Consider the following 461,373-nt stretch of genomic DNA (forward strand, 5'->3'; position numbering starts at 1 on the left):
GCACAGGACGAGCGCGGTATTATTATTGTGTTTACCGGGAATGGTAAGGGCAAAACCACGGCGGCATTCGGTACCGCGGCCCGCGCTGTAGGACACGGTAAAAACGTGGGCGTGGTGCAATTTATTAAGGGTACCTGGCCCAACGGCGAGCGTAATCTGCTGGAACCGCACGGCGTCGAATTTCAGGTAATGGCAACAGGCTTTACCTGGGAGACGCAAAATCGCGAGGCAGACACCGCAGCATGTATGGCCGTTTGGCAGCATGGGAAACGGATGCTGGCCGATCCGCAACGTGATATGGTCATTCTGGATGAACTAACCTATATGGTGGCGTATGACTATTTGCCACTGGCAGAGGTCATGAACGCACTAAACGCGCGCCCTTCTCACCAGACAGTCATTATTACGGGTCGCGGCTGTCACCGGGATATTCTTGAACTCGCGGATACCGTCAGCGAACTGCGTCCGGTTAAACACGCTTTCGACGCTGGCGTGAAGGCCCAGATAGGGATTGATTATTAACTGTAGGCCTGATAAGGCGTTTGTGCTGAATAGCGACACAAACGCCAATGCCTGATGGCGTGCCTGAAAAGAATTAACCGTTGTTATTACGCCCACTGGCGCGGCGTCCGCCAGCCATCTGGCTGTGACGTTTTACCGCCCGACGAATCTGGTTCGCTTTCATGCGACGCCGGTCTTTTTCGACGGCAACCTTTGACGACGTTTCCGGTGGCAACGCCACCAGATCACGCAGATAATTGGTCTGTGCGAGATCGAGTTCTGTCCAGCCGCCGCGCGGTAGCCCTTTAGGCAACGGGATATCGCCGTAGCGCACGCGGATCAGGCGGCTGACCTGAACGCCTACCGCTTCCCACAGTCGACGAACTTCGCGATTGCGCCCTTCCGTCAGCGTAACGTTATACCACTGGTTAATGCCTTCGCCGCCGCTGAATTTGATGGTCTTAAATGCCGCCGGACCATCTTCCAGTTGTACGCCACGGCTTAAATCACGCAGTTTCGCGTCATCCACCTGACCGAACACTCGGACAGCATATTCACGCTCAACTTCACTGCCAGGATGCATCAGGCGATTCGCCAGTTCACCGTCGGTGGTAAACAGTAATAGCCCGCAGGTGTTAACATCCAGACGACCTACCGCAATCCACCGCGCGCCACGCAGTTTCGGTAAGCGGTCAAACACGGTTGGGCGTCCTTCCGGATCATTACGGGTACACAGTTCACCTTCCGGTTTGTAATAGGCCAGAACGCGGCAAATTTGTTCCGCCGACTCTTTCACCGAGATCAGATGACCATCAATACGGATTTTCAAGCCGGGAGTGACTTCAACGCGATCGCCCAACGTGGCGATTTTACCGTCAACGCTGACACGTCCCGCCTCGATAATAGATTCGATTTCACGGCGAGAGCCGTGGCCGGCGCGCGCCAGCACTTTTTGTAACTTTTCGCTCATAGAGCTTCCTTCAGGTGTCGCCTTCACAGGCGTCGAACAGGAGAATGAACGGCGCGTTGCCGCGCCATTTTAAGGCCGCGTAGTATACCGACTTACGCTCTTACAGGAAAGGTGTAACATCGCCGACGCCTTCACGCAACACGACCGGAGCATCATCGGTTAAATCAATCACCGTTGTAGGCTGCTGGCCAAGGTATCCGCCATGGATAATCAGATCTACCTGTTTCTCCAGCCGATCTTTAATCTCCTCCGGATCCGACTCGGTAAAATCGCTGCCGGGCAACATCAATGACGTAGAGAGCATCGGTTCGCCCAGCGTATCCAGCAGCGCCAATGCAATGGCGTTTGACGGCACACGCAGACCGATGGTTTTACGTTTTTCCTGCAACAGACGGCGCGGCACTTCTTTCGTTCCCTTCAGAATAAAAGTGTAGTTACCCGGCGTATTGTTCTTAATCAGGCGAAACGCCACATTATCCACGAATGAATAGGTCGACAGTTCAGACAGATCGCGACACATCAACGTAAAATTGTGTCCGTCAGGCAACTGGCGAATACGGCAAATGCGCTCCATTGCGCCTTTATCTTCAATTTTACACCCAAGGGCATAGCCGGAATCGGTTGGATAGACAATAACCCCGCCTTTACGCACAATTTCGACGGCCTGATTAATCAGCCGTTGCTGTGGGTTGTCAGGATGGATATAAAAAAACTGGCTCATACTTCCCTCACTGTGATATTTGCGGCTGTTCCCATGTCTGCCATACGCCCTCAACACCTGCGGGCAGCCAGAGCTTACGTCCCAGTTCAATCCACGGACAGGGCTGATGAAAATCAGATCCAAGCGATGCCCATAAATGATGCTGGCGCGCAAGTGTCGCCAGTTGGGTACGTTCATTGGGCGATTGCTGGCACTGCGCCACTTCCATCGCGTCGCCGTGATGGTTGGCAAAATGCGCAACTAATCTTTTCAGCCACTTAGCGCTAAGATCGTAACGCCCCGGATGGGCTAATACGGCCTTACCGCCAGAATGATGAATGACATCAATAGCTTGTTCTATTGTACACCACTGCGGCGGAACGTAACCGGTTTTCCCACGTGCGAGATACTTTTTAAATACCTCCGCCATCGTCGCCGCTTTGCCACACTCCACCAGAAAACGGGCAAAATGACCGCGCGTCACCGCGCCGCCATTCGCCATCTTCAATGCCCCTTCCCAGGCGCCAGGAATATGGGCTTTTTCCAGACGTTCGGCAATGAGCCGCCCGCGTGTCTGACGCCGTTGTGTCTGCTGCGCCAGAAAATCGCACATCGCCGGATGCGCAGTATCAATATTCAGACCCACAATGTGGATCTCATGATTTTCCCAGACCGTTGAAATCTCCACACCGGGAACAAGATTCAGAGCCAGTCCGGCGCGTGAAATTTCTTCTCTTGCCGCAGGAATCGCGGCAGTGGTGTCATGATCGGTAATCGCCAGCGTGCCGACTCGCATCTCTACCGCACGGTGTACTAATGTTTCTGGCGTCAACAGTCCATCGGACGCCGTGGTATGACTGTGCAGATCGTAAATCACTGCGTAATTCGTGTCGCTCAAGGCGGCTCCCATAGAGATAAAGGTATGTCGTATACATCATAACGGTTCCGGCAAATATACTGAAATAGGTATTGACATTACCCCACCGAACCAGTTAACTAGTACGAAAGTTCACTTGCAAAGGGTATCTAAAATGACAACAACATTTGTACTGCACGGCTGGTGGCGCACTTCCTGATGTCGGGCGGTGTATAACAGCTGTAATAAGCCAAAAAGATACCCGGCCCGCCTGTCAAGCGGGCTTTTTTTTGAACAAAATTAATGAGAACAACAATGCAAACATCAAAACCAACGCTTGAACTATTAACCTGCGACGCCGTTTACCGGGAAAATCCGACGGCGCTTTTTCACCAGGTTTGCGGCGATCGCCCGGCCACGCTGCTGCTGGAATCCGCGGATATCGATAGTAAAGACGATTTGAAAAGCCTGTTGCTGGTAGATAGCGCGCTGCGCATCACCGCCTTAGGCGACACGGTCACTATTCAGGCCTTGTCTGATAATGGCGCTGCTTTATTGCCATTACTGGATGCCGTCCTGCCGGCTGGGGTAGAAAATGAATCGCTGCCTGCCGGACGTCTCCTGCGCTTTCCGCCCGTCAGCCCTTTATTAGATGAAGATGCCCGCTTATGTTCCCTGTCGGTATTTGATGCATTCCGTCTGTTGCAGAGCCTGGTAAACGTACCGGCACAAGAGCGGGAAGCCATGTTCTTTGGGGGGCTGTTTGCCTATGACCTGGTAGCCGGCTTTGAAGCCCTTCCCCTACTTGAGGCGGGCAATAACTGCCCGGACTACTGCTTCTATCTGGCAGAAACGTTAATGGTGATAGATCACCAGAAAAAAAGTACCCGTATTCAGGCCAGTTTGTTTACCGCGAATGACGGAGAAAAACAACGCCTGAACGCCCGTCTGACGCATCTTAGTCAACAATTAACGCAGCCCGCGCCGCCGTTGCCGGTAACGCCAGTGCCGGACATGCGCTGCGAATGCAATCAGAGCGATGACGCGTTCGGTGTGGTGGTACGCCAGTTGCAAAAAGCGATTCGCGCAGGCGAAATCTTTCAGGTAGTACCGTCGCGCCGCTTTTCAATGCCCTGCCCGTCACCGCTGGCCGCTTATTATGTGCTGAAAAAGAGCAATCCAAGCCCGTATATGTTCTTTATGCAGGATGAGAGTTTCACCCTCTTCGGCGCATCGCCGGAAAGCTCGCTGAAATATGACGCCACCAGCCGCCAGATTGAGATTTACCCCATTGCGGGTACCCGACCACGTGGTCGCCGCGCTGATGGTTCGCTGGACAAAGACCTTGATAGCCGCATAGAACTCGATATGCGGACCGACCATAAAGAGCTTTCCGAGCATCTGATGCTGGTTGATCTGGCGCGCAACGATCTGGCGCGCATCTGTACGCCGGGCAGTCGCTACGTTGCCGATCTGACAAAAGTTGACCGCTATTCGTACGTGATGCATCTGGTTTCTCGGGTCGTGGGCGAACTGCGTCACGATCTTGATGCGCTGCACGCGTACCGCGCCTGCATGAACATGGGGACCCTGAGCGGTGCACCGAAAGTACGCGCCATGCAGCTGATTGCCGAGGCGGAAGGACAGCGGCGCGGCAGTTATGGTGGCGCGGTGGGTTATTTTACTGCCCACGGCGATCTGGATACCTGCATTGTTATCCGTTCCGCGCTGGTGGAAAACGGAATTGCTACTGTACAGGCTGGCGCCGGAATTGTGCTGGATTCCGTTGCGCAATCTGAAGCCGATGAGACCCGCAATAAAGCACGCGCTGTACTGCGTGCTATCGCCACCGCGCATCATGCACAGGAGACCTTCTGATGGCTGATATTCTGCTGCTCGATAACATCGACTCGTTTACCTGGAACCTGGCAGATCAGCTACGGGCCAACGGCCACAACGTGGTGATTTATCGTAATCATATCCCGGCGCAAACGCTTATCGATCGCCTGACGACGATGAAAAACCCGGTGCTAATGCTTTCTCCCGGCCCAGGCGCTCCCAGCGAGGCGGGCTGTATGCCGGAGTTGCTTACCCGACTGCGCGGCAAGTTACCGATCATTGGCATTTGTCTGGGGCATCAGGCCATTGTCGAAGCTTATGGCGGTTATGTCGGCCAGGCGGGAGAAATCCTCCATGGCAAAGCATCCAGTATTGAACATGACGGTCAGGCGATGTTCGCCGGGCTGGCGAATCCATTGCCAGTCGCACGTTATCATTCACTGGTCGGCAGTAATATTCCCGCCGGGCTGACCATTAACGCCCATTTCAACGGCATGGTGATGGCGGTACGTCACGATGTGGATCGCGTCTGCGGGTTTCAGTTCCATCCGGAATCTATCCTGACAACACAGGGCGCGCGTCTACTGGAGCAAACATTAGCCTGGGCGCAGCAAAAGCTGGAACCGACAAATACTCTACAACCGGTCCTGGAAAAACTCTATCAGGCGCAAACCCTGACCCAGCAGGAGAGCCATCAACTGTTTTCAGCGGTCGTCCGCGGCGAACTTAAACCAGAACAATTGGCCGCCGCGCTGGTGAGTATGAAGATTCGCGGCGAACACCCTCATGAAATTGCCGGCGCCGCTACCGCGCTGCTGGAAAATGCCGCCCCATTCCCACGCCCGGACTATCTGTTTGCGGATATCGTCGGTACCGGGGGCGACGGCAGCAACAGTATCAATATTTCCACCGCCAGCGCCTTTGTTGCGGCGGCCTGCGGACTAAAAGTGGCGAAACACGGTAACCGCAGCGTGTCCAGCAAATCGGGATCATCCGACCTGTTGGCAGCATTCGGCATTAATCTGGATATGAATGCCGATAAATCTCGCCAGGCCTTAGATGAGCTGGGCGTATGTTTTCTGTTCGCACCGAAATACCACACTGGATTCCGTCACGCGATGCCGGTTCGCCAGCAGTTAAAAACCCGGACGTTGTTCAACGTACTCGGCCCTCTGATCAACCCGGCGCATCCGCCGCTGGCGTTAATTGGCGTTTACAGCCCTGAGCTGGTGCTGCCCATTGCGGAAACCTTACGAGTGTTGGGCTATCAGCGTGCGGCGGTGGTACATAGCGGCGGCATGGATGAAGTATCGCTCCATGCGCCGACAATTGTCGCAGAACTGCATAACAACGAAATTAAAAGCTATCAACTTACCGCGGAGGATTTTGGCCTGACGCCTTACCATCAGGAACAATTGGCCGGCGGTACGCCGGAAGAAAACCGTGACATTCTGACGCGGTTATTACAAGGTAAAGGCGATGCCGCGCATGAGGCCGCTGTTGCCGCTAACGTGGCGATGTTAATGCGGTTGCATGGTCAGGAAGATCTCAAAAACAACGCGCAAACCGTACTCGATGTTCTGCGCAATGGCATCGCTTATGACAAAGTCACCGCACTGGCGGCAAGAGGGTAAATAATGCAAACCGTTTTAGCGAAAATCGTCGCTGATAAGGCGATTTGGGTAGAAGCCCGTAAGCAGCAACAGCCGCTGGCCAGTTTTCAAAATGAGATCCAGCCAAGTACGCGCCATTTTTATGCTGCATTACAGGGCGCGCGTACCGCCTTCATCCTGGAATGTAAGAAAGCCTCGCCATCAAAAGGCGTGATACGCGATGATTTCGATCCCGCGCGTATTGCAGGTATTTATAAACATTACGCCTCGGCGATTTCCGTTCTCACCGACGAAAAATATTTCCAGGGAAGTTTTGATTTTCTGTCGATCGTCAGCCAAAACGCGCCACAGCCGATTCTGTGTAAAGATTTTATTATCGACCCTTACCAGATTTACCTTGCTCGTTACTATCAGGCTGATGCGTGCTTACTGATGCTGTCAGTATTGGATGATGAGCAATACCGTCAACTCGCCGCTGTCGCACACAGCCTGAAAATGGGCGTGCTCACAGAGGTCAGTAATGACGAAGAACGCGAGCGTGCGATGGCGTTAGGCGCGAAAGTAGTAGGCATCAACAATCGCGATCTGCGTGATTTGTCGATTGATTTGAATCGCACTCGCCAGTTGGCGCCAGGACTTGGCCACGGCGTGACTGTTATCAGCGAGTCCGGAATTAACACTTACAGGCAGGTGCGCGAATTGAGCCACTTCGCCAATGGTTTTTTAATTGGCTCGGCATTAATGGCGCATAACGATCTTAACGCCGCCGTTCGACGTGTGCTGCTTGGTGAGAATAAAGTCTGTGGCTTGACCCGCGCCCAGGACGCCAAGGCCGCCTACGCATCGGGGGCCGTTTATGGTGGACTGATTTTCGCTCCCGCCTCGCCTCGCGTAGTGAATATCGACCAGGCGCGGGAGGTGATTGCCGCTGCGCCGCTGCAGTACGTCGGCGTTTTTCAGAACGCGGATATCGCCGACGTTTGCCATAAAGCCTCGACCCTGTCGCTTTCTGCTGTACAACTACACGGTAGCGAAGACCAGGCGTATATCACCGCGCTGCGCGCTGCATTGCCGCAAAATGTGCAAATCTGGAAAGCACTGAGCGTTAGCGACACGCTTCCCGCACGCGATTATCACCATGTCGATAAATACATTTTCGACAATGGCCAGGGCGGCAGCGGGCAACGGTTCGACTGGTCGCTGCTACAGGGACAATCGCTGGATAATGTGCTGCTGGCTGGCGGGCTGGCAGCAGATAACTGTGTACAGGCGGCGCAAGCCGGTTGTACTGGTCTCGATTTTAATTCTGGCGTCGAGTCACAGCCGGGCATCAAAGATGCTCGTCTTCTGGCCTCGGTTTTCCAGACACTGCGCGCATACTAAGGAAAAAACATGACAACACTTCTCAATCCCTATTTTGGTGAATTCGGCGGCATGTACGTGCCGCAGATCCTGATGCCCGCGCTACGCCAGCTTGAAGAGGCCTTCGTCAGCGCGCAAAAAGATCCTGAGTTTCAGGCGCAATTCGCCGATCTACTGAAAAACTATGCGGGACGCCCTACCGCTCTGACCAAATGCCAGAACATCACCGCCGGTACGCGTACCACGTTATATCTGAAACGCGAAGATTTACTGCACGGCGGCGCGCATAAAACTAACCAGGTTCTGGGTCAGGCACTGTTGGCTAAGCGAATGGGTAAAACCGAAATTATTGCGGAAACTGGCGCTGGCCAGCACGGCGTAGCCTCCGCGCTCGCCAGCGCGCTGCTGGGGCTGAAATGCCGTATCTATATGGGCGCCAAAGACGTTGAGCGCCAGTCGCCAAACGTCTTCCGTATGCGTCTGATGGGTGCAGATGTGATCCCCGTTCATAGCGGTTCATCCACACTCAAAGACGCCTGTAACGAGGCGCTACGCGACTGGTCCGGCAGCTATGAAACCGCGCACTATATGCTCGGTACGGCAGCAGGCCCGCATCCCTATCCGACTATTGTTCGCGAGTTTCAGCGCATGATCGGCGAAGAGACGAAAGCGCAAATTCTCGACAAAGAGGGGCGTCTGCCTGATGCCGTTATCGCCTGCGTCGGCGGTGGGTCAAACGCTATCGGGATGTTTGCCGATTTTATTAATGACGCCAGCGTCGGGCTTATTGGTGTTGAACCTGGCGGTCACGGTATTGAAACAGGAGAGCATGGCGCCCCGCTTAAACATGGTCGTACCGGGATCTATTTCGGCATGAAAGCGCCAATGATGCAAACGGCTGACGGACAAATTGAAGAATCTTATTCTATTTCCGCCGGGCTGGATTTTCCGTCCGTTGGGCCGCAACATGCGCACCTGAACAGCATTGGACGCGCGGATTACGTCTCCATTACTGATGACGAAGCGCTGGAAGCCTTCAAGACACTGTGCCGCAAGGAAGGGATTATCCCGGCGCTGGAATCCTCCCACGCTCTGGCGCACGCGTTGAAAATGATGCGCGAACACCCGGAAAAAGAGCAACTGCTGGTGGTCAATCTCTCTGGCCGCGGCGATAAAGACATCTTTACCGTACATGATATTTTGAAAGCGCGAGGGGAAATCTGATGGGACGTTATGAAAATTTATTTGCGCAGCTCAACGAACGCCGGGAAGGCGCCTTTGTCCCCTTCGTCACCCTGGGCGACCCGGGCATAGAACAATCGCTGCACATTATTGATACGTTGATTGAAGCCGGCGCCGATGCTCTGGAGTTAGGCGTTCCCTTCTCCGATCCGCTTGCTGACGGCCCTACCATCCAGAATGCGAACTTACGCGCCTTCGCCGCTGGGATCACGCCTGCCCAGTGTTTCGAAATGCTGGCGCTGATCCGTGAAAAATACCCGTCTATTCCGATTGGCCTGCTGATGTATGCCAACCTGGTATTTAATGACGGCATTGATGAATTCTATGCCCGTTGTAAAAAAGTCGGCGTGGATTCCGTGCTGGTCGCGGATGTCCCGGTTGAAGAGTCTGCCCCCTTCCGTCAGGCGGCGCTACGACATAATATCGCGCCGATTTTCATCTGCCCGCCAAATGCGGATGACGATCTTCTGCGCCAGGTCGCTTCTTATGGCCGTGGCTATACTTACCTGCTTTCCCGGGCGGGCGTTACCGGTGCGGAAAATCGTGGCGGATTGCCACTACACCATCTGGTCAGGAAACTTAAAGAATATAATGCCGCGCCTGCTTTGCAGGGGTTTGGTATCTCCTCGCCGGAACAAGTGACCGCTGCCGTTCATGCTGGTGCGGCTGGCGCGATCTCCGGTTCGGCGATTGTCAACATTATTGAGAAAAACCACTGTCATCCAGACCAGATGCTGGCGGAACTCAGGGCTTTTGTCTGTGCGATGAAAGCCGCCAGCCGCGCATAATTTGATAAAGCCGTCGGCATGATGCTGACGGCCCCTCTCATTCCTGTAACGCTTTGAACATAAACCATCAATGTTTCTGATGATATCCCCACCCTGTTTTCAGGAATACTGAAAGACAACACTTGCTAAGAAAACTCCTAATCACGCGGGTGAAATTATCGTTTTCACGTCAATTTTTCCTTTATTTATGTAAAGAAACGTCAATAAACGATACGTTAATGTTTTTGCAACCTTACATTGTTACTTAGGTTATTAATAGCAATGTTTGGTATTTTTATTTAAGTCTCTTATTCTGAAAGGAAATATAGAATATATTATCCCAAACCGATTTTTCTGGCGTTATTTGCTCTGTCAGCGACAATTAATTCCTTCGATTTGACTAATCGGCTTAACCAACTAATTTTAATAGGGTGTCGACACGGTTAAAAACCGAATTTTTCAGTAATCAACGAGACAGGAGAAATAATATGGCCGAACATCGTGGTGGTTCAGGAAATTTCGCCGAGAATCGTGAAAAAGCATCTGAAGCAGGCCGCAAAGGTGGTCAACATAGCGGTGGGAATTTCAAAAACGATCCGCAACGAGCTTCTGAAGCCGGTAAGAAAGGTGGCCAGAATAGTCACGGCGGACGTAAATCCGATAATTCCTGATTTACTGTAACATAAATATATCACGTGATTTTATGAAGCAATCTGCGAGTCTAGCGGCTCGCAGTATTTTGCCCAGGAGAAAAATATTTATGAATATTAAAACCGTTGAAGACCTTTTTATCCATCTACTTTCAGATACCTATAGTGCAGAAAAACAATTAACTAAGGCGCTCTCTAAACTTGCCAGATCTGCCTCCAATGAAAAATTAAGCCAGGCCTTTCAATCTCACCTTGAAGAAACTCAGGGTCAGATTGAACGTATTGATCAGATCGTGGAATCTGATGCTGGCATAAAACTGAAAAGAATGAAATGTGTTGCGATGGAAGGGCTGATTGAAGAGGCCAATGAAGTTATCGAAAGTACTGAGAAAAACGAAGTACGCGATGCAGCACTTATCGCCGCGGCGCAAAAAGTCGAGCACTATGAAATCGCCAGTTACGGCACGCTAGCTACGCTGGCCGAGCAACTTGGCTATACTAAGGCATTAAAATTGCTCAAAGAAACCCTCGACGAGGAAAAACAAACCGATTTAAAACTTACCGATTTAGCGGTCAGCAATGTTAATAAAGGTGCTGAGCGTAAATCTAAATAACATTATTGATTATCAGCTTGCATGATCCCGATTAAATTATCGGACCGGATTATCTCGCATTGAGGAATTTAAAATGAATTATACCGAACATTATCATGACTGGCTTCGCGATGCTCACGCCATGGAAAAACAGGCAGAATCGATGCTTGAATCTATGGCCAGCCGTATCGAAAACTATCCTGACGTTAAAGCCAGAATTGAACAGCATATTAGCGAAACCAAGCACCAAATTACAATGCTGGAAGAAGTGCTTGACCGTAATGGCATTTCCCGCTCCGTTCTGAAAGACTCTATGAGTAAAATGGCGGCCATGGGACAATCTATCGGTGGAATGTTCCCTTCAGATGAAATTGTCAAAGGCTCAATTAGTGGCTACGTTTTCGAACAATTCGAAATTGCGTGTTATACCTCCCTGCTGGCAGCGGCAAAAAAAGCTGGCGATACGGCCTCAATCCCAACGATTGAAGCCATTCTGAAAGAAGAAATGCAAATGGCTGACTGGCTTATTAAACATATTCCGCAAACTACGGAACAGTTTTTACTGCGATCTGAAGCAGATGGCGTTGAAGCCAAAAAATAAATAATAAGCGGGAGGCAATATGTTTAGACACGTAAAACAACTTCAATATACAGTGCGGGTGAGCGAGCCTAACCCTGGATTAGCGAACCTGTTGCTGGAACAGTTTGGCGGACCACAGGGCGAACTGGCGGCGGCATGTCGCTACTTTACCCAAGGTTTAGGCGATGATGACGCGGGCCGCAGAGAGATGTTAATGGACATCGCGACCGAAGAACTAAGCCATCTGGAAATTATCGGTTCGCTGGTAGGGATGCTTAATAAAGGCGCTAAGGGAGCGTTGGCGGAAGGAACCGAAAGTGAAGCGGAATTATATCGTTCGCTGACGCAGAATGGTAACGATAGTCATGTCACCTCGCTGCTGTACGGTGGTGGTCCTGCTCTCACAAACTCCGGCGGCGTGCCATGGACCGCTGCTTATATAGACACTATCGGTGAAGTAACAGCCGATCTACGCTCAAACATCGCCGCTGAAGCGCGAGCGAAGATTATTTACGAACGCCTGATTAACCTGACAGACGATCCTGGCGTAAAAGATACGCTGAGTTTCCTGATGACTCGTGAAGTCGCGCACCAACTTTCATTTGAAAAGGCGCTGTACTCAATTCGTAACAATTTCCCGCCGGGTAAATTGCCACCGGTAGAACAGTATACCGACGTGTACTACAACATGTCGCAGGGCGACGATCCGCGAGGCAGCTGGAATAGCGATGAGAATTTCAATTACGTGGCCGAGCCAATGCCCGCCGTTGATGGTGGCGATGGTCTGGCGACCGTGAAGCTACCGCGTGAACAACTCGCGTTACTCAAGGCAATGGCTGAAAGAACAAAATCCGACCCCACAGTGGATCCTCTCACTGGCGCAGAACTGGGTTGTGGCGAGCCTAAAGAAGATAAGTGAGTACCGACAAGTAAAATCCGTGTGTCATGTCCTTTTTGACCCCGCCTGGCGGGGTCTTTTTTCGTCACCGTGACATGATTATCAAAAACGGTAACCTGCCGAGAACATAAAGACCCATGGGTCAAGACGCACGCTGTCGTGCTGCTGAACGCCACCCATTTTATAGTTCGCGGTAGTATCAATATCCATATACCAGACAGAGGCACCAATTAACCAGTCGCGATTAATCAGGTAATCCACCCCAACTTGTCCTGCTGCGCCCCATGAGTCTTTAAAGCTCAGATCCGACAGTCCGGTCTTCTTACCATTATCGTTAAAATCGTTGTCGAAGAAGGTCGTATAGTTAACCCCTACACCAACATAAGGTCGCACTTTGCTGCTGGCATCGCCGAAATACCACTGCGCCATTAAGGTTGGCGGTAGCAAATGAACCGTGGCGATATCGCCCGTCGCGCCCGTACCCACCTTATGACGGAACGGCGTCGCCGCCAGCAATTCAACCCCGATATTGTCCGTCGCCATGTAAGTGAATGTCAGGCCAAGTTGCGTATTATTACTGACATCAAAGCCGTTTAAATGGCCCAGCGTTCCCCCAGCCCCTTCTGTAGGCCTGACGGTTGCCGGACCTGCACGCATAAAGAATTCTCCGGCTTCATGCGCATATGCGCCGCCTGAGAGAAGAGTTGTTAATGCCAGCGCCGCCACTGTGAATTTTTTCATACTCGCTCCATCGTTATGGTTATAAAAGCGTGATGAATATACCCACAATGAAGTAATAAGTGATCTAACACAGATCACATTTGTTCTTATAATTTAACATTTATTGATCCAGATTAATTTAGAACTTGCATTGAAAATCCTGGTTATAGTAATTCAGATCAATTTTGACATATTCACACTACGCAAATATTTGCCTGCTCCTCTTGCCCAGGCGAAAAAGGCTAGCTAAGGTAGAGAATGTCCCGCAATGCCGCGTGGCGTTGAGATTCACAAGCACTGCGGAACACGTTAATTTTTGTAGTTTGTATTGATACGTTAGTCTGTTGCAGGTGAATCATGAGCGCTCCTAACCCATGCATGACATGCGGTGCCTGTTGTGCCTATTTTCGTGTCTCTTTTTATTGGGCTGAAGGCGATGACGCCGATGGTCGTGTCCCGGCGTCATTAACCGAACCCGTTACCCCCTTCCTGCGTTGTATGGCCGGCACCAATCAGAAGCAGCCGCACTGTAAAGCACTTCTTGGCACGCCGGGCGAAAGCGTCAGTTGCGCCATTTATGAAAATCGCCCTTCTACCTGCCGCGAATTTTCAATGTCAGGCGAAGGTGGCGAAGTGAATGAGGCCTGTAATCGCGCGCGCGCGATACGGATTACCACCGCTTTACAAAGATATGCTTTTCCATACATCCGCTGATGCTGCCACTGCCGAGTTATCCAGGGTACAATTGCCCGCAAATTAACACCTGCAAAACTCAAGGAGAGTGCATGTCTATCACGGCGAAGTCCGTTTACCGTGACGCCGGAAATTTTTTCCGAAATCAATTTATTACTATCTTGCTGGTTTCGTTGTTATGTGCATTCATCACGGTGATCCTGGGTCATGCCTTTTCGCCCAGCGATGCACAAATCGCACAACTCAGTGAAGGAGAGCATTTGGCAGGTAGCGCGGGTCTGTTTGAGCTGGTGCAAAACATGACGCCGGAGCAGCAGCAGATTCTGTTGCGGGCATCCGCCGCCTCAACGTTTTCCGGGCTTATCGGTAACGCTATCCTGGCTGGCGGCATTATCCTGATGATTCAGTTGGTTTCTGCGGGGCATCGGGTGAGCGCACTACGCGCTATTGGTGCCAGCGCGCCTGTCTTGCCTAAACTGTTTATTCTCATTTTTCTGACAACTCTGTTAGTGCAAATCGGTATAATGCTCATTGTCGTACCGGGGATTATCATGGCCATTGTGCTGGCGCTTGCACCAGTGATGTTGGTTGAAGAGAAAATGGGCGTATTTACCGCCATGCGCAACAGTATGCGTCTGGCCTGGGCTAACATGAGACTGGTAGCGCCTGCGGTGATAGGCTGGTTACTGGCAAAGACATTGTTGTTGCTGTTCGCGCCCAGCTTTGCTGTACTGACCCCAAATGTAGGCGCTGTACTGGCGAATACGTTAAGCAATCTGATTTCCGCAGTATTGCTTATCTATTTATTCCGCCTGTATATGTTGATTCGCCAATAATCCGCAATGCGCCGTTTAACGGCGCATTCGACGCTCGTTGATGATGGAATCGAAGAATGAAGCAGTTTCTGGATTTTTTACCGCTGGTTGTCTTTTTTGCGTTTTATAAACTCTATGATATCTATGCGGCGACCTCCGCGCTGATTGTCGCGACGGCAATCGTGCTCATTTATAGCTGGGTGCGCTATCGAAAAATAGAGAAGATGGCGCTGATTACGTTTGTTCTGGTTGCCGTCTTTGGCGGGTTGACTCTCTTCTTCCATAACGATGAGTTTATTAAATGGAAGGTGACGGTTATTTATGCGCTCTTTGCCGGCGCGTTGCTCATCAGCCAGTGGGTGATGAAAAAGCCGTTAATCCAGCGTATGTTGGGTAAAGAGCTGGCGTTGCCGCAGCCAGTCTGGTCAAAGCTCAACCTGGCATGGGCGCTGTTTTTTATCGTATGCGGCCTGGCCAACATTTATATCGCCTTCTGGTTGCCGCAAAATATCTGGGTTAACTTTAAGGTCTTCGGCCTCACGGCGTTGACACTTATTTTTACCCTGCTGAGCGGCGTCTATATCTACCGACATCTGCCACAGGAAGATAAATCGTAATCCTCCCGCGACCTATCGCCAGATCGCGAACGTCTGGCGATATTTTCTTTGCCTTTATACCCTGCGCTCCCCCTTCTCTACGTTTATTGCCACTATTCTCCACACAAAATTCATAGTAGCATCGCGGCTGTAATTTTTTTGATAGTCGGTTTTACAATGACAATTATGGATAGTACCCCTCAGGGTGAGCTGGTTTTACGTACACTGGCCATGCCAGCCGATACTAATGCTAACGGTGATATTTTTGGCGGCTGGTTGATGTCGCAAATGGATATTGGCGGCGCAATACTGGCTAAAGAGATCGCGCACGGTCGCGTTGTAACCGTACGCGTGGAAGGAATGACGTTTCTGCGTCCCGTTGCAGTCGGCGATGTCGTATGCTGCTATGCGCGCTGCGTTAAACGCGGCACGACGTCTATTAGCATCAATATTGAAGTCTGGGTGAAAAAGGTCGCATCTGAACCCATTGGACAGCGCTATAAAGCCACCGAGGCGCTGTTTATTTATGTGGCTGTTGATCCGGCTGGCAAACCTCGTCCGCTCCCGGTTCAGGAATAAGCGCGCGGCTCCCAAAGCGCTTGTGCCGCCAGCAGGTGATGACTACCCCCGCTGGCGGTGCCAGAATTACTCAATCTGCGCTGTACCGTTCAGGCGGAAAATAATATTTACCACCAGCCCGGAGCCCGGTTTACCTGCCTCGTAGCGCCATCTGCGCATCGCGTTTTTAACTTCACGTTCAAACATATTGGCGGGCTGCGCAGACAGGATCTGTACATTATCCACTCGCCCCTCAGGCGTCACATCAAACTTCACCTTTACGCGGCCTTCAATACGTAACGCCTGTGCTCGCGCCGGATACTGAGGCTGGTTACGGCTCAGAGCGCGAGGTCCAGTGGGCACGCTCACTGCAGGCTTGCTGGTCGCCGACGCTGTGTTGCTTGTTGGCCGCGCCGGGGCGCTATTTTCAAACGGTGAGGCAGGACGCGGCGGCGTCGGTTTAATTTCACGTTTCGGCTGCTCTTCAACCTTTTTTACCGGTTCTGGCTTCGGTTTCGGTCTGGGTTTTGGCTTAGGTTTGGGTTTCTCAATCACCACGGGCGCTTCTTTAGGTGGTTCCGGAACAGGCTCTGGCTCAGGAACCGGTTCTACCACTGGCACCGGTGGTGGCTGAACCGCCTGAGGCGGCTCCAGATCGGCGGGCGAAACCATTGTTACCGTGATCGGCTGCGCTGGCGCAGGCAATTCAATAACCTGATGTACCGAGGTATAAAGCAATCCTGCCACTATAGCACCGTGAATGCCTACAGAAAGTAACGTCGGCCAGGGAAAGCGACGAGGTAAATCAAGGGTCATTGAAGTCATAATCGTTTCAGTTGAAAAACCAGAACTGAATTTTAAATGCAAATAGCAATCATATTCAATAAGGCATTGCCGATTGCGGTATCTAAAAGATGATATAGCACAACAACACCATACAAAATGTGCCTGTTTAACAAAGTCGCTATCTTTACATTGCAGTCAAATGTCCTTTCCAATAACGTAATCAGCGACTTTTACCGATTAAGGAGCTCCACCCGTGCTGTATGTCATTTACGCTCAGGATAATGCCAACTCGCTTGAAAAACGTCTTTCGGTACGGCCTGCACATTTGGCGCGCCTGCAACTTCTCCATGATGAAGGACGATTATTAACTGCCGGGCCGATGCCCGCGGTGGATAGCAACGATCCCGGAGTAGCAGGATTTACCGGGTCAACGGTCATCGCTGAGTTTGAATCTTTAGAAGCGGCGCAATCCTGGGCTGACGCGGATCCGTACGTTGCTGCGGGCGTCTATGCGCAGGTATCGGTTAAACCGTATAAGAAGATCTTTTAAAAAGGATAGGCTGTTGGGCACCGCATACGGTGCCCTTACAGGCTTACACACCGTGAATCGCAAAGAGTAATGAATTACGCTGACGATTAAAAATGCACTTCCTGATGGTATGGATACGCATATTACGGCGTGATTGCCCTTCAAGCCAACGCGCTTTACGGCGGCCAGCCTGACGTAGCATCCGCCAACGCCCCACTTCCGTTCTACTACGCTTCATGTTTACGACTCTTACAGTAACAGAAGCGCCATTATACCCCCCTGGAGGATGCAGACCAGCGCTTTTCCCGTGTTTTTATTTGCCATGTGAATCCTGACGCGTAAACTCTTAACAACACGCTTTCTAAAGGATTTTTAAAGTTATGACAACCTTCTACACTGTGGTGAGTTGGCTGGTCATTTTGGGATACTGGGTTCTCATTGCCGGCGTCACATTACGTATTCTAATGAAACGGCGCGCAGTTCCCTCCGCAATGGCCTGGTTGTTAATCATCTATATACTTCCGCTGGTCGGGATCATCGCCTATTTATCCGTCGGCGAATTGCATTTAGGCAAACGCCGCGCCGAGCGTGCCCGCGCCATGTGGCCATCGACCGCCAAATGGTTGAACGATCTCAAGGCCTGCAAGCATATTTTTGCGGAAGAAAACAGTAGCGTCGCATCGTCATTATTTAAGCTATGCGAACGACGTCAGGGCATTGCAGGTGTAAAAGGCAACCAGCTGCAATTGCTGACCGACTCTGATGATGTCATGCAGGCGCTTATCCGTGATATTCAACTGGCGCGGCATAATATTGAGATGGTGTTTTACATCTGGCAGCCTGGCGGCATGGCGGATCAGGTCGCAGAATCGTTAATGGCCGCCGCCCGCCGCGGCATTCACTGCCGGCTCATGCTGGACTCTGCAGGTAGCGTCGCCTTTTTCCGTAGCCCCTGGGCAGCCATGATGCGTAACGCGGGAATTGAAGTCGTAGAAGCGCTGAAGGTGAATCTGATGCGTGTCTTTTTACGCCGTATGGACCTTCGCCAGCACCGTAAAATGGTGATGATTGACAATTACATCGCTTATACCGGCAGTATGAATATGGTAGACCCACGTTTTTTCAAACAAGATGCTGGCGTCGGGCAATGGGTCGATTTAATGGCGCGTATGGAGGGGCCGGTGGCGACCGCTATGGGCATTGTCTACTCCTGTGACTGGGAGATCGAGACGGGTAAACGTATTTTGCCTCCGCCGCCGGACGTGAATATTATGCCGTTTGAGCAGGCCAGCGGCCATACCATTCATACGATTGCTTCCGGCCCTGGCTTTCCGGAAGACCTTATTCACCAGGCGTTACTCACCGCCACTTATGCTGCGCGTGAATATTTAATTATGACCACGCCCTACTTCGTGCCCAGCGACGATCTCCTGCATGCTATTTGTACCGCCGCACAACGTGGCGTGGACGTGAGCATTATTCTGCCCCGTAAAAATGACTCACTGCTCGTCGGCTGGGCCAGCCGGGCCTTTTTCAGCGAGTTACTGGCGGCGGGCGTGAAAATTTACCAGTTCGAAGGCGGACTATTGCATACCAAAAGCGTTCTGGTCGATGGCGAACTAAGTCTGGTGGGTACTGTTAATCTCGACATGCGAAGTCTGTGGCTTAATTTTGAGATTACGTTGGTTATTGATGATTCGGGTTTCGGCGCCGATCTGGCTGCGGTACAGGACGATTATATTTCGCGCTCCCGTCTTTTAGATGCGCGTTTATGGGTAAAACGTCCGTTATGGCAGCGAATCACCGAGCGATTGTTTTACTTCTTTAGTCCATTGCTGTAAAACGTGGCCAACATACGTAAACAGGTAGTCACTATGGAAATGGATCTGAACAATCGCCTGACTGAAGACGAAACGCTTGAGCAGGCTTACGATATTTTTCTTGAGCTGGCGGCGGACAATCTCGATCCGGCCGATATTATTCTGTTCAATTTGCAGTTCGAAGAGCGCGGCGGCGCAGAGTTATTTGATCCTTCAGAAGACTGGCAAGAGCACGTTGATTTTGACCTCAATCCAGACTTTTTTGCCGAGGTCGTCATTGGTCTGGCGGATAGCGAAGATGGCGAAATTAACGATATTTTCGCCCGCGTTCTGCTATGCCGGGAAAAAAGTCACAAGCTATGCCATATTCTCTGGCGCGAATAAGCGCTTGCAGGCCGGATGGCGTTGGACAATGCCCTCCGGCAAATGTGATTAATCCGGTAACTTACTACCGCATCGATTGCAATATTGCGCGCTGTGTTCATGTTGACTTTGCTGGCACTGCGGACATTTTCGCTGCCAGTGGCGTTTCTGAAACGCGCTGCTCATGTGGGTGGTAATGAGCCCAGTTGGAATCGCAATGACCGAATAGCCAATCAAAATCAGCACCGATGCGACAATACGTCCCAACGGCGTATGCGGCGTAATATCGCCATACCCCACAGTCGTAACCGTGACTATTGCCCAGTATACCGAGGCATTAAGCGTCGTGAAGCCATACTTAGGTCCTTCAATAAGATACATCAGAGCACCAAAAATAATCATGACGATCGCGATAAAGGAATAGAACAAAATAAGCTGATGACGCGCGCTAATAATAGCGCTCCAGAATATCCGCAGGGATGGCATAAAGCGTAGTAGTTTAAGAATGCGCATTACGCGAACCGCCCGCATAGCACGCCAGGCAAACATATAGTTCAGGCTGATTTCCGGCCACAACCACATGACGTACAGCGGCAGAATCGTCACCAAATCAATAAAACCCCAGAAACTAAAAACGTATTTTGCCGGCTCAGGCCAGCTAAACAGCCTTAGCAAGTATTCACCGGTAAATATTAACGTGATAGCCAGCTCCAGCCAGACAAAAATATGCCATTCATCAAAGGTCAGGTGATATTCTGTTCCTACGCCTGATTCAACAAAGATAACCAGCACACTAAGCAGCGCAAACAGCGCGCATAGTCCTTCAAAGCGGCGACCTGAGCGCGTTGTCAGATCAAACAGATTATGATAAAGACGGCGGCGAACCGACGACAAAGAAAGTGACACGGTAACCTCACCTAAAAGAAGGGCTGACGAATTGTCAGCCCTTGCGATTATAACGGGTCTACTTTAAGGCAGGAAACGGCATGGCGAAAACTCCCTTCCAGGACCGGTCTCGTTTGCGCGCATTCCGGCCCGGCAATAGGACAGCGCGTACGGAACACGCAGCCAGAAGGAGGATTAATAGGCGAAGGCAGCTCGCCTTCCAGTAACTGGATGGTTTTATTCCGCTCCAGATCGGGATCGGGAATGGGTACCGCCGACATCAACGCTTTGGTATAAGGATGCAGCGGATTGTGATACACCTCATCATAAGTGCCCAACTCTACCGCGTGGCCGAGATACATCACCAGGACACGATCGGATATATGCTTTACAACCGCCAGATCATGCGCAATAAAAATCAACGACAGCCCCATCTCGCGCTGTAATTGCTGGAGCAAATTCACCACTTGCGCCTGGATAGAAACGTCCAGCGCCGACACCGGCTCATCGCAAATAATGAGTTTCGGCTCAAGGATCAAGGCCCGGGCGATACCGATGCGCTGGCACTGCCCGCCGGAAAATTCATGCGGATAACGGTTGATCAAATTCGGCAGCAGCCCTACTTTTAACATCATTGTTTTTACGCGGTCGCGCACTTCCTGTCGCGGCAGCTCAGGATGGTAAGTACGCAAAGGTTCGGCAATGATATCGCCAATTGTCATGCGCGGGTTGAGTGACGCCAACGGGTCCTGGAAAATCATCTGGATATCACTGCGTACCTCGCGCCACTCATCCGGTTTCATGCCCAGCAGATCTTTTCCTAACCAGGCAACCTTACCGTCTGTCGCTTTTACCAGACCAATAATCGCACGTGCAAACGTCGACTTACCACAGCCGGATTCGCCAACGACACCCAGAGTTTCGCCTTCGTACAGGCGCAACGTAACGCCATCTACTGCTTTCAGGGTTTTCGCCGGCTGCCAGAACCACTGCTTCCCTTCTTTGATATCGAAATGAACTTTAAGATCGGCAATTTCAAGGAGGACTTTACGTTGTTCCATCATGGCATTCATAACAGTTCCTCTACCGGTTTAAAACAGGCGCGCAGGCGGCCAGGACTAAACGCGTCAAGTGGCGGCGCATTATTGCAAATTTCCATCGCATAAGGACAACGCGGCTGGAAAGGACAGCCTTTAGGCAAACGCAATAAGTTGGGAGGATTACCCGGAATCGTCAACATTTCCTCCCCCTCGCTATCCAGACGCGGCACCGCATTAAGCAGGCCTATCGAATACGGATGAACGGGCTGATAAAAGACATCGCGCGCCCTCCCGTATTCCATCGTTCGCCCCGCATACATCACCAGGACTTTATCGCAAATACCCGCTACCACACCCAGATCATGAGTGATCATAATGATGGCGGTATTAAATTCGCGCTTCAGTTCATTAAGCAACGTCATGATCTGCGCTTGCACAGTAACATCAAGCGCGGTGGTAGGCTCATCGGCAATAAGCAATTTCGGTCTGCACAACAACGCCATCGCAATCATCACACGTTGGCGCATTCCGCCGGAAAATTCATGCGGGTACATTTTCATACGTTTGCGCGCTTCCGGCATTTTTACTGCATCCAGCATTCTGACAGACTCTTCAAAGGCTTCCGCTTTACTCATACCTTTATGCAGCATCAGGACTTCCATTAGCTGCTCCCCAACGCGCATATAGGGATTTAGCGAAGTCATCGGGTCCTGGAAAATCATTGAAATCTGCTCCGCGCGCAGCGTATTTAGTTCGCGCTCCGGCAGATTAAGAATTTCGCGTCCGTTGAAGGTCGCAGAACCGTCGATTCGGCCATTCGTCGCCAACAATCCCATTAATGCGAACGCGGTTTGCGACTTTCCCGATCCAGACTCGCCAACAATACCTAACGTTTCTCCAGCGTGAAGCGTAAAGTTCAGATCATTGACTGCCGTTACATCGCCATCAGGCGTGGTGAACGTAACGCGAAGATCGTTTACCTCCAACAGGACTTTCGCCTGTTGCGTCACTTGGGTGACATTTGCGATTTCTGATAAGCTCATGGCCGTACTCCTTAACGATCTTTCGGGTCGAGGGCATCACGCAGGCCATCGCCAATAAAGTTAAAACAGAATAACGTCACCACAAGAAAGCCAGCCGGAAACAGCAGCAGCCACGGTGAGACTTCCATTGAGTTTGCGCCATCACTTAACAACGCTCCCCAACTGCTTAACGGTTCTTGTGTCCCTAGTCCCAGGAAACTGAGGAAAGACTCAAACAGAATCATGCTGGGCACCAGTAACGAGGCATACACCACCACCACACCCAGGACATTAGGCACTATATGGCGAATCACGATGCTGGCGGTCGATACTCCGCCAACCTGCGCGGCTTCAATGAACTCTTTACGCTTGAGACTTAAGGTTTGCCCACGCACGATACGTGCCATATCAAGCCAGGAGACCATGCCGATGGCAACGAAAATCAACAGAATGTTCTGTCCAAAGAACGTCACCAGCAAAATCACAAAGAACATAAATGGGAAAGAGTTGAGGATCTCCAGCAGACGCATCATCACGGAATCAATTTTGCCGCCCAGATACCCGGATAACGAGCCATACAGCGTTCCGACAATGACCGCCACCAGCGCGGCGGCGATACCAACCATTAGCGAGATACGCCCACCGATAGCGACACGCACCAACAGATCGCGCCCGGAAGAGTCTGTGCCGAAATAGTGACCGGAAGCCATATCCGGCGCGCTGGACATCATGCCCCAGTCCGTATCGAAATAGGTGAATTGCGACAGCATAGGTGCCACCGTCACGAATAAGGCAATCAGGATCAGGACAATGAGACTGGTTACCGCCGCACCGTTATGCATAAAGCGTCGACGGGCATCCTGCCAAAGGCTACGGCCCTCAACTTCCAGCTTTTCACTGAAATTTTCCAGCGTCTCGCTGTTTTTCTTACTTAACATCATCGCGAGCTCCAGTATCAGTAACGAATTTTCGGATCGATAACGGCATAAAGCACATCGACAATGGCGTTAAACAAAATGGTCAGCGCCCCCACTAAAATGGTCAGACTTAACACCAGCGAATAATCGCGGTTTAGCGCGCCGTTGACGAAAAGTTGCCCAATACCCGGCAAACCATAAATAGTTTCAATCACCATTGAGCCAGTAATGATGCCGACAAACGCGGGTCCCATATACGATAAAACCGGCAGCAACGCAGGTTTTAACGCATGGCGGAAGATGATTCTACGCATCGGCAATCCTTTCGCCCGTGCGGTACGAATAAAATTCGAATGCAGAACTTCAATCATTGAGCCGCGCGTAATACGAGCGATGCTGGCGATATAAGCCAGCGAAAGCGCGACCATCGGTAGGATCATAAATTTCAGCGCTCCGCCATTCCAGCCACCACCGGGCAACCAGTGCAGCGTTATCGCAAATATCATTACCAGTAATGGTGCCACCACAAAGCTGGGGATAACGACGCCTGTCATGGCAAACCCCATGACCGTGTAATCCCAGCGGGTATTTTGTTTCAACGCGGCAATCACTCCAGCGCTTACGCCAAGAATGACCGCCAGTAAAAAGGCGGCCGCGCCAAGTTTCGCCGAAACCGGGAAGCTGGCAGCAACCAGATCGTTAACCGTGTAATCTTTGTATTTAAACGATGGCCCAAAATCACCATGTGCCAGCTGCTTCAGATAGCTGAAGTACTGTGTCATGATGGGATCATTCAGATGATATTTTGCTTCAATATTGGCCAGCACTTCCGGCGGCAAAGCGCGTTCACCGGTAAAAGGGCTGCCCGGCGCAAGGCGCATCATAAAAAAGGAAATAGTAATAAGAATAAATAACGTCGGAATCGCTTCCAGACAGCGGCGTAAAATAAATTTCAACATTGCCCGTACCTTCTGGCGTGTGCCTTTACTTTTCTGCGTGACAAACTTAGCCCGGCAGGAAAAGTTATAGTGCGATGAGAAAAGACACGATGGGGCAACCACCGTTGCCCCATGCCCTGCCATTAATGTTTGATAATATACAAGTTTTTCACATAGATATTATCCAGAGGGTCTTTACCGGTATAACCACCTACCCAGGGTTTTACCAGGCGCGCGTTAACGTAGTAATACACCGGCACAATGGCAGAATCTTTATCTAACTGCTGCTCCGCTTTAGCATACAGTTCGCTGCGCTGTGCGTCGTCTGTCACCTTCAGCGTGTCGGCAATCAGCTTATCAAAAGCCGGACTCTTATAATGCGCGGTATTGTTTGAACTGTCGGACAACATGGTATTGAGGAACGAAGTGGGTTCGTTATAGTCTGCGCACCACCCAGCTCTCGCGACATCGAAGGTACCCTGATGACGAGTATCCAGGAAGGTTTTCCACTCCTGATTTTCCAGCTTCACATTGGCGCCCAAATTTTTCTTCCAGATAGACGCCACGGCAATTGCCAGTTTTTTGTGCAAATCGGAGGTATTATACAAGAGGTCAAATGTTAAGGGCTTGTCCGCCGTAAAACCAGCTTCAGCCAATAATTTCTTCGCTTCTTCATTACGTTTCTCCTGTGACCACTTGAACCACTCTGGCTCTACCAGTTTTGCACCATCAGTATACGGCGGCGTGTAGCTGTAAGCGGGCAAATCGCCCTGATTCTTAACTTTATTAACAATAATGTCGCGGTCTAACGCCAGTTTCAGCGCCGTACGTACGCGAACATCATTAAACGGCGCTTTTTGATTGTTAATTTCGTAATAATAGGTACACAAATAGGGGTCCACGCGTACTTCATTCGGGATCTCTTTTTTCAGTTTCTGGAATAATTCGATCGGCATGTTGTTGTAAGTCATATCGATCTCGCCGCTACGGTAGCGGTTCACATCCGTCACTTCTGAAGAGATAGGCAGGTAAGTCACCTGATTGATAACGGTTTTGTCGTTATCCCAGTATTGCGGGTTGCGCTCCAGCACAATACGCTCGTTCACTACCCAGCTTTTTAATTTATAGGCGCCATTAGTAATAATATTGGCCGGTTGGGTCCATTTATCGCCAAATTTTTCGACTGCTGATTTCGGCACGGGAGAAACGGAAGGGTGAACCAACAATTTGTAAAAATAAGGGACTGGCTCACTCAACGTCACCTGGAAAGTGTGATCGTCAAGGGCTTTTACCCCCAGATCGGTTGCTGGTTTTTTACCAGCGATAATGTCATCGATATTAGCGATATGTCCGTATTGCAGATAGCTGGCGTATGGCGATGCCGTATTAGGATCAGCCAACCGCTGCCAGCTGTAAACGAAATCATTGGCGGTGACGGGCGTACCATCCGACCATTTCGCGTTTTTGCGCAGGTGGAACGTCCAGACTTTAAAGTCTTTATTTTCCCATTTTTCCGCGACGCCCGGCGAAGGATGCCCTTCCACATCGCTAATTAATAAGCCTTCGAAGAGGTCGCGGTTAACGTTCGATTCAGGCACACCTTCAATTTTATGCGGATCGAGAGATTGTACTTCTGAACCATTATTACGTACCAGCGTTTGCTTGTCGGCTAACTGTACCCCTGCCGGCACGTCTGCCGCATTCGCGGCGCTGGAGGCTACGAGGGCAGTGAGTATTCCCGCTGCAATCAACTTTTTTTTCGTGATGTTGGACATTGTGTTTGTACTCCATTCATTATAATTACTGGTTTTTACCAGCCTGTTTAATCCCGTCAGGGTTCCTGTACGGCACCGGAGGCTGTGCTGCCAGGTCTGTCACTGCTTTTGCTATCACCGACTTTATTTATTTTGACGATTCATTCGATCGCCTTTCGTCGATTCGGTATGCAACGTACCTGTCCACGTCGCACGCTATCTCTGTCAAACTGCCAGATGAAAATAGTTCTCAATCATGCACAATCTTCTGCAAAAAGGTTTGGCTGGAAAGTATCAAATGCGTTTCTGAACCGCCAATTGATTTTACAAATTTGTTAAGCAATTCTCTTTTAATAAAAATTCCGCCCCCTAAAAAAGGGCATCACCATGCTAATTTTTTTATTATTTTTGTTATAAATCAATCGGATATTCAAAAACCCTGGTTTTAGTATGCCAGAGTCCCGGCTTACACCTACAAACACACACAAATTTAACAATTGAACATTATTTAGCACATTCATCTAAGAGCATGCTGAAATAACTAATAACATTTCAATAATCCTTCATCAAGCCCCAGAGAATGATGTGACAAAAATAACAGATACACCGTTTTTTACTGACGGCGCATTAATGCTAACGCGTTGATAAAGAAAAGATAAATAAAGAAATGTTATAGTAGCATTCTTTGTTATTTAGACACTGAATACTTATCAACGTAAGAAAGGTGACGTAAGATGACACAAGGCGGCCCCTTACGGGGCCGCCTGTAAAACAATGAACATAAGATTAGCTAAGCAAGCCGGGGAAAATACCTTTTATTCCTGTCACAATAAATTCAATGCCAAGCGCCATTAACAATAGCCCCATGATTCGGGTAATCACGTTAATACCGGTTTGCCCTAATACGCGCACCAACCACGGAGCCATACGGAACAATCCCCAGCAGCTTAACGCGAACAACGCAATGGCGATAAAGAAACCTAAAAGGTACATCACGCTGTGGTAGCGCGTCCCCCAAACGATCGTCGAACTAATTGCTCCAGGCCCAGCCATCAACGGTAATGCCAACGGCACCACACCAACGTTTTCACGAATCGCCGTCTCTGATTTTTCTTGCTTGTTTTGTTTATCTTCACCCAGTTTCCCGCTAATCATCGACATTGCGATAGTTACCACCAGGATCCCGCCGGCGATTCTGAACGAATCAATGGAAATGCCGAAAAGTTGCAAAATGCCATCACCGAGAAACAAAGAGATCCACAATATGATGGCAACCGACAGATTGGCGGTTAAGTTGGTTTTGTTTCGCGCCACTGCCGTCTGGTAACTGGTCATACTAATGAAAACAGGAAGAATTCCCACCGGGTTGACCAATGCAAAGAGTCCGATAAAAAACTTAAAGTAAACAGGGAAATCAAAAAACGTTTGAATCACGATTAGCTCCGAAACGTTAGCCGGATGAAGTCAATATTCATTAATGATAAAAACGCGCTGAAGATACGCCTTTTAGCCGCATAGTTCACCTCTTATCTGCGCCTAATTTCATCCATTCAGCGATGTTATTAATATGTACTAATTATGCTAATGCGCTCATTATTCATGACAAAGATTTTTTAACACTCCCCCTTAAACGTTCGAATGGCCTGCTGAAAGGTGTCAGCTTTGCGTAAACTTGATTTAGATCACACAATCGCTACTCAGAAGTGAGTAATCTTGCTTACGCCACCTGGACGTAACGCGTTAGAGTTAAATGAAGCTGACGCAGAAGCTCTTTTAGTAAATCAGAGCGAAACGGACGTTAAGTAACCACCTGAAATTCAGGCATTTATACAAAGTATCGTCGATCTGTCTATACTCACGTATCGCGCAGATGATTTACTAAAAAAGTTTAACATTATCAGGAGAGCATTATGGCTGTTACTAATGTCGCTGAACTTAACGCACTCGTAGAGCGTGTAAAAAAAGCCCAGCGTGAATATGCCAGTTTCACTCAAGAACAAGTCGACAAAATCTTCCGCGCTGCCGCTCTGGCCGCTGCTGATGCCCGAATTCCGCTGGCTAAAATGGCCGTTGCTGAATCCGGTATGGGTATCGTTGAAGATAAAGTGATTAAAAACCACTTCGCTTCCGAATATATCTACAACGCCTATAAAGATGAAAAAACCTGCGGCGTGCTGTCTGAAGATGACACCTTCGGGACTATCACTATTGCAGAACCTATCGGCATTATTTGCGGTATCGTGCCAACTACTAACCCGACGTCTACTGCTATCTTCAAATCTCTGATTAGCCTGAAGACCCGTAACGCCATCATCTTCTCCCCACATCCGCGCGCTAAAGAAGCAACCAACAAAGCCGCAGATATCGTTCTGCAGGCGGCTATCGCCGCAGGCGCGCCGAAAGATCTCATCGGCTGGATCGATCAACCTTCCGTCGAGCTGTCTAACGCTCTGATGCACCACCCGGATATCAACCTGATTCTGGCAACAGGTGGCCCTGGCATGGTTAAAGCAGCGTACAGTTCCGGTAAACCAGCTATCGGCGTGGGCGCGGGCAACACCCCCGTTGTCATTGATGAAACCGCTGATATCAAACGTGCTGTCGCGTCTGTTTTGATGTCCAAAACCTTCGATAACGGCGTTATCTGTGCTTCTGAACAGTCTGTTGTTGTTGTTGATTCCGTTTATGATGCCGTTCGCGAACGTTTCGCCAGCCACGGCGGCTACATGCTGCAAGGGCAGGAGCTGAAAGCGGTTCAGGACGTCATTCTGAAAAATGGCGCGCTGAACGCCGCTATTGTTGGTCAGCCAGCATACAAAATCGCTGAACTGGCAGGTTTCTCCGTACCAGAGACCACCAAGATCCTGATTGGTGAAGTCACGATTGTTGATGAAAGCGAGCCGTTTGCCCACGAAAAACTGTCTCCGACACTGGCGATGTATCGCGCGAAAGATTTCGAAGAAGCGGTTGAGAAAGCAGAAAAACTGGTGGCGATGGGCGGTATTGGGCACACCTCTTGCCTGTACACTGACCAGGACAACCAGCAGGATCGCGTGAACTACTTCGGCCAGAAGATGAAAACCGCGCGTATCCTGATTAACACCCCGGCGTCTCAGGGTGGTATCGGTGACCTGTACAACTTCAAACTCGCACCTTCCCTGACTCTGGGTTGTGGTTCCTGGGGTGGTAACTCCATCTCCGAAAACGTTGGTCCGAAACATCTGATCAACAAGAAAACCGTTGCTAAGCGAGCTGAAAACATGTTGTGGCATAAACTTCCGAAATCTATCTACTTCCGCCGTGGATCTCTGCCTATCGCGCTGGATGAAGTGATTACCGATGGACACAAACGTGCGCTCATCGTCACTGACCGTTTCCTGTTTAACAATGGTTATGCCGATCAGATCACCTCTGTACTGAAAGCGGCTGGCGTTGAAACTGAAGTCTTCTTTGAAGTTGAAGCTGACCCAACCCTGTCTGTTGTTCGCAAAGGCGCTGAACTGGCGAATTCCTTTAAACCAGACGTGATTATTGCGCTGGGCGGCGGTTCCCCGATGGATGCTGCAAAAATCATGTGGGTAATGTACGAACATCCGGAAACCCACTTCGAAGAACTGGCGCTGCGCTTTATGGATATCCGTAAACGTATCTACAAGTTCCCGAAAATGGGCGTGAAAGCGAAAATGATCGCCGTCACCACCACTTCCGGTACTGGTTCTGAAGTAACGCCATTCGCGGTTGTGACGGATGATGCTACTGGCCAGAAATATCCGCTGGCAGACTATGCGCTGACCCCAGATATGGCGATTGTCGACGCCAACCTGGTAATGGATATGCCGAAGTCTCTGTGCGCATTCGGTGGTCTTGATGCGGTCACTCACGCGCTGGAAGCTTATGTTTCTGTACTGGCTTCAGAATTCTCTGACGGTCAGGCGCTGCAGGCACTGAAACTGCTGAAAGAAAATCTGCCGGCATCTTATCACGAAGGGTCTAAAAACCCGGTAGCCCGTGAGCGTGTTCACAGTGCAGCGACTATCGCCGGTATCGCGTTTGCTAACGCCTTCCTCGGCGTATGTCACTCTATGGCGCACAAACTGGGTTCTCAGTTCCATATTCCGCATGGCCTGGCGAATGCCCTGCTGATTTGCAACGTTATCCGCTATAACGCGAATGACAACCCAACCAAGCAAACCGCCTTCAGCCAGTACGACCGTCCGCAGGCACGCCGTCGTTATGCGGAAGTTGCTGACCATCTGGGTCTGAGCCAACCGGGCGACCGCACCGCGGCGAAAATCGAAAGGCTGCTGGGCTGGCTGGAAAGCCTGAAAGCGGAACTGGGTATTCCGAAATCTATCCGCGAAGCCGGCGTTCAGGAAGCTGACTTCCTGGCGAATGTCGACAAACTGTCTGAAGATGCTTTCGATGACCAGTGTACCGGCGCGAACCCGCGTTACCCGCTGATCTCCGAACTGAAACAGATTCTACTGGATACTTACTACGGTCGTGATTTCACCGAAGGTGAAACTGCAGCGAAGAAAGTTATCGTTGCCGCCCCGAAAGCAGAGAAAAAAGCGAAAAAATCCGCTTAATTCGTTATCCGCTTTACCCTAATAATAACGGCCTCCATGGAGGCCGTTTTTTTTGTTTACCTGTTGTCAGACGTTTGAGACGTTGTGCTTATCCAATCTACAATGCCCACGCCGCTACCCAGCAATCACCATCTGAAGAGTGAATATAAAGCGCTACAGAACGTTTTATTAGCCGATGGCTATCCTCATATCAAATATGACGGTGACGCTCCTGAATCGCCGTCAGCGAGCCCTCTTCCAGAGCTTCCTTATAATGCTTACGGCAAACCGAAACGTAACGCTCATTCCCGCCAATAACCACCTGCTCGCCTTCATTATATGGCCTTCCATCCTGGTCAAGGCGCAGAACCATACTGGCTTTACGACCGCAAAAGCAGATGGTTTTTAATTCCACCAGCTTATCTGACCACGACAGTAAGTATTGACTACCGACAAACAGCTCACCACGAAAGTCTGTTCGTAGCCCGTAGCAAAGCACCGGAATATCTAACCTGTCAACAACCTCGGATAATTGATAAACCTGTTGGCGCGTCAAAAACTGGCTTTCATCGACTAACACGCAATGTATTGCCTGCTGTGCGTTCTCGGCACAAATCTCTTCAAACAGGGATGTATTTTGGTTAAACAATTTTGCCGGCGACGACAAACCAATACGAGAGCTTACTTTACCGGCACCGAAACGATCGTCGATTTCCGCCGTATATACGACAGTACGCATCCCGCGCTCCTGATAATTGTATGAAGATTGCAGCAATGCAGTCGACTTACCCGCATTCATTGCCGAATAGTAGAAATATAGCTGTGCCATTGGCCGCAGGACCTCACCTGAGTGAAATAAAGATTGGCGGGATTGTACCATAATTTACTGGCGCGACGGCGCGACTCGCGCGCCGTCGCGTATTAAGAATTGCGCAAACATCGCTCACTATACACATTCCTACACAAATTATGCCGTTAAAATTCATCAACAATGCTTATCATCACCCACCAATATGAAAACCTTGTACTTATTGTTGCCGTTACTCATATCTGGCGCAAAGTAATAGGTGTTTCGTGTAAGGCACGCTAATACAAGAGATTGATATCCCTACAATGAGATCGTATTTCATCATGATAAAATGTGACCTGAATCCTAAATTTTTAGCGTTGAGCGATGAGTATCCCCCCTGCCAATAAGCTCTTTTTTGTGCGTCGTCTCAAGGAAAATTTAAGTTGAGATAATTAAGACGTGTACTTAATAAAGCGTAATTTTGAATTCCTTACATTCCTGGCTATTGCACAACTGAATTTATCGCTCTATTATTAGCTCAACAAACCACCCCAATATAAGTTTGAGATTACTACAATGAGCGAAGCACTTAAAATTCTGAACAACATCCGTACTCTTCGTGCGCAGGCAAGAGAATGCACTCTGGAAACGCTTGAAGAAATGCTGGAAAAATTAGAAGTTGTCGTTAACGAGCGTCGTGAAGAAGAAAGCGCTGCTGCTGCTGAAGTGGAAGAGCGTACTCGTAAACTGCAACAGTACCGTGAAATGTTAATTGCCGATGGCATTGACCCGAATGAACTGCTGAATAGCATGGCTGCCGCTAAATCCGGTACTAAAGCTAAACGCGCAGCCCGTCCAGCTAAATATAGCTATGTTGACGAAAACGGTGAAACTAAAACCTGGACTGGCCAGGGTCGTACACCGGCTGTAATCAAAAAAGCAATGGAAGAACAAGGCAAGCAGCTGGAAGACTTCCTGATCAAGGAATAATGTTTTTCCCGGTTGCTTAAAATCCCGCCGCTGGCGGGATTTTTTTTGCCAATGTTCTCCCCTGATGCGAACACGCATAAAAAAAGCGCTGGCTTACCAACGCTTCTGTTAAAAAATTATAACGTCTCGTTACTTCTTAATACCCATCTCTTCTTCAAGCCAGGCTTTAAATTCAGCCCCCAGCGAATTATGGCGGATGCCATATTCAACAAATGCCTGCATATATCCCAGCTTATTACCACAGTCATGGCTTTTGCCCTTCATATGGTAGGCTTCAACCGTTTCTTTTTCGATCAGCATATCGATAGCGTCGGTCAACTGAATTTCATCTCCGGCCCCTGGAGGTGTTTTCGCTAATAATGCCCAGATATCCGCGCTCAGCACATAACGCCCAACAATCGCAAGGTTAGACGGCGCCACATCCGCTTTTGGTTTTTCAACCACACCAACCATGGGCACGCTCTCACCTGGCGCCAGATCAACGCCTTTACAATCTACCACGCCGTATGCAGTAACATCTGCTACCGGTTCAACCATAATTTGGCTGTTTCCGGTTTCGTCGAAGCGGCGAATCATTTCAGCCAGATTGTCCTGCGACAGATCGGACTCATATTCGTCAAGAATAACGTCTGGCAGAATAACGGCGACAGGCTCGTTCCCAACAACCGGATGCGCGCACAATACGGCATGACCCAGACCTTTTGCCAGCCCCTGGCGCACCTGCATTATCGTGACATGCGGTGGGCAAATAGACTGAACTTCTTCCAGAAGCTGACGCTTAACACGTTTTTCCAGCATCGCTTCCAGTTCAAAACTGGTATCAAAGTGGTTTTCAATGGAATTTTTAGATGAGTGCGTAACAAGCACAATTTCAGTAATGCCTGCAGCGATACATTCGTTCACGACGTACTGAATTAATGGCTTATCGACCAGCGGCAGCATCTCTTTCGGGATTGCTTTAGTTGCTGGCAGCATCCTGGTTCCCAATCCCGCGACCGGGATAACGGCTTTTTTGACTTTCGAATTAAGGGCAGCCATTTAAAATTCTCCTGGACTGTTCATGTATTGAACGTGTTCATTAATCTGTATCGTGTTCCAGTATATCAGTACCGGAACAAGCCTCAGGTCCAAAAAGGACTTATATTGGTATAATTAAGACAAATACTTATAAATCTGCCACTGATAGTAACATTCGTCGGGAAAGGCCGGTAAAGCAATTTTCTTCCATTCTTTCGTTTGGTCATTCCGCAGCCAACATCAACCGCAGACGCCCTCCTGCTCCCCATATTTGACATTGCCATGAGTCGCAACGCTGACTTAATTGGTTAAGATATGCGTTACCCAACGTTCCTAAAGGTACGCCGTTGCTGATTTGAACCTGGTGAGCGCCAGTATTTAAGGTTGCGTTCAATCCGGCGGAAACGAGTATCAAATTTTTGAGGCCACTGTGATAGTAACCAACAAATAGCGGGAATTGACCGGGTAAATTCGCTTGCCTGAGCAGGTGATTGACCTGTTTTAATAGAGTACCCAATTCCGGTAAACGGTGTTTTTGTTGACCAAGCTGCTCCTGCAGCAAGCCATTAAATAGCGCCCGCAGCAACAACGCGGCTAAAACGCCATTATCACCTGCCCGGGTTACATCCAGACAATAAAATGCCAGTTCGTTATCGGAGAGCGGCGCAATATCCAGCACCAGCCCTGGCTGATCGGCAGAAACAAGCTGCCGGTAATTAATGCGGCAATGGGAAATTACCTGCTGTACCGGGGGCTGTAACTCCTGCAACAGTTGTGCGGCGGCGACCGGATTACTCACCATCGCATCCCAGTCCCGAAACAGACGCTCTTCCTCTTCAACCCGTGAGTTAAACATATTGGGGTATAAGCAGGCGAACACCGTTTCCCGTAATCGGTTGAGGTCTTTTACCGGCTTCAGTAACACATCCTCAACCCCAAGGCGTAGCGCTTTAGCGATATCCGCCATATTTTCGGTTGCGGAAATAACCAAAACAGGTGTCTGGTTTCCGCGATTGCGTAAGTTTTCTACCAGTTTGAGACCGTTCATTCTCGGCATGGCGATATCACAGATCATAAGATCGGGCGTAAAATGCCCTATCAACTCCAGGGCATCTACCCCGTCGCCTGCCAATGCCGTTGTCGCTCCCAAAGAGGAAAACCACGAATCCAGAAGCGAGCGAAATACAGGCTCGTCTTCAACAATAAGAATCTGTTTTCCGACCAATGGCTGCGTCATGTTCTCTCCCCTGACTGGCTTTGATCAATAGTGGCATGGTATTGCCGCTTGCGCCTGTCAGAATTTGCTTAAGTGATCGTAAAAGGTACATTAAACGTCGGTACGCACCAAGGGTATAAGTTCGTCCATTTTTTTCTCTACGGCTAACTGACCTGCCGCAATAGCAGCATGGGCGCGGTGAAAATCCAGCGTAGAGATTTGCGGACAGAATGGTTGAATGAGAATATCAGGCGGATCGCCAGCCATACGGTTACGTTTAAGGCGATTCTCTAAAACCTGAATGGACGTTGTCATGATTTCCATTGCGCCTGGCGTACTCACGCCACGGCGTGAAGTCAGACTACTGAAGCGTTCTCTTAAACGTTTATGCCAGGGCAATGCATCATCGCCCTCTTCATTTATATTCGCCACATTTACAGAGAGCAAATCTTGCTGCATGAGGTGAGCATCATGTTGCAGGTCTACTGCAATGACAATATCCGCGCCCATCGCCCGGGTTAACGAGACAGGAACAGGATTAACCACTGCGCCATCTACCAGCCAGTAACCGTTATGTGCAACCGGGGCCATCAGTCCTGGCATACTGCACGATGCGCGCACAGCAAGATGTAAATCGCCCTCAGTAAACCATAGCTCCCGCCCGGTGCTAAGATTCGTCGCAACTGCGCCAAAGCGGCGTGTGCAGTGGTCAATATCCGTGACGGGCATAATGTCCCGATAGTGATTAAATACGCGTTCGCCGCGAAGCAACCCTCCTCTGCGCCATGATACATCCATGAGGCGTAAAACATCCCAATAGCGGAATGAACATACCCATTGTTCAAGCGCCGACAATTTATTACAGGCATACGCGGCGCCGACCAGTGAACCTATTGAGCATCCTGCAACAATATCAATATCAATGCCTGTTTGCTTGAGGGCTTTGATGACCCCAATGTGGGACCATCCTCTCGCCGCGCCAGATCCCAGCGCCAGCCCTATTTTCATTTTTCTCATCGTACTTAACGACTTCCCCTGGCTTCAAGACGTAGCAACATCGCCACTGCTCAGTTAACATAACGCCACCCTGGCGTTCAACGCCTTTTTATATTCAGGGAGATTATTGTGTCTCAGCTTTGTCCCTGTGGTAGCGCTGACGAGTATAGCCTATGTTGTGGTCGTATTGTGTCCGGAGAACGAGTAGCACCCGATCCGTCACATCTCATGCGCTCTCGTTACTGCGCTTTTGTGATGAAAGACGCAGATTACCTAATTAAGACCTGGCATCCAACCTGCAATTCGGCCGCCTTTCGCGATGATATCATCGCCGGATTTGCCCATACCCGGTGGCTCGGACTGACTATTTTTGAACATACCTGGTCAGAAGCAGAAAATACAGGTTATGTTAGTTTTATCGCGCGTTTTTCCGAACAAGGGAGAACAGGAGCGATTATCGAGCGTTCCCGTTTTATCAAAGAAAACGGTCAGTGGTACTATATTGATGGCACCCGCCCGCAGTTTGGTCGAAACGATCCCTGCCCGTGCGGTTCAGGCAAAAAATTTAAAAAGTGCTGCGGCCAGTGACGCCTGCCAGTATCGATACAACAAACATTCTCAACAGGATTTTTCCGGCAATGCAATCACTACAACGTAAAGTTCTGCGTACTATTTGTCCCGATCAAAAAGGCCTTATCGCGCGGATTACCAATATTTGTTATAAGCATGAACTTAATATTGTGCAAAACAATGAATTTGTTGACCACCGTACTGGACGCTTTTTTATGCGTACTGAGTTGGAAGGCATCTTCAATGACGCTACTCTACTGGCCGATCTGGATAGCGCTTTACCGGAAGGCTCTGTTCGCGAGTTAAACCCCGCCGGACGCCGTCGCGTGGTGATTCTGGTCACCAAAGAAGCGCATTGTCTGGGTGACCTGCTAATGAAAGCCAATTATGGTGGACTGGATGTTGAAATTGCCGCGGTAATTGGCAACCATGAAACGCTGCGTTCCCTGGTTGAACGTTTTGAGATCCCTTTCGAGCTGGTTAGCCACGAGGGATTAACGCGTGAAGAGCATGACAGCAAGATGGCGGATGCTATTGATGCTCATCAACCAGACTATGTGGTGCTGGCCAAATACATGCGCGTTTTAACCCCGGAGTTTGTGGCGCGTTTCCCAAACAAAATTATTAATATCCACCACTCCTTCCTGCCAGCCTTTATCGGCGCACGTCCATATCATCAGGCCTATGAGCGCGGCGTGAAAATCATCGGCGCTACGGCGCACTATGTAAATGATAATCTGGATGAAGGCCCGATCATTATGCAAGACGTCATTCATGTGGATCACACCTATACCGCAGAAGACATGATGCGTGCCGGGCGTGACGTTGAGAAAAATGTGTTAAGCCGTGCGTTGTACCAGGTTCTGGCACAGCGCGTGTTTGTTTATGGCAACCGGACGATTATTCTTTAATCGTCAGGAAAATGAATTGATTAGCTTTAATCCGTTACGGATGAAAAGTACGCAAACAGTTCATTTCAGGCAAAGGAATGCTTTACAGCGGCGCGTCATTTGATATGATGCGCCCCGCTTCCCAAAAGGAAGCAGGCCAGTATTAGCATTACCCCGTGGTGGGGTTCCCGAGCGGCCAAAGGGAGCAGACTGTAAATCTGCCGTCATCGACTTCGAAGGTTCGAATCCTTCCCCCACCACCATTATTCACTACAGCGATGTAGTTAACTCGATGAGCAATGCAGAAGTTTGCACTTGTCGGGGAAGGGTGAGAACCTTCGATTAAGGTTCGACTCGAGCGAAAGCGAGAGAACGTTGCCAACGGCAACGGCCCGTAGGGTGAGGAGCGAAGCGACGAATAATCCTTCCCCCACCACCATCTTTATGCCAGACCTCAAAAGTTGAATTACCCCTGGTGGGGTTCCCGAGCGGCCAAAGGGAGCAGACTGTAAATCTGCCGTCACAGACTTCGAAGGTTCGAATCCTTCCCCCACCACCATCAATTTCGTTGCGTATATTTCCCTTTTTAAGCACATTGTCTTATATTTCTCCGGACGGGGAAAGGTGAGAAGCTTCGCCTCAGGTTCAATTCAGGCGTAGCGAGAAAGCGTTGCCGCAAGCAACGACCCAAAGGGCGAGTCGCCGCGCGACGCGTCATCCTTCCCCCACACGCTCTTGCATACTTCACTGCACCTATCCTGCTTCGAATTATATTGCCTGTACCCATTGCCCGGCGGCGCTCACGCTTACCAGGCCTCCCCCCCGCTCTCACGTAGGCTGGATAAGGCGCAGTTCACAACCGCATCCGGTAAACACCACAGGAATGCCAGATGACCATGAAAACGAATCCGCGAATCATTCTCACCGGTGGTCCTTGCGCCGGAAAAAGCACTTTATTGCACGCCCTTAAAAAACAAGGATTTTGCTGTCAGGAAGAGTCCGGACGCGCGATCATTCAGGATCAAAAACGCATTGGCGGTCCAGGCTTACCCTCGGTATCACCATTATTGTTTGCCGAACTGATGCTGACGCTGGATATACGTGGCTGGCATCAGGCACAGAACAGCCCGACAATGGTGTTCTATGATCGTGGAATACCGGATATTGCAGGCTATCTGACGCTTGTGGGCGAAACCGTCCCGGACCATCTCATCAATGCGATTCACCATTTCCGTTACGCCTCAACGGTCATTTTACTTCCTCCCTGGAGAGCTATTTACCACCAGGATAACGAGCGTAAACAGTCATGGGATGAGGCGGTCAGAACCTACGAGGCGATGGTTAGGACATATCAGCACTACGGTTACCAACTGTATACACTCCCTTTCGCTTCGGTGAACGCACGAATGGAGCAACTCATCGATAAGATCAGGTCGATTAAGACGACGGAGGGATAATGCCATCTGGCAAGCAGTCGTAAAAAACCCTGCCGAAGCAGGGTTAAAACGTTTTAATAATGACTATCAGTGACGCGCGCGGACAATCTGATATTTACGAGTCAGATATTCAACCGGCACGCTCCAGATATGCACCAGACGCGAGAACGGGAACAGCAGGAATAGCGTCATCCCCAGTACCAGATGCAGACGGTAAATAAACGCCACGCCGTCCAGATGAGCAGAGGCACCACCGTGGAACGTCACGATAGACTGCGCCCAGCCGACCAGCTTCATCATTTCGCTCCCGTCCATATGCTGGGCAGAGAACGGAATAGTCAGCAGCCCCAGCGCACACTGGATCACCAGCAGCGTCAGAATCAGAATATCCGCACCGGTCGTCGTCGCCCGCACGCGCGGACTGAACAGACGACGCTTGAGCAGCAGCACGCCGCCAATAAGGCACATAACGCCAGCCGCCCCGCCGCCGATCATTGCCATCTTCTGTTTCACCGCAATCGGCAACCATGCTTCGTACATCCAGTGCGGCGTCAGCATTCCCAGGAAATGACCGGCAAAAATGCCCAGAATGCCAATGTGGAACAGGTTTGACGCCAGGTTCATACCTTTACGATCCAGCATCTGGCTTGACGCGGCACGCCAGCTATATTGCCCGTAATCATAACGTAACCAGCTACCAACGAGGAAAACGGCGCCCGCAATGTACGGATAGATGTCAAAGAAGAACATATTCAGGAAGTGCATTAGTGCTGTCCTCCGGTGGTGATATTCAAATATTGCGGTGCCACTGCTCCGGCAAAACGACGCTGGTGAGCAGCGATTTCAGATTCGCCACAGCCCTGATCGGCAAAGAATTTCACCTGCTCTTCTTCCCAGACAGCATCCAGCGCCTGCGGGGTATCATCGCGAACTTCATCAGCGATTTTCTCAGCCACTTTTTCACTGTCGATCGTTGTATTTGCCAGTTTCAGCAGCAGATCAAACAGCACGGCATAGCGGCTTTCACGCTGGTGCAGACGCGCGCTCAGCAACGCCAGGATCGGCGCGATGTCTTGTAATCCTCCCAGCGCTTCGCTTTTTGGCAGATGCGCCAGATATTCCAGATACAGCGGCAGATGATCCGGCAGCTCACGGCTATCAAGTTGTAAACCGTGCTGTTCATACTGCGCCATCAGGTCAACCATTGCCTGGCCCCGGTCGCGGGACTCTCCATGAACGTGTTCAAATAGCAGCAGCGATGTGGCGCGCCCACGATCGAACAGTTCGCTGTAGCCTGACTGGGCATCCAGCATATCCTGCGCCGTCAAATCACGCAGGAAGAGGCTAAGCGTGTGGGCATCTTCCTGGCCCAAATTTTCAGATGACGCGAGTGCATCAAAGAGTTCCTGCTGATGCTGCCATAAGGCAGCATCCGGGTACTCGAGCAGACGCGAAACAATGACGAGTTCAATCATTGGTGCGACTCCGTTTTGCTGGTCACATCAACCGCATCAATTCGACGGCTGTTGAACAGGTTAAATTTGGTATCCGAGCCGTGGCAACCGTCACCGAAGGTAAAGCCGCAACCGCTTTTCTCCGGGAACGCATCACGCGCCAGCTCACGATGGCTACTCGGTACCACAAAGCGATCTTCGTAGTTGGCAATCGCCAGATAGCGATACATTTCCTGCGCCTGCGCTTCAGTTAACCCCACCTCTTCCAGCGCACGAGTATCCACTTTGCCATCGACGGTTTCAGCACGTTTGTAGTGACGCATCGCCAGCATGCGTTTCAGCGCCAGCAGTACCGGCTGGGTATCACCCGCAGTGAGCAGGTTAGCCAGGTACTGAACCGGGATACGCAGGCTGTCCACATCCGGCAGAATACCGTTACTGCCCAGTTCGCCCGCGTCGGCCGCAGACTGGATTGGGGACAGCGGCGGCACGTACCATACCATTGGTAGCGTGCGGTATTCCGGATGCAGCGGTAGCGCCAGCTTCCAGTCCATCGCCATTTTATAAACCGGCGACTGTTGCGCGGCATCGATCACGCTCAGCGGAATACCGTCCTTCAGCGCTTGTTCAATCACCGCCGGATCGTTCGGATCGAGGAATACATCGAGCTGGCGTTGATACAGATCTTTTTCATTCTCGGTGCTGGCTGCGCTTTCAATTGCATCGGCATCGTACAGCAACACGCCAAGATAACGGATACGCCCTACGCAGGTTTCAGAACAGACGGTCGGCTGACCCGCTTCAATGCGCGGATAACAGAAGATGCACTTCTCAGATTTACCGCTCTTCCAGTTGAAGTAGATCTTTTTGTATGGGCAGCCGGTGATGCACATCCGCCAGCCGCGGCACTTGTCCTGGTCGATCAGGACAATACCGTCTTCTTCACGCTTGTAGATGGCGCCGCTCGGGCAGGTCGCCACACATGCCGGGTTCAGGCAATGCTCACACAGACGCGGTAGATACATCATGAAGGTGTTTTCGAACTGGCCGTACATTGCCTTCTGCATGTTCTCGAAGTTCTGGTCTTTCGACAGCTTTTCGAACTCACCGCCCAGGTCGTCTTCCCAGTTCGGACCTTTGGTGATTTTGTCCATCCGCTGGCCGGTAATCAGCGAGCGCGGACGGGCAATCGGCTGCGCTTTGCTACCTTCCGGCGCGGTGTGCAGATTCTGATAGTCGAAATCAAACGGTTCATAGTAATCATCCATGCCCGGCAGATGCGGGTTAGCGAAGATTTTGCCCAGCAACATCGCGCGGTTACCCATGCGCGGCTGTAGTTTACCGTTAATTTTACGGATCCAGCCGCCCTTCCACTTCTCCTGGTTTTCCCAGTCGTTCGGGAAACCCACGCCCGGTTTACTTTCGACGTTGTTGAACCAGGCGTATTCCATGCCTTCCCGGCTGGTCCAGACGTTTTTACAGGTGACCGAGCAGGTGTGGCAACCGATGCACTTATCGAGATTCAGCACCATGCCGACTTGTGAACGAATTTTCATTTTACGCTCTCCTGTACCTGGTCATTGCCTTCGCCATCCAACCAGTTAATGTTCTTCATCTTACGTACCACTACAAATTCATCACGGTTAGAGCCGACGGTACCGTAGTAGTTAAAGCCATAGGCCAGCTGAGCATAGCCGCCGATCATATGGGTCGGTTTTGGCGTGATACGGGTCACCGAGTTGTGGATACCGCCGCGCTGCTGGGTGATTTCTGAACCCGGCAGATTAACGATACGTTCCTGCGCGTGGTACATCATGGTCATCCCGGCGGGGACACGCTGGCTGACCACTGCACGGGCAGTTAATGCGCCGTTACTGTTAAAGACTTCAATCCAGTCGTTATCTTCGATGCCCAGATCTTTCGCATCGGCTTCACTCATCCACACAATCGGGCCGCCACGGGATAACGTCAGCATCAGCAGGTTGTCGCTATAGGTAGAGTGGATACCCCACTTCTGGTGCGGTGTCAGGAAGTTAAGCGCTTTTTCCGGATTACCGTTCGATTTCTCGCCCATCACCTCTTTCACTGAGCGGGTATCGATAGGCGGACGGTAAACCAACAGGCTTTCACCAAAATCACGCATCCACTGGTGGTCCTGATACAGCTGCTGGCGACCAGACAACGTACGCCATGGAATTAGCTCATGGACGTTGGTGTAACCGGCATTGTAAGAAACATGTTCATCTTCCAGACCAGACCAGGTCGGGCTGGAGATAATCTTACGCGGCTGCGCCTGAATATCGCGGAAGCGGATTTTCTCGTCTTCTTTATTCAGTGCCAGATGCGTGTGGTCTCGACCGGTAAATTCACTGAGTGCCGCCCAGGCTTTTACCGCCACCTGACCATTAGTTTCCGGTGCCAGCGTCAGGATCATTTCTGCCGCATCAATCGCCGTGTTGAGCATTGGCTGGCCTTTCGCCGGGCCTTCCGCCTTGGTGTAGTTAAGCTTACGCAGCAGATCCATTTCGCTCTGGGTATTCCACGCAATACCTTTCCCACCGTTGCCGATTTTCTCCATCAGCGGGCCGATAGAGGTGAAACGCTCGTATGTCGCCGGATAATCGCGCTCAACGGTCAGAATGTGCGGAGCGGTGACACCCGGAATCAGGTCGCATTCACCTTTCTTCCAGTCTTTGACATCCAGCGGCTGCGCCAGCTCGGCGGCAGAGTCATGCTGGATAGGTAGCGTCACTACATCCGTTTCTTTACCAAGATGCCCTACGCAAACTTCGGAGAATTTCTTCGCAATCGCTTTGTAGATTTCCCAGTCGCTCCTCGATTCCCAGGCAGGGTCAACGGCTGCCGACAAAGGATGAATAAACGGATGCATATCCGAAGTATTCATATCGTCTTTTTCATACCATGTAGCGGTTGGCAGTACGATGTCGGAATACAGACAGGTGCTCGACAGACGGAAGTCCAGCGTCACCACCAGATCCAGCTTGCCGTCGAGGCCATTGTCCTGCCATTCCACTTCTTCTGGTTTAACGCCGCCTTGTTGACCCAGGTCTTTACCCTGAATACCGTGCTCGGTACCCAGCAGGTATTTCAGCATGTATTCATGGCCTTTCCCGGAGGAACCGAGCAGGTTAGAACGCCAGATAAACAAGTTACGCGGATGGTTTTTACCGTTTTCCGGTTGTTCCGCTGCAAAGCGAATCGAGCCTTCCTTCAACGATTTGACCGTGTAATCTACCGGCGTCATACCGGCTTTTTCCGCTTCACGCGCGATATACAGTGGGTTGGTGCCTAACTGCGGCGCAGACGGCAACCAGCCCATCCTTTCCGCACGGACGTTAAAGTCGATCAGATGGCCGCTGTAACGTGATTTATCCGCCATCGGCGACAGCAGTTCCTGCGCGGTAACCGTCTCGTAGCGCCACTGACTGGAGTGGTTATAAAAGTAAGAGGTACTGTTCATGTGACGTGCCGGACGCTGCCAGTCAAGCGCGAACGCCAGTGGCTGCCAGCCGGTCTGCGGACGCAGTTTTTCCTGGCCGACATAGTGCGCCCAGCCGCCGCCGCTCTGGCCGATACAGCCACAAAACACCAGCATATTGATCAAACCACGGTAGTTCATATCGAGATGGTACCAGTGGTTCAGACCCGCCCCCACAATGATCATTGAACGACCGTGTGTTTTATCGGCGTTATCGGCAAATTCACGGGCAATACGCACGATCTGCGCGGCCGGAACACCGGTAATTTTCTCAGCCCACGCTGGGGTATATGCTTTGATTTCGTCGTAGCTGGTCGCACAGTTTTCGTCGTTCAGACCACGTTCCAGACCGTAGTTCGCCATGGTCAGATCGTAAACGGTGGTAACCAGCGCGGTAGAACCATCAGCCAGTTGCAGACGTTTAACTGGTAGCTTGTGCAGCAGCACGTTTTCCAGTTCAACGTTATTGAAATGCTCACTACCTTCGCCGCCAAAATAGGGGAAGCCGACCTCAGCAATGTCGTCCTGGCTACCCAGAATACTGAGCTGAAGTTCAGTTTTTTCACCGGTGGCGCCGTCACGCTGCTCAAGGTTCCATTTGCCTTTTTCCCCCCAGCGGAAGCCGATGGAGCCGTTCGGTGCCACCATTTCGCCATTACTGTTAATGGCAACGGTTTTCCATTCCGGATTATTTTCCTGACCCAGCGCATCGACCAGGTCTGCGGCGCGTAACATACGGCCTGCAGCATAGTAGCCATCACGCGCTTCCAGCATCACCAGCATCGGCATGTCGGTATAGCGACGGACGTAATCGGTAAAATACTGACTCGGGTTATCGAGGTGGAACTCGCGTAGCATGACGTGTCCCATCGCCATCGCCATCGCCGCATCGGTCCCCTGCTTCGGCGCCAGCCACAAATCGCACAGCTTGGCGATTTCAGCATAGTCTGGCGTCACTGCAACAGTTTTTGTCCCTTTGTAACGGACTTCGGTGAAGAAGTGTGCGTCCGGGGTACGGGTCTGCGGCACGTTAGAACCCCAGGCAATGATATAGCTGGAGTTGTACCAGTCGGCAGATTCCGGTACGTCGGTTTGTTCGCCCCAGGTCTGCGGAGAGGCTGGTGGTAAATCACAGTACCAGTCATAGAAACTCAGGCAGGTACCGCCAATTAGCGACAAATAACGCGCGCCGGAAGCATAAGAAACCATCGACATTGCCGGGATCGGTGAGAATCCCGCAACGCGGTCAGGACCATAGGTTTTCACGGTGTAAACGTTTGAGGCGGCAATCAGCTCGTTAACTTCCTGCCAGGAGGAACGTACAAAACCACCGCGTCCACGCGCTTGTTTGAAGCTTTTCGCTTTATCAGTGTCTTCAATAATAGATGCCCACGCCTCTACCGGATCGCGGTGCAATTTTTTCGCTTCACGCCACATCTTCATCAGACGTTTGCGCATTAACGGATATTTCAGACGGTTAGCACTGTAGAGATACCAGGAGTAACTGGCGCCGCGTGGGCAGCCGCGAGGTTCATGGTTTGGCATATCAGGACGGGTGCGCGGATAGTCGGTCTGCTGGGTCTCCCAGGTGACCAGACCGTTTTTCACATAAATTTTCCAGCTACACGAACCGGTGCAGTTCACCCCATGGGTTGAGCGCACAATTTTGTCATGCTGCCAACGTTGGCGGTATCCGTCCTCCCAGTCCCGGTTTGTTTCGAGAAGCTGGCCGTGCCCATCGGCAAAGGTTTCGCCCTTCTGCTTGAAGTAGCGAAACCGGTCCAGGAATTTACTCATCGGGTTTCTCCTGTGTGGAGCCTCACGGCTCTCTGATAAATCGACATTGCTTAACTAACGGCGAAGGTAACGCGCTGAATGGACGTGGGAATTGACAACGATCAAGGCGAACAGGGATGTAAACGCCAGCGCCTTCGTCTGTATACCCCTTTTGGAGGAGGCTTTTATTTTAATTATTTGTTTGATTTAACTAGAAAAAAATAAATGCAGGCCTTTCCTGAATGTTAAATTTTCAACAAGTGGGTATTAAGGGGTATCTTCCTGAATGACAGGTGCAGTTCCCCGCAGCCAGACAGATGATGAATTCCTGTTGTCATTAAGTATGTTGTAACTAAATAGAAATAAAAAAAAGCGCGGTCTAACGCCGCGCAAAGGATAATCAAATATTACTTGTTATTTTTAGAATGACGGCCATATACCGCCCAGGTAATCACGACGCAGGCGATATAAAAAACAAGAAAGATCTTCATCGCACCGACCGGCGAGCCAGTTAATGCCAAAGACGAACCAAACGCTTTCGGAATAAAAAAGCCGCCAATCGCGCCAATCGCGGAAATAAAGCCCAGCGCTGCCGCCGTATCAGTCGCGGCTTCACGCATGGCTCTTTCTTCCGTTCCACCTTCCGCTTTTACCCTGTCCATCGTCAGCTTACGAAAGATAACGGAGATCATCTGGAAGGTAGAACCACTCCCCAGCCCTGCCGTCAGGAACAGCGCCAGGAAAACCACGTAGAATGCAATAAAGCTACCGCCAATACCGCCGGTAGGTAATGTTAAGAACAGCAGTCCGCTGAAGATCGCCATCAAAACAAAGTTGATAAGCGTGACGCGAGTTCCGCCCAGACGGTCAGAAATTGCGCCGCCTGCCGAACGTGCCAGCGCGCCGATAAACGGACCGAAGAATGCGTAATGCAGGATCTGTACATCCGGGAATTGGGTTTTAGAAAGCATAGCGAAACCCGCGGAAAAACCGATAAATGATCCGAAAGTCGCCAGATACAGCAGGCTCATGATCCACAGATGACCACGCTTAAGCACGGGCAATTGCTCTCTTAACGAAGCCTTAGACGTTGCCAGTTCGTTCATACCGAACCAGGCCGCAAGCGTAAAAATGGCCAGGAAAGGAACCCAAATCCAGGCAGCATTGGCCAGATAAAGCTGCGAACCGTCCGGCTGTTCTACACCGTGACTACCGAAAGCGGCAAAAATAGAGAGCGAAACCACCAGCGGCGCAACCAACTGCATCACGCTCACGCCCATATTCCCCAAACCACCATTCAGTCCCAGCGCACCACCCTGCTTTTGCTTAGGAAAGAAAAAGCTGATATTTGCCATACTGGAGGCAAAATTTGCCCCCGCAAAACCGCATAGCAGGGAAATAATAATAAAAGTACTAAATGGCGTACTGGTATCCTGAACAGCAAAGCCTAACCATACGCAAGGCACAATGAGGATGCCGGTACTGAACGCTGTCCAGCGACGTCCGCCGAACAGCGGAACCATAAAAGAATAAGGCACACGCAGCAACGCACCGGAAACGGATGGTAACGCAGTAAGCATAAAGAGCTGATCGGTCGTAAAATTAAATCCCACTTTTGGCAAATTCACCGCTACTGCACTAAATAGCATCCAGACACAAAATGCCAGCAGTAAACAGGGAACGGAAATCCATAAATTGCGGCTGGCAACACGATGGCCGCGCTGTTGCCAGAATGCCGGATCTTCCGGACGCCATTCTGTAATAACAGCGCCAGTTGCCCTTTCCGGGACGGATGAGTGACTCATAGACACCTCTGATTCTTGATTCGATGTCTGCCACATTAGGGTTTACAGCCGAAGGTAAGTTGATATAAATCAAAGGAAAAGTCGTCATCACGGACGGCTAAAAAACGTTATCACCCTTTATGAGTAGGTTTTTACGCGAAAAAAGATGTGGTTTTTCACCAGGCTGGGGCGTTCTACTCCTTCCCGTTGCAAAAGCCTCTCCGCTACGACAATTAAGGAGTAACTCGTTATAGGTATGGGTATACTCCGGTGTATCGTTGAGAATAACGTCACCGCCGACTAACATCCCCCTTGTTTGCTACGGTTTCTCGGCGCCAATACCCCGAAGAAAGAAGGTAACATGTTTAAACGTTGTTTCTCTCCTCTTACGCTGGTTAACCAACTGGCGCTTATTGTTATGCTTTCTACCGCTATCGGCGTGGCAGGTATGGCCATTTCCGGCTGGCTGGTTCAGGGCGTGCAGGGTAGCGCTCATGCCATTAACAAAGCAGGCTCCTTACGCATGCAAAGTTATCGGCTGCTGGCCGCTGTCCCACTGGATGCCAGCGATCAAAAACTGTTGGATGAAATGGAACAGACGGCATTTAGCCCGGAGCTGGCCCGTGCCGCCGAGCGGGATGGACAGCAAAAGCAGTTAAAAGCCTTGCAGGATTACTGGCATAACGAACTCTCACCAGGACTGCAGCACGCGCAAAACGCACATGCCGTCGCGGAAGATGTCACTCGCTTTGTGGCAGGTCTGGATCGGCTGGTTACCTCCTTTGATCATACCACTGAATTACGCATCGAACGCGTGGTATTAGTTCACCGGGTTATGGCGATTTTTATGGCGCTATTGCTCATCTTTACCATTATCTGGCTACGCGTTCGCCTTTTGCAGCCATGGAAACAACTGTTATTGATGGCGCGCGCCGTCAGCCAGCGCGATTTTACCCAACGGGCCAGTATCAGTGGACGTAATGAAATGGCCGCGTTGGGGTCGGCGCTTAATAATATGTCTGAAGAATTGGCCGAAAGTTATGCGGTGCTGGAACAGCGGGTGCAGGAAAAAACGGCCGGGCTGGAGCATAAAAACCAGATCCTCTCATTTTTGTGGCAAGCCAACCGCCGTCTGCATTCGCAGGCTCCGCTCTGTGAGCGTCTCTCTCCGGTACTGAACGGCCTGCAAAATTTAACGCAATTACATGATATTGAACTGCGGGTCTATGACCTGGAAGATGAAGATAATCATCAGGAATTTACCTGCCAGTCAGACATCAGTTGCGATGATAAAGGCTGCCATCTTTGCCCGCGTAATGCCCTGCCGATGATTAATGGCGGTACAACCCTAAAATGGCGGCTCACCGATGCTCACACACAATACGGTATTTTGCTGGCGACACTGCCCTATGGCCGCCATCTTAGCCACGATCAGCAACAACTGGTGGACACTCTGGTGGAACAACTTACCGCCACTCTGGCGCTCGACAGGCACCAGGAACGCCAGCAACAGTTGATTGTCATGGAAGAGCGTGCCACCATTGCCCGCGAATTGCATGATTCTATTGCTCAGTCGCTCTCTTGTATGAAAATGCAGGTGAGCTGCCTGCAAATGCAGGGCGACGCGTTACCGCAAAATAGCCGTGAGTTACTCAGCCAAATTCGCCATGAGCTCAACAGCTCCTGGGCGCAACTGCGCGAACTGTTAACCACTTTCCGGTTACAACTGACGGAACCCGGCCTGCGTCCGGCGCTGGAAGCAAGCTGCCAGGAGTTCAGCGCCCGGTTCGGTTTTACGGTAAAACTGGATTATCAGCTTCCCCCCCGTCTGGTGCCTTCACACCAGGCGATACATCTGCTGCAAATTGCCAGGGAAGCGCTTAGTAACGCCCTTAAACACTCCCGCGCCGACGACGTGGTGGTGTCAGTAACGCAGAATGGCAAACAGGTCAAACTGAAAGTACAGGATAACGGCTGCGGTGTTCCGGAAAACGCCGAACGCAATAATCATTACGGCATGATCATCATGCGTGATCGGGCGCAAAGTTTGCGCGGCGATTGCCAGGTACGCCGACGTGAGACTGGCGGAACAGAGGTCACTGTTACTTTTATTCCAGAAACAAACTTCACAGAAACCCAGGGAGATCCCCATGAATAATCAGGAACCGGCAACTATCCTGTTAATCGACGACCATCCGATGCTACGGACCGGTGTAAAGCAGCTTGTGAGTATGGCCCCCGATATCAGCGTAATCGGAGAAGCCAGCAACGGTGAACAGGGTATTGAACTGGCAGAGTCGCTCGATCCCGATCTCATCCTGCTTGATCTGAATATGCCTGGAATGAACGGCCTCGAAACGTTGGATAAATTACGCGAAAAAGCACTATCAGGGCGTATTGTAGTGTTCAGCGTGTCCAATCATGAAGAAGATGTCGTTACGGCGCTAAAACGCGGCGCAGATGGCTATCTGTTGAAAGACATGGAACCGGAAGACTTACTCAAAGCATTACAACAGGCCGCCGCCGGGGAAATGGTATTAAGCGAAGCGTTAACCCCAGTACTGGCGGCAAGTCTGCGGGCGAACCGTGCTACCTCCGATCGCGATGTGACCCAACTAACCCCGCGCGAACGCGATATTCTGAAGCTTATCGCGCAGGGCTTGCCAAACAAGATGATTGCCCGCCGTCTGGACATTACCGAAAGTACAGTCAAAGTGCATGTGAAACATATGCTCAAGAAAATGAAGCTGAAGTCGCGCGTGGAAGCCGCTGTCTGGGTTCATCAGGAACGTATCTTTTAATTATTGTTCCTGAAACTGTTGCCACTGTGGATTATCGTCCGGTATCGTGACAAATGGTTCAGTCAGCGCGAGCGTGATCTCATTGGAAGAGACACGCTGACCTTTTTCGTCTTCGACAACCACCGATAAACGCCAGCGATTTGTCGCGCCTTCGCGGTTATCCCAGGCCGGCATAATGATTGTCCAACCCTCGGTACTGCTGGTATTCGTTCCTGCCGTCAGGCTTAATGCCTGCGTATCGCCCTGCCAGCTCAGATGACGAATACTGTGTACGCTGCGCACCTGCAGTTTTAATGCCACCGTCTCGCCAGGCGTAAGATCCCATGGCGGCGTCGCCAGAAAAACCGTTAATGTTTTACGCTGCCGGTACTCCATTGTTGGCAGAGCGTTACGCTGTGGCATATCATAGCGACTACCGCGTAATGACTGGCTTTGCGCTACTTCGCTGGCGGCAAGCTGTTTTTTTAGCGGCACGCCGAAACGGTAGTTAAGTTTAAGGCCAAGGTTATTCTGACTGACGCCACTCTCCCCCTGTTTGTGTTGGGCGGTCACAGTCAGCAGCGGCACAGGCGTATAGTTGAGACCCAGTTTTAGCGCAACGGGATTATGATATCCTGTCCCGGAGTCAAACAGATCCACGCTGTCGCCAAAATACTGCTCCAGGCTAACGCTGGTATTGATATACTGGTAAAACGGCAACCGCATTTGTGCATTGATATCATACCCGCGTGCCATTCGCTGTTCCAGGGTCGCCGTATGCGTCTGCCAGTCTGCAAGAGGCTGATAATAGTTGGCAGATAAACGCAAATATTCTCCCCATGCCTCTGCGCCAACCCCGGCGCGCTGCACGTTTTCGTCCAACAGATTATCATAAAAAGTGTTATAACCCAGAAGCCAGCCATCTTGCGCCCAACGCTGGCCCACACCAATGTTACTTACCAGGCCTTCTGCCTGTTGCGTCAGTCCCAGCTGACTCCAGGTCAGATAGCGTTGTTTATCCTGTAAAGGAATAAACCAACTTCCGCGGCTACCGTTAAAATGACCTTCGTTATCGATTTTCACATCAACGCTGGCGCTCCCCCAGGCCGACAACCAGCTTTCAAGTTGCTGATTCACCTGCCCGCTAACCACATCGCGCATTTGTCCGAAAGCAAATTGCCGGGCCTGTTCACCTGTATCCAGGGCGTTATTCTTCATGCTGGCTTCGCCAAATGCTTTGACCATCTCGGCAAACTGTTTCTCCTCTTCGTGGGATTCCGGCGTCACCCCTAAATCCGGCAGACGGTTTTGATCGAAGGGGTCTTTTGCCTGTGGTGCGGGCACGGTCTGGGCGCGGGTCGCACCACTGGCAATCAGCAGAAGAAGAGAGAGTGAAAATAAACGAAAAACAGTACGGCTCAACGTGTCGGCAACTTCTTACAGCAAAAGATTAAAAGAATGGCATGAAGGTAAACCATAACGTGTCCAGACAAGTTTTGCAGCATTTTCTCTCGCTTCCAGGAATATCCTTATTTTTCCCCGGGAATATAACGCGCCGTCCCGCCATTTCCCCCGCTTATTTGGCGGCATTCGGTTCCCGAGGTAACATAGTCTTATTGTCGACAACATATCTCCAGGAGGAGTGTGACCTATGCAAAATATCGTGATTATCGCTAACGGTGCCGCCTACGGCAGCGAATCGTTATTTAATAGTCTGCGTCTGGCCATTGCGCTGCGTGAACAGGAAAGCTCTCTCGATTTGCGCCTGTTTTTGATGTCAGATGCCGTAACGGCGGGATTACGCGGCCAAAAACCAGCTGAGGGCTACAATATTCAGCAAATGCTGGAGATTCTGACCGCGCAAAACGTGCCAGTAAAATTATGCAAAACCTGTACGGACGGACGTGGTATTACCACTCTGCCGCTCATTGACGGCGTGGAAGTCGGAACGCTGGTCGAGCTGGCGCAATGGACACTGTCAGCAGACAAAGTGCTGACGTTTTGAATCTGCGCGCGGGAAACCTCCCGCGTCAGAACACATTCACTATCCCCTGCTCTTCCTGCGCACCAAGCAACGCTTTCACCTTCGCGACCAATTCATCCAGGCAGGCGTCGCGCATTCCCAGCTTACGTAGTTCCTGATCCAGTGAAAAAAGATACTGTGCATTGGTACCAAGAGGCCCGCTGGCGGCAGCAATGAGCGGAGCGATAGTCCGGGTGCGCGTATCCGACTCATACAGCGGATGTCGCGGGTCCATAATAAACACCAGAGCATTCACCGTACGTCCGTCATCAAGGGTTAACGAACACCATGTGGGTAAATAACAGCCGGTGATCATCTCCCGTTTCCATAACAGCGTTAATTCTTCTTCAAGCGTACTGTCTGGCAAACGGTACGCCACGCCCGTAGTGCGACCGCCCTCTTTGAGCGCCAGCATTCGTCCCGGCTGACATGCTGTACCACGTCCGGCCGTAAGCCGCAAACAAAAGGCCCTATGCCAGCCCTCTAACGTGCCGGTACAGGACTCTTCAAACGTTAAGGCTGGATTCCACATCAGAGAACCGTAACCGAAAATCCAGACGGCGCTGTCGTTTGGCCGACATGCCAGCGTTGCCGCCAGTGAAACCGCTCGTTGCTCCACCGACCAGAACAACGATTCTTCAATCGCGCCGAATGCCGTTTTACAATCGGCATTCAATAAAAAATCACGCGTTAACACCCTATACCTCCACCACTGCCCGTTTTCTTGCGCGGCTTTTTCTGACGCTTTCCGGGTCATTTTTGCTGCTTATTTGGAAACCACCTGCTGGACAATAGGCAATTCATCGTCAGGTTGCAAGCCATTGGGTGTTAAACGGCGTACCGCTGGCGATATTCCGGCATAAAAATCAGACTAACGCGTTATCAATACAGCAGTTATTTTTTCTTATGCCATTTATCATCCTCGCCTTTTTCATAATCGTTTTTGACCGCCGCCCAGGCGACTTTATGTGCCGTTTCTTCGCGGCTGGCCTCATCGCGGCGATCGGCTTTATCTTTATACTGCTCCCAGGCGCTATTAAACGCCTCTTTATAAATTTCCTGGGCATGGGCGGGCAATACGTTTTGCACATTATCAGGTAAATCACTTTTGGCTTTATACGGCATCGCAGCCTCCTTTTTCATGGAAAACATTAAGTGTGGTAAACAATGCGTTATCACGCCAGTCGAGGAGGATTTTTGCTTTTTATGGAAATTAACTTTTTGTTATTTAAATACTGTTAAAACAAGATGCTTGTTTTACTGACCTTGAAAGAAAAAAATCGACTACGCCGTAAAACTACGTAAAAAACCACTAAAAAAATACAAATTTCTGCTATTTTTACCTTCTTTACTCTTTCCAAAATATTATCACCTGTACAAGGGAGACCTTAATGACACATGCCTGTGAGGCGGTGAAAACCCGCCATAAGGAGACCACGCTTATTTTCCCGGTTCTGGCGCTGGTGGTGCTGTTCCTTTGGGGAAGCAGCCAGTCACTACCAGTGGTTATTGGCACCAATATCCTTGCACTTATTGGTATTTTAAGCAGCGCATTTAGCGTTGTCCGCCATGCGGATGTATTAGCTCACCGACTCGGCGAACCCTACGGCTCGCTCATTTTAAGCTTATCCGTCGTTATTCTTGAGGTAAGTTTAATTTCCGCGCTGATGGCGACCGGTGATGCCGCTCCGACACTTATGCGTGATACGCTCTATTCCATCATTATGATTGTTACCGGGGGACTGGTCGGTTTCTCGTTGTTGTTGGGCGGACGTAAATTCGCGACCCAATATATGAATTTATTTGGGATTAAGCAGTACCTTATTGCGCTGTTTCCGCTGGCGATTATTGTACTGGTTTTTCCTGTCGCATTACCGCAGGCAAATTTCTCTACCGGACAGGCGTTATTGGTGGCGTTAATATCCGCCGCGATGTACGGCGTTTTTTTGTTGATTCAAACTAAAACCCACCAGAGCTTATTTATTTATGAGCATGAAGATGAAGGCGATGATGGCAATCCGCACCACGGAAAACCCTCAGCGCACAGCAGCATCTGGCATGCTGTCTGGCTGCTCATTCATTTAGTTGCTGTCATCGCCGTGACAAAAATGAACGCCAGCCCGCTGGAAGCGCTGCTGACCAGCATGAACGCCCCGGTCGCTTTTACCGGTTTCCTGGTGGCGCTGTTAATCCTCTCGCCGGAAGGGCTGGGGGCGCTGAAGGCTGTGTTAAATAATCAGGTCCAACGGGCAATGAATCTCTTCTTCGGCTCGGTGCTGGCGACGATTTCATTAACCGTGCCGGTAGTCACGCTTATTGCATGGGCGACCGGCAATGATCTGATATTTGCCTTAGGCGCGCCGGAAATGGTGGTGATGGTGGCCTCATTAGTACTGTGCCATATTTCGTTCTCTACCGGACGCACGAATGTGCTGAACGGCGCGGCGCATCTGGCGCTGTTTGCCGCCTATCTGATGACCATATTTGCCTGAAAAAAAGCCGGATAGCGCTTATCCGGCCTATACCAGCAAAAAACAGCAATTAGTTCTCGGTATCCAGCTCGTCGAAGCTTTTCACCAAATCATCAATCGCTTTCATCTGCGTCAGGAACTGTTCCAGCTTAGCCAGCGGCAGCGCAGAGGGACCGTCACACTTCGCATTAGCCGGATCCGGATGTGATTCCAGGAATAGTCCCGCCAGACCGACGGCCATACCAGCACGCGCCAGCTCGGTCACCTGACCGCGGCGTCCGCCAGAGGCGGCGCCAAACGGGTCGCGACATTGCAGCGCGTGAGTAACGTCGAAAATTACCGGACAGTTACCGGACACTTTCTTCATCACGCCAAAGCCCAGCATATCCACAACCAGATTGTCATAGCCAAAGTTCGCGCCGCGATCGCACAGAATTACCTTATCGTTGCCGCCTTCATGGAATTTATCCACGATATTACCCATCTGACCCGGGCTAACGAATTGCGGTTTTTTCACGTTAATCACCGCGCCAGTTTTCGCCATCGCTTCTACCAGATCGGTCTGGCGCGCCAGAAATGCCGGGAGCTGAATCACGTCTACCACATCAGCAACAGGCTGCGCCTGGCTGGCTTCGTGAACGTCGGTGATCACTTTTACGCCAAATGTCTGTTTAAGCTCCTGGAAAATCTTCATCCCCTCTTCCAGGCCCGGTCCACGGTAAGAGTGAATAGAGGAACGGTTAGCTTTATCAAAAGAGGCTTTGAACACGTAGGGAATACCCAGCTTCTGGGTAACGGTCACATAGTGCTCACAAATGCGCATTGCCAGATCGCGTGACTCCAGTACGTTCATACCGCCAAACAGCACAAACGGCAGGTCATTTGCCACCTTAATGTCGCCAATGTTAACCACTTTTTGTTTCATAGGATCGCCTTACACTTATAGGTAAAATGTCGGTTAATTAATGCAGAACAATTTGCTTGTGCGCAATGGTATTGATCTGCGCACGAATCATTTCGCTGATCGGATCTTCCGGGCATTGCTCAACGAAATAGCTTAAATCGGTCAGCGCAACGTGCTCACACTCAAGTTGCGCGTAGATCAATCCGCGGTCACGGATCTCGTAAGGATCTTCTGGATTAAATTGCAACAATGCTTCGCTAACGCGTAGCGCCAGCTCCATTTGCCTCTCCTCCATCAAGGAAGATTTCAGCGTGTCCAGTAGCTTACGGATCACTTCAGCATTATCGGCCTCGTCCAAATCTTCGTTAAACAGTTCGGCGACCGGACTAATATTGCCTTTTAACCAGACTTCCAGCGTATGTTCATCCAGTGTCTCACCGTTAAACGGGTTAATCAGCCACATTTCTCCTTCCAGCGATTCAATGCGCAAAATCAGCTGTGTCGGGAAGATAACAGGCACCAGCGGCAGATCGAGACGGTTTGCTATCCATAATAAGATAGCGCCCAGCGATACCGCACTCCCCTGGCGGTTCTGCAGAACTTTATCGAGCCATAAGGCATCAGAAAGACGGTAGACGCCGCGGGAGTCCGTAAACCCCCACTCGCCGTAAAAAAGCGCCAGCAATTTTTCCAGTTGCTCATCCTGAGACAGGAGCTGGCTAATTTCTTCGTGCGCCAGACTGACCAGACGTTCCAGTTCGTCGTAGACAAACTGCGTGGGAAAATCCGGGCGAATCATCTCAGATGCCAGGATCATACCTTCACACAGCGGCGCATTATTAAATTCGAAATCAGCTAACGACCTCATGACTTACCCCAGTAACGGTATTTTTGTGGTGGCGAGTTTAATGATGATGTACAGCACCACCAACGCCAGCGGGAAAGCGATGAAACGCGCCTGCTGACTACGCGCCTGACGGTAATCAAGCGCAATAAAACCCAAAACGATGTAGATGATAACGCCAAACAGTTTTTCAGTCAGCCACGACCCCGACTCTGTGAATGGCAGGATGTGCGTTTTAACGATTAACCCTATGCCACTAAGCAGTAACAGGGTATCGATAACAGGAGGCGCGATTCGCGTCCAGCGCGCAGCGGCCAACGCATGGCCGCAATAGCGCCACCAGTAACGGGCAACAAACAAGCCGACGGAAAGGACAATGCAAACAAGGTGTAACGTGAGCAGCATCGCAGTCGTCATGGCGTAGAACGTCCGCAGGTGACGCGTTCATTACCACCATAATCACGACACGTTTCTACGTCTGAGTATCCGGCCTGTTGGAACGCCGCTCTTACCGCGTCGCCCTGTTGCCAACCATGCTCTAACAGCAGGTAGCCACCCGGTGTTAATACCTGACGGGCATGGTCAATAATATGGATAATATCCGCCATGCCGTTTGCGTCCGCCACCAGTGCAGAGAGTGGTTCAAAGCGTACGTCGCCCTCGGCAAGATGCGGGTCCTGCGCGTCAATATAGGGCGGATTACTGACAATCATGTCAAATCGCTGTCCCGGTAACGCGCTAAACCAATAACTTTGCAGTATACGCACATTCCGGATAGCCAGATGTTCAGCATTGCGTCTCGCCAGCGCGACCGCATCAGGCATACGATCGACCGCAGTCACATCGCAATCCGGTCGCTCGCTGGCCAGCGCCAGCGCAATCGCGCCAGTTCCGGTGCCTAAATCCAGAATATGGCATTTTTTCGCAGGCAACCGCGCCAGCGCCTGTTCAACCAGACATTCGGTATCCGGGCGAGGGATAAGCGTAGCGGGAGAAACAAACAGCGGCAACGACCAGAATTCACGAACCCCCGTCAGATGCGCAACCGGCTCTCCCTGTTTACGCCGCTGTAACAGCGCCTCCAGCTGTTGTTGCTGGGCGTCGGTAAGCGGCGTTTCACCAAAGGCCATAATATACGTCCGTCCCTTGCCCGTAACGTACTCAAGCAGGATCTCCGCGTCGCGCCGGGGACTGTCGCTATCTCTGAGTTGGTTTACCGCCTCACGCAGCCAGTGCTGAAAATCCATCATTCCTGCTCAGACAACGCGGCTAACAGGTCTGCCTGGTGTTCCTGCACAATCGGTTCGATGAGCATATCCAGCTTACCTTCCATCGTTTCATCAAGGCGATATAACGTCAGGTTAATGCGATGATCGGTCACGCGTCCCTGCGGGAAGTTGTAGGTGCGGTTACGATCGCTGCGATCGCCGCTACCCAGCAGATTGCGGCGCGTTGACGCTTCGGCCTGCTGGCGTTTTGCCGTTTCAGCGGCGTGAATGCGCGCCCCAAGCACCGAGAGCGCTTTCGCTTTGTTTTTATGCTGCGAACGCTCATCCTGGCATTCCACGACAATCCCGGTCGGCAAGTGGGTAATACGGATAGCGGAGTCGGTGGTGTTAACGTGCTGACCGCCCGCGCCGGAAGAACGAAACGTATCAATGCGCAGATCCGCCGGGTTAATATCCGGCAGCTCGGCTTCCGGTAGCTCCGGCATCACAGCGACGGTACAGGCGGAGGTATGGATACGCCCCTGCGACTCGGTCGCCGGTACACGCTGTACGCGGTGTCCGCCGGACTCGAATTTCAGTCGGCCATACACGCCGTCGCCACTGATTTTGGCGATAATTTCTTTATAACCGCCATGCTCGCCTTCGCTCATGCTCATGATCTCCACCCGCCAGCGACGCGCTTCGGCATAGCGGCTGTACATGCGGAACAGATCGCCGGCAAACAGTGCGGCTTCGTCGCCGCCGGTACCGGCGCGAACTTCAAGGAACGCGTTTCGCTCATCGTCCGGATCTTTCGGCAGTAACAGTACCTGCAACTGTTGCTCCAGTTGTTCGCTTTTCTCTTTCGCTTCGCGCAGTTCTTCCTGCGCCATTTCTCGCATTTCAGGATCGTCGAGCATTTGCTGTGCCGTCTCGATATCATCCTGAACCTGTTGCCAGTCCGTAAAACAGCGAGAAACATCGCTTAATTGTGCATATTCGCGCGACAATGCACGAAAGCGGTCCTGATCGGCGATAATTCCCGCATCGCCCAGCAATGCCTGTACTTCCTCATGGCGTTCGTGCAGGGCTTCCAGTTTGGCAACGATAGAAGGCTTCATAGGCGTAAATTCACCCTGTAAAAAAGTGGTAGTGTGTGCTGCTACTCCAGCCCGAGGCTGTCGCGCAGAATATTCAGGCGTTCGTCATCCCCGTCACGGGCAGCCTGTTGAAGTGATTTCGTTGGCGCATGAATCAGGCGATTGGTCAGTTTCCATGCCAGATCCTGCAAGATGGCTTGCGCATCGCCGCCCTGTTGAAGGGCCGACAGCGCTTTGGCAGTCAGTTCGTCGCGAATCTGCTCCGAATGACTACGGTATTCCCGAATGGTTTCGCTGGCCCCCTGGGCACGCAGCCAGGCCATAAATTCGCTGGCTTCCTGCTCAACAATGGTTTCCGCTTCTACCGCCGCAGCCTGGCGCTGCGCCAGGTTATGCGAAATGATGCTCTGTAAATCGTCGACACTATAAAGATAAGCGTTCGCCAGTTTGCCGACTTCCGGCTCAACATCGCGCGGTACGGCGATATCCACCAGCAACATGGGCTGGTTACGACGGCTTTTTAATGCGCGCTCTACCATGCCTTTACCGATAATCGGCAGCGGGCTGGCGGTCGAACTGATAATAATATCCGCATCCTGCAAACGTGCGTCGATATCGCTTAACGAGATAACCTCAGCGCCCACTTCATCTGCCAGTACCTGCGCGCGCTCGCGGGTTCGGTTGGCGATAATCATCTTTTGTACTTTATGCTCGCGCAGGTGACGCGCCACCAGTTCAATCGTTTCGCCCGCGCCAACTAACAGTACAGTGACCGTCGAGAGCGATTCAAAGATCTGGCGGGCGAGCGTACAGGCGGCAAATGCGACAGAAACGGCGCTGGCGCCGATATCGGTTTCAGTTCGTACGCGTTTGGCGACGGAAAAAGACTTCTGAAACATGCGTTCCAGCGCGCTGGCATTAAGGTGGCCCTTTTGCGAATCCGCAAACGCTTTTTTCACTTGCCCGAGGATTTGCGGTTCGCCCAGCACCAGCGAATCCAGACCGCTGGCGACGCGCATCAGGTGGCTGACGGCGTCGTTATCCTGATGCCAGTACAGGCTGTTACGCAGATCGTCTTCGTTCAGATTATGGTAATCGCACAACCAGCGGATCAGAGCTTCTTGCAGATTATCCTGCTCTTCCACGCTGAGATACAGCTCTGTACGATTACAGGTTGACAGCACTACCCCACCCTGCACCATTGGCTGCGCGAGCAGGCTGTCCAGCGCCTGATCGAGGGTATCCGGCGAAAACGTTACGCGTTCTCGCAGCGATACAGGTGCCGTTTTATGGTTAATACCGAGCGCTAAAAGGGTCATGTCTGCGGGAGTAGTACCAGCGTTGATATGGTTAGTCTGCTTGCATCATACAGGATGCGCGTGGTCAATAAAAGAGAGGGCCCCCTTTTGGAGTAATTGGCGGCGCTCGCTAATTTGATGATTTAAGACAACTTGAAAGTAGACGATGTTACCAGGCGGCGCTAGCATTAAGGGTTATAACTGCAACCGATAGCAAAATTTTGCCGCATTGCGGCGCAAGCGTTTTTGCGGACTGGAGGTTCAGTTTTCAGGTCTGATAAGCGTAACGCCATCAGGCAATTATTGCACCGTATCACAAGGATTCGTCATTATTATGACCCTGCCCGATTTTCGCCTGATTCGCCTGCTGCCGCTGGCAAGCCTGGTTCTCACTGCCTGTACGCTCCCTGTGCATAAAGGCCCAGGTAAAAGCCCGGATTCGCCTCAGTGGCGTCAGCATCAGCAAGAGGTGCGTCATCTGAATCAATACCAGACGCGCGGCGCCTTTGCTTACCTCTCTGATGATCAGAAAGTCTATGCGCGCTTCTTCTGGCAACAGACCGGACAGGATCGCTATCGTCTGCTGCTCACCAACCCACTGGGCAGCACCGAACTGGAGCTTAACGCCCAGCCGGGTAACGTCCAGTTGGTGGATAACAAGGGTCAGCGTTATACCGCCGATGACGCCGAAGAGATGATCGGCAAGCTCACCGGGATGCCGATTCCGTTAAACAGCCTGCGCCAGTGGATCCTCGGCCTGCCAGGCGATGCCACTGACTACAAACTGGACGACCAGTACCGCCTGAGCGAAGTGAACTACCGCCAGGATGGTAAAAACTGGAAAGTGGTTTACGGTGGCTATGACAGCAAAACGCAGCCTGCCATGCCAGCCAATATGGAGCTTTCAGACGGCAGTCAGCGCATTAAGCTGAAAATGGATAACTGGATTGTGAAATGAAGACCCACTGGCCCTCCCCGGCAAAACTCAATCTGTTTTTATATATCACCGGGCAGCGTGCGGACGGCTACCACACGCTGCAAACGTTGTTTCAGTTCCTTGATTACGGCGACACTCTCCATATCGAACCGCGTCGCGACGGGGAAATCCATTTATTAACCCCGGTAAATGGTGTTGAAAATGAAGACAACCTGATCATCCGCGCCGCGCGGCTATTGGTGAAAACCGCCTCGGAAAGTGGACGTCTTTCCGCCGGAAGCGGCGCGGATATCAGCATTGAGAAGCGTTTGCCGATGGGCGGCGGTCTGGGCGGCGGTTCGTCTAACGCCGCGACCGTTCTGGTGGCGCTCAATCACCTTTGGCAATGCGGGCTTTCCATTGATGAACTGGCAACACTTGGTCTGACGCTCGGCGCAGATGTCCCGGTCTTTATTCGTGGTCACGCCGCTTTTGCTGAAGGCGTGGGCGAAATATTAACGCCCGTGAGCCCGCCGGAAAAATGGTATCTGGTGGCACATCCAGGCGTCAGTATTCCGACGCCGGTTATCTTTAAAGATCCTCAATTGCCGCGCAATACGCCAAAAAGGTCAATAGACACGTTACTAAAATGTGAATTCAGCAATGATTGCGAGGTTATCGCAAGAAAACGTTTTCGCGAGGTTGATGCGGCGCTTTCCTGGCTGTTAGAATACGCGCCGTCGCGCCTGACTGGGACAGGGGCCTGTGTCTTTGCTGAATTTGATACAGAGTCTCATGCTCGCCAGGTGCTTGAGCAAGCCCCGGAATGGCTCAATGGCTTTGTGGCGAAAGGCGTCAACCTTTCCCCCTTGTACAAAGAGTTACTCTAACTCATTCGGGTTTCAGAGAGATGGCGAAATGACGAATCGCCAGGAGCATACCAACGTATGTTACTGGGTGAACGTAATCGAGGCCAGCGCACATGAAACGTGAATGAGGACGAGTAAGCCGGGCAAGCTGAGCTTCGGTGACAACGTCACCTTGTTCCAGACGTTGCATCGCGCTCTTTAATACACCGCCTGGAGAGGATTTTGCCTGGCCCGCACAGTTTTCGGCAGATCTTCTCCACCAATGGACGCATGCCTGAGGTTCTTCTCGTGCCTGATATGAAGCTTTTTGCTGGTAACGCCACCCCGGAACTAGCACAACGTATTGCCAACCGCCTGTACACTTCTCTCGGCGACGCCGCCGTAGGTCGCTTTAGCGACGGCGAAGTCAGCGTACAAATCAACGAAAATGTACGCGGTGGTGATATTTTCATCATCCAGTCCACTTGTGCCCCAACCAACGACAACCTGATGGAATTGGTCGTTATGGTTGATGCCCTGCGTCGTGCTTCCGCAGGTCGTATCACCGCCGTTATCCCCTACTTTGGCTATGCACGCCAGGATCGTCGCGTACGTTCCGCCCGTGTGCCGATTACCGCAAAAGTTGTCGCTGACTTTCTGTCCAGCGTCGGCGTTGACCGCGTTCTGACCGTAGACCTGCATGCTGAACAGATCCAGGGCTTCTTTGACGTTCCGGTTGACAATGTGTTCGGTAGCCCAATCCTGCTCGAAGATATGCTGCAACTGAATCTGGACAACCCGATCGTGGTTTCCCCGGATATCGGCGGCGTGGTTCGCGCACGCGCTATCGCGAAACTGCTCAACGATACCGATATGGCTATTATCGATAAACGTCGCCCGCGTGCGAATGTTTCTCAGGTGATGCACATCATCGGCGACGTCGCAGGCCGTGACTGCGTCCTGGTTGACGATATGATCGATACCGGCGGTACGCTGTGCAAAGCAGCCGAAGCATTGAAAGAACGTGGCGCTAAACGCGTGTTTGCTTACGCGACACACCCGATTTTCTCAGGCAATGCGGCAAACAACCTGCGCAACTCCGTTATTGATGAAGTCGTTGTCTGCGACACCATTCCGCTGACCGACGAAATCAAAGCGCTGCCGAACGTGCGCACTCTGACTCTGTCAGGGATGCTGGCCGAGGCGATTCGTCGTATCAGCAACGAAGAATCCATCTCTGCCATGTTCGAGCATTGATCGAACCCGGATCTGAAACCCGCTGCGGCGGGTTTTTTTGTCTGTAATTCTCATTTGTATTATTAATGCCTCCTTCACCTGCCATTTAGTTGACAGATGATGCGCTCACGGATGAAACATTGTTGTGAACAAATTATTTTCCTCACATGTGATGCCTTTCCGCGCCCTCATCGACGCTTGCTGGAAAGAAAAATATACCGCCTCTCGCTTCACCCGCGATGTGATAGCCGGGATCACCGTCGGGATTATTGCTATTCCGCTGGCAATGGCGCTGGCAATTGGCAGTGGCGTTGCGCCGCAGTATGGCCTCTACACCTCGGCGGTCGCGGGAATTGTTATCGCTTTAACCGGCGGTTCGCGCTTTAGCGTCTCCGGCCCGACTGCCGCGTTTGTCGTCATTCTCTATCCGGTATCGCAACAATTTGGTCTGGCGGGTCTACTGGTCGCTACGTTGATGTCGGGATTCTTCCTGATTCTTTTCGGCATGGCACGCTTAGGCCGGTTGATTGAATATATCCCGGTATCGGTCACGTTGGGGTTTACCTCAGGGATTGGTATCACCATCGGCACCATGCAGATTAAAGATTTTCTGGGGTTGCAGATGGCTCATGTACCGGAGCACTATTTGCAGAAAGTCGGCGCGCTGTTTATGGCGCTGCCTACCATCAATATTGGCGATGCCGCCATTGGCGTGGTGACACTGGGAACATTGATTTTCTGGCCGCGCCTCGGGATTCGTCTGCCGGGACACCTTCCTGCACTGCTGGCGGGTTGCGCCGTGATGGGAATCGTTAATCTGCTGGGCGGCAACGTCGCAACTATCGGCTCACAGTTCCACTACATTCTGGCGGACGGTACTCAGGGCAACGGCATCCCGCAACTCTTGCCACAACTGATGTTGCCGTGGAATCTTCCGGGATCTGATTTTACACTAAGCTGGGATTCGCTACGCGCGCTCCTGCCAGCGGCGTTTTCAATGGCGATGCTCGGCGCAATTGAATCATTGCTCTGCGCCGTCGTGCTGGACGGCATGACCGGCACCAAACATAAAGCCAATAGCGAACTTATCGGCCAGGGGCTGGGGAATATGGTCGCACCGTTCTTTGGCGGCATCACCGCCACCGCCGCGATTGCCCGCTCTGCCGCCAACGTCCGCGCAGGCGCGACCTCTCCTGTCTCGGCGGTCATTCACGCTATTCTGGTTATTCTGGCGCTGCTGGTATTAGCGCCACTGCTCTCCTGGCTGCCGCTTTCGGCGATGGCGGCATTGCTGCTGATGGTGGCCTGGAATATGAGCGAAGCCCACAAAGTTGTGGATCTACTACGTCATGCACCGAAAGACGACATTATTGTAATGCTGCTGTGCATGTCATTAACAGTACTGTTTGATATGGTCATCGCCATCAGCGTGGGGATTGTCCTTGCTTCCCTGCTGTTTATGCGCCGTATTGCGCGTATGACTCGCCTTGCACCGGTCAATGTCGACGTTCCGGATGATGTGCTGGTACTGCGCGTTATTGGCCCGCTCTTTTTCGCGGCGGCAGAAGGACTGTTTACTGAACTGGAGTCACGACTCAATGGCAAACGTATCGTGGTTCTGAAATGGGATGCGGTGCCAGTACTGGATGCCGGTGGACTGGATGCCTTCCAACGTTTTGTGAAGCGTCTGCCGGAGGGTTGCGAGCTGCGCGTCAGTAATGTGGAGTTTCAACCGTTGCGCACAATGGCGCGCGCAGGTATTAAGCCTATTCCGGGCCGTCTGACTTTCTTCCCGAACAGGGCGGCGGCACTGGCAGATTTAAAGTAAATGAGCGAGCAATGCCCGGTAACGATAGCGCTTACCGGGCCTGAATCTGTTAGCTGTGGCGACGATTGTCGCTACGGCGACAACGCTTATCATAGTGGCGTACCCACCAGTATCTGTCACTCACCTGCTCATGCCCTCCGACGCGAGCGCCTGCCAGCCAGAGAATAGCGCCTACAAAGATGCTGAGTACCGCGCCATGTGCAAAAAATTGCGGTAAATTAAATTGCGGTAACTGGTTTAAAATAGAGTAGCCAACACCGACGACCATCACGACCAGCCCCAACCCCATCAATACGTTACCGAATAACGAAGCGTTTTTGCGTTTCATATGTCACCTCCGGAACTTTTGGGTTGCTCTAAGGAAATCCCCCTAAACTTTATGTGTAAAGTATAGACAACACTTTCGTTTGTAAGTGCGGGTGCGATCACAAATGTAAAGTTTCATTTAACAAAACTTTACAAATAACGCCCTGAACAATTTGCTTTTTTAATAATCCATGCTGGAAATTATTTTCTTTACTGCAGAATGTCGCTGCATTTTGTCAAGCACGCTGACAGACAGTAAACTACGCCCCAGATATGGATCTACTCAGGATAAAAAACGTGGCGATTAAATTGATTGTTGGTCTGGCAAACCCCGGCGCGGAATACGCTGCTACGCGGCACAATGCAGGCGCATGGTTCGTCGATTTACTGGCACAGCGGCTACGTGCGCCACTGCGTGAAGACCCCAAATTCTTCGGCTATACCTCGCGGATTACGCTGGAAGGTGAAGATGTTCGCTTGCTGGTCCCCACTACGTTCATGAACCTCAGCGGTAAAGCCGTGGGCGCAATGGCGAGTTTTTACCGTTTTAGTCCGGATGAAATTCTGGTCGCTCACGATGAGCTGGATCTTCCGCCGGGCGTCGCGAAATTTAAGCTCGGTGGCGGTCACGGCGGTCATAATGGCCTTAAAGATATCATCAGTAAGTTGGGTAATAATCCCAACTTTTATCGGTTACGTATCGGAATTGGTCATCCCGGGGATAAAAATAAAGTTGTAGGTTTTGTGCTGGGTAAACCGCCTGTTGCTGAACAGAAATTAATTGACGATGCTGTTGACGAAGCGGCCCGTTGTACAGAAATGTGGTTTAAAGACGGTCTGGCCAAGGCAACCAGCCGACTCCACGCCTTTAAAGCACAATAGGTGGTGATATGCGGCATTTTTGCCGCGTGCCGTGTATAATAGGCGAAGTTGTTTACTTTTCTACAATCTGTTTTCTATAACAGGTTGATTATCAAGACATTAAGGTGAGTTACATCATGGGATTCAAATGCGGTATCGTTGGTTTGCCCAACGTCGGGAAATCCACCCTGTTCAACGCGCTGACAAAAGCCGGTATTGAAGCGGCAAACTTTCCGTTCTGCACCATTGAACCGAATACCGGTGTCGTACCGATGCCCGATCCGCGTCTGGAACAGTTGGCTGAGATTGTAAAACCGCAGCGCATCCTGCCAACCACGATGGAGTTCGTGGATATCGCCGGGCTGGTAAAAGGCGCATCCAAAGGCGAAGGTCTGGGTAACCAGTTTCTGACCAACATCCGTGAAACCGAAGCTATTGGGCACGTTGTCCGCTGCTTTGAGAATGACAATATTATTCACGTTGCGGGTAAAGTAAACCCGGCAGAAGATATTGATGTTATCAATACCGAACTGGCACTGGCCGACCTTGATACCTGCGAACGTGCTATCCATCGCGTGCAGAAGAAGGCAAAAGGCGGCGATAAAGACGCAAAAGCGGAACTGGCGGCGCTGGAAAAATGTCTGCCGCACCTGGCCGAAGCGGGAATGCTGCGCTCACTGGATCTGACAGATGAAGATAAAGCGGCTATCCGCTATTTGAGCTTCCTGACCCTGAAACCAACCATGTATATCGCCAACGTCAATGAAGACGGTTTCGAAAACAACCCGTACCTGGACCAGGTTCGCGAAATCGCTGCGAAAGAGGGATCGGTCGTCGTTCCGGTTTGTGCCGCCGTCGAAGCTGATATCGCTGAACTGGATGATGACGAGCGTGACGAGTTTATGGCTGAACTGGGCCTGGAAGAACCGGGGCTAAACCGTGTTATTCGTGCAGGTTACCGTCTGCTGAACCTCCAGACCTATTTTACTGCCGGCGTGAAAGAAGTCCGCGCATGGACTATTCCGGTTGGCGCAACTGCGCCTCAGGCGGCCGGTAAAATTCATACCGACTTCGAAAAAGGCTTTATCCGTGCTCAAACTATCGCCTTTGAAGACTTCATCACTTACAAAGGTGAACAAGGCGCGAAAGAAGCCGGTAAGATGCGCGCAGAAGGTAAAGATTACATCGTTAAAGATGGCGATGTGATGAACTTCCTGTTCAACGTCTAAATATCCATAGCCTCATACCTGGCAAGAGTGGCAAATGCTAAAAATCCACGCGATTGCGTGGATTTTTTATTTTATCGGTTCTCAGAGGATGTGGTAATCGCACAGCCTGAATTGAGCATATCTGTGGATACAACAAAGTCCCATCTTCGCGCATGGTGAGTCCAGTTTACTCAAATTAGACATTGCTCCATAATCTTACGAGCAGTTAATCGTCTGATGTCAGCATGATATTAACAAGACAGCGCATTTTCTTAGTTACCAGTCGACATTAATGGTACGATTATAAAAAGGATGCGTTTTTTCTATAGGCGTTTCATAACTTGGGATAGCATCATAATCATTTTTTCCCAAAACTGAATATCTTCCTGCTTCGATACCAAAACGATGCCTGAGCCATCCAGCCACATGACTCGCGAAAGCTTCTTTCTTTCTTAATGGCCAATCAACAGAAGCTAAATTAAGATCTAGTAAGTACCTTCCTTCTTTATTAACCTTGACCATTCCAGCCTGCAGCAACGCCCGTACTACCTGACATTGGTTATCATGAATCCAAACCCAGGCATTGCCGAATTCCCTCGAATAACAATCATTTAAAAAGTCATCTTTAGAATATAACTCCTTGACATAACTCACAATAGAATCAGCATAGGATGCTACACAGCATCGAGATAAATTAAAAAACGCATCAAACTCGAAGGTGTTATCATTAATACAAGAAAGCAGTGCCTGCGGTTCTGAGATCTGAGTCCATGATTGTAACTTCTCAATCGCTATAATAAATTTAAAAGTGTTTCTCCCAATCACACCACGATCAATTAAAGTTAAAACATCATGAGCGATGGTAACAATATCCTTTGCAAAGGGGACTATGATTCCAGCACCCTTTATTTCATTAGATTTAAAATCAAATCCTGGTGTACTTTCAATATCTTCCGGGAGACCATATTCTTTGACATGCTCAAGGAAACTTTTAATATCTCCACGATACGGCCATCGCCATTCGCGTTCATGTGTCCAGTCAATTTTACCTGGAACATAGGTAACATATCTATATTGCTCGACGAAAGGAAGAACCGTTTCATCAAGGAGACGTTCTCCATGACAGCCCGATGCGTATCGCACATCATTATCCTGATCCAATCCATATATTGCTGGTCTTGCGCCATAATTAAACATCTGTTCTTTAGGCAAAACGATTGCATATAAACCGATTTTTTCATGTCTTTCCAGGCGACTCAATCCCGTTTCTAAATAGGCTGCAATCGGCATATCTGTAAAACATACTGCCGGGGAATTACCATATATTGTTCGGTGACCATTTCGGTATGACCAGGATGAGAAGATTTTATGACTACGTAAAGATAATCTAAGTAAATATTTAGCATCGATGAGATGTGAATGGTGCTGATTATTAAAACCACAGTGTTCAGGCAGATGAATATGGCTCCCCGTTTCTAAATCAACGTCACGAAAAAAATGAATCAAATAATCGGATAAATCAAATCTGATGTTGTTTTTCATACCATTCCCTTTTTCAACTGCTACAGCCTGTTATAGTACTTAAAAATCTTATTTTATATAAAAACCGTTACGCAGTGTGCATCTTTTAACTATTTATTTTAATGATGTCACATACTATCTTATTACACCAGTTTCTTCCCTCAGAAAAGAGTGGACGATTATCGTGCGGAATATCATGCAGAACACCTTAATTTTTATCTGTTCAGCATCCTGAATGAAGTACGGCAAACCTTACAGGTGGAGGCCCCGACTTATAACGATTAGCGGCCACCGGATCGCTGAACAGAAAACATTCTGCCCCCTCTTCTCTCCCGCTTTCAAAAAGTGGATGGAACGAAAAAGGCGCTTTTTATACCTCATCCCTGTGCTCGCCGAAAAACCGATAATGGGCATAAATATGCCGCAATAAGCTATACCCACACAGTTCACATTGTTTCTTATCGCCAATCAGATACGCTTTTTTCACATTATTTCTGGCGACGTGCGCCAGTGCAGAGTGAATAGGGATCGTTTTCGCGCTCACGCGTAATGCGATGACTTACCTTGCCGGGAGAACGTCGCCATTCCCGCAAAAGCGCCTTATGCCCCTGGCGGAGCGTGGTGCAAAAAGGAGAAAAAAGACGCGTTATGAATAACGAGGAGACCTTTTATCAAGCCATGCGCCGTAAAGGAGTGACCCGGCGCAGCTTTCTCAAATTCTGTAGCCTTGCCGCGACGTCGCTGGGACTGGGTGCCGGCATGACGCCCAAAATTGCCTGGGCGTTGGAGAATAAGCCCCGAATTCCGGTTGTCTGGATCCATGGGCTGGAATGTACCTGCTGTACCGAATCCTTTATCCGCTCTTCGCACCCGCTAGCCAAAGATGTGATCCTCTCGCTTATCTCCCTCGACTATGACGACACCCTGATGGCGGCCGCCGGAACACAGGCTGAAGAAGTCTTCGACGATATCACTACTCGCTACGCCGGGAAGTACATTCTGGCGGTGGAAGGCAATCCGCCGCTGGGAGAGCAAGGGATGTTCTGTATTAGCGGTGGTCGCCCGTTTATTGAAAAACTGAAAAAAGCCGCCGCGGGGGCCAGCGCTATTATTGCCTGGGGAAACTGTGCCTCCTGGGGTTGCGTCCAGGCCGCCCGCCCCAATCCAACCCGGGCAACGCCTATCGACAAAGTGATCACCGACAAGCCAATCGTAAAAGTTCCCGGCTGCCCGCCGATCCCGGACGTCATGAGCGCCATTATTACCTATATGGTGACGTTTGACCGTCTACCAGAACTCGATCGCATGGGCCGTCCACTGATGTTTTACGGCCAGCGTATCCACGATAAATGCTACCGCCGCGCCCATTTTGACGCCGGTGAGTTTGTCGAGAGCTGGGATGATGACGCCGCCCGCAAGGGATACTGTTTGTACAAGATGGGCTGTAAAGGCCCAACCACTTATAACGCCTGTTCCTCTACCCGCTGGAATGACGGCGTCTCTTTCCCTATCCAGTCCGGCCACGGCTGTCTGGGATGCTCAGAAAATGGTTTCTGGGATCGCGGCTCGTTTTATAGCCGCGTGGTGGACATCCCGCAGATGGGTACGCACTCAACCGCCGATACGGTGGGTCTGACCGCGCTTGGCGTGGTCGCTGCGGGCGTTGGCGGACATGCTGTCGCCAGCGCTATCAACCAACGCAAACGCCATCAACAGCAATTAACGCAAGCAGAACAACAGTCGGACAACGAGGATAAGCAGGCATGAGTAACCAGTATCAAACCCAGGGCTACACCATCAACAATGCCGGTCGCCGTCTGGTCGTGGACCCTATTACCCGCATCGAAGGGCATATGCGCTGCGAAGTCAATATCGACGAGCAGAACATGATTACCAATGCGGTTTCCTGCGGCACGATGTTTCGCGGGCTGGAGATCATTCTGCAAGGCCGTGATCCGCGTGATGCCTGGGCGTTTGTTGAACGTATTTGTGGTGTCTGTACCGGCGTACATGCTCTGGCGTCGGTGTACGCTATCGAAGATGCAATTGGTATCCAGGTGCCGGACAACGCCAATATTATACGTAACATCATGCTGGCTACATTGTGGTGCCATGATCATCTGGTCCATTTTTATCAGTTGGCCGGGATGGACTGGATTGATGTCCTGAATGCGTTGAAAGCCGATCCACGCGCCACTTCACAGTTGGCGCAAAGCCTTTCCGCCTGGCCGATGTCATCGCCGGGCTACTTCTTTGACGTACAAAATCGTTTAAAGAAATTTGTCGACGGCGGCCAGCTTGGGATCTTCCGCAACGGTTACTGGGGACACCCACAGTATAAGTTGTCGCCAGAAGCCAACCTGATGGGCTTTGCCCACTATCTGGAAGCCCTCGACTTCCAGCGCGAAATAATCAAAATCCATACGGTGTTCGGCGGTAAAAACCCCCATCCTAACTGGATCGTCGGCGGTATGCCGTGTGCTATCAATCTTGATCAACGCGGCGCGGTCGGTGCTATCAATATGGAGCGCCTCAACCTGGTACAGTCGATCATTACCCGCACCGCCGACTTCATTAACAACGTGATGGTTCCGGACGCTCTGGCCATCGGTCAGTTCAATAAAGCATGGAGTCAAATTGGTACCGGTCTTTCGGATAAATGTGTTCTGAGCTATGGCGCATTTCCGGACATCGCCAATGATTTCAGCCAGCAAAGTCTGCTCATGCCGGGCGGCGCGGTGATCAATGGTGATTTTAAAAATGTCATGCCAGTCGATTTGGCCGATCCTCAGCAGATACAGGAGTTCGTGGATCATGCCTGGTACCGCTATCCTGACGATCAACTGGGTCGCCATCCTTTTGATGGGATTACCGAGCCCTGGTATAACCCAGGCGATGTCAAAGGCAGCGATACGCATATCCAGCAACTCAACGAGCAGGAACGCTACTCCTGGATCAAAGCGCCGCGCTGGCGCGGTCATGCCATGGAAGTCGGCCCGCTCGCCCGGACGCTTATTGCCTACCACAAAGGCGATGCCGCCACCATAGAGTCGGTAGATAGCATGATGTCCGCCCTTAAACTGCCGCTCTCCGGTATCCAGTCGACGCTTGGCCGTATTTTATGCCGCGCGCACGAAGCGCAATGGGCCGTCAATAAGCTACAGTATTTTTTCGACAGGCTTATGACCAACCTGAAAAACGGCGACCTGGCCACCGCCAATACCGAGAAATGGGAACCGGCCAGTTGGCCGCAGCACTGCCGCGGTATCGGTTTTACCGAAGCGCCTCGCGGAGCGTTGGGACACTGGGCGTCAATACGCGATCAAAAAATCGATCTCTATCAGTGTGTAGTACCCACCACCTGGAACGCCAGCCCGCGCGATCCTAAAAAACAGATCGGCGCTTATGAAGCGGCATTGATGGGAACGCAAATGGCGATTCCCGACCAACCGTTAGAAATCCTGAGAACGCTGCACAGCTTCGACCCCTGCCTGGCCTGTTCAACTCATGTCCTCGGAGACGACGGCAGCGAACTCATTTCCGTTCAGGTACGTTAAGCGTTAAGGAAAAGAACGATGACTGGAAAGCTATCTGCACGCGTCGGGGAGGCGCGTGATACTGCCGTCAGCCACTATGTGTTTGAGGCGCCGGTGCGCCTGTGGCACTGGCTAACGGTGGCCTGCATGTTGGTACTAATGGTGACAGGCTACTTCATTGGCCGACCGCTACCGTCGGTGAGTGGCGAGGCAACCTACCTGTTTTACATGGGCTATATCCGTCTACTCCATTTTACCGCCGCGATGATTTTCACCGTGCTGCTGCTGGGGCGAATTTACTGGGCCTGTGTCGGCAACCGTTACTCGCGAGAGCTGTTTATCGTCCCGGTCTGGCGCCGCAGTTGGTGGCAGGGCGCTTTCTCTGTGGTTCGCTGGTACCTGTTTCTGGAAAAAAAACCGCGGAGCGACATCGGACATAATCCTGTCGCGCAGGCTGCAATGTTCGGCTATTTCCTGCTGTCAGTATTTATGATCCTGACCGGTTTCGCTCTGTTTGCCGAACATAGCCAGTACGCCATTTTTGCGCCGTTCCGTTACGTAGTTGAATTTTTCTACTGGACGGGGGGGAACTCCATTGATATTCACAGTTGGCACCGGCTGGGCATGTGGCTGATTGCTGCCTTCATCGTTGGACACGTTTACCTCGCTATCCGGGAAGACATTATGTCCGACGATACGGTGATCTCCACCATGATCAATGGCTATCGCAGCCATAAATTCCCCAAACCGCACGACAAGGAGGTTTCATGAATGCGCAACGCGTAGTGGTGATGGGATTAGGGAACCTGTTATGGGCCGATGAAGGGTTCGGTATTCGGGTCGCAGAACGGCTGTATGCCCATTATTACTGGCCTGAAGAGGTAGAAATTGTTGACGGCGGTACGCAAGGACTCAACCTGTTGGGTTACGTTGAGCAAGCCAGCCATCTCCTGCTTCTTGACGCGATCGACTACGGTCTTGCGCCAGGCAGCCTGCGAACCTATGCCGGTGAGAAAGTCCCGGCATATCTCAGCGCCAAAAAAATGAGCCTGCATCAAAACAGTTTTTCTGAAGTCCTGGCGCTGGCAGACATCCGCGGCCATCTACCCTCTCACATTGCGCTTGTCGGCCTGCAACCGGCGCTACTGGACGAATACGGCGGTAGTCTGACCGGGATAGCTCGCGCCCAACTTCCGGCGGCGGAACAAGCCGCTCTGACGCAACTGGCCGCCTGGGGGATCGTCCCGCAGGTCAACGAGGCCGCCCGCTGCCTGAACTATGAGTGCCTGTCGATGGAAAACTATGAAGGGGTACGTATACGTCAGTACCAGACACGTCTGGAGGGTAAAAGAAGTGGCGAATGACACCCCATTTTCTGCGCTATGGCAACGCTTGTTAACCCGGGGATGGCAACCGGTAGAGGTTTCCACGGTTGATGACTGGATAAGCCAGGTCCGGGATGGCGTTATCCTGCTGAGTAGCGATCCACGACGTACGCCGGAAGTCAGCGATAATCCTGTAATGATCGCCGAGGTGCTGCGCGAGTTTCCACAGTTTGACTGGCAGGTAGCCGTAGCCGATCTCGAACAAAGTGAGGCTATTGGCGATCGCTTTAATATACGCCGGTTTCCGGCGACGCTGGTCTTTACCAACGGTGAACTACGCGGCACGCTTATCGGCATTCACCCCTGGGCCGAGCTGTTCGCGATGATGCGTTCAATCGTTGACACTCCCGCGCCGCAGGAGGCGGAACAATGAGTAACACCTTTTTCCATCTGCTCGGGCCGGGTACACAGCCAGACGACGCCGATTTTTCAATGAATCCCTTGCCGCTCACCTGTCAGGTCAATGGCGACCCAAGTATGGCGGCGCTGGAGCGATGCCCCCACAGCGCGACGGTGATGACGCTGTTAGCCGATCTGCGGCACCAGCTTGCCCGGCGCATCCCGGAAGTCGGCGACGTGCTGGGATGGGAGTTATCTTCCCTGAATGCCGATGATCTCTCATTCCTTAATACGTTATTGGGCGAAGGCGAAGTCTCGGTACGTATTCAACATCCGGACGGAAGTGAAAGCGAGATTCAGGAGACCATCTTCTGCGGCCTGTGGCGGGTACGCCATCTGCATAACCGACGCCTGCTGACGGATCGTCTGGAAGCGGGTAGCGCGCCTCTGATTTTGTGGCAAGTGGCTACTGCCGATACGCTGCCTGACGACTCCCTGCTGCCTCCGCCTGTCGCTGGTCTGATGAATGGACTGCCGTTGGCTTATGAATTATTGGCGCACGTGCGCGATCCGGCGATGCAACCTCACAGCATTAATTTGACCCAACTCCCGCTCAGCGAGGCCGATCGTCTTTTTCTGGCGCGCTTATGCGGCCACGGGAATATCCAGATCCGCATCTCGGGCTATGGCGAAAGTCAAATCAACGCCACGGCATTACGCCATCTTTGGCATGTACGTTGCCTGGACGCGCTGAAAGGACCGTTGTTCGACAGCTATGAGATTTGTCCTCTGCCTGAACTGGTGCTGGCGGCGCCGGAAGATCTGGCCGACTCGCGCCAGCGCCTGGATGAAGTCTGCCGATGGCTGGAGGCACGCTAATCCTTTCCAACAGGAATGTCACCTGTACCCGGTAGTGATTAGACCCGCTATTCATCGGCTTTTTTACCCTCTTTCCGCCTACAGGAGTTAGCATGTGGGATGTCATTGACTTATCGCGCTGGCAGTTTGCGCTGACCGCGTTGTATCATTTTTTATTCGTTCCTCTTACGCTTGGACTGATTTTTTTGCTGGCCGTCATGGAGACTATCTATGTGGTGACGGGGAAGACCGTCTACCGCGATATGACGCGTTTCTGGGGCAAGCTCTTCGGGATCAATTTTGCTCTCGGTGTGGCTACCGGCCTGACCATGGAGTTTCAATTCGGGACTAACTGGTCGCTCTATTCCAACTATGTAGGGGATATTTTCGGTGCGCCGCTGGCGATGGAAGCACTACTGGCCTTCTTTCTCGAATCCACTTTCGTCGGCCTGTTCTTTTTCGGCTGGCAGCGGCTGAATAAATACCAGCATTTGCTGGTCACCTGGCTGGTGGCCTTTGGTTCTAATATTTCAGCGCTCTGGATCCTGAACGCCAATGGCTGGATGCAATATCCTACCGGCGCCCATTTCAATATTGATACCCTGCGTATGGAAATGAGCAGCTTTAGTGATCTGGTTTTTAACCCTGTCAGTCAGGTGAAATTTGTCCATACCGTCATGTCCGGTTATGTCACTGGCGCCATGTTTATTATGTCCATCAGCGCCTGGTATCTGTTGCGTGGCCGCGAGCGCGAAGTCGCGTTGCGCTCGTTTGCTATTGGATCAGTATTCGGTACTCTCGCCATTCTGGGTACCCTGCAACTGGGGGACAGTTCGGCCTATGAAGTCGCCCGGATTCAGCCGGTGAAACTGGCGGCGATGGAGGGAGAATGGCAAACCGAACCCGCACCCGCGCCGTTTCATTTGGTCGCCTGGCCGCAACAGGAACAAGAACGTAATGCCTTTGCCGTGAAGATCCCCGCTCTGCTGGGTATTTTGGCCACCCACTCTTTAGATACGCCGGTTCCGGGGTTAAAAAACCTGATGGATGACGCTCTGCCGCGTCTGAAGCGTGGCCGCGAGGCCTGGCTACTGATGCAGGAGATTGCGCAGGGCAATCGCTCACCGCAGGTATTGAATGCGTTTCACGCTGTTGAAGGTGATCTGGGTTACGGCATCCTGCTGGCGAAATATGCCCCGGATATGAACCATGTGACGCCGGAGCAGTATCGTGCGGCCCAGCGTGGCGCAATTCCCCAGGTGGCGCCGGTGTTCTGGAGTTTTCGCGTTATGGTTGGCTGCGGCTCGCTGCTGTTAGTGGTGATGTTGATTGCGTTGATACAGACGCTGCGAATGCGTATCGACCAGCATCGCTGGGTCTTGCGTATGGCGCTCTGGAGCCTGCCGTTACCGTGGATTGCCATTGAAGCCGGTTGGTTTATGACGGAGTTTGGCCGTCAACCCTGGGCGATTCAGGACATTCTGCCGACCTGGTACGCTCACTCCGCGCTGACGCCTGGCCAGTTGGCCTTCTCAATGGGGCTTATCCTCGGACTTTACACCCTGTTTTTAATCGCGGAAGTCTATCTGATGCAGAAGTACGCGCGTCTTGGGCCGAGCGCCATGCAACATCAACAACAAGCGCAACAACAGGGATAAAGGAGACAATCATGTTGGATTATGAAACGTTGCGGTTCATTTGGTGGCTGCTGATCGGCGTCATCCTGGTGGCATTTATGGTAACTGACGGGTTTGATATGGGTGTCGGTTGTCTGCTGCCGCTGATAGCGCGCAACGATGACGAACGCCGGGTGCTGATCAATAGCGTCGGTGCCCACTGGGAAGGAAATCAGGTATGGCTGATCCTCGCGGGCGGTGCGTTATTCGCTGCCTGGCCACGGGTCTATGCCGCCGCGTTTTCCGGTTTTTATGTGGCAATGATTCTGGTGTTATGCGCGCTCTTCTTTCGTCCGCTGGCCTTTGATTATCGCGGTAAGATTGCCAGTCCCCGTTGGCGAGCGCTATGGGATACGGGTCTGGTTATCGGGAGTCTGGTTCCTCCGGTGGTATTCGGCATCGCGTTCGGCAATCTGTTTTTAGGGGTCCCCTTTGCCTTCACACCGCAGCTTCATGTTGCGTATTTTGGCACCTTCTGGCAATTACTCTCGCCGTTTGCCTTACTGTGTGGGTTATTGAGCCTGTCGTTGGTGATTATGCAAGGAGGCGTCTGGTTGCAGTTGAAAACCGATGGCGTTATTCGCCAACGCGCGCTGTCAGCCACTCGTAACAGCGCGCTACTGGTGGTGCTCTGTTTCCTGCTGACCGGATACTGGCTGTGGGCTGGCATTGATGGTTTTGTCTTACTCGCACAGGATGCCAATGGTCCTTCAAACCCGCTATTAAAAGGCGTGGCAATACTGCCGGGTGCCTGGATGAATCACTTTATACGCACGCCTCTACTGCTCATCATCCCATTGCTCGGTATGGTATTGCCGATCCTGACACTCTATGTCTGCCTCCGCGGTCGGGCTATTTGCGGATTCCTGTTCGCGTCATTGACCCAGGCCTGCATCATCTTTACTGGTGGGATAACGCTGTTTCCTTTTGTGATGCCGTCGAGCGTGAGCCCGCTTTCCAGCCTGACGGTATGGGACAGCACCTCCAGCCAGATGACGCTCGGGATCATGCTGGTGATTGTGCTGATTTTTCTGCCGATTGTTCTGCTCTACACGCTGTGGAGCTATTACAAAATGTTGGGGCGCATCAACCTGGAAACCCTCCGCCGCAACGATCATGAACTTTATTAGGGAGCTGGAGCGATGTGGTATTTACTGTGGTTTGTCGGCATTCTGCTGATGTGCTCACTGTCGACGCTGACTCTGGTATGGCTTGAATCGCGTCAAAAATAACGTTGTAAACCGGAGCCAGCCCTGACTGGCTCCGGGGATGTTTATCTTTTTACACACTTTGCGAAGACGTAGCCCTTCCTGCAACGCAACATAAATTTATGTACATGTTGTTATCATTTCATTTACTTTTAGAGGTGCGTCATAATTATGACAAATAACCGTTTTACCCATCTCATGCATATTTAGGCTATTAATCGCATAAATAGCAACATACCAGCGATTTTCACGGATAATTAACCATCTTCTGGCAAAAGTTGCCGCTAAAAACCCGCCGCCTCTCAGTTTTGATCTGAGTCAATTATTTAAAAAAGTGTTAAATTATCCACTGCATGGTGTGATCTACTATGTACCACGGTCAATTAAAGAACATATTACTTTTATCACTAAGGTTTATCATGGATAAGTTATCTTACGCTTCAGATAGCAGCACATCTGCCTGGAATACCTACCTACAACAAATCGAGCGTGTAGCCCCTTACCTGGGCGAACTGACCCCCTGGGTGGATACTCTGCGTCACCCGAAGCGCGCTCTGATCGTCGATATTCCGGTGCAAATGGATGACGGTACAATCCGCCATTTCGAAGGATATCGTGTTCAACACAACCTCTCCCGGGGGCCGGGTAAAGGTGGTGTTCGCTACCATCCGGACGTTGATCTTAATGAAGTGATGGCCCTGTCAGCCTGGATGACCATCAAATGTGCGGCGCTGAACCTGCCGTATGGCGGCGCCAAAGGCGGCATCCGCGTCGATCCGTTCTCGCTGTCAGAAGGTGAACTGGAGCGTTTAACCCGCCGCTATACCAGCGAAATCGGCATTATCATCGGCCCGCAAAAAGATATTCCTGCACCGGATGTCGGCACCAACGGTAAAGTGATGGCCTGGATGATGGATACGTATTCCATGAATCACGGCACCACGGTCACAGGCGTCGTGACCGGAAAACCTATTCATCTCGGCGGTTCTCTGGGCCGTGAAAAAGCGACAGGGCGTGGCGTTTTCGTGAGTGGCCTGGAAGTTGCGCGCCGGGCGAATATCGCCGTTGAAGGTGCCCGCGTTGCGGTTCAGGGTTTTGGTAACGTCGGCAGCGAAGCCGCGCGTCTGTTTGCCAGCGCTGGCGCCCGTGTCGTGGCGATACAGGATCATACCGCAACCCTGTTTAACGCCACCGGTATTGATATGAAGGCGCTCACGGCATGGCAGGCAGAGCACAAACAGATTGCCGGTTTCCCGGGCGCGGACACTATCGCCAGTGATGCGTTCTGGAGCCTGGAGATGGACATTCTGATCCCGGCGGCGCTTGAAGGCCAGATTACCCGTCAACGCGCGGAAGTCCTGACTTGTAAGCTGGTGCTGGAAGGGGCGAACGGCCCGACCTATCCCGATGCCGATGATGTTCTGGCCAGCCGGGGCATCATCGTGGTGCCTGACGTGGTTTGTAACGCTGGCGGCGTGACCGTCAGTTATTTCGAATGGGTACAGGATATGGCCAGCTTCTTCTGGAGCGAAGAAGAGATCAATGCCCGTATGGACAAAATCATGACTGATGCGATCGTACATGTCTGGCAAAAAGCAGCTGAGAAATCCTGCTCTCTGCGAACCGCGGCTTATATTGTCGCCTGTGAACGCATTCTGTTGGCCCGTAAAGATCGCGGTATCTATCCGGGTTAAGGTTAAGTCTCGTTGTACAAAAATCCACGCCACGGCGTGGATTTTTGTTTGTCTATGCTGAATTTTCCACGCATATACCGACAGATTCTATCTGACGAAAATGTCTGTTCGTTCGCAAAATAACGGTTCAATCACGCGTATCTGGTCATCGTAGGCTAAGGTTTTGTCATAAGTAAATGCCGTTGACTTTGGCTCACCGCTAAGGAGATAACTTGATTATACCCGCCGAGATTCGCCGTTCTGTTCTGCTGGCAAAAGCAATAAAACTGGCACTGGCTGGAGCGCTACTGACCTTTGCGTCACTTCCGGCGAACGCCACAGAAGTCTCAGCTGATACCCCGCCGCCGCCGGATATTCTGCTGGGTCCGCTCTTTAATGATGTTCAGAATGCAAAACTCTTCCCCGATCAAAAAACGTTTGCTGACGCGATACCCAATAGCGATCCGCTAATGATTCTTGCGGATTACCGTATGCAGCGAAATCAGTCCGGCTTCGATTTACGCCATTTTGTGGAGGTTAACTTCACTCTGCCGAAAGCAGGAGAAAAATATGTTCCGCCTGCAGGGCAGTCATTACGTGAACATATTGATGGCCTGTGGCCGGTACTAACCCGTTCAACTAAAAACGTCGAAAAATGGGACTCGCTCTTGCCGTTGCCTGAATCCTATGTCGTACCGGGTGGGCGATTCCGGGAAATTTACTACTGGGACAGTTACTTTACGATGCTGGGGCTGGCGGAAAGCGGGCACTGGGATAAGGTTGCGGATATGGTGGCAAACTTTGGTTACGAAATTGACGCCTGGGGGCATATTCCTAACGGCAACCGTACCTACTACCTGAGTCGTTCGCAGCCGCCTTTCTTTGCGTTTATGGTTGAGTTACTGGCGCAACATGAAGGTGACAATGCGCTGAAAGAATACCTGCCGCAGTTGCAAAAAGAGTACGCCTACTGGATGGAAGGCGTTGACACGTTACAACCTGGCCAACAAAACCAGCGCGTCGTCAAACTGGAAGACGGCAGTGTTCTCAACCGCTACTGGGACGATCGGGATACGCCCCGCCCTGAATCCTGGGTTGAAGATATCGCCACCGCGAAAAGCAACCCGAACCGCCCGGCAACGGAAATCTATCGGGACCTCCGCTCTGCCGCGGCCTCTGGATGGGATTTCAGTTCCCGCTGGATGGATAATCCGAAGCAACTCAGCACCATCCGTACCACCACGATTGTCCCTGTCGATCTTAACGCTCTGTTGTATAAACTGGAGAAAACCCTCGCCCGCGCCAGTGCTGCGGCAGGCGATCAGGCCAAAGCCTCGCACTATGACGCGCTGGCCAATACGCGCCAGAAAGCCATTGAAAGGCATCTGTGGAATAACAAAGAAGGCTGGTATGCCGACTATGACCTGAAGAGCAATAGAATCCGTACCCAACTCACCGCTGCCGCGCTGTTCCCACTCTATGTGAACGCCGCGGCGCAAGATCGCGCCGCAAAAGTTGCGGCGGCAGCCCAGACACATCTGTTACAGCCTGGCGGGCTGGCTACCACCTCGGTTAAAAGCGGACAGCAGTGGGATGCGCCAAACGGCTGGGCGCCGTTACAATGGGTCGCCACCGAGGGGTTGCAAAATTATGGGCAGGATAAGGTGGCAATGGAAGTGACCTGGCGCTTTTTAACTAACGTGCAGCACACCTACGATCGCGAGAAAAAACTGGTCGAAAAATATGATGTCAGCAGTACCGGAACCGGCGGAGGCGGCGGCGAATATCCTCTTCAGGACGGCTTTGGCTGGACCAACGGCGTGACGTTGAAAATGCTCGACCTGATTTGCCCTCAGGAAAAACCGTGTGATAGCGTACCGTCTACCCGTCCGACATCGTTAAGCGCAGCGCCGATCAAAATGCCGTCAGCAGCAACCCCCTGATCGGTGTTTATAGTATGCAGACCCGGTGTATTACCGGGTCTGCACATACTCCCTCCTGAAGCGGTTAGCCACGCCGCAGAAGGCGGAAAATCACCAGCACCACAATCGCGCCTACCACGGCCACCAGGAAACTGTGCAAATTAAATCCGCTGATACTGCCGCCAATACCGAACATGGTCGCCAGCCATCCGCCAACAACCGCCCCCACGATCCCGAGAATACAGGTCAGGATAAATCCCCCGCCATCGCGTCCCGGCATAAGTAATTTGGCGATAACGCCGGCGATCAAACCAAAAACAATCCAGGCGATAATTCCCATTTGCAGACCCTCTTTCCAGTAAATACGTTTTAAGTATAGGCAAGGTCGGACACCATATTTCTGATCCAATCATTTATCTGCCTGGCGAAAAATGTATTTATCGCTATTAAGTTTTTTCTATCGATGCCGATAATCCAACGATAGTCTGTCAGGCATCAGGGGTTATTTCGTGTGAGTCACTACAATGAGCAGTTCCTGAAAAAAACTCCATTAGCGGTATTAGGCGTGCTACGGGATTTAAATAAAAACCAGGTTCCACTGCGTATTTCCTGGGTGAATGGTCAATTCATCAGTAAAATTTTGGCGGTAGACCCAGAAAAACTCATCGTGGATTACGGCAGCCAGGAATATGAAAATATCGCTGTATTACGCGCCGGGCAGGTCACGATTACCGCAGAAACACAAGGGGCAAAAGTTGAGTTCATATTGCCGCAGCTCGCCACGGGTCACTATCAGCAGTTGCCAGCCTTTATCACCCCCCTGCCATCCTCACTGTGGTTTGTTCAGCGCCGGGAATATTTTCGCATTGGCGCACCGCTATATCCGCCTTACTATGGCCATGCCACACTACCAGATAACAGTACGTTACGTTTTCGTCTGTTTGATCTCTCTCTTGGCGGAATGGGCGCGTTACTGGAATCAGCCATACCTGAAGGTGTAACGGAAGGCGTGCGCTTTTCACAGGTTGAACTTAATATGGGACAATGGGGTATTTTCCACGTTGACGTCCAGCTTATCGCCATTAGCGAACGTACGATCATTGATGGAAAAAATGAAACAATCACCACTCCCCGCCTGAGCTTTCGTTTTCTTAACGTCAGCCCGGCGGTGGAACGGGAATTACAACGGATTATTTTCTCTCTTGAGCGCGATGCCAGAGAAAGGGCGAATAAAGTGCGAGAGTCATCTTCACGATAAACTACATAGCATCCAGCGCCTGCTGAAGCTTCCAGATATAGCGCGGAGCCTGCGGCGCAGGATGGTTATCAACGACATGCTCAAAAAATTCGTCCGCATCCAAATCGTTAATTTTTTCTATCGCCTTCTTCCTGTCGGATGAAAAGGTTCGCAATAGCGCGCCGGCACCGTTAGCGTAAGAGACGACCAGCGCATATTGCATCACCTGCGGATCTTTGATGCCAGCCAGCGGCCCATTTTCCAGGATACTCAGATACGCCGCACCCATAGAGATGTTACGCTCAGGGTTTTTCAGCTCGCTGGTGGTCGGCTCGCCGCGCCACCCCATACGACGATAGACGTCGCGCCCGGAGGTCGAGGCCTTGAGCTGCATCAGACCAATCGCATTGGATTTACTGACCGCGTTAGGATTGCCGCCTGATTCAATGGCGATAATCGCGGTGATTAAATGCGGATCGACACCCCATGCCGCCCCGGCTTTTTCACTGATAGGCATCCACTGCATTGCACGCTTTACAGGCACTTCAGCATTCCATGGCGGATTCCTGTAATCCTGTTTGGCGCTACAACCAGCGAGTATTATCACCAAAAAAACAAACCATCTTAATTTCACGTCATCTATCCTTATAACCGGAACTTGTCGCTGAGGTGCAATCCCCGCTGACCGCCACCCCGAAACGCAGGTCTGGCGCGCCGATGAACCTCCTGTCGGCCGGAAGCGTAATGCCACCCCGACCAGGCACTCAGGCTGCCCCCGTCATTGTGTCATTCGAAAACACGGCGCAATGGGGGACACCGCCTGATATATGCGGCATGATATACATTTGCATTCTATTGTCAGCAAGGAATTGCCATGTCCCTGTTTCATTTAATCGCCCCCTCGGGCTACTGTATTAACCAACAGGCCGCGTTACGCGGCGTTCAGCGCCTGCTCAACGCGGGCCATCGGGTAGAGAATGACGAAGTGATCCGTCGCCGTCATCAGCGTTTTGCCGGTACGGACGCGGAACGCCTGGCCGATGTTAATTCGCTGGCCTCGCTGACCACGCCGGATACGATTGTCATGCCGGTTCGTGGCGGCTATGGCGCCAGTCGCTTGTTGAATCACATTGACTGGCAGGCGATCGCCTCCCGGCAACAGAGCTCCCCCTTACTCATTTGCGGTCACAGTGATTTTACAGCAATTCAGGCCGGATTATTGGCACAGGCCAATATCATCACTTTCAGCGGCCCTATGCTGGCGGCAAACTTCGGCGCCGAAACTCTGAATACGTTTACCGAGCAGCACTTCTGGCTGGCGTTGCGCAATGCGCGGTACACCGTGAAATGGCAAGGGGACGGCCCGCAGTGCGAAGCGAAAGGTACCTTATGGGGGGGGAATCTGGCGATGTTGATCTCACTTATCGGTACGCCCTGGATGCCGGATATCGACAAGGGTATTTTGGTACTGGAAGATATTAATGAACATCCTTTTCGGGTTGAGCGAATGCTTCTACAACTGGCGTATGCCGGGATTTTAGACCGCCAGAGCGCCATTATTCTCGGCAGCTTCAGCGGCGCAACGCCCAATGAGTATGATGCTGACTATGCTTTGGAAGCCGTCTACGCGCTTTTACGTTCCCGTCTGTCCGTCCCGCTTATTACCGGCCTCGACTTCGGGCATGAAGCGCGCACGGTGACGCTCCCCATTGGCGCAAACGCCACGCTAAAACATACAGCTCAGGGTAGCGAACTCACCTTATCAGGTCATCCTACGCTTTTATGATAAAAAAAACCGACGACAGGCTAAGTAAAACGCTGTCCGGGTCGTTATTATGTTAATGTTAAATAATACGAAGTCACGTAAATCAGGAGATAAAAAACGTTGGATGCTGCAACAATTATTAGTCTATTTATTTTGGGTTCCATCCTTGTAACCAGCAGTATCCTGTTAAGTTCATTCTCATCGCGGCTTGGTATCCCGATTCTGGTTATCTTCCTCGCCATTGGGATGTTAGCGGGTGTGGATGGCATCGGCGGCATTCCTTTCGACAATTATCCTTTCGCCTATATGGTCAGTAACCTGGCTCTGGCAATTATCTTACTGGATGGCGGCATGCGCACCCAGGCCAGCTCTTTTCGGGTAGCACTGGGGCCTGCGCTGTCGCTGGCAACGCTCGGCGTGCTGATTACCTCAGGGTTGACTGGCATGATGGCGGCCTGGCTGTTTCATCTGGATCTTATTGAAGGTTTGCTCATCGGCGCAATTGTTGGTTCGACTGACGCAGCAGCGGTCTTTTCGCTTCTGGGCGGCAAAGGGTTAAACGAACGTGTCGGCTCCACGCTGGAGATCGAATCGGGAAGTAACGATCCAATGGCCGTTTTTCTGACTATCACGTTAATTGAGATGATTCAGAAACATGAGACTGGTCTGGACTGGATGTTTGCCGTTCATATTGTTCAGCAGTTCGGTCTTGGCATTGTCTTTGGCCTGGGCGGAGGCTATCTGCTACAGCAGATGATTAATCGCATTTCCCTGCCCAGTGGTCTGTATCCGATGCTGGCGCTCAGCGGCGGTATTCTGATTTTTGCCCTGACAACCGCGCTGGGAGGTAGTGGTATTCTCGCGGTCTACCTGTGTGGATTCCTGTTAGGAAATCGCCCTATTCGTAACCGTTACGGTATCCTGCAAAACTTTGACGGGCTGGCCTGGCTGGCGCAGATTGCGATGTTCCTGGTATTGGGATTACTGGTAACACCTTCCGATCTGTGGCCGATTGCCGTCCCTGCGCTCATTCTTTCTATCTGGATGATTTTTTTCGCCCGCCCACTGTCGGTTTTCACCGGTCTGCTACCCTTTCGCGGTTTCAATCTCCGGGAACGCATTTTCATCAGTTGGGTCGGCTTGCGCGGCGCGGTGCCAATTATTCTCGCCGTATTCCCTATGATGGCCGGGCTTGAAAACGCGCGTCTGTTCTTTAATGTCGCATTCTTTGTGGTATTGGTGTCACTGCTTTTACAAGGGACATCGCTGTCATGGGCTGCGAAAAAAGCCAAAGTGGTGGTGCCTCCAGTCGGCTGGCCAGTCTCACGCGTGGGGCTTGACATCCATCCTGACAATCCGTGGGAACAATTCATTTATCAATTGAGCGCGGATAAATGGTGCGTCGGCGCGGCATTGCGCGATCTGCACATGCCAAACGAAACCCGTATTGCTGCGCTGTTTCGCGATAATGAACTTTTTCATCCCACAGGAAGCACTCGCCTGCGTGAAGGCGACGTACTGTGCGTGATTGGCCGGGAGCGCGATCTGCCAGCGCTGGGCAAACTGTTTAGCCAGTCACCGCCAGTTTCGTTAGATCAGCGTTTCTTTGGCGATTTTATCCTTGAAGCGAATGCAAAATTTGCTGATGTAGCGCTTATCTACGGACTGGAAGAAGGAATGGAGTACCGGGATAAACAGCAAACTCTGGGCGAAATTATACAGCAACTGCTGGGTGCCGCGCCGGTTGTTGGCGATCAGGTTGAATTTGCCGGAATGATTTGGACCGTGGCGGAAAAAGAAGATAACGTGGTACGCAAGATAGGGGTACGCGTCGCTGAAGACGAAACGGAATAAACTCGCTTTCCTGAAAGCGTGTCGACCGGCCATCTGATGCGCCGGTCGACACGCCATGACTACGCCAGTGTTACGTTGTCACAAATGGCACGCGCGGTGCGACGGCGCACAGTAATTCATAGCCTAACGTGCCTGCCGCGGAAGCGACGTCATCCACCTTAATGTCTTTGCCCCATAATTCGACCGGCGTGCCGATTCCCGCCTGCGGACACGGCGTCAAATCCACCGCCAACATATCCATTGAAACGGTGCCTATTGTTCCCGTACGGATACCGTCCACCAGGACCGGCGTTCCTGTCGGCGCATGGCGCGGATAGCCATCAGCATAACCGGCCGCTACGATACCAATGCGCTGCTCCTGACCCGCAGTATAACACCCGCCATAACCGACCTTTTCACCCGCTTTCAGTGTCTGCACGCCAATAATTTCGCTACTCAGCGTCATAACGGGTTTTAGTCCGGTATTGGCAATATCCCGCCACAGTCCTGACGGCGACGCACCGTACAGAATAATGCCAGGCCTGACCCAATCGTAATGCGCCTCGGGATGCCACAGTGTCGCCGCCGAGTTTGATAACGAATACGGGCACTCAAGCCCCTCCGTTGCCAGCGCAATACGGGCCATCGCTTCTCCGATGCCTTCCGGATGATCTGCCTGGGCAAAATGTGACATCAGTGTCATTGTGCCGACATTGCGTATCGCCCGTAACTGCTGCCACACAGTCTGGGCCCGTTCTGGCTGAAAGCCCAGTCGATTCATGCCACTGTTGACTTTGACATAGATATCCAGCGGCGCGTTAAGCCGCGCGTTTTGCAGCGCTTTTAACTGCCAGTTACTGTGGATGCAGGTAGTTAGCCGATAGGTGTCGTATTGCTCCAGCTCCTGGGCATGAAAAAAACCTTCCAGCATTAATATCGGGCCTTTCCACCCTCGCTCACGCAGCGTAATCGCCTCTTCAAGGTTGAGCATGGCGAAGCCGTCAGTAGCCCCCAGCGCACCCCAGACGCGCTCAATACCGTGGCCGTAAGCATTGGCTTTCACTACCGACCAGACGCGCGCCTCAGGGGCCGCCCGGCGCACAATAGCCAAATTTTGTTTCATTGCCTGTAAATCAAGACTGGCTTGTATAGGGCGGGTCATTTCACTTCCTTATTCAGTTATGTGCGCTATGCAAACGCTGCGGACGGGAAGGCATAAAATCAGCGCCGTACCGCGCCACGCTCAGATCATCGTAAGGTATCGCAGGTGTACGGTCTGATAAGATATCGCTTAATAATTGACCTGAACCGCAGGCCATGGTCCAGCCTAATGTGCCATGCCCGGTATTGAGCCACAGATTTTTAAAACGGGTGCGTCCAACGACTGGCGTGCCGTCTGGCGTCATGGGCCGCAAACCGGTCCAGAAAGTAGCCTGCTCGATATGACCGCCACGCGGAAAAAGATCCCGCACGACCATCTCCAGCGTCTCGCGACGCGGTTGTAACAATTCGGTATTAAAGCCCACGATTTCCGCCATCCCCCCCACGCGAATACGCTTATCGAAACGTGTAATGGCGATTTTGTAGGTTTCATCCAGAATAGTCGACACGGGCGCGCCATCTGACTGGGCTATGGGAATAGTTAATGAATAACCTTTCAGCGGATAAACCGGAATATCGACAATGCCTTTAAGCATCGCCGTCGAATACGATCCGAACGCCATGACATACGCATCCGCTTTAATGATTTCACCGCCGCATTTCACGCCGTAAATCTGTTCATTTTCATACAGCAGTTTTTCTACAGGGGTATTAAAGCGAAAGGTTACCCCCGCCTGCTCCGCCATGTGCGCCAGACGCTGAGTAAAGAGTTGGCAATCTCCGGTTTCATCATTTGGTAAACGCAGTCCGCCGGTCAATTTATGTGCGACCTCCGCCAGAGCGGGCTCGACTTCCGCCAGTCGGCTGGACTCCAGCAACTGATATGGCACACCAGCGTCCTCGAGCACTGCGATATCGCGGGTGGCATTCTCATACTGTTGCGCGGTACGAAAAAGCTGTAGCGTTCCCCCCTGGCGGCCTTCATATTCAATACCGGTTGAAGCGCGTAACGTTTTCAGACAGTCACGGCTATATTCCGCCAGACGCACCATACGGCCTTTGTTTTCCATGTAATGCCGGGTATCGCAGTTACGCAGCATTTGCCACATCCACTTCAATTGAAACGGGGTACCGTCCAGACGCACCGCCAACGGTGCGTGGCGCTGAAACATCCATTTTATCGCTTTCAGCGGCACGCCTGGGGCTGCCCACGGCGCTGCGTATCCCGGTGAAATTTGCCCGGCATTCGCCGCACTGGTCTCTTGCGCCGGGCCGGATTCGCGATCAATGACGGTGACCTCATGTCCCGCCTGACTCAGATACCAGGCGCTGGTCACACCGACCACGCCACTCCCCAGGATGACAACTCGCATAACCGCTCCGTTATTAGTAATAAGAATAATCTTCTGATTACATCTTGATAACTCAGATGAAAATATTATTCAACATACGACTTTTTTATGGTGACATGCTTCACATATACCCTAATGGTAAGCCATCTCACTGGTGTGAGATCTCCTGCTGCGCACCATTTTTACGCAGCATAAAATCGTGCGTCGACCCGGTTTTTCACCGTACAGATCGGAGAAAATCGCAAAGAAAAATTTTCACTCTCAATTCGTTTTTTAACAGGCTGTTCTATGCTTTAAATGAGGCACTCCACACAGAGAGCGCCGCCAACAATGAGGGTGCGCGAATGGCTACGATTGACTCCATGAATAAGGACACCACACGCTTGAGCGATGGGCCCGACTGGACCTTTGATCTGCTGGATACTTATCTGGCAGAGATAGACCGGGTGGCGAAACGCTATAAGCTGGATACTTACCCTCACCAAATTGAGGTCATCACCTCCGAACAGATGATGGACGCCTACTCCAGCGTTGGGATGCCCATCAACTATCCACACTGGTCATTTGGCAAAAAGTTCATTGAAACTGAACGTCTGTATAAGCATGGCCAGCAGGGACTGGCTTATGAAATTGTGATCAACTCCAATCCCTGTATCGCCTATTTGATGGAGGAAAATACCATCACCATGCAGGCGCTGGTGATGGCGCACGCCTGTTACGGACATAACTCGTTTTTTAAGAATAATTATCTGTTTCGAAGCTGGACGGATGCCAGTTCTATCGTTGATTACCTAATTTTCGCCCGTAATTACATTACCCGTTGTGAAGAACGCTACGGGGTAGACGAGGTAGAAAAGCTGCTCGATTCCTGTCACGCGCTGATGAATTACGGCGTTGATCGCTATAAGCGCCCGCAAAAAATCTCATTGCAGGAGGAAAAAGCGCGACAAAAAAGCCGGGAAGAGTATCTGCAAAGCCAGGTCAATATGCTGTGGCGCACGTTGCCGAAACGCGAAGAAGAGAAAACCGTTGCCGAAGCGCGACGTTTTCCTTCCGAACCGCAGGAAAATCTGCTCTATTTTATGGAAAAAAATGCCCCACTGCTGGAGCCGTGGCAACGTGAAATTCTGCGCATCGTGCGTAAAGTTAGCCAGTATTTTTATCCGCAGAAACAGACGCAGGTCATGAACGAAGGCTGGGCGACCTTCTGGCATTACACCATCCTTAATCATCTCTATGACGAAGGCAAAGTCACAGAGCGCTTTATGCTGGAGTTTTTACACAGCCACACCAATGTGGTGTTCCAGCCGCCCTATAACAGCCCCTGGTATAGCGGAATAAATCCTTATGCGCTTGGCTTTGCCATGTTCCAGGATATTAAACGTATTTGCCAGTCGCCGACTGATGAAGATAAATACTGGTTCCCGGATATTGCTGGTTCCGACTGGCTGGAAACGCTGCACTTCGCTATGCGTGACTTTAAAGATGAGAGTTTTATCAGCCAGTTCCTGTCGCCTAAAGTGATGCGCGATTTTCGTTTCTTCACGGTACTTGATGATGACAGACATAATTATCTGGAAATCTCCGCTATTCATAATGAGGACGGGTATCGGGAGATTCGTGCAAAACTGTCGTCACAGTATAATCTGAGTAATCTGGAACCGAATATTCAGGTCTGGAATGTGGATTTACGCGGTGACAGGTCACTGACGTTGCGTTATATCCCCCATAACCGCGCGCCGCTGGATAAGGGGCGCAAAGAGGTGCTGAAACATGTACACCGCTTATGGGGATTTGATGTCATGCTGGAACAGCAGAATGAAGACGGCAGCGTAGAATTGCTGGAACGTTGCCCGCCGCGCATGAACAATCTGTAATGGTAGTACTGCCCGGTAGCCGTGGCGCTTACCGGGCCCTCCTGGGTTATCGCCCCTGAATGGCTAAATCACCGGGCAGATTTTTTTGCATACGGTGCCAAATTTCGCCGCTGTCATGCCCGTAACGACGCACCGTTTCATACACCTGATCGTGCGCACCCTGCTCACATAACGACGATAATTTATGATAGAAGCCCAACGCCAGGCTGCGCGCTTCCGGATTGGCGAAATAGTGGCGGCCAATGCGGGTATATAATCCTTTCATGCCGTTCAGGATCAAGCCATATATAGGGTTGCCGGAGGCGAATGCCAGGCCGCGAAAGATGTTATAATCCAGCTCGGCGAAGGCATCGGCATGATCGGCCACTTCGTGAGCGGTAGCCAGCACTTCCTGCGCTTTATCAGGATGTTGACGCAACGCCGTACGAATAAAAATAGTAGAAATATTGGTACGCACCGACAGCAGATTATCGATAAGCTGCGGAACGCTTTCATGGTCAAGGCGAGCCAGCGTTTCCAGAATATTCAACCCTGACGTTTCCCAAAAGTTATTGACCTTTGTCGGTTTACCATGCTGAATGGTCAGCCAGCCGTCTCGCGCCAGCCGTTGTAGTACTTCGCGTAATGTAGTGCGCGTCACACCGATCAGCTCGGAGAGTTCTCGTTCTGCCGGTAATATCGTTCCCGGAGGGAAGCGGTTATTCCAGATACTTTCAATAATATACTCTTCCGCGAAACCCGCCGGGCTCTGCGCCTTAATGACCATAGTGAGATTTCCATTACACAGCAAAACATAGTTACACTCATCATACCAGACGGGCGTAACGCCTGATAGCGGACACGATGAAGAAAAAGGGGATCAATACACCATTTCTGATATCGTCTGCGAATATCGTTAAGCACTTGCTTGCATTCGCCGCGCTCGCTACTCTCTGCGTTTAAACATAAAAACGCTATTTCATTTTCACAGGTAAGGGAAAATTTCATGGAGATCTCCTGGGGTCGCGCCATGTGGCGCAACTTTTTAGGCCAGTCGCCTGACTGGTATAAACTGGCACTACTTATCTTTTTGATCATTAACCCATTAATCTTTTTCGCTAATTCTTTTGTTGCCGGCTGGCTATTGGTGGCGGAGTTTATCTTCACTCTGGCGATGGCGTTGAAGTGTTATCCACTTCTGCCCGGCGGGTTGCTGGCCATTGAAGCGGTTGTCATTGGTATGACCAGCGCTACCCATGTACGTGAAGAGGTTGCCGCCAACCTGGAAGTATTGCTGCTGCTGATGTTTATGGTGGCGGGCATCTACTTTATGAAACAGTTGCTACTGTTTATTTTTACCCGTCTGTTACTCAGTATTCGCTCGAAGATGGTTCTGTCGCTGGCCTTTTGCGTCGCCGCTGCCTTCCTGTCGGCTTTCCTTGATGCCCTCACCGTGGTAGCTGTAGTGATCAGCGTCGCGGTCGGTTTTTACGGAATTTACCATCGCGTTGCCTCATCACGCGGTGAAGAAAACGATATACTGGATGACAGCCATATCGACCAGCATTACAAAACGGTGCTGGAGCAATTTCGCGGATTCTTGCGCAGCCTGATGATGCATGCAGGCGTGGGTACGGCGCTGGGCGGGGTAATGACGATGGTCGGGGAGCCGCAAAACCTGATCATTGCTAAAGCGGCTGGCTGGCATTTCGGCGACTTCTTTTTGCGTATGTCGCCGGTCACCATCCCGGTACTGGTATGTGGGCTGTTAACCTGTATATTGCTCGAGAAGATGCGCTGGTTTGGCTATGGCGAAACACTGCCGGAAAAAGTCCGCGACGTCTTACAGCAGTTCGATGACCAAAGCCGTAAGCAGCGCACCCGCCAGGATAAAATTAAGCTGATAGTTCAGGCGATTATCGGCATCTGGCTGGTTACCGCCCTCGCCCTTCATCTTGCAGAGGTGGGGCTGATTGGCCTGTCGGTGATTATTCTGGCCACCGCGTTAACGGGCGTTACCGATGAGCACGCCATCGGCAAAGCCTTTACCGAATCGCTGCCATTCACTGCACTTTTGACCGTTTTCTTCTCTATTGTGGCAGTGATTATCGATCAACATCTTTTCGCGCCAATTATTCAGTTCGTTTTACAAGCCTCCGAACATGCGCAGCTAACGTTGTTCTATCTCTTTAACGGCCTGTTATCTTCTATTTCAGATAACGTCTTTGTTGGCACTATTTATATCAACGAAGCGAAAGCGGCAATGGAAAGCGGCGCGATTAGCTTAAAGCAATTTGAGCTGTTAGCCGTGGCAATCAATACCGGTACGAACCTGCCATCGGTAGCGACGCCAAACGGTCAGGCGGCATTTTTGTTCCTGCTAACCTCCGCACTGGCACCATTAATCCGTCTCTCCTATGGTCGCATGGTCTGGATGGCGTTGCCGTACACGATTGTTCTGACGTTGGTAGGGTTACTGTGCGTCGAATTCACTCTTGCACCAGTCACCGAATGGATGACCCAGATGGGCTGGTTAGCAACACTTTTATAACGTTTAGCCGGGCGATTTATTGCCCGGCTTCGCTTTTTGTCTGATAATTATCCAATTACACATTATTTCATTTCCCGCTAGTGGCGCACGAATTGAATTGGTTTACACTGCGGTCTCTACGCATGTTGCAGGGAAATGATTATGTTGCGATTTTTAAACCAGTGCTCACGGGGTCGGGGCGCATGGTTACTGATGGCGTTAACCGCCTTTGCGTTGGAAATGGTAGCACTGTGGTTCCAGCATGTAATGTTGCTTAAGCCTTGCGTGCTGTGTATTTACGAGCGCTGCGCCCTGTTTGGCGTAATGGGCGCGGGTCTGGTTGGTGCCATAGCGCCGAAAACGCCGCTGCGGTACGTGGCGATGGTTATCTGGATTTATAGCGCCTGGCGGGGCCTGCAGCTGGCTTATGAACATACGATGATTCAGTTGCACCCTTCGCCGTTCATGACCTGTGACTTTATAGCTCGCTTTCCAGACTGGTTACCGCTGGGTAAATGGCTGCCGCAAGTATTTGTAGCATCCGGCGATTGCGCAGATCGTCAGTGGTCGTTTTTAACGCTGGAAATGCCGCAATGGCTGCTGGGGATCTTTACCGCCTATCTTGTGGTTGCGATAGCCGTCGTCATAGCCCAGGCGTATAGACCCAGAAAACGCGACTTATTTAGCCGCTAATACATACGCTCCTTCGGGAGCGTTTTTTATTGCAAATGTTTGGCTGTCAGCCTTTAAAGGTGTATATTAAATACATCTTTAAAGGCTGTACAAAGGAGATGTTCTATGTCCCATTTACGCATCCCGGCAAACTGGAAAGTTAAACGCTCCACGCCCTTTTTCACTAAAGATAACGTTCCGGCAGCGTTACTTTCCCACCACAACACGGCAGCAGGCGTTTTCGGTCAACTTTGCGTGATGGAAGGCACTGTGACGTATTACGGCTTTGCAAATGAAGCTGCGACAGAGCCCGAAGTGACAGTAGTGATTAATGCCGGACAATTCGCCACCAGCCCGCCACAATACTGGCATCGGGTGGAACTTAGCGATGATGCGCGCTTCAATATCCATTTCTGGGTGGAGGAAGACCATCAGGGCGACCAGATGTATCAGCAGAAAAAAGCCTGACGTTCTTTATCGCTCGCCTCTGGGCGGGGCCCCGCCCAGTAGTCTCATTACCATGGCGTGCGGTTTACACGTTAGAGTAGTTTAATGGTAACGTCGTATCCCTCAAGCCCTTTCATGGTTTCACGCGGCGCAAACTCTATTTCAGAAACTTCCTGGCCAGTTTTTTTCCGCAGTTCGGCCACCTTTTTGGTAATTAGCGCCGTAATTTCCTCTTCTGCTTTACGTGTCAACTCTTCGCTGTTCATTGATTTCCTCCTTTGAACCCGTAAACGGCTAAGCGCAAATAAGATCGTGTCGTCATGGACGCGCTACTATTTTAACGTACAAAAAATTATAGGCTATCTTTCCGGGAGTTACGGGATGATTCACGTCGCGCGGGCGCAAAAAAACCGCCTGGCATAGTCTGCCAACAAAAATCGGGCAGCTGCATCAGGCGGTTGGTTAATAGCACAGGACGCTATCTACGAGGATCTTCAACTTCATTCTGGGTATCCGGGTCGAGAGGATCGTCTCCCTCGGGCGTCTCCGGAATGTTCTCGCCAGGAAGCGGTTCATCCTCTGGTAATGGATCGACTAAATCAGGACGTTCAGACATAAAGCCTCCAACGAACCATAGTTATTAAAGATACCCTACATTACTACTTTTGGTTTTTCTTTGGATTTTTTCCTTCGTCTTCGGGTGTCTTATCAGGCTTCCTGGGCTGATCCTTTGAAACGCGCAACGGTTGGTTATTCATGGGTAACTCCTCAGGATAGGCAGCGATATACTGCTTTGAAAGTATAGAGTCGCCGCCATACACACGCGAGCGTAACGGCAAGGAGCATCAGAGACGATGAGGCGGTAGTCATAACGCCAGGTCACGGAATTTGCACAAAATTACTGGTTTCAGCAGGTTCCGGACATAGATTAAAGAACTGTAAATAGAGCTGATGATATCGTGTAGCGTCTGATAGCGCTGCGTTTATCAGCCCTACACCACTCATATCACCCGTTGAAAAAGCACAAAGTATTCAGGGCGAACACTCGCTTATTCCGCCCACGACGGTTTGTTTAAAATATGCTCCTGCCAGTCCCGCACCTCAGATTCTTTTACCGCGATATGACGGACAGAAATTCGTTCGCCATGCATAGCGGCTTTTGATCCAGTGAGCAGCGGATGCCATGCCGGCAGGGTTTGGCCTTCCGCTAACAATCGGTAGGCGCAGGTCATCGGCAGCCATTCAAAGTCAGGCAGGTTGTCGCGAGTGAGCTTGATACAATCAGGCTCAAATTCAAAACGGCGTTCATAATGACGGCACTGGCACGTTTTGATATTTAATTGTCTGCACGCCACGTTGGTAAAGTAGATTTCATCCGTATCTTCATCCATCAGCTTGTGCAGGCAGCACTGACCGCAACCATCGCACAGCGACTCCCACTCGGCATCAGTCATTTCATCCAGGGTTTTACGTTGCCAGAAAGGTATATCGCTCATTAATGTATCCGCCATTGCTTTAAAGCTGCACCTTATAACCAGTCTGACCTGCAGATGCAAGTTTTACTGTCCCTGAAGGCGGCAAGCAGATTTTACAAAACGCGGGTAGACAACGATTCGCCATTAAAACGAATCTCCAGTTCATCACCGCTCTGCAGCGGCCCCACGCCTTCCGGCGTACCGGTTAGCACCACATCTCCCGCTTTCAGCGTAAAATAGCGGCTCATATAGGCGATAAGGGGTACAATGGGATGAATCATATCAGCGGTCGACCCTTGCTGGCGAACCTCGCCATTAACGTTAAGCCCCAGAACCGTATTTTGCGGATCGCCGCTAAAGGCCGATACAGGAATAAAGCCTGAAATGGGACACGCATTATCAAAGCCCTTGGCTTTTTCCCAGGGTTGCCCGGCCTTTTTCATATTTCGTTGAATATCACGCAGGGTTAAGTCAAGCGCAACCCCATAACCTGCTATCGCTTTACGTACATGATCTTCGGTCGCCTGACGAAGTGTTGCGCCAATCAGCACAGCCAGTTCAACTTCATGATGAACGGCGCCCATGTCTGCCGGAATCGCCAGCGGCTGGCGGATATCACACAATGCAGTCTCTGGTTTGATAAAAAGAACGGGCTCCTCCGGCGTCGCGCTCCCCATCTCTTTGATGTGTTTTGCGTAATTACTGCCCACACAAACCACTTTACTTACCGGGTAATCAAGCAGGGCACCTTGCCAGTTGCGATGTTGATACATTATGTTCCCCTAAGATCATTATGGAATTCAGGCGAGGCGTCGCGTCAACGCGACGCCGAATACCCTTTAACGGTCAGCGCGCGGCGTATTTATCCCCACCGTAGAAAGGTGCTGTTTTAGCAAATCTTCCGGCGGCGGCGGCAATTGTAAATAATAGCCCTGCTCGCTTAACGCCTGTTTTACTTTTTCGAGCTCGGCATTGACTAATTTTTTACGCCCATCAAGCGGCAAAATCATTGCTAACTGCGGCTGACCAAATCCCTTCATCAACGCGTCGGGCACCCGCGAGAAATCGTCTTTTTTTTCGACATACAAATAAGTTTGATCGCGCTTGCTACTTCGATAGATCACACAAAACATACTTTTACTCTGAATTAACGGGATGGTGACTTGCCTCAATATAATACTGACTATAACATGCCTTCTGGACTTCGGAATATCACTCCGTCCCGGAGATGATAAACAGCAAATTGAGTAAGGCCAGGATGTCAAACACGCCAATCGAGCTTAAAGGCAGTAGTTTCACCTTATCAGTGGTTCATTTGCATGAAGCGGAACCAGAGGTTATTCGTCAGGCGTTAGAAGACAAAATTGCGCAGGCTCCTGCATTTTTAAAACACGCCCCTGTCGTCATTAACGTTAGCGGTCTTGAAAGCCCGGTAAGCTGGCCGGAATTGCACAAGATTGTTACCTCAACCGGCTTACGCATTATCGGCGTTAGCGGCTGTAAAGACGCCAGCCTGAAAGCAGAAATCGATCGGATGGGCCTTCCTTTACTGACTGAAGGTAAAGAAAAAGTGGTACGACCTGCGCCCGTTGAGCCTGCAACGCCCAGCGAGCCGCCACAAAACGCTAATCCCATCACAAAAACGCGATTAATTGATGTTCCGGTTCGTTCCGGTCAGCGTATTTATGCTCCACAATGTGATCTGATTGTTACAAGCCACGTCAGCGCTGGCGCAGAGCTTATCGCTGATGGCAATATCCATGTCTATGGCATGATGAGAGGTCGCGCGCTGGCAGGGGCGAGCGGCGATCGGGAAGCGCAAATTTTTTGTACCCATCTGGCGGCAGAACTGGTGTCTATCGCAGGGGTGTACTGGCTGAGTGATAATATCCCGGCAGAATTTTATGACAAAGCGGCTCGCCTGCGTTTAGCAGACAACGCTTTGACAGTTCAACCGTTGAATTGATCCCTTTTTAACAAGGAATTTTTATGGCACGCATTATTGTTGTTACTTCGGGTAAAGGGGGCGTTGGCAAGACCACCTCCAGCGCGGCCATCGCTACAGGTTTGGCCCAGAAGGGAAAGAAAACTGTCGTTATTGATTTTGACATCGGACTGCGTAACCTCGATTTGATTATGGGGTGCGAACGTCGTGTCGTTTACGATTTTGTAAACGTCATTCAGGGCGATGCGACACTGAATCAGGCGCTGATCAAAGATAAGCGTACTGAAAATCTCTTCATTCTTCCGGCGTCTCAGACCCGGGATAAAGATGCCCTGACGCGCGAAGGCGTCGCAAAGGTGCTTGACGATCTCAAAGCCATGGATTTTGATTTCATCGTTTGCGATTCGCCGGCGGGTATCGAAACCGGGGCGCTGATGGCGCTCTATTTTGCCGATGAGGCGATCATTACGACTAACCCGGAAGTCTCTTCTGTCCGCGACTCGGACCGTATTCTGGGCATTCTGGCGTCGAAATCCCGCCGCGCGGAAAATGGTGAAGAACCCATTAAAGAACATCTCCTGTTGACACGCTACAATCCTGGTCGCGTAAATAAAGGCGACATGCTCAGCATGGAGGATGTACTGGAAATTCTGCGTATTAAACTCGTTGGGGTGATTCCGGAAGATCAATCCGTACTGCGGGCATCCAACCAGGGCGAGCCGGTAATTCTTGACGCCACGGCTGATGCGGGTAAAGCCTATGCAGATACCGTAGATCGTCTGTTGGGAGAAGAACGTCCTTTCCGCTTCATTGAAGAAGAGAAGAAAGGTTTCCTCAAACGCCTGTTCGGAGGATAAATTATGGCATTACTGGATTTTTTTCTCTCGCGGAAAAAGAGTACCGCTAATATTGCAAAAGAGCGGTTGCAAATCATTGTCGCGGAACGTCGCCGTAGCGATGCCGAACCACATTATTTACCACAGTTACGCAAAGATATTCTTGAGGTCATTTGTAAATACGTACAAATTGATCCGGAAATGGTCACCGTTCAGCTTGAGCAAAAAGACGGCGACATTTCGATCCTTGAACTTAACGTAACGCTGCCGGAAGCCGAAGAGTCAAAATAAGCTCTTTTATGGGAAAATTCCTGGATTAAAAAAGGCAGAAAATCTGCCTTTTTATTTTCCTGCGTCTGCTCCGCGGGTAAGACTATTTATTTACCCCGCTATTTTCCCGCTACTGGCCCGCGTTAACGCGGATACTCCAGTAACAGACTCGTTAGCTTTTCCACCATCAGGTTGGCCCGCCAGCCGGAGACCAATTCCGGCAGTCCGTTTTGCGGCTTTAATTTCCAGTGCCAGTTAAGTAACTGGTTAATCTGCCGACGTGATGCCAGTAGCTCGCCACTCACATGATGCGCCGCACTGACGTCGGCCACCAGCGCTTTGATGGCCTTAAACGCTTTGCGATAGCCCGGCATGTCCATCAGATTCAACAGTGGTTCCGGCAACGCCTCTTCCGGCAGCGCCTGCGCTTTCGCCACCAGCGATATTAGCGTCTTACCATGAAAACGAATTTCGCTGCCGGAAAGCCCCAGGCTATCCAGTTCGCCGAGACTCCCTGGCATATAACGCGCGACCGCCCACAGATTTTCTTCACGCACAACAAAGTTTACCGCCATATCGCGTTCGCGCGCCTTACGCAGCCGCCAGTCAGTTAAAAGTTGCAGGCAGGCCAACTGGCGAGTACGCAGTTGCCAGGCATTGGTGATATCCCGCCATGCCTCCTCCGGCGCCTGGATCTCCTGACGGCGCTGCTGCATCAACCGACATTCATCAAGCGCAGCAGGCAGCCATCCTGCAGCTTCAGTTTCAATCATCAATTTTTTGGCAATCGGTAACAGATACCAGACATCCGCCGCCGCATATTCGCACTGGCGTTCGCTTAAAGGCCGGGCCAGCCAGTCGGTACGGGACTCGCTTTTATCCAACGCCACGCCCGTGTACTCTTCCACCATTGATGCAAAGCCCCACGATAATGGACGGCCGCAAAATGCCGCCAGAATTTGCGTATCAATCAATGGTTCCGGCAGTTCGCCAAACGCCTTCAGAAACACTTCCAGATCTTCGCTGCCCGCATGAAGAAATTTGGTGATTCCAGCATCTCGTAGCACCGCTTTTAACGGCGACCAGTCGGTGATGCCGATCGGATCGATCAGAGCGACATGCGCGCCATCAAATAACTGGATCAATCCTAACTGCGGATAATAGGTACGGGTACGGACAAATTCAGTATCTAAAGCAATAGCCGGACATGCGCGGACAGCTGCACACAGGCTCGCCAGCGCGTCGTCCGTTTCAATCATTTGGTAATTCAAATCGTGTTCTCTATGGTTCGCGCCAAAAAAAACGCCGGTTAAACCGGCGTCTTCCGTTAGCTGACTTAACGCTCAGGCGTTATTGTCTACTTTGCTGCGGGCTTCGTCACGTAGTTCTCGTCGTAAAATTTTCCCAACGTTGGATTTTGGTAATTCCTCACGAAACTCCACCAGCTTAGGGACCTTATATCCGGTCAGATGACGGCGACAGAAAGTGATTAGTGCCTCGTCAGTCAACGCGGAGTCTTTCTTTACCACGAAAATCTTCACCGCTTCGCCACTGCTACCGGAAGGCACTCCCACCGCCGCCACCTCCTGCACACCTGAATGCTGCATCACCACATCTTCAATTTCATTTGGATAAACGTTGAAGCCAGAAACCAGAATCATATCTTTCTTACGATCGACAATCCGCAGAAAGCCTTCTTCATCCATCACGGCAATATCGCCCGTATGCAGCCAGCCATCTTTAATGATTTCATCCGTCGCGTCAGGCCGCTGCCAGTAACCCAGCATCACCTGTGGGCCTTTCACGCAGAGTTCACCTGCCTCGCCAGGCGCGACCTCGTTATCCTCGTCATCCACCAGCCTGGCTTCTGTTGACGGTACCGGCAGGCCGATACTGCCGCTGTGATAGTCGATGTCATGAGGGTTTACGCTTACCAACGGGGCGCACTCAGTCAACCCGTAGCCTTCCAGCAAGTACTGCCCGGTCAGCTTAACCCAGCGCTCCGCAACGGCATTTTGCACTGGCATCCCTCCACCGGCAGACAAATGAAGCGAGGAAAAATCCAGTTGCTGAAACTCTTTATTATTGAGTAAGGCGTTGAACAGCGTGTTAACGCCGGTCATCGCCGTAAACGGATATTTTGCCAGCTCCTTGACCAGACCGGGGATATCGCGCGGATTGGTGATAAGCAGGTTCTGCCCGCCCAGCTCAATAAAAAGCAGGCAGTTCATGGTTAAGGCAAAAATGTGATACAGCGGCAGTGCGGTCACCACCAGCTCTTTCCCCGGGTGAAGCAACGGCCCGTAAGTCGCCTTCACCTGTTCCAGATTCGCCAGCATATTGCGGTGAGTCAGCATTGCCCCTTTCGCCACGCCCGTCGTACCGCCGGTGTACTGGAGAAAAGCCAGATCTTCGGCGATGACCTCCGGTTTTACGTACTGCATACGGTAGCCATGCTGTAGCGCGCTACGAAATGAGATCGCGTCTGGCAAATGGTACTTCGGCACCAGCCGCTTGATGTATTTCACGACAAAGTTAACAACCGTCCCTTTGGCGGTCGAAAGCTGATCGCCCATACGCGTCAGAATCACGTGCTGTACCGACGTTTTCTCAACCACTTTTTCCAGCGTATGGGCAAAGTTCGACACAATGACGATTGCCGCCGCGCCGCTATCGTTAAGCTGATGCTCAAGTTCGCGCGGCGTGTAAAGCGGATTAACGTTCACTACAATCATTCCGGCGCGTAAAATACCAAATAGCGCGACGGGATACTGCAACAGGTTTGGCATCATCAGCGCGACACGATCGCCTTTTTTTAGCCCCAGCCCTTGTTGTAAATAAGCTGCAAATGCCCGACTCCGTTCTTCTAATTTACGGAAGGTCATCACCTCCCCCATATTGATGAACGCAGGCTGATCGGCATAGCGCGCTACCGCATGTTCAAACAGTTCAACCAGGGATTGATAACGGTCAGGGTTGATCTCCGCCGGAACATCAGCGGGATAACGGTTAAGCCAAACCTTTTTCAATGCATCACCTCTAAAATGAGTGTTCGTCGTCATCACAACCCCAGTTAATAAACAAGTCATTAACATTATATTAACTCAGCGTACCAGTTTATTAATTACACAGCTACAAGGTTGCGAAGCGCGTCACTATTTATTTTTATTATATTTCTATGAATGCAGAAACAGCGGACCAGCCGCTGTTTCTTTTATTGATAAAACAAAGAATTACTCTGTTACTATCGTCTGAACCTCTGCGGGTCCAGGGTTATACCATCCCCAGCCGCCATAGCCATAAGGCCAGACACGCCCGCCATAAAACCATGGATCAATCGGCTGTGGAGGCATGACAACCTGCTGAACAAGATGCCACCGCTTGTAACCAGTCGCCTGCATCAGCATAAATTTATACGGCGTATTGCCGATTTTACCGTCAACCGTTCCGGTTATCGGGCCGACTACGGTCACTAACTGACCACGGAAATCCACCGGGTCCAGAAAACCGTTCACATCCGCAAAAATTCTGCCGCGTGAGGCCTCGCCCAGAACCGGGCGCGCGCCGCTGTCGAGCGGGACAGTAGCAATTTCAAGCCGGGTTTTTCCCTGCTGATTTTGCACCGCGACAACTTTACCGCCGAAACGCGCCTCTTGCCCGATATAGAGCTGCGGCGCATTCATGACCCGTACCAAATCCTGCTGCGGTGTCGGACTCGACCCTTTAATGGCATCCGGGATAGTCCCGCAACCGCTCAGCATAAGCGCAAAAGCGCACGCCAGCGCCCCTTTTATTAACCGCTTTTGAACCGCCATGATGCGACTCCTTTTTTCTACACCTATTCCACCCTACTCCATAAAACCGAGGGTAATAGTAGTGAGAGTCATTCTTTGCCGGGAAGTTTCTTCCACGCCACCTCGTTACGTAAATAAACCGGCTCAGCATGTTCTACAGCAACCGTCTCTCCTGCCGCCAGCTTTTGACTGGCGATGGACAGCATATCTTCAGCGACCGGGAGCAATATCTCCCCATCATAAAGCGACAATCCGCAGCCCTGTGCCAGATCGGGCCAGGCAGACCAGCCCGTGCCCACCGTCGCCCACCTGCCAGAGAGCTGTTGCAGCCGCTCGCCGACCTGCGCCGGCTTCAGCACCGCTTCTGTCGTCTCCCCCTGCCAGATACCCTGCTCATCGCGCTGGTATTCCGCCCAGTACACTTCGCCCATTCTTGCATCAATGGCGGCAAGCACGCGTGTTGCACCGGTTTTACGCCACGCCCCCTGGGCCATTGTGGCAAGCGTCGAAATACCAATCATCGGCAGATTTGCCCCCAACGCCAGCCCTTGCGCAATACCGATGCCAATACGCACGCCGGTAAAGCTGCCCGGGCCGCGTCCAAAGGCTAGCGCATCTATCTCATTGAGCGAGGCACCGCTGGCGGCCAGAATCTCCTGCACCATTGGCAGGATACGTTGAGTGTGTTCTCGTGGACAAAGCTCAAAATGAGCATTGATAGTACCGTTATTCCACAGGGCGACAGAACAAGCCTCTGTAGCGGTATCGATAGCCAGAATTCGCATGGGGTTTCGTGCTTAGATCAATAAAATAGCGCGTATCTTACCATACTTAGTAACAAATTACTCGGCAGATGGCATCGCAAGAAAGCGAACGACACGGGCGATATCACGCGTGCGCGGCGCAGGTGGCAAGCTGGCGAGAAATGTGGCGCCATAGGGCCGCATCACCAACCGGTTATCACAAATTACTAACACCCCGCGATCGTCCGCATCGCGAATCAGCCGCCCCACGCCCTGCTTCAACGTAATCACCGCATCGGGCAACTGAACATCGTCAAACGGATCGCCGCCGCGTAGACGACAGTCTTCCATTCGCGCTTTTAACAGCGGGTCGTCCGGGGAGGTAAACGGCAATTTGTCGATAATCACCAAAGATAACGTATCGCCGCGCACGTCCACCCCTTCCCAGAAGCTGCTGGTGGCGACAAGTAGCGCGTTGCCCGCGCTCACAAATTGCTGTAACAGCTGCCCTTTGCTGGTTTCCCCCTGTAACAACACCGGGAGCGCCATGGTAGCGCGAAACTGCTCCGCCAGCTCACGCATCATCGCGTGCGACGTGCACAGCATAAAACAACGTCCGTTATTGGCTTCGATAATCGGTCTTAACATTGCCGCCAACTGCCGCGCCGCGCCGGGCTGATTGGTTTGCGGCAAATTACGCGGCACGCAGAGTAACGCCTGACGCGTATAGTCAAAGGGGCTGGGCAACAGCATGGATTCCGCCTGCTCAATCCCCAGACGGGCAGTAAAGTGGTGGAGATCATCATTTACCGACAGCGTGGCTGAGGTAAAAATCCAGCTGCCCGGCTTTTGTTCCATCACCTCTTTAAATTTGTCCGCCACGGTGAGGGGCGTCAATGCCAGAGTGAAATGGCGCGAGGTACATTCATACCAGTAGCTGTATCCCGGCTGATTGATCTCTTTTAAGCGTTTAAGCCGCGCACGATATAGCGTGGCGCGCTCAAAGGCCGCATCCAGCAGCGCCGACCGACCCAGCGACAACTTCGCCACGTCGTAACAAAGCTCCAGCGTATCATCCAGCAGTAAAAATGCCCGCTGGATACGTGGGTCGGCCAGCAGTTCACGCAAATTGCCCCGATAGCCAGGCTCCCCCAGTTGCAGACGAAAATCCTGCGCACTTTGGGCGAGACGGTCGGCGCATTTCTGCAACTGTTGAGTGTCTTTCAGTTCCGTCCGGTAGGCAATGGTGATGTCTTTTGCTAAATCCAGCAACTGACGGCTGGAGAGCGATTGTCCGAAATACTGGCTGGCGATGTCAGGCAGTTGGTGGGCTTCATCGAAGATCATTACTTCAGCCTGAGGGATAAGTTCGCCAAACCCGCTCTCTTTTACCACCATATCCGCAAGAAAAAGATGATGGTTCACCACCACCACATCTGCGTCCATCGCTTTTTTACGCGCTTTCACCACAAAGCACTCTTTGTAAAGCGGACAATCGCTACCAAGACAGTTATCGTTGGTGCTGGTGACCAGCGGCCAGGCCTGGGAATCCTCCGCCACGCTAACACAGGTACTGATATCACCATCCAGCGTCTGGTTAGACCAGGAGCGAAGCAATATCACGTCGCTTAATGTTTGTACTGGCAAATCACCGCCGGCCAGCGCCTGTTGTTCCAGCCGCTCCAGACAAAGGTAATTTGACCGTCCTTTCAACAGTGCCGTTTTACCGGTAAACGCCAGCGCTTTTGCTACCGTGGGCAGATCGCGACTGTAGAGTTGATCCTGTAGCGCTTTTGATCCGGTCGAAATAATGACTTTTTTCCCGGCGCGCAATGCCGGAGCAAGATAAGCGTAGGTTTTCCCGGTCCCGGTACCGGCTTCAACGACCAGAGGCTGCGCCTTTTCAATCGCCTCTGTTACCGCAACCGCCATTTGTCGCTGTGGTTCGCGCGGTTTAAAACCAGTTATCGCTTTAGCCAGTTGGCCATCTGCTGCAAAATCGTCCGTCACACTGCCCCCTGTTAATTTGCACAGGGATTATGTCAGGGTGAAGAGGCTTACGCCAGTTGCAGAGGTGACGGCGACGCGACATTATGGCAGTCTTGCGCCATCCAAATGAAAAGTAAATGAGGAATAAATAATGACTATCGTGCGTATTGATGCCGAAGATCGTTGGTCAGACGTGGTGATCCACAATAATACGTTGTGGTACACCGGCGTACCGGAAAACCTGGACGCCGATGCTTTTGAACAAACGGTGAATACGCTGGCACAAATTGATGCAGTACTGGAAAAACAGGGCTCCAGTAAATCCCGTATTCTGGACGCCACGATTTTCCTGAGTGATAAAGCGGATTTTGCCGCCATGAATAAAGCATGGGATGCATGGGTTGTCGCAGGTCATGCGCCGGTACGCTGTACTGTCCAGGCCGGTCTGATGAACCCGAAATATAAAGTTGAGATTAAGATTGTCGCAGCGGTATAAATCCGTTATTCATCTTCATCCTCAAACCGCGCCACTATCCGTTCGCCGGTATGGCTGGCGCGAAGTTCATCCGCCACTTGCGCGATAGCCTGCCCGCTACTCATGCCTTGCGACATCAATTCCTGGATACGTTCTACCGCTTTTTGCTGTTGTTCATGGCTGAGTGAAGGTAAACCTGCAAACATGATTAACTCCTGTTAAATTGTCAGTGCTAATTATTTCACGCTACCCGGCGGTAAGCCAGTAGTGTCGTAACGAGTCAGGAATGATGAAGACGTTATCTCCCACTGTTATCACCTTACCCTGGCGTCAGGACGCCGCTGAACACTATTTTGCGCCCATAAGCCAGTTGCCCTGGGCGATGTTGCTGCATTCCGGTAATGCCCTTCATCCGTATAATCGCTTTGATATTCTGGTTGCCGATCCCATCACCACCCTGATCACGCGGGCAAAAGACACCACGGTACGCACAGCTCACAGCACCACCGTCAGCCTCAACGATCCGTTACAGATTTTACAGTCACAGCTGGAGGCGCTGTCTTTTCATCCTCTGCCTGATCCTGACCTACCGTTCCAGGGCGGCGCGCTGGGTCTGTTTGGTTACGATCTGGGCCGACATTTCGAAGATCTGCCCGCTCTCGCCGCGCAGGACATCGCTTTACCCGATATGGCGATCGGCATTTACGACTGGGCGCTCATTGTCGATCACCAAAAACAGGCCGTGTCACTGATAAGCTATCACGATGCAGACGCCCGTTATCGCTGGCTCATTAGCCAGCGTGCGCCGACCCGGGCGCCCTTTACGCTGACCTCGGCCTGGCAATCCAATATGACGCGCCGCGAGTATGGTGAAAAGTTTCGCCAGGTGCAGGCCTGGCTGCACAGCGGCGACTGTTACCAGGTCAATCTTGCCCAGCGTTTTCAGGCAAGTTATGAGGGTGATGAGTGGCAAGCTTTCGAACGCCTTAACCGCGCAAATCGCGCGCCGTTTAGCGCCTTTCTTCGTCTCCGTGACGGCGCCATATTAAGCCTTTCTCCTGAGCGTTTTATCCAGTTGGAGAACGGTCACATCCAGACACGTCCAATTAAAGGTACGCTTCCACGGCGCCATGAGCTGCAGGCGGATCGCCTGCAAGCACAAAAATTGGCAAACTCGCCGAAAGATCGCGCCGAAAATCTGATGATCGTCGATCTGATGCGTAACGACATTGGTCGGGTCGCCGTTCCGGGGTCGGTGAGAGTCCCGGAGCTGTTTGTCGTCGAACCGTTTCCCGCCGTTCACCATCTGGTCAGCACCATTACCGCTCGCTTACCGGACTCGCTTCATGCTACAGACCTGCTGCGTGCCGCCTTTCCCGGCGGTTCCATCACTGGCGCGCCTAAAGTGCGAGCGATGGAAATTATCGATGAACTGGAGCCGCAGCGACGCAACGCCTGGTGCGGCAGCATTGGCTATCTGAGTTTCTGCGGCAACATGGATACCAGTATTACCATTCGAACACTCACCGCGACACAGGGCCAACTCTATTGCTCTGCCGGCGGCGGTATCGTGGCGGATAGCACGGAAGAAGCGGAATATCAGGAAACCTTTGATAAAGTTAATCGTATCCTGCATCAACTGGAGAATTAATACGTGGATACCAGCCGTCTGACGCTCGATCATTTCTTATCACGTTTTCAGCTTCTGCGTCCGCAGATGCCCCATGAAACGTTAAATCAACGCCAGGCCGCCGTACTGATCCCCGTGGTACGCCGTCCCCAACCAGGCCTCCTGTTGACCCAGCGAGCGATTCATCTGCGCAAACACGCCGGGCAGGTCGCTTTTCCCGGCGGTGCCGTAGACAGTACCGACGCTTCACTTATCGCCGCGGCGCTTCGTGAAGCACAGGAGGAGGTCGCTATCCCGCCGCAAGCCGTAGAGGTGATTGGCGTCTTACCACCGGTAGACAGCGTGACGGGTTTTCAGGTCACGCCAGTGGTCGGGATTATTCCGCCAAACTTGCCCTGGCGCGCCAGCGAAGACGAAGTATCTGCGGTTTTTGAAATGCCGCTGGCGCAAGCGTTGCAACTGGGGCGATATCACCCGCTTGATGTCTACCGCCGCGGCAATTCGCACCGCGTATGGCTCTCCTGGTATGAGCATTATTTCGTCTGGGGCATGACTGCGAGTATTATTCGTGAACTGGCGCTGCAAATTGGCATGAAGCCCTGACTGTACACAACGACATTCACATTGATTGCCTCAAGGCGGTAACAATCGCATCCCCCAGAGAGGCAGCCTGAAGGATAACGTGTATATACTTAACTTTACGCGCGCAAGACACGACTTGAGATTACTGTCGCAATATTAGTAAAAACGCGGTTACCCATTAGTTTAATTCATGTGAATAGTTAAGCCGATGGCGGCGTTCCCTCTTACACTATGCGCAGTTATAACATCGTAACCGGAAGCTCCGGTTGCCCTGTCAGGAGTATTATCGTGATTAGTCTATTCGACATGTTTAAGGTAGGGATTGGTCCCTCCTCTTCCCATACTGTTGGCCCGATGAAGGCCGGTAAACAATTCGTCGATGACCTGGTCGAAAAAGGATTACTGGATAACGTTACCCGCGTCGCTGTCGATGTCTACGGCTCGCTGTCGCTGACGGGGAAAGGTCACCATACCGATATCGCCATTATTATGGGACTGGCGGGAAATGAACCCGCTACCGTGGATATTGATAGCATCCCCGGTTTTATTCGCGACGTTGAAACGCGCGAGCGTCTGCTACTGGCTCAGGGCCGTCAGGAAGTCGATTTTCCAAAAGATGACGGAATGCGTTTTCATAATGGCAATTTGCCGCTTCATGAAAATGGAATGCAAATCCATGCCTGGCAGGGTGACACGGTCATTTATAGCAAAACATACTACTCCATCGGCGGGGGCTTTATCGTTGATGAAGCGCATTTCGGTCAGGAAGCGACGAATGAGGTGACGGTCCCTTATCCGTTTAAGTCGGCGAAAGAAATGCTGGAATATTGCAGCAGTACAGGCCTTTCGCTCTCCGGCATGGTGATGCAAAACGAACTGGCGCTGCACAGCAAAAAAGAGATTGAAGACTACTTCGGTCATGTCTGGCAAACCATGCAAGCCTGTATCGATCGCGGTATGAATACCGAAGGCGTACTGCCAGGACCGCTGCGTGTACCGCGCCGCGCTTCTGCACTGCGTCGTATGCTGGTTGCCAGCGATAAGCTTTCCAGCGATCCAATGAATGTCATTGACTGGGTGAACATGTTTGCCCTGGCGGTGAACGAAGAAAACGCGGCGGGTGGGCGTGTTGTAACGGCGCCAACCAATGGCGCGTGCGGCATCGTTCCTGCGGTACTGGCTTATTACGACCATTTTATTGAGTCTGTCAGCCCGGATATTTACACCCGCTACTTCCTGGCGGCTGGCGCTATTGGCGCGCTATATAAGATGAATGCGTCCATTTCCGGCGCGGAAGTCGGCTGTCAGGGCGAGGTAGGCGTCGCCTGTTCGATGGCGGCGGCAGGCCTTGCTGAACTGCTGGGCGCCAGCCCGGAACAAGTTTGCGTCGCGGCTGAAATCGGCATGGAGCATAACCTGGGACTGACCTGCGACCCGGTCGCCGGCCAGGTGCAGGTACCGTGTATTGAGCGTAACGCCATCGCCTCGGTTAAAGCGATCAACGCCGCGCGTATGGCGATGCGTCGAACCAGCGCGCCGCGCGTCTCGCTGGATAAAGTCATCGAAACGATGTACGAAACCGGAAAAGATATGAACGCGAAATACCGCGAGACCTCGCGCGGCGGGCTGGCCATTAAGGTCCAGTGTGATTAAACGCCGCATCGGCTGTTAACGCTCTCCTTTCGCCCATCTGCTACAGATGGGCAAAATTTTTGTCTCTTGCTCGTCGACTCCCTGTTTCCCCACTACACTTGCTGTGTCGCGGTTGGCTTTTGTTGCCAACGGCTTATTGGGCGGCCCGCATGCAAACAGCACAACGGATCATCAATAACTATCGCCGTAATCGTTTCATTGTTTGCACGATTTGTGCAGTGGTCACGCTCATTTTTACGCTGAGCATCCGATTTATTTCGGAGCGGAACTTAAATCACCATCGTACAGTCGCGTTTGCAAATCATGCCGTTGACGCGCTGGATAATGTGCTACATCCTCTACAGGCTGGCCGCAACGTGCTGCTTCCCTTGCTTGAATTGCCATGCGCCAGCGCGCATCTGCCGCTGCGTAAGCAAGCTGCCCGCCTCCAGACCATTCGTTCTATCGGACTGGTGAAAAACGGAATTCTCTACTGCTCAAGTATTTTTGGCGCCCGCCATGTTCCTGTGCGCCAGCTCCAGCCCGATCTTCCCGCCGCCGCCGATCTGCTGCTGCTTTCGACGGATCAATCCTTACTCAAGGGAAGCCCTATTCTCATCCAGTGGTATCCTGCTTCCCCGGATGGCCTGAATGGCGTGATGGAAATCGTCAATATTGACTTGCTGACGACCATGCTACTTGAGCCACAGCAACCGCAGATTACCAACGCCAGTCTGACGGTCGGCAAACGGCACCTGTTATATGGCCTGGGTGTGGTCGAGGAGCTTCCGCCATTAAAAGATGAAGAGCGCTACTCGCTCTCATCGCAGCACTTCCCTTTTACTATCAGCGTCACCGGACCATCGGCGGGCGAACTGGCGTTCAAACATCTGCCGACGCAGCTCCCCCTGGCCGTCTTGCTTAGTCTGTTGATCGGGTATATCGCATGGCTGGCGACAGCCAGCAGAATGAGCTTTTCCTGGGAGATTAATCTGGCCCTGGCCGAACGGGAGTTTGAGCTATTTTGCCAACCGCTGCTTAATGCGCGGACACAGCACTGTACCGGCGTTGAGATCCTGTTACGCTGGAACAATCCGCGCCAGGGCTGGATCTCGCCGGATGTTTTTATCCCCATTGCTGAAGAGCATAACCTGATAGCGCCGCTCACCCGCTATGTTATTGCGGAAACCATTCGGCAGCGGCACTACTTCCCTGTGAGTCACCAGTTTCATATCGGCATTAACGTTGCGGCGAGCCATTTTCGACACGGTGTGCTTCTCCGGGATCTTAATCAGTACTGGTTTAGTGCGGAACCTGTTCAGCAACTGGTGCTGGAGCTCACAGAGCGCGACGCGCTGCTTGACGTTGATTATCGACTGAGGCGCGAACTACATTGCAAGGGTGTGAAGTTAGCGATCGATGATTTTGGCACAGGAAACAGCTCACTCTCCTGGCTGGAGAAGCTACGTCCGGATATTTTGAAAATTGATAAATCCTTTACCGCCGCCATCGGCACCGATGCGGTAAATTCAACCGTGACCGATATTATTATCGCACTGGGGCAAAAACTGAATATTGAACTGGTTGCGGAAGGCGTCGAAAGCCAGGAACAGGCACAACATCTGCGCCAGCATGGCGTTCAGACGTTGCAGGGTTATCTCTATGCGAAACCGATGCCCATTAGCGAATTTCCGCAATGGCTGGCGGGCAGAACGCCGCCGCCCGCCCGGCATAACGGACATATTATGTCCGCTATGCCGCACTTATAGCCTGGCGACGTTATTCCTCTTCGTCGTGAGCAGGCTGTTCTTTAACAATACGAACCAGATCCACGCGATAATCGTTGGCCTCGACAATCGTTATCCGCAGCGGCGGAACGTCAATGACATCCCCTATGCGAGGAATATGTCCATTCGCGGCAATCACTAATCCCGCGACTGTCGCAATATCGCCCTCTTCATTTACCAGATTATCCATCTCCAGCGCCTGCTGTAACGCATGGAGATCGGTGCCGCCCTTCACTATCCAGCCATCGGCATCGGCCACAATTTCCGGCGTTTCATCGGCATCCGGAAACTCGCCGGCAATCGCTTCCAGCACATCCAGCGGCGTAACCAGTCCCTGCACCACGCCAAACTCGTTAGTGACGATAACGAAACTGCCGCGTGCCCGGCGCAGAACACCTAACAAATTGATAGGGTCAAGTGTTTCCGGCACCACGATCGCCGGGGAAGATGCGGCAACAGCAGCAACATCCGCGCCCTCTTCCAGCGCCACCAACAACTCTTTCGCCCGCACGATACCGATAATTTCATCCAGCTCGCCCCGGCATACCGGGAACAAACTATGCGGAGAGGAGAGCAATTGCTGACGAATTTCAGCTACGCTAAGATTCGCATCCACCCAGCTGATTTCGCCTCGCGGCGTCATAATGCCGCGCAGGGAGCGCGATGCCAGAGTCAGGACGCCGTTAATCATGTAGCGTTCTTCTTCGGCGAAGGCACCTTCCGGTGTCGATATCGCAGCCGGGCTATCCGTCTCATGCTGCGTATTCGCCTGGCGTTTTCCCCCCATCAGTCGCAGGATAGCGTCCGCAGTACGCGCGCGCAGTGGCAACGTGGACTGGTGGCGAATAAAGTTGCGGCGCGCAATCTGGTTAAATACCTCAATAATGATTGAGAAACCAATTGCCGCGTACAGGTAGCCTTTCGGAATATGAAAGCCAAACCCTTCCGCCACCAGACTCAAGCCAATCATCAGCAGGAAGCTCAAGCAAAGCACCACAACCGTCGGATGTTGGTTGACAAAACGGGTCAGCGGTTTTGACGCCAGTAGCATCACCGCCATCGCAATCACCACCGCCGCCATCATGACCGGCAGATGGTTCACCATACCTACCGCCGTAATAACAGCGTCGAGCGAGAAAACCGCATCCAGGATGACAATCTGCGTCACCACGACCCAGAAACTCGCATAACCTTTACCGTGGCCGGTGTCATGTTCACGGTTTTCCAGGCGTTCATGCAGCTCAGTGGTCGCTTTAAACAGCAGGAATATCCCGCCCAATAACATAATTAAATCACGGCCGGAGAAGGTAAAATCCCAGACGGTAAAAATCGGCTTTGTTAAGGTCACCATCCACGAGATCACGGACAGTAGCGCCAGACGCATAATCAGCGCCAGCGACAGACCAATCAGGCGCGCTTTGTCACGCTGCTTCGGCGGCAGTTTATCAGCCAGGATAGCGATAAAGACCAGGTTATCAATACCCAGTACGATTTCAAGAACGACAAGCGTGAGTAATCCCGCCCAAATTGAGGGATCCATTAATAATTCCATGACAAGCTCCTGCTTAAGGAATGACTAAACGGCGCCCACAACATCTCAAAGGATGCAGGCGGTAACGCGATAAACAAAGTAAGGTTATGGCAAGACATGCCAGATTGACAGGCGCAAAACGGCCAAAAAGTGAAATGACGTCGGTGACGATCCATACAACGGGCTGCTGCCCTATACTCCATTCTAATTAAACGGAAGCTAAACATAACAGAGACAACTGGTTTTTGGCAAAGATTTACCTTCCTTTGCAAAGAGATGTAACCGGGATATTTTACACTTCGAAATTTCTCATTATCGAAAACAAAATTACGGATCTCCATCACACAAAATATTTTTTTCGATATCTAAAATAATTCACGAAAATCATGCGTTTTTCGTTGTAACCCTTATCTGAATCGATTCGATTGCGGACGGCGATTCAAAAATACATCTGTCACGTTGATGTGTTGACAATAATAAAGGAGGTAGCAAGTGACCATTGCTATTGTTATAGGCACACATGGTTGGGCTGCAGAGCAGTTACTTAAAACAGCCGAAATGCTGTTAGGCGAGCAGGAAAACGTCGGCTGGATCGATTTCGTTCCAGGCGAAAACGCTGAAACGCTGATCGAAAAGTACAACGCTCAGTTGGCAAAACTCGATACCAGTAAAGGCGTGCTATTTCTCGTTGATACATGGGGAGGTAGTCCGTTTAACGCTGCCAGCCGCATTGTCGTCGATAAAGAGCATTATGAGGTAGTTGCCGGCGTCAATATCCCGATGCTGGTCGAAACGTTTATGGCCCGCGATGACGATCCGAGTTTTGACGAACTGGTGGCGCTGGCGGTGGAAACCGGTAGCGAAGGCGTAAAAGCGCTGAAAGCGAAACCGGTAGAGAAAGCTGCGCCGGCCCCCGTCGCTGCGGCTACGCCAAAAGCTGCCACCCCGGCAAAACCCATGGGGCCGAATGATTATATGGTCATCGGACTTGCCCGTATTGATGACCGACTCATTCATGGCCAGGTCGCCACCCGCTGGACCAAAGAAACCAATGTCAGCCGTATTATTGTCGTGAGTGATGAGGTTGCGGCGGATACCGTACGTAAAACGCTGCTGACGCAGGTTGCGCCTCCGGGCGTCACCGCGCACGTGGTTGACGTTGCGAAGATGATTCGCGTTTACAACAATCCGAAATACGCCGGCGAACGCGTGATGCTTCTGTTTACCAATCCTACCGACGTCGAGCGCATCGTTGAAGGCGGGGTCAAAGTTACCTCTGTGAACATTGGCGGTATGGCTTATCGCCAGGGCAAAACCCAGGTGAACAACGCTGTTTCCGTCGACGAAAAGGATATCGAAGCCTTTAAAAAGCTCAACGAGCGCGGCATCGAGCTTGAGGTGCGTAAAGTTTCCACCGATCCAAAACTGAAAATGATGGATTTAATTGCCAAAGTGGCGAAATAACCGCCGGCATTTAATTAGCTTTCACACTTAAGATAGCAATAGGAGAAGTACAATGGAGATTACCACTCTTCAGATTGTGCTGGTGTTCATCGTCGCATGTATCGCAGGTATGGAGTCGGTACTTGATGAATTTCAGTTCCATCGCCCGCTGATCGCCTGTACCTTAATCGGCGCCGTTCTGGGGGACATGAAAACCGGTATTATCATCGGCGGTACTCTGGAAATGATCGCGTTGGGCTGGATGAACATCGGTGCTGCCGTTGCGCCTGATGCCGCACTGGCGTCCATCATCTCTACCGTTCTGGTCATCGCCGGGCATCAAAGCATTGGCGCCGGTATCGCGCTGGCGATTCCGCTGGCGGCGGCAGGCCAGGTACTGACCATTATCGTACGTACCATTACCGTGGCATTCCAGCACGCGGCGGACAAGGCGGCTGAAAATGGCAACCTGACGGCGCTCTCCTGGCTGCACGTCTCTTCCCTGTTCCTGCAAGCAATGCGTATCGCTATCCCGGCGGTTATCGTTGCCATCTCCGTAGGCACCAGCGAAGTACAGGGGATGCTGAATGCAATTCCTGAAGTCGTCACAGGCGGCCTGAACATCGCCGGCGGCATGATCGTCGTGGTTGGTTATGCGATGGTCATTAATATGATGCGCGCAGGTTACCTGATGCCGTTCTTCTATCTCGGTTTCGTCACCGCGGCATTCACAAACTTCAACCTGGTCGCACTGGGTGTTATCGGCGCAGTGATGGCTATTCTTTACATCCAGCTGAGCCCGAAATACAACCGTGTCGCGGGCGCGCCTGCGCAGGCTGCTGGCAATAACGATCTCGATAATGAACTGGACTAACAGGTGAGCGAAATGGTTGATATGACTAAAACTACCACCGAGAAAAAACTCACTCCGAGCGACATTCGCGGCGTATTCCTTCGTTCTAACCTGTTCCAGGGATCATGGAACTTCGAACGTATGCAGGCGCTCGGCTTCTGCTTCTCTATGGTGCCGGCGATTCGTCGCCTGTATCCGGAGAATAATGACGCGCGTAAACAGGCCATTAAACGTCATCTGGAGTTCTTTAACACCCATCCTTACGTTGCGGCGCCAGTACTGGGCGTAACGCTGGCAATGGAAGAAAAGCGTGCGAACGGCGCGGAGATTGATGATGGTGCCATCAACGGTATCAAAGTCGGTCTGATGGGGCCTCTGGCAGGCGTCGGCGACCCTATCTTCTGGGGTACCGTTCGTCCGGTATTCGCCGCGCTGGGTGCTGGTATTGCAATGAGCGGCAGCCTGCTCGGTCCGCTGCTGTTCTTCATTCTGTTTAACCTGGTGCGCCTGGCGACCCGTTATTACGGCGTGGCTTATGGCTATCGCAAAGGCGTCGATATCGTTAAAGATATGGGCGGCGGCTTCCTGCAAAAACTGACTGAGGGGGCGTCAATCCTCGGCCTCTTTGTTATGGGGGCACTGGTTAACAAGTGGACGCATGTGAATATCCCGCTGGTGGTCTCCACCATTACGGGTCAGGATGGTCAGACCCGCGTTACCACCGTGCAAACCATTCTCGACCAGTTGATGCCGGGTCTGGTTCCGCTCCTGTTGACCTTTGCCTGTATGTGGCTGCTGCGTAAGAAAGTTAACCCGCTGTGGATTATTGTGGGCTTCTTTGTCATCGGCATCGCCGGTTACGCTGTCGGTCTGCTGGGCCAGTAAGACTGCTGTATACTACCGGGGCCAAACGGCCCCGTTTTTATTTCTCTGGAGGATAAAGGATAGATGTCGATCACGGACCTGGTGTTGGTTTTCTTTATTGTCGCATTACTGGTATATGCCATTTACGATCAGTTCATCATGCCCCACCGCAAAAGCCCGACTCAGTTGGCTATCCCGTTGCTACGCCGTGGACGCGTCGATAGTGTTATATTCGTCGGTCTGATGGTAATTCTTATCTATAACAATATTACCAGCCACGGCGCGCCAGTCACGACATGGCTATTATGCGTTACAGCGTTGATGGGCTTTTACCTGTTCTGGATCCGCACCCCAAAAATCATCTTTAAACAAGGCGGCTTTTTCTTCGCCAATGTCTGGATAGAATATGAGCGCATTAAAGAGATGAATTTATCGGAGGATGGCGTACTAGTAATGCAATTAGAACACCGACGCCTGCTTATCCGTGTACGAAATATCGACGATCTGGAGAAAATATATAAACTTCTTATTTCATCTCAATAAGTTAAGTTATAGCCTCAACTATGTTTTTCGAATTTTATGACAAAACATAATATAGCCATGGCTATATTTCTCATTGATTAATTGTTATTAAATTTAACGTTTTATTGATAAGCAGCTATGAATGAAAATCGTTTTCAATTGCAAAACAAATAATATTTTATCGCTGTTGTTTTATATTCTAAAAATATGTTAATGTTGCGCCGTCAATTGGGGAGTAGCCGATTTCCAGACTCCGGAAATGTACGTGTCAACATACTCGTTGTAAAACGTGGCGCGTACGGACCAGCAACCGTTGGTCAGGCGAGACCATAGGCGCATCAACTGCTATGTATCTTGTCACAGAATGGCGACATACATGTTTGCTGGGGGCAGTGGTGTGTTTAATGGATACCCCGGTCAGGACGCTGTCATGCACTTTACTGCTACTATTCTTCTCGCTTTCGGCATGTCGATGGACGCTTTTGCGGCGTCAATTGGCAAAGGTGCCACCCTCCATAAACCCAAGTTTTCAGAAGCGCTACGTACTGGCCTTATTTTTGGCGCGGTTGAAACACTGACCCCGCTGATCGGCTGGGGTCTGGGAATGCTGGCGAGTAAATTCGTTCTGGAATGGAACCACTGGATCGCCTTTATTCTGCTGATCTTTTTAGGCGGGCGCATGATCATCGAAGGTATTCGTGGCGGTGATGATGAAGACGAAACACCGTTACGCCGCCACAGTTTTTGGCTCTTAGTCACAACGGCGATCGCGACCAGCCTTGATGCGATGGCCGTTGGTGTCGGCCTGGCGTTTTTACACGTTAATATCATCGCTACCGCACTGGCTATTGGTTGCGCCACGCTTATCATGTCCACGCTGGGAATGATGATCGGTCGCTTTATTGGCCCAATGTTGGGCAAGCGCGCTGAAATTCTCGGCGGGATCGTACTGATAGGGATTGGCGCCCAAATCCTGTGGGCGCATTCTCACGGTTAACCCTCACGCTGCCAGATATGCAGATTAAAATCCGTCTGGCAGCTAAACCCGGCGCTTTCAGCCAGTTGCTCCCACACTTCCGGCCTGGCGCGCCAGGCGAATGGCGTCATTTGCAACAACGCCACGGCCTCCCCAGCGTTAAGCTGCATGGGATATGCAAGGCTGGTGCTCTGCTGCAACGTAAATCCATCGAGCTGCCCGGCATGTGACGCATGCAGACGCACCTCATCGTAAATGAGCCCTTTTAGCTCCATCAAATGACGCGGTCCCGGCGTGACGGTAACGACCCAGCCGCCAGGATTCACCACGCGAGCCAGTTCCTGTGCCTTACACGGGGCATAGATCCTGATCACCGCGTCCATTGACTTATCAGCAAATGGCAGCCGATGACTTGACGCCACGCAAAACCTGACCTGCGGGTAACGCTTCGCCGCTGCTTTGATCGCCACTTTCGCAACGTCCAGTCCAAATGTGGTTATCTCCGGCAATGCATTGGCAAAAGCATGGGTGTAATAACCCTCACCGCAGCCGATATCCAGAATCGCCGTGGCCGATTTGTCCAGCCGTTCACGCAACACGTTTATTACCATCTCACGCAGCGGCTGGTAATGGCCTGCATCAAGAAATGCTCTCCTTGCCTGCATCATTTCTATGTTGTCCCCCGGATCGCGCGAACGTTTATGCTGAACGGGCAACAAATTGATATATCCCTCTTTAGCCATATCAAACTGATGCCGCTGCGGACACATAAAACTATTCTTAATTTGCGTAAGCGGCTGGTGGCAAAGCGGACAGGTAAACGACATGACTACTCCGGACTGAGGGCGCTAAAGGGCGCAAGTGTAACGCGAATTGCGCCCCGGGAAAATCTTTTACCGGCCCGGAACCGAGACGTGACTATCGTGCATTACCAGAAGATGATCCGAATCGGCTGGCATACCATCTGGCTCAATATTTTCCAGACGCAACACATCGCCCATGATCTGGCTGAACACGGGCGCCGATACCGCGCCGCCATAGTACGCTCCATTCTGTGGATTGTTAATCACCACCACCAGCGCAAACCGGGGATTGCTTGCCGGCGCCACACCTGCGGTATATGCCACATACTTGTCAACATATTTACCGTCATCGCCAATTTTTTTCGCCGTCCCGGTTTTGACCGCAATCCGATAATCCCGTACAGCGGCTTTTGTTCCGCCACCGCCCGGCAGCGCCACACTTTCCATCATATGTTCCACCTCGTGTACCAGTTCTTCTGACATGACTCGCGTACCGATCACGGGCGGATCAACTTTGGTGATCGATAATGGACGATAAATGCCAAAGCTGCCAATCGTGGCATAAACATGCGCCAGTTGAAGCGGCGTCACCATCAGGCCGTACCCAAAAGCAAAGGTGGCGCGGTCCAAATCACTCCAGTAGCGGCGTTTCGGCAACAGGCCACTGCTTTCGCCAGTCAGGCCAAGCCCGGTAGGCACGCCGAAGCCAAAGCTCTTGTAAGTATCCATCAATTTCTGAACCGGCATCGCCAGAGAAAGATGGGATACGCCGGTATCGCTGGATTTTTGCAAAATACCGGTTAATGTCAGTTCCGGATAGTAACCGACATCGCGAATACGGTGTCCATCGAGAATAAAGGGATGGGTATCAATCACGCTATCCGGTTGTACGATGCCTTGCTGTAAGGCGGTCATAATAACCAACGGCTTAACGGTAGAACCGGGTTCGAAGGTGTCGCTGATGGCGCGGTTACGAAAATCGTCCAACTGCGCGCCTTCACGATTATTCGGGTTAAAATCCGGGTAACTCGCCATAGAGAGAATTTCACCCGTTGGGATGTTAATCAATACGGCGGCGCCGGAGTCCGCTTTATTCCAGGTGACGGCGTTATCCAGCGCATCTTCCGTCACCGTTTGCAGACGTTCATCAATACTCAGCTGCAACTCATGAGCAGGAACCGGATTAACCTCCGTAATGTTCTCAATAACATGGCCAAATTTGTCTTTACGTACCAGCCGGGAACCCGGTTTTCCCGTCAGTTGCGCATTGAAGCTTTTTTCAATACCTTCTATCCCCTGCCCGTCGATATTGGTGAAGCCGATCAAATTGGCCGCTACATGTCCGGCTGGATAAAAACGGCGTGATTCTTCCCGCAGATTAATGCCCGGCAGATTCAGCTTATCAATCCATTCGGCTTGCTGAGGTGAAACCTGGCGCGCCAGGTAGATAAAGCGGCCTGCCGGGTTGCTGTTTACCCGTTCAGCAAGCGTACTGAGCGACAGATGTAGCGCGCTGGCCAGGGCTTGCCAGCGCTGATTGTAGCCAACGCCGCCCTTGCTGATGATGGTCCTGGGATCGGCCCAGACCGCATTAACCGGAACGCTCACCGCCAAGGGGCGTCCTTCTCTGTCCGTAATCATGCCGCGGGGAGAGGCCGTTGTCACTTCACGAAGCGAGCGCATATCTTCTTGTTTCACCAGTTTCGACGGCGTAACAATTTGCAGCCATGCCACCCGCCCCAGCAGTAATGCCATACTAAGCAAAATGGCAATACAAAGTAGCGCAAAACGTATGGGCGTAAAATTACGGGTATCGCCGTCGCTTTTCTTTTTCACCTGGTCTCCAGCGGAATCATTTTTCAGGTGATTGATTTAACGGGAAACGGCAGAAAAAACCAGAAAAAACAATGCTAATAATATCGCGCCTTTGCAACAAATCGCTAACGAGAGCGTGTTCAGACACATTTTGAAGGATATTGAATTAAAAAGCCCCGCTATTAGCGAGGCTTTATATCTGAGGCTGACGCGACGAAACGCATCAAATCAGTGGTGTCGATCAGATAGCTGTTACGTTAACAGCGGCCGGACCTTTCTGGCCGTCCTGAATTTCGAACTCAACGTTCTGGCCTTCAGCCAGAGTTTTGAAGCCATTGCCCTGGATAGCGGAGAAGTGTACGAACACATCTTTGCTGCCATCAGCCGGAGTAATGAAGCCAAAACCTTTGGACTCGTTGAACCACTTAACTTGACCTTTAATCTTTGCCATTTGCAAAATTCCTTAGAGTGTTTTCTTTGCCCGCAGGCATAACATAGATAAAACTGAGACATTACTGCTTGAGGCACTAATATAAGGTTCGGCAGAGAAGCGGTATTCAACGTCAACGTGTTTACTCAGGACTTCTTTACTGAAAATGCCACACATAAACAGAACTGTACCTCGTTTAACCCAAAGCCTGTTATCACATACAACGTTAATTATGGCAAGCCATTTTTAAACGTGTCTCGATCCGTCGCACAAATTACGAGAACCTTCACATAGAAGCAGCACGTTTATGCAACAAAACTGCTGAAGATATATCTTCATGTGCTGGCAGACACGCTGATAACGCTACTGCTGAACAGCCACTTTTTTACCATAGCTCAATAACTTCGCATCTTCCAGTACATCAAATCACATTTAAAAGCTGCATTTTTCATATCACTTTTTATGCTGAGTAATGCATAAATTATCATCATGCTAAAAAACACCTTTTAATCAAAAGAATAGAAAAGAAAAGAGGTTTACGGTATCGCTATCCGTAACCTGTCTGACCTTTACAGGGTGCCTTAAAATAATGAACAAACAATGACAATTCATAAAACGGGAGAGAAACGTTTCGCTTTTAATAAAAACGATCGTTATCACATAATTGACATAGACGCATTTGTTATAAATATAAAACTGTGTTTCATATCAACTCTTATTAGACAGGATGTTGATACCGCCTTATCGATGGTAAACAGCCATACCGACAAAAACAGAAAGGCAGGACGGGGACGTACGGCATCTGACGCCGCCTGCGTCCCCCGGCAAAGGACTTATCGTTCAGCAACCAGGCGAATGATATCCTCCTCCTCTTTCGGTTCGCTTACCGCAGTTGCGGAGTCAGTGTCTTTTTCAGGTTCATTGGCTGCACAAAGTCGGCGCAACAAGGCGTTTTGCCGCTTTTGCTGATCCAATAACGCTTCGAGCAGTTCTACCTGTTCGTTAACCCGGGAACTTGCCCGGTTAACGAAAAACCAGAGCACCAGACCAACCACCAGAACCATCACTGATACAACTAAAGATGCAAGGGAAAACGCACCAGAGTTTAAAACATCGTTCATTTCACCACCTCAATGTAGAGACGTCATTCTACCACTGCTACACGGGAAGGAAATCTCTGGTACAAAACGTTTACCAGGGAATAAATTTATTGATGGCGCAAATACCGCTGAAAAATTGTACATCCTGATCGCACATGATATTAAACACCTGCGCCCACAGCAGCAGACATACCACCACTACGATGCCGAGGACGACCCATCGAAATTTTTTCACTCCACTCTCCGATCTTACATCTTATACCGCTAAATTATCATGCGTTACTTAAACCAGGAGTAACTGTAGCGGCATTATATGTTTTTAGGAATGATTCACTTGTTTCAATCAATGTACACGCTACTCTTATTCTAACGAAAAAACAAAAGAGGTTGTAATGCGTTTGATCATTCGCGCAATAATATTGTTTTCCCTGGTATGGATAGGCTTACTGCTGAGCGGCTATGGCGTACTGGTAGGAAGTAACGTGAACGCGGCGGGACTAGGCCTGCAGTGCCATTACCTGACCGCACGCGGCACCAGCACAGCGCAATATGTCCATACGAATAGCGGTATCATCGGCTTTTCTGACTGCCCTATTTTCAGAAAAAGCGCCACTGTCGTGGATAATGGCTAAGCGCTAATAAATAATTTCATGCTGAAACTATCCTGGAAATTTTTCCTATATTGACTATTGGTTATAAGCGCCGTTAAATATTATTTTAATAACCGTTAAATAAGCAGATTACCATTATCATTTTTATCATTCCCACTCATTAAATGTTATAAAAAAAACAGCCACATTTTTCGTGGCTGTTTTTTAGCGTCATAGCAATAATATTGCTCAGAAGGGATAATTGTTGTAACCCATTTGCTCAGAAATTTTACGTGCAGCGGTGTGCAACATAGCAACATATTCCTGTAAACGCTCTTCGGAAAAGCGTAGCGTTGGGAAAGAAATGCTTAACCCTGCAATCACTACGCCAAAACGATCGAATACCGGTACGCCGATGCAACGTAAACCTTCTTCCTGCTCTTCGTTATCTTCACCATAACCTTGCTCGCGCACTTTATCCAACAGAGGCAATAAGGCTTCTGTGCTGGTAATGGTTCGCCCGGTGCTTTGTTTATACTCTACGCCATCCAGAATCTGCTTAACCTCATCGCGATCGCGCCAGGCCAGAAGCACTTTGCCAATAGCGGTACTGTACAGGGGATTACGGCGGCCAATGCGTGAGTACATCCGAAGATTGTACATAGAGTCTATTTTGTGGATATAGACAATGCTGTCTTCATCCAGAGCACCAAGATGGATAGTTTCTTTCGTCAGACGAGAAAGCTCGCGCATCTGGATGTCCGCGCTGCGGATCAAATCAACATTTTGCAAAGCTCGCGCGCCCAGTTCAAACAGCTTTAGCGTCAGCGAGTATTTTTCCGACTCCCCTTCCTGCGCCACGTAGCCCAGCGTTTTCATGGTCTGTAAAAAGCGATAAACGGTGCTTTTCGACATCATGACGCGCTGCGACAGTTCGGTAATCCCTATTTCACGCTCTTCACCCAGCGCCTGCAGAATGCCGAAAACCTTCAGCACAGAAGATACAGAATCAGGCTGTTTATCCAGATCTGCGTTTGCCATTTATCACCTCATTACGAGCGTTTTATAAAATTCAGAACAAGTTTTTATTATAATTTCACGCCAGGTCGCCCGCAATCCATCTTTGCTTACTTCGTTACAAATCTGCGACATAACGCCGCGATAGTAATGCTAAAATTATTATTCAGATCATAATTGCTCTTATTACAAAATACTTATGGAAAAAAAACGGGCTGACGGCCTACCCCTCCCGCAGCGATATGGCGCAATCCTGACAATTGTCATCGGTATTTCGATGGCGGTTCTGGATGGTGCCATCGCTAATGTCGCGCTGCCAACCATCGCCGCAGATTTACACGCCTCCCCTGCCAGTTCCATCTGGATTGTCAATGCGTACCAAATCGCGATTGTTGTCTCACTGCTTTCCCTCTCTTTTTTGGGCGACATGTTTGGTTATCGCCGGATCTATAAATGTGGACTGGTTATATTTTTGCTTTCATCATTATTTTGCGCGCTTTCAGACTCGCTGCAAATGCTCACGCTGGCGCGTATCGCTCAGGGGTTTGGCGGCGCAGCGCTCATGAGTGTCAATACGGCACTCATTCGTCTTATCTACCCCCAACGCCATCTGGGACGCGGGATGGGGATTAACTCTTTTATCGTTGCCGTCTCTTCGGCTGCAGGCCCAACTATCGCCGCGGCAATCCTGTCCATCTCATCATGGAAATGGCTGTTCCTGATTAATGTTCCGTTAGGCGTCATCGCCTTAATACTGGCCATCCGCTTTTTACCGGCAAATAGCTCTCATGGTACTAAACCTCGTTTTGACTTACCCAGCGCGGTAATGAATGCGCTCACATTCGGCCTGCTGATTACCGCACTGGGCGGTTTTGCCCAGGGGCAATCGCTCACGCTGATTGGCGCCGAGTTGCTTATCCTGGTCGTGGTCGGTTTTTTCTTCGTCCGCCGCCAGCTGGCTTTACCTGTTCCCTTGCTTCCCATTGACCTGCTGCGCATCCCGCTCTTTTCGCTCTCCATCGGCACTTCGATTTGCTCGTTCTGCGCACAAATGTTAGCTATGGTCTCACTGCCTTTTTACCTGCAAACCGTACTGGGCCGTAGCGAAGTAGAAACCGGCCTGTTGTTGACTCCCTGGCCGCTGGCAACCATGGTAATGGCGCCGCTGGCCGGTTATCTGATTGAACGTCTTCATGCCGGTTTGTTGGGCGCGCTGGGAATGGTGGTAATGGCTACCGGGCTGTTTGCGCTGGTGATACTGCCCGTCTCCCCCTCTGATCTGAATATTATCTGGCCGATGATGCTTTGCGGCGCGGGCTTTGGTCTGTTCCAGTCACCAAATAATCACACCATTATTACTTCCGCGCCACGTGAACGTAGCGGTGGTGCCAGTGGGATGCTGGGCACAGCACGGCTGCTAGGTCAAAGTATCGGCGCCGCGCTGGTGGCGCTCATGTTGAACCAGTTTGGCGATAGCGGTACGCACTTGTCCCTGCTCGTAGCAGGCATTCTGGCCATCCTCGCGGCGGTGGTGAGCGGTTTACGTATTACGCAGCCGCGCGTTCAGGCGTAAAAAAAGCGCGTCGGAAGACGCGCTTTTTCCTGTTACCACGAGCGTATTATTTAAGGTATTCACCACTACGCAGCGCTTCAATACGTTTATCCAGCGGTGGATGCGTCATAAACAACTCACTCAGCGATTTAGACTTACCGTTGATGCAAAACGCCATCATGCTGGTCGCTTCTTGCGGCTCATAGCTGGTTTTCAGGCGCTGCAATGCGGCAATCATTTTTTCACGGCCAACCAGCTTCGCCGAGCCCGCATCGGCATGGAACTCACGGTAACGAGAGAACCACATCGTGATAATGCTCGCCAGAATACCGAAGACCAGTTCCAGCACCGTGGCGACGGCAAAATAGATGAGCGGATTGCCATTACTCCCTTCCCCCTCATCACGGTTGCCGCCCAAAAATCCGGCAGCAATCTGGGCGATGATGCGCGAAATAAAGATAACGAAGGTGTTTACCACCCCCTGGATCAACGTCATTGTCACCATATCACCGTTGGCAATGTGGCTGATTTCATGCGCGATGACGGCTTCTGCTTCATCAGGACTCATGTTTTGCAACAGCCCGGTGCTCACGGCGACCAGCGAGGCGTCACGGCGTGCGCCCGTCGCAAACGCGTTAATATCCGGCGCATGGTAGATAGCCACCTGTGGCATGGCGATACCGGCCTGTCGCGCTTGCGTTGCTACCGTATTCATTAGCCAGCGTTCTCTTTCATTGCGAGGTTGCTCAATAACTTCCCCTCCCACGGATTTTAACGCCATCCATTTGGACATCAGCAATGAAATAAAAGAACCGCCAAAACCAAACAGCAACGCCATAATCAGCAAGCCTTGTACGCTGCTTGACTGTATCCCTGTCAGGCTCAGAACCAGACCGAAAACTACCATCACGGCCAGGTTCGTCAGCAGGAAGAGCGCGATTCGCATCATAATTTTCTTTTAACCTCAATTTAACAAAACGCACTATGCGATTACCCACATCGTATGGGTCTTATGGCTATTTTCAAGCATCACCAGGCGGTAAGTCACGAGAAAAACACAACTTTACATTTTGTAGTATTATACTGACGACTTGCTGAGCTTGTTAAAAATAAATATCCTCCGGCATAGCCGGAGGTTTTTCTGATGCGCCTGTAAGGCTCTCTTACCAGCCGCGCCCTAACAGGCGCATACGATCTGACATTTGCATCAAACTTCGTTACTTACGGCCCGTAAACGGGCTACCCGGATAAGGGATCGATAACTGCTCTCCCATTTTATCCTCTTCAAGCTGGTGCTTTATGTATTCCTGTATCTTCGCTGTGTTCTTACCCACCGTATCAACGTAGTATCCGCGGCACCAGAACTCCCTGTTCCTGTATTTGAATTTCAAATCCCCAAACTGCTCATACAGCATCAGGCTGCTTTTACCCTTCAGATAGCCCATGAAGCCCGACACACTCATCTTCGGCGGGATCTCCAGAAGCATGTGGATATGATCTGCGCAACATTCTGCTTCCAGAATTCGTACGTTTTTCCATTCACACAATTTTCTTAATATGCTGCCTACTGCCCTACGCTTCTCTCCATAGAACGCTTGTCTTCGGTATTTGGGCGCGAAAACTATGTGATATTTACAGTTCCATCGGGTGTGCGCTAAGCTCTTTTCGTCCCCCATTGGGACCCCCTTTTGATTTCTTGTTGAACTTTTGCAGTTGCCAGGCCGCAAGATGTTTTAACAAATCAAAAGGGGTTTTAATAACTGGCTTAAAGCTGAAAGCTTTCCGGAACCCCCAGCCTAGCTGGGGGTTTTCCATAGACAAAAAACAGGCACAATTTCTTGTGCCTGTGAGTGTTACTTAGCGGCGACTGCCTGCTCCGTTGGCTTTTCTTTTTCAAGATGCGCCAGATCAAGAGCAATCTTCACCGTTTCATCAAGGTACGGGTCCGGCTCCTGGTAATCTTTTGGCAGATCGTCCAGTTTTTTCAGCAGCGGTTTACCCTCGCGTTTAAACCGGTCGTTAATACGCGCCAGACGCATGGCATCCTCTTCATTGTTCTCTTTCTCACGTTGCGCATAGTTAAGAGAGACAATGTTTCGCTTATCCTTCTGGGCATTGAAACGAGCAATATCCTTCATGATGTACTGGAACTCAGGATCTTTGGCGATACGCGCGTTATGTTCTTTCAATAACTCCGGACCAAACTGACTTAAATCATCCGATTTCACGTACTTAGCCGCATCGATGCTATCCCACGGCAAGGCGTTATCTTCAAATTTTTCTCCCGTTTCCGTCTCTTCATTCCCTGTCGGCATGATGATATCCGGCGTAACCCCTTTGCGCTGCGTACTGCCACCGTTAACACGGTAAAACTTCTGGATGGTGTACTGCACCGACCCCAACGCAGGCCATTCCGGACGAAGCATCTGATCGTAAATTCGATTTAACGAACGATATTGCTGCACCGTCCCTTTACCGAAAGTCGGCTCGCCGACAATTAACGCACGACCGTAATCCTGCATCGCGGCGGCGAATATTTCCGATGCCGAGGCGCTGAAGCGATCGACCAACACCACCAGTGGGCCTTTATAGTAGACAACGCCGTCGGTATCGCTATCCTCGCGCACCTTTCCGTTATTGTCGCGTACCTGAACTATCGGACCGGAAGGAATAAACAGACCGGAAAGCGAAACCGCTTCCGTCAGCGCCCCGCCACCGTTGGAACGCAGATCGATAACAATGCTGCTAACGTTCTGTTTTTCCAGCTTCTGCAGCTGAACTTTGACATCATCAGTCAACCCGACATAGAAGCCAGGAATATCCAGTACGCCGACTTTTTCTTTGTCGACCGTTTTCACCGACATTTTTACTGCGCGATCTTCAAGACGGATACGTTCGCGCGTCAAAGTGACGATGCGGGTTTTCGTTCCTTTACCGGCAGGCAGAATCTCCAGACGGACCTTACTGCCTTTTGGCCCTTTAATCAGCGCCACCACATCATCAAGACGCCAACCAATGACGTCGACCATGGGTTTGCCAGTCTGTCCTACGCCGACGATGCGGTCACCAACGCTAATCGACTTGCTCTTCGCCGCCGGACCGCCAGCAACCAACGAGTTAATAACTGTGTAATCATCATCCATTTGCAGTACCGCGCCGATACCTTCCAGAGACAGACTCATTTCGGTATTAAACTGCTCGGTATTGCGAGGAGAAAGGTAATTTGTGTGCGGGTCGATTTCACGCGCAAAAGCGGTCATCGCCAGTGAAAACACATCTTCACTGTTGGTCTGCGCCAGACGGCGAATGGCAAATTTATAGCGACGCGTCAGCGTTTCACGAATTTCTTTGTCACTCTTGCCTGTGAGTTTCAGACTAAGCTCGTCGAATTTCACTTTGCTATCCCACAGCGCATTCAGCTCAGCCTCATCTTTCGGCCAGGGCGCTTTACTGCGGTCCAGGTTAAACGTATCGTTTCCGGTAAAATCCATCGGGCGTTCCAGCACTTTTAGCGCGTACTGGTATCGTTCAAACCGGCGCTTTTGCGCCAGGTTGTAAAGATCGTAAAAAACATCCAGTTTACCCGTACGCAGCTCATCGCCTAACACGGTTTTCTTTTTCGCAAACTGTTCGACATCGCTCGCCAACAACACGTTATGGCTGTAGTCAAGGAGATTCAGATAACGATCAAAGATCTTTGCCGAAAATGCCTGATCCAGATCGAACTGGCGATAATGGGAGCGGGTAAAACGCGACGTCACGCGCTCGCTCACTGTCGCATGTTGCGTCTCTTCCTTCAGTACGGGAATTTGATCAGCGCGCGTAATATCTTCCACGGCGAAGGACTGGCCTGCTAATGCAAGCAGGCCAGCTAACGCGGTAAGCCTAAAAAAAGTGTTCATGCCAGGCCTGGCCTCCGTTTCAGAACACCAAGTGTTCTGCGCGTACAATCAAAGACATACCCGAATTCAGCTGTACACGGACACCATCTTTGGTGATTTCTAATACGGTGGCATCCATCGCATTATTACCCGCTTTCACCTTGAGGGACTGCCCTACCGTCAATACTGAAATATCAGAAACCGGCGTGTGCTTCTCTTCGCGAGGCGCACGCGGCGCTTTTGCCGTCGGTTTATCAGCGCGAGGTTTACGTTCAGCGCCTTCTTTACGGCGCGCTACCGGACGAGGTTTACGCTCGCGTCGCGGCGCGTCTTCTTTTTCGCCTGCCGCCGCGGCAGCTTCGCGTTTTTTCGCTTGCTGCTCTGCGCGCTGCGCCTGAACCCGGGCTTTGGCTTCTTCAAGCTGCTTACGGGCATGTTCGACATGCTGCTCCTCCAGCTCGCCGCACGGGTTGCCATCAAGGTCAACGCGCGTAGCGCCCGGCTTAACGCCGTACAGGTAACGCCAGCTTGAAGTATAAAGACGTAAAGCGGAACGAAGTTGCGTTTTGCTGAGGTTCATTTCGCCCCCAACACGCTCTACCAGATCCTGAAAAATACCAATTTTCAGCGGGCGCGCTTCGCCTTCCGCACTAAAACAGTGAGGAAAACGCTCGGCCAGAAACGCGATAACTTCTTTACTGCTATTCAACTTAGGTTGATTTTCCATGAAATTTCCTGATTACAACGGACGTAGCCAACAAGCCGCAGGCATGAACAGGCGTCATTATAATGACGCCATCAGTAATTGCTACGTTATCCGTTGATTATCCTGCGACGGTCGCAAAGAATTTTTTGTAATCCGTCATTGCAAGCACGGTTTCAAGCTGTGCCACCAGCGTACGCAGCCCCTGCTCATCCTCTTCGGTAAAACGACCAAACGTCGTGCTATCAATATCCAGCACACCGATGATCTGCTTTTCAACCGTAACAGGCAGCACGATCTCAGCATTGCTGGCGGCGTCACAGGCGATATGACCGTCAAACGCATGAACATCGTCAACACGTTGAATTTTATTCTGCGCTACCGCCACGCCGCACACGCCTCGACCAACCGGAATACGGACACAGGCGATTTTCCCCTGAAACGGTCCCAACACCAGAGTGTCGTCTTCAAGAAGGTAAAATCCGGCCCAGTTCACCTCAGCAAGACGTTCGAACAGTAGCGCGCTGGTATTCGCCAGCGTGGCCAGAAAACTGGTTTCACCTGCCATTAATGACTGAAAATCGCGGTTTAACACTGCGTACAATTCTGTTTTGCTCATTATATAATCACTTCGCTGTCTTACTCCTAAACACAGGCTATTAAAATAAGCATTAAATGCGTTGTTGCTCAAGATTATTCCTGTCATGAGTTAAGATTACATTATTCTAACACTTTGATTCACGACACATGGCTCTGAACACTTCACACGTCACGCCAACCAGGAAGCTTACTATCTGGTCAATTGGCGAAGCTCTGCCGCGTAGCTACTATCAGCGTTGCCCGGAATGCGACATGCTGTTTAGCCTGCCAGAGATGGGCGCCCATCAAAGCGCCTATTGCCCCCGCTGCCAGGCCAAAATTCGCGATGGCCGCGACTGGTCGCTGACACGTCTAACCGCTATGGCGGTAACGATGCTGTTACTGATGCCCTTTGCCTGGAGTGAACCGTTGCTGCATATCTACCTGCTGGGCGTACGTATTGACGCCAATGTTATGCAGGGTATCTGGCAAATGACGCAGCAAGGCGACCCATTAACCGCCGCCATGGTGTTTTTTTGTGTGGTAGGCGCGCCGCTCATTCTGGTTTTCTCAATAGCCTATCTGTGGTTCGGCAGCATCCTCGGTATGAATCTGCGTCCGGTACTTCTGATGCTGGAGAAACTGAAAGAGTGGGTGATGCTGGATATTTATCTTGTCGGTATTGGCGTGGCCTCTATCAAAGTTCAGGATTATGCCTTTCTGCAGCCGGGCGTCGGGCTTTTGGCGTTCGTCTCGTTGGTGGTTCTCAGCATTCTGACTATGATTCATCTGAATGTGGAACAACTATGGGAACGATTTTATCCGCAGCGTCCTGCCCGGCGGGCGGACGAAAGATTGCGCGTCTGCCTTGGCTGCCACTTTAGCGGCTATCCGGATGCCAAAGGACGCTGTCCGCGTTGTCATATTCCGCTGCGGCTACGCAGAAATCAGAGCGTGCAAAAGTGTTGGGCGGCGCTGCTGGCATCTATCATCTTTTTATTGCCGGCAAACTTGTTGCCAATCTCGGTAATCTACATTAATGGTGGCCGCCAGGAAGATACCATCCTGTCGGGGATTATGTCGCTTGCCAGCAGCAATATCGCCGTCGCCGCCGTGGTTTTTGTCGCCAGTATTCTGGTGCCGTTTACCAAAGTTATCGTGATGTTTACGTTGCTGCTGAGTATCCACTTCAAATGTGAGCAGGGACTGCGGACACGAATTTTACTGCTACGTCTGGTGACATGGATAGGCCGCTGGTCGATGCTGGACCTGTTCGTTATCTCGTTAACCATGTCTCTGATTAATCGCGATCAGATTCTGGCTTTTACTATGGGACCGGCTGCGTTTTATTTCGGCGCAGCGGTAATTTTGACTATTCTTGCAGTGGAATGGCTGGATAGCCGCTTACTTTGGGATGCACATGAGTCAGGAAACGCCCGCTTCGAAGACTGAAGCGCAAATAAAAACTAAACGTCGTATTTCCCCTTTCTGGCTGCTGCCGCTTATCGCGCTTATGATCGCCGGCTGGCTGGTGTGGGACAGCTACCAGGATCGCGGCAATAGCGTGACTATCGATTTTATGTCGGCAGACGGCATTGTGCCGGGCCGTACGCCCGTGCGTTACCAGGGCGTAGAGGTCGGCACAGTGGAAGATGTTAGCCTGAGCAAAGATTTACGCAAAATCGAAGTTCGCGTCAGCATGAAATCAGATATGGAGGATGCGTTGCGCGAAGAGACGCAATTCTGGCTGGTGACGCCTAAAGCCTCGCTGGCGGGGGTTTCCGGTCTGGATGCGCTGGTCGGTGGGAATTATATTGGCATGATGCCGGGTAAGGGCAAACCCAGAGACCACTTCGTCGCACTGGATACACAGCCTAAATATCGACTTAGCAACGGCGATCTGATGATTCATCTCCATGCGCCGGACCTCGGTTCGCTCAATAGTGGTTCACTGGTCTATTTCCGTAAAATTCCGGTCGGACGAGTGTACGATTACTCAATTACCCCCAACAAACAGGGCGTCACAATTGATGTTCTGATTGAACGTCGGTTTACCGATCTGGTGAAAAAAGGCAGTCGTTTCTGGAATGTCTCCGGCGTTGACGCCGATCTGAGTCTTAGCGGTGCTAAAGTCAAACTGGAAAGCCTGGCGGCACTGGTTAATGGCGCTATCGCGTTTGACTCGCCGGATAATTCCAAACCCGCCGCCCAGGATGACACGTTCGGTTTATATAAAGATTTAGCCCACAGTCAACGAGGGGTCATTGTCAAACTTGAACTGCCTGATGGAGACGGCCTGAAGGCGGAATCCACACCGCTGATGTATCAGGGGCTGGAGGTTGGAGAGCTTTCTAAATTGACGCTCAACCCTGGTGGTAAAGTCACGGGAGAGATGACGGTAGATCCCAGCGTTGTTCCGCTGATGCGGGAAAATACGCGCATTGAGCTACGTAATCCTAAATTGTCGCTGAGCGATGCCAATATCAGTTCGCTATTGACCGGTAAAACCTTCGAACTGGTGCCGGGCGACGGCGCACCGCGTAGTGAATTTGTGGTCGTGCCCGGTGAAGAAGCCTTATTACATGAGGCAAACGCCTTAACCCTGACGCTGACGGCTCCGGAAAGTTATGGTATCGAACCGGGTCAGCCGTTAATTTTGCATGGCGTTAAAATCGGTCAGGTCATCGAGCGCCACTTGTCGAGTAAAGGCGTATCATTTACCGTCGCAATTGAACCGCAGCATCGGGATTTGGTGCAGGGCGATAGTAAATTTGTAGTCAACAGCCGGGTAGATGTGAAAGTCGGTCTTGACGGCGTAGAGTTCCTCGGCGCCAGCGCCAGTGAGTGGATTGACGGCGGGATTCGCATTTTGCCGGGAACGGGCGGGAAAATGAAAACAACCTACCCTCTGTATGCCAACCTGGAAAAAGCGCTGGAAAATAGTCTCAGCGATTTACCGACCACCACACTGACACTCACCGCCGAAACCTTGCCGGATGTCCAGGCCGGTTCCGTCGTGCTGTATCGAAAATTTGAAGTGGGCGAAGTCATCACCGTCCGTCCACGCGCCAATACGTTTGATATCGACCTGCATATTAAGCCGGAATATCGTCACCTGTTAACCAGCAATAGCGTGTTCTGGGCGGAAGGCGGCGCGAAGGTGCAGCTTAACGGCAGTGGGCTAACGGTACAGGCCTCTCCTCTCTCCCGCGCGCTAAAAGGCGCAATTAGTTTTGATAATCTAAGCGGCGCCAGCGCCAGCCGACGTAAAGGTGATAAACGCATTCTTTATGCTTCAGAAACTGCCGCCCGCGCAGTAGGGGGACAAATTACCCTGCACGCTTTTGACGCGGGTAAACTGGCGGAAGGAATGCCGATTCGTTACCTCGGTATTGATATCGGCCAGATCCAGACGCTGGAATTGATTACCGCGCGTAACGAAGTGCAGGCGAAAGCCGTACTTTATCCGGAGTACGTGCAGACCTTTGCCCGCGCCGGAACGCGTTTTTCCGTTATTACGCCACAAATTTCTGCGGCGGGCGTTGAGCATCTGGACACCATACTCCAGCCTTACATTAATGTAGAGCCTGGACGCGGCGCGGCGCGGCGCGACTTCGAACTGCAGGAAGCCACCATCACCGACTCTCGCTACCTGGATGGATTAAGCATTGTCGTGGAAGCGCCCGAAGCAGGTTCACTTAATATCGGCACTCCGGTTCTGTTCCGCGGTATTGAAGTGGGAACCGTCACCGGTATGTCCCTGGGGTCGCTTTCCGATCGCGTGATGATCACGTTACGCATTAGTAAGCGTTACCAACATCTGGTGCGCAATAATTCTGTGTTCTGGCTCGCCTCCGGCTATAGCCTCGACTTTGGCCTGACGGGCGGCGTAGTGAAAACCGGGACGTTTAATCAGTTCATTCGTGGCGGTATCGCCTTCGCGACTCCACCGGGTACGCCTCTGGCACCGAAAGCGCAGGCAGGTAAGCACTTCCTGCTCCAGGAAAGCGAACCGAAGGAGTGGCGTGAATGGGGTACAGCCCTGCCACGTTAACCATCGTGCTCCGGCGTACTCGCGCCGGAGCGTTTTATGCTACACTGCGCGCCTGTTTTTTTGCCGGCGATACACCTGTGGCTCAACACGCTGTCTATTTTCCTGACGCTTTTCTGGCGCAAATGCGCGAAGCAATGCCTTCCACACTCTCTTTTGATGATTTTATTGCGGCCTGCCAACGCCCATTGCGCCGCAGTATACGCATCAATACGCTCAAAATCTCCGTGACCGATTTCCTTACCTTAACCGCGCCCTACGGCTGGTCGCTCACTCCAATTCCGTGGTGTAAGGAAGGATTCTGGATTGAGCGCGATGACGAAGCAACGTTACCGCTTGGTAGTACCGCTGAACATTTAAGCGGCCTGTTTTACATCCAGGAGGCCAGCTCAATGCTGCCGGTCGCGGCTCTGTTCGCTGATGACACCCATCCGCTGCGGGTTATGGATATGGCGGCGGCGCCAGGATCTAAAACGACACAAATTGCAGCTCGCATGGGCAACCACGGCGCTATACTGGCCAACGAGTTTTCAGCCAGCCGCGTCAAAGTGTTGCATGCTAATCTCAGCCGCTGTGGGATAGCCAATACCGCGCTGACGCATTTCGATGGCCGCGTATTTGGCGCCGCATTGCCGGAGATGTTTGATGCTATCCTGCTGGACGCGCCCTGCTCCGGCGAAGGCGTGGTGCGTAAAGATCCTGATGCGCTAAAAAACTGGTCGCCAGAAAGTAATCTGGATATCGCCGCCACGCAGCGGGAATTACTCGACAGCGCCTTTCATGCTTTACGGCCTGGCGGCACGCTGGTCTACTCCACCTGCACGTTAAACCGTGAAGAAAACGAAGCGGTCTGCCTCTGGCTTAAAGAGACCTATGCTGATGCCGTTGAATTTTTGCCGCTAAACGATCTGTTTCCTGACGCCAGTCGCGCTCTGACGCCGGAAGGTTTCCTGCATGTCTTCCCACAAATTTACGACTGCGAAGGATTCTTTGTCGCGCGTCTGCGTAAAACATTGTCCCTTCCGGCAAGGCCCGCGCCAGCTTATAACGTGGGGAAATTTCCCTTTACGCCCCTAAAAGGCCGCGAAGCATTACACATTACCCAGGCCGCCAGCGCCATTGGCCTGAAATGGGATGAAAACCTCCATCTCTGGCAGCGTGAAAAAGAGATCTGGCTCTTCCCGGCAGAGATTGAACCCTTGATCGGAAAAGTCCGTTTTTCCCGGCTCGGTATTAAGCTGGCGGAAAGCCACAATAAAGGCTATCGCTGGCAACATGAGGCTACGATAGCGCTTGCCTGTGTGCATCATCCTCATGCGTTTGAACTCTCCCCCCAGGAAGCGGAAGAGTGGTACCGCGGGCGGGATATTTATCCGCTGACGGCTCCTGCCGCTGACGATGTGCTGGTGACCTTCCAGCATCAGCCGATCGGCCTGGCAAAACGTATCGGCTCAAGAATAAAAAACAGCTACCCACGCGAACTGGTACGCGACGGCAAACTTTTTACCGGTAACGTCTGACAGGCGCACAAAAAAACCGCACTTTTTGACTGGCGCTTTTATATACGTTGACTACGCTGAAAATTGGACGGCTAAACTGGTCGTACCACAATCTGCGTATTAACGGAGAGCACGATGATGAAAACCAGTGTGCGCATTGGCGCTTTTGAAATTGATGATGCCGAATTGCACGGCGAATCGCCGGGAGAGCGGACCTTAACTATCCCTTGTAAATCCGATCCGGATTTATGTATGCAACTGGACGCCTGGGACGCAGAAACCAGCGTTCCCGCCATTCTCAACGGGGAACATTCCGTTTTGTTCCGCAACCATTACGATCCTCAGTCTGATGCCTGGGTCATGCGTCTTGCCTGACTCAAAAAGAACCCGTCGTCAGGCGGGTTATTTATTCTTCCTTTTCTCATTTCCCCCTGCGCTAACCTCTCCTACACTATTGTGTAAAGTAGTTAATATTGAGGATGGAATGTTCGCGCTGGTACTTTTTGTTTGTTACCTGGATGGAGGATGCGAGGATATCGTAGTAGACATTTACGATACCGAGCAGCAATGTCTTTATTCGATGGACGATCAGCGAATTCGCCACGGAGGCTGTTTCCCGGTAGAGGATTTTATCGACGGCTTCTGGCGACCTGCGCAACAATATAGCGATTTTTAATCTCCGCCAGGCGTCGCTATTGCACCTGCACTAATGTCAATTGGCCACCAAATACCGCCCCTGTATCAATATAGTGTACGTTGGCGACATCCATGCGCCGGGGCAGCGGCGTATGGCCAAACCAAAAATGATCGGCGCCGGTAATTCCGCCGCTTTTATTCATTAGCCGCTCCCGGTTCCAGAGGACCTGGTGTAAATCAACCTTTTTCTGCCATTGATAAGTTTGCGCCGGATAATCGGCATGGGCGATAACATGCGTATTCTCACGGCAGCATATTTCCATTATCCAGGGAAGCTGCTGGCAAAGAGCGAAGAGGCTTTCAGCCTGTACACGTTGTTCAGCGCTCAGTCGGGTAACCCAGTCTCCGCCATTCATTAACCACAGTGCCGACTGTGATGAAGCCCGGGCATCGAGCGCCATTTGCTCGTGATTTCCCCGAACCGCCGTTATCCAGGACTCCCGCAACAGAGCCAGGCAACGTAAGCTGTCTGGGCCCCGATCAATGATATCGCCAACGGATACTAACAAGTCCTGTTGCGGATCAAACCGACACGCACGTAACCTGCCCATTAGCATTGAAAAACAACCGTGGATATCGCCGACTACCCAGATATGTCGCCAATCCTTCCCCTCTATTCGGTGATAGATCTCTTCAGGCTGCATCATCTGTTTTCCTGGCGTTTGTTTTTTTATGCTGGCGTCAAATCTGGATGGATATAAAAGGATAGCGCGAACAGACCGCTTTTGCTTTGTAGTAGATAACGTATTTAGTGAAAGTTAACACTGGAATAAAAGATAACTGACTGCGCCAGGGAGCGTTATCCCCTGGCGCAGCGAGCTACTCAAAATTTCCTGTTCATGCTTGATACTCACTCCACGTTAAAAGCATATCGTAAACATAAACCACATCACCTCGGCGCACGCTACAGCACACTCTTTAGCAGGGTGATCCTCAAGACAAACCAGCGCGCGTGCAGGTGTCGTTACCGTGGTTAACCACACGCCTAAAAGCAGGAGTAGCACAATTTTTTTACAAGGTGGCATATCCCCTCCGGTCAGTTAATTGTTAGTTAATCCTTACCGATACATCATCCGTGCGCGGGTATCATAAACGTAACAACGCTGGCCGATATTAAAAAAACGGTACGGTTAATGGAATATTGACATTACAAAAAGTTATTTTTAGAAAAGGATACAACTTGTTGATTTACATAAAAATAAAGACAGCGCATTGTCTTAAACGCATTACTACAACAATAAACAGACATGATAAGTAAATAAGTTATTAATTCCCATAGTAAACCATTGCGCTGTACCCGTGACGCTATCGTCAGCGGGTGTTTTGAATATATTTACTGGCAATGTTTTCCAGGGTTAAGTGAAATTGTTGTGGCGTTGGCAGATTCTGCTCTTTGAATAGCGGAGTCACTTCTTCCATAATAAGCTTTTCAGCATATGCTTTAAAAGATGTCTGCTGATTATGATTTATAAAAGTATATGGATACTTAATGCTCGCAGAAGAGACGAGCGGAGTGATAAACGGATTCGCTCCCGCTCCCCCGGGGGTAAACACGCCATTTTTGATCTCCCCGGGTAGTCCGGCATTCTGTGCCGCTTCACCAATTTCTTTCAGAAAAGGCGTGATACTGAGCCCTTGATTAATAAGTAAGCGACAATATTTATCTTTATTGTTACTGTACTGCGCTGACAATATGGCCTCGCATGTCTGACGAGCATAAGAGGGATCTTTGCTCGCATGACTTTTAATATCCAGCTCATTGAGTTTTTGCTGCATATGCTCTTTAACAATTTTACGGGTTAATACCGCCCGCCCCTCTGAAGCATCTCTACGATGAAAAGGTGCCTCAGTCGCCTCAGTTTGCCTGAACGCGCTGAATATATCTGGCAGCCCGACAGACAGTCTGGCAACACTGTTTCTCACGGCAGTAATGTTTTTTACGAAAGCGCTCTTTTCCGTTATTCTTTCTTTTACTGGTGCAACTTCACTTGGTTGTATTCTAAAAAGTTGAGGGGGCAAATTTATCTTAGGCACGGTAGCTCTCCTTCTGGATGTGTATGAATAAATACACATGTTTATAATGCGTTACTTTCAAAAAATAGCCATACGCCCACCTTGCTTTGCGCACTGAACCATCTGGATTTATTTAGCTGTTAATAGTTAAAATGAAATTAATTAGCACATTTTTTCAGCAATGCATGATGCCTCTTTATCTGCTTTCATGTTACAAAACAAGCATAAATGGGCAAAACGTAACTTTAATGTATCTTCTGTATCATATAAAACATTCATCAATATTATTAGCAGTGTTGTTACAACTGTGTTCTTGTATGGGACGTGCATCCGGCGTTACCTTCTCAGTACTTAACACGCTGCCATGCTATTCCTCTTGGCTACGGTATAATCATTGCCTATCTATTTAATTACTTGATTCTAATACATTAATAACCAAGAGTTTTCTTTGCGATTTGGGAGATTACAAACTGAATCCGCTACACCAGGGAAATGGTTTTCAAAGCGGCTCCGGGCAAAGAAGCAAAATATGTGCTTGCTATTTATATTCTGTCTAATTAACCCACTCCCGGAAGTGTGGCATAATTGTTGAATCAGTCACAATCCGGGAAGTACCGGCATGTCACCGTAAAGCCATCGGAGATGTATGAGTCAGGACGAAATCAGCTATCAAATACTTTACCGGTACAATCTGGAAAAACTGTACAGTATCTTTACCCGGCGAGTGGATAACGTGCTGTCATTTGTTCTCATTTTTCTTGGCGTCATCGTCATCGTCAACGTCGGAAGCGCCTTTATGCTGGGGTTAAGCATTGTGGGTATCGCTGTACTAAAAATGCTTTGCCGCTTCGATACCCGGTCAATACACGCAGACAGGCAATCCCGCGCCTGGTTGAAACTCTTTAATACCCGGCATCACTTTTCTTCAAAGAAAGCACTATTTCTTACCATCACATCGCTTACGCAAGAGGAGAGTGACGTATGGTCCATACTTATCGGTCCTGCCGTCCTCATGACCGAGACCGCGCTTGGGAAAACCAGCAGTGAAAAACTCACGGCGGTTGAAAAACTATGTGCATTTTTGTGTGGTGCGACAAAAGCCTGCTCCTTTGACCACGATTGATTGCCCTTCTAAATGCCTGTGCCGCACCATAGAGATTACTATCATATCCACTTCGTAGCGTTAATCAGAAAATCGGTAATTGAATTTGGTGGTATTGATCTTTATCCGTTATGGGATTCCTATAGGCTCATCGGATGACACATCTGTATCGAGGCTTTTAATTGGCACACTCACCTGCGAGCGGAGTCAATGCAAAAATCCTGCTGCTTGTGACATCAAAATAGGCTTTGAGCGAAAAATGACTCAGACCGCTATCACTATGCCGGGGCTCCACAAGCAGCCTTTTTGCCCTTAAATCTTTTTGTCGCTCCCCCGACCTGCCACCCTTCACGTACCACAAGGTACTCAGGTCTACCGCAAATCCGGCTGGTTTATTAAGCGTATTGCTGTGTCCATCGTCCAGGTAAAAACCAAAAGGTGCGTATACGCTTCACAAATACTTATCAGGCATATTAATAGCTGATAAAATTATGAGGTAGTTCATGTTTTTATCTGTTATTTATGGAATAAGAATTATCCGTATTGTAAATACAAACAGTCAGACACAGCAGCCCTGTTGGGTAAAAACTCAACATGATTTACGGAGTTACAATGGTTGATAAATTAGTGCTTACGGTTACACCAATTTTTTCCATACCGCCGCGTGGTGCAGCCGCAGTAGAAACATGGATGTACCAGGTAGCACAGCGAACAAAAATACCAAACAGAATCGCTTGTATTAAAAATGAAGGTTATACAGATTTTGCCCAGATTAGCGAACGGTGCTCCATTCACCGTATCGGGTTCAGTCGAGTTTATAAGCGCCTCTTCCAGAAGTGGACTCGTCTGGACCCACTTCCTTACTCACAGCGTATTCTGAATATCGCAAAAGACTTTAACATTACTCATGATAGCGTGATCGTCGTGCATAACAGCATAAAATTGTACCGCCAAATCCGCAAAAGAGCCCCACAAGCGAAAATGGTTATGCACATGCACAATGCTTTCGAACCTGATGGGTTAGATCAAAACGTTAAAATGATTGTTCCCAGCCTGTTTTTGAAGAAGCATTATCAGGCATACCTGCCGAATGCTGATATAGCTATCGTTCCTAATGGTATTGACCTGAAGGCCTACCAGAACAACTCAGTACCACTGCAAAAATCTGATCTAAACATATCCCCGGAGAAAAAAACGATTTTCTTTGCTGGCCGCATATCTCCGGATAAGGGAGTCACTTTGCTTCTACAGGCTTTCGAACAACTGCTCAAGGAACGCAACGATATAGCGTTAATTGTCGTTGGTGACTATATGAGTAAAAGTAAAGGTGAAAAAGCAGCCTATCAGCGCGAAGTGCGGGAATTAGCAGAACGGCTAAAACCACACTGCCAGATGGTTGGAGGTGTAACGCCAGAAGACATGTACAACTATTATTCTTTAGCCGATCTGGTTGTTATCCCTTCCCAGTTCCAGGAACCGTTTTGCATGGTTGCAATTGAAGCGATGGGAGCAGGAAAACCTGTACTGGTCAGTACACGCGGCGGAATGACTGAATTTGTACAAGAGGGTGATACCGGCTTCCACTTACAGGAACCAATGACCCCTGAGACCATTGCCCAGGACATCCACAACGCGCTGGCATCCCCTGATTTAAACGATGTTGCCTTACGTGGACAACGCTGTGTTGAAGAAAAATTTCCGTGGGAAAAAGTCACCCAGCGGTTTGAGGAAGTGGTTAACAACTGGTTTAAATAATTAATGTGCCACTGATTAACACTCAATGGCACTGTTTTATCAGGCAGGTGAGAACGTTTAGCATTATGTGTAACATTAAAAATTCTGCCCCTCAAAAATGACAACAAAAATTTACCTCGACGAAAGAGACGAAAAGGCGTTTGTGATGCTCTGATTTTCACGTAAAAGAAATGTTAAATCAATTTTCTTTATGGTATAAGGTAAAAGACCGGAATACAGAAATGCGGACAAATTTCGAACATTTTCGGATAAGGTCTTATAATCATTTGATTTATAAAACATATAAAAAGAGACCGAATACGATTCCTGTATTCGGTCCAGGGAAATGGCTCTTGGGAGAGAGCCGTGCGCTAAAAGTTGGCATTAATGCAGGTTAAGTCGCCCTGCCCTTTAAGAATAGATGACGACGCCAGGTTTTCCAGTTTGTGACAAAGGTGAGTGATAAAAGCTGGCGTCAAGTCCGTCATCCGGGATAAAAAAACCGCAAGCTTTAGCATAAAGGCTTGCGGTTTTTCATTAAAAATTAATCAATTAACTGGATGATTCACAAAGTTTTTCCGCACGTTCTATAAACGGTGCCAGACTCATTTTCTCACCCGGTTTCGCGGGATTATCGATTTGAATGACAGCAATAGGCTGAGCGCGTGTTTTGCCCTGCGCCGCTTGCTGTTCGGCAACGTCATTTAAGGGATACTGTACCAGCGTACTGGGGTTGATTACATAGAGCGCATGTCCTGGCCGACAGGTTAACATGACCTCTTCGCGATTAAACGCCCACTTATCTTTTCCCACTTCAAAGCGACTTACGGTAATAACCTGCGGCGCCGCCAGTGCCATACCTGAAGTTGCCAGCAGAAGTATCGAGAGTAATCTTTTTTTCATTCGTTATGCCAGTCCATCAGAAAGGTTCGAGGGTTGCAAACAGGCTGACAATCGCCAGTACTATGCCTCCAATTCCCCATTCAATTTGCGTCATCCGGACAAACCAGAGAGCCGCCTGAGGATTTTCCTGTCGCATACGTGGTACGAAAACATACCGATTCGTCAGCGCAATAGCCACCATAAGCACCACCAGCGCACATTTTAACAAAAGCAGTTGACCATAGGCGCTCTGCCAGATCGCGGTAAATCCCGTGATAAATAACGCATTACCAATTCCTGTGATCAAGACGCCCGCCACGAAAAAGTGACCATAACGCGAAAAACGCATCATGGCGCTAACGGCCTGCTGTCGCCAGCGTCCTTTCGCCACACGCATACAATAAACCACTGGCAACAGGCCACCAAACCAGGCCGCCGCGCAAAGTAAATGCAAAGCATGGTTAATTTGCTGTAATGTTCCGGGTATTCCGTCGCGCATCGTCGCATGTCCAACACCTGCCAACAGAATAAACTGAGCGACGGTGAGAATAATAAGCCGTCGCTGCATTTTTGCTGGCGCAATTAACGCCACCGTCAGTGTGACCAGCGCAAGGATAATTTGCCATATCCAGACCACGCCAAAGCGGGTTTGCAGTACCGCGGCCCATACCGAAACAGAAAAGACATCAGGCCAACCGCTCCCCATCAATCCCCCCTGAATCGCCAGCATAATAGTGGCGCTAATAAGACTCCAGGCGGCGGCATACCGTTGCAAGCGTAGAAACCGACGCGTCATTAAACGACGAATTGATCCTGGTGCCAGCCAGGCACTGTAAAGCGCACAGCCGCAGACCAGCATTAAACTGGTAAAATGAATAAAGCGGAGCGCTATCCAGACGAACGTCAGCATCATTTATTTCACGCTGAAAGTATATTGCCCTTTTGTTTTATGCCCATCCACCGACACAACATGCCAGTCTACCGTGTAGGCGCCAGGTTTCAGCGGCTGATCGAGCGGGACAATCAGTTGCGTTTTATCCTGTTCATTTCGCTTTGCCGGGCGCGTTTTGATGGACTCTTGCTGAGGACCGGTGATCGTTGCACCGCTGAATCCGGGCTCAACCCCTTCAGAAAAATTTAGGGTCAGTGCCTGTGGCGCAGCCGTCACGGCAGCATTCGCGGCCGGATATTGATGCGTCAGGTGCGCATGCGCCCAGGCTGCTGGCGCAGCGAATGTCGATGCCAGCAGTAGTAAAGCTAAACGTCGCGATGGTACAGAAAAAGCCATATTTACTATTCCTTTTTGTTATGCCAACGTTACAAAGAATAACCTTCAACAATCATCGAGTCGAGGAACATCATTTCTATCTTGCCATTACAGCAGACTCTTAGTACCTTCTGCCGGCAGCAGAAAAGGAGACGCGTATGAAAACGAATCTGGCTCAACTTGAACAAACAGAGATGGATAAAGTCAATGTAGACCTGGCGGCAGCTGGCGTAGCGTTTAAAGAGCGCTATAACATGCCCGTTGTGGCTGAGGCTGTTGAACGTGAGCAACCTGAACACCTACGCGCCTGGTTTCGTGAGAGACTGATTGCCCATCGTCTGGCTTCCGTATCCTTATCCCGGCTACCCTACGAACCGAAGGTTAAATAAAAATTATATAACGTTACACTTCCTTACATGCAGATGACTACATTATAAGGTGATTCTTAAACTATGCTGTTTAGCATGGCTGTAGACACTATGAAAAGGAAGTCATTATGTCCTCATGGAAAATTGCCGCTGCGCAATATGCGCCCCGAAACGCCTCGCTGGCAGAGCACATCGCTCACCATCTGGAATATATTGATCTCGCTGCCCGTCAACGGTGTGAACTACTGGTCTTTCCTTCACTATCGCTATTAGGGTGCAACGAAAGAAATAAACCGCTGCCTGCCCCGCCTGACGAGGCACTTTTACAGCCGCTCTCTCATGCGGCCAGTACCCACCATATGACTCTCATTGTGGGAATGCCTGTCGAGCATAACTGTCGCTTCGTAAAAGGCATTGCCATATTTGCCCCCTGGATAACGTCGCCGCTGATGTTTCATAAAAGTCATGGCGCCTGCATTGCCAGGCAACGAAGCGCTATCAGTGTGGTGGATGAACAACCCGAAGGCGTGGATATAGACCCGTCATTTACGTTATTCACAACCAGTCAATGCCTTAACGAACCCGAACTGCATACTTCTACATCACGCCTGCAACGCTTCTCACATAAATATGCGCTTGCCGTACTGATGGCGAATGCCTGTGGCAGTAGCGCACTGTGGGATGAAACCGGTCAATTAATCGTGCGCGCTGATAGCGGACCGCTGTTACTGACCGGGATACGCACGACGGAGGGTTGGCAAGGCGATATCATTCCATTACGCTAAACGCTTTCGGTGAGGAATGAATCATGTTGCGGATAATAGACACGGAAACCTGCGGGCTGCAGGGCGGGATCGTAGAGATAGCCTCTGTGGATGTCATTGATGGCAACATTGTCAATCCCATGAGTCACCTGGTTCGCCCCGATCGCCCCATTACGCCGCAGGCAATGGCGATACATCGCATTACTGAGGCGATGGTTGCTGATAAACCGTGGATTGAAGATGTTATACCGCACTACTACGGTAGCCAGTGGTATGTCGCCCATAACGCCAGTTTCGACAGACGTGTATTGCCGGAATTGCCGGGTGAATGGATTTGTACCATGAAGTTATCGCGACGCCTGTGGCCGGGAATAAAATATAGCAATATGGCGCTCTATAAATCACGCAAGTTAAGCGTACAAACGCCGCCGGGACTGCATCATCACCGTGCGCTGTATGATTGCTACATCACCGCCGCATTGCTGATTGATATTATGCGCATCACGGGCTGGACGGCGGAAGAGATGGTCACCATCACTGGCCGCCCTGCACTGTTAACCACTTTCCCTTTTGGTAAATACCGCGGTAAAGCAGTCTCTGAAGTCGCAAAACGTGATCCAGGCTATTTACGCTGGCTCTTTAATAACCTCGATAATATGAGTCCGGAGCTTCGCCTGACGCTAAAATATTATCTGGAGGATGTCCCGGCTGGTGGCACAGGCACACCATCATAGCCAGCGTCCCAGGCATTGTGGAGAACGTCTAAGCGCTATGTAAAGTCCCCTGCGCCAGCCCAATTAAAAAGGCAAATTCCAGCGCGACGCCTTCATAAGATTTAAACCGCCCCGACTTACCACCGTGGCCAGAGTCCATATCCGTACATAACAGTAACAGACGATCGTCCGTTTTTAGTTCCCGTAATTTTGCTACCCACTTCGCCGGCTCCCAGTATTGTACCTGAGAGTCGTGCAATCCTGTTGTTACCAGCAGGTGCGGATAATCCTGCGCTTTGACGTTGTCATAAGGGCTATAACTTTTCATATAGTTATAATACTGGACGTCCTGCGGATTCCCCCACTCTTCAAACTCCCCTGTCGTTAACGGGATCGATTCATCCAGCATCGTGGTCAATACATCCACAAACGGCACCTGGGCGATCACGCCGTGGAAAAGTTCAGGGCGCTCGTTGATGGCGACGCCCATCAGCATTCCGCCCGCGCTTCCGCCCATCCCGTAACACAGCGAAGGCGAGCCGTAGCCCAGTTTTAATAAGGCGTCACAGGCATCAAGATAGTCATTAAAGGTGTTTCGCTTTTTCAGGAACTTGCCATCTTCATACCACTGCTGTCCCAGCTCGCCGCCGCCGCGCACGTGTACGATAGCGTAAACAAAGCCACGATCCAGTAAACTCAACCGGCTGCTACTAAAGTCGGCGTCAATACTGGAGCCGTAAGAACCATAGCCGTAGACCAGAAGCGGATTTTGTCCTTTACGAAAGTACTTTTGATGATAAACCAACGATACCGGCACTTCGACGCCGTCACGCGCGGTGATCCACACGTGTTCGCTTTGATAACAGCCAGAATCAAATCCGGGCACTTCCGTCTGCTTAAGGACCCGTCGTTCTCCGGTATCCATATCCAGTTCGAACAACGTATCCGGTGTAGTCATTGAGGAATAACCATAACGCAGCCGGGAGGTCTCCGGCTCAGGATTATAGGCAAGCCACGTCACGTAAGCTGGATCGTCAAACGCAATGCCAATCACTTCACGTGTTTTACGGTTAATTTGCCGCAGGCTGGTTAAACCTCGTTGACGTTCCTCCACCACTAACCAGTCGGTAAAAAGGGTAAACCCTTCCAGCATAATATGCTCTCGCGGGGGGATCAGCTCTTCCCAGGCGTTTTCATTGCGTATGCGGGTTCGGTACAAACCAAAGTTTTTACCGTTTCGGTTAGAGCGCAGGTAGAACGTGTGCTGATAGTGGTCGAGACTATATTCGTGATCCTTGCGGCGTGGTAAAAATGAAAACGGTTCAGCATCCGCCAGTTCTGCGTCAAGTAATAGCACCTCACTGGTGGTGGCGCTGGCGAGGTGAATGATCACATAATGCTGCGAAGTGGTTTTATGCAGGCTGACATAAAAAGTATCGTCTTTTTCTTCATACACCAGTTCGTCTTGCGAAGAGGGAGTACCGATGGTATGCCGCCAGACCTGATACGGCAGGAGTGTCTTCTTATCTTTACGCACATAGTAAAGGGTCAGGGAATCATTGGCCCAGACAAATTCAGGCGCAACATTATCCAGTAGCTCCGGATACCAGTTACCGCTTTGAAGGTTGCGAAAGCGTAACCCATACTGACGGCGGGATAAATAGTCCTCGGCCAATGCCATGATCGTATTATCCGGCGTAATAGCGAGCCCTCCGAGCGTATAAAACTCGCTGTGTGCGGCCCGCTGGTTTGCATCAAGCAAGACATCCCATTCCTCCCACTCTTCTTTTAATACAGATTGCCGCTGGTAGATGGCGTATTCACAGCCGGGTTCATAAATGTAACGGTAGCGGTACCCGTTTTTCACATAAGGCGCAGAGACTTCCCGGGGAGGGATGCGATCGATAATTTCTTTCAGTATGCGATCCTGTAATGCCTGCTGTGAGGTCATCACTTTCCGACCATACTCATTTTCCTGATGCAGATAATCAAGGACTTCCGGCTGCGAGCGAGTATCGTCCCGCAACCAGTAATAATGATCAATGCGCGTATCGCCATGTACGGTCATGGCATAGGGAATTCGATTGGCTTTTGGCAACATGTTATTTTTTCTTTTGCGTTAATATTTGTCATATTTCACGCGGCAAACACAGCGGCTAAGCATCGCTATCCCGGATGCTCAAAGCGGTAAGCATTTGAGATTTCACTGCCTTACCGCTGTCATGCAACATGAATGACGTAAGGTATCCATCCTATAAGGGTGGCAAAAGTCACGCATGATGCAAGCGAAACATGTTATTTAATGAGAGGTTATCACCCTGGCAGCGCCTGTTTTTGCTGCTGCAAATCCTGCTCGATGCCTTCCCGGACATCCTGGGGAATTTTTAGCGCGTCGCCTAAGGCATTCAAATAGCTACGCTCCATAAAGTGGTCAATATCAATGGCGGCGCAACTCAGGAAGTAAACTTCCAGGGCTTCTTCTTCATTGCGGATGCCCTGTGCTAAACGTTGCGGATCAAGCGGCTGCTCAATAGCCTTCTCGATAAACACGCGCCCTTGTTCTTCCACGCCAGCTTCCCGCAACTGGAGCTCAATTGCCGCGCGTTCTTTGGCGTCGATATGTCCATCGCTTTTCGCCGCAAAAACCAAAGCAAGAATAAGCCGCTCAGTACGCACATCCAGCGGCGTGCTGTGCGCGCCGAATTGCGGTTCTCCCTGATGCGCAGCGCGCACTTTATCTTTGTACTTGTTCCATAATACAGAACCGGCGACGGCACCACCGCCTACCAGTAAAGCGCCGGTACCATATTTCGTTAATAATTTACGTGAAGATTTATTTGCTACCAGCAGTCCCGCCAGACCGCCCAGGGCGCCGGGAACCAGCAGTTTATTTAAGCCTTGTTCACCTGAAGATGAGCCGGAAGCGCCTTTTTGTCCAAGAAGAGATTGTAGTTGGTTCAACCAATTAGCCATAGTGCCCCTCAAATACAGACCAATAATGGTCAAGCGTACCTGAGGGGATGTCAGGAATTGTCTATGTCGGCAAAAGAAGCGCAAATTACCCCGCTAGCGGGGCTGATATTCCGCCGTACCGGCTTTACAGTCAACGATGACCTGATAATGAATGTCGGCACTCTTACCGCGGACGGTTAACGGGACAGTCCATTTATCATTTTGACCCGCAACTTCCTTCACATTGACCCATGCTACCGGGTCAGCCTGCCCTACCTTTTTTTGGTCATCCGCCCACCGTACAATACGATTTTGCTGGTAGTCGCGCTTCACGCTTGCCGCAATCCCGTCGGCGTCCAGCCCTTCGCACGTTGGAAACTTAACCGATTTACTCTCCGTAGCTGCCGCAAACGCCGATACGCTGGCAGATAACAACAGCAGGCTCAACAACGCTCCTCTTTTGTTCATATTTTTCTCCTTAGCACAATGGTTCAGGAAAAGCATGGTACAAAACGCCGGGAGCGCAAGTGTGGGTCAGGCGGCTTGCTTTTTCGTTTTACTGACGACGCTTTTTTCAACCACCTGTGGAGACGGCAGCTTACCGGTTTTCAGGATCGTACTTAACACCTCTTTATGCTCCGCCAGCCATAGCGACAGCGCTTCGCGCTGCCCATCTTCCAGCGCGACTGGCGACTGTTCAAGCCAGGTATCGAGAAGATCGGCAGTGTCGAGCATTTTGTCCCAGGCATCGGCTTCCTTTTTACTGGTAAAAGACATCTTCTCCTCACCTTCGCGAATGACTACGTATTTAACCTCAACCGCCATTGTGCAGCCCCTTATTTACCTGTGTTTATATACAGTATATTGCATAACAACAAAAAAAGCAACGCATTCAAAAAGACACACGCAAACGTTTTCGTTTATACTACGCCCAGGTAAAACAGGGGACAAAAATATGACGTTATTAGGCACAGCGCTGCGTCCGGCTGCAACGCGGGTGATGTTATTAGGTTCAGGGGAATTGGGAAAAGAGGTCGCTATTGAATGCCAACGACTGGGGATCGAAGTTATTGCCGTCGATCGCTATCCTGACGCTCCCGCTATGCATGTGGCTCACCGTTCACACGTCATTAATATGCTGGACGGCGACGCTCTACGCCGGGTGGTTGCCCTGGAAAAACCGCACTATATCGTGCCGGAAATAGAAGCGATCGCGACCAATACGCTGCGTGAACTGGAAGACGAAGGGCTGAATGTGGTGCCCTGCGCGCGTGCTACGCAGTTAACGATGAACCGCGAAGGAATTCGCCGCCTGGCCGCGGAGGAGTTAGGCCTTCCGACATCCGAATACCGTTTTGCCGACAGTGAGGCGAGTTTTCACGATGCGGTCGCGGCAATGGGTTTTCCTTGTATTGTTAAGCCGGTAATGAGTTCCTCCGGCAAAGGCCAGAGTTTTATCCGTTCAGCCGACCAGATCACGCAGGCATGGGAGTACGCACAGCAGGGAGGGCGTGCTGGCGCAGGTCACGTCATTGTGGAAGGCGTGGTCAAGTTTGATTTTGAAATTACGCTGCTCACCGTGAGCGCTATTGATGGCGTTCATTTCTGTGCTCCGGTCGGTCACCGACAGGAAGATGGCGATTATCGCGAATCCTGGCAGCCACAGCAGATGAGCGAACTGGCGCTAACGCGAGCACAAGACATTGCCCGTACGGTGGTGCTGGCGCTAGGCGGCTATGGGCTGTTTGGCGTGGAACTCTTCGTCTGTGGCGATGAGGTTATTTTCAGCGAGGTCTCCCCTCGCCCGCATGATACGGGAATGGTTACATTAATTTCTCAGGATCTCTCTGAATTTGCGCTACATGTTCGCGCCTTTTTAGGGCTGCCAATAGGCGCTATACGCCAGTATGGTCCCGCCGCTTCAGCGGTGATTCTGCCGCAGCTAACCAGCCAGAATGTAACGTTTGATAATGTGCAGGCTGCGATGGGGGCAGGACAACAGGTACGCTTGTTTGGGAAGCCAGAAATCGACGGCGTCCGTCGGTTAGGCGTCGTGCTGGCGATGGCGGAAGATATTGATAGGGCTGTTGAACGTGCAAAAAATGCCGCAACACTCGTGAAGGTTACAGGCTAAAAAACTGGATGGCGGCGCTTGCACCGCCATCCGCTCTATGATTTTGCCCGATAAGCGATATCGGGCTTTTCTTTACTGCTTCGCGCCTTCTACTGCTTCACGCGCCAGTGTGGTGATGCGATCGTAGTCGCCGGCTTCCAGCGCATCAGCCGGTACCAGCCAGGAACCGCCGATACACAGCACACTTTTCAGCGCCAGATAGTCACGATAGTTTGCCGGAGAAATGCCGCCGGTCGGACAAAAGCGCACCTGAGAGAACGGACCTGCAATCGCCTGTAGCGCTTTAGTACCGCCATTCGCTTCCGCCGGGAAGAATTTGAATTCTTTCAGACCATAGTCCATACCCAGCATCAGTTCAGAAACGGTGCTGATACCGGGAATCAATGGAATAGTACCTTCCGTTGCCGCTTTCAATAGTGGCTCAGTCAACCCCGGGCTAATCGCAAACTGCGCGCCCGCTTCCGTTACCTCCGCCAGTTGCTGCGGGTTGAGGACGGTCCCTGCACCGACAATCGCATCGGGTACATCTTTAGCGATAGCGCGGATAGCCTCCATTGCGCACGCTGTGCGTAACGTCACTTCCAGGACGCGAACGCCGCCGGCCACCAGTGCTTTAGCCATCGGCACCGCATGCTCCAGTTTGTTGACTACAATGACCGGGACAACCGGACCGGTGGTCAGGATTGCTTCTGCACTTGTTTTCCAGTTTTTCATCGGAATTCTTCTCTCGCCTGATTACAAAAGTGTCATCTTAAAAAGTGATACAGGTTGCGCCCTGCTCCGCACCCGACAGATTTTCACGCAACGCGCCAAACAATTCACGTCCCGTTCCAAGGCGTGACGCACTCAGATCCGGAATGTGAGGCTGGCGAGCGGCAAGTACCGCCTCGTCGACCAGCAGAGTTAACTCACCTGTCTGTCCATTCACGCGAATGATGTCGCCATCGCGCACTTTTGCCAGTAAGCCGCCATCGTAGGCTTCCGGCGTTACGTGGATAGCTGAAGGCACTTTACCCGAAGCACCTGAAAGCCGTCCATCAGTCACTAACGCGATTTTGAAACAGCGGTCCAATAATACACCAAGTGGCGGCATGAGTTTATGTAATTCTGGCATTCCGTTCGCTTTTGGCCCCTGATGGCGCACAACTACCACACAATCCTTGTCCAGTAAGCCCGCTTCAAAGGCTGGCAGAACGTCATGCTGGCTTTCAAACACCACGGCTGGCGCTTCAATGACCTGGTTCTCCACTGGCACGGCAGATGTTTTCATCACGGCGCGTCCCAGGTTACCACTCAGCACTTTTGTACCGCCATGATGCGAGAACGGCTTATCAAAAGTGGCAATCACCTGGCTATCCAGTGATCTTTCCGCGCCTTCGCGCCACTCCAGCTCGCCGTTGTTGAGCCAGGGTTCCAGCGTATAGCGTTTCAGACCAAAACCCGCGACGGTATTAACATCTTCATGCAACAATCCGGCGTTGAGCAGTTCGCGCATCAGGACTGGCACCCCACCAGCGGCCTGGAAATGATTAATATCCGCCGGACCGTTCGGGTACAGGCGCGCCATCAGCGGTACGACCTCCGACAAATCCGAGAAGTCATCCCAGTTGATTAGAATTCCCGCCGCGCGCGCCATCGCGACCAAATGCATGGTGTGGTTCGTGGAGCCGCCGGTAGCCAGCAGTGCGACAATACCGTTCACCACAACTTTTTCATCGATCATTTTACCGAGCGGCATCCATGCGTTACCGTTACCGGTAAGGCGGGTAACCTGTCGTGCGGCAGCGGCAGTCAACGCCTCGCGTAGCGGCGCATCCGGATGCACAAACGAAGAGCCGGGCAATTGCATTCCCATAAACTCCACCACCATCTGGTTGGTGTTGGCAGTACCGTAAAATGTACAGGTGCCTGGCGCATGATAAGAGGCGGCCTCCGACTCAAGCAGCGCCATTCTGTCTACTTTTCCTTCAGCATACAGCTGGCGAATACGGACTTTTTCTTTATTTGGCAGGCCGCTGGCCATCGGGCCCGAGGGAACAAAAATAGCGGGTAAATGACCAAAGGAGAGCGCAGCCATCACCAGTCCAGGGACGATTTTGTCACATACTCCAAGGAATAACGCACCGTCAAACATATTGTGAGAAAGCCCAACCGCTGCCGACATCGCTATCACTTCACGGCTAAGTAAAGATAGCTCCATACCGTCCTGCCCCTGCGTGATACCATCGCACATTGCCGGTACGCCGCCTGCGACCTGGCCTACCGCATTCACAGAGTGCAGCGCCTGACGAATAATCTCCGGATAATGTTCATACGGCTGATGTGCAGAGAGCATGTCATTATAGGCAGTAATGATGGCGATATTATTGCGCAGCATACTTTTCAGCGAGGCTTTGTCCGCTGGCTGGCAGGCCGCGAAACCATGCGCCAGGTTGCCACAAGCCAGCTGTGAGCGGTGAACCGTTGCGGTTTTCGACTGCTCAATACGAGCGAGGTAGGTAGTCCTGGTCTGTTGAGAGCGTTCAATAATGCGCTTTGTTACGCGTAACAAATTAGAGTTCATAGCGGCTCCTGAAATTTATCTGTCCGGCTACCGAATTGCACAGATATTTCATCGATACAATAAATCATTGAAATACGTGACATCCAGCATTAATGGGGCAAAATCGTTTCAGGCAGTGTAATAAAAAAAGCCTCGCGGGTGAATCCACACGAGGCCTGAAAGGACAAAAATGATTCTACAATCTGTGCCAGATCATGTTACCGGTAAAATAACACCTCAGAATAAGACTGAAATTTACTCAAACTCATTCCATGAACGACCATCACGGGTGATCATTGCCACAGAAGCTACCGGCCCCCAGGTGCCCGCCTGGTACGGCTTTGGCGCATCGTTGTCCATCGCCCATGCTTCAGTTATGGAGTCAACCCACTTCCACGCCTCTTCCACTTCATCGCGGCGGACAAACAGCGCCTGAATGCCGCGCATCGTCTCCAGCAACAGTCGCTCATACGCGTCCGCGAGATGTGTCTGATTGAACGTCTCGGAGTAGCTCAGATCAAGTTTGGTCGTTTGCAGGTTGTGCTTATGATCCAGTCCTGGCACTTTATTAAGCACCTGGATATCCACGCCCTCATCCGGCTGCAGACGAATGGTCAGCTTATTCTGCGGCAGATCTTGCCAGGATTCTTTAAAGAGGTTCAGTTCTGGCGTTTTAAAATACACCACCACTTCAGAGCATTTAGTCGGCAGGCGCTTACCGGTACGCAGATAAAACGGGACGCCAGCCCAACGCCAGTTATCGATATCAACACGGATTGCCACGAAAGTCTCAGTGTTGCTGCTTTTATTCGCGCCCTCTTCTTCCAGGTAGCCCGGTACTTTCTTACCCTGCGCAAAACCAGCGGTGTATTGACCGCGAACCGTTTTTTCACGCACGTTGGAGCGATCAATACGGCGTAGCGATTTCAGTACTTTTACTTTTTCATCGCGAATACTGTCGGCGCTCAGATCTGACGGCGGCGACATGGCAATCATGCACAAAATTTGCAGCAGGTGATTCTGGATCATATCGCGCATCTGACCGGCCTGGTCGAAATACCCCCAACGTCCTTCAATACCCACCTCTTCCGCTACAGTAATCTCCACATGATCAATAGTGCGGTTATCCCAGTTATTCACGAACAACGCGTTAGCAAAACGCAGCGCCAGCAGGTTCAGAACCGTTTCTTTGCCCAGATAGTGATCGATACGGTACACCTGGCACTCTTCGAAGTATTCGCCGACCCGATCGTTAATCTCCCGTGAGGTCGCAAGCGAAGTACCCAATGGTTTTTCCATCACGACGCGCGCAGGTTTGGCGTTAAGTTTGGCTTCCCCTAACCCTTTGCAAATAGCGCCGAAGGTGCTGGGCGGCATCGCAAAATAGTTAATAGTGGTACGGTTTTTTTGATCCAGCATATCGCCCAGACGACTAAACGCAGGCGTATCGTTAACGTCAAGATTGCAAAAATCCAGCCGGCCACTCAACGTATCCCACAAGCCTTCATCGATTTTTTCCTTCATGAAGGTTTCCAGCGCCTCACGCACGACATGGGTATAGGCTTCTTTGTCCCAGTCCGCGCGGCCCACCCCGATAATACGGGTATCCGGGTGGATCTGGCCGGCTTTCTCCAGTTGATACAGGGAAGGCAGCAGTTTCCGGCGCGCCAGGTCGCCTTTCGCGCCGAAAATGACCAGGTCACATGCCTGGGCTGTTTGCGTTACCGCCATGTCATTCTCCTTAGTTAATCTCCCGGTACTTTAGCCAGGGTATAGTTGTAATTTTATTACACAGCACTGTACTGCTTTTACGAGATTACGGAAACCGTAAACGCCCTTTCACCGATGAACCGACGTTTGATTGGCAATATAATCGGCAAAACGCCTAATAAAATTGTCGCTTTTCCACACAACCCAGAACCTAAAATCCGACATCGGTCATGTAATGAAAAAAAACAACACCTTTTTTAACCATTTTGCCCCCTTCCACGGTCACCAGGGGTAATATCTAACAAAACGCACCCGGTTTCTCGCATCATTGAAATCGCTAACACCCATGAGCCTTGCTAACCATGAATATGCTGGAAAAAATCCAGTTGCAACTGGAACATTTAAGCAAATCTGAGCGAAAAGTCGCCGATGTTATTCTGGCCGCCCCCGGCAGAGCGATTCATTTAAGCATTGCCATGCTTGCGCAGGAAGCAGACGTTAGCGAGCCGACGGTAAACCGTTTCTGTCGCAGCATGACTACCCGCGGTTTTCCTGATTTTAAACTGCATCTGGCGCAAAGTCTGGCAAATGGTACCCCGTATGTTAATCGCAATGTGGATGAAGATGACAGCGTTGAGGCTTATACTGGCAAAATCTTCGAGTCCGCTATGGCCAGTCTCGACCATGTTCGCCAGTCGCTGGATAAATCAGCCGTCAACCGCGCGGTAGATTTACTGACCCAGGCAAAAAAAATCGCTTTTTTCGGTCTTGGCTCTTCCGCCGCAGTTGCGCATGACGCCATGAATAAGTTTTTTCGCTTTAATGTTCCGGTGATTTACTCCGATGATATCGTTCTGCAACGGATGAGTTGTATGAATTGTAGCGATGATGACGTCGTCGTGCTCATTTCACATACTGGCAGAACTAAAAGCCTGGTAGAACTGGCGCAGTTGGCACGAGAAAATGATGCGATGGTAATCGCCTTAACTTCCGCCGGAACGCCGTTGGCGCGTGAGGCCACGCTGGCAATTACCCTTGACGTACCGGAAGATACCGACATTTATATGCCCATGGTCTCTCGACTTGCTCAACTGACCGTGATAGATGTTCTGGCAACGGGATTTACATTGCGTCGCGGGGCAAAATTCAGAGATAACTTGAAGCGTGTCAAGGAAGCGCTCAAGGAATCGCGTTTTGATAAAGAATGACTCATCAGGAGTGATGACCACTAAAAGCAATAACAATGTTCTACCCTTTTCGTCATCCGGGTGCGTTCATTTTATACCGCCAAGGTTTCAGAACGACCGGATCAATGTTCACGCAACACCAAGTTGTTTCAGTCAACGGAGTATTACATGTCCAGAAGGCTTCGCAGAACCAAAATCGTTACCACGTTAGGCCCGGCAACTGACCGCGATAACAACCTTGAGAAGGTTATCGCCGCGGGCGCAAACGTTGTACGTATGAACTTCTCTCACGGCTCGCCGGAAGATCATAAAATGCGTGCTGATAAAGTCCGTGAGATTGCCGCCAGACTGGGGCGTCATGTGGCTATTTTAGGCGACCTGCAAGGGCCAAAAATTCGCGTATCCACCTTTAAAGAAGGTAAAGTGTTCCTCAACATTGGGGACAAGTTCCTGTTAGACGCTAACCTGGGTAAAGGCGAAGGCGATAAAGAAAAAGTCGGTATTGATTACAAAGGTCTGCCGGCAGATGTCGTTCCCGGTGATATTCTGCTGCTTGACGACGGCCGCGTGCAGTTGAAAGTCATTGAAGTTCAGGGCATGAAAGTATTTACCGAAGTCACCGTCGGTGGCCCGCTGTCTAACAATAAAGGTATCAACAAGCTCGGCGGCGGTCTTTCTGCTGAAGCGCTCACCGAAAAAGACAAAGCCGATATCAAGACCGCTGCGCTGATTGGCGTTGACTATCTGGCTGTTTCCTTCCCACGCTGCGGTGAAGATCTGAATTATGCACGCCGCCTGGCGCGTGATGCAGGTTGCGATGCGAAAATTGTTGCGAAGGTCGAGCGTGCCGAAGCGGTGTGCGATCAAGACGCTATGGACGATATCATTCTGGCATCTGATGTCGTGATGGTCGCACGTGGAGACCTGGGCGTTGAAATCGGCGATCCAGAACTGGTCGGTATCCAGAAAGCGCTGATTCGTCGTGCGCGTCAGTTGAACCGCGCAGTTATCACCGCTACCCAAATGATGGAGTCAATGATCACCAACCCGATGCCGACCCGTGCGGAAGTGATGGACGTAGCAAACGCCGTCCTGGATGGCACTGATGCGGTTATGTTGTCTGCCGAAACCGCAGCCGGTCAGTATCCGTCTGAAACCGTTGCCGCTATGGCGCGCGTCTGCCTGGGCGCTGAAAAAATCCCCAGCATTAATGTATCTAAACACCGTCTTGATGTGCAGTTTGATAATGTCGAAGAGGCCATTGCCATGTCTGCGATGTATGCGGCAAACCACCTGAAAGGGGTTACCGCTATCATCACCATGACAGAGTCTGGCCGTACCGCGCTGATGACATCCCGTATCAGCTCCGGCCTGCCGATATTCGCCATGTCCCGCCATGAGCGTACGCTGAATCTGACCTCGCTTTATCGCGGGGTGACGCCGGTGCATTTTGACAGTGCGGCGGATGGCGTTGTGGCAGCCCATGAAGCCGTTAACCTGTTGCGAGATAAAGGGTATCTGGTTTCCGGCGACCTGGTTATCGTGACCCAGGGGGATGTGATGAGTACCGTAGGTTCAACCAATACCACGCGCATTTTGACCGTTGAGTAAGTCCCGCAAACGCCTGAGACGCATAAGCGTCATCAGGCATTCCCGGGATGTCAGCATAAAGCCTCTCTTTCGAGAGGCTTTATTTATTTAATGGGGTAAAGATCCTTACGCTTATACGGCTGGATTTCGCCAGGCTTACGGGTCTTGAGTAACTTCAAAATCCAGGTGTACTGTTCCGGATGCGGGCCAACAAAAATTTCAACCTCCTCATTCATTCGTCTGGCGATAGTATGATCGTCAGCGGTGAGAAGATCGTCCATCGGCGGGCGAATCTGGATGGTCAGGCGGTGCGTTTTGCCATTATAAACCGGGAAAAGCGGTATGATGCGTGCGCGACACACTTTCATCAGGCGGCCAATGGCGGGTAGCGTTGCCTTGTATGTTGCGAAGAAATCGACGAATTCACTATGCTCCGGACCGTGATCCTGGTCCGGCAGGTAGTAGCCCCAATAGCCCTGACGAACAGACTGAATAAAGGGTTTAATCCCGTCATTACGCGCATGTAAACGCCCACCGAAACGACGACGTACTGTGTTCCAGATATAGTCAAACACCGGGTTGCCCTGGTTGTGGAACATCGCCGCCATTTTTTGTCCCTGAGATGCCATCAGCATGGCTGGAATATCCACGCCCCAACCATGCGGCACAAGGAAAATGACTTTCTCGTCGTTACGACGCATCTCTTCAATGATTTCCAGCCCTTCCCAGTCGACGCGCTGCTGAATTTTTTCCGGGCCGCGCATCGCCAGCTCCGCCATCATTGCCATCGCCTGCGGTGCAGTAGCAAACATCTCATCGACAATCGCTTCACGTTCGGCTTCACTACGTTGCGGAAAGCACAATGACAGGTTGATCAGCGCCCGACGACGAGAGCTTTTTCCCAGCCTTCCGGCAAAACGCCCCAGCACCGCCAGGAAAGGGTCACGAAATGATGCTGGCGTTAATGCCACCCCCGCCATCGCCGCAGCGCCTAACCAGGCGCCCCAATACTGCGGATAGCGGAAGGATTTTTCAAATTCAGGAATATACTCACTATTATTTTTTTTGGTTTCCATGCTTTTCCAGGGTCTACTGACGCGAAAAGGAACTGTGAATAGTGTAGCGGCGTCTGCGCCTCACACAAAATAAAAAAGCCGGCACACATGGCGTACCGGCTCTGTCAGCATATTTGTTAATCGAAGCGCAATTGCGGCAGAACCTCCTTCACTTGCGCCAGGTAATCACGACGATCGGAGCCCGTCAGCCCTTCCGTACGCGGCAGTTTTGCGGTTAAAGGGTTCACAGCCTGCTGGTTGATCCAGACTTCATAATGCAGATGCGGCCCCGTTGAGCGTCCGGTATTACCGGAAAGCGCAATACGATCGCCACGTTTCACTTTTTGCCCGGGCTTAACCAGGAGTTTACGCAGATGCATATAACGTGTGGTGTAGGTGCGTCCATGGCGAATGGCGATGTAGTAACCGGCGGCACCGCTACGCTTAGCGACCACGACTTCACCATCCCCCACTGATAGCACAGGCGTACCCTGCGGCATCGCAAAGTCAACGCCCCGGTGCGGGGCAACGCGTCCGGTAACCGGATTCAGACGACGCGGATTAAAGTTGGATGAAATGCGGAACTGTTTTGCGGTCGGAAAACGCAAAAAACCTTTTGCCAGGCCGACACCATTACGGTCATAGAACTTACCGTCAGCGGCGCGAATGGCATAGTAATCTTTACCATCAGAACGCAGACGCACACCCAGCAGTTGGCTCTGCTCGCGCTTGCCATCCAGCATCTCACGCGACATCAGGACCGAAAATTCATCTCCCTTTTTCAGCTTGCGGAAATCCATCTGCCATTGCATCGCTTTTATTACTGCGCTGATTTCGCCGCTGGTCAAGCCGGCATCTTTCGCACTGGCGACAAAGCTACCACCCACTGTGCCTTTCATCAGGCTATTGACCCAGTCGCCCTGCTGCATTTCACTGCTCATTTTGAAACCGTTTGCAGTGCGATCGTAGGTACGCGTCTCACGACGAGAAACTTCCCACGTCAGACGCTGTAAATCGCCATCGGCAGTCAGCGTCCAGGAAAGCTGTTGACCAATCTTCAGATTTCGCAGTTCCTTATCAGACGCGGCAAGCTGGCTAATATCGCCCATATCGATGCCATACTGATTCAAAATGCTGCTTAATGTATCGCCAGTAGAGACGACGTATTCATGGACACCCGTCTCGCCTGCGGTTTTATCATCCAGTTCATCCTGAGGAATGGCTTCATCTTCCTGGGCGGCCTGATCGATAGGCTCACTGGCCTCCGGTAAGAGGGAACGGATTTCGTTTTTCTCCAGCTCAATAGTTTTAACGATTGGCGCGGATTCCGGGTGGTAAACGTATGGCCGCCATACTGCGACGGCCAGTGTCAGAACGGTAAGTGACCCCAGCATCACGCGATGGGGTCGGGGCAGATTATTAAATGCCAGGGCGACAGAGCGGGCTATCTGTTGCACGTATTCACTTCCTCGTTAATCTCCTTTCAGGCAGCTCGCATACTGGTTGGCTAATTGGCTTAAAAACGCTGAATAGCTTGTTTTACCCAGTTTAATGTTCGTCCCGAGGGGATCCAGCGTTCCCATTCGAACGCCTGTTCCCCTCGCCACGGCTTCCACGACCGCTGGCCTGAACTGTGGCTCAGCAAAAACGCAGGTTGCTTTTTGCTCAACCAACTGTGTTCTTATTTCATGTAAACGCTGCGCACCAGGTTGTATCTCAGGGTTCACGGTAAAGTGACCGAGTGGGGTGAGTCCGTAATGTTTTTCGTAGTAACCGTAGGCGTCATGAAAAACGAAATACCCTTTCCCCTTGAGCGGCGCGAGCTCGTTACCGACCTGTTTATCGGTTGCGGCTAATTGTGCCTCAAAATCTTTCAGGTTGGCGTCAAGTTTAGCTCGACTTTGCGGCATAAGTTCCACTAATTTTTCATGGATTGCAACCGCTGTAGCCCGCGCTATCTCTGGGGAAAGCCAAAGATGCATGTTATATTCGCCATGATGGTGATGTGCATCACCTTTTTCATCGCCAGCATGGGCGGATGCATGTTCATCTTCATCATCATCCGCTCCCTTCATGAGTAACGGTTTCACATCGCTAAGTTGCGCAATCGTCACCTGTTTATTGCCAGGAATATTCCTGACCGACTTTTCCATAAAGGCTTCCATTTCCGGACCAACCCAAACCACTAAGTCCGCGCCCTGTAAGCGTTTTACGTCTGATGGACGCAATGAATAATCATGCTCGGAAGCCCCGTCCGGGAGTAATACTTGCGTATCGGTAACGCCGTCGGCAATGGCGGAAGCGATAAATCCAAGCGGTTTAAGCGAAGCGACAACAGCAGCCTCAGCGGCCTGGGTTGCACTCCCCCAAAGCGCGGCGGATAATGCTGCGAAAAGAAGCGTATTTTTCTGTAACATAATGCGACTAATCATCGTAATGAATATGTGAAATGTGATATTATAACATTCTATAACTTCTGCAAGCCTAAAATTGACATGACAAGTTTAGTTTCCCTGGAAAACGTCTCGGTCTCATTTGGTCAACGCCGCGTCCTCTCTGACGTATCGCTTGAATTGAGTCCCGGAAAAATTTTAACGCTTCTCGGCCCTAACGGTGCGGGAAAGTCAACGCTTGTGCGCGTAGTTTTAGGGCTGGTAGCCCCTGATGAAGGGGTGATCAAGCGCAACGGACAGCTTCGTATCGGCTATGTTCCGCAAAAGCTCTATCTCGATACCACGCTTCCGCTGACGGTAAACCGATTTTTACGTTTACGCCCCGACACACACAAAACGGATATTCTCCCGGCGCTTAAACGTGTCCAGGCCGGACATCTTATTGACGCGCCCATGCAAAAACTCTCCGGCGGTGAAACGCAGCGCGTACTGCTGGCTCGCGCCCTGCTTAACAGGCCGCAGTTGCTGGTACTTGATGAGCCAACACAAGGCGTGGATGTCAACGGTCAGGTCGCATTATATGACCTTATCGATCAGCTGCGCCGCGAACTTGACTGCGCCGTGCTGATGGTATCGCATGATCTACACCTGGTGATGGCAAAAACGGATGAGGTGTTATGCCTGAATCATCATATTTGTTGTTCCGGCGCGCCGGAAGTGGTGTCTATGCACCCTGAGTTTATTTCTATGTTTGGCCCGCGCGGCGCAGAGCAGTTGGGTATTTATCGCCATCACCATAATCATCGCCACGATTTACAGGGCCGTATTGTACTGCGCCGGGGAAATGATCACTTATGATTGAACTATTACTGCCTGGCTGGCTGGCCGGGATGATGCTGGCCTGCGCCGCAGGTCCGCTGGGCTCATTCGTGGTCTGGCGTCGAATGTCTTATTTTGGCGACACGCTGGCTCATGCATCGCTGCTGGGCGTGGCATTTAGCCTTTTGCTGGATGTTAATCCTTTCTATGCGGTTATCGCTGTGACGCTACTGCTCGCCGCCGGGCTGGTATGGCTGGAAAAACGCCCTCATCTGGCGATTGATACCTTGCTGGGCATTATGGCGCACAGTGCCCTCTCTTTAGGGCTGGTGGTCGTCAGCCTGATGTCTAATGTTCGCGTCGATTTAATGGCTTATCTGTTCGGCGATTTGCTGGCCGTCACGCCTGAAGATCTTATTTCGATTGCCACTGGCGTCGTTATTGTGCTGGCCATTCTCTTCTGGCAGTGGCGCAATTTGCTGTCGATGACCATCAGCCCGGATCTGGCCTTCGTGGATGGCGTGAAGTTACAGCGCGTGAAATTATTACTGATGCTGGTAACGGCGTTAACTATCGGCGTCGCGATGAAGTTTGTCGGAGCGCTAATTATTACGTCGCTGCTGATTATTCCCGCTGCAACCGCGCGTCGCTTTGCGCGTACGCCGGAGCAGATGGCGGGCATCGCAGTGATTGTGGGGATGCTTGCGGTAACGGGCGGACTCACCTTTTCCGCGTTCTATGATACGCCAGCAGGTCCATCAGTGGTATTATGCGCAGCCGTACTGTTTATCTTTAGCATGATGAAAAAACAGGCGAGTTGATGCTTTGCTGCCGTATGGCGCTACGCCCATCATGCCCAGGGATAAGCAGGCCGGGGCAGGCGAAGCCGCCATCCGGCATAATCAAGCTTAAGGCATCTCCGGCGGCGTAATACCAAAGTGGTTCCACGCACGCACTGTCGCCATTCTTCCGCGCGGCGTGCGCTGCAAAAAGCCCTGCTGAATCAGATACGGCTCCAGTACATCTTCGATGGTTTCACGCTCTTCGCCAATCGCCGCTGCCAGGTTATCCAGTCCCACCGGGCCACCGAAGAATTTATCGATAACCGCCAGCAGCAGCTTGCGATCCATATAGTCAAAACCTTCTGCATCGACGTTCAGCATATCCAGCGCCTGTGCGGCAATTTCTGCGGAGATAGCGCCGTCATGCTTCACCTCGGCGAAATCACGCACGCGTCTGAGCAAGCGGTTGGCAATACGCGGCGTACCACGCGCCCGACGCGCCACTTCCAGCGCGCCATCATCACTCATTTCAAGCCCCATATGCCGGGCGCTGCGCCCGACGATGTGTTGCAGATCAGGCACCTGATAGAATTCCAGACGCTGCACGATACCAAAACGGTCACGTAGCGGCGAGGTCAACGAACCCGCCCGCGTCGTCGCGCCAATGAGCGTAAACGGCGGCAGGTCAATTTTAATCGAACGCGCCGCGGGTCCTTCGCCAATCATGATATCCAGTTGGTAATCTTCCATTGCCGGATAGAGCACTTCTTCCACCACTGGCGAAAGCCGATGTATCTCATCAATAAACAGCACATCGTGCGGCTCAAGATTGGTGAGCATAGCCGCCAAATCGCCGGCTTTCTCCAGCACCGGGCCAGAAGTGGTGCGCAGGTTGACCCCCATTTCATTAGCTACGATATTGGCCAGCGTCGTTTTACCTAACCCTGGAGGGCCAAAAATCAATAAGTGATCTAAGGCGTCCCCGCGCAGTTTTGCCGCCTGAATAAAGATCTCCATCTGGGATCGCACCTGCGGCTGACCAATATACTCCGCCAATAGCTTAGGGCGAATAGCGCGATCGGCAACCTCTTCTGCGATAGTGGCGCCTGCTGAAATCAGGCGATCTGCTTCTATCATCGTAACCTCATAACGCAGCGCGTAACGCGTCGCGAATCAGTGTTTCACTGCTGGCGTCCGGACGGGCGATTTTACTTATCATCCGGCTGGCTTCTTGTGGTTTATAACCCAGCGCCACCAGCGCAGCTACCGCTTCCTGCTCAGCGTCTTCCGTTACCGGACTGGCTGGCGATGCCAGTACCAGATCGGTCGCTGGCGTAAAGAGATCGCCATGCAGTCCCTTAAAGCGGTCTTTCATTTCGACAATCAACCGCTCAGCGGTTTTCTTGCCAATACCTGGCAGTTTCACCAGCGCCGCAGGATCTTCGCGCTCAACCGCGTTAACGAACTGCTGTGCCGACATGCCGGAAAGGATGGCTAATGCCAGCTTCGGTCCGACGCCGTTCGTCTTAATCAATTCTTTAAACAGGGTACGTTCCTGTTTGTTGTTGAAACCATAAAGCAACTGAGCATCTTCACGCACCACAAAATGGGTAAAGACGATGGTTTCCTGCCCCGCTTCCGGCAACTCATAAAAGCAGGTCATCGGCATATGCACTTCATAGCCGACGCCGCCCGCCTCCAGAAGTACCAGCGGAGGTTGTTTTTCGAGAATAATGCCTCTGAGTCTGCCTATCACATGACGCTCCTGCGTTGGGGCCGAAAAAATATAGCTGTATCATAAAAAAAGGCTGGATAGATATCCAGCCTCATTTGTTATTAACGTAACCTTCCGCGAGCCAGATTCAGTCGCGACTCGCTCATTTGCATCGCATTCTGGCTGACGTGGCAATGCGTAATGGCGATAGCCAGCGCATCTGCCGCATCCGCCTGCGGATTAGCTGGCAGTTTTAACAAGGTACGCACCATGTGTTGCACCTGGCTTTTTTCCGCGCTGCCAATACCAACGACAGTTTGCTTCACCTGACGCGCCGCGTATTCAAACACCGGCAATTCCTGATTGACCGCCGCCACAATCGCCACGCCGCGCGCCTGCCCCAGCTTTAGGGCCGAGTCGGCATTCTTCGCCATAAACACCTGTTCGATAGCAAAGTAGTCCGGCTGGAATTGCGTGATGATTTCCGTTACGCCTGCGTAGATGAGCTTCAGGCGAGACGGCAAATCATCAACTTTAGTACGAATACATCCACTGCCCAGATAGGTCAGTTGCCTGCCCACCTGGCGGATAACGCCATAACCGGTAACGCGCGAGCCGGGGTCAATACCAAGAATAATCGACACGCTATTCCCCCTGCCCACAGACGTTTAACAGCGCCATTACAGGGTCGCCGCCACCTCATCAGAGATCTCACCGTTATGGTAGACTTCCTGGACATCGTCGCAGTCTTCCAGCATATCGATCAGACGCAGTAGTTTCGGCGCGGTTTCCGCATCCATATCCGCTTTGGTTGACGGAATCATAGATACTTCTGCACTGTCCGCTTTCAGCCCTGCCGCTTCCAGCGCGTCACGCACTTTGCCCATCTCTTCCCAGGCAGTATAAACATCAATCGCGCCATCATCATAGGTTACAACGTCTTCCGCGCCAGCTTCCAGAGCCGCTTCCATGATGGTGTCTTCATCGCCTTTCTCAAAGGAGATGACGCCTTTTTTACTGAACAGATAAGCAACCGAGCCATCCGTACCCAGATTACCACCGCATTTGCTGAAAGCATGGCGGACTTCCGCTACGGTGCGGTTGCGGTTATCGCTCAAACACTCAATCATAATCGCCGTGCCGCCAGGACCGTAGCCTTCATAAATGATGGTTTCCATGTCCGCATCATCATCGCCGCCTACGCCACGCGCGATGGCGCGGTTCAGTGTGTCGCGGGTCATGTTATTGGCCAGCGCTTTATCCACGGCAGCGCGCAGGCGCGGGTTGGCATCCGGATCGCCGCCGCCCAGTTTAGCTGCCGTTACCAGTTCACGAATAATTTTAGTGAAGATTTTACCGCGCTTGGCATCCTGCGCAGCTTTACGATGTCTGGTGTTGGCCCATTTACTATGACCTGCCATAAATATTTCCTCAAAAAAGCGCGCCTTTCAGGCGACGTTAATGACAAACTCTTCAATCGCCTGGCGGTTACTCCAGGACTTGGTAAGCGCCGCCGCGGCAGGCGCATCAAGCCACTGGTAAGTCAGATGTTCAGTGAATATCACCCGACGTTCATGCGGTAACGCAAGACAGAACCACGATTCTGTATTGTGCGTAACGCCCGGCGCATAGCGATGACGTAAATGAGAAAAAATCTCAAAATCCACCGTACGTTGGCAGTCGATTAAGGTCAATTGCTCTGCCGCAATATCAATCGTGACCTCTTCTTTAACCTCACGCACAGCGGCCTGCAGCGCCGTTTCCCCCTCTTCTATACTGCCAGTCACCGACTGCCAGAAATCCGGGTCGTCGCGTCGCTGCAACATTAGCACCCGTTTCGTATCTTGCGCGTAGATAACCACCAGGACAGAAACGGGGCGCTTGTACACGTTATTCTTCACTCTGCCTCGCTATTGGCTGTTGAGTGACGCATCTCAGTCATGAGACTCGCCCTTACGGGCCACCGCGATACATTACGAATGGTGTCGTGTACAGAGTTCATATCAGTTATTCCCAGCCTTCTTCACCACCTGAATACCCAGTTCAGTCAACGCCGCCTGGTTGGCGAAACTCGGCGCCTCGGTCATCAGACACGCGGCAGCCGTTGTTTTCGGGAAGGCGATAACATCACGAATATTGTCGGTCCCCGTCAACAACATGGTCAAACGGTCCAGACCAAATGCCAGACCCGCGTGCGGTGGCGTACCGTATTTCAGCGCATCCAGCAGGAAGCCGAATTTTTCACGCTGCTCCTGCTCATTGATACCGAGAATACCAAATACGGTTTGTTGCATTTCACCGTTGTGAATACGCACCGAGCCGCCGCCCACTTCGTAGCCATTAATTACCATGTCATACGCGTTAGCAACCGCCTCTTCAGGCGCGGCTTTCAGTTCCGACGCCGTCATGTCGCGCGGAGCGGTAAACGGATGGTGCATTGCCGTCAGGCCGCCTTCACCATCGTCTTCGAACATTGGGAAGTCAATTACCCACAGTGGCGCCCATTTATCTTCGTCAGTCAGGCTCAGGTCTTTACCCAATTTCAGACGCAGCGCGCCCAGCGCATCGGCAACCACTTTTTTGTTATCGGCGCCGAAGAAGATCATATCGCCATCCTGCGCACCAGTACGCTCAAGAATCGCTTCCACGATTTCCGCCGTCAGGAACTTCGCCACCGGACTGTTGATTCCGTCCAGACCTTTCGCGCGCTCGTTAACTTTGATATATGCCAGCCCTTTCGCGCCGTAGATTTTAACAAAGCTGCCGTAATCGTCGATCTGCTTGCGGCTAAGCTGTGCACCGCCCGGTACACGCAGCGCAGCCACGCGGCCTTTCGGATCGTTTGCTGGGCCCGCGAAGACCGCGAATTCAACCGTTTTCAGCAGGTCAGCGACATCCACCAGTTCCATCGGGTTGCGCAGATCCGGTTTGTCGGAACCATAACGACGCTCCGCCTCTGCAAACGTCATCACCGGGAAATCGCCCAGATCCACGCCTTTCACTTCCAGCCACAGATGGCGTACTAACGCCTCCATCACTTCACGTACCTGCGGCGCAGTCATGAAAGAGGTCTCTACATCGATCTGGGTAAACTCAGGCTGACGGTCAGCACGTAAGTCTTCATCACGGAAGCATTTGACTATCTGATAATAGCGGTCGAAACCGGACATCATCAGCAACTGTTTGAACAGCTGAGGCGACTGCGGCAGCGCGTAGAATTTACCTTTATGAACACGTGAAGGCACCAGGTAGTCGCGCGCGCCTTCCGGCGTGGCTTTGGTCAGCATTGGCGTTTCGATATCAAGGAAACCGTGATCGTCCATAAAACGACGCACCAGACTGGTAATTTTAGCGCGGGTTTTCAGACGTTGCGCCATTTCCGGACGACGCAAATCCAGATAGCGGTATTTAAGACGCGCTTCTTCGGTGTTCACGTGGTTGGCATCAAGCGGCAGTGAGTCTGCGCGGTTGATAATAGAGAGAGAAGACGCCAGCACTTCAATTTCGCCGGTCGCCATATCCGCATTGACGTTTTTCTCGTCACGCGCACGCACGGTGCCCGTAACCTGGATGCAGAACTCATTACGCAGTTCGGAGGCCAGCTTTAACGCGTCCGCACGATCCGGATCGAAAAACACCTGCACAATACCTTCGCGGTCGCGCATATCGATAAAGATCAGGCTGCCAAGATCACGACGGCGGTTGACCCAACCACACAGAGTCACCTGCTGCCCCACGTGGGACAGACGTAGCTGTCCGCAATATTCTGTACGCATGAGATATCCCTTAACTTAGCCGCAGGCGGCTGTAGCCTGTCATGCAGGCGACGAAGTCGCAGCGTTAGCTGTATGTCACAACTGAATGAAAAAAGGCGGCTATTATACTGGAAATTCTGCCGCACGATAAGAGTCAATCCAGAATGGGGGCGACTACTTAGCCGTTTCATCCGGGATTAGCTCCGGGTTTATACTGACTGTACCCGGGTTTTTCACACGGGTATTGCGTATGCTCACAAAAATTAACAATATTTATCGCCGCTTTCCTCTTTAATCGCGATTAAGGTGTAACGAAATCAGCTATTTTTAGGAGAGTAATTATCATGTTGAAGCTCAACGCGGCAACAACTGCCCTTGTGGTGATTGATTTACAGGAGGGTATTCTGCCCTTTGCTGGTGGCCCTTATACGGCAAATGACGTGGTCACCCGCGCCGCGCGACTGGCGGAAAAGTGTCGAGCCAGCGGCTCGCCCGTGGTTATGGTACGCGTCGGATGGTCTGACGATTATGCCGAAGCGTTAAAACAGCCCGTGGATGCCGCAACGCCTGCGCAAGCGTTGCCGGAAAACTGGTGGACCTGGCCAACAGCGTTGGGTAAAAAGGACAGCGATCTGGAAGTGACTAAACGCCAGTGGGGCGCGTTTTACGGTACCGATCTGGAATTACAGCTTCGCCGCCGGGGTATCGACACCATCATATTGTGCGGGATTTCAACCAATATCGGCGTCGAATCCACAGCGCGTAACGCCTGGGAATTGGGATTCAATCTTATTATTGCCGAAGACGCCTGTAGCGCTGCCAGCAGTGAGCAGCATCAGGGCAGCATGACGCATATTTTCCCGCGCATTGGCCGGGTACGCCGCTTAGAGGATATTATAAACGCCTTATGATCTACATTGGCTTGCCGCAATGGTCACACCCAAAATGGGGGCGACTTGGCATCACCAGTCTGGAAGAGTATGCCCGCCACTTTAATTGTGTGGAGGGCAACACCACGCTGTACGCACTGCCGAAAGCGGAAATTGTCGATCGCTGGTATGCGCAAACTACGGACGATTTCCGTTTTTGCTTTAAATTTCCCGCCACCATTTCTCACCAGGCCGCACTACGTCACTGCGACGATCTGGTGCAGGAATTTTTTACCCGGCTGGCGCCGCTGGAAACGCGCATTGGCCAATACTGGCTGCAGTTGCCCGCCGCCTTTGGACCGCGCGATTTGCCTGCCTTATGGCAGTTTCTTGAGGCGCTCCCCGCCACGTTTACCTATGGGGTGGAGGTTCGCCACCCACTATTTTTCAACAAAGGCGAGGATGAACAACGGCTCAATCGCGGGTTACATGAACGTGGCATAAACCGAGTGATCCTGGATAGTCGTCCGGTACATGCCGCTCACCCGCATAACGAGGCCGTCCGCGACGCGCAGCGGAAAAAGCCCAAAGTCCCGGTACATGCGGTTGTGACGGCCAGCCATCCGATGGTGCGTTTCATCGGTAGTGATAATATGGCGCAAAGCCGTGAGTTTTTCGCCGCCTGGTTGCAGAAGCTCCCACAGTGGCGGCAGACCACCACGCCGTTTCTGTTTTTACATACCCCGGATATTGCGCAGGCACCGGAACTGGTAAACACGCTTTGGCATGATTTGCGCAACGCCTTACCGGAAATCGGCGCTGCTCCGTCCATTCCACAGCAATCTTCTCTTTTCTGAAAATGCCCCCTATCATAGACAGTGCCATCAGCCATTTTAAAGGGAGTTTGTATGGTAAGCGCGCTGTATGCCGTTTTGGGTGCGTTATTGTTAATGAAGTTCTCTTTTAATGTTGTTCGCTTGCGAATGCAATACCGTGTCGCCTATGGCGACGGCGGTTTTAGCGAACTTCAAAGCGCAATCCGTATTCATGGTAATGCGGTAGAATATATACCTGTCGCGCTGGTGCTGCTGCTGTTTATGGAAATGAACGGCGCCGAAACATGGATGGTACATATCTGCGGCATCATTTTAATCGCCGGTCGGCTGATGCATTATTACGGCTTCCACCATCGTCTGTTTCGCTGGCGACGAGCAGGGATGAACGCCACCTGGTGCGCCTTGTTGCTGATGGTGCTGGCTAACCTTTGGTATATGCCCTGGGAGTTGGTTTTCTCTCTGTATTAGCGCACAATACGCGCCTTTCTTTTTCCGGATTTATACGTTATGTCTCACCGCGACACGCTTTTTTCCGCGCCTATCGCCCATCTCGGCGACTGGACTTTTGATGAACGAGTAGCCGAAGTTTTCCCCGACATGATCCAACGTTCGGTGCCGGGCTATTCTACTATCATTTCGATGATCGGCATGTTGGCCGAACGTTTTGTGCAGCCGGGCACGCAGGTCTACGATCTGGGTTGCTCGCTGGGCGCTGCAACGCTGTCGGTTCGTCGTAATATCCGTCATGATCATTGTCGGATTATTGCCGTGGACAATTCCCCGGCCATGATTGAACGCTGTCGACGCCATATTAATGCGTATAAAGCGCCGACGCCGGTCGAGGTCGTTGAAGGCGATATCCGCGATATCACCATTGAGAACGCCTCGATGGTGGTGCTGAATTTTACCCTGCAATTCCTTGAACCTGCCGAACGCCAGGCATTGCTGGATAAGATTTACCAGGGGTTAAATCCCGGCGGCGCGTTGGTACTATCGGAAAAATTCAGCTTTGAAGACACCAAAGTGGGCGAGCTGTTATTCAACATGCACCACGACTTTAAACGTGCGAATGGGTACAGCGAACTGGAGATCAGCCAGAAGCGCAGTATGCTGGAAAACGTCATGCTCACCGACTCGGTTGAAACGCATAAAGCGCGCCTGCGTAAGGCGGGTTTCGAACACAGTGAGCTGTGGTTCCAGTGCTTTAATTTCGGTTCGCTTGTTGCGTTAAAAGCTGGAGTTGCCGCATGATCGAGTTTGGTAACTTTTATCAGCTCATTGCCAAAAATCATCTTTCCCACTGGCTGGAAACGTTGCCTGCGCAAATTGCCGCCTGGCAACGCGAGCAACAGCATGGCTTGTTTAAACAGTGGTCGAACGCCGTTGAATTTCTACCTGAACTCACCCCCTGGCGTCTGGATTTACTGCACAGCGTCACGGCGGAAAGCGAAACGCCGCTCAGCGAGGGTCAGCTAAAGCGCATGGATACGTTACTGCGTAATCTGATGCCGTGGCGTAAAGGCCCGTTCTCGCTGTATGGCGTGAATATTGACACCGAATGGCGTTCCGACTGGAAGTGGGATCGCGTACTACCGCATCTGTCAGATTTAACTGGCCGGACGATCCTTGATGTTGGTTGCGGCAGCGGCTATCACTTGTGGCGAATGATTGGCGCAGGCGCGCATCTGGCGGTAGGCATCGACCCTACACAACTTTTCCTCTGCCAGTTTGAGGCAGTACGCAAACTGTTGGGTAATGATCAGCGCGCGCACCTGCTGCCGTTGGGTATTGAACAACTCCCGGCGCTAAAAGCGTTTGATACGGTCTTTTCAATGGGGGTGCTTTATCATCGACGCTCACCGCTGGAGCATCTGTGGCAGTTAAAAGATCAGTTGGTCAACGAGGGTGAGCTGGTGCTCGAAACGCTGGTCGTTGACGGTGATGAAAATACCGTACTGGTCCCCGGCGATCGTTATGCCCGGATGCGTAACGTCTATTTTATCCCTTCCGCGCCAGCGTTAAAAAAATGGCTGGAGAAATGCGGTTTTATTGATGTGCGTATTGCTGACGTTTGCGTCACCACCACCGAAGAGCAGCGTCGCACCGAATGGATGGTGACCGAATCGCTGGCCGATTTTCTCAACCCGAACGATCGCAGCAAGACGGTGGAAGGCTATCCCGCCCCGCAGCGCGCGGTGCTGATTGCGCGTAAACCGTGATGGATTGCCGAATGACCGTTACGTATAGCACCGTTTCTCCAAAATAGTTCAAGTTGCAGCAAGGCGGCAACGCAGCAAATCCCCGGGAGCGTAGATCACTACGTGACCGGGGTGCGCGAGGCGGCCAACGCTGCTGTGGCTTGAAATATGAAGGAGAAAAAAAGGCCCCTGTTGAATTGGCAGGGGCCTGGTACGAGCAAGCATCATATTGGGCGACATGATGCAACGGTAAAAATCATTTGGCCTGATGGCGAACAATGATTCCTTTCATTTCAGCGACCGCTGCACCCTCTACCGCATAGCGGGAATACTCATCAGCCTGCCCATCGGCAGACATTGATAACCCCTGATTGCGATAGCGCATCGGCGAAGCCAGTAAGACTCCGGCGGAACTGTGTACTTCCCGTACTCCGGCATCGAGGAACTTCTGCAGGTTATTTGCGCGAACCCCCGCACCAGCCATAATGATTGGAGCATCTCCCTGTGCAATAAGTTCCATAATTATTGATAAACCTTGCGCCGCATCGGCTTTTTGCCCGGAAGTGAGCACTCTTGCTACGCCTGCGTCAGCCAGATTCTTTAGCGCATTGAAGGGATTAGCGCACATATCAAAGGCGCGGTGGAAAGTCACCGCCAGCGGTCCGGCTACCGCCATTATTTTTTCCATCCGCGGCATATCGACATCGCCATCGACAGTCAGCACGCCGGTCACTAATCCGGGAAACCCCAGTTCCCTGACAAGACGGATATCCTCCAGCATGGCGGCAAATTCGCCGTCGCTGTAATAAAAATCTCCGCCGCGAGGACGAATAATCGGATGTACAGGAATCGCAATATGCTCGCACACGCTGCGTAATACGCCCAGCGAAGGCGTCAGTCCCCCTTCTTTTGGCGCAGCACACAATTCGATACGATCCGCGCCGTTTTGCTGCGCGGTGAGTGCGCACTCCATGCTATAACAACAGATCTCAAGTAACGCCATATTCACTCCTGTCGGCAATTAGTGCGCTGCCTGTTCGCTGGCGACAATCGCTTCTATCGACCACGGATGAAATTTTACTGTGACCCGGCCATCGGTTACGGCCAGCGTCGGGTTTGGCAAACGTTCATGCTCACCTTGCGGCGCGCTGGTTTTAACCACGATCCCCGGCTGACTAAGCCCTTCATCCGACAGCAGCGCCAGGGCCCTTGCATTCAGCGTCTCTGGCTCGCCGGGCAGTACGATTTCAATATGCTCCCACCCTTCGTGCGGATAACGTTTTTCTCCCGGCCACGGTAATTCAATGACAGAAAACCGCCAGTGTTCCACACCTACAGGTTCATGCAGTTTAAACAGACAAATCGGTCTGCCGTTGATGATATTTTCCGACAGTAGCTCGCCACACTGTTCAAAACCGCGACGCCAGCGCTCCGCCGTTGTATTCTGGTGACAGCGCAATGAAATGTGATCGGCCTCAAGGCCACGAATCTCCAGACCGAGGCGAGTGGAAAGTTCTCTGAACGCCAGTGTGAATCGCGGTAAATCTGCGGAAATATCATGCAGTTCGTCAATGTGTTGCCAGTTCGCCATATCAGGACGCTCTTCTTGCTGTGAAAACCGCTAATTTACGCTGTTGCGTCCCGTCAACCAACCTTTGATTTGATTGGGCGTTTATTGAATGCTTATGCAAATTACTGTTGCGTATATTTCAGGCGACGCGCCGCGTGCGCAATGCTGACGCCAACGGGCATTTGCAGTATACTCCCGCCCTAATTCTTAAACTGGCGCGGGCAATACAGCCCGCTTCATAAACGTAAGGTATTCCGGTGAATATTCAGGCTCTTCTCTCAGAAAAAGTTAGTCAGGCCATGATTGCTGCAGGCGCGCCTGCAGATTGCGAGCCCCAGGTTCGTCAGTCAGCCAAAGTTCAGTTCGGCGACTATCAGGCCAACGGCATGATGGCAGTTGCGAAAAAACTGGGTATGGCCCCCCGACAACTTGCAGAGCAGGTGCTGACTCATCTGGATCTCAGCGGCATCGCCAGCAAGGTTGAAATCGCCGGCCCTGGCTTTATCAATATTTTCCTCGAACCGGCTTTTCTCGCTGAACACGTGCAACAGGCGCTGGCCTCCGATCGTCTGGGCATTTCTCAGCCGACTCGCCAGACGATTGTTGTCGACTATTCCGCGCCCAACGTCGCGAAAGAGATGCATGTCGGTCATCTGCGCTCCACGATTATTGGCGATGCGGCAGTACGCACGCTGGAGTTTCTGGGCCATCATGTTATTCGCGCTAACCACGTCGGTGACTGGGGTACCCAGTTCGGTATGCTTATCGCCTGGCTGGAAAAACAGCAGCAGGAAAACGCAGGCGACATGGCGCTGGCCGATCTTGAAGGCTTTTACCGCGATGCGAAAAAGCACTATGACGAAGATGAAGCGTTTGCCGAGCGCGCGCGTAACTACGTCGTCAAATTGCAGAGCGGTGATGCCTATTTCCGTGAGATGTGGCGTAAGCTGGTTGATATCACGATGACGCAAAACCAGATCACCTATGATCGCCTGAACGTCACTCTGACGCGTGACGATGTGATGGGTGAAAGTCTGTATAATCCGATGCTGCCGGGCATCGTCGCCGATCTGAAGGCCAAAGGTCTGGCGGTGGAAAGCGAAGGCGCAACGGTGGTTTTCCTTGATGAGTTTAAAAACAAGGAAGGCGATCCGATGGGCGTCATCATTCAGAAGAAAGATGGCGGTTATCTGTATACCACTACCGATATCGCCTGCGCCAAATACCGTTATGAAACGCTGCACGCTGACCGTGTGCTTTATTACATTGACTCCCGCCAGCATCAGCACCTGATGCAGGCCTGGACCATTGTGCGTAAAGCCGGTTATGTACCGGATTCCGTTCCGCTGGAACATCACATGTTCGGCATGATGTTGGGTAAAGACGGTAAACCGTTTAAAACTCGCGCGGGCGGTACGGTGAAACTGGCGGACCTGCTGGATGAGGCGCTGGAACGCGCACGTCGTCTGGTGGCGGAAAAGAATCCGGATATGCCGGCTGACGAGCTGGAAAAACTGGCTAACGCGGTGGGTATCGGCGCGGTGAAATACGCCGATCTGTCAAAAAATCGCACCACCGACTATATCTTTGACTGGGATAATATGCTGGCTTTCGAAGGCAATACCGCACCTTATATGCAGTATGCCTATACGCGTGTGCTGTCTGTATTCCGTAAGGCGGACATCGACGAGCAGGCGCTGGCGAGCGCGCCGGTTATCATCAGCGAAGATCGTGAAGCACAACTGGCTGCCCGTCTGCTGCAGTTTGAGGAGACTCTGACAGTGGTTGCGCGTGAAGGTACGCCACATGTCATGTGTGCCTATCTGTATGACGTGGCTGGGCTGTTCTCCGGCTTCTACGAGCATTGCCCAATACTCAGCGCTGAGAATGACGCAGTACGTAACAGTCGTCTGAAGCTGGCGCAGCTGACCGCGAAAACGTTGAAACTGGGTCTGGATACGTTGGGTATCGAAACCGTAGAACGCATGTAAACGACGCACCGCTTACAGCCTCAGGCCTGACGCCGGATAACGGACTCAGGCCTTTTTATTGCCACTGCGGTATATCTGTAACAAATCACAAGGAATGACACATTTCTATAGAGAGATGGAACATCTTTTATCTGTGCAGGCGCTGACCGCCCCGTATCATTAGGCGGCAGATTGTTCAGGTACAGGTAATGACTTTTAAAGACTTTGATGCGGAAGAGAAGCTCTTCCTGAGACGTGTGATTGTGGCATTTGGCGTAGTGGTTGTCTGCTTCGGTATCCTGATCTTCAATCTCTATAACTTGCAAATCCGCCAGCATCACTACTACACCACTCGTTCGAATGAGAACGATATAAAGATGCTACCCGTCGCGCCAACGCGCGGCATCATTTATGATCGTAACGGTATTCCCCTGGTGCGTAACGTGACCTGGTATGATATTGCGGTTACGCCCTATAAAATCGCCGATATGGATGCGCTGCTAAAGCAACTCACTCCTATCGTTGATCTCTCTCCCGATGATATCGCCGATTTCCGCCATGCTCTGAAATCAAGCAGTCGTTATCGTCCAGTCGTGCTCAAAAACGCGCTGACGGATGTCGAAATTGCGCGTTTTGCAGTCAATCAATTCCATTTCAACGGCGTTACGATAAATAGCTATCAGGACCGACAATATCCTTACGGTGCCGAACTGGCGCATGTTCTTGGTTATGTGTCAAAGATAAACGATAGCGATCTTAAGGCGCTGGATAAAAAAGGACTGGCGGAGAACTACGCAGCAGACCATAACATCGGTAAGCAGGGAATTGAGCGCTACTACGAGAACGACCTTCACGGTAAAACTGGCTACCAGGAGGTCGAGGTGGATAATCACGGGCGTATTGTCCGCCTGCTGAAAGACGTTCCCCCGATTGCCGGTAAGAACATTCACCTGACGTTGGATCTCCATTTACAAGAGTACATTGAAAGTTTGCTGGCCGGGCAGCGCGCTGCCGTACTGGTTGAAGATCCGCACGATGGTTCCGTGCTGGCGATGGTATCTATGCCCAGCTACGACCCGAACCCCTTTGTAAAAGGCATTAGCTACCAGGATTACGGCAAACTGCTGCACGATAAAAATCTGCCACTCATCAACCGCGTTACGCAAGGGCTTTATCCTCCGGCGTCAACGGTGAAACCTTACATGGCGATGTCCGCCCTGTTAAGCGGGATTATTACGCCGCAAACAACCTTCTTTGGCGCACCAACCTGGACGCTTCCCGGCACACAGCGACATTACCGGGACTGGAAAAAAACCGGCCACGGTATGCTGGACGTGACTAAAGCGATCGAGGAGTCGGCAGATACCTTTTTCTATCAAGTCGCTTATATGATGGGAATTGACCGCATCGACACGATGCTGTCTCAGTTCGGTTATGGCAAACCGACAGGCATCGACCTTAATGAAGAGTATGACGGGTTGCTTCCCGGCCGGGCATGGAAGCAGCGGGTTCATAAAAAAGCCTGGTATCAGGGTGATACCATCTCTGTCGGTATCGGCCAGGGTTACTGGATTGCCACCCCTATCCAGATGGTAAAAGCAATGGTGGCGCTTATCAATAACGGAAAGGTGATCGCTCCTCACCTGTTGCTCAATGAAGAGAGCGGTAAAACGGTAGTGCCGTATCGTCCTTCAGGGAAATCGCTACAGATAGCCGATCCCGCTTCGCCATACTGGGGGCTGGTGCGTCAGGCGATGTATGGCATGGCGAATGCGCCAAACGGTACGGGCTATAAATTCTTTCATACTGCGCCCTACGGTATTGCGGCGAAAAGCGGCACATCACAGGTCTTTAGTCTGAAAGAAAATCAGACCTATAATGCGAAAATGATCCCTATTCGCCTGCGCGATCATGTGTTTTATACCGCTTTTGCACCGTATAAAAATCCGAAGGTCGCTATCGCCCTGATTCTGGAAAACGGCGGGAGCGATGGCGTTACCGCCGCGCCTGTAATGCGAAAAATCCTTGATCATCTCTTTGACCCGCAAGCTGATACCCTGCAGCCGGATCAAGCCCCGCAGGTCTGATAAACGAAGCGCCATCTGGCAAGAGTACAGCCGGATGGCGGCGTAACGCCTTATCCGGGCTGCACGGGTATCTACAGGAATAGCCGCATAAATCAGAAATAGTTACGCAGATATTCAGTCAGGCAGAGTATTGCCATCGCCTGTCCGTAAGGCATAGACGTCAGCGGGATATGACGATAAAAATCGAGATCATGGCCCATCCCCGTACCAAATGAAGTTTGCAGCAGTTCGCCTTCTGGCGAGATATGCTGAACAATGCCCCGAAGAGCGTTTTCCGCCACTACCGCATAGTGACGATCAACATAGCGCTTGCGCACCGCTTTAAGAATGCCGTAGGTAAAACCTGCCGTTGCAGAAGCCTCAAGATACGAATGTGGATCATCAAGCAGCGTATGCCACAAACCGCTTTCATCCTGGCAATGCGCCAGCGCGGCAACCTGTGCATTTAGCACCTGAACCAGGTAACGACGCACCGCGCTACTTTCCGGCAGGTCCAGCAGTTCCAGAAAGTCCGGGATCACAATGGTCAGCCAACTGTTTCCGCGCGCCCAGCGCGCATTAGCGAAGTTATGATGCCCCTCGTAGCTCCAGCCGTGGAACCAAAGTCCCGTCTCTTTATCCATCAGATTTTGCACATGCAACAGGAATTGGTAGGTAGCCTCTTCCACATATTCCGCCCGGTTCAACAGCTTACCGATTTTCGCCAGCGGCAGAACCGTCATCATTAGCGTATCGTCCCACATCTGCTGATGGTTTTCCTCCGCCAGCGTGATATGTTGCATCCCGCCGTGGTCAGTACGGGGCATTTCATTCATCGCCCATTCGGCCCATGTTTCCAGCCACGGTAAATACGCTGGGTTACGCGTCTCTTCATAGCGGTACGCCAGCGTTAAAAACGGCGCCATCGTATTAACGTTTTTTGTCGTCGCACCTTCCGCAAAACGATCGGCAAACCAGTCATCAATAATTTTACGCATCGTCTGGTCGCCGGTCTGTTGGTAATATTGATACATACCGTACAGACCTACGCCGTGCGTCCACTCCCAACCAGCCCAGCCTTTAGTATCGATCACGCGTCCGTCGTCCAGTCGTAGCAAAAATTCGCCCGTTTCATCTTTAATCTTCACCAGGTTATGTGTCACCTTTTGAATCAGGGCCTTTAGTTCATCCCTGGCGATAAAATGCTCGGGTTGACGCAATAACGGACTGTGTTTGACTGGATAAACCTTCATTTACTTAACCTCTGTTCAGTGTCGAATTCAGCACAGCGGGTAATGTTGCTCCCGGTGCAGCGGGTTTATTACGATTCAGATAACCAATATTGTTGTTACCCCAAAGCGATTCATAAGGCAGACCTGCCAGCATCTCGACCACGGCACGCGCCTGCGGTGTAATGTTTTCCGGCGTCGTACAACCCGACTCGCGCATTTTGGCCGTCTCTTCGCGTAAAATACGGTGGGTGTGCAAATTCAGTCTGAAGCGCAGGGAAATAAGGAAGCCAAAGGCAAGCACAACCAGCGTGCCGCAGCTTAAAATCAGCAGAATGGTGTGGCTCACGGCGGCGGGTTGCATACTCTGGCCAGAAACGAAACCGGAAAGCTGCATCACAATTCCGACCACCATAACAGCACCAGCCTGTGAAGCTTTGCGGGTTAACGTCATAATCCCGGCGAAAATGCCTTCACGACGCTGGCTGGTAATGACCTCATCGACATCCGCAATATAGGTGTAAGTGTTCCACGGTACGTAGTTAATGCCGCCACGTCCCAGTCCGGCGCACGCGGAGACCAATAATAATAACGCATAGACATCGCTCAACCCGGCGTAGTACAACACGGCATAAGAAAGAGAACTCAGGCCGAACAGGACGACAACCATCCGGTAAGATGGCGCGGGCCCAAAGCGAATGCAAAGCGGGATCATTGCAATAACTGCGATGAACTGGAATGTCGCCATGGTGCCCAGTAAATTCGAGGCGACGGAAGCATCCTGCATCAGCACAAAAACAACGTACCAGGTAAAAACGGCATTGAATACGTCCTGAGCAATATACCCTCCCAGATACATCCCCAGATGCTGACGGAAAATCCTGATACGCAGCGTAGAAGTGAGCTCAACGACCAGGCGGCGTATGCTCTGGGTAAAGGTCAGGCTTTTCCTCTCATCTTCGGCGCGCAACGCGGCTTCCGTCCAGGCTTCCCGCGGGCGCTCCCAGGTAAAACACCAGACAAAAATCAACATTAATGCGCACAACACGGAAAAAACCAGGCTGGCATAGAAGAAAGAGACCGGGTTACCTTTACCAAACGCTGTCAGCAGAACGCCTGGCAGAAATGACGCCAGAATAGCGGACATTTGCGCCATTGAAATACGTGCGCCTGAAAACCGGGTCTTCTGTTTGAAATCATCGGTCATTTCCGGCACCAGCGTCTCATAAGGCACCAGAATCATGGTATAAACCACATCAAACAGCAGATACGTTAACAGGTAATACCAGAATCCCATACCGCTAAGCCACATTAATGAATAGCTGAATACACATGGAATTCCCAGTAAAATAAAAAACTTACGTCGCCCGAAGCGCTTACCCAACCAGGTTGAGCCAAAGTTGTCCGTTAAAAAACCCATCAGCGGGCTGACAACCGCATCCAGCACCCTGGCAGTGGCGAAAATAAAGGTGGCTTCAATCGGCGTAAGGCCACAAAACGTCGTATAAAAATAGAGTAGCCATGCGGCGGTTAATGCCGTCGTCCCCGCCCCTAAAAAGTCGCCAGAACCATAGGCAAAATAGTTAATTAAACCAATCTTACGTGTTTTCATTGCTGCTAACCCTGCAGATAATGGGGGGACTCCCGGTATCCGGATTCAGGGAGCCATTACACGGCTACAGTAAAAGCTAACTTCCGAGGAAACCTTTTTGTATTTGCCAGCGCCGGGCGAGAAATGGCAAAAACGCAAAGAGTCCGCTAACGCGCTTCACCGATTTATAAAACAGCGTTTCTATTTATTCAAAAGAAGAGGTCAAAAATGCGAGGCGGGCAGCAATATCCTGCTGCCCGGCGGAGTGGGAGGCAACTAGCGGTAGTTAACAATCACCTGATTGCTCCGCACGTTTAACGCGGGGATGAGACGACCGCCGCCGGGGATTTCCCAGACAAAGCGTAGCGGTTCAGCGGCAGGTACATTGGCAAAACCATGGGTGGTCCCACTTTGTCCATCCAGTTCTACGCAGCGGGACTGAGAACATAAACGCACCCGTAATCCCGCTGGCGTTGGACCATTTAGCTCATAGCGCCAGGCGACCAGCGTCATCAAACCTGAAACCGGCTGACGCGCCGCCAGCGGCGAGGACGATGCGGAAACCCCCCGGTAATTCAGGGTTACGCCCATGCCGCTGTCCTGCCATGCGCCTTCGCCTGCGGCCTGCACAGTCAGGGGAAAGAACAATAATGTTAACCACTTACGCATTATTTTCCTCCAATGGTCGCCGTCATGCGGATATGACGGTTATCGGAAAGCTCCAGGTTCGACAGCACCACCAACTGCGGTAAGCTGCGCCGTAAAAAGCGGGACAGCAGTGGGCGTAGTGCGTGGTTAACCAGCAGTACCGGCGGTGCGCCCAGCATTTCCTGACGCGAAAGCGCCTCTTGCGTCTGCGCCAACAGACGATCCGCCAGCCCCGGTTCAAGGCCGCCGCCTCCCTGTAACGCCTGCAGCAACAAACGTTCCAGCGCAGTATCCAGGCCAATCACCTGCACTTCTTCATTGCCGGGGAACCACTGTTGTGTAATGGCCCGTCCTAACGCTACGCGTACCACGGCAGTTAACTCATGCGGGTCGCTTTGTAACGGGGCATGTTCCGCCAGCGTTTCGAGAATGGTACGCATATCGCGAATTGGGACTTTTTCTGCCAGCAAGTTTTGCAGGACTTTATGTAAGGTCGTGAGGGTCACGACGCCGGGGACCAGGTCTTCAGTGAGCTTCGGCATCTCCTGAGAGACGCGATCTAACAATTGTTGCGCTTCCTGACGGCCAAACAACTCGGCGGCGAATTGACCAATTAAATGGTTAAGGTGCGTCGCCACGACGGTACTGGCTTCAACCACAGTAAAGCCCTGAATTTGCGCCTGTTCTTTCAGGGCGCTCTCAATCCAGATGGCATCAAGGCCAAAAGCTGGATCGACGGTTTTCTCGCCCGGCAGCGTCCCTGCCGCCGTACCGGGGTTAATGGCCAGCCAGCGTCCAGGATACGCATCCCCACTGCCAATCTCCACCCCTTTCATCAAAATACGGTAGCGCGCAGGCTGTAAATCCATATTGTCGCGAATATGGACCACCGGGGGCAGGAACCCCATATCCTGGGCGAATTTTTTACGAATGCTGCGAATACGTCCCAGTAATTCGCCATCCTGTTGAAAATCCACCATCGGGATCAGGCGGTAACCCACTTCCATTCCCAGTGAATCCTCAAGCTGTACGTCATTCCAGGTAGCTTCGACCACCGAGTTATTTTCCGGCATTTTTACCGGCTGCGGCTCCTCTGGCGCTTGTTGTTCACGCCCGCGTAGCCACCACGCCAGACCAAGTAAGGCGGCGGTAAAAAGTAAAAAGACAAGGTTAGGCATTCCTGGTACCAGGCCAAGTAACCCCAGTACCGCCGCCGCCAGCAGCATCACTCTTGGATTACTGAACAACTGGCCGACCATCTGCTCGCCGACATCCTGATCGGTACTGACGCGAGTCACGATGACGCCTGCCGCCGTGGAAATGACCAGCGCCGGGATCTGGGCGACCAGGCCGTCGCCAATGGTCAGCAGGGTGTAGCTTTCCGCCGCGCTGCCCATGCTCATTCCGTGCTGCAATACGCCTACCAGCAGCCCACCTACCACGTTAATAACCATGATGAGAATACCGGCGATGGCGTCGCCACGCACAAATTTACTCGCCCCGTCCATCGAGCCGTAAAAGTCAGCCTCCTGAGTCACTTCTGAACGCCGTTTTTTGGCCTCGTCTTCGCCAATCAGACCGGCATTCAGATCGGCGTCAATGGCCATTTGCTTACCGGGCATTCCGTCCAGTACAAAACGCGCGCCAACTTCCGCGATACGCCCGGCGCCTTTGGTGATGACCATGAAGTTGATAATAACGAGGATGATAAAGACTACAATCCCAATCGCGAAGTTACCGCCGACAAGGAAATGGCCGAACGCTTCGACCACCTTTCCCGCCGCCGCCGCGCCGGTATGCCCTTCCATCAAAATAATCCGCGTCGAAGCCACGTTAAGCGCCAGACGCAGCAACGTGGTAAATAACAGAATGGTCGGAAAGGCGGCAAAATCCAGCGTACGCTGGGTAAACATCGCCACCAGCAGCACCATGATTGATAGCGCAATATTAAAGGTAAACAGTAAGTCGAGGATAAAAGCGGGCAGCGGCAGCACCATCATCGACAAAATCAGCAGAATGAGGATCGGCCCGGCCAGAATTTGCCATTGCGTCGATTTCAGGTTGCTGGGCAGGCGCAGCATCGCGACCAGATTAGCCATCGGTAGTCTTCTCGTTCATAAAGTCCAGCGCTTCTGGCACTGGAAGGTTCTCAGGTTGTGGAGGACGTTGCCCGCCTGCGAGCCGCCAGCGTTTAAGCTGCCAGACCCAGGCCAACACTTCCGCCACAGCCGCGTATAGCTGTCCGGGAATTTGCTGGCCAATTTCCGCGTGGCGATATAATGCACGCGCCAGCGGCGGCGCTTCTAAAGTGGGAACCCGATGCTCAGCGCCAATCTCGCGAATACGCAGCGCTATCAGCCCGGCCCCTTTCGCGACCACTTTCGGCGCGCTCATTTTCTTTTCGTCATACTGTAACGCCACGGAGTAGTGCGTCGGGTTGGTGACAATGACATCCGCTTTCGGCACATCTTCCATCATGCGACGCTGCGCGGCGGCGCGCTGCATCTGGCGAATTTTACCTTTAACGTGTGGATCGCCTTCGCTCTCTTTAAATTCATCGCGAATATCCTGCCGCGACATACGCAATTTTTTCAGATGGCTAAAGATCTGGAAAAAAACGTCAAATCCCACCATTGGGATCACGCCCAGTACCACCAGTAAGGCGCAGAGTCCGACAAGATCCAGCGCGTTACCCATGGCGGTAATCGGCGACTCCGCCATCAAACGCATCATTTGCGGCCAGTAATGCCAGAGATAAAATCCGGTAACGCAACCTACCAGAGTGGATTTCAACACGGCTTTCAGTAGCTCCGCACCGGTCTGCGCTGAGAACATGCGCTTAATTCCCGGTAACGGGTTCAATTTAGAAAATTTAGGCTGCAATGACTTACCGCTGAAGATAAGACCGCCAAGCATGACAGGCGAGATAAGTGCCACCAGTACTACGCCTGTAATGAGCGGGAGTAGCGCCATCATCGCCGCTTTAATCAGCAAAATTATCTGCCCCAGGATAAGGTTAGGATCGTTCACCATACGGTGATCAAAGTGCAGGCCCGCTGAGAGCATTCCCGCCAGTTGCCGCGCCAACGACTCTCCGCCAAACCAGATAATGCAAACGCCCACCAGCAATATCAGCAGTGAGGTCAGTTCTCTGGATCGGGGGATCTGCCCTTCTTCCCGCGCTTTTTCAAGTCGGTGGGGTGTGGGGGCTTCTGTTTTGTCGTCGTCGCTCTCTTCTGCCACGCAGCAAACCCTGGATAGATGGATAAGCGAGAATGATGCCAGAACTGCCTTACGCCAATGGGCAGAGTAAGCGGTAAAAAAGGCGGGGTTTATGGCGTTAATAGCGATAGCCGGATACGAAACGAACGACATGTATCCGGCCTGGCTGAAAAGTTCAGACCCGGTAAGCGCAGCGCTCTCGGGTCAAAAAGCGTTAAAACCCAAGGCTATCCAGCAGGTCGTCGACCTGATCCTGACTGGCGACCACGCCGGCTTTCGAAGTATCTACCTGCGGACCGTTGAGCAAACTTTCGTTCTCGCGTTTTGGCCGCGCGCCCTGCTCCGGAATGTTTTCCAGCAACACCATGAGCAACTGGCGCTCAATCTCCTGAATGACATCCATCATGCGCTTGATCACCTGGCCGGTCAGGTCCTGGAAATCCTGCGCCATCATAATGTCCAGCAGTTGCGCGTTAGTAAAGCTGGTATGGCCCGGAACATCTTTGAGAAACTGGCGCGTATCTGTTACCAGTTCCCGGGCGTCGGAAAGCTCGATCGGATTTTCAAACCATTCGTCCCAACGTTGCGTCAGCGCTTTCGCCTCTTTTTCCATCGCATCCTGATGCGGTTGCGAGGCCTCTACGCTGTTTAGCGCACGCTCCGCCGCCTGCGCCGTCATCTGGACGACGTAGTCCAGACGATCGCGCGCATCAGGAATCGCCTCTGCCGCTTCGGCAATCGCCTGATCAAGCCCCAGCTCGCGCAAACTGTCACGCAGCATTCGGGTCAGACTGCCGATGCGCGCAATGATGTCTCCTGCTGATCCTTCATCAGCAGGCTTGATAGATGGTTGCATCATCATTGCATCCTCACATGCCCAGTTTCTCAAAGATTTTGTTTAGCTTCTCTTCCAGAGTCGCTGCCGTAAACGGTTTCACGACATAACCGCTGGCACCTGCCTGCGCGGCGGCAATGATATTCTCTTTCTTGGCTTCCGCTGTCACCATCAACACAGGTAGCGCCGACATGGCGCTATCGGCACGAATGGTTTTCAGCAGTTCCAGACCATCCATATTCGGCATGTTCCAGTCAGAGATAATGAAGCCAAAGCCGCCCGCCTGGAGCTTATTCAGCGCATCAACGCCATCTTCGGCCTCTTCCACATTGTTAAATCCCAGCTCTTTTAAGAGGTTGCGCACGATACGACGCATGGTCGAAAAATCATCCACAACCAAAAATTTAAGCTCTTTATCCGCCATAAAATACTACTCCTGGTTCAAATACGTATCGCCTGTCCGGCACTGATTTTCGCCAGCATCTGCTGGCTTACCTGGCTAAGATCGACCACTTCGCTTACGCCACCCATATTGATGGCCTCGCGCGGCATGCCGAACACCACACAACTTGCTTCGTTTTGCGCAATGGTCCAGGCGCCTGCCTGGTACATCGCTAACATTCCGGCGGCGCCATCGTTGCCCATCCCCGTAAGAATGACGCCTACAGCGTTGCGCCCCGCATGTTTCGCCACCGAGTGAAACAGCACATCCACGGAAGGCCGATGCCGGTTTACCGGCGGGCCATCATGAATTTTGATTTGATAATTCGCCCCACTGCGCGCCAACTCCATGTGTTTATCGCCGGGCGCAATATAGGCATGACCTGGCAATACGCGTTCGCCGTCTTCGGCCTCCTTGACGCTGATTTGACAGAGTTTATTAAGACGTTCAGCAAACGAACGGGTAAAGCCAGGCGGCATATGCTGCGTAATGATGACTGCCGGACTGGAAAGCGGCAGTGGTTGCAGCACATGGCGAATAGCTTCAGTACCGCCCGTCGAAGCGCCGATAGCGATCAGTTTTTCCGAACTGAGCAGCGGCCCAGCCTTTAAGGTTGCCGGGGCCGCTATCGGTTTATGCACGGCAATACGGGCCCGCGCGGCGGTTCGTACCTTCTCGGCGATCATTTCGCTATATGCCAACATACCCTCACGAATGCCGAGCTGTGGTTTGGTGACAAAATCGATGGCTCCCAGCTCCAGCGCCCGCAGCGTAACTTCAGATCCTTTACCGGTCAGCGAGGAGACCATCACCACCGGCATCGGGCGCAAGCGCATCAGTTTTTCAAGGAAATCGAGGCCGTCCATACGCGGCATCTCAACGTCCAGCGTCAATACGTCCGGATTAAATTTTTTGATGAGGTCTCTGGCGACTAGCGGGTCTGGCGCTGTTGCCACCATTTCCATATCACTATGGCTATTAATAATTTCAGTCATGATTTGGCGCATCAGCGCAGAATCATCAACCGACAATACCCTGATTTTACTCATGCTTTATCCTTACTTAGCGCATACACCGTCTGTCCGCGCAGGCTAAACTCGCGCACGAGGTTGCTAAAGTTTTCTGAGTGACCGGCAAACAACAGTCCGTCAGGTTTAAGGAGTGGAACAAAACGGCGCAGAATGTCCTGCTGTGTCGTTTTATCGAAATAAATCATGACATTACGGCAAAATATCGCGTCAAATGGCCCCGGTATGTTGTACTTCTTTTCCAACAAATTAAGACTGGAAAATTCAACATAATTGGCCAGTTCCTGCCGTACACGCACCAACCCCTCATGCGGCCCCGTACCACGCATGAAATAGCGCTGCAATTGCTGCGGCGATAACGTTTTCAGTTCGCTGAGCCGGTAAATACCGCTTCTCGCTTTTTCCAGCACTTCAGTATCAATATCGCTGGCGAACACTTTCCAGCGACCAGGGGCCATCCCCAACGCATCCGCCAGCGTAATCGCAATGCTGTAGGGTTCTTCTCCCGTCGATGCCGCTGCGCTCCAGACACGGTACTCACCGTGGCGACGGCGCGCATGTTCCGCCAGAATCGGGAAATGATGCGCCTCGCGAAAAAAAGCGGTCAGATTGGTAGTCAGAGAGTTGATAAAAGCCTGCCATTCAGCGCTGTTTTGGTTAGCCTCCAGCATACTGAGGTAACGGCCAAAATCATCCAGCCCCAGAGTACGCAACCGACGCACCAGGCGGTTATACACCATATCCCGCTTATGATCGGCCAGTACGATCCCCGCACGCTGGTAGATTAATTGACATATCCGACGAAAATGCGCGTCGGACAGCGCGAGGCGCTGTGTCATCTGTAACAATAATGACGTTTGCCCGGAGGGCAGAGATGATGTCATAGCGCCTTCTTAATCACTCACATTCAGAATACAACGGGCGCGCCCTGCGGCAACGCCATGCTTCCCGTATTACACATTTTTGCTTTTACATATCGCGAACCAGATGACAGGTATCGTCTGGTTCACAAATTCATTGATGACCGACGGCATCTGGCACACGTCGATCAGAACGTTTCCCAATTCGCATCATCCACGGTGGCTGGCGAACGCGGCGTGTTGCCAGGCTGAATGTCCGCTGACAGACGCGCCTCAGATTTGTTTGTCGCCAGCGGTCTCGACGCCAGACGGAAAGCGGATACCGCCATGGTTAAACGGCTGGCCTGCTCTTCCAGCGCGGCGGCTGCCGCCGCAGACTCCTGAACCAGTGAGGCGTTCTGCTGCGTTACGCGATCCATCTCGGAAACAGCCAGCGCCACCTGATCGATGCCCCGACTTTGCTCATCCGAAGCGGAAGCGATTTCGCCCATAATATCCGTCACGCGCGTTACGGCGTTGACGATATCGGTCATGGTTTCCCCGGCGCTTTCCACCAGCACAGAGCCGGTGTCGACACGCGAGACGGAATCTTCAATCAACGCTTTAATTTCTTTCGCCGCCTGGGCGCTGCGGCTGGCCAGATTACGTACCTCACCCGCCACAACGGCAAAACCACGTCCCTGCTCGCCTGCGCGCGCCGCTTCTACCGCTGCGTTCAGCGCCAGAATGTTGGTCTGAAAAGCAATGCCATCAATAACGCTGATAATGTCAGCAATTTTCTTCGAACTGTCGGCAATGTCATGCATGGTATTCACCACACCATCGACAACTTTGCCGCCATGACGGGCTGTGTCGGAGGCGCTTTGCGCCAGTTGTGAAGCCTGGCGGGCATTGTCGGCGTTTTGCTTCACGGTCGCCGTTAACTGTTCCATGCTGGCAGCCGTTTCTTCCAGAGCGGAAGCCTGTTGTTCGGTACGGGAAGAGAGATCGGTATTACCGGCGGCGATTTCACTGGTGCCCGAATAAATCGCATCTGAGCCTTCGCGAACCTGCGTCACGGTTTCAATCAGCGAACGCTGCATGTGATCGACCGTTCCCGCCAGTTCGCCGATTTCATTACGCCCGGATACCGTGAGCGTTTTCGTCAGATCGCCACTGGCAATTTCACGGATATGGGCAATGACGCGTCCCAGTGGAGTAAGCAACGCCTGGCGAATACCGTACCAAACCACCACTAAAATCAGCACCAGTACAACGGCAAGAATCCCCAGTTGCCATTGCGCAAAACGATAATCGTGAGCACTTTGATCAAAGGTCTGGCGGTACTGCTTTTCACTCGCCCGGGCATAGTTGCCCAACGCCTCGCCCAGTGCATTTTGCATTCCCTGGGTTGGCTGAGCGAAGTAGGCATCCATATTGCCGTTATCCAGGAACTGGATAAGTTCCGCTAATGCGGCGTGATAGCGTTGATATTTTTCATCAACGTTTGCGCTGGCCTCCACCATCGCTGGCAATGGGGCCATATTTTTGAAATTGGTATAGTGCGCCGCCGCCTGCGTGAGCGTTGTTTTTGCGTTTTGCAGTAAATCCGTTTTGGCGCTGCTCTGTTGATTAGCGGCGTCCATCATCATGCGCGCAGCGGAACGGCTCAGGTTTATGCGCGTTTGCAGCATTAAGTCCCATGTCGAGGTGAGTTCACTTTGCTGCTGGCGTAATTCGTTAGAAATAACAAAACTTTGCTGGTTATGTTGTAATGAAGAAAATAACAAACCACCGGAAACAAGCTGTAGCAGTGCGAAAACCCCCAGCACCATCATCAGCATTGTGACAACGCGGATACGGTTAAACATAAGGCACCTTCCTGATAACGAGTTATCAACGTTATCGGCACCCGTGGTGATAACTTTACATTTGCGAAAAGGAAAAACGTTACCTCAAAAGAAGGATATTGACCCCAACCGTAGCGTTACAGAGTGTGGCGGTGGCTAAAGTACATGAAGGATTACAGGATAAGGTGACGAAAGAGAGATGCCACAACCCGTGGACGCGTAACGGGAAAGATTGCCGGAAGGCACCATGCCCCCGGCGATGTTATTAATGTCATTACGCGACGTGTGACGCCGCGATATCGAGTAGCGCCATCTCTTCGCTGTTAAGCAGTTTTTCGATATTCACCAGAATCAGCATACGCTCGCCGAGCGCGCCCAACCCCGTCAAATATTCCGTTGACAAGGTCACTGCAAATTCTGGCGCCGGACGGATTTGTTCCGCCGTTAGCGACAGGACGTCAGACACGCCGTCCACCACAATCCCAACCACGCGTTGCCCCAGATTCAGTACGATCACTACCGTGTTATCATCATACTCCACGTCGCCTTCGCAGAATTTCACCCGCAGATCAACAATAGGCACAATCACGCCACGTAGATTAGTCACCCCTTTAATAAAGGCCGGCGTATTGGCGATACGCGTTACCTGGTCATAGCCGCGAATCTCCTGTACTTTCAGGATATCGATACCGTACTCCTCATCTCCCAGTGTAAACACCAGGAATTCCTGACCTGACGGCTCGCCGGCCAGTTTGCTTACATTACTCATACCGGTCATATTATTCCCTTCTCACTCAATCAGGCGGCTGTGATCGCCATACGTTGTTCGCGGTTTAACCCCTGCAATGCAGAAACATCAACAATCAGCGCAACGCTGCCATCGCCAAGGATTGTCGCGGCGGAAATGCCCGGAACCTTGCGATAGTTGCTTTCCAGATTTTTGACCACGACCTGGTGCTGGCCGATGAGCTGATCGACCAACAGCGCATAACGGCGTCCCGCACTTTGCAGGATCACGACAATTCCCTGTGTGGCTTCGGTTTTCGCACCTTCCACGTCAAATACTTTCCACAACTCGACCAGCGGCAAATACTCGCCGCGGACTTCCAGAACCCGTTCGCCGCCCGCCAGCGGATGAAGATCTTCTTCACGCGGCTGCAGCGACTCCATTACCGCGTTCAGCGGCAGAATAAAAACTTCCTCCGCCACGCGGACAGACATCCCATCAAGGATTGCCAGCGTTAGCGGCAGCAGGATACGAATAGTGGTCCCGGAGCCTTGTTTTGACTGGATCTCAACGTGGCCGCCCATCTCCTGGATGTTACGTTTCACCACATCCATACCCACGCCGCGGCCGGAAACGTCCGTCACCTGTTCCGCGGTCGAGAATCCCGGAGCGAAAATCAACATGCCCACTTCATCATCGGTCATGTTTTCATTAACTGCCATCCCCTGGGAAATCGCCTTCGCCAGGATACGCTCGCGGTTAAGCCCCGCGCCGTCATCGGTCACTTCAATACAAATATTGCCGCCCTGGTGTTCTGCCGAGAGGATCAGGTTGCCTACAACATTTTTCCCGGCTTCAAGCCGTTTTTCCGGCATTTCAATCCCGTGATCGAGGCTGTTGCGTACCAGGTGTGTCAACGGATCGATGATCCGTTCGATCAAGCTCTTATCAAGTTCCGTAGAACTTCCCACCAACGTCAACTCTACCTGTTTGCCCAGTTTGCCCGCCAGATCGCGAACCAGACGCGGAAAACGGCTGAAGACATACTCCATAGGCATCATACGAATCGACATTACCGACTCTTGCAAGTCGCGGGCGTTACGTTGTAACTGCCCCATACTGGTAATAAGATCGCCGTGGTTGACCGGATCCAGCTCATTAGAACGCTGAGCCAGCATTGACTGCGTGATCACCAACTCACCGACCAGGTTTATCAACTGATCTACCTTCTCTACCGCCACGCGAATACTGGTTGACTCACGTTCACGCGCGGGCTTTTCACGGCCAGCATGGTGGTCATGCGCCGCGCTTTTGGTACCAGGGGTAACCGACACCGGAGGCACTACCGGCGCCACATCGGTTTTCTCCTGCACCTGCGCTTTTTCAGCTGGCGCGGCGACAACTTTTTCAAAAGCGATCTGATCGGCTTCGATGACGAAACACAGTACCGCGACAATATCCTCTTCCGCGACGCTGCCATCCAGCGTCGCCGACAGTGAATCCGCCCCCTTGACGACATCTGTCAGGGTAGCCAGATTACCCAACTCTTCTTCAAGCAGATCGACCTCACTGGCTTTCAGCCGCGAAAGTACGATGCGCAGCTTACTCTCGTCACGAGGCATTTCGGCTACACTTCCCCCCTGTACCGCCGCGCTTAATGCCGCGGTTTCCACAACTGCCGGGGCAGTTTCGCCTTTAGCCTCAAGCGCCAGTTGCCGTAGCGCATTGCAGATATATTCGAAGCTTGCGGCATCCGGCTCTTCGGAGTTTTTATAGGCGTCGAGCTGTTCCTGCATAATATCTTTCGTTTCCAAAAACAGGTTGATAATGTCGGTATTGAGCTGCATTTCACCGCGTCGGGCTTCATCCAGCAGGTTTTCCATTAAATGCGTGGTTTCCTGCAGGATGGTGAAGCCGAATGTACCCGCGCCGCCTTTAATAGAATGCGCCGCGCGAAAAATGGCGTTCAGCTGTTCAGAGTCAGGGGACTCCGGCACCAAATCCAGCAGATGCTGCTCCATATCTGCCAACAGCTCGTCAGCTTCATCAAAAAATGTCTGATAAAAATCGCTAATATCCATGCTCACGCTATCACCTCGGTTCGGCTTGTGGCGATGTGGGTACGCTTGCCGGCGCAACTGCCGCAGGCTGTTGTAATACACTTACCGGCTCATTCTGGCTTTCAGCGTTTTCATGCAAAATGGCCTGTTCCGCCTGCTTGTTTAACACCAGCAAGCTTATACGACGGTTGACGGCGTCATCAGGGCCGCGATCGCTCAACCGCATTGTGGCGGCCATGCCAACCACCCGTAATACTTTGCCGTCGTCCAGTCCACCGGCAACCAGTTCGCGGCGAGAGGCATTGGCGCGGTCGGCAGATAATTCCCAGTTGCTATAGCCTTTTTCGCCGTTCGCATAGGGAAAATCATCAGTATGCCCTGCCAGGCTAATGCGATTAGGAATCCCGTTTAATACTGGCGCAATCGCGCGCAGGATATCGCGCATATACGGCTCAACCTCGGCGCTGCCAGTTTTAAACATCGGACGGTTCTGGCTATCGATAATCTGGATGCGCAACCCCTCCTGAACTAAATCGATTTTCAGATGCGGGCGTAACGCACGCAATTTGGGATCTGACTCAATCAGTTGATCCAGATCGCCACGCAATTTGTTTAACCGACTCTGCTCCATCCGTTTTTTCAGCTCGTCAATATTCGGTTGCTTTTCCACTTCACCTTGTTGTTGGGTGTAATCATCGCCGCCGCCGGGTATCGGACTCTCACTATTAGCAATCCTGTTTCCCCCCGTTACCGCGGTTGCCAGCGGTGTACGGAAATATTCGGCAATCTGAATTAATTCTTTAGGGCTGGAGATGGAGATCAGCCACATCACCAGAAAAAAAGCCATCATTGCCGTCATAAAATCGGCATAGGCAATTTTCCAGGAACCGTGCGCCCCGCCGCCGTGCGGTTTATGCTTGCGGCGTTTTACGACGACAATGGGGTGGGCCTGATTTTTCATGCTTCCTCAGTCGTCTGCTGCTGGTTTGGGTTTCTCACTGCGCGAACATGTTCTTCCAGCTCAATAAACGACGGTCTTTCGCTGGAATAGAGCGTTTTACGTCCAAACTCCACGGCAATTGGCGGTGCATAGCCGTTCAGATTAGAAAGCAGTGTGATTTTTACGCACTGCATCATCTTGGTGGTTTCGGCGCTCTTCTGGCGCAGAACGGTGGCCAGCGGTGAAATGAACCCATACGCCAACAGAATACCAAGGAACGTTCCGACCATCGCGTGGGCAATCAGCGCCCCCAGTTCGGCGGCCGGGCGATCGGCTGAAGCCAGCGCGTGAACCACGCCCATTACCGCCGCGACGATACCAAAGGCAGGCAGCGAATCGCCGACCATCGCCAGGCTGTTGGCAGGGACTTCCGACTCACTTTCATGGGTTTCAATCTCTTCATCCATCAATGCCTCAATTTCGAACGTGTTCATATTGCCGCTGATGATCAGACGCAGGTAATCGACAATAAAATCAAGCATGACCGCATCGGCCAGAATACGTGGATAACTGGCGAAGATTTCACTCTCTTTCGGATTTTCAATGTCGCGTTCAAGGGAGAACATACCCTGCTGGCGGGATTTGGCCATCAGGCGATAGAGCAGCGCCAGCAGATCCATGTACATGGTTTTCGTGTATTTCGAGCGACGAAACAACAGCGGGATCGCTTTCATGGTGCCTTTGATGGCTTTCCCGTTATTGCCAACAATGAATGCCCCTATCCCCGCGCCGCCAATGATGACCAATTCAGCGGGTTGATAGAGTGCCCCAAGGTGTCCGCCGGTCATGACATAACCGCCGAAAACTGTACCGATAACCACCAGGTAACCTAATAAGATAAGCACGACATCATCCTTCCGCTGTTGACTATGACAGGATGCGCAGTCGGGCAATTAACGCGATGGTAAGGCAAAAAAAAGCAGCGGTAATGACTTACCGCTGCTGGAGTGTTTGTCCACACCGTTTCGGTTAAACAGCCTGTTCGATCTGTTCATCCAGCAGTTGTGGAATAATATCGGCAGCATCTCGGGAAAGTTTACGTCTTTTTACTGCGCGGGATGGCGGCTGGCACAAACTGCACGCAAAGCTGCCCGCTGGTTGATGCGCATGGGTGATAAAGTTTCCCCCACAGCAGTTGCAACTCGACAATTCGAGCAACCCGCTTTCGACAAAACGCACCAGAGTCCATGCCCGGGTCAGCGCCAACAATGGCCCTTCAGGCGGTTGCGGACACTGTTCAAGATAAAGCCGATAAGCTTTAATTACCGCATCCACACCGTTACATAAACCCGTTTTAAGTAAAAATTGCCAGGCATTGCAGAACATGGAGGCGTGAATATTTTGCTCCCAGGTCATAAACCAGTCCGTAGAGAATGGCAGCATCCCTTTGGGTGGCGGACTACCGCGCAACTCTTTGTACAGCTTAATGAGGCGGCCCCGGCTTAGCTGCGTTTCACTTTCCAGCATTTGCAGACGGGCGCCCAGATTAATCAGCTCCATCGCCAGCTGGATATCGCGAGCTTCCTGAACAATGCTTTTTTCGCTCATCATCACGCCCTTTTCTTACGCGCCGTATCGTCCGCTTCATTGAGCAGACGCGTTGAAAGCATGATACCTGTGTGAATCTGCTGTAAATCGTCGACGCGTGAATCCTGGGTCAAACGCGTTACCGTCTGATGATCGTCAAACCGGAAATGGCAAACCAGCTGGTTCGTCTCGGCCAGCTTCACCATTTGCGGCAGGGTCAACGCACCCAGGGTATTTGCCATCTCTTCGTTGATACCAAGGCGGAACATCGCAGATGCTTTGTCCTGGACGATCAAACGCTGTGCAAGGAGTAAATATGACAAATTGATGTCATAAATGTGTTTTAGCAACTCGGATGTATGCATTGTTCCCATCCAGAATAACCAACTTTATTTTTATGCGGCGTAACCGCACCCCGTGATGTTGCCGGGAAGGCCCGGTAAAAGAAGCAAAAAGGTCAAATGCATAGCAGCGCTCAGACATTGGACGTATAACCCAGTTTCCAGCTGGAATTTGACTTACACGTATACATCAATTCTTACAAATGCCTAAGATTTTTCCTAATTCGACGCAACTCTACTCGTCAGCCTCGTGACATACAACGGAGCGGGACTGCGATTTTAGAAAATATGTGATATAGATCACATAATTTAACGAAATGCTTGAGATAAATCCATCAGCCTGGCTTTTATTTTGTTTATTTTATCAACTGATGTTAACTTTTCCTATTCCATCCGGATGAATAGGTTCTCGTCAATACCAAATTATTTTTTGTTTCTCGATGTTAAAATAACGTCCTGGTAATAGCGATCAGGCTATTATTTCTATTTTAGAAACAATTTAAATTTATCTTTAGTAAACAGCAGCTTAAATATTAAATACCACTAATCAATTATACCCCTACAGAGGCGATGGCGCGTTAAAAACCAGCTCCATTAATTTAACTTTTAGCTTTCATTGTTCATCAGTTTATTCAAAATATCTTGATGGCTTTTAAAAACACCCGGAGAGCATTATTCCTGACATAAGAATAATTAATGATTTATTATGATATCCTTCACACTATTGTGGTATTAGCGCATTGCAGAAAAGCGGTAAAGAGAGTAAAGCTAAAGAACAATCTCATATTCTTGCAATAAAGGAGCGAGTTATGAGCTATACCCATATTCTTGTTGCCGTTGCCGTTACCCCTGAAAGTGACCAACTGCTGGCCAAAGCGGTCTCTATTGCCCGCCCTGTTCAGGCCAAAATAAGTCTGATTACCCTCGCTTCCGATCCTGAGCTGTATAACCAGTTCGCCGCCCCCATGATGGAGGATTTACGGTCGGTGATGCATGAGGAGACAGAGAATTTTCTTACAATGCTGGGGAAGAAAGCGGATTATCCGATTGAACAAAGCTTTATCACGTATGGTGAGCTAAGCCAGCATATTCTGGATGTGTGCCGCAAACACCATGTTGATCTGGTCATTTGCGGCAACCATAACCACAGCTTCTTTTCGCGAGCGTCCTGCTCAGCAAAAAGCGTGGTGAGCGCCAGCGAGGTCGACGTGCTGCTGGTGCCATTATCAGGCGACTAGCTGTCGCACACGATCAGGCAAGTTTAGGAAACGTCGCTACTTTATTCTGCTGTTGGCTCTCAGCGCTGCGCGGCGTGACCTCCTTCAGGTCATGAATAAAGCGCTCCTGCCAGCGGTTAATGTCATTTTTCACGATCACGTCGAGCATGTCTGCATGACGTGAAATACGCTCGGCAAGCGGCATTGTTAAAGCGCGATTGAGCGCTGCCGCCACGTCATCCCTATCGTAAGGGTTGACGATTAATGCCGACGTCAGTTCATTGGCCGCACCAGCAAACTGGGACAATACCAATACGCCCGGGTTTTCGGGGTCCTGCGCAGCGACAAACTCTTTTGCCACCAGATTCATCCCGTCGCGGAGCGGCGTGACAAGGCCAACGTCTGAATAGCGAAATATTTTCATTAACAACTTGCGGTCGAAATGCTGATTCAGATAGTAAAGCGGCGTCCAGCCCAACTGTCCGTATTTCCCATTAATACGGCCTGCTTCCGTCTCCAGTTGGTGGCGAATATCCTGATATGCCTGCACTTCCCCGCGCGATGTTGGCGCAATTTGAGTATAACGAATTTTTCCCCGGTGCTGTGGATAGTTTTCCAGAAGGGCTTCATACGCGAGAAAACGTTCCGGCAGTCCTTTCGAATAATCCAGGCGCTCAACGGAAAAAATATTTTTCACATTTTTCAGTTCCGCTTTGAGCTGCGCCAGCTTAGGCGGCAATGGACCGGCAGCCTGTAACGCAATTTCATCAGGTTCAATGCCAATAGGATAGACTTCTGTCTGGAATGGTTTACCCCACGCAATATGCTGCTTACTGCTGCGAGTTGTAACGCGTGTCTGGCTTGAAAGGCTGTCGAGAAAAGCCAGACGATCATTTTCCGTCTGGAAACCCAGCAGATCAAAGTCGCACAACTGCTCCAGAAGTTCGTCGTGCGGTGGTAAAGCGTTGAAAATCTCCGGTGTCGGGAAAGGAATATGCAAGAAAAAACCAATCCGGTTGTTGACGCCGCGTTTACGCAGCTCGCTGGCAAAGGGTAATAAGTGGTAGTCATGCACCCAGATAATGTCATCCTCTTTGATGAGAGGCAGCAACTTATCCGCTAATAGCGCATTCACTCGCATGTAGCCTTCCCATGCAGGCCGTTGAAACTGTACCAGATCCAGACGATAATGGAATGCAGGCCAGAGGACAGCATTAGAAAATTGACAGTAGTAATCTTCGTAATCTTGTTCACTCAGGTTAAACGATGCCCAGGTAATATTACCTTTTGTCACCTTTTTTAATGGCTCATCCTCGTTACCTGTCTCGCCACTCCAGCCGAACCACAACCCGCCAGCCGCTTTTAGCGCGCCGAGCACACCAACGGCGAGGCCACCTGCGCCGCCTTTGTTATCCGGGGGGGCAATTCGATTAGATACTACGACTAAACGACTCATAGCCATCTCTCCTGTTATTCATTACTTGTTGTTCTTGTTGTGGATAATTGATTTGCTCCAGCCAGCGCCAGACGTCGGGTACGCTTTCCAGTCGCCAGGTCGCCTGAGTCGCCCCGACGCCCACTTTTACGGAAATCCCGCCTGCGTGATTCACCACGCCAAAGCCTGCCTCATCGGTCAAATCGTCCCCCACAAAAACGGGAATCCGTCCCGCAAAGGGGGCTTCCTGCATAAAGGCGGCAATAGCTTCGCCTTTGTTGGTTCCCTTAGGTTTGATTTCCACGACACACTTACCGGGTTGCAGCGCCAGCTGCGGCCAGTGTTGCGTGACGTGCTGTGCCAACGCCATCAGCGCTGCTTCATGCTCCGGAGACTGACGATAGTGCAGCGCAAACGCCATGCCTTTCGTCTCCAGTTCCGCCCCCGGCAACGACACTAATGCTGAGCGCAGTAACGCCCCCACCTCACGAACTACCGACTCAGGAAGGCGCACAATATGGGTTTTACCATTGATGTCACGACGCTCTGCCCCGTGAACGCCAGCCAGCGGAAAGCGAAAAGGTTTTGCCAAAGCATCCAGCTCAGTCATTGAACGCCCTGAAATCAATGCCAGTGCCCCTGCGTTGTGCGCCGCGAGACGGTCTAACAACTGAAGGATTTTATGCGGTACTGCTACCTGATCGGGATGAGGCTTTATCTCTGCCAATGTGCCATCAAGGTCAAAAAAATACGCATAGTTCGCAGTGAGTTCGGGGGATACGGTTAACGGTTCTGCCACCCTTGTCTCCTCCTTATCATCATCTTGAGACTCACAAACGGTCTCATTAGTCATGTAAGTATAGACAGTGTGACGCTGCTCGCCATTTAGAAAAACCCTCGCCAGTCGGTGTAGCGACTGGCGAGAGCCTGGAGCTATACTGTAAAGTTGAATGTTAATTCATCAAACCGTACGCTTCGCTTTTTGCTTATAACGGTCGAAGATAACTGCTGCCAGAAGGATTAAGCCGCGAACGACATACTGCGCAAAAGGTGAAATATTGAGCAGGTTCATCGCACTCTCAACCGTCCCTAATATCAGTACACCCGCTACCACATATGAGATTTTTCCGATGCCGCCCTTCAGGGAAACGCCCTCTAATACGCACGCAGAAATGACGATTAATTCATAGCCCAGTGAGGTCATTGGTTGGCCGCTGGTCATTCGTGAAGCCAGGATAATCCCCGCCGCCGCCGACACGAGGTCAGAAAGAATAAAAATGATGATTCTGGTGCGAACCACCGGTACGCCGGCCAAACGCGCAGCCTCCTCATTGCCGCCTATCGCCAGCGTATTACGCCCGAAGGTAATTTTGTTCATCAGTAGTCCAAAAAGGATAAGGCAGCTCACCGCTGAATTACAGTAATTGCGTACATAAATTCAGCGGGAAATGACATACAACAGAGTGAATTTGTCAGACAAATTACAAGAGACCAGCACCTTAATCCATACTGTTAGTCAGCTTATCCTTGCGCCTGTATACGGTGGCTTTCGGGCGAATAGCGCTTACCAGGGATAATAGATATGATCGGCGTGATCGCGAACCGGCGCATTGTCTCCCAGCAGCCTGGCGGAAAGTGTTAGCGCAAAGTCAAAAACATGGCCCAGTCCTTTACCGCTGATCAAATTGCCGTCTTCAACAACGGGGGCATCCATATAGATTCCATCCTGCACTGTCTCCCACAGATTGCCGGAACAAACATACCGACGCCCCTTCAGCAAGCTGTGAGTCCCCAGTACTTTTGCCGCAGCGGAACAGATAGGACAAATTAATTTACCTGCCGCATCATGGCGGGTAACAAACGCGATCACTGCCGGATTAGCCGCAAGATTGATACTTCCTTGCGGGCCGCCAGGCAGAACCAGCGCATCAAAAAGCGTCTGCTGACGTTCATTTAATAAACAGTCGGCAACCACAGGAATATCGTGGTAGCTCATTACCACTTTTGATTCAGTACACGCCAGTATCTCTACGTTAATATGCAAACGTCGCAGGATATCAATAGTAACAATGGCTTCTGCCTCTTCAAATCCTGGCGCCAGCAGCACCGCAACCTTCTTCATTGACCACTCCTTGTTAATAACGATGTCATCCATCAAAACCGTGATGAATTGAATAATGTGTCCAGCTGATTAATGACATTAAAAATGATCTGCCGCAAAAACGGCCATTTAATAAAAAAATGCAAATTTGCTGTTAATCGTTCACGCCTGTACTTCTCCTGCTCTGACCAATGATTAGCTTATTGATACTATCACTCCTGAAACGTCTCGCTCTTGATATGAAACAACGTTTCATAAATTAATGAAGAATAATATATTACTTATCTTTCATATAGTTATATCAATAACCACATAACAACACCATTACTGACGTAAACATTACCCAATGAAAAAGTAAAAAAAAGACGAACAATTGCATTTAAGGATTTTCTTATTTTTATTGACGCGTTATTCTCATTACCGATCGATAAAGTGGGAATCAGATCGTATAAGGGACTGGCAGAACGGAGTTCTTCTGCTAAGAGTATTTATTGTGCGTGGAAGTATGAATGTGACATCTCTGTTGCATTGTTGTTCATCATGCACATCAACACTTTCTGGAAATAAGGATATTGTTATGGCAGCGGTAGGAATGGTTCAAAAGCTCAACACGCAAATGAACCTTGAGTTTTACGCATCAAATCTTTACCTCCATCTTAGCGAGTGGTGTTCTGAACATAGTTTAACAGGCACCGCCACTTTTCTTCGCACCCAGGCGCAAGGCAATGTGACGCAAATGATGCGCATGTTCAATTTTATGAAAAGCGCGGGCGCAACCCCTATTGTCAAAGCTATTGACGTGCCGGGCGATGAACTCTGTTCTTTGGAAGAACTTTTCCAGAAAACGCTGGAGGATTATCAGCAACGGGCCAGCACGTTGTCACGCCTTGCGGACGAAGCTAAAGCCCTGAATGACGACTCAACGCTTGATTTTCTGCACACGCTGGAAAAAGAGCAACAGCAGGATGGCGTGCTTTTACAAACGATTCTAGAAGAAGTTCGCAGTGCGAAACGAGCAGGGTTATGCCTGGCACAAACCGATCAGCATCTTCTTAACGTCGTTAATTATCAGCATCACTGATAACATTATTATGCCGGATGGCGACGTAAAGCGTCTTATCCGGCGTACTATCGGCGGTTTTTAGTGAGACTCGCCCTGCGGCGTAAACTTCAGTTCAATCAGCGCTATCGCTTTTTGGATGGCACGCATTGTAACCGGATCGGCGGCCGCAGGATGGTTAGAAAAGTCGATGTTTTTTAACTGGCTGGACATTTTTTCGCGTACTTCTACTGGCGCAATCACATCGATAACGTCCAAAATTTGCTTGATAACCAGCTGACAAGCGACAACGTCAGAAACCAGTTCCTGATCGGCATTAAGTGTATGGGGCATGATGAACTCCTTATAGTCAGGACGTCATAGTACCCATTCATCACCAGAAACGGTAGCAGCACCGTTTCTCCGGCTTTTTATTGATGCTCATTGGCAGCAGACGCTAAACGTCCGACCTGGCATGTCGACGATTTTAGATTCATCGCTATACACCCTGAGTAAAAGTACGTCAGATGATGGTCGTTTTCGTCGCACATACCAACGTTAAAGACAGGGTGCTCCTTTTCTCTGGCACCGGCGTTAAGCTTGTTATATTTAATAAAATCACGTTTTAAAAAAATAAATCTCCATTACACGCTTCCATCCACGCGGTAAATCGTCCGCCGTTACCTTTAATCAAAGCGAATCCGTGAGTTATTCCAGCCATTGATGACCCAGAAGACGCGGTAGTATGGCCTGATACCGAACTGTCGGAGCGATTTTTATGAAACCTCTCATTTTTACTCTTTCACTGCTGGCCCTGACGGGATGCACTATTACTCGACAAGCCCAGGTCAGCGAAGCCAGTCCGATAAGCGGCATTGTGCGTCTGACGTATAATCAACCGCTATTTTTTACTTCACGCACTGATGACTATGTTTCTCATGGCACAGCAACACGCGAATGCCAGCAGATGGGCTATGCTGATGCCGTCTCATTTGGTCAGCCGGTAGGAACCTGTAGCATGTATGCGGGCTCTTTGTGTCTGAACACAAGATATACCCTCTCATGGCAATGCCGGGGGGTAGCGGTCCCGCAAATAATGTCGCTTTATTAGTCGCGTTGCACGATCAGCATTAATACCACATCAGGGAGGAGATAACCCTGGCGCTATTGCCAGCATGAGGGGGCTGGCTCTCCTTTATCTTATCTACAATGGCGCTAATGCGTTTTATTCCCATTCGTATTTTTAATAATTAAATTTAATATTTTACCTTTTGCAAATAATAAAATAACAAATTATAGTGGCGCCACATCACCCTATCTTTTGCTATTTGTGGAGCAGAACCATGCTAAAAACAGAAATAATCGACAAGCTGAATGAGCAAATGAATCTGGAGTTATACTCCTCCCTGCTCTATCAACAGATGAGCGCGTGGTGCAGCTATCATAGTTTTGAAGGCGCAGCTGCATTTCTTCGTCGTCATGCGCAAGAAGAGATGACACATATGCAACGCCTGTTCGACTATCTGACTGATACCGGAAGCCTGCCGCGCATTCATACTGTTTCTTCACCATTTGCTGAATATACCTCACTGGATGAACTGTTCCGCGCCACCTATGAGCATGAGCAGCTAATTACGCAAAAAATTAATGAACTGGCTCATGCTGCAATGACCAGCCAGGATTATCCGACATTTAATTTCTTACAGTGGTATGTTGCAGAACAGCATGAAGAAGAAAAATTATTTAAATCCGTTATTGATAAATTAACGCTGGCAGGAAAAAGTGGTGAAGGGCTTTATTTTATCGATAAAGAACTCTCCACGCTTGATACACAAAATTAATCCCGTATTTTCTTGCACGGTGAGACGCACTCTCACCGTGGTGTATTAATGGCGGCAGATTTTACTTTCATGCGTAGAAAACCCGCCATCTACGGCAATAAACTTTCCTTTTGCCGCCAGAAATGCAACCAATTCCGCAGCCGTCATATCTGACGCTGAGCAGGTGTGAAATCGCGCTCGTTCGCCAAAACGCGCTTTAATAGCTGCCTCCAGTGAGGCATGCGTGTACTGCTCACCAGACTCAATCATCATGTTGAGCACTTCATGACCATGAATAGAACCCATAACTCCTCCTTAATAAAACCCGTAGCCTACTGGGTCCGTATGTGAACGGCTTTGCGCTAGCGCAGGTTTAGCGCGAGTGCGGAGAGCTCTTTTACCTCTGGTTCAGGTATGTGATTGTAAAGATTGTTATACACACATTGTAACGACCATTTGACGAAAATAGCGTAATGCCTTACCCTGCGCGGCGGATATCACCCTTTTTTCTTATCGGGGTAGTAGAAAGCGTGAAGAACAGAACTCTGGGCAGTATTTTTATCGTGGCAGGCACAACTATCGGCGCCGGGATGCTGGCCATGCCGCTGGCAGCGGCAGGCGTTGGTTTTAGCGTCACACTGGGACTGTTGATTGGACTATGGGCGCTAATGTGTTATACCGCGCTGCTGTTACTTGAAGTCTATCAACATGTTCCGGCGGATACCGGACTTGGCTCGTTGGCAAAACGCTATCTTGGACGTTACGGACAGTGGCTTACGGGTTTCAGTATGATGTTCTTAATGTATGCGCTCACCGCTGCCTATATCTCCGGGGCCGGGGAATTACTGGCCTCCAGTATTAATAGCTGGGTTGGCGCCACGTTATCTCCTGCTTCTGGTGTACTACTGTTCACCTTTGTTGCCGGTGGCGTGGTATGTATCGGTACATCGCTGGTCGATCTTTTTAATCGGTTTCTGTTTAGCGCGAAGATCATTTTTTTGGTCATCATGCTTGCACTGCTCATGCCACATATTCATAAAGTGAATCTTCTTACACTCCCTTTACAGCAGGGACTGGCGTTATCCGCGATACCGGTTATTTTTACTTCCTTCGGTTTTCACGGGAGCGTACCGAGTATTGTAAGTTATATGAACGGCAACATCCGCAGGCTGCGCTGGGTCTTTATAACCGGTAGCGCCATTCCGTTAGTGGCCTATATTTTCTGGCAGCTCGCCACACTGGGAAGCATTGATTCGCCGACATTCCGGGGGCTGCTGGCCAATCATGCCGGCTTGAATGGCCTGCTGCAGGCTCTCAGAGACGTGGTCGCCTCGCCACATGTCGAACTGGCAGTCCACCTGTTTGCCGATCTGGCGTTGGCGACCTCTTTCCTGGGCGTAGCGCTGGGATTATTTGATTATCTGGCCGATCTGTTCCAGCGCCGTGGTACCGTGTCCGGACGTATGCAAACCGGGTTAATTACGTTTCTACCGCCGCTGGCGTTTGCCCTTTTCTACCCACGCGGGTTTGTTATGGCTTTAGGCTATGCTGGCGTGGCGCTGGCAGTGCTGGCGCTGCTCATCCCTGCCATGCTGGTCTGGCAATGCCGAAAACAGAATCCTCAGGCGGAATATCGTGTGGCAGGCGGCACCCCGGCGCTGGCGCTGGTATTTCTCTGCGGCATTGTCGTGATCGGCGTCCAGTTTTCGATTGCAATAGGGTTTCTGCCCGACCCGGGTTAATGTACCGGGCCGGGATACCCCATTCAGGCCCGATAGCGTCTTGCCCGGGCGAATTTACCAGGAGTTAGTGTAGGCAGCACTGCTTAAATTTTTTGCCACTCCCGCATGGGCAAGGATCGTTACGTCCCACTTTCACCTCTGCTTTTACCGGCACCTGTAGCGGTACGGTGTGCGGATGCGCCATCCACCAGGCGTGCAGTTCAAGCGCCGCGAAGCGGATAGCGTCAACGCTTTTATCAAACGCTTCCGGAGTCATTTTATCCAGCTGGTCAAAGTTTTCTTCCGTACCATGCAAAGCAATCGCTTCCAGCGCCGGTTTTAACGTATCCGGCAGATCAGACCAGTCAGATAGCGAAACCCCGCGCATGTAACCAAAGCACCATTCTTCGGCAATCGTTATTTCATGACCGTCAACTTCACGCAGGCCAAACAGCGGCTCAAACTGCTCTGGATAGTCTTCAAGCCGGGCGGCCGTGTCCGCCATATGCTGGAACACAAGATTCATAAAACGCGTCATTTCTTTTTCAGATGTCCAGCGCGGTACATACGCGGGTCCACCCCATATTGCCACCAGCCACTGTTCTGGCTCGATGGGATGTGGAGAACTCAGTACCGCAGTAAGCAAACCGTCCAGTTCCGCGACATCCAGAATGGCGTGCTCGGTATTGTATTTCGTTAACACATCATCCAGCCACTCCAGTTCGCTTTCGTTTAATGGTTCCATTTTCATAACGCTTTTCCTCAGTAATGATTTCCGCCTGTAGGTCTCTGACATGGCAGCGGATAAAATAATTTTTGCAGGCAGTTGGGATGGCAACCATCAGGGGCCAGATTAACACGAAATGGGGAGGATTCCGGAAGTTAACGCACAAAAGGAGGATTGGGACACAGGTTTTCCGGTAAGAAGCGGTCAAATCGCCTTAAAAGCAGGAATGTGAATCCAGGGTTAACGCCCCATCCAGGACGGTTATGGCGAAGTACCTGTTAGCCCCCCGCATTCCTCATGGCAGCGAATGCACTGTTACTCTATATGCGTAAAATATCTTCACTTCTTATTGAAACCCGGAATTCTTTACGCCAGCGTAATAATGACTACGCTGGCATTGTTCAATACATAAAAGAATTTTAAAGGTTTCGCGCCTTATTATACTCAGGCTACCTTATACAACCGCTGCGGATAAATAAATCCGCCCTCTTAAATAGAGCTCATTTTCAGTAAAAAAACGCTTAATGAGTTCATCTACCGTCTCCCTGTCAGAAGAAAAGGTTATTTCCATAAAGAGAGTATCGTACCCTATCTTGATATTTTTATTATTACAATAATCCCGAATCTCATCCTGCACAGTCAGCAACGGCAGACTAAATGTATATCGTGGTTGTGATTCTTTTTTCACCGCTTTCTCAAAAACTTTCGTCACCAGTTCACCAACATCACGCTCCGACCGGGAACTACTATTAAAATGTAATACACTACGTCTTTTTACCACCCAGCCTCCCGCCAGATACCCCTAACTCACTCATACTCCAGTGTATAAGCAACATGACTACATCCAGAATCAACCTGGATAATATTTCAAATAAATGCCCCGTACTATAGCGCATCCCTTTTTCAGACACAGTCTACAGAGATACCGCCTTTATAGCCACCGTAAGCGGTATGCTCAACCACGTCTTCCGCGCGAATAGCAGCAGCTGACATTACCCCGTACGCTTATTCTATATAACCGAGTTTAAACAGTTTCTTGCCCGCCAGCGATCCCAATGCTGGATATTCAGGATAAATACGAAGCAGTGGGAAAAAGACCGCCTCGCCTATAATACTTCGGCTATTAGCATCATTCGGGCGTAATCCCCAGATATTTTGATAGGTGACCGGGACTACCTGTCCCTTAATGGTTGTGTTACCGATATACAGCATTATATGGCCTGGAATGTAGACCAGCGTTGTAAACGGTTTACCATATCTGGTGAGATAATCGATCCGCATTAAGGTATTTTGATTACTGAGATCGACGATGCGCCTGGCACCTTCCACCTGCGCTGTTGAATGTCTGGACAGGAATATACCGAACGGCATCAACAAACTGCGAATTTCGGCAGAACAATCATTATAGAAGTTAAAATTTCCCCAGCCGTAAGGAACACCAGCCATTGATTTCATTAGCACAGCAATATTTTCTGGTGTCATCTTCCACGGCATCGCTGTAAACGCTTTGCCGCTCAGCCAAACCCAGTGGATGGACGCCCGGCCATTGCTGTTGCGAACCGGCACGGCAATCAGGAAAAATCCCGCTCGTTGCTGCCGGAATGGTAAAATGGCACCTGGCCGTCCGGTAAAATAATAGACGTCAGCGGTATGAACCGAGACCGGTTCGCTGATAAACGCCCCCAACTGCTTGTTAGCAAGCGATACCCACTGCGTAACAAATTTCTGATCCGCGCTGGCAATATCTTCACTATGAACCCAGCCTGTTACCGCCGGTGCAACCACATAGTGCCAGCGCTGGTCTCTACTCTCCGTCAGCGTATATACTGGCGTGCCAGGGCGCAGCGAGGACATTTGTACATTATCAAAAGGGTACCCCTCGCCCGCCAGGCGGGGATCGTTAAATAGTGGATCATCCGTCGGCAGCGCTCTGACTAAACTCTCTCTGACCATGATACCCCGTCGGGAGGGATGATATATATTGTCAATCTGCGTATTCGCATTCTCTCTGATCTCTCGCTTCCAGTGAGGTAAATAACGTCTGAAGTTTTCGCCCCAATACGTACTGCCATCACTAAGGTACTGTTTAATAGCGGCATCCCGGGTCTGTTCTGCGTTTCTTTTCAGCAGTGCGGTAATATAAAAGGCATTCCATGGCGAGTGCGCCTCGCTGTCCATGCCGAAATAATGGGATTTAAGCGCGTTAAAGTAACGTTGTTGGGTTGCACTATCAATAACCGGAATAGCGAACCCCGTCGAGTCCGGAGGTATCCATTTATCGACCGATTGCGAATAATTGGCTAACGGAAAACGCGTTTTTGTCGGATCAATATAGCTCTCCCTTGAAATCTCACTTTTGTCTGTGGATCGGTAGGTCGTCTGGTGGCAGGCGGCAAGACACAATGGCATCAATAAAATAGCCCAGACTTTGTTTTGCATCTACGTCTCCATAAAGACAGAAATGTACATTATGCATACTGACTAAAACGGCTCTTCACGAAAACCACAAATTACCTGTAGTTGACCTCTTATTCAGGCATTATTGTAAAACGTGATTAAAGTATGATGCAGTTCACATTATATTATGTGATTCGTATTAGCCTGTTAGTTCACGCTTCTCTATATTTCCGCCAGAAGTATCGCGTAAACCGCTAATTTGCATAAACACTCCACTGATAAGCACCCGTTTTTTTCAAACAATACAGACTGTAGCGTGTTGATTCGGATATTTTTATAAATTCTGTAAAATGATCGGCATCGACGTAGCCAATGAAACTGGCATTACTGCATGTTATGCTGGCATTGTCCTGCGGTATAGTATGAACTGGCTCATCATTTTCGGGGGAATACAGAAGAAAAGCGACCAGAACAACGATGCCGATCATTGTGAGGTAAACGATACTAATAAATACTTTGGCGCTATCGGTATACTGACGAGACATATTATCCCTCTTGACATAGCAGAAATAAAATATATCAGCATTTATATACGGATAAACCAATTTTACGGACTGATTTACCTGTTGTTTAATTATTTCCCTGGCGTCAGTTCTATGTAACGGAAGAAGGAGAGCGATTGTAGTCAATGTAATGATGGCAGAAAACGATAGATTGCTGCAATATGCGCTTATTTACCGCAACGATGGACACCGTGAATGCGCTCACGAGCGGAATGATAAACGCAAGGCACAAAAAAACCACCCGTAGGTGGTTTCACGACACTGCTTATTGCTTTGATTATTCTTGTCTTTCCCATGGTACCCGGAGCGGGACTTGAACCCGCACAGCGCGAACGCCGAGGGATTTTAAATCCCTTGTGTCTACCGATTCCACCATCCGGGCTCGGGAAAAAAGTGGAGGCGCGTTCCGGAGTCGAACCGGACTAGACGGATTTGCAATCCGCTACATAACCGCTTTGTTAACGCGCCAAATTCTTCATGTCTTTCGACATGCATCCGCTTTCTGCCGATGCCTTTAAACTGGAGCGGGAAACGAGACTCGAACTCGCGACCCCGACCTTGGCAAGGTCGTGCTCTACCAACTGAGCTATTCCCGCACTATCAAGTAACTTTATTAATCACTTGATTTTGTTATCGTCTGGCAATCAGTGCTGCCGTTCGATGCGTTGCATTCTACTTACCTGACGCACTGAGTCAACGATATTTTTCGTCACCCACGATCGTTTGCTGAAATTTGCGGCGAAACGATCACTGATCAAGCAAATCTCCGCGTGCAGCGCTCAAATATTGCAACATTGACCACAGCGTGAGCACTGCTGCGACAAAGAAAAGCGCGATACCAGCGTATTCAACCCACATATTTGGACGCCACAACAGCCACGCCAGCGCCACCATCTGCGCAGTCGTTTTGACTTTACCGATCCAGGAGACCGCAACACTGCTGCGCTTGCCCAGTTCCGCCATCCATTCACGCAAAGCAGAGATGATAATTTCGCGGGCGATCATCGTCGCCGCCGGGAGCGTCACCCACCAGCTATGATAATGCTCGGTGACCAGCACCATGGCTATCGCCACCAGCACCTTGTCGGCAACGGGATCAAGAAAGGCACCGAAACGCGTGCTCTGGTTCCAACGACGCGCCAGGAAACCGTCAAACCAGTCGGTAATAGCGGCAATACAGAAAATCAGCGCGCTGACCATGGGCGCCCAGGCGAAGGGCAAATAAAACACCACGACAAAGAATGGAATCAGGATGACGCGAAACAGCGTGAGCAACGTAGGGATATTAAATTGCATAGTGACGGGTAACTATCTGTTGTCAGTGAAATTACCCCTATGTTGCTACAGTGGCCTCAATGTTTCAACGACCAGAAGATCTTTTCTGCCAGACCTTGCGAAATACCCGGCACTTTTGCAATTTCTTCCACGCTGGCGTTACGTAGCCCTTGCAAACCGCCCATATATTTCAGCAGCATTTGGCGACGCTTCGGCCCAACGCCTTCAATGGTTTCCAGCGTACTGGTGTTTTTTACCTTTGCCCGTTTTTTGCGATGTCCGCCGATCGCGTGATCGTGCGACTCATCGCGAATATGCTGAATGACATGCAGCGCTGGCGAGTCCGCAGGCAGGCTGAACCCTTCCCCCTCCGGTTCAAAAAAGAGCGTTTCCAGCCCCGCTTTTCTGTCCGCGCCTTTGGCGACACCGAGCAACAACGGGCGATGCTTATCCCAGGGGACATCCAGTTCAGCAAAAACGGCTTTCGCCTGAGCGAGCTGCCCTTTTCCGCCGTCGATCAGAATAACGTCCGGAATCTTACTTTCTTCTATGGCCTTACCATAACGTCGGCGTAAAACTTGTTTCATCGCCGAGTAATCATCGCCCGGCGTAATGCCAGTGATATTATAACGGCGATACTCAGCGCGTAACGGCCCATTAGCGTCAAATACCACGCAGGAGGCGACCGTTTGCTCCCCCATCGTATGACTGATATCAAAACATTCCATCCGCCTGACCGCGGGAAGTTTTAACACCGTCGCCAGCGCGGTCAAACGCTGCGTAACCGTAGACTGCTGCGAGAGCCTGGTGGTTAAGGCCGTCGCCGCATTGGTCCGCGCCAGTTTAAGATAACGGGCGCGATCGCCTCGCGGTTTCGTCTGGACATGAATACGCCGTCCGGCAAGATCCGACAACGAGTCAGCCAGCAGCATTTTATCGCTCAGATTAAAGTCGAGTAGTATCTCGCCTGGTAGCGTACGCATCTGGCTCCCCTGCAGGTAAAACTGCCCGACAAAGGTTTCCACCACTTCTCCCAGTTCCGTACCGCCAGGCACTTTTGGAAAATAACTGCGGCTGCCCAGCACTTTCCCCTGGCGAATAAACAGCACATGTACACAGGCCATACCGGCATCAAAAGCCACGCCGATAACGTCGAGATCGTCGCCCGTATTAGAGACAAACTGCTTCTCAGTGACCCTGCGTACCGCCTGGATCTGATCACGAATACGCGCTGCCTCTTCAAAGGCCAGCTCCTGGCTGGCCTTTTCCATCCGGGCAATCAGCTGCGTTAAAACCTGATCGTCCTTACCGGATAAAAACAACCGGACGTACGCAACCTGCTGCGCATACTCGTCCTCGCTGACCAGCCCTTCAACGCACGGTCCTAAGCAACGGCCAATCTGGTATTGCAGGCAAGGACGCGAGCGGTTGCGATAGACGCTATTTTCACACTGGCGGATAGGGAAAATTTTCTGCAGCAGCGCCAGCGTTTCCCGCACGGCGTAACCATTGGGAAAAGGACCGAAATATTCGCCTTTCGCATGTTTAGCGCCACGGTGCATCGCCAGACGAGGATGAGTATCGCCGCTCAGAAAAATAAAAGGATAGGATTTATCATCGCGCAACAAGACGTTGTAACGCGGTTGATACAACTTGATGTAATTATGTTCAAGCAGCAACGCTTCCGTTTCGGTATGCGTAACCGTGACATCAATTTGTTGAATTTGTGCGACTAAAGCTTCGGTTTTACGCGAAGCCAGGTTGCTGCGGAAGTAGCTGGAAAGTCGCTTTTTCAGATCTTTCGCTTTACCCACATAAATCACGGTCCCCCCGGCGTCATACATGCGATAAACACCGGGTTGACTGGTGACGGTTTTCAGGAACGCTTTGGCATCAAATAATTCACTCACTGGCTTGTTAACGTCTCCGCATTACACAGGCCATGGCGGATTGCCAGGTGAGTCAGCTCAACATCACCATGAATGTTTAGTTTACTGAACATACGATAGCGATAGCTGTTCACCGTTTTAGGACTGAGATTCAGCTGTTCTGAGATCTCATTCACCTTCTGGCCCTTGGTGATCATCAGCATAATCTGCAACTCGCGTTCAGACAAACTGGCGAACGGCGTTTCCGTTTTTGTCGGCTCGATCTGGCTGAGCGCCATCTGCTGTGCAATGTCGGAGGCAATATAGCGTTGTCCGGAATATACCGAGCGAATAGCGCTAACCACCTCCTGAGGCGCGGCGCCTTTACTGAGATAACCTGCGGCCCCAGCCTGCATCACTTTAGCTGGCAGCGGGTTCTCCGTATGGATGGTGAGCATGATCACTTTGATATCCGCTGTCGATCGGGCAATTTTACGGGTCGCCTCAAGGCCGCCGATACCAGGCATGTTCATGTCCATCAGCACAACGTCAACGGCGTTAGTACGGCACCATTTTACCGCATCCTCTCCGCAACACGCTTCACCGACAACTTTAATGCCCTTTATATCTTCAAGAATGCGTCGTATCCCTGCGCGCACCAGTTCGTGGTCATCAACAAGAAGAACGTTGATCAAAGGAATATCTCCAGAATAGGGATAACGCTACTGATAGTTAATCATCCTTATATTAGCTGGTTTTATCTCAACTTTGAAACGTAAAAAAACGCCGGGTATTCGATTTTGCTCTCGTTTTTGGAAATTATGTTGTACGTCATGTGGAAATCACCAGTGCTGGAGCCCCTTCCGATGGTAGGGCCCACGTCAGGCATTTCATAATGATGACAAAAATTTCACGTTCTGCTGTTCAGATACTAATTAGAAAGCAACTTTGTAACAATAATTAACGAGTAAAATACGCGGAATAAACAATGTATGGAGAAAATATATGCATTCCGCGGCACCATTTATTTATGGATAAAACTTCCGCGACCTGATTAAAAAACAACCACTGCTATTTTTAGCGCAGCTTATGGTATACTCCGCCGCCTTAACATCTGCTATCGCACATTTTTTACTGAAACATAACGAGGAAAATAAATGAGTACGCCTGATTTTTCCACCGCTGAGAATAATCAAGAACTGGCTATTGAAGTCAACTGCCTGAAAGCCATGTTAACGCTGATGCTACAGGCGATGGGCCAGGCCGATGCCGGACGCGTGATTCTTAAAATGGAAAAACAGATCACGCAGATGGATGATGAAGCACAAGCGGCGGTATTTTCCAGTACAGTTAAGCAAATTAAACAGGCTTACCGCCAGTAGTAAAAAACCGGCTGTAAGCATTGCTTTCAGCCGGTTTCATCTTTGGCCCGCAGCGTCCTCACGCTTCATATAAGACCTGTCGCCGCAGCGTAGCAGGCAATCTGCGTTTTATTCGGCGCATTGAATTTCTTCTGCATGTTTTTCTGATGGAAGTTAACGGTATTTTCAGAAATCGACAGAATAATGGCAATCTCCGATGAGGTTTTCCCCTCCGCCGTCCATTTAAGAATCTCTTTTTCCCGTTTACTGAAACGCATCTCAGGTGCCATTACCATGTCATCTTCCAGCCTCGTCAGCGCCGAAAGGCTCTCCCGCGCCAGTAACTGTAGCCGGAGCTCTATTTCATCGTAGGTAAACGAGGAACTGTGCAGCGTCCCGCGGGAGACAGACAAAAAACCCAGCGCCCGATTCGGCAACATCACACACTGGGTTACGCCCTTGCGTAATCCGAAACGCTGGGCAGCATCCCACATCGACTGCGCCTCACGAAATAACACATCATCCCAATGTAAATGTCCTTGCCTGAAATTTTCCGGTTTTAATACCGGGTCAATGGCAAAATAATTTTCGGACTGGTAATGCATGACCCACGCCTGAGGATACGTGGTACGAAGCGATATTTTAGGTCGGGTAAAGGGTACGGGATGACGGACGCACAGCGCATAATAATCAAATTCCAGCCGCTGCGTCTGATACTGTAGTTCAGTATAAACCTCTTCTGCTGTCGTCATTTCCTGAAAATGTAACAGCATTGCGCGTCGCCAGGTGAAGAAATCATTTTCCTGCATACTTTGTCGTCACGTCCTTGATATTGATAATCATTATTATAAATAACACAAAGTTAACACATAAACAGTGTTTATATATAGAAAATATCGGACGGTTCGTAGAATACTTGAGCGACATTAGCGTTTTTCTGCGTGCGCCTGCGGGGATAGCTAATACTTTGGCAGAATGGCTTCATAATTATTCATTCACACTCGCCCGAAACGCGATTAATTCGGACGAGTGCGGCGAAATGCATTATTTCATTAAGAATTTCTCAAGGAACTGGCGGGTACGCGGATGCTGAGGATCGGCGAACAAGGTTTTCGCTGGCCCCTGCTCAACCACTCGTCCTTGATCCATAAATATAGCCCTGTCAGCCACGTCACGCGCAAAGCCCATTTCGTGAGTGACAATCACCATTGTGCGCTTTTCCTGTGCCAGTTGGCGGATGGTATTGAGCACTTCGCCGACTAATTCAGGATCAAGCGCCGAAGTAGGCTCATCAAACAGAATCACTTCCGGGCGCATCGCCAGCGCGCGCGCGATTGCCACTCGCTGCTGCTGCCCCCCCGACAAACGGCGCGGATAGCTGGTCTCTTTTCCGGCCAACCCGACTTTGGCTAACAGTTCCCGCGCCAGCGCCGTTGCGTCGGCTTTCGGCTCTCCCTTGACAATCACTGGCCCTTCAATGACATTTTCCAGCACCGTGCGATGCGGAAAAAGATTAAAACTCTGAAAAACAAAACCGACATGCTGACGTAACTGGCGAATCAGCCCTTTTTGCTGGCTTAAGGGACGGGCGGTATCGATGACGATGTCACCCACTTTAATGGTGCCCGCCTCTGGCTGTTCCAGCAGGTTAATGCTGCGCAATAAGGTCGTCTTGCCTGAACCGCTCGGGCCGATAATGGCAACGACCTCTCCGGGCTTCACCTCAAGGTCGATGCCATGCAGTACCGTTTGACCATGAAATTTTTTGACCAGGTTTTTAACTTCGATCGCACTCATTTTGGCTCTCTCTCCTGGCGGTTAAGCTGGTTTTCAAAATAGTTTTGCAGTGCGGACAAGACCGTCGCCATCACCCAGTAGATCAACGAGGCGGCTAAATACATGGTAAACACCTCCAGCGTCCGCGAGGTGATTAACTGCGCCTGACGGAACAGCTCCGGCACCTGAATCGTTGCAGCGAGCGACGTATCTTTCACCAGACTGATAAAGCTGTTACTCAGCGGCGGAAGCGCAACGCGAGCGGCCTGCGGCAAAATAGCGCGGCGAAGCGTCTGCCACGGTGTCATGCCGATACTTGCCGCCGCTTCCCATTGCCCCTTGTCGATAGCCGAGATAGCCGCGCGCAACGTTTCTGACGTGTAAGCCGCGGTATTGAGCGATAAACCAATCATTGCCGCCGGGACAGGATCCAGCTCAATACCAAATTGCGGCAGGCCGTAGTAGATCATAAATAGCTGCGCAATAAGCGGCGTGCCGCGAAAAATTGAGATATAAAAGCGCGCCAGCCAGCGAACCGGCCACAGCGGCGACATCCGCATCAGCGCCAGAATAAATCCCAGTAGCAGACCGAAAAACATACCGCCAATACTGAGTTGCAGGGTAAACACGGCCCCTTTTAACAAATACGGTAGTGACTCAATAACCAGTTGGATACTTTCTTGCATTCGCGTTGATTACCTGGAGGTTATACATGAGGATGGTAGGCAAACAGCGCAGGCGCCCCACCGGTGTGAATAAAGAGAATCGGCCCTTCGTCTTTAAAACGTCGCTGGCTGATGCCATCGATCAGGCCCGCCATCGCTTTGCCGGTATAAACCGGATCCAGCAATAGCCCCTCCAGACGCGCCAACAGTTTCACGGCCTCCATTCCCGCATCGTTTGGTATGCCGTAACCCGGCGCAAAATAGTCATCCCATAAATGAATATCCGCCGTTGCGGTCAGCGCCAGTTTACCGGCAATCGCCTGCTGCAAAGCAATCACTTTGGGTTTCTGCTCGGCGACAGAACGTGAAACGGTGACGCCAATCAGTTCAACATCTGGCATCAGATGTTCCAGCCCAACGGCTAACCCGGCGTGCGTCCCGGCGCTGCCAGAGGCCACCACCACCGAAGAGAGCCCCACGACCTCTTCACACTGCTGCGCAATTTCCAGCGCGCTCTCAACGTAACCCATGGCGCCCAGCGCACTGGAGCCGCCAACAGGAATCACATACGGTCTGAACCCCTGTGCTTCAATACGCGTCGCCAACGATTGCAACTGTGCGTCCGGATCGGTCAGCGCGTCACACATCTCAACTTGCGTATTAAATAAATCCAGTAACAGGCGATTACCGTTTGTCAGGTAGTTTTCTGCGGTCGTGCCGACAGGATTTTCCAGCAAGGCGACGCAATGCAGTCCCAGTTTGGCCGCGACAGCTGCCGTCTGGCGGACATGATTCGACTGAATCGCCCCTGCCGTTACCAGCGTATCCGCCCCTTCCCGCAGCGCGTCGGCCACCAGAAACTCCAGCTTGCGTAATTTATTGCCGCCCATCGCAATGGGCGTAACGTCATCGCGCTTAATGTAAATTTCACGGCCAAGATAATCAGACAGTCGCGGCAGGTATTCGAGCGGGGTCGGCGCGCCGATAAATTCCAGACGCGGGAAGCGCGTTAAGTGATGTAGTGGCATTCAGCCTCCGGTGGTGTTGTGGTGTGTTCTTTTTATTATGCACATTGAGACGGTAGAAATAAAAAAGGCGTCGGTTAACACGCCTTAATGCGCTGACAGGCAGGATATTGCCTTGCCCGGCGGCGTTATGTCAGCCGGGCAAGACGGGGGATTATTGCGTCACGTCAGCGCCAAACCATTTTTCGGAGAGCGCCTTTAAGGTGCCGTCTTTTTGCATTTCCGCAATGGCGTTATCTATCGCCTTCAGTAAATCTTCGTTACCTTTACGCAGCGCAACACCGGACTCCTGACGCGAAAACGCATCGCCGGTCACGGCCAGTGTGCCTTTGGTTTTTTTCACCAGATCCAGCGCCGCCAGTCGATCGACTAAAATCGCGTCAATACGGCCTACGCGCAGATCCTGATATTTTGTAGGATCATCGTCATAGGTACGGATATCCACGCCCTGAACATGTTGGCGTAACCACTCTTCATAGTTAGTGCCCAACCCAACGCCGACTTTTTTGCCCTGCAGATCGGCTGCCGTTTTGATCGTGCCTTCATTCCCTTTTTTCACCAACGCCTGAACGCCGGAGACCGTATACGGTGTCGAGAAATCATATTTTTTCTTGCGGACATCTGAGATGGTGACCTGGTTTATCACCACATCAATACGTTTAGAATCCAGCGATGCCAGCATTCCGTCCCATTTGGTCGGCTTCAGCGACGCTTTAACGCCCAGATGTTTTGCCAGCGCCTCGGCGAAATCGACTTCAAAACCAGTGAGTTTACCGTCGTCACCCTGAAAGCTAAACGGCGGATAGGTGCCTTCCAGCCCTACCAGCAGCGTGCCGCGCTCTTTAACTTTATTCAGCAAACCTTCATCGGCAAAGCTCTTCGCGCTTATTCCCGCGACCAGTGCCACAGCCATGACTCCCATCAAAGCCTGACGTCCCAGTAGTGCTAATTTCATAGTAACCCCGAATATTGCCGTTAATGACCGTAGACTGTGTCCCGCCATGGCGCATCGTCACGTTTCATGAACCTTTGGGGGACTCAGCCTACTGTAGAAGGTTTGCCGCAATTCACCAACACGACTCTGCTACATCTTATGCTTTTTTAATATATATCAGAACGGGAGGTAAAGGGGGATGTCGGCCTGGTAGCGATTTGTTGATGCGCTTTATATTGCTGATATTTACGCAGTGCGATACGGTAATTATTGGTGCTGGTTTCCGGCAACCACGGTGCCAGACTTTCGTCCAGAAAGGCATCCTGCAGCAGATCGTGAGAAATGTTTTGCCCGGCGAGATAATTGCCAAGACGCCGCAGACGCACCACATATTCCCTTACTGTGCCATGGCTCATCTCGGTTTGTTCAAATAAATACTGTTTGAAACCGATAATATCGAAAAAATCGCTCTGTTTTTTGCAGTGTAAGTCACCACAGAAACGACACAGCGCCACCCACTCTTTTTGCTCCTGTTGCCAGGCAGCCTCGTCAAGTAGCGTATCCAGTTGTGAAATAGCGATTTTGTTAACGATCTTGCCACAGCGAACCAGCGTGATGCGGTCGAGCAGCTTGTGACAATGTGCGCAATGCGTCTGGCTGTGTTTAAAGTCTTTAAGATAGCGGCTCAGAGGCCGCCGTTTAGGTTGCTGCACCGTCATGAGAACTCCTGGTAGTCAATACGTTGTGCGGCACTTTTCAGGCGCGACCACTCGCTACCTATAACTTACCCAGTTTGGTGCGTAATCGTTTGATGGCCTGACTATGCAACTGACTGACCCGCGATTCGCCGACCTCCAGTACCGCGCCAATCTCTTTCAGATTGAGCTCCTCCTGGTAATACAGCGTTAACACCAGTTGCTCGCGTTCCGGCAGCGATTCAATCGCGTCCATTACCCGCTGTCGCAGGTCGCTCTCCAGCAGTTGGTGTAACGGGTTTTCCTGCTGATGTTCTTCCGTCACCAGTTCGATGCTATCGCCATGCTCTTCCCGCCACTCATCGTAAGAGAAGAGTTGGCTGTTATTGGTATCGAGCAACATCTGGCGATACTCTTCAACAGGAATGCCAAGACGTTCCGCCACTTCGGTTTCCGTCGCATTACGTCCCAGTTCCTGCTCCAGTTGTCCCATCGCCTGCGCCACTTCGCGGGCATTACGCCGGACACTACGCGGCACCCAATCGCGGCTGCGTAATTCATCCAGCATTGCCCCACGAATACGCTGCACTGCGTAAGTGGTAAATGCCGTTCCTTGCAAAGCGTCATATCGGTCGACCGCATTCAATAACCCGATGCCGCCCGCTTGTAGCAGATCGTCCAGTTCCACGCTCGCCGGCAATCGCACCTGCAGGCGCAATGCTTCGTGACGCACCAGCGGTACATAACGCTGCCACAGCGAGTGTTTATCCATTACACCTTCAGCGGTATACAGTGAATTCACGATAAACAGCCCTGCGTTAAATGAGTTATCGGCATGATTATCCGTTTCTACAGAGGGTTCTATCGGAGGAATAAGGCTATAAAAGAAGGGTTATTTCACTTATGTAACCTGTGGCGCCTTTTTATCGTATAAAAGAGCAGAATAAAATCAGCCAGATAGAATAAACGGGATGCGCCAGAGCCCACCCCGAACAAAATCAGGTCAGAAGATGAATCATCGACAGATCATCGCCAGTACGCACCGTCTCTATATGACGATGAAAATTTTTCGCCACCTCGCTATTATGCTGACTGCGGGAGTGAAAACTGTACACAATATTGGTGACGTCATCCCACTCAAGCCGACCGCGCTCATGCACACTGGCCGCCGTCAATAGTTTAATAAACGCATATTCCGCCACAATGATATACAGCGCGCGTAGCGGGTCGACATTCGGCTGGTTGGGGAAATTCGTTTCCCACATTTTATAAAGAATAAGATTCCTGAAGGCCCAGGTCCCCTGCTGTTCATCCGCCTGTAAACAGTGCGCTAATGAGGACTCAATATCGCTCACCTTCTGCTCCATTGAAACGCCCTCTTCCGCCGTCAGCACCCGCAGAAGACACTGGATGTAGTGATCGAGGATAACACTGCCACGATTAAGCGGGAGCGAGCGGAAATAGTCCTGCATCTGCAATACCAGCGAGGTTTTTACCTTGCTATCCGGCGCGATATTCATCAATTCCTGCGCCAGCACGCCGGTCTGCAATTGTTCAAGTAGCGCGGCATACACCTGTTCCAGCTCCCCCAGCGCGACATCATCAATTTTGGCAAATTTCTGGGCATACATGACGAATTTAATCAGCGCATAGAGCGCGGCTTCCGTCGTGCTATTGGCGTGGTTAATCAAACTCAGGCAAAACAGATTGAGTAATTTTTGCTGTGGTGGAAATAACGGCGCAGTATTGAACGCCTGCTGAATAATCGTCTTTTCACCAAGCGCCATTGCGTCAGGGTCGTTTAAAATACGGGACGTTACCTCCGGGCAGGCAAGACTCAGGGAGTTACGTACCTCATTTTTGTAGGTATGATGCGCCCGTGGGAAAGAGGAACAGGTATGACTTAATGCCTTTACGCCTAACGTTTTTTGCACCCGGCAAAGACGGTCCTCATCCAGATAAGGGCAATTCCCCAGCGCCGAAGGCAGCTTAATTTCCCCCCAGTGGCTGTTGTTCTTTTTCAGCAGGATAATACTGTCTTGCGCGATGGTACGAATCGTCGTGTCTTTACTGGCGAGATACTTTTTGACCGTCGTCTTATCCAGCGTGATTTTCCAGCCCTTACAACAGTGGTCGCGACAGGCCGAACCAGAACAGGAAAAGCGGGTGACAAAGGCAGGTTCAGTGACGGTGATTTCTTTCATTACACAGGCTCCGGAAGTAAAAAAGGCAGCTTTCGCTGCCTTGATTGTGTACCACGTGTCGGTGAATCAATCGCCGGATTAACGCAGTAAAGAGAGGACGTTTTGCGGAACCTGGTTAGCCTGTGCCAGAACGGAGGTCCCTGCCTGCTGCAGGATCTGCGCGCGAGACATGTTGGAAACTTCAGTCGCATAGTCGGAATCTTCGATACGGCTACGCGCTTCAGACAGGTTGTTTACGGTGTTGCCCAGGTTGGTGATAGCGGAGTTGAAACGGTTCTGTACCGCACCCAGGTCAGAACGCAGCGCATCAACCTGTGCCAGCGCAGCATCGATTTTCTGCAGCGGGTTTTCGGTGGTTGCAGTAGCCGCTTCCGCCAGTTCTGGCTGTGCTTTAAAGTTGTGACCTTCAGCTTTGCTGGCATTGTAGGTTTTACCGTCGATAGTAACAACTTCGGTTTTGCCGTCTACGCCGCCAAGTTGGTTCAGTGCAGATTTAGTGTTGCCGTCTTTATCAGTGTAAGAAGTAGTATTAACACTGAAACTACCGTCTTTTTTCTGGGTAGCGGCATAGTAGTTATCGCCTACTTTTACAGCATAACCACCATCAATCGTCTTACCGTTTTTATCGGTATAAGACATTTTGACCATTTCAGCAGCATCTGCATCAGCAGTATCAATATTTCCAGCAATCAGAGCTGCTTTAACCTCTGCAGAAGCTTTAAGAGCTTTCTCATCATGAGTTTTACTTACTTCAACAATTCCGGGAGGAGTAGCTGTTTCTTTATTGGTAGTTGTGGCCATTGACACTTTGCCATCATCACCAACCTGAACTTTGTAGAAACCATCTTTCGTATTATCAGTAAAGCCCTCAACCTCTACATAATAATTATTATTTGCGCTGTCATAATAAACTTTATCGTCTTTAACAGCAGGATTACCTGCACTGATACCAGTTGCGGTTTTCAAAGCATTAGTATCAAGATCTGTCACATCCAGATCAAGAGTTGCAGTAACAGCTTTGCTATCGACATCATACGCTTTCTGAACATTCAGCGTATCCAGACCCAGGGTCTGAGAGTTGATCTGCTTCAGATCGATATCGATGGTTTCACCGTCGTTGGCACCAACCTGGATGGTCAGGGTGTTGTCCTGTGCCAGAACTTTCACGCCGTTGAACTGGGTCTGGCCGGAAACACGGTCGATTTCGTTCAGACGCTGGGTGATTTCCGCCTGGATGGAGTCGAGGTCAGACTGGGAGTTGGTGCTGTTCGCAGACTGAACCGCCAGTTCACGCACACGCTGCAGGTTGTTGTTGATTTCGTTCAGCGCGCCTTCAGTGGTCTGCGCAATAGAAATACCGTCGTTAGCGTTACGGGAAGCCTGAGACAGACCTTTGATGTTGGCGGTAAAACGGTTAGCAATCGCCTGGCCTGCCGCATCGTCTTTTGCGCTGTTGATACGCAGACCGGAAGACAGACGTTCGATAGCAGTGCCCAGAGCGGACTGGGATTTATTCAGGTTATTCTGGGTCAACAGCGACAGGCTGTTTGTATTAATGACTTGTGCCATGATCTTTTCCTTATCAATTACAACTTGATGTTATTGGGCTGTTGCCCACGGTTTCTCACCGTAACCCTTGTATCGGCACCTGAATTTCGAACTTTAGAAAATTTTTCACTTCCTCCGATCTTTTTCTTAGGCGGCGAAATAGCCGCTTTATGCATCATTATTCCGCGCATTATTTTTGCAAAATTATCATTAAACTTTGCCTCCAGATTGCCGATAACGCGCTTAACTACTGTTTGCAATCAAAAGGAAGAAGGCATGGCTTCAATTTCATCATTAGGTGTGGGATCAAACTTACCGTTGGACCAACTGTTGACCAATCTGACCAACGCCGAAAAAGGACGCTTAACGCCAATTACCAAACAGCAGAGCGCCAATACGGCGAAACTTACCGCCTACGGCACACTGAAAAGCGCATTAGAAAAATTCCAGACGGCAAACACGGCGTTAAATAAAGCGGATCTGTTTAAGTCTACCGTGGCGTCCAGCACCACTGAAGATCTCAAAGTCAGTACCACCGCTGGCGCGGCGGCGGGGACTTATAAGATCAGCGTGACTCAACTTGCCGCCGCACAGTCACTGGCGACCAATAAGACCTTCGCTACCACGAAAGAACAGTTAGGCGATACCGCCGTCACGTCACGAACCATCAAAATCGAACAACAGGGACGTAAAGAACCGCTGGAGATTAAGCTGGATAAAGGCGACACCTCCATGGAGGCGATTCGTGACGCCATCAATGACGCCGACAGCGGTATCTCCGCCAGTATCGTTAAGGTCAAAGAGAACCAATTCCAGTTGGTTATTACCGCGAATAGCGGTACTGACAACAATATGAAAATCACGGTGGAAGGCGATACAAAACTGAACGATCTGCTCGCCTATGACAGCACCACCCATACCGGCAATATGCAAGAGCTGGTGAAAGCAGAAAACGCGAAGCTGAACGTAAACGGCATCGACATTGAGCGTCAGAGCAATACCGTAACCGACGCTCCTCAGGGGCTTACGCTAACTCTGACCAAGAAAGTCTCCGACGCAATCGTGACGGTGACAAAAGATGATACTAAAGCGAAAGAAGCGATTAAATCCTGGGTGGATGCCTATAACTCGCTGGTGGATACCTTTAGCTCGTTAACCAAATATACTGCCGTCGAGCCAGGCGAAGAGGCCAGCGATAAAAACGGCGCCCTGTTAGGTGATAGTGTGGTTCGTACTATCCAGACCGGAATCCGGGCGCAATTTGCCAATAGCGGCAGTAATTCTGCTTTCAAAACGATGGCGGAAATTGGCATCACCCAGGACGGCACGTCCGGCAAACTGAAAATTGATGATGAAAAGCTGGCTAAAGCGCTGAAAGAGAATACAGCCGCAACGCGTGAACTGCTGGTAGGCGATGGTAAAGAAACCGGCATTACTACGAAGATCGCCACCGAAGTGAAAGGTTATCTGGCGGATGACGGCATTATTGATAATGCGCAGGACAATATTAACGCCACGCTGAAAAGTCTGACCAAGCAGTACTTGTCCGTCAGCAATAGCATTGATGAAACTGTCGCCCGTTACAAAGCCCAGTTTACCCAACTGGATACCATGATGAGTAAGCTGAATAACACCAGTACTTATTTGAGCCAGCAGTTTGCAGCAATGAGCAACTCCTGATAACAGAGGTCACCATGTACACCGCGAGCGGTATCAAAGCTTATGCGCAAGTCAGCGTGGAAAGCGCCGTGATGAGCGCCAGCCCGCATCAGCTGATAGAAATGTTGTTTGATGGCGCGAATAGCGCCCTGGTGCGCGCTCGCCTGTTTTTAGAACAAGGCGACGTGGTCGCAAAAGGTGAAGCGTTAAGCAAAGCTATCAATATTATCGATAACGGTCTGAAAGCCGGTCTCGATCAGGAAAAAGGCGGTGAGATTGCGACGAATCTTTCCGAACTGTACGACTATATGATTCGCCGTTTACTGCAGGCTAACTTGCGTAACGACGCTCAGGCCATCGAAGAAGTGGAAGGGTTACTCGGCAATATTGCAGAAGCCTGGAAGCAGATCTCACCGAAAGTATCTTCCCAGGAGTCTCGTTAATGACCTCAACCGTGGAGTTTATCAACCGTTGGCAGCGTATTGCGCTGCTCAGTCAATCGCTGCTTGAACTTGCGCAGCGGGGTGAATGGGACCTCTTACTGGAACAAGAGGTCTCCTATCTACAAAGTATTGAAACGGTGATGGAAAAGCAAACTCCACCGGGCATTACGCGAAGTATTCAGGAGATGGTCGCCGGGTACATCAAACAAACGCTGGATAATGAGCAGCGCCTTAAAGGGTTGCTGCAACAGCGGCTGGATGAACTCAGTAGTTTGATCGGACAATCCACCCGCCAAAAGTCGCTTAACAACGCCTATGGTCGTCTCTCCGGTATGTTACTGGTACCGGACGCGCCTAACGCTTCCTAACCTTTTCCCGTCCCGCATGAAAACGTCTCCCTACTCCAGAGGTCGGCTAAATGGCTTCTGGAGCACGGTTCACTCTACCGGCCGCAAGAAAGGTATTTCCCGATACGCCAACGACAGTACCCGGCGGCGGCAACATGCCCTCCTGACCGGAGACAGATGCAGGAATAAGACCTGACGTGATTTTTTGTAAATCGCTATAAGTATGTTGTAACTAATGAAAGGTGAAGCAATTTTTCTGCAACCGCGTCAGCGTGTAAGTCAGAGAAGACAGCGGATTATCTCCCGGCGACAGAACGCAGCCGGGAAGCGAAATTACGGCAGCGGCGTCGGTAACGGCGTTTTTTCTAACGCGGCGGCGCACTCCGGCGTCGGACGATCAACACGCTGTAGCGTCATACCGTCATATTCCAGGGTATTGCCTTCGCGCTCAATCTCATAAAGCTCACGCTTAACCGTCACATTGGTTAACGCATCGGACAGCATGGTTAACTTGCCTGGTAGAGCAATAACGCGCTGCCACTGACGACAGTCCAGCGTATCGCCCTCTTTCGTTACCACCAGGCTGGCGATAGCTTCCGGGCTCACCAGTTTACGTTGTGGACCTTTTGACTGCCAGTACCCTTCCAGACCGGCTGGCGCGGGCGTTTTCACCACATCATGATAGTTTTCCACCTCGGCGCACCCGGCCAGTACCAGCAATGCGCCAATGATCGCTACTTTTTTCATCATTCATCCTGCATCAGAAGAAAAAGGGATTGTGGCATTAAAGCCCTGATGCCGCCAGCCTTTCCAGGCACTGGCTCCAGTTTGATCCAGTCGGTATTACCGCTTATTAGGTGTGGGCAAATTCTGCGATCGGTGTAGTATTCGCACTTCTTGTTTCACACCTTCTGAGTTCAGAGGCTTAACACATGTCATGGCAACACTTCAAACAAACCTGGTTAATTAAATTCTGGGCGCCAGCCCCGGCGGTAATCGCCGCCGGTATTCTCTCTACCTACTACTTTGGCATCACCGGCACTTTCTGGGCCGTAACGGGCGAATTTACCCGCTGGGGCGGGCAGATTTTGCAGCTCTTTGGCGTTCATGCTGAAAAGTGGGGCTACTATAAGCTGATTCATCTGGAAGGGACGCCGCTGACGCGTATCGACGGTATGATGATCCTCGGCATGTTCGGCGGCTGTTTCGCCGCGGCGCTTTGGGCCAATAACGTAAAGCTGCGTATGCCGCGTAGCCGTATCCGCATCGGACAGGCGGTGGTTGGGGGTATTATCGCTGGCTTCGGCGCGCGTCTGGCGATGGGCTGTAACCTGGCCGCCTTCTTTACCGGTATTCCCCAGTTCTCTCTGCACGCGTGGTTTTTTGCGCTGGCAACCGCGATTGGCTCCTGGTTCGGCGCTCGCTTTACTTTGCTGCCGATATTTCGTATTCCGGTAAAAATGCAGAAAGTCTCCGCGGCCTCCCCCCTGACGCAGCAACCGGATCAGGCAAGACGGCGCTTCCGGCTCGGTATGCTGGTTTTTGTTGGCATGATCGGCTGGGCGCTGTTAACAGCAATGCATCAACCTAAACTGGGGTTGGCGATGCTGTTCGGCGTCGGATTTGGGCTGCTGATTGAACGTGCGCAAATCTGCTTTACCTCGGCTTTCCGCGATCTGTGGATTTCCGGACGCGCCCATATGGCGAAAGCCATCATTTTCGGTATGGCAGTCAGCGCCATTGGCATTTTTAGCTACGTGCAATTGGGCGTTGAACCTAAAATTATGTGGGCAGGCCCGAATGCAGTGATTGGCGGATTGCTGTTCGGTTTTGGCATCGTCCTGGCGGGCGGATGTGAAACTGGCTGGATGTACCGCGCCGTAGAAGGCCAGGTGCATTACTGGTGGGTAGGGATCGGTAATGTTATCGGTTCGACTATTCTGGCTTACTCCTGGGATGATTTCGCGCCCGCGTTGGCGACGAGCTGGGATAAAGTTAACCTGCTGAATACCTTTGGGCCGCTGGGCGGTCTGCTGGTCACCTACCTGTTATTATTTACCGCACTGATGTTAATTATCGGCTGGGAAAAACGTTTTTTCCGCCGTGCGGGGCTGACGCCTGCTAAGGAATCTGTATGAAAAATATTGTCCCTGATTACCGTCTGGATATGGTTGGCGAACCTTGTCCGTACCCGGCAGTCGCCACTCTGGAAGCGATGCCGCAGTTAAAAAAAGGTGAGATCCTGGAAGTGGTGAGTGACTGCCCGCAGTCTATTAATAATATTCCACTGGATGCGCGCAATCACGGTTATACGGTGCTGGATATCCAGCAGGATGGCCCGACGATTCGTTATTTGATTCAAAAATAAACGTGTCTCCCGCCGTGCTTTACGGCGGGAGATATTTATAAAGCGTCAACCTGCATAACACGATATGCGCCTGTAATAAGGAAAATCAGACAAGGTTCTGTTGTACGCGGTGCCATAAATCTATTATAAAATTTATACTATTTTTATTTTCCGTCTATCTGATAAAAGCCAACTGGTATTAATATTTTACCCTCTGACGTCATCAGGTGAGATTTATTTATGCACAGCCAAAAACAACAAAATGATCAAAGTGATTCTCATCTTCATTATTGTCGTCTTCAGCATTGCTGCCGGTCGTTACGCTCCCGTCACCGTAATCAATGCGCCGCCAAAAACTATTGCCCGCTGCCTCGCTGACACGCTTTCCCCATATAATTATGTCCTGGATATTCAGGGAACTGACATTGCAGGAATTAATAAAGCCTTTACCGTGTATGATCGTTACGGTAAAAATATTGCAGGAACTTTTTGGGTCGCAAACTCAATCACAAATGCGCCAGAGCGAACCGTCGGAATGTATGGTGTCAGTAAACAAGCGTACCCTGTTTTTAATAAATCGTTGCAACAATGTGCGGCCACGTTATCCGCAAGGTGAGCTCGCCTCAAAATTGTCTAATACTATTCGCAGTATCTATTTTGATTCTTCTGCATCTCACGAACCTGCGCTGTTTTTTCACTCTCTTCGTCTATCACTGAATAAGGCCGCGAATACTTGTCTGTTTTGCCAGACGGAGAGCGCCAGAATAAGAAGACAGGTGCGCTGTGTGGGGGCATGGCTAAAAATAGCCGGGGCCGTGAAAGACCCGGCGTGCCGGAGACCCTAAGCAGGTCAGAATATTTACACCTGCATACTCATCACTTCCTGATACGCCGCGACCAGCTTGTTGCGCACCTGAATCCCCATTTGCATAGAGACTGAGGCTTTTTGCATATCGGCCATCACATCATTCAGCGCAATGCCTGGCTCCCCCAGAGTGAATTTTTCAGCCTGAACGCGTGCTTCTGACTGCCTGTCGCTTATGCGATCCAGCGCTGCATGGAGTTGGCCGGCAAAGCTCACGGTAGGCTGCGATGACGTTTCCTGCCCGCGCGCGGCCAGCGCCGTCGCCTGTAACTGGCTGATGACCCCTTCAATCCCCTGTATTGCTGCCATGCTATTCCCCTGAATGATTTTTTACGCAACAGAGATTATCAGTTTGTCAATAAGATAAAGGCGTTAAATAACGCTAAAAAACCTCGGTTTTTAGCGCATAGAAAAATTCGAAACCGCAAATAATGAGACCGTCAATTTTTCGAGTTTGCTGACCCGGGAGTGAGTCTTGTTCCACTTTGCAAAAAACGCCGTCCACGATAAGCCACGAGGTGCGAGATGAGTGCGACTGCATCAACTGCAACCCAACCTAAACCTCTCGAGTGGCTTAATCGCCTGCGCGCGAATCCCCGAATTCCGTTAATTGTGGCCGGTTCTGCTGCCGTGGCTATCATCGTGGCGATGGTGTTATGGGCCAAATCCCCCGACTACCGCACACTGTTCAGCAACCTTACCGATCAGGATGGCGGCGCGATTGTCGCGCAACTGACCCAGATGAACATCCCTTACCGCTTTGCCAATGGCAGCGGCGCGATTGAAGTGCCCGCCGACAAAGTGCATGAATTGCGCCTGCGTCTGGCACAACAGGGACTGCCTAAAGGCGGTGCGGTGGGCTTTGAACTGCTTGACCAGGAAAAATTTGGTATCAGTCAGTTCAGCGAACAGGTGAATTATCAGCGCGCGCTGGAAGGCGAACTGGCCCGGACGATCGAGACGCTGGGTCCGGTAAAGAGCGCCCGCGTTCATCTGGCGATGCCAAAACCGTCGCTTTTTGTTCGGGAACAAAAAGCCCCTTCTGCTTCCGTCACCGTCACTCTGGAACCGGGCCGGGCACTGGATGAAGGACAAATTAGCGCCGTGGTCCATCTGGTTTCCAGCGCAGTCGCCGGTTTACCGCCGGGCAACGTCACGCTGGTGGATCAGTCAGGCCATCTTCTCACCCAATCGAATACCAGCGGTCGCGACCTTAATGACGCGCAATTAAAATTCGCTAACGATGTAGAAAGCCGTATCCAGCGCCGTATCGAAGCCATTCTGTCACCTATCGTCGGGAACGGGAATGTTCACGCTCAGGTCACCGCCCAGCTGGATTTCGCCAACAAGGAACAGACGGAAGAGCACTACAGCCCGAACGGTGATGCGTCGAAGGCGACCCTGCGTTCACGCCAGTTGAATATCAGCGAACAGGTCGGCGCGGGTTATCCCGGCGGCGTGCCTGGCGCACTATCAAACCAACCTGCGCCGCCTAACGAAGCGCCGATCGCCACGCCGCCGGCCAATCAGCAAAACGCGCAGAATACGCAGCAAACCAGTACCCGTACGAACAGTGACAACGCCGGCCCACGCAGTACGCAGCGTAATGAAACCAGCAACTACGAGGTGGATCGCACCATTCGCCACACCAAAATGAATGTGGGTGATATTGAGCGCCTTTCGGTTGCCGTCGTGGTGAATTACAAAACGCTGGCGGACGGCAAACCGCTGCCGCTGACTGCGGCTCAAATGAAACAGATTGAGGATCTGACCCGCGAAGCGATGGGCTTTTCAGATAAACGTGGCGATACGCTGAACGTGGTGAATTCACCGTTTACCGCAGTGGATGAAACCGGCGGCGAACTGCCCTTCTGGCAACAGCAGTCCTTTATCGATCAGCTGATCGCAGCCGGTCGCTGGTTGCTGGTGCTGCTGGTGGCCTGGATTCTGTGGCGCAAAGCGGTACGTCCACAACTGACGCGACGTGTCGAAGAAGCGAAAGCGGCACAGGAACAAGCTCAGGTTCGTCAGGAAACCGAAGAAGCCGTGGAAGTCCGCCTCAGCAAAGACGAGCAACTCCAGCAACGTCGGGCTAACCAACGTCTGGGCGCCGAGGTGATGAGCCAGCGTATTCGCGAAATGTCAGATAACGATCCGCGCGTGGTGGCGCTGGTCATTCGCCAGTGGATGAGTAACGATCATGAGTAATCTTAGCGGTACCGATAAAAGCGTCATTCTGTTGATGACAATTGGCGAAGACCGGGCGGCAGAGGTGTTTAAACACCTCTCCACCCGCGAAGTCCAGGCGCTGAGTACAGCAATGGCTAACGTACGTCAGATCTCCAACAAACAACTGACGGACGTTCTGTCGGAGTTTGAGCAGGAAGCGGAACAGTTCGCCGCGCTGAATATCAACGCCAATGAATACCTGCGTTCCGTTCTGGTCAAAGCGCTGGGCGAAGAACGCGCCTCCAGTCTGCTGGAAGATATTCTGGAAACGCGCGATACCACCAGCGGTATCGAAACGCTCAACTTTATGGAGCCGCAGAGCGCCGCCGATCTGATTCGCGACGAGCACCCGCAGATTATCGCTACCATACTGGTACACCTCAAACGAGGCCAGGCCGCCGATATTCTGGCGCTGTTTGATGAGCGCCTGCGACATGATGTGATGCTGCGTATCGCCACCTTTGGCGGTGTGCAACCTGCGGCGCTGGCGGAGTTAACCGAAGTGCTCAATGGCCTGCTCGACGGGCAGAATCTCAAACGCAGCAAAATGGGTGGCGTGAGAACCGCGGCGGAAATCATCAACCTGATGAAAACACAGCAGGAAGAAGCGGTTATTACCGCCGTACGCGAATTCGACGGTGAACTGGCGCAGAAAATCATTGACGAAATGTTCCTGTTCGAAAATCTGGTGGATGTGGACGATCGCAGCATCCAGCGTTTGCTGCAGGAAGTGGATTCCGAGTCGCTGCTGATCGCGCTGAAAGGCGCCGAGCCGCCGTTACGCGAAAAATTCCTGCGCAATATGTCCCAGCGCGCCGCCGATATCCTGCGCGACGATCTTGCCAACCGTGGCCCGGTTCGTCTGTCTCAGGTAGAAAACGAGCAAAAAGCGATTCTGCTTATTGTGCGTCGTCTGGCGGAAACCGGCGAAATGGTGATTGGCAGCGGCGAGGATACCTATGTCTAATGAATTGCCGTGGCAAGTCTGGACGCCGGACGATCTCGCCCCGCCGCCAGCGGCATTTGTTCCAGCCGAATCTGACAACGTCATCCTGACAGAAGACGCACCGGAGCCCGAACTCACCGCCGAACAACAGCGGGAACAAGAACTGGCGCAACTGAAAATACAGGCACACGAACAGGGTTATAACGCCGGGCTGGCGGAAGGTCGGCAAAAAGGACACACGCAAGGATATCAGGAAGGATTAGCGCAAGGACTGGAGCAAGGACAAGCCCAGGCCCAGGCCCAGCAGGCACCGCTCCATGCCCGAATGCAGCAGTTGGTCAGTGAGTTTCAGAATACCCTTGACGCGCTCGATAGCGTCATCGCCTCACGATTAATGCAAATGGCCCTGGAGGCCGCGCGTCAGGTCATCGGCCAGACGCCAGCGGTGGACAATTCCGCGCTAATCAAACAGATCCAGCAACTGTTGCAGCAGGAGCCGCTCTTTAGCGGCAAGCCACAGTTGCGCGTACATCCGGACGACTTACAGCGGGTGGAAGAGATGCTGGGCGCCACGCTTAGCCTTCACGGCTGGCGGCTACGCGGCGATCCGACGCTGCACCACGGCGGATGTAAAGTCTCTGCTGATGAGGGCGATCTGGACGCCAGCGTCGCCACTCGCTGGCAAGAGTTGTGCCGTCTGGCGGCGCCGGGAGTACTCTGATGACCACGCGTCTGACCCGCTGGCTTACCGCGCTCGACAACTTTGAGGCCAAAATGGCGTTGCTACCAGCGGTGCGTCGTTACGGGCGTTTAACCCGCGCTACCGGTCTGGTGCTGGAGGCAACCGGACTCCAGCTTCCTCTGGGCGCAACCTGCATTATTGAACGCCAGGAAGGCCCCGAAACCAAAGAGGTGGAATCGGAAGTCGTTGGTTTTAATGGTCAGCGTCTGTTTTTAATGCCGCTGGAAGAGGTCGAAGGCATTCTGCCTGGCGCCCGCGTTTACGCCCGTAATGGGCATGGCGATGGGCTGCAAAGCGGCAAACAATTACCGCTCGGCCCTGCCCTGCTTGGCCGGGTACTGGATGGCGGCGGTAAACCGCTCGACGGTCTGCCCGCGCCAGATACCACAGAAACCGGCGCGTTAATCACGCCGCCGTTTAACCCACTCCAGCGAACGCCAATTGAGCATGTGCTGGATACCGGCGTACGCGCGATCAACGCCTTGTTAACCGTAGGACGCGGTCAGCGTATGGGGCTTTTTGCCGGTTCCGGCGTCGGTAAGTCAGTTCTGCTTGGCATGATGGCGCGCTATACGCGGGCGGACGTGATTGTCGTGGGTCTTATCGGCGAGCGTGGCCGGGAAGTCAAAGATTTTATCGAAAATATTCTCGGCCCTGACGGTCGCGCGCGTTCGGTCGTCATTGCCGCCCCGGCCGATGTCTCGCCGCTGCTGCGTATGCAAGGCGCCGCCTATGCAACCCGCATTGCCGAAGACTTTCGCGATCGCGGCCAGCATGTGTTGCTGATTATGGATTCACTCACCCGTTATGCGATGGCGCAGCGTGAAATTGCGCTGGCTATTGGCGAACCGCCAGCAACGAAAGGTTATCCGCCGTCGGTGTTTGCAAAGTTGCCGGCGCTGGTCGAACGTGCCGGTAATGGCATCCACGGCGGCGGCTCTATCACCGCATTTTATACCGTGTTGACTGAGGGGGACGACCAGCAAGACCCCATTGCCGACTCAGCACGCGCGATCCTCGACGGGCATATCGTGTTGTCCCGCCGTCTGGCGGAGGCTGGACACTATCCGGCCATTGATATCGAAGCGTCAATCAGCCGCGCGATGACTGCACTCATTAGCGAGCAGCACTATGCGCGGGTACGGCTATTTAAACAATTGCTTTCCAGTTTCCAGCGTAACCGCGATCTGGTCAGCGTCGGCGCCTATGCCAAAGGCAGCGATCCGATGCTGGATAAAGCCATTACCTTATGGCCGCAATTAGAAGCGTTTTTACAGCAAGGTATTTTTGAACGGGCCGACTGGGAGGCCTCTCTCCAGGCGCTCGATTTAATTTTCCCGACGGTGTGATAAAGCAGGAGGGCGACGATCATGGCACAACATGGCGCTCTGGGAACACTTAAAGATTTGGCCGAAAAAGAGGTGGATGATGCAGCACGTTTACTGGGCGAAATGCGTCGCGGCTGCCAGCAGGCGGAAGAACAACTCAAAATGCTGATCGATTATCAGAATGAGTATCGCAGTAATCTGAACACCGATATGGGCAAAGGCATCGCCAGTAATCGCTGGATCAACTACCAGCAATTTATTCAGACGCTGGAAAAAGCGATAGAACAGCATCGCCTGCAACTTACACAGTGGACGCAAAAAGTCGACCTGGCGCTGAAGAGCTGGCGTGAAAAAAAACAGCGTCTTCAGGCCTGGCAAACCTTACAGGACCGACAAACCGCGGCAGCGTTGTTAGCTGAAAACCGCATGGACCAGAAAAAGATGGATGAATTTGCTCAGCGTGCAGCAATGAGGAAACCCGAATGATCACCCTGCCCCAACTGATCGCTACCGATACCGATATGACCGCAGGTCTGACGTCAGAAAAAACTGCCGGTTCAGCCCAGGATTTTCTGGCGCTACTGGCGGGAGCGTTAGGCACAGATGGCGCACAGGGTAAAGACGCGCGCATCACGCTTGCCGATTTACAGGCGGCGGGGAGCAAATTGCAAAAAGGGTTATTGACCCAACATGGCGATCCGGTTCAGGCGGCGAAGCTTGCCGACCTGCTGGCGCAAAAAGCGCATACGGCGGATGAAACGTTAACGGATCTGACGCAGGCGCAACATCTCCTGTCTACGCTAACGCCATCGTTGAAAACCAGCGCCCTGGCCGCATTGAACAAAACAGCGCAGCAGGATGAGAAAACGCATGTCCTTAGCGATGAGGATCTCGCCAGTCTGAGCGCCTTATTCGCCATGCTGCCCGGTCAACCTATCGCAACGCCTGCCGCCGGAGAAATACCGGCTGAAAATCACATCGCTTTACCATCGCTGCTACGCGGCGATATGCGATCTGCGCCACAGGAAGAGACGCATACGCTCTCTTTTAGCGAACATGAAAAAGGGAAAACGGACGCAACACTGGCGCGTGCCAGTGACGATCGCGCCACGGGACAATCACTGACGCCACTGGTCGTCGCGGCAGCGGCGACCAGCGCGAAAACAGATATTGACAGTGCGCCCTCCCCGGTAATGTCAGGCGCGGCACTGCCGACCCTCAGCAGCGCTACGGCGCAGGCGCAACCGCACCCTGCCGCGTCCGCCCCGGTACTCAGCGCGCCATTAGGCAGCCATGAATGGCAGCAGGCCCTCAGCCAGCAGGTCACGTTATTTACGCGTCAGGGACAGCAAAGCGCACAGCTGCGGCTGCATCCGGAAGAGTTAGGCCAGGTGCATATTTCGCTCAAGCTGGATGATAACCAGGCGCAACTCCAGATGGTGTCGCCGCACAGTCATGTCCGCGCCGCTTTGGAAGCCGCCCTGCCCATGTTAAGAACTCAACTGGCGGAGAGCGGGATTCAGTTAGGCCAAAGCAGTATCAGTAGCGAAAGTTTTGCCGGGCAACAGCAATCGTCATCGCAGCAACAACAGCCTGCCCGCGCCCAACACGTGGACACGTTTGCCGCTGATGATGATGCCGTGTTAGCCGCGCCAGCCTCACTTCAGGCTACCGCGCGCGGCAATGGCGCAGTGGATATCTTCGCCTAACGCCAGAGGTAGCATGATTATCCGCGTCTTTTCCACGCTTTGTCGTGGACAGGACACGGGATAATCAGCCAATAAGCAGTACCGAAACAGGAAGCCCGTATCAGATGACAGACTCCGCGATTAACAAAAAGAGCAAACGCTCGATTTGGATACCTTTGCTGGTGTTGATTACCCTCGCCGCCTGCGCAACCGCAGGTTATAGCTACTGGCGTATGCAGCAGCAACCGGCCACGCACGCTAAAGCGGAGCCACCACCGCCGCCCGCGCCGGTATTTTTTGCGCTGGATACGTTTACCGTCAATCTTGGCGAGGCGGATCGCGTGTTGTATATCGGCGTTACCCTGCGTCTGAAGGACGAAGCGACGCGTGCGCGACTGAATGAATATCTACCGGAAGTACGCAGCCGTCTGCTATTGCTATTTTCCCGCCAGAATGCCGCCGAGCTCTCAACACAAGCAGGCAAACAAAAACTGATTGCCGCTATTAAAGAGACGCTGGCCGCGCCGCTCGTTGCCGGACAACCAAAACAGGTCGTCACCGACGTGCTTTATACAGCTTTTATTCTGCGGTAAAGATATGGGCGATAGTATTCTTTCTCAGGCTGAAATCGATGCGCTGTTAAATGGCGACAGCGACACCAAAGACGAACCCACTCCGGGTATCGCAAGCGATAGCGATATTCGCCCTTACGATCCCAATACCCAGCGTCGCGTCGTGCGTGAACGTTTGCAGGCACTGGAGATCATTAACGAGCGTTTCGCACGCCAGTTCCGGATGGGATTATTTAACCTGCTGCGCCGCAGCCCGGATATTACCGTGGGCGCTATACGTATTCAGCCGTATCACGAATTTGCGCGTAACCTGCCGGTACCGACCAACCTGAACCTTATCCACCTGAAGCCGTTACGCGGCACCGGGCTGGTGGTGTTCTCGCCGAGTCTGGTGTTTATTGCCGTTGATAACCTGTTTGGCGGTGATGGCCGCTTTCCGACCAAAGTCGAGGGCCGCGAGTTTACCCATACGGAACAGCGTGTCATCAACCGCATGCTGAAACTGGCGCTGGAAGGCTATAGCGACGCATGGAAAGCCATTAATCCGCTGGAAGTGGAGTATGTGCGTTCCGAAATGCAGGTAAAGTTTACCAATATTACCACCTCGCCGAACGATATTGTCGTCAATACGCCATTTCATGTAGAGATAGGCAATCTGACCGGTGAATTTAACATCTGTCTGCCCTTTAGCATGATCGAGCCGCTGCGTGAACTATTGGTCAACCCGCCGCTGGAAAACTCGCGTCATGAAGATCAGAACTGGCGCGATAATCTGGTACGCCAGGTTCAACACTCTGAACTGGAGCTGGTGGCGAACTTTGCCGATATTCCGCTGCGTCTTTCTCAGATTCTGAAGCTGAAGCCCGGCGATGTACTGCCGATTGAAAAACCCGACCGCATTATTGCTCATGTGGACGGCGTGCCCGTACTCACCAGTCAATATGGCACCGTAAACGGGCAGTACGCGCTACGCGTAGAACATTTGATCAACCCAATTTTGAATTCGCTGAATGAGGAACAGCCCAAATGAGTGACATGAATAATCCGTCCGATGAGAATACTGGCGCATTGGATGATCTGTGGGCTGACGCATTAAACGAGCAAAAAGCGACCACCACTAAAAGCGCCGCCGACGCGGTTTTCCAACAGCTTGGCGGTGGCGATGTCAGCGGCGCTATGCAGGATATCGATCTGATTATGGATATCCCGGTCAAATTGACCGTTGAACTGGGCCGCACGCGAATGACCATTAAAGAGTTGCTGCGCCTGACGCAGGGGTCAGTCGTCGCGCTGGACGGGCTGGCGGGCGAGCCGCTGGATATTCTGATTAACGGCTATCTGATTGCCCAGGGTGAAGTGGTCGTCGTGGCGGATAAGTACGGCGTACGTATTACCGATATTATTACGCCATCCGAGCGTATGCGTCGTTTGAGCCGTTAATGATGAAGACACAGGCCACGGTTTCTCAACCCGCCACGCCAGCTACGTCGCCTCTTATTCAGGTGAGCGGCGCGTTGATTGGCATTATTGCGCTCATTCTGGCGGCAGCCTGGGTGATTAAGCGTATGGGATTCTCCCCAAAAGGAAATAGCGCGCGTGAACTCAAGGTATCCGCCTGTGCCTCGCTCGGCCCGCGCGAACGCGTGATAATTGTTGAGGTCGAAAATGCACGTCTGGTACTGGGCGTGACCGCCTCGCAGATTAATCTGCTGCATACCCTTCCTCCTGCGAAGACAGATACGGATGCAGAAATGTCTGTGTCCCCACAGGCAGACTTCCAGAACATGATGAAAAGCTTAATCAAGCGTTCCGGGAGATCCTGATGCGCCGTTTAGTATTTCTTTCTCTGGCGAGTTTGTGGCTTTTCAGTCCTGCCGCCGCTGCGCAGTTACCAGGGATTATCAGCCAGCCGTTAGCGGGTGGGGGCCAAAGCTGGTCGTTATCTGTCCAGACCCTGGTCTTCATTACCTCGCTGACATTCCTGCCGGCGATTTTACTGATGATGACCAGTTTCACCCGTATCATCATTGTCTTTGGCCTGCTGCGTAATGCGCTGGGGACGCCCTCGGCGCCGCCAAACCAGGTGCTGCTCGGACTGGCGCTGTTTTTGACCTTTTTTATTATGTCGCCCGTTATTGACAAGATTTATGTGGACGCTTATCAGCCCTTTAGCGAGCAAAAAATCTCAATGCAGGAGGCGCTGGAAAAAGGCGCGCAGCCGTTACGCGCATTTATGTTACGCCAGACCCGCGAAGCCGATCTGGCGCTATTTGCCCGGCTGGCCAATAGCGGTCCATTACAGGGACCGGAAGCCGTACCGATGCGTATTCTCCTGCCCGCTTATGTCACCAGCGAATTAAAGACGGCGTTTCAGATCGGTTTTACGATTTTCATTCCATTTTTGATTATCGATCTGGTGATCGCCAGCGTCCTGATGGCGTTAGGGATGATGATGGTGCCGCCTGCAACTATCGCCCTGCCGTTTAAGCTCATGCTGTTTGTCCTGGTCGATGGCTGGCAGTTGCTGGTAGGGTCGCTGGCCCAAAGCTTTTACAGTTAGAGGCGTAAAATGACTCCAGAATCCGTCATGATGATGGGCACCGAGGCGATGAAAGTCGCCCTTGCTCTGGCTGCGCCACTATTACTCGTCGCGCTGATTACCGGCCTCATTATCAGTATTTTACAGGCGGCGACTCAGATCAATGAAATGACGCTGTCGTTCATCCCCAAAATCGTCGCTGTCTTTATCGCCATTATCGTTGCCGGTCCGTGGATGCTTAACCTGCTGCTGGATTACGTACGCACATTATTCAGCAACTTACCTTATATCATCGGATAAATAAGGCGATGATACAGATCACCAGCGAACAATGGCTATACTGGCTAAATCTCTATTTCTGGCCCCTGCTGCGTGTACTGGCGCTGATTTCAACCGCGCCGATTCTCAGCGAGCGTGCAATTCCCAAGCGGGTAAAGCTGGGGTTGGGGATAATGATTACGTTCGTCATCGCGCCATCTCTACCGGCAAACGATACGCCGCTGTTTTCTATTGCCGCCTTATGGCTGGCAATGCAGCAAATTCTGATCGGCATTGCGCTGGGATTTACCATGCAATTCGCCTTTGCGGCAGTGCGTACGGCTGGTGAGTTTATCGGTTTGCAAATGGGGCTTTCCTTTGCCACCTTCGTCGACCCGGGCAGTCACCTCAATATGCCGGTACTGGCACGTATTATGGATATGCTTGCCATGCTGCTGTTTCTTACTTTTAATGGTCATCTGTGGCTTATTTCGCTACTGGTCGATACCTTTCATACCCTGCCTGTCGGGAGCAATCCGGTTAACAGTAACGCATTTATGGCGCTCGCCAGGGCCGGTGGACTCATTTTCTTAAACGGATTAATGCTGGCATTACCGGTCATCACTCTCCTGCTAACACTTAATCTGGCGCTGGGGCTATTAAATCGCATGGCGCCGCAGCTATCGATATTTGTTATCGGCTTCCCGCTCACGCTCACCGTTGGCATTATGCTTATGGCTGCGCTTATGCCATTAATTGCGCCGTTTTGCGAACATTTATTCAGCGAAATTTTCAATTTGCTTGCTGATATTGTCAGCGAAATGCCCGTAAATAATAACCCATAATATTTATCCTGTTTTACTAAGGTTTATCTGAAAATAAATTTTAAAAACACCGACCAGGATATATCCGCCGCAGCTTATTTGTTTTTACTTCACTCACATAACACAACATTCACTTTACTTTAAGATGATTCCTGGCAAATTATATGTAACTTTACGGGATAGTAAGTTCGCCTGAAAAACGGTGTAGGTGTTGTCTAAGGTGACTAGTCATGTTCCGTCTGATTATGGTGAGTTATTCAGGTAAGGGGAATTATCGTTACGCATTGAGTGAGGGTATGCCATGTCAACGATTATTATGGATTTATGCAGTTACACCCGGCTGGGGTTAAGCGGGTATCTGGTCAGTAGAGGGGTGAAAAAAAGGGAAATCAACGATATCGAAACCGTTGACGAACTCGCTATCGCTTGTAGCGCGCATCAACCTTCGGTGGTGTTTATTAATGAGGACTGTTTTATTCATACGCCTTCAGACAGTCAAAAAATAAGGCAAATCATTAATCAACATCCTGATACGTTATTTATTGTTTTTATGGCAATAGCTAACGTGCATTTTGATGAATATTTGTTAGTAAGAAAAAACTTATTGATAAGCTCAAAATCGATTAAACCTGACTCGCTGGATGTCATTCTTGGCGATATTCTGAAAAAAGAGTCTGGTATTTCAGGCACTATAAATTTACCGACGTTATCTTTAAGCCGAACTGAATCCAGCATGTTACGAATGTGGATGGAAGGCCAGGGAACCATTCAGATTTCTGACCGGATGAATATTAAAGCAAAAACGGTATCCTCCCATAAGGGTAATATTAAACGAAAGATAAAAACGCATAATAAACAAGTTATCTATCACGTAGTGCGGTTGACAGATAACGTCACCAACGGCATTTTTGTTAACATGCGATGAGATACCCGGACTGGCGATGCACCTCCAGTCCGGCTCAATTAGTCCTGCAGCGCCTTCTCAACGAAAATGCCGTCCTGGTGACCTGACTCATTAAAGAACCAGATGCCGAGCGGGTAATCTTCCAGCGAAACCAGGTACATAGTGCCTTCACTAAATTCTTCCACTGCCAGTACCACGCCCGGTCGACGTGGCCCGCCGTCCGTTTTAACTGTTACCCGATCATTGACCTTCATCATTTTCCTCCTGTCGCTTTGTGCCAGTGTAGAACAATTTTCCGCGTCTAGCAGCGCCTTGCAGGCGTGTTTGCTGGTTTTCTCGACGGTCTATACTTAGGCTGTCAGGAACCTGCGAGGTAGTGAAGATGAAAACGGCAAAAGAGTACAGTGAGACGGCCAAGCGCGAAGTCAATGTCGACGTTGATGCGCTGCTGGCAGCGATCAATGAGATTAGCGAGAGCGAGGTTCACCGCAGCGAAAACGATCCTGAGCGGGTGAGCGTTGACGGACGAGAGTATCATACATGGCATGAATTAGCCGAAGCGTTTGAGCTCGATATTCATGATTTTAGTGTAACGGAAGTAAACCGTTAAAAAAGGCCGAAAAAAATCCCGGCCCTACGGGCCGGGATCAAACTTGCTTATGCAAGAAGCACTTGAAAATTCGTTACACCAGGAAATCTGATGTGAGATTTACCTTATCTGCAATTTTTTTGCATGACAAGTAAATATTTTTTACATGAATGATTAAGCACGCTAATAGTTTGGTAGCAAAAGTGTGACAACGCATGTGCTGCCTGGAAGCGACGGGATCGATTCCAGTTAGCATTCGATTTCTTCCGGATGTGCTTTAGGATTTTTCCTGGAAATAAGCCCGCCGTTGCAACGGAAAATGAGGAAAAAATGCTCTCAATCCATGACCCCTTGCTTATTTTTACCGATCTGGACGGCACGTTGCTCAACAGCCATACCTTTGAGTGGCAACCTGCGGCTCCCTGGCTTACGCGCCTGCATGAAAACGGCGTTCCCGTCATCCTCTGTAGTAGTAAAACTGCGGCTGAAATGCTGCAGCTCCAGACGACGTTAAATCTTCAGGGACTACCGCTGATTGCGGAAAACGGCGCGGTGATCCAACTGGACGCGCATTGGGAAAAACATCCTGGTTATCCCCGTCTGACAGCGGCTATTTCTCACAGCGAAATCCGTCTTGTTCTGCATAAATTACGTGAAAAGGAGCAGTTTAAGTTTACCACTTTTGATGACGTCGACGATCAGGTGATAAGCGAATGGACGGGGCTAAACCGGGCCCAGGCCGCGCTCACCCGGTTGCATGAGGCGTCGGTATCACTAATCTGGCGCGATAGCGATGAACGCATGGCGCAGTTTGCCGCCCGCTTACATGACCTGGGATTACAATTTGTTCATGGCGCGCGTTTTTGGCATGTACTGGATGCCTCCGCGGGTAAAGATCAGGCCGCCAACTGGCTGATTGAAGAATATCGTCGGCAATGGCACACCCGCCCCCTGACAGTGGGACTGGGCGACGGCCCCAACGATGCCCCGTTGCTGGATGTAATGGATTATGCTGTTATCGTTAAAGGGCTTAACCGCGAAGGCGTACACTTACGTCATGACGAGCCCCAGCGCGTCTACCGTAGCCAGAATGAGGGGCCAGATGGCTGGTGCGAAGGCATGGACTATTTCTTTTCCCGCTCCTGAGCCACGTCGCTGGCGCAGATACGGTTACGTCCGGCCTGTTTTGCGTAATAAAGCCGTTTGTCGGCCAGCGACTGCAACTGCTCAAAGTCATAGTCACCATACTCTTCCGAGCTGCTTATCCCCAGTGACGCGCTGATACGGAGTGTCGTGCATTTTGTGACCAGAATCTCTTTGTCATTAATACGCTGGCGTATGCGTTCAGCAATGTGCAGCGCCTGCGCCTTTGTTGCACCAGGCAGGACGATACAGAACTCCTCGCCCCCGACCCGTCCAGCAATATCATGCGAACGGATGGTGCTGCCAATCAATCCGCCGGCATGGGACAGCACACGGTCACCCGCCTGATGACCAAAGCGATCGTTGACGCTTTTAAAATAATCTAAATCCAACTGTATCACTGAAAAAGGCTGCCTGGATTCCCGGTAGCGCTGTGCCAGCCGACGCGCTTTTTCAAACAGCGCGCCGCGATTATAGAGCCGCGTCAGGGGATCGTGCCATGCCTGCCATTGCAGCGAGTTTTGCAGGACAAACATGTTACTGACCATATGTCGAATAACGCCCCAGGAAATAAGCAGCATCGCAGTAAAAAGCACCCATAACAGCGCAAGCGCGATACTAATACTGCCAAAATTCCCTTGTACGCCCTCACGCAGCGTATGCACGCGCAGCAGTACGCCATCAAAATGATCCAGCCGCTCCCAGCTCACATAACGCGTACCTAAACGCAGCCCTCCCTGAGTATCGTTTTTTATTTCATGCGACAGTGAGGCTCGCTCACGTTCATTGAGGGCCTCGGTGTGTTGTTCCGGTGTGGAACTTGCCAACAGATGAAGATGATTATCATAAAGCTGATACTCCCCTTCACTGTCCTTTTCGGTTGCGTCGCGCAAAAACTGCTGTAATGAGGCGACGGGGATGTCCATTGCCAGTACGCCATACCAGTAATGTGCATGATCCAGCGGCAAACTGGCGGTCACTTTTTCTGGCTCGTCAAAATAAGGTTGCGCCGAGGTGAACCACTGCACGCCACGCTGCGGGTTGCGCCGTTGACTTTGTGCAGTGAACCAGGGTTGAGTCACGTACTGATAATAGCGAGATATAATATCGCTGCCATATATCGTGGGAAGGGTTGAGAGGTAAAATCCAGAGCGAGAAACATACACGGTTTCCCGCGTCAGCATGGCGGATGACTGCGCCAGACGCGCCAGATACCCCAACTCCAGCGTGGCGGTTAATTCGTTTGTCAGGTCGCGATTATCCCGTGAAAGCAGCGTCGTTTGAGCGACAAATTGATCGGAGACGCCATATAACGGCAACGTCCGCCGCTTATCCAACTCCAGTTGCCAGAAGCGGCTGCCACGTCGCTGCTCAAACTGCGTTACCGCACTTTGCAATGCGGCAAAATCCAGCGGCGCCACCAATGCTTCATGCATACCGTTACGCAAAAAGATCAGTCTGTCCATATTGAACTGGAGTTGCCTGTCGAGGGCATTAGCGACGCTGCCCAGATGATTGCGCTGGCTGGTAATATAAGCCTCTGTCAGTACGATCACTTCCCGCCAGGTCAGCAAGGTCGAGAAAAGCATAACGATCAGAAAACAGACATTCACAACATGACCAGGACCAAAACGCCGCGCCAGCTTTTTAAGCCAGCCTTGATTGTCCAACTGTGTTTCGTGCGGCACCCTACAACTCCTGATGATTATGGCTTCTTACTACACCCCTGATGACTGACCGTCTTTAAGCGTTTATTAAGAGATACCACTAAATTCTGGCATAACCTGAACCTGATAGCAGCATGTGGCAGAGCGACGACGATGTTTCTCCACAGCAAAACGCCCGGCGCTAACCGGGCGTTTTGTCATCGGGCTTCGTCGCGCACGTACCTTTCCTTTCCAGGTACGAGCTCATTCTCATGGAATGCCTCTCGCTTTACGCCAAACCCGTCATACCAGCGGCATTCTACCATTCCGCTGGAATAACCGGTGACGATCATCCGGGGTCCGCCCTCTTTTACGGTGACTTCCTCACTGACAGAAAAGACCATACCTGCCTCCTGTATCAGATGAAACGTTTTCACCTTAGACGAGGATGAACAATTTTGCATAATTCATTGCAGAAAAATCAGTGCGAAATACCCCGCAGTTTCGCCACGCTTTTCACCAGAGCTACCACAATAGCGCCGATAATAAAGCCGAACACCAGATTAAGCAGGCCAGGAAGCGTATACGCTATGAAGGCGCTCTGCTGCTGTGCAAAATGCTCGATCGCGTGGTGTAGCGGCGCGATACCGTGTACGACAATCCCGCCGCCGACTAAAAACATCGCCAGTGTACCGACAATGGATAACGCCTTCATTAACCAGGGCGCGGTAATCAACAGACCTTTACCGACGCCCTGCGCCAGCACGCTGCGCTTTTCTGCCAGCCAGTATCCCATATCGTCCAGCTTTACAATGATACCAACCAGGCCATACACACCAACCGTTACTATTAACGCAATTCCTGCCAACACCAGCACCTGGTTAAGCAGCGGCGCTTGCGCGACAATCCCCAGGGTAATGGCCACAATTTCAGCAGAAAGAATAAAATCGGTACGTACCGCTCCCTTCACTTTATCTTTTTCAAAGGCCAAAGGATCTTGCGCAGCCAGCGTCTCAAGGCGTTTTTGCCGCGCCACCGGGTCTTCTTTATGTTTTCGCGTTTCAAAGGTATGGAGGACTTTTTCTACTCCTTCAAAACAGAGAAACGCGCCGCCCAGCATTAACAATGGCGTGATGGCCCACGGGATAAAGGCGCTTATCAGCAGCGCCAGCGGTACCAGAATAACCTTATTGATTAATGACCCTTTCGCGACACCCCATACCACTGGCAGCTCGCGGTTAGCGCGGACGCCCGTGACCTGCTGCGCATTGAGCGATAGATCGTCCCCCAATACGCCAGCGGTTTTTTTTGCGGCCAGTTTGCCCATTACCGAAATATCGTCCAGCAGTGTGGCAATATCATCGAGTAACGTCAGTAAGCTACTTCCTGCCAAAATGATTCCCTCTGTCTTTTCTTCTAAAACGTTAAGTATGTAACAAAACGCGCTATGCCGAAACCGATGGCCCCGGTCAACGCCTTTTTCCGCAAAAAGGATAATTATAACGCTCGCCAGCATAATAATTTTGACGTTAACTATATCCACCCTTTTTATTTCATGTGAGAGCTTATGCGTTTCAGGCAGTTACTACCTCTTTTTGGCGCGCTTTTCGCCTTATATATCATTTGGGGGTCGACCTATTTTGTCATCCGGATAGGCGTTGAAAGCTGGCCGCCGCTAATGATGGCGGGCGTACGTTTTCTCTCGGCGGGTATTCTGCTCATGGCGTTTTTATTACTGCGAGGCGAAAAACTTCCGCCGCTGCGCCAGACCGTTAACGCCGCTCTGATCGGTCTATTACTGTTGGCGGTCGGTAACGGTCTGGTCACGGTGGCGGAACATCAAAACGTCCCCTCGGGCATTGCCGCAGTGGTGGTTGCCACCGTCCCGTTGTTTACGCTGTGCTTCAGCTACTTTTTTGGCATTAAAACCCGCAAATTAGAATGGGCAGGGATTGCGGTTGGCCTGGCCGGTATTATTCTGCTGAACAGCGGCGGCAATTTAAGCGGCAATCCATGGGGTGCGATTTTGATCCTGATAGGGTCTATGAGCTGGGCATTTGGCTCCGTGTACGGATCACGCATCGTTTTACCTGTAGGCATGATGGCTGGCGCGATTGAAATGCTGGCGGCGGGCATTATCTTACTGTGCGCAGCGTTTCTTTCCGGCGAAAAACTAACCTCTCTACTTGACTTGTCAGGTTTTTTAGCCGTCGGTTACCTGGCCCTTTTTGGTTCTGTCATCGCCATTAATGCTTATATGTATTTGATTCGTAATGTCAGTCCGGCACTGGCGACCAGCTATGCTTATGTGAATCCGGTCGTCGCCGTGTTGCTTGGTACCGGCTTAGGCGGCGAGAAGCTGTCACCTGTTGAATGGACGGCACTGGGCGTGATTGTGTTTGCCGTGGTACTGGTGACACTGGGCAAATATCTGTTCCCTGCCAGAACGATGGTTACACCATGTAATACGGAAGATTCACGCCAGTAGATGAATACCCTGGGTGTCGATCTGCGCGCTGGTGCCGCCGCCGCAGATCCACTCTTCCAGGCGCTCCGCCAGCGCCGCGTCGCTCAGTTTATCTTTCCCGCGTAAGGCGCACTCCCAAACAATCAGTACCCGCCAGCCAAGCGCCTGCAAGCGCTGAATATCGCGCGCATCACGCTCAACATTTTTACCGATTTTTTCCAGCCAGAACGCCGTACGCGTGGCGGGTACTTTAAACAAATAGCAGTGATGATGGTGCCAAAAACAACCATGCGTAAAAATCACGCACTCATAGTCATTCACCACAAAATCCGGTTTTCCTGGTAATGTCGCGTCCTGCGTATGAAACGTAATCCCTTGCGCGCTTAGCAGACCGGCAAGGCGTTTTTCAATGGCTGTATCGCGGGTCGCTATCGCACGCATATTTTTACTGCGCGTTGCTTTATCGTGAACGTCCGCCATCTACCGCCTCTCTCTGGCGCAGCGCTACCGCCTGGTGAATTTTGGGTTCCAGTAGTTTTGCTACCGCTGTAAATACCGGCACCACCACGGAATTGCCAAACTGACGATAAGCCTGGGTATCAGAGACGGGGATCCTGAACCGGGACATTTGTGGCGCCTCAAAACCCATTAAACGCGCGCACTCTCTCGGCGTAAGTCTACGGGGACGATGTTGTTGATTGTCAGGATCGTCGAAATTTACTTCGCCTGTCGCCATATCCCAACCACGATCGATCAGAATTTCGGCGCCATCTTTGTAGTAGCGTGCAGATAGCGTACGCGCCACACTATCTGGATTGTCAGGGTAGACCATGCCATAACCAAAACCATTTCCCCGCGCCTGATGCTTTTTCGCATAGCGATATAAATATTTCCACAGCACCGGCGTCAGGATATATTTGGCGTCGACCACTGGTTCCAGTAATTCCGCCAGGGTCGGACGGCGCGGTGGATAACAGCGGATGATATTGCGTAGCGTAAAATCGGTTTTCAGATTCAAATCGCGGCGGAACCCTACCAGCACAATACGCTCCCGGTGCTGGGGAAGAAAATGCTGCCCATCGATAATCTTGGGATCGTCCGGGCCATTGTCAGCGGCATCAGCAACGTCATATCCCAGTTCATCGAGCGTTTGCATAATAATACGGAAGGTTTTGCCCTGATCGTGACTTTTAAGATTCTTCACGTTTTCCAGTACGAACAGCGCCGGGCGGCAGGCGTCAATGATTCTTACGACATCGAAAAATAACGTTCCCTGCGTCTCACAGGCAAAGCCATGGGCGCGGCCCAGCGCGTTTTTCTTTGACACCCCCGCCAGAGAAAATGGTTGGCAGGGAAAGCCCGCCAGCAGAACATCATGCTGCGGAATATGCTGGCGAATATGCTCCGCCGCCTCATTATCGCTGACCCCTTCCCGGTGGCTTAGCGTAATATCACGGATATCTTCATTAAAGTTATGCTGCAACGGATCGCAAAAGTAGTTCGCTTTATACGTACGTACCGCGTGTTTATTCCATTCACTGGTAAATACACACTGTCCACCTATCGCTTCAAATCCGCGGCGAATACCGCCGATGCCAGCGAATAAATCGATAAAACGAAAGGCATACTGGGGGTGATGGTCCGGCGGCATTGGCAATAACGTTTTAAGACTGGCGAACTCGTTGTCGCTCAAACGATGCCATGCTGCGTTCATCATCACGCGTTTTAAAATGGCCGGACTCCAGTGATGCTCGCCAAGGCCGTTAAGGTGCGCCACCAGCGTTTTAACATCATAGATTTCCAGCAATTTACTCAGCATCGCCTGAATCTCGTTGCTGGCATCATCGGTAATGGGGCCCCGGGCGTGTGTCACTGAAAGATTTTCCTGCATACATTTAACCGGACAAAAGTTATTGGCAACAGACTAACATAAAATGAAGCAGTTTACGTTTCAGCGACAAGGTTACTGATACGTAGCAAAAGTATGGATCACTGCCTGATCCAGCGTTTCATAGTCGCCTTTCAGTTCCGCGCTCAGTTTTGCCATGTATGACACCAGAAAATCCGCATTACGCTGCGCCAGATATTTACCCCGTTCAGTCTGCATCGTCAGCGGCAGTTTCAGTAGTTTGGTTTGAAAATGATCGAGTGCGAATTGCTTATCATTAAGCGGCCGTCTGTCAGCAAAAGGATCGTCAGCGGCAAACAGCGCGACGCCCAACGCGCCGGAGACCGCGAAGACACGCGCCAGGCCAATGGCGCCTAACGCTTCCAGTCTGTCCGCATCCTGCACGATTTTGGCCTCTGGCGTAATGGGCGCAATATGCGCGCTGAAGCTATGCGCTTCGATAGCATGGCAAATAGCTGCCAGTTTTTCCGGTGGAAAGTCAGGAAAATCGTGCTGAAAGATACGCCGGGTTTCTGCCGCCGCCAGAATGGAAGATCGATGCCGCTGCGGATGATTTTTCGCCAGGCTAACAATGTCATGGAAATAACATGCCGATAACACTACCAGCCAGTCAACGTGACTATTTTCACCGAGCGTTTGCGCGGTCGCCCAGACGCGACGGAAATGGAAAATGTCATGAGCGGCATCCTGCTCTCGGTGGTGGCGACGTAGCCAGTCTTCAAACTGCGATTGCCAGTATCCTGAATCCATACACCCTCTTTTAGCAGACCACGTTTATGATATGCCTGAGCACATTGTCCGCTATCCTGGCATACCCTCAGCCACTTTACACCCCGACCTGATAGCGCGCTTCTGGCCTGACATTGCCGTCACGCATCATAGAGAAATCAGTTGGATTGCTGACGGGGCCGGGTGTACCAGGCAATACCCGCCAGAATAAGCCAGACCACTCCCAGCGATAGCGCGTTAAGCAATCTTTCTGTTGCGCTGCCGGGGATGCCATTTGGTCCATGAACAGGTTCGTTTTGGACAGTAGACATTAACCAGACGCAACGCGTCATCGCCCAGATAAAATAGCCGCAAAAGGTATAAAAAACCCATAACGCTAATTTACCTCCCAGGCTGCGGGTGGCTTTCTCCTCCCTGGTACTCAAACTTTACTCCGTTTCTGTGATGTAAGTCATATGTCACTAATTACATTATAATGTGACATTAATCACATTTCGATATGAAGACGCCAACTGTACCGGATCTGGCTATTCATTTCACAAATAATTTGATCTCAGGCAATTTTATGCTTAGGGCCGAACCCGCTGTTAAATAAGGCGACTGTAAATGAACGACAACCTAATGCTGAATAATATATAAATGAGGTGACTTATTTTCATACGTCGCGATAGCGTTTTATTTTATTGACATTACATGTCAAAATGATCTGGTTATTAGCCTTTTATCATTTATTTTTCTATTACCCTCATTGCCGGCAGTGATGCCGGTTTTTTTTATCTTTTTTGTTATTAAATTATGTAAAACATATAGAAAACAAATAATATCCATAACAGGAATTATTGATGAAAAAACAATAACTCATTGATAAAAAATGATAATTATAGAATATATATCTTTATCAACTTATATTAAGTGTATTATAAAAACCCAAATAGAAACAAATTGAAATATTTTAAATACATTTGTTACATGTTATTTTTTAAATTAAATGAACTTAATGGAATAGTATCGATATGTAGTTTCCTGGAGTAACTACATATTCATATAAATTATTATCACAAGGGAATACATAATGAACAGAAAAGTTCTGGCACTGCTTGTCCCGGCATTATTAGTGGCAGGCGCAGTAAATGCGGCTGAAGTTTATAATAAAGATGGCAACAAACTTGACCTGTACGGCAAAGTTGATGGCCTGCATTACTTCTCTGACGATGCAGGCAGCGACGGCGACCAGTCTTACGTCCGTTTTGGCTTTAAAGGCGAAACACAGATTAATGATATGCTGACCGGTTATGGCCAGTGGGAATATAACGTCCAGGCAAACGGGACTGAAGGCAGTTCAGGAGACAAAGGTGACTCCTGGACCCGTCTGGGCTTTGCCGGTCTGAAATTCGGCGAATACGGCTCTTTCGATTATGGCCGTAACTATGGCGTCATCTACGACGTGGAAGCCTGGACCGATGTGCTGCCGGAATTCGGCGGCGACTCTTATACCCAGACTGATGTCTACATGCTGACCCGTACAAACGGTGTCGCCACCTACCGTAATACCGACTTCTTCGGTCTGGTGGACGGTCTGAACTTCGCGTTGCAGTATCAGGGCAATAATGAAGGCAATGGTTTTGGCCAGGAAGGCTCTGGTAACAGCGCAAATCGCAAGTTGGCCAAAGAAAATGGCGACGGTTTCGGCATCTCTACCACCTATGACTTTGATTTTGGTTTAAGTCTGGGTGCAGCCTATTCAAGTTCTGACCGTACCGACGCCCAGGTTGCTCGCGGCTATGGCGACGGCATGAATGAGCGCAACAATTATGCAGGTGGTGAAACTGCCGAAGCCTGGACCGTGGGCGCGAAATACGACGCCTATAACGTTTATCTGGCGGCTATGTACTCTGAAACCCGCAATATGACCTATTACGGCGGCGGCAATAGCGAAGAAAACGGCGGTATCGCTAACAAAACGCAGAACGTTGAAGTGGTCGCCCAGTACCAGTTCGACTTCGGTTTACGTCCTTCCATCGCCTATCTGCAGTCTAAAGGCAAAGATTTAGGCGGCCAGGAAGTCCACCGCGGCAACTGGCGTTACACCGATAAAGATCTGGTTAAATACGTTGATGTCGGCATGACCTATTACTTCAACAAAAATATGTCCACCTACGTTGATTATAAAATCAACCTGCTGGATGAAGATGACGAGTTCTACTCGAACAACGGTATCGCAACCGATGACGTTGTAGGTGTCGGTCTGGTCTACCAGTTCTAATCTTTTTATGTTATTCAAGCCCGCGTCAGCGCGGGCTTGCCATACAGCGCTGCATGTATGCCTCCTCTAAAAGACAGGCAATAAATAGCATTCCTCATCCGTAACGTAAATTATAAACAGAGCCAATAACCCAATGGTCCCCCCAGCCATGCATACGGGCATGTTTGACCCGCGCATTGTTGGAGACTTTCGCCTGCGCCCAGGCAGGCTATTGCCAATACTGGCGTTGACGCAGTAGCGATTATTAGTGTAAAAATAAATAATAACAGCTGACGGTTAATATGTTTCATAATATTCACCTCAAACAAAATAAAGTCATACTCCCCCATCTCTACGGCCCCTCACCATTAAGGCTAGTCTGTTTTTCAACCTCTATAAACTTATCTGAATAGTATTGATTAACGATTGAAAATAATAATAAGCACTACAATCACAAAGAATGAATTTCGTATCATCTCTATTTGCATCATTTATCAGAAACAGTGTTAAATTAATGACAACTTGTAACAAAGGCTAGTATCAGCGGTACTCCTCCTTGTCATAAAAGCGTAGAGAAGGAGCAGGTAGTCATTCAGATAAAATCTCAACAGAAAATTGATGATAAGCGTGGCACCAGTAGCTATCTGGCGTTAATTTTTCTCATTTTTACTTAGCGGGATTTAGAGCACTGAGGAGGTATACTATTACCGCTTGAATTGTGGCGAAGAGAGAGATTTGTCCCCCGGTGAAGTTGCCCACACTCCGTTTTTCAAGATCGAAGAAAATAGCATAAAACCAAACATATGATAAAAATCGAATTTTCACCTCATTTTATCATCCCCAAATCAAGAACCTACATATTCCCTGCGGTCTTATTTTCTAACGTAATTTTATGCCCTTATCAGGCTTGTCACACCTTAAAAATAAAAATCAGATACAGATATGGAAACACACGATGAATCGATTTATAAAAAACATAGTATTTGCCATCAGCAATCCTTATATTAATTTTACTATAATTCCTTTGCTCCTTTTATTTTAAAATTCGCAACGCCTGGCCATCACCCTCAAAAAAATTATACTTATAACGGATTACTTCTCTGAAGCTGTATGATTTTGATAACTATTAGTTACAGATTGCAAGGTAGTTGATGAGAAAATGACGTCTTTCAAACGAAAGTGTATTTTGCTAATCAGACATAAAAAGGTAAAACAACATGCAAAATGGACATTTTTTGAAAGTGATATTAATGAATTTTCTGTATATAACCGGTTGATTATATGGATAACTTAAAAACAAAGCATCACGTTATTCCCGATATCACCAAAACTATATTGAGCCATTTTTAAATTAAATATCATTCAACATGTCCTGATAAGGAATCTTAATGAAGATACCAACAAGTAAAATTAGTTTCACTAAACAAGTTCATGAGATAAATCACATGCCTAAAGAGCAAAAAAAAAAGCAAAGAAATTAGCTCATAACATATTTAGTGTTCGGAATACAAGCATGCCACAAAGAGTAAGTTACAAACTGTCTAATTCCCTTTCAGTTGAATTATCTTTATCAAAAAAAATCACAGAATTGTTTCATATAAAAAATAAAGATGAGTTTAATAAATCAATAGCCGTTGTCAAAAACAGTACAGATGAAAGCAATGCCTTAACAAAAAATTTTCAAGTTAATTATGTTGAAGATGCAGCTTCCCGAGTCATTACAGCATTTATACGTAAAAATATTAGCGACAACGCATATAATTATATGTTTACTTCTGGCACTTCATGGAAAGGTGTACCCGAAATGTATCAAGCAAAAGGCCTGGAGTTAATGAGGAAAATTTCAAAAGAAAACATCAGCAATCTTCGTAAAGAACTACAGTCACTGGATCATGATGAAAAATCTTTTTTAGATTCGATTTTAACAGTCAAACTTCGTGCCACACATGCTTCTAATGCTAATCTCGAAAATGAGAATGGTGTATTAGGTATTTATTCCAGAAAATTGCTAATTAAAAAGCACATCCCCTTTCCGGAAGAAAACTCAACAAGTAAAGATATTAAATTTTTATCTAATGACGATTTCGTTTTCTTCTCTCTTGAACCCGGGGAGGATTTTAAGAAACCCTCAAGCCGATTTGGTTCCAGCATTTACTCCATAGATATTAATACACCTGTATTTGAACAAGTTTCCTGTATCAGTCTTTATGATCAAGTTACTAAAGAAACGCCTAATCCCAGTAAATATATTCACGGAATTAGTCAAAAAGCGGCCAGGATCCTACAAGAGAAAGCACCATCTATATGTGAACTTATGTTTTTTGGAAAAGAAATGAGGGTAGGACTAGGATTATATCTTTTAAAAAGAATTAGAATGATACCTGATAATGACAAGCAAAAGATTCTTTCTATGAAAAGCGAACAGGAATTAAATAATGTCATTAATGGGATTTTAAGACCCGAGATAAAAGTTCCTAAATATTTTTTTAGCAAAGAATATACTACTGCGATCTTCGACGGTAACGGAGGTTTTCTGGATCCTAAAAAAATAAACAATAAAGAATATATGCTGGATAAAGTAGCGAAAAATTACAAAGTATTAGCTCACGCTTCCGAGAACTTAAAAAATGATTATGACATAGCATTGTCAGCAGTTAGTCAGGGAGGAACCGCTATAATGAGCATTTCCGACAAACTAAAAAAAAACAGAGAAATCATTATGGCGGCAGTCAAAACATCAGGTAATGCTTTAAAATTTGCTGATAAAAAGTTTAAAGATGATAAAGAAGTGGTATTAGCAGCAGTTCAACAATCAGGTGAATCTTTAAAATTTGCTTCTACGAGATTAACAAAAGACAGGAGTATTATTCTTGCAGCAGTAAAATCATCAGGTATAGCTTTGAGATATGCTAATGAAAAATTTAAAGATGATAAAGAAATGGTATTATCAGCAGTTCAACAATCAGGTGAGGCTTTAAAATTTGCTTCCGAAAGATTAAAAAATGACAGGGATATCTTATTAACAGCTGTTCAACTGTCTGGTGCGAGTTTACTATATTTCCCCAATAAATTTCGAGATGATAAACAACTTGTCTCAATTGCAGTTCAAAATAATGGCATTCTATTGCAACATACATCAGATAGATTAAAAGATGATGAAGATGTTGTGAAAAAAGCTGTGCAAGGACATCCCGCTGCATTGTTATTTTCTTCTGACAGATTAAAAAATGATATGGACACTGTACTTTTTGCAGTAAAACATCACGGAAAAGCATTACAATACGCGTCAAAAAGTTTAAAAGACAATGATATTATCGTTTCTGCGGCGATAAATAATGATAAGAATGCGGCTAAGTATGCTTCGGATAGAATAAAAAAGGCATTAATCTTAAATAATCTGTAAAATTACAGGGCTGAATCCGTCCCGGCGTACTGATATGATAGTATCGGGAACTTACATTCAGCCCATATCACTAATTTGATAAAACGTTGTATCAGTGATGGCAACAGAAATCCCCGGGAGGATGAAGCCAGAATTAACCCACTGGCTATCACCTGCAACATTTAAAATCATGCTTCGCATAAAATTTATAAGCATACCTTCAAACCTGAGAAAATCGCACATTATTTTCAGTGAGTTATGCCGCTAATCTGTCTCCTTTTCTCATCATTTTTTCAAATAAAAGGGACCAACACTCATTGGGGCGAAAACTCACGTTAAGCAATGATTTCTTCCTCTGAGGCCTCTTTTAACGGCCTCTGATATCATTTAGTACCAGATAATAAATCTTGTCTGGTATTGACATATTAAATACATTGACTGGCACAGCTATTTTTAAGTAGCCATATTAAGACGAATATTCCATATTGAATTAAACTGATTAATCATAACGGGATCCAGCACAGTAATCTTCATATCAGATCCGACTCTAAGTCCGGTTGCATAGTTAGTAGAATCAAGAGGAGTTTCAGAATCAAGGAATTGATGAATATATTCTGCCCCTCTCTTGGTTAAAGAAGAATCAAGATTTAATTCAATTAATTGATCTCTAGGGTTTTTATTGCATATATCAATTGATTTTTCTTTAGCTTTTCCATCTTCAACCATATTATATATGGCAGTAACTGCCATGCCTAAAGAGCTGAATCGAGCATTCTGGCTAGTATGTGATTTAGTATCTGCAACAGATGCCAGCAGGGGATTGTTTTTTACATCTCTGTATAGAGATAGTTCTTTGTTGATAATACGGAAATCATAACTGGTATTTTTTACACTAATAACAGACCCCGTTATCTGATTTTTCAAGGTTTTTTGGGGTTGTGTGCCATTGTTATGAATAATTTGATTATTAAAAAAACCAGGTGGCGTATAAATTTTACCTATCATATTGTACCTTTTTGAGGTTATTTAAACCAACTGATACTAGCAGTAAAATGTCCTTTAACTCTTTCAAAAAACAATCTTTTTAGACATGCTCGTTTTAGTTGACCAGTACAGCCATTAAACCGGAGGATATCCGGCGCTATATGGATGTTACAGGTAAGAAACGCTACGCCCAGGCCAATCATGAACGTAGTTCAATGCCTCAGGTTTACCGTTGGGGCTATCAACGCGGCTTTGCTCCCGGTAATCCACGCGTGAACATGGATAAATCTCCAAAACCTCAAAAAGATCGGTGTATCACAGACGGAGAGGACCTGGTCATTTATGAAAACGCCTCAGGTCCTGTTAACGCGGCAATGGAAATTGCTTACCTCTCTGCGCCGCGAGGGTTTCCGATATTCTGAAAATGGCCTGGAATCAGATTATGGATAAAGGAATTTTCATCCGACAAGGCAAAACTGGTGTAAAGCAGATGAAACCATGGAAAAAACGTTTACGGGCAGCTGGGATTTATGCAGGTCGTGGGGTGAAGATGGAGCCGTTATCAAAACTATGTCTGGGGAAAAATATTCATATAACGGTTTGAACGACGCCTGGAGGAAAGCGAGAATGGCAGCAGCAACAAGCTGAGTAAAGCACTTGGCTGCACTTTCCCTGATCTGAAAGGGAAAGGCATTTCAGACTATGAGAGCACCGGTCGAAATAAACAAAAATTCAGTGACCATAAAACAGAATCTCAGGTTTTTGGTTTATGATAGGAAGGTAAAAATTAACCCTACATTGAACAGAAAAGATGTGATTTTGAGCGTAGCGCCGGGTAGGTATCTGGCGTTAATTTTTCTCAGATGATTCATTTTTTCTCAACGGGACATGGGTCACTGACATGAAGTATGGTAAGTGTTTGAATGGTGGCGGAGAGAGGGGGATTTGAACCCCCGGTGGAGTTGCCCCCACTCCGGTTTTCGAGACCGGTCCGTTCAGCCGCTCCGGCATCTCTCCGTATTGTATGTTGCAATGATGCCAGGTAATTTGGCATTTTAACAGACCCTGTTCGGGTAATTTTGTTCAAGTGACGAGTTTACGAGCAAAACGATGATTAAGTGGCCCTGGAAAGCACAAGAAATAACCCAGAACGTAGACTGGCCCTGGGATGATGCGCTAGCGATTCCTCTTCTGGTAAACCTCACCGCGCAAGAAAAGGCCCGGCTCATTGCGCTGGCAGAGCGTTTTTTACAGCAAAAAAGACTGGTAGCACTACAGGGCTTTGAGCTCGACTCATTGAAAAGCACGCGTATTGCCTTGATTTTTTGCCTGCCGATCCTGGAGCTTGGTATCGAGTGGCTTGATGGTTTTCATGAAGTACTCATTTATCCCGCCCCCTTTGTTGTCGAAGATGAATGGGAAGATGATATAGGGCTGGTGCATAGCCAGCGTGTCGTACAATCGGGACAAAGCTGGCAACAAGGCCCCATCATTCTGAACTGGCTGGATATTCAGGATTCGTTCGATGCTTCTGGTTTCAACCTCATTATTCATGAGGTTGCACACAAGCTGGATATGCGTAATGGCGATCGCGCCAGCGGCATTCCGTTCATCCCGTTGCGCGATGTGGCTGGCTGGGAACATGACCTACACGCCGCAATGAACAATATTCAGGATGAAATCGATTTGGTCGGCGAAAGCGCCGCCAGCATAGATGCTTATGCCGCCACCGATCCTGCAGAATGTTTTGCTGTCCTGTCAGAGTATTTTTTCAGCGCGCCAGAGCTATTTGCCCCACGTTTTCCGGCACTATGGCAGCGTTTTTGCCAGTTCTACCGTCAGGACCCGTCTCAGCGCTTACGGGCAAACCCGGGCGAGGGAGACAACAATGTAGAATCAGAACATTAATCCCCCACTTTGTGGGTTAATTAACCAGTTGAATTGACGCGTTAATTTTACTGTTGACACGTTATAACAGGCCCAGTATTATGCGCCTCGTTGAAACGATTCCTCTGTAGTTCAGTCGGTAGAACGGCGGACTGTTAATCCGTATGTCACTGGTTCGAGTCCAGTCAGAGGAGCCAGATTCCTGTTTCTATGCGTCTCAGAATGTCTCAATAGTGTTTTGATTCAGAGAGTTAGCGTAGAAACTTGTCTCAGCGGATATTGATTTATCTCTCCGCATCAGGACAAATTGGTGGTCTGATTTAGGGTCATTTCAGTTCGATAATGGCGTGACCACCATATGTCCCTTACTGACAGCAAAATCCGCGCGACTAAACCTTCAGCAACTCCCTTTAAACTGGCCGATTCCCAGGGTTTGTATCTGCTTATCAATCCGGGCGGCTCACGCCTCTGGTATCTCAAATACCGTTTTAACGGCAAAGAATCCCGCATTGCATTAGGCCCGTACCCTCAGGTTTCCCTGTCCGATGCCCGCCAGCAGCGCGAAGGTATTCGCAAACTTCTGGCCCAGAAAATCAACTCCGCCCAGCAACGAACCGACGAACGGATTGCTCATTCTCCGGATAAATATTTTAGAGCCGTGGCGCTGGCCTGGCATAAGAGTAATAAAAAATGGTCAGCGGATTATGCCGCCCGTCTGCTCGCCAGCATGAACAACCACATTTTTCCGGCTATCGGCCTTCTGCCTGTCACCCTGCTGAAAACGCAGCATTTCACAGTGTTACTGAGAAATATCGAAGAAAAAGGCTTTCTGGAAGTCGCGTCACGTTCCCGGCAGCAGCTCTGCAACATCATGCGTTACGCCGTGCAGCAGGAGCTGATGAAAGAAAAAACTGAATCTGGCTTTGAATGTTTTTGTCGCACTTAATGAAATACCGCTGCATTTCACCAGTCACCAGTACTCCGTCGTTATTCCATCATTTCAGTGATAACACCGGAACCAATTATAATGGTGCAGGATATATCCAGTATTGGTGGTCGATAATGCGATATCATTAAATAATATTCATGATACAACATAAATTGGAGAATATATTAATCCATTGAATGAATTAGATAAATCCAATACCAAATCGCAGTAAGAATGACTCACATCAAGACATATTCATATAAAACATACTCTACTTCATCAGTTTATTTATCAGTTGCCTGGTTTTACCCTCATATTCAGGGGCGTTTTCTCCGGAGAACAAAATGTGGCAATGATGCCAAACGATTAAAAGACCTGGATATGCTGACAATCAATATTAATGGATTAACCCTGTGCCACAAAGGCAGCAACGGCATCAGTCATAATACATTGCCGGATGTGTGCGGAAGGGGCCCCCAGCGCACGGTATTACACGCCCAAAGGGGGCCGGAGGATGGACGTTATTCAGCTTAACCGGGACGGCAAACCCAGGCGTCTGATTGATGTTAAGTTTCCGACTGACAGAGCACTGGATAGTAAACGCTTTAATGATTACAACAAAATGGCAGAAAAACTCGATTCAACATACGAGACCTTCGAGGCCAGTAAGCGATGCCCAGGCTGGCCAAAAACCTGCCCGAATGAAAAACCCCAGGAGCAACCGCAGACAGAGACACAGCCGGAAGAGAAAAGTGCTTCTGCCGCTCAGTATGCCATCCTCGGTGGACTGGTGGTGGTGGCTGTTATTGCCACGCTGTGCCCGTTTGACGGTCCGGCAGGCGATATTATGACCTGGGGAGCGGTCAGCACCCAGGCGGGCAGCATGGCATTTTAATTTCAAAAACCGGAAATGAATATGAGTGATAACAAGACATTACCAGAGATTGACAATAACGCGCTTGCCGAACTGGACAAAGTCAAAATTATGGGCCGGGTGGCGGTGGAGGCCCGCATTGCGCTGGGGGTGGAACTCTTTATTGCCCCTCCGGGGCAAGAGAAAACGCCAAAGATGTATCAGGATATGCTCACCTCACTGGAAGCCTACTACCAGCATTTTAAACCGCATCTGAATTGCTACCTGCTGCCCAACAGCCGCAGTAACCGGATGATTAAAGGAAACCCGGTACCTGTCTGGCGTAAAGCGCTGGAAAATGTGGATATGGATTATGGATTCAATTTTGAGCTTTTTTACGACGATACATGGAAAAGGGAAGCCTTTAATGCTTCACCCTGGCGAGCAGGATGTATGGGATTAACTCCCGAAGAGAATCAGCTTTCAAATATCACTGGCGCTATGCCGGTTTGTAACGATGAGGGGGATAACCACTTTGCCACCCTTTTTGCCATGACTCTGGCCTGGTGTGAGCGCCATCAGCCGGTTCATGGTTCGGCAGGATTCTGCTATGCCCTATGCACAGGCATTGAGCCACAAGCTCGCTACACCTGGGCTTCTATGCAGCGTTTTCCTGGTATTGATTTTTTTGACCCAGTAATATTTTCACTACGAGTTAAGGAAAATTATAACCGGATAAAAGGGGTAAACTGGCTGACGATATTAGGGGATACGCTGGTAGCGGAACTCGGTGGTGTGGAAACACTAACTTGTGCGCTGGAGCCGGAATGTCGCATTCATCCTTATCGTGGCGGGATTATCATTATTGCCGGGCCAGTACCGCAGACAGGTGATCTCTATACCGGGTTTACCCCACAGCGCTACAAGAAAGTAGCCGCAGTGACCCGCCCTGTACGTTTTGATAATTACCGCAGACCTTTTCTGGAGCTACCAGAACAGTTCGACTCCATGGAGGCAACGATGAAATGGATAAGGCGCTTTGATTAACTGAACGTAGTAAAGCAATTTTTGCCCAGTGCTCTGACAGCTGTATGTATCGTATACACGCGACTGAAAGTTATAGTAAAATTTGTGGTCATTCTGGTGGTCTTGACAACCCTAATTTTTAGGTTTAGCTTACAAATCAGCCAGTTAATGGCAAAGGCGATCCCAGTCAGAGGAGCCAGATTCAGAAAAGCCTGCTTCTGAGCAGGCTTTTTACTTTGTATCTCCGTTCTGCGCTTCTGCGTTGATTTTTCTGGCGATATATTTTCAGCCCCCCGGAAAATTACCCATTCCCCTGGCTCTAACGTTAATCTTTTATTTCTGTAACATAGCGCGAATAAACTATCTTATCGCTCTAATAACACAATTAAAAATTCCAGAACGTCAATGTGGATTTTTCTTAAGTACAATTATATTGAGAAGCGTGTCACTGAAATCCTTTCCCTCATTGTTATCCTCCCTCCTGGTTTAGGGAGCATCCTGAATAACAGGATATCTGTAGCTGAATAAATAAACAAAATGGACCTTTTTATTTTATCAGGGAAGTACAGAATATATACAGATATTTGGATAAGTGCGGGCAGACGCATTTTCCATGGCGAAAATGACGGCAGTTTTTTTCGTTGTTAAAGACATGGAATGATCCCTGTGTATTTTGGCGTTTATGAGGGAAAAATATGTTTTCTTTTAAAAAGTGTGTGTTGGCATTGTCAATAAATTTAGCGTTTATTTCATCGGGCTTCTCCTGCACAACGCTGTTGGTAGGCAACGAAGCGTCATCAGATGGCTCGATGATCGTCGCTCGTAGCGCGGATAGCGACGCAATGAAAGCACAGCATTTTATTATCCACCCCGCCAGGCATAATCAGACCGGGATGTATAGCACCAAAGCGCATAACGGCGCGAACGATTTTACCTGGCCATTGCCAAAAGAGTCGTTACGTTACACCACCGTACCGAACTGGAAAACGCAGCTGCATGGTGCCACCGGTTTTAACGAAGCGGGTGTGGGCGTAAGCGGGACAGAGTCTATTTTTGCCTCACCCAAAGCTCTCGCCTTCGATCCTTATGTAGAAGATAAAGGCATTACCGAAGACGATATCCCGGATATTTTGCTTTCGCAGACCAAAACCGCACGTGAGGCGGTTGCGCTGCTGGGGCACATTATTGAAACCGTCGGTGCCGGGGAGGGTTTCGGCGTTGCGGTAGTCGATGATAATGAAATCTGGTATCTGGAAACTGCCACCGGTCATCAATGGATGGCACAGCGTCTTCCGGCTAATCAGTATTTCGCCACGGGCAATCAGGGACGTTTGCAGGATTATGACCCGAAAGACCCTAACGTGATGGGATCTAAATCGTTAGTGACGTTTGCTACTGAAAAAGGTCTTTATCATCCGCAAAATGAGGGTAAATTTAATTTTTCTAAAGTCTATACGCGTGACGATGAACGCGATCGGACCTATAACGATCCGCGCGTATGGACTATTCAGCAACAATTTAATCCTTCAGTAAAACAAGATATGACTGCCGGAAGGCACTTCCCTGTCTTCATGACGCCTGAAAAGAAAATGACGCTTGATGACGTCAAAGACGTTTTACGTAACCATTACGAGGGGACAAAACACGATCCTTATTCTAACGGCCTGAATGGTAAAGAACCCTGGCGCCCCGTCAGCGTTTTTCGTACCTATGAAGCGCATGTGATGCAGGTTCGCCCCTGGCTACCGAAAGAAATTGGCGAAGTCACCTATATCGGTCTGGGTATGGCTGATCTTACCGCTTTTGTTCCCTATTACAGCGGTCTAAAGGCGTATCCGGCAAACTATGCCATGGGGACAGATAAGGCCGACAATCAGTCTATTTACTGGAAATACCGTAAGTTACAGACCCTGACAATGACGGATTACCCTAAGCTTGCTCCCGTCGTGAAAAAAGCCTACGCCGAATGGGAAGCCAAAGTAGCAAAAGAACAGCAAGAAGTCGAAACTGAATATCTCACTATGGCTAAAACCAATAAAGATGCAGCGGATAAAATGTTGAATGATTTTAATCTGCAGGTCATGGCGGACGCTGAGAAACTAACTGAAACATTGACAAATCAGTTGTTCACCATCCGTACCCAGGATATTCAATCTGATATTTTCTTTGCGAATGCGGCGAAAAAAGACTGATACAACGCGCGTATAGATGTGGCATCATCTGGCCGGGAGTTTTCCCGGCTTGATTGACGCGTTCTTCTTTATTGATCACGCCAGCAACGTAAATGGCCTGCGACTATTATTTAATTACTGCTAGCGATATCAATAATTAAACCGTTTCACCAGAGTAAGCTCGCCGGGATTACGCAACGGAATCGTAAAGGTTTCCTGTTTTCTATCTGGCGAGCCTTCGTTTTTTACACTCAACACCTGCGCCGTCGCCAGGCGTTGGTTGCCATAACCGCAAAAGTAATACACGTAAACCAACCTGGCCTCTTTCACAGGCGTAGGCGTCGAAAAATATCTCCGGACCATAGTCCGTTGTTTACATTCGGCAATAGATAAGATGCAAAATGCGTTTATTTCTGTATTACTTTTTTTATTATAATGGACCGCCATCGAGGACTCGAACCCCGTACTACAACATCCAGGTCGTCGCTCTTCCCGATGAGCTAATGGCGGATTAAATATATCATGAGTATAAAGAATATTTGGATGTAGCATCCCTGCTCAAAATAAAAAGAACACGACAAATAAAATTCTCTGCAAACAACGCCGGGCATTTTAAGCGTTTTTCAGGAAAAAACATAGCATACCAATACTCCGAAAAAGGACAACTTTCGATACTGTGATTTCTTATCACAAACATGCAAAATTCTATATTCAGCTATACTATTTAATAGAGACTTCACCATGCCCCAAATAAACTATTCCATTACTCACGACGCGGCGCTGCGGGATGAAATTGCTGAAGCGCTTGAAAGAGCAGGTTTGTGGCGACGCGCGGCAACACGCTGGCTACATGTTTTTGATTCGCTCAATTCAGATAAAGGACGTGAACGCATTGCACAGCGACGAGAGGCATGTTTACTAATAGCCAGTAGCTATGCAGACAGAAATTCTGGTTCGAAACGACGAAAAATTTACCTGACACTTCTTGAGCTTGAGATGTCGCGCACATGATCACTAAACAGTAAATCGCCCGCTGTCCATTTTTGGAGAGAAATATCACTGTTAATTTAAGACGCAGCTTTCTAGAATTTGTACGACCAGACAGTGACTGGCAAAAGATTGCATGCTTTTTGTATTTCTTAACTTCAGGAGAAAGTGAAAATGACATGGTGGGTCAGCGGACTGGCATTGCTGGTATCCGTGACGGTGTTTTCTTTTATAGGATATTTTGTTTTTGCTGTGTTTATTGCCCCGATGTCATATCTTATAATCCAGTTTATAGCGATATCCTGGCGCGCATTTTCCAGGATCCATGATTAATTTTACGTAGTAATTTATTATCCTCGTTATAACTCTCTACCGTCTATGTGGTGAATTGCAGTCCTCCGAGGCAAGCCGAAGATAAGCATCGGCCACCACACTTTTCCAGTGAGTAGTTGCCCTACACTCCTACACTTCCTCTGTAAATGGCAGAAAAAACCAGCCTGGGCTGGTTATCAGAATTATCAATTAGTAATAAAAACGGATATTTAGTGGTAAGATTTAGTTTGACTGAGATCGCGTGGCAAGAGAATGGTTGTTTTACAAAAAACTCATAATCCTTTCAAAGTTACATGAGTTAATCAATGCACTAAAGCCGGGATTATTCTTGATGCCTAATTTTTTCATTGCTCGTTGTTTATAATGGCTTTTAATTTTACTTGCCAGAAACTCATCACTGATGTTTTCCGGACATTTAGTGGCGCTGTGAAAAGCAAAGACACCGCTTTTTTCTTTATTCGTCAGTAATTTTTTAGAGTATCCTGATGAGTTTAAACGTTCTTTTTCCAGTAGTGCATTTATCTGGCCCAAAAAGGAGATGATGGCCGTACTGCAACGTACGATATAAAAATGCGTTGTACCAGGAATAAAGCGTCTGATGCATTCCCATGATAGCGAGTCCGATAAAATAATAACTTTACTATAAGTTTCAATATCTTTACGCCGTCTGAGAGCCAACAAACTATCCAGCGGCATTTCCTCATCGACTAAAAAGAGTAAGGTATCCTTGACATTCTGTGGGTGCTTCGTTATTACAGGCTCAAGAATATGCTTCATGCCAAACTCTAAATATTTATCCCGTGAGCAGGAAACAAAATTTATCATTTCAATCACTCAATTGCTGTTAATAAAAAACAGGCCCATTAATAATGGGCCTACAGATGATGAAAAATAATTACCAGGTATATTTCACACCAGCGTTAGCTGACCAATCCTGGTCCACATCGCCACCGCCGAGGTAATCGCCACTGGCATAAGCGCTGAAGTTTTTGGTGAAATTGAATTGCCCCCCCAGACCGGCACGCACCGCAGATCCTTTAACGCCATTGTCAATATCATCACCGTTGACCGTTGCGCTATTACTATCGGCATCATCATATACGTAAGCAATTTTCGCATACGGTGTAAACGATTGATCGCCGAAAGTGAAGGTGTAGCCCGTATTGATGCCCGCTTCATAACGCATGCTGTCATAGGACTGATCGTCTACACTCATATTGTTGCTGAGCTGATAGCTATCGCCATCCTGGAACAAGCCGGAGACGCTAGCATACGGCGTAACATATCCGCTCTGGTTATATTTCCAGTTATAACCCGTTTTCAGACCAAAACCCCAGGCGTCAGAAGAGATGCCATCGCCATTAACTGCGCTGCCATTACTCATTGTCGCTGACAGATCATTATCAAAGTGGTTATAGCTTACGGAGCTGTCAATGAAGATGTTGTTATCAAACTGCGCAGACGCATAAATGCGTGCAGACTGGCTATCTTGATCGACATGACCAGAATCCTGATCAATATCGCCTTTCGCAAAGCCAGCTGCTGCACCGACGATCCATTTCGCATAGTTGCCGTCGATCGCCTTATCAAGGCCTACCATCACACCGCTAACGTCCTGATCGTAGCTCAGCGTATCAGTGTCAGCATTGAAATGGCCGCCAATGTAGGAGATCCAAGCGCCCCCCGTGTCAACCCCATTCTGTGCCTGACGGCCATTATCCAGGCGATTCGCCAGCGCATCCTGCTCCAGATCCCAGATGTTGGTGTTAGCGGAAGGAATACTCAACGCAATATTCGCGTAATCCGTCAGGCCATCTTGTTTCAGAACCACGGAATCACCCTGTTGCTGTGCTTCATATTGATAAGCACCCAGATCCGCTTTATTCGCAGCGGTGAATGATGCGCTGGTATCAGCATTGTCATCATAAACGCGAATCAGCTCATGGCCTTTGTAATCCGCAACAGCCCCTTCCCCCGTCGCATTATCAATGCGCACTTTGTAATTACCGGCAACATCGCCGTTAACCGCCAGATGACCGTCAGAATTCAGGCCCACCACACCATAATCAGCAGCATTATCCGTATTGCCATTAGTGTAGCCGGTATTCAAATCGCTGTTCAGAACATAATCGCGGCTGGCGACATCGAGCGTACCGCCTGACGTTAAGACCATATTATGCGTATCAACCTGGCCCAGTCCCAATTCCAGCGTCGCATTGTTGCTCACGGTAATGGTATTGGCATACAGAGCGGCTGTTTCATCAGTTAAATTAACATCGCTGTAACCATCAATATTTAGCGTATTCGCCGCAACGCGGCCATCATCGCCAATATTCATAGAAGAAGCTGTGTTCAAATTGATGCTGTCAGCCAGCAGTGAAGAGCTTTCAACATTAACCTGAGAACCATTGTTAACGGTTAACGTATCAATAGCAGAGGCTTTACGCGTATCCCATTCTGAACCATGATCCAGCGTGACATTGAAGACGCCACTCTGGAATACGTCAGCACCATCAATATAACCAGTATCGCTACTATAAGTTGATGCTGGCCACAGACTATTAGCGGCAACATCGTACAAGTCGGCTGTCGCCTGAACATCTGAAATCGCGGCGCCAACCCATTTGCTGCCATTATCCAGCGTCAGGTTCATTTCATCCTGGTTGAGACTATCATCGCTGTAGCCCATATTTGAATCAATAACGCCATCCGCGTTGGTATCTTCTCCCTGCGGCGCAAAACCTGAATTAAAGGTACTGACAAACAGTACGTCGCCGGTCAGCGTGGAATTACTAAAGGTAGCATTGGTTTTCATCGATTCTTCAGAAGCTGAATTATCGATTGCGGCAAGCGCAACGTCGTTCATATTAACAATACGATCATTGCTATTGATTGTGCCATCGCCGTTGACGTCATAATTCACCGTCATCGTCGCATCACCGCTATAATCTGACGGTTTTTCAGACTGTCCATAAAAACCAGTCGTGTCCAGTTCCGTCCAGGAACCTGACGTTACCGTTGAATCCGTAACGGTAATATTATCAACGAAGCTATCAGTACTACCGCTATCAGCATAATCCTGCTCTTCCTGCCCTAAAGTAATACCCGCAACATGCGAGTTATTCTCAATGGCAATGTTGCTTTCTTGATCCAGCGTAATTGCAGTCCCAAGCGCATAGGTAGGAATCGTTCCGGCTGCCGTGCCGTCTGTATCATAATAATCAAAATGTTCGAAGCTGTCGTCAATTGTGGAATTATCCACGGTTAATGTCAGCGGATCATTATAATTCTGAACAGTATCGACACAGCCGTCTGTCATGCAAGCTGACGTTACCATTCCATGAATAGTTGTATTGCTGATTGAGAGCGAATTTGGATTGGCGGTATCTGCATCAAGATAATTTGTGGAAATAACACCATTGACTACCGCATTGTTGATAACTGGATACACATCGGCATCATCCGCATTCCAGTCAGCATAGCCCTGATACACAGGAACACCGGTCGTGCCATCGTATGTGAAGGTGTCCCAGGTTCCATTAGATATATCTGTCGCGGATGCCTGAAAGGCCAATCCTAAAGAACAGGCCAACGCGATTTTTGTTTTATAAAACTTACCATTGCTTTTCAACGAAAACTCTCCATCCGAATATCAAAATTTGCGCACATTTGAAGTCGTTATGCAGCTATGCTGCGCGCGGCTTGATTAATCACGGCCATGTCGAATACCCTTCAGCAAGAAATTACTACCGCCTCTTACAAGAATAAGAGTTCGAGCACGCACGATAATCACAGAAACATTAAATCAACCTCAAAAATGCAATTCAATTTCTTTTGATTAATTCTCCAAAGTTGGACAAAGCTTCAAAATATCCTATTTTGGATGAATTTCATAAATGGGTATTTATTATTGTTTTAGCAGGAAAGTCTTTTATTGGATATTATAATAGAATGGGCATTAGCAATGATAACTGTCACCTCACATGTCGCTATGTCTATGTCAGTGTGGCAGCAATCTTATTTCGAGGATTAAAAAAATGCGGCTTATGATTGGATAATAGAAAAAGGATGTTTGCCTCTCCCAGGAGGCATACATCGTCTATGTCGTAGCAGTATGTTAAAACGAGCTAAAAAGCTTTGGGTAATTTTTTAAGATCAACAAGTTTACCTACTTTAATGGCGATGTAACCGCCTTTTTTCAGGGCTGATAATACATCCATAATTCGGCTTCTGGAAAGATTAGTCCGCTTTTGAATAAACGCGGCGATGTTGAGCTGGCTGCGAATGTCTTCCGGATATAGCCAGAGCTCCATCAGGACGGCACGAATAGAGCCATAGGCATCCCGTCCAACCAGTTCCTCCTCCATCGCGCTCATTGTCATCAGTCGTTGTGCGAGAATACGCGCAATATCATGCCACAAATCATGTTTATCACACTGTTCAACAAACGCCGCCAGAGGAACCTTAAAGCCTTTACAGTGCGTCTCCGCACAAATATAGTGCCGCGGGCGATTTTCAACCCCATAGTAAAGACTATAGCCGTCTATAAGTCCGAGCACCGTCGGTGCGAATCCTGTACCAGAGTGAAGCCCGGTGTTGAAATGGCAGACGGAAACGCATCCTTCGGTCAGAAGAATAATAAAAGCCGTTTCTTTGTCATCACTATAATAGATCTCCTCTCCCTGCTCCAGTTCGAAAGGAATTCCAAAGCTATACAGTTTTTCATGCAGAATTTTAATGGCCTGTCTGGGTTTCGTCTTTAGAGCAAAATCAAACGAATGTAAAGGGTTTGAAGCATCAGGTTCATGGGGCATCTTAGTTCATCCTTTTGTAACTAACACGGTATCATCAGTAAATAATTATTCAATCACTTCATAGAAATATAAGCAGCATCCGTAAAAAAGACATCTCAAAGCGAATTTATAGTTTACTAACCAACTGATAGTCGCTTTCCCTCATGTACATGCAAAAGACCGATGCCCGTTAAATTAAGCAAGATTGTTTTCACTAAAAACCACATAATTAACATTGAAATAGTTGCAAATGTTTTTAATTGCTGCACTTCTGGCAATGTCTCGGCAAGTTACCTAATCAGGTCCCTTTACCCTGATTGGCAGAATGACTACCAAAAACCTCAACTGTCTATCACGTTAATAAAAAAAATTACTCGACTCCTCGCACCTTTTCACCAGAGCAGTGAAAAAGAAATGCATAATATCTTTCTTTTGCATAAATATACTTGAGTATAACGCCCAAAGATATGAGGCTTATGACCCACCTGTCAGGTAGCGCTGACTCATTGTTTTTAAAAACGCTCATTATTAATATCATAAAGTTTCAGAAAGCGGTCGCGGACCTGTCTTTTGTTAAACTTGAGCACATATACCCCACGGCAGACTCTATCACGCACCTCACAGTATTGTGCTCCTGCAAAATGCTATTACCTCTATCAATTAGTTTCGTTAGTTAACTTTATTTTAAGCGTTAAAATGTATCTTTTTGTTCAGCGTAAACCTATAAGGTAAGCCGTATACACACTGTCCACGCCAGACAAGATTAACCTAATTCAACATAAAATATAAGCATCATTATTCACTAAGATTATATCGCAGAAACACTTTGTAACAAGTAAACAATTGAAATAACAGCACCTCTTCGAGAAATAAATTAAACATGTCGAATAAAGCGCATAATATATTGTTTTTATTATATTATTTTCAGTTTTCATGATATCGAAAGAACTTATTTTACATGTGAAAATTATCAAATCCATACACCACACTTATGATTAACAACAAATATAAAACAACCATTTTCCAAAAATACGACTCTATTATAAAAATAAAAAAACACGCATGATAAATTATGCATTATAATGCCACCATTATTCACTACCCAGTACATTTCAGTTCTAACTTCGAATAGCCATAATTTATTTGTTTCAAAAGATGTTTGTCCTAAAATGGACTCAGGCATATTTTCTGAAGTGCTGTGGCGAATAAATATTGGCATGGTAAGGAAATAACAATCCAACTCAACATTCCCCTGCTCTTTTATTCATCCCCATTAAGACATTATTCGCTTTTCTAAATAACACGTCATGACGTTATATTAGTTATATTACATATCTGTTACAGGAGCGCATTCAACCCAGTTTAATGCAATATACTTTCAGGCGACATGTCTTTTTGGTTTTCGTCCAGAATTGACATACAAAAAACATGCATAGCAAATCATTATAATACCGGGGAGAATCTGTCGTTTACCAGGAATGAGAACAGAAGAAGGTTTGCGGAAACGGTTATACTACGAGGTCAGTTCGTATAGCACTTCATGCAAAATGAAGTCACTTTAAGCCATTGACTGTCTTATCTGAACGTCACTGCTTAGATTGCATCAATAAATACCAAGGTCATCCAGAAAAATCAAATAGTTATCAGTTTACCTCTCCCTTACACTTCCTTTGTGCCAACAGTTAACACAATGACTGGCTCACCTTAATATGTCCTTTGACACCAGCTATGGATGACACACCAGCCAGCCTGATTTCTTTAGTGTCTTCCAACATATTATACAAATTTTTCCGCCTTGGGAACGTTACCAAAGACATTATCTAAAAAAGGATTTCACTGTTTCCGGCAGGATGAAGCAGTGCCTTTCATCCCCATCCTGCTTTAAATTAAGTTATAAACACACCTTATCCTCTCCCCTCAGGTTCTCTCACAGGCTTGCCCGGCGACTCGCACATTTTACGGTGACACATTCTTATGCTTAGCGTACTTGTCTGAGAAGTGCAGACGAGGCCAGAAACACCCCGCGTCTCATGACGCGCCTTCCCGCTACTATTAACCGCCAGTTTCGCCTGCTCACACTGCTGCAGAATGTTCCAGGCATGGGCATAAAGAATTTTTCCGGCTTCCGTTGGCACCACCCCGCGTTTTGTTCGAATTAATAACTGCTGATTCAGTTCTCCCTCCAGCGTAGCTACCTGCTGGCTGAGCGCTGGTTGCGCGATATGTAATACTTCTGCGGCCCGTGTCAGACTGCCTGTATCAACAATTTTCACAAAATACTTCAAGCGTCTGAAGTTCATAATCCCCTGCCTTTAACCTCTATGGCGTCACATCTTAAAATTATTAGCAAAATGCCTGCCAGGTTTTCACACCGCATCAGACGCAGGATGGCAGCCGTCACAACAAGCTCGTCGCGCTTAACTTGTGCAATTACAGACGATGCTGCACCACGCCGGGGCAAAGTGATGATGAGATCAAAAGTTCAACGCTTTGTTGTTTTTGTCGGCAAACAGACGCGTAATTCTGTTTCTCCCTTTGACAAGCCGATCGCACGTCGTTACTATGCGCCCCGTTCACACGATTCCTCTGTAGTTCAGTCGGTAGAACGGCGGACTGTTAATCCGTATGTCACTGGTTCGAGTCCAGTCAGAGGAGCCAAATTCCTGTTTCTATGCGTCTCAGAATGTCTCAATAGTGTTTTGATTCAGAGAGTTAGCGTAGAAACTTGTCTCAGCGGATATTGATTTATCTCTCCGCATCAGGATAAATTGGTGGTCTGATTTGGGGTCATTTCAGTTCGATAATGGCGTGACCACCACATGTCCCTTACTGACAGCAAAATCCGCGCGACTAAACCTTCAGCAACTCCCTTTAAACTGACCGATTCCCAGGGTTTGTATCTGCTTATCAATCCGGGCGGCTCACGCCTCTGGTATCTCAAATACCGTTTTAACGGCAAAGAATCCCGCATTGCATTAGGCCCGTACCCTCAGGTTTCCCTGTCCGATGCCCGCCAGCAGCGCGAAGGTATTCGCAAACTTCTGGCCCAGAAAATCAACCCCGCCCAGCAACGAACCGACGAACGGATTGCTCATTCTCCGGATAAATATTTTAGAGCCGTGGCGCTGGCCTGGCATAAGAGTAATAAAAAATGGTCAGCGGATTATGCCGCCCGTCTGCTCGCCAGCATGAACAACCACATTTTTCCGGCTATCGGCTATCTGCCTGTCACCCTGCTGAAAACGCAGCATTTCACAGTGTTACTGAGAAATATCGAAGAAAAAGGCTTTCTGGAAGTCGCGTCCCGTTCCCGGCAGCAACTCTGCAACATCATGCGTTACGCCGTGCAGCAGGAGCTGATGAAAGAAAAAACTGAATCTGGCTTTGAATGTTTTTGTCGCACTTAATGAAATACCGCTGCATTTCACCAGTAACCAGTACTCCGTCGTTATTCCATCATTTCAGTGATAACACCGGAACCAATTATAAGGGTGCAGGATATATCCAGTATTGGTGGTCGATAATGCGATATCATTAAATAATATTCATGATACAACATAAATTGGAGTATATATTAATCCATTAAATGAATTAGATAAATCCAATACCAAATCGCAGTAAGAATGACTCACATCAAGACATATTCATATAAAACATACTCTACTTCATCAGTTTATTTATCAGTTGTCTGGTTTTACCCTCATATTCAGGGGCGTTTTCTCCGGAGAACAAAATGTGGCAATGATACCAAACGATTAAAAGACCTGGATATGCTGACAATCAATATTAATGGATTAACCCTGTGCCACAAAGGCAGTAACGGCATCAGTCATAATACATTGCCGGATGTGTGCAAAACACCGCCTTTCGGTGTGCCAGTGGCATATGAAAATGAAGCCTGTTCGGCTGACCTGGTGAAAGGCACGGTCAGTGTATTTGCCGACGGAGGCAACATGATAGCCAATATGGGTTCGCAGTTTGCCCGTAGTGTTTTCAATGAGCCCGGCAGCATGGGTGGCGTGCTGTCCGGGACAAACAAAGCAGAAACAGACTGGATATCTCATTCGTTTGATGTGTTCTTTGAGAAAAAACCAGCCAGTCGGTTAACAGATAAGCTGTTTATGAATCATCGCAACACGGTAAATATGGCAGGATTATGCCAGGAAAGCCTGAGTGATGATGAACTGGATGACATCATCTGTAAACATGCGCTGGATTGTTACACCACACACTGTAATAACCTGAAATCCCAGAATCCGGAGGGGGAATATTTTACCTATCAGAAATGCCTGGAGGACAAGCTTCGGGAAGAAGCCTATAACGGCAGGTATCCCAGTGATGAATGTAAAATCTGGACAGAAGTGCATTTTGATAAAGCCCTTGAACTGATTTATTCAGGGACTCAGGAAGGGGCCCCCAGCGCACGGTATTACACGCCCAAAGGGGGCCGGAGGATGGACATTATTCAGCTTAACCGGGACGGCAAACCCAGACGTCTGATTGATGTTAAGTTTCCGACGGACCGGGATTTAACACCTGACCGTGCCAGAGATTACAGGAAGATGGCAAAAAAACTCGACTCAGAATATGACACGTTTAACGTAAAGAAGCGGTGCCCCGGCTGGCCAAAAACCTGCCCGAATGAAAAACCCCAGGAGCAGCCGCAGACAGAGACACAGCCGGAAGAGAAAAGCGCTTCTGCCGCTCAGTATGCCATCCTCGGTGGACTGGTGGTGGTGGCTGTTATTGCCACACTGTGCCCGTTTGACGGTCCGGCAGGCGATATTGTGACCTGGGGAGCGGTCAGCACCCAGGCGGGCAGCATGGCATTTTAATTTCAAAAACCGGAAATGAATATGAGTGATAACAAGACATTACCAGATATTGACAATAACGCGCTTGCCGAGCTGGATAAAGTCAAAATTATGGGCCGGGTAGCGGTAGAGGCCCGCATTGCGCTGGGGGTGGAACTCTTTATTGCCCCCCCCGGAGAGGAAAAAACCCCACAGATGTATCAGGATATGCTCACCTCACTGGAAGCCTACTACCAGCACTTTAAACCGCATCTGAATTGCTACCTGCTGCCCAACAGCCGCAGTAACCGGATGATTAAAGGAAACCCGGTACCTGTCTGGCGTAAGGCGTTGGAAAATCACGATGTGGATTATGGATTTAGCTTTGAACTTTTTTACGATGACACCTGGGAACGGCAGTCCTTCAACGCCTCTCCCTGGAGAGTGAGCTTTTTGGGAGACATTCCAGAACGTTCAGATCTGTCCTTTATTCAGGGCTCCATGCCGGTCTGTAATGATGAGGGGGAAAATCACTTTTCCACCCTGTTTGCCATGACGCTGGCCTGGTGTGAACGCCATCAGCCGGTTCATGGCTCAGCCGGATTCTGCTATGCCCTCTGCACGGGCATTGAGCCAAAAGCTCGCTACACCTGGGCCTCCATGCAGCGTTTTCCCGGTATTGATTTTTTTGACCCGATCAATTTTTCACTTGAAGTTGAAGAAAATTATCACCGGATAAAAGGCGTGAACTGGCTGACGATACTGGGAGATGCGCTGGTAACGGAGTTGGGTGGAGTGGAAAAACTGGCTCATGCACTGGCGCCCGAATGCCGCCTTCATCCTTATCGGGGGGGAGTCATCATTATTGCCGGGCCGGTACCGCAGACAGGCGATCTTTATACCGGGTTTATCCCGCAGCGCTACAAGAAAGTAGCCGCAGTGACCCGCCCTGTACGTTTTGATAATTACCGCAGACCTTTTCTGGAGCTACCAGAACAGTTCGACTCCATGGAGGCAACGATGAAATGGATAAGGCGCTTTGATTAACTGAACGTAGTAAAGCAATTTTTGCCCAGTGTCCTGACAGCGGTATGTATCGTATACGCATGACTGAAAGTTATAGTAAAATTTGTGGTCATTCTGGTGGTCTTGACAACCCTAATTTTTAGGCTTAGCTTACCAATCAGCCAGTTAATGGCAAAGGCGATCCCAGTCAGAAGAGCCAGATTCAGAAAAGCCTGCCTTCGGGCAGGCTTTTTACTTTTTAGAATCCTTTCTGTTTACGGTTGTTGCTCTTACGCTAATCCCTTTAGTTTCCCCTTTTGCTGTCATACTATCGAAAGACGTGCCTCACCTGTGAACGCTAAGGAGAATGATATGGAAAACACAGGCACAAGCCTGACACCCGAACAGGCGCTGGATCGACTGGAGGAACGGTACGAGCAGTCAGTCAATGCGCTCCGTGAAGCCATCGCTGATTATATTGACACTGGTACGCTGCCCGATCCCCATGCCAGACTTAACGGACTGTTTGTTTATCCTTCTCTGTCGGTAAGCTGGGATGGTGCGACACCTAACCCGCCTAAAACACGTGCTTTTGGACGCTTTACTCATCCAGGCTGTTATACCACCACCGTTACGCGGCCAGCGCTATTTCGCGCCTATCTTCTGGAACAACTTAACCTTGTTTATCATGATTACGGGGCGCATATCGCGGTTGAAGCCTCGCACCATGAGATTCCGTACCCTTATGTAATAGACGGCTCAGCTCTGACTCTGGATCGTTCTATGAGCGCCGGTCTGACGCGTCACTTTCCCACGACAGAACTGGCACAGATTGGGGATGAGACAGCTGACGGCCTGTTCCACCCTGGCGAGTTTTACCCGCTATCGCATTTTGATGCGCGTCGCGTTGACTTCTCGTTAGCAAGGTTACGACACTATACGGGAACACCAGTCGAACATTTTCAGCCCTTCGTTCTGTTTACTAACTATACCCGCTACGTCGATGAGTTTGTGCGCTGGGGATGCAGTCAAATCCTTGATCCCGGCAGCCCTTATATTGCGCTTTCCTGTGCCGGTGGAATTTGGATCACAGCGGAAACTGAAGCGCCGGAAGAAGCCATATCTGATTTGGCATGGAAAAAACATCAGATGCCAGCCTGGCATCTGGTTACGGCTGATGGACAAGGTATTACGCTGGTCAATATTGGTGTCGGTCCTTCAAATGCCAAAACGATTTGCGACCATTTGGCTGTGTTGCGCCCCGATGTATGGCTTATGATTGGACATTGCGGTGGGCTGCGAGAAAGTCAGACGATTGGCGATTATGTGCTGGCCCACGCCTACTTACGCGATGATCACGTGCTGGATGCCGTCTTACCGCCAGATATTCCTATCCCAAGTATTGCAGAAGTACAGCGTGCGCTGTATGACGCCACCAAAGCGGTTAGCGGAATGCCTGGCGAAGAGGTTAAACAGCGACTGCGTACAGGAACGGTTGTCACAACGGATGATCGTAACTGGGAACTCCGCTATTCCGCTTCTGCACTGCGCTTCAACCTCAGTCGCGCTGTTGCGATTGATATGGAAAGCGCAACGATTGCAGCCCAGGGCTATCGCTTCCGCGTACCTTACGGTACCTTGCTCTGTGTCTCAGATAAACCCTTACATGGTGAAATTAAACTGCCCGGCCAGGCGAACCGGTTTTATGAGGGCGCTATATCAGAACATTTGCAAATTGGTATTCGTGCTATCGACCTGCTACGCGCTGAAGGCGACCGCTTGCACTCACGTAAATTACGTACATTTAATGAGCCGCCATTTCGTTAAAAACTCAGTTTTACCGCAAATAAGTTCCCTCCGGCATAGCTGGAGGTTTTTTTATATGTGCCTGTAAAACTCTCTTTATCAGCAGCGCTCCAACAAGTTGGCATTTGCATCTATGGATGTTTTACGGACTGTAAACTGGCTGCCCGGAGAAGGAGCGATCGTAAAACCAAAGTCCCCACCGGATATTCGCGCAGCCCCAGCCTACACCTCAAGGGCGACTGGCTGGCCGAGGCGGGCTTCGAGACAGGGCGCGGCGTCACCGTGAAGATTTCACAGGGGTGCATTGTGCTGATGGCGGACTGTAACGAGGTGCAGGGACTGCGAGAGCAGCTTTATCAGGCTCAACAGGTGGTTAAGGGGATTAAGGATGTGCTTGTTTAGTGGAATGAACGGAGATTAAATAATAAAAAAGCCGGGAAGATTTAATTTCTTACCCGGCTTTTTAGCTACCCGATTAAACCCTTTAAATAAATGATAACATCGCGTTCTAAAGGGTAATTAAATAATGAATTAAATATACAAATTTGTTCGTATTCATTTTTTGTTATGAGAATATCGTTTTCACATATATAGTCACATAGCGTTTCAAATGCTAATGGCTCTTCCCCAAACTCGATGTAACCCAAAGCATAATTTAATTCATCTTCGGGGAGCCTATTACTGAACTCTTCACCGAATTTTTTAAACTTGATGCCAGTAGCTGTAGCCATTATTTTGCTCCTGATAAGCGTGGAACAGGGCCACTATCGGGAAATGCAGTGACAATCCTTCCTTTTGCTGGCTGATAAACAACCCTGATTTGCACTCCATCCCTGACTTCCCATGCAACCCAGGTAGCAGCTTTTCCTGACTTAGTTAATGCGCCTCCGGTTCCTTGCTGGGCATACCATTTAGTTGAAGGCGAATTCACAATATCATCAACTTCAGAAATAATTTTTTTCCCATCCCAAGATTGGGGGAAAGTTGTTTTACCCGGTTGACCTGGCCACATATGACCACCACTGCCAGGACCATCACCATGAAGAATATGCTTCTGAGCTTTTGGGCCACAACCAAATAATCCCAGCGGATCTATCCAAGTTAGCGGATTTACGACGTAAGCATACAGGTTTATCCCCCCCGCCAGCCCTATCGGATCTGCACACAGATACTGCCCTGTATCGCAATCATAGTACCGGAAGCGGTTGTAGTACAGTCCTGATTCTTCATCCTCATACTGCCCCGGAAAACGCAGGCGACAGGAAGGCGTATCATCTTTGTTCCTGCCTTCCTCACGGCCCCACAGGTGTTGCTTACCCCGCCAGACAATAGTGCCGTCTTCGGTCAGCAGTTCCTGAATACGGCCCACCGTATCGGTGATGGTATAGTGCAGTTGTCCCTTTTCGTACCGCGCCAGCGGCGTGAAGCTACCCGGTTCGTATATCCAGCGAATGGCATTTTCGTATTCAGGTGTCCCGTCAGTACCAACAGGAATTTCTTCGGTTAGCTGGTCGCCGTTCCAGTGAAAATCCGTTCCTGGTCTGTCCCGGTTAGTACAGCGCTTGCTGATGCGCCTGCCGAACGGGTCGTATTTGTACTCCCGGCGCTCGCCCTCAGGGGTTTCCAGCCCGGTTAGCTGGCTTCTCGCATCCCAGCGGTAGCGCCACCTGAGTGGGCGGTAGCCGCCTTTATCAACCAGCTTTTCCACCAGGCGACCATTAACATCGTATTTCCAAGTGGTCTGCTCATCGCGGATGACTCTGACAAATTTACCTTCCTCCGGCATCCCGCTGTCCGGGTTGATGCGGGAGGTTGAATGCCGCCAGGCTTTGTACTCCCGTGACGTCACCCGGCCATGCAGCTGGCGCTGGTGCGTCTCACTTTCCATGACCTCATTCACCCAGGTCTGGTGGCGCGAGATATTGAGGTTTCTGTCGTAAGCGAAGCACTCTTCCCGCATGGGGATGTCGCTGCTGCCGGTCCAGGTGGCATGGCTTATCTGGTCGTTTGCCGTCACGCTGTTGACCATCGTACCGCGCAGCGAGTCCGATATCATCGTCAGGTTATACGCTTTGTCGTACAGCCACTGGCGTTGCAGGGTGTTGTTGCGCCGGTAGTGTGGATTCTGTTCCGTGAGGTCACCGGCCTGCTGTCCGGTCAGCATCCCGGTGGGGGTGTAATTCTGGCGGAGGCTGAATCCGGCTTCACTTTGCCGGGATATCTCCTGGCCACGCAGGTCATGCTCCAGGGTCAGCGGGGTATGGCCGTCTATCTGCCATTGCGTGAGTTCTCCTGTCAGTCCACGGGTAAAACGCTCTGTAATACCCGCAGTGGTGCGCTGCGAGACCGTATCCTGGTCGGGGTCGTAATTATATTCAGTACGCCTGCCGTTAATGGTTTCGGCGGTGACCCGGCTGGCGTCATCGTATTCATACGTGACGGTGGCATCGTTATTCCGGGCTTCTGTCAGGCGGCTGAGAGCATCGTAGATGAACGTCGTGCAACTAAGCACCCGGTCACTGTCGCCCTGAGCCACTTCCTCGCGGGTCACCTGGTCGGTGGTGCTGTACTGGCGGTTCAGGTGTGTACCGTCGGGGAAGGTGGTACGGATGCAGCGTCCGGCGGCATCATAGCTGTAGGTTAACGTGCGTCCGGTAAAATCAGTTTCAGCGACAAGCTGCCCGGCTTTATCGTACCTCAGGCGGTAATGCTCACCTTCGGCGTTAGTGATTTCGGTCAGGCGGGTGAGTTTATCGTAACGGCACGCCAGACGCTCGCCATCCGGGCGGATGACAGCGGTCAGCAAGTCAAACGCGCCATATTCGTAGCGGGTGGTGTTGCCTTCGCCATCGGTGAAGCTTTCCGGCAGCTTTTCGCTGTTCTGGCGCATCAGTTCGCGCACACCGTCCGGGCGACGGATTTCTTCCACGCTGCCCTGTGGTCCGGCATGGTTCTTACTGTAGCGGAACTGCGTGGTGTAGCCCAGCGGGTCTTTCACGCTCAGCAATCTGCCCAGAATGTCCTGCTCTGTCTGTGTCACGCCGCCGTCCGGCGCGGTGGTTGCCCGCACCTGATGTAACGCATCGTGGCTCCAGCGCCAGGTTGCGCCGTTCGGCATAATCTGCCGGAGTAAATCGCCGTGTTCACTGTAGCTGAACTGCTGCTGACGCCCCTGCGGGTCGGTCAGGCAGACCATACTGCCTTTCCCGTCATATTCCCACAGCCACACCTGATTCCCCGGTGCGCTCAACCGGGTGAGCTGACCGTGTTCGTTGTAGTCGTAATACAGACTGTAGCCACCCGGCAGAGACACACGGCTTATCTCTCCTTCGTTATTGTAGTCATACGCCGTGGTGCGTCCCAGCGCATCGGTGCGGGACCGGAGCCGGGTGTTCTCCCAGACTGAGGTTTCTTCCCGTCCCAGCGGGTCGATGCTGCGGGTGACCAGGCCATCCCCGTTGTACCAGTAACGGGTTTCGCCACCTTCGGCATCCAGATAGGTGGTACATTTCTCATCATCGTTATAAAGAAACTGGTCATCAAAGTAGCCCTCTGTTGACAGAGTGCTAACCGTCCGCCCCAGCGTGTCATAGACGATATCCACGCAGGTTTTATCCGTGTCCCGCCAGCGGGTCATCCATCCTTCGGAGGTATACTCATGCCATAAATGTGAAAACTGGATGGTATCGCACTCCGCCAGATATCCATTTTTATCGTAGTGACAGGTGACGAGACGCTGGCGCTGTGGTGTCGCCAGGTCAATACTCACCAGTTGTCGCTGTTGCCAGCCGAGCGCGAGCGTATAACCATCGCTGTGATGGATGCCCGTCAACAAACCCTCCGTGCGGATAAAATCAGCCCGGTTGCCATAACGGTCATGGATTGCTGATAACAGGTAAATACCGTTATCTGTTAAAGAAAAAATCTGCGAGTGTTGTGAACGGCGATCGAAAATAGTCAGTTCATCACGTATATCCCCCGACAACCGATAATACGCCTGACGGGAGTTTGCTGTATCACGGAAAATTCCGTTCTGCGGGATGCGGTAATATAAGTCCACACCCTCATGGTTAGTAAAATGCATATCATTGCCATGTACCGTCAGCATGCAGGACCATTCATCGGTCCATTTCGGGCCAAAAATCCCGGTGCCTTTGGCCTGTGAACGGTAAAATCGCGAAAGCGTCAACGGCAGCGAGCCCGGCAGCGAGAGTACGCTAAAATGCTGGAGAAAATCACCGGTTCCGATGTCCACCGGCTCACCAGATTTAGTGCATAACATACTGTTTACACCATCCCCTCTGTCGCCGTTCCCCTGTGTTTCTCCTTTAATATTCGCACCGTCCCGGCCTTCGGGAACCACATCATCCGCCAATTTTTCCGCATCCGTTGCAGCATCTTCGGCGTTATCCATTTTCATCATATGTGCAGCAAATTTTCCGCCGGCCTCGCCTTCATGCACCAGTTTACTGGCTGTCCGCATGGTTTTAAGCCCCATAAATCCGCCTCTGGCCAGACCATATCCGCCCAGCACCAGCGAACCGTAGTCATACGCCATACCGCCGATTTCCTGGTTCCTGTTGCTCATTTTCAGACGGTATTCATCCAGGTTAAAATCACCGGCGTGCGCCATAACCTCCTCACCCATCCGGTACTGTGCTTCGCCCATCTCATCCATGCCCATTGCCGAAAGCATGGCTCCGTTCATCTGCATCTCGCCAGCGGACTGCATAGCAGCCCCCTGCCCCAATATTGTTGCGAGATCCGGAAACTGGTTCCAGAAGGCTTTGGCCGCCCCGATGGTGATATCAAGCAAAACAGGAGCAGCCTCTATTTGCGCACGGCTCTGGTCTGTCTGGATCATCAGCATTGTGTCCCAGATACTTTGTTCTTCTTTTGTTTCCGGCTCCGGCGCAGGGTCAGCTTTACTGACCGAATCAGCAGCAACGGGAGGCTGCCCGATAATTAATCCCGTTGTATTTCTGGCATTCATCCAGAATTTATCGAAGTGGCGCAGAACAGGCTTACCACCGGCAAAAACGGTTCTGCTGTGCTCCAGCGGTTCGCAGATGTCGCCAACCGTGCCACTTTTAACCCCCTTCGCCACCCCAGGCTCATCACCTTTGGTATAAGGAATAATACTTTGATCCAGAACCAGTACCGGGTGTCCGTTAGCTTTCACTGTCTGCACGGTCTGAACCGCGTCTCCCAGACTGGCTATCACAGCATAGGGAACCGGCGGTGTGCTGCTTCCCACCGGGGTTTTACAGACATCCGGTGTCAGGCTGATGACCGTCCACAGCCCGTCCTGGCGGGCGATATAATTTTTCGCCATCATTATTCTCCTGGAACGTGATAACGCGCTTCCATTACCCGTACTGACGGATTAACGGGCAGCAGATAACGCCAGGTCTGCGCCAGTGTGAGGGTGTCAGCATCAATCAGTAACGTATCGGTCCACATCATCTGCGGCACCCATTCACCCGTATCCATTCGCAGCAGAATACCGGCCCGGTTTACGGGTAATGTGAAGGTCATTTCCCCATCCGGGTGCAGTCCGTACAGAGTGAGTGTGGTACCCGGTGCGGGAAAAGGGATCTGCTGGTCACGTGGCGCGCTGTTCCAGTAGCGGAAATTAAAATCCTCCGGAAGACCGGGATGACGGTTTTCCAGCCACGCCTGATCCCAGGTTCCCGCCAACGACAGGCGCGGCAGCCAGGTACGGCTGATACAGCCAAAACCTGCGGGCTGGCATTCCGGGGAAGACCAGTCGGTTTTCCCTTCACAAACGTTAATAAAATGTTGAAGGGTGAACGGTGCGTCCATGGCGATAATCCGGGGAGCTTCCACCTGGTGGATATTGCCAGCCCGTAGGTACCAGGAGGGTGTATATCCCAGCCCCAGCGGGTTTACCGGCCAGGCCATATGCGCCAGCGGCGGGTTATCCGCCTCAGGGTGTTCGCGCCGTTGTTCTTCCGTCAGACGGTTTTCTTCCGGAATGCGGTCAGCATAGCCACTGTCCGCTTCCACGCGGCATTCGCCGCCAAAGGCGTAACGATAATCCAGCGGCAGGGAGACGAAAGGTTCAGGGGCGGTTTCATCCCATTGCCCGGTTAATGACTGTCGCCGATAAAAACGCTGACCGGTTATCTTCAGTTTCTTGCCCAGCAACACCTCGCCTGACGGTGAGCGCATCACTACACCTGCGATTATCTCCGGTACAGCGATGCCGTCCGGCGCGTAAGCCGTGCCGTTAACAATGATATCGCAGGCGGGTTTGAAAGGGGCCAGGTCACTTTCATGCACCACCGGAGAGACGTTCATCTCCCCGGAAAATTTGTCCTCCACCGATAACGGCAATGGCGGATAGTCCATCAGTTTCGCCTGCCAGTGTCCCACTGCATCCCGGACCAGCCTGAAACCAGTTTTCATGGCGATGACGTGATAACGTTTATTGTGTTTATCATCCATTGCATATTCCATTACAGAAAATGGCGTCAGATTACGAAATTCCATATACGCTGTTCCTGGTCATAAAAAAGCGACATTTTATATTTTTTATTTATTTGATGCGTAAGTATAAATAAGGCATCTGCAGAACGATATCAAGCAGAAAGACTTTTGAATACAAATATTGTGAGATATGCTTTTATTAACAGATTATTCCAGGCATTTTTTCATATGGCCTGAGCCACTCATAATAAATTATTATTTTTCACCGAAGCTAATATTATTGGATATATATTTAATTCAATAATTTTTTTAAAATTAATATTTAATATGAATGTATCATCTATGAACAGAGATATTCCCCGGAGTCACGGATAACGTTACGGAGTGAAGCCCGGTGTTCATTTCTTTCATCGCTGTCCAGGTATCGTTTCCCAACAGCATTATATTGTCTGTGGACGACGTTATTTGCGTTATGGCCTGAAAGAAGTGCCAGTCTTCGCCAGTACGGCCCCTTATACCGGTATGACCGTTAACAATTACCGTGACGTAAAGCAGCATCGCCTCAAAACATTTTTCCTGCGAGTCAGCAAGATTTTCAGTTTGATATTGCGTGCCAACAGTTTATGGATATCATCACGCAGTGAATGGGAGTCGAACAGCAAAACCAGTGGATAAGCACCTGGTGTAATACAGGAGCCTTTTGCGGTTACCTCCCCCCCCCGGGAATCTGCCAGCAAGCGTCAAAAGGCTTTATGTTGCGAGCTTTAGCTGCGGGATACAGCGTTTGTCACTCCATCATCGAACTGAAATGGCCCTGAATCATACTATTGCCCGTTACGTCGGTATTACGCGCGTTTATCACTGGAAATGGCGTTGATGTCTGCCGGGCTATCGGGGTGCTGGAGCGGCGCTCAGGAATGTCAGTTAATGTCAGCCTGACATCAGGGTTATGATGAAAGCAAAAAGCCTGCCCGAAGGCAGGCTTTTCTGAATCTGGCTCCTCTGACTGGACTCGAACCAGTGACATACGGATTAACAGTCCGCCGTTCTACCGACTGAACTACAGAGGAATCGTGTGAACTGGGCGAATATTAACGATGTGCGTTCGGCTTGTCAAAGCCTGAATGCATAAAAAAATTCGTTTGCTGAAATATTCTTCATTTCGCTGAATATTCAGGCATTACGCCGCTTTTCACCTTACTTTGCGTACAGAGCGCGGATATTTCCATAGCCAGCGCCCACTGACCATTCGCCAGTAAAAAAGGGCAGCACGTACAGCCCAGTCAAAAAACATGCCCAGCCAGACGCCAACCACGCCCCAGCCAAGTAATATTCCCAGCACATAACCTGCAATAACGCGGCAGCCCCACATACCAAGCATTGAAACCCACATAGCGAAACGCGCATCTCGTGCGCCTTTAAAACCAGCAGGCAACACCCACGAGGCGGCCCAGATTGGCATAAATGCCGCGTTCAGCCAGATAAGGATCACGACGACATTTTTGACGTCCGGGTCATGGGTATAAAATGACGCCATAATACCGGCGAATGGGGCGCTAAGCCACGCGATGGCCGTCAGCCCGATGGTAGAAAGCCAGAATACATGGCGAAGCTGAATCTCGGCCTGGGCTATCTGCCCATTCCCCAGACGACGCCCTGTAATAATGGTGGATGCCGAACCTAAAGCATTTCCCGGCAGGTTTATTAACGCTGCAATGGAAAATGCAATAAAATTACCGGCGATGACGCTGGTGCCCATACCAGCAACAAACATTTGCGTGAGTAATTTCCCACTGTTAAACAACACTGACTCAACGCTGGCTGGCACCCCGATACCCATGACTTCCCAAATAATGCCGAAATTTAAGGGCTTAAAATAACTTTTAAGGGGAATCCGTAGCGCAGGGTTAAAACCAATCATTAAAACCCAGATAATTGCGATAGCGCCAATATAACGAGAAATAGTTAACCCCAGTCCGGCGCCAATAAAACCAAGCCCATGCCAGGAAAAAATACCATAGATAAGAATACTACTGATAATAATGTTCAGAATATTCATGCCGCCATTAATCAACAGTGGTATTTTCGTATTTCCGGCACCACGCAAGGCTCCGCTGCCAATCAGGGCAATTGCGGCAGCCGGATAACTGAGAACCGTTAACTCCAGATAGATTAGCGCCAGAGCTTTTACATCCGCAGTAGCCTCTCCTGCAACGACATCTATAATCTGCTTGCCAAAATAGTGTATGACGGCAGCTAACAATACGGCAAACAGAGTCATAATGACCAGGGACTGCCTGGCTGCTGCCCTGGCTCGTCGTCGGTCACGCTTACCCAGGCTAAAGGCGACAACAACCGTCGTCCCCAGATCGATTGCGGCAAAAAAAGCCATAATCACCATATTAAAACTGTCGGCAAGTCCCACCCCAGCCATTGCTTCCTTACCCAGCCAACTGACAAGAAACGTACTGAGGACTCCCATCAACAGGACACAGGTATTTTCCAGGAAAATGGGGATCGCAAGTGGGGTGATTTCACGCCAGAACAGGATGTTATAACTCTTGCGTTTGGCATACCAGGGTGTGCGGGCGACCACCTGGCGTAAGGCTGCGGAGACGTTCAAAATGGACCTTAGAGAAGAAAGTTGAAACCACATTTCAATAATGAGCGAGAAATCGTAAGGCTGCAAAGTTTTTTGCAGATAAAGTGTCTGCAAATGCAACAAAGTGATGAGAGAATCCGCAATCGAACCTGTAGGCGGTTAAATGGGGTTTGACAAAAATTTTTTCGCCGCTAACATACGAATCCACACGATTCCTCTGTAGTTCAGTCGGTAGAACGGCGGACTGTTAATCCGTATGTCACTGGTTCGAGTCCAGTCAGAGGAGCCAGATTTTAGTATTAAGATGTCTCAGTGAGTCTTAATGCGTTATAAAAACAAGCAGTTAGATTAGCCCGGTTGTCCTGGTAAGGATTACCGGGTTTCTTGACATCTGTAGTTTTTGGGGGCTTAATCGGGGGCCTCACGGTTCGTTGAACGAATGGAGCCCCCCGCTATGTCACTCACTGATACCGCTATCCGCAAGCTCAGACCCACAGACAAACCCTTCAAACTCGGCGACAGTGCCGGACTGTACCTGCTGATCAAACCCAACGGCTCAAAACTCTGGTATATGAAGTACCGCATTGACGGGAAAGAGAAGAAGCTGGCCTTTGGCCCTTACCCGGATGTTTCCCTGCTTACGGCACGCCAGCTCCGCGATGCAGCACGTATAAAAATGCGTGAAGGTGTCGATCCTTCCGTTGACAAAAAAATCGCACAGCAGAAAAAGAAAAACGGCCAGACATTCCGCCAGATCGCCATAAACTGGCATGCCGATCACCGGCGCTGGTCTGAACATTATGCGACGACTATCCGGCGCAGGCTGGAAATGTATATTTTCCCGGATATCGGGGACAGATACATCGATCAAATCGTCACGGAAGATCTGCTGTTTACCCTGCGTAAGGTGGAGAACAAAGGCTTTCTGGAGATCACCGCGCGGCTGAAAAACTACGTTACGGAAATCATGCGCTATGCAGTGAAAAAGCAGTTAATCAGGTCAAACCCGGCGCTGGATCTGGATGGTGAGTTTACGCCGCCGGAAACACAGCATTACCCGGCCCTGCCGCTTGAGAAACTGCCAGAATTATTATCCCGGACGGATAACTACTCCGGCAGGCTGCTGACACGGTATGCGCTGAAGCTGTCGCTGCTGTTCTTCGTGCGCTCCAGCGAGCTGCGCTTTGCCCGCTGGAGTGAAATCGACTGGCAACAGAAGCTCTGGATCATCCCGGAAGAACGGGAGCAGATCGAAAACGTGCGCTTCTCTCACCGTGGCACAAAGATGAAAACACAGCACATCGTCCCGCTGTCCGATCAGGCAATGGCGATCCTGAAACAAACTGAAGCGCTCTCCGGGCATCTGGCGTTTATTTTCCCCGGCGAATACGACCAGGACAAGTGCATGAGCGACAACACCATCAGCAAGGCATTGCGTGTGATGGGCTACGACACCCGGAAAGAGATCTGCGGTCACGGCTTCCGGGCGATGGCGTGCAGTGCACTGAGTGAGTCGGGACTGTGGAGCAAAGAGGCGATTGAAAAACAGATGAGCCATCAGGAAAGGAACAGCGTGCGTGCTGCCTATATTCATAAGGCTGAATATCTGGAGGAGCGGATCAATATGATGCAGTGGTGGGCGGATTATCTGGATGCAAACACAAAACGGCATGTGTCGCCTTATCAGTTTGCCGGGCATTTAAAAGCAGCATCATGACAGACATTCTTCTGTCGGTTCGTTGCTCCTGAACTGGAGCAACGAACCGGCCTGATTCATCGATGAGACACCCATTTTTTTACCTTAACGCAGTAACGCCTCTCTGATTAATCCAATAACAATAATCCGGACACAAGTCGGTTCTTCTGTGAGGAGAAAAGGCCAAAAGAGAAAAGGCTTAAGGGTAAGGGATTTTTAAGGGTAACAGGCTTGCCCAAAAAGGCCAGATCACTGGAGGCGACTTTACTACGAACGGATAAAGGCCGTGCACTAATAATTCGGACAGCCAATGACCAGGAAAATGCAGTCCTGCCTCACTTCCCGCCACAGATTCAACAATGCCAGCTCGCTTTTAATGCTCCCACCTAATGGCGGATCTTTATCTGAGGTAAAAAAAGGCGCCGTGCAGGAGGCAATAACCCGAGATTGTCATCTGTTACCTGAAGCTTTGTTTCAGCTAATATCCCCAGGGAGTGGATGAGTCTGATAAGCTGCATCTGGCTCCTGATACCCATTTTTTCGTAGATGCTGTTGCGCTGGCTTTTCACGGTATTAATAGAGACACCATCCCGGATGGCTATATCGGCAGGTTTATCGCCATTTCCCAGCAGGATCGCAATGTCAGCTTCACGATGGGTTAAATCGAAAAGCTCGCACAGAAGTGCTGGTTCGCTATGGATAGCCCTGAAGGGATCGCTTAACATCAGCATAATCTCATTATCACGAGAGTCTTTTTGGTTAAGAGGAAATATACGAACAACAAAAAACGTCTCTTGAGTCCGCTGGATTTTTATTATTTTTGTTTTTGACTGCGGCTGACGATAAATATCAAATAAGGCTTCTTTTAAATGAAACTGGCTGATACTGTCGATCAATCTCAGATGACCGTTATTCAGCGACATCCCGTCAGCACTATTCAATATCTTATATCCTTCAGCATTAGCCTGAAGGAGTCGACCCGAACGGGTGATATGAAAAATGGCCGTTGCCGAATGGCTGCATATTTCTGGGATGCCGGAAACAGGATTGTACAGTTGCAGATGTGACTGCAGGGCCATTCGAAGGTATGGAGATAACTGAGAAATCGAATGAGCCTCAATCGCTTTAAACTCTCCACGATGAATATCACTTCGTAAGACTAAAACGCCCCGGCCACCGCATTGAGTGTAAAAATTAACCAGCAATGCATCCTTATACCCGAAAGATAAAAACGAAGATTTGTATGCCTCTCCCCAGTTAGGGTATTTATTGCAAAGTTCAGCCATAGTAAAACCATTATCTATCGCATATTCCGTTGAGCTATTTGCAATAGGATCAATATTTTTTTGTTTATTATGGTAATAAGTCGCAAAATTTTCATCAACCCCCGTATGGTAAGTGAAATTTACCGGATTTTGATGGCTGTTTATATGTAAAGAAAGAGAACTGGATGAAACGCCGAACATGGCATTGATATTATTCAACACACTCTGAACTGAGTTTCGGGTGCTGGACTCCTTATAGAGTGGTTGTAACGCAGAAGAAAAAAACACGTCATATCCTTCCATATCTCACACCTTAATAATCTATTTGTCGGGATACTTTCTTACATCGGTAAAACCGTGCTGCCGGGCATTGAATGCGACAACAAATGTCACAACCAGAAGGCCCTCGACGGCAAACGGGAGGGACTGTATTCCGAGTCGGCCCAGGAGTATCCCGCCAAGTAACCCACCACCGCTAATCGCAACATTCCAGACAGTTACCATCATTGACTGAGCAACATCAATAGCATTACCCGCGGTTTTAGCCAGTGCAGCCTGAAGCAGTGTTGGCGCGCCGCCGAAGGCCAGACCCCATGCCGCCACAGACACATAAATAACCCCATGTTGTCTGACGAAAACCAGGCAGAGGATTGAGACTGCAAATACTGCGATACTTGCCAGCATCGACTTTCGGGGCCAGCGATCAACGGTGATACCTGCACACCAGACCCCGGCTAACGCGGCCACGCCAAAGACTAACAGTACCAGGTCAATATTATCAGATAGCCCTGCGTATGCGAAAAATGACGCCACATAGGTGAAAAGAGTATTATGCGCCAGAATGAAGGTGAGTGTCACAAATAGCACTACAATCAGACCTTTCACTTTTGCCACCTGCAACAAAGTAAGATGAGATCTGTCATTCTCGGCTCCAGGTGAGTCGGGAACCGACACCATAATCCAGGCAACCAGGATCACCGTCAGTACGCTCATCATCATGAAATCTGAACGCCAGCCAATAAATTCTGCAAGGTATGCGCCTGCGGGGATCCCGATCGTCAGGGCTAACGGTGTTCCCAGCATCGCGATGGCAATGGCACGCCCGGCAAGGTGTGGCGGTGACATACGGATGGCAAATCCCGCTGCCAGAGACCACACTAATCCGGCGAAAACACCGCCCAAAAAGCGCGCAATCAGCGTCAGTACGTAGTTATGAGAAAATGCGGTGATGATATTGATAATCGCCAGACCGACAATAGCCACTAATAATAGCGGTTTGCGTCGCATGCTTTGTGTTAAAGACACTAACGGCATTGCGCTTATTAATGTCCCGACAGCGTAGAGTGTGACCAGTTGTCCCGAATAACTCACTGAAACGCCCAGATCCGGGCTAATCCAGAGTAACAGTCCGGCGGGCATGGCTTCTGTCAGCATGGTAACAAAACAGGCCATAGCCAGTGCCACCAGGCCAGACCACGGCAAATGGTGTCCTGGTACAGTGTATTTTTCCGGCGTGTTCCTGGGTTTATCGGGTGATGGTGATACGAAATTGTCCATTTTTGTTCCAAATATTTATTCACTTATCCCGTTTTCACACATAGGCGGTATTCCCGATGGTGCTCTTTATGTGTCTGCGGGGTGTGGAGTGTTTTATATACTGGAACCAGTTTTAATTATTTTCCCTCTGTCGGCATCACCCTACAGGGTGATACCGATAAATTCCGGGTCATAAGCAATTTAACCTTCAGAAATCTCATATTCTTAAGGTTCAGGCTGTCGCCATAATATTAATAAAAATATCCAGCAAATACGTAAATGTCGCCCAATAGCGGTAAATTTACATTCATAAAATTTCGAAGAAATCTACAGGAAACTCTTTTTTAGCAAAAAAGAGTTTCCCCTTTTCACGTCCATCGACCGGATGTAAGCTCCGGATTGCACAATGCTGTCGTTGACAGCGCCCATGCTTCATGGCCTGAAAGAAGCGCCTGAGGAACTCAGGATGGCAGCCCCTACCGGTGAATACCTCCGCAAACACCGGCTCGCAGGTCACTGCGACAGAGGTCATACTTTACCGACAATACGTCCTTTCGCTGCACCAGAGATCTGGTCAGCATTCCACAACACCTGAAATTCCCGGGTAAATCCCTGTCCGGCTGAGGATCAGCCCCCTTTACCCTACGGGCTGCGGTCAGCATTACCGCGAGGCTTGCTGTCGCGTGACCGTAAATCTGCGCCAGAATCCGTGATCTTTCGCGACCGGCACTCAACCGGTGCGTCACTTTGCGTCGCGCAAAGCGACAAAGTGACGCACAACCACCACTCCGCGCCATACCACAGTATTCAGGGTTTCTGCGCATATTTCCTAATCTGATACGTCCTTTTTGGGCCACTGTCAGCAAAAAAGAGGAGAAAAAGATCGATACCGAGGGGGGCATGATGCCCCGGAGAATTCCTGCTCTGGCAGGCAGTCCGTACCGTGTACTGGCTGAAACTCCCTATACCTCAACAGGCTGCCACTCCGGCGTGAAGGTATCGTTCTGGCGCAGCCAAAAAGCATACGCCGGAGACCGTTTGTGTTCGCAAAATCATGGGAGAAGTGTATGGGCAGGTTAGGCGGTGAAATGAAGGTGCTGGCAAAGCATTGCGGTGGTAGCCATAAAACGGTGAACGATCGCATTCATATCGTACAGCGGTTCGACCTCCATTTACGGACGCTGAACGTTCAGATCCAGCGTGTGGCGCAGATCAAAGTTCGCCACATTGAAAACTACATTCATGAAAGACTGGCGCAGGGGATCAGCAAACGCACGCTACAGAATGAAATGGCCTCACTACGTGTTGTACTGCAACAGGCCGGGCGTAAACAGATTGCAGAACACGAGCGACTGACAAATAAATCCCTGGGGCTTTCTGGTGCATCGCGCAATGGTACGCGACAGGCCATCACACAGGATCATTACCGCTATGTGCTGGAAACGGCCCGCGCGAAAGATCCGGGGCTGGCGGCAGCACTGGAGCTGGCGCGGCTGATGGGTTTACGCTCACAGGAGGCAGTGCAAAGTACGCAGTCACTGAAAACGTGGAAACAGGCTGTTGAACGGGACGATACTCGTTTAACCATAGTTTTCGGCACCAAAGGCGGACGGCCCCGCGAAACAGTGATTCTCGATGCTGGCGCAGTTAAAAAAGCACTGGATAATGCGTTAGCTGTCGCAGAAAGCCGTAATAACCGGCTGATCGATAAGCCCGATCTGAAAAGTGCAATGGACTACTGGCACAACCAGGCAACACGCGTTGGCCTCACTGGCGCATATTCTCCGCATTCGCTGCGTTATGCGTGGGCGCAGGATGCCATTCGTCACTATCTGGCGCAGGGGTTCAGCAGGAAAGAGGCGCTGGCAATGGTAGCGATGGACCTGGGGCATGGTGACGGGCGTGGGCGGTATGTAGCGCAGGTGTATGGGCAAATTTGACAGTTAGCGAAGAACGAGATGTAGGCATGAGACCCGCTGAACACCACCAGTACGCGCTGACCTGCCATCTCTTTCCACTGCGGATTCGTACAGTGATCCCTTGTCATCTTCCTGCGGTGCAAAAATAAATGGCGGTGCGTCGCCGCCAGCGATGGCGAAACCAGCAGGCCAAATGGATGGGCGGCAATAAACCGTCCGGCTTCACCTTCGTCGTTCATCGCTATTTTATGATGGATATAAATGATTCTTTTCCGTCAACGGTAAGGACATGCCGCCTTTCGGCAGCATGCTGGGATTTGACTCAGCGTCAGCGCAAACTGGAAAGCGCGGCACGGATATGCGACAGCCCATCCGCTAACACCGTGCGCGGGCAGCCAAAGTTCACCCGTTCAAAACCGTACCCTTCCGGGCCAAACTCCTCTCCCCAGATTAAGCCCACTCTGGCTTTATCCAGCAGCAGCAGCGCCTGAAGCGCTTCTGCTGATCGGTTGAAAGCCCTGAAGTCAAACAATTCGCGCGCTGGCGGATAATGCGGCATCCCTTACGCTTCAGCGCAGAACGACCATGTTCTGGCTCGGGGCGCTGACCTGGGCGGGGATCCATGTCGGTGGCCCCATCGCCGGGGTGATAGGTAATGCTGTTGGCGATGTCAGAAACGCCGGAGAACACATCGGGAAAATGATAGCGAATAAAACGCGGCGCCCCTGAAAATGCAACGGACCGACACTGGCGTGTGAAAAACGCATAGCACTGCACAATATCATCCATCTGTCCAAATAAACTACCCGGTCGCTTATGGTTAAGAGCCCCCGTAAACAACGTGCGCCCAAAATTCAGCAGCCGCGCTACCATACGGTAATTCTGTTTCAAACTAAGTAAAGGGACAACAAAAGGACTGATCCACCATCAACGCGCTTTACGTTTGATTATCATCACCAGGCTCAACAGTGTAAAGACCATCATGATCCACGACATCGTCCATGGCGTGCCGTCACTCATTGCCGAGAGTAAAAGCGATGACACAATCCCGCTGCCGTACTGCAACGAACCGATCAACGCTGAAGCCGACCCCGCCATATTATATGGCACGGTATCGAGCGCAGCCGCCGTCGATGCTGCGGCAATAATGCCGTTCATGGAGAAAAAGATAAAAATCGTCACGACCATCATCGCCATGCCGCCAGTCTGCATTTTCGCGCCAGCGGCCAGCACAACCGTTGCCAGAGCGGCAACAAGCGCCGCAACCCGCAACAACGTATGCAACGGATGACGCTGCACCAGACGGCGATTAATGGAGCTCAGTCCCATCACACCAATGATATTGATGCCGAACAGCCAGCCGTAATGCTGTGGGTCAACATGGAAATAGCTGATGTAGACAAACGGCGAACCGGCAATAAAGGCGTAAGCGGCCACATAGAAAAAGCTGACGCACAGGGTGTAACGCATAAATTCTCGATTCCGCAGTAACGAAGCATAGTTGCCAAAGGCGCTACTCAGCGGTGTCGTCAGTCGATTTTCACCCGGCAGCGTTTCCGGTAACCACCAGAGCGCAATAAACATCGCCCCACCCAGTACCACCAACAGCCAGAACACGGCACGCCAGGAGGCAACGGTGACTATCTGTCCACCCAGCAGAGGGCCAATCACCGGCGCGATAGCACTGATGATCACCAGCGTCGAAAGCATCTGCGCCGCCCGCGTGCGGACATAGAGATCGCGGATCATCGCCCTTGCCAGCATTGGTCCTGTGCAGGCACCGAAGGCCTGAAACACGCGCCAGAAAACAATCTGCGGCATACTGGAAGACATCGCGCATCCGGCTGAACCGATCACAAACAACACCATGCCGATAAACAATGGCACACGGCGTCCGATTCGGTCACTAATTGGCCCCCAAATCAACTGGGCCAGCGAGAAACCAATCAAAAAACCGGTAATGGTCAGTTCCACGTTCCCCTGCAATTCAGAGGCCATCATCGGCATGGAAGGCAGGTAAATATCGGTGGAGAGTGAGGTAAAGGCCATCAATGCGCCGAGAATCACGATAAAAAAGACGCCGGATGTCGCAGCGCGCCCGACCTGAGAAATGTTTTTTTGCTTGTTCATAATGTCCTGATAATGTTCTGGCGGGAGAAAAATCGTAAACGTGTTGCGAGCACGCATCGCAGGGAATAGATTAATGCGGCAGACTCAAAATCCTCAACGTGATACCGTCGCGGTATCGGCAGACGCTGAAGTTTTGTGCAGCCGCCAGCCAACCGGGACGGGTACCGCGCCAGTTCTGGCTGAGACTATTCTTCCCCATCTGCATGATTTATTTGCTGGGCTGCAGATACGGTATTCACTGAAATAAATCCCATAACCAATGTAGTAATAAGCAGTGCTTTCATCTCTAATACCAGTTTAAAACAATATGTTTGAAACTGGCCCCTGACAGGAGGAGCGTTCTCCGTCTGTATATTTAAATATACAAACCTCAACTGTCATAACGCTGACCACTATTTAACAAAATTGTCTGGATTTTTGGTTGGTTAAATTTTTTAAATAGCAATTCAGCTCGTTAATAATGTACTCAGGTTCTTCCACGAGGGGCATATTTTCCATATCTAGAATCCCATCATTTTTTTGCGGATTATCAGCCAGCAGGTCAGCAAACAGAGGGGTAAGATCCTGTTGCGCTTCGCCTCGTTCAGCCACCAGCTCAAACGTTTTATTTTTTGCCGCGTGGTTGCCCAGGGCACTGACCAGAACCCGGGCGATTTGCTCCCGGGATATCACACCATCTTCCGGTGTTCCTGTATGGCGTCGATCCCCCTGGAGCATAACGATTTTATGCTCATCATCATTGTTGTAATCAAACCAGCCAGGCCTGACGATGGTATAGGGATGACCACTGGCCCTGACCAGACGTTCGGCACGCCTTTTCCAGTCATGAACTTCAGTGCGTTGATTCCAGGTGCTGAGCCGTTCAGTCACGCCTATCGTGGTCATTAAGGCGATGTGAACAGCCGTCTCCCTGAACATTCGGACAATGTTACGTACACCGCCGTAATCTATCGCTCTGGCGCCAATACGCCCCTGGCCATCAGAGCCGAGCGTAAAGACGATGGCATCAATATCTTTTGGCAGATTGATGAGTGTTTCAGGCATTGAAACATCGCCGTAAAATATATCCGTTCCACGAGGAAGGAATTTTACTTTGCGCTTATTTCTGACCAGCGCAACGGGCTGATGGCCCATTTCGATAGCGATATTGACGACATGAAGGCCAATACTGCCTGTTGCCCCCGCCACGAGTATTTTCATGATAAACCTTCTGAAAGTTCAGACTTATTTTCGATACAGTCAGAATATCAATTATCATTATTGTCAGTAATGGGGCTAAAATGATTGTGTCTATGACCCCCCTTCATGAATGCACATTGAAGGGTATGCTTCCCTAAGGAAATCACCGATGCTCAAAGAAAACTTCAATGAACTCCAGATTTTTCTTGTGGTGGCAAGGGAGCGAAGTTTTACCAAAGCAGCGGGTAAGCTCGGTGTGTCTCAGTCAGCTCTCAGCCATGCGATGAAGGCACTGGAGGAAAGGCTAAATATCCGCCTTCTGACCCGCACCACCCGAAGCGTCGCCCCGACAGAAGCCGGTGAGAGAATTATTGCCTGTCTTGAACCCCGTATCGCCTCCCTTGAGCAGGAGCTGGAAGCGCTGGTGCAACTCAACGGCACCGCCTCCGGTAATATCCGTCTATCTGCCGGGGAACATGCCGCGCGGAGCGTGGTATGGCCAAAACTGAAACCTTTCCTCAGGGAATATCCGGAAATTAACGTTGAACTGGTTGTCGATAACGGTTTTGTCGATATTGTCGAGGGGCGCTTTGATGCCGGGATACGACTGGGTGAAAGCGTTGATAAAGACATGATTGCGGTGCGAATTGGCCCGGACATGCGCATGGCTATTGTCGGTGCCCCATCCTATTTCGCCACGAACCCTGCACCTCACACGCCGCACGAGCTACAACATCATCGCTGCATCAATATGCGGTTACCGACTGCCGGTGGTCTTTATCACTGGGAGTTTGAGAAAGAAGGAAAACCTTTACGGGTCAGAGTTGAAGGACAGGTAACGTTTAATCTGCAGGCGGAAAGGCTTGATGCTGCCTTATCCGGTTTTGGCATCGCCTGTTTACCTGAGGACAGGGTGCAGGATTATATAAAGTCAGGAGAGCTCATTCAGGTTCTGCAGGAATGGTGTCCTTCCTTCCCCGGATATTACCTTTATTACCCCAGCCGCAAACAGCATCCACCGGCCTTTGCGCTGATGATCGATGCACTTCGCTACCAGGAATAACGGGTCCGCCATTCGCGCGGACCCCGCCCGGGTATTAACGGCCTACGCGAGCCTGATGCTCAGGCGAGTAACGTTCGCCGACAATTTTAATTGATTCAAGCGCCTGGGTTATCTGTCGCAACTCATCCGACGAAAGAATGATGTCAGCAGCCCCCAGGTTTTCCTCCAGCCGGTGCAATTTCGTGGTACCAGGGATGGGAACAATCCACGGCTTTTGCGCCAGCAGCCATGCCAGTGCGATTTGCGCAGATGTCACACCTTTCTCTGCAGCCAGTTCACCCAACAACGAGACCAGCTTTTCATTGGCTGCAATTGCTTGTTCGGCGAAGCGCGGCACACGACTGCGGAAATCATCCTGACCAAACGTCGTTCCTGACTTAATCGCTCCCGTCAGGAAGCCTTTGCCTAATGGACTGAATGGCACAAAACCGATACCCAGTTCCTCCAGCAACGGCAGGATCTCCTGCTCAGGTTCACGCCACCACATGGAGTATTCGCTTTGCAGGGCTGTGACGGGTTGTACCGCATGAGCACGACGAATGGTTTGCGCACCCGCTTCGGACAGGCCGAAATGTTTAACTTTGCCTTCCGCTATCAGGTCTTTCACTGTTCCCGCAACATCTTCAATCGGGACATCCGGGTCGACACGGTGTTGATACAGCAGATCAATAACATCAGTCTTAAGGCGGCGTAATGACCCTTCCACGGCTTCACGGATATGCTCCGGACGGCTGTTTAAAATCTGCTGCTTGTTGTCGTCGCCAAAAGTAAAACCAAACTTGGTGGCGATGACCACACGGTCACGAAATGGTTTTAAGGCTTCGCCGACAACCTCTTCATTAAGGAAAGGGCCATACACTTCAGCGGTATCGAAGAAGGTGACGCCACGTTCAACCGCTGCGCGAATGAGCTCGATAGCCTGATGAGTATCGGTCGCCGGGCCGTAGCCATGGCTTAAGCCCATGCAACCGAGCCCAAGCGCGGACACTTCGAGTCCTGATTGACCCAGATAACGTTTTTGCATTGATTAATTGCCTCTTTTATCGCGTCTTAAACGTCCAGTTTGCGACCGGCCAACCATTCAACTCTGGCAGGATCGCGGTGTGAGAAGAAAGCACTTGTTGCGGTGTCGATAGCAGTAATCTGCAACATATCTTCATCACTCAGTTCGAAATCGAGAATGTTGATGTTCTCTTCCATGCGTTCTTTTCGCACTGTTTTTGCCAGCGAAACGATGCCTCGCTGGAAAATCCACCGCAGCACAACCTGTCCCACGCTTTTACCGTACTTCTGGCCAATCGCCGTTAATACGGGATGCTCAAACAGACCATTTTTACCTTCTGCAAACGGCGCCCAGGCTTCCGGCTGAATACCCCTGCTTTGCATCCACGCCACGGGATGCAGCTGTTGGTTGAAGGGGTTAACTTCAATCTGGTTTACCGCCGGGGCAACGTGGTTGAAGGCAATGAGATCGGCCAGTCGGTCAGGATGGAAGTTACTGACGCCAATGGCGCGAATTTTGCCAGCCTGTTGCAATTCTTCCATGGCACGCCATGCCCCATGGACATCACCGTAAGGCTGGTGAATCAGGTACAGGTCAACATAATCAAGTTGCAGCCGATTCAGGGAGCGTTCGAACTGTGCTTTAGCGCCTTCGTAATGAGTATCCTGAAGCCATAGCTTGGTCGTTACAAAGAGCTCGTCACGGGCGATGCCGGTCTGTTTCAGTGCATTCCCGACCTGGGTTTCATTCTGGTAAGACGCGGCGGTATCGATCAGGCGGTATCCCGTATCGATGGCATCGATAACGGCTCTTTCGCATTCAGCGGCATCCGTCATCTGAAACACACCAAAGCCCAGCAGGGGCATTTCAATCCCGTTGTTCAGTTTTACAGTTTGCATCACGTTATCCTTTGGCTGTTGTCCAGGAAAAGCATAACGCAAACTGATTTATTCGATTAGATGGAGTAATTAGCTAGGGTTTATTAGGTATATTCATCAATTTGGCGATATTAGCTCTGGATATCATCAACGGAGCATTTACTTTCCATAAGGGATGCAGATATTTTTAGTCCGTATCCCTTATAGATGAACGTGACTGATTCTATTTAGCTCGATGACAGAACGTCTTGTTTTAAGGCGGTCGCCTTTACTTTATTACTTGAGTAAATGAAGAAAAGCGCGATACCTAAGCAGAGGATGGCCCCCAGACGACTCATCGAAAACGAAATGGATTGATTTCCCAACCAGCCAAAGTTATCGATTAACATGCTCATGGTTAACTGTCCGAAGATAACGGCGACTGTAGCAATCGCGGTCCCTATTCGTTGTACGGCTAAAACCATGATAACGATATAGGGTACGCCAAACATGGCACCCAGCAGTTGCCATTTAGGTACATCCATCAGTGTAACCAACTGTTTTGGTTCAAAAAAGAAAATAAGCAAAGCGGTGATAATTGCGCCTACGGAAAAGGTCAGGAACGCGCTTTTAAATACCCCTACCTGACTACCCAATTGTCCATTAATGGCCGCCTGAATACTCAACATGGAGCCGCCTATAATGGCTAAAACGATCATAATAAGTGTCATAGTCTAACTTATCCTCTGGCAACCAGAATTAATGCAGCGATGATAAAAATAAGGGCGATAATTCGCTTACTGTCTATTTTCCTGGGGGGTGTACCGAGTAAACCAAAATGGTCTATTATCAGACTCTTAAATACCTGACCGGCTAAAATACCGATCATCGTCATCGCTATCCCAATGACTGGCGTGGCCACGGTCAGAATAACGACATAAACTGGCCCGAGTACGCCACCAAGTAGCTGCCACCCAGGCAAAGAGAAAAATGACGGGCTATTGCGTGGGCTGAAAAAAAGCATCAGCAGGAAAGTCAGTGCAGCGCCTACACCAAATATGCTGAACGTTGCCCATAAATCACCAACCTCCCCCCCTAGCGGCCCCAGTAAGCCTGCCTCGACTGACAGCCCCATACCGCCAGCGATAACTAACAAAATCAGTACAAATTGCATAGCAAACAATCTCCAGATGTGCAGGCGATGAAGACTACGCCTGAACATGAATGAGAAAAATGCCATAATGTAATAAACACCTGTGCAGGAATTGCATTAATGTATGATTTAAGCAATATCAATATCCGATCGCTCTTCATTTTCATTGCAGTGTATGAAGTGCAGAACTTTTCCACTGTGGCTCGTCGCGAAGGCATTTCTGCCTCTCAGGTTTCACGCGTCATTCATCAGCTAGAAGATGCGGTCGGTCAGCAACTTTTCTACCGCAATACGCGCGCCATTATTCCGACAGAGAACGGTCATATTTTTATCCGTTATGTTCGGGCGGTTACCAGTAGCCTGGACGCTGCCCGACGGGAACTCAATGAAAGGACGCTTGAGCCTTCCGGGCTAATACGCATAAATGCTCCCGTTTTTTTTGGACAAAAGCATGTCGCGCCCAAATTGGCGGGGCTGACGGAACGTTACCCACGCCTCAGTATTGAGCTGACGTTAACTGATGATTACATTGACCCACATAAAGATGCTGCTGATGTCATTTTTCGTATCGGTGAGCTTACTGACTCATCTTTTCATGCACGCATTTTTGGACAGCAGTGCTATCGCCTGGCAGCATCACCGGCTTATCTTCAAAAGTATGGCATACCTGATAACCCGGCGGATTTAAGCCGACATAAGTGTCTCGTTTACCGTGGTTCATCCGGACCGAATCGCTGGCTGTTGCGTCGAAAAGGTGGGGAGTGGATGCACTATCCAGTCTCTCCGTTGATGTCTTCCAATAATGCCGAGACTTTACTTATTGCAGCATTGGGCGGTATGGGGATAGTCCTTTTTCCGGACTGGTTGATTGGCGAAACGCTACAAAGCGGCGAACTTATTGAATTAATACCAGATATGGAAACAGCGATTAAGACCGAGCCACAAAATATTTCTGCTATTTATCCTCATGCTCGTCACCCAACGTTAAATGTCAGGGCCGTAATTGATTATTATGTAGAAGCTTTCGGTTCGCCGCTATACTGGCAGCTAAGCGATGGTGTTTTTAAGTAATTCTGATGATATGCCTGTAAAAAACGGGTCACCTTAGCGACCCATTTTTATTCGTGGCGATTAAAAATAGCATCCAGCGAATAGTATATAGCGCGATAATAATAACACTCCATTATCACAATTCATGTGAGCGCGATATCATGTAACAGCATGCTATTATATATGCTTAACTAATCTTAATGTCATCAAAGTTGATATCTTCCTCTTCTTGATCATTGTTTATAACAACATCACGAGGAACATCTTTTTTGATGACAGCATAGATGGTTGCGGTTACTAATATATTTACTATCAACGCCATAATACCTGCCATGGGATTTGACATTGTTGGGAGCATCAATACACCACCAAAAGGTACTGTTGCATCTGCGCCATATACCATGGTGATTGCACCGCCACAAGCTCCGCCGATTGCCGCTGCAGCAATACCGCGAACGATATCATTCATCACTATGGGTATGGATCCTTCAACAATATTCACTACCCCCATAGGAACCGCCGATTTTAACATTTCGATTTCTTCGTTATTATAGATATTTTTGCGAAGAAGTTTGGCGATAAAAAATGCAAGCCCAAAACCGATAGGTGTTGCTGTGTTAACTAACTGAAGGGCCGTAACTGGCTCATTTATACCCTGTGCCTGGAGAGTTAAGACGAATGCGAAGCACGTCTTATTGATCGGCCCACCAAAGTCAACGATACACAACGCCCCAATGACAGCACCTAATAGTAAATTAGATGAAGTTCCCATACTTCTCAGGAACGATGTGAGAGCATCGGTAAAAATACCAATAGGCGTACCGATGATATAGACCATGATCAGGGCACTGAGAATGGATGCAAAAAATGGCACAATCAATGTAGGCATTAAACCCCGGGCCCAGCCAGGAACCTTCACATTTTTAATGATAGCAAGAGCAATATACCCGGAAATGTAGCCGCCGATCATGCCACCGATAAAACCCGCACCAATGGCATTAGCCGCCAAACCGACAACAAAACCTGGGGCAATACCGGGCTTACCCGCGATCGAACCGGAAATCCCGATAGCAATAACGACGGGTAATAGTCCGAGCGCCTTAGCCCCCATGGTAGCGAAGGCCTGCCACAGATCAAATTGACCCGATACTAAAGTGTCCTGAACCGTCCCACCAAAACCCATACCGATGGCAATAATAAACCCAGCACCACAGACAATCGGAATCAAGAATGAGATGGCAGTCAGCAGATGACCTTTAGGGTTTGCTGCTTTCCATATTTCTTTTATATTCATAAATTACGCCCTTTAATTTATATAGGATACGCATTGGTAAGTGTTATGAATTGACTAATTCACCGAGTTTTTCGATAAGCTTATTTGGTGATTTAACCGCCATTTCCGTTGGTACTTTGACGACTTTCTTTCCGGCGAACCTTTCTTCACCGGAGACTTTAACATCGGCGGCTAACAGGACGATGTCGGCTTGTGCAATTTCTTCAGCAGTTAAGGCATTCTCGATACCTATAGTGCCTTGCGTTTCAATTTTGACATTGTGCCCGGCTTTTTTTGCTGCTATTTCAATTTTCTTTTGCGCAATATAGGTGTGTGCAATGCCTACAGTGCAAGCTGTAATTCCAACAATATTCATAACTATTCTCCAGAATTGATTGTTTTGATGCTATGGTAGATATGATAATTAAATTAAGCGCTGACACCTTCAGCGTTCAATAGATCAATAATTTTCTGAGGGGAATCTTCCTTCAGTAATTTCTCCACTATCTCTTCATCGGCAAGTGAACCTGAAACTTGTGATAATAATCGGATGTGGGTGGCATTTTGATCCACCAGGCATACTGCAAATAAAATAATACAGCGAACGTCGCTACCATCCATCGTTTCCCATGGGATTTGATGTTGGGTGCGTCCAATGGCCAACGCCGTACGGGCTACTCCTGAGGATTTGCCATGCGGGATCGCAATATGATTTTCGAATCCAGTTGAGCCCTGTTCCTCACGTAGCCAGACATCTTTCAGAAAAATATCTTTATTAATGACCGCCCCATCACGAACTAATAAGTCAGCTAATTCTTCAATTGCCTCTTCTTTACTCTTAGCCATCATGTTCAATTTGATATTTTTTACATTAAGTACACTCGAAATGTCCATAGATCACCTTCGTTAATATGAATTAATGATTGATTATCAGTGGGCATGTATCTATGCCCACTGATATAAGGGCGTTTATAAAATGCTTTTTGCTTTCGCAACAACGTTATCAACGGTGAAGCCGAACTCTTCAAACAGCTGCTCTGCCGGAGCAGACTCTCCGAAGGTAGTCATACCAACGATTGCGCCGTTCAGGCCAACGTATTTGAACCAGTAGTCAGCGATACCGGCTTCCACGGCCACGCGAGCGGTAACCGCTTTCGGCAGTACGGATTCGCGGTACGGCGCATCCTGCTTGTCAAACGCATCGGTAGATGGCATGGAAACCACGCGCGCTTTCACGCCTTCGGCAGTCAGTTTTTCCCATGCGGCAACCGCCAGCTCAACTTCAGAACCGGTCCCGATGAAGATAAGCTCAGGCTGGCCTGCGCAATCTTTCAATACGTAGCCACCGCGAGCGATGTTCGCCAGTTGCTCTTCGCTACGTTCCTGCTGCGCCAGGTTCTGACGGGACAGAATCAGCGCGGTCGGGCCATCCTGACGCTCCACGCCGTATTTCCACGCCACGGCGGATTCCACCTGGTCGCACGGACGCCATGTAGACATGTTCGGCGTTACGCGCAAAGAAGCGACTTGTTCTACTGGCTGGTGCGTCGGGCCGTCTTCACCCAGACCGATGGAGTCGTGGGTATAGACCATCACCTGACGCTGTTTCATCAGCGCCGCCATACGCACCGCGTTACGCGCATATTCCACAAACATCAGGAAGGTGGAGGTGTACGGCAGGAAACCACCGTGCAGAGAGATACCGTTGGCGATCGCGGTCATACCGAATTCGCGCACGCCGTAGTGGATATAGTTACCCGACGCGTCTTCGTTAATCGCTTTTGAGCCAGACCACAGGGTCAGGTTAGAAGGCGCCAGGTCAGCGGAGCCGCCGAGGAATTCCGGCAGCAGCGGGCCGAAGGCTTCAATCGCGTTCTGGGAAGCCTTACGGCTGGCGATTTTCGCCGGGTTCGCCTGCAGCTTCGCGATGAACTCATTCGCTTTGGCATCGAAATCAGATGGCATTTCACCTTTCATACGGCGGGTGAATTCAGCCGCTTCCTGCGGGAAGGCTTTAGCGTAGGCGGCAAACTTCTCGTTCCACGCAGCTTCTTTCGCCTGGCCGGATTCTTTCGCATCCCACTGCGCATAAATGTCAGACGGGATTTCAAACGGACCGTATTTCCAGCCCAGCGCTTCGCGGGTCAGCACGATTTCCGCGTCGCCCAGCGGCGCGCCGTGAGAGTCGTGGGTGCCCGCTTTGTTCGGCGAACCGAAACCGATGATGGTTTTGCACATCAGCAGGGACGGTTTGTCGGTTACTGCGCGCGCTTCTTCAACTGCGCGTTTAATCGCGTCAGCATCATGGCCGTCGATACCGCGGATAACGTGCCAGTTGTAGGCTTCGAAACGTTTAGCGGTATCGTCGGTGAACCAGCCTTCAACATGACCGTCGATGGAGATGCCGTTGTCATCATAGAACGCAATCAGTTTACCCAGTTTCAGGGTACCTGCCAGGGAGCACACTTCGTGAGAAATGCCTTCCATCATGCAGCCGTCGCCCATGAACGCGTAGGTGAAGTGATCAACGATGTCATGCCCCGGACGGTTGAACTGCGCCGCCAGCGTTTTTTCTGCAATCGCCATACCTACAGCGTTGGCAATGCCCTGACCCAGCGGACCAGTGGTGGTTTCCACGCCCGGCGTATATCCCACTTCCGGGTGGCCCGGCGTTTTGGAGTGCAGTTGACGGAAGTTCTTCAGTTCCTCCAGGGGCAGATCGTAGCCAGTGAGGTGAAGCAGGCTATAAATCAGCATGGAGCCGTGGCCGTTAGACAGCACAAAGCGGTCACGGTCAGCCCAGGACGGATTCTGCGGGTTATGATTCAGAAAATCGCGCCACAGGACTTCGGCAATGTCAGCCATACCCATCGGGGCACCCGGGTGACCGGAATTCGATTTTTGTACACCATCAATAGAAAGCATGCGCAAAGCATTCGCTAGCGTGCGACGAGTCGTCATGAGGGAACTCCAGATATAAAAGGGTTACAGCGCCCTCAACCGTATAAATCAAGTGCGAAGGCAAAGAGACAGACCGGTTAAATAGACTCTTTGCACTGCGCAATGGCTCAATACGGCTGAGCGCGCTGCAATTTTAGGCAGCGATTTCGCGCTGGTAGATATTGATCATTTTATCCCATGCATCGCTGACATTATCCGCCAGGGAGAACAGGCCCGAGGTTCCCACAATAAAGACGTCAACGCCCGACCGGGAGATAACATTGAAGGTTTTCTCGTTGCAGGAGCCGTCGATCTCGGTCAGATAGTGGTAACCATGCGCTTCGCGCATCGCAATCAGTTGTTTGATTTTGTTGAGTGATTCCGGGATAAACTTCTGGCCTGCGTAGCCCGGGTCAACCGACATGACGGTCACTTTATCCAGCAGGTGCGCGTACTCCTTAATAGCATCAGCCGGAGTGGCAGGGTTCAACACCACGCCGCAGCGACGACCCGCATCTTTAATCTGGTTCAGCAGACGGAAGATTTTGTTATTCGCCGTCTCCGGATGGAAGCTGATAATATCGGCCCCTGCATCAATGCACATTGGAATAATATCTTCCGGGTGATTCACCATCAGATGCACATCGATCGGCACATCGGTGATTTTTTTCAGGTTTTCGATAAAGAACGGTGACAGCGTAATGTTCTTCACATAGCTGCCATCCATAATATCGACGTGATAAAAATCAGCCCGACCGTTCATTGCCGTAATTTGCTCTCTGAACTGTGTTAAATCCATGCACATTAACGAGGGCGAAAATTTAGCCGCCATACCTCACCTCCAAATGAATTAATTAGTTAAACAGTGTCACGACATGCCCAAGAATGATGCCAACTACGCCGAAGTCCGCATCGCCAAAGGTAGTGGATGCAAAGCCAAGGTCGCCCATCAGTGGCAGCAAAATCGCAGGCAAAAATGAAATCAGCAGGCCGTGAGCGAATGCCCCCACCACCGCACCGCGTCGACCGCCGCAGATGTTGCCGTAAACGCCCGCCGTCGCGCCGCAGAAGAAGTGCGGCACCAGGCCAGGAACGATGACGCTTAAGCCAAACAGCGGGCACAGGAACATACTCACCAGACCTGCGGCAAAACTTGACAGGAAGCCGACGATCACCGCGTTCGGAGCGAATGGAAAGACTGTTGGGCAGTCGAGCGCCGGTTTAGCATCTTTCACCAGCTTGTCGGCGATACCTTTAAAGGCCGGAACAATTTCGGCAATAATCATGCGCACACCGGCAAGGATGATCCACACGCCCGCCGCGAAGGTCAGCGACTGGATAATGGCGAAAATGATAAAGTTCTGACCACCACTGATGCTGCCCTCAACAAACTCTTTGCCTGCGACCAGTACCAGAATCAGGAACAGAATCATCATCGTCAGCGAGATGGCGACCGAGGAGTCACGCAGGAAGTTCAGCGATTTCGGCACCTTCAGCTCTTCAATCGACGGGCTGCCTTTACCGATCGCTTTCCCCACCAGCGCTGACAGCAGATAGCCAGTTGAACCAAAGTGGCCCAGCGCCAGGTCATCAGTGCCTGTAATTTTGCGGGTAAACGGCTGCAGAATGGCTGGAGAGACCACCATCATGATGCCGAGGATCACCGCTCCTACCAGTACGACCCAGAACGGCGACAGACCGCCGACAGAGAGGATGACAGCCAGCATCGCCGACATATACAGCGTGTGGTGCCCCGTCAGGAAGATGTACTTCAGCGGCGTAATACGGGCAAGGACAATGTTAAACAACATCCCCAGCACCATGATCATTGCCGTCGCGGTACCGTAGTTTTTCTGCGCCAGCGCCGCCATAGCGTCAGTATTGGGTACGACTCCCTGAATATGGAATGAGTGTTCAAAAAGCTGGCTAAACGTTGTTAACGTCGTGGCGATAATCGCCGCCCCGGATGTTAATATCACAAAACCCATTATGGTTTTGAAGGTTCCGGAAATAACATCGGAAACTGCTTTTTTCTGCAATAATAAGCCAATCAGGGAAAACAGACCGACCAGTATTGCTGGTGTGCCCAACACATCATGAATAATAAACTGCAGCATAGAATGACTCCGTAAGGCCGCAAATAATTAATCAGAGATTCTCGGAAAGAATTTCTTTGATTTTATTGTTGTCCAACAAATTAGATAAACCAAAAACCTGTGCAGAATGGCCGGATAAATGCTCAGCAATATCCCTGGCGCTAAGAATAATATCGGCAGTTTCGCTTTTTGCCGAAGTTAAGTCGGTATGGGAAACCTCAGCTTCTTTACTCAGCTCTTTAATAATTTTTTTTACATTCATTTCAACGATAAAGCTACTGCCTAAACCGTTACCGCAAACAATCAGAACCTTTTTCATTTCTACCTCACTATCCGTTGATAACGGTTTGAATTGTTTCTAATGATGATGCTTTCAGCAGTGCTGAGAGTCGTTCATCATCACTAAAAATGTCCGCCAGTGCTGTAATCATATTGATGTGCTCATCTCCTGAAAGCGCACACAGCATAATCACAACGTAAATAGGGTCATTTTCTTCCGCGTCAAAAGAAACGCCTTGCTTAATATGTAAAAGCGATAAGCCATTTTTAATTGCCCCTTGTTCCGGGCGAGCATGAGGCATCGCCAGACCAGGCGCCAAAACATAATAAGGGCCAAGTTTTTCATGGCTGTTAAAAATGGCCTGAACATAATCTTCAGTAATCGCCTCTTTCGCCAATAAGGGTTGAGCCGATAACGTAATTGCCTGTTTCCAGTCACTGACTGAATCTACAATCTGGATATTATTCGCAGTTAACCAGGTTGTAATCATAAATACCCCGATAGCGTTGAAAGTGAGCCTACTATAGTGGAATGTCTTCGCGGCTTACCGTGATCTGCATCTCAAAGTTAGCGCTAACACAGTAACAATGTTAAAATTCTTGTTACCGCTAACTTTGTTATCCATACTTATCATTACTTTGCAGTTGGGCAATGCGCAAAATGCCAAACATCATTTACAATGGCTGCCCAGTCAGGCGAAAGGAGGACATCAGTGCAGACGTTAGAAGCGGACGATAGCGCGAGAGAAAAACGCAGGAAAAACACCGGTAAAATTACGCTCGCTGAAGTGGCAAAACTGGTCGGCGTCAGCACGATGACAGTGTCACGCGCGTTACGCATGCCTGAAAAAGTGAATCCTGAATTGCGCACACGTATTGAAGCAGCGGTAAACGAGCTGGGCTATGTGCCAAATCTGCAGGCCCGCAACCTTGCCTCTGCCGACTCCAGCCTGGTGATGGGCGTGGTTCCCTCATTTTCCTCCCCGGGCTTTCTTGCCGTCTCCGAAACACTGCAGACGGTGCTCACGACCCAGGGCTACAGCATGATGTTTATCGAGTCCGGCCAGGGTGGACAGAGTGAAGAAAAAGCTTTTGCGCAGATGCTTGCATACAACCCGGCAGCGATTGTTCAATTCAATATTGATAACATCAGCAGTTGTTCGCAGATGATAAGTAACACCGGCGTGCCGGTGGTTGAGATCGGTGCCATCAATCGTGATGCAAGCTGGGTCAGCATTGGTGTTGACTACGCTGCAGCCATCAAAAAACTGGTCACATCGCTTGTACAGGCAGGATATAAAAATATCGGCCTGCTTTGCACTGCTTCCAATAACATTATGTTTCGCCAGGTACTGAGCGGTTGGAACAGCGCTATGCTCTCCGTTAACCACTCTCCGCATCGCGTGGTTACCTCTCACCTGCCGGCAGGCATTACGACCGGCCTAAACCTGCTCGGCGATATTCGTATCACCTGGCCTGAGCTGGATGCGCTGATTTGCACATCCGATGAAATCGCCTGCGGTTGCATTATGGCCTGCCATGGTGCGGGGCAAAAAGTGCCCGACTCTCTGGCACTGGCAAGCCTGAGTGGGGGGACTCTTGCCGCCGTTTGCTCACCGGCGCTGACTGCCGTCGAATTCCCCTGGAGTGAAACGGGAACCCTCGCAGGACAAACATTGCTTGATCTACTGGCGGGCAATTCGACGGATAAATCCATTGAATTACCTTCAACGTTACAAGTTCGCGCCAGCACCAGAAAGCAGTAGTGTGGTGACATATTTATTGATTTGTTATCCCGCCGAATACGGCAGGATAGCTATGAGTATCCTGACGTCCCCTGAATATGCGCCAGGCTGATATCTTCAGCAGATAACGCAACGTCCTGCCTGTTGGCTAAGCGTTCAATCGCAAGGTCGATGAAGCGGCGAACCCTGAGCGGTTGTGCGACACGACTTCCGTAATACAAAAATAAGCTGTGTATATCGGTAATAGTCTCAGGTAACAGCGGAACAAGCTGACCTGTTCGAATATATTGCGCCGCCGTCGGCCCAGCCAGTTGCGCAATGACCTCCCCCATCAATACAGCATGTAACTCCAGCATCTCATCATTGGTCGACATAGCAGGGTTAACATGATGATCCTGCACATTGTCACCGGACTTCACTGTCCAGGGGATCAGGCGCCCGGTTGCGGCATGGCGAAACACGCTACACCGGTGGGCGCTGAGATCGTGCAGCGTTTTCGGTACGCCATATTTACGCAAATAGGCTGGTGAAGCACAAATGATCAACTGTAGGGGGAACAAGCGACGGGCAATCAGCCCTTCCTGCGGCGAAACGCTGATACGAAAACCGACATCCACTCGCTTCTCAACCCAGTTAGTTATCCCGTCATCAAGTTGCACATCGGGCTGAACTTCCGGGTAGAGTCGGCTGTATTCAATCAGCACGGGCTTAATAACCTGCTGAACTACTGAACGCGGACCGACGATACGTAACGGTCCGGCAAACTCCTCGCGCGTCTGTTGTACCGTCGCCAGCGCCTGTTGCAGTCCCATTAATGCAGGTTTTGCCGCTTCAAAGAAACGTTGTCCCTCCTCCGTTAATGACATATTTCGCGTGGTACGGTGGAACAACCTCACCCCCAGATGCGTTTCCAGTTGTTTTAAGGCTTTGCTCGCCGCCTGGGGTGATATCTGCTGAGCATCTGCGGCTTTGCTCAGGCTTCCCAGCTCAACCGTACGGACAAACGTCGTCATAGAGTGCAATTCATTAATCATGGTCGCTTCCACTTATTTACATCATTTAGTTGTAACTGATTCATCCAGTTACCGTCTAGTTGGTTGTAAATCATTTTCTTATAGTAGTGGCACTTCGCAAATATCGGGACTTAATTTCAGAGAGGCAGTGAGATGGATAACTTCAGTTTTTATAATCCGACCCGTATTGAGTTCGGCTCAGACAAAGAAAAGCTTATTGGCCAGATTCTGGCTGAACATAACGTCAAAAATGTCCTGCTGGCTTATGGCAGCGAGCGCATCAAACACGATGGCTTGTTTGTGACGATTAGCCAGAGCCTGACGCAGCATGGGATCCGCTATGTTGAGTTTGGCGGCATTGTCAGTAACCCGTTACTCTCTAAAGTCCGGGAAGGTATTCAGGCGGCGCGGGAACATCAGGTTGATGCGGTGTTGAGCGTGGGCGGCGGCTCGGTGCTTGATAGCGCCAAATCCATTGCAGCAGGTACCCTGTATGAGGGGGATGTCTGGGATCTGTTTATTGGTAAAGGGCAGATCCATGCAGCGTTACCGGTGTTTTCGATTATGACGCTTGCGGCAACCGGCAGCGAAATGAACAGCGGCGCCGTCATCACCAATGATGTCACCCGGGAGAAGTTTGCTCTTCACTCTGTACATACATTTCCGAAAGTCTCTGTCGTCAATCCGGCGCTGATGCAGACCGTTTCCCGTGATTATCTGGTCTATTCCGCCGCCGACATTATCGCCCATTCGATTGAAGGCTATTTCACCGCAGCGGTACAACCAAAAATTCAGTCGCGTCTGGTTGAATCAGTGATTGCCACGGTACTGGAAACAACAGAACTGTTGTTAAAAGATCCGGGCGATTACAACGCCCGCGCCGAATTTGCCTGGGCGTCCACGCTGGCGCTAAATGGGCTGACTTATGCCGGTACCTCGGGCTTTAGCTACCCTAACCACATGATTGAACACTCACTTTCCGCGCTGTTTAACGTCCCGCACGGGGCGGGATTATCGGTGGTCATGCCTGCGTGGATGAAGTGGTATCACAGCCAAAACCCGGCACAGTTTGCGCGCTTTACCCGGACGCTGTTTGGTAAAGAAACCGCAGAAGAAGGCATTGCCGCGCTTGAAACGTGGTTCGATAAAATTGGCACACCGACCCGTCTGTCACAGTTAGGCATTACAGAGGCCGATATGCCAGCCATACTGGAGAACCTGAAAGGAAATACCCGCTGGTTTGGCCTGGCGGAGACCTATACTCAGGAAACGCTGACCACCATTCTTAAACTGGCGTTATAACACTAAACCGCAAAGATGTGCGCTGACGAAAAAGCACGGCGCACATTCGCCCATGAGATTGAGGTATTTTGCATGAAAGAAGTCATTGTTGTTATTGGCAGTGGGGCCATTGCCCAGGCGATTGCGCGAAGAGTCGGCGTGGGTAAGCATATTTTGCTGGCAGATATCAAATCCGAAAATACCCAGCAAGCTGAAAACACCCTGACCCGCGCAGGTTTCACGGTCAGTACCGCAATTGTCGATGTCGCTTGCCGAAAATCCATACAGGATTTAGTCGAAATAGCGACCCAGTATGGCGAAATTAAAGGGGTAATCAACACGGCAGGCTTATCCCCTTCACAGGCCAAAGCACAGGATATTCTGCGCGTGGATTTGTATGGCACTGCGGTGGTATTTGAAGAGTTCGGGAAAGTCATTGCACCGGGTGGCTCCGCCGTGGTGATTGGCTCTCAGTCCAGCCACCGCCTGAATATTGATGCGCTTTCACAGGCACAGGCTGATGCGCTGGCAACCCTGTCACCGGAGACATTGCTGGAACTGCCGCTGGTTAAAGAAATTGATGACAGCCTGTACGCCTATCAAATCTCTAAACGCGGGAATGCGCTGCGGGTGATGGCCGAGGCCGTGAAATGGGGGAAACGCGGGGCTCGCATCAACTGTATCAGCGCGGGGATTGTTTTCACCCCTCTGGCCTACGATGAACTGACCAGCACTGAACGTGGCGATTTTTACCGAAACATGCTTGAAAAGTCACCTGCCGGGCGCGGCGGAACGCCGGATGAGATTGGCGCGTTAGCCGAATTTCTGTTCGGGCCAGCGGGAACGTACATCAGCGGCAGCGATATTCTGATTGATGGTGGCGTGACGGCCTCTTATAAGTACGGAGAACTCCGCCCCTGAATCGTTTTTGTTTACATAAAAAACTTCATTCTAAGTGGGCGGCAATGTCCGCAAGGGTGAGAAATCCTCGCTGGCAGTACTGTATCTACCACAGGAAAAAGAGGTGCTGGACAGCAACGGTGCGCCCGTAGCGGGTAAAGATGGCAACCCGCAGGTTCGCCATTTTGCGCTCGTACGGGAGTTCCGGTTGTTTAACGTGGCACTCTGTGAGGGTCTGCCTGCCGCCTTTTTGAGCCGATAGCCCAGATTGATGCGCCACAGGAGACAGCAGAAGCGATCAGGCGATACTCCGGGGTGCCGGTTATCCACCGCCGCCAGCAGCGGGCATATTACTATCCTTCGCGGGATATTGTCGTGCTGCCGCATCCGGAACAGTTCGACAGTCAGGCGCACTATTACAGTACCCTGCTGCATGAACTGACCCACGCGACCGGACATGCCTCGCGGCTCAACCGGGAAGCGATAACCTGTGGTGCGGTGCAGTTTGGTAATTCGCTATTTGAAATGTCCGCTGATAGCACAGGCTGTGCGAAAACCCTAACCAAAAACTGAAGTGCGTGAGGCTATGCAAAATCTGGAATCGATCGACTGCTCAACCAGCGTCAAATTTTACGTAGGAGCGCATTTTTCGGCTCGGTTCTTGGCTGTTTCTGCGATCACTAACGTTTTCACACAGCCTGAGCACGAAGCGGATCTATTGAGGAGTCGTGAGGTCTATTGCGGGCGAGGCGCGGACACTTAACTCTGGCTTGATAAAATCACATTAGAATTGAACAGTTGTCACTATCCGACAATGGGCATTGAATCAAAGGCCGAATATAGCCTCAATTTCTATTGAGAGGTCAGGTGAGAAGAGGCGGCTGACTTCGACGAGCGAACTGGCTGGCAAATGATCACCATAATTTCGATACAGTACTTTGCGTAGCTCATTGATCTCCTCAAAAGAGGTGATGAAGATGGTCATTTTGATTAGCGCCGAAAAATCTGTACCTTCTACGCTGGCAATTTTTCTGATTTGGCTGAATATTTCTTCAGCCTACTCAGCAATGCCCTGGTGTTGGGCCACTGTGCCAAACGCCGTCATACCTGAAATATAGAGCGTGTTACTATGCTTTACTGAATGAACATAAGGGGCCTTTGCTTCGCCTAATTCAGAATATTTTTTTCTTATTAGGTTGCTCATACCAATGATCCTTTTGAAGGAGAACAAGCCACAACCTTACCATTCCATTGTGAATATTTAACGTTGATTGGCATAACATAAAGTATGCAACGTCCTCTGGCACAAAGCCGACTGCCATATCTATCTACGGCCAGAACAATAACCTAAAGTGTGATGCACATAGCATTTTTAATCAGGTGTATCATTTGGGGCCTTATTGAGGGCCTCATTTTAACATTTAAAAATAAATCAATTAAAATTCAAAGAGATATATTAGATATCGCATCCAGTCAGAGGAGCCAGATTCAGAAAAGCCTGCCTTCGGGCAGGCTTTTTGCTTTCATCATTACCCTGATGTCAGGCTGACATTAACTGGCATTCCTGAACGCCGCTCCAGCACCTCGTCAACCCGGGAGGCATCAACGCTATCTCCTGTGATAAACGCGCGTAACACTGGCGTAACGGGTAATGGTACTTTTTTATCTGATTCAAATTCAGCACGGTTGCGCGATAGCGGTTCGTGTACCTCCAGCCAACGACTGCCGTCCGGCTCCTTTGAAAATTTAACGGGTCGATCAATAATCTGCACACGTGTTCCGACAGGAACATTGTCAAATAAATATTTAATATCGTCATTACGCAAACGGATACAGCCCTGACTGACGCGAAGACCAATGCCAAAGTTAGCATTAGTGCCATGAATAGCATATAACCGGCCAATATATAACGCGTACAATCCCATCGGATTATCCGGCCCCGCTGGCACCATAGCAGGCAGAGTTTTTCCCTCTTTCGCATATTCCCGACGCGTATTGGCCGTTGGCACCCAAACCGGGCCATCTTGTTTTCGTTCAACTGCAGTCACCCAGTTACGCGGCGTTTCACGGCCAGCCTGACCAATACCAATGGGCAACACCTCGACCGTATTCGTACCTTCAGGATAATAATAAAGGCGCATCTCGGCGACGTTTACCACAATACCTTCCCGAACGGTATCAGGCAGGATTAACTGCCGGGGCACGACCAGCGTAGACCCCGAAGCAGGTAAAAACACATCGACGCCGGGATTGGCTTCAAGCATATTGCTCAGCCCTTGTCCATACCGGGCGGCAAATGCTTCTAAGGGCTGAGTATTGTTCTGTGGTATAGCGATTGTGGCAGGATGTCCAACCAGACGGCTACCCTCTGGCGGCAACGGATAGCTTACAGCGAACACCGTTTGGCTTATCAGCAATACGAAAAATGGAAAAAAAAGTATTACACGACGCATTATATCCCTTCCTCTGTCACGGCAGGTGTGCGGTAAGTATAGCTTTTTTCTCACATTGCTGATTTTATGCTCCGGGGCTATATTGCGTTTGCTTGCATATCCGGCAGGACAATATTACTGCTCGCCAGCTCTCCCATGTTGTGGAATATCACGCAGGCAGCTTCAACGATGGGTATCGCCAGCGCCGCTGAATAGGAAAGAAAGCCACCCAACAATACTGGTAAACCACACCGTGCCGCGCCCAGCATCACACCCGCCATCCCAACCATACGGGTTGAATGTAGCGCATAGTGGTAACGTGGTGGTGATGCTGGACCGGGGACGTTATGACGTCGCACGACTGCAAAGGAAACTGGCGGAGAAGAGACTGGCCGTACACTGGATAAAACAACATTGACTCAAGATGATGGCCGACGAGGTTAAGATGCAGTGAGAGCCCGTTGCAAGCTCTCACTGCCATAGTGCATTATTCGGCTTTTGCTTCAGCGTGCTTCATTTCGCCCATCGCTTTCAACTTTTTGGAAATGTCACGACGTTCTTTAGAGATTTCGGCGTTTTTGATAATGTAATCATCAACACGATCTTCATAGTCGCTTTTCATGCTGGCGATGATGCCCTGAATCGCCTCAACGCTCATACCTGGCTTGATATAGTCGCTCAGGTTGTCCAGCAGCAGTACACGCTTCTGGTTGTCACGGATCTTCTTCTCAATGTCCTGAATTTCACGCTGCAGTTTATTTTTGCGACGGAACAGACGAACAAACTCCAGCACGTCCTGGAAAGAAGGCTTGGTTGTTTCCATTTTTACACCCCTGATAATGTGAGATTCGGATTCGTTAAGCAACCGCTAGTGGATAAACATTACGTTTATCCCCGTCATACTTCAAGCCGACAGGAGAAGCGCCATTGTATCGCCGCCTGTGAGGACCTGAGCGTTCGGGGATAAACCGTTGCCTGTAACACCCATTTTATCCTTTATTTGTATCATACTCTTAATCGCTGCTGAATCGAAGCAGCAACAAATTCATTCATCCTGTCTGCTTTTTATTTGCGCAAAGCCCGGCAGATCAAATGCGAAAGCAGCTCCAGCTGTCGCGCGGTTTCCATACTAAGCCAAACATAGCCGTGGATAGGTGTTTCAGCCACCGCGTCATTCTGCTGCTCATGCATTAATTGCCGCAACTCAGCAACAATGTCATTCAGTTTACCGGTATTTGCCAGCACCGGCTGCGGATTGCCTTCATATAACGCATGGGCAATCATCAATAAGGTTTGCTGTGTCATATGCTGGGTTTCGCGCAATGTATGCGCGTTAAGCATGACAAAATGGCTGGCGCGCGTCGCCCAGTGGGCATTGATTTGTAATTCAAGCATACAGACCAGATTGCGGTTAATGGTCTGAATAGCCTCGAAAATTGATTTTTGTATCCGGGTTTCCTTACTGGCTGGCGTTATCAGCCCGCGCATTTTGACCACATCGTTCAGCAACCGTTGCAAATGCTTATCCAGACGAGGACGCTCCAGCAAATTTGGCGACAGCGCAGCCTGGTAAACACGATTGTACGCTGTGACACAATGCGCCAGTTGAATACGCCAGTGCAAAAAGGCGCGCTGCGGCCAGATGCCTGTAAATAACATCGCCAGTAGCGATCCCAAAATCACATCGCCGCCACGCCATAATGCCGTATCCATATCGCCGGCAGGAGCCCCAACAACAACAGCAAGCGTTATGCCTATCAGTAGCGCCTGATACGGTTTTTTCCCCAGGGCCAGCCACCCGCACAAAAACATCGCCACCGCACACCACAGCAGCATCAGCGGTAAGGAAAATAGCTCCAGACGTAACGCCACCAGCCCTAAAGCGGCCCCCAGAATCGTTCCGCCTATGCGTTCAAAGGCGCGGGGAACCACATTCCCCCAGAACGAGATGGGCCCCATAATCACCACTAACGTGATCAGCGGCCATGTACCTTCAGGAATAGAAAACAGACGAACCAACAGAAAGGTAAGAATGAACGCCAGGGCGATACGTATGCCATGCACGATGCGATAGTGACGGTACAACCGTATTTCAAAAGGGCTTAATGACTTATCGGCACGCACGCTTGCACTCCTTACGGGAATGGCAAAAAATGCATTGTACCTGCTTTATAGCAAAAATAGCGCACTGGCGGACGGAACACATTATCCGTCCGCTCTTTTCAGGTGGAAAACCAGTCGCTCACTTCCGCTGTACCGGAATATACATTTCAATATCCCAGTATCCATCTTCCATGCCGTTATTCAGATAGATTTCAAAACAGGGCGCAGAAGCTATCTGATAAGCGCTATCCTGCTCCAGGACGTCAAAAAACCGTTCCCACGGCTTCGCAAAGTCCCGATCTTCCACTCGCGCGACAGCAGTAGCATATTCGCCGCCTTCGATGGCGGTCACGATTACGCCTTCGCTATTGTCCGGCAGTATGAAATTCTCTGCCACAGACACAACGGTATCGCAGCGGAGTTTTTCCGCAGGTACGACATCTGGATTGTCGTAATAGACGGCAATCCATTCAACTGGCACGATCCGCTGTCGATCCACCCACGTCATCAGTTGTTCAAAACCCTGCTTCACGGTGTGTTCCCATGGACCGACCATGTGGAAACCGGCTATCTTGCGTTTTTGTTCCTGCCTGATTTCGTAATCCATGCTGCCTCCGTTATTTTACTGTATGTATGTACAGTATAATTACAGCCTTTTGCGGTCACAAGGACAGAGTGAACATTTTGTGAGCGACCTCGCACTCCCACCCTTTTGACGCCTCAGGGACGGTGAACGGCATGTTACAACGGCTTACGCTTTATGGTGAAAATAGTCGCTCAGACGAGAGAACATGCTGCCTTTACCAATCGCTTCCAGCGTGACCAGCGGCCACTGGGCGATCAGTTTATCCCGATCATAAAGCTCTATTTCCCCTACCCGCTGATGAGCGGCAATTGGCGCTTCCAGATCTTTTTTATCAAGCACATATTTTGCTTTGATATTCGGAATTTCAGTTTTAGGCAATGCCATCCAGAAATCCTGTTCTGTACCCAGCGCAATGTTTTCTTTGTCGCCATACCAGATTCGCTCGCTGCCCACTTTTTTGCCGCGGTGCAGAATCTGTACTGTCGCAAAATTTTGCTGGCCCCACTGCAACAGTTTTCGCGCCTGTTCTTCACGTCCTTTTGAGCTTTTCGCCCCCATAACCACTGCGATAAGTCGACGTTGTCCGTCCACCGCCGACGCAATGAGGTTGAATCCCGCCCCGGACGTATGCCCGGTTTTAAGCCCATCAATATGCATTGTCTTATCCCACAGTAAACCGTTACGGTTCTGCTGCGTGATGCCGTTCCAGGTCAGGCTTTTCTCGCTGTACATGTGATAAAACTCAGGTTCGCCGTGAATGATCGCCCGGGAGAGTACGGCCAGATCATATGCAGAACTATGTTGTCCCGGCGCATCCAACCCGTGGACAGTTTCAAAATGGGTATCCTGTAAATTAAGTTTTTTCACATAGCTGTTCATCATCGCCACAAACTGCGGCTGCCCGCCCGCGATATAATCCGCCAGCGCTACACAAGCATCGTTACCGGAATCCACAATTAAGCCACGGCTTAAGTCGCGCACCGACACGTGGTCGCCTTCTTTTAAAAACATCAGCGAGGAGCCGACAAAAACCGGATTATCCTTTGCCCAGGCGTCACGCCCGACGGTGACGATATCGTCAGGACTGATACGATGGCTATCGATAGCGCGATCGACGACGTAACCCGTCATGAGTTTTGTCAGGCTGGCGGGATTGCGTTGCTGGTGTTCATTACCGGCGGTAAGAACCTGTCCCGTAGTATAATCCATCAACACCCAGGCGCCTGCATCAATGGCTGGCGGTTGGGGAGCAAAACTTACGGTATCAGCCGCAAGCGCAGGAGAAAGGTGCATTGCGAATAAAGAAGCGGCAATAAACAAACGGCGTTTCAACAGCATGTCCTCAGGATTGTCTAATTTGCCGTTCTTTTTACGGAAGTTCAGTTAAACAAACATGGATAAATTGCAAGAAAATGTGACACAAGGCACATTTTCTTGCTGATTTCAGATAGTGAACACCGTCAAACGACAGACTTATCCTTACGCGGCGAACTACGATGACGATGGTAGCCGTCAACCATGCTACGGAAGATTTGCCCCGGCGTGTCGCCCAGGGTACACAAGTAAAGATGCGCACAAATAAACAGTAATCCGATCATCGCCAGTACCATATGCAGTACCAGCATCACCGGCCCCGAACCTGCTACCTGCGGGTAGAGACACAGTAAACCAGTGATCATTAGCAGCGGCACCAGTGCATACATAATTGCCAGATATGCCAGCTGTTGCAGTGGATTGAACTTATTCTGCTCTGTCGCCGTATAGGGATGCCCTTCCCCCTTCATGATGCCAAAAAGGTAAAAACGTGTCTGGCGTATGCAGCGCGTCACCAGCCCGGAAAAATTTACCCGATAGTGGCGCCCGTTACCTGTGGTGAGATTGATCAGCACAAACCCAACCCAGAAGGCCAGTAAAGCAAAACCACACCAGGTATGTACCTGCACCATGAGCGCTACGGGGCCGAACGAAAAGTGGCCAAATAACCCGCTTAATAGCAATAAAATAAACAGTAACGCATTTCCCCAGTGCCAGCGACGAATCGCCAGTGAGTAGAGATAGTCGCGATGCTCTTCGCCGCCCGCCGTTTTTGGCGCCAGCATCCGGCGCAATAACGCATGGATAACCAGCCCGACAAGCATAAGCAGCACCACGATTCCGGCATAAATTAACCATAGCGGCCAATAATCCGGCGCATAGTGTAGTTCCGCTCCCCAGATAGTATTCATGCTTTCCCCTCCTGATGGACTTCTTTACGACGGTACAAACTAACTGCGCCGCTACGCGCCTCCTGGTGGCGATAGACCTCTTTCTGACCGACCCAGCGCTGGATCTCGCTCTCATCCAGTCTGCCGAATGTCAACGCGTCCGTAGGGCAAACGGATACACACGCCGGAGACTGGCCCGCCGCCAGCCGGGTATCAGCACAGAAGTTGCACTTGTCGGCGACGCCGGTTTGCGGATTCAGATAGCGCACATGGAAAGGACACGCGGCAACACAATAATCGCAGCCAATACAGCGCGATTTATCGACCTGCACGATCCCGTTTTCATCACGATATGACGCCCCGGTAGGACAAACGCTGACACATGGCGCATTTTCACAGTGCTGACAAGAGACGCGGACAAATTGAAAATGGGTTAGTGCGTTGGATGCCTGTTCAGGGGCGCGAATTTGTACCTGTACGCGGCTAAATCCCTCTGGCACGTTATTAAGCACTTTGCAGGCAACGGTACACGCCTGGCAGCCGATACAACGCTTTTCATCATGCAACATGACGTACTGGTTCGTTAAATGATTCATGGTTCCCTCCTCCCTCATGCCCGGCTCAGCGTCACGCCTGCGGTATGCACTACCGTACCGGATACCGGGCTCGTCACGTGCGGCAGTAAATTTCCGCAGTGGATACCGTGCGTCGTCGCCGCCGTTTTGGCCCCAGCTTTAGCGCCAAATCCCATATAGACAAAAAGCGTGTCCGGGCGGATACCGGGCGTCACCAGCGCCTTACCTTTCTCTTTACCCGTAGCATTTTCCAGCCAGATCTCATCGCCGGTCTTAATGCCTTTTTCTTGCGCCGTTTGCGGATGGACCCAGACCGCGTTATCCCACATTAGCTCGCTGAGTAAAGGTACGTACTGCGTCGCGCCATTGGTATGCACAGCCACCTTGCCCTGAATGAAGTAAAGCTCGTTCTCTTTTTTAAGCGCAAAGTGACGAACGCGCGGAACGCCGTAGCCTGGGAGCAATTCCTCCAGGGTTGCGGAATAGAGTTCGATTTTGCCAGAGGGTGACTTGAAGCGAAGCTGTTCGCCATAAGTGTTATCGCTGTCCGTCGCGGTGGCGCCGGGATAACGCGCCGTAAACTGGCGAACGGATTCCGGTTCGCGTAATAGCAGCGGGACACCCCATTCGAGATACCCTTTCTGTCGCAGTTCCTTCGCTAAGGCATGGTCGCCGTTCAACTGATAGAGTTGGCGCGTCTGCATATCCTGCCACGGATAGTACTGCCCTAATCCCAACTGCTCGCCAAGTTCTTTCCAGATTTGCCAACTCGGACGCGCCTCGCCAATCGGCTCTACGACCTGTTGGCGCAGAGCGTAAGCCGGGTGCAGTCCCGACATATCCGATACCTCTTCGTCCCGTTCGAGATAGGTGCATTCCGGCAACAGATAGTCGGCATACGCCGCGCTCTCGCTCAAATAGACATCGCAGCTGACCACCAGATCCAGTTGCTCAACGGTTTTTACCAGGTCCGAACGACAGGTGACGGTCTGGAAGGGATTATGCCGCGACATAATCCACGCCTTTATCGGGTAAGGATTCTGGGTTAACGCCGCGTCAATAATGCTTTGCACCACGCCGCCGCCAGCGGCGATATATTTAAACTGCGGTGCGACCAGATCGATTCGTTGCGCCGTTGGTTTCGGCATATTTTTAACGTTAAGTTTCGCCAGCGTTGGCGCGACCTTTTCTCCGGCCAGTTTGTTGTAAACCGACGCGCCTTTTTTCTGATATAGCCCGCCTTCGCGCTCAATATTACCGAGCAGCACATTAAGCGTAAAAATCATACGCCGCATATCGATCTCTTCCTGAGAGAACGTCGCGCGATGACCGGGGCTAACAATAGCATGGGGCGCGCAGGCGGCCAGTTCACGTGTCACCCGCGCAATGACGTCGGCTGGGACATCGGCCTGCGCGGCGGCCCATTCCGGCGTCGTCTCTTTTACCGCCTGTGCTAACTGTTCAAATCCACTGGTATAACGCTCAACAAAAGAGGCATCGTAGAGCTGTTCATCGATCATGACGTGGCACATCGCCAACAGAACCGCTAAATCACCGCCGGGACGAATAGCGTGCCACTCATCCGCCTTGCTGGAAAATATCGACAGACGCGGATCGAAGCTGACCATTTTGGCCCCCTTCTCCTGCGCAGTCATCAATTCATGGGTATCCGCCACTTCAATGCCTTCATACAAATTGTGGCCAAACGAAACCAGATAACGCGTGTTGGCGATATCCATCGCCAGATCGCCGCCCATCATTACTTTTGCCGCAATGGCCTTACCGGCAGGACATGTTGAAGCATGAGTAAAAGTATTAGGCGAACCAAAGGCCGTCGCCAGATGGAAAAGATGGCTGGAGAGCGAGCCCGATTTGGAAGAGAAAACTACAGCCTCCGGGCCATGCTGTGTTTTGATGGCGCTCATTTTCTCCGCAATTTCCTGGTAAGCCTGTTGCCAGCTAATCACTTGCCATTCACCGCCGCCGCGCGGCCCGGTGCGTTTCATAGGTTTTATAATTCGCTGCGGGTCATTGACCAGACTGACGCCACTCCCCCCTCTGGCACATACGCGTGTTCCTTGCTGCGGCGCAGCAGGATTACCCTGGATAAAAACGGTCTTGTTATTGACTACCTGTGCCTGAATAGGGCAACGAAAGGAACACATTTCGCACAAACTTGGCGTTAGCGTAGTTTTACCGTGAATGCCGCTAACCGGATTGCGTGCCAGCGCCCCGGGTGGAAAAGCGCCCAGAGCGCAGGCAGAGCAGCCTATGCCTATCCCCTGTAAAAAAGAACGACGACTAATGCTCATATAACCTCCTGTTATTAGATATAGCTGAAGATTATATTTAATTTGTATTATGAAATTCCGGCTTTACTCACAATTCGAAATAGTTGTTAAAATAACTGCAGCATAGTAATAGAAATTTTTGTTTTATAACTGTTTTGTATTTTCCGAACATACACACTGAATGTCACTAAATAATCACAACCGTTATCATAGAACTCACTGTTAATTATAAGGATGATATAACTCCAATAACGAGTCATAGCATTTTAAAAAAGACGATTAATTCCAGTAATTTTCCTGGTGTGCATTTTGCTGTCGGTGTTTTTCACAGGCGTCTACATGGTGTGCTGATTAGCATAGCGATTTTTGGTACTCTTACTACAGCGCTAAAATTGATACCGGATATCATCACCTCATCACTGACAACAAGCAGCAACCTACCTTTTTATTTCACGATTACGAAAACAAAATCGCAACCCACTGAATTAATTAAAATTTAATAAAATCAATGTATAAAAATGTATTTAATTATGTACTCCCCCCCCCTAAATTTGCCATGAGACTGATAGCCTACATTTCAATAACACTGTACAAACAACCAGAACAGGAGCGCCACATGAAAAACACTGAATCTAACGTAAGCAGCTTACCCGGGCTCACTAGTTTTGAAGTAAACTATTCACTTCTCACGAACGAGGTCTATCTGTCCACCTTATGGCCTGTATACCAAACTGACCGTTGCAAGCGTTTCCTGACCAGTTTATGTATATCTCAATGACACGAGCGGTTGCACTCATAGAAGAGCGTCAAAAAGCTATCGACTATATGAATGCAGGGATAGAACGCCCGGAGCAGAGTATTTTCAGTGATATACCCATGTTTCGTTCAGGTGCCAGCGGATTGGCCTGGCGCTGGTTGGGCATCGAAGCGGGTTCACTTTAGCGCACCCATGGGCTTCGGTACCCGACCCGCTCCCTTATACCTGTATTCTTCCGCAGATACGTCAGCCCCCACCACACGGTGGGTTATTTCAATAACATGATGACAGAATGGACACTTTCTGAAAGAAACATGCCAGATAACATGGTGAATTGTGATCACCATTGCAATACCGACCTGTGAAACTTACTTTTAAGACGTTAAAAAGCCATACCGTTTTTCCATAACAGATGTTGATAAGAGATTTTAATGAACATATCGTCAAGCGGAATTAATATTTCCACTATTCCTACCCAGGTTAAAAAATCAGTTGAAACTATCCGTGAACGTACGAAAAACTGGTTCTCCTCAGAAATAATCAGCGTTAAAAACACACCTATATTTTTAAATGAAAAATTTAAAATAGGAAAGGACTCACCGATTGAGTTCGCGTTACCACAAAAAATAAAAGAATTCTTTCATCCGAAAGATAAAAATACCTTAAACAAGACATTGATTACTGTTAAAAATATTACAGATACAAATAATACATGTAAAAAAAATATCTCAGAAGAAGTTGCCTCAAAAATGACTACAGCATTCATGCGTAAACATATTGCAAATCAATCATATGATTACAATTACAGAGTGACAAGTGCAGATCTGCTCTCCGGTGGAGTCTCTATATCAGCCAATAACAGGCTGACGGTTTCTGAAGGAAAGAGAGATCTGACTTCGCCTGATGCGAATACTCTTTCATCAATACAGAGTGCAGTCAGTCACTCAACTGAAGGTGCTCAAGTCGCTGTAGGTAACAGAACATATAGTGTTGTTGAATTAAATAATCATTTTCATGTGTCACAAGAATCAGGTGACAATTGTCTTATGAATTTTTTGTATAGACCCGGCTGGCCGAAGGGCGAAGTTACCAGAAAAATCGAACTCGTAATGAATACTCCTCGACTTGAAATCAACCCGGTAAAGAACAAAACCATCCTGGATAAAACACCTGGTCAGGATGAAATGCCACCTATACCGCAAGTAGATTATAATGCCACTTTACATAAAGGAGAAATCGTTGGGAAAGGAGGAGATGCTATTGTATATGCTGATAAAGACGATGAGACAAAAGTTTTAAAAATGTTCACTATACCTCAACTCCACGAAGAGGTAGTGCATGAAGTTGAATGCTTTAACACATACTATGGAAAAGGTAGCGCAGAAATCATATATAGCAATAATGATATATCAGGTATCAAAATGACAAGAATACAAGGGGAACCCGTAATTTATGCTGAAAACTTACCCCCTCACGCAGAACAAGCTATATATGATATGTTTGATCGACTGGAGCGAAATAACATTCTCTTCGTTGACACTACAGAAACAAACGTGCTTTATGACCGCGACACTAATAGATTTAACCCCATAGATATATCATCTTATAACCTAAAGCATACAGATAGTAAGGACAGGCAAGATAGCATTATAGAATCCTATATTTGTGGCAAAAGTTATCTTATTAACACAGTCTTAAATAAAATAGAATAGAGGAATCCCCCTGTTTTTTCACCTAACCTTATAAAGTATCTCTGATCTCCGCCCTGAAAACAGTGCCTGGCTAAGCGGAAGTATCCGGCCTTTCTTTCATCTCACAGAGAGGCCCATCCATCATGAAAAAGACCTGTTATACCAAAGAACAGATAGCGTTTGTGCTGAAAAAGGCCGAAACCGGCACTCGTGTCGGGGAAGTCTGCAGAAAGATGGGCATTTCTGAGGCCACGTTTTACAACTGGAAGAAGAAATTTGCCGGTCTGGGCGTGACGGAACTGCGTCGTTTGCGGCAGCTGGAGGATGAAAATCAGCGGCTGAAGAAACTGGTGGCTGATCTGAGTCTGGACAGGGAGATGCTGCAGGAGGTACTGAAGCAAAAGCTCTGAGGCCGGCTCAGAAGCGCCAGGCGGTGCATTTCCTGCGGGAGGCCTATCGTATCAGTGTCCGCCGGGGATGCGGGTTGCTGATGCAGCGCAGAACTGTCTACCACTGGCAGAGCCGGCGTGATGATCGTGCGATAACCCTGCGCATCAGGGAGATCGCGGAAACACGAATACGCTACGGTTGCCCGCGTATCCATATCCAGTTGCGGCGGGAAGGCTGGCGGGTTAATCACAAGAAAACACACCGGATTTATTGCCTGGAAGGGCTGAATCTGCACAGAAAGCGCCCCCGCAGGCATGTCAGTGCAGTACGCCGCCAACAGCGCCCGGACCTGACGCATATCGATCAGTGCTGGAGTATGGATTTCGTGTCGGATAGTCTGTTTAACGGACGGCGTTTGCGGGCGCTGGCTGTAATGGATAATTTTAGTCGGGAATGTCTGGCAATCCATGTCGGAAAATCACTGAAGGGTGAGGATGTGGTCCGCGTAATGGAAGCGCTGCGGGTGCTGGATAAGCGCCTGCCGGTACGTATTCAGACGGATAACGGCAGCGAATTTATCTCGAAAACCCTGGACAAATGGGCGTATGAGCATGGTGTGACGATGGACTTCTCGCGCCCCGGAAAGCCGACAGATAACCCGTTTACTGAATCATTTAACGGCAGTCTGCGGGATGAATGCCTGAATATTCACTGGTTCCTGTCACTGGAAGATGCGCAGGAAAAACTCGACAACTGGCGCAGGGAATACAATCATGAGAGAACGCATTCATCATTAAATGGCATGGCTCCGGCTGAATTTATCCGGAGTCTCCGGAAAGACGAAGATCTCTGATTTAGCACTGTACGGAATTTGGGCCAGAGTCAAAGCCAGAATCAGTAATTCAGATGGACCGGAATATGGTTTACCATAGATAGAACCTAGCTTTGTGTCGCTGATGGTCATTTTAGTATTTTGTACTCAATGATTTTAATGTTTATGTACTCACCATCGCATGTACGAGCCTTAACAACAATATCAAGTAGTGTACAAACACAATCAATCAACGACAGAACAATAAAATAAATTATTTCATATACATATATCATCAGGCGTGTACATCAAGTGACAGTTAAAAACGACAGCATACAGAACACCTACCTCTTCCACGATTACGAAACCTTCGGCACGCATCCGGCCCTTGACAGACCCGCGCAATTCGCCGCGATTCGTACGGATAGCGACTTTAATATTATTGGCGAACCAGAGGTGTTTTATTGCAAACCCGCCGATGATTATCTGCCGCAGCCCGGCGCGGTACTGATTACCGGTATAACGCCGCAAGAGGCGCGTGAGAAAGGAGAAAACGAAGCTGCTTTCGCCAGACGCATCCATGCCCTGTTTACCGTTCCCAAAACCTGTGTTGTGGGTTACAACAACGTTCGTTTTGATGATGAAGTCACGCGCAATATCTTTTATCGCAATTTTTACGATCCCTACGCCTGGAGCTGGCAGCATGATAATTCACGCTGGGATCTGCTGGATGTCATGCGCGCCTGCTATGCGCTGCGTCCGGAGGGAATAAACTGGCCGGAAAACGATGACGGCCTGCCCAGTTTTCGTCTGGAACATCTAACCCAGGCAAACGGTATCGAACACAGCAACGCTCACGATGCAATGGCCGACGTCTACGCCACTATCGCGATGGCGCAACTGGTGAAATCACGCCAGCCACGTCTGTTTGATTATCTTTACAGCCATCGCAGTAAACACAAACTGGCGGCGCTAATTGACGTTCCGCAGATGAAACCGCTGGTGCATATCTCCGGTATGTTCGGCGCATGGCGCGGTAATACAAGCTGGGTCGCGCCGCTGGCATGGCATCCCGACAACCGTAATGCAGTGATCATGGTCGATTTAGCAGGCGATATTTCTCCTCTTCTTGAACTGGACAGCAATGCCCTTCGCGAACGGCTTTATACGGCCAAAGCCGATCTTGGCGATAACGCCGCAGTGCCGGTAAAGCTGGTGCATATCAATAAATGTCCGGTACTGGCGCAGGCGAATACGCTGCGCCCGGAGGATGCAGACCGGCTGGGTATTAACCGCCAGCACTGCCTGGATAATTTGAAAGTACTGCGTGAAAATCCACAGGTACGCGATAAAGTGGTAGCGATTTTCGCCGAAGCCGAGCCTTTTACCGCGCCGGATAACGTTGATGCCCAGCTTTACGATGGCTTTTTCAGTGATGCCGATCGCGCGGCCATGAAAATCGTACTCGAAACCGAACCACGTAACCTGCCCGCGCTGGATATTACTTTTGTCGATAAACGTATTGAGAAACTGCTGTTTAATTACCGCGCACGCAATTTTCCCGGTACGCTGGATGACGCAGAGCAGCTGCGCTGGCTGGAGCATCGCCGCCAGGTGCTGACGCCGGAATTTTTACAACAATATGCCAACGAATTGCAGATGCTTTCTCAGCAGTATGCGGAAGATAAAACGAAGCTGGGGTTACTGAAAGCACTGTGGCAGTACGCGACTGAAATCGTGTAATTGCTCAATACCCTGAAGGCGCTGCGTTTATCAGGCCGGGATGACAGGCTTTGTTAATCCAGGCCGGATAACGCTTTCGCGGCTATCCGGCAACTATGCAGGATAACAACAAAAAACCGGAGGCATTGCCTCCGGTTTTGCTACGGTCAATGACACCTGCTATCAGGCAACGTCTTCGTACTGTGGAACCGGGTTGCGGAAGCTTTTGGTTACGCACGCCAGATAAATCAGGCCGATGCCCGCCCAGATCAGACCCAGTACCATTGAGCTCTCTTCCAGGTTAACCCACAATGCGCCAACGGTCAGTGCGCCGCACATCGGCAGGAACAAATACTGGAAGTGATCTTTCAGCGTTTTGTTACGCTTCTCGCGGATCCAGAACTGTGAAATCACAGACAGGTTAACGAAGGTAAACGCCACCAGCGCGCCAAAGTTGATCAGCGCCGTTGCCATCACCAGGTCGAAGTTGATTGCCAACAGAGCAATCGCGCCGACCAGGATGATATTCATCGACGGCGTACGCCATTTCGGATGCACGTACCCGAAGAAGCTTTTCGGGAATACGCCATCACGGCCCATCACGTACATCAGACGAGCCACACCAGCGTGAGCTGCCATACCGGAAGCCAGTACAGTAATGGTAGAGAAGATCAGCGCGCCCACCTGGAAGAACTTACCGGCCACGTACAGCATGATTTCAGGCTGCGACGCATCCGGATCTTTAAAGCGAGAGATATCCGGGAAGTATAGCTGCAGGAAATAGGTCGCAAAGATGAAGATCAGGCCGCCGATCAGCGCGGTCAGGAAAATCGCACGCGGGATCACGCGCTCAGCATCTTTAGTCTCTTCCGACAGGTTGCTGATGCCGTCAAAACCAGTAAAGGAGAAGCACAGGATCGTCGCCCCCGTAATCATCGGGATAACGTGCGCATCACCGGACCAGAACGGACGCGTACTTGCCAGCGTACCGGCACCTTCGCCTTCAAATACGCCATAAACCACCATGCCCAAAATGACCGCAATCAGCACCACCTGCAACACCACAATCACGGTGTTGAAGTTAGCGACCGACTTGAGGCTGCGCAGGTTAAAGGCCGTCATAAAGGCCACCAACGCCACCACAAAAACCCATGACGGAATGGAGGGCACCAACGCTTCAAAATAAATTTTCGCCAACAGAATGTTGATCATCGGCGCGAACAGGTAATCGAGCAGAGAAGACCAACCAACCATGAAGCCAACGGTCGGGCTAATGGATTTCTGGGCATAGGTGTACGCCGAACCGGCAGAAGGGTAACGACGCACCAGTTTCCCATAGCTCAACGCCGTAAACAGAATCGCGATTAACGCGAATGCATATGCCGTCGGTACGTGACCGTCAGTGAGGCCTGAAACGATACCAAATGTATCGAACAGCGTCATCGGCTGCATATAGGCAAGACCCATCATTACAACCGGAACTAACGTAAGCGTTTTACGTAATTCCACGCGAGAGGTGTTTGGAGTAACGTTATGCGACATGGTCATTCTCCTTTACGGCGAATGCCGTCGCGTAAGCAAAAAATTGCCCCATTTTCTGGATTCCTCAGCGACAACAACTGTCGATTTTTAAGTAAGTATCTATCCGGTACGAAGCCCGGCCTCTTGGTATTGAATGATGTGTTTGAAGCAAAAAAATAACCGACGCGTATTAAAACGTCGGTTAGTGTCATTTTTTGCAAGCGGCGTATTCTGCCCTAAATTGAAGTGAAATGACAAGAGAATGAGAGTGCGATCAAAAAATTATTTTTCATAACCGTTTGATTTTTAAACAGCCGATTTTGCATACACGCCAGCAATAGCATTATTTGCTAAAATTTCCTCCCGCCACCAGCCGCTGGCCAGTCCGGCGGTCTGTTCATTCCAGCCAATCCACACCGGTTCATATACGGTTTGCGCCGCGACTTTCTTCTCTATAAGCGCACCGCTTTCCAGAAATCGCTGCGCCAGATAACGCGGTAAATAACCGCATCCCAGGCCGCTAATTTGTAACTCCAGCTTGGTTTTAAAATCAAAAACCGTAATCGCTTCCTGAGCATCGAGTAGTTCAGACCCTATAAACCGGGACGGATGCGCATTATCACCCACTACGATCGCACGAAAGCGTTTGATCGTCTGGCGGCTGAGTGGCTCCTCTTCATGAACCAGCGGATGATGAGGAGCGACAGCAAATACCAGTTCAAGATCGCCCAGCCTTGCAAAACCAAAACCGGTATCCGACGGCGGCGCGCGCATGGCGCCCACGATAATGTCCGCCCTTCCCTGTGTCAGCGTCTCCCATGAACCGCCGAGAACGCCATTGACAAATTTAAGGCGCGTCACGCTGTGTTGTTGATAAAAAGCGTCGATAAGCGGAGCCAGCAGCGAAAAGGGAAAAGTATCGTCCACACCAATGATCAGTTCGTTCTCCCAACCTTCATGCAGTTTAATCGCCTGCTTTTCCAGTTCACGAACGGTATGCAGCACTTCACGGCCTTTTTCCAGTAACATTTTACCAGTTCGCGTAAATCGCGCGCGATGGCCGCTACGGTCGAGCAGTTGAATATTAAGATCGTTTTCCAGCTTATGAACGGTATAACTGAGGGCGGACGGCGTTTTATATAATTTTGCCGACGCCGCCGCGAAGCTGCCCTCTTTTTCTAACGCATCAAGAATAATCAGAACGTCCAGCAGTGGTTTCATACTCGTCCCCTTGCGCTATATGGCGGCCATCTGCTGGATAGCGATTCATTCCATCGGCATCACCAGCGGATCGGGATATTGGTATTCAAATCCAAGCTCATTACAAATCCGGCTGCCGTCGATAATTTTACCTTTGCCGTTGTCCGGCGCATCACGAAAATGCGGCGGCTCCATTCCCAGCAAACGCGTCATTTGTGGATAGAACACATTGCGTGCCGGATGCCGCGGCGCACATATATTATAGATGTGCCCCCCTTTAGGCGCCTGTAGCAACAGGGTAATAGCCGCTACCACATCTTCAAGATGCACGAGATTGACTCCGTGTTGACCATCCGGCGCGGTTTTGCCGGCAAAGAAACGCCCGGGATGGCGTCCAGGCCCGACCAACCCCGCCAGCCGCAGAATATCCACTGACGTGCCCGGCAGATTGTGCAACCAGTCCTCCAGCTCTTTCAGCGTACGACCGCTGGTAGTTACCGGATTGCGCGGCGTATTCTCTTTCACCACCCCTTGTGCATCGCCGTAAACAGATGTCGAGCTGGTAAAAATGATACGCGGGATGCGATATGCCAACGCACTGTCGACCAGTTCCTGCATCGCCTGAAGATAAAAATCTTCTCCCTGACCGCTACGACGTGCAGGCAGTGTTATTACCAGCGCATCGACATCCAGCAACGCGTCAAGATCGTCCGTTTCACAAACCAGTTCCGGCTCCAGGCGCAACGGATAACTTTCGATACCACTCATACGAGCCGCTTCCACCCCGTCAAGAGTAGTTTTGCTGCCGGTAACCTGCCAGCCTCTCGCGGCCAGCGACATTGCCAGCGGCATGCCTAACCAACCTAAACCGACAATTGCGACCTTTTTCATCCATTTTCTCCTGACTTTAACGCCTTATACATAAGGCTACGCCAGCCTGCCGTGACTGACAATTCATACTATAAATGTGAAATGAAAAAAGCGCTTGCTTTAAGACGTAAAAGTGGTTTAGGTTAAAAGGTATCAAATGAATAAGCATTCATCGGAATTTTTATGACACGCGTTCAATTTAAACACCACCATCATCACCATCACCCTGACTAGTCTTTCAGGCGATGTGTGCTGGAAGACATTCAGATCTTCCACTGGTGCATGAACGCATAAGAAAGCCCCCGGAAGATCATCTTCCGGGGGCTTTTTTTTGGTGCGCGATATCGATCGATTCAGACAGGATAAAGAGGAACACAGCATGTTAGACAACACCCGCTTACGCATAGCTATTCAGAAATCAGGCCGTTTAAGCGATGACTCACGCGAATTACTGGCCCGTTGCGGCATTAAAATTAATTTACACACTCAGCGCCTGATCGCGATGGCGGAGAACATGCCGATTGATATTTTACGTGTGCGTGATGACGATATCCCGGGTCTGGTGATGGATGGCGTGGTCGATTTGGGCATTATCGGCGAAAACGTACTGGAAGAAGAGCTGCTAAACCGCCGCGCACAGGGTGAAGATCCGCGCTACTTTACCCTGCGCCGTCTTGATTTCGGCGGTTGCCGCCTGTCGCTCGCGATGCCGGTTGACGAAACGTGGGACGGCCCGGCGGCGCTGGACGGTAAACGTATCGCCACATCTTATCCGCACCTCCTCAAACGTTATCTCGACCAGAAAGGCGTCTCTTTTAAATCGTGTCTGTTAAATGGCTCCGTTGAAGTCGCCCCACGCGCGGGACTGGCCGATGCTATCTGCGATTTAGTCTCTACTGGCGCCACGCTTGAAGCTAACGGCCTGCGTGAAGTGGAGGTGATTTACCGGTCTAAAGCCTGTCTGATCCAGCGCGACGGTGAAATAGCGGAGAGCAAACAACTGCTGATCGATAAATTGCTGACCCGTATTCAGGGCGTGATTCAGGCGCGCGAATCGAAATACATCATGATGCACGCGCCTGGCGAACGCCTGGAAGACGTGATCGCCCTGCTGCCTGGCGCTGAGCGGCCAACGATTCTGCCACTGGCGGGCGAGCAGCAGCGTGTGGCGATGCACATGGTCAGCAGCGAAACTCTGTTCTGGGAAACCATGGAGAAGCTAAAAGCGCTTGGCGCCAGCTCGATTCTGGTACTGCCGATCGAGAAGATGATGGAGTGATCTGACGCCTGATAGCGCTGCGCTTATCAGGCCTACGTAATGCGTTGAGTTTTGGGTTCTGTAAGCCGGATAAGGCGGAACCCTGTGATGGAGTAAAGACCATGAGCTTCAATACCCTGATTGACTGGAACAGCTGTAACGCAGACCAGCAGCGCGAGCTACTGATGCGCCCGGCTATCTCGGCATCCGACAGCATCACCCGCACGGTGTGCGAGATTCTGGATAACGTTAAAGCGCGCGGTGACGAAGCCCTGCGTGAATACAGCGCGAAATTTGATAAGACCACCGTTAAGGCATTAAAAGTCAGTGCCGAAGAGATTGCCGCCGCCAGCGCACGGCTGGGCGACGATCTCAAAAGCGCTATGGCAGTGGCGGTAAAAAACATCGAAACGTTCCACTCAGCGCAAATGCTGCCGTCAGTCGATGTGGAAACCCAGCCTGGCGTGCGTTGCCAGCAGGTTACGCGTCCTATCGCCTCTGTCGGGCTGTATATTCCCGGCGGTTCGGCCCCGCTCTTTTCAACCGTCCTTATGCTGGCAACGCCGGCGCGCATTGCCGGCTGTCAGAAAGTGGTTCTGTGCTCACCACCTCCTATCGCTGACGAAATCCTTTATGCGGCACAGCTGTGTGGCATAGAAGAAATCTTTAATGTCGGCGGCGCGCAGGCGATTGCCGCTCTGGCCTTCGGCAGCGAATCGGTTCCGAAAGTCGATAAAATTTTTGGCCCTGGCAACGCCTTTGTGACCGAAGCCAAACGTCAGGTCAGCCAGCGTCTCGACGGCGCAGCTATCGATATGCCTGCCGGGCCATCTGAAGTGCTGGTGATCGCCGACAGCGGCGCAACGCCGGATTTTGTCGCATCTGACCTGCTCTCCCAGGCAGAACACGGTCCGGATTCCCAGGTGATTTTGCTGACGCCGGATGTTGACATTGCCCGCAAGGTGGCGGAGGCGGTAGAACGTCAACTGGCAGAACTGCCGCGCGCGGACACCGCCCGGCAGGCCCTGAGCGCCAGTCGTCTGATTGTGACCAAAGATTTAGCGCAGTGCGTCGCCATCTCTAATCAGTATGGGCCGGAACACTTAATCATCCAGACGCGAAATGCGCGCGATTTGGTGGATGCGATTACCAGCGCAGGCTCGGTATTTCTCGGCGACTGGTCGCCGGAATCCGCCGGTGATTACGCTTCCGGAACCAACCATGTTTTACCGACCTATGGCTATACTGCTACCTGCTCCAGCCTGGGGTTAGCGGACTTCCAGAAACGGATGACCGTTCAGGAACTGTCGAAAGCGGGCTTTTCCGCTCTGGCATCAACCATTGAAACGTTGGCGGCGGCAGAACGTCTGACCGCCCATAAAAATGCCGTTACCCTGCGCGTAAAGGCCCTCAAGGAGCAAGCATGAGCACTGAAAATACTCTCAGCGTCGCTGACTTAGCCCGCGAAAATGTCCGTAACCTGGTACCGTATCAGTCCGCCCGCCGTCTGGGGGGTAACGGCGATGTCTGGCTGAATGCTAACGAATTTCCGACAGCAGTGGAATTTCAGCTCACCCAACAAACACTTAACCGCTACCCGGAATGCCAGCCAAAGGCCGTGATTGAAAACTACGCGCAATACGCCGGCGTAAAGCCGGAGCAGGTGCTGGTCAGCCGCGGCGCGGATGAAGGGATTGAACTGGTGATCCGCGCCTTCTGCGAACCAGGGAAAGACGCCATTCTCTACTGCCCGCCCACTTACGGGATGTACAGCGTCAGCGCCGAAACCCTTGGCGTAGAGCGCCGGACGGTTCCCGCGCTTGAAAACTGGCAGTTAGATCTACAGGGGATTTCCGATAACCTTAACGGCGTAAAAGTGGTGTTCGTTTGTAGTCCTAATAATCCCACCGGGCAACTTATCAACCCACAAGATCTACGCACGCTGTTGGAACTGACGCGCGGTAAAGCGATAGTCGTCGCTGACGAAGCCTATATTGAGTTTTGTCCGCAGGCCACGCTGGCAGGCTGGCTGGTTGAATATCCTCATCTGGTCATCCTGCGCACATTGTCGAAAGCTTTTGCGCTGGCGGGGCTTCGCTGCGGCTTTACGCTGGCCAATGAAGAGGTGATAAACCTGCTGCTAAAAGTGATCGCCCCTTACCCGCTCTCTACACCAGTAGCGGATATCGCCGCCCAGGCGTTGAGTCCGCAGGGCGTCAATGCCATGCGCGAGCGCGTGGCGCAGATAGTGCAGGAACGTCAGTATCTGCTGAATGCCTTGCAACAGACCACCTGTGTGGAACAGGTCTTTGACTCTGAAACCAACTATATTCTGGCGCGATTTACCGCCTCCAGTAGTGTGTTTAAATCTTTATGGGATCAAGGCATTATCTTACGCGATCAGAATAAACAACCTTCTTTAAGCGGCTGCCTGCGGATTACGGTCGGCACCCGCCAGGAAAACCAGCGCGTCATTGACGCCTTACGTGCGGAGCCAGTATGAGCCAGAAGTATCTTTTCATCGACCGGGACGGAACCTTGATTTCCGAACCACCGAGCGATTTTCAGGTAGACCGCTTTGATAAACTGGCCTTCGAGCCAGAGGTTATTCCCGTATTGCTGAAGCTGCAAAAGGCCGGTTTTAAGCTGGTGATGATTACGAACCAGGACGGGCTTGGTACGCAAAGCTTCCCGCAGGCGGACTTTGACGGACCGCACAACCTGATGATGCAGGTTTTCACCTCCCAGGGCGTACACTTTGATGAGGTGCTTATCTGCCCTCATCTGCCTGCAGACGAGTGCGACTGCCGTAAGCCAAAAATAAAACTGGTGGAACGTTATCTTGCGGAACAGGCTATGGACAGCGCCAACAGCTATGTCATTGGCGACCGCGCGACGGATGTCCAGCTTGCGGATAATATGGGCATTACCGGTTTACGTTATCACCGTGAAACGCTGAACTGGTCGATGATTGGCGAGCAACTGACGAAACGCGATCGTTATGCGCACGTGATACGCAACACCAAAGAGACGCAGATTGATGTCCGCGTCTGGCTGGATCGTGAAGGCAACAGTAAGATTAATACCGGCGTCGGCTTCTTTGACCATATGCTCGATCAAATCGCCACCCATGGCGGCTTTCGCATGGACGTGACCGTTAAAGGCGATCTTTATATCGACGATCATCACACAGTAGAAGACACCGGACTGGCGCTCGGCGAGGCGTTAAAGCTGGCGCTGGGCGACAAACGCGGAATCTGCCGTTTCGGTTTTGTCCTGCCGATGGACGAATGCCTGGCGCGCTGTGCGCTGGATATCTCCGGTCGCCCACACCTGGAATATAAAGCTGAATTTACCTACCAGCGCGTGGGGGATTTAAGCACAGAGATGATCGAACACTTTTTCCGCTCACTGTCTTATACAATGGGCGTCACCCTGCATCTCAAGACGAAAGGTAAAAACGATCACCACCGCGTTGAAAGCTTATTTAAAGCCTTTGGCCGTACACTACGTCAGGCTATTCGCGTGGAGGGCGATACATTACCGTCCTCAAAAGGAGTGCTGTGATGAACGTTGTGATCCTCGACACCGGCTGCGCTAATTTAAGCTCGGTAAAATCCGCCGTGGCGCGCCACGGTTACACCCCGGTGGTCAGCCGTGAACCGGAAGTCGTGCTACACGCTGACAAACTTTTTCTGCCCGGCGTCGGCACAGCGCAGGCCGCGATGGATCAGCTACGCGAACGCGAGCTGATCGACTTAATTAAAGCCTGTACCCAGCCGGTACTGGGCATCTGCTTAGGGATGCAACTGCTGGGTCGTCGCAGCGAAGAGACGCGCGGCGTGGATCTGCTGAACATTATTGAACAGGATGTGCCGAAAATGACCGACTTTGGTCTGCCGCTGCCGCACATGGGCTGGAATCGCGTGTATCCGCAGGCGGGCAACCGGCTGTTTCAGGGCATTGAGGACGGCGCCTATTTTTACTTTGTTCACAGCTACGCGATGCCGGTCAATCCGTGGACTATCGCCCAGTGCAATTACGGCGAACCGTTCACCGCTGCGGTACAGAAAGATAATTTCTTCGGCGTGCAGTTCCATCCGGAACGTTCGGGCGCTGCGGGCGCACTGTTGCTGAAAAACTTCCTGGAGATGTAATGATTATTCCGGCATTAGATTTAATTAACGGCGCCGTGGTGCGTCTCCATCAGGGTGACTACGCCCAACAACGGGATTATGGTAACGATCCCCTTCCCCGCTTGCAGGATTACGCCGCTCAGGGCGCCGAAGTACTGCATCTGGTAGATCTGACCGGCGCGAAAGATCCGGCTAAGCGACAGATATCGCTAATTAAAACCCTGGTCGCAGGCGTGAACGTGCCTGTGCAGGTCGGCGGCGGCGTGCGTACCGAAGAAGACGTTGCGGCATTACTGGAAGCTGGTGTTGCCCGTGTCGTCGTGGGTTCAACGGCAGTGAAATCCCCTGAGGTGGTTCAAGGCTGGTTTAAACGTTTCGGCCCGCAGGCGCTGGTACTGGCGCTGGACGTTCGCATAGACGAACACGGCAACAAGCAGGTGGCGGTTAGCGGCTGGCAGGAAAATTCCGGCGTCTCGCTGGAACAACTGGTTGAAACTTATCTGGCCGTCGGCCTGAAACATGTACTGTGTACCGATATTTCTCGCGACGGCACGCTGGCAGGCTCTAACGTTTCGCTGTACGAAGAGGTATGTGCCAGATATCCGCAGGTCGCCTTCCAGTCCTCCGGCGGTATTGGCGATATCGGGGATATTGCCGCTCTGCGCAGCACCGGCGTGCGCGGCGTGATTGTAGGGCGGGCGCTGCTGGAAGGGAAATTTACCGTGAAGGAGGCTATCCAATGCTGGCAAAACGCATAATTCCATGTCTGGACGTTCGTGATGGCCACGTGGTGAAAGGCGTACAGTTTCGCAATCATGAGATCATTGGCGATATCGTTCCGCTGGCTAAACGCTATGCCGACGAAGGCGCCGACGAACTGGTGTTTTATGACATTACCGCCTCCAGCGATGGCCGCGTAGTAGATAAAAGCTGGGTGGCGCGCGTTGCCGAGGTGATCGACATTCCGTTTTGCGTAGCGGGCGGTATCCGCTCAATTGACGACGCCGCCAAAATTCTTTCTTTCGGGGCGGATAAGATCTCTATCAACTCCCCGGCGCTGGCTGACCCAACGCTGATTACCCGTCTGGCTGACCGTTTTGGCGTACAGTGCATTGTTGTCGGGATTGATACCTGGTTTGACGACGCCACGGGGAAATACCATGTTAACCAGTACACTGGCGATGAAAACCGTACCCGCGTGACGCAGTGGGAGACGCTGGACTGGGTGCAAGAGGTACAGCAGCGCGGCGCGGGGGAAATCGTCCTGAATATGATGAACCAGGACGGCGTACGTAACGGTTACGATCTCACGCAGCTAAAAAAAGTGCGTGACGTTTGCCGCGTACCGCTGATCGCTTCCGGCGGCGCAGGCACGATGGAACACTTTCTTGAAGCGTTCCGCGATGCGGATGTCGACGGCGCACTTGCCGCCTCCGTTTTTCACAAACAGATCATCAATATTGGCGAATTAAAAGCGTACCTGGCAGGCCAGGGCGTGGAGATCAGGATATGTTAACAGAGCAACAACGCCGCGAACTGGACTGGGAAAAAACCGACGGCCTGATGCCTGCCATCGTACAACATGCCGTATCCGGTGAAGTATTAATGCTGGGCTATATGAATTCACAAGCGCTGGACAAGACCATTACGTCCGGCAATGTCACTTTTTTCTCACGCACGAAACAGCGTCTGTGGACCAAAGGTGAAACCTCGGGCCATGTGCTGAATGTGGTCAGTATCACACCAGATTGTGACAACGACACACTGCTGGTGCTGGCAACCCCCGTCGGACCAACGTGCCATAAAGGCACCAGTAGCTGCTTTGGCGACGCCAGCCATCAATGGTTATTCCTGTATCAACTGGAGCAGCTACTGGCAGAGCGCAAAACTGCCGATCCGGCCAGCTCTTACACGGCGAAACTGTATGCCAGCGGCACCAAACGTATTGCACAAAAGGTGGGTGAAGAAGGCGTCGAAACCGCGCTGGCGGCCACCGTCAACGATCGTTTTGAATTAACCAATGAAGCGTCTGACTTGATGTACCACCTGCTGGTACTGTTGCAGGATCAGGATCTCAACCTCACCACCGTGATCGACAATCTTCGTAAGCGTCATCAATAATAAGCGTAAAAAACCGGGCAACGCCCGGTTTTTTAGTGAGCAGTTTTACCTTTTATAGCCGGATAAAGCACTTGTTCCACTATCCGGCAAAGATGCTTACAAGGCTTTTGGCTTATAGCTACGTAACGCATTACGACCCAGCACAACCCCGGCACCAATCATCCCGCCCAGCAGTACAGCCAGCACAAGAGTAATGGCTTTTTTCGGGCTATCGCGACGAACTGGCAGCGTCGGCTTCATCACATAACGATAAACATGCACCGTATCAGCAGTCACTTTCAGGTTTTTAATATCCAGCAGCGTCTGCTTAGTCTGGTAATAAGCCGGTGAAAAGACCAGAGGACGCGTGGCTTCGTTCTGAATCATCGATTTTAGCGCATCGCTCCCCAGCAGGAACAGGGTGTCCTGGGTGACATCCTGGGTTTGCTGAATCTGTGGCTGCGTGATTTTTGCTTCATCAGCATAGCGTAACGCTTCTTCGATTTGCTTAATACGCAGATCTTTTTGCTCCTGCGCTACGATTTCCTGCGTTTCAAGGGATTCCTGTAACGTTTTGGTTTGCAGCGTGATGTTATCTTTCAGGTCAACTTCCAGTTCCTTCGCAACCTCTTCATCCACCTGTTGGATATATTCCGCCAGTCGGCGCTGCGCCCCTTCAGCGGTAGTACTCACGTAAGAAACCGAGAGTGGCAGCGTCTGCCCTTTTACCGACTGCTCAATGGTAAGCTTTTCCGGTTCTTTCTGGTTATCCAGCGCCTCCGATAATGCGGAAAACGCAGAGCTAAAGCGGCTTATAAAATTCGCCTGCACTTCAGAGATTTTGGGGGCATTCCCGCCATACAAGACGTTGAGCGCGTTGGTATAGGTGGCAACCTGAGCGGCATCAGGTTGGGTAACAATCGCCGTGGATGTCCATTTTTCTTTGGCTATCGCCAGATAACCTACAGCCAGCAAAATGGCGATAATAACAGCTACAATAATGGTCATCTTCCCACGCCATAACTGTAGTAATAAATCAATCAAATCAATCTGTTCCGGATCGTTCCCACGCCCGGAAGACGTATTACTATCCACTGTCATAGATACCCTAACTAAAAAAAGACAAAGCTGGAAACAGTGTAGTCATAAAGCAAATATATGCTATAGGATAAAACATAAAAATTAGAGATTATTTTCGTTTGGTCAATAAATCATCGGGGCTCATCAAGCCCCGGAGGTTTATTAGTCACTCCCGAAAAGATCGCGGGTATACACTTTTTCAGCGACATCGGAAAGCTCTGCGGCCATCCGATTAGAAATAATGACATCCGCCTGCTGTTTAAAGCAGCGCAAATCACGTTCAAGGCGTGAGTTAAAGAAAGTATCTTCTTCCATTACTGGTTCATAGATGATGACTTCTACACCTTTCGCTTTAATGCGCTTCATGATCCCCTGAATCGATGAGGCGCGAAAGTTATCGGAGCCACTCTTCATAATCAGGCGATAAATGCCTACCACTTTAGGCTTTCTGGCAAGGATAGCATCGGCAATAAAATCTTTACGGGTACGGTTTGCTTCAACAATGGCCGAAATAATATTATTAGGAACCGAATGATAATTAGCTAACAGCTGTTTAGTATCTTTTGGCAGGCAATACCCGCCATAACCAAAAGAGGGATTATTGTAGTGGTTACCAATACGTGGGTCGAGACACACCCCTTCAATAATTTGTCGGGTATTTAACCCCAATGTTTCAGCATAACTGTCTAACTCATTAAAATAAGCGACTCGCATGGCGAGGTAAGTATTAGCGAAAAGTTTAATGGCTTCCGCTTCAGTGGAATCCGTAAAAAGCGTCGGGATATCCTGCTTAATCGCGCCTTCCTGGAGTAACGCGGCAAATTTTTTAGCGCGTTCAGACCGTTCACCAATAACGATACGGGAAGGATAAAGGTTATCGTAAAGCGCTTTACCTTCGCGTAAAAATTCCGGAGAGAAAATGATATTTTCTGTCGTAAACTTTTGACGCATTGCCGCCGTGAAGCCAACCGGCACCGTAGACTTGATAACCATCACGGCAGCGGGGTTAATGCTGATCACATCCTGAATGACCGATTCCACACTGGAGGTATTAAAATAATTAGTTTTTGGATCGTAATCCGTCGGTGTAGCAATGATGACGTAATCTGCATTCTGGTACGCATCAAACTTATCCAGCGTTGCTCTGAACCTGATATTATCTGCCCTTAAAAATTGCTGGACTTCTTTATCAACTATCGGAGATATCCGATCATTTAACAGTTCAACACGGGAAGGAACAATGTCTAATGCCACCACATCATGGTGTTGTGCAATAAGCAGACCATTAGACAAGCCAACATAACCCGTCCCGGATATCGTGATTTTCATTATTTGCTCTCAGAATTAACTTAATGATGAATCATGATGTATTTCGCATCCTGATAAAGTATTAAAGTTTTAACGCCTGAATGAATAAACTGTCAACGCAGGCGAAAACAATTCAGATTATCTTCATTACGATAAACACAATTTATTAAGTTAATATTAAGCAAACGCGATAAATCAATAAGAATAGAGATAAAAAAAAGCCCGGTATTAAAACCGGGCTTAAACAATCTTGCAGAAATTACTCTAACCACTCGGTATGGAAAATACCTTCTTTATCAGTACGCTTATAGGTATGCGCCCCAAAATAGTCGCGCTGAGCCTGAATCAGGTTAGCCGGCAGTATCGCAGCGCGATAGCTGTCGTAGTAAGCCACCGCCGCAGAGAATGTCGGAACCGGAATGCCGTTTTGCACCGCGTAAGCCACGACATCGCGCAGCGCCTGCTGATACTCATCAGCAATTTTCTTGAAGTAAGGCGCTAACAGCAGGTTAGCGATACCGGCGTTTTCTGCATAAGCATCGGTGATTTTCTGCAGGAACTGAGCGCGAATGATACAACCCGCACGGAAGATTTTGGCGATCTCGCCGTAGTTGAGATCCCAGTGATATTCATCAGATGCAGCGCGTAACTGCGAGAAGCCCTGCGCATAGGAGACGATCTTACCGAGATACAGCGCGCGACGCACTTTCTCGATAAATTCCGCTTTGTCGCCCGCAGGCTGCGCCTTCGGTCCGGAGAGCACTTTAGATGCGGCGACACGTTGCGCTTTCAGCGAAGAGATGTAACGTGCAAAGACGGATTCGGTAATCAGCGACAGCGGTTCGCCAAGATCCAGCGCGCTCTGGCTGGTCCATTTACCGGTCCCTTTGTTGGCGGCTTCATCCAGAATCACATCTACCAGATAGTTACCCTCTTCATCTTTTTTAGTGAAGATATCTTTGGTGATGTCGATCAGATAACTACTCAGCTCGCCGTTATTCCACTCAGTAAAGGTGTTCGCCAACTCTTCATTGCTGAGGTTCAGGCCCCCTTTCAGCAATGAATAGGCTTCAGCAATGAGCTGCATATCGCCATATTCAATACCATTGTGAACCATTTTCACGTAGTGGCCAGCGCCATCGGCACCAATATAGGTTACACACGGCTCGCCATCTTCCGCCACGGCGGCAATCTTCGTCAGGATCGGCGCGACCAGTTCATAGGCATCTTTCTGACCACCAGGCATAATGGATGGCCCTTTCAGTGCACCTTCTTCGCCACCGGAAACACCGGTACCGATAAAGTTAAAACCTTCCGCAGACAGCTCACGATTACGACGGATTGTGTCCTGGAAGAAGGTGTTACCGCCATCAATAATGATATCGCCTTTTTCCAGATACGGTTTCAGCGAGTCGATAGCGGCGTCAGTACCTGCGCCCGCTTTCACCATTAACAGGATACGACGAGGCGTTTCGAGGGATTCAACAAACTCTTTCACCGTGTAATAAGGCACCAGCTTTTTGCCGGGATTCTCGGCAATCACTTCTTCGGTCTTTTCACGGGAGCGGTTGAAAACGGAGACGGTATAACCACGGCTTTCGATGTTGAGCGCAAGGTTGCGTCCCATCACTGCCATACCGACGACGCCGATCTGTTGCTTGGACATTGTTTACTCCTGTCAGGTGTGGTCACCGCGCGACGAGGGCACGGCTTGAAATGTGGTCTAGATGTTAACTCAGGATACATAAAATGGATAATTTATACTATTGCGAAAAACTCCTTTAGCTATCAGGCTTTTTATAGCCATTTGGGTTCTTTTGTTGCCAATTCCATGCATCTCGAATCATATCTTCCAATCCACGCTGCGCTTTCCATCCAAGCTCTTTTTGCGCTTTAGTAGGATCAGACCAACACTCTGCAATATCACCTGGGCGCCGTTCACTTAAAATATAAGGAACAGCATAAGAGGTCACACGTTCAAAAGCATTTAAAACCTCCAGAACTGAATATCCTGTTCCCGTCCCGAGATTATAGACTTTATGGTTTGGCCCCTCGTTTCTGCGCTCTAAAGCTGCAACATGACCTTCGGCAAGATCCATCACATGAATATAATCACGAATCCCAGTTCCGTCTTTTGTTGGATAGTCACTTCCCAAAACAGACAGTTGCTTATGTTTTCCGATAGCAACCTGACAGATATAAGGCATTAAGTTGTTCGGAATACCATTAGGGTCTTCACCAATTTCTCCAGACGGATGTGCGCCGACAGGATTAAAATATCTCAAAATCGTAGTTCTGAATTCAGGATACACTGCGGTTACATCATCCAATATTTGTTCGACCATAAGTTTGGTAGTTCCATAAGGATTTGTAGTTCCCCCTATTCTAGAACATTCTTCAAGAGGAATTTTTTCTGGATTGCCATAAACAGTAGCAGAAGAACTAAAGATCAAATGATGTATATTATGCTGAATCATTTCACTTATTAAATTAAGCGTTCCTGACACATTATTATCATAGTATTTTATGGGCAGTACCACAGATTCACCAACAGATTTCAAGCCAGCAAAGTGAATGACACTTTCAATATTATTGCTGCTAAAAACACTATGTAAAAAATGTTTATCCCTTATATCACCAACATAAAAATCTATAACTTCCCCTGCTAATTTTTGCAACCTCAGAACTGAATCAAAGTGAGAAGTAGTTAAATTATCAACTATTATCACTTGGTACCCGGCTTCGAGTAACGCTAATGTCGTATGTGAACCTATATAACCAGCTCCACCTGTAACTAAAATAGCCATAAGCCCCCCTAACTTTCATCAAAATCAATTAAACACTGAGATCAAGCTAGCTATTATTAAATAACAATAAACTTGGAGAAATAATTAATGGATTTTATAAAATTTCAACGCAAACTTTGTATTAAATTCAAATACAGATTTTTATTATTAGTAATTTCAAATTGTTCACTAATATCTTTTGCAGCTTTATAGTAATTTGTATAATCATTTAAAATAATTTGTAGTTTTTCCGTAAGATCCGTTAACTCATTGTTGAATAATAGACCATTCTTATATCCCTCTGAATTCGATATTAATAGTTCACCACAACCACCAACATTGCTAAGCAGTAAGGGTAAGTTAGCCGTAGCAGCTTCAACCGCTGACATCGGTAATCCTTCACTATCTGATGATAAAACAAAAAGATCATATTCTTTAAAGTTAATAAAATTTCTTATTTCACCAAGAAAAAAAATATTTTTTACATATTTATAGCTATTTTTTAACTCGGATAAAAGAGGCCCGTCACCAATAAAATAAAAATTAACGTCAGGAAAGTTCAATGCGACCTCTGCTAATAAGTCTGGCCGTTTAGGATGAATCATTCGACCTAAAAACAAAATCCTTTTAACATCATTAACGAATTGTTTCTTTTCACAAGGTTTAGCACCATTTCGAATAACTATAGTTTTAGTTGGACTGATACCTATCAAATTAATTGCTTTATATTGATCATTATTAGAAACACATAATATTTTATCTGTAAAGACAGATAAAATTTTTTCTATAAAACAAAAAACGAATTTTAGACGCCCTCCATTATATAAACAAGACCATCCATGGGAAACATATATATGTTTATGTTGAAATATCAACTTAGCAATGCGTGAGTATAATCCTGCAGAAGCAGAATTAGAAATAACGAAGTGGGCATTGAATTTCTTCAAGGCAGACCGAATTTTAAAGATAGTATCAGGCCTTCTCATACTTGCAAGACCAGGAATAATAACAACCCTTTTTGGGTCAAAGAAACCAGTCAACCATCCGTAATCTGACGTTACTAAAAAAATATTATATTCTGATTCTAGAATTTCTTTTAAATGTAAAACCCAAGTTTGGGCTCCTCCGATTTCAGATTTACTTATAATAATTACAATATTTTTCGGCACCAGCTTTAAGTCATTTCTTGTTAGCTGTTTCATAAAATTCCAACCATTTATTTGAAATAGTATCTAAAGAGTAATGTGTCTCAATTCTTTCTCTTGCAGTTATCCCTAAACGCTTTCTCTTAGTTTTTGTAAGTTCTAATGCTGATAAAATCGTTTCAGATAACGCATCTGGGTTATTAGTTGGCACAATAAACCCCGCATTACCAACTATCTCTTTTACCCCTCCACAATCTGTTGCCACTACTAAACCTTCACAACTCATTGCTTCACAGATAACCAGAGGCATTCCTTCCCAAGAAGATGACATAACATATAAATCCATGGCCGACATCCATTCTTTTACATCAAAGCGAATGCCGAGCCAATGTATATACTGTGATACACCTATTTGTTCAGCATATGATAATAATTGTTGCTCATCAGGGCCAGTTCCAATTATTGCAAGATGTACCACTTTCACAGCGATTACTCTCTGCAATGCATTCAACATATTTTTATAATTCTTAGCTTCTGTTAAACGCCCAACAGCCAGCATTAGCACATCTTCTTCCTTTAATTTTAACTCTCTTCTTTTATTAATTCTTGATTCGAGAGAATATTTGAACAGATTTGTATCAATACCATTATAAAATGCAACCATCCGTCCTTTTTTCACTGCGCCTTTATTTATAAAGCTTTCAACCGCCTCGTTGCTAACATTTGTTGAAAAAGTGGTTAAAAAGTCAGTAACTCTATACAGGCACATCCTCAACCTACCACCTTCATTAGTATTATGTGCGGTGCTAATCAGAACAGGAAAAGGGCAAAGTAATCGCAATATTCGGGAAAAAATATTAGCATGAAACATATGGCTATGAACTATTTGAGGTTTAAACTCTTTTAAAATCTTTCTAGCCTGAAAAATACACCTACAAAAGCTAACTATATTTTTCTTTAAATCTAGTACATGAATATTTATATCATCATTTACAGGATTATTGATAACAGAATTATTCAAACACAATATAATAACTTTATGGCCCTCTTTATAAAAGCTATCTGCTAAGTCACATACTTGTTTCTCAGCCCCCCCCATTCCTAAACTAGTAGTCACCAGACAAATATTTTTCATTGTGCTCCTTTCTTTTTTAACAAATCAATCCATACAGGACCAATAATATCAATACAAAATTTCTCTGAATTTCTATAAGAATTTTCACGGATTTTGCAGTAGAACTCATGATCATTATCGAATAAATTAATAATATGTATTAATTTCTTTTCAAACGCAAAATGATCTTGATCTTCAATCACCCATCCAGTGCTATTATTATCTATAAGTTCGGCAGGCCCTGTCTCACAATCAAATGATAATATGGGAAGTCCATACTCTTGCGCTTCTAGCAGAACCATCGGGAAGCCTTCATATCGAGAAGTCATTAAATATAATGACGCTTCTTTATATATCTTATCGATATCTTTTGTCGCGGGCAAAATATCTATATTTTTTATGCCATAATTTTGGCATAGTTGTTTAAGATATAGTTCATCCTCTCCATTCCCGACAATTTTCAACACCCACTCTTTATTATGTGGATAAGTTTGCGCCCAGATTTTAATTAAAGAATCGAATCCTTTCTGATGAGTTAATCTACCTATAGCCAAAGCAATTCGAGGTGATGAAGAAAAATCCAGATTATTATTAACAAATGGTACAGGATTATAAATCCTTTTTATAGTTGCTCTGCACTTTAAATTAGCTTCCCAATACATTTTATCTCGTTCGGTAAGTGTAATTACCGTATCGCAATATCGAGCAGCTAGATATCTTGCCAAACTTCTCGATTTTTTATTTAAGTTTATCTTATAGTTAAAATGCTCCCAACAAATATTTTGAATATTTAAATTAGCAGTAGCAGGGATGGAATAAAGAGAGAGCATTGATTCAACGGAAATCAATGATTCGATATTGTTTTGCTTTATAAATCGCCTCAACTTAATAATAACAAAAGGAAAATTTACCATTCCTCTTCGTTGGGTTTCAAATAAAGTATTTCTTTTTACTTTTAGATCTAAAGGAAAATAAGATTTATTTGTACCATATATACTTGTTATATGAATTTCAAAATCGAATTGTGCGAGGTAATTGGCAATAATGCAGGTTACTCTCTCCGTACCTCCCGACCTACTTATATCACCTACAAAGAAACAAACTTTTTTCACAGATAATCCTTTTATAATATTATCTTATACTCACTATACTACTTTAGATGATAATCTCGAATAGTAGTAGATAGTTGGAAAAATCGCAAAGCCAAATCGAACCATAACAGTATTCATAACATTTGCTTTAATACAATATTTGGATGTTATGTCTGGCAATATTAGTATTAATGTAAAGCATAATAGTTATATTCTCATCACTATTGGTACGTTCATGAAGGTTATGACCAAGATTGTGTTATATACCAGAACACCACTTATCAAAAAGGTTATTAATGGGCATTGTTCTTTTTTAATCTATAATAGTTTGAATTTAAAATCTTTTAACAACCAAATAAAAATATTATTTATGTAAAGCCTCTTCTCTAAGCAAAATAAAAACATTTTATATCCAATAAGTCAATAAGAATAAAGTTAATATTACATGTGCTCTTTATAAAATCAATAAAACATAAAACTATCGCTTAAAAGACTGAAACAATAAATTAAAACTAAAACAAATAAGAATCTTCATGAGAATAAAAAATCATAAATTTGAGGAATGTATTACCCCGTCTTGTTTAATCTTAATAACTCATTATATACAGTCACCTAAACATATCTATCCCCGTAAACGCTTATTACATAGAGAGAAACTATAGTCTTTATCGTGAGGATAAGGGCTGGACTGAAAAATCTGCTTTGCTTAGTCTCTTATTACAAATAACTTATAATTACTACGAAGAAAGATCGCAAGATTATAAAATTGCCTATCTTCTTTTGAAGGTTTGATATAATATTTTATATTTTTGACATGGCATTTTTAATGCCTTATAAATAATTAAATTTTTATAACCATAAAATAACTTAATAGCAAGACTCAACTATAACAATATTAATTTCCCCTAAACAGGAAACTACAATATATAGCTTGCATATAGCGTAAAATAGTCTTGATCAATCCCAATGGATTTTTAAGTAAATACTTTAACGGAATATTTTTTAACATACTCTTTCTTGCCAAAAGATGGCCCTTATAATGTTTCCTGAAAGAACTTTTGCTAAGTCGATTATGAGAATCGTCATCATAAAAAACCCTGACAATTTTATTTACATAAAAGAAATTGTATTTTTTAGAAATTAAGCTATAAAGCCATATTTCAGGAATAAATTTCATCCCTTCTTCAATAGGATAATAATAATTTTTTAACATTGATGTTTTAAAAATGTCAATTCGCTCTTGATATATACCACTAGCAAACTCCTCGAACCATGAACATATTCTGTCAGAATCTGATGAAAAATTATTATCGCTATCATGTGAACCGGGAATTTTTTTTGATAGACATCTTAGACCGATAACGCTTTCATTTGATGATATTATATCCACATCGTTAATAACAGCATCGAGGCAATCTTCATTTAATGCGTCATCTGAATCAAGCCCTATAAAATATTGCCCTCTGGCTTTCTCAAGCGCTAAATTCCAGGCAGCCTGCTTTCCTGCATTCTCTTGATATATGTACAAAATATCAATTTTCTTTTCGCTAATGAATTTATATATTAATTCTTTAGTTCCATCGTTAGAACCATCATCTATAACCAGCCATTCTAGTGACTCGAAGTTTTGACTTACAATACTTCTATAACATCTTTCAAGGTAATTCTTCCTATTATATGTAGGTGTAAATATTGTAAATTTAATCATTTTTGCAATCTTTTAATCCACGTCTAAATAAAACAAATGTAATTACTGACATAGTCAAATAATTAATATTAAAAACCATAGTTACATTAGATTTTGAAAGCAAGTCGAACCAAATGTAATACATCGCACAGGAGAAAAACATCATTGAAATCCATTTAGTTAGTATCGCTTTATTATTCCTATACTTGTAAAACACCTGCATAAGAATGGTATCTACTGCATAAAATAATAATGAAGGTAATAACGAGATAGCCAACGTAGCTGCTTGAATATATGAATCCCCATATACTATGGTAATAATACTTTTCAAAAAAAACAAGCAAAAGACCTGCATCATAAAAACAAGCATAATGAGCAATAAAGATATAAGCTTTATATTTTTCAACATTGTTTTTTTTGGCATTGATTGAAAAATATATTTTGGGGAAATTGTCTGAATCACTATAACTAATAATAAAAATGCCTGTTCAATAAACTGAACAGCAACGCCATACATAGCTAACGTCTCATAAGAGAAGTACTTTTCAACAAAAAACCTGTCAATTCTAAGATAAATCATCATACTAATTAGAGGGACCCATAATAAACACCCTCTTTTTAATACTATTAAAAATACTTTTTTTGAAAAATTCAGCCTTATTTTACTTTTATATAAAAGCAATGATAGTATTAGAGCCAAAAGAATAGATTCACTGGCTCTTGAAAAATAAATGAGATTACTTTCGAAAATTTTAAATGCGACCAAAACAAATATTGTACGCAATGCTAGTGATAAGCAGCGAGCCAGAACTACTTTTTTCATGTCTATTTTTGCTTGAAAATAGTTAGTTATCGCACCGAAAGGCTCATTGAATAAAAGCACTAACGAAAGAGAAAGAAGCATATGTTGTATCACTAAATCATTTACTAACACAAGAGAGTATATATTCAAAACCAAAAATGATAGTAATGCGCCTGAGAATCTAATTATGAAAGCTGAAGTTATTAATTCCCCTGCTAATTTTTTATTCTTGCTCAAAGCCGGCACCATGACCTCACTTCCAGCAATTAGTGCAACTGAGGATATAATAATTATTATGTTCAAGGAATAAATCCACTTACCATAATCATTCACTCCAAGTGTACGACTTATAAGCCCCTCGCCAAAAAAAATAAGAATAACGAAATATAGCTTCTCACTTATAAGCCACAAGATATTCTTAACAATAGCATTGTCTAATAATTTTTTCATTTTTAATTTACTATGCATTAATTTCTCTTGCTAATTTAAGAAGCACCATTGACGATTTAAATTTTCATACTTATTGAAACTTTCAACGAATGTATTTAATAAAGTCATTATAGTATTATAATTGTTAACTAAACAAACAACGCTACCGCCCCTGGCTTTATAGCTACCAGTGCACTGCGTTGTTTCGTTAGTATATGTTGATAGTTCTAATTATAGATTTCTAATTGTCTTACCATTTCAAACCAAAAACAAGAAAAAATCTTGCAACAAGCAATCTAAATTTAAGGTGTAAATATGATCTTCTCGAGTTATTTTACTGTGTTTATTGAGATGGCAGTAAACATTCCTGCCGCTATAACAGCAAGCCGCGAATATTTACTGCCATTGGGGATTTAAGCCAAGCTAACTGATGTTGCTAAAGGATTTTACTCAGTAAGCAATTGCTCTATGCTCTTACGGAACTTCGCCCCTTCTTTCAGGTTACGCAGCCCATACTTCACAAATGCCTGCATATAGCCCATTTTTTTACCGCAGTCATAGCTGTCGCCCGTCATCAGCATCGCGTCAACCGACTGTTTTTTCGCCAGCTCAGCAATGGCATCGGTGAGCTGGATACGCCCCCAGGCGCCGGGTTCGGTTCTTTCCAGTTCTGCCCAGATGTCATCTGAAAGCACATAACGACCTACCGCCATCAGATCGGAATCTAAAGTCTGCGGCTGATCCGGTTTTTCGATAAATTCGACAATCCGGCTCACTTTGCCTTCATTATCCAGCGGCTCTTTGGTCTGGATAACAGAATACTCCGATAAATCGCCTTTCATGCGCTTCGCCAGCACCTGGCTGCGGCCCGTTTCGTTGAAACGCGCTACCATCGCCGCGAGGTTATAGCGCAGCGGATCGGCAGTAGCATCATCAATAATGATATCAGGAAGGACCACGACAAAAGGGTTATCACCCACCACCGGACGCGCGCACAAAATAGAGTGCCCAAGCCCCAATGGCTGCGCCTGACGAACGTTCATGATAGTCACGCCCGGCGGGCAGATAGATTGCACTTCCGCCAGAAGCTGGCGCTTAACGCGCTGCTCAAGAAGCGATTCAAGTTCATAAGAGGTATCGAAGTGGTTCTCAACGGCATTTTTAGATGCGTGAGTCACCAAAACGATTTCTTTGATCCCTGCAGCCACAATCTCATCAACAATGTACTGAATCATCGGTTTGTCGACGATCGGTAGCATCTCTTTTGGGATTGCCTTGGTGGCAGGCAACATGTGCATACCCAACCCCGCTACCGGTATAACTGCTTTCAAATTAGTCATTATCTCTCCTACCTCTAAATGGCTGATAAAGTATAGACTTTCGCCGCGTGTTAGCCAGTTTATATAAACCTCACCCCAACTTACTGTAATAACTGCAGTTATGTTGCGGTAAACCATTTACTAACACTACACTTCATCAGCTATGCGGGTATTCAGATTACTCGGAATTGAGTGCATCAATATACCCAAGTATGGCACGCGGTACATCATGGCAACATAGCAGCATTACTCGGAAACGAATGTAATGTCATCTTGCTTTGCATGAACAAACTCATATTGCAGCGTACGATCCAACCCCTGAGATAAGGTATATGGCGCAGTAAAACCAGAAGAATGCACTTTCGTGGCGTCAAACTGCGTAGTCGCACAGAATTTTTTAACACGAACTGAACTCACAGCGTACTTCTTGCCCGTCACTTTGCTCAGGATATCGAAACAGTAGCCCCCCATCATCCCTAATGAATATGGAAGGTGTATTGATGGGATTTTTTTGCCCAAACTCTGTTCTACCTCGGCAACCAGTTGATTCATATTCAGATCAGGTTTATCAACATAGTTATAAACTTCGTAGCCCGCCGTGACGTTCTTGAGTTTGAATTTGATGAACTCAACAATATTTCCAACATAAGCCATTGATTTATAGTTTGTTCCTGGACCAACCATCGCAAATTTACCACCAGCGATCTGTTTCAAGAGATTGTAGACATTACCGCGGTTACGCTCCCCGAAAATAACGGTAGGACGAATTATGGTCAAAGAACGCTCATCCGGATCTTTAGCATGCCATTCACGCAAAACTTCTTCTGCTTGCCATTTACTTTTTCCGTAATGATTAAAAGGATCGTGAGGGTGCGTTTCGTCAGGATTTTGCTTGTTGAGGCCATAGACTGCAACAGAACTGGTGAAGATGATGTTTTTTACGCCATTTTTTTCCATCGCCGCCAGTACGTTACGTGTCCCCTGAACGTTGACATCATAATAAAGCGAGGTAGGACTAACGTCATCACGATGCTCTGCAGCCAATAGTACCACGGTATCAAAACCCGCCAGCGTCTGATCAAGGATTTGTTGGTCACGAACATCGCCAATCCGGGTAATCTCTGGATAAAAATGGCTTTGCTGTTTATCCAGATTCTTGATATTAAAATCATCCACAGCCGTTTCAAGGAGTCGGGTTCCTACGAATCCGGAAGCGCCAATGAGCAAAACGTTATCGTTCATAAATCACTTAGTCTGGTTGAAACACAAGAAAATAAGATAAAGATGAGTATCTTCCCTGAGTAGTCAACGCTGCTCAGTCCCAGCTTTAACGGTATCGGATGATTATAATCTTTTACTGGATGATATCCAGTAAGATTGTGCCGCCTGGATTTTACCCTTCCCGCTTCGGCAGCGAAAAATTCACTGCTTCAACATTCACGGTCTGGTGATTAATCCTGTCTATATCTACCGAACTCTGCCCGTTTTCATTGATGGCATAAACATTAGCGAGGGAAAGCAGCGTGTCCTGGCGGGCCATAAATTGACCACGGACATCTTTACGCAAATCGAAGTGCATTTTTAGCGCCGGCCCAATCGCTGAGCTTTGCATCACATTGATATTACGCAGGAAAAGATGCTGCGGTTGATTATGCAGCTCCAGTGTGGCATGCGTCACCCGCACGTTAGTGATAGCGACAAACGAAGGAGCGTTGCCAGAGGAGATTTGGATGCCGCGTAATTTATAAACAAGCTGGCTATTATCCAACCGAACCGCATTTAATTTAAAGTTTTGCGGAATAGACAGATACTTTCCTTTTACCACACCATAGCCAATAAGCATCCCTGCACTATTCGTCATATCAATATTATCAATGATGAAATTATCACAGCCATAAATTGCTATCGTTGCGTTATCAATTCCCGCTTTTTTACTAAAATCAGGCGTGATGTTTTTGGCTTTCACGTTGCGAATGACAAAATGTTTGCCATTTTCTACATGTACCAACTGTCGGCAATCAGATCCGGTAATATTGGCTACCACAAAGTTTTTTACCGCCTGATCTTCGGGATAGCTATTGTCATAGGTGCTGCCCGCCAGACCAATACCGATCCCCCAGTTGATTTTGCCATTGGTACAATCAATGCGTTCGATGACGTGATCGGAAATCAGGATGTTGCGGTCGTTAATCGCGACATTCCACTCAATGGCGTCTCCCTGCAGGTCGCTAAAACGGCTATGCGTAATCCGCGCCCCATCCATTTGGTTATGGAAACCCTGCCGCAGAATGGCGTAGTTGGCGTGGGTAACGGTGATATCATCAATGATCAGATTGCGCATTACTGTCGGTTCTTTACCGCCAATGAAAATTTGCGCGACAGGGCCAAAACCACGCATCGTCACGCCTTTAATTACACAGTCCGATCCGCGTACATCCAGCGTCACATTGTACAGGTTACCGCCCTGCTCTCCCACGACCTGGCACCCGTCCTGCAGAATGAACCTTCCCCGACCATTGCCGTGTACCGCGCCCTGTACACGCAACGTTTTTCCTGGCGGAATCGTTATTGCGGCATTGATATTTTCACATACCCACCCCGGCGGTACGATCACAGTGTTCCCGTCAGCGAATGCCTGTCTGAACGAGGCAATACTATCATCTGCCGGGTAATCTGTTATATCGACAGTCTGACGAGGTTCACGCGCCTGTACTGGTAATATGTGCAGAAAAGGTAGAGCGGCAAGCGCGGAACCTGCCGTCAGGAGCGTACGTCGGGAAAGTTTATTCGCTGGCATACCACCTCGTTTACATCGTTTGCAGCAGGCTGGCTAACTGCCGATTAATCACCTGCTGGTTAAAATCTTGCGCCACTTTTTCACGGGCGCGCTGCACTACCGGTTTCAGTGTGTCGTGGTCGATCCGGCTGAAAATTTCAAGTCGGGCCGCCAGCGCCTGCGCATCGTTTTCCGGCACCAGCCAGCCGGATTTCCCGGCCTCTACCAGTTCCGGAATACCACTATGCACAGTAGATACCACGGGGAGCCCCACCGCCATTGCCTCCATCAGTGCGACCGGAATACCTTCCATGTCGCCATCGGCGCCGGTAATAGAGGGCAGCAGAAAAACATCCGCCTTATCCAGCATCGCTTTCACATCATGGCTGGGTTTAAAGCCTGGCATCTCTATGACATCATCAAGTTGATACTGCTCTATGAGCGTGCGCAGCCGCCGTTCCCATGGGCCGATGCCCAGAATGCGGTAACGAAACGCCACTCCCTGCTCCTTCAACTGACGGCAGGCCTCAATCGCCACATGCAGCCCTTTTTTCTCCGTCAGACGAGCAACAGAGATAATCTGCAGCGGCGTAGCGGGCGCTTTCACCGGACGATGGGTAAAACGCGTCATGTCGACGCCCATTCGTGAAACGGCTATCTTCTCCGGTGGACAGCCCATGTTTTTCAGCCGTTCGGCCCAAAGATCGCTGACAGGCAGCATCAGATCGCCACGGTGGAATAAATGCTGATATTCAGGTGTGTAATGGTTGAGTACCTCCCGGCTGGAGATATCAATCCCGTGGAAAATGGTCGCGATCTTGCCACGAATCACGCCCAGTTCACGCAGCTTTGCCGCCGTTACGCCCGCCGGGCCAAAGTGGGCGATAAACACATCCGCCACAAACGGCGTGTTCACCTGCGCACAAATAGATGACAGGATCAGGTTGCGTGATTCATCGCCATAGCGCGAAAAATTAAGCGCTTTCCATGTTGCCGTCCGGTACAGCCCCGGCAATGTTTTAACTAGCCGATAGCGCAGTTTTGCCAGGCGGCCCTGTGGCTCATCCTGTAACCAGCAGGTTTTTGCCGCCAAATGATACTTTTCCCAGGCGGCGTGCGTGTTTTGCGTATCGCCTTTTTGCAGGGCGATGATTTCTACATCAAACCCCATATCAATAAACGCAGTGATCTGGTTGAGAACGAAGGTCTCCGAGGAAAGCGGAAATTTCAGTAAAAAGAAGCTGACCTTCATTGCGCCTCCCCGATACGGGCCAGTACCGACTCCACCATCCGCAGTCCCTGCTCGCGCTCACGGCGCACCGCCGCTGCCAGACGTTTATTGACCTGCGGTAACTGTCCCAGCGTATCAGCGACCATCGCGTTGAGGCTGCCATCCAGCAGATGGCGGATATCTATCGCCATCTCCGGCATTCCCAACTGTTGCATGATACCTGCGGACTTGTGTTCATAGTTGATAGCGATTGCCGGGGTGGCGAAATTCATTGAGATAATCGCCGAATGCAGACGGGTACCAACGGTCAGCACGCACGCGCCGAGGATTTTGCCCATTTCAAGATCGTTAAGCTCATCCATTACCACGTGATAGCGTGACAAGTCGCTGATGTGCTGGCGCAAATTCAGCGCCACCATCCGGTCATCCTTGTTGTAACTATCGATGCCGGTACAGGTTGAGAGCGCAACCACCTGGTAACCCTCTTCAATGATCCGATTCACCACGCCGGCGAAAGCTTTCTCATAAGCCGCCTGGGTGGTATTAAGACGCTTATCAAATGGCGCCAGCTCACGCAAAGTAATGGCGACGGTTTTCTGTCTGGCGGCAACATCCAGCCAGTGTTGCACGGCATAACCCGGCTCAAAATCCTCGGCATGGTGGTCCACCAGCCACGCGGTATCAACGCCGTGTTCAATCTTCGCTGTGGTGATGTTACTGCGTTTCATTAAATCCAGGCTCACCGACTCGCGCAGGATCAGTGCATCGCAATAACCAAACACGTAGTTAGCCAGTTGATTAAATTGCGGATCCTGAAACGGCCCGACACTATGACCAATCATGTACAACGGTTTTTTCGCCATAAAGGTACACAGTGCGTGCTCAAACTGCGGCACACCGTAGAGATCGACAAAAAACGAACCACCAACCTGAATAACGGCGTCATAGCCGGAGAGCAGCCGGACAAAGTCGGTGAACCCCTGCGCGATAGCGATATTACGCAGTTTGCCAGTGTCGGTTACCCGGGAAAGCAGCACCTGGTGTTGATAGCGACGACGAAGCACTTTTTTTACCCGCCCCATGACGCCGGCGGCGCTGTTATGCTGTTTCATCTGTAAAAAGAGCGGATCCCCCATCACAGGACGATTCAAAAGCCATGACGAACTCACCGGATAGCGACTCATCACATCCACCTGCGCCTCTGGCTGAAGGTAGTTAATCGCATCCAGCAAACCGCGTAAAATCGCGCTGTCGCCACGGTTGCCGCAGGTATGGTTGCCCAGGATTAATAATTTCATAAAGACCTCAAATCGTAGTCCGGAGCAGGCATAAGCCGCCATCCGGCAAAAATGGGGATATTCAGCCTGCCCGTAACAGGGTTTTCATTTTTTCGCTGCGACAAAATTGACGTTTCATCTCCACCACCAGCGGATGGCGGGAGACAATCATCATCACCATAAACGCCAGTACCCCGGCTGCAATTTGTGTTGCCAGCACGAGGCCAATCGAAAAGTGCCCACGCAATGCGATGCCCAGCCCGTAGCTCACCGCCAGCGTCGGCAAGGAGAGATAAAATGGCAGCCACAAACTCAGCATGTACTGACGATAGCTGGAGCCAAGAACGGGTTTAATCATCACGAAGTAGCTCAGAATCGTGTTGATGATTTGCACTGTCAGGAACCCCAACGTCACGCCAATCGCGCCCGCCAGATGACCGCCGATGAGAATCGCCGGGATAAACAGAAATGTTTTAAAGACATTGAACTTAAAGCTGATATCGACCCGCGCCTTCGCCATCAGTAGCGAACCAATCGGGTTGCCGACCGAGCGCAGCAGCCCCACGACACACAGCAATTGCAGGATCGGGATAATGCTGTGCCATTTTTCGCCGAACACCAGCGGCACAAAATTGTTGGCCACCACCATCAGCCCCAGCAGCGCGGGAAAATTAATGATGCCCACCACGGAAAGTAGCTTGTAGAAGTTAACACGCAGCTTCTCCGTGTCGTCCTGGATTTTGGCGAACGCCGGAAACAGTACACGGGTAATAATCGGGTTGAGCTTCATCGGCGGCACAACCGCCACGTTGTACGCAAGATTATACCCTCCGGCGACGCCCGCACCGAGAATCCGCGCCAGTACCAGCGTTGACAGATTAGTGTTGATGTAATTGACGATACTGTCCGCCGTCAGCCACGCACCAAAACGCAGGTTCGAGGACACCGACGCCAGCGAAAAGTGCAGCCCTGGACGGTAGATTTTGCGGCCAACGTAGCCGAACAACAGCGTACGCACCACACTGTTGACCAGGTAGCCGAGAATCGCGGTTAACGCCAGCGGCCAGTAATGGGCGCTAATCACTGTAAAGGTGAACCCTGCCAGGACGGAGATCGTTTCGATCATGCCGATCTTATTGAACTCCAGCTCTTTTTGCATCAGCGCGCGGAACTGCTGCCCATGGGGGATCACGATAAACGCCAGCGACAACGTTTTAATAAGCGGCGCAAGATCCGGATTGTGCAGGACGTCGGCGATGACATCGCTCAGCAGATACACCGTTACACACACCACGATTCCGAGGCCCACATTCAACCAGTACAAGGTGGTGAGCTCCAGATGGCTAATCGCTTTGCGCTGGATAATTGAGTTCGCTATCCCAAAATCTGAGAGCGTGTCGGCCAGCGCGATAATCACCAGCGAGACGGTCAACAAACCAAACTGGTGGTTATCAATCATACGCGCCAGCACCGTCATCTGAATCAACCCCAGGCTGATGATAATGACCGTAGCAATAGCCGACCACTTCGCACCGCTGATCGTTTTTTGTCGTAAACTCATTCTTTTCTCCAGAACCTGTTCACAAGGCGTCATTGGCGCAGCCAGATTGAGCACTGCCCTGGTTCAATATGGCAAATAAAATAGCCTTGTGAGTCAGGTTCTTAATACGCCGCTTTATTCACAAACCCTTTGAAAATCGTCAGAAAAACAATTTTGATGTCGAACCAGAGACTCCATTCGCGGATGTATTCCAGGTCGAACTCCACGCGTTTTTCCATTTTCTCCAGCGTATCGGTCTCACCACGCCAGCCGTTGATCTGCGCCCAGCCGGTAATGCCCGGCTTCATCTTGTGGCGCAACATATAGCCCTCAATCAGCTGACGATACTGTTCGTTATGCGCTACCGCGTGCGGACGTGGACCAACGATAGACATCCCGCCAGTGAGCACGTTAATAAACTGCGGTAGTTCATCCAGCGACGTACGGCGCAGAAAGTTGCCGACCTTCGTTACCCGCGGATCGTTTTGCGTTGCCTGGGTAACGACCTTGTCGTTCTCCATGACTTTCATGGAACGAAACTTCCAGACGCTGATCGGTTTGCCATCCATGCCGTAGCGCGTCTGACAAAAAATTACCGGACCGGGTGAACTCAGTTTGACCGCCAGCGCAATGCAGCACAGTACCGGCGAGATCAACAGCAAAATCAGCGACGCCAGTACAATATCCTCCGCCCGCTTCAGCAGGCGGTTAATTCCTGACAGCGGCGTGTCATACAGCGGCACAACCGGAACGCCGCTCACCTCCTCCACGCGCGAATGGAGAATGTTAAAGGTAAATACATCGGGAATAAGGATCACGGAGCAGGTAGTATCGGCCAGTTCGCGCACCAGTTTTTTTACTGTGGCGCCGTCGCTTATCGACATAGCGATATAAACATTATGAATACGCGACGCTTTCGCATCTTCAATTAACTGCCCGAAGTTTCCGGCCCAGTCAGAAGAGACGCCGCCCGGTTTAGGATCGTGATAGACGCCCACTACCTCGAAACCCAGCCACGGTTGGTGACGAAAACTGTCCAGCAGCGTCTGGCCTGCCGGCAAATCTCCGGCAACCGCAACCCGGCGTTTGTTATAGCCGCGATTGCGCAGCCATCCGGCGCCATAACGAATGAGTGAACGGCATAATACCAGGCCCACGCTGGACAGCGCATACCAGCTCAGCCAGATAGCGAGGCGGTTGTCGAAGTCATGATTAAACGCCACTAAGCCGGCGCTGAAGATCAGACTCAGAGTCCAGTTTTGTAGCAGCAGCGTTAACTCGGTCGATATTTTGACGCCGCGCCAGGAGCGATAAAAATCGGTCATCCCCCCCAGCATCTGAAAAACAACCAGCGTAATCAGCGCCACCAACAGGTGCATGTACAGGAATGGCAGTCCACTGATTTCACAGATGAACCACAGCCCGCCAAACATGATGGTGATATCTGAAAAGCGTTGCACCATAGAGATTAACGATGCATTGGTTTTGGCTCGTTCGCGCTTTTTTAGATTTGTCATCGTTGTTCCTGTGATTGGCCCCTCACCCCGCAGGCGGTAAGGGGAGATCTGACGTTACTGATTCAGCAGCGCCAGCAGAGTGCGTGTTCGCGCTTCCATCAGCGGAATATCGCCGCGTGATTCCACATTCAGGCGCACCACCGGTTCGGTGTTCGACGAACGCAGGTTGAAACGCCAGCCGTCGAACGACATGCTGAGGCCGTCCGTGCGGTCCACCGCCTGCGCCTCTTCCGCGAAGTACGCTTCCACCCGCGCAATGGCCTCCGCCGGCTCCGCCAGCCTGCTGTTGATTTCCCCGCTCGCCGGGTACGCCGCCATCCGGTCGCGGACCAGTTCACCCAGCGACTGCCCTTTCAGGCACACCAGCTCCGCCACCAGCAGCCACGGGATCATCCCGCTGTCGCAGTAGGCAAAATCACGAAAATAGTGATGCGCGCTCATTTCCCCGCCATAAATGGCATCCTCCGCACGCATCCGCTCCTTGATAAAGGCGTGCCCGGTTTTTGACATCACCGGTGTCCCGCCCGCTGCCGTCACCACAGCCTCCGTGTTCCAGGTCAGGCGCGGGTCGTGGATAATCTTCGCCCCCGGGTGTTTTTCGAGGAACGCTTCCGCCAGCAGGCCGACAATGTAGTACCCCTCAATGAACTGCCCTTTCTCATCGAACAGGAAGCAGCGGTCGAAGTCGCCGTCAAAGGCGATACCCATATCCGCGCCGTGTTCAATAACGGCATTGCGGGTGTCGTCCCGACACTCCGGCAGCAGCGGGTTGGGAATGCCGTTCGGGAAGGTCCCGTCCGGTGTGTTATGGATTTTGATAAACTCCACCGGCGCGCCCAGCGCCTTCAGCCGCGCTTCGATGGCGTCCACCACCGGCCCCGCCGCCCCGTTACCGGCATTCACCACCAGCTTCAGCGGGGTGAGATTGCTGACGCTGATATACCCCAGCAGATGGTCGATATAGGCGTCGCGCAGGCTGATTTGTCTGTAACTGCCGCGCGCGGCCTCGTTCACCGGCGGAAAGTCATCCGCTTCCGCCAGGCGCTGAACGTCACGCAGGCCGGTATCGCCGCTTATCGGGCGGGCGCCCTCGCGCACCAGCTTCATGCCGTTGTAGTCCATCGGGTTATGGCTGGCGGTCACTTCAATGCCGCCGTCCACGCCGAGGTGGAAAGTGGCGAAGTAAATTTCTTCGGTGCCGGACATGCCGATATCCAGCACGTCCACGCCCGCATCCTGCAACCCTTTTGCCAGCGCCAGCTTCAGGGACTCACTGGTCAGACGCACGTCGCCGCCCAGCACGATGGTTTTCGGTTTTAAATATTCGCCGTAGGCGCGGCCAATCCGCCACGCGATATCTTCATTGAGCTCTTCGCCCAGCCTGCCGCGAATATCGTAGGCTTTGAAACAGGTTAATTTATTCATCTTTTACCCTTTTTCAGGCAACAGTCGGCCCTGACCGTAAATGGCCAAAATCGTTATTGTTGTTAATTGCCGGATGGCGCGGTGCGCTTACCAGGCACCATTTAAGGCGTCAGACCCGCCCGTACCGGTCCTCGAACCGCACCACGTCGTCCTCTTCGAGATACGAGCCGGAACGCACTTCAATTAAATCGAGCGGTATTTTTCCCGGATTTTCCAGGCAGTGGGTCGCCCCCAGCGGAATATAAATGGACTCGTTTTCACCCAGCAGTTTCACCTCGCCGTTAATGGTGACTCTGGCAGTACCCGCCACCACCACCCAGTGCTCGGCGCGGTGATGGTGCATCTGCACCGACAGCCCTTCCCCCGGCTTGACCGTAATGCGCTTCACCTGATAGCGCTCGCCCGCGTCGATGGAGTCGTATTTGCCCCACGGACGGTAAACCTCGCGGTGCATATGGTGCTCATGGCGTCCGTCAGCCTTGATCTTCTCCACCACCTTTTTTACGTCCTGCACCGCGTGACGATCGGCAATCAACACGGCGTCTTTGGTTTGCACCACCACCAGATCCTTCACGCCGACGGTGGTCACCAGGCCGGATTCGGCGTAAACGTAGCTGTTTTCCGTTTTATGGCTAATGACGTCGCCGTGGTGGACGTTTCCCTCCGGGGTGTGGGCGCTGATTTCCCACAGCGAGGACCACGAGCCGACATCGCTCCAGCCCGCGTCCATCGGCATCACCACTGCGTCCGCCGTCCGCTCCATCACCGCGTAGTCAATGGACTCTTCCGGGCAGGCAAGGAAGGCGTCTTCATCCACACGGATGAAGTCGAGATCCGGATCGACGCCGCGCATCGCCTGTTCGCAGGCGGCCAGAATATCGGGCCGGAACTTTTTCAGCTCTTCCAGATAGCGTCCGGCGCGGAACAGAAACATGCCGCTGTTCCAGTAGTAATCGCCGCTGGCGACGTAGGCCTGGGCGGTTTCCAGACCGGGTTTTTCAACGAACTGCGCCACCTCAAAAGCCACCGCATCTACCGCGCCCGGCACCACATCACCGCGCCGGATATAGCCATAGCCGGTTTCTGGCAGATCCGGCACGATACCGAAGGTCACCAGTTTGCCCGCGTCGGCATAGGGTATCGCACCGCGTACCGCATCGCGAAACGCCTCTTCATTGGCGATCGCATGATCTGCCGCCAGTACCAGCATCAGCGGATCGCCGTCCGTATGCTGGCGTGCCGCTGCCAGCGCCGCCAGCGCAATCGCCGGGGCGGTGTTGCGTCCGGCGGGCTCAAGGATAATGTTCTCCGTCAACTTATTAAGCTGACGGAGCTGTTCGGCGACAATAAAGCGGTGCTGTTCATTGCAGATCACGACCGGGCTTTCACACTCCACACCGTTCAGACGGCAAATGGTGGTTTGCAGCATGGTAAGATCGCCCTTCAGGCACAGAAACTGTTTTGGATAAAGCACGCGAGAAAGCGGCCACAACCGGCTACCGGAGCCTCCGGCCATGACAACCGGATATAATTTTGTCTGACTCATTATCATCCCCGAATATCTGCAATAAATTGGCTCAGCACATTCTCTTTATTGAGCGTGCGTTCGGCGTATTCACGTGCCGCCGCGTTGTTTTTCGGCATGGCGAGCGCCCGGGTAATACCGGCCACCAGCGCGTCGACCGACTCCGGTTCCACGCAAACGGCAATATCCGGATAGCGCGTACAAAGTTGTCCTAACTCCGTGTTCGGTTCAGCGGTAATGACCGCGTTGCCGCCAACGGCCAGAATGTTAGTCAGCTTGGAGGGCAGTACCGCGTCCGCCGCACCACGCTTTTGCACCACCAGATGGCAGTCGCCCATTTTCAGCAGTGCAGGTAGGTCGTCGTAAGGCTGAAGCGGGAAAAATTTAATATTTGGCAGGCCACGTTCGCGTGCCATATTTTCCAGACGCGACTTACCGCCCCCCTGACCGACGATTGCAAACATCAATGGTCGATCGCGCAGTTGTTCCGCGGCGTCAACCACCTTTTCCAGCCCCTGCTTTTCGCCGATGTTGCCGGAATAGAGGACGATGTTTTTATCTTCGGGCAAGCCGAGTCGCTGTCGCAAAGCCGCCACATCCGCATCACTAACCTTCTGAAAACGCGCCACCTCTGACCAGTTTGGGAAAAAGAGAATTTTTTCCGCTGCCACGCCCTTTTCCCGCGCTTTATTTATCATGGAGCGAGAGATAGTCGAGACGTTATCAACATGATGTAGTGCGCTGCGTTCAAAGGCCGCCGCTAATCGCGCGACATTGCCGCGCTTGCCTTTTCCCGCCATCCCTAAGCCGAGCATGGCATCCACTTCGTAATCCTGAATATGGAGTACAGTACGCGCGCCGGAGAGTTTCGCCAGCAGACGCATTCCTGGCGTGCAAAAGAGCGTCGGCACGACGCCGATAATCCGATCCGGCTTCCAGCGACGCTGGGCCATCAGCGGGAAAAAACTGCTCAGTGCAAAGCTACCCAGATGAAGCAGTCGTTTTAAGGTGGAGGGTTGTTTCGGCACATACAGCGGGCAGCGCCAGACGGTAACCTCGCCCGCTTCCCGACGATACCGCCAGGCGGAATAGCGCTCGCCAATCTTCCATTGAGGGTAGTACGGCGGGGCGGTAATCACCCGCACCTCATGGCCTTCCCGCGCCATCCACTCCACCATTTCGCCGGTGTATTTGCCGATGCCCGTCAGTTCTGGCGAATAGTTAATGCCATAGACCAGGATCTTCATAATCCCACCGCCTGAGCATCAGGAAGAAAGTAGGCCCGACTGTTATCATGAATATTGTCGCCTGCCAGAAGCTGTGCCGGCGTCAGCCAGCGGTAACTGCCATGCTGGGCGTCAGGCAGGTGTAAATCGCTCTCCGCCACGCGCAGACGAAAGCCGAGCACGATATAGTGAGTTGAGAAATCCTCACCGGAAAAGTTGTCGTCATAGAAGTGCTGCCAGACACCATAAAACGTCCCTGCCGCCAGCGGCAGACGCACGCCCAGTTCCGCCTGCGTCAGGCGTGCAAAGGCGGCCTCCAGCGTTTCGTCTTTGCATACCCTCCCCCCCGGCACAAACCAGTAGCCCTGCGCCGGACGGTTAAGACGCTGGCCCAGCAGAATTTCTCCCTGCCCGTTTTCCACGATGAAATCGAGGGAGATAAGAGGCGTGGAACGTACCACGGCGGCAAAATCTTCCTGACGTAAAAACATTGTCACCCCCGGAACCGCTGCTGATTCTCAAGGAACCACTGGTAGGTGCTGGCCAGACCCGCTTCCAGCGACATTTCGTGATACCAGCCAAGCTGGTGCAGGCGCGTGACGTCAAGCAATTTACGCGGCGTGCCGTCCGGCTTCGCGGCATCAAACACCACCCGGCCCTGGTAACCCACCACCTTTGCGATGGTCTGCGCCAGCTCGCGGATGGTGCAGTCCACGCCGGTGCCGACGTTAATATGCGACAGCATCGGGTCGGTGTTCTCCTGCCACACTTCCCGCGCCAGCTCCATCACGTGGATGCTGGCCGCCGCCATATCGTCAACGTGCAGAAATTCGCGCATTGGCGTCCCGCTGCCCCACACCACCACGTCCGGCGCATTATGCTGCGCGGCCTCATGGAAGCGGCGCAGCAGCGCCGGGATCACGTGTGAATTGTCCGGATGAAAATTGTCATGCGGGCCGTACAGGTTGGTCGGCATCACCGAACGGTAGTCGCGACCATACTGACGGTTGTAGGACTCGCACAGTTTAATTCCGGCGATTTTGGCGATGGCATACGGCTCATTGGTTGGCTCCAGCGTCCCCTGCAGCAGTTCGCTTTCCGCTATCGGCTGCCTCGCCAGTTTCGGATAGATGCAGGATGAACCGAGAAACAGCAGTTTATTCACGTTGTGCTGGTGTGCAGCATGAATGATGTTGCTCTCAATCATCATGTTCTGATAAATAAAATCCGCCGGATACGTGTTGTTAGCGACAATGCCGCCCACTTTCGCTGCCGCCAGATAGACCTGGTCAATACACGTATTCGCAAAAAATGCCTCTACCGCGCGCCCGTCAAGCAAATCCAGCTCATCGCGGGTACGCAGCACCAGCTCCACGTCGCCGCGCTGCGCAAGCTGCCGTACAATGGCGGAGCCCACCATCCCGCGATGGCCCGCCACAAAAATTCGTTGTTTTTTCATTCTCAGGACTCCAGCGCGATGGCTACCTCATAACCATGTGACTTCAGCAGTGAGTGTTTTTTCGCAGCCTCCAGATCGTTCGCCACCATCTCTGACACCATTTCTGACAGAGTGATTTCCGGTTTCCAGCCCAGTTTCTCATGCGCTTTGGACGGGTCGCCCAGCAGGGTCTCCACTTCAGCCGGACGGAAATAGCGCGGATCAACGGCCACAATCACATCCCCCGGTTTTACGCCCGGCGCATCGTGGCCGGTCACGGATACCACGATCCCTTTTTCATCAATGCCTTCGCCTTCAAAGCGCAGTTTGATCCCCAGCTGCGCCGCCGCCATTTCCACAAACTGGCGTACGGAGTACTGCACACCGGTGGCAATGACGAAATCTTCCGGCTGCTCCTGCTGTAACATCATCCACTGCATCCGCACGTAATCCTTCGCATGGCCCCAGTCGCGCAGCGAGTCCATGTTGCCGAGATACAGGCAGGACTCCAGCCCCTGGGCAATATTGGCAATGGCGCGGGTAATTTTACGGGTGACGAAGGTTTCGCCGCGGCGCGGGGATTCATGGTTAAACAGAATGCCGTTACAGGCATAAATACCATAGGATTCACGGTAGTTGACGGTTATCCAGTAGGCGTACAGTTTTGCCACCGCATAGGGGGAACGCGGGTAGAACGGCGTGGTCTCTTTCTGTGGGATCTCCTGCACCAGACCGTACAGTTCAGAGGTGGAGGCCTGGTAGAAACGGGTTTTCTTTTCAAGCCCGAGGAAACGGATCGCCTCCAGCAGGCGCAGCGTGCCCATCGCATCCACATCGGCGGTATATTCCGGCGACTCAAACGAAACTGCCACGTGGCTCATCGCCCCCAGGTTGTAGACCTCATCCGGCTGTACTTCCTGTAAAATGCGGGTCAGGTTGGAGGAGTCAGTCAGGTCGCCATAGTGCAGATGAAATTTCGGGTTGCTGCTGTGAGGGTCCTGATAGATATGATCCACGCGCTCGGTATTAAACGATGATGCGCGGCGCTTGATACCGTGTACCTCATACCCTTTTTCCAGCAGAAATTCTGCCAGGTAAGAACCATCCTGTCCGGTTACGCCAGTAATAAGAGCGACTTTTGACATTTTCATTTCCTCAAATAGTCCCGTTAGGGAGTAACTTTCTGAACGCGCTGGCGCGTTACCACTGCGGGATTGCCCCGACAAATCACATTTGCCGGTAATGATTTAAATACGCTGCTGCGCGCACCAACGACGGTGCCATGACCTATCGTCACACCGGGCGCGACGAAAACATCGGTCGCCAGCCAACATTTTTCGCCAATAACAATCGGCGCGGCGTTAATATCGAAATGGGCGCTGGTATAATCATGGCTACCGGTACATAAATAACTTTTTTGTGAAATAACCGTATGCGCGCCAATGTTAATTTCACCCAACGTATATAACACGGCGTCGTCGCCTACCCAGGCATAATCGCCAACGGTTAATTTCCACGGGTAAGTAATTTTCACTGACGGCCTGATAACCACATCTTTTCCAATTCTGGCGCCAAACAGACGCAGTAAAAAGGCTCGCCAGCGATACATTATTTGCGGCGACCCGGCGAATAATGTCGCCTGTACCGCCCACCATAATTGTACTTTTAGTGCATTAGCGCCGCGGAACCCTTTCGGCACCGTAAAGCCGCTAAGATCCTGCATAATAACTCCTGATGATTAGACTTTGTTATACCGCGCTTTTGTTTTCCCCGTCGTTTTCAGACGCACTAAATAAGATAATTGTGCCCAAAATCCCGGTACACGTAATATTTTCCGCTGTACATTTCTTGCATCCCGGCATAATTCCAGGTTATTCGAGGTTGACACGCCACCCATCGAAAATTCAGATACCAGCCCTTTAATTCGCCGGAAAGGATACCCTGCTTTATAGAGACGCGCCGCCAGCGCATAATCAGAAGAAACATGATATTGCAGATCATAGGGATGCTGTTTTAACCCTGCCGTTGGGAAAAATATCGCCTGATGACTGGCTGGCAAACTATGGTAGATATAACAGCCAGGCTTAGCCTTCCGGCATATTTTATGCCCGCCGCCAAAATCCAGCAGTGCATCGCCAATATACATCGCCTCGCTCTTTTGCCGCGCCAGTTGGCGAACAAACAGCGCGGCATCATCGTGAAAAACATCGCCAGAATTAAGGAACAACGTATAGCGCCCCTGCGCCAACGCAATGCCTTTGTTCATGGCATCATAAATACCGCGATCTTTTTCACTGACAAAACGCAGGTTAAACTCACCGTTACGTTTTTGTAGAAATTCGCGCGTGCCGTCCTCCGAACCGCCATCGACAACGATCCATTCAAAAGACAGACCAGGATCGCGCGCCAGATTACGCAGCGAGCGCCAGGTTTTTACTACCCCTTCGTAATTGCGGAAGGCGACAGTAACGACGCTTAAAAACATACAACCACCCCGTTATGAAATTTTTAACGCCTTGCGCAAAATGAACGGACAAACGATTAAAAAAGCATATTCCGGACTAAATATTGAACCGGTAAAAAATAGCGATACCGGCGTAAAAAGATAGAGCTGCACCCGAAAATTGCGATTATCGCCAAACGCATTTAGCGCCATTTTTAAAACTTTCCCCGTATACCACAGCGCCATTAACACAGCGAACCAGGAAAAATAAATAATTAGCAGATACAATCCATTGTCTATGGTTTTTCCGACATCCGCACCGTTAAAGATTCCGAATGATGCAACATATTCATAAAGTGAGCCAAATCTGACTACACCATCAATATGGGTCAAAGAATATCCAACCATGACTAATGGCCCTACAATACGATAATAAGACGATGAACCTTCCGTCCCTAAATCGCCAAGACGTGTCGCGATATAAGGAAACGCAATAATTATCCCAACCAAAAACAGGGTTAATGAGACCAGCGCCAGCGGCAGTTTTTTCTTTATCGCATCCTTATTCAAATATTGGAACGCCCATTCCAGCAGGTAAAACAGGATAAAGGTCATTACCCCTGAAAATGATCCTGATAATATTATCCCTGCCAGAATCATAGCATCGCTTTTCGGTGTTTTGATACCAAACTGTTTGATGCTAAGCCAAATTGAGATTAGTGCCAAAGCGAAAAATGCCGGTTCGAAATAAAGTGCAGTAGTACGTTTGCCGCCAAATTTAATGAAATTCAGGACATAGCTATTACTGTAAATAAGATATTTCGAAATTCCTTCCATCATACTGCTGCCGCCAGTGAGGATAATTTGCGCCATCTCAACCGCGGCCAGCGCTACCACCGTAGCCACCACCAGATAAAAAAAGCGTAATATCTTCCTGTGATTATGTGCGGAAATAGTTTTAAAGCGAATACTCCAGACCATCCCGATGATGACCACAATATAGACAAACAGCATCGTGGACGTGACATATTTACCAGCATTGAGCGACTGGCCGAACAAGAAGTTAAACGCCGTGAGTCCCGCGCCGACGCCTAACGCAATCATCAATTTTTTTACGCTGATGCGCTCCACAAACAGCAGTAACAACAGCGGTAAAAAAGTGACGATGGTAATAGGAAAGCTTTCCCCGAGCTGGGCAATTTTAACGTTGACCAGTAAATAAATCAGCGGCAGCAGCAGGTAGCTACAGATTCTGATAGAACGAGACATACTCCTCCAGCATCTGTTGGCCGCTGTACGCAGCGCGACTACGGGCGCGAAAGGCATCCAGCGTTGCGCCGAATACCGCCTGAGCGATTTCTGGCTTACTCTGCTGAACCAGGCGCAGTACATCTGTAGCAGCAAAGGTTTGACCGCCGGATTTCGCCAGCACCTCCTGCGCCGCCTCGCTGTGGGTGGCGAGCACCGGTACGCCGATGGAGAGCGCTTCACACAAAATCAGCGGATAGTTATCGACCCGCGAACTAAAAACCAGCGCATCCATTTCATTGAGGGCACTCATTAATTTACGTTTATCGGTTTCAAAACCGTGATTAACGACGTTTTCCCCGCTAAAAGGCGAAAATTTACCGAAGGTATGCAGTTCAATTTTTTCACCCAGCGCCATGATGTCGCGTACCAGCCGCTGATCGGTTTTACCGTCGTAACGTAAATCATGCGCCACAATGGCAATTCGCGGTTTGCCCGGATTCTGCGGCACAGGAGATAGCTGCGCGAGAATCGCCTCGGTCGCCAGATCGATACCGTTGTTAATAATCTGGCAGCGCCCTGCGCCATAAACGCTGTTAAAGGCCTCAGCCACGTGCTGGCTCGGCGAAATAAACTGGCAGCCCAGCCGCAGCATGTCCCGAAAGCGCTGACGTTTGTCGTCAATAAGCTGATGCGCCCGATCCACCTTCACCGGTGGGTAATTACTTAGTGTCGGGCATTTTTGACAGCCGCGTTTCCAGCCGTCGCAACCGTCGGTAAAGGCGCAGCGCCCGGTGACGCTCCAGTGATCATGCAACGTCCAGACCAGCGTGACGTCTGGTTTTTGCGCTTTGATTTTTTCGCAAAACGCCACGATATCCGCCAGGTTCAGCCAGTAACTGTGCAGAACATGAAAATGTAGCACCAGCGGGCCGGATGTCCGGATAACCGTGCGGTAAAGGTTATCAAGATTGCCAAACAGATCGCGGTTAACAAAACGAAACAGCGCGATGTTGGCGATGGCCGTGAGGCGCGGCGTCTGTTTTATCACCTGCGGATAGTGGTGATGGCTGACGCTTTTTTTTCCACCCTTGCCATAGCCATAGACAAAACGCGATGTCAGCCCTTTTTGCAGTGCCCGCAGATGAAGATCCAGCGCTACACCTGCCGCGCCGCCTTCCGCCAGGCGGACATTAAATTGCAGAATATTCATGTGCTGACCTTCACCCGTGCTTTTTCTCCTGTCACTAACGCATGGTCCGGAATACTGTCCAGCACCACGCTGCCGGCGCCAATCGTAACGTGATTGCCGATAGTAATGTCGCCAAGCAGGATGACATTCGCCCCCAGCTCGACGCCGTTGCCAATCACCGGACACGCCAGGCTGTCCGCGCCGCGATTACCAATGGTGACGCCGTGGCGGATGGTAAAATCGTCGCCTGCCACCACATGTTTGTTGATCACCACAGCGTAACCATGATGGATAGTGAACCGCCGGCCAATGGTTGCCGCCGCCTGGATTTCATACCCGAACAGGCATTCCGTAATCACGCGGTACAGCACCAGTACTGGCGCGGCCCACAGATTATTCAGCACATTCTTTTTGCGCCAGACGGAACAAAAATGAGCAATACGATAGGCCAGCACCATGCAACAGGGCCGTAAACTCCAGCTATTCGCGCGCAAGTCGTCCAGCATCATTATCGCCCTCGCAGTCCAGCCGCCAGGCGTTTACTATTACGTACGGAAAGTAACGTCAGTAACGTGCGCCAGGTCATTCGCTTATTGCGAATTTGGTACAACGTAAAAAGCTGGTATTTTTTGCTGGCGCGATCGAATTTATCTTTGTGCTTGCGATAAAAGTGAAAATAGCCGGAAAACTTTTTCGGCGAAGAGGTAATCTGCATCTCGCCATGGTTGATATGTAAAATTTGCGTCGCCTCTTCAACTTTCCACGGTTCGCCATACTCCACCACCATGCGCAGGAAGATGTCGTAATCCTGCGCCGCCTTGAGTTCGGTATCGAACAAACATGTTTTAAAACGCCAGGCCCAGGTAAAAACCTGATTGCCGATAATATTGCGCTTGTAGAACAGGCGCCGCGAATAAGGCGATTTCGGGTACAGCGGCAGGCTGGCGGGCTGAGAGTAGACCTCACCTTCGCACACATAGTCGTTGGCATACAAAAAGGCGTGCGTGGTGAGCTGATGCTTATGGGCCAGAAATACGCTCAGGCGGTTCGGCGTCCACTCATCATCATCATCAATACCGGTAATATAGTGCCCTTGTGCCTGTACAATAGCCTGATTGCGCACCGCGCAAGCACCGGTATTACTCTCATTGTGGGTATAGTGAACCCGTGGGTCGTTTAGCCCTTCGACAAACTGCTGTAGCTGTTCATATGCACTGGAGCAGTCATCGACGATAATCATTTCCCAGTGCGCATAATCCTGGCGCAGGACGGATTTAATCGCCCGAATTGCAAGCTGCTGCCTGTTCCAGGTAGGCATATAAATTGAGATTAATGGGTTGTCTGTTGTCATACTGGTTCCCCGGATAAATTTGCCAGATGGCCACGACGCGGCTTATCCGGCCTACTTTCGCAGGCCACGCCATCCGGCACATTGCATTTTTTATTTGGAATCTGACTGGTATTCGTACTCGTAGTAGCCGTAATCCTGATACCCGGCCGCCCGACGGAAAATGGAGTTAAGGATCACGCCTTTTACCTGAATGCCATTCTGTTCAAAACGACTCAGACTGGTTTCCACCTCTTTTAAGGTGTTGACGGCATAACGCGCCACCATGAGCGTTGTCCCTGCGTGACGGCCAGCAATTGCGGCATCGGTCACGGCCAGAATTGGCGGCGTGTCGATTAATACCAGATCATAGCGGCGGCTTGCCCATGCGATCAGCTCGCCGAAGCGCTCACTCATCAGCAGTTCCGAGGGATTAGGGGGCACCTGACCGCGTGGAATAAGATCAAAATTAGCGATTGCCGTAGGTTTTGCGCAGGAGGTTATCTCGCCTTTGCCGGCCAGAATGTCGGATAAGCCATCCACGTTATTCGTGCCGAGCAGTTCGTGGGTGTAACCTTTACGCATATCACAGTCGATCAGCAGTACCCTTTTATGCGTCTGGCTGATGACCGCCGCCAGGTTGGCGCAAACAAAAGTTTTACCGATAGAGGGGCTAACCCCTGTAAGCATCAGCACATTATTTTGCGCCTGCATCATGGCGAAGTGCAGACTGGTGCGCAGGCTGCGAATCGCCTCAATCGCCAGATCGGTCGGATTGCCCACCGCCAGCAGTTGGCTCTGCTTATAGCGCTTAATTCCTTTAATGGTTTTGACGCTATCGCGCGCTTTTTGCCATTCCGACAGCGGAATACTGGCATAGACACTGATCCCGTGCTCTTCCAGCGCCTGCGGACTTTCGATACCGCGATTAAACAGCGAGCGCAGCAGCACGCCGACAATCGATAACATTAATCCCAGAATAATGCTGCCGAGAATAATCAACGCCTTTTTCGGCTTCAGCACGCCCGGCTGGGTAATCGCCGGGTCAACGATGCGCACATCGCCAACGGTGCTGGCTTCGGTGATTTTCAGCTCCTGCTGTTTATTAAGCAGTTGCATATAGACCTGCTGGCCGGACTCCACATCGCGGGTCAAACGCACAATCTCCTGCTGGGTTTTCGGCATCGCCGTCACCCGCCCGTTCAGTTTGGCTTTTTCATCTTCCAGCGCTTTACGTTTTTCCAGCAGGGTGCGGTAAGCCGGATGCGCTTTGGTAAAGAGCTTGGAAATTTCCGCCTCTTTAAAGGTTAACTCATTCAACTGAGCGTCAATATTCACCATGGAGTCGAGTACTGCCTTCGCCTCCAGCGGCAAATCTACGGAGTCTTTATCCTGGCGGAACGCATTGAGTTTGTTTTCTGCGACATCCAGACGACTGCGGACTTCCGGCAACTGTTTTGCCAGAAAAGCCAGGCTTTTCCCTGCCTCTTCAGATTTACGCGCAATATCCTGTTCCAGATAATTACGGGTAATACTGTTGAGAATATCGCGGATCTGGTCGCGATCCTCCCCGGTGAACGTCAGACTCAGTACCCCGGTATCTTTTCCGGTTTCCGTCACGGTGAGGTTATTTTGCAGGTTATTGATCATGCCAAGCGTTGAGAACTTACTTACCGTAAATTGCGTCTCAGGACGGGCGTCAATCGCCTCTACCCGCATCGTTACGCCGCCTTTATTCAGTAACTGTCCGACGTTGCCCTGCGCGTTAAATCCACCGTCGCTGACCAGTTGGTAACGCTTATCGTTTAGCACCTTAAGAGTGAAGATCTGCCCGTTCATCGTCTCTGGCCGGGTAAATGTCGTGACCTTCACCGTTTCGTTCTGGCGCCCCATCAGACGTTCCCACCCGGCGCCGAACAGAGGAAAAGTGTTTTTGGTCACGGCAATATCCAGATCAAGATCGTCAACCGTCTTTCCCAGCACCAGACGCGATCGGATCAACTGAATTTCCGCATCGGAAGCCGGCGGCTTATTCGCTAATGCGCTATTGATATCCTGTACCAGCGAATTACCGGTATTTTGCTCAATCTGAACCAGCGCATCGGCGCTATAAATCGGCGTGGCGAAAAGGGTATAAATTAGCGCGCACAATGCAAACAGGGCCGTCGTCCCTAATACCCACCAGCGCGCTTCAACCACCGTTCCTACCAGACGCCCGATATCGATTTCATCGCTACCCGCCGTCGCAGATTGTTTTACTTTTTCTGTCATGGTTTTCCCTGCTCTGCATTCAGTGCCTGCGCCCACTGGCGGGCAGACCTTTCAAGTAATGTGTACACCGCTTCAAACGCATCGCGACTTTTGCGGTACGGGTCCGGTATTTCACGCTCGCCGTCCCAGTGACCAAACAGCATTACCTTGCCGCGCATCTCCGGCGCGATTTCGCACAGGGCGGCGATGTGGCGTTTCTCCATTGTCAGAATCAGGTCATATTCCCGGCACATGCGCGCAGATATTTGCCTCGCGCAGTGGTTTTCTAAAGACAGATCGTGGGCGCTCGCCACACTCGCCGCCGCAGGATCGGCCCCCTTACCAACCAGCGCGCCTAACCCGGCGGAAGCGACCGTCAGCGAAGGATGAAAGCGCTGCAGTAAACACTCCGCCGTCGGGGAACGGCAAATATTTCCCACACAGACCACTAAAATTTTGTTAAACATGACAATTACCAGGTATGAATGTCGCTGGCCGTATCCGTCATATAACGGACACCGCTAATGGTCGGCAGCAACTGATTGATCAGACGGTTCCAGCGAGCAACCGGCGCGGTCGTGACATACACCACATCGTAAGGCTGAAGGCGGAATTCCGTCGCCATCACCAGCGAGGTGGCATCGGACATATCAAGCTGGTAGATATTGGCGATCTTGCCGCTGCGTCCCCCCTCCCCTTTCAACGGACGAATGACAAAGATGCCGCTGGCGTTGGAGGTGGTCAGATCGATGCCTTCCGCGTTACCTAATGCTTCGGTAAGCGTCATGCCGCTGAAGTCCATTTTGAGGGTGCTCTGTTTTTTCACTTCCCCCATCACAAAGACTTTCAGATCGTCATTGCGCGGTACATACAGAATGTCGCCGGGGTAGAGCAGGCGGTTCTGGCTAAGATCGCCATTCTGCATCAGCGCCTGCAGGGAAATGCGCTGCTCTTTGCCATTGTGCGTGAGTACCACGTTGCGCCAGTCCGCCGTGTCGGTCAGACCACCCGCGGCGTTAATCGCATCCAGGACCGTGAGCGGCACATTGGTAATCGCCTGCTGGCCAGATTTATTCACCTGTCCGGAGATATACGCTTTTTGCGAGCGGAAAGCGGCGATATTAACGTCCACCTGCGGGTCAGCGATGTACTGCGCTAAACGGCCGGTAATGTCGCTGCGAATTTCCGCCAGAGTTTTACCCACCACCCTAACCTTGCCGATGTAGGGATAAAACATGGTGCCGTCCGGCTGCACCCAGTTGCCAGTATCGCTTGAACTACGGTACTGGCCTGCTGGTGTAGTGAGTTCAGGGTGATCCCAGACGGTGACATTGAGCACATCGCCAGGCCCGACACGATACTCATAGCTGGCGATCTCCTGATCCAGTGACATATTCGGCTGCGCGACATTGGGCCGCGGGCGTAATTGCTCCACCAGGCGAGGCGTCAGCGGGTACACATTAACCATCCGGTCGAGATCAAAATCAGCGTCTTGCTGTTTGATCACATCTTTCCCCATCGTAGACATATTGCTGCCCGGAAGTACTGTGCAACCACTTATCAAGCTGAGCGACGCCAATAATGGCATCAATTTCATTTTGGATTTCATCATTGATTATTTATCACTTTGGCAGAGTCATTATCCCGTTTAATTTAAATAGCAGCTTCGTCCGTGGACATTTACCTTGCAGCTAATAAAAAAGAAAATTAACTGGCATCATTCTGAAAAAAAATCAATTCATCCGCAGGCTATTGACAGAATAATAACGGCTTCTCTTCAGGCTTCCAGGCACGCTACCGCCCCTGGCTTTTAGCTACCAATGCACTGATTATTTTAAATTTTCTTCGATTGCAGTTTCGTTCAGATAAAAATCTTCTGCAAAAATAGAGGTAACGAATTAATATTTTTCATGACGTCATAACAGCATATTTATGAGCCCAGTCTTAATCCTGCAAGAATTGTTGCAGCTAACCTAATGGCAGGCAAGGTAACAAATCCTCCATTTTATATTTTTAAGATTAGTATTAAATGGATTAACATAACATTTTAGGATTTTATTGATGTTGACAATATATATTCATTCCGTTTACCTGCGATATTTCCTAAATATATTCTTTATTCCATTTAGTTTCCGACAGAAATATTAAGGCTATTTAAAATTTCTTTATGCCTTTGCCAGTAAGATAAATTGCGTTGCGGCATTGCATTTTTCCGCTGCATTATCCATGATCGAATTGTGACAATTGTCATATTACAGAAGGTATTGCTCTTACTATGGAATGGATTGCCGATCCGTCAATCTGGGCCGGACTGGTGACGTTAATCGTTATCGAACTTGTTCTCGGCATTGATAACCTGGTCTTTATTGCCATCCTCGCCGAAAAACTGCCGCCGGGTCAGCGCGACCGCGCGCGCGTTACCGGCCTGCTACTGGCGATGATCATGCGCCTGCTGTTGCTGGCGTCAATCTCGTGGCTGGTCACCTTGACGAAGCCGCTCTTTAGCATACAAGGGCTGAGCTTCAGCGCCCGCGATCTCATTATGCTGTTCGGTGGCTTCTTCCTGCTGTTTAAAGCCACCATGGAGCTCAACGAACGGCTGGAAGGGAAAGATAGCGCCAACCCTACCCAACGTAAGGGAGCTAAATTCTGGGCGGTGGTCGCGCAAATCGTGGTACTGGACGCTATTTTCTCGCTGGATTCCGTAATTACTGCTGTAGGGATGGTCGATCATCTGGCGGTTATGATGGCGGCGGTGATTATCGCCATTAGCCTGATGCTGCTCGCCAGTAAGTCCCTTACCCGGTTTGTGAACAACCATCCGACGATTGTCATTCTGTGTCTGAGCTTCCTGCTCATGATCGGCTTTAGTCTGGTAGCAGAAGGGTTTGGCTTCCATATTCCGAAAGGCTATCTGTACGCGGCTATCGGCTTCTCGGTGATGATCGAGGCGCTCAATCAGCTGGCAATCTTTAACCGCCGCCGCTTCCTTTCGGCTAACCATACGCTGCGCCAACGCACAACAGAAGCCGTGATGCGCCTGATTAGCGGTAAAAAAGAGGATGCCGAACTGGATGCGGAAACTGCTGCGATGCTGGCGGACCATGACGATAGCCAGATTTTTAATCCGCAGGAGCGCAGGATGATTGAGCGGGTGCTGAATCTCAACCAGCGCACCGTGAGTAGCATCATGACGTCGCGTCATGATATTGAACATATCGACCTCAACGCCCCGGAGGCGGAAGTCCGCGCTTTGCTGGAAAAGAATCAGCATACGCGTCTGGTAGTGACCGGCGAAAACGAACAGGAAGATTTGCTCGGCGTCGTTCATGTCATCGATTTATTGCAGCAGTCCCTGCGCGGCGAACCGCTCAACCTGCGGGCGCTGATTCGCCAGCCGTTGGTGTTCCCTGAAACGTTACCGCTGCTGCCCGCGCTGGAGCAATTTCGTAACGCCAGAACCCATTTTGCCTTTGTTGTGGATGAGTTTGGCTCGGTGGAAGGAATTGTAACACTCAGCGATGTGATGGAGACTATCGCCGGTAATCTGCCAAATGAAGTGGAAGAAATTGACGCCCGCCATGACATTCAGAAGAATCAGGACGGCTCCTGGACGGCAAACGGTCATATGCCGCTGGAGGATCTGGTGCAGTACGTACCGCTACCGCTGGATGACAAGCGGGAATACCATACGATTGCCGGATTATTAATGGAGTATTTACAGCGGATACCGAAAACTGGCGAAGAGGTTCAGGTGGGCGACTATTTGCTGAAAACATTGCAGGTGGAAAGTCATCGGGTGCAGAAAGTGCAGGTCATTCCGCTGCCTCACGATGATGCTGAATACGATGGTTAACGCCGGGCGCGACTTCCCCGGTCTGCTTGTCAGGCAGGCCGGATAAGACGCGCCAGCGTCGCTATCCGGCCCCCTTTTAGCCAAAAACTACAGCTTATCCAGCAATTTTTTTACATCTTTACCGTTACGGGTATCTTTATTGCGATCTGCCCAGTCATTAAGTCGTCGTTTCGCCTCATCCTGCAAATGTTTACGCAATAACTGGTCCACCTGCAGGGTGTAATTCAACGCCTGCCACTTGCCATAGACCCGTAGCGGTACCGGCGTCTCTTGCAGGAACGTAATCAGATTACTATCGCCGCTCCAGCCGTCCAGCACCCGGAGATTAAATTCGGTATCACAGCTCTGCTCAACCAGATTCAGCGTCCCGCTGCCGGTTAACGCCAGCATTGAAGATTGCCCACGCATGTCGTCGAGCGTCAATGTGCCCTTATTCAGCGTCAGATCGGTCATGAAACGGTCCAGTTGGGTCGCATTATCCATATTCTCCTGCGACTGCTGCGCGTCGCCGCCGCTTCGCACTACGGCTTGCTGCACCAGTTGCTGAAAATTCATTCCTTCGAGTCGCGTATTGCTCATGTCAACATGCGCTTTTCCCTTCCAACTATGGCGAAACGCCAGTGCGTCAATATCTGCCCCGGAAAAATCGCCAACCAGCGACATCTTGCCGGTCAGGCTAATCGGATAATTAAACGCTTTCAGGATAGTGCCGATCTCAACCTGGCTGAGACGAGGATGGAACACTACGCGCGGGCTGGTGGTGCGGGCATCCAGCGTACCGGGCAGCGACAGTTGCCCGTCGGCCAGCTTACCCTGCAACTCGGTGATATCCAGCAACCCGGCCTGGTTAGACATTTTCGCTGAGACCTGGGTAAAGTCCATTCCCCGCCAGCGCACGGAATCCGCCTGTAAAGCAATCGCCGCCGTAAAGCTTTGCAGCCCCTGATAAGGCGGCGCATCAACACGCGAGGCGATAACTGGCCTTGTCAGGGGAAGTGCATTTTGTCCCTGCGACGCCGCGCCGTTTGTCTGCGCCACAGTGTTATGATGCGGTAAAAGCGTATCCAGATTGAGCTTGCCGGACTGCAGAGTAATTTGCCATTCAGGCCGCTCCGACAGCGTCACCTGAACGTGTCCGCTCAGGGAACTGTCATTCGCGGTTAAATTTAACTGATTAAATGAAAGCCGTTTTTGCGCTTCCTGCCACTGCGCCTGGAATTGCCCCTGGCCCTCAATCCCCTGCGCTGGCAGGTCTGCGCCCTGCAGTTGCCAGCGCAGTTGCTCAATACCGGCCGTTAACTTATGTGGATAATCAGAAGCATCTACCGTTCCGCTGAACGATAATGAAAGATCCCGCTGGTCGCGGTTTACGCGTCCCGAAAAATCAAACGTTCCACGATGCTCGGCGTCCTGTTCCATATTCAGATGAATATCGCGTACCGTGACCTGTTCATCATTTTCATGCTGGAAAACCAGCACGCTGTCGGCAACGCGCAGGCTCCGGATATCGAACGACCAGCCGCGATCTTCCGCGACATCCGGCAACGTATTGTCTTGCGGCGCAACCGGCGCATCATCACGGCGTACCGCTTCCGTTTGCGGCGTCAGTTGAATCACCCCCCCTTTCAGCATAACCTGCTTAACATGAAGCTGATGACTCAATAGCGGCCACAACGCAACGTCCAGGCGCATATTGTCAGCCCGCACCAGCGGCTCGCTGGCACCCTGCGCCGTTAGCGTCATCCGCCCGGAAAGGATGCTCAACTGCGGCCAGACATGCCAACGCAACGGCCCGTCCAGTTGCAGCTGGTATCCGCTACGCGCAGCAACCTGCTGCACCATATAAGCGCGGAAATCATTCGGATTAACCAACAATACCAACGCGGAAAATCCGGCCACCAGAACGACCAGGAGAATCATCAGCGTCGTCAGAAATCGTCTCATGCTACCCTCAATGGACCGGCAGTGTTGCGCCGAATGGCTCAGTCTTTATCAATCCGGCTGGCAACGGCGCCCTGCTGATCGCGATATTTGGCATCCTGACGGCGGTTATAAGGCCGTGCCGCCGGGCCAGACAGCGGCTCAAAGCTCAGCGCGCCAATAAGCATCCCCGGACGCAACGCCAGCGGCAGTTTTCCGGAGTTGTAAAACTCAAGCACAATACAGCCAGACCAGCCTGGATCGATACGATGCGCAGTCACATGCACCATTAGCCCCAGACGCGCCAGAGAAGAACGGCCATCCAGCCATCCTACTAAATCCGCAGGCAGGGTAACGGATTCATACGTCACGGCCAGTGCCAGTTCGCCCGGATGAAGATAAAATGCCTCGCCGTCCGGTAGAACGATTTCATCGCTCATTACGCGATCCAGCGCCGCGCTCACCTCATCTTTTGGCCCGCTTAGATCGATAAACGCCGCCGTGTGACCACGGAAGGTACGAAATTTATTGCCAAGACGTACATCGACCGTCGCGCCGTTAATGCGCTCCACGGGAGGTCGCGGGTTGATAGACAAACGGCCTTCATCCAGCCAGGCTTCAATATCTCGGTCGCATAAACGCATGGCACTTTCTCCTTTCGCGCATCCAGCCCTAAAATCAAGCACATCAAGGGCAAACCAGGTTATCACTGAACGGTACACAATTCGCCAGATTTATTCAAAGAACTGGCTGATTTTCGCTTTCAGAATATCAATAGCGATGCGGTTTTTACCGCCGCGCGGCACGATAATATCCGCATATTGTTTGGAAGGCTCAATAAATTGCAGGAACATAGGACGCACCGTCTTCTGGTATTGTGCCATCACTGAATCCATTGAGCGGCCCCGCTCGTTCACATCGCGTTTAATGCGGCGCATTAAACAGATATCCAGCGGCGTATCGACAAAAATAGAGAAGTTCATCTCTTCACGCAAACGCGCATCGGTCAATAACAGAATGCCTTCAAGAATAATCACTTTTTTCGGTTCTACACGAACCGTTTCCTGCATACGGGTATGCTCAACATAACTGTATACCGGTAATTCGATCGCCGAACCGCGCTTGAGCGCCTGAAGATGCTGAAACAGCAGGCTGTGATCCATCGCGTTCGGATGGTCATAGTTAGTTTTTACGCGTTCTTCCATCGACAGATGGCTTTGATCTTTGTAATAACTGTCTTCGGGAATAACGCCAATATGTTCGTCACCCACTTGTTCACGCAATTCGCGGTAAAGGGTACTGGCAATAAGACTCTTGCCGGAAGCCGATGCGCCAGCGATACCGATAATGACGCACTGATGAGACTGATCAGTCATAAATTTAGCGACCTGATTAACCTGGATGTTTAGGAAGGGCGGCGCCGAAACGCCAAACGCGGCAATTATAGGGATTTCAACGGCGCGATACCAGCCCGGCGCTATGCCACGATAAATTTGCGTCAATGAATTCGGCATCACGCATTAAAAGCGTTCAGTTTTAAAGCAGACAGCAGCATTATAGATCCGCACAAAGGATGACTACGTCGGGAACTGCAATTTATATACAGCCAGCATATAAATCATCGCCCGTTTATACTAGCATTATCACAGATTAAACTGACGCGTCCGGTCTTCCGCGACGTTACCGGCGATTCGGACAGAGTGGTAATGAATAAACCCTCCCAACATGTTTTCGTTACCGTACCCCACCCGCTGCTGCGTCTGGTCAGTTTAGGCCTGACCGCGTTTATCTTTACGCTCTTTTCACTGGCCTTATCGCGTTTCGGCACCCAACTTGCGCCGCTGTGGTTCCCCACGTCTATTATGATGGTGGCGTTTTATCGCCATGCAGGCCGGCTGTGGCCAGGGATTGCGGTCGCCTGCTCACTCGGCAGTATCAGCGCCTCCCTGACGTTATTTCCTGCTGCCTCGCTTAACTTTAGCTGGACGGCAATTAATATTATCGAGGCGACCACCGGCGCAATACTGCTGCGTCAGTTGCTCCCCCGATATAATCCCTTACAAAATCTGAATGACTGGTTCCGTCTGGCTATCGGCAGCGCCGTGATTCCTCCGCTACTTGGCGGCCTGTTATTCTGGTTCATAGCGCCGGAAACGGTCGTCCCGAAAGCGTTTCTGATTTGGGTATTATCAGAAGCCATCGGCGCGCTGGCCGTGGTGCCGCTCGGTTTACTGTTTAAACCATATTATCTCTTGCGTCATCGCGACCCGCATCTGTTACTGGAAACGCTATTGACCCTGGCCATTACACTGGCGTTAAGCTGGTTTTCCATGCGCTATGTTCCGTGGCCGTTTACATGCATCATTGTCCTGCTGATGTGGAGCGCGGTTCGCCTGCCGCGAATGGAGGCGTTTTTAATTTTTTTAGCTACTGTCATCGTGGTCTCACTTATGCTGGCCAATGACCCTACTCTGCTCGCCACGCCGAAAACCGATGTCATGATCAATATGCCGTGGCTACCTTTTTTAATGATCCTGTTGCCCGCCAATATGATGACGATGGTGATGTATGCGTTTCGGACAGAACGCAAGCACATCACGGAGAGCGAATCCCGCTTTCGTAACGCCATGGAATATTCCGCCATTGGCATGGCACTGGTCGGTACAGAGGGCCAGTGGCTACAGGTCAATAAGTCTCTGAGCCATTTTCTGGGCTATAACCAGGATGAATTACGCGCAATGACATTTCAGCAACTGACCTGGCCGGAAGATCTGAATAACGACCTTGAACAGATGAATATGCTGGTGCGCGGAGACATCAACAGCTATTCCATGGAAAAGCGCTACTACACCCGCAGTGGCGAAGTCGTCTGGGCGCTGCTGGCCGTCTCGCTGGTTCGCCATAAAGACAATCAACCCCTCTATTTTATTGCCCAGATTGAAGACATTAACGATCTCAAGCAAAGCGAGCAGGAAAACCAGCGACTGATGGAGCGTATAACACTGGCGAACGAAGCTCTGTTTCAGGAAAAAGAGCGACTGCACATTACCCTCGACTCTATCGGGGAAGCGGTAGTGTGTATTGATGTCGATATGAATATCACCTTTATGAACCCAATCGCCGAAAAGATGAGCGGCTGGCAGCAGGAGAGCGCTTTAGGCATGCCGCTATTAACCATTTTGCGCATCACACAAGGGGATAATGGTCCGCTGCTGGAAGATATTTATAGCGCCGACAGATCGCGATCGGATATGGAACAGGAGGTCGTTCTCCATTGTCGTAACGGCGGCAGTTACGATATTCATTACAGTATCACGCCGCTCAGCACGCTTGACGGCGGCAATATTGGTTCAGTTCTGGTTATTCAGGATGTGACCGAATCGCGCAAAATGTTGCGCCAGCTCAGCTACAGCGCCACCCACGATGCCCTTACCCATCTCGCCAATCGCGCCAGTTTTGAAAAACGGCTTAAACAGCGCCTACAAACGATACAGGAATCGCCTCAACATCATGCGCTGGTATTTATCGATCTGGACCGTTTTAAAGCGGTTAACGACAGCGCAGGCCATGCCGCTGGCGATGCCCTGTTGCGCGAACTTGCGTCTCTGATGCTCAGTATGCTTCGCTCCGGCGATATAGTCGCCCGTCTGGGCGGCGATGAGTTTGGGCTGCTACTACCGGACTGTAATAGTGAAAGCGCGCGTTTTATCGCAACGCGGCTGATCAATGCTATCAATGATTATCACTTTATGTGGGAAGGACGCTTGCATCGGATCGGCGCCAGTGCCGGGATCACGATGATCAATGAACACAACTGCCAGCTAACAGAGGTCATGTCTCAGGCAGATATTGCCTGCTACGCCGCGAAAAACGGCGGTCGTGGCCGTCTGACCGTGTATGAACCACAGCAGGCGTTAACCTCATCAAAAGGAATGATGTCACTGGAGGAGCAGTGGCATATGATTAAAAATAACCACCTATTAATGCTTGCCAGAAGCGTCGTTCCACCGCGTACGCCGGAGGCTATCAGCTTTTGGCTGGTTTCACTCAGGCTATGGACCAGCGAAGGGGATGTCATGGAAGAGCATGCGTTTCGTGCGGGATTAGCCGATTCCGCGCTGCATCACGCCCTCGACCGACGGGTATTTCATGAGTTTTTCCACCATGCAGCGGCGGCAGTCGCCAGCAAAGGATTAAGTATTGCGTTGCCGCTGTCTGCCGCCGGATTATGCAGCGCCACGCTTATTGATGAACTGCTGGAACAACTGGCGCATAGTCCTCTGCCACCGCGTTTACTCCATCTGCTTATCCCGGCAGATGTCATCGTAACGCAGGCCCCCACCGCCGTTGCGGCCCTACAAAAACTACGGCAACACGGCTGCCAAATTGTTCTCAGCCATGTCGGACGCGATCTACACCTTTTTAATTTGTTGACCCCGCATATCACCGATTATTTACTGCTGGATAGCGACCTTACCGCCAGCATTCACGAGAGTTTAATGGATGAAATGCTGGTCTCGATTATTCAGGGTCATGCCCGGCGTCTGGATATAAATACCCTTGCCGGACCGGTGCAAAACCCGCAGATGATGGATACGCTCTCCGCTATTGGCATTGATTTAATTTATGGCGATGTCATCGCCGAAACTCAGCCGCTGGATCAGCTACTGAATACCAGCTATTTCGCTATCCATTGACGGTTGCCAACCGTGGGTATACCAGATGTGTAGGAGCGCATAGGAACGCCACGGTTTCCAGCGCTCCGCATAACGCCGGATCTGCGCGGGCGTCATCCCAAAAAATCGCTGCTTAATTAAGTAATCATCAGGTAAAAAAATGTCTTTTGCCTGCCAGCCGCGCAAAGCGAAATAGTTCGCCGTCCAGCGGCCAATACCTGGAAAAGTTTGCAAATTCTTCACGCTCTGCTCAATATCCGACGGCGCGGTAAAAGCAAGTTTTCCCGCCAGCGTCGCCTGCGCCAGATAAATTAGCGCTTCGGCACGTCGAAGCGGCATCCCCAGCGCTTTCAACGTCAGCGGATCGGCCAATGCCACCGTTTCCGGCCCAGGAAAACAGACATATCCGGGTGCATCCGGCAGGGCCTCGCCATAGCAGCGCGCCACCTTTGCCGTCAGCTTTGCGGCCATCGCGACGCTCACCAGTTGCCCCAGTATCGCCCGTATGCCTTGTTCAAACGTATCGACCGATCCCGGTAAACGCAGCCCCGGTCTGGCCTCGCCCAGTGCTCCCAGCGTAGCGGCGATCTCCGCGGGCTGGCAGTCAAGATCAAACAGACGCGAGATCTTCGCCAGACACACCGGCGCGACAGGAAGCAAACCCGCACTCAACGTAATTTGTAACGTGTGGGTCGGCTGATGAGGCCTCACGCTTACCAGCCCGCGATGCTCGCCCACCACCAGACTGCGCGCATAAAAGCCCTCGCCCACGGTCTCTATGCCGTCCACCGCACGTGCGGCAAGAAATTCCAACATCCACGACCAGTCATACGGCGGCTGCCAGCTCAGGGTAAACATGCTTTTCTCCTTTATGCGACGCTTTAGCATAAACGCTAATCGAACATGATGCCTTGCTTTCATATTCCAGTTGTCGCCACGACGACATTTCGCTAAAGTCACGCCCCTTCTTCACTGGCATGGGGATTTTAAGGTGTTTATAGGGTTTGACTACGGTACGGCAAACTGCTCGGTCGCCATTATGCGTGACGGGCGACCACAATTGTTGAGGATGGAAAATAACAGCACCTTGCTGCCGTCTATGCTGTGCGCGCCGACGCGCGAAGCGGTGAGTGAGTGGCTGTACCGCCATCATGATGTTCCGGCAACGGACGAAGAAACCCAGGCGCTGCTACGCCGCGCGATACGCTATAACCGCGAGGAAGACATTGAGGTTCGCGCACAAAGTGTACAGTTTGGTCTGGCGTCGCTGGCGCATTATATTGACGATCCACAAGAGGTCTGGTTCGTCAAATCGCCGAAATCCTTTTTAGGTGCCAGTGGCCTGAAACCACAACAGGTCGCGCTATTTGAAGATTTAGTCTGTGCCATGATGGTACATATCCGCACGACAGCGCACGCCCAATTACCGGAGACGATTAACCAGGCGGTGATTGGCCGTCCGATCAACTTTCAGGGGTTGGGCGGCGACGAGGCCAACCGCCAGGCGCAAGGTATTCTGGAGCGGGCGGCAAAACGCGCTGGCTTTCAGGAGGTGGTCTTCCAGTACGAGCCGGTCGCGGCGGGCCTGGACTACGAGGCTACGTTGCAAGAAGAGAAGCGTGTGCTGGTCGTGGATATTGGCGGCGGCACCACCGACTGTTCCATGCTGCTGATGGGGCCGCAGTGGCGCCAGTGCGCCGATCGTGAAAACAGCCTGTTGGGGCACAGCGGTTGCCGCGTGGGCGGAAACGATCTGGATATCGCGCTGGCCTTTAAAAATCTGATGCCTTTGCTGGGCATGGGCGGCGAAACCGAAAAAGGCATCGCCCTGCCGGTGCTGCCGTGGTGGAACGCTGTTGCGATTAATGACGTCCCGGCGCAAAGCGATTTTTACAGTAGCGCGAATGGTCGCCTGTTGAACGATTTAGTTCGCAACGCGCGTGAAGCAGACAAGGTCGCATTGCTGCTCAAGGTCTGGCGTCAGCGGCTTAGCTACCGCCTGGTACGCTGCGCGGAAGAGAGCAAAATCGCCCTTTCCGGCCAAGCGGATGTTACGGCGAGGCTGCCATTTATCAGTGACGACCTGGCGGTCGCTATCAGCCAGCAAGGGCTGGAAGCGGCGCTGGATCAGCCGCTGGCGCGTATTCTGGAACAGGTGCAACTGGCGCTGGACAGCGCGCAGGAAAAACCGGATGTCATCTATCTGACCGGCGGCAGCGCCCGTTCGCCATTGATTAAAAAAGCGCTTTCCGAACAGCTACCGGGCATACCCATCGCTGGCGGCGATGATTTCGGCTCCGTCACTGCAGGGCTCGCGCGCTGGGCAGAGGTCGTTTTCCGCTAAGCGCCTCGCAAGCTCAGCGCGGATGGATTGACATTATTCTTGATGTGGCTTAGCGTCAGGCGTGAGGGTAAGGGAAGATTTCTCCTCCCCCTGGTGTCTTAGTAAGCCTGGAAGCTAATCACTAAGCGTATCACCAGTATGATGACTACCTTCATCATAACCCTTTCCTTATTTTGGCCCCTTCCCCGGGAGGGGCTTTCCCGTTTCAGCATCCTGCTGAAATCGGTGGCTTACCTTCATTGCCGTGCCGCCACTTTACCGCACTGCGGCGCGTTAACGATTTTCACCGATGAGAGTTGCGTAGCGTCTCGCAAAGCGCCTCGCCATTCAGAATAATCCCGACCGTGTTCCATAATTCCTCCATTTTTCTCCCTTCCCTGCTGACTACAATAGAGGGAGCGACATTCCGCAAAATGTTTCAGGATGAGAAACTTATCACGATGAAAGGCAGTAATACTTTCCGCTGGGCAATAGCGATTGGGGTGGTTGTGGCCGCCGCCGCATTCTGGTTCTGGCATACCCGCAGTGAAAGCCCCACCGCCGCGCCGGGTGTCGCCGCACAAGCGCCACACTCCGCCGCCACAGGTCGCCGCGGTATGCGTTCTGGCGCCCTGGCGCCAGTACAGGCTGCGACGGCAACCACACAGGCCGTACCGCGTTACCTGAACGGGCTGGGCACCGTGACCGCAGCCAATACCGTTACGGTGCGTAGCCGCGTGGACGGCCAACTCATCGCCCTGCACTTTCAGGAAGGGCAGCAGGTCAGCGCGGGCGACCTGCTGGCACAAATCGATCCCAGCCAGTTTAAGGTCGCCCTGGCACAGGCGCAGGGACAACTGGCGAAAGATAAGGCCACGCTGGCCAATGCGCGTCGCGATCTGGCGCGTTATCAGCAACTGGTAAAAACCAACCTGGTTTCCCGGCAGGAACTGGATGCGCAACAGGCGCTGGTTAATGAAACCCAGGGAACGATTAAAGCGGATGAAGCCAGCGTTGCCAGCGCGCAGTTACAGCTCGACTGGAGCCGAATCACCGCCCCGATCGCGGGTCGCGTCGGCCTGAAACAGGTGGATGTCGGCAACCAGATTTCCAGCAGCGATACCACTGGCATTGTCGTCATTACACAAACGCACCCGATTGATCTCATTTTTACTCTGCCGGAAAGCGATATCGCGACCGTGGTTCAGGCGCAAAAAGCGGGGAAAACGCTGGCCGTAGAAGCCTGGGATCGGACTAACTCGCACAAATTGAGCGAAGGTGTATTGCTCAGTCTGGACAACCAAATTGACCCCACGACGGGAACGATCAAAATTAAAGCGCGCTTTAATAATCAGGACGATACACTATTTCCTAATCAATTCGTTAACGCCAGGATGCTGGTCGATACTGAACAGAATGCCGTTGTGGTGCCAACTGCGGCAGTGCAGATGGGTAACGAGGGCCACTTTGTATGGGTGCTGAACGACGAGAATAAAGTCAGTAAGAAACGGGTGAAAACCGGTATTCAGGATAACCGGAACGTCGTGATCAGCGCAGGATTGTCAGCAGGTGATCGCGTTGTCACCGATGGCATTGACCGATTGACGGAAGGCGTTAAAGTCGACGTTGTTGAACCGCAAATCGCCGCTGCGGATGAAAACACGTCCTCCCGCCGTGACGGTAAAAAAGGAGCGCGCGCCTGATGCAGGTATTACCCCCGGGCAGCACAGGCGGCCCGTCGCGCCTGTTTATTCTGCGCCCCGTCGCTACTACGCTATTGATGGCGGCAATTTTACTCGCCGGGATTATCGGCTATCGCTTCTTGCCCGTCGCTGCCTTACCGGAAGTAGACTACCCCACTATTCAGGTGGTTACTCTCTACCCTGGCGCCAGCCCGGATGTCATGACATCCGCCGTGACCGCGCCGCTTGAGCGCCAGTTCGGCCAGATGTCAGGCCTTAAACAGATGTCGTCGCAAAGCGCCGGCGGCGCATCGGTGGTGACGCTACAGTTCCAGCTAACGCTGCCGCTGGATGTCGCCGAGCAGGAAGTCCAGGCAGCGATAAACGCAGCCACTAATTTATTGCCCTCCGACCTGCCCAATCCGCCGATTTACAGCAAAGTTAATCCGGCTGACCCGCCTATTATGACGCTTGCCGTCACCTCAAACGCAATGCCAATGACGCAGGTAGAGGACATGGTAGAAACTCGCGTGGCGCAGAAGATTTCGCAGGTTTCCGGCGTCGGGCTGGTGACGCTTGCCGGCGGGCAACGTCCGGCGGTACGCGTAAAACTGAATGCCCAGGCCATCGCCGCGCTCGGTCTGACCAGCGAAACTATCCGTACCGCCATTACCGGGGCGAACGTCAACTCGGCAAAAGGCAGCCTGGATGGTCCTGAACGCGCGGTGACGCTTTCAGCTAACGATCAGATGCAGTCCGCCGACGAATACCGCAGGCTCATCATCGCTTATCAAAACGGCGCGCCGGTACGGCTGGGCGACGTCGCCACCGTCGAACAGGGGGCGGAAAATAGCTGGCTCGGCGCATGGGCGGATAACACGCCGGCAATCGTGATGAACGTTCAACGCCAGCCCGGCGCGAATATCATCGCAACGGCGGACAGCATTCGCCAGATGCTTCCCCAGCTTACCGAAAGCCTGCCAAAATCGGTGAAGGTCACAGTACTGTCCGATCGCACCACCAATATTCGCGCTTCCGTGCGCGATACCCAGTCTGAACTGATGCTGGCGATCGCGCTGGTCGTCATGATTATCTACCTGTTTTTACGCAACATTCCTGCCACAATTATCCCCGGTGTCGCTGTACCGCTGTCGCTTATCGGCACGTTTGCTGTAATGGTGTTTTTGGATTTTTCCATTAATAACCTGACGTTAATGGCGCTCACTATCGCCACAGGGTTCGTGGTGGACGACGCGATTGTGGTTATCGAAAACATCTCACGCTATATCGAAAAAGGAGAAAAACCGCTGGCAGCGGCACTGAAAGGCGCGGGCGAAATCGGCTTTACCATTATTTCACTCACCTTTTCGCTGATTGCGGTGCTAATACCCTTACTCTTTATGGGTGATATTGTTGGTCGCCTGTTCCGCGAATTTGCGGTGACACTGGCGATAGCGATTTTGATCTCCGCTGTTGTCTCTTTGACGCTAACACCTATGATGTGCGCGCGTATGCTAAGCCAGGCATCATTGCGTAAGCAAAACCGCTTCTCGCGCGCCTCGGAACGGTTGTTTGAACGGGTAATCGCCAGCTACGGGCGCGGGCTCGCGAAAGTACTCAACCATCCGTGGCTAACATTGAGCGTGGCATTCACTACGCTACTGCTCAGCATTATGCTGTGGATAGTCATCCCGAAAGGGTTCTTTCCGGTACAGGATAATGGCATCATCCAGGGCACTCTGCAGGCACCACAATCGTCATCTTATGCCAGTATGGCGCAGCGCCAGCGCCAGGTTGCGGATCAAATCTTACAGGACCCGGCGGTGGAAAGCCTGACGACCTTTGTCGGCGTGGACGGTGCTAACCCCACGCTAAATAGCGCGCGCCTGCAAATTAATCTCAAGCCGCTGGAAGCGCGTGATGACCGGGTGCAACAGGTTATTTCCCGCCTGCAAACCGCGGTAGCGACTCTGCCTGGCGTGGCGCTGTATCTTCAGCCGACGCAGGATTTAACTATCGACACGCAGGTCAGCCGCACGCCGTATCAGTTCACCCTGCAAGCGACCTCGCTTGACGCGCTTAGCCACTGGGTGCCGACACTGTTGAATGCCTTACAGTCGTTGCCACAACTCTCTGAAGTAAGCAGCGACTGGCAGGACCGGGGATTAGCGGCCTGGGTGAATGTCGACCGCGACAGCGCCAGCCGTCTGGGCATCAGCATGGCGGATGTGGATAACGCACTCTACAACGCTTTCGGGCAACGCTTAATTTCGACGATTTATACCCAGGCGAACCAGTACCGCGTCGTGCTGGAACATAATACCGCCAGCACGCCAGGACTGGCGGCGCTGGAGACGATTCGCCTGACAGGCAACGATGGCGCAATGGTACCACTCAGCGCGATAGCCAGTATTGAGCAACGTTTTGCCCCGCTTTCTATCAATCACTTAGATCAATTCCCGGTCACGACATTTTCATTTAACGTACCGGAGGGCTATTCGCTCGGCGATGCTGTGCAGGCTATTCTTGATACGGAAAAAGCGCTCGCGCTACCTGCAGATATTACGACGCAATTTCAGGGCAGTACGCTTGCCTTCCAGGCCGCTCTGGGAAGCACCGTCTGGCTTATTGTCGCCGCGGTAGTGGCAATGTATATCGTGCTTGGCGTGCTGTATGAGAGTTTTATCCATCCAATCACGATTCTCTCCACGCTGCCCACTGCGGGCGTCGGCGCACTGCTGGCGCTGATGATTGCCGGAAGCGAACTGGATATTATCGCCATTATCGGCATTATTTTGCTGATCGGCATTGTGAAGAAAAACGCCATCATGATGATTGACTTCGCGCTCGCCGCCGAACGCGAGCAGGGGATGAGCCCACGCGACGCTATCTTCCAGGCCTGTTTGCTGCGTTTTCGGCCGATTCTGATGACCACGCTGGCGGCGCTGCTCGGCGCGTTGCCATTAATGCTGAGTACTGGCGTCGGCGCAGAGTTGCGCCGCCCGCTGGGGATAGCCATGGTGGGCGGCTTACTGGTCAGTCAGGTATTAACGTTGTTTACTACGCCCGTTATCTATCTGCTGTTCGACCGCCTGTCACTGTACGTGAAAAACCGCTTCCCACGCCATGAAGAGGAGACGTAAATGCGCTTTTTCGCCCTTTTCATTTACCGCCCGGTCGCCACTATTTTGATTGCCGCCGCCATTACGCTGTGCGGCATTCTGGGCTTTCGACTGCTGCCGGTCGCTCCGCTGCCGCAGGTTGATTTCCCGGTAATTATGGTAAGCGCCTCATTGCCGGGCGCTTCGCCGGAAACCATGGCATCGTCAGTAGCGACGCCGCTGGAACGTTCGCTGGGACGCATTGCCGGCGTTAATGAAATGACGTCCAGCAGTTCACTTGGCAGTACACGCATTATTCTCGAATTTAACTTCGACCGCGATATTAACGGCGCGGCGCGCGACGTGCAGGCGGCCATTAACGCCGCGCAAAGCTTACTGCCAAGCGGAATGCCCAGCCGCCCGACCTACCGCAAGGCTAACCCGTCCGACGCGCCCATTATGATTTTAACGCTCACATCGGATACCTGGTCGCAGGGGGAACTGTATGATTTCGCCTCAACCCAACTGGCGCAAACCATCGCACAAATTGACGGCGTGGGTGATGTTGACGTCGGCGGCAGTTCCCTGCCCGCGGTACGCGTAGGCTTAAACCCACAAGCGCTGTTTAATCAGGGCGTCTCACTGGACAAGGTTCGCGAGGCTATCGATAACGCCAACGTGCGCAGGCCGCAGGGCGCTATTGAAGATAACATCCACCGCTGGCAAATACAGACCAACGACGAACTGAAAACCGCCGCCGACTATCAACCGCTGATTATTCACTATAACAACGGCGCTGCCGTACGCCTGGGCGATGTCGCCCGTGTTACCGACTCGGTACAGGATGTTCGTAACGCCGGGATGACTAATGCGAAGCCGGCTATTTTGTTGATGATCCGCAAGCTGCCAGAAGCCAACATTATTCAAACGGTAGACGGTATTCGGGCAAAATTACCGGAACTACGGGCAATGATCCCTGCCGCTATCGATTTACAAATCGCCCAGGATCGCTCGCCGACGATTCGCGCATCGCTACAAGAGGTAGAAGAAACACTGATTATCGCCGTCGCGCTGGTGATTCTGGTGGTATTTTTTTTCCTGCGCTCCGGGCGCGCTACGCTAATCCCTGCTGTCGCCGTTCCGGTTTCTCTCATCGGCACATTCGCTGCTATGTATCTGTGCGGCTTCAGTCTCAATAATCTGTCGTTAATGGCGCTCACTATCGCAACCGGATTTGTCGTTGATGACGCGATTGTGGTGCTGGAAAATATTGCCCGCCATCTGGAAGCCGGAATGAAACCGTTGCAGGCGGCATTACAAGGCACACGGGAAGTCGGTTTTACGGTTATCTCCATGAGCCTTTCGCTGGTGGCTGTATTTCTACCGCTACTGTTAATGGGCGGTCTGCCTGGGCGGCTATTACGGGAGTTCGCCGTCACCCTTTCGGTGGCGATTGGCATTTCGCTGGTCGTCTCGCTCACGCTGACGCCGATGATGTGTGGCTGGATGCTGAAATCAAGCCAACCTCGCGCCCAGCCGCGTAAACAGGGCATTGGCCGCCTGCTGGTAGCCTTACAGCAGAGGTATGGCACGTCATTAAAATGGGTACTCAACCATACGCGTCTTGTCGGTGTGGTTTTTCTTGGCACCATTGCGCTGAATATCTGGCTTTATATCGCCATTCCTAAGACGTTCTTTCCGGAACAAGACACCGGCGTGCTGATGGGCGGTATTCAGGCTGACCAGAGCATCTCTTTCCAGTCCATGCGCGGTAAGCTGCAGGATTTTATGCAGATTATTCGCGACGATCCGGCAGTGGATAATGTTACCGGTTTTACCGGCGGATCGCGGGTGAACAGCGGCATGATGTTTATTACGCTTAAACCGCGCGGTGAACGCAAAGAGACCGCGCAGCAGATTATTGATCGGTTGCGCATCAAACTGGCGAAAGAACCGGGTGCTACGTTGTTTCTAATGGCAGTCCAGGACATCCGCGTCGGTGGACGTCAGGCTAACGCCAGTTATCAATATACATTGTTGTCTGACTCCCTGTCGGCGCTGCGTGAATGGGAGCCCAAAATACGCAAAGCGCTCTCTGCTCTGCCGCAACTGGCGGACGTTAACTCCGACCAACAGGATAACGGTGCCGAGATGAGCCTTACCTACGATCGTGACACCATGTCGCGGCTGGGCATTGATGTTCAGGCCGCCAATAGCCTGTTAAATAACGCATTTGGTCAGCGGCAGATCTCCACCATTTATCAGCCGATGAACCAGTATAAAGTGGTAATGGAAGTTGACCCACGCTATACCCAGGATATCAGCGCGCTGGATAAAATGTTTGTTATCAACAGCGACGGGAAAGCGATCCCTCTCTCCTATTTCGCCCAATGGCGGCCAGCTAATGCGCCGCTGTCGGTGAACCATCAGGGACTTTCCGCGGCGTCGACTATTGCCTTTAACCTGCCGGCCGGCACGTCGTTATCGCAGGCGACGGAAGCCATTAATCGCACCATGACGCAGCTTGGCGTGCCCCCAACCGTACGCGGCAGCTTTGCCGGAACGGCGCAAGTCTTTCAGCAGACCATGAATTCGCAGCTTATTCTGATCCTGGCGGCGATTGCCACCGTCTATATTGTGCTGGGGATATTGTACGAAAGTTACGTCCACCCGCTGACCATTCTCTCTACTCTGCCGTCAGCGGGCGTAGGAGCGCTCCTGGCGCTGGAACTCTTCAATGCCCCGTTCAGCCTAATCGCCCTGATAGGGATCATGCTATTAATTGGCATTGTAAAGAAAAACGCCATTATGATGGTCGATTTTGCGCTTGAAGCACAACGAAACGGCAACCTGCCCCCGGAACAAGCTATTTTCCAGGCCTGTTTGCTACGTTTTCGTCCGATAATGATGACGACGTTAGCCGCGCTGTTCGGTGCATTGCCGTTGGTATTATCTGGCGGAGACGGTTCGGAATTACGTCAGCCGCTGGGGATAACCATTGTCGGTGGTTTGGTTATGAGCCAGCTCCTGACCCTCTATACCACGCCAGTGGTGTACCTCTTTTTCGACCGTCTGCGGCTGCGTTTTTCGCGTAAAAATAGCAAACCGGTAGTAGAGATATGACTGAGCTTCCTGACAGCACCCGCTGGCAACTTTGGATTGTGGCATTCGGCTTTTTTATGCAGTCGCTGGATACCACCATCGTTAATACTGCGCTTCCCTCCATGGCGAAAAGCCTGGGGGAAAGCCCGCTCCATATGCACATGGTGGTGGTGTCGTATGTTCTCACCGTCGCCGTAATGCTGCCTGCCAGCGGCTGGCTGGCAGACAAAATCGGCGTGCGTAATATTTTCTTTGCCGCCATCGTGCTGTTCACGCTGGGATCGCTGTTTTGCGCCCTCTCCGGCACGCTTAATGAACTGGTATTGGCGCGGATTTTACAAGGCGTTGGCGGCGCAATGATGGTGCCGGTCGGACGCCTGACAGTAATGAAAATCGTGCCGCGCGAGCAATATATGGCAGCGATGACCTTCGTTACCCTACCGGGGCAGTTCGGGCCACTGCTCGGCCCCGCGCTGGGCGGCGTACTGGTCGAGTATGCCTCATGGCACTGGATCTTTCTGATTAATATTCCTGTCGGTATTATCGGCGCTATCGCCACCTTTATGCTGATGCCGAACCATACTATAGAAACCCGCCGCTTTGATCTGCCTGGCTTCCTGCTGTTGGCTGTCGGCATGGCAGTACTCACGCTGGCGCTGGACGGCAGTAAAAGCATGGGGATCTCGCCCTGGGCATTAGCAGGGCTTGCCGCAGGCGGCGCCGCATCAATTCTGTTCTACATTCTCCATGCCAAAAAAAATTCAGGCGCGCTATTTAGTCTGCGACTGTTTCACACCCCCACTTTTTCTCTGGGTCTGTTGGGCAGTTTTGCCGGGCGTATCGGCAGCGGTATGTTGCCGTTTATCACTCCGGTCTTTTTGCAGATTGGCCTCGGTTTTTCACCATTTCATGCCGGCCTGATGATGATCCCTATGGTGCTGGGCAGCATGGGAATGAAACGTATTGTGGTACAGATAGTTAACCGTTTTGGCTATCGTCGGGTACTGGTAGCAACCACGCTCGGACTGGCATTCGTTAGCCTGATGTTTATGTCGGTCGCTCTGCTCGGCTGGTATTATCTCCTGCCGCTGGTACTGCTTGTTCAGGGAATGGTGAATTCGGCGCGTTTTTCCTCCATGAATACCTTAACACTAAAAGACCTTCCCGATACGCAGGCCAGCAGCGGTAACAGCTTACTATCAATGATCATGCAGCTCTCAATGAGTATTGGCGTCACCCTTGCCGGGCTACTGCTGGGCCTGTTTGGTCAGCAACATATTGGCATAGACAGTAGCGCCACACACTACGTCTTTATGTACACCTGGTTATGTATGGCGGTTATTATCGCGCTACCGGCGATAATTTTTGCCCGCGTGCCGAACGATACACAGCAAAACATGGTCATTTCGCGGCGTAAAAGGAGCCTGTAATGAAAGTCTGGCGGCCCGGTATCACCGGCAAACTGTTTCTGGCAATTTTCGCCACCTGCATCGTGTTGCTGATCAGTATGCATTGGGCCGTGCGTGTCAGTTTTGAACGCGGATTTATTGACTACATTAAACATGGCAACGAACAACGGTTACAAATGCTGGGCGATGCGTTGGGCGATCAGTATCAGCAACACGGCAACTGGCGTTTTTTACGCAACAACGATCGCTTCGTTTTCCAGATCCTGCGTTCATTTGAGCATGACAATGACCGTGATAAACCCGGCCCTGGTATGCCGCCGCATGGTTGGCGTACCCAATTCTGGGTGGTTGATCAAACTGGCCGGGTACTGGTTGGCCCCCGCGGCCCGGTGCCCCATGACGGTACCCGGCGGCCCATTCTGGTCAATGGCGCCGAAGTCGGCGCGGTCATCGCTTCCCCCGTCGAGCGACTGACGCGTAATACGGATATTAATTTTGATAAACAGCAGCGGCGCGCCAGCTGGATGATTGTGGCATTATCAACGTTGCTCGCCGCACTGGCGACATTTTTGCTGGCGCGCGGCCTGCTTGCTCCCGTTAAACGACTGGTCGAGGGTACGCACCGACTGGCGGCGGGGGATTTTACCACCCGCGTAGCGCCTACCAGCGCTGATGAGCTGGGAAAACTGGCGCAGGACTTTAACCAGCTTGCCAGTACGCTGGAAAAAAACCAGCAGATGCGTCGTGACTTTATGGCGGATATTTCCCATGAACTGCGCACGCCGCTGGCGGTATTACGCGGCGAACTGGAGGCCATTCAGGATGGCGTTCGTCAGTTCACCCCGGAGTCAGTCGCGTCGCTACAGGCGGAGGTGGGTACGCTCACCAAACTGGTTGACGATTTGCATCAGCTCTCTTTGTCTGACGAGGGGGCGCTGGCCTATCAAAAAACCACTGTCGATCTTGTACCCCTGCTGGAAGTCGCTGGCGGCGCGTTCCGGGAACGTTTCGCCAGCCGGGGGCTGACGCTACATTACTCGCTGCCGGATAGTATGACCGTCTTCGGCGATGCGGATCGTTTGATGCAACTGTTTAATAATCTGCTGGAAAACAGTCTGCGCTACACGGATAGCGGTGGTGGCCTGCATATTTCTGCCGAACAGCGCGACAAAACATTATTCCTGACCTTTGCCGATTCCGCGCCGGGCGTCAGCGATGAGCAGCTCTCAAAGCTTTTTGAACGTTTTTACCGAACGGAAGTGTCCCGCAACCGCGCCAGCGGCGGGTCAGGACTGGGGCTGGCGATCTGCGTCAATATCGTACATGCGCACAACGGGCATATTCGCGCCGCGCATTCGCCTTTTGGCGGGGTTAGCATTACAGTAGAACTACCGCTGGATCGCGATTTACAGAGAGATGTATGACTGAGTTACCCATTGATGAAAACACGCCGCGCATATTGATTGTTGAAGATGAACCCAAATTGGGACAACTACTTATCGACTATCTGCGTGCAGCGAGTTACGCCCCTACGCTCATCAATCACGGCGACAACGTACTGCCATATGTGCGTCAAACGCCGCCGGATCTGATCCTGCTGGATCTGATGCTACCGGGTACGGATGGCCTGACGCTATGCCGGGAGATCCGTCGTTTTTCCGACATCCCTATCGTGATGGTCACAGCCAAAATTGAAGAGATTGACCGGCTACTTGGGCTGGAAATCGGCGCCGATGATTATATCTGTAAGCCTTACAGCCCACGCGAAGTGGTGGCCCGCGTCAAAACAATTTTACGTCGCTGCAAACCACTGCGTGAACTCCAGCAGCAGGATGCCGAAAGCCCGTTAATGATTGATGAAAGCCGTTTCCAGGCCTCCTGGTGTGGAAAAACGCTGGATTTAACGCCCGCTGAATTTCGCCTGTTAAAAACCTTGTCGCTTGAACCGGGTAAAGTTTTCTCCCGCGAGCAATTACTGAACCACCTCTACGATGATTATCGTGTAGTGACCGATCGTACTATCGACAGCCACATTAAAAACCTGCGCCGCAAACTGGAATCGCTGGATGCTGAGCAGTCATTTATACGCGCGGTTTATGGAGTGGGATATCGCTGGGAAGCGGATGCGTGCAGGATTGTCTGATTGCGATTTATCACGTCAGATATGCGTCCCTGGCGTTGTTCTTTACCTCACCGCGCCGCGGCGCTACAATGCCCGCCCTTAAAGTGAGGACTCTCCTCCAGCCGCCTCATCAGGTGAGGCGGATCTGACCTGTCATCAGAACGAGAAAAGAATGTTTAAACCAGAACTCCTTTCGCCAGCGGGAACGCTGAAAAACATGCGTTACGCTTTCGCCTACGGCGCCGATGCCGTTTATGCGGGCCAGCCACGCTACTCCTTGCGCGTACGTAATAACGAATTCAATCACGAAAATTTGCAGCTGGGCATCAACGAAGCCCACGCGCTTGGCAAAAAATTTTATGTTGTGGTGAATATCGCCCCGCATAACGCCAAGCTCAAAACGTTTATTCGGGACCTGAAACCCGTGGTCGAGATGGGGCCGGATGCGCTAATCATGTCTGACCCGGGGTTGATTATGCTGGTGCGCGAGCACTTCCCGGAGATGCCGATCCATCTGTCAGTACAGGCTAACGCCGTAAACTGGGCAACGGTAAAATTCTGGCAGCAGATGGGGCTGACCCGCGTAATTCTCTCCCGCGAGCTGTCTCTGGAAGAGATTGAAGAGATTCGCCAGCAGGTGCCGGATATGGAGATAGAGATTTTCGTCCACGGCGCGCTGTGTATGGCCTATTCCGGTCGCTGCCTGCTTTCCGGCTACATTAATAAACGCGATCCGAATCAGGGCACCTGCACGAATGCCTGCCGTTGGGAGTATAACGTACAGGAAGGAAAAGAGGACGTGGTCGGCAACATCGTGCATAAGTACGAGCCGATTCCGGTACAGAATGTCGAGCCGACGTTAGGTATCGGCGCACCGACGGACAAGGTGTTTATGATAGAAGAAGCCCAAAGGCCGGGCGAATATATGACCGCGTTCGAAGATGAGCACGGCACCTATATCATGAACTCAAAAGACTTGCGCGCTATCGCCCACGTTGAACGCCTGACGAAAATGGGTGTCCACTCGCTAAAAATCGAAGGGCGCACCAAATCCTTTTATTACTGCGCCCGTACCGCGCAAGTTTACCGTAAAGCGATAGACGACGCCGCGGCGGGTAAACCCTTTGACCCTACTCTGCTGGAAACGCTGGAAGGTCTGGCCCATCGCGGCTATACCGAAGGTTTCCTTCGTCGCCATACGCACGACGATTACCAGAATTATGAATATGGGTACTCCGTCTCCGAACGCCAACAATTTGTCGGCGAGTTCACTGGTGAGCGTAAAGGGCAGCTGGCCGCTGTGGCGGTAAAAAATAAATTCTCCGTTGGGGATAATCTGGAACTGATGACGCCGCAGGGAAATATCAATTTCACCCTCGAACAGATGGAAAACGCCAAAGGGGAAGCCATGCCGGTCGCGCCTGGTGACGGCTATACCGTCTGGATGCCTGTACCACAGGATGTCGTACTGGACTATGCGTTACTGATGCGTAATTTCTCAGGCGAATCAACACGTAACCCACATGCTAAGTAGTTAATGGCGGTTATTTTTTCATAGCGGGAAGATTCTTAGAAATTGATCACATACCGCTTCGCTCATTGCGGGTATTATTCGAGACGCTGAAAAACATAACCCATAAATGCTAGCTGTACCAGGAACCACCTCCTTGGCCTGCGTAATCTCCCTTACGCAGGCTTATTTTTTATACGTTATTGCACCGCAACTTTTCAATTTTCATCCTGTTCTGACCTCGCTTTTTCATTTCTGCTATACACTTTCTGAAGGTTGTTATTCAACACATTAAGGCATAACGGATGGCTAACTTTCCCGCCAGCTTACTGATCCTCAATGGCAAAAGCGCTGATAATCAGCCGTTGCGTGAGGCCATTACCCTCCTTCGCGACGAAGGCATACAGATTCATGTTCGGGTCACCTGGGAAAAGGGCGACGCGCAACGTTACGTTGATGAAGCCCGCCGGCTCGGCGTTGAAACGGTGATTGCGGGCGGCGGCGACGGTACCATTAATGAAGTGTCTACCGCGCTTATCCAGATCCACGACGGCGTAGTCCCCGCCCTGGGCCTTTTGCCGCTCGGTACCGCTAACGATTTTGCCACCAGCGCTGGCATTCCTGAGGCACTCGACAAAGCGCTGAAACTGGCGATTGCCGGAAACGCCATGGAAATTGATATGGCCAAGGTTAACGATAAAACCTGTTTTATCAATATGGCGACGGGCGGTTTTGGCACTCGCATTACTACCGAAACGCCGGAGAAACTCAAAGCCGCGCTGGGAGGCGTCTCCTATCTGATCCATGGCCTGATGAGTATGGATACCCTTAAACCTGACCGCTGCGAAATTCGCGGCGAAAACTTTCACTGGCAGGGAGATGCTCTGGTGATCGGCATCGGTAATGGGCGTCAGGCGGGCGGTGGGCAACAATTGTGTCCTACCGCGCTGATTAATGACGGGTTGTTGCAGCTGCGGATTTTTACCGGCGAAGAACTCATACCGGCGCTGTTTTCAACACTGACGCAATCAGATGACAATCCAAATATTATTGACGGTGCCTCAGCCTGGTTTGATATCCATGCGCCGCATGAAATTACCTTTAATCTGGATGGCGAACCGCTCAGCGGACAAGAATTTCATATTGAGGTGCTACCAGGCGCATTACGCTGCCGCCTGCCGCCTGGCTGTCCGCTACTGCGTTAAAAAAACATCTGTCAGGCCGGACACATGCCCATCCGGCCTGTTTTCATTCCGACTCAGGCAATGGTGATTTTGCTATCCAGATAGACATCCTGTACAGCGTTAATGAGCTTCACGCCATCAGCCATCGATTTTTTAAAGGCTTTACGCCCCAGAATGAGCCCCATCCCACCAGCGCGTTTGTTGATCACAGCGGTACGTACCGCATCGCCGAGGTCAGTCTCGCCACCGTCCGCGCCGCCAGAGTTGATAAGCCCGGCCCGGCCCATATAACAGTTTGCCAGTTGGTAGCGCACCAAATCAATCGGGTTATCGCTGGTCAGTTTGCTGTAAACGCGGTCGTCGGTATAGCCGAAGTTTACCGCTTTATAACCGCCATTATTCTCGGCCATTTTTTGTTTCACGATATCCGCGCCAATCGTAGCGGCCAGATGGTTAGCCTGGCCCGTCAGGTCAGCGGAGACATGGTAATTGACACCATCTTTTTTAAAGGAAGAGTTACGCAGGTAAGCCCACAATACGGTCACCATACCCAACTCATGAGCACGCTCAAACGCGGCGGAGATCTCTTCAATCTGACGACGAGACTGCTCTGAACCGAAATAGATTGTTGCGCCCACTGCCACGGCCCCCATATTAAATGCCTGTTCAACGCTGGCGTACAGGGTCTGGTCATACTCCGTTGGATAACTCAATGTTTCATTGTGATTCAGTTTGACCAAAAATGGGATGCGGTGCGCATAGCGCCGTGAAACCGAAGCCAGCACACCATAGGTAGAAGCCACGCAATTACAACCCGCTTCGATGGCCAGCTCAACAATATTTTTAGGATCAAAGTAGCGTGGGTTCGCCGCAAAAGAAGCGCCAGCTGAATGTTCCACGCCCTGATCGACGGGCAATATCGAGAGGTACCCTGTTCCGGCCAGACGTCCGGTATTATAGAGCGTTTGCATATTACGCAAAACGGCTGGTGGGCGATTATTGTCAATCATCACCCGGTCCACGTAGTCCTCGCCGGGGAGATAAAGCTGCTCGGAAGGAATGGTCATACAACGATGCTGTAAAAGGCTGTCGGCGTCTTTGCCAAGCAACTGCGCAATATCAGTCATAGCTATGCTCCCGTAAGTTCCGATAGAGTATCGGAATGTGAATAGTCCTGCGCCGCAGATTGCGGGTCGCATTAAGCCTGGTACTGACCGACCATTTTTTCCAACTTTAGCGCATTTTTTCGGCGCTATCTGCTGGCTCGATTCACGCACGAAAAAGTGTTAAACCGATCAAAATAAAAGCCCAATGGTATTTTAAAGGTATTATTAAATGGTATTGTCATGGCGTACCTTACCTGTCATGAAGGATTCCAAAATGAAGACTACCGCTAAACTGTCGTTCATGATGTTCGTGGAGTGGTTTATCTGGGGGGCCTGGTTCGTTCCCCTGTGGCTATGGCTAAATAAAAGTGGGTTTACAGCTGGTGAAATAGGCTGGTCTTATGCCTGCACCGCCATTGCTGCGATCCTGTCGCCTATTCTGGTCGGCTCCGTCACTGATCGTTTTTTCCCGGCGCAAAAAGTCCTGGCGGTACTGATGTTCGCGGGTGCCGTGCTGATGTATTTCGCGGCGCAGCAAACCACCTTTGCCGGATTTTTTCCGCTGCTGCTGGCTTATTCATTAACCTATATGCCGACCATTGCGCTGACGAACAGCATTGCCTTCGCTAACGTGCCGGACGTAGAGCGCGATTTTCCACGCATTCGCGTCATGGGCACCATCGGCTGGATAGCCTCCGGGCTCGCCTGCGGATTCCTGCCGCAGATGTTAGGTTATAGCGATATTTCACCTACCAACATTCCGTTGCTGATAACCGCCGCAAGTTCAGCGTTGCTGGGCGTATTTGCGTTCTGTCTTCCGGACACGCCGCCAAAAAGCACCGGTAAGATGGATATTAAAGTCATGCTGGGGCTGGATGCGCTTATCCTGCTACGCGATAAAAACTTTCTCGTTTTCTTCATCTGTTCATTCCTGTTTGCAATGCCACTGGCCTTCTATTACATCTTCGCCAACGGCTATCTGACAGAAGTGGGAATGAAAAATGCCACCGGCTGGATGACGCTCGGCCAGTTCTCTGAAATCTTTTTTATGCTGGCGTTGCCCTTTTTCATTAAACGTTTTGGTATTAAAAAGGTATTATTACTTGGTCTTGTCACTGCTGCGATCCGTTATGGCTTCTTTGTCTATGGCGGCGCGGAAACGTATTTCACTTACGCCCTGCTGTTCCTCGGTATTTTGCTGCACGGCGTAAGTTACGATTTTTACTACGTTACCGCCTACATTTATGTTGATAAAAAAGCGCCGGCCCATATGCGAACCGCCGCGCAAGGGCTTATTACCCTCTGCTGTCAGGGATTCGGCAGCCTGCTGGGTTATCGTCTCGGCGGTGTGATGATGGAAAAAATGTTTACTTATCCGCAACCGGTTAACGGTCTGACCTTCAACTGGGCGGGCATGTGGACATTTGGCGCGGTGATGATCGCCGTTATCGCGCTGCTGTTTATGATTTTCTTTCGCGAGTCGGACAAAGAGATCACCACTATTGACGATTGCGATGTTGCGTTGACACAAGGGGAAGTAAAATGAAAGCAGAACGTATTCTCGGCGCACTTTATGGGCAAGCATTAGGGGATGCGATGGGAATGCCCTCGGAACTCTGGCCAAGAACGCGCGTTAAAGCGCATTTCGGCTGGATTGACCACTTTCTACCCGGCCCCAAAGAGAACAATGCCGCCTGCTATTTTAACCGGGCGGAGTTTACGGACGACACTGCAATGGCGCTTTGCCTGGCCGACGCGCTGCTTGAAGGCGAAGGCAATATTGATCCTGAGCTTATCGGACGCAACATCCTCGCCTGGGCGGAACGCTTTGATGCGTTTAATAAAAACGTGCTCGGCCCGACCTCAAAGGTGGCACTAAACGCGATTCGTGACGGAAAACCCGTCGCAGATCTGGAAAACAACGGCGTGACTAACGGAGCGGCCATGCGCGTTTCGCCGTTAGGCTGCCTGCTTCCGCCGACAAATCTGAGCGCTTTTATTGCGGACGTGGCGCTGGCCTCCAGTCCAACACATAAATCCGATCTGGCTATCGCTGGCGCTGTGGTGATTGCATGGGCCGTCTCCCGGGCAGTGAATGGCGACCCGTGGCAAAGTATTGCCGACTCGCTCCCCGCCGTCGCCCATCAGGCGCAGACTGCGCGTATTACCACGTTTAGCGCCTCGCTATCAGCGCGTCTGGAACTGGCGCTAAACATTGTCCGCCGCGCTAATGGCATCGAATCAGCCAGCGAACAGCTGTATCAAATCATCGGCGCGGGAACCAGCACCATTGAATCCGTCCCCTGCGCCATCGCCATGGTAGAACTGGCGAATACTGACCCTAATCGCTGTGCCGTACTGTGCGCAAACCTCGGCGGCGACACCGATACTATCGGCGCGATGGCCACAGCCATTTGTGGCGCGTTACACGGCGTGAGCGCCATCGACGCACAGTTAAAACAAACGCTGGATGAGGTTAATCAACTGGATTTTGCGCACTATGCGGGTGCGCTGGCGAGCTATCGTCAACGGCGGGAGGCATTATGAACAGGGACCACCTGTTGACATTATTACCTGCCCTGCACACCCGACGGCCGCTCACTGTTATCGGCGCGGCGGTAGTCGATATTATTGCCGATACCTGGACCCTGCCGTGGCGCGGGTGCGATATTGAACTGCAACAACAGAGCGTTAATGTCGGCGGCTGCGCGCTGAATATTGCCGTAACGTTGAAGCGACTGGGGATTGACGCCAGCAATGCGCTGCCGCTGGGCCAGGGCGTGTGGGCGGAAAGGATTCGTAGCCGCCTGGCGAAAGAGGAATTGTCCAGCGCGATTGACCCCGTTGAAGGGGATAACGGCTGGTGCCTGGCATTAGTCGAGCCGGATGGCGAACGCACGTTTATGTCTTTTAGCGGCGTGGAAAACCAGTGGAGCGCGGACTGGCTGGCGCAGCTCAGGATGCCGCGAGGCAGTCTCGTTTACCTGTCCGGCTATCAACTGGCCTCGCCGTGTGGCGAACGGCTAATCCACTGGCTGGAAACCACAGCCGAGGTGACGCCTTTTATCGATTTTGGCCCGCGCATCGATGATATCGCGGACGACAGGTTGGCACGCATCATGGCATGCCGCCCCGTCGTCTCCCTGAATCGCCAGGAAGCCCTCATCGCGGCGAAACGCACCGGATTCGCAACCGACACGCAAGCCTTCGGCAAGGCCTGGATACAACACTTTTCCGCGCCGTTGGTGGTTCGCCACGACAAAGACGGGGCATGGTATTTTAGTGGGCAGTCTTCCGGTTTTGTGCCTGCGTTTCCGGCAACCGTGGTGGATACCATCGGCGCGGGCGACAGCCATGCTGGCGGCGTACTGGCAGGACTGGCGTCAGGCTGGTCGCTCGCGGATGCTGTACTGCTGGGTAACGCGGTGGCGAGCTGGGTGGTCGGGCATCGCGGCGGCGACTGCGCGCCTACGCGCGAGGCGCTACTCCTCGCACACAAAAACGTATAGATCGCTACGACAATAACTGATGCTGTATTCAATAGGCCGCTGCTGCTGATCGAGCGCCACCTGCTTAATTACCAGCACCGGCACTTTACCATCCATTTGAATATGCGACTGAAACTCGTCATCGGGCATCCGGGCGCTGACGCGAGATCGGGTACGCTGAGGGTAAATGTGCTGGCTACGAAAATAGTCATACAGAGAAATGCCAATCGCGTCGACATCATGAATCAGATGCGCAGGCACCCAGGACTCTTCAATCGACACCGCGTCTTCATCAACATAACGAATACGTTTGAGTAAAAAGACGTCGCTACCTGCGGGGATTGCCAGATGCTGCGCAACCTCATCCGGACAGTTTACCACGCGTTTGTTCACCCATAGCGTATCCGGTTTTTTGCCGCGCAAGACAACCTGCTGAGAAAATCCCCGCGCCTCTTTCAGGGAATATTCAAAAATATTATTGATTTGCGTACCGTAACCGCGGGCGCGCGTGACAACCCCCTCTTCTTCCAGCGCCTGCATCGCTTTCCGTACCGTGATACGCGAGACGCCAGTAAGCTGGCTGAGATCGCGTTCGCCAGGCAAAATATTACCATGCTCAAGAATGCCGCTGCGAACGGCATCCTTTACCGTCTGGGCGAATTTCATGTACAGCGGCGTATTGTCCGCTGCTGAAATTCGCTCATTCAATTGCGCGATGAGCCGGGTATGCGCTTGTTCCATTTATCTTTTCCTGACGACGGGTCTGTAGGCACTATATTACCACCACGCATGAAAATGATGTACCGGACCAATACCCTTCCCCACTTCCAGCGTATCCGCCTGCGCCAGCGCCGCAGAAAGCCACCGCTTCGCCTCTTTTACCGTCTCTTCCCAACTGTGATACCGGGGTCGTAACGCCGCAAGAGCCGCCGACAGTGTACATCCCGTCCCATGCGTATTTTTGGTCATCACCCGCGGCGCGGTAAAACGCTGCTCGCCGTTGCGGGTAAAGAGCCAGTCCGGACTTTGCGCATCCTCTAAATGTCCGCCCTTCATCAGCACCGCCTCACATCCCATCGCCAGTAACGCCCGCCCCTGCGCCAGCATCTCTTGTTCCGTACGCGCATGGGACGTATTCAGCAATGCTGCGGCTTCCGGCAGATTAGGCGTAATCAGCGATACTTGTGGCAGCAGCCGGACGCGCAATGTTTCAACGGCAGAGGAGGAGAGCAACGGATCGCCGCTCTTTGCCAGCATGACCGTATCCAGCACCACATTACCTACATGATGGCGCTGTAGCCGTTCCGCCACAGCCTCGACAATATCCGTTTCAGCCAGCATCCCGATTTTGGTGGTATCGATGCGCACATCGCTGAATACGGAATCAAGCTGGGCGGCGACAAACTCAGGGTCTACCCGGTACACCGATTGCACGCCACAGGTATTTTGCGCCACCAGCGCGGTAATCACCGAACAGCCATACGCTCCCAGAGCGGAAAAGGTCTTGAGATCCGCCTGAATCCCCGCTCCGCCGCTGGGATCGGTGCCGGCAATCGTCAGCGCGTTAATGCTTTTCATCTGTGCCCTCTACATCCAGTTGATACAGCGCATCAAGAAAGGCCGGGATAAAACTGCCAGGCCCCTTACTACGCTCTGCCGCAGCCTGTCCCGCCAGTTTCATCCAGCAGCAGGCCGATGCGACATTATCCAGCGCAGCGCCAGGTAATGCACAACAGGCAGCCACGACCGCCGATAACGCGCAACCGGTCCCTACAATGCGGGTCATTAACGGATCGCCACCAGGAATACTCACTGTGCGCTGACCATCGGTGACATAATCTGTCTCTCCCGTAACCACGACGATGCAATCTGTCTGACGCGCCAGCGCCTGCGCTGCTGGTAGTGCGGCCAGCGCCGCCTCGGTCGTATCCACGCCGCGTCCGCTCAGCGCTATGCCGGCTAACGCCATAATTTCCGAGGCGTTGCCACGGATTGCCGACGGGCGCAGGGACAAAAGTTCAAGACAAAATCGCCGACGAAACGCCAACGCCCCCACCGCAACAGGGTCGAGCGTCCACGGCGTTTTAGCGTCATAAGCACTCTCTACCGCCGCGCGCATCGCGTCGGCGCGTGAAGCCGTTAATGTTCCGACATTAATCAGTAAAGCGCTGGCGATGGCGGCAAACGGCCTGGCCTCGTCTGGGTCAATCACCATGGCGGGCGAGGCTCCTAGCGCCAGCAGCGTATTAGCGGTAAACGTTTGTACAACATCATTAGTCATACAGTGCGTGAGCGGAGAGAGGTCGCGAAACTGTTTTAGCGTATGCGCCGCAAGCGTACGGCAGTGCAGGTCAGGCTGCATGATTCAGCTCCTGCCCGCGTGAAGAAGGGACACGAGCAGTGTCAGACTTCCCTACGCTGGCATTATCCAGATCAGGTAATACGGGTATTTCTCAGCCTTCAATGAAGAAGGGCACCCCGAGTCGTGAAACCCAGCTGGGTTAAGTGGGTTTTGTCATTAAGCATACTGTTTGCAACAGACAATGTAAATTTACAGCACGCGGTGCTCAATAATGTCATAGTTATCAGATAGTTCTCAAAACCTATTTTGTTCTGGTAAACGGGTTTCCGGTTATGTTGTTTCACAAGGCTTTCGTTTACACTTTTTACGAAAAGAGGCGTGAGATAACAAAATAGCGCTTGTCAGATGCGCCGCCAGCAGAAATGATACTCACGGATTTAACTGACCCGCATATGTGGAGGGTAAAAGTATGAAAAGTAAATTGCTGCCTTGTGCGCTGTTGCTTGCAACCAGTTTTGCATGGGCCGCCCCCGCGACAACGGGCATCGATCAATATGAGTTAAAAAGCTTTATCGCCGACTTCACCCATTTCAAACCCGGCGATACCGTTCCGCAGATGTACCGTACCGATGAGTACAATATTAAGCAGTGGAAATTACGTAACCTGCCCGCACCAGATGCCGGTACCCACTGGACTTATATGGGTGGCGCCTATGTGCTGATTAACGATACCGACGGCAAAATTATCAAAGCCTATGATGGCGAGATTTTTTATCATCGGTAAATGATTTACGCACTCTCTGCCTAAAGAGTGCGTACAGAATAAACTAATTATAAGATACGACGATTAATGCCTTCGATTGTAATGGCCCCGCTTTAATTTTTGCGGGATCGAGGACATAATATGTTGCAAAAACAGGAATGCTTTCCACCGCGTTGACGGCGCTGCCTTTGGCATATGTTTTGAAAATGCTGTTTATGGCTGTTCCCTTATTTATTTTAAGTAGGCTATGATTTGAATCTCTCAGGATAAACCCTACGCCATTATCATTATCCGGCTTCAGGACGGATTCATTCTCATCCCAGACTAAATCACTGCGCAAATTTACCGATATCTGCCGTGAGGTCAGCGTTGCATTGCGTACCTGGTTTTTGCAATCCAGAATAATATCGCCCTGTTTAGAAAATTCACTGACTTCTCCTTTCGCGCGAAGTTTGGTCATCGGCACCGGATCCAGGGTGATAGTAAGGTTCTGGGGAGCACAGGTGGTTTCTTTGCGATTGTAATTTATCGTTAAATTAGCCTTATAAACGCCTTTTCCATTAAGATCTGCGATAACGTTTGCAACACATTCTCTGTTCCCCCAACAACCAATATATCTTAAAATAAATACAAGCCACTCTCTACCACCCCATTGATTCTTTGCGCCCGACATCACCGCTATATTGTCTATGCTAACGGAGTACCCGCCATTTGCAGAAACGGTCACCGCCTCCAGTGAACTTATTTCTGAAACTGTAATCTTATAGGGGCCTTCGAACACACCATTTTTATTTTGCATACTTATCTCACTACTGCTCTGCCATTCAACTTTTAGCCTTAACTTAACGCTGTTGTCCGGTCCCATACCAATAATATACTCGGAGGTCTCTAATTTACTTACCACATCATTATTTTCGCAGGTAGAATCAGTAAAAGCATTTGAAATGATCGCTGACTCCTCACCTCCCAGCATCAGGCTATCGGACTGAATAGTATATTCCTTTGTGTTAGTTAACGTCGCGCTACACGCCGCATTACTCAACGGTGTAAACGAGATCATCATTAATAAAAATAGTAGTCTTTTCATAGCATCACCTGAAAATTACCGACAAACATAAACATTATTTTCATCAATCTGCTTATCAAACGTGATTTTACAGAAAAGACCTTGTTGTTTATCTGTCGCGACTTTTACCGAAACGGGAACTTTTTCAGTACGAATAAATACCCGACTGCCCTGCCCTACCAGCCCTACATTATTTCCTTTGTCATCTTCCACTTCATAACCAAACGTTAAAGGCTCGCCATCTGCGCGCCGCGCCAGGAAATAAAAAGGTTTGCTGGTTTCTGTTTCGAAATCAACCAAGACCACGGCTCCGCGATAAGGTACTGTAACTTTACGGTTTCCCAACAAAGCGACATCACTTTCACTTTCGGAGATATCAAGCGAGATAAAGTTTTGCCGGTATGGCGTCAATGCTTCTAATACGGCGTAACCTTTTGCATTGGTACGTAAATAAGGACGCCCCTGCACCGCCGCATCTTCCAGATACGGCGCATTAATAATTGCGATCGTATCATTAAGTCGAGGGGCTAAATGCACACCGTTAGCCCATGCCACCAGTCCTCCCTGAATATTACCGCCAACCTGATGGTATTTATTGGACTGGCTATAGCTACCGCCGATCGTCGCCAGTGGGGCGTTCCAGGTTAGCGCTCCTCCGACTGTCGTTTGGTGCTCCTGGCGCTGGTGGCTGAGGTTTGTCGTGTAATTAAACTGATCGCGATTACCGAAGTTGCCACTAAGGCTGGTGTTGTTGGCCTCATAGCCTTGATCGTCAAAAGTAGTGGAATTCGATAAATAGATATCTCGATTTCCCCCACTCTCTCTTTGTCCCCATGTTAATGGAATAGAAAAATAGATATTAAAACGTTTATCTTCGCGATTATTGCTGTCATACGTCTGGGTTGCCGATAGCGTAAAACTGAGCCGCTGCCAGCTATTACTGTAGCTTAACTGGTAATCTTTTCCGGTACCACTACGTCCCCAATAATCGCGCCACAGGGCGCTGGCGGTAAAATATCCCCATCTGTCAGGTAACGTCTGATTAATATTGAGAGTAAAAGTATTTTTGCGCCCGAAGTCATTCTCATAATAATCGGCGATATCATAAATATCGTCATCATCGCGATGATAATGCTCCCGATTATTCCCCCAGACATGATCGTTAAAAGTGCGATAATCACGTGATGAGTAGCGATACGCCGCCAGAGAAAAATGAGTGGCTGACTGCGGAAGATATTTATTCCAGGCAATCTGATAACTTTGGCCATCAAAAACATCACCATTATCCTGCTTACTGTGAGACAACGTACCGTCAACAGATACCGCACCAATCAATGTATTCCACCCGGTACCAAGGGTTAATGAGCGATAATCGCTGGCTAACATCGTTCCGCCATACAACGTCAGCAAATTATTGACCCCGTACTGATAGGTGCCCTGGATAAAATCGGTTTGTTGAGAAGCGCCTTCAATTTTGCTTCGCCCGGCAGCGAAATCATATTTCGCCACGCCGGGCTGCACCATATTAGGAACGGAAGAATACGGAACAGTAAAGCGTGAAACGGTACCGTCAGCCTCTTTAATACTCACGTCCAGATCGGCCCCGCCCCCGGCCAGTTGAAGATCTTCAAACACAAAGGGCCCTGGCGGAACTTCTTTCTGATAAACAATAAAACCATTCTGCTCCACCGTTACCAGAGCGTTACTTTGCGCCACGCCACGCACAACCGGAGCAAAGTTTTGCTTAGAGTGCGGCAGCATTTGCATATCACGCCAGAAGCGCACCCCGCGAAAGCGTACCGTATCAAAAATATCCCCACCGGTGTATTGCTCCCCCAGGCGCATTGTTCCCAGTACCACCGGGAAATCACGCTCCAGATACAGGGTGTTGCTCTGCCATTTACCCGCTGAGTTTTCGCTTTTGGAAAAATTAGCGTTGGAATGTAACTGCCATCCAAGCAGATTTAGTCCACTAACAAAATTTGCATAACTATTTTTCTCGCTGCCGCCACTTTTATAATGGCTGTAATACTCGCTGGCATAGTACGAGGTGTAAAAAGCGTTAATTCCACGATCCCACGTCTCCGGAGGCGCATATCCCGCCTCATGCTCCAACACATAAGCTTGAGGAACGCTCAGATAAAGGTTAAAAGCGGCAGTATCATAAGAAACGCTCCCGCCCTGGACCACTGTTTTCAACGCAATACATTTATCTTCTTTACTTTGTGGCGTGAATCTAATCCCCAGACTGGCGATCAGTTCCTGAGAAACACAGGTATTATCAGGATTATCTGGAATATCAATTTCATAGTTTCCGCGCCATTCTTTATTGACATAAACGTCCATCTCATAAACGCCACCCATAGGTTTGGTACTGTCGATCTGATAACGGGAAACTTTTTCACCTTTCAACCCACCAAACATGAAGTTGGTATCAAAGGTTTCTTCCTCAGCCCAGGCGGGTGAAATGAGTAACGCCGCAAGAATCGATAGCGTGATGGTATTTAACTTTTCCATTATCTATCCTCAGGTTAATTCCCCGCCTTTAATTTGCTGCTTTGATAGTCTCGCTTAAATAATTACCAGAATCATCAATTAGCGTTACGGTATAATTATTCACAACTGTCGTTGTGGGAACATTTTGCGATGACCATGGTGCCAGTAACAAGGTCTCTTTATTTAATTTATTTTTTGCTTTAACTTCCGGAATAGTGACCCAATTTGCTGAGTTATTTTTTATACTAATGCCACCAGACGCTTTAAACAACTGCAAGCGGGAAAATGTCGCTTTATCGACTTTTTGTACGCCTTGTGGACGATAGATCAACTTTATCCGGTTTTGCAGCGCAAATTTAATAACATTTTTATCTTTGCTTTCACCTGAATTTGGCGGAATATCCAGTACATTGAGATAGAAAAGACTTTCACGATCGCCGGGCAGATTATTTACAAGTTTCTTTATTTTTAATTGCTGGCCGGAATCTGCCGCCACCCTGATGACGGGGGGCGTCAGAACAAATGGAACCTGTAATTTTTCTGGTGGCAGGCTGGTATCGCCATTATCAATCCATGCCTGGATAAGCGAACTTCGTTTACTGTCATTCATTAATTGTACAGTAATATCTTTTTTCTGGGCCGGATAAATAACACGCGTACCATAGATATAAACGCCGCTCCACGCTGGCATAGCGGCACAGGCCAGCCATAAGGCAATCATCCGTTTCATGGCAGATACCCTTATAAAAAAGAATGCAGGCGGCTAAATCCTTAGCCGCCAAAAAGAGAACTAGTCAGTCAGTACTGTCATTGTCAATACCGATTCAACAAGACCTGGCGTTACCGTGTTTTCAACCGCAGCATACCGGGCTGTAAAATTCAGGGTATAGACGCCCTTGTCAAATTTAGCCGGGTCCAGCTTAAAATTCCCCGAATTATCCAGTTCCACCTGAGTACCATCGAGAAAAACAGCAAAACCTGCGCCGTTGTTAGATGCGGTATTTTTAGTTATCTGTGTGTTGTCCACAAATTGAGAACGGTTAAAACTAATTCTTGGATTAGCGGTATTCGTACATTTTACTTTTAAAATCGCTTCAGGACTGGTGTATCCTGTATATATATCGCCAGGGTTTAAGCCAGTCAATTGGTCGACACCGACCTGCGATAATTCAATGGTCGCGCTGTTTACACCTTCAAATGTACAGGATGCCCCTACCACTTCTCCGTTAATTTTTAGTTCACCCATATCTTCATCAGCAGCAAAAGCCCCGGCGCTCATAAAAACAGAAGACACTACCGCAGCGGCAATAATTGAACGTTTCATAATCTCTTCCTTAATGAAGTAATTTCTATTTATTAAGAGTTATTAACCCTTGAAAAGAAAACTCTCATAGGCAGGAAGTTACCGCAATGTAAATGCGATGTTTTATTGATTTAAAGCAACTTACACTTTGCAATATAATTGCAACAAATAATCATTGATTATCATTATTCCGTAAACTTATTAATTACCGAAACTTACCGATGTTATACATAAACAACGCAAATAAAAAAGCCCACATCATTGATACCAATGATGTGGGCCTGTGAATTAGTCCAGGTTAGTCGTAACGGTTAATAATAATCTGGCGAGTACTGTCACCTGGCACTGTATAGCTTTGCGTCGTCACACCTCTCATCGGCGTAGCGGCAGGCGCCTGAAGCGTTGAAACATAGGTCGTATTACCGCAACGCTGCTGCAACTGAGTGTTCGTTACCTCTGTGCTGCATGTCGGTGCGGTTACTTGTCCACTGATGGTTAATGTTGCGCTATCAGAAGCAAAAACAGGAATACTTATTCCATAAGCCGAAACTATAATTCCCATCAGCAAATATTTTCTCATTGTCAGCAATTGTTCCTGTAGTGAACGTTAAACCCTACGCAGGCCGCCTGGCGAGCAGTATGGACATACTGATACTTTAAAACCAATTGAAAAAATAAATCAGTGAGATAGATATGAACAATTAAAATAATGTTTTTACCAATCAATTCAGATAAACGCCCGCTTATTTAAACAGGAGTTAATAATAGAGAAGTAATTATTTAGTTAATACATTCACCGCATCAATATATATTGTTACGGTGAATGTCTGGTTGACATTGCAAGGCGTAGGCGTGATTACACTGCGCGGAAAGCGATTTCCCCTGGAATGACTTCGCCCTGCCAGTAGAGCTGTGCCGCCACACGATCGGCTAAATCGCGATAAATGGCGGTGAATTCACTGTCGGGACGGCTGACCACGGTCGGAGTGCCTTTATCGAGATCTTCGCGCAGGCTAATATGCAACGGCATCTGACCCAGAAGCTGAGTGTGATATTTCTCCGCCAGCTTCTGCGCCCCACCGGTACCGAAAATCGGTTCGTGATGACCGCAATTGCTACAAATATGCATACTCATATTCTCAACGATGCCGAGCACCGGTACTTCGACCTTCTCAAACATGACGATGCCTTTTTTGGCGTCAATCAGCGCGATATCCTGCGGCGTAGTGACCACGACCGCGCCGGTAACGGGGATGTTCTGCGCCAGCGTCAGCTGAATATCCCCGGTTCCCGGAGGCATATCCAGGACCAGATAATCCAGATCCGGCCACAGCGTCTCCTGCAACATTTGCATCAGCGCTTTACTGGCCATCGGGCCGCGCCATACCATCGCGTTATCGTCAGTCACCAGATAGCCGATCGAATTGGTCGCCAGGCCGTGTGACATAATCGGCGCCATATGCGTGCCATCCGGCGATGTCGGACGCTGATCTTCCGCGCCCAGCATTGTCGGAATAGACGGACCGTAAATATCGGCGTCCAGAATCCCGACCTTCGCCCCTTCAGCCGCTAACGCCAGCGCTAGGTTGACCGCTGTGGACGATTTACCCACGCCGCCTTTACCAGAGCTCACGGCGATGATGTTTTTCACACCATTAATACCCGGCTGATTTTTTACGCGTTTCAGCGTGGCAATATTGTGCGACAGTTTCCAGTCGATGGCTTTCGCGCCGGTGATACGCAGCAGATCGGCGCTGCATTGCTCTTTTAATACCTCAAACGCGCTGTTCCAGACAAACGGCATAACCAGTTCAATATGCAGCGTGTCATCCATCCAGGCAACATGGTGCAACGCCTTAAGCGTGGTGAGGTTATGCTTCAGGGTTGGGTGCTGAAAATTCGCCAGCGTCCCGGTGACCATCGCCCGCAGGGTATCTGGTGATTTGGCCTGGGATTGTTCGTTCATCCCGACTCCTTTTTTGGTATAAATAACGAATAACTCGTGCAGTAGTTTACATGAAGAGCATAGGTTAGTACTTACTTAATAATGCCCCTTTTGGTACTATCAAAGCCCCTTTTTTACAATAGAAGAAGTAATACCCACTATGACTCAAGTCGCGAAGAAAATTCTGGTAACGTGCGCGCTGCCGTACGCCAACGGCTCTATCCACCTCGGCCATATGCTGGAGCACATCCAGGCTGATGTCTGGGTCCGTTACCAGCGAATGCGCGGCCACGAGGTCAACTTCATCTGCGCCGACGACGCCCACGGCACGCCTATTATGCTGAAAGCGCAACAGCTTGGTATTACGCCTGAGCAGATGATTGGCGAGATGAGCCAGGAGCATCAGACGGATTTCGCTGGCTTTAACATTAGCTATGATAACTATCACTCTACCCATAGCGATGAAAACCGCGAGCTGTCAGAGCTTATCTACACTCGTCTGAAAGAGAACGGTTTTATTAAAAACCGCACCATCTCTCAGCTTTACGATCCGGAAAAAGGCATGTTCCTGCCGGATCGTTTTGTGAAAGGCACCTGCCCGAAATGTAAAGCGGCGGATCAGTACGGCGACAACTGCGAAGTGTGCGGCGCGACCTACAGCCCGACCGAGCTGATCGAACCGAAATCGGTGGTTTCTGGCGCGACGCCGGTCATGCGCGATTCCGAACACTTCTTCTTTGACCTTCCCTCTTTCAGCGAAATGCTACAGGCGTGGACGCGCAGCGGCGCGCTTCAGGAACAGGTCGCCAACAAAATGCAGGAATGGTTTGAATCCGGCCTGCAACAGTGGGATATCTCCCGCGATGCGCCGTACTTTGGTTTCGAAATCCCCAACGCGCCGGGCAAATATTTCTATGTCTGGCTGGATGCGCCGATAGGTTATATGGGTTCCTTCAAAAATCTGTGCGATAAGCGTGGCGACACAACCCGCTTTGAAGAGTACTGGAAGAAAGACTCCGATGCCGAGCTGTATCACTTCATCGGCAAAGATATCGTCTACTTCCACAGCCTGTTCTGGCCTGCCATGCTGGAAGGCAGCAACTTCCGTAAGCCGACCAACCTGTTCGTTCACGGTTACGTCACGGTGAACGGCGCGAAGATGTCCAAATCGCGCGGCACCTTTATTAAAGCCAGCACCTGGCTGAACCATTTCGACGCTGACAGCCTGCGCTACTACTACGCCGCCAAGCTTTCTTCACGTATCGACGATATCGATCTGAACCTGGAAGACTTTGTCCAGCGCGTTAATGCCGATATCGTCAACAAAGTGGTTAACCTGGCGTCCCGTAACGCCGGTTTTATCAACAAACGTTTTGACGGTGTGCTGGCCGCTGATCTGGCCGATCCACAGTTGTATAAAACGTTTACTGACGCTGCGGCAGGGATTGGCGAAGCGTGGGAAAGCCGGGAGTTTGGTAAGGCGATCCGCGAAATCATGGCGCTGGCTGACCTGGCTAACCGCTATGTGGACGAACAAGCGCCGTGGGTGGTTGCCAAACAGGAAGGCCGCGACGCGGACCTGCAGGCAATTTGCTCGATGGGCATCAACCTGTTCCGCGTGTTGATGACGTATCTGAAGCCGGTGCTGCCGACGCTCTCTGAACGCGTTGAGGCTTTCCTCAACTGCGAACTGAGCTGGGATGCTATCGAACAGCCGCTGCTCGGTCACAAGGTGAATACCTTCAAGGCGCTGTATAACCGCATCGACATGAAACAGGTTGAAGCGTTGGTCGACGCGTCGAAAGAAGAGGTAAAAGCAGCAGCGGCCCCGGTGACCGGTCCATTAGCCGACTTCCCGATTCAGGAAACCATCACCTTTGACGATTTCGCCAAAGTTGACCTGCGCGTAGCATTGATTGAAAACGCCGAGTTTGTGGAAGGCTCTGACAAATTGCTGCGTCTAACGCTGGATCTGGGTGGCGAGAAGCGTAACGTCTTCTCCGGTATCCGCTCCGCCTACCCGGACCCGCAGGCGCTGATTGGCCGCCAGACGGTTATGGTCGCTAATCTCGCACCGCGCAAAATGCGCTTTGGCGTTTCCGAGGGAATGGTAATGGCAGCAGGTCCGGGCGGGAAAGACATCTTCCTGTTAAGCCCTGATGACGGCGCGAAGCCGGGTCAGCAAGTAAAATAAGCAATCAGCCGGAGTATACTCCGGCTTTTTTATCAGATTCATCCGGGTGGCGACGCCCCCCTTATCCAGCCAGGCTTCAGGCAGTATCTATCCTGCGCATTTTAATTTTTTCCTTAATAAGCAATAGCGTTAATGATCCATATCCGGACTGCTAAATAACCGCTAAAAGTCATATCCTGTTCCCCCTGATACATTGCTATTTGTGGGTCACATTAATTCATTGTAATTATTTTAAAAACCCAATCATTATATAAAACGGAGTTTTAGATGAAAATTTCTGGCAAGTTATTATCCGCAGCATTGACTTCCGTACTGGTATTCACTCTTGCTGGTTGCGGCGATAAAGAAGAATCAAAAACCTTTAACGCTAACCTGGCGGGTACAGAAATCTCCATTACTTATACCTATAAAGGCGACAAAATTCTTAAGCAAACGTCTGAAAGTAAAATCAGCTATGCCACGGTAGGCGCCAAAACAAAAGAAGAAGCGGCTAAAATTCTCGATCCGTTGAGTGCGAAATATAAAAATATCGGCGGAGTGGAAGAAAAACTCACCTATAAAGAGACCTATGCCCAGGAAAACGTCTCTGTGGATATGGAAAAAGTAGACTTCAAGGCCTTACAGGGCGTTTCAGGGACGATGGTGTCCGGCGATACCAGTAAGGGCATCAGCATGAAACAAACCCAGACGCTGCTGGAAGCCGCGGGTTTTAAAGAAACGAAATAACCGGCAGACGTGCAGGCAGGCAACATACCTTGTATAGTGTTGCCTGATAGCGTTGCGCTTATCAGGCCTGCATTCGGAAATATGATTGGCAGGCCGGATAAAACGCTCACGTTGCTATCCGACACCGGGCAGTCCAACTCAGGCTTTCGCCACATGTTCGCGCGCCGCCAGGCCGCGCAGGAAATAACGCAGGAACTGGTCGCCACATTCCCGGAAGTTTTTGTGGTCCGGCGCACGCATCATGGCAGTGATCTCCGGCATCGAGACGCGGAACTGCTGGCCGGTAAGTATCGCCAGAATATCATCCGTTTTTAGCGAAAAGGCGATACGCAACTTTTTCAGTACCACGTTGTTGTTGATGCGACGCTCCGGCGTCAACTCTGGCGCCGTCTCATCTTTGCCACGTTTTTCGTAAATGAGGCCGTTAAGAAAAGAGGACAATACGATATCCGGGCAACGCTGAAACCCCTCTTCCTCTTCTTTGCGCAGCCAGACTGCAATCTGCTCCGGCGTAGCGTCAACGTTACCCAGCGCCATGATGCGCACCAGATCGGTATTATTAGCTTTCAGAATGTAGCGCACGCTACGCAGAATATCGTTACTCAGCATGAGACCTTCGGTCGTTTCTATGGCAAAACGATATTCTAACAGTCTTTCACAGGCCAATCGCCTCTTTTAAACTTTTCAGATAGCGGCGGCTCACCGGCACCGTCAGACCATTACGTAGCATCAGCTCTGCCTGCCCATTATCTTCCAGTCTGATTTCCTGCAAATGAGCCATATTGACCAGATACTGGCGATGGCAGCGCAGTAGCGGCGTCCGGCTTTCCAGAGTTCGCAGCGTCAGTTCGGTAAATCCCTCTTTCCCTTCGCTACTGGTCACATAGACCCCACTCATACGACTACTGACGAAAGCCACATCATTCATTTGCAATAAATAGATCCGGCTGTGCCCGGTACAGGGGATGAATTTTAGCGCCTGTTGGTTTTCCGGCAGCAATGACACATCCTGTTTACTACGCTCCTGACGCAAACGGTGTAACGTTTTCTCCAGCCGCTTCTCTTCTATCGGTTTGAGCAGATAATCAAAAGCGTTCTCTTCAAAGGCTTTGATAGCGTATTCATCAAATGCGGTCAAAAAGACGATATACGGACGGTGTTCCGGATCAAGCATTCCTACCATTTCCAGTCCACTGATACGCGGCATCTGAATGTCCAGAAACAGAACATCCGGGCGCAACTTATGCACCGCGCCAATTGCTTCAACCGCATTCGAACACTCGCCAACGATCTCAATATCATCCTGCCCCAGGAGCAGAACCCGCAGATTTTCTCGCGCTAACGGCTCATCATCCACAATCAGCACTTTAATCATGCGTCCTCCTCCAGTGGAAGTCGTAAAGTGATTCGGGTAAAGCAGTCCGGCTCGCAGACCACGCTAATGCCATAATCATCGCCAAAATGTTCGCGCAGACGTTTATCCACCAGGCTCATCCCCAACCCGTTGCCGCTGGCGGAAGGCATATACAACCCCGCATTATCTTCAATATCTAATATCAGATATTGTCCTTCGCGCCGGGCGTTAATAGAGACTTTACCGGTATCAAGCAGTTGCGATGTACCGTGTTTAATCGCGTTCTCTACAATCGGCTGTAGCGTAAACGCCGGTAATTTCTGGTGCGCCAGCGTCTGTGGAACATCAAGATGAATTTGCAGGCTCGACTGAAAACGCGCTTTCTCAATTTGCAGATAAGCGTTTACATGCTCAATTTCATCAGCCAGGGTGACAATTTCCGACGGGCGTTTTAAATTTTTGCGAAAAAAGGTCGAAAGATATTGCACCAGCTGACTGGCTTGCTCACTGTCGCGACGAATCACCGCTTTAATGGTATTTAGCGCGTTAAACAGAAAATGTGGATTCACCTGTGCGTGCAACAGTTTAATCTCTGACTGCGTCAACAGCGCCTTCTGCCGTTCGTACTGCCCGGCAAGGATCTGTGCGGATAAAAGCTGCGCAATCCCTTCCCCCAGCGTGCGGTTAATTGAACTGAAAAGTCGATTTTTCGCTTCGTATAATTTAATGGTGCCCATCACTCGCTGATTTTCGCCACGCAGGGGGATCACCAGCGTCGAACCCAGTTTACACTGTGGATGGAGCGAGCAACGGTACGGCACCTCATTGCCATCAGCGTAAACCACTTCTCCGGTTTCGATCGCTTTTAGCGTATAACCTGATGAAATGGGTTTTCCTGGCAGATGGTGATCATCGCCGATGCCGGTAAAAGCCAGCAATTTTTCACGATCGGTGATCGCGACCGCGCCAATATCCAGCTCCTGATATAGCACCTGCGCCACTTTCATACTGTTCACTTCGTTAAATCCCTGACGCAAAATCCCTTCCGTGGACGCGGCGACCTTCAGCGCGGTTGCCGAAAATGCCGACGTATATTTTTCAAACATGGCGCGCTTATCGAGCAAAATACGCATGAACAGCGCGGCGCCGACGGTATTTGTCACCATCATCGGCGCAGCAATATTACTGACCAAATGCAGGGCATTTTCAAACGGTCTGGCTATTAATAAAATGATCAGCATCTGCACCAGTTCAGCAACAAACGTAATCGCCCCCGCCGTCAGCGGGCTAAACACTTTGTCCGGGCGTCCACGGCGTATCAAAACGCTGTGTACCAGCCCGCCCAGCAGCCCTTCGACGATGGTGGAGATCATACAACTCAACGCCGTCATCCCCCCCATAGAGTACCGATGTAATCCGCCGGTCAGGCCAACCAGCCCACCGACAATCGGCCCGCCGAGCAAACCGCCCATTACCGCGCCAATTGCTCGGGTATTGGCAATCGAATCTTCGATATGTAGCCCAAAATACGTGCCCATAATGCAGAAGATAGAAAACGTGACGTAGCACAGGAGTTTGTGCGGCAGACGAACGGTTACCTGCATCAGCGGGATGAACAGGCGCGTTTTACTCATTAGCCATGCAATGACCAGAAACACGCACATCTGCTGAAGCAGCAGCAACACCAGATTAAACTCGTACATACCCACAAACCACACTTTAATTAAAAGCGCGTAACATACATTGAGTACGATTAACTTTCTTTGAACTGTTACATAAAAATATGAATTCGTGAGTACGATCACTTAAACACCCCGCCGCGCGCTGCGACGTCGCGTTTTAATGCATAAAAAACAGGCAAAACTTCCTGGTTCGTAAAAGAGCGTCTAAAGTTAAACCGGGACCGCGCGAGCAAGGGTGAGACGATGGCGCTTTACACAATTGGTGAAGTGGCTTTGCTTTGTGATATCAATCCTGTCACGTTGCGCGCGTGGCAGCGACGTTATGGACTTTTAAAACCGCAGCGAACAGATGGCGGCCACCGTCTGTTTAACGATGCCGATATCGACAGAATTCGCGAAATCAAGCGCTGGATAGATAACGGTGTTCAGGTCGGCAAGGTAAAAGTGCTGCTCAGTAACGACAGCGATGACACCAGCGATCAGCCTAACGGCTGGCGCGAGCAACAGGAAATTCTGTTGCACTACTTACAAAGCAATAATCTGCACAGACTGCGACTATGGATCAAAGAACGCGGTCAGGACTACCCTGCACAAACGTTGACCACTAATCTGTTTGTTCCTCTACGGCGGCGATTACAGTGCCAACAGCCAACCCTACAGGCGTTACTGGGTATTCTCGACGGTATACTGATCAATTATATTGCGCTTTGCCTGGCGTCTGCGCGTAAAAAGCAAGGTAAAGATGCGCTGGTGGTTGGCTGGAATATTCATGACACCACGCGACTGTGGCTGGAAGGCTGGGTCGCCAGCCAGCAAGGGTGGCGCATTGATGTGCTTGCCCATTCGCTCAACCAGCTTCGCCCGGAGTTGTTTGACGGCAAAACGTTACTGGTGTGGTGCGGAGAAAACCAGACGCTGGCGCAGCAGCAACAGCTCACAGCATGGCGCGCCCAGGGGCGCGACATTTATCCCCTTGGCACGTAAACAGAAGCTAACAAATTAGCTTTATTGTATACTCCTTTTGTTAACATAAGGAGTACATAATGCGCTTAGCGAAAATCGGTGTGATCGCACTTTTCCTGCTGATGGCTATCGGCGGCGTCGGCGGCGTGATGCTGGCAGGTTATACGTTTATTTTGCATGCCGGGTGATCGCGTGTCCCAGCCTTTCAAACAGGCGATCGATAATGATCGCCGCCAGCGCAACCAGCACCGCCCCCTGAATAACATAAGCCGTATTAAAGCCACTCAGCCCGATGATAATCGGTGTACCTAATGTACTGGCTCCCACCGTTGAGGCAATGGCTGCCGTACCGATATTAATTATCACCGAAGTCCGGATACCCGCCAGAATCACCGGCGCGGCCAGCGGTAATTCAACCTGATACAGCTGTTGCCAACGACTCATGCCCATACCGCAGGCAATGCTCATCACGCTGGCAGGCACTGCCCCCAGACCTGCCAACGTTGCCTGCAGAATTGGCAATATGCCATACAGGATCAAGGCAATAATCGCCGGTTGCTGACCAAACCCCATTACGGGTACTGCAATCGCCAGCACGGCTACCGGCGGAAAGGTCTGCCCGACGGCGGCGATAGTCTCCACCAGCGGACGAAACGCTTTCCCGCCCTCTCGCGTGACCGCAATCCCTGCGCCGACCCCGACGGCGACAGCAAACAGACTTGAGACGCCCACCAACCAGAAATGGGCGAGTGCAAGGGCGATAAAACTCTCCTGCTGGTAGACCGGGCGCGGTAGATCGGGAAATAGCGCGCCGAAGAGCGGCTGGCTGTAGGGTAATCCAAACAACAGAAGTAAAAACAGAACAATAAGCCAGAGCAACGGATCAGCCAGTCGTTTCACGGGTGGACGTCTCCGAAAGCAAGTCGCGGAAATGAAGCGTACCGCAGGGTTCGCCCTGCTGATTAGCCACGGGCAGAATATCGCACCGACGCGCGACAAACATCGATAGCGCATCACGTAGCGTCATGCCCTCCACCAACGCGTCGCCGCTTAGCTGCTCATGCCGTCGTACATAATCGCCTACGCTGCGCAACGAAAGCAGCCTTACACCCAGTTCGCTGCGGCCAAAAAAGGCCTGCACAAAATCATTTTCCGGGGAGGTCAACATGGAAAGCGGCGATCCCTGTTGAATAACGTTGCCGCCATCCATCAGCACCAGATGGTCGGCGAGACGCAGCGCTTCGTCAATATCATGCGTTACCAGTACGATGGTGCGCCCCAGTAGACGATGGATGCGCGTCATCTCCTGTTGTAACGCGCCACGGGTAACCGGGTCCAGCGCACCGAAAGGTTCATCCATCAGTAAGACCTGTGGGTCGGCGGCCAGGGCCCGCGCGACGCCGACCCGCTGCTGTTGTCCGCCGGAAAGCTGATGTGGATAGCGATCACGCAACGTACTTTCCAGTCCCAATAAAGCCATCAACTCATCAATACGATCGTTAATCCGCGAACGCGGCCATTTTTGTAGTTGTGGTACGGTGGCGATATTTTGCGCCACCGTCCAGTGAGGAAAAAGGCCGATTGACTGAATGGCATAGCCCATACGCCGGCGCAGTTCAAGCACCGGCAGGCTGCGGATCTCTTCCCCGGCAAAGCGGATCGTCCCACTGTCATGTTCCACCAGTCGGTTAATCATTTTCAGCGTGGTTGACTTTCCTGAGCCGGAAGTGCCAATCAGTACCGAAAAGCTGCCTTCGCTAAAGTGCAGGTTGAGATCGCTGACGGCCTGCTGATCGCCGAAGGTTTTACTGACATGGTTAAATTCAATCATCGGTTGCTCCCTTCAGAAACGCGATCCCTAAATCAAACAGCGCGTCTATGACCACCGCCAACGCAATCACCGGAATGACGCCTAATAAGACCAGATCAATAGCGCTGCTCAACAGCCCCTGAAATACCAGCGCGCCAAAGCCTCCCGCGCCAATCAGCGCGGCGACGACGGCCATCCCTACCGTCTGTATCATTACCACCCGCAGGCTACGTAAAAAAACCGGTAGCGCCAGCGGTAGTTGAACATGTCTGAAGCGCTGGCCTGTGCTCATCCCCATTGCCCGTGCGCTCTCCAGCACATCGCGCGGCACCTGGTTGAGCCCGGCGACCACGCCACGAACCAATGGCAACAGAGCATAAAGCACCAGCGCTATTAACGCAGGCGTCATGCCAGTGCCCGCTACGCCAAGCGTCCCGAGCCAGGGAAACTGTTTCACCAGTCCGGCCAGCGGCGCAATCAACAGACCAAACAACGCAACGGAAGGAATGGTCTGGATCACATTCAGCACGGTAAATACCGGCCCCTGGCGCGAGGCAGAAAAATAACACCAGATGCCCAACGGCAAGCCGATTGCCAGCGCCGGCAGTACGGTACCCGCCAGCAGCATCAAATGTTGAACCAGCGCGGCATCAAAAACGTCCTGGCGATTGGCATACTCTTTCAGAAGCGAAAGGTTGTCTAACGTGCCTGAAAACAGCAGCAACAGCGGTATAATGACGATTTGCACATGCAATAGCCAGCGCCGTAGCGGCTGGACGGTAAGACGGCGAATCGCATCGCTACAGGCCAGCAGTGTCAGACCGAGGCCGAGCCACAATCCGCTGCCCAGACTGGTACGCGCCAGCGGACTGCCCTCCTGCGCCAGCTGCGTCGCGGCTCTGCCCACGCCCCACAGCATCATAATGAAAAGCGCCTGCGCCACTATCAGCGTCAGCACGCTGCCACGTTTACCGGGCACAAAACACAGCGTGAACAGAACACATCCTGCGCCGGCCAACATCCAGATGGTCGACGGCCAGATATCCCATAGCTGACGCCCCTCGCCGCTCACCAGACGATTTGGAGCATAATTAATGAAAGGAAGCGCTGCAGCAAGCAGCGTCAGAATAACTAACAGCAACAGCACACGATTAATCGTGATTTTGGCAACATCACTCACAAATTACTTCACCCACCCTTTTTGCCTGAGGTAATCTGCGGCGACTTTTTTCGCATCCAGCCCTTCAACAGCAATTTTGGCGTTTAACTGTTGCAAGGTTTTCTCATCAAGACTGGCAAAAACTGGCTGTAACCAGTCGGCCATCTGCGGATAGGCCTGTAACACCGCCTCACGCACGACTGGCGCAGGCGCATAGATAGGCTGAACGCCCTTTGGGTCGCTCAGGGTTTGCAGGCCCAGCGCGGCAACCGGGCCATCGGTTCCATAAGCCATCGCAGCATTAACGCCAGAGGTCTGCTGTGCGGCGGCTTTGATTGTGACCGCCGTATCACCGCCGGCTAGCGAGAGGAGCTGGCTCTGATTCAGGGAAAAACCATAGGCCTTTTCAAACGCGGGCAGCGCATCCGCCCGCTCGATAAATTCTGCAGACGCCGCCAGCTTAAAGACGCCCCCCTCTTTCAGATAACGGCTCAGGTCGGCAAGCGAGACGAGTTTATTTTTTTCGGCCACATCCTGACGTACCGCAATGGTCCAGGTATTATTGGCGGGCGCGGGCGTCAGCCAGATTAATTTATTCTGTTCCGCATCTCGTTTTTTGACTTTCTCAAAGCCCTGCTGCGCATTTTTCCAGGCCGGATCGTTTTCATCCTTAAAAAAGAACGCCCCGTTACCGGTATATTCCGGATAGATATCCAGTTCACCCGCGGTAATCGCACCGCGAACGACTGGCGTCGTCCCCAGCTGGATTTTATTAACCGTCTTAACGCCGTGGCTTTCCAGTACCTGCAAAATCATATTACCGAGCAGCGCACCTTCGGTATCAATCTTTGACCCGACCGTCACAGGCGATGCAGCCTGAAGAGGTAAACTCACTGTCGCCAACAGCGCCAGCGAACTTACCCATCGCTTTGAGATCGTCATGATGTTTCCCTCATTCTTTTACGGCCTTTTTCAGAGACGTGAGGAAAAAGCATAGCTGAAAAGTCTGCGTTTAGCCTGGCATTTGCAGATTTTTCGGCAACTTAAGTGACATGAGTGGCAATAAAAGTCCGACAAAGAACGTCATTGCAAAACAGGGCGCAGATAGTGCGCCCTGTTGGCGGCAGGCTTACAACAGTTCAAACGATGCCGGCTTAACGCGGGCGGAGTCCACGCCGATAAAAACGTTGAATTTGCCGGGTTCTGCGTCATATTTCATTCGCTGATTCCAGAATTTCAACGCATTGATATCAATCGGGAAACTCACCGTTTTAGTCTCGCCAGGCTTGAGGATGATTTTTTCAAAGCCTTTTAACTGCTTCACCGGGCGGCTCATTGACGCCGTGACATCCTGTAAATACATCTGGATGACCGTTGCCCCTTCGCGTTTACCGGTATTCGTCACTTCGACGCTTGCGGTGACCTTGCCATCACGTTTCATGGTTGGTGCGGAAAGCGTAACGTCGGACACCTTGAACGTGTTATAGCTCAAACCGTAGCCAAACGGATAGAGCGGACCATTCGCTTCGTCAAAGTAACGTGAAGTATATTTGTCTGGCTTTTCCGGATTATACGGACGTCCCGTATTGAGATGGCTGTAATAGACCGGAATTTGTCCCACCGAACGCGGGAAGGACATCGGCAGTTTGCCTGACGGGTTGTCATCGCCAAACAGCACATCGGCTATCGCGTTGCCGCCTTCCGTCCCGGCAAACCAGGTTTCCAGAATCGCATCGGCCTGTTGATCTTCTTTTACCAGCGCCAGCGGCCTGCCGTTCATTAACACCAGCACCAGCGGTTTACCAGTGGCTTTCAGAGCAGTGATTAAGTCGCGCTGGCTCTGGGGAATGGTGATATCGGTACGGCTGGAGGCCTCATGCGCCATCCCCTGCGACTCCCCCACCACTGCGACAACCACATCAGCCTGTTTCGCCGCCTGTACCGCCTCATCAATCATCGCCTGCGGCGAGCGAGGATCAATTTTCACCACCTCTTCATACAGGTTTAAGAAATCTACGATATCTTTATCATTGGTGATGTTCGCCCCTTTGGCATACAGCACCTTACCGCGCTCACCCAACGCGTTTTTAATCCCCGTCAGGACGGTAACTGACTGGTCGGCGACGCCTGCGGCAGACCAACTCCCCATGATATCACGCTTGCTGTCAGCCAGCGGTCCGACTACGGCGATAGTAGCGTTTTTGCTAAGCGGCAGCGTATTGAGGCGATTTTTAAGCAGTACCAGACTTTCACGCGCGACTTCTCGCGCCTCTTTACGATGCAGGCGACTTTCGGCGTTGGTATCCACCGGGTCGCTTTCTTTCGGCCCCAGATGGCTGTACGGATCGTTAAACAACCCCATATCATATTTGACATTCAGCACGTGGCGGGTGGCGTCATCCAGCTCCGCCATCGTCACCTTACCGCTCTTGATAAGCCCGGGCAGATATTTGCTGTAATACTCATCCGCCATGCTCATATCCACCCCTGACTTCAGCGCCACGCGCACCGCGTCTTCCGGATCGGTAGCCGTACCGTGTTTAATCAGTTCTTTAATGGCGCCATGGTCGGAAACAGTAATGCCCTTAAACCCCCACTGATGGCGCAGAACATCTTTCAGCAGCCAGGCATCTGATGTCGCCGGGGTGCCGTTAAGCGAATTTAGCGCTATCATCACCGCGCCGCTGCCCGCATCCAACCCTGCTTTGTACGGCGGCATGTAGTCGTTAAACAGGCGCTGCGGGCTCATATCCACGGTGTTGTACTCTTTACCGCCTTCAACGGCGCCATAGGCGGCAAAATGTTTCACGCTGGTCATCACCGAGTAGCGGTCCGCCGGGCTTTTGCCCTGCATCGCTTTCACCATGGTTTCGCCCATGATGGAGGTTAAATATGTATCTTCGCCAAAGCCTTCGGAGGCGCGTCCCCAACGCGGATCGCGGGAGACATCCACCATCGGCGCCCAGGTCATATTCAGACCATCATCCGCCGCTTCATACGCCGATACGCGTCCTACGGTTCTTACCGCATCCAGATTAAATGTAGAAGCCAGTCCGAGGCTTATTGGAAAGACCGTTCGCTGGCCATGTACCACGTCATAGGCAAAAAAGAGAGGAATTTTCAGACGGCTCAATGCCATTACCTGATCCTGCATTTGACGAATATCCTGACGGGTGACGGTATTAAAAATCGCCCCGACCTGCCCGTTTTTGATCATCTCGCGAATAGCGTCTTTCGGATTCTCAGGACCGACGCTAATCAGACGCAGCTGTCCAATTTTTTCATCAACGGTCATTTTCTTGAGTAAATCGGTGACAAACGCGTCGCGCGCTTCAGGCGTCAGCGGGTGATTGCCAAACAGGTTTTCTGCCAATGCTGGCTGCATCGCCAGACTCACAGCAACCCCTACTGAACAAAACCATTTCATGTTGTTCTCTCTTTATCTTTATCCCGACGAGGCGGTAAAAACAGAATAAAAACCGCAGTTTGCCATAAGCGTAAACGTGAGAGGAGAAGAAAGCGAAGGTTATTCACTTAATTTTCTGCACAACCGAATCCGAAAACACCGTCGAAGGGTATCAGAGCGGCAAATGAGCGCAGCCAATGCAGATACAATTTGAATGAGAAAGCGTATTGTCATACAAAGCGCTATGCTTAACGCTGATATTTTGTCCCACCACAAGGAGTGGAGAATGTCTTCCATAACAATGACCGATAATAAAGAGTTCCTCAATGAGCTGGCCCGCCAGGTTGGCCATTCTCACCTGCTGACCGATCCTGCAAAAACCGCCCGCTATCGCAAGGGTTTCCGATCCGGCCAGGGCGACGCGCTGGCCGTCGTTTTTCCGGGTTCATTACTGGAGTTGTGGCGCGTGCTCAACGCCTGCGTTAACGCTGACAAAATTATTCTGATGCAGGCTGCTAACACCGGACTAACCGAAGGCTCCACGCCAAACGGCAACGACTACGATCGCGATATTGTTATCATCAGCACCCTGCGGCTGGATAAGCTGCACTTACTGGATAGCGGCAAACAGGTTCTGGCCTGGCCCGGCACAACGCTCTACTCGCTGGAAAAAGCGCTTAAACCGCTGGGCCGCGAACCACATTCGGTGATTGGCTCGTCGTGTATCGGCGCGTCGGTTATCGGCGGCATCTGTAATAATTCCGGCGGTTCGCTGGTACAGCGCGGCCCGGCCTATACCGAGATGTCGCTCTTTGCCCGTATTGACGAGCAGGGAAAACTGCAGCTGGTCAATCATCTGGGGATTGATCTTGGGAACACACCGGAGCAAATCCTGAACAAGCTGGATGACGAACGGATTAAAGAGGAAGATGTGCGCCATGATGGTCGTCATGCGCACGATCACGACTACGTGACGCGGGTACGAGATATCAACGCCGATACGCCCGCTCGCTATAACGCCGACCCGGACCGTTTGTTTGAATCTTCCGGCTGCGCCGGAAAACTGGCGGTTTTTGCCGTTCGGCTTGATACCTTTGAAGCGGAAAAAAATCAGCAAGTCTTTTATATCGGCACTAACCAGCCAGCAGTACTGACGGAGATTCGTCGGCATATTCTGGCAAACTTCGACAACCTGCCAGTCGCAGGAGAATATATGCATCGCGATATCTACGATATTGCGGAGCAGTACGGTAAAGATACCTTCCTGATGATCGATAAGCTCGGCACCGACAAGATGCCGTTCTTCTTTACGCTAAAAGGCCGTACTGATGCAATGCTGGAAAAAGTAAAATTTTTCCGTCCGCATTTCACTGACCGCGCGATGCAGAAATTTGGCCATCTGTTTCCCGGCCATCTGCCGCCGCGGATGAAAAACTGGCGCGACAAGTATGAGCATCATCTCCTGTTAAAAATGGCGGGAGACGGCGTCGCAGAAGCACAACGCTGGCTGAATGAATTTTTTAAATCCGCTGAGGGCGGTTTCTTCACCTGTACGCCGGAAGAAGGCAACAAAGCCTTCCTGCACCGCTTCGCCGCTGCTGGCGCGGCAATTCGCTATCAGGCTGTACACGCTAATGAAGTGGAAGATATTCTGGCGCTGGATATCGCTCTGCGCCGCAACGATACCGACTGGTTCGAGCATCTGCCGCCGGAAATCGACAGCCAACTGGTACATAAACTCTATTACGGCCACTTTATGTGCCACGTTTTTCATCAGGACTATATCGTGAAGAAAGGCGTCGACGTCCACGCGCTGAAAGCGCAAATGCTGGCGCTGTTGCAGGCTCGCGGGGCGCAATACCCGGCGGAACACAACGTTGGACATCTGTATAAAGCGCCGGAAGCGTTGACGCGTTTTTATCGGCAAAATGACCCGACCAACAGCATGAACCCTGGTATTGGCAAAACAAGCAAGCGGAAATTCTGGCAGGAAAGCACGCCCGACGAGACGCATTAATACCATGCAGTTTGCCGTGAATGCCCGGCGGCGCGATGCCTGCCGGGCCTGCGGCAACTTAATCGTTCTGTGCGGTTTGCGCCCCGGCACTGGCGCTGGCTGCCGCCATTTGCGCGGCTTTTTGCTTTTTATAGCTCAACGCGGCAGCCGGAACGGGCATGACTTTACCGGTTTCAATCCATGTACGCAGGCGACTGGCGTCCGCAAAGTGGGTATATTTGCCGAACGCATCCATGACCACCAGCGCGACCGGTTTGTTATTGATCACGGTACGCATCACCAGGCAATGCCCCGCCGCATTGGTAAAGCCGGTTTTCGTTAACTGGATATTCCAGTTATCACGGTAGACCAAATGGTTGGTATTGCGAAACGGCAGCGTATATGCCGGATGCGAGAATGTCGCCATGTCTTCGCGCGTGGTGCTTAGCTGGCCAATCAGCGGGTATTGCTTCGTGGCAATCAGCAGTTTTGTTAAGTCCCGTGCGGTCGAAACGTTATGAATCGACAACCCCGTCGGCTCAACAAAGCGGGTATGCGTCATGCCCAACGCTTTCGCCTTCGCATTCATCGCTTTAATAAATGCGTTATAACCGCCGGGATAATAGTGCGCCAGACTGGCTGCTGCCCGGTTTTCGGAAGACATCAGGGCCAGCAGCAACATATTTTTGCGGCTAATTTCGCTGTTCAGGCGCACGCGGGAATACACCCCTTTCATCTCCGGCGTCTGGCTGATATCAACTTTCAGTTTTTCATCCAGCGGCAGCCGTGCGTCGAGCACGACCATCGCCGTCATTAATTTGGTTATCGAAGCAATTGGCCGCACCAGATCCGGATGATTCGAATAGATCACTTTATTGGTGTTGAGATCAACAATCATTGCGCTACCGGAAGCTATCTCAGGTTGAGACGCCGCGGTTGTCGCTGCCGTTTTCGCCACGGCTTGTGGGGCAAAAGGAACGGCCAACATCAGAGCAAGGCTCAGGAATGAAGCTCGGAATTTCAGCATGATGAGATTTCTGATAATGATTCACGCGCGTCGTGACGCACACCGCCTGAGCAAAGGTTTTACTCAAGCTAGCAGTGGCATCATAGCGGCACGCCAGCGATGCCGCCACAGAAGAATCGTTAGAAAATGCGCTCTTGCTGGCTTTTACGGCAACCTGTCTCGCTCAGAACAGACGGTATCCGTATCCCCACAGGATAACGGTAATCGCCAGCAGCACCTCCAGCACCAGCACGCCGATGGCGAGCGTCGAGCTGGAAAAGCGCAATCCTTCTTCCTTATTAATATTGAGGAAGGTCGGGATACCCAGATACAGCAAATAGCCGGTGTAAAAGAGCGCCACGGCGCCGATCAGAGCGCACAGCCATACCAGCGGATAAAGCGCCACCAGCCCGCTTAAAAAAAGTGGCGTTGCCACATAGCCGGCAAAAACCATACAGCGCGCAAGCGTTGGCCGCTGTGGATAGTTTCGCGCCATCCACCAAATAACGCGCCCCATCACGGCGACGCCCGCCAGCATTACGCCATAGAACAGGAGAGCCAGCGCAAAACCGGTAAACAGAGAGAGTTGCAACACGTTGCCGTCACCAAAATTCCAGCCAATTTGCGTCGTGCCAATAAAAGCGCTGACGACCGGAATCGCCGCCATCAGCAGAACGTGGTGCGTATAGTGATGCGAAACGGTTTCGTTTTCGCTTTTGATCACCTGCATTTCCCGATCGGGATGGGAAAAAAGCCCCCATACATGGTTCATACTGCCCCCTTCTGGTGCCTCGGATGTCAGTATGTTCAAGTATAATTCATATCATGGTTATTTTATGAACAATAACAAAATCGTTTCCGGCAAAACGCTGGCTTTGCCGCGCACAAGTCTTGCCAGGGTGTATGCTTAATGCCGGAGGTTGTTTACGTATGGATATTAATACGCTTATTACGCATTATGGCTATGCGGCGCTGGTTATCGGCAGTATGGCCGAAGGCGAAACTATTACCCTGCTGGGCGGCGTGGCGGCGCATCAGGGGCTGCTCAAGTTTCCGCTGGTGGTCGTGGCCGTCGCGCTGGGAGGGATGATCGGTGACCAACTGCTTTATTTGTTGGGACGATGCTATGGTGGAAAGATCCTGCGCCGTTTTTCCCGCTACCATACTAAAATTCGTCATGCGCAGAAAATGATCCAACGCCATCCGTATCTGTTTGTGATCGGTACGCGCTTTATGTACGGATTCCGGGTGGTTGGCCCGTTACTGATTGGCGCCAGCCGCCTGCCGCCTAAAATTTTTCTGCCGCTGAATATTTTCGGCGCGCTGGTCTGGGCGTTACTGTTTACCTCGTTGGGGTATCTTGGCGGCGAGGTGATCGCGCCCTGGCTGCATAACCTCGATCAGCATCTCCGACACGGATTCTGGCTGATTCTGGCGGTGGTACTGGTGGTCGGCATACGCTGGTGGCTGAAAAGACGCGGCAAAGCGAATGCCCGTTAACGCGGATGGCATAACGCCGCCATCCGGTATGCTACGTTTATTTCGCGTTGAATTGCGGATTCACCAGCATAAAACCGCCGTCGACAATCAGTGACTGGCCGGTGGTATAACTTGCCCCTTGCGAACATAGCCAGGCGACAAGGCTGGCTATCTCATGTGTAGAGCCTGGTCTGGCGATGGGGATCGACGGTTCCGATCCCGGTTCGATGTCGCTGTCGTCCATATCATTCATCGGCGTGGCAATCGCGCCCGGCGCGACGGCGTTGACCAAAATATTATGCTCAATCAGTTCCAGCGCCATGGATTTGGTTAACCCACCGAGCGCATGTTTCGCGGCGGTATAGGCACTGGCTTGTGGAAGCGGCGTATGCTCATGGACGGAGGTAATATTGATAATACGTCCCCCCTCCCCCTGTTTAATCATATGCCGGGCGGCGATTTGCGCGCAAAGAAATGCGCCGTCAACATCCACGGTAAAAATTTGCCGCCACTGCGTAAACGGCATATCGATAAACGCGGATTTGCTCATCGCTCCGGCATTATTAACCAGCACGTCAACGCGCCCCAGACGCTGGATAAGATGTTCAATGGCCTGTGCGCCCTCGGGTAACTGACTCAGATCAAGATGAACAGTCTCTGCCCGCACGCCAAATTGCGCCGCTTTTTTTGCCGTCTCCTGCGCGCCGCGTTCATCAGAATGCCAGGTGATACCAATATCAAAACCGTTTTGCGCTAATAACAACGCACACGTTTTGCCAATTCCCGAATCTGATGCCGTTACAATTGCCACTTTGGTCATATTGCTCTCCGGATGAATCCTACACAGCCTAAGTATAGAAACCCTGCCTGATTCATCCGGAAAAATCAGGAATGATAACCGCCACCCAGTGCGCTGGTAAGCTGGATGGAGGCATCAAGCCACTGCCCCTGCAACATTAAACCGTTGCACTGTTCGCGCAATGCCGGAATTTTGGCCTCGCTCACGCGGGAACCGGCGATAATACCGGCATTAAAACGCGCCTGCGCCAGGCCGACAACGCGCTGTGCGTCATGCTCAATTTGCTGCTGATGCTGATTTTTCTGCGCCAGCGTCTCCACCTGGCTGGCGGCGCGCGCCACGTCATTGACAGCATCCACCACCGCTTTGTTATAGCTGGCGATCGATAAATTGCTTTGCGCTTTGGCGATATCAAGATTGGCGTTCAGTCTGCCGCTGTCAAAAATTGGCAGCGTCAGCCCGCCGGTAATGCCATATTGCTGCGCGGAATGGCGGAACAGATCGCTCAGATGTAACGCATCCTGCTGCAAGAAAGCCATCAGGTTAATATCGGGATAAAACGCCGCTTTCGCCGCGTCGATGCTGCTTAATGAGGATTCAATATACCAGTGTGCGGCCTGTAAGTCCGGTCGCCGCGCCAGCAACGAATAGCCCAACTGCGACGGTAGCTGACTTTCAACAGTAGGAAGGCTCACCTGGCGCAGTTTTAGTGCCGATGATTGTGTATTGGTTAACGCGCTGAGCCGCGCTTCAATGACCTTCATTTTGCCGTTGACGTCATTCAACTGCTGCTGGGTTTTACTGGCGTCGATATCAGTCTCGACCCCTTCGACAGAAGAGGTAATACCGTGTTGATACAATTCCCGATTTACCGCCACCACGTTTTGCTGCTCATGCTCAATTTGCGTCAGCACATTTTTCAGCGCCGCCTGTGTCTGCCATTCCCAATAAAGCCGCGCCACACCGCTTGCTAATAATTGCCGGGTCTGTTCCTGCTCCGCTTCGCGGGCTTTGACGGCGCCGATCCGTGCGGTCACTTCAGCCCGGTTTTTACCCCACAAATCCAAATCCCAGCCCGCCGTCAGGCCGAATGTACCATTGGTATACCACGGTCCGGTCGTACCCGCCGCAGGATCGGTAATAGCAAACGGCCCCATCAACCCTTCAGCTGACATCCGCTGGCGCTCTACATCGGCAGAAAAATCGAGCTGCGGACCATCCTGCGCCTCAACCGCTTTCGCCTGTGCTTCCGCCAGTTGGATACGCTGTTCAGCCACCTGCATATCTGGTGAATGCTGTAAGGCATTATCAATCAACGCGTCGAGTTGTGCGTCGTGATAGGCCTTCCACCACTGACTGTCCGGCCAGCCATTTTTCAAGGCCGCCGGCAGGGTGGCGTCAACATAAGAAGAGGGCGTCTGCTGGGTCAGCGACTGACGGCTATTGTGCATGGGCGCGCAGCCCGCCAGCAAAATAAAAAATGGTAAGCTCGCTGTCGCGGCAAGGAAAGAATTACGGTTCATGAAGGTGTTCTGATAAAAAAAGGTGCGCAGAGAGTACGTCTTACCGCGATCTATTTTTTAGTTACGCGTGGCAATACATCTTCAGACAATAAAAGACATATCTAGAAATTTATGTAGCACTCAAATAATTTCATTTGATACATTTTAAAATCAGATATTTCAACAAGAAATACAAATAACTCATTGATAATACAGATATTCATCTGCAACACGCGCCAGCAGTCTTCTCCGGGTAACAGTTTCCTTGTCCGGTAAGGCAGCAGAGGTATTAATACTTTCCTATACTTTGTTTGTATTTACCAATAAAGGGACAAACAATGAAAATTCTTCTATGGGCAATCTTAATTATTTTTCTGATTGGGCTGTTGGTGGTAACGGGCGTGTTTAAGATGATTTTCTGATTCCTGCGCCGGGCAGCGATAATGTCTGTCCGGCACACGTTCTGGACGCTGTAGAGATTAGATTTTAATAGCCTGAATCGCCCGCGCAATCTCGGACGAACGGTTTAACGCCCGAATCGACTGAAAGAGTTCCGTCGCCTCAATATATTCCTTACGTAAATATCCCAACCACTGTTTAATACGCGCGACATGATATAAACCAGTATCGCCCTGCTTTTCCAGTCGGGTATATTTTTGTAATAACGTCACCACTTCCGGCCACGGCATACGCGGCTCGTTATACTTCACCACCCGGCTCAGGTTAGGAATATTTAACGCCCCGCGGCCAATCATCACCGCATCGCAGCCGCTGGTCGCCATACATGCCTGCGCGCTCTGCCAGTCCCAGATTTCGCCATTAGCGATAACCGGAATAGTCAAACGCTGGCGTATTTCACCGATCGCCTGCCAGTCGATATGCTCGGCGCGGTAGCCCTGCGCTTTGGTACGGCCATGCACCACCAGTTCACTGGCGCCGGCCTGCTGAACGGCATCGGCGATTTCAAATTTTTTATCGCCGCTGTCCCAGCCGAGACGCACTTTTACCGTTACCGGTAGATGCGACGGCACAGCATCCCGCATCGCTTTCGCGCCCTGATAGATGAGTTCAGGATCTTTTAGCAATGTCGCGCCGCCGCCGCTGCCGTTTACCACCTTTGATGGGCAGCCGCAGTTCAGGTCCACACCATACGATCCCAACGCCGCCGCCCGCGCGGCATTTTCCGCCAGCCACTGCGGATGCTGGCCCAGAAGCTGAATGCGTACTGGCGTACCGGACGGCGTACAGCTGTGGTAACGTAATTCCGGGCAGATACGATGAAACACTTTTACTGGCAGAAGCTTATCCACCACGCGCAAAAATTCGGTGATACAGAGATCGTAGTCATTTACTTCCGTCAGAAGTTCGCGCACCAACGCGTCAAGCACGCCTTCCATTGGCGCCAGTAAAACCCGCATATTGGAATCCACAACAAAAAAGAGGCGCTATCATAGCGCCTCTCTGCGATGAGCAAAACTTTTTGCCGGATGGCGGCACAAACGCCATCCGGCCTTCGTACTTAGCGCGGCTCAAGACAGTTGTCGTCCTTCCAGCCGTACAGCCATTCAATACCGCGATAAAACGCCTCCTGCGATTTCCCTTTCCACAACAGATTGCGTACCTGACGCTCCACGCCAGCGGCGTGGTAGAGACGCCCCATCTCCCGGGTAGACCAGACGATACGTGCCGTACGGGGAATACGCACCGATTCGTAAAGCGCAAATGCCTGCTGAGCATCGCCGTCGCAGCGTTCCAGCGCTTTGCCCAGCGTAACGGCGTCTTCCAGCGCCATACAGGCCCCCTGGGCCATATATTGCGCCACCGGATGCGCAGCGTCGCCCACAAGGGTGATGCGTTCGGTTCCCCATTTCGCGACTGGCTCACGATCGGCAGTCGACCAGCGGCGCCAGGAGGTCGGCTTATCCAGCATCTGACGCGGGCGGGGATGAATACCGGCAAAATAAGAGAGCACCTCTTCTTTACTACCGTCTTTTACCCCCCACTCTTCCTGTTGCCGACTATGGAAGGTCACGACCAGATTGTACTGTTGGCCTCCGCGCAACGGATAATGTACCAGATGGCAATGTGGCCCAGCCCACAGCACCGGGGCGTTAATACGTAAGTCTTCCGGCATATCGTCGCAATCTATCACTGCCCGGTAGACTACATGTCCTGTCACGCGCGGCGCATCGCCGAGCAAACTTTGCCGTACCACTGACTTAACGCCGTCGCAGCCCACCAGAATATCCGCTGTCCAGCTATTTCCCTGCTCGTCAAACACGGTAACGTCATCCGGCGTCTGGCGAATATCAACAATATGGGTCGAGGTACGATACTCCACGCCAGGGTGCTTCAATGCGGCCTCCCACACCGTGCCATGAATATCTACCCGGTGAATAACGGCATACGGCCCGCCAAAATGGTCCCGGAACGCCTGTCCGGTTTCAATGCGCACCACTTCTTCGGCGTTCACGGCATCCATCATCGTAATATGATCGGTAAACACTGCGCGCTGGCGGGCGACATCCCCCACACCGAGACTATCAAGCGCCGAAAAAGCATTCGGCCCAAGTTGGATGCCTGCGCCGATCTCGCCAATTTCGTGCGCTTTTTCCAGCAGCATGACTTTTATTCCCTGGCGCGCCAGCGATAGCGCGGTTGCCGCGCCGCCGATCCCGCCACCTACAATAATGGCGCTTGTCACTTTCGTCATGGTCGTTCTCCTTTTCAGGCCGGAATTTTATCTTGTTGGTTTTCCGGCGCGGCGGCAATAAACGCCGGCAACAGCGTGCAGGCGTCATAAACGGCTTTGCAACGCGGATAACCTGACAAATCGCAGCCCATTCTGAGCGCATTTGCCCACTGCGGGATCAGGCAGCAGTCCGCAAGGCCCGGTGCATCGCCTATACAAAATGCTCCGGACTGGCTTTTACGCAATAGTTGTTCCACCGCGCTTAACCCCTGCTGTATCCAGTGGGCGTACCACCGTTTTTTATCCTCTTCGCTCACCTTCAGCTCATCGGTCAGGTAGCGCAACACGCGCATGTTATTGATTGGGTGTATATCGCAGGCGATAGCGTAGACAATTTCCAGCGCCTGGCTGCGCGCCGGGTCGCTCATCGGCAGCAGCGGCGTTTGCGGAAAATGTCGGTCCAGCCAGTCAATGATCGCCAGCGATTGCCCCAACGATTCGCCGTCATCAGTCACCAGTGTCGGCACCAGACCTACCGGGTTCATTCGCCGGTAGGCCAGCGCATTCTGCTGACCGATACGAATATTGACGCCCACCGTCTGGTAATCGATCCCCTTTAACGCCAGCGCAATACGCACGCGATAAGACGCCGAACTATTAAAGAAACTGTACAGCTTCATCGTTCACCTCAGACAATTTTCACAGCAATTGGCGTCAAACCTTCCACATTCCCGGTAATCACATCCCCTTTCACCACCGCGCCTACCCCCTCTGGTGTGCCAGTGAAGATCAAATCGCCTGGCTGCAATTCAAAGAAACCGGACAAATAGCTGATGGTTTCATTCACCGACCAAATCAGGTGGCGAATATCGCTGCGCTGATGATCTTCGCCATTAACCTGTAGCCAAATAGGGGCGTTATCCACACCGTGCGTTTCAGCGGCTTTATGCAATGGCGCAATGGGGGCGGAGAGATCGAACGCTTTGCCGATTTCCCACGGTCTTCCCATCTGGCGCATTTCCATCTGCCGATCGCGGCGCGTCATGTCCAGACCGGTGGCGTATCCCCAGACATATTCATGGGCTTTTTCTACGGGAATATCACAGCCCTTTTTACCAATCGCCACCACTAACTCAATTTCATAATGGTAATTATCGGTCTGCGCCGGATACGGCAGTTCCAGCGTTTCTCCTGCCGCAACCGGGACGACAGCGTCTGCGGGTTTGCAAAAGAAAAACGGCGGCTCGCGATCGGGGTCAAAGCCCATTTCGCGGGCATGAGCGGCATAATTGCGACCGACACAGTAAACACGGCGTACCGGAAATTGTTCATCGCTGTCGACAACGGGTACCGTCACCGGCGCCTGTGGCTGGAATACATAATTCGTCATTTTTTCTCTCCCAATTAATAACGCGCTTCGCGGAACAGCCCCAGGGCTTCCTGAACCGGCTTGTCCGAGAAGCTGAATAACACCGTGTCTTCATTGCTGCGAAACGACACGTCATGCCAGGTCGGCGCCACAAAAATATCTTTTGCGGAAAAATGGAATGTTTCTTTACCGATAGTGACTTCACCTGCCCCTTCAACAACATGGTAGATAGTACTATCGGTACTTCGTGCCACACGAGAAGCAAAGCCTTTTGGCAGTAGTTGCAGGAACGCGCCCATTGATGGCATCGGATAACCGCCAGTGACTGGATTAACGTAACGCAGTTTGTAACCTTCCCACTCGTCCGGCTCGCCCATACGCGTCAGATCGTGCAACGCTTCGCGGCTACGGTCATAGCGGTAGTTAAAAATCGGTGAAGAGTTCCCGCTCTGATGGCGCAGCGGCAGCATATTCGCGGCGTAGCGCGGTAAATAATCGCCCTCTTTTCGCGTCACCGGCTGCTGATCTTCTGGATAGTCTTCTGCAAAACCACAGCCCAGAAGGTTGACTAACGGTAGATCAAGACCATCCAGCCAGACCACCGGCTCTGAGCCCGGATTACCGTGATCGTGCCAGCGCCACTGCGGCGTCAGGATAAAATCGCCGGTATGCATTGACGTGCGCTCGCCGTCCACGGCGGTAAATGCGCCTTTACCTTCGACGATAAAACGCAGTGCCGACTGGTTATGGCGATGGCTCGGCGCGACTTCGCCAGGCATGATCAACTGTAATCCGGCGTATAACGTCGCCGTAATCGACGACTGACCGCGCAAAGCCGGATTTTCCAGTACCAGCACCCGGCGGATGGCCTCTTTCGCGCCAATTAAATTGCCGCTTTCCATCAGCAACGGACGAATTTCCTGATAATTCCAGTAAGCTGGCGCGCAGTTAGCGTTTGGCGTCTGTGGTACCAGGTGATGCAACGATTCCCACAGCGGCGTCAGGTTGTGCCCGGAAATATGCTGGTAATATTGCTGACGGCTATTTTTTACGTTCTGATTCATTTCAGACATGGAGATTCTCCTTATTCGTTTACGACGCTGGCACGCGGCAGGTCGTCAGGTACAGAAATCGAAAGGCGGACAACCACCGTCAGTAGGGTAAGCATTACCGCACTGATGGTCGCCGGAATGGCAATAACGAAAAACAACGTATCGAAAGAGAAATTGAGCGCCATCATCATGCCGCCGGAGAGCGAACCGACAATAGCACCGCAGCGTCCAATAGCGTTCGACCAGCTCACGCCCGTCGCACGGCTTTGGGTTGGGTACAGAGTTGCCGTCAGAGCATTGAGCCCGACCTGGGAACCACTAATACCGATACCGGTACCGAAAATCGCCAGCGCCATCAGCCAGAGGCCATTTTCACTCAGGCCTATCATGACGATACAGACCGCGCCCAGCGCATAGCTCACCGCCAACACCCGGAAAGGATTAAGTCGGTCCATTAATACGCCGAGTAACAGCGCGCCAAGCGTACCGCCTATCTGAAACGCAGCGGTCACCCACGACGCCTGTTGCAAATTGATGCCGCGATGGTTAAGCAGTGTCGGCATCCAACTGGAAAGTAAATAGATAATGAGCAGACTCATAAAGAACACCACCCATAACATCAGGGTAATAACAAGCTGCCGTCCGGCAAAAAGCTGTCGAATACTGCCTTTGGCGACTGCCGCCTTCTCATGCAGAAAAAATTGCGTATCGTGATAGCGCTCGCCGGTGATGGCACTGACCGTCCGGGCGACAACCGCCTGCGGCAATTGGCGGCGTACCTGCCAGCGGGGAGACTCCGGCAGCGCGAACAACAGGCCGAAAAACAGCATTAGAGGCAAAACGCCGCCCAACGCCAGGATGCCGTGCCAGCCAATCAGCGGCACCAGTTGCGCGCTGACAATCCCACCCATTGCCGACCCCAGCGTAAACCCACAGAACATGAGTGTGACCAGAGCGCCGCGTCGGCGAGCGGGCAGATATTCCGACGTCATGGTGATGGTATTCGGCATCGCCCCGCCCAGCCCCAGACCGGTTAAAAAACGCAGTAGTACCAGCGTTTCTATGTCCGGTGAAAAAGCGGACAGCAGGCTCAGGGTGCCAAAGAGCCCCACACAAAGCTCAATGACACGTTTGCGGCCAAAGCGATCCGCCAGCGGCCCGCATAGCAGCGCACCAGCCGTGAGCCCCAACAACCCGGCGCCAAATAGCGGCGCAAGTTCGCTGGCGCTTAACTGCCAGTGGGTTCGAATATCCGGAGCGATGAAGCCAATCGCGGCGGTATCGAAACCGTCGAGCATGACCACCAGAAAACAGCAGATAATAACGCGCCACTGCATTTTGCCGACGGGCGCGGCATCAATCAGGGCTTGTAGTTCGCGTCGTTGAGTCATAGTGAATGCCTCAGTGCAGGGAGGTAGATGTTGTTTTTATGTTTGCTATGTTACGAGTTTGTAGAGCAAGAGATAAAATGTACAATGGCTTTTCAGGCAGAGACATAACCTGGAGGTTATAGCGAATGGCGAACTGGGCGCAGAAATTGAAATTGCATCATCTGCAAACGCTGGTTGCGCTGGGCGAACAAGGCAATTTAACTCACGTCGCCCGGATGATGAATATCTCTCAGCCAGCGCTGTCAAAATGGTTGTCTCAGCTCGAAGATGAGATAGGTATCACACTTTTTGAACGTCACAGTAAAGGGCTCCGCCCCTCAGAAGGGGGGAAATTACTGCTCCAGCATGCCCAGCGTTTAATTAACGATCTGGAACGTTCACAGTATGAAATTGCCCGCTTCAAACAGGGTGGTCTGGTGGGTAGCCTGAAGATCGGCTGTTCGCCGGTGGCGACAGACTGCGTCTCGCAGGCGATTCTCAGCCTGCTTGACGAAATGCCGACATTGCACCTGAATATCGAAGAGAAGGTAATGACGCCCCTGCTACACGATTTGCTTGCCGGCCAGGTGGATGTGGTCGTAGGGCGTGTGGGCGGACGCGCTCTGCAACTACCGCTTAACTATCAGGTGCTCTATACCGAGCCAGTCTGCTTTGTGGCACGCCCACACCACCCGCTGGCTGCACGAGCGCAAATCGCCTGGAGCGATCTGGCCCACTGGCGGTGGATAGTCTGGCCAACCGGCACCCCTATTCGCATTAGTATTGATAACGCGCTCGTCGATAACGGCGTGATGCTGCCGGAAAACACCATTGAATCAGCGTCGATGAACGTCAGCACTAATTTGCTGCAAAGCAGCGATATGATCTCTATTCTTTCTCTACGGCTGGCGCAACGCTACGCCAGCCAGGGGCAACTGGCGATTTTAAACTTGCCAAAAATTGAGCAAAAAGGCAGCGTAGGGATGTTCTGGCGTAAGAATGAGACGCCATCTTTGGCTCTGAGTCGCTTTCTCTATTTTTTAGCCCAGGTTTAACGCCGTCGACCCAGGACATTGCCCGATGTTCCTGCTGTCTATACCCACTATGCTAAGAATTCATGATGTGATCGGTAGCACGTTTTAACGTTTAATTGTATGATGAATCCATCTCATCAAGGGCTTGAAACATGAGTAAGTCACTGAATATTATCTGGCAATATATACGCGCTTTTGTATTGATCTATGCCTGTCTGTATGCAGGCATTTTCATTGCATCACTGCTTCCTATCACTATTCCCGGCAGCATTATCGGGATGTTAATTCTGTTTGTTTTGCTGGCGCTGCAAATTCTGCCAGCCAAATGGGTTAACCCCGGCTGTTATGTGCTAATTCGATATATGGCGCTACTGTTTGTGCCGATTGGCGTCGGCGTTATGCAATATTTTGATTTACTGCGTGCGCAATTTGGCCCGGTGGTAGTTTCTTGCGCTATCAGTACGCTGATCGTTTTTGTGGTCGTGAGCTGGAGTTCACACCTGATACACGGTGAGCGTAATGTGATTGGGCAGAAAGGAGCGAAAAAATGATGTCATATATCTGGTGGTCGTTACCGCTAACGCTGGCGGTCTTCTTCGCCGCCCGCAAACTGGCGGCACATTTTAAAATGCCGTTGCTGAACCCGCTGTTGGTGGCAATGGTTGTCATTATCCCTTTTCTGCTGCTGACCGGTATCCCCTACGACCACTACTTCAAAGGCAGCGAAGTACTTAACGATCTGTTGCAACCGGCGGTAGTGGCGCTGGCCTACCCGCTTTATGAGCAGCTACACCAGATTCGCGCACGCTGGAAATCCATTATTAGCATCTGTTTTGTCGGTAGCATGGTCGCGATGGTTACGGGAACCTCCGTCGCATTGCTGATGGGCGCAACGCCTGAAATCGCGGCATCGGTACTGCCTAAATCCGTGACTACGCCTATTGCGATGGCGGTGGGCGGCAGTATCGGCGGCATCCCTGCCATCAGTGCAGTCTGCGTGATTTTTGTCGGTATTCTTGGCGCGGTGTTTGGCCACACGCTGTTAAACGCGATGCGCATCCGTACCAAAGCGGCGCGCGGACTGGCAATGGGAACCGCTTCACATGCGCTCGGTACTGCGCGCTGCGCCGAACTGGATTACCAGGAAGGTGCATTTAGCTCACTGGCTCTGGTGATCTGCGGCATCATCACCTCGCTGGTAGCGCCCTTTTTGTTTCCGCTCATTCTGGCGGTAATGCGCTAACGACGGGACAAAAGACCGGGTTAAAATTTGCGATGTGTCGCGCATTTTTCATTTAAGTTTCACAAGTTGCATAAACAATGAGATATAAATCACATATTGTGCCCTGACAGGCCCGTAAACTACGATTCCATTACATTGTTATGAGGCATCGCCATGCATCCACGTTTTCAAACTGCTTTTGCCCAACTTGCGGATAATTTGCAATCAGCACTGGCCCCTATTCTGGCGGATCACCATTTTCCCGCTATGCTGACCGCAGAGCAGGTCTCGACGCTTAAAAACGCGACGGGGCTGGACGAAAACGCGCTGGCTTTCGCACTGTTACCGCTGGCGGCGGCCTGCGCCCGTACCGATTTGTCCCACTTTAACGTCGGTGCGGTTGCGCGTGGCGTCAGTGGCAACTGGTATTTCGGCGCGAATATGGAGTTCCTGGGCGCCACCATGCAGCAAACCGTTCATGCTGAACAAAGCGCGATTAGCCACGCCTGGCTACGCGGCGAAAAAGAGCTCGCCGCCGTCACCGTCAACTATACGCCCTGCGGCCACTGCCGCCAGTTTATGAACGAGCTGAACAGCGGTCTGGATCTGCGCATTCATCTGCCGGGCCGCGAACCGCATACGCTACGCGATTATCTGCCCGACGCTTTCGGACCTAAAGATCTGGAAATCAAAACGCTGCTGATGGACGAGCAGGATCACGGCTTCGCGTTAACCGGAGATACGTTAACGCAAGCGGCAATTACCGCGGCCAACAAAAGCCATATGCCTTATAGCCAGTCGCCGAGCGGCGTGGCGCTGGAATGCAAAGATGGCCGTATTTTCACCGGCAGCTATGCGGAAAACGCCGCCTTTAACCCTACGCTTCCCCCGCTGCAAGGCGCGCTAAACCTTCTGAGCCTTAATGGTTATGACTATGTCGATATTCAGCGTGCGATTCTGGCGGAAAAAGGCGACGCGACATTAATTCAATGGGATGCCACCGCGGCGACGCTGAAAGCATTAGGCTGCCATAATATTGATCGCGTACTTCTTGGCTAAGCTAATCTGCCGGATAGCGACGCTCTGGCGTCTTATCCGGCCTGATATCGCCTTATTCTCTCTCATACTCAAAGGAAAGTATGCTGAAAATCTCCGCAATCAGACGGCGCTTTCTTGCGCTACGTCTTCGGGTACAGTAGCCTGATTGCACTTTCATCCTGGTATCGAGTTTCCTGCATGTTAAAGCGCGTGTTCTACAGCCTGTTAGTCCTGATCGGCTTGCTGCTGTTGACGGTGCTCGGCCTCGATCGGTGGATGAGCTGGAAAACAGCGCCCTATATCTATGACGAATTACAGGATCTCCCCTACCGCCAGGTGGGGGTGGTGCTGGGAACGGCCAAATACTATCGCAAGGGTGTGATTAATCAGTATTACCGCTACCGTATTCAGGGCGCGTTAAATGCATACAATAGCGGCAAAGTTAATTACCTGCTGCTAAGCGGTGATAACGCCCTGCAAAGCTATAACGAACCAATGACCATGCGCAAAGACCTGATCGCAGCGGGCGTCGATCCTGCGGATATTGTGCTTGATTACGCGGGGTTTCGTACGCTTGATTCGATTGTGCGTACCCGCAAGGTTTTTGATACTAACGACTTTATTATTATCACCCAGAAATTCCACTGCGAACGCGCCTTATTCATTGCTCTGCATATGGGGATTCAGGCGCAGTGTTATGCAGTCCCTTCGCCCAAAAATATGTTGACGGTGCGCCTGCGTGAATTTGGCGCCCGGTTTAGCGCGCTGGCGGATCTCTATATTTTTAAGCGCGAACCCCGTTTTTTGGGCCCGCTGGTGCCGATCCCAACGCAACATCAGGTGCCGGAAGACGCCCAGGGTTATCCGGCAGTGACCCCAGAACAATTACTTGAACTGGAAAAGAAAAAAGGAAAATAAACATGGATGTGCAAACGTTATTTATCGCATTAGCTTTTTTGCTTGCCCCTGTTTTTTGTTTCCGTGAAGCCTGGAAAGGCTGGCGAACCGGCGCAGTAGATAAAATAGTCAAAAATGCGCAAGAACCGGTTTATATCCATCGCCATGCCGATCCCATACAATATTGGATTTATCTTTTTCTTTATGCCGGGTGCGGTTTTTTATTTACGGGAATGATTATTTATTTTATTTTTTATCGTTAATCTATTTATTACCCCTTTAAAATTGAGAATAATTATTATTATGATATAAGGAACAAATGCTGTTTTGCATTCTGGTTTCATTTTTTTGTGAATTCTTTCACAGAATACCCTTCTTTCAATGCTTAGGCTGGTTATAGATTTTGGATCATAAAAACGCGTTATTTGCGTTTCGCCTTAATTTATTCAAGCATTAAGGAAGATTATATGCCGCAACAAAATTATCTGGATGAACTCACGCCTGGTTTTACGCCATTACTGGCAATAAAAGAGGCTTCACGTTGTTTATTATGTCACGATGCGCCCTGTAGTCAGGATTGCCCGGCACAAACCGATCCGGGGAAATTTATTCGTTCTATTTACTTTCGCAATTTTAAAGGCGCAGCGGAAACTATCCGGGAAAATAACGCGCTTGGCGCCGTCTGCGCCAGAGTCTGTCCCACGGAAAAATTATGCCAGCGCGGGTGTACACGTTCCGGGATAGATAAACCTATTGATATTGCACGCCTGCAACGTTTTATTACCGATTTTGAACAGCAGACTGCCATGCAGATTTATCAGCCCGGGAGTAAAACACGCGGAAAAGTCGCGATTATTGGCGCAGGTCCGGCAGGTTTGCAGGCAAGCGTGACACTCACGCATTTAGGCTATGACGTCACCATTTACGAAAAACAACCGCAACCCGGCGGATGGCTGCGTCACGGCATCCCGGCATTTCGTCTGCCGCAAAGCGTTCTCGATCAGGAAATTGCCCGCATTGTAGGGATGGGTGTCAATATTAAATGCAATTGTGACGTGGGCGAGTCGCTATCGCTTGAGCAACTCAAAGCCGAATATCGCGCCGTGCTGATGACCGTCGGGATGTCCAGCGGCTCTGATTTACCGTTATTTGAGCAAGCCAGTCACGTAGAGATTGCCGTTGATTTTTTACAGCGCGCCCGTCAGGCCAACGGCAATATTAGCGTTCCGCGTAGCGCATTAATTATTGGCGGCGGCGACGTAGCGATGGATGTCGCCAGTACGTTAAAAATTCTCGGCTGTCCTTCCGTCACCTGCGTGGCACGGGAAGAATTAGCCGAATTCCCCGCCAGCGAAAAAGAATTTACCAGTACGCAAGCATTAGGCGTATCGATTATTGATGGTTTTACGCCTGTCGTCGTCAGCGGAAATAAAGTGACCTTCCACCATGTACGCCATTCAGGAGAACTGACGCTGGAAGCGGAAAATATTATTTTGGCCGTGGGGCAGCACGCGCGACTGGATACCTTTGCGGAGATAAAAGCGCAGCATAATATTATCGACACGCACAATTATCAAACCGACGACCCGGCGATCTTTGCCGCTGGCGATATTGTTAAAGGCGATAAGACCGTCGTTTATGCGGTAAAAACAGGAAAAGAAGCCGCTCAGGCTATTCACCATTATTTAGAGGAGGCCTGCTCATGTTAACAAAAGATTTGTCTGTTACCTTTTGCGGCGTTAAGTTTCCCAATCCATTTTGTCTTTCTTCTTCTCCGGTAGGCAATTGTTATGAGATGTGCGCCAAAGCCTATGATACCGGCTGGGGCGGGATCGTTTTTAAAACCATTGGTTTTTTTATTGCCAACGAAGTCTCTCCACGTTTTGATCACCTGACGAAAGAAGATACCGGTTTTATTGGTTTCAAAAACATGGAGCAAATTGCTGAGCATCCGCTGGAAGAGAATCTGGCCGCCATTCGACGGCTAAAACAGGATTATCCGGATAAGGTGCTGATTGCTTCCATCATGGGGGAAAATGAGCAACAGTGGCAGGAACTGGCGCGTCTGGTTGAAGAAGCCGGTGCGGATATGATTGAGTGTAACTTCTCTTGCCCGCAGATGACCTCGCACGCCATGGGAAGCGATGTAGGGCAAAGCCCGGAACTGGTTGAAAAATACTGCCGCGCCGTAAAACGCGGTTCATCTTTGCCAATGCTGGCGAAGATGACGCCGAATATTGGCGATATGTGCGAAGTCGCGCTGGCCGCCAAACGCGGCGGAGCCGACGGTATCGCCACCATCAACACCGTGAAATCCATTACTAACATCGACCTGAACCGCAAAATCGGGATGCCTGTGGTTAACGGTAAATCCAGCATCTCCGGTTATTCAGGAAAAGCGGTGAAACCCATTGCGTTGCGTTTTATCCAGCAGTTGCGGATGCACCCTGAACTGCGCGATTTCCCGATTAGCGGTATCGGCGGCATTGAGACCTGGGAAGACGCTGCCGAATTTCTGCTGCTGGGCGCGGCGACCCTACAGGTGACGACAGGCATTATGCAATACGGTTACCGCATTGTAGAAGATATGGCGAGCGGCCTCAGCCACTATCTGGCCGATCAGGGTTTTGCCTCATTACAAGAGATGATCGGGCTGGCGAATGGCAATATTATCCCGGCGGAAGACCTGGATCGCAGCTATATCGTCTATCCGCAGATTAATCAGGAGAAATGCGTCGGCTGCGGACGTTGCTATATCTCCTGCTATGACGGCGGTCATCAGGCGATGGAGTGGGATGAACACAGCCGCACGCCGCATTGCAATACGGAAAAATGCGTCGGTTGTCTGCTGTGCGGTCATGTCTGCCCGGTCTCCTGTATTGATTTAGGCGAGGTCAAATTTAAAAGAGGCGAAAAAGAACACGCGTTAACGCTGTAGCTCACGGTATAAAGCCCGGCGCGCAGTCTCGCTGCGCCGGGTTGTCTGATAAGCAAGGCAATACGTCTGGAGAACTACTTTTTACGCGCGTATTTCAGCGAATCCAGCGCCACGGCGAAAATGATAATTCCGCCTTTGATAATGTACTGCCAGTACGGGTTTACCCCGATATAGGTCAGACCATAGTTAATGACGGTAAAAATAATGACGCCGGTCACCACGCCAAAGACAGTGCCTACCCCACCGCTGAACGACACGCCGCCGACGACGCACGCGGCAATCGCATCCAGCTCATACATAAAGCCGAGGTTGTTCGTTGCAGAACCAATACGCCCCGCTTCCAGTAAGCCGCCGAAGGCGTAAAACACACCGGAGAGCGCGTAAATCATCAGTAGGTTCAGCGCCACGTTGACTCCGGATACTTTTGCCGCCTCCGGGTTACCGCCAATAGCAAAAATATTTTTACCAAAGCGAGTCTTATTCCACAGTACCCAGACAAACGCCACCGCTATCAGGGCGTAAAAGGTGATGTAAGAGAGCCGAAAACTCCCCAGCGCCACAAATCCCTGCGCAAAGGTGGAGAAGCCGCTGTCAAAGCCGGAAATAGGCGAAGCGCCGACAAAATCATAGTAAAGGGAGTTGATCCCGTAAACGATAATCATCGTACCCAGGGTGGTAATAAACGGCGTTACATTCAGATAAGCAATGATAATGCCATTCACCAGACCAATTACCGCGCCAATCGCACAGACAATCAGGATGACCACCGCAATTGGCATAGTCGCCATTTCCGGAAATACTTTATTGGCATTTTCCATGGATTGTAGCAGCGTTGCCGCCACAACCGCCGCCAGCCCCACCTGACGTCCTGCCGACAGGTCTGTCCCCTGGGTGACGATGAGCCCCGCTACGCCTAATGCAATAATGATACGCACTGAAGATTGCGTCAGAATATTACTTAAATTCAGCAAACTTAAAAAAGTCGGGTCCTGGAAAATAATAATCGCCAGCAAAACTAAAAGCACGACGTAAATGCCGCCCTCTTTCAGCCAGGTAAGGAAACTTTTCTTATTTAACGCACTCATAAGGAGCCCCTGATCTTAAAGGTGCAAAGAAGCAAGACGCAAAATTTCGTTTTGCGTTGTTGTTTTAGTATCGACAATACCGGAAACGAGACCATTGCTCATTACCAGGATACGATCGGTAATCCCTAACAGTTCCGGCATTTCAGAAGAGATAATGATGATCCCTTTGCCTTTTTTCGCCAGTTCCGCAATAAGCTGATAGATTTCAAATTTTGCACCGACGTCAATACCGCGTGTCGGCTCATCCAGCATTAATATTTCCGGCTGCGTTAATAGCCATCGTCCAATGATCACCTTTTGCTGATTGCCGCCAGAAAGCGAACCAATTTGCGTGCGATGTCCCGGCGTTTTTACCCGCATGGAATCAATAACCCATTGGGTATCGCTTTTCATTCGGGAATTATCCAGTAATCCCACTTTATTTTTATAATTGCGGATATTCGAAATTAAGGAGTTAAAACCGATGTCAAGATAGGCGTAAATCCCGGTAGAACGTCGCTCTTCGGTCACCAGCGCAAAACCGTGGTTAATTGCTTCATTCGCATTGTGATTATTAATTTTCTTGCCATGTAAAGTGATTGTCCCGGACGACTTTTCACGGATACCGAATAACGTTTCGACGATATCGGTACGCTTTGCTCCAACCAGACCAGCAATACCCAGAATTTCTCCTTTGTGCAGATCAAAGGAGACATCGCGAATGGAAGGCTGGCGCAGCGAGGTCAGGTTACGCACTGTCAGAATCACGTCGCCCGGCTTATTTTCTTTATCCGGAAAACGCTGGTTCAGGGAACGTCCGACCATCATCGCAATGATCTTATCCATATCCAGCCCTTCCAGCGGCTGGGTGGCAATCCACTGACCGTCGCGCAAAATAGTAATTTCATCGCACAATTGAAAAATTTCTTCCATTTTATGCGAGATATAAACAATACCGCAGCCGCGTTCTTTCAGCTTGCGAATAATTGTAAACAGATGATTAACCTCTTTCTCGGTTAATGATGAGGTTGGTTCATCCATAATAACGATTTTGGCATTATAGGAAAACGCCTTCGCAATTTCTATCATCTGCATTTGCGAAACGGATAACGTTCCTACGCGCGCGCGTGGGTCAATATCGATATCCAGTTCATCAAATATCGCTTTGGTATCCTGGTACATTTTATCCTGATCGACAAACATACCTTTGGTAGGATAACGCCCCAGCCACATGTTATCCATGACCGAACGTTGTAATACCAGGTTTAACTCCTGGTGTACCATCGAAATCCCATTCTCCAGCGCTTCTTTCGCCGAATGGAAGTCCACTTCTTTTCCCTGAAATACAATGCTGCCGGAGTCTTTTTGATAAATACCGAAAAGACATTTTAATAATGTTGATTTACCTGCGCCGTTTTCACCCATTAATGCATGAATAGAGTGCGGACGAACGTTTAAGTTGACATTATCAAGCGCTTTCACGCCGGGAAATGATTTGTTAATGCCACGCATTTCCAACAAATATTCACCCGACGGCGGAGAAATCGTGCTGCCCATAATGATACCCTGTCGGCCTTTTTAATTATGACTATCCGCGCCGGATGGCAGAAGAAATACGTTATCCGGTCTGCGGCGCGTCACCCTTCCACGGTTTCAGGGCGCAACAAAATTGCGCCCACAGACGGAAAAGTTATTTTTGGGTAAATTCGCTCAGATTGTCTTTGTCCACGCCGACATAAGGCACGCGCACGATTTTGTTCTCAATCTTCCAGTTAGTGCCATCAGCCGCGCCCTTACCTTCGGCAAGGTTTTTTGCCAGTTCGAATGTTGCTTTCGCCTGATTGTTCGCGTCATTCAGCACCGTTCCGGCCATCGCCCCCGATTTCACCAACGCCAGGGCTTCCGGTAACGCATCAACACCAAAGACCGGGATCGCCGATTTATTATGCGCTTTCAGCGCTTCTACCGCGCCCATCGCCATCGCATCGTTATTGGCAATAACCACTTCAATCTTGTTAGCGTTCGGACCAGATAGCCAGGCATCCATCTTATCTTTTGCCTGCGCGGTATCCCACATAGCGGTATCTAATGCCAGTTGCTCAGTCTGAATACCTTTGTCATTTAACTCTTTCACCACATACGTCGTACGGGCTTCCGCATCCGGATGCCCCGGCTCGCCTTTTAACAGGACATATTGAATTTTACCGTCTTTATTCAGATCCCAACCCTGATTCGCCTGCCAGTGTTTGGCAATTAAGTCGCCCTGAATCACACCGGATTCTTTAGAGTCAGTCCCGACATAATACGCCTTGTCATAGCTGTCCAGCGCTTTGCGGGATGGCTCTTTATTAAAGAACACTATCGGCACATTTTGCCCACGCGCTTTTTCAATCACGGTACCAGCCGCTGCCGGGTCGACCAGGTTAATCGCCAGTGCTTTCACGCCTTTCGCCAGCAAAACGTCAATTTGATCATTCTGTTTGGACTGATCGTTTTGCGAGTCATTCATCAGCAACTGAACATCCGGCGCGGATTTGCCATCTTTTTCAATCGCCTTACGCACGACGGACATAAAATTATCGTCGTATTTATAAATCGTCACGCCAATACGCGTATCCGCCGCATTCGCGTGCGCGCCGAATAACAGACTTGCCATCACGGCAGAAAGGGTCAGTACCTTCTTATTCATGGTAGCTCCGGTTTTATTATAGAGGGTATAGCGTAAGAAAATGCCCGGCGACTCAGCACGTTAACGTCGCGTTACTGAAGGCCAAAGCGTATTAATTCAACTTTTTATTTTTGTGTCCGGTAAGTCGCAGGATAGGGTGATAACCGTGTTCAGAAGCACAATAACGCGGCAAAACCGATCGCTGACTGTTACATATCAGTTACAGTGCGACAAACGTTGTCATCATAGCTATCACAATGTTAATAAACTGTGAATTTACTCACAGATTGAAAACGGTTACATGCGATGAGTAATCAGTTAGTGATCAGCACCGCATTCTGTCGCAACGCCACCGAATGACGCCGAACCAGCGTCGGCATAAAGCAGTGCGTCGCGGTGATATCCAGCGTACCTGCAGCGCCCTGTAGCGCCAGTTCTGTCGCAATTTTCGCCATAGAAGCAATAGGATAGCGTACAGTCGTCAACTGAGGATCGGTATAACGCGCAATAGGAATATCATCAAAACCGATGATAGACAGATGCAAGGGAATGGCGATGCCATTGTCTTTTAACGCCGTCAGCGCTCCTGCCGCCATGTTATCGTTATAAGCGAATACCGCCGTCAGCTGCAGATTGCGCCCCAGTAACTCAACCATCGCCGACTCGCCGCCCTGCATATCCGGCGTACCGGTGCCAATCCAGCTCTCGGACGCAGAAATCCCCTGCTCATGCAGCGCATTTAGCCATCCTTCCCGGCGCATTGCGTCATCTTCAATACGGTGACTGGAAGCAAGGTAGCCGATTCGCTGATGTCCGTTATTTAACAACATTCGGGTTGCCATTCTGGCACCGCTCACATTATCGAGACAGACGCAGCGATGCGCATATCCCGGGACGATACGGTTAATCAGCACCATGCCGGGAATCTGATCCATAAAGTCGCCCAGCTCGCGATCGGTTAAAGCTTTTGAGTGAACAATCAAGGCATTGCAACGCTGGCGAATCAGGACTTCAATAGCATGACGCTCCTTTTCCGCTTCATGATAGCTATTGCCAATGAGGACATATTTCTGGTGGTGTTGGGCCACCTGATCCACGGCTTTCACCAGCGCGCCGAAAAACGCATCAGAAACATCCATCACTACGACGCCGATGGTGTCGCTCACCTGTGTAGCCAGCGCCTGGGCATTCGCATTTGGCCGATACCCCAGCAATGTCACGGCTTGCATTACGCTATCACGGGTATCGGGACTGACCAACGCGCTATTATTCAGTACGCGGGAAACGGTCGCTACAGACACGCCAGCCTGGCGCGCGACATCACGAATGGTGATCATATTCACTGCCCTGTTTGAGTTCAGAAATGCTCACGAATGTCCCGTCAGCAGGCGGCTATTTTGTCAGCACCCAGAGCAGGACTGCGTGAGTAACGTCACAGGGATGGAAACGGTTACAGCCGTTTTGTTAATGAATGTGATCCAGATCGTTATCTGGATGTTCGGGATGCGCGTAGTGTGAATTGACGCCATAACCACTCGATCGGCCCCTGTCGCCAGAAACGTAGCCAGATAACGGAGAAGAGAAGGTTTATTGCCCATACCGGAACGACAAAGAACAGGAGTTCCAGCCGATTGAACGCCATAAATAAGCCAAACTGATAAAAAAGCGTGGTACAGATGATCGTCTGCAGCAGATAATTGGTCAGCGCCATTCGCCCTACGCAGGCAATAGCAAACACCAGTCTGAACCGGCTAAGCTGCGGCCAGTAACCCAATATCAGCGCAGCATAACCCAGCGTTTGAAACGGTGCGCTCAGTTCACGCGGCGCCTGTAACAGAAAGGCGCACCAGCGATATGCCCAGTCCAGCCGCCACTGTAAAATGATGGCAGGAAGGTTGATTGTTAACCCTAACGCCACCAGCAGAAACCCGGTACGGCGATAGTGCCGCAGACTGTACTGACCTTTCAGCCAGCCGCTACGCATCAGCGCAGCGCCCAGCAGCATCATACCTGCCAGTTGCCAGCCATATTGCGCACCAAGCGCCAGTAAACTATTCGACAGCATCTCCGCCCGGTTGCTAATGGCCTCCATACCGCCGTTCAGCTTCCAGTATTTTTCATACACTAGTGCGGAAGCATCCGGCGTCCAGGCGCGGCTGGTTTCGCTATTAGATATCACGCCTAAAAGCAGCAACACGCCAATTCCCACCAGATAAAGCAGTACGCCAGTATTAAACAGACTTTTTACCGAAGGCGCGTCGCGTACCAACCGCCAGCAGATAAGACCGACCAGACCGTAAGCCAGCAGAATGTCGCCATCCCAAAAGAATAGCGCATGGATAAAGCCCAACAGCGCCAGCAGCGTTAAGCGAGACTGAATCCACTGTTTTCCGCGCGGAAGCAGCATTTGTAACCCCGCGCCAAACAGCAGGGCGAACAGCGTAAGGAACTTGGCCTGCGCCACCAGATCGAGCATCGCCCAGGACCAGGCATCCTCGGGGATAATCGCACCATACCAGGCGGGGTTGAGATACGCAGCTTTTGGCAAGCCAAAAGCACTGATATTAAGAAGCAGGATGCCAAGAATGGCAACGCCACGAATAAAATCCAGCGTGACGTTACGCTCCATAGTTACAGCCTTAATCAGCTATGATGGCGAACAGCGCGCAGGAACTCCTGACGCGTGTTCTGGCTGGATTTAAACAAGCCGCCCAGCGAGGTCGTCGTCGTGGCGCTGGTCGCATCGCGTATACCACGCGCTTTCACACAGTAATGCACCGCATCAATCGAAACTGCCACATTATTGGTGCCAAGCAACGTTTGCAGCGCCGTCAAAATTTGCTGAGTCAGACGCTCCTGCACCTGCGGGCGCTGGGCGAAGAATTGCACGATACGGTTAATTTTTGACAGACCAATCACAGCGTCTTTAGGGATATAGGCGACGGTAGCTTTACCATCAATGGTCACAAAGTGGTGCTCACAGGTGCTGGTCAGCGTGATATCGCGAACGGTGACCATTTCGTCGACCTTCATTTTATTTTCAATGAGGGTAATTTTGGGGAAATTGGTATAGTCGAGACCGGCGAAAATCTCATCAACATACATCTTCGCGATACGATGCGGCGTTTCCATCAAACTGTCATCGCTCAAATCGAGATTCAGCAACTGCATGATCTCAGTCATATGCCCTGCGATGAGGCGTTTTCGCGTTTCATTATCTAATTCATCCACAGCCGGGCGCAGCGGCGTTTCCAGCCCCCGGGCAACCAGCGCGTCATGAACCAGGGCCGCTTCTTTACTGAGTGATGGCATTAATCGTGTTCTCCTGCAGATGTGGCGCCTTTGCCCTGCATGGGGCAAAGTTTGTCAATATTGTGACAGTGTGATTATTGTGCGTGAGGCAGCGCACATAATCCAGCATTCATACCCATAATTGTTGAAATTGTCGCAGCCTTTCATGACACCTTTTCCGGCGTGAGAATGATGACGGGACAAAGAATGAAATTGTTAACGCAACGTTATTTAAATGATGAAGCATGTTTATGCATTACGGAAGTGAAAGTTACTCACAGTGCGATAAATAAGCTGTATTATGGAGAATCTGCGTACCTTATCAGGTTCAAATAAAAGGAGCCCCGCATGGAAATGCTCGAAGAGCACCGGTGTTTTGGCGGTTGGCAGCAGCGTTGGCGTCATCACGCCACTACGCTGAACTGCACCATGACATTCAGCATTTTTCTTCCGCCGACTCAGGATAATGAACCGCCTCCGGTGCTGTACTGGTTGTCCGGATTAACCTGCAATGATGAAAACTTCACCACCAAAGCTGGCGCACAGCGTGTGGCTGCTGAACTGGGCTTGGTATTAGTGATGCCGGACACCAGCCCGCGCGGCGAACAGGTTGCCGACGATAGCGGATACGATTTAGGTCAGGGCGCCGGCTTTTACCTCAATGCCACACAGTCGCCCTGGGCCAGCCATTATCACATGTACGACTACCTGCGCGATGAGCTTCCGGCGCTTATTCAGACACAATTTAACGTCAGTGACCGTTGCGCCATCAGCGGACACTCAATGGGGGGGCACGGCGCCTTGATCATGGCGCTCAAAAACCCGGGCAAATATGCCAGCGTCTCTGCCTTTGCGCCTATCGTCAACCCCAGCCGCGTCCCGTGGGGAATCAAAGCGCTTACTGCTTATCTCGGCGAAGATGAATCCACCTGGGCTGAATGGGATAGCCGCGAATTAATGCTGGCCAGCCAGCCGCAGGACGCCATTCCTGTGCTCATCGATCAGGGCGACAGCGATCAATTCCTCGCTGACCAGCTTCAACCTGCAGTCCTGGCGGAAGCCGCACGGCAAACCGCCTGGCCAATGACGCTACGAATTCAGCCCGGCTACGATCATAGCTATTATTTTATTGCGTCGTTTATCGAGGACCATCTGCGCTTTCACGCCCGACATCTGAGAGGCGAGCGTGAGGCGTCACCAGCATAATGAATTTTCCAGCGCCGCGCTGTAGTTCACTTCTTCCGACTGCGGCGCGGAGGATTTATTGTTTAAATCCGCGACCTGCTGGCGTACCTGAAGACGGCCGCTGCCCTCGCCGCCTTCATAGCTCTCATGAAAATTACGTCGCTCGGATTCAAACAGCACCGCATTAAGGTTGTGCAACTTATCCAGCGCCCGCAGGAGAGAAATTAACGTATCAAGATTTAGCCCACCGCCCTTCTCAATACGCTTAATAGTAGCAATGCCGACTTGCGCACGATCGGCAAGCTGCTGCTGGGTCATAGACAAGGACAAACGCGTCTCCTTTAGGCGGGCGCACAACGACAGGATAATCTCATCGTTATTCATCGTATGATATTTCAATGGATCACCCTCGCTTGCGTGGCTGAATTTTTCCCAACGAACCATGATAGGTTTCGCGATATTTAGCGCTCATGTCTTTACCGGTCTCATACATCGCGGCAATGATCTCATCGAGTGTAATACAGGGGTCACTCACACGGCTGATTGCCATCGTTGCCGCGTTGATTGCTTTCACCGCGGAGATAGCATTTCTCTCAATGCAAGGAATTTGTACCTGTCCGCCCAGCGGATCGCAGGTCAATCCCAGATGATGCTCCATGGCAATCTCAGCGGCGCTCAGAGTTTGTTCCACCGAGGCTCCCATCAGTTCAGCCAGGCCCGCCGCCGCCATCGAACACGCCACGCCGATTTCCCCCTGACAGCCCACTTCAGATCCCAGAATAGAGGCGTTTTGTTTAAACAACAGCGCGATAGCAGTAGCGGTCAGGAAAAAGCGAGCCAGGGCGGAAGGGTCCAACGGTGTAATAAATTTATCATACCAACAGAGCACCGCAGGTATGATGCCGCACGCGCCATTAGTTGGCGCGGTAACAATCTGCCCGCCGCTGGCATTTTCTTCACTTACCGCAATGGCAAAAGCATTTACCCAGTTCAGTGCGGTTAAAAAATTGCTGACGGAACGGTTGGCCTGCAACGTTTTATGTAACGCACAAGCGCGCCGAGGCACCTGATACGGACCGGGTAACAGCCCTTCGGTATGCAGTCCGCGATACACAGCCTGTTGCATAACTTCCCATATCTGCGCCAGATAATTCTGCAATGTCTCTGGCGAATGGCGACACAGTTCATTTTTCATCATTAGCGCTGCCACAGACAGGCCGTTATGCCGACAAAGCGCCAACAACTGTGCGGCATCGTCAAATTCAAAGGGCGAGGCCGTCTGGAAAGGCAGCGATGACGTCAGTGGTTCACCATGTTTGCGAACCTGCCCGCCGCCGGTCGAAAACCAGGTCTCTTCATACAGTGTGAAATAATCATCCCTGGCGCGAAACGTCATCGCATAATGATGACCAGGGTGCGCCTGGCGATTGGCGATAATCTTTACCTTTACCGTAGTTCCGCCCGCCCCCGCGAGCGGTAGTTCGACTTTATTTTCATTTTCTGCACGTTTAATCGCCGCCATATGCGCGCGAAGATCCACATTTTCCGGCTGGTTGCCCAACAGTCCAAGGTAAAGCGCGATATCCACATTGTGGCATTTGCGGCTTAGCGATAGCGCACCGTAAAGCTCAATTTCGATTTCCCGCGCCAATGGCAACGTTTCTTGTTCTCTGAGCAATGAAATAAAATGGCAGGCGGCGCGCATCGGTCCTACTGTGCGTGAGCTGGATGGACCTATTACTATTTTGAATATATCAAGGCAACTTTCCATCGTTATATCAATCCTTTCATTTTCAGTAACATTAAGTTATCAATATCATCCTCGCATAGTTGATATATCAAAAATGATACCTTTTGTGTCTGAAGTTTACCGCGTATCAAAAACCATCCTTTTTTATCGTTTTCCTGGCATTAATATCTGTGATAGCGAGATATTCCACGTTTCAAAAGACACATTATAATAGCCGTAAATTAAGGGAGTCACAGTATGAGTGTTATTTATTTTATTACGACACAGGATATCAACACGTTTCAAAAAAAATTACCTGAAACGCTATTTCATGATATTAATATACCGTTTTCAAAATTATTTGACAGACGGTATACCGCGCTGATCGATACCGCCTATCTCAGGCTTACGCTACCACAAGAGTACCTTACACCTGAGATTTATCACCGTTTGCGTGAACTCTCATTACTCTGGTCTTTTGATTTTTTTATTAAGCCGCAATCATTGCCTGCTAACGGTATTATCGCGTTTGACATGGATTCTACATTTATTAAGGAAGAAGGTGTGGATGAAATAGCCTGCGCCCTCGGCATGACAGCGCAAATTGCCGCCATCACGCAACAGGCTATGGAGGGTAAACTTGACTTTAACGCCAGTTTTACCCGGCGTATCGGGATGCTGAAAGGCACGCCGAAAGAGGTCCTGAACGCGGTATGCGATCGCATGACCCTTTCGCCTGGTCTTTCAACTATTCTGCCGATAATTAAAGCTAAAGGATTTAAAACTGCGATTATCTCCGGCGGACTGGATATTTTCACCCAGCGTCTGAAAACGCGATATCAACTTGATTATGCCTTTTCGAATACGGTTGAAATACGTGATAACGGGCTGACCGACAATATTACCCTGCCGATTATGAACGCGACCAGAAAAAAACAGACATTAGTTGAACTGGGGGACCAATTAGGTATTACCACTGCCAATATTATCGCCTGCGGCGATGGTGCTAACGATCTGCCAATGTTACAACACGCAGGCATCGGTGTTGCCTGGAAAGCGAAACCACTTGTACGGGAAAAAATCCACCACCAGATTAACTATCACGGTTTTGAATTACTTCTTTTCCTTATTGAAGATGAATTATAACGCGACACAACTCGCCGGAAGGAAATTTTAAAATGAGTATAAAAACATTTATTTTCAGCCAGCCCGATAAGCCGATTGTTAAAGAAAAAGAAGAGATAGACCAGACCTATAAAAAATTTCGCATTGAAATTATAGCCTCTGTGTTTATCTCATATGCTGTCTTTTATCTCACTCGCAAAAACTTCTCCGCCGCGATGCCGACGATGCTGACAGAAACGTCGCTGACCGCAGAAGATTTCGCCATTATGTCGTCGATGTTTTACATTCTCTATGGCGCTATGAAGTTTGTCGGTGGAATGCTGGTCGATAAAATTAACCCGAAAGCCATGACCGGCCCGGTGCTGATTGGCGTGGGTATCGTCAATATTCTGTTCGGCTTTTCAGATAGCGTCGCGGCATTCTATGTGCTCTATAGCCTTAACGCGATACTACAGGGCACCAGTTTTCCGCCGATGGCGAAAATTATGGCTTCGTGGTTTTCAAAAAACGAACGGGGACGCTGGTGGGCTATCGTTGAGGCGGCGCACAATATCGGCGGTAGCCTCGCGCCGCTACTGACCAGTTTTGCAATCGCTTTTAGCGGTAGCTGGAAAATGGGTTTTTATGTTCCTGGCGCTATTTCGTTGCTGATGGGAATCGTGGCGCTATTTACCATTAAAGATCATCCCGGCACGTTAGGTTTACCCAACGTAGGACAGTGGCGTAACGACACGACCGAGCTTGCTCAGGTAAAGGCCAGCCCAGTGAATCTGAGCTTTTGGCAGATTTTTATAAAATATATTCTGACCAACCCACTGGTATGGATCATCATTATCGGTGATATGTCAGTTTATATTGCACGCACGATCCTTAACGACTGGCCGCAGATTTATTATTCACAGGTTCACGGCTGGAGCCTGATAAAAGCGGATTCGATTATTTCCTGGTTTGAGGCGGGTGGACTGGCGGGGGGGTTATTGGCAGGCTACTTATCTGACTTTATGTTTAAAAGTAACCGCTGGATGACCGGATTAATCTTTGCGTTAGCACTGTGCGTATGTATCGTGCTGGTGCCGCTGGTACAGGATACCTCTTATACCCTTACCGCTATTCTGTTCGCGATTATGGGCTTCGCCTTATACGGGCCGCATATGCTTTTTGCCGTAGGATGTCTGGATGTGACCCACAAAGATGCGGCGGGATCGGTAACCGGCTTTCGGGGATTGTTTAGCTATGTCGGCGCGGCAATGGCGGGTGTGCCGGTGATTATGGTGAAAAATAGCTGGGCGTGGTCGGGCGTTTATATCTATGCGTTAATCGCCATTCTGCTAACGACTCTGTCGCTGGCGTTGCTCTCCAGGCTGCATCGGTTATAACATTCTGGCGACAGCGGCAAAACGCGGCTGTCGCCAGTCTCTGTCAGAACCGGTAATCCACCGCCATAAAGTAACGACGTCCGTCTTCGGTATAACCGTAGTCGTCGCGTTTGAGATCTTTATCGCCCACGTTCAGAACGCCCGCACGCAGTTTAATGTTTTTTGTCGCCTGCCATGCTGCGCCGGTATCCCAGACCACATACCCGCCCGGCGTTTTCGCCGTTGCGCTATCGGCCCGCTTACGCCCGGTATAATTCCCTGATACGTAGAATGACCAGTCTTCGAGCTGCGCCGGTTTCCAGTCCAGCGTACCGTTCGCGGTGTGGAACGGCAGATCGGAAAGCGGCTTGTTCCCGCCATTACTGACGTCGCGTCCGTCGTTATAGGTGTAATTCAACGACAGTTTCCACGCCTCGTTAAACGGAACTTTCAACTCGGTTTCCACGCCCTGAATACGCGCTTTATTCACATTGTAATAACGGAAGACCGGAACGCGCTGTCCCCGGCTGTTGGTTTCGAAACCGACAAAGTTGGAATAGCCGGGCGCGGCGTTAACGTCAGGGGTACGGCTAATACTGATGCGATCATCCACATCGTTACGGAACGTAGTAACGCTCGCTTCCACCCCCTCCAGCATACCCTCTTCGCCGCGGTAGTAGAGACCAAGTTCCCAGCTTTCACTGGTCTCGGGTTTCAGATCAGGGCTACCGATAATACGGCATCCGCCACGGCAGGAGTTGGTCGCCCAGTCCGGACTTAATTGCAATAGCGACGGCGCTTTAAAGGCCGTGGCCCACCCACCTTTCACCGTCAGGGTATCCGTTGCGTTATAGACCAGATAAGCACGCGGGCTCCAATGGTCGCCATAGGTTTCATGGTCATCCATACGAATGCCAGTGGTCAACGCCAGCGGTTCAAAAATACGCCACTCATCCTCGAGAAACAGCGCATACTGGCTGGCGGACGTTTTCGTACTGGAACCACCGGTCAGGTTCACCGCATCGTTTAGTTTATCGTGACGCCATTCACCGCCGAAGGTAACAAACTGGTTGAGCGCCGCTAATGGCAGAACGTATTTGCCGTCAATAGAGTTACTTTCTGAGGTGATGGGGCTACTGTTGCCAGGATTTTTATTATCAACTTTTTCACCGTAGAACTTCAGTTCGCTATTGCCGAGATCCCAACGTCCGTTATGGCTCACCGAGTAGTTTTGCCGTTCCAGACGGTTTTTATCCAGCGAATCGGAGTCTCTGTCCTGGCGGTCAAAACCGTAGCCAGCGGTAACGTCATGATTTTCGTTTGGTGTCCAGGCAAACTCCACATTTCCATCCCGGCTGCTAAATCCTTCAATGCGCGGCGTTTCGCCGGTAGCGGTGGTAGAGGAACTCTGCTGATCGTCTTTCTCACGTTTCTCCAGACTGCCGTAAGCTTTCACCCCCAGCACGCCGTCAATCAGCGGTCCGCTGGTGAAAAACTGCCCGTTATAGGTGTCACCACGATCCCGGTGCTCCTGAATCGTGGAATCAACAGTGACGCTGCCATGCCACTTCTGGCCAATTTTTTTGGTGATAATATTGACTACGCCGCCCAGCGCATCGGAACCATACAACGATGACATAGGCCCGCGCACCACCTCAATGCGTTCGATGGCGTCAACCGGTATCCAGTTCAGATCAAAATCGTTATGGCGGAAGACGGCGTTACGGGAGTTGACGCGTTTACCATCAACCAGGATGAGCGTATAGCTACTGTCCAGGCCGCGAATACTCACGCCTTTACGATTATCCCCTTCGTTAGTGAGCTGTACGCCCGGCACCTCTTTCAGAACATCTTTCAGATTCTGTACGGGCCTGCGCTGTAAATCTTGCTGGGTAATGACGCTAATACTGGCCGGTGCGTCTTTCAGATTTTGTTCGATGGCGGACGCGGTAACCACCATGGTTTCGCCGTCCTCCGTTGCCGCGCCAACTGGCCAGGCAAACGTTGCTGCGGACACACAAAGCCCTACCCGAACGAAAGGGTTCAACCTAAACATTCCATTTCTCCATGAGGTAAATACGACAAAAATCGGTTATCGCTCACAACGCATGTACGTTTCGCCTGCGATAGTGGTTATCACGGCAAACTCTTTTTATGCAGGCGAGTCGGGCTGACTAGCGGCTGCCACGCCCAAATCTTCATCCTTTTCTGATTTCGAGCGTAACGATAAAGCAAACGATAATAATTATCAATTTAATTGTTAATAGTTATGTCACTCGAATGTAATTGTGGAGAAAAACAAAAAACCCTCTCGAATGAGAGGGTTAAAAGAAGGGGTCGTTCAGGCGGCCAGTGCCGGATGGCGGCACAGCTCCTTATCCGGCCTCCAGGCCGATTACCGCCGTTACTTTTTGATGCGCTCCGGGAAATGCATCTCGCTATAACGCACAAAATGCGTGCCTTTTATCAGCTTGTAACCAAACCAGATAATCAGGAACAGCGGAATACCGATATAGGTCGCCGCAACACCGCCCCAGTCAATGGTATCTTTCAGGAACGCTTCATAGTTCTGTCCTAACGTGATAATCAGGCACAGCACAAAGGCGAAGATCGGCCCCAACGGGAAAAACCCGGAACGATACGGCAAATCATTCACATCATAACCCTGCAACATGTAGCCGCGGCGGAAACGATAATGGCTGATGGCAATCCCCAACCAGGCGATGAAACCGGTCATGCCGGAGGTGTTCAACAGCCACAGATAAACGGTCTGGTTGCCGAACATCGACGTCAGAAAGCAA

At 50.6% G+C, this 461,373-nt stretch carries 431 protein-coding genes, 11 tRNA genes, 2 other RNA genes, 12 pseudogenes, 1 riboswitch and 2 other annotated features (2 of these 459 running past the window's edge); of the genes and pseudogenes, 195 read left to right on the forward strand and 261 right to left on the reverse strand.

From position 1 onward, the window contains the following. A protein-coding gene (cobO, locus tag SBG_RS08115) for a cob(I)yrinic acid a,c-diamide adenosyltransferase (protein WP_001278871.1) crosses the window boundary here: on the forward strand, positions 1-522 show its 3' portion. The gene continues 69 nt to the left of window position 1, outside the view; only the last 522 of its 591 coding nucleotides appear in the window; its start codon lies beyond the left edge, outside the window; the stop codon is at positions 520-522. A 73-nt stretch (positions 523-595) separates the two neighbouring features. Here the strand turns inward: cobO and rluB are convergent, their stop codons facing one another. The 3 genes from rluB to rnm all read right to left on the reverse strand — a co-directional run bounded on the left by rluB (position 596) and on the right by rnm (position 3,081). Then, entirely contained in the window at positions 596-1,471 is an 876-nt protein-coding gene (gene rluB, locus SBG_RS08120; RefSeq protein ID WP_001291227.1) for a 23S rRNA pseudouridine(2605) synthase RluB, read from the reverse strand. 100 nt (positions 1,472-1,571) lie between these two features. Continuing rightward, on the reverse strand, positions 1,572-2,192 hold the full coding sequence (locus SBG_RS08125) for an L-threonylcarbamoyladenylate synthase (protein WP_000077254.1): 621 nt from the start codon (positions 2,190-2,192) through the stop codon (positions 1,572-1,574). Between the two features lie 7 nt (positions 2,193-2,199). Next, entirely contained in the window at positions 2,200-3,081 is an 882-nt protein-coding gene (gene rnm / locus SBG_RS08130) for an RNase RNM (RefSeq protein WP_000500429.1), read from the reverse strand. 121 nt (positions 3,082-3,202) lie between these two features. Between rnm and trpL the strand changes: the two genes are divergently transcribed. From trpL to SBG_RS08175, 10 genes are all read left to right on the forward strand, one after another. Then, positions 3,203-3,247, forward strand: a complete 45-nt coding sequence (trpL, locus tag SBG_RS23455) for a trp operon leader peptide (protein WP_138993462.1) — start codon at positions 3,203-3,205, stop codon at positions 3,245-3,247. Then, positions 3,224-3,319 (forward strand) — a sequence feature (Trp leader region). Its footprint overlaps the gene before it by 24 nt. Positions 3,320-3,342: 23 nt before the next feature. Beyond that, positions 3,343-4,905, forward strand: coding sequence for an anthranilate synthase component I (trpE, locus tag SBG_RS08135; protein ID WP_001194975.1), 1,563 nt, complete (start codon positions 3,343-3,345; stop codon positions 4,903-4,905). Next, complete coding sequence (gene trpD / locus SBG_RS08140; RefSeq protein ID WP_000763475.1) at positions 4,905-6,500, forward strand: bifunctional anthranilate synthase glutamate amidotransferase component TrpG/anthranilate phosphoribosyltransferase TrpD; 1,596 nt, start codon at positions 4,905-4,907, stop codon at positions 6,498-6,500. Before trpE ends, trpD begins: the two co-directional genes overlap by 1 nt. Positions 6,501-6,503: 3 nt before the next feature. Further along, positions 6,504-7,862, forward strand: a complete 1,359-nt coding sequence (gene trpCF, locus SBG_RS08145) for a bifunctional indole-3-glycerol-phosphate synthase TrpC/phosphoribosylanthranilate isomerase TrpF (protein WP_001195269.1) — start codon at positions 6,504-6,506, stop codon at positions 7,860-7,862. 9 nt (positions 7,863-7,871) lie between these two features. After that, the gene (gene trpB / locus SBG_RS08150) at positions 7,872-9,065 is read left to right on the forward strand and encodes a tryptophan synthase subunit beta (protein ID WP_000209496.1); all 1,194 of its coding nucleotides are present in this window, start codon (positions 7,872-7,874) and stop codon (positions 9,063-9,065) included. After that, complete coding sequence (gene trpA / locus SBG_RS08155) at positions 9,065-9,871, forward strand: tryptophan synthase subunit alpha (RefSeq protein WP_000534141.1); 807 nt, start codon at positions 9,065-9,067, stop codon at positions 9,869-9,871. Before trpB ends, trpA begins: the two co-directional genes overlap by 1 nt. A gap of 467 nt (positions 9,872-10,338) precedes the next feature. Next, complete coding sequence (locus SBG_RS08160) at positions 10,339-10,521, forward strand: con-10 family general stress protein (RefSeq protein ID WP_000807657.1); 183 nt, start codon at positions 10,339-10,341, stop codon at positions 10,519-10,521. Positions 10,522-10,610: 89 nt separating this feature from the next. Then, positions 10,611-11,114 (forward strand): YciE/YciF ferroxidase family protein, encoded by a 504-nt coding sequence (locus SBG_RS08165; protein ID WP_001022830.1) that lies wholly within the window; start codon positions 10,611-10,613, stop codon positions 11,112-11,114. 73 nt (positions 11,115-11,187) lie between these two features. After that, complete coding sequence (locus SBG_RS08170; protein ID WP_001109980.1) at positions 11,188-11,694, forward strand: ferritin-like domain-containing protein; 507 nt, start codon at positions 11,188-11,190, stop codon at positions 11,692-11,694. A 19-nt stretch (positions 11,695-11,713) separates the two neighbouring features. Continuing rightward, positions 11,714-12,592, forward strand: a complete 879-nt coding sequence (locus tag SBG_RS08175) for a manganese catalase family protein (protein WP_000488344.1) — start codon at positions 11,714-11,716, stop codon at positions 12,590-12,592. Between the two features lie 81 nt (positions 12,593-12,673). On the opposite strand, the gene ompW is transcribed toward SBG_RS08175, so the two are convergent. Continuing rightward, positions 12,674-13,312, reverse strand: a complete 639-nt coding sequence (gene ompW / locus SBG_RS08180) for an outer membrane protein OmpW (protein WP_000714794.1) — start codon at positions 13,310-13,312, stop codon at positions 12,674-12,676. Positions 13,313-13,648: 336 nt separating this feature from the next. Here ompW and SBG_RS08185 point away from each other — a divergent pair. From SBG_RS08185 to yciA, 4 genes and pseudogenes are all read left to right on the forward strand, one after another. Next, positions 13,649-14,051 (forward strand): annotated as a pseudogene (locus SBG_RS08185) (YkgJ family cysteine cluster protein). 25 nt (positions 14,052-14,076) lie between these two features. Further along, on the forward strand, positions 14,077-14,820 hold the full coding sequence (locus SBG_RS08190) for a YciC family protein (protein WP_000028504.1): 744 nt from the start codon (positions 14,077-14,079) through the stop codon (positions 14,818-14,820). A gap of 56 nt (positions 14,821-14,876) precedes the next feature. Next, positions 14,877-15,416 carry a septation protein A gene (locus SBG_RS08195; RefSeq protein WP_000808680.1) on the forward strand — a complete coding sequence of 180 codons (540 nt, stop codon included), beginning with the start codon at positions 14,877-14,879 and terminating at the stop codon, positions 15,414-15,416. Positions 15,417-15,572: 156 nt separating this feature from the next. Next, the gene (gene yciA / locus SBG_RS08200; protein ID WP_000154299.1) at positions 15,573-15,974 is read left to right on the forward strand and encodes an acyl-CoA thioester hydrolase YciA; all 402 of its coding nucleotides are present in this window, start codon (positions 15,573-15,575) and stop codon (positions 15,972-15,974) included. A gap of 66 nt (positions 15,975-16,040) precedes the next feature. Here the strand turns inward: yciA and tonB are convergent, their stop codons facing one another. Beyond that, positions 16,041-16,769: a TonB system transport protein TonB gene (gene tonB, locus SBG_RS08205; RefSeq protein ID WP_015702903.1), complete on the reverse strand. Its 729-nt coding sequence runs from the start codon at positions 16,767-16,769 to the stop codon at positions 16,041-16,043. 223 nt (positions 16,770-16,992) lie between these two features. Here tonB and SBG_RS08210 point away from each other — a divergent pair, with 223 nt between their 5' ends. After that, the gene (locus SBG_RS08210; protein WP_000967605.1) at positions 16,993-17,289 is read left to right on the forward strand and encodes a YciI family protein; all 297 of its coding nucleotides are present in this window, start codon (positions 16,993-16,995) and stop codon (positions 17,287-17,289) included. A gap of 43 nt (positions 17,290-17,332) precedes the next feature. On the opposite strand, the gene SBG_RS21645 is transcribed toward SBG_RS08210, so the two are convergent. Next, positions 17,333-17,506, reverse strand: a complete 174-nt coding sequence (locus SBG_RS21645) for a YciY family protein (RefSeq protein ID WP_023180195.1) — start codon at positions 17,504-17,506, stop codon at positions 17,333-17,335. Positions 17,507-17,648: 142 nt separating this feature from the next. On the opposite strand from SBG_RS21645, the gene cls reads away from it, so the two are divergent. Continuing rightward, positions 17,649-19,109, forward strand: coding sequence for a cardiolipin synthase (gene cls, locus SBG_RS08215; RefSeq protein WP_000206882.1), 1,461 nt, complete (start codon positions 17,649-17,651; stop codon positions 19,107-19,109). A 33-nt stretch (positions 19,110-19,142) separates the two neighbouring features. Beyond that, complete coding sequence (locus SBG_RS08220; RefSeq protein ID WP_000425072.1) at positions 19,143-19,472, forward strand: HI1450 family dsDNA-mimic protein; 330 nt, start codon at positions 19,143-19,145, stop codon at positions 19,470-19,472. 48 nt (positions 19,473-19,520) lie between these two features. Here the strand turns inward: SBG_RS08220 and SBG_RS08225 are convergent, their stop codons facing one another. From SBG_RS08225 to SBG_RS08255, 7 genes are all read right to left on the reverse strand, one after another. Then, on the reverse strand, positions 19,521-20,357 hold the full coding sequence (locus tag SBG_RS08225; protein ID WP_000059070.1) for an ion transporter: 837 nt from the start codon (positions 20,355-20,357) through the stop codon (positions 19,521-19,523). Positions 20,358-20,404: 47 nt separating this feature from the next. After that, positions 20,405-21,409: a murein tripeptide/oligopeptide ABC transporter ATP-binding protein OppF gene (gene oppF / locus SBG_RS08230; RefSeq protein ID WP_000993205.1), complete on the reverse strand. Its 1,005-nt coding sequence runs from the start codon at positions 21,407-21,409 to the stop codon at positions 20,405-20,407. Beyond that, complete coding sequence (gene oppD / locus SBG_RS08235) at positions 21,406-22,419, reverse strand: ABC transporter ATP-binding protein (protein ID WP_000058828.1); 1,014 nt, start codon at positions 22,417-22,419, stop codon at positions 21,406-21,408. Before oppD ends, oppF begins: the two co-directional genes overlap by 4 nt. A gap of 11 nt (positions 22,420-22,430) precedes the next feature. After that, complete coding sequence (oppC, locus tag SBG_RS08240) at positions 22,431-23,339, reverse strand: oligopeptide ABC transporter permease OppC (protein ID WP_000979651.1); 909 nt, start codon at positions 23,337-23,339, stop codon at positions 22,431-22,433. A 14-nt stretch (positions 23,340-23,353) separates the two neighbouring features. Further along, entirely contained in the window at positions 23,354-24,274 is a 921-nt protein-coding gene (gene oppB, locus SBG_RS08245; protein ID WP_000911098.1) for an oligopeptide ABC transporter permease OppB, read from the reverse strand. Positions 24,275-24,396: 122 nt separating this feature from the next. Continuing rightward, positions 24,397-26,028: an oligopeptide ABC transporter substrate-binding protein OppA gene (gene oppA, locus SBG_RS08250; RefSeq protein ID WP_000065807.1), complete on the reverse strand. Its 1,632-nt coding sequence runs from the start codon at positions 26,026-26,028 to the stop codon at positions 24,397-24,399. A 765-nt stretch (positions 26,029-26,793) separates the two neighbouring features. Beyond that, positions 26,794-27,441 (reverse strand): YchE family NAAT transporter, encoded by a 648-nt coding sequence (locus tag SBG_RS08255; RefSeq protein WP_000616561.1) that lies wholly within the window; start codon positions 27,439-27,441, stop codon positions 26,794-26,796. Positions 27,442-27,917: 476 nt separating this feature from the next. Here SBG_RS08255 and adhE point away from each other — a divergent pair, with 476 nt between their 5' ends. Beyond that, positions 27,918-30,596: a bifunctional acetaldehyde-CoA/alcohol dehydrogenase gene (gene adhE / locus SBG_RS08260; protein WP_000301669.1), complete on the forward strand. Its 2,679-nt coding sequence runs from the start codon at positions 27,918-27,920 to the stop codon at positions 30,594-30,596. 190 nt (positions 30,597-30,786) lie between these two features. On the opposite strand, the gene tdk is transcribed toward adhE, so the two are convergent. Continuing rightward, positions 30,787-31,404, reverse strand: a complete 618-nt coding sequence (gene tdk, locus SBG_RS08265) for a thymidine kinase (protein WP_000068090.1) — start codon at positions 31,402-31,404, stop codon at positions 30,787-30,789. 537 nt (positions 31,405-31,941) lie between these two features. On the opposite strand from tdk, the gene hns reads away from it, so the two are divergent. Continuing rightward, positions 31,942-32,355 carry a histone-like nucleoid-structuring protein H-NS gene (gene hns, locus SBG_RS08270; protein ID WP_001287383.1) on the forward strand — a complete coding sequence of 138 codons (414 nt, stop codon included), beginning with the start codon at positions 31,942-31,944 and terminating at the stop codon, positions 32,353-32,355. Positions 32,356-32,484: 129 nt separating this feature from the next. On the opposite strand, the gene galU is transcribed toward hns, so the two are convergent. The 3 genes from galU to rssA all read right to left on the reverse strand — a co-directional run bounded on the left by galU (position 32,485) and on the right by rssA (position 35,605). Beyond that, a complete protein-coding gene (gene galU, locus SBG_RS08275; RefSeq protein ID WP_000729447.1) occupies positions 32,485-33,393 on the reverse strand; it encodes a UTP--glucose-1-phosphate uridylyltransferase GalU in 909 nt (302 codons plus the stop codon). A 202-nt stretch (positions 33,394-33,595) separates the two neighbouring features. Next, the gene (rssB, locus tag SBG_RS08280) at positions 33,596-34,609 is read right to left on the reverse strand and encodes a two-component system response regulator RssB (protein WP_000193426.1); all 1,014 of its coding nucleotides are present in this window, start codon (positions 34,607-34,609) and stop codon (positions 33,596-33,598) included. A 90-nt stretch (positions 34,610-34,699) separates the two neighbouring features. Then, positions 34,700-35,605: a patatin-like phospholipase RssA gene (gene rssA / locus SBG_RS08285; protein ID WP_001230582.1), complete on the reverse strand. Its 906-nt coding sequence runs from the start codon at positions 35,603-35,605 to the stop codon at positions 34,700-34,702. A 108-nt stretch (positions 35,606-35,713) separates the two neighbouring features. Between rssA and SBG_RS08290 the strand changes: the two genes are divergently transcribed. The 7 genes from SBG_RS08290 to SBG_RS08310 all read left to right on the forward strand — a co-directional run bounded on the left by SBG_RS08290 (position 35,714) and on the right by SBG_RS08310 (position 38,501). Next, positions 35,714-36,172 carry a YchJ family protein gene (locus SBG_RS08290; RefSeq protein ID WP_024135027.1) on the forward strand — a complete coding sequence of 153 codons (459 nt, stop codon included), beginning with the start codon at positions 35,714-35,716 and terminating at the stop codon, positions 36,170-36,172. A 50-nt stretch (positions 36,173-36,222) separates the two neighbouring features. After that, the gene (purU, locus tag SBG_RS08295) at positions 36,223-37,065 is read left to right on the forward strand and encodes a formyltetrahydrofolate deformylase (protein WP_001191150.1); all 843 of its coding nucleotides are present in this window, start codon (positions 36,223-36,225) and stop codon (positions 37,063-37,065) included. 157 nt (positions 37,066-37,222) lie between these two features. Next, positions 37,223-37,307: transfer RNA gene (locus SBG_RS08300), tRNA-Tyr, on the forward strand. Positions 37,308-37,351: 44 nt separating this feature from the next. Next, a non-coding RNA gene (locus SBG_RS21655) (RtT sRNA) lies at positions 37,352-37,483 on the forward strand. Positions 37,484-37,518: 35 nt separating this feature from the next. Then, positions 37,519-37,603: transfer RNA gene (locus SBG_RS08305), tRNA-Tyr, on the forward strand. A gap of 44 nt (positions 37,604-37,647) precedes the next feature. After that, positions 37,648-37,778: non-coding RNA, RtT sRNA (locus tag SBG_RS21660), on the forward strand. A gap of 156 nt (positions 37,779-37,934) precedes the next feature. Then, positions 37,935-38,501 carry an AAA family ATPase gene (locus SBG_RS08310; protein WP_000178083.1) on the forward strand — a complete coding sequence of 189 codons (567 nt, stop codon included), beginning with the start codon at positions 37,935-37,937 and terminating at the stop codon, positions 38,499-38,501. A gap of 66 nt (positions 38,502-38,567) precedes the next feature. Here SBG_RS08310 and narI read toward each other — a convergent pair whose 3' ends face one another. The 5 genes from narI to SBG_RS08335 all read right to left on the reverse strand — a co-directional run bounded on the left by narI (position 38,568) and on the right by SBG_RS08335 (position 47,014). Then, positions 38,568-39,245, reverse strand: coding sequence for a respiratory nitrate reductase subunit gamma (narI, locus tag SBG_RS08315; RefSeq protein WP_000545590.1), 678 nt, complete (start codon positions 39,243-39,245; stop codon positions 38,568-38,570). After that, positions 39,245-39,955, reverse strand: a complete 711-nt coding sequence (gene narJ, locus SBG_RS08320; protein ID WP_000571674.1) for a nitrate reductase molybdenum cofactor assembly chaperone — start codon at positions 39,953-39,955, stop codon at positions 39,245-39,247. Before narJ ends, narI begins: the two co-directional genes overlap by 1 nt. After that, positions 39,952-41,490 carry a nitrate reductase subunit beta gene (gene narH, locus SBG_RS08325; protein ID WP_000702634.1) on the reverse strand — a complete coding sequence of 513 codons (1,539 nt, stop codon included), beginning with the start codon at positions 41,488-41,490 and terminating at the stop codon, positions 39,952-39,954. Before narH ends, narJ begins: the two co-directional genes overlap by 4 nt. Then, positions 41,487-45,230, reverse strand: a complete 3,744-nt coding sequence (locus tag SBG_RS08330; protein ID WP_000032900.1) for a nitrate reductase subunit alpha — start codon at positions 45,228-45,230, stop codon at positions 41,487-41,489. Before SBG_RS08330 ends, narH begins: the two co-directional genes overlap by 4 nt. Positions 45,231-45,616: 386 nt before the next feature. Next, entirely contained in the window at positions 45,617-47,014 is a 1,398-nt protein-coding gene (locus SBG_RS08335) for a NarK family nitrate/nitrite MFS transporter (RefSeq protein WP_000019865.1), read from the reverse strand. 340 nt (positions 47,015-47,354) lie between these two features. On the opposite strand from SBG_RS08335, the gene narX reads away from it, so the two are divergent. Then, positions 47,355-49,151 carry a nitrate/nitrite two-component system sensor histidine kinase NarX gene (narX, locus tag SBG_RS08340; protein ID WP_000476235.1) on the forward strand — a complete coding sequence of 599 codons (1,797 nt, stop codon included), beginning with the start codon at positions 47,355-47,357 and terminating at the stop codon, positions 49,149-49,151. Beyond that, the gene (gene narL, locus SBG_RS08345; RefSeq protein ID WP_001064593.1) at positions 49,144-49,794 is read left to right on the forward strand and encodes a two-component system response regulator NarL; all 651 of its coding nucleotides are present in this window, start codon (positions 49,144-49,146) and stop codon (positions 49,792-49,794) included. Before narX ends, narL begins: the two co-directional genes overlap by 8 nt. Here the strand turns inward: narL and SBG_RS08350 are convergent, their stop codons facing one another. After that, positions 49,795-51,195 (reverse strand): YchO/YchP family invasin, encoded by a 1,401-nt coding sequence (locus SBG_RS08350; protein WP_000091866.1) that lies wholly within the window; start codon positions 51,193-51,195, stop codon positions 49,795-49,797. A gap of 229 nt (positions 51,196-51,424) precedes the next feature. Here SBG_RS08350 and ychN point away from each other — a divergent pair, with 229 nt between their 5' ends. Then, positions 51,425-51,778, forward strand: a complete 354-nt coding sequence (ychN, locus tag SBG_RS08355; RefSeq protein WP_001179796.1) for a DsrE/F sulfur relay family protein YchN — start codon at positions 51,425-51,427, stop codon at positions 51,776-51,778. 25 nt (positions 51,779-51,803) lie between these two features. Here ychN and SBG_RS08360 read toward each other — a convergent pair whose 3' ends face one another. After that, positions 51,804-52,493: a gamma-glutamylcyclotransferase gene (locus tag SBG_RS08360; protein WP_020844437.1), complete on the reverse strand. Its 690-nt coding sequence runs from the start codon at positions 52,491-52,493 to the stop codon at positions 51,804-51,806. A 197-nt stretch (positions 52,494-52,690) separates the two neighbouring features. Beyond that, positions 52,691-52,921 (reverse strand): putative cation transport regulator ChaB, encoded by a 231-nt coding sequence (gene chaB, locus SBG_RS08365; protein WP_001146391.1) that lies wholly within the window; start codon positions 52,919-52,921, stop codon positions 52,691-52,693. Between the two features lie 266 nt (positions 52,922-53,187). On the opposite strand from chaB, the gene chaA reads away from it, so the two are divergent. Then, a complete protein-coding gene (gene chaA / locus SBG_RS08370; RefSeq protein ID WP_000148427.1) occupies positions 53,188-54,288 on the forward strand; it encodes a sodium-potassium/proton antiporter ChaA in 1,101 nt (366 codons plus the stop codon). A gap of 49 nt (positions 54,289-54,337) precedes the next feature. Here the strand turns inward: chaA and kdsA are convergent, their stop codons facing one another. Genes kdsA through hemA form a run of 6 tightly spaced genes read right to left on the reverse strand, consistent with a single transcriptional unit; the run spans position 54,338 to position 59,642 of the window. Then, on the reverse strand, positions 54,338-55,192 hold the full coding sequence (gene kdsA, locus SBG_RS08375) for a 3-deoxy-8-phosphooctulonate synthase (protein WP_000811043.1): 855 nt from the start codon (positions 55,190-55,192) through the stop codon (positions 54,338-54,340). Between the two features lie 37 nt (positions 55,193-55,229). Then, positions 55,230-56,039: an invasion regulator SirB1 gene (gene sirB1, locus SBG_RS08380; protein ID WP_001257071.1), complete on the reverse strand. Its 810-nt coding sequence runs from the start codon at positions 56,037-56,039 to the stop codon at positions 55,230-55,232. Between the two features lie 3 nt (positions 56,040-56,042). Next, complete coding sequence (gene sirB2 / locus SBG_RS08385) at positions 56,043-56,432, reverse strand: invasion regulator SirB2 (protein WP_000205403.1); 390 nt, start codon at positions 56,430-56,432, stop codon at positions 56,043-56,045. After that, positions 56,429-57,262 carry a peptide chain release factor N(5)-glutamine methyltransferase gene (prmC, locus tag SBG_RS08390; RefSeq protein WP_000347323.1) on the reverse strand — a complete coding sequence of 278 codons (834 nt, stop codon included), beginning with the start codon at positions 57,260-57,262 and terminating at the stop codon, positions 56,429-56,431. The genes sirB2 and prmC overlap by 4 nt, the downstream gene beginning before the upstream one ends. Continuing rightward, a complete protein-coding gene (gene prfA, locus SBG_RS08395) occupies positions 57,262-58,344 on the reverse strand; it encodes a peptide chain release factor 1 (protein ID WP_000804710.1) in 1,083 nt (360 codons plus the stop codon). The genes prmC and prfA overlap by 1 nt, the downstream gene beginning before the upstream one ends. A gap of 41 nt (positions 58,345-58,385) precedes the next feature. Continuing rightward, complete coding sequence (hemA, locus tag SBG_RS08400) at positions 58,386-59,642, reverse strand: glutamyl-tRNA reductase (RefSeq protein WP_000173211.1); 1,257 nt, start codon at positions 59,640-59,642, stop codon at positions 58,386-58,388. 313 nt (positions 59,643-59,955) lie between these two features. Here hemA and lolB point away from each other — a divergent pair, with 313 nt between their 5' ends. From lolB to dauA, 4 genes are all read left to right on the forward strand, one after another. Further along, on the forward strand, positions 59,956-60,579 hold the full coding sequence (lolB, locus tag SBG_RS08405; RefSeq protein ID WP_000174490.1) for a lipoprotein insertase outer membrane protein LolB: 624 nt from the start codon (positions 59,956-59,958) through the stop codon (positions 60,577-60,579). After that, positions 60,576-61,427 (forward strand): 4-(cytidine 5'-diphospho)-2-C-methyl-D-erythritol kinase, encoded by an 852-nt coding sequence (gene ispE, locus SBG_RS08410; RefSeq protein ID WP_000848152.1) that lies wholly within the window; start codon positions 60,576-60,578, stop codon positions 61,425-61,427. The genes lolB and ispE overlap by 4 nt, the downstream gene beginning before the upstream one ends. A 267-nt stretch (positions 61,428-61,694) precedes the next feature. Next, positions 61,695-62,642, forward strand: coding sequence for a ribose-phosphate diphosphokinase (prs, locus tag SBG_RS08415; protein ID WP_001518537.1), 948 nt, complete (start codon positions 61,695-61,697; stop codon positions 62,640-62,642). Positions 62,643-62,766: 124 nt separating this feature from the next. Next, positions 62,767-64,449 carry a C4-dicarboxylic acid transporter DauA gene (dauA, locus tag SBG_RS08420; protein WP_001037197.1) on the forward strand — a complete coding sequence of 561 codons (1,683 nt, stop codon included), beginning with the start codon at positions 62,767-62,769 and terminating at the stop codon, positions 64,447-64,449. Between the two features lie 49 nt (positions 64,450-64,498). On the opposite strand, the gene ychH is transcribed toward dauA, so the two are convergent. Continuing rightward, positions 64,499-64,777 carry a stress-induced protein YchH gene (gene ychH, locus SBG_RS08425; RefSeq protein ID WP_000823880.1) on the reverse strand — a complete coding sequence of 93 codons (279 nt, stop codon included), beginning with the start codon at positions 64,775-64,777 and terminating at the stop codon, positions 64,499-64,501. 275 nt (positions 64,778-65,052) lie between these two features. On the opposite strand from ychH, the gene pth reads away from it, so the two are divergent. Both pth and ychF read left to right on the forward strand, forming a co-directional pair. Beyond that, positions 65,053-65,637, forward strand: coding sequence for an aminoacyl-tRNA hydrolase (pth, locus tag SBG_RS08430; RefSeq protein WP_024135028.1), 585 nt, complete (start codon positions 65,053-65,055; stop codon positions 65,635-65,637). 116 nt (positions 65,638-65,753) lie between these two features. Then, positions 65,754-66,845 (forward strand): redox-regulated ATPase YchF, encoded by a 1,092-nt coding sequence (gene ychF, locus SBG_RS08435; RefSeq protein ID WP_000505878.1) that lies wholly within the window; start codon positions 65,754-65,756, stop codon positions 66,843-66,845. A 255-nt stretch (positions 66,846-67,100) separates the two neighbouring features. Here the strand turns inward: ychF and SBG_RS08440 are convergent, their stop codons facing one another. Further along, positions 67,101-68,366, reverse strand: coding sequence for a DUF4427 domain-containing protein (locus tag SBG_RS08440; RefSeq protein WP_000794371.1), 1,266 nt, complete (start codon positions 68,364-68,366; stop codon positions 67,101-67,103). Between the two features lie 627 nt (positions 68,367-68,993). Here SBG_RS08440 and hyaA point away from each other — a divergent pair. The 11 genes from hyaA (at position 68,994) to SBG_RS08495 (ending at position 80,963) form a co-directional block, all read left to right on the forward strand. After that, positions 68,994-70,112 (forward strand): hydrogenase 1 small subunit, encoded by a 1,119-nt coding sequence (hyaA, locus tag SBG_RS08445; protein WP_001058315.1) that lies wholly within the window; start codon positions 68,994-68,996, stop codon positions 70,110-70,112. After that, the gene (hyaB, locus tag SBG_RS08450; protein WP_000070977.1) at positions 70,109-71,902 is read left to right on the forward strand and encodes a Ni/Fe-hydrogenase large subunit; all 1,794 of its coding nucleotides are present in this window, start codon (positions 70,109-70,111) and stop codon (positions 71,900-71,902) included. The genes hyaA and hyaB overlap by 4 nt, the downstream gene beginning before the upstream one ends. Before the next feature lie 18 nt (positions 71,903-71,920). Beyond that, positions 71,921-72,652 (forward strand): Ni/Fe-hydrogenase b-type cytochrome subunit, encoded by a 732-nt coding sequence (hyaC, locus tag SBG_RS08455; RefSeq protein ID WP_000147024.1) that lies wholly within the window; start codon positions 71,921-71,923, stop codon positions 72,650-72,652. Next, positions 72,649-73,245 carry a hydrogenase 1 maturation protease gene (gene hyaD, locus SBG_RS08460; RefSeq protein ID WP_000993795.1) on the forward strand — a complete coding sequence of 199 codons (597 nt, stop codon included), beginning with the start codon at positions 72,649-72,651 and terminating at the stop codon, positions 73,243-73,245. The genes hyaC and hyaD overlap by 4 nt, the downstream gene beginning before the upstream one ends. Further along, positions 73,235-73,639: a hydrogenase-1 operon protein HyaE gene (gene hyaE / locus SBG_RS08465; protein ID WP_001262586.1), complete on the forward strand. Its 405-nt coding sequence runs from the start codon at positions 73,235-73,237 to the stop codon at positions 73,637-73,639. The genes hyaD and hyaE overlap by 11 nt, the downstream gene beginning before the upstream one ends. Then, complete coding sequence (locus tag SBG_RS08470; protein WP_000072311.1) at positions 73,636-74,484, forward strand: hydrogenase expression/formation protein; 849 nt, start codon at positions 73,636-73,638, stop codon at positions 74,482-74,484. Before hyaE ends, SBG_RS08470 begins: the two co-directional genes overlap by 4 nt. A 92-nt stretch (positions 74,485-74,576) precedes the next feature. Next, entirely contained in the window at positions 74,577-76,121 is a 1,545-nt protein-coding gene (gene appC, locus SBG_RS08475) for a cytochrome bd-II oxidase subunit 1 (protein ID WP_000263618.1), read from the forward strand. A gap of 11 nt (positions 76,122-76,132) precedes the next feature. After that, positions 76,133-77,269, forward strand: coding sequence for a cytochrome d ubiquinol oxidase subunit II (appB, locus tag SBG_RS08480; RefSeq protein WP_000888119.1), 1,137 nt, complete (start codon positions 76,133-76,135; stop codon positions 77,267-77,269). Between the two features lie 12 nt (positions 77,270-77,281). Next, positions 77,282-77,371 carry a cytochrome bd-II oxidase subunit CbdX gene (gene cbdX, locus SBG_RS08485; protein WP_000270302.1) on the forward strand — a complete coding sequence of 30 codons (90 nt, stop codon included), beginning with the start codon at positions 77,282-77,284 and terminating at the stop codon, positions 77,369-77,371. A 395-nt stretch (positions 77,372-77,766) separates the two neighbouring features. Next, entirely contained in the window at positions 77,767-79,041 is a 1,275-nt protein-coding gene (locus tag SBG_RS08490; protein WP_024135029.1) for a Glu/Leu/Phe/Val family dehydrogenase, read from the forward strand. Positions 79,042-79,256: 215 nt separating this feature from the next. After that, positions 79,257-80,963, forward strand: coding sequence for an alpha,alpha-trehalase (locus SBG_RS08495; protein WP_024135030.1), 1,707 nt, complete (start codon positions 79,257-79,259; stop codon positions 80,961-80,963). 64 nt (positions 80,964-81,027) lie between these two features. Here SBG_RS08495 and SBG_RS08500 read toward each other — a convergent pair whose 3' ends face one another. Next, positions 81,028-81,282, reverse strand: coding sequence for a GlsB/YeaQ/YmgE family stress response membrane protein (locus SBG_RS08500; protein WP_000511323.1), 255 nt, complete (start codon positions 81,280-81,282; stop codon positions 81,028-81,030). A gap of 171 nt (positions 81,283-81,453) precedes the next feature. Between SBG_RS08500 and ycgR the strand changes: the two genes are divergently transcribed. Then, positions 81,454-82,200, forward strand: a complete 747-nt coding sequence (ycgR, locus tag SBG_RS08505; protein WP_000020262.1) for a flagellar brake protein YcgR — start codon at positions 81,454-81,456, stop codon at positions 82,198-82,200. A gap of 1 nt (position 82,201) precedes the next feature. Here the strand turns inward: ycgR and emtA are convergent, their stop codons facing one another. After that, positions 82,202-82,813: a membrane-bound lytic murein transglycosylase EmtA gene (gene emtA / locus SBG_RS08510; protein ID WP_000776976.1), complete on the reverse strand. Its 612-nt coding sequence runs from the start codon at positions 82,811-82,813 to the stop codon at positions 82,202-82,204. Between the two features lie 240 nt (positions 82,814-83,053). Here emtA and ldcA point away from each other — a divergent pair, with 240 nt between their 5' ends. Beyond that, complete coding sequence (gene ldcA / locus SBG_RS08515; protein ID WP_000051597.1) at positions 83,054-83,965, forward strand: muramoyltetrapeptide carboxypeptidase; 912 nt, start codon at positions 83,054-83,056, stop codon at positions 83,963-83,965. Between the two features lie 99 nt (positions 83,966-84,064). Then, a pseudogene (locus SBG_RS08520) lies at positions 84,065-85,780 on the forward strand (potassium/proton antiporter); the annotation flags it as partial. On the opposite strand, the pseudogene SBG_RS23570 reads toward SBG_RS08520, so the two are convergent. The 3 genes and pseudogenes from SBG_RS23570 to SBG_RS08530 all read right to left on the reverse strand — a co-directional run. Beyond that, positions 85,736-85,855 (reverse strand): annotated as a pseudogene (locus SBG_RS23570) (hypothetical protein); the annotation flags it as partial. The pseudogenes SBG_RS08520 and SBG_RS23570 sit on opposite strands and share 45 nt — an antisense overlap. Before the next feature lie 13 nt (positions 85,856-85,868). Further along, positions 85,869-86,939: a catabolic alanine racemase DadX gene (gene dadX, locus SBG_RS08525; protein WP_000197890.1), complete on the reverse strand. Its 1,071-nt coding sequence runs from the start codon at positions 86,937-86,939 to the stop codon at positions 85,869-85,871. A 13-nt stretch (positions 86,940-86,952) separates the two neighbouring features. After that, positions 86,953-88,251, reverse strand: a complete 1,299-nt coding sequence (locus SBG_RS08530) for a D-amino acid dehydrogenase (protein ID WP_001266943.1) — start codon at positions 88,249-88,251, stop codon at positions 86,953-86,955. A gap of 323 nt (positions 88,252-88,574) precedes the next feature. On the opposite strand from SBG_RS08530, the gene SBG_RS08535 reads away from it, so the two are divergent. Next, the gene (locus SBG_RS08535; protein WP_000190827.1) at positions 88,575-90,107 is read left to right on the forward strand and encodes a SpoVR family protein; all 1,533 of its coding nucleotides are present in this window, start codon (positions 88,575-88,577) and stop codon (positions 90,105-90,107) included. A 46-nt stretch (positions 90,108-90,153) separates the two neighbouring features. On the opposite strand, the gene fadR is transcribed toward SBG_RS08535, so the two are convergent. Further along, a complete protein-coding gene (gene fadR / locus SBG_RS08540) occupies positions 90,154-90,873 on the reverse strand; it encodes a fatty acid metabolism transcriptional regulator FadR (protein WP_000234828.1) in 720 nt (239 codons plus the stop codon). 219 nt (positions 90,874-91,092) lie between these two features. Here fadR and nhaB point away from each other — a divergent pair, with 219 nt between their 5' ends. The 3 genes from nhaB (at position 91,093) to SBG_RS08555 (ending at position 93,756) form a co-directional block, all read left to right on the forward strand. Continuing rightward, positions 91,093-92,637 (forward strand): Na(+)/H(+) antiporter NhaB, encoded by a 1,545-nt coding sequence (nhaB, locus tag SBG_RS08545; RefSeq protein WP_000406422.1) that lies wholly within the window; start codon positions 91,093-91,095, stop codon positions 92,635-92,637. Positions 92,638-92,778: 141 nt separating this feature from the next. Further along, positions 92,779-93,309 carry a disulfide bond formation protein DsbB gene (dsbB, locus tag SBG_RS08550; protein WP_000943477.1) on the forward strand — a complete coding sequence of 177 codons (531 nt, stop codon included), beginning with the start codon at positions 92,779-92,781 and terminating at the stop codon, positions 93,307-93,309. A 105-nt stretch (positions 93,310-93,414) separates the two neighbouring features. Next, positions 93,415-93,756 (forward strand): DUF1971 domain-containing protein, encoded by a 342-nt coding sequence (locus SBG_RS08555; RefSeq protein WP_000018964.1) that lies wholly within the window; start codon positions 93,415-93,417, stop codon positions 93,754-93,756. 71 nt (positions 93,757-93,827) lie between these two features. Here the strand turns inward: SBG_RS08555 and SBG_RS08560 are convergent, their stop codons facing one another. The 5 genes from SBG_RS08560 to SBG_RS08580 form a co-directional block, all read right to left on the reverse strand. Next, positions 93,828-94,001, reverse strand: coding sequence for a GnsA/GnsB family addiction module toxin (locus SBG_RS08560; RefSeq protein ID WP_001083586.1), 174 nt, complete (start codon positions 93,999-94,001; stop codon positions 93,828-93,830). 212 nt (positions 94,002-94,213) lie between these two features. After that, positions 94,214-94,351 carry a hypothetical protein gene (locus SBG_RS08565; RefSeq protein WP_020844458.1) on the reverse strand — a complete coding sequence of 46 codons (138 nt, stop codon included), beginning with the start codon at positions 94,349-94,351 and terminating at the stop codon, positions 94,214-94,216. 433 nt (positions 94,352-94,784) lie between these two features. Continuing rightward, positions 94,785-95,231 (reverse strand): YcgN family cysteine cluster protein, encoded by a 447-nt coding sequence (locus tag SBG_RS08570; protein WP_042917341.1) that lies wholly within the window; start codon positions 95,229-95,231, stop codon positions 94,785-94,787. Between the two features lie 92 nt (positions 95,232-95,323). Beyond that, on the reverse strand, positions 95,324-95,983 hold the full coding sequence (locus SBG_RS08575) for a fumarylacetoacetate hydrolase family protein (RefSeq protein WP_000284322.1): 660 nt from the start codon (positions 95,981-95,983) through the stop codon (positions 95,324-95,326). Positions 95,984-96,049: 66 nt separating this feature from the next. Beyond that, on the reverse strand, positions 96,050-96,343 hold the full coding sequence (locus SBG_RS08580; RefSeq protein ID WP_024135031.1) for a YcgL domain-containing protein: 294 nt from the start codon (positions 96,341-96,343) through the stop codon (positions 96,050-96,052). Between the two features lie 125 nt (positions 96,344-96,468). Here SBG_RS08580 and minC point away from each other — a divergent pair, with 125 nt between their 5' ends. From minC to minE, 3 genes are read left to right on the forward strand one after another with little or no spacing between them, the layout of a single operon-like run. Then, entirely contained in the window at positions 96,469-97,176 is a 708-nt protein-coding gene (gene minC / locus SBG_RS08585; protein WP_000072529.1) for a septum site-determining protein MinC, read from the forward strand. Between the two features lie 23 nt (positions 97,177-97,199). Beyond that, positions 97,200-98,012 (forward strand): septum site-determining protein MinD, encoded by an 813-nt coding sequence (minD, locus tag SBG_RS08590; protein WP_000101045.1) that lies wholly within the window; start codon positions 97,200-97,202, stop codon positions 98,010-98,012. 3 nt (positions 98,013-98,015) lie between these two features. Then, positions 98,016-98,282 (forward strand): cell division topological specificity factor MinE, encoded by a 267-nt coding sequence (minE, locus tag SBG_RS08595; RefSeq protein WP_001185666.1) that lies wholly within the window; start codon positions 98,016-98,018, stop codon positions 98,280-98,282. A gap of 122 nt (positions 98,283-98,404) precedes the next feature. On the opposite strand, the gene rnd is transcribed toward minE, so the two are convergent. The 5 genes from rnd to SBG_RS08620 form a co-directional block, all read right to left on the reverse strand. Continuing rightward, on the reverse strand, positions 98,405-99,532 hold the full coding sequence (rnd, locus tag SBG_RS08600) for a ribonuclease D (RefSeq protein ID WP_001109118.1): 1,128 nt from the start codon (positions 99,530-99,532) through the stop codon (positions 98,405-98,407). Between the two features lie 72 nt (positions 99,533-99,604). Next, entirely contained in the window at positions 99,605-101,290 is a 1,686-nt protein-coding gene (gene fadD / locus SBG_RS08605) for a long-chain-fatty-acid--CoA ligase FadD (protein ID WP_015702905.1), read from the reverse strand. A 204-nt stretch (positions 101,291-101,494) separates the two neighbouring features. Continuing rightward, a complete protein-coding gene (locus SBG_RS08610; protein WP_000290589.1) occupies positions 101,495-102,076 on the reverse strand; it encodes a Slp family lipoprotein in 582 nt (193 codons plus the stop codon). Between the two features lie 68 nt (positions 102,077-102,144). After that, complete coding sequence (tsaB, locus tag SBG_RS08615) at positions 102,145-102,840, reverse strand: tRNA (adenosine(37)-N6)-threonylcarbamoyltransferase complex dimerization subunit type 1 TsaB (RefSeq protein WP_001221011.1); 696 nt, start codon at positions 102,838-102,840, stop codon at positions 102,145-102,147. A 57-nt stretch (positions 102,841-102,897) separates the two neighbouring features. Next, on the reverse strand, positions 102,898-104,808 hold the full coding sequence (locus tag SBG_RS08620) for an ATP-dependent DNA helicase (RefSeq protein ID WP_000128794.1): 1,911 nt from the start codon (positions 104,806-104,808) through the stop codon (positions 102,898-102,900). 130 nt (positions 104,809-104,938) lie between these two features. On the opposite strand from SBG_RS08620, the gene SBG_RS08625 reads away from it, so the two are divergent. Further along, positions 104,939-105,283: a RidA family protein gene (locus tag SBG_RS08625; protein ID WP_000158030.1), complete on the forward strand. Its 345-nt coding sequence runs from the start codon at positions 104,939-104,941 to the stop codon at positions 105,281-105,283. A 5-nt stretch (positions 105,284-105,288) separates the two neighbouring features. Here SBG_RS08625 and SBG_RS08630 read toward each other — a convergent pair whose 3' ends face one another. Beyond that, positions 105,289-105,468: a YoaH family protein gene (locus tag SBG_RS08630; RefSeq protein ID WP_000457329.1), complete on the reverse strand. Its 180-nt coding sequence runs from the start codon at positions 105,466-105,468 to the stop codon at positions 105,289-105,291. A gap of 80 nt (positions 105,469-105,548) precedes the next feature. On the opposite strand from SBG_RS08630, the gene pabB reads away from it, so the two are divergent. The 4 genes from pabB to SBG_RS08650 all read left to right on the forward strand — a co-directional run bounded on the left by pabB (position 105,549) and on the right by SBG_RS08650 (position 110,875). Continuing rightward, positions 105,549-106,913, forward strand: coding sequence for an aminodeoxychorismate synthase component 1 (gene pabB, locus SBG_RS08635; RefSeq protein WP_000978471.1), 1,365 nt, complete (start codon positions 105,549-105,551; stop codon positions 106,911-106,913). A 3-nt stretch (positions 106,914-106,916) separates the two neighbouring features. Continuing rightward, positions 106,917-107,495, forward strand: coding sequence for a CoA pyrophosphatase (locus SBG_RS08640; protein WP_000381535.1), 579 nt, complete (start codon positions 106,917-106,919; stop codon positions 107,493-107,495). 267 nt (positions 107,496-107,762) lie between these two features. After that, positions 107,763-109,127 carry an L-serine ammonia-lyase gene (sdaA, locus tag SBG_RS08645; protein WP_000624279.1) on the forward strand — a complete coding sequence of 455 codons (1,365 nt, stop codon included), beginning with the start codon at positions 107,763-107,765 and terminating at the stop codon, positions 109,125-109,127. A gap of 149 nt (positions 109,128-109,276) precedes the next feature. Further along, the gene (locus SBG_RS08650; protein ID WP_001192537.1) at positions 109,277-110,875 is read left to right on the forward strand and encodes an EAL domain-containing protein; all 1,599 of its coding nucleotides are present in this window, start codon (positions 109,277-109,279) and stop codon (positions 110,873-110,875) included. Positions 110,876-110,885: 10 nt separating this feature from the next. Here the strand turns inward: SBG_RS08650 and yoaE are convergent, their stop codons facing one another. Together yoaE and SBG_RS23460 are read right to left on the reverse strand one after the other, a co-directional pair. After that, positions 110,886-112,445 carry a CNNM family cation transport protein YoaE gene (gene yoaE / locus SBG_RS08655; protein WP_000421807.1) on the reverse strand — a complete coding sequence of 520 codons (1,560 nt, stop codon included), beginning with the start codon at positions 112,443-112,445 and terminating at the stop codon, positions 110,886-110,888. Beyond that, positions 112,433-112,765: a protein YoaL gene (locus SBG_RS23460; RefSeq protein WP_372450813.1), complete on the reverse strand. Its 333-nt coding sequence runs from the start codon at positions 112,763-112,765 to the stop codon at positions 112,433-112,435. The genes yoaE and SBG_RS23460 overlap by 13 nt, the downstream gene beginning before the upstream one ends. Positions 112,766-112,916: 151 nt before the next feature. Between SBG_RS23460 and manX the strand changes: the two genes are divergently transcribed. The 5 genes from manX to mntP all read left to right on the forward strand — a co-directional run bounded on the left by manX (position 112,917) and on the right by mntP (position 117,103). Next, positions 112,917-113,888, forward strand: a complete 972-nt coding sequence (manX, locus tag SBG_RS08665) for a PTS mannose transporter subunit IIAB (RefSeq protein WP_000150518.1) — start codon at positions 112,917-112,919, stop codon at positions 113,886-113,888. A 52-nt stretch (positions 113,889-113,940) separates the two neighbouring features. Beyond that, entirely contained in the window at positions 113,941-114,741 is an 801-nt protein-coding gene (gene manY / locus SBG_RS08670; RefSeq protein WP_000406919.1) for a PTS mannose transporter subunit IIC, read from the forward strand. A 12-nt stretch (positions 114,742-114,753) separates the two neighbouring features. Further along, positions 114,754-115,605, forward strand: coding sequence for a PTS mannose transporter subunit IID (locus tag SBG_RS08675; protein WP_015702906.1), 852 nt, complete (start codon positions 114,754-114,756; stop codon positions 115,603-115,605). 63 nt (positions 115,606-115,668) lie between these two features. Continuing rightward, entirely contained in the window at positions 115,669-116,127 is a 459-nt protein-coding gene (locus SBG_RS08680) for a DUF986 family protein (protein WP_000028577.1), read from the forward strand. A gap of 409 nt (positions 116,128-116,536) precedes the next feature. Beyond that, the gene (gene mntP / locus SBG_RS08685; RefSeq protein ID WP_024135036.1) at positions 116,537-117,103 is read left to right on the forward strand and encodes a manganese efflux pump MntP; all 567 of its coding nucleotides are present in this window, start codon (positions 116,537-116,539) and stop codon (positions 117,101-117,103) included. Here the strand turns inward: mntP and rlmA are convergent. The 6 genes from rlmA to mgrB all read right to left on the reverse strand — a co-directional run bounded on the left by rlmA (position 117,100) and on the right by mgrB (position 121,465). Then, on the reverse strand, positions 117,100-117,909 hold the full coding sequence (gene rlmA, locus SBG_RS08690; RefSeq protein WP_000010912.1) for a 23S rRNA (guanine(745)-N(1))-methyltransferase: 810 nt from the start codon (positions 117,907-117,909) through the stop codon (positions 117,100-117,102). The two genes, mntP and rlmA, sit on opposite strands and share 4 nt — an antisense overlap. A gap of 66 nt (positions 117,910-117,975) precedes the next feature. Beyond that, positions 117,976-119,721 (reverse strand): peptidoglycan glycosyltransferase FtsI, encoded by a 1,746-nt coding sequence (gene ftsI / locus SBG_RS08695; protein WP_000730308.1) that lies wholly within the window; start codon positions 119,719-119,721, stop codon positions 117,976-117,978. Positions 119,722-119,941: 220 nt separating this feature from the next. Then, positions 119,942-120,151 (reverse strand): transcription antiterminator/RNA stability regulator CspE, encoded by a 210-nt coding sequence (cspE, locus tag SBG_RS08700; RefSeq protein WP_001062678.1) that lies wholly within the window; start codon positions 120,149-120,151, stop codon positions 119,942-119,944. A 12-nt stretch (positions 120,152-120,163) separates the two neighbouring features. Then, positions 120,164-120,307, reverse strand: a complete 144-nt coding sequence (locus SBG_RS08705) for a DUF2627 domain-containing protein (protein ID WP_001537930.1) — start codon at positions 120,305-120,307, stop codon at positions 120,164-120,166. A 656-nt stretch (positions 120,308-120,963) separates the two neighbouring features. Then, positions 120,964-121,251: a YebO family protein gene (locus tag SBG_RS08710; protein ID WP_001000662.1), complete on the reverse strand. Its 288-nt coding sequence runs from the start codon at positions 121,249-121,251 to the stop codon at positions 120,964-120,966. Between the two features lie 70 nt (positions 121,252-121,321). Next, complete coding sequence (gene mgrB / locus SBG_RS08715) at positions 121,322-121,465, reverse strand: PhoP/PhoQ regulator MgrB (protein WP_000714547.1); 144 nt, start codon at positions 121,463-121,465, stop codon at positions 121,322-121,324. A 157-nt stretch (positions 121,466-121,622) separates the two neighbouring features. Here mgrB and SBG_RS08720 point away from each other — a divergent pair, with 157 nt between their 5' ends. Then, positions 121,623-121,862: a YobH family protein gene (locus SBG_RS08720; protein ID WP_001236771.1), complete on the forward strand. Its 240-nt coding sequence runs from the start codon at positions 121,623-121,625 to the stop codon at positions 121,860-121,862. A 207-nt stretch (positions 121,863-122,069) separates the two neighbouring features. Here the strand turns inward: SBG_RS08720 and kdgR are convergent, their stop codons facing one another. Further along, entirely contained in the window at positions 122,070-122,861 is a 792-nt protein-coding gene (gene kdgR / locus SBG_RS08725; protein WP_001262200.1) for a DNA-binding transcriptional regulator KdgR, read from the reverse strand. Positions 122,862-123,036: 175 nt separating this feature from the next. On the opposite strand from kdgR, the gene SBG_RS08730 reads away from it, so the two are divergent. Continuing rightward, positions 123,037-124,410, forward strand: a complete 1,374-nt coding sequence (locus SBG_RS08730) for an MFS transporter (protein WP_000412620.1) — start codon at positions 123,037-123,039, stop codon at positions 124,408-124,410. Positions 124,411-124,456: 46 nt separating this feature from the next. On the opposite strand, the gene htpX is transcribed toward SBG_RS08730, so the two are convergent. From htpX to SBG_RS08755, 5 genes are all read right to left on the reverse strand, one after another. Then, the gene (gene htpX, locus SBG_RS08735) at positions 124,457-125,338 is read right to left on the reverse strand and encodes a protease HtpX (protein ID WP_000984498.1); all 882 of its coding nucleotides are present in this window, start codon (positions 125,336-125,338) and stop codon (positions 124,457-124,459) included. A 268-nt stretch (positions 125,339-125,606) separates the two neighbouring features. Beyond that, entirely contained in the window at positions 125,607-126,065 is a 459-nt protein-coding gene (gene tnpA, locus SBG_RS08740; protein ID WP_000502115.1) for an IS200/IS605-like element IS200F family transposase, read from the reverse strand. Between the two features lie 177 nt (positions 126,066-126,242). After that, the gene (gene prc / locus SBG_RS08745) at positions 126,243-128,291 is read right to left on the reverse strand and encodes a carboxy terminal-processing peptidase (protein ID WP_001091245.1); all 2,049 of its coding nucleotides are present in this window, start codon (positions 128,289-128,291) and stop codon (positions 126,243-126,245) included. Positions 128,292-128,310: 19 nt separating this feature from the next. Then, positions 128,311-128,997 carry an RNA chaperone ProQ gene (gene proQ / locus SBG_RS08750; protein WP_000431399.1) on the reverse strand — a complete coding sequence of 229 codons (687 nt, stop codon included), beginning with the start codon at positions 128,995-128,997 and terminating at the stop codon, positions 128,311-128,313. Between the two features lie 97 nt (positions 128,998-129,094). After that, positions 129,095-129,592: a GAF domain-containing protein gene (locus SBG_RS08755; RefSeq protein WP_024135038.1), complete on the reverse strand. Its 498-nt coding sequence runs from the start codon at positions 129,590-129,592 to the stop codon at positions 129,095-129,097. 128 nt (positions 129,593-129,720) lie between these two features. Between SBG_RS08755 and yebS the strand changes: the two genes are divergently transcribed. The 5 genes from yebS to SBG_RS08780 all read left to right on the forward strand — a co-directional run bounded on the left by yebS (position 129,721) and on the right by SBG_RS08780 (position 135,778). Beyond that, the gene (yebS, locus tag SBG_RS08760; RefSeq protein WP_001207303.1) at positions 129,721-131,004 is read left to right on the forward strand and encodes a membrane integrity lipid transport subunit YebS; all 1,284 of its coding nucleotides are present in this window, start codon (positions 129,721-129,723) and stop codon (positions 131,002-131,004) included. Further along, a complete protein-coding gene (locus SBG_RS08765) occupies positions 130,973-133,606 on the forward strand; it encodes a PqiB family protein (protein WP_024135039.1) in 2,634 nt (877 codons plus the stop codon). The genes yebS and SBG_RS08765 overlap by 32 nt, the downstream gene beginning before the upstream one ends. A gap of 77 nt (positions 133,607-133,683) precedes the next feature. After that, positions 133,684-135,123, forward strand: a complete 1,440-nt coding sequence (gene rsmF, locus SBG_RS08770; protein ID WP_024135040.1) for a 16S rRNA (cytosine(1407)-C(5))-methyltransferase RsmF — start codon at positions 133,684-133,686, stop codon at positions 135,121-135,123. 117 nt (positions 135,124-135,240) lie between these two features. Continuing rightward, complete coding sequence (locus SBG_RS08775; protein WP_024135041.1) at positions 135,241-135,477, forward strand: YebV family protein; 237 nt, start codon at positions 135,241-135,243, stop codon at positions 135,475-135,477. Between the two features lie 109 nt (positions 135,478-135,586). Continuing rightward, entirely contained in the window at positions 135,587-135,778 is a 192-nt protein-coding gene (locus SBG_RS08780) for a YdfD/YebW family protein (RefSeq protein ID WP_000457838.1), read from the forward strand. Positions 135,779-135,794: 16 nt separating this feature from the next. On the opposite strand, the gene pphA is transcribed toward SBG_RS08780, so the two are convergent. The 3 genes from pphA to sopE2 form a co-directional block, all read right to left on the reverse strand. Beyond that, entirely contained in the window at positions 135,795-136,445 is a 651-nt protein-coding gene (gene pphA / locus SBG_RS08785; RefSeq protein ID WP_000983505.1) for a protein-serine/threonine phosphatase, read from the reverse strand. 213 nt (positions 136,446-136,658) lie between these two features. Then, positions 136,659-136,823 (reverse strand): hypothetical protein, encoded by a 165-nt coding sequence (locus SBG_RS23125; protein WP_001134587.1) that lies wholly within the window; start codon positions 136,821-136,823, stop codon positions 136,659-136,661. 286 nt (positions 136,824-137,109) lie between these two features. Beyond that, complete coding sequence (gene sopE2, locus SBG_RS08795; protein ID WP_001124232.1) at positions 137,110-137,832, reverse strand: type III secretion system guanine nucleotide exchange factor SopE2; 723 nt, start codon at positions 137,830-137,832, stop codon at positions 137,110-137,112. 625 nt (positions 137,833-138,457) lie between these two features. Here sopE2 and SBG_RS08800 point away from each other — a divergent pair. Both SBG_RS08800 and SBG_RS08805 read left to right on the forward strand, forming a co-directional pair. Continuing rightward, positions 138,458-138,934 carry a hypothetical protein gene (locus SBG_RS08800; RefSeq protein WP_000076084.1) on the forward strand — a complete coding sequence of 159 codons (477 nt, stop codon included), beginning with the start codon at positions 138,458-138,460 and terminating at the stop codon, positions 138,932-138,934. Positions 138,935-139,525: 591 nt separating this feature from the next. Beyond that, positions 139,526-140,668: a lipopolysaccharide N-acetylglucosaminyltransferase gene (locus SBG_RS08805; RefSeq protein WP_000227846.1), complete on the forward strand. Its 1,143-nt coding sequence runs from the start codon at positions 139,526-139,528 to the stop codon at positions 140,666-140,668. A gap of 531 nt (positions 140,669-141,199) precedes the next feature. On the opposite strand, the gene SBG_RS08815 is transcribed toward SBG_RS08805, so the two are convergent. The 3 genes from SBG_RS08815 to yobA are packed head-to-tail and all read right to left on the reverse strand — an operon-like array spanning position 141,200 to position 142,817. Further along, positions 141,200-141,550, reverse strand: coding sequence for a YebY family protein (locus SBG_RS08815; RefSeq protein WP_000746718.1), 351 nt, complete (start codon positions 141,548-141,550; stop codon positions 141,200-141,202). Between the two features lie 16 nt (positions 141,551-141,566). Continuing rightward, positions 141,567-142,442, reverse strand: a complete 876-nt coding sequence (copD, locus tag SBG_RS08820) for a copper homeostasis membrane protein CopD (protein ID WP_000979682.1) — start codon at positions 142,440-142,442, stop codon at positions 141,567-141,569. Continuing rightward, on the reverse strand, positions 142,443-142,817 hold the full coding sequence (gene yobA, locus SBG_RS08825; protein ID WP_000885911.1) for a CopC domain-containing protein YobA: 375 nt from the start codon (positions 142,815-142,817) through the stop codon (positions 142,443-142,445). Between the two features lie 137 nt (positions 142,818-142,954). Here yobA and SBG_RS08830 point away from each other — a divergent pair, with 137 nt between their 5' ends. From SBG_RS08830 to exoX, 3 genes are all read left to right on the forward strand, one after another. Next, entirely contained in the window at positions 142,955-143,185 is a 231-nt protein-coding gene (locus tag SBG_RS08830) for a DNA polymerase III subunit theta (RefSeq protein WP_000856226.1), read from the forward strand. A 107-nt stretch (positions 143,186-143,292) separates the two neighbouring features. Next, positions 143,293-143,949 (forward strand): carbon-nitrogen hydrolase family protein, encoded by a 657-nt coding sequence (locus SBG_RS08835; protein WP_000100264.1) that lies wholly within the window; start codon positions 143,293-143,295, stop codon positions 143,947-143,949. A gap of 23 nt (positions 143,950-143,972) precedes the next feature. Next, on the forward strand, positions 143,973-144,662 hold the full coding sequence (gene exoX, locus SBG_RS08840; protein ID WP_000944290.1) for an exodeoxyribonuclease X: 690 nt from the start codon (positions 143,973-143,975) through the stop codon (positions 144,660-144,662). A 28-nt stretch (positions 144,663-144,690) separates the two neighbouring features. Here exoX and ptrB read toward each other — a convergent pair whose 3' ends face one another. The 4 genes from ptrB to yebG form a co-directional block, all read right to left on the reverse strand. Next, entirely contained in the window at positions 144,691-146,742 is a 2,052-nt protein-coding gene (ptrB, locus tag SBG_RS08845) for an oligopeptidase B (protein WP_000936986.1), read from the reverse strand. 212 nt (positions 146,743-146,954) lie between these two features. Beyond that, on the reverse strand, positions 146,955-147,614 hold the full coding sequence (locus SBG_RS08850) for a tellurite resistance TerB family protein (protein WP_000024717.1): 660 nt from the start codon (positions 147,612-147,614) through the stop codon (positions 146,955-146,957). 93 nt (positions 147,615-147,707) lie between these two features. Next, positions 147,708-148,061, reverse strand: a complete 354-nt coding sequence (gene yebF / locus SBG_RS08855; RefSeq protein WP_001042121.1) for a protein YebF — start codon at positions 148,059-148,061, stop codon at positions 147,708-147,710. 66 nt (positions 148,062-148,127) lie between these two features. Continuing rightward, positions 148,128-148,418: a DNA damage-inducible protein YebG gene (yebG, locus tag SBG_RS08860; RefSeq protein ID WP_000257721.1), complete on the reverse strand. Its 291-nt coding sequence runs from the start codon at positions 148,416-148,418 to the stop codon at positions 148,128-148,130. 130 nt (positions 148,419-148,548) lie between these two features. Between yebG and purT the strand changes: the two genes are divergently transcribed. After that, on the forward strand, positions 148,549-149,727 hold the full coding sequence (gene purT, locus SBG_RS08865; protein ID WP_000173442.1) for a formate-dependent phosphoribosylglycinamide formyltransferase: 1,179 nt from the start codon (positions 148,549-148,551) through the stop codon (positions 149,725-149,727). Positions 149,728-149,799: 72 nt separating this feature from the next. Here purT and kdgA read toward each other — a convergent pair whose 3' ends face one another. From kdgA to zwf, 3 genes are all read right to left on the reverse strand, one after another. Further along, positions 149,800-150,441, reverse strand: coding sequence for a bifunctional 4-hydroxy-2-oxoglutarate aldolase/2-dehydro-3-deoxy-phosphogluconate aldolase (gene kdgA / locus SBG_RS08870; protein WP_000800498.1), 642 nt, complete (start codon positions 150,439-150,441; stop codon positions 149,800-149,802). Positions 150,442-150,478: 37 nt separating this feature from the next. After that, on the reverse strand, positions 150,479-152,290 hold the full coding sequence (gene edd / locus SBG_RS08875; RefSeq protein ID WP_001087636.1) for a phosphogluconate dehydratase: 1,812 nt from the start codon (positions 152,288-152,290) through the stop codon (positions 150,479-150,481). A gap of 234 nt (positions 152,291-152,524) precedes the next feature. Continuing rightward, the gene (gene zwf, locus SBG_RS08880) at positions 152,525-154,000 is read right to left on the reverse strand and encodes a glucose-6-phosphate dehydrogenase (RefSeq protein ID WP_000301707.1); all 1,476 of its coding nucleotides are present in this window, start codon (positions 153,998-154,000) and stop codon (positions 152,525-152,527) included. Between the two features lie 341 nt (positions 154,001-154,341). On the opposite strand from zwf, the gene SBG_RS08885 reads away from it, so the two are divergent. Then, the gene (locus SBG_RS08885; RefSeq protein ID WP_001056683.1) at positions 154,342-155,187 is read left to right on the forward strand and encodes a MurR/RpiR family transcriptional regulator; all 846 of its coding nucleotides are present in this window, start codon (positions 154,342-154,344) and stop codon (positions 155,185-155,187) included. A 147-nt stretch (positions 155,188-155,334) separates the two neighbouring features. Then, positions 155,335-156,777, forward strand: coding sequence for a pyruvate kinase (gene pyk / locus SBG_RS08890; RefSeq protein WP_000091174.1), 1,443 nt, complete (start codon positions 155,335-155,337; stop codon positions 156,775-156,777). Between the two features lie 83 nt (positions 156,778-156,860). Here pyk and lpxM read toward each other — a convergent pair whose 3' ends face one another. The 3 genes from lpxM to znuA all read right to left on the reverse strand — a co-directional run bounded on the left by lpxM (position 156,861) and on the right by znuA (position 160,228). Beyond that, a complete protein-coding gene (lpxM, locus tag SBG_RS08895) occupies positions 156,861-157,832 on the reverse strand; it encodes a lauroyl-Kdo(2)-lipid IV(A) myristoyltransferase (protein ID WP_000448402.1) in 972 nt (323 codons plus the stop codon). A 116-nt stretch (positions 157,833-157,948) separates the two neighbouring features. Then, a complete protein-coding gene (mepM, locus tag SBG_RS08900; protein ID WP_001184025.1) occupies positions 157,949-159,268 on the reverse strand; it encodes a murein DD-endopeptidase MepM in 1,320 nt (439 codons plus the stop codon). Between the two features lie 15 nt (positions 159,269-159,283). Next, the gene (gene znuA, locus SBG_RS08905) at positions 159,284-160,228 is read right to left on the reverse strand and encodes a zinc ABC transporter substrate-binding protein ZnuA (RefSeq protein WP_000939602.1); all 945 of its coding nucleotides are present in this window, start codon (positions 160,226-160,228) and stop codon (positions 159,284-159,286) included. Between the two features lie 78 nt (positions 160,229-160,306). Here znuA and znuC point away from each other — a divergent pair, with 78 nt between their 5' ends. Continuing rightward, complete coding sequence (gene znuC / locus SBG_RS08910; RefSeq protein ID WP_000203016.1) at positions 160,307-161,062, forward strand: zinc ABC transporter ATP-binding protein ZnuC; 756 nt, start codon at positions 160,307-160,309, stop codon at positions 161,060-161,062. Further along, positions 161,059-161,844 (forward strand): zinc ABC transporter permease subunit ZnuB, encoded by a 786-nt coding sequence (gene znuB, locus SBG_RS08915; protein WP_000571520.1) that lies wholly within the window; start codon positions 161,059-161,061, stop codon positions 161,842-161,844. The genes znuC and znuB overlap by 4 nt, the downstream gene beginning before the upstream one ends. An 87-nt stretch (positions 161,845-161,931) precedes the next feature. Here the strand turns inward: znuB and ruvB are convergent, their stop codons facing one another. From ruvB to aspS, 6 genes are all read right to left on the reverse strand, one after another. Further along, positions 161,932-162,942 carry a Holliday junction branch migration DNA helicase RuvB gene (ruvB, locus tag SBG_RS08920; protein WP_000568509.1) on the reverse strand — a complete coding sequence of 337 codons (1,011 nt, stop codon included), beginning with the start codon at positions 162,940-162,942 and terminating at the stop codon, positions 161,932-161,934. A gap of 7 nt (positions 162,943-162,949) precedes the next feature. After that, positions 162,950-163,561 carry a Holliday junction branch migration protein RuvA gene (gene ruvA / locus SBG_RS08925; RefSeq protein WP_000580340.1) on the reverse strand — a complete coding sequence of 204 codons (612 nt, stop codon included), beginning with the start codon at positions 163,559-163,561 and terminating at the stop codon, positions 162,950-162,952. 80 nt (positions 163,562-163,641) lie between these two features. Beyond that, positions 163,642-164,163, reverse strand: coding sequence for a crossover junction endodeoxyribonuclease RuvC (gene ruvC, locus SBG_RS08930; protein ID WP_000022514.1), 522 nt, complete (start codon positions 164,161-164,163; stop codon positions 163,642-163,644). A gap of 36 nt (positions 164,164-164,199) precedes the next feature. After that, positions 164,200-164,940 carry a YebC/PmpR family DNA-binding transcriptional regulator gene (locus SBG_RS08935; RefSeq protein WP_000907238.1) on the reverse strand — a complete coding sequence of 247 codons (741 nt, stop codon included), beginning with the start codon at positions 164,938-164,940 and terminating at the stop codon, positions 164,200-164,202. A 27-nt stretch (positions 164,941-164,967) separates the two neighbouring features. Further along, positions 164,968-165,420, reverse strand: a complete 453-nt coding sequence (gene nudB / locus SBG_RS08940; protein WP_000795078.1) for a dihydroneopterin triphosphate diphosphatase — start codon at positions 165,418-165,420, stop codon at positions 164,968-164,970. Positions 165,421-165,522: 102 nt separating this feature from the next. Then, positions 165,523-167,295 (reverse strand): aspartate--tRNA ligase, encoded by a 1,773-nt coding sequence (gene aspS / locus SBG_RS08945; protein ID WP_001258693.1) that lies wholly within the window; start codon positions 167,293-167,295, stop codon positions 165,523-165,525. Positions 167,296-167,618: 323 nt separating this feature from the next. Here aspS and SBG_RS08950 point away from each other — a divergent pair, with 323 nt between their 5' ends. The 5 genes from SBG_RS08950 to cmoB are packed head-to-tail and all read left to right on the forward strand — an operon-like array spanning position 167,619 to position 171,198. Next, the gene (locus SBG_RS08950; protein ID WP_000916142.1) at positions 167,619-168,185 is read left to right on the forward strand and encodes a hydrolase; all 567 of its coding nucleotides are present in this window, start codon (positions 167,619-167,621) and stop codon (positions 168,183-168,185) included. Beyond that, entirely contained in the window at positions 168,182-169,000 is an 819-nt protein-coding gene (locus tag SBG_RS08955; protein WP_000639244.1) for a DUF72 domain-containing protein, read from the forward strand. Before SBG_RS08950 ends, SBG_RS08955 begins: the two co-directional genes overlap by 4 nt. A gap of 51 nt (positions 169,001-169,051) precedes the next feature. After that, positions 169,052-169,447, forward strand: coding sequence for an MAPEG family protein (locus tag SBG_RS08960; protein WP_000252974.1), 396 nt, complete (start codon positions 169,052-169,054; stop codon positions 169,445-169,447). Between the two features lie 39 nt (positions 169,448-169,486). Next, on the forward strand, positions 169,487-170,230 hold the full coding sequence (cmoA, locus tag SBG_RS08965; protein ID WP_000019580.1) for a carboxy-S-adenosyl-L-methionine synthase CmoA: 744 nt from the start codon (positions 169,487-169,489) through the stop codon (positions 170,228-170,230). Then, positions 170,227-171,198, forward strand: a complete 972-nt coding sequence (gene cmoB / locus SBG_RS08970; RefSeq protein ID WP_000569031.1) for a tRNA 5-methoxyuridine(34)/uridine 5-oxyacetic acid(34) synthase CmoB — start codon at positions 170,227-170,229, stop codon at positions 171,196-171,198. Before cmoA ends, cmoB begins: the two co-directional genes overlap by 4 nt. 235 nt (positions 171,199-171,433) lie before the next feature. On the opposite strand, the gene cutC is transcribed toward cmoB, so the two are convergent. Both cutC and SBG_RS08980 read right to left on the reverse strand, forming a co-directional pair. Beyond that, positions 171,434-172,180 carry a copper homeostasis protein CutC gene (cutC, locus tag SBG_RS08975; protein ID WP_001185712.1) on the reverse strand — a complete coding sequence of 249 codons (747 nt, stop codon included), beginning with the start codon at positions 172,178-172,180 and terminating at the stop codon, positions 171,434-171,436. 18 nt (positions 172,181-172,198) lie between these two features. Continuing rightward, complete coding sequence (locus SBG_RS08980) at positions 172,199-172,768, reverse strand: VOC family protein (protein WP_000024791.1); 570 nt, start codon at positions 172,766-172,768, stop codon at positions 172,199-172,201. A 236-nt stretch (positions 172,769-173,004) separates the two neighbouring features. Here SBG_RS08980 and argS point away from each other — a divergent pair, with 236 nt between their 5' ends. Together argS and mrdA are read left to right on the forward strand one after the other, a co-directional pair. Next, positions 173,005-174,738 (forward strand): arginine--tRNA ligase, encoded by a 1,734-nt coding sequence (argS, locus tag SBG_RS08985; RefSeq protein ID WP_001025354.1) that lies wholly within the window; start codon positions 173,005-173,007, stop codon positions 174,736-174,738. A gap of 188 nt (positions 174,739-174,926) precedes the next feature. After that, complete coding sequence (mrdA, locus tag SBG_RS08990) at positions 174,927-176,804, forward strand: penicillin-binding protein 2 (RefSeq protein WP_000142861.1); 1,878 nt, start codon at positions 174,927-174,929, stop codon at positions 176,802-176,804. A gap of 92 nt (positions 176,805-176,896) precedes the next feature. Here the strand turns inward: mrdA and bglB are convergent, their stop codons facing one another. From bglB to flhD, 16 genes are all read right to left on the reverse strand, one after another. After that, on the reverse strand, positions 176,897-178,036 hold the full coding sequence (bglB, locus tag SBG_RS08995; protein WP_000870415.1) for a beta-galactosidase BglB: 1,140 nt from the start codon (positions 178,034-178,036) through the stop codon (positions 176,897-176,899). A 4-nt stretch (positions 178,037-178,040) separates the two neighbouring features. Beyond that, on the reverse strand, positions 178,041-179,624 hold the full coding sequence (locus SBG_RS09000) for an MFS transporter (RefSeq protein ID WP_000857550.1): 1,584 nt from the start codon (positions 179,622-179,624) through the stop codon (positions 178,041-178,043). A 255-nt stretch (positions 179,625-179,879) separates the two neighbouring features. Further along, a complete protein-coding gene (gene flhE / locus SBG_RS09005) occupies positions 179,880-180,272 on the reverse strand; it encodes a flagellar protein FlhE (protein ID WP_001233633.1) in 393 nt (130 codons plus the stop codon). Beyond that, entirely contained in the window at positions 180,272-182,350 is a 2,079-nt protein-coding gene (flhA, locus tag SBG_RS09010) for a flagellar biosynthesis protein FlhA (RefSeq protein WP_000002389.1), read from the reverse strand. The genes flhE and flhA overlap by 1 nt, the downstream gene beginning before the upstream one ends. Further along, positions 182,343-183,494, reverse strand: coding sequence for a flagellar biosynthesis protein FlhB (flhB, locus tag SBG_RS09015; protein WP_000797092.1), 1,152 nt, complete (start codon positions 183,492-183,494; stop codon positions 182,343-182,345). Before flhB ends, flhA begins: the two co-directional genes overlap by 8 nt. Before the next feature lie 193 nt (positions 183,495-183,687). Beyond that, a complete protein-coding gene (gene cheZ / locus SBG_RS09020) occupies positions 183,688-184,332 on the reverse strand; it encodes a protein phosphatase CheZ (RefSeq protein ID WP_000983588.1) in 645 nt (214 codons plus the stop codon). Positions 184,333-184,342: 10 nt separating this feature from the next. After that, the gene (gene cheY / locus SBG_RS09025) at positions 184,343-184,732 is read right to left on the reverse strand and encodes a chemotaxis response regulator CheY (protein WP_000763861.1); all 390 of its coding nucleotides are present in this window, start codon (positions 184,730-184,732) and stop codon (positions 184,343-184,345) included. Positions 184,733-184,749: 17 nt separating this feature from the next. After that, on the reverse strand, positions 184,750-185,799 hold the full coding sequence (cheB, locus tag SBG_RS09030; RefSeq protein ID WP_000036396.1) for a protein-glutamate methylesterase/protein glutamine deamidase: 1,050 nt from the start codon (positions 185,797-185,799) through the stop codon (positions 184,750-184,752). Next, the gene (cheR, locus tag SBG_RS09035) at positions 185,796-186,662 is read right to left on the reverse strand and encodes a protein-glutamate O-methyltransferase CheR (protein WP_000204358.1); all 867 of its coding nucleotides are present in this window, start codon (positions 186,660-186,662) and stop codon (positions 185,796-185,798) included. Before cheR ends, cheB begins: the two co-directional genes overlap by 4 nt. Positions 186,663-186,826: 164 nt before the next feature. Further along, entirely contained in the window at positions 186,827-188,488 is a 1,662-nt protein-coding gene (gene tar, locus SBG_RS09040) for a methyl-accepting chemotaxis protein II (protein WP_000483288.1), read from the reverse strand. A 253-nt stretch (positions 188,489-188,741) separates the two neighbouring features. Continuing rightward, a complete protein-coding gene (gene cheW, locus SBG_RS09045) occupies positions 188,742-189,245 on the reverse strand; it encodes a chemotaxis protein CheW (RefSeq protein WP_000147290.1) in 504 nt (167 codons plus the stop codon). Between the two features lie 20 nt (positions 189,246-189,265). After that, complete coding sequence (gene cheA / locus SBG_RS09050) at positions 189,266-191,281, reverse strand: chemotaxis protein CheA (RefSeq protein WP_000061327.1); 2,016 nt, start codon at positions 191,279-191,281, stop codon at positions 189,266-189,268. Positions 191,282-191,285: 4 nt separating this feature from the next. Beyond that, positions 191,286-192,215, reverse strand: coding sequence for a flagellar motor protein MotB (gene motB / locus SBG_RS09055; RefSeq protein ID WP_000795648.1), 930 nt, complete (start codon positions 192,213-192,215; stop codon positions 191,286-191,288). Further along, a complete protein-coding gene (gene motA / locus SBG_RS09060) occupies positions 192,212-193,099 on the reverse strand; it encodes a flagellar motor stator protein MotA (RefSeq protein ID WP_000906316.1) in 888 nt (295 codons plus the stop codon). The genes motB and motA overlap by 4 nt, the downstream gene beginning before the upstream one ends. Positions 193,100-193,223: 124 nt before the next feature. Beyond that, positions 193,224-193,802, reverse strand: coding sequence for a flagellar transcriptional regulator FlhC (flhC, locus tag SBG_RS09065; RefSeq protein ID WP_020844566.1), 579 nt, complete (start codon positions 193,800-193,802; stop codon positions 193,224-193,226). A 2-nt stretch (positions 193,803-193,804) separates the two neighbouring features. Beyond that, positions 193,805-194,146 (reverse strand): flagellar transcriptional regulator FlhD, encoded by a 342-nt coding sequence (gene flhD / locus SBG_RS09070; protein WP_020844567.1) that lies wholly within the window; start codon positions 194,144-194,146, stop codon positions 193,805-193,807. 785 nt (positions 194,147-194,931) lie between these two features. On the opposite strand from flhD, the gene uspC reads away from it, so the two are divergent. Next, positions 194,932-195,360 (forward strand): universal stress protein UspC, encoded by a 429-nt coding sequence (uspC, locus tag SBG_RS09080; RefSeq protein ID WP_000122601.1) that lies wholly within the window; start codon positions 194,932-194,934, stop codon positions 195,358-195,360. A gap of 13 nt (positions 195,361-195,373) precedes the next feature. Here uspC and otsA read toward each other — a convergent pair whose 3' ends face one another. The 4 genes and pseudogenes from otsA to SBG_RS09100 all read right to left on the reverse strand — a co-directional run bounded on the left by otsA (position 195,374) and on the right by SBG_RS09100 (position 198,896). Further along, positions 195,374-196,795: an alpha,alpha-trehalose-phosphate synthase gene (gene otsA, locus SBG_RS09085; protein WP_000089034.1), complete on the reverse strand. Its 1,422-nt coding sequence runs from the start codon at positions 196,793-196,795 to the stop codon at positions 195,374-195,376. Then, a complete protein-coding gene (gene otsB / locus SBG_RS09090; RefSeq protein ID WP_000830103.1) occupies positions 196,770-197,573 on the reverse strand; it encodes a trehalose-phosphatase in 804 nt (267 codons plus the stop codon). Before otsB ends, otsA begins: the two co-directional genes overlap by 26 nt. 162 nt (positions 197,574-197,735) lie before the next feature. Further along, positions 197,736-198,182: pseudogene (locus tag SBG_RS09095) on the reverse strand (ABC transporter permease subunit); the annotation flags it as partial. Between the two features lie 156 nt (positions 198,183-198,338). Then, positions 198,339-198,896, reverse strand: coding sequence for a DJ-1/PfpI family protein (locus SBG_RS09100; protein ID WP_000754789.1), 558 nt, complete (start codon positions 198,894-198,896; stop codon positions 198,339-198,341). Between the two features lie 556 nt (positions 198,897-199,452). Here SBG_RS09100 and SBG_RS09105 point away from each other — a divergent pair. After that, positions 199,453-199,956, forward strand: coding sequence for a non-heme ferritin-like protein (locus SBG_RS09105; RefSeq protein ID WP_000741713.1), 504 nt, complete (start codon positions 199,453-199,455; stop codon positions 199,954-199,956). 60 nt (positions 199,957-200,016) lie between these two features. On the opposite strand, the gene SBG_RS09110 is transcribed toward SBG_RS09105, so the two are convergent. Next, entirely contained in the window at positions 200,017-200,268 is a 252-nt protein-coding gene (locus tag SBG_RS09110; RefSeq protein WP_001120839.1) for a DUF2766 family protein, read from the reverse strand. 424 nt (positions 200,269-200,692) lie between these two features. On the opposite strand from SBG_RS09110, the gene SBG_RS09115 reads away from it, so the two are divergent. Together SBG_RS09115 and ftnA are read left to right on the forward strand one after the other, a co-directional pair. Beyond that, on the forward strand, positions 200,693-201,025 hold the full coding sequence (locus SBG_RS09115) for a YecR-like lipofamily protein (RefSeq protein ID WP_000803231.1): 333 nt from the start codon (positions 200,693-200,695) through the stop codon (positions 201,023-201,025). 232 nt (positions 201,026-201,257) lie between these two features. Beyond that, the gene (ftnA, locus tag SBG_RS09120; protein ID WP_000920607.1) at positions 201,258-201,755 is read left to right on the forward strand and encodes a non-heme ferritin; all 498 of its coding nucleotides are present in this window, start codon (positions 201,258-201,260) and stop codon (positions 201,753-201,755) included. A 45-nt stretch (positions 201,756-201,800) separates the two neighbouring features. Here ftnA and SBG_RS09125 read toward each other — a convergent pair whose 3' ends face one another. Further along, positions 201,801-202,040: a YecH family metal-binding protein gene (locus SBG_RS09125; RefSeq protein ID WP_000534803.1), complete on the reverse strand. Its 240-nt coding sequence runs from the start codon at positions 202,038-202,040 to the stop codon at positions 201,801-201,803. Positions 202,041-202,264: 224 nt separating this feature from the next. On the opposite strand from SBG_RS09125, the gene tyrP reads away from it, so the two are divergent. Then, positions 202,265-203,476, forward strand: a complete 1,212-nt coding sequence (gene tyrP / locus SBG_RS09130) for a tyrosine transporter TyrP (RefSeq protein WP_015702911.1) — start codon at positions 202,265-202,267, stop codon at positions 203,474-203,476. Between the two features lie 64 nt (positions 203,477-203,540). Here the strand turns inward: tyrP and SBG_RS09135 are convergent, their stop codons facing one another. The 10 genes from SBG_RS09135 to uvrY all read right to left on the reverse strand — a co-directional run bounded on the left by SBG_RS09135 (position 203,541) and on the right by uvrY (position 210,980). After that, positions 203,541-204,206 carry a YecA/YgfB family protein gene (locus tag SBG_RS09135; protein ID WP_000781531.1) on the reverse strand — a complete coding sequence of 222 codons (666 nt, stop codon included), beginning with the start codon at positions 204,204-204,206 and terminating at the stop codon, positions 203,541-203,543. A gap of 430 nt (positions 204,207-204,636) precedes the next feature. Beyond that, a complete protein-coding gene (locus tag SBG_RS09140; RefSeq protein ID WP_000240844.1) occupies positions 204,637-204,963 on the reverse strand; it encodes a hypothetical protein in 327 nt (108 codons plus the stop codon). 224 nt (positions 204,964-205,187) lie between these two features. Further along, positions 205,188-206,621, reverse strand: coding sequence for an SH3 domain-containing C40 family peptidase (locus SBG_RS09145; protein ID WP_001180312.1), 1,434 nt, complete (start codon positions 206,619-206,621; stop codon positions 205,188-205,190). Positions 206,622-206,833: 212 nt separating this feature from the next. Beyond that, the gene (locus SBG_RS09150; RefSeq protein ID WP_020844577.1) at positions 206,834-207,124 is read right to left on the reverse strand and encodes a hypothetical protein; all 291 of its coding nucleotides are present in this window, start codon (positions 207,122-207,124) and stop codon (positions 206,834-206,836) included. Between the two features lie 313 nt (positions 207,125-207,437). Beyond that, positions 207,438-207,524: transfer RNA gene (locus SBG_RS09155), tRNA-Leu, on the reverse strand. A gap of 12 nt (positions 207,525-207,536) precedes the next feature. Then, a tRNA-Cys gene (locus SBG_RS09160) sits at positions 207,537-207,610 on the reverse strand. A gap of 52 nt (positions 207,611-207,662) precedes the next feature. After that, positions 207,663-207,738, reverse strand: a tRNA-Gly gene (locus SBG_RS09165). A 151-nt stretch (positions 207,739-207,889) separates the two neighbouring features. After that, positions 207,890-208,438: a CDP-diacylglycerol--glycerol-3-phosphate 3-phosphatidyltransferase gene (pgsA, locus tag SBG_RS09170; protein WP_001160194.1), complete on the reverse strand. Its 549-nt coding sequence runs from the start codon at positions 208,436-208,438 to the stop codon at positions 207,890-207,892. A gap of 56 nt (positions 208,439-208,494) precedes the next feature. After that, positions 208,495-210,327 (reverse strand): excinuclease ABC subunit UvrC, encoded by a 1,833-nt coding sequence (uvrC, locus tag SBG_RS09175; RefSeq protein ID WP_001292115.1) that lies wholly within the window; start codon positions 210,325-210,327, stop codon positions 208,495-208,497. Continuing rightward, on the reverse strand, positions 210,324-210,980 hold the full coding sequence (uvrY, locus tag SBG_RS09180; protein WP_000611320.1) for a UvrY/SirA/GacA family response regulator transcription factor: 657 nt from the start codon (positions 210,978-210,980) through the stop codon (positions 210,324-210,326). Before uvrY ends, uvrC begins: the two co-directional genes overlap by 4 nt. Positions 210,981-211,338: 358 nt before the next feature. Between uvrY and SBG_RS22565 the strand changes: the two are divergent. Next, positions 211,339-211,456 (forward strand): annotated as a pseudogene (locus SBG_RS22565) (hypothetical protein); the annotation flags it as partial. Then, positions 211,443-211,667 carry a DUF2594 family protein gene (locus SBG_RS09185; protein ID WP_000106472.1) on the forward strand — a complete coding sequence of 75 codons (225 nt, stop codon included), beginning with the start codon at positions 211,443-211,445 and terminating at the stop codon, positions 211,665-211,667. The pseudogene SBG_RS22565 and the gene SBG_RS09185, both read left to right, overlap by 14 nt. A gap of 65 nt (positions 211,668-211,732) precedes the next feature. On the opposite strand, the gene sdiA is transcribed toward SBG_RS09185, so the two are convergent. From sdiA to SBG_RS09230, 9 genes are all read right to left on the reverse strand, one after another. Next, positions 211,733-212,455, reverse strand: coding sequence for a transcriptional regulator SdiA (sdiA, locus tag SBG_RS09190; RefSeq protein WP_001157163.1), 723 nt, complete (start codon positions 212,453-212,455; stop codon positions 211,733-211,735). A 235-nt stretch (positions 212,456-212,690) separates the two neighbouring features. Next, on the reverse strand, positions 212,691-213,443 hold the full coding sequence (gene tcyN, locus SBG_RS09195; RefSeq protein WP_001272978.1) for an L-cystine ABC transporter ATP-binding protein TcyN: 753 nt from the start codon (positions 213,441-213,443) through the stop codon (positions 212,691-212,693). Then, positions 213,440-214,108: a cystine ABC transporter permease gene (gene tcyL / locus SBG_RS09200; protein WP_001158232.1), complete on the reverse strand. Its 669-nt coding sequence runs from the start codon at positions 214,106-214,108 to the stop codon at positions 213,440-213,442. The genes tcyN and tcyL overlap by 4 nt, the downstream gene beginning before the upstream one ends. A 20-nt stretch (positions 214,109-214,128) precedes the next feature. Next, positions 214,129-215,115, reverse strand: a complete 987-nt coding sequence (gene dcyD / locus SBG_RS09205; protein WP_001128184.1) for a D-cysteine desulfhydrase — start codon at positions 215,113-215,115, stop codon at positions 214,129-214,131. A gap of 151 nt (positions 215,116-215,266) precedes the next feature. Beyond that, positions 215,267-216,067, reverse strand: coding sequence for a cystine ABC transporter substrate-binding protein (gene tcyJ / locus SBG_RS09210; protein ID WP_000761625.1), 801 nt, complete (start codon positions 216,065-216,067; stop codon positions 215,267-215,269). Between the two features lie 146 nt (positions 216,068-216,213). Beyond that, entirely contained in the window at positions 216,214-216,765 is a 552-nt protein-coding gene (gene fliZ / locus SBG_RS09215; RefSeq protein WP_000218076.1) for a flagella biosynthesis regulatory protein FliZ, read from the reverse strand. 58 nt (positions 216,766-216,823) lie between these two features. Further along, complete coding sequence (locus SBG_RS09220; RefSeq protein WP_001087456.1) at positions 216,824-217,543, reverse strand: RNA polymerase sigma factor FliA; 720 nt, start codon at positions 217,541-217,543, stop codon at positions 216,824-216,826. Positions 217,544-217,739: 196 nt separating this feature from the next. Beyond that, positions 217,740-218,945 carry a flagellin lysine-N-methylase gene (gene fliB / locus SBG_RS09225; protein ID WP_000659237.1) on the reverse strand — a complete coding sequence of 402 codons (1,206 nt, stop codon included), beginning with the start codon at positions 218,943-218,945 and terminating at the stop codon, positions 217,740-217,742. 78 nt (positions 218,946-219,023) lie between these two features. After that, positions 219,024-220,514, reverse strand: a complete 1,491-nt coding sequence (locus SBG_RS09230; RefSeq protein ID WP_000079781.1) for a FliC/FljB family flagellin — start codon at positions 220,512-220,514, stop codon at positions 219,024-219,026. A gap of 255 nt (positions 220,515-220,769) precedes the next feature. On the opposite strand from SBG_RS09230, the gene fliD reads away from it, so the two are divergent. From fliD to fliT, 3 genes are read left to right on the forward strand one after another with little or no spacing between them, the layout of a single operon-like run. Then, positions 220,770-222,173, forward strand: a complete 1,404-nt coding sequence (gene fliD, locus SBG_RS09235) for a flagellar filament capping protein FliD (protein ID WP_000146810.1) — start codon at positions 220,770-220,772, stop codon at positions 222,171-222,173. A gap of 14 nt (positions 222,174-222,187) precedes the next feature. Then, entirely contained in the window at positions 222,188-222,595 is a 408-nt protein-coding gene (gene fliS / locus SBG_RS09240) for a flagellar export chaperone FliS (protein WP_000287763.1), read from the forward strand. Continuing rightward, complete coding sequence (gene fliT, locus SBG_RS09245) at positions 222,595-222,963, forward strand: flagella biosynthesis regulatory protein FliT (RefSeq protein ID WP_000204894.1); 369 nt, start codon at positions 222,595-222,597, stop codon at positions 222,961-222,963. The genes fliS and fliT overlap by 1 nt, the downstream gene beginning before the upstream one ends. A gap of 312 nt (positions 222,964-223,275) precedes the next feature. On the opposite strand, the gene yedD is transcribed toward fliT, so the two are convergent. Next, complete coding sequence (gene yedD, locus SBG_RS09250) at positions 223,276-223,689, reverse strand: lipoprotein YedD (RefSeq protein WP_000754687.1); 414 nt, start codon at positions 223,687-223,689, stop codon at positions 223,276-223,278. 185 nt (positions 223,690-223,874) lie between these two features. On the opposite strand from yedD, the gene yedE reads away from it, so the two are divergent. The 3 genes from yedE (at position 223,875) to SBG_RS09265 (ending at position 225,905) form a co-directional block, all read left to right on the forward strand. Continuing rightward, a complete protein-coding gene (gene yedE, locus SBG_RS09255) occupies positions 223,875-225,080 on the forward strand; it encodes a selenium metabolism membrane protein YedE/FdhT (protein WP_000118869.1) in 1,206 nt (401 codons plus the stop codon). Beyond that, positions 225,077-225,310 (forward strand): sulfurtransferase-like selenium metabolism protein YedF, encoded by a 234-nt coding sequence (gene yedF / locus SBG_RS09260; RefSeq protein ID WP_000790504.1) that lies wholly within the window; start codon positions 225,077-225,079, stop codon positions 225,308-225,310. Before yedE ends, yedF begins: the two co-directional genes overlap by 4 nt. A gap of 241 nt (positions 225,311-225,551) precedes the next feature. After that, entirely contained in the window at positions 225,552-225,905 is a 354-nt protein-coding gene (locus SBG_RS09265; protein WP_000598510.1) for a hypothetical protein, read from the forward strand. 243 nt (positions 225,906-226,148) lie between these two features. On the opposite strand, the gene fliE is transcribed toward SBG_RS09265, so the two are convergent. Then, positions 226,149-226,463 (reverse strand): flagellar hook-basal body complex protein FliE, encoded by a 315-nt coding sequence (fliE, locus tag SBG_RS09270; protein ID WP_000719034.1) that lies wholly within the window; start codon positions 226,461-226,463, stop codon positions 226,149-226,151. A gap of 216 nt (positions 226,464-226,679) precedes the next feature. On the opposite strand from fliE, the gene fliF reads away from it, so the two are divergent. From fliF to rcsA, 14 genes are all read left to right on the forward strand, one after another. Further along, the gene (fliF, locus tag SBG_RS09275; protein ID WP_001276819.1) at positions 226,680-228,362 is read left to right on the forward strand and encodes a flagellar basal-body MS-ring/collar protein FliF; all 1,683 of its coding nucleotides are present in this window, start codon (positions 226,680-226,682) and stop codon (positions 228,360-228,362) included. Next, positions 228,355-229,350, forward strand: coding sequence for a flagellar motor switch protein FliG (gene fliG / locus SBG_RS09280; RefSeq protein ID WP_000067734.1), 996 nt, complete (start codon positions 228,355-228,357; stop codon positions 229,348-229,350). Before fliF ends, fliG begins: the two co-directional genes overlap by 8 nt. Next, positions 229,343-230,050, forward strand: a complete 708-nt coding sequence (gene fliH / locus SBG_RS09285; RefSeq protein WP_000064153.1) for a flagellar assembly protein FliH — start codon at positions 229,343-229,345, stop codon at positions 230,048-230,050. Before fliG ends, fliH begins: the two co-directional genes overlap by 8 nt. Continuing rightward, positions 230,050-231,420 carry a flagellar protein export ATPase FliI gene (gene fliI / locus SBG_RS09290; protein ID WP_000213260.1) on the forward strand — a complete coding sequence of 457 codons (1,371 nt, stop codon included), beginning with the start codon at positions 230,050-230,052 and terminating at the stop codon, positions 231,418-231,420. Before fliH ends, fliI begins: the two co-directional genes overlap by 1 nt. A 21-nt stretch (positions 231,421-231,441) precedes the next feature. After that, complete coding sequence (fliJ, locus tag SBG_RS09295; protein ID WP_000046983.1) at positions 231,442-231,885, forward strand: flagellar export protein FliJ; 444 nt, start codon at positions 231,442-231,444, stop codon at positions 231,883-231,885. Continuing rightward, entirely contained in the window at positions 231,882-233,108 is a 1,227-nt protein-coding gene (gene fliK / locus SBG_RS09300) for a flagellar hook length control protein FliK (RefSeq protein WP_000631653.1), read from the forward strand. The genes fliJ and fliK overlap by 4 nt, the downstream gene beginning before the upstream one ends. A gap of 104 nt (positions 233,109-233,212) precedes the next feature. Further along, positions 233,213-233,680 (forward strand): flagellar basal body-associated protein FliL, encoded by a 468-nt coding sequence (fliL, locus tag SBG_RS09305; RefSeq protein WP_000132165.1) that lies wholly within the window; start codon positions 233,213-233,215, stop codon positions 233,678-233,680. Positions 233,681-233,684: 4 nt separating this feature from the next. Beyond that, positions 233,685-234,689, forward strand: coding sequence for a flagellar motor switch protein FliM (gene fliM, locus SBG_RS09310; RefSeq protein WP_000502811.1), 1,005 nt, complete (start codon positions 233,685-233,687; stop codon positions 234,687-234,689). Continuing rightward, complete coding sequence (gene fliN, locus SBG_RS09315; protein ID WP_001282115.1) at positions 234,686-235,099, forward strand: flagellar motor switch protein FliN; 414 nt, start codon at positions 234,686-234,688, stop codon at positions 235,097-235,099. The genes fliM and fliN overlap by 4 nt, the downstream gene beginning before the upstream one ends. Further along, a complete protein-coding gene (gene fliO / locus SBG_RS09320) occupies positions 235,099-235,482 on the forward strand; it encodes a flagellar biosynthetic protein FliO (protein ID WP_000978519.1) in 384 nt (127 codons plus the stop codon). Before fliN ends, fliO begins: the two co-directional genes overlap by 1 nt. Further along, positions 235,482-236,219 carry a flagellar type III secretion system pore protein FliP gene (fliP, locus tag SBG_RS09325; protein WP_001253731.1) on the forward strand — a complete coding sequence of 246 codons (738 nt, stop codon included), beginning with the start codon at positions 235,482-235,484 and terminating at the stop codon, positions 236,217-236,219. The genes fliO and fliP overlap by 1 nt, the downstream gene beginning before the upstream one ends. A 9-nt stretch (positions 236,220-236,228) precedes the next feature. Next, a complete protein-coding gene (gene fliQ / locus SBG_RS09330) occupies positions 236,229-236,498 on the forward strand; it encodes a flagellar biosynthesis protein FliQ (RefSeq protein WP_000187355.1) in 270 nt (89 codons plus the stop codon). Positions 236,499-236,506: 8 nt separating this feature from the next. Beyond that, complete coding sequence (gene fliR, locus SBG_RS09335; RefSeq protein WP_000614816.1) at positions 236,507-237,301, forward strand: flagellar biosynthetic protein FliR; 795 nt, start codon at positions 236,507-236,509, stop codon at positions 237,299-237,301. Positions 237,302-237,581: 280 nt separating this feature from the next. Then, the gene (gene rcsA / locus SBG_RS09340) at positions 237,582-238,205 is read left to right on the forward strand and encodes a transcriptional regulator RcsA (protein WP_000103976.1); all 624 of its coding nucleotides are present in this window, start codon (positions 237,582-237,584) and stop codon (positions 238,203-238,205) included. Between the two features lie 38 nt (positions 238,206-238,243). Here the strand turns inward: rcsA and dsrB are convergent, their stop codons facing one another. Further along, positions 238,244-238,438 (reverse strand): protein DsrB, encoded by a 195-nt coding sequence (gene dsrB / locus SBG_RS09345; protein WP_024135045.1) that lies wholly within the window; start codon positions 238,436-238,438, stop codon positions 238,244-238,246. Between the two features lie 128 nt (positions 238,439-238,566). Here dsrB and yodD point away from each other — a divergent pair, with 128 nt between their 5' ends. Together yodD and SBG_RS09355 are read left to right on the forward strand one after the other, a co-directional pair. After that, on the forward strand, positions 238,567-238,794 hold the full coding sequence (gene yodD / locus SBG_RS09350; RefSeq protein WP_000844802.1) for a YodD family peroxide/acid resistance protein: 228 nt from the start codon (positions 238,567-238,569) through the stop codon (positions 238,792-238,794). Positions 238,795-239,103: 309 nt separating this feature from the next. After that, entirely contained in the window at positions 239,104-239,919 is an 816-nt protein-coding gene (locus SBG_RS09355) for a mannosyl-3-phosphoglycerate phosphatase-related protein (RefSeq protein WP_000948781.1), read from the forward strand. Here the strand turns inward: SBG_RS09355 and dgcQ are convergent. From dgcQ to SBG_RS09370, 3 genes are all read right to left on the reverse strand, one after another. Continuing rightward, the gene (gene dgcQ / locus SBG_RS09360; protein WP_001119843.1) at positions 239,898-241,604 is read right to left on the reverse strand and encodes a cellulose biosynthesis regulator diguanylate cyclase DgcQ; all 1,707 of its coding nucleotides are present in this window, start codon (positions 241,602-241,604) and stop codon (positions 239,898-239,900) included. The two genes, SBG_RS09355 and dgcQ, sit on opposite strands and share 22 nt — an antisense overlap. 176 nt (positions 241,605-241,780) lie before the next feature. After that, positions 241,781-241,966 (reverse strand): YodC family protein, encoded by a 186-nt coding sequence (locus SBG_RS09365; protein WP_024135046.1) that lies wholly within the window; start codon positions 241,964-241,966, stop codon positions 241,781-241,783. A gap of 77 nt (positions 241,967-242,043) precedes the next feature. Beyond that, complete coding sequence (locus SBG_RS09370) at positions 242,044-242,961, reverse strand: DUF808 domain-containing protein (RefSeq protein ID WP_086935872.1); 918 nt, start codon at positions 242,959-242,961, stop codon at positions 242,044-242,046. A gap of 168 nt (positions 242,962-243,129) precedes the next feature. On the opposite strand from SBG_RS09370, the gene yedA reads away from it, so the two are divergent. After that, on the forward strand, positions 243,130-244,050 hold the full coding sequence (gene yedA, locus SBG_RS09375) for a drug/metabolite exporter YedA (protein ID WP_001212258.1): 921 nt from the start codon (positions 243,130-243,132) through the stop codon (positions 244,048-244,050). Here the strand turns inward: yedA and SBG_RS09380 are convergent. From SBG_RS09380 to drpB, 4 genes are all read right to left on the reverse strand, one after another. Next, positions 244,039-244,509 (reverse strand): very short patch repair endonuclease, encoded by a 471-nt coding sequence (locus SBG_RS09380; RefSeq protein WP_000785979.1) that lies wholly within the window; start codon positions 244,507-244,509, stop codon positions 244,039-244,041. The genes yedA and SBG_RS09380 overlap by 12 nt on opposite strands. Further along, positions 244,490-245,920, reverse strand: a complete 1,431-nt coding sequence (locus tag SBG_RS09385) for a DNA cytosine methyltransferase (RefSeq protein ID WP_001157335.1) — start codon at positions 245,918-245,920, stop codon at positions 244,490-244,492. The genes SBG_RS09380 and SBG_RS09385 overlap by 20 nt, the downstream gene beginning before the upstream one ends. Before the next feature lie 72 nt (positions 245,921-245,992). Then, a complete protein-coding gene (locus SBG_RS09390; RefSeq protein WP_000377054.1) occupies positions 245,993-246,688 on the reverse strand; it encodes a phosphohydrolase in 696 nt (231 codons plus the stop codon). A gap of 137 nt (positions 246,689-246,825) precedes the next feature. After that, the gene (gene drpB / locus SBG_RS09395; protein ID WP_000107442.1) at positions 246,826-247,092 is read right to left on the reverse strand and encodes a cell division protein DrpB; all 267 of its coding nucleotides are present in this window, start codon (positions 247,090-247,092) and stop codon (positions 246,826-246,828) included. Positions 247,093-247,739: 647 nt separating this feature from the next. Here drpB and ompC point away from each other — a divergent pair. Further along, entirely contained in the window at positions 247,740-248,930 is a 1,191-nt protein-coding gene (gene ompC, locus SBG_RS09400; RefSeq protein WP_001080687.1) for a porin OmpC, read from the forward strand. Between the two features lie 1,492 nt (positions 248,931-250,422). Continuing rightward, positions 250,423-252,312 carry a DUF4116 domain-containing protein gene (locus SBG_RS09410; RefSeq protein ID WP_001136611.1) on the forward strand — a complete coding sequence of 630 codons (1,890 nt, stop codon included), beginning with the start codon at positions 250,423-250,425 and terminating at the stop codon, positions 252,310-252,312. 432 nt (positions 252,313-252,744) lie between these two features. Here SBG_RS09410 and SBG_RS09415 read toward each other — a convergent pair whose 3' ends face one another. Beyond that, entirely contained in the window at positions 252,745-253,296 is a 552-nt protein-coding gene (locus SBG_RS09415) for a hypothetical protein (protein WP_000579577.1), read from the reverse strand. Between the two features lie 140 nt (positions 253,297-253,436). Between SBG_RS09415 and SBG_RS23130 the strand changes: the two genes are divergently transcribed. Next, complete coding sequence (locus tag SBG_RS23130; protein ID WP_024135049.1) at positions 253,437-253,697, forward strand: hypothetical protein; 261 nt, start codon at positions 253,437-253,439, stop codon at positions 253,695-253,697. Positions 253,698-253,717: 20 nt separating this feature from the next. Next, positions 253,718-253,879, forward strand: coding sequence for a hypothetical protein (locus SBG_RS23135; RefSeq protein WP_231845624.1), 162 nt, complete (start codon positions 253,718-253,720; stop codon positions 253,877-253,879). Positions 253,880-254,202: 323 nt separating this feature from the next. On the opposite strand, the gene SBG_RS09425 is transcribed toward SBG_RS23135, so the two are convergent. Next, positions 254,203-254,292 (reverse strand) — tRNA-Ser (locus tag SBG_RS09425). 93 nt (positions 254,293-254,385) lie between these two features. On the opposite strand from SBG_RS09425, the gene mtfA reads away from it, so the two are divergent. The 6 genes and pseudogenes from mtfA to SBG_RS09455 all read left to right on the forward strand — a co-directional run bounded on the left by mtfA (position 254,386) and on the right by SBG_RS09455 (position 260,161). After that, positions 254,386-255,183: a DgsA anti-repressor MtfA gene (gene mtfA / locus SBG_RS09430; RefSeq protein ID WP_000598928.1), complete on the forward strand. Its 798-nt coding sequence runs from the start codon at positions 254,386-254,388 to the stop codon at positions 255,181-255,183. Positions 255,184-255,283: 100 nt separating this feature from the next. Continuing rightward, positions 255,284-255,359 (forward strand) — tRNA-Asn (locus SBG_RS09435). A gap of 161 nt (positions 255,360-255,520) precedes the next feature. Continuing rightward, a pseudogene (locus tag SBG_RS09440) lies at positions 255,521-256,060 on the forward strand (tyrosine-type recombinase/integrase); the annotation flags it as partial. A gap of 544 nt (positions 256,061-256,604) precedes the next feature. Continuing rightward, a complete protein-coding gene (locus tag SBG_RS09445) occupies positions 256,605-256,985 on the forward strand; it encodes a Flp family type IVb pilin (RefSeq protein WP_000382607.1) in 381 nt (126 codons plus the stop codon). Positions 256,986-257,006: 21 nt separating this feature from the next. Further along, entirely contained in the window at positions 257,007-257,990 is a 984-nt protein-coding gene (locus tag SBG_RS21095) for a type VI immunity family protein (protein ID WP_001282592.1), read from the forward strand. 674 nt (positions 257,991-258,664) lie between these two features. Beyond that, the gene (locus SBG_RS09455) at positions 258,665-260,161 is read left to right on the forward strand and encodes a C69 family dipeptidase (protein ID WP_000490764.1); all 1,497 of its coding nucleotides are present in this window, start codon (positions 258,665-258,667) and stop codon (positions 260,159-260,161) included. 129 nt (positions 260,162-260,290) lie between these two features. Here SBG_RS09455 and SBG_RS21710 read toward each other — a convergent pair whose 3' ends face one another. Together SBG_RS21710 and SBG_RS09465 are read right to left on the reverse strand one after the other, a co-directional pair. Then, entirely contained in the window at positions 260,291-260,446 is a 156-nt protein-coding gene (locus tag SBG_RS21710) for a hypothetical protein (protein ID WP_231845625.1), read from the reverse strand. A gap of 130 nt (positions 260,447-260,576) precedes the next feature. Beyond that, positions 260,577-260,650 (reverse strand) — tRNA-OTHER (locus tag SBG_RS09465). A gap of 231 nt (positions 260,651-260,881) precedes the next feature. Between SBG_RS09465 and SBG_RS09470 the strand changes: the two genes are divergently transcribed. After that, the gene (locus SBG_RS09470; RefSeq protein WP_020844616.1) at positions 260,882-261,151 is read left to right on the forward strand and encodes a PerC family transcriptional regulator; all 270 of its coding nucleotides are present in this window, start codon (positions 260,882-260,884) and stop codon (positions 261,149-261,151) included. A gap of 570 nt (positions 261,152-261,721) precedes the next feature. Here SBG_RS09470 and SBG_RS09475 read toward each other — a convergent pair. From SBG_RS09475 to SBG_RS09490, 4 genes and pseudogenes are all read right to left on the reverse strand, one after another. Continuing rightward, a complete protein-coding gene (locus SBG_RS09475; RefSeq protein ID WP_024135053.1) occupies positions 261,722-262,285 on the reverse strand; it encodes a hypothetical protein in 564 nt (187 codons plus the stop codon). A gap of 70 nt (positions 262,286-262,355) precedes the next feature. After that, complete coding sequence (locus SBG_RS09480; RefSeq protein WP_000841160.1) at positions 262,356-265,091, reverse strand: autotransporter outer membrane beta-barrel domain-containing protein; 2,736 nt, start codon at positions 265,089-265,091, stop codon at positions 262,356-262,358. Positions 265,092-265,587: 496 nt separating this feature from the next. Beyond that, a complete protein-coding gene (locus tag SBG_RS09485) occupies positions 265,588-266,274 on the reverse strand; it encodes a helix-turn-helix domain-containing protein (protein WP_001119815.1) in 687 nt (228 codons plus the stop codon). Between the two features lie 2,015 nt (positions 266,275-268,289). Continuing rightward, positions 268,290-268,553 (reverse strand): annotated as a pseudogene (locus SBG_RS09490) (LysR family transcriptional regulator); the annotation flags it as partial. A 282-nt stretch (positions 268,554-268,835) separates the two neighbouring features. Between SBG_RS09490 and SBG_RS09495 the strand changes: the two are divergent. From SBG_RS09495 to SBG_RS09520, 6 genes and pseudogenes are all read left to right on the forward strand, one after another. Then, positions 268,836-268,911 (forward strand) — tRNA-Asn (locus tag SBG_RS09495). A 161-nt stretch (positions 268,912-269,072) separates the two neighbouring features. After that, a pseudogene (locus SBG_RS09500) lies at positions 269,073-269,612 on the forward strand (tyrosine-type recombinase/integrase); the annotation flags it as partial. Between the two features lie 411 nt (positions 269,613-270,023). After that, positions 270,024-271,088, forward strand: coding sequence for a DUF4150 domain-containing protein (locus tag SBG_RS23140; RefSeq protein ID WP_000955764.1), 1,065 nt, complete (start codon positions 270,024-270,026; stop codon positions 271,086-271,088). A 21-nt stretch (positions 271,089-271,109) separates the two neighbouring features. Further along, positions 271,110-272,093, forward strand: a complete 984-nt coding sequence (locus SBG_RS21100; protein WP_001282591.1) for a type VI immunity family protein — start codon at positions 271,110-271,112, stop codon at positions 272,091-272,093. Positions 272,094-272,423: 330 nt separating this feature from the next. Continuing rightward, positions 272,424-273,878 carry an AMP nucleosidase gene (locus tag SBG_RS09515; RefSeq protein ID WP_000432056.1) on the forward strand — a complete coding sequence of 485 codons (1,455 nt, stop codon included), beginning with the start codon at positions 272,424-272,426 and terminating at the stop codon, positions 273,876-273,878. A gap of 135 nt (positions 273,879-274,013) precedes the next feature. After that, on the forward strand, positions 274,014-274,259 hold the full coding sequence (locus tag SBG_RS09520; RefSeq protein ID WP_079775221.1) for a SymE family type I addiction module toxin: 246 nt from the start codon (positions 274,014-274,016) through the stop codon (positions 274,257-274,259). 65 nt (positions 274,260-274,324) lie between these two features. Here SBG_RS09520 and SBG_RS09525 read toward each other — a convergent pair whose 3' ends face one another. The 5 genes from SBG_RS09525 to SBG_RS09550 form a co-directional block, all read right to left on the reverse strand. After that, complete coding sequence (locus SBG_RS09525) at positions 274,325-274,588, reverse strand: MafI family immunity protein (protein WP_000179616.1); 264 nt, start codon at positions 274,586-274,588, stop codon at positions 274,325-274,327. Then, positions 274,588-279,195, reverse strand: a complete 4,608-nt coding sequence (locus SBG_RS21105; protein ID WP_000968080.1) for a PAAR-like domain-containing protein — start codon at positions 279,193-279,195, stop codon at positions 274,588-274,590. The genes SBG_RS09525 and SBG_RS21105 overlap by 1 nt, the downstream gene beginning before the upstream one ends. Continuing rightward, positions 279,195-280,373 (reverse strand): DUF2169 family type VI secretion system accessory protein, encoded by a 1,179-nt coding sequence (locus SBG_RS09535; RefSeq protein WP_000395716.1) that lies wholly within the window; start codon positions 280,371-280,373, stop codon positions 279,195-279,197. The genes SBG_RS21105 and SBG_RS09535 overlap by 1 nt, the downstream gene beginning before the upstream one ends. A gap of 931 nt (positions 280,374-281,304) precedes the next feature. Continuing rightward, a tRNA-Asn gene (locus SBG_RS09545) sits at positions 281,305-281,380 on the reverse strand. A 122-nt stretch (positions 281,381-281,502) separates the two neighbouring features. Further along, positions 281,503-282,966, reverse strand: coding sequence for an EmmdR/YeeO family multidrug/toxin efflux MATE transporter (locus tag SBG_RS09550; RefSeq protein WP_024135054.1), 1,464 nt, complete (start codon positions 282,964-282,966; stop codon positions 281,503-281,505). A gap of 159 nt (positions 282,967-283,125) precedes the next feature. Between SBG_RS09550 and SBG_RS09555 the strand changes: the two genes are divergently transcribed. Next, a tRNA-Asn gene (locus SBG_RS09555) sits at positions 283,126-283,201 on the forward strand. Between the two features lie 165 nt (positions 283,202-283,366). After that, the gene (locus SBG_RS09560) at positions 283,367-284,629 is read left to right on the forward strand and encodes a tyrosine-type recombinase/integrase (RefSeq protein ID WP_000059647.1); all 1,263 of its coding nucleotides are present in this window, start codon (positions 283,367-283,369) and stop codon (positions 284,627-284,629) included. Between the two features lie 365 nt (positions 284,630-284,994). Here the strand turns inward: SBG_RS09560 and SBG_RS09565 are convergent, their stop codons facing one another. Both SBG_RS09565 and SBG_RS09570 read right to left on the reverse strand, forming a co-directional pair. After that, positions 284,995-286,176, reverse strand: a complete 1,182-nt coding sequence (locus SBG_RS09565; RefSeq protein WP_000399412.1) for a helix-turn-helix transcriptional regulator — start codon at positions 286,174-286,176, stop codon at positions 284,995-284,997. 18 nt (positions 286,177-286,194) lie between these two features. Then, positions 286,195-287,430, reverse strand: a complete 1,236-nt coding sequence (locus SBG_RS09570; RefSeq protein ID WP_024135055.1) for an MFS transporter — start codon at positions 287,428-287,430, stop codon at positions 286,195-286,197. Between the two features lie 1,046 nt (positions 287,431-288,476). Between SBG_RS09570 and SBG_RS09580 the strand changes: the two genes are divergently transcribed. Further along, positions 288,477-289,349, forward strand: a complete 873-nt coding sequence (locus tag SBG_RS09580; protein WP_000533063.1) for an integrase domain-containing protein — start codon at positions 288,477-288,479, stop codon at positions 289,347-289,349. Here the strand turns inward: SBG_RS09580 and SBG_RS23465 are convergent. The 6 genes and pseudogenes from SBG_RS23465 to SBG_RS09595 all read right to left on the reverse strand — a co-directional run bounded on the left by SBG_RS23465 (position 289,238) and on the right by SBG_RS09595 (position 292,658). Beyond that, a complete protein-coding gene (locus tag SBG_RS23465) occupies positions 289,238-289,594 on the reverse strand; it encodes an FMN-binding negative transcriptional regulator (protein WP_407636083.1) in 357 nt (118 codons plus the stop codon). The genes SBG_RS09580 and SBG_RS23465 overlap by 112 nt on opposite strands. Before the next feature lie 62 nt (positions 289,595-289,656). After that, positions 289,657-289,887, reverse strand: coding sequence for a hypothetical protein (locus SBG_RS09585; protein WP_024135056.1), 231 nt, complete (start codon positions 289,885-289,887; stop codon positions 289,657-289,659). 10 nt (positions 289,888-289,897) lie between these two features. After that, a complete protein-coding gene (locus tag SBG_RS22590; RefSeq protein WP_141024997.1) occupies positions 289,898-290,095 on the reverse strand; it encodes a hypothetical protein in 198 nt (65 codons plus the stop codon). 160 nt (positions 290,096-290,255) lie between these two features. Next, positions 290,256-291,458 carry a multidrug effflux MFS transporter gene (locus SBG_RS09590; RefSeq protein WP_015702918.1) on the reverse strand — a complete coding sequence of 401 codons (1,203 nt, stop codon included), beginning with the start codon at positions 291,456-291,458 and terminating at the stop codon, positions 290,256-290,258. Between the two features lie 188 nt (positions 291,459-291,646). Beyond that, positions 291,647-291,742: pseudogene (locus SBG_RS23395) on the reverse strand (multiple stress resistance protein BhsA); the annotation flags it as partial. A 112-nt stretch (positions 291,743-291,854) separates the two neighbouring features. Further along, on the reverse strand, positions 291,855-292,658 hold the full coding sequence (locus tag SBG_RS09595; protein WP_000699100.1) for an SDR family oxidoreductase: 804 nt from the start codon (positions 292,656-292,658) through the stop codon (positions 291,855-291,857). Between the two features lie 148 nt (positions 292,659-292,806). On the opposite strand from SBG_RS09595, the gene SBG_RS09600 reads away from it, so the two are divergent. After that, positions 292,807-293,700, forward strand: coding sequence for a LysR family transcriptional regulator (locus tag SBG_RS09600; protein WP_000910709.1), 894 nt, complete (start codon positions 292,807-292,809; stop codon positions 293,698-293,700). Positions 293,701-293,734: 34 nt separating this feature from the next. Here the strand turns inward: SBG_RS09600 and SBG_RS09605 are convergent, their stop codons facing one another. The 4 genes from SBG_RS09605 to SBG_RS09620 form a co-directional block, all read right to left on the reverse strand. Continuing rightward, positions 293,735-294,724, reverse strand: coding sequence for an aldo/keto reductase (locus SBG_RS09605; protein WP_001172303.1), 990 nt, complete (start codon positions 294,722-294,724; stop codon positions 293,735-293,737). Between the two features lie 26 nt (positions 294,725-294,750). Further along, positions 294,751-295,602 (reverse strand): aldo/keto reductase, encoded by an 852-nt coding sequence (locus SBG_RS09610; protein WP_001195266.1) that lies wholly within the window; start codon positions 295,600-295,602, stop codon positions 294,751-294,753. A gap of 206 nt (positions 295,603-295,808) precedes the next feature. Continuing rightward, positions 295,809-296,291: a DMT family transporter gene (locus SBG_RS09615; RefSeq protein WP_000172619.1), complete on the reverse strand. Its 483-nt coding sequence runs from the start codon at positions 296,289-296,291 to the stop codon at positions 295,809-295,811. A gap of 8 nt (positions 296,292-296,299) precedes the next feature. Then, positions 296,300-296,734 (reverse strand): DMT family transporter, encoded by a 435-nt coding sequence (locus SBG_RS09620; RefSeq protein ID WP_001160998.1) that lies wholly within the window; start codon positions 296,732-296,734, stop codon positions 296,300-296,302. Between the two features lie 99 nt (positions 296,735-296,833). Between SBG_RS09620 and SBG_RS09625 the strand changes: the two genes are divergently transcribed. Then, positions 296,834-297,784, forward strand: coding sequence for a LysR family transcriptional regulator (locus tag SBG_RS09625; RefSeq protein WP_000272160.1), 951 nt, complete (start codon positions 296,834-296,836; stop codon positions 297,782-297,784). Between the two features lie 166 nt (positions 297,785-297,950). Here SBG_RS09625 and SBG_RS09630 read toward each other — a convergent pair whose 3' ends face one another. The 8 genes from SBG_RS09630 to SBG_RS09665 form a co-directional block, all read right to left on the reverse strand. After that, a complete protein-coding gene (locus tag SBG_RS09630; protein ID WP_001021835.1) occupies positions 297,951-299,057 on the reverse strand; it encodes a PTS fructose transporter subunit IIC in 1,107 nt (368 codons plus the stop codon). A 43-nt stretch (positions 299,058-299,100) separates the two neighbouring features. Continuing rightward, positions 299,101-299,412, reverse strand: coding sequence for a PTS fructose transporter subunit IIB (locus SBG_RS09635; protein WP_001028229.1), 312 nt, complete (start codon positions 299,410-299,412; stop codon positions 299,101-299,103). Positions 299,413-299,465: 53 nt separating this feature from the next. Further along, the gene (locus SBG_RS09640) at positions 299,466-299,930 is read right to left on the reverse strand and encodes a PTS sugar transporter subunit IIA (RefSeq protein ID WP_000355394.1); all 465 of its coding nucleotides are present in this window, start codon (positions 299,928-299,930) and stop codon (positions 299,466-299,468) included. A 75-nt stretch (positions 299,931-300,005) separates the two neighbouring features. Next, complete coding sequence (gene tkt / locus SBG_RS09645; RefSeq protein ID WP_000213413.1) at positions 300,006-301,997, reverse strand: transketolase; 1,992 nt, start codon at positions 301,995-301,997, stop codon at positions 300,006-300,008. Positions 301,998-302,130: 133 nt separating this feature from the next. After that, positions 302,131-302,808 carry a D-allulose 6-phosphate 3-epimerase gene (alsE, locus tag SBG_RS09650; protein WP_000729143.1) on the reverse strand — a complete coding sequence of 226 codons (678 nt, stop codon included), beginning with the start codon at positions 302,806-302,808 and terminating at the stop codon, positions 302,131-302,133. A gap of 22 nt (positions 302,809-302,830) precedes the next feature. Further along, positions 302,831-304,093, reverse strand: coding sequence for a PTS ascorbate transporter subunit IIC (locus SBG_RS09655; RefSeq protein ID WP_000938832.1), 1,263 nt, complete (start codon positions 304,091-304,093; stop codon positions 302,831-302,833). 31 nt (positions 304,094-304,124) lie between these two features. Continuing rightward, positions 304,125-304,391, reverse strand: a complete 267-nt coding sequence (locus tag SBG_RS09660) for a PTS sugar transporter subunit IIB (RefSeq protein WP_000756747.1) — start codon at positions 304,389-304,391, stop codon at positions 304,125-304,127. A gap of 10 nt (positions 304,392-304,401) precedes the next feature. After that, positions 304,402-304,842: a PTS sugar transporter subunit IIA gene (locus tag SBG_RS09665; protein WP_000633656.1), complete on the reverse strand. Its 441-nt coding sequence runs from the start codon at positions 304,840-304,842 to the stop codon at positions 304,402-304,404. A 222-nt stretch (positions 304,843-305,064) separates the two neighbouring features. Between SBG_RS09665 and SBG_RS09670 the strand changes: the two genes are divergently transcribed. Then, a complete protein-coding gene (locus SBG_RS09670) occupies positions 305,065-306,117 on the forward strand; it encodes a LacI family DNA-binding transcriptional regulator (RefSeq protein ID WP_001193836.1) in 1,053 nt (350 codons plus the stop codon). A gap of 50 nt (positions 306,118-306,167) precedes the next feature. On the opposite strand, the gene SBG_RS09675 is transcribed toward SBG_RS09670, so the two are convergent. Continuing rightward, positions 306,168-307,130, reverse strand: coding sequence for a LysR family transcriptional regulator (locus SBG_RS09675; RefSeq protein ID WP_000606635.1), 963 nt, complete (start codon positions 307,128-307,130; stop codon positions 306,168-306,170). Between the two features lie 132 nt (positions 307,131-307,262). On the opposite strand from SBG_RS09675, the gene SBG_RS09680 reads away from it, so the two are divergent. The 4 genes from SBG_RS09680 to SBG_RS23155 all read left to right on the forward strand — a co-directional run bounded on the left by SBG_RS09680 (position 307,263) and on the right by SBG_RS23155 (position 309,863). After that, the gene (locus tag SBG_RS09680; protein WP_000368575.1) at positions 307,263-308,411 is read left to right on the forward strand and encodes an iron-containing alcohol dehydrogenase; all 1,149 of its coding nucleotides are present in this window, start codon (positions 307,263-307,265) and stop codon (positions 308,409-308,411) included. 72 nt (positions 308,412-308,483) lie between these two features. Further along, complete coding sequence (locus SBG_RS09685; protein WP_000665845.1) at positions 308,484-309,311, forward strand: SDR family oxidoreductase; 828 nt, start codon at positions 308,484-308,486, stop codon at positions 309,309-309,311. A gap of 34 nt (positions 309,312-309,345) precedes the next feature. Further along, positions 309,346-309,552 (forward strand): ArdC family protein, encoded by a 207-nt coding sequence (locus SBG_RS23150; protein ID WP_141024959.1) that lies wholly within the window; start codon positions 309,346-309,348, stop codon positions 309,550-309,552. 53 nt (positions 309,553-309,605) lie between these two features. Beyond that, the gene (locus SBG_RS23155) at positions 309,606-309,863 is read left to right on the forward strand and encodes a zincin-like metallopeptidase domain-containing protein (RefSeq protein ID WP_052308277.1); all 258 of its coding nucleotides are present in this window, start codon (positions 309,606-309,608) and stop codon (positions 309,861-309,863) included. A 253-nt stretch (positions 309,864-310,116) separates the two neighbouring features. Here SBG_RS23155 and SBG_RS09695 read toward each other — a convergent pair. The 10 genes and pseudogenes from SBG_RS09695 to phsA all read right to left on the reverse strand — a co-directional run bounded on the left by SBG_RS09695 (position 310,117) and on the right by phsA (position 319,502). Further along, positions 310,117-310,494 (reverse strand): annotated as a pseudogene (locus SBG_RS09695) (RidA family protein). A 325-nt stretch (positions 310,495-310,819) separates the two neighbouring features. Then, a complete protein-coding gene (gene ldtA, locus SBG_RS09700) occupies positions 310,820-311,743 on the reverse strand; it encodes a L,D-transpeptidase (RefSeq protein ID WP_001255206.1) in 924 nt (307 codons plus the stop codon). 77 nt (positions 311,744-311,820) lie between these two features. Then, positions 311,821-312,012, reverse strand: a pseudogene (locus tag SBG_RS21735) (nicotinate-nucleotide--dimethylbenzimidazole phosphoribosyltransferase); the annotation flags it as partial. 197 nt (positions 312,013-312,209) lie between these two features. Next, complete coding sequence (locus tag SBG_RS09705) at positions 312,210-312,545, reverse strand: DUF496 family protein (RefSeq protein WP_000450406.1); 336 nt, start codon at positions 312,543-312,545, stop codon at positions 312,210-312,212. A gap of 242 nt (positions 312,546-312,787) precedes the next feature. Next, on the reverse strand, positions 312,788-313,846 hold the full coding sequence (locus SBG_RS09710) for an FUSC family protein (protein ID WP_001200852.1): 1,059 nt from the start codon (positions 313,844-313,846) through the stop codon (positions 312,788-312,790). Positions 313,847-313,964: 118 nt separating this feature from the next. Continuing rightward, the gene (gene sbmC / locus SBG_RS09715; RefSeq protein WP_000384325.1) at positions 313,965-314,432 is read right to left on the reverse strand and encodes a DNA gyrase inhibitor SbmC; all 468 of its coding nucleotides are present in this window, start codon (positions 314,430-314,432) and stop codon (positions 313,965-313,967) included. Between the two features lie 144 nt (positions 314,433-314,576). Then, entirely contained in the window at positions 314,577-315,749 is a 1,173-nt protein-coding gene (dacD, locus tag SBG_RS09720) for a serine-type D-Ala-D-Ala carboxypeptidase DacD (protein ID WP_000925055.1), read from the reverse strand. Between the two features lie 122 nt (positions 315,750-315,871). Beyond that, positions 315,872-316,636, reverse strand: coding sequence for a thiosulfate reductase cytochrome B subunit (gene phsC / locus SBG_RS09725; RefSeq protein ID WP_001092543.1), 765 nt, complete (start codon positions 316,634-316,636; stop codon positions 315,872-315,874). Beyond that, positions 316,633-317,211 carry a thiosulfate reductase electron transport protein PhsB gene (gene phsB, locus SBG_RS09730; RefSeq protein ID WP_001016243.1) on the reverse strand — a complete coding sequence of 193 codons (579 nt, stop codon included), beginning with the start codon at positions 317,209-317,211 and terminating at the stop codon, positions 316,633-316,635. The genes phsC and phsB overlap by 4 nt, the downstream gene beginning before the upstream one ends. A 14-nt stretch (positions 317,212-317,225) precedes the next feature. Next, on the reverse strand, positions 317,226-319,502 hold the full coding sequence (gene phsA / locus SBG_RS09735) for a thiosulfate reductase PhsA (RefSeq protein WP_000028210.1): 2,277 nt from the start codon (positions 319,500-319,502) through the stop codon (positions 317,226-317,228). A gap of 1,167 nt (positions 319,503-320,669) precedes the next feature. On the opposite strand from phsA, the pseudogene SBG_RS23400 reads away from it, so the two are divergent. The 4 genes and pseudogenes from SBG_RS23400 to sbcB all read left to right on the forward strand — a co-directional run. Continuing rightward, positions 320,670-321,122 (forward strand): annotated as a pseudogene (locus SBG_RS23400) (E3 ubiquitin--protein ligase); the annotation flags it as partial. A gap of 162 nt (positions 321,123-321,284) precedes the next feature. Next, positions 321,285-321,950, forward strand: coding sequence for an OspG family effector kinase (locus SBG_RS09740; protein WP_086935873.1), 666 nt, complete (start codon positions 321,285-321,287; stop codon positions 321,948-321,950). Between the two features lie 122 nt (positions 321,951-322,072). Beyond that, a protein-coding gene (locus SBG_RS09750; RefSeq protein ID WP_088736672.1) for an IS3 family transposase occupies positions 322,073-323,172 on the forward strand; the annotation gives its coding sequence in 2 pieces (ribosomal slippage) (positions 322,073-322,334 and positions 322,334-323,172; 1,101 coding nt in all). Between the two features lie 270 nt (positions 323,173-323,442). Further along, on the forward strand, positions 323,443-324,873 hold the full coding sequence (sbcB, locus tag SBG_RS09755; protein WP_000216691.1) for an exodeoxyribonuclease I: 1,431 nt from the start codon (positions 323,443-323,445) through the stop codon (positions 324,871-324,873). 162 nt (positions 324,874-325,035) lie between these two features. On the opposite strand, the gene plaP is transcribed toward sbcB, so the two are convergent. From plaP to SBG_RS09770, 4 genes are all read right to left on the reverse strand, one after another. After that, positions 325,036-326,394, reverse strand: a complete 1,359-nt coding sequence (gene plaP, locus SBG_RS09760; protein ID WP_020844648.1) for a putrescine/proton symporter PlaP — start codon at positions 326,392-326,394, stop codon at positions 325,036-325,038. After that, positions 326,384-326,446 (reverse strand): membrane protein YoeI, encoded by a 63-nt coding sequence (gene yoeI, locus SBG_RS22600; protein ID WP_096335044.1) that lies wholly within the window; start codon positions 326,444-326,446, stop codon positions 326,384-326,386. Before yoeI ends, plaP begins: the two co-directional genes overlap by 11 nt. A 233-nt stretch (positions 326,447-326,679) precedes the next feature. Continuing rightward, positions 326,680-327,594 (reverse strand): LysR family transcriptional regulator, encoded by a 915-nt coding sequence (locus SBG_RS09765; protein WP_000803322.1) that lies wholly within the window; start codon positions 327,592-327,594, stop codon positions 326,680-326,682. Positions 327,595-327,639: 45 nt separating this feature from the next. After that, a complete protein-coding gene (locus tag SBG_RS09770; RefSeq protein ID WP_000754720.1) occupies positions 327,640-328,464 on the reverse strand; it encodes an SDR family oxidoreductase in 825 nt (274 codons plus the stop codon). A 162-nt stretch (positions 328,465-328,626) separates the two neighbouring features. Here SBG_RS09770 and hisL point away from each other — a divergent pair, with 162 nt between their 5' ends. From hisL to hisIE, 9 genes are all read left to right on the forward strand, one after another. Then, positions 328,627-328,677: a his operon leader peptide gene (gene hisL / locus SBG_RS21765; RefSeq protein WP_001364200.1), complete on the forward strand. Its 51-nt coding sequence runs from the start codon at positions 328,627-328,629 to the stop codon at positions 328,675-328,677. Continuing rightward, positions 328,653-328,776: a sequence feature (His leader region), on the forward strand. (Overlaps the previous gene by 25 nt.) Positions 328,777-328,822: 46 nt before the next feature. Next, positions 328,823-329,722 (forward strand): ATP phosphoribosyltransferase, encoded by a 900-nt coding sequence (hisG, locus tag SBG_RS09775; RefSeq protein WP_000886598.1) that lies wholly within the window; start codon positions 328,823-328,825, stop codon positions 329,720-329,722. 101 nt (positions 329,723-329,823) lie between these two features. Beyond that, positions 329,824-331,128, forward strand: a complete 1,305-nt coding sequence (gene hisD / locus SBG_RS09780; RefSeq protein ID WP_000009608.1) for a histidinol dehydrogenase — start codon at positions 329,824-329,826, stop codon at positions 331,126-331,128. After that, on the forward strand, positions 331,125-332,204 hold the full coding sequence (gene hisC / locus SBG_RS09785; protein WP_000102718.1) for a histidinol-phosphate transaminase: 1,080 nt from the start codon (positions 331,125-331,127) through the stop codon (positions 332,202-332,204). The genes hisD and hisC overlap by 4 nt, the downstream gene beginning before the upstream one ends. Further along, positions 332,201-333,268: a bifunctional histidinol-phosphatase/imidazoleglycerol-phosphate dehydratase HisB gene (gene hisB, locus SBG_RS09790; protein ID WP_000080052.1), complete on the forward strand. Its 1,068-nt coding sequence runs from the start codon at positions 332,201-332,203 to the stop codon at positions 333,266-333,268. The genes hisC and hisB overlap by 4 nt, the downstream gene beginning before the upstream one ends. Continuing rightward, on the forward strand, positions 333,268-333,858 hold the full coding sequence (gene hisH, locus SBG_RS09795) for an imidazole glycerol phosphate synthase subunit HisH (protein WP_001103594.1): 591 nt from the start codon (positions 333,268-333,270) through the stop codon (positions 333,856-333,858). The genes hisB and hisH overlap by 1 nt, the downstream gene beginning before the upstream one ends. Continuing rightward, positions 333,858-334,595 (forward strand): 1-(5-phosphoribosyl)-5-[(5-phosphoribosylamino)methylideneamino]imidazole-4-carboxamide isomerase, encoded by a 738-nt coding sequence (gene hisA / locus SBG_RS09800; RefSeq protein ID WP_000586514.1) that lies wholly within the window; start codon positions 333,858-333,860, stop codon positions 334,593-334,595. Before hisH ends, hisA begins: the two co-directional genes overlap by 1 nt. Then, complete coding sequence (hisF, locus tag SBG_RS09805) at positions 334,577-335,353, forward strand: imidazole glycerol phosphate synthase subunit HisF (protein WP_000880120.1); 777 nt, start codon at positions 334,577-334,579, stop codon at positions 335,351-335,353. Before hisA ends, hisF begins: the two co-directional genes overlap by 19 nt. Then, positions 335,347-335,958, forward strand: coding sequence for a bifunctional phosphoribosyl-AMP cyclohydrolase/phosphoribosyl-ATP diphosphatase HisIE (gene hisIE, locus SBG_RS09810; protein WP_000954854.1), 612 nt, complete (start codon positions 335,347-335,349; stop codon positions 335,956-335,958). The genes hisF and hisIE overlap by 7 nt, the downstream gene beginning before the upstream one ends. Positions 335,959-336,054: 96 nt before the next feature. On the opposite strand, the gene wzzB is transcribed toward hisIE, so the two are convergent. From wzzB to wza, 31 genes are all read right to left on the reverse strand, one after another. After that, the gene (gene wzzB / locus SBG_RS09815) at positions 336,055-337,038 is read right to left on the reverse strand and encodes an LPS O-antigen chain length determinant protein WzzB (RefSeq protein ID WP_000215248.1); all 984 of its coding nucleotides are present in this window, start codon (positions 337,036-337,038) and stop codon (positions 336,055-336,057) included. A 141-nt stretch (positions 337,039-337,179) separates the two neighbouring features. Beyond that, positions 337,180-338,346, reverse strand: coding sequence for a UDP-glucose 6-dehydrogenase (gene ugd, locus SBG_RS09820; RefSeq protein WP_000704832.1), 1,167 nt, complete (start codon positions 338,344-338,346; stop codon positions 337,180-337,182). A 238-nt stretch (positions 338,347-338,584) separates the two neighbouring features. Further along, positions 338,585-339,991 carry an NADP-dependent phosphogluconate dehydrogenase gene (gndA, locus tag SBG_RS09825; RefSeq protein ID WP_000043535.1) on the reverse strand — a complete coding sequence of 469 codons (1,407 nt, stop codon included), beginning with the start codon at positions 339,989-339,991 and terminating at the stop codon, positions 338,585-338,587. A 115-nt stretch (positions 339,992-340,106) separates the two neighbouring features. Next, entirely contained in the window at positions 340,107-341,132 is a 1,026-nt protein-coding gene (galE, locus tag SBG_RS09830) for a UDP-glucose 4-epimerase GalE (RefSeq protein WP_000996553.1), read from the reverse strand. Between the two features lie 104 nt (positions 341,133-341,236). After that, on the reverse strand, positions 341,237-342,313 hold the full coding sequence (locus SBG_RS09835) for a glycosyltransferase (protein ID WP_000811990.1): 1,077 nt from the start codon (positions 342,311-342,313) through the stop codon (positions 341,237-341,239). Next, on the reverse strand, positions 342,291-343,391 hold the full coding sequence (locus SBG_RS09840; protein WP_000789023.1) for a glycosyltransferase: 1,101 nt from the start codon (positions 343,389-343,391) through the stop codon (positions 342,291-342,293). The genes SBG_RS09835 and SBG_RS09840 overlap by 23 nt, the downstream gene beginning before the upstream one ends. Beyond that, positions 343,388-344,482, reverse strand: coding sequence for a glycosyltransferase family 4 protein (locus tag SBG_RS09845; RefSeq protein WP_000754812.1), 1,095 nt, complete (start codon positions 344,480-344,482; stop codon positions 343,388-343,390). Before SBG_RS09845 ends, SBG_RS09840 begins: the two co-directional genes overlap by 4 nt. An 874-nt stretch (positions 344,483-345,356) precedes the next feature. Beyond that, positions 345,357-346,169: a glycosyltransferase family A protein gene (locus SBG_RS09850; protein WP_000589499.1), complete on the reverse strand. Its 813-nt coding sequence runs from the start codon at positions 346,167-346,169 to the stop codon at positions 345,357-345,359. Beyond that, on the reverse strand, positions 346,162-347,418 hold the full coding sequence (locus SBG_RS09855) for an MATE family efflux transporter (protein ID WP_000555727.1): 1,257 nt from the start codon (positions 347,416-347,418) through the stop codon (positions 346,162-346,164). Before SBG_RS09855 ends, SBG_RS09850 begins: the two co-directional genes overlap by 8 nt. Positions 347,419-347,825: 407 nt before the next feature. Then, positions 347,826-348,719, reverse strand: a complete 894-nt coding sequence (gene galF / locus SBG_RS09860) for a GalU regulator GalF (RefSeq protein ID WP_000183087.1) — start codon at positions 348,717-348,719, stop codon at positions 347,826-347,828. Between the two features lie 225 nt (positions 348,720-348,944). Beyond that, the gene (locus SBG_RS09865) at positions 348,945-349,940 is read right to left on the reverse strand and encodes an NAD-dependent epimerase/dehydratase family protein (protein ID WP_000999480.1); all 996 of its coding nucleotides are present in this window, start codon (positions 349,938-349,940) and stop codon (positions 348,945-348,947) included. Between the two features lie 151 nt (positions 349,941-350,091). Continuing rightward, on the reverse strand, positions 350,092-351,495 hold the full coding sequence (wcaM, locus tag SBG_RS09870; RefSeq protein WP_001111210.1) for a colanic acid biosynthesis protein WcaM: 1,404 nt from the start codon (positions 351,493-351,495) through the stop codon (positions 350,092-350,094). Between the two features lie 10 nt (positions 351,496-351,505). Beyond that, positions 351,506-352,726 (reverse strand): colanic acid biosynthesis glycosyltransferase WcaL, encoded by a 1,221-nt coding sequence (gene wcaL, locus SBG_RS09875; RefSeq protein ID WP_000868496.1) that lies wholly within the window; start codon positions 352,724-352,726, stop codon positions 351,506-351,508. Beyond that, complete coding sequence (gene wcaK / locus SBG_RS09880) at positions 352,723-354,003, reverse strand: colanic acid biosynthesis pyruvyl transferase WcaK (protein ID WP_024135060.1); 1,281 nt, start codon at positions 354,001-354,003, stop codon at positions 352,723-352,725. Before wcaK ends, wcaL begins: the two co-directional genes overlap by 4 nt. 61 nt (positions 354,004-354,064) lie before the next feature. Continuing rightward, positions 354,065-355,543 carry a colanic acid undecaprenyl disphosphate flippase WzxC gene (wzxC, locus tag SBG_RS09885; RefSeq protein WP_000058694.1) on the reverse strand — a complete coding sequence of 493 codons (1,479 nt, stop codon included), beginning with the start codon at positions 355,541-355,543 and terminating at the stop codon, positions 354,065-354,067. 101 nt (positions 355,544-355,644) lie between these two features. After that, positions 355,645-357,039, reverse strand: coding sequence for an undecaprenyl-phosphate glucose phosphotransferase (gene wcaJ, locus SBG_RS09890; RefSeq protein WP_000183152.1), 1,395 nt, complete (start codon positions 357,037-357,039; stop codon positions 355,645-355,647). A 54-nt stretch (positions 357,040-357,093) separates the two neighbouring features. Beyond that, positions 357,094-358,464, reverse strand: coding sequence for a colanic acid biosynthesis phosphomannomutase CpsG (gene cpsG / locus SBG_RS09895; protein ID WP_001038235.1), 1,371 nt, complete (start codon positions 358,462-358,464; stop codon positions 357,094-357,096). A gap of 109 nt (positions 358,465-358,573) precedes the next feature. Then, the gene (cpsB, locus tag SBG_RS09900; protein WP_000606040.1) at positions 358,574-360,016 is read right to left on the reverse strand and encodes a mannose-1-phosphate guanyltransferase; all 1,443 of its coding nucleotides are present in this window, start codon (positions 360,014-360,016) and stop codon (positions 358,574-358,576) included. Further along, on the reverse strand, positions 360,013-361,236 hold the full coding sequence (wcaI, locus tag SBG_RS09905) for a colanic acid biosynthesis fucosyltransferase WcaI (protein WP_000699773.1): 1,224 nt from the start codon (positions 361,234-361,236) through the stop codon (positions 360,013-360,015). The genes cpsB and wcaI overlap by 4 nt, the downstream gene beginning before the upstream one ends. Beyond that, positions 361,233-361,706, reverse strand: a complete 474-nt coding sequence (locus tag SBG_RS09910) for a GDP-mannose mannosyl hydrolase (RefSeq protein ID WP_024135062.1) — start codon at positions 361,704-361,706, stop codon at positions 361,233-361,235. Before SBG_RS09910 ends, wcaI begins: the two co-directional genes overlap by 4 nt. 2 nt (positions 361,707-361,708) lie before the next feature. Next, positions 361,709-362,674 carry a GDP-L-fucose synthase gene (gene fcl / locus SBG_RS09915; RefSeq protein WP_000744694.1) on the reverse strand — a complete coding sequence of 322 codons (966 nt, stop codon included), beginning with the start codon at positions 362,672-362,674 and terminating at the stop codon, positions 361,709-361,711. A 2-nt stretch (positions 362,675-362,676) separates the two neighbouring features. Further along, complete coding sequence (gene gmd, locus SBG_RS09920; RefSeq protein WP_000048168.1) at positions 362,677-363,798, reverse strand: GDP-mannose 4,6-dehydratase; 1,122 nt, start codon at positions 363,796-363,798, stop codon at positions 362,677-362,679. Positions 363,799-363,821: 23 nt separating this feature from the next. After that, positions 363,822-364,376, reverse strand: a complete 555-nt coding sequence (gene wcaF / locus SBG_RS09925) for a colanic acid biosynthesis acetyltransferase WcaF (RefSeq protein WP_001153606.1) — start codon at positions 364,374-364,376, stop codon at positions 363,822-363,824. Positions 364,377-364,391: 15 nt separating this feature from the next. Next, a complete protein-coding gene (wcaE, locus tag SBG_RS09930) occupies positions 364,392-365,138 on the reverse strand; it encodes a colanic acid biosynthesis glycosyltransferase WcaE (RefSeq protein ID WP_000480140.1) in 747 nt (248 codons plus the stop codon). A gap of 12 nt (positions 365,139-365,150) precedes the next feature. Next, the gene (wcaD, locus tag SBG_RS09935) at positions 365,151-366,365 is read right to left on the reverse strand and encodes a colanic acid polymerase WcaD (RefSeq protein WP_000091404.1); all 1,215 of its coding nucleotides are present in this window, start codon (positions 366,363-366,365) and stop codon (positions 365,151-365,153) included. Beyond that, positions 366,340-367,557, reverse strand: a complete 1,218-nt coding sequence (wcaC, locus tag SBG_RS09940) for a colanic acid biosynthesis glycosyltransferase WcaC (protein WP_001023834.1) — start codon at positions 367,555-367,557, stop codon at positions 366,340-366,342. Before wcaC ends, wcaD begins: the two co-directional genes overlap by 26 nt. Next, positions 367,554-368,042 carry a colanic acid biosynthesis acetyltransferase WcaB gene (gene wcaB, locus SBG_RS09945; RefSeq protein ID WP_015702925.1) on the reverse strand — a complete coding sequence of 163 codons (489 nt, stop codon included), beginning with the start codon at positions 368,040-368,042 and terminating at the stop codon, positions 367,554-367,556. Before wcaB ends, wcaC begins: the two co-directional genes overlap by 4 nt. Before the next feature lie 2 nt (positions 368,043-368,044). Continuing rightward, positions 368,045-368,887: a colanic acid biosynthesis glycosyltransferase WcaA gene (wcaA, locus tag SBG_RS09950; RefSeq protein WP_000205689.1), complete on the reverse strand. Its 843-nt coding sequence runs from the start codon at positions 368,885-368,887 to the stop codon at positions 368,045-368,047. Positions 368,888-368,977: 90 nt separating this feature from the next. Then, the gene (gene wzc, locus SBG_RS09955) at positions 368,978-371,134 is read right to left on the reverse strand and encodes a tyrosine-protein kinase Wzc (RefSeq protein ID WP_000137241.1); all 2,157 of its coding nucleotides are present in this window, start codon (positions 371,132-371,134) and stop codon (positions 368,978-368,980) included. Continuing rightward, positions 371,131-371,580 (reverse strand): low molecular weight protein-tyrosine-phosphatase Wzb, encoded by a 450-nt coding sequence (gene wzb / locus SBG_RS09960; RefSeq protein ID WP_000482222.1) that lies wholly within the window; start codon positions 371,578-371,580, stop codon positions 371,131-371,133. Before wzb ends, wzc begins: the two co-directional genes overlap by 4 nt. Positions 371,581-371,585: 5 nt before the next feature. Further along, positions 371,586-372,725, reverse strand: a complete 1,140-nt coding sequence (wza, locus tag SBG_RS09965; RefSeq protein WP_000978072.1) for a polysaccharide export protein Wza — start codon at positions 372,723-372,725, stop codon at positions 371,586-371,588. Between the two features lie 663 nt (positions 372,726-373,388). Here wza and SBG_RS09970 point away from each other — a divergent pair. Further along, positions 373,389-374,969: a TerC family protein gene (locus SBG_RS09970; RefSeq protein ID WP_000454727.1), complete on the forward strand. Its 1,581-nt coding sequence runs from the start codon at positions 373,389-373,391 to the stop codon at positions 374,967-374,969. Between the two features lie 87 nt (positions 374,970-375,056). Here SBG_RS09970 and asmA read toward each other — a convergent pair whose 3' ends face one another. The 3 genes from asmA to udk form a co-directional block, all read right to left on the reverse strand. Next, on the reverse strand, positions 375,057-376,913 hold the full coding sequence (asmA, locus tag SBG_RS09975) for an outer membrane assembly protein AsmA (RefSeq protein ID WP_001252276.1): 1,857 nt from the start codon (positions 376,911-376,913) through the stop codon (positions 375,057-375,059). 38 nt (positions 376,914-376,951) lie between these two features. Beyond that, positions 376,952-377,533 carry a dCTP deaminase gene (gene dcd / locus SBG_RS09980; protein ID WP_001234781.1) on the reverse strand — a complete coding sequence of 194 codons (582 nt, stop codon included), beginning with the start codon at positions 377,531-377,533 and terminating at the stop codon, positions 376,952-376,954. Positions 377,534-377,623: 90 nt separating this feature from the next. Then, positions 377,624-378,265, reverse strand: coding sequence for a uridine kinase (gene udk, locus SBG_RS09985; RefSeq protein WP_000132082.1), 642 nt, complete (start codon positions 378,263-378,265; stop codon positions 377,624-377,626). Positions 378,266-378,595: 330 nt separating this feature from the next. Here udk and SBG_RS09990 point away from each other — a divergent pair, with 330 nt between their 5' ends. Then, positions 378,596-381,586 (forward strand): MASE1 domain-containing protein, encoded by a 2,991-nt coding sequence (locus SBG_RS09990; protein ID WP_001039977.1) that lies wholly within the window; start codon positions 378,596-378,598, stop codon positions 381,584-381,586. Here SBG_RS09990 and alkA read toward each other — a convergent pair. After that, a complete protein-coding gene (gene alkA, locus SBG_RS09995) occupies positions 381,554-382,423 on the reverse strand; it encodes a DNA-3-methyladenine glycosylase 2 (protein ID WP_000494699.1) in 870 nt (289 codons plus the stop codon). The two genes, SBG_RS09990 and alkA, sit on opposite strands and share 33 nt — an antisense overlap. A 133-nt stretch (positions 382,424-382,556) precedes the next feature. On the opposite strand from alkA, the gene yegD reads away from it, so the two are divergent. Further along, positions 382,557-383,909: a molecular chaperone gene (gene yegD, locus SBG_RS10000; protein WP_000469640.1), complete on the forward strand. Its 1,353-nt coding sequence runs from the start codon at positions 382,557-382,559 to the stop codon at positions 383,907-383,909. Between the two features lie 98 nt (positions 383,910-384,007). On the opposite strand, the gene SBG_RS22950 is transcribed toward yegD, so the two are convergent. Next, positions 384,008-384,067 carry a type I toxin-antitoxin system Ibs family toxin gene (locus tag SBG_RS22950; protein WP_141025549.1) on the reverse strand — a complete coding sequence of 20 codons (60 nt, stop codon included), beginning with the start codon at positions 384,065-384,067 and terminating at the stop codon, positions 384,008-384,010. A gap of 282 nt (positions 384,068-384,349) precedes the next feature. Here SBG_RS22950 and SBG_RS10005 point away from each other — a divergent pair, with 282 nt between their 5' ends. From SBG_RS10005 to yegS, 8 genes are all read left to right on the forward strand, one after another. After that, on the forward strand, positions 384,350-385,591 hold the full coding sequence (locus tag SBG_RS10005) for an MdtA/MuxA family multidrug efflux RND transporter periplasmic adaptor subunit (protein ID WP_015702926.1): 1,242 nt from the start codon (positions 384,350-384,352) through the stop codon (positions 385,589-385,591). Further along, entirely contained in the window at positions 385,591-388,713 is a 3,123-nt protein-coding gene (gene mdtB / locus SBG_RS10010; protein WP_001197778.1) for a multidrug efflux RND transporter permease subunit MdtB, read from the forward strand. Before SBG_RS10005 ends, mdtB begins: the two co-directional genes overlap by 1 nt. Then, positions 388,714-391,794: a multidrug efflux RND transporter permease subunit MdtC gene (gene mdtC, locus SBG_RS10015; protein WP_001210105.1), complete on the forward strand. Its 3,081-nt coding sequence runs from the start codon at positions 388,714-388,716 to the stop codon at positions 391,792-391,794. Next, entirely contained in the window at positions 391,791-393,203 is a 1,413-nt protein-coding gene (mdtD, locus tag SBG_RS10020; protein WP_000137833.1) for an MFS transporter, read from the forward strand. Before mdtC ends, mdtD begins: the two co-directional genes overlap by 4 nt. Beyond that, a complete protein-coding gene (gene baeS / locus SBG_RS10025) occupies positions 393,203-394,606 on the forward strand; it encodes an envelope stress sensor histidine kinase BaeS (protein ID WP_000870084.1) in 1,404 nt (467 codons plus the stop codon). Before mdtD ends, baeS begins: the two co-directional genes overlap by 1 nt. Next, positions 394,603-395,325, forward strand: a complete 723-nt coding sequence (baeR, locus tag SBG_RS10030) for an envelope stress response regulator BaeR (protein ID WP_000137858.1) — start codon at positions 394,603-394,605, stop codon at positions 395,323-395,325. Before baeS ends, baeR begins: the two co-directional genes overlap by 4 nt. Before the next feature lie 151 nt (positions 395,326-395,476). Next, a complete protein-coding gene (gene trhP, locus SBG_RS10035; protein WP_000476042.1) occupies positions 395,477-396,838 on the forward strand; it encodes a prephenate-dependent tRNA uridine(34) hydroxylase TrhP in 1,362 nt (453 codons plus the stop codon). A gap of 281 nt (positions 396,839-397,119) precedes the next feature. Then, on the forward strand, positions 397,120-398,019 hold the full coding sequence (gene yegS, locus SBG_RS10040; RefSeq protein ID WP_001273386.1) for a lipid kinase YegS: 900 nt from the start codon (positions 397,120-397,122) through the stop codon (positions 398,017-398,019). 53 nt (positions 398,020-398,072) lie between these two features. On the opposite strand, the gene fbaB is transcribed toward yegS, so the two are convergent. Further along, a complete protein-coding gene (gene fbaB, locus SBG_RS10045) occupies positions 398,073-399,125 on the reverse strand; it encodes a class I fructose-bisphosphate aldolase (protein ID WP_000129594.1) in 1,053 nt (350 codons plus the stop codon). A gap of 253 nt (positions 399,126-399,378) precedes the next feature. On the opposite strand from fbaB, the gene SBG_RS10050 reads away from it, so the two are divergent. The 3 genes from SBG_RS10050 to SBG_RS10060 are packed head-to-tail and all read left to right on the forward strand — an operon-like array spanning position 399,379 to position 402,613. Beyond that, on the forward strand, positions 399,379-400,650 hold the full coding sequence (locus SBG_RS10050; protein ID WP_000858467.1) for a nucleoside permease: 1,272 nt from the start codon (positions 399,379-399,381) through the stop codon (positions 400,648-400,650). Further along, positions 400,647-401,651, forward strand: a complete 1,005-nt coding sequence (locus SBG_RS10055) for an ADP-ribosylglycohydrolase family protein (RefSeq protein ID WP_000642782.1) — start codon at positions 400,647-400,649, stop codon at positions 401,649-401,651. Before SBG_RS10050 ends, SBG_RS10055 begins: the two co-directional genes overlap by 4 nt. Further along, positions 401,648-402,613 carry a PfkB family carbohydrate kinase gene (locus SBG_RS10060; protein ID WP_001078056.1) on the forward strand — a complete coding sequence of 322 codons (966 nt, stop codon included), beginning with the start codon at positions 401,648-401,650 and terminating at the stop codon, positions 402,611-402,613. Before SBG_RS10055 ends, SBG_RS10060 begins: the two co-directional genes overlap by 4 nt. On the opposite strand, the gene SBG_RS10065 is transcribed toward SBG_RS10060, so the two are convergent. The 3 genes from SBG_RS10065 to thiM are packed head-to-tail and all read right to left on the reverse strand — an operon-like array spanning position 402,587 to position 404,954. Continuing rightward, the gene (locus SBG_RS10065; RefSeq protein ID WP_000434058.1) at positions 402,587-403,333 is read right to left on the reverse strand and encodes a GntR family transcriptional regulator; all 747 of its coding nucleotides are present in this window, start codon (positions 403,331-403,333) and stop codon (positions 402,587-402,589) included. The genes SBG_RS10060 and SBG_RS10065 overlap by 27 nt on opposite strands. Positions 403,334-403,369: 36 nt before the next feature. After that, entirely contained in the window at positions 403,370-404,170 is an 801-nt protein-coding gene (gene thiD / locus SBG_RS10070) for a bifunctional hydroxymethylpyrimidine kinase/phosphomethylpyrimidine kinase (protein WP_000836199.1), read from the reverse strand. Continuing rightward, complete coding sequence (gene thiM / locus SBG_RS10075) at positions 404,157-404,954, reverse strand: hydroxyethylthiazole kinase (protein WP_001182176.1); 798 nt, start codon at positions 404,952-404,954, stop codon at positions 404,157-404,159. The genes thiD and thiM overlap by 14 nt, the downstream gene beginning before the upstream one ends. 31 nt (positions 404,955-404,985) lie before the next feature. Continuing rightward, positions 404,986-405,083: riboswitch (TPP riboswitch) on the reverse strand. Between the two features lie 280 nt (positions 405,084-405,363). On the opposite strand from thiM, the gene rcnB reads away from it, so the two are divergent. Then, complete coding sequence (gene rcnB / locus SBG_RS10080) at positions 405,364-405,678, forward strand: Ni(II)/Co(II) efflux transporter accessory subunit RcnB (RefSeq protein WP_000837534.1); 315 nt, start codon at positions 405,364-405,366, stop codon at positions 405,676-405,678. 43 nt (positions 405,679-405,721) lie between these two features. Here the strand turns inward: rcnB and SBG_RS10085 are convergent, their stop codons facing one another. From SBG_RS10085 to apbC, 6 genes are all read right to left on the reverse strand, one after another. Next, the gene (locus SBG_RS10085) at positions 405,722-406,744 is read right to left on the reverse strand and encodes a fimbrial protein (protein ID WP_000825910.1); all 1,023 of its coding nucleotides are present in this window, start codon (positions 406,742-406,744) and stop codon (positions 405,722-405,724) included. A gap of 15 nt (positions 406,745-406,759) precedes the next feature. Further along, the gene (locus tag SBG_RS10090) at positions 406,760-409,240 is read right to left on the reverse strand and encodes a fimbrial biogenesis outer membrane usher protein (RefSeq protein WP_000413444.1); all 2,481 of its coding nucleotides are present in this window, start codon (positions 409,238-409,240) and stop codon (positions 406,760-406,762) included. Positions 409,241-409,268: 28 nt separating this feature from the next. Further along, positions 409,269-409,949 (reverse strand): fimbrial assembly chaperone, encoded by a 681-nt coding sequence (locus tag SBG_RS10095; RefSeq protein WP_000827118.1) that lies wholly within the window; start codon positions 409,947-409,949, stop codon positions 409,269-409,271. Positions 409,950-410,009: 60 nt separating this feature from the next. Continuing rightward, entirely contained in the window at positions 410,010-410,543 is a 534-nt protein-coding gene (gene yehD, locus SBG_RS10100) for a fimbrial protein YehD (RefSeq protein ID WP_000830484.1), read from the reverse strand. Between the two features lie 277 nt (positions 410,544-410,820). Continuing rightward, the gene (locus tag SBG_RS10105; RefSeq protein ID WP_001233902.1) at positions 410,821-411,102 is read right to left on the reverse strand and encodes a DUF2574 family protein; all 282 of its coding nucleotides are present in this window, start codon (positions 411,100-411,102) and stop codon (positions 410,821-410,823) included. A 276-nt stretch (positions 411,103-411,378) separates the two neighbouring features. Next, the gene (apbC, locus tag SBG_RS10110; RefSeq protein ID WP_001005430.1) at positions 411,379-412,488 is read right to left on the reverse strand and encodes an iron-sulfur cluster carrier protein ApbC; all 1,110 of its coding nucleotides are present in this window, start codon (positions 412,486-412,488) and stop codon (positions 411,379-411,381) included. Positions 412,489-412,627: 139 nt separating this feature from the next. Here apbC and metG point away from each other — a divergent pair, with 139 nt between their 5' ends. Both metG and SBG_RS10120 read left to right on the forward strand, forming a co-directional pair. Further along, on the forward strand, positions 412,628-414,661 hold the full coding sequence (metG, locus tag SBG_RS10115) for a methionine--tRNA ligase (RefSeq protein ID WP_000195328.1): 2,034 nt from the start codon (positions 412,628-412,630) through the stop codon (positions 414,659-414,661). 267 nt (positions 414,662-414,928) lie between these two features. Then, positions 414,929-415,387, forward strand: a complete 459-nt coding sequence (locus SBG_RS10120; RefSeq protein ID WP_000703144.1) for a YehR family lipoprotein — start codon at positions 414,929-414,931, stop codon at positions 415,385-415,387. Positions 415,388-415,525: 138 nt separating this feature from the next. Here SBG_RS10120 and SBG_RS10125 read toward each other — a convergent pair whose 3' ends face one another. The 3 genes from SBG_RS10125 to SBG_RS10135 are packed head-to-tail and all read right to left on the reverse strand — an operon-like array spanning position 415,526 to position 418,444. Continuing rightward, complete coding sequence (locus tag SBG_RS10125) at positions 415,526-415,996, reverse strand: YehS family protein (protein WP_000950424.1); 471 nt, start codon at positions 415,994-415,996, stop codon at positions 415,526-415,528. A gap of 46 nt (positions 415,997-416,042) precedes the next feature. Beyond that, a complete protein-coding gene (gene btsR / locus SBG_RS10130) occupies positions 416,043-416,762 on the reverse strand; it encodes a two-component system response regulator BtsR (protein ID WP_000598645.1) in 720 nt (239 codons plus the stop codon). Beyond that, entirely contained in the window at positions 416,759-418,444 is a 1,686-nt protein-coding gene (locus tag SBG_RS10135; RefSeq protein ID WP_000272843.1) for a sensor histidine kinase, read from the reverse strand. The genes btsR and SBG_RS10135 overlap by 4 nt, the downstream gene beginning before the upstream one ends. Positions 418,445-418,666: 222 nt before the next feature. Here SBG_RS10135 and mlrA point away from each other — a divergent pair, with 222 nt between their 5' ends. Both mlrA and SBG_RS10145 read left to right on the forward strand, forming a co-directional pair. Next, the gene (gene mlrA / locus SBG_RS10140) at positions 418,667-419,407 is read left to right on the forward strand and encodes an HTH-type transcriptional regulator MlrA (RefSeq protein WP_001240383.1); all 741 of its coding nucleotides are present in this window, start codon (positions 418,667-418,669) and stop codon (positions 419,405-419,407) included. Between the two features lie 59 nt (positions 419,408-419,466). Continuing rightward, complete coding sequence (locus SBG_RS10145) at positions 419,467-419,574, forward strand: protein YohO (RefSeq protein ID WP_001234243.1); 108 nt, start codon at positions 419,467-419,469, stop codon at positions 419,572-419,574. Here SBG_RS10145 and SBG_RS10150 read toward each other — a convergent pair. From SBG_RS10150 to bglX, 5 genes are all read right to left on the reverse strand, one after another. Continuing rightward, on the reverse strand, positions 419,555-420,286 hold the full coding sequence (locus SBG_RS10150) for an ABC transporter permease (protein WP_000824740.1): 732 nt from the start codon (positions 420,284-420,286) through the stop codon (positions 419,555-419,557). The genes SBG_RS10145 and SBG_RS10150 overlap by 20 nt on opposite strands. Then, positions 420,270-421,217 carry an ABC transporter ATP-binding protein gene (locus tag SBG_RS10155; RefSeq protein ID WP_000569161.1) on the reverse strand — a complete coding sequence of 316 codons (948 nt, stop codon included), beginning with the start codon at positions 421,215-421,217 and terminating at the stop codon, positions 420,270-420,272. Before SBG_RS10155 ends, SBG_RS10150 begins: the two co-directional genes overlap by 17 nt. Further along, positions 421,210-422,376 (reverse strand): ABC transporter permease, encoded by a 1,167-nt coding sequence (locus SBG_RS10160; RefSeq protein WP_001286014.1) that lies wholly within the window; start codon positions 422,374-422,376, stop codon positions 421,210-421,212. Before SBG_RS10160 ends, SBG_RS10155 begins: the two co-directional genes overlap by 8 nt. A 3-nt stretch (positions 422,377-422,379) precedes the next feature. Further along, positions 422,380-423,297: a glycine betaine ABC transporter substrate-binding protein OsmF gene (gene osmF / locus SBG_RS10165; RefSeq protein WP_000155891.1), complete on the reverse strand. Its 918-nt coding sequence runs from the start codon at positions 423,295-423,297 to the stop codon at positions 422,380-422,382. Positions 423,298-423,484: 187 nt separating this feature from the next. Continuing rightward, positions 423,485-425,782 carry a beta-glucosidase BglX gene (gene bglX, locus SBG_RS10170; RefSeq protein ID WP_000870784.1) on the reverse strand — a complete coding sequence of 766 codons (2,298 nt, stop codon included), beginning with the start codon at positions 425,780-425,782 and terminating at the stop codon, positions 423,485-423,487. 265 nt (positions 425,783-426,047) lie between these two features. Here bglX and dld point away from each other — a divergent pair, with 265 nt between their 5' ends. Further along, positions 426,048-427,778, forward strand: coding sequence for a D-lactate dehydrogenase (gene dld, locus SBG_RS10175; RefSeq protein WP_000095229.1), 1,731 nt, complete (start codon positions 426,048-426,050; stop codon positions 427,776-427,778). Positions 427,779-427,836: 58 nt separating this feature from the next. Here dld and pbpG read toward each other — a convergent pair whose 3' ends face one another. Both pbpG and SBG_RS10185 read right to left on the reverse strand, forming a co-directional pair. Then, positions 427,837-428,784: a D-alanyl-D-alanine endopeptidase gene (pbpG, locus tag SBG_RS10180; protein ID WP_000911556.1), complete on the reverse strand. Its 948-nt coding sequence runs from the start codon at positions 428,782-428,784 to the stop codon at positions 427,837-427,839. 163 nt (positions 428,785-428,947) lie between these two features. Further along, positions 428,948-429,535 carry a Yip1 family protein gene (locus tag SBG_RS10185; RefSeq protein ID WP_001017061.1) on the reverse strand — a complete coding sequence of 196 codons (588 nt, stop codon included), beginning with the start codon at positions 429,533-429,535 and terminating at the stop codon, positions 428,948-428,950. 158 nt (positions 429,536-429,693) lie between these two features. Between SBG_RS10185 and SBG_RS10190 the strand changes: the two genes are divergently transcribed. Further along, on the forward strand, positions 429,694-430,263 hold the full coding sequence (locus SBG_RS10190; protein ID WP_020844715.1) for a DedA family protein: 570 nt from the start codon (positions 429,694-429,696) through the stop codon (positions 430,261-430,263). 37 nt (positions 430,264-430,300) lie between these two features. Here SBG_RS10190 and SBG_RS10195 read toward each other — a convergent pair whose 3' ends face one another. Further along, positions 430,301-431,062, reverse strand: a complete 762-nt coding sequence (locus SBG_RS10195) for an SDR family oxidoreductase (RefSeq protein ID WP_000169620.1) — start codon at positions 431,060-431,062, stop codon at positions 430,301-430,303. A gap of 65 nt (positions 431,063-431,127) precedes the next feature. Beyond that, entirely contained in the window at positions 431,128-432,564 is a 1,437-nt protein-coding gene (gene mdtQ, locus SBG_RS10200) for a multidrug resistance outer membrane protein MdtQ (RefSeq protein WP_001081444.1), read from the reverse strand. A 317-nt stretch (positions 432,565-432,881) separates the two neighbouring features. Between mdtQ and yohP the strand changes: the two genes are divergently transcribed. Continuing rightward, the gene (yohP, locus tag SBG_RS21785; RefSeq protein ID WP_000698460.1) at positions 432,882-432,965 is read left to right on the forward strand and encodes a small membrane protein YohP; all 84 of its coding nucleotides are present in this window, start codon (positions 432,882-432,884) and stop codon (positions 432,963-432,965) included. 57 nt (positions 432,966-433,022) lie between these two features. Here yohP and dusC read toward each other — a convergent pair whose 3' ends face one another. The 6 genes from dusC to mhbT all read right to left on the reverse strand — a co-directional run bounded on the left by dusC (position 433,023) and on the right by mhbT (position 439,047). After that, the gene (dusC, locus tag SBG_RS10205; RefSeq protein ID WP_001264831.1) at positions 433,023-433,961 is read right to left on the reverse strand and encodes a tRNA dihydrouridine(16) synthase DusC; all 939 of its coding nucleotides are present in this window, start codon (positions 433,959-433,961) and stop codon (positions 433,023-433,025) included. Positions 433,962-434,062: 101 nt separating this feature from the next. After that, complete coding sequence (locus tag SBG_RS10210; protein ID WP_000170164.1) at positions 434,063-435,256, reverse strand: 3-hydroxybenzoate 6-monooxygenase; 1,194 nt, start codon at positions 435,254-435,256, stop codon at positions 434,063-434,065. A gap of 14 nt (positions 435,257-435,270) precedes the next feature. Next, a complete protein-coding gene (gene maiA, locus SBG_RS10215) occupies positions 435,271-435,915 on the reverse strand; it encodes a maleylacetoacetate isomerase (RefSeq protein WP_000781181.1) in 645 nt (214 codons plus the stop codon). Between the two features lie 8 nt (positions 435,916-435,923). Continuing rightward, entirely contained in the window at positions 435,924-436,625 is a 702-nt protein-coding gene (locus SBG_RS10220) for a fumarylacetoacetate hydrolase family protein (RefSeq protein ID WP_000186506.1), read from the reverse strand. Positions 436,626-436,639: 14 nt separating this feature from the next. Next, positions 436,640-437,677 carry a gentisate 1,2-dioxygenase gene (gtdA, locus tag SBG_RS10225; protein WP_001293314.1) on the reverse strand — a complete coding sequence of 346 codons (1,038 nt, stop codon included), beginning with the start codon at positions 437,675-437,677 and terminating at the stop codon, positions 436,640-436,642. 11 nt (positions 437,678-437,688) lie between these two features. Beyond that, positions 437,689-439,047, reverse strand: a complete 1,359-nt coding sequence (mhbT, locus tag SBG_RS10230) for a 3-hydroxybenzoate transporter MhbT (RefSeq protein ID WP_000194240.1) — start codon at positions 439,045-439,047, stop codon at positions 437,689-437,691. A 125-nt stretch (positions 439,048-439,172) separates the two neighbouring features. Between mhbT and SBG_RS10235 the strand changes: the two genes are divergently transcribed. The 8 genes from SBG_RS10235 to preA all read left to right on the forward strand — a co-directional run bounded on the left by SBG_RS10235 (position 439,173) and on the right by preA (position 446,155). Further along, positions 439,173-440,081, forward strand: coding sequence for a LysR substrate-binding domain-containing protein (locus SBG_RS10235; protein WP_000024652.1), 909 nt, complete (start codon positions 439,173-439,175; stop codon positions 440,079-440,081). Between the two features lie 131 nt (positions 440,082-440,212). Next, the gene (locus tag SBG_RS10240; RefSeq protein ID WP_000045714.1) at positions 440,213-440,611 is read left to right on the forward strand and encodes a CidA/LrgA family protein; all 399 of its coding nucleotides are present in this window, start codon (positions 440,213-440,215) and stop codon (positions 440,609-440,611) included. Next, complete coding sequence (locus SBG_RS10245) at positions 440,608-441,303, forward strand: CidB/LrgB family autolysis modulator (RefSeq protein ID WP_000987990.1); 696 nt, start codon at positions 440,608-440,610, stop codon at positions 441,301-441,303. Before SBG_RS10240 ends, SBG_RS10245 begins: the two co-directional genes overlap by 4 nt. Positions 441,304-441,456: 153 nt before the next feature. Beyond that, positions 441,457-442,341 (forward strand): cytidine deaminase, encoded by an 885-nt coding sequence (gene cdd / locus SBG_RS10250; protein ID WP_000553524.1) that lies wholly within the window; start codon positions 441,457-441,459, stop codon positions 442,339-442,341. 177 nt (positions 442,342-442,518) lie between these two features. Beyond that, on the forward strand, positions 442,519-443,238 hold the full coding sequence (sanA, locus tag SBG_RS10255) for an outer membrane permeability protein SanA (RefSeq protein WP_000920072.1): 720 nt from the start codon (positions 442,519-442,521) through the stop codon (positions 443,236-443,238). Beyond that, the gene (locus SBG_RS10260; RefSeq protein WP_079775200.1) at positions 443,235-443,480 is read left to right on the forward strand and encodes a DUF2542 family protein; all 246 of its coding nucleotides are present in this window, start codon (positions 443,235-443,237) and stop codon (positions 443,478-443,480) included. The genes sanA and SBG_RS10260 overlap by 4 nt, the downstream gene beginning before the upstream one ends. A gap of 204 nt (positions 443,481-443,684) precedes the next feature. Then, positions 443,685-444,926, forward strand: a complete 1,242-nt coding sequence (locus SBG_RS10265) for an NAD(P)-dependent oxidoreductase (RefSeq protein ID WP_001136425.1) — start codon at positions 443,685-443,687, stop codon at positions 444,924-444,926. Next, complete coding sequence (preA, locus tag SBG_RS10270; RefSeq protein ID WP_000956094.1) at positions 444,920-446,155, forward strand: NAD-dependent dihydropyrimidine dehydrogenase subunit PreA; 1,236 nt, start codon at positions 444,920-444,922, stop codon at positions 446,153-446,155. Before SBG_RS10265 ends, preA begins: the two co-directional genes overlap by 7 nt. A gap of 74 nt (positions 446,156-446,229) precedes the next feature. Here the strand turns inward: preA and mglC are convergent, their stop codons facing one another. The 6 genes from mglC to folE form a co-directional block, all read right to left on the reverse strand. Then, positions 446,230-447,240, reverse strand: a complete 1,011-nt coding sequence (gene mglC, locus SBG_RS10275; protein ID WP_001275104.1) for a galactose/methyl galactoside ABC transporter permease MglC — start codon at positions 447,238-447,240, stop codon at positions 446,230-446,232. Positions 447,241-447,255: 15 nt separating this feature from the next. Next, positions 447,256-448,776 (reverse strand): galactose/methyl galactoside ABC transporter ATP-binding protein MglA, encoded by a 1,521-nt coding sequence (gene mglA / locus SBG_RS10280; RefSeq protein WP_000535909.1) that lies wholly within the window; start codon positions 448,774-448,776, stop codon positions 447,256-447,258. A gap of 133 nt (positions 448,777-448,909) precedes the next feature. Continuing rightward, a complete protein-coding gene (gene mglB / locus SBG_RS10285) occupies positions 448,910-449,908 on the reverse strand; it encodes a galactose/glucose ABC transporter substrate-binding protein MglB (protein WP_001036948.1) in 999 nt (332 codons plus the stop codon). Between the two features lie 293 nt (positions 449,909-450,201). Beyond that, positions 450,202-451,224, reverse strand: a complete 1,023-nt coding sequence (gene galS, locus SBG_RS10290; protein ID WP_000628638.1) for an HTH-type transcriptional regulator GalS — start codon at positions 451,222-451,224, stop codon at positions 450,202-450,204. Between the two features lie 149 nt (positions 451,225-451,373). Then, on the reverse strand, positions 451,374-452,516 hold the full coding sequence (gene yeiB / locus SBG_RS10295) for a DUF418 domain-containing protein YeiB (RefSeq protein WP_000440867.1): 1,143 nt from the start codon (positions 452,514-452,516) through the stop codon (positions 451,374-451,376). Positions 452,517-452,530: 14 nt separating this feature from the next. After that, positions 452,531-453,199, reverse strand: a complete 669-nt coding sequence (gene folE / locus SBG_RS10300; protein ID WP_001139606.1) for a GTP cyclohydrolase I FolE — start codon at positions 453,197-453,199, stop codon at positions 452,531-452,533. Positions 453,200-453,526: 327 nt separating this feature from the next. Here folE and fghA point away from each other — a divergent pair, with 327 nt between their 5' ends. Continuing rightward, a complete protein-coding gene (gene fghA, locus SBG_RS10305) occupies positions 453,527-454,384 on the forward strand; it encodes an S-formylglutathione hydrolase (RefSeq protein ID WP_000425500.1) in 858 nt (285 codons plus the stop codon). Here the strand turns inward: fghA and SBG_RS10310 are convergent. Both SBG_RS10310 and SBG_RS10315 read right to left on the reverse strand, forming a co-directional pair. Continuing rightward, complete coding sequence (locus SBG_RS10310) at positions 454,373-454,762, reverse strand: helix-turn-helix domain-containing protein (protein ID WP_015702929.1); 390 nt, start codon at positions 454,760-454,762, stop codon at positions 454,373-454,375. The two genes, fghA and SBG_RS10310, sit on opposite strands and share 12 nt — an antisense overlap. Positions 454,763-454,766: 4 nt before the next feature. After that, entirely contained in the window at positions 454,767-456,134 is a 1,368-nt protein-coding gene (locus tag SBG_RS10315; protein WP_015702930.1) for an L-serine ammonia-lyase, read from the reverse strand. A gap of 216 nt (positions 456,135-456,350) precedes the next feature. Between SBG_RS10315 and serB the strand changes: the two genes are divergently transcribed. Together serB and SBG_RS10325 are read left to right on the forward strand one after the other, a co-directional pair. Then, positions 456,351-457,238 (forward strand): phosphoserine phosphatase SerB, encoded by an 888-nt coding sequence (serB, locus tag SBG_RS10320; RefSeq protein WP_000111547.1) that lies wholly within the window; start codon positions 456,351-456,353, stop codon positions 457,236-457,238. A 32-nt stretch (positions 457,239-457,270) separates the two neighbouring features. Further along, positions 457,271-458,593, forward strand: a complete 1,323-nt coding sequence (locus tag SBG_RS10325) for an MFS transporter (protein ID WP_000023800.1) — start codon at positions 457,271-457,273, stop codon at positions 458,591-458,593. Positions 458,594-458,636: 43 nt separating this feature from the next. Here the strand turns inward: SBG_RS10325 and cirA are convergent, their stop codons facing one another. Together cirA and lysP are read right to left on the reverse strand one after the other, a co-directional pair. Further along, a complete protein-coding gene (cirA, locus tag SBG_RS10330; protein WP_000489297.1) occupies positions 458,637-460,628 on the reverse strand; it encodes a catecholate siderophore receptor CirA in 1,992 nt (663 codons plus the stop codon). 348 nt (positions 460,629-460,976) lie between these two features. After that, positions 460,977-461,373, reverse strand: partial view of a lysine-specific permease gene (gene lysP, locus SBG_RS10335; protein ID WP_000535002.1) — the 3' end only. The gene runs 1,073 nt beyond the window's last position; 397 of the gene's 1,470 nt are visible here — the last part of the coding sequence; the start codon falls outside the window, past its right edge; its stop codon occupies positions 460,977-460,979.

Source organism: Salmonella bongori NCTC 12419 (assembly GCF_000252995.1).
GTDB lineage: Bacteria > Pseudomonadota > Gammaproteobacteria > Enterobacterales > Enterobacteriaceae > Salmonella > Salmonella bongori.

Excerpts from the sequence above, each read along its gene's own strand:
- rluB (WP_001291227.1), bottom strand. The coding sequence starts at position 1,471 with ATGAGCGAAAAGTTACAAAAAGTGCTGGCGCGCGCCGGCCACGGCTCT.
- SBG_RS08125 (WP_000077254.1), bottom strand. The coding sequence starts at position 2,192 with ATGAGCCAGTTTTTTTATATCCATCCTGACAACCCACAGCAACGGCTG.
- rnm (WP_000500429.1), bottom strand. The coding sequence starts at position 3,081 with ATGGGAGCCGCCTTGAGCGACACGAATTACGCAGTGATTTACGATCTG.
- trpE (WP_001194975.1), top strand. The coding sequence starts at position 3,343 with ATGCAAACATCAAAACCAACGCTTGAACTATTAACCTGCGACGCCGTT.
- trpD (WP_000763475.1), top strand. The coding sequence starts at position 4,905 with ATGGCTGATATTCTGCTGCTCGATAACATCGACTCGTTTACCTGGAAC.
- trpCF (WP_001195269.1), top strand. The coding sequence starts at position 6,504 with ATGCAAACCGTTTTAGCGAAAATCGTCGCTGATAAGGCGATTTGGGTA.
- trpB (WP_000209496.1), top strand. The coding sequence starts at position 7,872 with ATGACAACACTTCTCAATCCCTATTTTGGTGAATTCGGCGGCATGTAC.
- trpA (WP_000534141.1), top strand. The coding sequence starts at position 9,065 with ATGGGACGTTATGAAAATTTATTTGCGCAGCTCAACGAACGCCGGGAA.
- SBG_RS08160 (WP_000807657.1), top strand. The coding sequence starts at position 10,339 with ATGGCCGAACATCGTGGTGGTTCAGGAAATTTCGCCGAGAATCGTGAA.
- SBG_RS08165 (WP_001022830.1), top strand. The coding sequence starts at position 10,611 with ATGAATATTAAAACCGTTGAAGACCTTTTTATCCATCTACTTTCAGAT.
- SBG_RS08170 (WP_001109980.1), top strand. The coding sequence starts at position 11,188 with ATGAATTATACCGAACATTATCATGACTGGCTTCGCGATGCTCACGCC.
- SBG_RS08175 (WP_000488344.1), top strand. The coding sequence starts at position 11,714 with ATGTTTAGACACGTAAAACAACTTCAATATACAGTGCGGGTGAGCGAG.
- ompW (WP_000714794.1), bottom strand. The coding sequence starts at position 13,312 with ATGAAAAAATTCACAGTGGCGGCGCTGGCATTAACAACTCTTCTCTCA.
- SBG_RS08190 (WP_000028504.1), top strand. The coding sequence starts at position 14,077 with ATGTCTATCACGGCGAAGTCCGTTTACCGTGACGCCGGAAATTTTTTC.
- SBG_RS08195 (WP_000808680.1), top strand. The coding sequence starts at position 14,877 with ATGAAGCAGTTTCTGGATTTTTTACCGCTGGTTGTCTTTTTTGCGTTT.
- yciA (WP_000154299.1), top strand. The coding sequence starts at position 15,573 with ATGACAATTATGGATAGTACCCCTCAGGGTGAGCTGGTTTTACGTACA.
- tonB (WP_015702903.1), bottom strand. The coding sequence starts at position 16,769 with ATGACCCTTGATTTACCTCGTCGCTTTCCCTGGCCGACGTTACTTTCT.
- SBG_RS21645 (WP_023180195.1), bottom strand. The coding sequence starts at position 17,506 with ATGAAGCGTAGTAGAACGGAAGTGGGGCGTTGGCGGATGCTACGTCAG.
- cls (WP_000206882.1), top strand. The coding sequence starts at position 17,649 with ATGACAACCTTCTACACTGTGGTGAGTTGGCTGGTCATTTTGGGATAC.
- SBG_RS08220 (WP_000425072.1), top strand. The coding sequence starts at position 19,143 with ATGGAAATGGATCTGAACAATCGCCTGACTGAAGACGAAACGCTTGAG.
- oppF (WP_000993205.1), bottom strand. The coding sequence starts at position 21,409 with ATGAATGCCATGATGGAACAACGTAAAGTCCTCCTTGAAATTGCCGAT.
- oppD (WP_000058828.1), bottom strand. The coding sequence starts at position 22,419 with ATGAGCTTATCAGAAATCGCAAATGTCACCCAAGTGACGCAACAGGCG.
- oppC (WP_000979651.1), bottom strand. The coding sequence starts at position 23,339 with ATGATGTTAAGTAAGAAAAACAGCGAGACGCTGGAAAATTTCAGTGAA.
- oppB (WP_000911098.1), bottom strand. The coding sequence starts at position 24,274 with ATGTTGAAATTTATTTTACGCCGCTGTCTGGAAGCGATTCCGACGTTA.
- oppA (WP_000065807.1), bottom strand. The coding sequence starts at position 26,028 with ATGTCCAACATCACGAAAAAAAAGTTGATTGCAGCGGGAATACTCACT.
- adhE (WP_000301669.1), top strand. The coding sequence starts at position 27,918 with ATGGCTGTTACTAATGTCGCTGAACTTAACGCACTCGTAGAGCGTGTA.
- tdk (WP_000068090.1), bottom strand. The coding sequence starts at position 31,404 with ATGGCACAGCTATATTTCTACTATTCGGCAATGAATGCGGGTAAGTCG.
- hns (WP_001287383.1), top strand. The coding sequence starts at position 31,942 with ATGAGCGAAGCACTTAAAATTCTGAACAACATCCGTACTCTTCGTGCG.
- galU (WP_000729447.1), bottom strand. The coding sequence starts at position 33,393 with ATGGCTGCCCTTAATTCGAAAGTCAAAAAAGCCGTTATCCCGGTCGCG.
- rssB (WP_000193426.1), bottom strand. The coding sequence starts at position 34,609 with ATGACGCAGCCATTGGTCGGAAAACAGATTCTTATTGTTGAAGACGAG.
- rssA (WP_001230582.1), bottom strand. The coding sequence starts at position 35,605 with ATGAGAAAAATGAAAATAGGGCTGGCGCTGGGATCTGGCGCGGCGAGA.
- purU (WP_001191150.1), top strand. The coding sequence starts at position 36,223 with ATGCAATCACTACAACGTAAAGTTCTGCGTACTATTTGTCCCGATCAA.
- SBG_RS08310 (WP_000178083.1), top strand. The coding sequence starts at position 37,935 with ATGACCATGAAAACGAATCCGCGAATCATTCTCACCGGTGGTCCTTGC.
- narI (WP_000545590.1), bottom strand. The coding sequence starts at position 39,245 with ATGCACTTCCTGAATATGTTCTTCTTTGACATCTATCCGTACATTGCG.
- narJ (WP_000571674.1), bottom strand. The coding sequence starts at position 39,955 with ATGATTGAACTCGTCATTGTTTCGCGTCTGCTCGAGTACCCGGATGCT.
- narH (WP_000702634.1), bottom strand. The coding sequence starts at position 41,490 with ATGAAAATTCGTTCACAAGTCGGCATGGTGCTGAATCTCGATAAGTGC.
- SBG_RS08330 (WP_000032900.1), bottom strand. The coding sequence starts at position 45,230 with ATGAGTAAATTCCTGGACCGGTTTCGCTACTTCAAGCAGAAGGGCGAA.
- SBG_RS08335 (WP_000019865.1), bottom strand. The coding sequence starts at position 47,014 with ATGAGTCACTCATCCGTCCCGGAAAGGGCAACTGGCGCTGTTATTACA.
- narX (WP_000476235.1), top strand. The coding sequence starts at position 47,355 with ATGTTTAAACGTTGTTTCTCTCCTCTTACGCTGGTTAACCAACTGGCG.
- narL (WP_001064593.1), top strand. The coding sequence starts at position 49,144 with ATGAATAATCAGGAACCGGCAACTATCCTGTTAATCGACGACCATCCG.
- ychN (WP_001179796.1), top strand. The coding sequence starts at position 51,425 with ATGCAAAATATCGTGATTATCGCTAACGGTGCCGCCTACGGCAGCGAA.
- chaB (WP_001146391.1), bottom strand. The coding sequence starts at position 52,921 with ATGCCGTATAAAGCCAAAAGTGATTTACCTGATAATGTGCAAAACGTA.
- chaA (WP_000148427.1), top strand. The coding sequence starts at position 53,188 with ATGACACATGCCTGTGAGGCGGTGAAAACCCGCCATAAGGAGACCACG.
- kdsA (WP_000811043.1), bottom strand. The coding sequence starts at position 55,192 with ATGAAACAAAAAGTGGTTAACATTGGCGACATTAAGGTGGCAAATGAC.
- sirB1 (WP_001257071.1), bottom strand. The coding sequence starts at position 56,039 with ATGAGGTCGTTAGCTGATTTCGAATTTAATAATGCGCCGCTGTGTGAA.
- sirB2 (WP_000205403.1), bottom strand. The coding sequence starts at position 56,432 with ATGACGACTGCGATGCTGCTCACGTTACACCTTGTTTGCATTGTCCTT.
- prmC (WP_000347323.1), bottom strand. The coding sequence starts at position 57,262 with ATGGATTTTCAGCACTGGCTGCGTGAGGCGGTAAACCAACTCAGAGAT.
- prfA (WP_000804710.1), bottom strand. The coding sequence starts at position 58,344 with ATGAAGCCTTCTATCGTTGCCAAACTGGAAGCCCTGCACGAACGCCAT.
- hemA (WP_000173211.1), bottom strand. The coding sequence starts at position 59,642 with ATGACCCTTTTAGCGCTCGGTATTAACCATAAAACGGCACCTGTATCG.
- lolB (WP_000174490.1), top strand. The coding sequence starts at position 59,956 with ATGACCCTGCCCGATTTTCGCCTGATTCGCCTGCTGCCGCTGGCAAGC.
- ispE (WP_000848152.1), top strand. The coding sequence starts at position 60,576 with ATGAAGACCCACTGGCCCTCCCCGGCAAAACTCAATCTGTTTTTATAT.
- ychH (WP_000823880.1), bottom strand. The coding sequence starts at position 64,777 with ATGAAACGCAAAAACGCTTCGTTATTCGGTAACGTATTGATGGGGTTG.
- ychF (WP_000505878.1), top strand. The coding sequence starts at position 65,754 with ATGGGATTCAAATGCGGTATCGTTGGTTTGCCCAACGTCGGGAAATCC.
- SBG_RS08440 (WP_000794371.1), bottom strand. The coding sequence starts at position 68,366 with ATGAAAAACAACATCAGATTTGATTTATCCGATTATTTGATTCATTTT.
- hyaA (WP_001058315.1), top strand. The coding sequence starts at position 68,994 with ATGAATAACGAGGAGACCTTTTATCAAGCCATGCGCCGTAAAGGAGTG.
- hyaB (WP_000070977.1), top strand. The coding sequence starts at position 70,109 with ATGAGTAACCAGTATCAAACCCAGGGCTACACCATCAACAATGCCGGT.
- hyaC (WP_000147024.1), top strand. The coding sequence starts at position 71,921 with ATGACTGGAAAGCTATCTGCACGCGTCGGGGAGGCGCGTGATACTGCC.
- hyaD (WP_000993795.1), top strand. The coding sequence starts at position 72,649 with ATGAATGCGCAACGCGTAGTGGTGATGGGATTAGGGAACCTGTTATGG.
- SBG_RS08470 (WP_000072311.1), top strand. The coding sequence starts at position 73,636 with ATGAGTAACACCTTTTTCCATCTGCTCGGGCCGGGTACACAGCCAGAC.
- appC (WP_000263618.1), top strand. The coding sequence starts at position 74,577 with ATGTGGGATGTCATTGACTTATCGCGCTGGCAGTTTGCGCTGACCGCG.
- appB (WP_000888119.1), top strand. The coding sequence starts at position 76,133 with ATGTTGGATTATGAAACGTTGCGGTTCATTTGGTGGCTGCTGATCGGC.
- cbdX (WP_000270302.1), top strand. The coding sequence starts at position 77,282 with ATGTGGTATTTACTGTGGTTTGTCGGCATTCTGCTGATGTGCTCACTG.
- SBG_RS08490 (WP_024135029.1), top strand. The coding sequence starts at position 77,767 with ATGGATAAGTTATCTTACGCTTCAGATAGCAGCACATCTGCCTGGAAT.
- SBG_RS08500 (WP_000511323.1), bottom strand. The coding sequence starts at position 81,282 with ATGGGAATTATCGCCTGGATTGTTTTTGGTTTGATCGCCGGCGTTATC.
- ldcA (WP_000051597.1), top strand. The coding sequence starts at position 83,054 with ATGTCCCTGTTTCATTTAATCGCCCCCTCGGGCTACTGTATTAACCAA.
- dadX (WP_000197890.1), bottom strand. The coding sequence starts at position 86,939 with ATGACCCGCCCTATACAAGCCAGTCTTGATTTACAGGCAATGAAACAA.
- SBG_RS08530 (WP_001266943.1), bottom strand. The coding sequence starts at position 88,251 with ATGCGAGTTGTCATCCTGGGGAGTGGCGTGGTCGGTGTGACCAGCGCC.
- SBG_RS08535 (WP_000190827.1), top strand. The coding sequence starts at position 88,575 with ATGGCTACGATTGACTCCATGAATAAGGACACCACACGCTTGAGCGAT.
- fadR (WP_000234828.1), bottom strand. The coding sequence starts at position 90,873 with ATGGTCATTAAGGCGCAGAGCCCGGCGGGTTTCGCGGAAGAGTATATT.
- nhaB (WP_000406422.1), top strand. The coding sequence starts at position 91,093 with ATGGAGATCTCCTGGGGTCGCGCCATGTGGCGCAACTTTTTAGGCCAG.
- dsbB (WP_000943477.1), top strand. The coding sequence starts at position 92,779 with ATGTTGCGATTTTTAAACCAGTGCTCACGGGGTCGGGGCGCATGGTTA.
- SBG_RS08555 (WP_000018964.1), top strand. The coding sequence starts at position 93,415 with ATGTCCCATTTACGCATCCCGGCAAACTGGAAAGTTAAACGCTCCACG.
- SBG_RS08560 (WP_001083586.1), bottom strand. The coding sequence starts at position 94,001 with ATGAACAGCGAAGAGTTGACACGTAAAGCAGAAGAGGAAATTACGGCG.
- SBG_RS08565 (WP_020844458.1), bottom strand. The coding sequence starts at position 94,351 with ATGTCTGAACGTCCTGATTTAGTCGATCCATTACCAGAGGATGAACCG.
- SBG_RS08570 (WP_042917341.1), bottom strand. The coding sequence starts at position 95,231 with ATGAGCGATATACCTTTCTGGCAACGTAAAACCCTGGATGAAATGACT.
- SBG_RS08575 (WP_000284322.1), bottom strand. The coding sequence starts at position 95,983 with ATGTATCAACATCGCAACTGGCAAGGTGCCCTGCTTGATTACCCGGTA.
- SBG_RS08580 (WP_024135031.1), bottom strand. The coding sequence starts at position 96,343 with ATGTTTTGTGTGATCTATCGAAGTAGCAAGCGCGATCAAACTTATTTG.
- minC (WP_000072529.1), top strand. The coding sequence starts at position 96,469 with ATGTCAAACACGCCAATCGAGCTTAAAGGCAGTAGTTTCACCTTATCA.
- minD (WP_000101045.1), top strand. The coding sequence starts at position 97,200 with ATGGCACGCATTATTGTTGTTACTTCGGGTAAAGGGGGCGTTGGCAAG.
- minE (WP_001185666.1), top strand. The coding sequence starts at position 98,016 with ATGGCATTACTGGATTTTTTTCTCTCGCGGAAAAAGAGTACCGCTAAT.
- SBG_RS08610 (WP_000290589.1), bottom strand. The coding sequence starts at position 102,076 with ATGGCGGTTCAAAAGCGGTTAATAAAAGGGGCGCTGGCGTGCGCTTTT.
- tsaB (WP_001221011.1), bottom strand. The coding sequence starts at position 102,840 with ATGCGAATTCTGGCTATCGATACCGCTACAGAGGCTTGTTCTGTCGCC.
- SBG_RS08625 (WP_000158030.1), top strand. The coding sequence starts at position 104,939 with ATGACTATCGTGCGTATTGATGCCGAAGATCGTTGGTCAGACGTGGTG.
- SBG_RS08630 (WP_000457329.1), bottom strand. The coding sequence starts at position 105,468 with ATGTTTGCAGGTTTACCTTCACTCAGCCATGAACAACAGCAAAAAGCG.
- pabB (WP_000978471.1), top strand. The coding sequence starts at position 105,549 with ATGATGAAGACGTTATCTCCCACTGTTATCACCTTACCCTGGCGTCAG.
- SBG_RS08650 (WP_001192537.1), top strand. The coding sequence starts at position 109,277 with ATGCAAACAGCACAACGGATCATCAATAACTATCGCCGTAATCGTTTC.
- yoaE (WP_000421807.1), bottom strand. The coding sequence starts at position 112,445 with ATGGAATTATTAATGGATCCCTCAATTTGGGCGGGATTACTCACGCTT.
- SBG_RS23460 (WP_372450813.1), bottom strand. The coding sequence starts at position 112,765 with ATGGAGATCCGTAATTTTGTTTTCGATAATGAGAAATTTCGAAGTGTA.
- manY (WP_000406919.1), top strand. The coding sequence starts at position 113,941 with ATGGAGATTACCACTCTTCAGATTGTGCTGGTGTTCATCGTCGCATGT.
- SBG_RS08675 (WP_015702906.1), top strand. The coding sequence starts at position 114,754 with ATGGTTGATATGACTAAAACTACCACCGAGAAAAAACTCACTCCGAGC.
- SBG_RS08680 (WP_000028577.1), top strand. The coding sequence starts at position 115,669 with ATGTCGATCACGGACCTGGTGTTGGTTTTCTTTATTGTCGCATTACTG.
- mntP (WP_024135036.1), top strand. The coding sequence starts at position 116,537 with ATGCACTTTACTGCTACTATTCTTCTCGCTTTCGGCATGTCGATGGAC.
- rlmA (WP_000010912.1), bottom strand. The coding sequence starts at position 117,909 with ATGTCGTTTACCTGTCCGCTTTGCCACCAGCCGCTTACGCAAATTAAG.
- cspE (WP_001062678.1), bottom strand. The coding sequence starts at position 120,151 with ATGGCAAAGATTAAAGGTCAAGTTAAGTGGTTCAACGAGTCCAAAGGT.
- SBG_RS08705 (WP_001537930.1), bottom strand. The coding sequence starts at position 120,307 with ATGTGTGGCATTTTCAGTAAAGAAGTCCTGAGTAAACACGTTGACGTT.
- SBG_RS08710 (WP_001000662.1), bottom strand. The coding sequence starts at position 121,251 with ATGAACGATGTTTTAAACTCTGGTGCGTTTTCCCTTGCATCTTTAGTT.
- SBG_RS08720 (WP_001236771.1), top strand. The coding sequence starts at position 121,623 with ATGCGTTTGATCATTCGCGCAATAATATTGTTTTCCCTGGTATGGATA.
- kdgR (WP_001262200.1), bottom strand. The coding sequence starts at position 122,861 with ATGGCAAACGCAGATCTGGATAAACAGCCTGATTCTGTATCTTCTGTG.
- SBG_RS08730 (WP_000412620.1), top strand. The coding sequence starts at position 123,037 with ATGGAAAAAAAACGGGCTGACGGCCTACCCCTCCCGCAGCGATATGGC.
- htpX (WP_000984498.1), bottom strand. The coding sequence starts at position 125,338 with ATGATGCGAATCGCGCTCTTCCTGCTGACGAACCTGGCCGTGATGGTA.
- tnpA (WP_000502115.1), bottom strand. The coding sequence starts at position 126,065 with ATGGGGGACGAAAAGAGCTTAGCGCACACCCGATGGAACTGTAAATAT.
- prc (WP_001091245.1), bottom strand. The coding sequence starts at position 128,291 with ATGAACACTTTTTTTAGGCTTACCGCGTTAGCTGGCCTGCTTGCATTA.
- proQ (WP_000431399.1), bottom strand. The coding sequence starts at position 128,997 with ATGGAAAATCAACCTAAGTTGAATAGCAGTAAAGAAGTTATCGCGTTT.
- SBG_RS08755 (WP_024135038.1), bottom strand. The coding sequence starts at position 129,592 with ATGAGCAAAACAGAATTGTACGCAGTGTTAAACCGCGATTTTCAGTCA.
- yebS (WP_001207303.1), top strand. The coding sequence starts at position 129,721 with ATGGCTCTGAACACTTCACACGTCACGCCAACCAGGAAGCTTACTATC.
- SBG_RS08765 (WP_024135039.1), top strand. The coding sequence starts at position 130,973 with ATGAGTCAGGAAACGCCCGCTTCGAAGACTGAAGCGCAAATAAAAACT.
- SBG_RS08775 (WP_024135041.1), top strand. The coding sequence starts at position 135,241 with ATGAAAACCAGTGTGCGCATTGGCGCTTTTGAAATTGATGATGCCGAA.
- SBG_RS08780 (WP_000457838.1), top strand. The coding sequence starts at position 135,587 with ATGTTCGCGCTGGTACTTTTTGTTTGTTACCTGGATGGAGGATGCGAG.
- pphA (WP_000983505.1), bottom strand. The coding sequence starts at position 136,445 with ATGATGCAGCCTGAAGAGATCTATCACCGAATAGAGGGGAAGGATTGG.
- SBG_RS23125 (WP_001134587.1), bottom strand. The coding sequence starts at position 136,823 with ATGCCACCTTGTAAAAAAATTGTGCTACTCCTGCTTTTAGGCGTGTGG.
- SBG_RS08800 (WP_000076084.1), top strand. The coding sequence starts at position 138,458 with ATGAGTCAGGACGAAATCAGCTATCAAATACTTTACCGGTACAATCTG.
- SBG_RS08805 (WP_000227846.1), top strand. The coding sequence starts at position 139,526 with ATGGTTGATAAATTAGTGCTTACGGTTACACCAATTTTTTCCATACCG.
- SBG_RS08815 (WP_000746718.1), bottom strand. The coding sequence starts at position 141,550 with ATGAAAAAAAGATTACTCTCGATACTTCTGCTGGCAACTTCAGGTATG.
- copD (WP_000979682.1), bottom strand. The coding sequence starts at position 142,442 with ATGATGCTGACGTTCGTCTGGATAGCGCTCCGCTTTATTCATTTTACC.
- yobA (WP_000885911.1), bottom strand. The coding sequence starts at position 142,817 with ATGGCTTTTTCTGTACCATCGCGACGTTTAGCTTTACTACTGCTGGCA.
- SBG_RS08830 (WP_000856226.1), top strand. The coding sequence starts at position 142,955 with ATGAAAACGAATCTGGCTCAACTTGAACAAACAGAGATGGATAAAGTC.
- SBG_RS08835 (WP_000100264.1), top strand. The coding sequence starts at position 143,293 with ATGTCCTCATGGAAAATTGCCGCTGCGCAATATGCGCCCCGAAACGCC.
- exoX (WP_000944290.1), top strand. The coding sequence starts at position 143,973 with ATGTTGCGGATAATAGACACGGAAACCTGCGGGCTGCAGGGCGGGATC.
- ptrB (WP_000936986.1), bottom strand. The coding sequence starts at position 146,742 with ATGTTGCCAAAAGCCAATCGAATTCCCTATGCCATGACCGTACATGGC.
- SBG_RS08850 (WP_000024717.1), bottom strand. The coding sequence starts at position 147,614 with ATGGCTAATTGGTTGAACCAACTACAATCTCTTCTTGGACAAAAAGGC.
- yebF (WP_001042121.1), bottom strand. The coding sequence starts at position 148,061 with ATGAACAAAAGAGGAGCGTTGTTGAGCCTGCTGTTGTTATCTGCCAGC.
- yebG (WP_000257721.1), bottom strand. The coding sequence starts at position 148,418 with ATGGCGGTTGAGGTTAAATACGTAGTCATTCGCGAAGGTGAGGAGAAG.
- purT (WP_000173442.1), top strand. The coding sequence starts at position 148,549 with ATGACGTTATTAGGCACAGCGCTGCGTCCGGCTGCAACGCGGGTGATG.
- kdgA (WP_000800498.1), bottom strand. The coding sequence starts at position 150,441 with ATGAAAAACTGGAAAACAAGTGCAGAAGCAATCCTGACCACCGGTCCG.
- edd (WP_001087636.1), bottom strand. The coding sequence starts at position 152,290 with ATGAACTCTAATTTGTTACGCGTAACAAAGCGCATTATTGAACGCTCT.
- zwf (WP_000301707.1), bottom strand. The coding sequence starts at position 154,000 with ATGGCGGTAACGCAAACAGCCCAGGCATGTGACCTGGTCATTTTCGGC.
- SBG_RS08885 (WP_001056683.1), top strand. The coding sequence starts at position 154,342 with ATGAATATGCTGGAAAAAATCCAGTTGCAACTGGAACATTTAAGCAAA.
- pyk (WP_000091174.1), top strand. The coding sequence starts at position 155,335 with ATGTCCAGAAGGCTTCGCAGAACCAAAATCGTTACCACGTTAGGCCCG.
- lpxM (WP_000448402.1), bottom strand. The coding sequence starts at position 157,832 with ATGGAAACCAAAAAAAATAATAGTGAGTATATTCCTGAATTTGAAAAA.
- znuA (WP_000939602.1), bottom strand. The coding sequence starts at position 160,228 with ATGTTACAGAAAAATACGCTTCTTTTCGCAGCATTATCCGCCGCGCTT.
- znuC (WP_000203016.1), top strand. The coding sequence starts at position 160,307 with ATGACAAGTTTAGTTTCCCTGGAAAACGTCTCGGTCTCATTTGGTCAA.
- znuB (WP_000571520.1), top strand. The coding sequence starts at position 161,059 with ATGATTGAACTATTACTGCCTGGCTGGCTGGCCGGGATGATGCTGGCC.
- ruvB (WP_000568509.1), bottom strand. The coding sequence starts at position 162,942 with ATGATAGAAGCAGATCGCCTGATTTCAGCAGGCGCCACTATCGCAGAA.
- SBG_RS08935 (WP_000907238.1), bottom strand. The coding sequence starts at position 164,940 with ATGGCAGGTCATAGTAAATGGGCCAACACCAGACATCGTAAAGCTGCG.
- aspS (WP_001258693.1), bottom strand. The coding sequence starts at position 167,295 with ATGCGTACAGAATATTGCGGACAGCTACGTCTGTCCCACGTGGGGCAG.
- SBG_RS08950 (WP_000916142.1), top strand. The coding sequence starts at position 167,619 with ATGTTGAAGCTCAACGCGGCAACAACTGCCCTTGTGGTGATTGATTTA.
- SBG_RS08955 (WP_000639244.1), top strand. The coding sequence starts at position 168,182 with ATGATCTACATTGGCTTGCCGCAATGGTCACACCCAAAATGGGGGCGA.
- SBG_RS08960 (WP_000252974.1), top strand. The coding sequence starts at position 169,052 with ATGGTAAGCGCGCTGTATGCCGTTTTGGGTGCGTTATTGTTAATGAAG.
- cmoA (WP_000019580.1), top strand. The coding sequence starts at position 169,487 with ATGTCTCACCGCGACACGCTTTTTTCCGCGCCTATCGCCCATCTCGGC.
- cmoB (WP_000569031.1), top strand. The coding sequence starts at position 170,227 with ATGATCGAGTTTGGTAACTTTTATCAGCTCATTGCCAAAAATCATCTT.
- cutC (WP_001185712.1), bottom strand. The coding sequence starts at position 172,180 with ATGGCGTTACTTGAGATCTGTTGTTATAGCATGGAGTGCGCACTCACC.
- SBG_RS08980 (WP_000024791.1), bottom strand. The coding sequence starts at position 172,768 with ATGGCGAACTGGCAACACATTGACGAACTGCATGATATTTCCGCAGAT.
- mrdA (WP_000142861.1), top strand. The coding sequence starts at position 174,927 with ATGACTTTTAAAGACTTTGATGCGGAAGAGAAGCTCTTCCTGAGACGT.
- bglB (WP_000870415.1), bottom strand. The coding sequence starts at position 178,036 with ATGAAGGTTTATCCAGTCAAACACAGTCCGTTATTGCGTCAACCCGAG.
- SBG_RS09000 (WP_000857550.1), bottom strand. The coding sequence starts at position 179,624 with ATGAAAACACGTAAGATTGGTTTAATTAACTATTTTGCCTATGGTTCT.
- flhE (WP_001233633.1), bottom strand. The coding sequence starts at position 180,272 with ATGCGTAAGTGGTTAACATTATTGTTCTTTCCCCTGACTGTGCAGGCC.
- flhA (WP_000002389.1), bottom strand. The coding sequence starts at position 182,350 with ATGGCTAATCTGGTCGCGATGCTGCGCCTGCCCAGCAACCTGAAATCG.
- cheZ (WP_000983588.1), bottom strand. The coding sequence starts at position 184,332 with ATGATGCAACCATCTATCAAGCCTGCTGATGAAGGATCAGCAGGAGAC.
- cheY (WP_000763861.1), bottom strand. The coding sequence starts at position 184,732 with ATGGCGGATAAAGAGCTTAAATTTTTGGTTGTGGATGATTTTTCGACC.
- cheB (WP_000036396.1), bottom strand. The coding sequence starts at position 185,799 with ATGAGTAAAATCAGGGTATTGTCGGTTGATGATTCTGCGCTGATGCGC.
- cheR (WP_000204358.1), bottom strand. The coding sequence starts at position 186,662 with ATGACATCATCTCTGCCCTCCGGGCAAACGTCATTATTGTTACAGATG.
- tar (WP_000483288.1), bottom strand. The coding sequence starts at position 188,488 with ATGTTTAACCGTATCCGCGTTGTCACAATGCTGATGATGGTGCTGGGG.
- cheW (WP_000147290.1), bottom strand. The coding sequence starts at position 189,245 with ATGACCGGTATGAGTAATGTAAGCAAACTGGCCGGCGAGCCGTCAGGT.
- motB (WP_000795648.1), bottom strand. The coding sequence starts at position 192,215 with ATGAAAAATCAGGCCCACCCCATTGTCGTCGTAAAACGCCGCAAGCAT.
- flhC (WP_020844566.1), bottom strand. The coding sequence starts at position 193,802 with ATGAGCGAAAAAAGCATTGTTCAGGAAGCTCGCGATATCCAGCTGGCG.
- flhD (WP_020844567.1), bottom strand. The coding sequence starts at position 194,146 with ATGCATACATCCGAGTTGCTAAAACACATTTATGACATCAATTTGTCA.
- uspC (WP_000122601.1), top strand. The coding sequence starts at position 194,932 with ATGAGCTATACCCATATTCTTGTTGCCGTTGCCGTTACCCCTGAAAGT.
- otsA (WP_000089034.1), bottom strand. The coding sequence starts at position 196,795 with ATGAGTCGTTTAGTCGTAGTATCTAATCGAATTGCCCCCCCGGATAAC.
- SBG_RS09100 (WP_000754789.1), bottom strand. The coding sequence starts at position 198,896 with ATGAAGAAGGTTGCGGTGCTGCTGGCGCCAGGATTTGAAGAGGCAGAA.
- SBG_RS09105 (WP_000741713.1), top strand. The coding sequence starts at position 199,453 with ATGGCAGCGGTAGGAATGGTTCAAAAGCTCAACACGCAAATGAACCTT.
- SBG_RS09110 (WP_001120839.1), bottom strand. The coding sequence starts at position 200,268 with ATGCCCCATACACTTAATGCCGATCAGGAACTGGTTTCTGACGTTGTC.
- SBG_RS09115 (WP_000803231.1), top strand. The coding sequence starts at position 200,693 with ATGAAACCTCTCATTTTTACTCTTTCACTGCTGGCCCTGACGGGATGC.
- ftnA (WP_000920607.1), top strand. The coding sequence starts at position 201,258 with ATGCTAAAAACAGAAATAATCGACAAGCTGAATGAGCAAATGAATCTG.
- SBG_RS09125 (WP_000534803.1), bottom strand. The coding sequence starts at position 202,040 with ATGGGTTCTATTCATGGTCATGAAGTGCTCAACATGATGATTGAGTCT.
- SBG_RS09135 (WP_000781531.1), bottom strand. The coding sequence starts at position 204,206 with ATGAAAATGGAACCATTAAACGAAAGCGAACTGGAGTGGCTGGATGAT.
- SBG_RS09145 (WP_001180312.1), bottom strand. The coding sequence starts at position 206,621 with ATGCAAAACAAAGTCTGGGCTATTTTATTGATGCCATTGTGTCTTGCC.
- SBG_RS09150 (WP_020844577.1), bottom strand. The coding sequence starts at position 207,124 with ATGTCTCGTCAGTATACCGATAGCGCCAAAGTATTTATTAGTATCGTT.
- pgsA (WP_001160194.1), bottom strand. The coding sequence starts at position 208,438 with ATGCAATTTAATATCCCTACGTTGCTCACGCTGTTTCGCGTCATCCTG.
- SBG_RS09185 (WP_000106472.1), top strand. The coding sequence starts at position 211,443 with ATGAGTACGCCTGATTTTTCCACCGCTGAGAATAATCAAGAACTGGCT.
- sdiA (WP_001157163.1), bottom strand. The coding sequence starts at position 212,455 with ATGCAGGAAAATGATTTCTTCACCTGGCGACGCGCAATGCTGTTACAT.
- tcyN (WP_001272978.1), bottom strand. The coding sequence starts at position 213,443 with ATGAGTGCGATCGAAGTTAAAAACCTGGTCAAAAAATTTCATGGTCAA.
- tcyL (WP_001158232.1), bottom strand. The coding sequence starts at position 214,108 with ATGCAAGAAAGTATCCAACTGGTTATTGAGTCACTACCGTATTTGTTA.
- dcyD (WP_001128184.1), bottom strand. The coding sequence starts at position 215,115 with ATGCCACTACATCACTTAACGCGCTTCCCGCGTCTGGAATTTATCGGC.
- tcyJ (WP_000761625.1), bottom strand. The coding sequence starts at position 216,067 with ATGAAATTAGCACTACTGGGACGTCAGGCTTTGATGGGAGTCATGGCT.
- fliZ (WP_000218076.1), bottom strand. The coding sequence starts at position 216,765 with ATGACGGTGCAGCAACCTAAACGGCGGCCTCTGAGCCGCTATCTTAAA.
- fliB (WP_000659237.1), bottom strand. The coding sequence starts at position 218,945 with ATGAAAGAAATCACCGTCACTGAACCTGCCTTTGTCACCCGCTTTTCC.
- SBG_RS09230 (WP_000079781.1), bottom strand. The coding sequence starts at position 220,514 with ATGGCACAAGTCATTAATACAAACAGCCTGTCGCTGTTGACCCAGAAT.
- fliD (WP_000146810.1), top strand. The coding sequence starts at position 220,770 with ATGGCTTCAATTTCATCATTAGGTGTGGGATCAAACTTACCGTTGGAC.
- fliS (WP_000287763.1), top strand. The coding sequence starts at position 222,188 with ATGTACACCGCGAGCGGTATCAAAGCTTATGCGCAAGTCAGCGTGGAA.
- fliT (WP_000204894.1), top strand. The coding sequence starts at position 222,595 with ATGACCTCAACCGTGGAGTTTATCAACCGTTGGCAGCGTATTGCGCTG.
- yedD (WP_000754687.1), bottom strand. The coding sequence starts at position 223,689 with ATGAAAAAAGTAGCGATCATTGGCGCATTGCTGGTACTGGCCGGGTGC.
- yedE (WP_000118869.1), top strand. The coding sequence starts at position 223,875 with ATGTCATGGCAACACTTCAAACAAACCTGGTTAATTAAATTCTGGGCG.
- yedF (WP_000790504.1), top strand. The coding sequence starts at position 225,077 with ATGAAAAATATTGTCCCTGATTACCGTCTGGATATGGTTGGCGAACCT.
- SBG_RS09265 (WP_000598510.1), top strand. The coding sequence starts at position 225,552 with ATGATCAAAGTGATTCTCATCTTCATTATTGTCGTCTTCAGCATTGCT.
- fliE (WP_000719034.1), bottom strand. The coding sequence starts at position 226,463 with ATGGCAGCAATACAGGGGATTGAAGGGGTCATCAGCCAGTTACAGGCG.
- fliF (WP_001276819.1), top strand. The coding sequence starts at position 226,680 with ATGAGTGCGACTGCATCAACTGCAACCCAACCTAAACCTCTCGAGTGG.
- fliG (WP_000067734.1), top strand. The coding sequence starts at position 228,355 with ATGAGTAATCTTAGCGGTACCGATAAAAGCGTCATTCTGTTGATGACA.
- fliH (WP_000064153.1), top strand. The coding sequence starts at position 229,343 with ATGTCTAATGAATTGCCGTGGCAAGTCTGGACGCCGGACGATCTCGCC.
- fliI (WP_000213260.1), top strand. The coding sequence starts at position 230,050 with ATGACCACGCGTCTGACCCGCTGGCTTACCGCGCTCGACAACTTTGAG.
- fliJ (WP_000046983.1), top strand. The coding sequence starts at position 231,442 with ATGGCACAACATGGCGCTCTGGGAACACTTAAAGATTTGGCCGAAAAA.
- fliK (WP_000631653.1), top strand. The coding sequence starts at position 231,882 with ATGATCACCCTGCCCCAACTGATCGCTACCGATACCGATATGACCGCA.
- fliL (WP_000132165.1), top strand. The coding sequence starts at position 233,213 with ATGACAGACTCCGCGATTAACAAAAAGAGCAAACGCTCGATTTGGATA.
- fliM (WP_000502811.1), top strand. The coding sequence starts at position 233,685 with ATGGGCGATAGTATTCTTTCTCAGGCTGAAATCGATGCGCTGTTAAAT.
- fliN (WP_001282115.1), top strand. The coding sequence starts at position 234,686 with ATGAGTGACATGAATAATCCGTCCGATGAGAATACTGGCGCATTGGAT.
- fliO (WP_000978519.1), top strand. The coding sequence starts at position 235,099 with ATGATGAAGACACAGGCCACGGTTTCTCAACCCGCCACGCCAGCTACG.
- fliP (WP_001253731.1), top strand. The coding sequence starts at position 235,482 with ATGCGCCGTTTAGTATTTCTTTCTCTGGCGAGTTTGTGGCTTTTCAGT.
- fliQ (WP_000187355.1), top strand. The coding sequence starts at position 236,229 with ATGACTCCAGAATCCGTCATGATGATGGGCACCGAGGCGATGAAAGTC.
- fliR (WP_000614816.1), top strand. The coding sequence starts at position 236,507 with ATGATACAGATCACCAGCGAACAATGGCTATACTGGCTAAATCTCTAT.
- rcsA (WP_000103976.1), top strand. The coding sequence starts at position 237,582 with ATGTCAACGATTATTATGGATTTATGCAGTTACACCCGGCTGGGGTTA.
- dsrB (WP_024135045.1), bottom strand. The coding sequence starts at position 238,438 with ATGAAGGTCAATGATCGGGTAACAGTTAAAACGGACGGCGGGCCACGT.
- yodD (WP_000844802.1), top strand. The coding sequence starts at position 238,567 with ATGAAAACGGCAAAAGAGTACAGTGAGACGGCCAAGCGCGAAGTCAAT.
- SBG_RS09355 (WP_000948781.1), top strand. The coding sequence starts at position 239,104 with ATGCTCTCAATCCATGACCCCTTGCTTATTTTTACCGATCTGGACGGC.
- SBG_RS09365 (WP_024135046.1), bottom strand. The coding sequence starts at position 241,966 with ATGGTCTTTTCTGTCAGTGAGGAAGTCACCGTAAAAGAGGGCGGACCC.
- yedA (WP_001212258.1), top strand. The coding sequence starts at position 243,130 with ATGCGTTTCAGGCAGTTACTACCTCTTTTTGGCGCGCTTTTCGCCTTA.
- SBG_RS09380 (WP_000785979.1), bottom strand. The coding sequence starts at position 244,509 with ATGGCGGACGTTCACGATAAAGCAACGCGCAGTAAAAATATGCGTGCG.
- SBG_RS09385 (WP_001157335.1), bottom strand. The coding sequence starts at position 245,920 with ATGCAGGAAAATCTTTCAGTGACACACGCCCGGGGCCCCATTACCGAT.
- SBG_RS09390 (WP_000377054.1), bottom strand. The coding sequence starts at position 246,688 with ATGGATTCAGGATACTGGCAATCGCAGTTTGAAGACTGGCTACGTCGC.
- ompC (WP_001080687.1), top strand. The coding sequence starts at position 247,740 with ATGAACAGAAAAGTTCTGGCACTGCTTGTCCCGGCATTATTAGTGGCA.
- SBG_RS09410 (WP_001136611.1), top strand. The coding sequence starts at position 250,423 with ATGCCACAAAGAGTAAGTTACAAACTGTCTAATTCCCTTTCAGTTGAA.
- SBG_RS09415 (WP_000579577.1), bottom strand. The coding sequence starts at position 253,296 with ATGATAGGTAAAATTTATACGCCACCTGGTTTTTTTAATAATCAAATT.
- SBG_RS23130 (WP_024135049.1), top strand. The coding sequence starts at position 253,437 with ATGGATGTTACAGGTAAGAAACGCTACGCCCAGGCCAATCATGAACGT.
- SBG_RS23135 (WP_231845624.1), top strand. The coding sequence starts at position 253,718 with ATGGATAAAGGAATTTTCATCCGACAAGGCAAAACTGGTGTAAAGCAG.
- mtfA (WP_000598928.1), top strand. The coding sequence starts at position 254,386 with ATGATTAAGTGGCCCTGGAAAGCACAAGAAATAACCCAGAACGTAGAC.
- SBG_RS09445 (WP_000382607.1), top strand. The coding sequence starts at position 256,605 with ATGGACGTTATTCAGCTTAACCGGGACGGCAAACCCAGGCGTCTGATT.
- SBG_RS21095 (WP_001282592.1), top strand. The coding sequence starts at position 257,007 with ATGAGTGATAACAAGACATTACCAGAGATTGACAATAACGCGCTTGCC.
- SBG_RS09455 (WP_000490764.1), top strand. The coding sequence starts at position 258,665 with ATGTTTTCTTTTAAAAAGTGTGTGTTGGCATTGTCAATAAATTTAGCG.
- SBG_RS09470 (WP_020844616.1), top strand. The coding sequence starts at position 260,882 with ATGCCCCAAATAAACTATTCCATTACTCACGACGCGGCGCTGCGGGAT.
- SBG_RS09475 (WP_024135053.1), bottom strand. The coding sequence starts at position 262,285 with ATGATAAATTTTGTTTCCTGCTCACGGGATAAATATTTAGAGTTTGGC.
- SBG_RS09485 (WP_001119815.1), bottom strand. The coding sequence starts at position 266,274 with ATGCCCCATGAACCTGATGCTTCAAACCCTTTACATTCGTTTGATTTT.
- SBG_RS23140 (WP_000955764.1), top strand. The coding sequence starts at position 270,024 with ATGCTGACAATCAATATTAATGGATTAACCCTGTGCCACAAAGGCAGT.
- SBG_RS21100 (WP_001282591.1), top strand. The coding sequence starts at position 271,110 with ATGAGTGATAACAAGACATTACCAGATATTGACAATAACGCGCTTGCC.
- SBG_RS09515 (WP_000432056.1), top strand. The coding sequence starts at position 272,424 with ATGGAAAACACAGGCACAAGCCTGACACCCGAACAGGCGCTGGATCGA.
- SBG_RS09525 (WP_000179616.1), bottom strand. The coding sequence starts at position 274,588 with ATGGCTACAGCTACTGGCATCAAGTTTAAAAAATTCGGTGAAGAGTTC.
- SBG_RS21105 (WP_000968080.1), bottom strand. The coding sequence starts at position 279,195 with ATGATGGCGAAAAATTATATCGCCCGCCAGGACGGGCTGTGGACGGTC.
- SBG_RS09535 (WP_000395716.1), bottom strand. The coding sequence starts at position 280,373 with ATGGAATTTCGTAATCTGACGCCATTTTCTGTAATGGAATATGCAATG.
- SBG_RS09550 (WP_024135054.1), bottom strand. The coding sequence starts at position 282,966 with ATGTGGTTTCAACTTTCTTCTCTAAGGTCCATTTTGAACGTCTCCGCA.
- SBG_RS09560 (WP_000059647.1), top strand. The coding sequence starts at position 283,367 with ATGTCACTCACTGATACCGCTATCCGCAAGCTCAGACCCACAGACAAA.
- SBG_RS09565 (WP_000399412.1), bottom strand. The coding sequence starts at position 286,176 with ATGGAAGGATATGACGTGTTTTTTTCTTCTGCGTTACAACCACTCTAT.
- SBG_RS09570 (WP_024135055.1), bottom strand. The coding sequence starts at position 287,430 with ATGGACAATTTCGTATCACCATCACCCGATAAACCCAGGAACACGCCG.
- SBG_RS09580 (WP_000533063.1), top strand. The coding sequence starts at position 288,477 with ATGGGCAGGTTAGGCGGTGAAATGAAGGTGCTGGCAAAGCATTGCGGT.
- SBG_RS09585 (WP_024135056.1), bottom strand. The coding sequence starts at position 289,887 with ATGCCGCATTATCCGCCAGCGCGCGAATTGTTTGACTTCAGGGCTTTC.
- SBG_RS22590 (WP_141024997.1), bottom strand. The coding sequence starts at position 290,095 with ATGCGTTTTTCACACGCCAGTGTCGGTCCGTTGCATTTTCAGGGGCGC.
- SBG_RS09590 (WP_015702918.1), bottom strand. The coding sequence starts at position 291,458 with ATGAACAAGCAAAAAAACATTTCTCAGGTCGGGCGCGCTGCGACATCC.
- SBG_RS09595 (WP_000699100.1), bottom strand. The coding sequence starts at position 292,658 with ATGAAAATACTCGTGGCGGGGGCAACAGGCAGTATTGGCCTTCATGTC.
- SBG_RS09600 (WP_000910709.1), top strand. The coding sequence starts at position 292,807 with ATGCTCAAAGAAAACTTCAATGAACTCCAGATTTTTCTTGTGGTGGCA.
- SBG_RS09605 (WP_001172303.1), bottom strand. The coding sequence starts at position 294,724 with ATGCAAAAACGTTATCTGGGTCAATCAGGACTCGAAGTGTCCGCGCTT.
- SBG_RS09610 (WP_001195266.1), bottom strand. The coding sequence starts at position 295,602 with ATGCAAACTGTAAAACTGAACAACGGGATTGAAATGCCCCTGCTGGGC.
- SBG_RS09615 (WP_000172619.1), bottom strand. The coding sequence starts at position 296,291 with ATGACACTTATTATGATCGTTTTAGCCATTATAGGCGGCTCCATGTTG.
- SBG_RS09620 (WP_001160998.1), bottom strand. The coding sequence starts at position 296,734 with ATGCAATTTGTACTGATTTTGTTAGTTATCGCTGGCGGTATGGGGCTG.
- SBG_RS09625 (WP_000272160.1), top strand. The coding sequence starts at position 296,834 with ATGTATGATTTAAGCAATATCAATATCCGATCGCTCTTCATTTTCATT.
- SBG_RS09630 (WP_001021835.1), bottom strand. The coding sequence starts at position 299,057 with ATGAATATAAAAGAAATATGGAAAGCAGCAAACCCTAAAGGTCATCTG.
- SBG_RS09635 (WP_001028229.1), bottom strand. The coding sequence starts at position 299,412 with ATGAATATTGTTGGAATTACAGCTTGCACTGTAGGCATTGCACACACC.
- SBG_RS09640 (WP_000355394.1), bottom strand. The coding sequence starts at position 299,930 with ATGGACATTTCGAGTGTACTTAATGTAAAAAATATCAAATTGAACATG.
- tkt (WP_000213413.1), bottom strand. The coding sequence starts at position 301,997 with ATGACGACTCGTCGCACGCTAGCGAATGCTTTGCGCATGCTTTCTATT.
- alsE (WP_000729143.1), bottom strand. The coding sequence starts at position 302,808 with ATGGCGGCTAAATTTTCGCCCTCGTTAATGTGCATGGATTTAACACAG.
- SBG_RS09655 (WP_000938832.1), bottom strand. The coding sequence starts at position 304,093 with ATGCTGCAGTTTATTATTCATGATGTGTTGGGCACACCAGCAATACTG.
- SBG_RS09660 (WP_000756747.1), bottom strand. The coding sequence starts at position 304,391 with ATGAAAAAGGTTCTGATTGTTTGCGGTAACGGTTTAGGCAGTAGCTTT.
- SBG_RS09665 (WP_000633656.1), bottom strand. The coding sequence starts at position 304,842 with ATGATTACAACCTGGTTAACTGCGAATAATATCCAGATTGTAGATTCA.
- SBG_RS09675 (WP_000606635.1), bottom strand. The coding sequence starts at position 307,130 with ATGATTAATGAATTGCACTCTATGACGACGTTTGTCCGTACGGTTGAG.
- SBG_RS09680 (WP_000368575.1), top strand. The coding sequence starts at position 307,263 with ATGGATAACTTCAGTTTTTATAATCCGACCCGTATTGAGTTCGGCTCA.
- SBG_RS09685 (WP_000665845.1), top strand. The coding sequence starts at position 308,484 with ATGAAAGAAGTCATTGTTGTTATTGGCAGTGGGGCCATTGCCCAGGCG.
- ldtA (WP_001255206.1), bottom strand. The coding sequence starts at position 311,743 with ATGCGTCGTGTAATACTTTTTTTTCCATTTTTCGTATTGCTGATAAGC.
- SBG_RS09705 (WP_000450406.1), bottom strand. The coding sequence starts at position 312,545 with ATGGAAACAACCAAGCCTTCTTTCCAGGACGTGCTGGAGTTTGTTCGT.
- sbmC (WP_000384325.1), bottom strand. The coding sequence starts at position 314,432 with ATGGATTACGAAATCAGGCAGGAACAAAAACGCAAGATAGCCGGTTTC.
- dacD (WP_000925055.1), bottom strand. The coding sequence starts at position 315,749 with ATGCTGTTGAAACGCCGTTTGTTTATTGCCGCTTCTTTATTCGCAATG.
- phsC (WP_001092543.1), bottom strand. The coding sequence starts at position 316,636 with ATGAATACTATCTGGGGAGCGGAACTACACTATGCGCCGGATTATTGG.
- phsB (WP_001016243.1), bottom strand. The coding sequence starts at position 317,211 with ATGAATCATTTAACGAACCAGTACGTCATGTTGCATGATGAAAAGCGT.
- phsA (WP_000028210.1), bottom strand. The coding sequence starts at position 319,502 with ATGAGCATTAGTCGTCGTTCTTTTTTACAGGGGATAGGCATAGGCTGC.
- SBG_RS09740 (WP_086935873.1), top strand. The coding sequence starts at position 321,285 with ATGAATTTTTTGTATAGACCCGGCTGGCCGAAGGGCGAAGTTACCAGA.
- plaP (WP_020844648.1), bottom strand. The coding sequence starts at position 326,394 with ATGTCGCATAACGTTACTCCAAACACCTCTCGCGTGGAATTACGTAAA.
- SBG_RS09765 (WP_000803322.1), bottom strand. The coding sequence starts at position 327,594 with ATGAAACCACTGCTGGACGTTCTGATTATTCTTGATGCGTTAGAAAAA.
- SBG_RS09770 (WP_000754720.1), bottom strand. The coding sequence starts at position 328,464 with ATGAAAAAGGTCGCAATTGTCGGTTTAGGTTGGTTAGGCATGCCGCTG.
- hisG (WP_000886598.1), top strand. The coding sequence starts at position 328,823 with ATGTTAGACAACACCCGCTTACGCATAGCTATTCAGAAATCAGGCCGT.
- hisD (WP_000009608.1), top strand. The coding sequence starts at position 329,824 with ATGAGCTTCAATACCCTGATTGACTGGAACAGCTGTAACGCAGACCAG.
- hisC (WP_000102718.1), top strand. The coding sequence starts at position 331,125 with ATGAGCACTGAAAATACTCTCAGCGTCGCTGACTTAGCCCGCGAAAAT.
- hisB (WP_000080052.1), top strand. The coding sequence starts at position 332,201 with ATGAGCCAGAAGTATCTTTTCATCGACCGGGACGGAACCTTGATTTCC.
- hisH (WP_001103594.1), top strand. The coding sequence starts at position 333,268 with ATGAACGTTGTGATCCTCGACACCGGCTGCGCTAATTTAAGCTCGGTA.
- hisA (WP_000586514.1), top strand. The coding sequence starts at position 333,858 with ATGATTATTCCGGCATTAGATTTAATTAACGGCGCCGTGGTGCGTCTC.
- hisF (WP_000880120.1), top strand. The coding sequence starts at position 334,577 with ATGCTGGCAAAACGCATAATTCCATGTCTGGACGTTCGTGATGGCCAC.
- hisIE (WP_000954854.1), top strand. The coding sequence starts at position 335,347 with ATGTTAACAGAGCAACAACGCCGCGAACTGGACTGGGAAAAAACCGAC.
- wzzB (WP_000215248.1), bottom strand. The coding sequence starts at position 337,038 with ATGACAGTGGATAGTAATACGTCTTCCGGGCGTGGGAACGATCCGGAA.
- ugd (WP_000704832.1), bottom strand. The coding sequence starts at position 338,346 with ATGAAAATCACGATATCCGGGACGGGTTATGTTGGCTTGTCTAATGGT.
- gndA (WP_000043535.1), bottom strand. The coding sequence starts at position 339,991 with ATGTCCAAGCAACAGATCGGCGTCGTCGGTATGGCAGTGATGGGACGC.
- galE (WP_000996553.1), bottom strand. The coding sequence starts at position 341,132 with ATGGCTATTTTAGTTACAGGTGGAGCTGGTTATATAGGTTCACATACG.
- SBG_RS09835 (WP_000811990.1), bottom strand. The coding sequence starts at position 342,313 with ATGAAACAGCTAACAAGAAATGACTTAAAGCTGGTGCCGAAAAATATT.
- SBG_RS09840 (WP_000789023.1), bottom strand. The coding sequence starts at position 343,391 with ATGAAAAATATTTGTCTGGTGACTACTAGTTTAGGAATGGGGGGGGCT.
- SBG_RS09850 (WP_000589499.1), bottom strand. The coding sequence starts at position 346,169 with ATGATTAAATTTACAATATTTACACCTACATATAATAGGAAGAATTAC.
- SBG_RS09855 (WP_000555727.1), bottom strand. The coding sequence starts at position 347,418 with ATGCATAGTAAATTAAAAATGAAAAAATTATTAGACAATGCTATTGTT.
- galF (WP_000183087.1), bottom strand. The coding sequence starts at position 348,719 with ATGACTAATTTGAAAGCAGTTATACCGGTAGCGGGGTTGGGTATGCAC.
- SBG_RS09865 (WP_000999480.1), bottom strand. The coding sequence starts at position 349,940 with ATGAACGATAACGTTTTGCTCATTGGCGCTTCCGGATTCGTAGGAACC.
- wcaM (WP_001111210.1), bottom strand. The coding sequence starts at position 351,495 with ATGCCAGCGAATAAACTTTCCCGACGTACGCTCCTGACGGCAGGTTCC.
- wcaL (WP_000868496.1), bottom strand. The coding sequence starts at position 352,726 with ATGAAGGTCAGCTTCTTTTTACTGAAATTTCCGCTTTCCTCGGAGACC.
- wcaK (WP_024135060.1), bottom strand. The coding sequence starts at position 354,003 with ATGAAATTATTAATCCTGGGCAACCATACCTGCGGCAACCGTGGCGAC.
- wzxC (WP_000058694.1), bottom strand. The coding sequence starts at position 355,543 with ATGAGTTTACGACAAAAAACGATCAGCGGTGCGAAGTGGTCGGCTATT.
- wcaJ (WP_000183152.1), bottom strand. The coding sequence starts at position 357,039 with ATGACAAATCTAAAAAAGCGCGAACGAGCCAAAACCAATGCATCGTTA.
- cpsG (WP_001038235.1), bottom strand. The coding sequence starts at position 358,464 with ATGAATAAATTAACCTGTTTCAAAGCCTACGATATTCGCGGCAGGCTG.
- cpsB (WP_000606040.1), bottom strand. The coding sequence starts at position 360,016 with ATGATAATGAGTCAGACAAAATTATATCCGGTTGTCATGGCCGGAGGC.
- wcaI (WP_000699773.1), bottom strand. The coding sequence starts at position 361,236 with ATGAAGATCCTGGTCTATGGCATTAACTATTCGCCAGAACTGACGGGC.
- SBG_RS09910 (WP_024135062.1), bottom strand. The coding sequence starts at position 361,706 with ATGTTTTTACGTCAGGAAGATTTTGCCGCCGTGGTACGTTCCACGCCT.
- fcl (WP_000744694.1), bottom strand. The coding sequence starts at position 362,674 with ATGAAAAAACAACGAATTTTTGTGGCGGGCCATCGCGGGATGGTGGGC.
- gmd (WP_000048168.1), bottom strand. The coding sequence starts at position 363,798 with ATGTCAAAAGTCGCTCTTATTACTGGCGTAACCGGACAGGATGGTTCT.
- wcaF (WP_001153606.1), bottom strand. The coding sequence starts at position 364,376 with ATGCAGGATCTTAGCGGCTTTACGGTGCCGAAAGGGTTCCGCGGCGCT.
- wcaE (WP_000480140.1), bottom strand. The coding sequence starts at position 365,138 with ATGTTTTTAAGCGTCGTTACTGTCGCCTTCCGCAATTACGAAGGGGTA.
- wcaD (WP_000091404.1), bottom strand. The coding sequence starts at position 366,365 with ATGTCTCGTTCTATCAGAATCTGTAGCTACCTGCTGCTGCCGCTGATT.
- wcaC (WP_001023834.1), bottom strand. The coding sequence starts at position 367,557 with ATGAATATTCTGCAATTTAATGTCCGCCTGGCGGAAGGCGGCGCGGCA.
- wcaB (WP_015702925.1), bottom strand. The coding sequence starts at position 368,042 with ATGCTGGACGACTTGCGCGCGAATAGCTGGAGTTTACGGCCCTGTTGC.
- wcaA (WP_000205689.1), bottom strand. The coding sequence starts at position 368,887 with ATGACAACAGACAACCCATTAATCTCAATTTATATGCCTACCTGGAAC.
- wzc (WP_000137241.1), bottom strand. The coding sequence starts at position 371,134 with ATGACAGAAAAAGTAAAACAATCTGCGACGGCGGGTAGCGATGAAATC.
- wzb (WP_000482222.1), bottom strand. The coding sequence starts at position 371,580 with ATGTTTAACAAAATTTTAGTGGTCTGTGTGGGAAATATTTGCCGTTCC.
- wza (WP_000978072.1), bottom strand. The coding sequence starts at position 372,725 with ATGATGAAATCCAAAATGAAATTGATGCCATTATTGGCGTCGCTCAGC.
- SBG_RS09970 (WP_000454727.1), top strand. The coding sequence starts at position 373,389 with ATGGAATGGATTGCCGATCCGTCAATCTGGGCCGGACTGGTGACGTTA.
- asmA (WP_001252276.1), bottom strand. The coding sequence starts at position 376,913 with ATGAGACGATTTCTGACGACGCTGATGATTCTCCTGGTCGTTCTGGTG.
- dcd (WP_001234781.1), bottom strand. The coding sequence starts at position 377,533 with ATGCGTTTATGCGACCGAGATATTGAAGCCTGGCTGGATGAAGGCCGT.
- udk (WP_000132082.1), bottom strand. The coding sequence starts at position 378,265 with ATGACTGATCAGTCTCATCAGTGCGTCATTATCGGTATCGCTGGCGCA.
- SBG_RS09990 (WP_001039977.1), top strand. The coding sequence starts at position 378,596 with ATGAATAAACCCTCCCAACATGTTTTCGTTACCGTACCCCACCCGCTG.
- alkA (WP_000494699.1), bottom strand. The coding sequence starts at position 382,423 with ATGTTTACCCTGAGCTGGCAGCCGCCGTATGACTGGTCGTGGATGTTG.
- SBG_RS10005 (WP_015702926.1), top strand. The coding sequence starts at position 384,350 with ATGAAAGGCAGTAATACTTTCCGCTGGGCAATAGCGATTGGGGTGGTT.
- mdtB (WP_001197778.1), top strand. The coding sequence starts at position 385,591 with ATGCAGGTATTACCCCCGGGCAGCACAGGCGGCCCGTCGCGCCTGTTT.
- mdtC (WP_001210105.1), top strand. The coding sequence starts at position 388,714 with ATGCGCTTTTTCGCCCTTTTCATTTACCGCCCGGTCGCCACTATTTTG.
- mdtD (WP_000137833.1), top strand. The coding sequence starts at position 391,791 with ATGACTGAGCTTCCTGACAGCACCCGCTGGCAACTTTGGATTGTGGCA.
- baeS (WP_000870084.1), top strand. The coding sequence starts at position 393,203 with ATGAAAGTCTGGCGGCCCGGTATCACCGGCAAACTGTTTCTGGCAATT.
- baeR (WP_000137858.1), top strand. The coding sequence starts at position 394,603 with ATGACTGAGTTACCCATTGATGAAAACACGCCGCGCATATTGATTGTT.
- trhP (WP_000476042.1), top strand. The coding sequence starts at position 395,477 with ATGTTTAAACCAGAACTCCTTTCGCCAGCGGGAACGCTGAAAAACATG.
- yegS (WP_001273386.1), top strand. The coding sequence starts at position 397,120 with ATGGCTAACTTTCCCGCCAGCTTACTGATCCTCAATGGCAAAAGCGCT.
- fbaB (WP_000129594.1), bottom strand. The coding sequence starts at position 399,125 with ATGACTGATATTGCGCAGTTGCTTGGCAAAGACGCCGACAGCCTTTTA.
- SBG_RS10050 (WP_000858467.1), top strand. The coding sequence starts at position 399,379 with ATGAAGACTACCGCTAAACTGTCGTTCATGATGTTCGTGGAGTGGTTT.
- SBG_RS10055 (WP_000642782.1), top strand. The coding sequence starts at position 400,647 with ATGAAAGCAGAACGTATTCTCGGCGCACTTTATGGGCAAGCATTAGGG.
- SBG_RS10060 (WP_001078056.1), top strand. The coding sequence starts at position 401,648 with ATGAACAGGGACCACCTGTTGACATTATTACCTGCCCTGCACACCCGA.
- SBG_RS10065 (WP_000434058.1), bottom strand. The coding sequence starts at position 403,333 with ATGGAACAAGCGCATACCCGGCTCATCGCGCAATTGAATGAGCGAATT.
- thiD (WP_000836199.1), bottom strand. The coding sequence starts at position 404,170 with ATGAAAAGCATTAACGCGCTGACGATTGCCGGCACCGATCCCAGCGGC.
- thiM (WP_001182176.1), bottom strand. The coding sequence starts at position 404,954 with ATGCAGCCTGACCTGCACTGCCGTACGCTTGCGGCGCATACGCTAAAA.
- rcnB (WP_000837534.1), top strand. The coding sequence starts at position 405,364 with ATGAAAAGTAAATTGCTGCCTTGTGCGCTGTTGCTTGCAACCAGTTTT.
- SBG_RS10085 (WP_000825910.1), bottom strand. The coding sequence starts at position 406,744 with ATGAAAAGACTACTATTTTTATTAATGATGATCTCGTTTACACCGTTG.
- SBG_RS10090 (WP_000413444.1), bottom strand. The coding sequence starts at position 409,240 with ATGGAAAAGTTAAATACCATCACGCTATCGATTCTTGCGGCGTTACTC.
- SBG_RS10095 (WP_000827118.1), bottom strand. The coding sequence starts at position 409,949 with ATGAAACGGATGATTGCCTTATGGCTGGCCTGTGCCGCTATGCCAGCG.
- yehD (WP_000830484.1), bottom strand. The coding sequence starts at position 410,543 with ATGAAACGTTCAATTATTGCCGCTGCGGTAGTGTCTTCTGTTTTTATG.
- SBG_RS10105 (WP_001233902.1), bottom strand. The coding sequence starts at position 411,102 with ATGAGAAAATATTTGCTGATGGGAATTATAGTTTCGGCTTATGGAATA.
- apbC (WP_001005430.1), bottom strand. The coding sequence starts at position 412,488 with ATGAACGAACAATCCCAGGCCAAATCACCAGATACCCTGCGGGCGATG.
- metG (WP_000195328.1), top strand. The coding sequence starts at position 412,628 with ATGACTCAAGTCGCGAAGAAAATTCTGGTAACGTGCGCGCTGCCGTAC.
- SBG_RS10120 (WP_000703144.1), top strand. The coding sequence starts at position 414,929 with ATGAAAATTTCTGGCAAGTTATTATCCGCAGCATTGACTTCCGTACTG.
- SBG_RS10125 (WP_000950424.1), bottom strand. The coding sequence starts at position 415,996 with ATGCTGAGTAACGATATTCTGCGTAGCGTGCGCTACATTCTGAAAGCT.
- btsR (WP_000598645.1), bottom strand. The coding sequence starts at position 416,762 with ATGATTAAAGTGCTGATTGTGGATGATGAGCCGTTAGCGCGAGAAAAT.
- SBG_RS10135 (WP_000272843.1), bottom strand. The coding sequence starts at position 418,444 with ATGTACGAGTTTAATCTGGTGTTGCTGCTGCTTCAGCAGATGTGCGTG.
- mlrA (WP_001240383.1), top strand. The coding sequence starts at position 418,667 with ATGGCGCTTTACACAATTGGTGAAGTGGCTTTGCTTTGTGATATCAAT.
- SBG_RS10145 (WP_001234243.1), top strand. The coding sequence starts at position 419,467 with ATGCGCTTAGCGAAAATCGGTGTGATCGCACTTTTCCTGCTGATGGCT.
- SBG_RS10155 (WP_000569161.1), bottom strand. The coding sequence starts at position 421,217 with ATGATTGAATTTAACCATGTCAGTAAAACCTTCGGCGATCAGCAGGCC.
- osmF (WP_000155891.1), bottom strand. The coding sequence starts at position 423,297 with ATGACGATCTCAAAGCGATGGGTAAGTTCGCTGGCGCTGTTGGCGACA.
- bglX (WP_000870784.1), bottom strand. The coding sequence starts at position 425,782 with ATGAAATGGTTTTGTTCAGTAGGGGTTGCTGTGAGTCTGGCGATGCAG.
- dld (WP_000095229.1), top strand. The coding sequence starts at position 426,048 with ATGTCTTCCATAACAATGACCGATAATAAAGAGTTCCTCAATGAGCTG.
- pbpG (WP_000911556.1), bottom strand. The coding sequence starts at position 428,784 with ATGCTGAAATTCCGAGCTTCATTCCTGAGCCTTGCTCTGATGTTGGCC.
- SBG_RS10185 (WP_001017061.1), bottom strand. The coding sequence starts at position 429,535 with ATGAACCATGTATGGGGGCTTTTTTCCCATCCCGATCGGGAAATGCAG.
- SBG_RS10190 (WP_020844715.1), top strand. The coding sequence starts at position 429,694 with ATGGATATTAATACGCTTATTACGCATTATGGCTATGCGGCGCTGGTT.
- SBG_RS10195 (WP_000169620.1), bottom strand. The coding sequence starts at position 431,062 with ATGACCAAAGTGGCAATTGTAACGGCATCAGATTCGGGAATTGGCAAA.
- mdtQ (WP_001081444.1), bottom strand. The coding sequence starts at position 432,564 with ATGAACCGTAATTCTTTCCTTGCCGCGACAGCGAGCTTACCATTTTTT.
- yohP (WP_000698460.1), top strand. The coding sequence starts at position 432,882 with ATGAAAATTCTTCTATGGGCAATCTTAATTATTTTTCTGATTGGGCTG.
- dusC (WP_001264831.1), bottom strand. The coding sequence starts at position 433,961 with ATGCGGGTTTTACTGGCGCCAATGGAAGGCGTGCTTGACGCGTTGGTG.
- SBG_RS10210 (WP_000170164.1), bottom strand. The coding sequence starts at position 435,256 with ATGACGAAAGTGACAAGCGCCATTATTGTAGGTGGCGGGATCGGCGGC.
- maiA (WP_000781181.1), bottom strand. The coding sequence starts at position 435,915 with ATGAAGCTGTACAGTTTCTTTAATAGTTCGGCGTCTTATCGCGTGCGT.
- SBG_RS10220 (WP_000186506.1), bottom strand. The coding sequence starts at position 436,625 with ATGACGAATTATGTATTCCAGCCACAGGCGCCGGTGACGGTACCCGTT.
- gtdA (WP_001293314.1), bottom strand. The coding sequence starts at position 437,677 with ATGTCTGAAATGAATCAGAACGTAAAAAATAGCCGTCAGCAATATTAC.
- mhbT (WP_000194240.1), bottom strand. The coding sequence starts at position 439,047 with ATGACTCAACGACGCGAACTACAAGCCCTGATTGATGCCGCGCCCGTC.
- SBG_RS10235 (WP_000024652.1), top strand. The coding sequence starts at position 439,173 with ATGGCGAACTGGGCGCAGAAATTGAAATTGCATCATCTGCAAACGCTG.
- SBG_RS10240 (WP_000045714.1), top strand. The coding sequence starts at position 440,213 with ATGAGTAAGTCACTGAATATTATCTGGCAATATATACGCGCTTTTGTA.
- SBG_RS10245 (WP_000987990.1), top strand. The coding sequence starts at position 440,608 with ATGATGTCATATATCTGGTGGTCGTTACCGCTAACGCTGGCGGTCTTC.
- cdd (WP_000553524.1), top strand. The coding sequence starts at position 441,457 with ATGCATCCACGTTTTCAAACTGCTTTTGCCCAACTTGCGGATAATTTG.
- sanA (WP_000920072.1), top strand. The coding sequence starts at position 442,519 with ATGTTAAAGCGCGTGTTCTACAGCCTGTTAGTCCTGATCGGCTTGCTG.
- SBG_RS10265 (WP_001136425.1), top strand. The coding sequence starts at position 443,685 with ATGCCGCAACAAAATTATCTGGATGAACTCACGCCTGGTTTTACGCCA.
- preA (WP_000956094.1), top strand. The coding sequence starts at position 444,920 with ATGTTAACAAAAGATTTGTCTGTTACCTTTTGCGGCGTTAAGTTTCCC.
- mglC (WP_001275104.1), bottom strand. The coding sequence starts at position 447,240 with ATGAGTGCGTTAAATAAGAAAAGTTTCCTTACCTGGCTGAAAGAGGGC.
- mglA (WP_000535909.1), bottom strand. The coding sequence starts at position 448,776 with ATGGGCAGCACGATTTCTCCGCCGTCGGGTGAATATTTGTTGGAAATG.
- mglB (WP_001036948.1), bottom strand. The coding sequence starts at position 449,908 with ATGAATAAGAAGGTACTGACCCTTTCTGCCGTGATGGCAAGTCTGTTA.
- galS (WP_000628638.1), bottom strand. The coding sequence starts at position 451,224 with ATGATCACCATTCGTGATGTCGCGCGCCAGGCTGGCGTGTCTGTAGCG.
- yeiB (WP_000440867.1), bottom strand. The coding sequence starts at position 452,516 with ATGGAGCGTAACGTCACGCTGGATTTTATTCGTGGCGTTGCCATTCTT.
- folE (WP_001139606.1), bottom strand. The coding sequence starts at position 453,199 with ATGCCATCACTCAGTAAAGAAGCGGCCCTGGTTCATGACGCGCTGGTT.
- fghA (WP_000425500.1), top strand. The coding sequence starts at position 453,527 with ATGGAAATGCTCGAAGAGCACCGGTGTTTTGGCGGTTGGCAGCAGCGT.
- SBG_RS10315 (WP_015702930.1), bottom strand. The coding sequence starts at position 456,134 with ATGGAAAGTTGCCTTGATATATTCAAAATAGTAATAGGTCCATCCAGC.
- serB (WP_000111547.1), top strand. The coding sequence starts at position 456,351 with ATGAGTGTTATTTATTTTATTACGACACAGGATATCAACACGTTTCAA.
- SBG_RS10325 (WP_000023800.1), top strand. The coding sequence starts at position 457,271 with ATGAGTATAAAAACATTTATTTTCAGCCAGCCCGATAAGCCGATTGTT.
- cirA (WP_000489297.1), bottom strand. The coding sequence starts at position 460,628 with ATGTTTAGGTTGAACCCTTTCGTTCGGGTAGGGCTTTGTGTGTCCGCA.